Genomic DNA, 461,373 nt, shown 5'->3' on the forward strand with positions numbered 1-461,373 from the left:
TATAATCATCATGACATCCGCCATCTGATTCTTTTTTCCTTCCCTTTCGGCTGGGAGTGCAAAGGTAGAAATCTTTTCCGAACTTCCAAATAAAATAATTTTATTTTTTCATCCTTCTTTTCTTTCCAACCCTTCAATCTGCCGGCCTTTTAAACCAGCTCCCCGTTCCTTCCGAACCGGGCTGCAAAGGTAATGATCTTTTCTACTTCCGCAAATTTTATTTGAAATAATTTCTGCTCTCCTTATCCCCCTACACCCATCATCAACACGCTTTTCAACCCTAACCCTTTCCTCCGAAGCGGGATGCAAAGGTAGCAAAAAATCATACCCCGGCAAACCCACCCTAACCCTTTTTTCTCCCTAAAAACATAACCCGCTGTAAATCATCCATAAAAAATTAAAATAAATAAAACATTTTTAAATGAAGAGTGTTTGCAAGGGCGGTTTTCAGGAAAGAAGACCGGATCAAGTTATGTTAAACCATATAGGCATAGAGAACATAGAGACGGTAATGGTGATTTTATTTTAGGCGTGGGGAGGTTGAAAGGTTAATCGCGAATGTAAAGGATTATTCGAAGAACGAAAACTTATGGTTTATAGCTCGAGATGCTTTAGCGGGAAAGTGAGGAAGCCATTTACTCCATAATATATAGGTGAGAAAGAAGCCTATATTAAGCAGCATGCAAGTGCGTGGGTATTAATCCGAATGTAAACTCATAATCTATAGGCATAACAAAGAGGTTAACTGCGCTGAATAAGAAAATAATTAAGCGCTATTCCCTTCCTAACTATATTTTCTAGTTGTTTAAAACCAGAATTTTTAAGGACTTTCTGCGAGCCTATGTTTCTTACATCTGTCAGTGCTACAATTTCGTCCGAATTAGTGTTAGCGAATCCATAACATACAAGTGCTTTTGCGACTTCAGTACCAATGCCTTTACCCCAATATGATCTACCTAAACTGTATCCGATTTCCATTTGTCCGGGAATTTCGATAAAAGGCCTGAAAAGGCAATTACCCATAAAATCATGGTTTTCAGCATCAAATATCCCCCAGCGCCCAAATGGTCCGAGCTGATAATCCTTTATTGCAACATCAAATAAGTTTTTATATTCGTTTGCCAACAATTGTGGCAAATACTGTGTAACCTGCTCATCATCGAAAAATGAACAAAACAAGGAACTTTCTGACGGTAAGAATTCGCGGATCAAAATTCGATTGCTTTGATAGATAATGGCCATAGACTATTTTAACTTGAAGTGAAAACGAATGTAGAAAAATAGTTCTGAAACAAAAAAGGATACCGTAGCGGCATCCTTTAAATAATTTAAGTTATTAAATATTAAGCAATATCGAATCGATCAAGATTCATCACCTTTGTCCATGCTTTTATAAAATCTTTCACGAATTTCTCATTCCCATCGAAACTTGCATATAATTCAGCAATTGCCCTGAGTTCTGCATTGGAACCAAATACTAAATCTGCACGACTGGCCGTCCATTTTGGTTGTCCTGTGGTCCGGTCGCTGCCCAGATAAGTTTCTTTATCTTCAGAACTCGCTTTCCATGAGGTGTTCATATCCAATAAATTTATAAAAAATTCATTGGTGAGCTTTCCTGGTGTATAGGTAAACACACCACTTTTAGAACCATCAAAATTAGTATCTAAAACACGTAAACCACCTACCAGAACTGTAAGTTCAGGTGCTGTTAAAGTAAGTAAATGTGCCCGATCAATCAATAATTCTTCTGTTGAAACAGATGACTTTGATTTACGGTAGTTTCTAAAACCATCAGCTAACGGCTCCAGATAACCAAATGATTCCACATCTGTTTGTGCTTGCGAAGCATCCATCCGCCCTGCGGTAAAAGGCACTGTAACTGAATATCCTGCTTCCGTTGCAGCTTTTTCAACACCAGCATTCCCCGCTAATACAATCAAATCGGCAAGAGATATCTTTTTTCCGTCAAGCTGCGCGCTGTTAAACTCCTGCTGAATGCCCTCTAAAACATTCAAAACTTTCTGCAATTGAGCTGGGTTATTTACTTTCCAATCTTTTTGTGGCGATAAGCGTATTCTTGCACCATTGGCACCTCCACGTTTATCTGAACCACGGAAAGTGGAAGCCGAAGCCCAAGCAACAGAAACTAACTCAGATACGGTCAAGCCTGAAGATAATAATTTCGACTTTAATATTTCAATATCGCTATCACTTACCAATGCATGGTTTACTGCAGGAATGGGATCTTGCCAAAGCAACTCTTCCTGAGGTACATCAGGGCCCAGGTAACGGCTTATTGGGCCCATATCCCGATGTGTTAATTTATACCAGGCACGCGCAAAAGCATCAGCGAATTCATTAGGGTTTTCCAGAAAGCGTCTGGATATTTTTTCATATTCGGGATCAAAACGCAAAGCAATATCTGTGGTCAGCATTGATGGAAGATGTTTCTTATTGCTATCATAAGCATCAGGGATAATTGCTTCTGCGTTTTTGGCTATCCATTGATGTGCCCCAGCCGGGCTTTTGGTTAATTCCCATTCATAGGCAAAAAGATTTTCGAAGAAATTATTGCTCCATTGAGTTGGTGTGGTTGTCCAGGTTACTTCAAGTCCGCTGGTAATCGTATCTGCACCTTTACCGCTTCCATAGCTGTTATCCCATCCAAATCCCTGGCTTTCAATTCCAGCGGCTTCAGGTTCTTTACCCACATGATCTGCAGAAGCAGCACCATGCGTTTTCCCAAAACTATGTCCGCCCGCAATCAGGGCTACTGTTTCTTCATCATTCATAGCCATTCTGCCGAAAGTATCACGGATATCTTTAGCCGCCAATACCGGATCAGGATTTCCATCTGGCCCTTCAGGATTTACATAAATTAAACCCATTTGTACCGCTGCAAGTGGTTTTTCAAGGTTACGGGAATGGGTATCTCCGTCAGCATCATCATCACTTACCAATACGCCATGTGCCTTATCGGCACCATCCGAACCATGGCCATATCGAAGATCACCACCTAACCAGGTTGTTTCTGATCCCCAATAAACTGATTCATCTGCTTCCCAGGCATCTTCCCTCCCGCCAGCAAAGCCAAAGGTTTTGAAATTCATTGATTCCAGGGCAACATTCCCGGTCAGGATGATTAAATCTGCCCATGAAATTTTATTCCCATATTTTTGCTTGATCGGCCAAAGTAATCTTCTGGCTTTATCTAAACTCACATTATCAGGCCAACTATTTAATGGCGCAAAACGCTGCAAACCAGCACCGGCTCCACCACGGCCATCTCCAACGCGATAGGTACCTGCACTATGCCAGGCCATGCGGATAAATAATCCACCATAATGACCAAAATCTGCCGGCCACCAATCCTGTGAATCAGTCATTAATAATTTCAGGTCATTTTTTACCTCTTCCAGATTAAGACTATTAAAAGCCTCAGCATAATTAAAATCTTTATCCAATGGATTTGATAGGGATGAATTTTGTCGCAGAATGTTTAGTTTTAGTTGATTTGGCCACCAGTCGTGGTTTCTGGTTCCGCCGCCCCCAACATTCTGTTTCATACTTCCATTATGAAACGGGCATTTGCTGATATCATTTGAATCTTTTTCCATTTTCTTATGTTTTGCTATTTGAATTATGTTTATTCAAGGGTAATTATAATTTTAAAGTTAAAGGTTCCTTTTCAGAAATCACAATCGAATAATTCTATATTTCCATAGTCAAAATCTATCCATGTTTCAGTTACTTTCAAAAGCTGTTAATATACTGCATTGCACCAATCACAAAAACATAGTGATGAATTATCCAGAATAAGTCAGGATTTAATCTTTATATAGCATATTTGCATGACAGTATATTTTAAAAAATCGATGAAGGAACAGAAAAAGGTTTATGCCATAATTACGGGAGCAAGCAAAGGCATCGGCAGGTCAATTGCGACAGAACTGGCTAAGAAAGGTTTTAACCTGTTACTTGTTGCACGATCTGCTGAAGAACTGGCCTCACTTGGTCATGATCTTGAAATACAATATGGTATAGCAACTGATTTTTTAGCAATTGATTTAAGTATTCCAACTTCACCTAAAGTAGTATCAGATTGGATTACTGATAAAAATTATGGTATTAATGCCCTAGTTAATAATGCTGGTTATGGGCAATGGGGACAGTTTAAAGATTTAGACCTTCAGGCTCAAATGGAAATGTGCCGGTTAAATATGGATACGCTGGTCTCTTTATGTCACCTCCTTATACCTTCGCTTATCAAAGAAAAACAATCTTACATTCTGAATATATCCAGTACGGCGGCATATCAGGCTGTACCTACACTTGCCATTTATTCTGCAACGAAGGCTTTTGTGCTTTCTTTTTCACGCGCGTTGAGATTTGAATTAAAAAATACATCCATATCAGTTACCTGTTTAAGCCCCGGTCCTGTAGATACCGGGTTTGCACACCGGGCGGGATTAGATGCCTTTAGTAAGATGGCAGAAAAATTTAATATGCAACCGGATGAAGTGGCCAGGATTGCAATAAAGGGCATGCTTGCCAAGAAATCAGAAATTGTTCCGGGCTTAACTAATATGGTCAGTGTTTATGCCAATAGATTCCTGCCAAAAGCCTTTATAGAAAAAATGGCTGCTGGTATATATAAGGTATAGCTATTTTAATCATACCACACTTCTACTTGAAATTTTAACCCAGGTATATATTATCCCATATTAAGACAAGTTATTAACGAACCAAAAAAAAGACTACTAAAACTATAGATTTAATATATTTTTATATATTTGTACCTGATTCAGTTATTAAATCAATAATTGAATTAAAAATAGTCATGTGGCCGAGTGGTTGAGGTACAGGTCTGCAAAACCTTTTACGGCGGTTCGAATCCGCCCATGACGTCTATAGCACCGGTAAGAACGCTATACAGCCTCTTTTAATCTGTATTGATTGTTTAGTATAGTACTATTCAACAGAAAAGCCCTCAGCTGAAATACCAAGGGCTTTAAAAAAATTCACAAATGCTTATTTAGCACTGTTTTTTTTCTCTGTAACTTCAGCTCTGATTTCCTGAGCCAATACTTTTAAGTCTTGCATTGCTTTACGAACACGAGTTCCGGCTGCTGCATTTCCACCATCATAGAATTTAGCAATATCAGCTTCTACTGAAGCGATAACTTCTTGTACCTGTTTGAATTTTTCCATATTTATGAATAATTAAGATGAATAAATCCACCTGTAAATTGTTTTAACCCTCTTTTGGGGCTCACAAAACTAATAAATCCCATCAGATTACAAAAAAAATCTATCAAAGACTTTCATTTCAGAATTGAAAGGTTATCTGATTTGTTTATCTTTATTAAAAATGATCAGCAGATCAGTATGGTTATTTCCATATTTTTAGTCTCATTTGGCATGCTGATATTTCAATTTTTAAATATAGCATGTACCATTCTTGCCGCCATCTCTATTACCATCTTCACCTTTAAATATATACTAAAAAATAAATGTTAAGTCAAACAAACAATTAACAGCTTAATATGTATTGTTAGCATGAAAATAACATTCATGCTGCCTGTTATACTCTTGGTTGTTGCCTGCCATAATACCAACCCTGAACAGGGTTCTGGCGGGAAAAAAGTTGACCGGCAAATTTCTCTTTCCAGTTCAGGCATAGTTGATTCAGCAAAAGCCATTATTAATCAACAGGTTGCTCTAAAGAATCAATACCTTAATGGAAAAATCAATCAATATCATTTTCAGGAAAGGAACAATAGCTTAATGGCGACTTATAAGGTATTATTCAATAGCTTGTCTCCGGCAGATACGCTTGAGATTTACAAACACAGGTTATTGAAAGAAAAAGAAATGCTCCAGGATTCTATCAACAAAACAAAAATTCAACAATGAGCATAGAACAAGAAAAACCAGCTGATACACCGAAGCCTGTGAGCAAGCTTGGCAATTTTTTTATCACTTTGTACCATGTATTTGGATTTATAGGCCGGTTTTTCAAGGAAGCTTTTCTTCCACCCTATGAGTTTAAAGAACTGATGAGGCAGTGTTATGAAATTGGTTATCGCTCGGCGCTACTGATTTCTACTACCGGCTTCATTACCGGGTTGGTATTTACAAAACAATCAAGACCTTCTTTATCAGAATTTGGTGCCACCTCATGGTTGCCTTCCCTGGTGGGAATTGCTTTATTAAGAACACTCGCGCCATTGCTTACCGGACTCATCGCAGCCGGGAAAGTAGGCTCAAGCATTGGTGCAGAACTAGGCTCGATGAAAGTTAGCGAGCAAATTGATGCCATGGAGGTAAGTGCCACAAACCCGTTTAAGTTTTTGGTAGCTACACGGGTACTGGCCGCAACCATCACCATGCCTATTCTTACCTTTTATACCGCAATGGTCGGCATGTTGGGCGCACTGCTCAATGTTTCGGTAAACGAAGGTACCAGTGCCACCACATTTTTTCAGAGCGCATTAGAAAACATCACTTTCCTGGATATCATTGCGAGTACAATTAAAGCGATAATATTTGGTTTTACCATCGCCATTGTAGGTTGTTATCAGGGTTATCATTCGTCAAAAGGTACAGAAGGTGTAGGAAAGGCAGCCAACTCAGCAGTAGTAACGGCGATGTTCCTCATTTTTGTTGAAGAAGTGGTTTGTGTTCAGATTTTTAGTCTTTTTAATACATAACTGAAATATGACATCAAAAAACATGACCGATTTCAGTGCAGAAAAAGTAATTGAAATCAAGGAACTGGATAAGGCATTCGGATCTTACCAGGTTTTAGAAGGTGCAAACCTTGATCTTTATAAAGGCGAAAACCTCGTAGTACTTGGAAAAAGCGGAACGGGTAAATCAGTGCTGATTAAAATAATTGTCGGCCTGCTTCGTCCGGATAGTGGATTGGTAAATGTACTCGGCCAGAAAGTAGATGAAATTTCTTACCAGGAATTACTGGACCTCCGTTTAAGGATAGGTTTCTCATTTCAAAATAGTGCCTTATATGATAGCATGACTGTTCGGGATAACCTCGAGTTTCCTTTGGTGCGAAACCGGAAAGACCTCACAAAATCTGAAGTGAATGCCCTGATTGAAGAAATGCTGGATGCTGTAGGATTGGCTCAAACCATTAATCAGATGCCATCAGAATTATCCGGTGGACAAAGGAAACGGATTGGAATTGCAAGAACATTAATTTTAAAGCCAGAAATTATGCTTTATGATGAACCCACCGCAGGTTTAGATCCAATTACTTCGAAAGAAATTAATAAACTGATTAATGATGTGCAGGAACGATACCATACCAGTGCCATAATCATTACTCACGATTTAACCTGTGCCAAGGAAGTGGGCAATCGTGTTGCCATGCTAATGGAAAGGCGATTTGAACGGCAGGGAAGTTTTGAGCAGATATTTAATTCAGGCGATCAGCTGGCACAACCATTTTTTGATTATAATTTTATACAATAACCATGAACGATAACAAAAAGAAAATAACAGTCGGCATTTTTATTGCCATAGGCATACTGATATTTGTGGTGGCGATTTTCACCCTCGGCAGCCAGAAAAAAACCTTTGTAAAAAGCTTTACCCTTAATGTAGTATTTAATGATATACAGGGTTTAAAAAAGGGAAATAATGTATGGTTCTCAGGTGTTAAAATCGGAACAATCAAGAAAATTGATTTTTTTGGCACATCACAAGTAAAAGTTGCGCTAAGCATTGAAGAAGACATGCATAAATATATCCATAAAGATGCCGGGGCCAGCATTGGAGCGGATGGATTAATTGGCAATAAAATCGTTGTACTTACCGGTGGTAACCCAAAATTTCCATTTGTGGAAGATGGCGATATGCTAAAGGTAAACAGTTCGTTATCTACTGATGATATCATGAAAACACTTCAGGTAAACAATAAAAACCTGGTAGACGTAACTTCTGATTTTAAACTGCTTTCCCGTAACCTGGTAGATGGAAAAGGGGCTGCAGGTGCACTCCTGTCGGATGAAGAATTGGCAAATAATTTCAAATCTATGGTGGCTAACCTGAATAAAACCTCAATGGCAACCTCAAAAATGGCTTTGGAACTCAATACCTTTGGTCGGACTTTAAATAATAAGGATGGTTTGGTGAATAAGATGATGACGGATACTGCTGTTTTTGCAAAGCTGGAAAGATCAACTCAGAGCCTGCAAAAACTTACCCAATCGGCATCCGTAATGGCTGCTAACCTGGAAGCCGCCTCCGGTAAACTTAAAACTTCGGATAATGCTGCCGGATTATTATTAAATGATGCGGCCACCGCACAGCAGGTACGATCAATCATGGTCAACCTGGAGAAGAGCAGTAAAAAGCTGGATGAAGATCTGGAAGCTTTGCAAAGCAACTTCCTGTTGCGGGGTTTCTTTAAAAAGAGGGCAAAAGATTCACTTAAAAGACAGCAGCAGTAAACAAATCAATTGTTAGAAATGCATTCAATTTTACATAGGAATTGGATGCATTTTCATTTTATAGAAATTCAGTTCAAAGTCATGATCATAACAAAACTTGCACAGCAGTACCGAATGTTGTATATTATCGAAAACCTCAGATTAACGGTCCTCAAAAATTTATTATTCACTAAAACTTTAAAAATTTGGCATTAAAAAAAGCAGGATTTAACAGAGGGCCACGCTTACCCTTCAGAAAGAAAGAAGCAGAACATAAAATTAATCAGCTAATCACCGCTTCGGAGGTCAGATTAACCGGAGAAAATGTAGAAACGGCAATTTATCCCATTGCCGAAGCATTAAAACTGGCAGATGAACAAGGACTCGATCTTGTTGAAATTTCGCCTAATGCAGTACCCCCCGTTTGTCGCATCGTAGATTACAGTAAGTTTCTTTATGAACAAAAGAAGAAACAGAAAGAAATCAAATCTAAAGCCAAGCAAACCATCATTAAAGATATCAGGTTTGGTCCGAACACGGATGATCATGATTTTCAATTTAAATTAAAGCACGCGATATCATTCCTTGAAAGCGGAGAAAAAGTCCGGGCATTTGTACATTTCAAAGGAAGATCAATCGTTTATAAAGACCAGGGAGAAATCTTATTATTAAGGTTTGCTCAGGGACTGGAAGATGTTGGAAAGGTAGAACTGCTTCCAAAGCTTGAGGGAAAAAGAATGTTCCTGACACTGGCACCCAAGGCTGGAAAGAAATAATAATCAACAGGTTTTTCTTATACTATTCGATCTGATGCCTGATAGCCTGGCATCAGATCTATACGTATTCCATACCCTTTTGTTATTAATAAGAATGACAAAACTTATTTTTTTACTTCAATTATCTTTTTGATTCGGGAAGGATCATAATGAAGTCCGGGAGATAGCCAATACAATAATACCAAACGGGAGTACCTATAATTTAAGGGAGAAAAAAGTAATACACCTGCAAAAATAATGGTTACAAAATACCATAAGTTTTCGTAAACAATATCTAAGCCCAATACATAAGCAGCCACGCCTAAAAAAATAATTTCGGCAACATTCATGGCATAGCTTACAAACATGGACACGTAGAAATATCCGGGTTCCCGCTCAAACTTCAGCTCACAAACATCACAAACCTCTTTCATCTTCTGAATCTTAAATCCATACATTGCACCGGTAAATATAGCACCCCGGCGGCACCTCGGGCATTTGGCATGGATGAATGCAGACCATTCAGAAACCCGAAATTCTGTACTGTTTTGTTTTTCCAACTGAGTATGCTCCATATTAATAAAATGATTAATTATTTAAACTGAATACCATTTTAGAACAGTAAAGATCATGGTTGGTTTTTTATAATATTTACAAGTATCCAAAACGAAATCAGGAATACCCAAATCTGGCAATTATTATCCTATACTATTGATTTTAGAAAATCACCCTTTAAAAGGTAATCGGAAAATACAATATGTTATCGGAAAAGGAATAGCACTTTCGCTATCTCTGAACTAATGAAGTCATAATTATTGGAAACTGAGCAGCAAATCTACTCAACTCAGTTTCCTGAAGTTTTATGAGCGAAGATTCACTTCAAAACCGCCGTAGCTTACCATATCTGCACTGTGCGCAATATTTAAGTTTAACTTAAGCTTTTCTATAATATCTTTTGCCGTTTGGATGGCCTGGTGAATATTACTTACCCCTCTGATTTCTATGCCTGAACGCATTACTTTAAATTTTGTAGGTTCATAACGATCTATAAACTTCTGCAAATCTTTTGCTATTGGTTTTTGTGTGCTCATTTAATATATTTTGCATTAATAAGCATGCTCAGTCCATAATTGTTTAGAAAAAAGATAAATTTCTTACAACGCCCGGTATTCAAAAAATTCAGCTATATCCCCATTGTAAATAAGTCAGATATATATTATAAATCGATATTAAAATTAATATATAGAGCCCAAAAACCATTTAAAAAGATTCAAAATCATAATTATCAATTAAAAAACAATAAAACACAGATAAAAAATTATAAAAAAATCAAAAACAAGATATTATTTAATTAAATCATTCAAGTTTTTAAACAAAAACGCAGTCAAATATTAAATATTCAAAATAAAACATCAATTAAATGATAATTAATATATAAAATATAATTAAAACAACTTTAAATACTATATTTGACTATCATTTATCATATTAAAAAGCAATTATTCTATATATTAATTTAATTATCATAAAAAAAACAGAAGATTTATATTTTTTTCAAGACATATACTAACCAAATATATTAATTGTTCAATTTTTAAATTTAAACCCAAATAAAATGACAGAAACGTCAAATAATTGGTTAGCCGCTTGTCGGGTGGAGGATGCGGTAGAAAATGGTGGGGTATGTGTAAAAAATGGTGATGATCAAATCGCATTATTTTACTTTACCAGAAGAAATGAGTGGTACGCCACACAGAATGAATGTCCGCACCGTAAACAAATGGCTTTAAGTCGTGGAATGATTGGTACTGCTACCGATGAACCTAAGGTAGCTTGTCCATTTCATAAGAAAAACTTCTCCTTAAAAACCGGTGAATGCTTAAGCGGCGATGAATGCGCCCTTAAAACCTATCCTGTTAAAATTGAAAACGGAACGGTTTATATTGGCATCAATCCCAAATAATGATCTGATTGAACATCAATATCAGATGAAGAGATAGCAGCAAGGCTATAATAAAATGGATGCTTTATTCATTGAATGGAATCACGTGGAGCGCGGATCATTGGCCAGGCAAAGGCATATCATTTAATCATGCAAACCAAACAAACCTTAAAATGTTGAACTCAACTAATCAACCCCTTAGCAAACTCAATATATTCTCATTGAAAGGCGTTCAGATGAAAACCTTTCACATTACCTGGCTTACCTTTTTCTTTTGCTTTTTCGCCTGGTTCGGGATGGCCCCGCTTATGAAAATGGCCAGAGAACAATTAAACCTGACTAAAGACCAGGTAGGGAATATCCAGATTGCATCGGTATCCGCTACCATACTTGCCCGTCTGATGATCGGCAGGCTCATTGATAAATTCGGTCCTAAACGCATTTATACCTGGTTACTCGTGTTATGTGCCATCCCGGTCATCTTCATTGGCACCAGTCAGTCTTATCTGTCTTTTCTTATTTTCCGCCTGGCCATCGGCGTAATTGGCGCCTCATTTGTCATTACACAATTTCACACCTCTATTATGTTTGCGCCAAATATTAAAGGAACGGCCAATGCTACGGCAGGTGGTTTTGGAAATGCCGGCGGAGGTGCGGCCAACTTCTTTATGCCACTTATTGCATCAGGGCTTAGTGCCATCGGGCTTTGTACCTCGGCTGACAGCTGGCGATATGCCATGATTTTTCCGGGCATCATGCTGCTCTTGTGTGCATTCCTTTATCATAGATATACCGAAGACAGTCCGGCGGGGGACTTTAAAAACCTTGATATGGGCAAGAAAAATAAGGAAAACACTTTTTTGCTTGCCGCCAAAGATTACCGTACCTGGATTTTAACCATTGCCTATGCGGCCTGCTTCGGTGTAGAGATTACAGTTGATAATTTTGCGCCCATTTTCTTTACCGATTCATTCGGTGCCACCATAGCAGTCGCCGGAATGGTGGCAGGTATTTTTGGCTGGATAAATATATTCGCCAGACCTGTGGGTGGCATCCTTGCTGATAAAATTGGCAAAACCTGGGGATTTGATGGAAAGACACTGTTATTGGCTTCCTTACTTTTGATAGAAGGCATTGGCTTAATCTGGTTTGCAAAATCCGGAAATATCGGCATGGCTATTTTAATGATGTTTGTTTTCGGCCTGAGTTTAAAAATGGCTAATGGAGCCACCTATAGCCTGGTTCCTTTTATTAATCCTAAAGCCGTGGGAAGCGTAGCCGGCATTGTAGGTGCCGGAGGAAATATTGGTGCCATGCTCATTGCCTTTATGTTTAAAGCAAAAGCCAACCATTTGTCTAAAAACCTGACCGGTGATCATGCCCTGCATAAAGATTTAATTGATTACACCAGCGCTTTTACATTATTGGGTTATATCATTCTGACCATAGGCATTGCAGTATTTATTTTCAGAACCGTTATGGCACAAAAACAGCGAAATATCAATGAGCTTGTTTTTAATCCTTCAAAATAATTCATTTACCATCTCAAACATCTTTTGGAACCAGGAAAACACATATCAAATACCACTACCTGCTGCTACTGCGGCGTGGGCTGTGGTATTGTTGTACATAAGGATGCTCAGGATAACCTCACAGTTGCGGGTGATGAAACACATCCGGTTAACCGCGGTATGTTGTGTAGTAAAGGGATGAATCTGCATTATACGGTTAATGATAAAAGCGACCGCTTGCTTTATCCGCAGATGCGCTACAATAAAAACATGCCTTTACAGCGGGTAAGCTGGGACACCGCACTTGAACGAACGGCGGCTGTTTTTAAGGCTTTAATAGAAAAACATGGTCCGGACAGCGTGGCATTTTATGCCAGCGGACAATGTTTAACGGAAGAATATTATGTGGTCAATAAACTGATTAAAGGTTTTATCGGTAGCAATAATATCGATACCAACAGCCGCTTATGTATGAGCAGTGCGGTTGTTGGTTATAAAATGAGTTTGGGAGAAGACAGTGTGCCGATCAGTTATGATGATATTGAACTGGCAGATTGCATTTTCGTAGCCGGAGCTAACCCCGCCTGGTGCCATCCCATTTTATGGCGGAGGGTAGAAGCTGCTAAAGCGAAAAACCCAAAGCTTAAAATCATTGTCAGCGACCCAAGAAAGACTCAAACCTGTGCACTGGCTGATGTATATTTACAAATAAACCCAGGAACCGACATTACCTTACATCATGCACTGGCAAATTGCTTAATTACTGATGGCAAAACCAATCCTGATTTTATCCGGCAGCACACCAATGGCTTTGCCGCCTATCGTGAAAATGTATTGCGTACGTCCATCGCCGATGCAGCTATAATTTGCGGAATCACAGAAAGCGATATTCGGACGGCTGCTTCGCTTATTGGCCATGCCAAAGGCTTCCTCACCATGTGGACGATGGGCCTGAACCAAAGCGTGGTGGGTACCCATAAAAACCTTTCGCTCATTAACCTGAACCTCATTACCGGACACATCGGAAAACCAGGCAGCGGACCGTTTTCACTAACCGGGCAGCCCAATGCTATGGGTGGCAGGGAAGTTGGCGGACTCAGTAATTTGCTGCCGGCACACCGCAACCTGGCTGACGAAAAAGACCGGAATGAAGTGGAAACCTTCTGGAATATTCCGTTAGGCAGTATTAATCCAAAACCGGGGCTTACGGCTACGGAAATGTTTGATGAACTAAATACGGGCAAACTCAAAGCCATCTGGATTTTATGTACCAATCCACTGATTAGTTTGCCTGATGTGAAAATGGCTGAAGCCGGACTTAAAAATGCCCGCTTTGTAGTGGTTCAGGACATCAGTAATAAAATTGAAACGTTAAAGTATGCTGATGTGGTTCTGCCTGCAGCCGCCTGGGCGGAAAAAGAAGGCACCATGACCAATGCAGGCCGTTACATTTCTCATTTAAATCAAATGGTTGATGCACCCGGAGAAGCTTTGCCTGATGCTGAAATCATTTGCCGCTTCGCAAAAAAAATGGGTTATGCCGGCTTTGATTTCCAAAACCCTTCAGCCATTTACCTTGAACATGCGGCACTTACCGCCGGAACCAGCATTGATATCAGTGGATTGGATTATGAGATCCTTCAAAAGCAGAGGGCTGTTCAATGGCCATATCCAAAAAACAATACTTCGGGCACCTCCAGGCTATTCACCGACTATAAATTTCATACGCCTGATGAACGGGCAAACATTCTTTCCTTTTCAGATAAAAACCAGTCTGAACCTTTAAGCCCTGAACATCCGCTGATCCTCACTACGGGAAGAATTAGGGATCAATGGCACACCCGGAGCAAAACCGGTAAAGTAACGAAGTTGAACCAGCACCTTGGTGAAACTTTTTTAGAAATTCATCCGGCAGATGCCGCTAAGCGAAAAATTAAAGACCAGGATCTAGTAGTAGTGACCAGCTTACGCGGCGAGGTACGGGTGAAAGCCAAATACAATGAGGACATTAAACCAGGCGTGGTGTTCATGCCCATGCACTGGGGCATCATCAACCATTATGACCATCACCGGGTCAATAACCTCACCAATAACCTGGTTGATCCCATCAGTAAGGAACCTGATTTTAAATACAGCGCCGTTGAAGTCAAATTGTATCAGAAGCCCAGACAAAAAATCATCGTAGTGGGCGCTGGTGCGGGTGCCTGTGGTTTTGTAAAAAGCTACCGGACCTTAAATATGGATGATGATATTGAAATTTTCAGCAAGGAAGACTTTCCATTTTACAACAGGGTACTCCTCCCCGATTACATTACAGGCACTTTGCCCTGGCATAACCTCATCAAAATGAGTAATGATGAAGAAAATCATTACCACATTAAACTACACCGCGGTATAGAAATCCGCCACCTTTCAACCGCAGCAAAAACCGTTACCGATAGCCGGGGCATTATTCACCAATATGACATTTTAATACTGGCCACGGGCAGCAGACCTTTCGTACTGAAAGATATGCCCCACATGAGAGGGATATTTACCATGAGGAGCAGGACAGATGCCGATCAGTTTAAAGCACACCTGGCGAACACCAATAAGGAGGTTGTTATTGTGGGCGGAGGTTTACTGGGTATTGAACTGGCGACCTCTCTTAAGGAAACAGGTGCACAGGTAACCATTATACAAAGAATTTCGCGCTTAATGGGACGCCAGCTGGATATGATGGGCAGCCAGCTGCTTCACGAAGAAATTTTGAGCAAAGGCATTGATATCATTTATAATGATGAGGTAGACCGCTTTTTAGGAGAAAAGGAAATAGCAGGCATTCGCTTAAAAAGCGGACGTATGATTGCCTGCCAGTCGCTGGTTATTGCCATTGGTACCGTTCCGAATATAGAACTGATCAAACAAGCCGGTATTGATTGTAAACGGGGGGTGGTGGTGGATGAATATTTAAGAACGAATGCAAAAGACGTCTTCGCCATTGGCGAAATTGCAGAATTTGAAGATCAGCTTTATGGCATCACTGCCGCTGCCGAACAGCAGGCCGAAGTAGTGGCCAGGTTTCTCTGTGGCGACATCGGCAAGTACTACACCGGAAGTTTACTGATGAACATCCTGAAGATGCACAGTCTGGCGCTTTGCTCACTTGGGCTGTCAGAAATTCCGAATAATGGAAAGGGTTATGAAGAAATTATTTTTATAGACAAGGCGAAACGCTATTATAAAAAGTGCATTGTACACCAGGATAAACTGGTAGGTACCATCCTCATTGGCGATAAAAGTGAGTTCCTCGAATTCAGGAATTTAATTGAAACCAAAATGGAGCTAAGTGAAAAAAGACTTCAGTTGCTGCGAAGCGGAAAAATGGCTGAGCCGCTTATTGGTAAAACCATTTGCAGCTGCAATAATGTGGGTGAAGGTAATTTAATCAATAAAATAAAAGAAGGATGCAAAGATCATTTGCAGCTCTGCCAGCTAACCGGTGCAGGTATGGGTTGTGGCAGCTGCAGGCCAGAGATCAAAAACATCCTTGATGCTTTCATCAATATCCCAAAGGAAGCCAAACCATTAATTCCTGTTGAACAAGATTAATCAAAGTAAAATGAGCAGAAAAACCACCAGTCCTTCAGAATTCATTAACGTAAAGGGCATAGAATATTTTCGTTTTGAAGAAGATTTTATGGAAGATAACATCCGTTGCATCCCTATGGTTGTCCGTTTTAAAATGGATGCCTGCGGAATTAAGTTAAAGTTAAGCGAATGGAGTAAATTTAACGCAACTGAACGGGTAAAACTGGCTTTAATGTCTATTGATAACGCTGAAGTGACCGAACGCTACCATCAATACCTGATTGCCCTGATTACCAAATACACGGGCAATATAGCTACAAAGCTGGCCATAGACCCTGCACCCGCCTGGGCCAATTTGCAGCAGATTCCGGAAATGTTACTGGAAAAATCAGCAGAAATTGGACTGAACCTTTCACTGAAACAATGGAAAAAACTAACTGATATCCAGCGCTTTGCCTTATTAAAACTCTGCAGACCCGGCCACGAAAATAAAAACTTCCCTAAGGCAGCTGTAGAATTTGGATTATTAAACTAACAGTATGCAGCCACTCACCGTTATTATTAATTTTCCCGGCGGGATTATTTCACCCGGAAACCTGTATAACATCCTGGTGGCGGCCACAAGGGCAAAAATCCAATATGTAAGGTTTGGACTAAGGCAACAGCTCTACCTGGATACCATCAGCTATAACGCAGCAACATTTACTGGTGAACTCAGCCGCCTCGCCATTGATTATGAAATTGACCAGAGCCAATACCCCAATATCGTAAGCTCCTACCCTGCTGAAGAAATTTTTATCCGGAACTCCTGGCTTACCGAAGGGGTTTACCAGGATGTGCTGGCTGCTATAGATTTTAAACCCAGCTTAAAGGTAAACATCTGCGATCATAGCCAGAGTTTCACGCCCATGCTCACCGGCAATATCAACTGGATCGCTTCTGCAGCGGCCGAACATTACTGGCACCTCATTATCCGCTTCCCTAAAACCAATGTAGTTTATGAGTGGGATCAGCTGTGTTACACCAACAGCATTTCCAGATTAACCAGGCAAATTGAAGCCCTGATTACTTCACAGCCTGCAGATTTTATCGATAACATACAAGCCAGCGGAGCAGAACTTTTCAGCCTGATGCAAACCGATGATTACATCTTAAAAAAAGCCACACAACCGGTCTCCACTGTACCATTTAACCTGCCCTATTATGAAGGCCTTAACCGCTACAATAACAAATACTGGCTTGGCATTTACCGGCGGGATGAATTGTTTAAAGTGGCTTTCTTAAAAAAACTCTGCCTGTTATGTACAGATACGAAAGTGGGACAAATTTGCTGCACCTCATGGAAAAGCATCATTATCAAAGGTATTGCTGAACAAGATAAAATCCGCTGGAACAATTTGCTGGAAGAATTTAACATCAACATGCGCCATGCAGCCAATGAACTGAATTTTCAGGTAGAAGATAACTGTATGGAAGGCCTGCAGCTAAAAAACTACCTGGTGAAATACCTCAGCATAGATGATATCCGTACTTTCGGGATTTGCGTTGGTATTAAAACCAGGAAAAAAAGTGAAATATTCAGCAGCATTCTAATTCGCAAACGTTACCTCGTCCATTTTATGGGCATCAAACTATTTCCCGTTTATGACATTCTCAGGGCAAAAGATTTTAATCCGAATGAACGTACAGAAGAAGTTTTTAGCAGTGGCAATCTGAAAGCCATGCTACCCGAGCAGTTGAGAAGGGTTATTATGAAGTTTTATACTTTCAGAAAGGAAACCAGCCAGTATAAAAAAGCTGTTTCGCCCACTGCCAAAGTAAATACTCCTTTATTGGAAGAAGAAAACCTTTATCAATGCAGCCGGTGTTTTACCATTTACAACGAAGCCATTGGCGAAATGGAATCAAACATCCCGCCACATACGGCCTTTCAGCACCTTGCAGAAAGCTATTGTTGCCCGGTATGTGAAGGTACGAAACATGAGTTTATCAAAATCAGCCATTCCGCCCTTGCTTATACTCCATCATAAGTATTGAAATTTTTAAAAGCCCCTGTTTTACCTTCAGGGATGATGAGTTCGCAAACCTTCAGCAAACTTAAAACATGTTTCATGCTGTGCCTGGTTAGCCTGCCCCCCTTTAGTTCATGCATAACTTTGGCTAAACTTCCGGCTTTATAAATGGCACAAAGTGGCTCCGGGTTTCCGTCATGGCTAAAAACAAAAGCTTCCTTAGCGGGTAATTTATTTTCTGCGTCCAGTAATTGTGTTAACAGGCTGGTTTCCATCAGGGGTAAATCGCAGGCCAGCACCAACAAGTCAGCCAACGGGTGTTTCGCATGTACCGATAAAAGTGCCAGCACCGGGCCGGCTATATCCAGTGATGGATCATCAAAAATGAATTGTTCTTCTTTAAAGAATGGAAGGTAATTTTCACGCTGACTTTCATTAACCGATATTGCCACTGGAATACCCAGGCCTTTCAGCTTCTGGAAAGCATGTGTAGCCCAGTTGCCATTCCCAATAGAAATCAGCCCCTTATCGGTTCCCATCCTGGTGCTTTTTCCCCCGCAGCAAACGATGCCTAACATTTATTTCGAAGCAAGTTCAATTAATCCGGCTTCGTTCATAATACCCAGAGCTTTCCCGTTTACTTTAATCAGCTGTTCTGCCAGCAATTCATTCATGGTGCGGAATACCGTTTCGTAAGTGGCACCTGTAAAGGCTGCCAGATCCTGCCGGCTCAGCTCCAATGAAAGATAGCCATCCTGGTCTAAACCAAATTGTGCTTTCAGCTCCAGCAAGGCCACAGCCAAGCGTCCTTTAACTGACATTAAAGCCAGGTTTCTCATTTTTTTCTCTGAAGCATGTAACTCATCTGCATAAAACATTAGCATCTGGTAAGAAAATTCATGATTAACCTTCAGCGTGGTTTTAAAAAATTCAATATCCACAACACAAAAATGCGTGGTTTCTAAAGCCGTGGCAGAAATGGGGTAAGCATCTATTTTTGAGGTTATGCCCCGGTGCCCAAAAATAGCACCACGGTTTGCGAAACGCAAAATCAGTTCTTTATCACCCCACTTTTTATGGATTTTCACATTACCGGAGGTAACAAAATATACCCCTTTAACTGGTTCACCCTCACTAAAAATCGATTCGCCTCTTTTGGCAATAAAGTTTTTTCTGTGGTGCGCAATGGCAGGTTGCCATTCAGGTAATGCCAGCTGGCACATCATACAGGTATTAAGGTCGCAAGCACTATCCTTCTTCATAATTTCAACGTATAGGGTAAAAGTAATCAATCATCATTGATTTTAATTATAAAATATGATGTAGCAGAAGTACTGTGGGTATCTTTCCTTAAAAAGAAAAGAACGATGTGACTTCTATTTCAAAAAACTCATTCTTCAAATTCAACCTCCTTTAGCTTGTTGAATAAAACTAAATTCCATTTTACTTGATACAAGTCCTAAAGAATAGAAATAAAACAGGGAAGTACCTTCATCGCGAAATGACTGTATTTTACATAGATAATGTTTTAGCCTAACAAATCAGATCGCTTAAATTATATCTCTATCAGCTAAGGCTTACTACAGATTTGATACATACAAAATGTAATTAAACCCTTTAATCAACGTTTTTATACATACATCCACTTTATGATACCGAATGAAATTTTTGCCCCTTATTTTGACAATTTTATTTTCTCAGATCGCCTCCGCTCAAAAATCATTTGTGTTTCCTAAAGTAAAACTGCAAGGTTCTGCCGTTGAACAACTTCAACTGAAAAACTGGACGGTAATTGAAACAGCTCAGGGCGATTTAAATAACGACCAGGCAGCAGATCTGGCATTGGTTTTTGAATCAAACCAAACCATTGAGGAAACACGAACCTATGGCGATAACAATTCCGAAATTATTAAGGAAACACAGAAACCACGTATTTTAGCCATTTACTTTAAAGATAAAACAACGGGTAATTATCATTTATCAACCCAGAATAACGATTTTATCCTAAGATCTGAAGAAGGCGGAAAACTTGGAGATCCACTACAACAGGTAGAGATTAAAGATCAGCAGCTATTTTTAAGATTCAGAGGGGGTAGTGAGTGGCGATGGGAATTGGGTTACACTTTTAAATTCCAGCAAAAGGATTGGTTTCTTACCAGTGCAATTAACCTTTATTTTAACCAGAATACTGGAGATATGACAGAGCGGATTTACGATTTCAATAGCCGCCAGCTCTTTACTACCATAGGCAATCTGCATCAGCGCGACATCGCCAATCAAAAAACCAGTGAGGTACTATTTTTCAGTCAGCTGAGAACATTCAAAACTTTTAAAAAGCCATGGGCCTGGGAAATCATGCCCAATGTTTATTTATGATGATAAGCTATATAAATTAAATCTGCTGTGCAATGACAAAGCCACTGGCCCAGGCCCATTGAAAATTATATCCCCCAAGCCAGCCTGTCACATCTAAACATTCACCACCAAAAAAGAGATTTGGAATTTTTTTACACTCCAGCGTTTTAGAAGATATCTCATTCGTATCAATTCCCCCACGCATTACTTCTGCCTTATCATAACCTTTATCTCCTGCAGGCTTTACTTTAAAACGATGTATTGTTTGATCTATTAGCTCCATTTCTATTTTGGTTAAGGCAGCAACAGGTTTATTTAGTGGCAAAAACTTCCCTAAGGCATCCGTCAGCTTTTTGGTGTAAAAACGGTTCAGCAAAGTAGAAACCAAAGTTCGGCCATTGAGTTTACGCTCCTCATCTAACAATTGAAGGATATTTTCTGCGGGAAGAAGATTTAAATTCACCACCTCACCTTTGCGCCAGAAGGAAGAAATCTGCAAAACCGCCGGACCGCTCAATCCCCAGTGTGTAAAAAGAATATTTTCTTCAAAAGATATTGCTTCATTACTCACTTCGCAAAAAACCGAATTGCCGGAAAGCTGTGAAAACCATTCCTCATCTTTTCCTGTGATAGTTAAAGGAACCAAAGCCGGGGCGGTTTCTATAATGTTTAACTGATGTTTCCTTGCAAAACGCAAGGCAAAATCAGTGGCACCCATTTTCGGAATTGGTAAGCCTCCGGTGGCAATCACTAATTTTTCCGCACGCAGTGAGATTATTTTTCCGTGTTTCTCGTAGGTTACTTTAAATTCATCTGCCAAAACTTCAATTTCCTTCACATCAGCTTTGGTTCTGATTTCCTGTCCAAAATCGGCACAGACCGAGGTAAACACATCCACCACATCCTTGGCGTTTTTATCATCAGGAAACAATTGCCCCAGCCTTTTTTCTTTTCCCTGAATACCATAAGTCTCGAAAAAACCAATAGTATCATCAACTGTCCATTGATTAAAGGCAGATTTGATAAAATGAGTATTTGCAGAAATAAACTGCTCATCTGAAGCAAACAGATTGGTATAATTACAGCGCCCGCCACCGGAGATTAAAATTTTAGCACCGGGTTTTTCATTCTTTTCCAGCACGATGACCTTTTTACCGAGATAGCCTGCCTGTACTGCACACATTAATCCACAGGCACCTGCACCAATAATAATCGCATCTGCATCCATCATTAAACCTAAATTGTTACTTTTGTACAAAATTAGCATAATTTTCAACCCTTCATGGCAAAACAGATCAGCGAATTAAAATTAGGTATTTTAGGTGGTGGACAACTCGGCAGGATGCTGATTCAGCAGGCGATTAACTATAATGTAACCAGTTTGGTTTTGGATCCGGATCCGGATGCGCCCTGCAAGCACCTGGCAAACTATTTTGAAAATGGTTCCATCACAGATTTCGACACCGTTTATAATTTTGGAAAAAAGGCTGACATCATCACTATCGAAATAGAAAAAGTTAATATCGAAGCTTTAGAACAACTGGAAAAAGAAGGCAAGCAAGTGTTTCCCCAATCGAGGGTAATTCGTTTGATTCAGGATAAAGGCATACAAAAACAGTTTTTTAAGGAAAATGATATTCCAACCTCTCCTTTTCAGATTGTGAATACCAGAGAAGATCTTGAAAACAGCCAGATTCCTTTTCCATATATTTTAAAATTGCGCAAAGACGGGTATGATGGTAAAGGCGTAATGAGGATAAACAGTGCAGATGATTTGAAAAATGCTTTTGATGCCCCCTGCATTATTGAAAAACTGGTTGATTTTGAAAAGGAAGTTGCAGTTATTGTAGCCAGAAATGCAAAAGGCGACATGAAAACCTTTCCAATGGTAGAGATGGAATTTAATCCTGAAGCGAACCTGGTTGAGTTTCTGATATCCCCTTCTACTTATGCTGAAAGTCTACAGCAGAAAGCCGAAAATATTGCTAAAAACATCGCATCAGCCATGAACATTACCGGAATTTTAGCGGTAGAAATGTTCGTTTCCAGCGATGGAGAAATCCTGGTAAACGAGGTGGCCCCGCGTCCACACAATAGCGGTCACCATACCATAGAGGGCAATTATGTTTCTCAGTTTGAGCAGCACTTGAGGTCTATCTATAATTTGCCTTTGGGCGATACCACCAGCATTACCAATGCCGTAATGATTAACCTGTTGGGCGAAAAAGGTTCAGAAGGCGTTGCCAAATACGAAAACCTGGAAAAAATAATGGCTATTGACGGTGTTTTTGTTCACCTCTATGGAAAAAAATACACCAAAGCTTTTCGTAAAATGGGACACGTAACCATTGTTGACATCGACAGGGATAAGGCCATTGAAAAAGCAAGATATGTACAAAAGACTCTTAAAGTAATTGCTTAAATAAATAAAGAGCAAGGAACAAAGATTAAAGAGCAAAGACTAAGGATTAAGGACAATAAGCGATAAAATAAATATCATGAGTGCAAAAGTAGGAATAATCATGGGCAGCAAATCAGACTTACCTGTTATGCAGGATGCCGCTGATGTGTTAAAGGAATTTGGGATTGATTATGAAATCACCGTAGTATCTGCGCATAGAACACCTGAACGCATGTTTCATTATGCGAAGGATGCCCATGCCAGAGGTTTAAAAGTAATCATTGCCGGAGCTGGCGGTGCAGCTCATTTACCCGGAATGGTGGCTTCTATTACCACATTGCCTGTAATTGGCGTTCCGGTAAAATCTTCCAACTCCATTGATGGCTGGGACAGTATTTTATCTATCCTGCAAATGCCTAATGGCATTCCGGTAGCCACAGTTGCACTTAATGCCGCTAAAAATGCCGGCTTACTGTCTGTTCAGATTTTAGCTACGGCAGATGAATCTTTAACCTTAAAAATGCAGGCCTACAAAGATGAGTTGAAAAGAAAAGTGGAAGAAAGCGCTGAAAGCATGTAATCCCCTATTTCCATTTGATGAACGCTCAAACTGAACTACTCAATGCTAAAAACCATTATCAGATTCTTGATGGTTTACGTGGTGTAGCCGCTTTTTTTGTGGTGATGTTTCATATTATGGAAGCATTTGCGATGGGCAACCGTTTCGAACAGCTGTTAAATCATGGTTATCTGGCCGTTGATTTTTTCTTCCTGTTATCTGGTTTTGTAATTGCTTATGCTTATGATGACCGTTGGGAAAAATTAACAAAATGGGCGTTCATTAAACGGAGAATGATCAGGTTACAGCCCATGGTCATCATCGGGACGATTATTGGTGCCGTTTTATTTTATCAGGGCGCAGGAGCAACATTCCCACCCATTGCGCAAACGCCTGTCTGGCAGCTGATATTAATTATGTTAGTTGGTTTTACTGTAATCCCCGTATTGCCTTCTATGGATATCAGGGGCTGGCAGGAAATGCATCCTTTAAATGGTCCGGCATGGTCCTTATTTTTCGAATACATTGGTAATATTTTATATGCCCTACTGGTAAGAAAATTTTCTAAAACCGCATTATCCATTCTGGTTTTATTGGCTGCCTGTTTATTAATTTACCACACCGTATTGGGGAAGCAGGGCGATGTAATTGGCGGCTGGTCTGTGAATACCGAACAACTTACCATAGGTTTTACCCGGTTATTATTTCCTTTTTTTGCAGGTGTGCTGTTATGCAGGTTTGGGAAACTCATTCATATAAAAGGTGGATTTTGGATCTGTGCCGTTTTATTGCTTACGGTATTATCCTTTCCGAGGTTGGGTGGACCAGAAAAGCTTTGGATGAATGGATTATATGAATCAGTTGTAATTATTTTTATTTTCCCACTGATTGTTTCTATTGGTGCCGGAAGCCATATCGCTGGAAAAACCAGCCAGAAAATATGTAAATTTCTGGGCGATATCTCCTACCCGCTTTACATCACCCATTATCCACTTATTTACGTTTACACGGCCTGGGTGATTGACCATAAAATTCCAATGGAAAAAGGACTTCCAATGGGCTTATTATTATTTGCCGGAAGTATTGGTATTGCCTATTTAAGTTTGAAATATTACGATGAACCCGTTCGAAACTGGTTGCAGAAGAAATTTTTGAAAAAATTTAAAGCCTAATTTAAACTCGGATCAATCGGAAAATTGCTTACATGTGCATATTTGGGGCCGAGATTTACAATTACATCCCGCCAGAGTTTTTCATCATCATTACCAAAAATAAGATCGAGATCAGATACCTCGCTTACCATCCAGGCATTTTGTTGCAATTCTCTGTCCAGCTGCCCGTTATCCCAACCAGAATAACCCATAAAAAACTTAACCTCATGCTCATCGATGGCATTGGTATTGATTAAAACTTTAAGCGTTTCAAAATTACCGCCCCAATACAAGCCATTGCCAATGGGCTCCCCGCTTTGTAGTTTATCATAAGCCCTATGGATAAAATGCAGGGTATCAGCAGCAACAGGTCCGCCGAAATAAATATGATTTTGAGCTTCCCATAGATCCTGCATCACATCTTTCAAAATAACATTCGCCACCTGATTTAAAATATAACCCACAGAACCGTCATTGCCATGCTCAGACAATAATACCACAGACCGCTTAAAATTAGGATCAGACATAAAGGGTTCAGAGATCAATAAACGACCTGTTTTTGGTTTTATATTGTTAAGCATGATGATAATCATTTGTAGCACCATAAAAGATGCCTATTTTTGTTTTATGCAAGTTACTAATGAATATCTACAAAACCTGCGCCAAGAATATAAAAGCGCCACGTTAGATGAGTCTGACGTAGATAAAAATCCTATTACACAATTTAAAAAATGGTTTGACCATGCAGTTGAAGCGCAAATTTATGAGCCGAATGTGATGACCCTGGCTACTGCTGATAAATCAGGAAGACCAGATGCCCGTATTGTGCTATTGAAGGGAGTGGATGATGATGGATTTCGCTTTTACACCAATTACTTAAGTGCAAAAGGTAAAGAATTAAAAAGAAATCCTTATGCCGCACTGGTATTCTTCTGGCCGGAGCTGGAAAGACAAGTAAGAGTGGAAGGAACGGTAGAAAAGCTGGATAAGGAAACTTCAGAAGCCTATTTTAATACCCGTCCGGTAGCAAGCCAGATTGGTGCCATTGCATCACCCCAAAGCCAGGTGATTCCAGACAGATCTTTTTTAGAGGAAAAATTTGAGGATTTAAAAGCCAAAAGTGAAGATAAAGCCATTGTAAAACCAGCACATTGGGGTGGTTATGTCGTTAAACCCACACGCATCGAATTCTGGCAAGGCAGAAGAAGTCGCCTGCACGACCGCGTGAATTTTGAATGGATTAAAAATGAATGGGTTAGAACCCGATTGGCACCATAATAATCTATCTAAAATACAATGGAGATCTCCCATCCGGCAAGATCTCTATCTTTAATTCAAATCATAAGCTATAATTTCAAAGGAAGTGTATATATGAACAAAACAGCCAAAACGATTAAAAACATCTCAGTAATCGGGTCCGGAACGATGGGAAATGGTATTGCACATTTGTTTGCACAGTTTGATTACCAGGTTAGCCTGATCGATATCAATGCATCTGCACTTGAACAGGCCATAAAAACCATTGATAAAAATCTGGACAGACAAGTGAGTAAAGGATTATTAATTCCTGCACAGAAAACAAGTGCCCTCCAAAACATCAAAACCTTTACATCCATCAGTGAAGGCGTGGCTCATGCAGATTTAATTGTGGAAGCGGCAACTGAAAATGTGGATCTGAAATTAAAAATATTCAAGGATCTTGATCTTTATGCGCCAACCGGTGCCATTTTGGCGTCCAACACTTCATCCATTTCCATTACACAAATCGCGGCGGTTACACATCGCGGAGCACAGGTTATTGGAATGCATTTTATGAATCCGGTTCCGGTGATGAAACTGGTAGAGGTAATCAGGGGTTATCAAACCAGTGATGAAACCACCAAAACCATCATGTCGCTTTCCGAAAAGCTTGAAAAAGTTCCTGTTGAAGTAAACGATTACCCCGGTTTTGTGGCTAACCGGATCTTAATGCCCATGATTAATGAAGCCATCTATACTTTATATGAAGGAGTTGCTGGCGTTTATGAAATTGATACCGTTATGAAAATGGGTATGGCTCATCCCATGGGCCCGCTTCAACTGGCTGATTTTATCGGGCTTGATGTTTGTCTGGCCATCCTGAAAGTACTACATGAGGGATTTGGAAATCCTAAATATGCACCATGCCCGTTACTCATTAATATGGTTGCTGCTGGCAAAAAGGGTGTAAAATCAGGTGAGGGATTTTATAAATATCATGCCGGTTCAAAAGATTTAGTTGTTGCTGACAAATTTATTAAATCCTAATTTTTTTAGTATTTTATTTTATATTTGCAATATGAACGAAAATCTTGATCCGGATCCAAGCCAGCTTTCACCTACAGATCGTGACATTGAAAGGGTACTGAGGCCACAGGCATTTGAAGATTTTACGGGCCAGGAAAAGGTGATGGAAAATCTGCGCATTTTCGTTCAGGCAGCCAAATTACGTGGTGAAGCACTCGATCACGTATTGCTGCACGGCCCGCCGGGTTTGGGTAAAACCACACTTTCTTATATTATTGCCAATGAAATGGGCGCCGGAATTAAGGTTACCTCAGGCCCGGTATTGGATAAACCGGGAGATTTAGCCGGACTTTTAACCGGCCTGGATGAAGGCGATATCCTTTTTATTGATGAAATCCATCGCTTATCACCTTTGGTAGAAGAATACCTATATTCTGCGATGGAAGATTTTAAGATTGACATCATGCTGGAAACCGGCCCAAATGCCCGTTCTGTTCAGATCTCGCTTAATCCTTTTACATTAGTTGGTGCCACCACCCGATCTGGTTTGCTGACTGCACCGCTTCGGGCAAGATTTGGAATCAACTGCCGTTTGGCTTACTATGATGCCAAATTACTAACCACCATTGTTCTTCGTTCGTCAGATATTTTAAATACCCCCATCAGTGATGAAGGTGCTTTTGAAATTGCCCGCCGAAGCCGGGGTACGCCGCGTATTGCCAATGCCCTGTTGCGCCGAACACGTGATTTCGCACAAATTAAGGGTACAGGCAGCATCGATCCTGAAATTGCCAACTATGCCTTAAATGCACTAAATGTGGATGAACATGGCTTGGATGAAATGGATAATAAAATACTGACTACTATTATCGATAAATTTAAGGGCGGCCCGGTGGGTTTAAAAACCATTGCCACAGCTGTTGGTGAAGATGAAGGTACCATTGAGGAAGTTTATGAACCTTTCCTGATCCAGGAGGGATTCATCATGCGTACCTCACGTGGAAGAGAAGTAACAGAAGCTGCCTATAAACACTTGAAAAAGAATTATCCGGCACAAACCGGGAAATTATTTTAACCTCATCATATACACTATAGCTGCATGTTAATAATAATGATGCTATGCAAAATGGGTTCCCGCTGATTAATAGGGATTCTCGCCGATTGAAATTGTCAATACCCAAACATCATTTAATGTCTGCATTTATCTTCAAAATCTACGGGAGAATATAAATGGTGATGGTTCCCGCTGATCGATAAAGATTATCGATGATTGAAATTGTTAATATCCACAACATCACTTAAGATCTGCGTTTATCTTCAAAAATCTGCAGGAGAATATAAATGTTAATGGTTCCCGCTGATCGATAAAGATTATCGCTGATTGAAATTGTTAATATCCACAACATCACTTAAGATCTGCGTTTATCTTCAAAAATCTGCGGGAGAATATAAATGTTAATGGTTCCCGCTGATCGATAAAGATTATCGCTGATTGAAATTGTTAATATCCATAACATCACTTAAGATCTGCGTTTATCTTCGAAAATCTGCGGGAGAATATGAAAATACTGTCATTCAAAAGGTCTCGCAAATCAATTAACCATCAGTAAAATATCCTGAAAAGGATATGAGCTACATTTTTGAATCTGTTTTACTATTATAATTATTATTTAACCAAACATTTAGTGACGCCATCCGTTCAGTTAGGGTAAAACCAGCAAATTATGAATATTGAATTACGTAAGCTAACGCTAGAAGATTATGCCGACTTAAAAGAATCCATGTTGCAGGCCTATGATAGTATGGGCGGGTCTATATGGCCAAAAACCAGTATCGCCAAACTCCTGAATATTTTTCCTGAAGGACAAATCTGTATCGCCGTTGATAATAAGGTGGTAGCCTGTTCACTTTCCATTATTGTAGAGTATGATGAATATGGCGACCGGCATACATACAAACTTATTACAGGTGATTATTCTTTTACAACACATGATCCAAATGGTGATACGCTTTATGGTATCGAAATTTTTGTTCATCCTGATTTTCGCGGATTAAGACTTGGAAGAAGACTATACGAAGCCAGAAAGGAACTTTGCGAGAGTTTAAATTTAAAAAGTATCATTGCCGGCGGAAGAATCCCCGGATACCATACCTATGCCCAAACGTTGACACCAAGGCAATACATTGATAAAGTAAAGGCGAAAGAAATTTATGATCCAACCTTAACTTTTCAGATTTCCAATGATTTCCACGTGAGAAAGGTTTTAAAGAATTACCTGCCCGGGGATAAAGAATCAAAGGAGTTTGCCACCTTAATTGAATGGAACAACATCTATTATCAGGGGGTAGATGCCTCTGCTCGTTCGGCCATGACGATCAGGCTTGGTTTGGTTCAGTGGGAAATGCGTTTGTTCCCGGATATGGACGTATTTTATGAGCAGGTAGAGTTTTTTGTGGATGCCTTGAGCGGATATAAAGCTGATTTCATCATGTTCCCCGAATTGTTTAATACCCCGCTCCTTCAACCTTATAACCACCTTCCGGAAATTGAAGCCATGCGTAAGCTGGCCGAAAAAACACAGGAAATTGTTGACAGAATGCATGAATATGCCTTAAGTTATAATGTTAACATTATTACAGGTAGTATGCCTTTACTGGAAAATGGCAAACTATACAACGCCACCTATTTATGCCACCGTACAGGTAAAATAGATGAGTATCGGAAAATACACATCACCCCAAATGAGCAAAAATATTATGGAATGATCGGCGGAGATAAAGTACAGGTTTTTGATACGGATTGTGGTAAAATCGGAATTTTGATTTGCTATGATGTGGAGTTTCCTGAACTGAGCAGAATTTATGCGGATCAGGGGATGCAAATCCTCTTTGTACCATTTTTAACCGACACACAAAATGGTTATACCAGGGTAAGGCATTGCGCACAGGCCAGGGCCATAGAGAACGAATGTTATGTAGCCATTGCGGGTTGTGTAGGGAATTTACCGAAAGTAAATAACATGGATATACAATTTGCGCAATCAGCTGTTTTTACACCATCTGATTTTGCTTTTCCAACCAATGCAGTAAAGGCTGAAGCTACACCCAATACAGAAATGGTACTGGTAGTTGACGTGGACTTACATTTACTGGATGAGTTACACCATTATGGAACGGTTAAAGTCCTTAAAGACAGAAGAACAGACTTATACCAAACCAAATTATTAAAATAATTTTTTTTTGCAAGTTCACGTTCTGCTTCAATCTGAACCTAAAAAAACATCATAAAAAATGCCGGTTGCATCAACAACCGGCATTCAATTTAATCTAAAGCTACTTATTTTCTTAAAGCAAACCATACGATCAATCCGATAATTACAGCAATCGGTAGGATCCATTTTAAAACAGAACCTGCGCCATTCTCATCTTTTTCCGTCACAGCTGGCTTTGCTGGTCCGGGATCTTCTTTATGATTTTCATAATCTTTCTCAATCGGTTTAGGAGCTTCTCCTGATTCCGTATGTTGTGGATCTATATTTTCCATATTTAGTTTATTGAGTAAACCCCTTAAATCTTCATTTATGATTCATTAAGAAATACTATAAATTAATTTAGTTTCTAATTCAAGAACACGTGATTAATCAAAATGTTTTAAATCCTAAGCCTTATCTTTGCGTCAACGTGTACAATAATGCCGCAAAATATAGCCTGCTAATAAAAAATGAAGCCAAACGTCTTGGGTTTTTAGATGTGGGTATTTCAAAGGCCGAATTTCTGGAAGATGAGGCACCCCGGCTGGAAAAATGGCTTCATCAAAATTACCATGGTGAAATGAAGTACATGGAAAATTACTTTGATAAACGCCTTGATCCGAGATTGCTGGTGGAAGACGCTAAATCTGTTATTTCATTATCGCTCAATTATTATACGGACGAAAAGCAATTGGATCCTGATGCACCTAAAATCTCCAAATATGCCTATGGTCAGGATTACCATACCGTCATTAAAGATAAACTGAAGGCACTGACCTTTTTTATTGAAGAAAATATCGGAGCAGTATCAGGTAGGGCTTTCGTAGACTCTGCTCCAGTTCTGGATCGTGCCTGGGCAAAAAAGTCAGGTATTGGTTGGATAGGAAAAAACTCCAATCTGATCAGTAAAACAGAAGGCTCCTTTTTCTTTCTGGCTGAACTGATTGTAGATCTGGAACTGGATTACGATCATCCCTTTCAAACCGATCATTGCGGTACCTGCACGCGCTGTTTAGATGCATGCCCAACAGATGCTATTATTGCCCCACAGGTGGTAGATGGAACGAGATGCATATCTTATCTGACTATTGAGTTGAAAAATGAAATTCCTACAGAATTCAAAGATAAAATGAGCAACTGGATGTTCGGCTGTGATATTTGTCAGGATGTTTGCCCATGGAACAGGTTTTCAAAAGCCCACAACGAAGATGCTTTTAAACCAGAAAACGGACTTCTGGATTTAAGTGTTCAAGACCTGACCGAAATTACAGATGATGTATTCAAAAAGGTGTTTAAGGGTTCGGCTGTCAAACGCACTAAATTTGCAGGATTGAAAAGAAATATTGATTTTCTTAAACCAGAATAGCTTTAAAAGCAGAATAGCCTTAATAATTAAGGCCACTCTGGTAAATATAAATTTAGCTATTTAATTCACATTAAAAGTATTATCGCCTTTTGCTTTATCCGGAACATGGCTGCTACCCATTACCACTTTATTGAGCTTTTTAGTTGTTTTAACCGGAATTAAAACTTCCTTGGCCCCCTTTTCCCATACCCCGATTGTCGTATGGCTTTTCGCTGTAGTGCCATCGCTGTAAGTCAGCGTCAGGTCTACAGGCAGTGGTTTGATTCCTTTGTTTTCTACAGCAACCGTATACCCGTCATTGGTTTTATTTACAGCTTTAATACCTAAATCTAAAACGCCACCTTCAAAAAACCAGGTTTTCCAGAACCAGTTCAGGTTTTTACCGCTTCCTTCATTCATGCTGTTAAAAAAATCGTATGGCATAGGATGTTTGCCGTTCCAGTTTTTAATGTAGGTATGCAGTGCTTTGGTAAACAATTCATCACCCAGGTAATCTTTCACAAACAGATAAGCTAAACCGGGCTTAGGATAAGAATTTGTAAATGAACCCGAACCCTTCAAATCCGTTGTCAGCGTCATAATAGGTGAATCATCTTTTCCTCCTGATGATGAAGCAGTAGGCTGAACGCCGTATTCATCCACCATTGTCGAATCAATCATAGGAGAAATCAGCCACTCCCCAATCGTTGCCCAGCCCTCATCCATCCAGCCATATTTGGTTTCATTAATCCCCATATAAAATGGAAACATGGTATGGAAAATTTCGTGATCGGTAAGGGTAATGGCATCCTCGCGATTACTAACCGGATTGTCATTTACCATCATCGGATATTCCATTTGATCTAAACCATCAAAAATAGTTTCATGATTGTATGGAAAAGGCCATTTTGGAAAAACAAAACTCATCGATGATACTGTTTTACGCGCAAAATCTATCACCTCGTAATAATCTTTATGCTTTGGATTAAATACCGCATCTACACGCGTTCTTCTCCTGGTTTTCGGATCAACCACCAAGCTGGTTGATTTCCATAAATAATGATCACTCAAGGCGAAAACAAAGTCAGTTACATGCTCAGCTTCAAACTTAAAAGTATTGAATGCATTGTTTTTAGTCACTTTTTTAGTTGTCAAATCCTGATCTGTGATCACATCAATCACTTCATCCTTCTTTTCTGCAGCTGCAAGTCTGGTCACAATCTGCTCCTGAAAAACGTCTGACGCATTTTTTAGATCACCTGTTGCCCAAACACCGTATCCGCCCGGAACTGTGATTTCTGCGTTAAACTGATCAAAATCATTATAGAACTCTTCGGCACCGGTATATGGAAATTTATTCCACCCATCCACATCATCATATACTGCTATCCGTGGAAAAAAATAAGCCACAAAATAAGCACCTTCATCTACCTGACCGGTACGCAGATGTGAACCTTCATTTAAGGTATAATGATAATCGATATCAAATTTAATTGTTTTGCCAGGTAGAACTGCAGGTATTTTAACCGTCATGTTTGTACCGTTAATCTGGTAATCGCTGATGATCCTTCCTGTTGCAGTTAGTTTTTCAATGGCTACTCCTTCGCCTAAATCAGATTCTGCGATTTTAGATTTACGGGGGGTACCTTTTTGGTAAATATTAGGATATAGCTTAAACCAGATTTCGGTTAAGGTATCCGGACTGTTATTGGTATAGACTACGCTAACCTTACCTTTTAATAAGCGATTTACCGGATTGAAATCTATTTTAAGATTATATTTAGCAGCATTTTGCCAGTAATTTTTACCGGGCTTTCCATTGACATTTCGGGTTTCATTTTGATAGGTTTTCTGAAATTCAGGCGCTATGGGTAAAATGGTTTGTGCACTGGCATAAAATGCCGTGCCCAATAGCAGGCTAAATATTTTTATAAAATTCATTTTTTTTAAACTTTAGGGCAAAGTGCCTGGCACATGGCAATCAGTCAAGCAATTAAACAATTTACGTTTCGCAAGCAATTAAATAATCTAAACAGTTACCTAATTATCTATTTTCCAAACTTCATTTTTAATTGTTCCAGCATATCGGTATTGATCGGCTCGGCAGGTTTTTCAGGTTTTGGCTGCGGTTTTTTAAACTGCGGACGAGGTGCGGATGGATTTTGCGGTGGCTTCGGTGTCTTGTTCTCGTTTTTCCGGGCATTAAACTTCGCCCATTCCTCATCCAGTTTCTTTTTGGTGTAAAGCGGGAAATCACCATTTTTCATCCAGGCATAATAGCTTGGTTCTACCGCAAAAACCTGTTGCGCGGTTTTGCCTTTATGCTTTCCGAAGTTAAAACAAACTTCATCCTGATCATTATAAACTAAACGACCAGCAAAATCTACAGGCTTATTTATGTTGGTAAAAGTGTGCAAAGCATCTACATCATTTACAACCGGAATGCTTTTAACCCCCTGTTTGCTTTCAAATTCAGTTTCCTTATACATTTCCAGCTGACCCAAAAGCACTTTATAGGTTGCTATTACATCTGCTTCAGCGGCATGTGCATTAACCAAATCTTCCTGGCAATAGAATTTATAAGCTGCTTTCAATGTGCGCTGCTCCATCTGATGGAAAATATTCTGCACATCAACAAACTTTCTTTCAGTCATGTCGAAATCAACTTCTGCCCTCAAAAATTCTTCCAGGAGCATCGGGATATCAAATTTATTGGAGTTATAACCGGCAAGGTCACTATCACCGATAAAATCTGCTATTTCTGTGGCCAGCATTTTAAAGGTGGGTGCATCGGCAATGTCTTCATCATAAATTCCGTGAATTAAGGAGGTTTGCAAGGGAATAGGCATTTCAGGATTTACACGCCAGGTTTTAACCACTTCAGTTCCGTCAGACATTGCTTTTAAAACCGCAATTTCTACTATTCTGTCTGCTCCTACATTTATACCTGTTGCCTCAAGATCAAAAAATGCCAGAGGTCGCTTTAAATTTAATTTCATCAGTTTTACTATCAGATTGAGATGAAGCTGTAATCAACATCCATTAATATATATTTATTCAAAAGTGCTAAAAAGGATTGGTTTGTTTGTACAACACATTTATTTAATTCAAAATATTTCCTGGTTATCTTTCCGAATATTAAATTGCGAAAAAATTACGCTTTACATGAAAACCTTCTTGTTATCTCTTGTGCTTTGCTTTTCTGCATGGTCTGCATTTGCTCAAAATTTTACTTACGGACAGGTTACCCATGATGAGATGGACTTTGACCGGAAAAAATCGACAGCAATGCGAATGCGGTTGTATTGAAAGAATTCGGAACAGCTTGCATCCAGAAGGATGACATCAGTGGGCAGCTTGAACTGGTTTTCGAATACCATACCAAAATTAAAATATATAATAAAAACGGTTTCAGTGCAGCAAATATCATTATCCCAACCTATAAGGGTGCCAATTATGAAGAGCTTATTACTGAGTTGAAAGCCTCTACATTTAATTTTATCGATGGAAATTTCGCAGAAACCGTTATGGATAGAAAAGCTGTTTTAAAGAAAACAGATCGAAATACATCCAGTTAACGAAGTTTACTTTACCCAACCTGAGAGAAGGTGCGATCATTGAATACAGTTACAAATTAAAATCGCCTAGATTGTTCAATTTTAAAACCTGGGAGTTCCAGTCTGATCTGCCTAAAGTATCAAGTGAATACCAGGTTTTTATTCCGGGTATATACAACTATAATGTTTCATTAAAGGGCTACCAGAAGCTTAGCGACCAAAAGGCTGAACTTTCTAAAGAGTGTTTAAGATTTGACGGGGCAAATATAGATTGTTCCAAAATCACCTACCTGATGAAAGATATTCCTGCATTTTTGGAAGAAGAAAATATGACGGCTCCAAGTAATTTCAAGTCTGCTATTTACTTCGAACTATCTGATTTAACTTATCCGAACGGTGCTAAAACTTCATATACCAAAACCTGGAAAGATGTGGATTATGAACTTACAACTGATCAGTCATTTGGTTCGCAAATGAAGAAAAAAGACATTTATAAAGATCTGATTGCAGGTATAATTCAAAATGCTCCGGATGACTTGCAGAAAGCCAGGGCCATTTTTAATTATATTAAAAAACAAATCAAATGGAATAATTACTATGGCGTATTTTCAGAAAACAGTATCAAAAAATCTTTAGAAAGCAGATCCGGCAGCGTGGCTGATATTAATCTTAACCTGATAGCAGCCTTATCTGCTGCTAACCTGGATGCAGAAGCCGTTATTTTATCAACCAGAGAAAACGGCACCATCAATAAATTATATCCTGTCATCTCTGATTTTAATTATGTGGTAGCTAAAGTGAACATTGGCGATAAAAGTTATTTATTAGATGCTTCCGAACCCCTGCTTCCATTTGGTTTATTACCATTGCGATGCATCAATGATCAGGGCCGGGTGATTAACCTTAAAAAGGCCTCTTACTGGATTGATTTGAATGCAAGCCAGAAAAGCATAACCAGTTATATTTTAGCAGGCAAATTAAATGCTGATGGTAAGTTAACCGGAAATTTAATTACTTACACACAGGGTTATGCGGCATACAATAAAAGAAAGGACATTCAGAAATCCGGGTCAATAGATGAATATGTAGAGAAAATTGATGAGCGTTTACCGCGAATAAAAATCTTACACCATGAAATTGATAATTTGGACAGTATTGAGAATATACTCACTGAAAAATATGAAGTTGAATTTACGGTGAGTGACGGCAGCTCAAACAAACAATTTTATCTGAGTCCGTTTTTTATTAATGCCATTACCAAAAATCCTTTTAATCTGAATGAAAGAAACTATCCGGTAGATCTGGGTGCAGCTACCGATGAGCGGATATCCATTCAGATTACGCTGCCTGATCAATATGAATTATTGGAAAAACCGAAAGACATGGCCATAGGTCTACCTGAATCCGGGGGAAAGTACCTGCTAAATACCTCACTGGAAAACAATCAGTTATCATTGCATCAGGTTTTACAGTTGAACAAAGCAGTTTATGAGCCATCGCAGTATCTGTATCTGAAAGCATTTTACAGTAAAATCATTCAGAATCAAAAAAGTGAGTATTTACTTAAGAAGGCAAATTAATGAAATATATCATTGCACTCGTATCGCTTTTACTGCTACCGAGGCCGGGTTTTACCCAATTACATTTTGATGCCGACCTGATCTCGCCACAGCTTCGCAACCGGGCAAATGCCTGTATCAGAAATGAAGAAATTACGGTAGATATGATTGCAGACGATCATGTAACTTACCTGCAGAAAAAAACAATTACCGTATTTAATCAAAATGGAGATGATAATGCACGCATAGCTATTGGTTATGATAAAAATAATGCTATCAAAAGTATTAAGGGTGAAATATACAATGCTGGCGGAATATTGATCCGGAAATTTAACCAGAACGATTTTTCTGATATGAGTGCCGTAGATGGGTTTTCTTTATTTACAGACAGCAGATTAAAGCTTTTTACACCGTCCGTAAATCAGTATCCCTATACCATTTCTTATGATGTGGAAATCAGAAATAAACAGAACCTGATCATTCACGACTGGATGCCAACAGCTCAGCATAATGTTTCTGTTGAAAAGAGCAGTTATACTTTTATCAGTAAACCTGCGGATCAGGTTCGGATTAAAACCCAAAACTATCCCGGTAAGCCTATAGAAAGCACTGATGAAAAGCATAAAAAACTATGCTGGTCCGTTAGTAACCATTTTGCCACGAAATCAGAACCTTTTAGTCCTGACCCTGAAAATTACCTGACTAAGGTACAGATTGCCCCCCGGCAGTTTTATTATTACGGGCATAAAGGAAATTACAATAACTGGCAGGATCTCGGTCAGTGGATATATGATGACCTGTTGAAAGAGAGAACTGTATTACCTGCAGCTACTGTACAAATGGTTAAAGACCTAGTTAAAGGCGAAAACAATGATAAGGAAAAAGCCCGAAAGATATACCGGTTTTTACAGGAAAAAACACGCTACATCAGTGTTCAGATTGGCATTGGTGGTTTCCAGCCTGTTGCTGCCAGTGAGGTAGACCGGCTTGGCTATGGAGATTGTAAGGCACTGGTGAATTATATGCAAAGCTTACTTAAAGCTGCTGACATCGAATCTTATTATTGTGTTGTGCAAGCAGGATCAGTTAAAAAAAGTGTTGATCCCGATTATGCGAGCATGACGCAGGGCAACCATATCATTTTATGTATGCCACTCAAGGGAGATACCACCTGGCTGGAATGTACCAATCAGAAAATCCCTTTCGGATTTTTAAGTGATTTTACAGATGACAGAACCGTTTTTGCCTGTACGCCAACAGGCGGAAAGCTCATGCACACGCCCAAATTAACTACACAGCGTAATCTTCAGATCCGTAAAGCAATGCTGACCGTTAACCCTGATGGAGATGTTACCGGTAAAATGAATACGATATTTTCAGGAGGACAGTATGATAACCGTGAATCAATAACCGATAAGCCTTTAAGTGAACAATATAAGCTTTTAAGAGCCGTATATAATATTGATAACATCAATATTGAAGGTGTTCTTTTTACCGAAAAAAAAGAAAGCAACCCTCAGCTTACGGAGGATGTTCAGTTTAGTATCAGAAGTTATGCACCTTTAAATGGCCGTAAAATGTATCTGCAGTTGAATGCGTTTAACGTTCAGCCAACAGTTCAGGAATTGCGAAACCGCACGTTACCGGTTTACATTAACCGCGGTTTTACAGATGAAGATACGCTGGAATTTAATTTACCAGATAACTTGAAACCGGAATTGGTTTTGGTGGAAGATAAGCATTTTAATAATCCATTTGGCGAATACCTGCTTAAGGTGAGTAAAGATGGGAACAAGCTAACCTACTTCAGGAAACTGGTGCTGCATGACGGCACCTTCCCTGCTGAAAAATATGCTGATTTTTCAAAGTTTATCAACGATGTTCACATGGCAGACCGCCTAAAACTGGTGCTTAGCTTAAAATAATAATGCCCAGCCCGATTCCGATGATCATGATGAGATACATAATAATTTCAGTTGATGCAAAGCGTTTGTATTTGGTCCAGAAAGAGTAATCATGATCTTGATTTGGCATAATTGAAATTTAAAACGCTAAAATAAGTAAATTCAGCTAATGATCAGGCCGGTATTTTGTGATTTGTCTGGCCATCCCCCTGAAGAGTACCAGATGAAAAGGCCACATGGTGTACCAATACATGCGTCCCCACAATCCGCGGGGCCTAAAAGTGGCAACCTGTGATAAAAATGCCTTACCATGAAAATTCACCAATTTTAATTCCAGCCAGGCCTCTCCCGGAACCTTCATTTCCGCATAGAGCAAAAGCCTTTTATTTTTTTTATCGGCCAGTAATACCCGCCAGAAATCCAGAACATCTCCGGCCTGCAAATCCGTACTGCTGGTTCTACCACGTCTGGCGCCCACTCCGCCGAACATTTTATCTAAAAATCCCCTTAACTGCCATAGCCAATCCATATAATACCATCCCCGCTTTCCACCAATGCTCCATATATTTTCAAAAACTTCTTCTGCTTCCCTGTCAAACTGCATTTTCACCTTATATTCCAGCGTGCCATTTTGCGGAACTTTTATCTGATCCATAAAATCATTATCCAAATAGCCCCTGTTGAGGGCATCTTTCCAGCTGGAAACAATAGAATTCTGATCAATTTTTTCAAATGCAAGGTGCAAAGCTTCTGCGTAAGTTAAGCACTTTCTAGGCACCACCCTCTGAATACGGTTATCTTTACAAACGACCTCATTTTTCATGCTATCAACCAAACTTCTGGCCAGCGCATATGGCACTGGTGTAATCATATTCAGCCAGAGTGACGATAATCTTGGAGTTAATACGGGTACGGTGATAATCCAGCGTTTAAGTTTTCGCTCTTTGGCATAACCTAAAAGCATATCCCTATAGGATAAAATATCGGGTCCGCCGATATCAAATGTTTCATTATAAGCTTTTTCATTATCCAGTACTCCCGTCAAATAAGCCAGCACATCACGTATACCGATAGGCTGACAAAGTGTTTTAACCCATTTAGGGGCCACCATCACGGGGATTTTCTCTGTTAAATCACGGATAATTTCAAAAGAAGCACTACCTGAACCAATAATAATGGCAGCTCTTAAAATGGTACAGGCTATTTGTGATGATTTCAATTCATCTTCTACCGCTAATCTGGAACCAAGGTGTTTGGAAAGATGCATATCATTTGCAATTCCGGTTAAATAGATAATCTGCCTGCAATTCGTTTTTTTTATGGCTGCAGAAAAATTTGCAGAAGATTTTCTTTCCATATCAGAAAAACCCTCAGCACTTGACGACATGGAGTGTACCAGGTAATAAGCCGCATCTATATCTTCAGGTATTTCGTTCAGCGCATCGGCGTTTAAAAGATCACCTGAAATCACCTCTACTTTACTTTGCAACTCTGATGCTAAAATAAACCTTCTTTTATCCCGAACCATACAAACCACTTCATGATTCTGATCCAAAAGTAAAGGCAATAAACGGGTCCCGATATATCCATTTGCGCCTGTCAATAAAATTTTCATCTGGTATTTATTTTATGCATAACAGATTTGACGGTACTTTGTTACAAAATGCCGCATGAGTTTAAAAGTTTAATGATAGCCAAGTAAAACCTGGATTATCAGTCACAGAAAAGTAAAACACTTTGTAATGATAAATTTACAGCATTTCGCTTACAATAAATCTTTTTCTACCTCGTATAAGTACCAGTAATTTACCAAATATTCCTGAATGAGAAAAAGCATCCCTGGCCTTGCTGTGATTTTATTGGTGATCAGCATGGTTTGCACAAGTTGGACGGTAGTGGAATTTCCAAAACAACAATTATCTTTATTTACACCTGTTAAGGATAGTATTTATAATCTCTATGTTTCTAATATTTATCATCAGGCTAAACTCGACTCTGCCGGGTTAAGTGAGGTTGTATTTGAAAAAGCATTTACAGGTTTCTACAATCTGAAATACTCAGGCTTAACACAATCAAAAGACATCCTGTCTATTGTGGATTTTGATCAGGAAAGTTGTAAAAAGCGCCTTTACATTATTGATCTTAAAGACAATAAACTGCTGATGAATACCTGGGTGGCGCATGGTCAAAATAGCGGAGATGATAAACCCGACAGTTTTTCGAACAAGCCCAATTCCAATCAGAGCAGCCTGGGTTTTTACCTTACCGGTGAAATTTATAATGGTAAACATGGCCGCTCGCTTAAGCTTGACGGAATGGATGTTGGTTTTAACGATAAAGCCCGTGAAAGAGCCATTGTATTGCATGGCGCGAATTATGTTTCGCAGGGAACAATTGATCAGCTCGGGCGGTTAGGGCGAAGTCAGGGTTGCCCGGCAGTTGCTTCCAAACTTTCAGATCCGATTATTAAAATGATATCAGGCCGAACGGTATTATTTATAAATCGTTCTGATCAAGGTTATAATTCTCAGTTTTTAAATGAAACCCTTGCTGCAAGTATGGTGTCCAATCAGCAGGAAGTTTTTGCTGTAAAAATGGATTAAAATCAAAATAATTAAAATTTTTCACTTATTTAAACTTCAAATTTGTAATTTATTTTATACATTTAAAGTATAATCAAAATCACTCTATTTTTTATACATCCCGGTTAATACCTGATTATGAAAATATTGTGTTTTTTGGTGATATATGTATCTGCCAACTGCGTTTATGCGCAAAATAGTCAAGGGCCCAGGCTCACCGCTCTTGCTGATAACGGAACTGCCGTAAATGATATATGGACATTACAGGCCAATCCTGCCGGAATTACCTTTCTCAATCATCCGGCTGTTTCATTAAACTACATCAAACATCTTTTAAGTGATGAAATCAGCACCCAGGCATTCGTTGCTGTAATTCCTTTTAAAAATAATTATGCAGGTATCAGTTTTCAGCGTTATGGATTTGCGTCCTACCATGAAAGTAAAATAGGCTTCGCCTACGCTAAAAAATTCGGACAAAAACTATCATTAGCACTCAATGGCAATTATCATCAGTTAAAGATCGAAGATTATGGCGCATCAACTGCTTACACTATCGATGCGGGTGTATTATATCAATTTAATCAGCATTTCAGCATAGGTGCTTTCAGCAGTAACGCATCACGGCAGCAGTATAGTGCCAGTTTGCGCTCCGCGAAAATACCTGCTTCATTTAATATCGGGGCCAGTTATCTGGCCAGTAAAAAAGTATTAATTGCAACAACGGTATCCAAAATTACAGATCAACCAATTGATGTCAGGATAGGCATAGAATATCAACTTTTTGACTTACTAAGTCTGCGGGGCGGCTTAAGTACAAAGCCTTTTAAGCAATATGCGGGTTTTGGGATCAATTGCAAAAAATTTGTATTGGATATGGCTACTACTTATGAAGCCAGTCTGGGTTATGCACCTCAAATTGCAATCAGCTATGTATTTTAGGATCTTCACCGCCTTATTTGTAATAATGGGATTTATTGCAAATGCACAAGTTTCAGAACAACAGGTAGAAATAAGGGACATCCTGGAAAGTGTTGCAGATCATCTTCCTGATGATTATGACCTCACTGAACTGGTCGATGTTTTAATGCGTTACCGTAAAAATCCGATTAACCTCAATCAAACCAATCCGGATGAACTAAAAACGATTATTTTCCTTTCTCCCTTACAAATCAGCAATTTCTTTAGTCATATTAAAGAAAACGGAAACCTGGTTAATGTCCTGGAGCTTCAGTCCATTGATGGTTTTGATGAAAGAACAGTTCAAAATCTTCTGCCATTCGTTACCCTTCAGGATATGGGCGAATATGAAAAACTATCTTTTAAAAATATGATGCAGTCTGGCGAAAATGATTTTTTGATGCGTTTTTCACAAATTCTGGAAAAGCAGAAAGGATTTACAGATTTACCCGGCAACAGGTATTTAGGTTCGGCAGAACGTTTTCAAAGCCGGTATCGATACCACTATGGTACTATATTATCTGCGGCCATTACCTTAGATAAAGATGCGGGTGAAAAATTCATAGCCAGGCCTTTTGACTTTTATTCAGGAAATATTGCACTGTTTAAACTTGGAAAGATCCAAAAACTGGTTATGGGCGATTACACCTTGCAGTTTGGACAGGGATTGACTTTATGGTCCGGGTTTTCATTTGGTAAGGGTCCTGATGTCACCAGCGTTGCCAAAAAGGACCTTGGGTTAAGACCTTATAACTCCACCAATGAGTATTCTTTTTTCAGAGGAGTTTCAGCAACCATCAACCTGTACAAAGGCTTTGATATTACACCGTTTATTTCGTTTAGAAAACTGGATGCAAGTCAGGCTCTAGACAATAATGGAGATTTGGTACAGTCAACCGTTAACCAAACTGGTCTGCACAGAACACCTTCAGAAATCGCCAATAAAAATGCATTAAATCAACAGGTTTATGGTGCCACACTGCAGTACCATAAAAATGAATTTTCACTTGGTACCATTGCTTACCATAGCCAGTATGGAAATCGTTTTATTACCCAAAAAGCATTATATGATCAGTTTAGTTTTACCGGAAAATCGCTAACTAATCTTGGCATATATTATAATTATACTTATAAAAACATTTATCTCTATGGCGAGGTTGGCAAAAGTATGCCGGGGGGCATGGCCTATCTGAATGGTGCACTTATCAGCTTATCGCCAACGATATCAGCAGCCATTACACATCGGAATTACCAGCGGAATTACCATAACTTTTTTAATCAGGCTGTGGCCGAATCAAGTGAAGCAGTCAACGAAAAAGGAATTTATATGGGTTTGAATATCAATCCCGATAAACACTGGGCCTTCTCTGTTTATGGCGATTATTTCCGTTTTCCATGGCTGAAATACAGGGTTGATGCCCCTTCAAAAGGTTATGAATTGTTAGGTCAGGTGATTTACACGCCAGATAAAAACTATAAAATACTGCTTCGTTTTAAAACAGAGATCAAACAGCAAAATACAGATGCAAAGGTCCCTGTAAATTTTTTAGATGATGTAAAAAGAGAGGGCTACAGGCTCGAATCTATCTGGCAGGCCAGTCCGAAGTGGCGTTTCCAAAACCGAATGGAAGTATCTCAGTACCACAAAGGCCCTGGCACACCTGAATTTGGCTACCTGATTTATCAGGATGTAGATTATTCTCCCATGTTTGCGCGCATAACAGGGAATATAAGGCTTGCATACTTTCATACGCCAAGTTACAATAGCCGGATTTATGCTTATGAGGATGATGTGCTCTACAGCTTTGCTTTCGGCATGTATAGTGGCGAGGGATTCAGAACGTACCTGAACTTAAAGTGTAACCTCGGCAAAAAGTTAAATATATGGGCCAGATATGCCATGTTCTATTATCGGGATGTGGAAAGCATTGGCACCTATTTAGATGAAATTCAGGGAAACCGGAAATCAGAGATAAAGATTCAGTTGCGGTATCAATTTTAACAGATGCTTAAGGAAGAATATTTTTTCGTCAGAATATTGGCAGCCCTGATACCTGGAATTGTCTTTTTTTATTTGGTTTCAGGAGATCATATGATTAGTGTACTTGGTACGGTTTGTTTTTTGCTGTACCTAACCATCTGCTTGCTAAACATTTTTTATAAAAAACTAAATGCCTATCGGTTTAAAGGTTATACCGGACTGTTAATTTACCTCCTGTTTTTTTTCCTGGGTGGCTTATTAACTTTTATGAATAAGGAGGAGCTTAAGCCAGATTATTTCACTAAGAAAACTGTTGATTATTTAAAGATTATGGTAAACAGTGAACCGGCATTTAGTAAAGGGATACTCAGGTTGAAGGTTAAAATAATTTCAGGATACCTGGAAAACAAACCTGTCAAACTGAGCGGACAAATACTCCTGGCCATCAAAACAGATCGCTTTAAACCATTGAAAATCCGATATGGGGATGAATTATTTATTCTGGCTAAATATTCGCCAGTAGAGCCGCCCTACAATCCTGGAGAATTTAATTTTAAGCAATGGCTGGCTATACAAAACATTTATGAACAAGCCTTTATCAATCAAAACCAGTTCATTAAAACAGGTCGAAATACGGGAAATCCCATGCTTAGGTTTGCCATAAACTGGAGGGAACAACAGGTTATTAAATACAGAAAATACATTAAAAATGATGAAGCTTTTGCGGTAGCCTCTACACTCATTTTAGGCTATCGTGCCGATCTTTCTGCAGAAACACTGTCGGCCTATGCTAAAACCGGAACCATACACGCCCTTTCCGTGTCAGGAAGCCATGTGGCCATCATATTTTTTGCGCTCGATTTTTTGTTGGTATTTCTGGATAAACAAAAAGCACTTAAAATTTTTAAATTCCTGCTTATCTGTACACTAATATGGATCTATGCTTTAATTACAGGTTTATCCCCTTCGGTTGTTCGTGCTGCGATTATGATCACGATATTTATCATAGCAAAAACTTTCGCCCAAAATAAAAACAGTTACAATATACTCGCATTTGCTGCTTTTTGCCAGTTAATCTATCAGCCTTTTCTCATCTGGGATCCCGGGTTTCAGCTTTCCTATCTTTCTGTTTTTGGCCTGTTGTACCTGCAGCCTAAAATTTACAACTGGATTTATCTGGAAAACAAATGGTTGAATAAAATCTGGGAATTGACCGCACTATCCATTGCAGCACAGTTGGCTACATTTCCGCTCTGTGTATATTATTTTCACCAGTTCCCGGTTTATTTTCTGCTTGGAAACTTATTTATTTCCCTTCCGCTGATGATCATAATGGTTTTAGGTATTGTGGTACTGCTCCCCTTTTCAGGCAAACTTGCACCCTTATTTGAATGGATTATTGTAACGACGAACCAGGTTTTAAAATGGATTGCCGGTTTACCTTATGCTACTTTTTCATCCTGGTGGATCACACTACCCGGATTAATACTGCTCAGTTTATCACTTGCATTTTTTGTATATGCCATGGCAAAATACAATAAGACCTTTCTCTTTGCCGCTATGCTCACTTTCATAATTTACCAGTCAGTACTCTCCTATGATCGTTACAAAGCAGCCAGGCAACAAAAAATTATCTTTTTTACCTTGAGAAAAAATTATGCTGCAGCATTTATTCAAGGTTATCAAGCCATCTTATTAACAGATTTAAATCATGATGATCAGACATTTTACTTTTCAGTGAAACCGGCATTAGACCAATTGCAGGTGAGCCATATTAGCATAATGCATTTAAAAACAGATACCATTATATCCAATTTTATCTTCCAAAACCAACAAATTATCTTTCACGGGTATAAAATTCTCATTATCGATGAATCGTGGAATAATAAAAAAGTGCAGGCAGCAGGCAAATTTAATGCCATCTGGCTTACAGGCAATACTACTTTTAAAATTGAGAATCTTCCTGAAGAAATTCAATATGAAAATATTATTCTGGATGCCACTAATAAAGACTACAAAATTGAGTGGTTTAAAAAAAATGAATACAATTATAAAGCACGGCTTCAAATTTTAAAGAAAAATCCTGCATATTTGGTTCAATCAACAGAATAATATGGAACAACTGGTTTTATACAATGTAAGTGACCGAATAGCGACCATCACCATCAATCGTCCTGAAAAGCGTAATGCACTGAATCCGGAACTGATTGAAGCATTGACAATCGCCTTTCAGCAGGCCGAAGAAGATGAACGCGTTAAGGTTATCATATTAAACTCTAACGGATCAACCTTTAGTGCCGGCGCAGATTTAGAATATTTACAACAATTACAAAACAACAGCTTTGAAGAAAATGTGGCAGATTCAAAGCGATTAAAGAAACTTTTTACCACTATTTACTACCTTCCAAAAATTGTAATTGCCCAGGTAGAAGGTCATGCCATTGCCGGCGGTTGCGGCCTGGCTACCATTTGTGATATTATTTTTGCCACACCTGAAAGTAGTTTTGGTTATACTGAAGTAAAGATTGGGTTTGTACCGGCCATTGTTTCCTGCTTTCTGATGCAAAAAGTAAATGAAACCATCGCAAAGGAGATTTTACTTACCGGAAAAACCTTCCCTGCAGAACAGGCCTTAAAATTTAATTTAATCAATTTTGTAACAAAATCAGAAGAAATAAATCAAAAGGTTAAAGAATTTGCCTTAAGTTTGTGTGTAGGGAGTTCAGGTAATTCATTAATGATTACAAAACAGCTCATTAGCCACACCACTAAACCGCTTCTAGAAAAAACTTTAGAAACCGCTATACAAATTAATGCCCGTGTTCGGGAGAGTGCTGATTTTAAAAAAGGTATCGCATCCTTTCTGAATAAAGAAAAAATTAACTGGTAAATAACTAAAACTGAAATAAAAACATGTTCAAATCAATTAAAACAAGTGTTGTAGCCTTTATCTTGGTAGGTACAGCCGTAATCGCTCATGCGCAAAAGAAAATCACCGAGGGTACAATTACCTACGGATTGGAATATAAATTAACTGACGAGCAAAAATCTGCCATGGGCGGACAAGAGCCACCTGCTGAATTAAAAGTGAAGTTTAATAATGGCCTTACAAAAATTGAAATGGAACAAGGTCCGGCAATGATTGGAATCGTTTCCGATAACAATGATAAAACTGGTTTACTTTTAATTGATGTGCCTATTGCTCAAAAACAATTTGCCGTAAAACAATCAAAAGAAGATGTGGCCAAAGTAATGGGCGATATGCCAAAATATTCGGACTTCAAAGCGACCGGACAGAAACAAACTGTTGGTGGTTTCAATGCAGAAAAATATACTTTTAAAGACGATAAAGGAGGAGCACACGAACTTTGGGCAACTAAAGAATTAGATTTACCAAACGTTGGATCGCAGAATTATTTCCCAGGTCTTGGTGCTTTTCCGGTAAAATATACTTTGGTTCAAAGAGGTATAGAAACCACTACTACCTTAAAATCTATTGCTGAAGGTAAAGTTGGTACGATTTCTAAAGATGTTCCAACTGGATATGAAGTTGTAACCATGGAAGACCTTGCTAAAATGCAGGGTGGTGGTGAATAATTAAACACAATCAATTAATATATGGCTTTTTAACTGCCGGCTTTTTATTTAAATTAGCCGAAAAGTTAAAAAGCTTTTTTTATGATTAAAAATTTATGATTAAATACTTCCTATTCAGATTATCCATCATTTGCATTGCGCTTTTTGCTGTGTGCGATGCAAATGCTCAAGGTATTAATTGGGCAAAAGACGGAAATTCCTATTATCAAATCTCAAGTGGAGAAATTGTACTGGTTACCCTACCTAAAAATGACAAGAAAACTGTTGTTTCCAGAGGTTTACTTACACCCGCGGGTCAAAATAATCCCATCGCTGTCAGGAGTTTTCAGTTTTCAGCAGACGGAACTAAAGCATTAATTTACACCAACAGTAAAAAAGTATGGCGTTACGATACCCGTGGTGATTATTGGCTGGCCGATTTAACCAACAATAAAATCATCCAAATAGGAAAAGATAAACCAGCCTCTTCCCTGATGTTTGCAAAAATATCTCCTGATGGCACTAAGGTAGCCTATGTGAGTAAGCATAACCTCTATGTAGAAAATATCGACGGATCAGGAGCGAAAGCCTTAACCACTGATGGAACAGACCGGATGATTAACGGAACTTTTGATTGGGTTTATGAGGAAGAATTTGACTGTAGAGACGGTTTCAGATGGAGTCCGGACAGTAAAACTATTGCTTACTGGCAAATAGACGCCACCAAAATCAAAAACTTTCTGATGATTAACAACACAGATTCCATTTACCCTTATACCATTGCGGTAGAGTATCCAAAAGTTGGTGAAAATCCCTCGGCCTGCAAAGTAGGTGTGGTGAATATCGCAACAGCTAAAACCAACTGGCTAAAGGTTCCTGGCGATAAGATACAACATTACATTCCACGCATGCAGTGGGTTCCGAATAGCAATGAAATTATTTTACAGCAACTTAGCCGTGAGCAGAATGAAAGTAAGGTTTTTCTATGCGATGCAAATTCAGGTGCTGCAAAGGCAATTTATACTGAATCGGCAAAAGCCTGGATTGATGCACAAGATGAGTGGAAATGGCTGGCCGAAGATAAGGAATTCACCATTTTATCAGACAAGGATGGCTGGAACCACCTGTACAGAATAAGCCGTGATGGTAAGAAGCAAACATTGGTAACCAAAGGAAATTATGATGTCATCGATATTAAACTTATTGACGAAAAAAATAATTATGTTTATTTTATGGCATCGCCGAATAATGCCACACAAAAATATTTGTTCAAAACCAAACTGGACGGTAAGGGGAAACTGGAGCAGGTAACGCCATCCATCCTGCCGGGAACACATAACTATGATATCTCCCCGGGTGCCGCTTTTGCACGTCATACGTATAACAGCTCGGTGGTTAGACCCATTGCGGAATGGATGAATTTTACCACAGGAACCCCTTTTACGATGGACGGAAGCATTACCACACAATTATCTAAACAGGAAGCTCCAAAAAATAAAGTAGAATTTTTTAAAGTAACCACAGAAGATGGCGTTGAATTAGATGGCTGGATGAAAAAACCAGACAACTTTAACCCTGATAAAAAATATCCTGTAGTATTTTATGTTTATGGCGAACCGGCTTCACAAACAGCGGCTGACACTTATGGCGCAGGTGTGAACAAGTTATATGCGGGAGATATGGCTAAAGATGGCTATATCTATATTTCTATGGATAACCGTGGCGCACCTGTTCCGAAAGGAGCTATGTGGCGCAAAAGCATTTATAAAAATATTGGCGTCCTCAATGTACATGATCAGGCCATGGCCGCAAAAAAACTATTGGCAACAAACTCTTTTATGGATAAAGACAGGGTGGCCGTTTGGGGCTGGAGCGGTGGTGGTTCATCTACTTTAAACCTGATGTTCCAGTATCCGGAAATTTATAAAACGGGAATTGCCATTGCGGCAGTAGGCAACCAGCTGACTTATGATAATATCTATCAGGAGCGTTATATGGGTACACCTTTTCCAAGTAAGGAGGCCTATATTAAAGGGTCACCTATTACTTATGCCAAAAACCTGAAAGGTAATCTACTCTATATTCATGGCACAGGAGATGATAATGTTCATTACCAGAATGCCGAAATGCTGATCAATGAACTGATTAAAAACAAAAAGGTTTTTCAATTGATGAGCTATCCAAACCGGACCCACAGTATCTCTGAAGGCGAAGGTACCAGCGAACATTTATCACTTACCTACACCAAATTCTTAAAAGACAACTGTCCTCCGGGAGCGAGATAATTGGTATCACTTAAATCATTTAGCGGGGAATCGGTTGTCGATAGCCCCGCTTTTTTTTGGCCTGGTACCAGGTAATGATTAGTCTTTGCCTGAAATCCTTTTTATCTATTGTATACGTTTAAAAGATTAATTCTCTTTTTCAAAACAATTTACTAATTTTGTTAGTATTGAAACGATCAGGCAGCGCAGATTTACCATTACATTATGGCCACGTACCACCATGGCTGGCGCAGCGCATGGCCAGATTAGGTCTCGCCATTGTAGAGTCTATTTTAATGGAATATGGCAAGGCTGAAGTCATCCGCAGATTAAGCAGTCCGTTCTGGTTTCAAAGCCTGGGTGCAGTAATGGGTATGGATTGGCATTCATCAGGTATTACCACTTCTGTAATGGGTGCACTCAAAAAATCTGTTAATCCACTATCCAAAGAATTAGGGATTTATATTTGCGGTGGCAAAGGAAAATTTAGCAGGGAAACACCAAATGAACTTTTAAAAATTGCTGATCAAACTGGTTTAAATGGCCATGAACTGGTACGGGCAAGTAAATTGAGCGCAAAGGTAGATAATACCGCTGTGCAGGATGGTTTTCAATTGTACCTCCACAGTTTTATACTGAGTAATGAGGGCGACTGGGCAGTGGTTCAGCAGGGAATGAGTGATGCCAGCTCTACCGCCAGAAGGTATCACTGGCATTCTGAAAACTTAAAATCATTTATTGAAGCGCCACACTCGGGTATTTGTGGCATTAACCAGGGACAGATTCTTAATCTTACGGCTAATGAAGCGCATATTACGCGTCAAACGATGATGAATATTACCACAGAATCACCTGGCATAATGATGTCTGAAATTCAGAAACTGGTGCTGCCTGATCATCATGAAGTGAAAGCAAAAGATGTTGACCTGAAACGATTAGGCAGCATACTATGGTTGGCTCAGGAGAAACAACCGGGTGATTTTGAGGAACTTTTGTTACTGGATGGCATGGGTCCGCGGACCTTACAATCACTGGCTTTGGTGAGCGAAGTTATTTATGGTACTCCATCCCGTTTTTCAGATCCGGCCAGGTATTCCTTTGCACATGGCGGAAAAGACGGTCACCCCTTCCCTGTTCCCGTAAATGTTTTTGACGAAACCATCAATGTTTTACAAAAAGCCGTTGAGAAAGCTAAGATTGGAAATTCAGATAAGCAGCAGGCGATTAAATCGCTTCATCAGATTGCCAGGAATGCTGAAAAGGATTTTATTCCAAACCTGAATTTTGAAAAAGTGATTGAACAAGAAAAAGCAGAAAGCTGGAAACATGGTGGCAGAACAATTTTTCGAAAAGAGCAAGCACCAACAGATCAATTAAGTTTGTTTTAATGACTGTTTTGGTCGCTGTTGAATCAGGTTAAGTATGTTGAGCATTGCTAAGAATTGTAATTAAGCAAAATTATCATCTTTAGCAATTCAGAAAAATCATCATCCGCGTCATCATCAGGATCTGCTAAAAAAAGGTCATGGTTTGCACCATGACCTCAAAAAATATAAAAATTCAACCTACTTAAGCATAAGCAACTGCATCTTTGGAGGCGAGTTGAGTCACGCCCATTAAGTATTCATCTACTTTACGGGCGGCCTCTCTCCCTTCAGAGATGGCCCAGACTACTAATGACTGCCCTCTGCGAACATCGCCTGCGGCAAAAATTTTACCAATATTGGTTTGGTAGGTATGTTCAGAAGCTTTTACATTTCCACGGTTATCCAGCTCAACTCCTAATTTTTCAATCAAGCCTTGCTTTTGTGGATGCAGGAAACCCATGGCTAAAAATACCAGTTCACAAGGTAAATCCCTTTCGGTACCGGCAACCTCTTTAAAAGTTACCGGCCTTCCCAATGCATCAATTTCCCATTCTACATCCACTACCTTTAATGCTTTCAGGTTTCCATTTTCATCAGCAATAAAGTTTTTGGTATTAACTGACCAGGCCCTTTGTGCACCCTCTTCATGAGAAGAAGTGTTTTTTAACAACATGGGATAAGTTGGCCATGGCATATTTTCTGTACGTGCCTGTGGCGGCATAGGCATAATTTCAAATTGCGTTACTGACTTTGCCCCGTGTCGGTTCGAAGTTCCAATACAATCCGAACCAGTATCTCCACCACCGATTACAATGACATTTTTACCTGTAGCTAAAATATTTTCGGCAACAATTTCTCTATTGGCTACACGCTTGTTCTGTTGTTTCAGGAAATCCATGGCAAAGTGAACACCTTTAGCCTCACGTCCCGGAATTGGCAAATCACGTGGAATCGTTGATCCGCCAGCCAGAACAATGGCGTTGTAATCTCTGAGCAAGGTGCTGATTTCGACATTTTCACCCACATTGGCATTGCATTTAAACATGATGCCTTCTTCTTTCATCAAATCAATCCGGCGGTCGACCACATTTTTTTGCAGTTTGAAATCCGGAATTCCATATCTCAATAAACCACCCGGTGCATCGTCGCGTTCAAAAACGGTAACTTCATGACCAACCTTATTTAATTGAGCAGCGGCAGCTAAACCTGCCGGACCTGAACCAATAACCGCCACCTTTTTACCTGTTCTGATCAATGGTGCCTTTGCCTTAATGAAACCCTTATCGAAAGCGATTTCAATAATATGCTTTTCAATTTCTTCAATGGCAACCGGCGGACGGTTAATTCCCAACACGCAGGCTGATTCGCATGGTGCCGGGCATATTCTCCCTGTAAATTCAGGAAAATTGTTGGTGCTTAATAAGATATTGGCAGCGAGTTCCCATTTTGCCTGATATACAGCATCATTAAACTCCGGAATCACGTTACCTAACGGACAACCTGACTGACAGAAAGGTACACCACAATCCATACAGCGGGCGGCCTGATTATTTAATTCCTGTGCGGGTAATTCATGTAAGAATTCCCCATAATGTTTTACACGAGTTTTAGCCTCTTCTCTTGTGGGCGCAACTCTATCGTATTCCTGAAATCCTGTTACTTTTCCCATGGCTTAGTGTGTTTTTACTTGTTGATTACGTTTTGCTAAAACTGCTTTATATTCTTTAGGAAATACTTTTATAAAGTGGTTCGACTGTGTTTTCCAATCGCTTAAGATAAATTCGGCCACCTTACTGTCTGTCAAACGGATATGTGTTTTAAGTAAAGCCATTATCCTTTGTTCATCTTCAGCTTGTAACGGATCAAGATCAACCATTTCCTTATTGCATTTGCGTGCAAAAGTTCCATTGGCATCATAAATCCAGGCCACCCCACCACTCATTCCCGCGGCAAAATTGCTTCCCGTATCTCCAAGAATTAAGACTTCCCCACCAGTCATGTATTCGCATCCGTGATCACCAACACCTTCTACAACTGCTGTTGCACCAGAGTTACGTACAGCAAAGCGTTCACCAGCTTTACCCCGTGCGAATAACTCTCCTGAGGTTGCGCCATAAAGTGCTACATTACCAATAATAATATTTTGTTCCGGAACAAATGCACAATTAGCGAAAGGATAAATGGCTAAACGCGCACCGGATAAACCCTTACCCACATAATCATTTGCCTCACCCTCTAATGATAAGGTTACACCACGGGTGTTAAATGCACCAAAACTCTGCCCTGCAGAACCCACAAACTTAAAGTTGATCGTATCAGGCGGTAAGCCTGCGCCTAAATGTACTTTTGATATTTCATTGGATAACATGGTACCCAGAGAACGGTCTGTATTTTTTATGGTAAAGCTTGCAAAAACCGGTTCATTATGCGTAATGGCTGGCTGCGCAGCTGCAATTAACTGATGATCCAATACATGTGTTAGTCCATGATCCTGTTCTTCCGTATTAAATAAAGGCAGGCCATTATCTGCAGCTTTATAAAGAATGGCAGAAAGATCCAGGTGTTTCAGCTTCCAGTCTTCAGCGGGCAATTCACGCACTTTTAAAATATCGGCCTGTCCGATCATCTCATGAATCGTTCGGAAACCAAGCTCAGCCATAATCTCACGTAGTTCTTCTGCCAGGAAATGAAATAAATTCACCACATGATCTGCATCTCCGCTAAACAATTTTCGCAATTCCGGATCTTGCGTTGCCACACCCACCGGGCAAGTATTTAAATGGCACTTACGCATCATGATACAGCCTGCTGTTACTAAAGCTGCAGTGGCAACCCCCCATTCTTCGGCACCCAACAAGGCTGCAATGGCGATATCCCGGCCGGTTTTAAGCTGTCCGTCTGTTTGCAGCACAATACGGTTCCGCAATTTATTTTTCACCAAAGTCTGGTGTGCTTCAGCCAAACCAAGTTCCCATGGTAAACCGGCATGCTGAATGGATGTCAGCGGTGATGCTCCGGTACCTCCATCAAAACCAGATACTAAAATCACATCGGCATGTGCCTTGGCCACACCTGCTGCAATGGTTCCAACACCTGCTTTAGAAACCAATTTCACATTAATTCTTGCGGCACGGTTGGCGTTTTTTAAATCGTAAATCAGTTGCGCTAAATCCTCAATAGAATAGATATCGTGGTGTGGTGGCGGAGAAATTAATCCTACGCCAGGTGTAGAGTGACGCACTTTTGCAATCCAATCATCCACCTTGTGGCCGGGCAACTGTCCACCTTCTCCGGGTTTGGCACCCTGAGCCATCTTAATCTGCAACTCATCCGCATTGGTTAAATAATAACTGGTTACCCCAAAACGAGCAGATGCCACTTGCTTAATCGCCGAACGCATGCTGTCTCCGTTTTCCATTTTGGTATAGCGCATTTCATCTTCCCCTCCCTCGCCGGTATTGCTTTTCCCGCCAATGCGGTTCATGGCAATGGCTAAGGTAGAGTGTGCCTCATGAGAAATGGAACCGAATGACATGGCCCCTGTGGCAAATCTTTTTAAGATGGCTTCGGTAGATTCTACCTCATGTAAAGGAACCGCAGGACGACTATAATTAAAGTCGAACAAACCGCGAATGGTATAAGCCTGTTGCGTTTGTTCATTTACCAGTTTAGAGTATTGTTTAAAGATACTGTAATCGTTTTTACGGGTTGCGTTTTGGAGTAGATGGATGGTTTGAGGATTAAACAAATGCGCCTCCCCCTTACGTCTGAATTTATAAGTACCACCTGCCGGCAATAAATTTTCCGTTTGCGTGGCTGGCCCAAAACTACGGTGATGCTTAATCAGCGTTTCTTTTGCAATTTCATCTAGGCCTAAGCCGCCGATACGCGAAACCGCACCTGTAAAATAAGTATTAACCACCTGCTTGTTGAGTCCTAAAATTTCGAAAATCTGTGCACCCTGGTAAGATTGTAAGGTGGAAATCCCCATTTTGGAAAAGATCTTCAGCAAACCGCTGTTAACTGCATAGATATAATTCTTGGTTAGCTGTTCTGCTGATAAACCAGATTCGCTCTGAAAACCATTAATGGTTTCTAAAGCCAGGTAAGGATTAATTGCAGTAACACCAAAGCCCAATAAAGTAGCGAAGTGATGTACTTCCCAGATATCCCCTGCTTCAATCACAATGCCAACTGCACCACGGTAACCTTTACGAATTAAATGGTGGTGAACTGCAGAAACGGCCAGTAAAGATGGCATCGCCGCATGTTCAGAATCAATTGCCCTATCTGTTAATACAATTACCTGGAAACCATCTTCCACCGCATCTACCGCATAACGGCATAAACGGTCAAGTGCTTTGGCCATGGCACCCGGTTTGCCATCCGCCCTGAAATAAGTTTGAAGTGTTTTCGCCTGGAATACCCCGGTATCGATACTTCTCAGTTTTTCCAGTTCCTGATTGGTTAAAATAGGATGTTTAATAGCCACACAATGCGCCTGCAAAGGATTTTGTTCCAGCAGGTTTCCATTGCTACCCATAAAACTAGCCAGACTCATGACCACCTTTTCGCGAATCGGGTCGATAGGTGGATTGGTTACCTGCGCAAATAACTGTTTAAAATAATTTGATAAATGCTGTGGGCGTTTGGATAAAATGGCCAGTGGTGTATCTGTACCCATTGAACCGATAGGTTCTTTGGCCTCGATAGCCATTGGTTTCAGCAATAAATCGATGTCTTCTCTGCTGTAACCAAAAACCTGCTGATATTTAAAAATAGATTCTTCAGATAAACCGGTGAACATTACCCTCGGATCAGGCAATTCTTCCAGGCGAATCTGGTATTGATTGATCCAGTCTGCATATGGACTACCACCACAAACTTTGGCTTTGATTTCTTCATCACTGATGATCCTACCCTGCTCCATGTCGACCACAAACATTTTTCCCGGGGTTAAACGGCCTTTTTCGATGATGGTGCTCTGATCAATTGCCAATGCACCTGCTTCTGAACCCATAATCACCCGATCATCTGAAGTGATGGCGTAACGCGAAGGGCGCAAACCATTACGATCCAGTGTTGCACCAATCAGTTTACCATCGGTGAATGCAATGGCTGCAGGTCCGTCCCATGGTTCCATTAAAGTAGCGTGGAATTCATAGAAAGCTTTTTTCACCGGATCCATATCTTCATTGCCATCCCAGGCTTCCGGAACCAGCATCATTAATACGTGTGGTAACGTCCTTCCGGCATGGAGCAATAATTCAATCACGTTATCCAAACAGCCTGAATCAGAGTTGGTTTCATCGATTACCGGCAATAACATATCCAGCTCTTCTTTGGTAAAATAGGCGGAAGCAAAAGATTTTACACCAGCCCTGAACCAGTTTAAATTTCCCTGCAGCGTATTAATTTCTCCGTTGTGCGCAATGAAACGGAAAGGCTGTGCCAACCGCCATGAAGGAAAAGTATTGGTCGCGAAACGGGAATGCACTAAGCCCAAAGCTGAAACCATGCGTTTGTCGCTCAGATCTGTGAAATAGGTACGTACTTGTAAAGAAGTCAGCTGGCCTTTATAAATAATGGTTTGTGCGGAAAGTGATACAATATAAAAATCTTTACCGCCGTTAACCGTGTTGGCAATTAATTTAATGAGGTAGTTTTTAAAAACATAAAGTTTCCGCTCAAAATCTACACCTGGATTCACCGCATAAGGACGGGCAATAAAAACCTGTTCAATTTCAGGTTCCACTGATAAAGCCATATTGCCGATATCAGTAGTATCTACATCCACTTTTCTGAAACCTAAAATTTCCAGCCCGAGTTTTTCAGCAGCACGGTAAATCAGTTCCCTGCATTCCTCTCTTGATCTGATATCCTTTGGCATAAATAGCATACCTACACCATAATTATTGGTTTCAGGAAGGCTAAAGCCCGCTTTTAAACATTCGTCATAAAAAAATTCGTGAGGAATCTGAATCATGATGCCCGCTCCATCGCCCGTGTTTGGTTCTGCTCCACATGCCCCTCTATGATCTAGATTTTCTAAAATAGTAAGTGCATCGGAGATGATTTGATGCGATTTTCGCCCTTTCACATGTGCAACGAACCCAATACCGCAGGCATCGTGTTCAAATTGCGCGTCGTACAATCCACTGTTTGGTTCCATTCTTTGCTCGTTAGTTTGTTAGTGTATAGGAAACACTAAGATATAAAAAACGATGGTTAAATTACAGAGTTGCTACAATTTTTGGAATAATTTTAGTTTTTAAACAATTTTAATCCATAATATTAAAATATAAACAAATATATAAGCTTATAATTACCATTTTAGCAATCAGTAAAAATAGCCTTTAATAGGTTATTTAAATGGCATTTTAGTAAAATTGTAAAGTTTCGAAAGGCAGAAGTATGAAGATCTTTTGCCATTTACCATATGATTCATCTGGCTGGTAGATCAGGTTATACTATAGTACTCACATTAGAAAGCTGCAGTAGCCTGATGAATGGCTATCTGCACACTACCCTACTGAAGCTTCGCCAGTCAAGTCAACTAAAAAGCCTAATGCATGGCCAGACTTTGCTAGTTTTAGGGTGACTTCGCCAGCAGGGTTAATCCCACGGCTATAACTATCTACCCCGACAAGCTCTCACCTCATCCGTCTCCATCATTTTATTCTCGTATTAATCAGCCAGATAGCCTGTATCATTAAAAAATTCCACAAATGCGTTTTGCAAAACAACTTCTTTTTCTACCTTTGTGCCGGGCAAGTCTTTTACGACCAGCTCCCTTTGAACTCCCCCAGGATGGGAACATAGCAAGGGTAGAAGGTTGTAGCGGTGCGATAGAAGTTGCTTGCCCATTTTTTTCTTTTCCCTTAATCCCCTGAAGGGGGAATTAAATTCTTCAGGGTTCAATCGTCGAAACTCAAATATTTAAGAATTATAACCATGAAATTTTTTATTGACACAGCAAATCTTGATCAAATCAGGGAAGCGCATGATCTTGGCATTTTAGATGGTGTAACCACCAATCCTAGCCTAATGGCGAAAGAAGGCATCACTGGCGAAGAAAATGTAATCAACCACTATAAAGCCATTTGTGATATTGTAGAAGACAACGTAAGTGCAGAGGTTATTGCAACTACTTTTGATGAGATTGTTAAAGAAGGTGAAGCATTGGCTGCTTTGAATCCTAAAATCGTGGTAAAAGTACCCATGATTAAAGATGGTGTTAAAGCCATTAAACATTTCTCTTCTAAAGGAATTAAAACCAACTGTACTTTAATTTTCTCTGCCGGACAAGCATTATTAGCGGCTAAAGCCGGAGCAACTTATGTTTCTCCATTCTTAGGCCGTTTGGATGATATTTCAAGCGATGGTTTGGTTTTGATTGAAGATATCAGAACTATTTTTGATAATTACGGATACGAAACTCAAATTCTAGCAGCTTCTATTCGCGGTCCATTACATATTGTAAACTGCGCAAAATTAGGTGCAGATGTAATTACTGCGCCTTTAGCTGCAATTACAGGCTTATTAAAACACCCATTAACTGATTCAGGCTTAGCCACTTTCTTAGCAGACCACGCTAAGGCAGCAGGTAAGTAAGCTTGAAATCTTGAGTCCTAAGTCTTGAATCTGTTTTCCGGTTTAAGACTTAGGATTTTTTGTTTTACAAAAGGCGTATGCTAAAATGAATAATGGATGATGTTGAAATTTATAATTACATCTCCATTTTCTCTCTTATATTTTATTTTTTGGAGAGCAGTTACAGTGCTTATCGGTTACAATAGTCCTGCTTTACATTATATTCCGGTGATTGTTTAGTGTAAAACTGATTTTTAACAAAACCGGAATGCCATTTCAATCAGGTCTAGGTGGCAGAGGCAGTCGAAGGCCATAAATATCAAGTGGGATTTCAGGCTTAGATTTTTTTATGTATAGTACAACAGACGCTAGACTAAAGACTCCCGGCTAAGGACTTCCTTCACCTTCTCATAACTAATCTGCTCATCCGGTTCGATTAGGATGCCCTTTACTCCTGCCCCGTTGGCCGCTTCCACATCCCTCGGTTTATCACCAATCATAACAGATAATGCCGGATCAATGTCATACATATCAATTGCATCTAAAATCATTCCTAAGGCTGGCTTCCTGCATTTGCATTCGCCACCCACCGTGGGATGATGCGGACAGTAATAGAAACCGGCAATATCAGCACCTTTAGCCACAAATGCATTTCTTAACATCTGATGCATGATGGCCAGTTCCTGTTCAGAATATCTTTTCAATGCAATACCGCCCTGATTTGTAATCACAATGAGTAAATAGCCTTCATCGTATAACTTTTTTAAGACAGGGATCTGGTAGTCGAGTATTTTAAAATCTTCCACGCGACAGATGTAATCGTATATTTCGTGATTCAATACACCGTCACGATCAAGAAAAATAGCTTTATTCATTTGCGAATTATTAAATTGGAGACTGCATATCTGAGGAGACAGTCTCGGGTAAAATTAAGCATCAAAATAAGCAAAAAATAATGGTATACAAAAGCTAAACCTGCCTGGCCAACATTGGTATTTCAACTATATCCGTAAGCGCGGGTAATCAAAGCTTCTTTTTTTCCCAAAATGCTAAGAAATAAAGAATAAACAGATGGGCAGGCACATCATCAATCAGATAGGCGATTTGTGCATTGCCTTTTATCTCCGCAATATAGCCATAAACCGAAAAAAGAATGAGACCACCTACAATGGCCATAATGAGCAAGGCTGATCCCATTTTGGTGAATTCACCCAAACCCGCTATGACTATGGGAAATATAACCAGCCACATCACTGAATTTGAAAAGCGCAGGAGCGTAAAAATCCATACGGACTGATGAGTGATAATCTAAATCACTGCCAATAATGTGAAGGTGGATATTACTGGGACAGCATGAATAAAAACCACCTGACATACCAATAGCATACTGAGGATGCAGGATATCAGTAAAGCATTTCTTTGCGAAATCCATCTGCGGATTGAAATAATATCGACCACATAACCTGGTAATAAACCATCACCCGTGTAGGTTATAAAACTCTTGCATATATCCAGTTTGTAACCTAAATACTTACCTTTTCCTCAAAGGTATCATAACTAATTACCTTCATCCCGACGTAGCAAAACAAGGCGAAAACGCCCACTATTAAATGTGGAAAATGATATATATTTTTGTTTGCCGAAGCTGTACCAGCATTTTCAGTTAAGGTTTGCAGATCGAGAATATCCTGTTCTTATCCAACTTCAGGGCAACTAAACAAAGAATAGTAAAATACCTACTATTGCAAATGAGGCAGCAATAAACACATAAGGCATACTACTTTTTTTGGAGGTGTTTAGAAACATATTTCTTGCTGCTTCATCCATCGTTTTTAAACTTGCTTCAAAGGCATCTTTGAATATAATGCTGCCCAATATGTAAACAACCAAGGACCCCAGCAATTTTGTTGCAGATGCCTTGAATACTGATCCGTTTAGCGTCACTTTTGCTGGGGCCTAATACTGATACATAAGGATTGGACGCAGTTTGCAGTAAAGCCAAGCCGTTGCCGATTAAAAGTGGAGAAGCTTTAGATATATGCCGTGGGAATACATATGGCAGCACCTGCAGGTATGTCAAATGAGCCAACTGACATTCCTTTTTTAGACCCTGTAAATTTTAAAACAAAGGATCAAGGTATGGTCATCACAAAATATGTGGCAAAAAATGCAGAGGTTAAATAATACGATTCGATGCTGGAGAGTTGGCAGTTATCATTGCCGTCAAGATATTGAAACATATTCTAAAAATGAAAGAATAATAATTAATTGCCTTATAAATCAATACAGTAGCACTTTTGCGGTATTTTTATTTGCAACAGCGCTGTCTGAATCCTATATTTGCAACACTTTAAAGAAAACAGAGGACGTTTTTAACAAAGTAGATTCCGTAGCTCAGCTGGTAGAGCATTACACTTTTAATGTAGTGGTCCTGGGTTCGAATCCCAGCGGGATCACAAGAAACAATATCAAAGAGAACTAAAACCCTGCAAATCAAATGATTGCAGGGTTTTTGCTTTTACGGGTTTTACCAAAATATGCACGAAATCGCATATAAAATGTGCGTCATTCGGAGCGTCGTTCTTTATAATATCAAACTCCCCTAATTCGTATTAAAGAATTGATATTCAACTAGTTTAATAGATTAACATCTTGTATGAATGAAACTGCAAAGCTATTTTTGTTTAACCTTAATGTTATCGTTATGAAAACTAATTTTAGCGTGCTTTTCTTTTTGAAAAAGCCAAAGAACTACACAAAAGGGGCTGTTTACTTTATCTTTTTAAGAATTACGGTGGACGGGGTTCGTGCGGAAATGTCCACAAGCAGAAATTGCGAACCGGAGCGGTGGAATGCAAAAGCCGGAAAAGTCATCGGCACAAAGGAAGATGTTAAAACTTTGAATGCCTATTTGGAAAATATGAAAGCGGAGGTTTATGCAGCCCATAGCCAGCTAAACCTAGACGGAGCTGTAATAACCGCTGATAGCGTTAAATGCAAATTCTTAGGTAAAGCCGAAAAAACACACACCATTATGGAGGCCATTAAAATGCATAATACAAACATGGCCGCACTTGTAGAAAAGGAAGATTATGCGGAAGGCACTCTTAGGCGATTTAAGGTACTGGAAAAGCACGTTAAGGAATATCTTTTACTGAAATACCAAACAGATGACCTCAATATCCGAAATATAGACCATGAGTTTATTGATGGTTTTGATTTCTACCTGCACACGTCAAAGGATAATGATACCAATACCGCCAGTAAGCACCTTAAAAATCTGGGAAAAATCGTCCGTATATGTCTTAGAAACAAATGGATCATCACTGACCCTTTCTTTGGTTATAAGTTGAAATCAAAACTCGTACAAAGGGAATACCTTACTGCGGATGAACTGCAAAACATTGCGGGCAAAAAATACAGTACCGCAAGACTTTCACAGGTTCGGGATTTCTTCCTGTTTAGCTGTTATACAGGGCTGTCCTATGCCGATGTGCAAAAACTCAAACAAACTGACATACGTATAGGTATTGACGGGGAAAAGTGGCTGTTCAGCTATCGCAAAAAAACAGGTACGCCTGTAGCCGTACCGCTCATTCCCTTAGCCACTGATATTCTGGAAAGGTATAAAGGTCACCCTTTCTGTGTTAATAACAACAGGGCGCTGCCGATTTCCAGCAATCAAAAAATGAACGAATATCTGGTTGAAATTGCCGCCCTGTCTGGCATCGTCAAAATATTGGGCAACCGGATTGCCAAGCGCACTTTTGCAACTACAGTTACCCTGCTCAACGGCGTACCTATTGAAAGCGTATCTAAAATGATGGGGCATACCAATATACGCACCACCCAACTTTATGCAAAAATGCTGGATGAAAAGGTAAGCAGTGACATGGCACCTTTAAGACAGATTTTCGCCTCTATTTAACCCTTTACGGTCGGCAGTCCACATGCCGACCACTTTTAAATACATAATAGAATGGAAACAAAGATCAAAATTTCTGATGAACTGGTTATGAACCAGATTTACATGATAAGAGGCCATAAAGTGATGCTGGATTCCGATCTGGCTGAACTATACGAAGTGGAAACCAAACAGCTAAAGCGGCAGGTAAAAAGGAATGCGGAGCGTTTTCCCGAAGATTTCATGTTTGAGTTGAATACGGAGGAACAGAAAATCTTAAGGAGCCAATTTGGCACTTTAAGACATGGGGCGCACTCAAAATATAATATTATGGCCTTTACCGAACAGGGCGTAGTCATGCTTTCCAGCGTGCTAAACAGTACAAGGGCTATTGAGGTAAACATCCAGATCATCCGCATATTTACTAAAATGCGCCATATGCTTTCCGACAATACAGAGATCAGGCTGGACATTGAAAAGATTAAAGGGAAACTGGATAACCAAGACAAAAACATGGAAATCGTTTTCCGCTACTTAGACGAACTGCTGGAAAAACAGGAACGGCCAGCGCCGAAAAGGACACGAATTGGGTTCAAACCCGACGAACTGTAGTTTTCTGTTACTGTCTTCTCCGTATATGCCCAAAGCGGGAACAGCAACGGCCAAGAGCGGAGCCGTTCCGCAGGCCGCAAATGAGCGGGGGATTTTTGCGATAATACAAATATAATGAGATTTGAAAACCATTTCCCAGCACTATCGAGTAGGAAGGTAATCATTAGTTGATTACCTGTCCCCTCACACCACCGTACGTGCCGTTCGGCATACGGCGGTTCATTAAACATAAACAGCTTTTGGGGCTACTATTTCTTTAAGACATAGTAGCCCTTCTTTCTTTAAAAACGTATTGTTGAGTGTTCTGGTTAAGATGGGACTGTGTACCGTTCTCCAGTGCCCTTTTCGGGTATTACCCCATTCATAGGCTGTATCAGGGTTGACACCCAACTTTTCCAACTGACGGATACGAGTTCTAACCCTCTTCCACTGCGCCCAGTAGCATAGTCGAATTCGACTTCTGACCCATTTATCCAGTTCGATAAAGACTGTCTTTGCCTCACTTAATTTAAAGTAATTTCCCCAGCCCTGATTGAGTTGTCTGATTCGCATCATTCGCTCTTCCATTGCATAAGGTTTGCTTCGACAAGTAATTGCCCTGATTTTATCTTTGTACGTATTAATGCTCTTACGGTGTACCGTAATGCATTTACATCCTTTCTTGTGATAAAATGTGAAGCCCAGCAATTTAGTTTGCCAGGGCCGGGTGACCATGCTCTTTTCTACGTTCACTTTGAGTTTCAATTCCTTTTCAATATAGGTACTGATACTTTCCATGACACGTTCTCCAGCACGTTTACTTTTCACGTAAATACTACAATCATCAGCATAGCGCACAAAACGATGACCCCGTCTTTCCAGTTCTTTATCTAGTTTATCCAGAATAATATTGGAAAGTAAGGGGCTAAGTGGACCGCCTTGGGGAACTCCTTGTTTACAGGGAATTTGATTGTTCTGATCTTGAATGTTAGCCCGAAGGATACTATGAATAAGCTTTAATAAGCGCTTGTCCTGTATTTTCTTACTCAATTCGTTCATCAAATAATCATGGTTTACCCGGTCAAAGAATTGCTCCAGATCAAGGTCGACAACATGGCTGTATCCTGCATTGATGTACTCTTTTGCCTTTTCTAAGGCCTGATGAGCATTCTTTTCTGCACGAAAACCATAGCTGTTTGCCGAGAATTCCGGATCGTAGAGTCCTACCAGTACCTGTGAGATAGCCTGCTGGATCATTCTGTCCATATAGGTAGGGATACCTAATAGACGAATACCACCGTTAGCTTTTGGAATTTTCACCCGTTTTACTGCCATGGGATGGTATTCTCCTTTTTCCAGCTGACTTTTGATCAATGGCCACTTCGCCCTGACCTCAAGGGTAAAGTCCAGAAATCCGACACCGTCTACTCCGGCCGCACCTTTGTTTGCAACCACCCGTTCAAAGGCTTGGTGCATATTGCTTTTACTGATAATTTCCTCGAGTAACATGTCGAATACATTTTTTTTTTTTTTTCCCCTACTGTTTCCTTGTGTTCATCCTTCCTTCAAGAAATCGCTCGGCGCTCCCTGCTACCTTTCTGCTTCCAGCATATTCCTCGCAGGGCAGCCCTCTATTCAGAGTTTTCTGCTTTCTTAACGATCATCCCATTTCCAGTGTCACTCGGACGTTTAATGTTCAGCCCTTCCCTAAAGATAGGTACTATGGCCTCTGCTGACTTCTGCGGAGCCAGTAATACATCACTGTATTACCTTGCCCCTTAGGGAGGCGCATCTCCCTCCGGCAACTGCTCGGCAGATCTCCCCGGGTAAGAACGCAAACTTTCTCTCCATATACCTGTCAGATATACAACAACATGTTTCGGATAGTTTTGGGCTTCGTTTTGTATTGCAAACTCACCCACATGTAATTGCCTCATCTGCTTCCTGTTCGTCAGGCCAGAGATTTACCGCCGGCTTCCTTCAGATTCCTGCTCACGCAGGACACCCTTGCCTTAAGTTAACGCTTCCCACTATCAAGGCGCGTTCGGGACTTGCACCCTAGAGTTTGCGCCCATGCCGGGCGCACAATAAAAAGAGCCACATTCGTGGCTCTTCCTGTATAGACCACAGCTATAAGCGTTATTGACTGATAAACACATAAATCATCCTTAACCGATCAACAAATTCTTTGAAATCACCATCATAATGCTTCTTCAGCACCAATAGTTGAAAATGACTCTTTTGGAAAAAACTAAGAAGTTTACTATCGATAACCGAATTTAAAAGCGCATATCTTCTCGGATTGTAAAACAGCATAGCAAAAAAAGCAGTGTTATAATTATATTGTAGCTGGTGGATTTTTCCGCTAAGCCGTAACCGAAGTTCTAGCTTGTAGTAATCGCCCTTATCTTTCCATAGAAAACAGATTTCCGGTGTCTCACTGTCAAAGCTACAAGCAATCATGGATGACCTTCTTGGTTTGCCCTTTACATTACGCATTCCATATGTATAATTGTAGTGTGTGTACAATCTTCCTGAAAGTAAAGGAAGCGCCTTTTGCCATAGCTCAAAAAGCTCATTGAAATTATATTGGTTCTGTTCCCGTTTTTCAGCAAGCTTACTAGCATCATCTTTATATGCTGGGCTTGCTACTAACGCGATCTTCCTCATGTCGAAGCAAATCTCCACGAGTTTTTGCTGCTCGTCCGTAAGATCAGTTTCCGGTAGCTGCGTTTCATTAAGCACATATATAGTGAAGCTTCTCAGCTCGGTTTTGGCCTTGTTCAAAATCCCTGTATAGGGAACCAAAAAGGGATAATGATTAGTTCGATACCATTCATTATTAGAATCGGCAAGGCAGAAACCTAATATCACATGTGTCTCTTTAGGTGGTTGTTCCTGAATGCAGGGAACTACTTTTCTTAACGGAACAGGATTTTGTGTTATTACAGGAAGTTGTTTTTTCGGTTTATAGAATCCTGTATATCGTACTTTTGAAGATACATGTAAATTGTCCTTCGACTTGTGAATCATCAGGTACTTAGATTCCCCTGTTTTCTGATCAAAGAAATCCGGCCAATAATAGTCTTCGAAATCATATTTAGTGTCATAGTACATCAATTGGGCAAGCGAAAAATAAGCGTATCGGCTCAAATAGTTTTCATGGGTATCAACGCTGCAACTTATTAATAGCTCGGAGGCGGTAACCTTAATGTAAACCATTTCTTCAGGCTCTTTATCCAGAATTACACCGATTACAAGCAGTTCATTGCTGAAAGAGATTTTTCTGACTTTAATGGGGAAATAACCCCTTTTGGGTTTTCTGATCTCAGAATATTGGTTCAGTGTATTTTCTGTAAGTATTTTTGTATTTGGCGTAAAAGGCAAATGAAAGAAGTTCGTTGATGGAATAGTTCTATCCGGCATAATCCACCTCACTTTCTTTTTTTAATTGCATATAAGATTCTGCTACTGTTGCAAGGGATTTTATCTTGTCACCGCACATCATTTCAGTAAGCTTTAGAAAGGTGGAAACACGCGTAAATATTTGCTCAGCATCGGCTTGTTCAACCTTAAAGTCATCCTTGTAACGTGCAGCAGAATAGCTTTTCACCATGATATCAAAAAGCCGTTTGTCCTCTTCACTGCCCGATAAAAATAGCCTTGATGGTGCCGGAGAAAAGCTATCGCACAACCGAAACTGTCTATATAGGTTGTGTATATCGGAACGGTAAGCCAGATGAACCCTAATCAAAACAATACAGCATTGTTCTACGACCTGATGCGCCATAAATGCACTTAGATTGTAATGTTGTTTTGTCAGGCATTCTTTTGCACTTGCTAAAAAACCTGTTGCCAATGGAAAGCGGTGGTTGTAATGTTTTTGGGCTTTTACTGCTCCCTGTGTAGGTATCAAACTTGTAGCTTGGAAAGGTTGTACCATACCATCCCGACTATAGAGAATTTTACCCTCATTGTAAACGGTGATGAAGAACCTGTTATTTGCCTGTATTGCGGCTGCAATGGTTTCTTTCCCATGAGCCAATATGGTGATCTTGCCGAAAGGGTATTTATTATTGGCAAAGTCTTGTACTTCGTGTTCAATTCTGGTAACGCTTTCGGTGACCATCAACAAAAAATAATGATAGTTTTCTGTACTGTGGTTCTCTATAAAGCACCCGTCATTGATTTTAAAATCGATGTTTTTTCCAAAGCTATAGATTTGCTCGGGCTTGAATTTTTGAACCAGCTCTTTGATAAAGGCCGAAAAGTTTTCTTTCTGGAACTGACCAGATTGCGAGAATTGTGTTTCCATAATCGTGACATTTTTGATTTCTAAGATCAAAAATGCGGTACGGCAATTCCGTAACCTACCAATAAAGCTGGTATCTTACTACAATAGATTGGTTCATTACTATCTTAGGAATTTATTATATTTGCTTTATGGAAACGCCTACAAAATCTAACAAAGTGCATATCGGCAGAAAGATCAGCCGTATCAGGGAAATACGTGGTATAAAACAAGATTTTCTTGCTATTGAACTTGGCGTAAGCCAGCAGACCATTTCTAAGATAGAGCAGAGCGAAGAAGTAGAAGAGTCGACTTTGGAAAAAATCGCTACTGTTTTGGGTGTTACTGTTGAAGGAATAAAGAATTTTAGTGAGGAATCAATATTCAATTATTTTAACAATTTTCATGACAGCAGTACTGGTGATTTCCGACAACACTGCACCTTCAATCCTTTGGACAAAGTCGTTGAGCTTTATGAGCGCCTACTTGCAAGTGAGCGTGAAAAAAATGAACTTTTAAAATAAAAAATAAGTAATTGAACTACTAGCTGCGTAGTTAAGACATAGATTGTAATCTATTTTTGTTCGTTACCTTTTTGCAAGCTGTTATTTATCCTTTAAATTATTGAAAACTCATAACCAAAAACTGAAAAATAAATTTGATTAATGAAATGAGTTTATGGAGAGTTTAAAGATGTGGAGAATGCATGTTGATTGTTGACCACTCTATTTTAGGACTTCTGATTTGAGTTCTCCAATAATTGAGGGAATAGTTAAGAATCACATTTGGTTGCATAATTTAAGAGATGTCAATTGAATAGATTAGCTCTATCTACCCTTAATAGGTTCATGCTTGAAGATTAGGTATTCTGTCTAATCATTGCTTTTGCTCTGACCAAATTTCTAGCTTTAGTATCCCAGCAGCGATAAAAACTTGCTACCAAATTTTGGCTTACTAAGATGGGGCTTACAAAATATAGAAAGATTACAACTGAACAATGCAATAAAGCTTCCTGGAAGTTTTATATTGTAAAATAATAGAACTTATAGAAGATGAATTTGAATATCGGTTTTTAGTTTAAAAATAACGTCATTACAAAAAATGAAAATAGAAAATTTAAAACCATTTGATGGACAACATTGCGAAACAACTACTACAGGAACTTTGCTAAGACACCTTGATATTGAACTTTCTGAACCAATGCTTTTTGGACTTGGGCAAGGACTTGGTTTTATTTTTTGGAATATGAAATCAATGAATTTTCCTTTCATTGGTGGGCGAATTAAAACTGATCTATTAACACAAAACCTTGCTAAGAATTTAAGCCTTGAATTAACAATTAAAGAAACTTCTTCAATGCTCAAGGCTTGGGAAGATGTAAAGCAACTTCTTGATAATGGAATCGTTGTAGGACTTAAATTGGATTGTTATCATTTAGAATATTTCTCGAACCCATTTCATTTTGCAGGCCATTATGCAGCAATTTATGGGTATGATAAGGAAACTGCATTTTTGGTAGACACGAAACAACAGGGCGGGCAAGTAAAAACAAGTTTAAGAAGTTTAGCACTCGCACGAAACGAAAAAGGACCAATGTCTTCTAGAAACTTGCATTACACTTTAAGCAAGACAGATAAAAAATATAACCTGAAAAGTGCTATTCTCATCGCCATTCGTAACAATGCGACAGATTATGTAAATCCACCAATCACCAATATTGGTTATAAAGGAATTCTAAAAACAAGCAAAGAAATACAAAATTGGTTTGATACAAGTAAAGACATTGAAAGTGAATTTAAAGCAAGTGCAATGCTTATGGAAAGAGCAGGGACAGGTGGAGCTTTATTCAGAAATTTATACAGGGACTTTCTGAACGAAAGTTACAACATCTTAAAACTTGATACTTTAAAAGAGGCACATGAAGAATTTGTTGAAATTGCTAGCTTATGGACAGAAATTTCAAATCTCTTTTTACAAGTCAGCAAAACCAAAGACAGAAAATACATTGAACAAGTGACAGACATTTTAAAACAACTTTCAACAAAAGAAAAAAACGCAATGGAACAATTGGCAAAAATATAGACGAACGATCTATACCTTTTTTCTTCTTACCTACCGGAGAATCTATCATATTTGATTGTGGCACAACATAAACAGGCTCCATTGGAGAACAAAGGAAGCTTGCGGGTGAACTGATCCCTACCGATGTAGGCTTACTAAAATTGCTTTGAAAGATTACAGATTACCTGCTCAAATTATTTGGATAGTTATCCAGTTCTACTATCAAAAAAAAAAGCAATGGGTTTGAAATGATCGCCCCTCAGATTTGCCATTCATTATTTATTGAATGGCAAATTATTTCATATTGTCACCTAGATTGCATTTAGTCGCACCTCTTATATTTATCATTTCACATAAACAAACTCACTCTTTGTTTTTCAGCGAATGCAGCCGCTTCCTGGCTTGCTTCGCCTCTTCAGCCGTTTGTCTGGCAACTTCTTCCGCATAGGCTTTTTCCAACGCCTCGGCTTCCAGCTTAATGGTATTCTCTTCCATTGTCTTAGGATTACGGATGTAGGTCGTATCTGCCCAATGCCCCCAAGTGGGAGCCGTCTGCCTGATCGCACGATATTTGAACTCATTGGCCGTAATGCGGCTGTTTTCGTGGTTTAGATACAGAGCTGTTCCGAAAGATGAGGCTGTGATTAGGAAAAAGACCGTTACTATATATTTCCAGAAAGTGCTTTGCCAAAAACTATTGTATTACCGTCGGGGTCGTTAACAGCGCAATCGCGCATTCCATATGGGCGGTCTTCTAAAACAGTATCTATTAATGCGCCACGTGCAGTGATAAGGGCATAGTAAATATCAATTTCATCACAATCTATACAAAAATGAGCATTGCCTGGTACTTTTTTACGCCCAGGATTTGATGGCCCACTTAAGTGAACGCAAATATTGTCATAAACTAATCCTATATAATCTCCAAATTTAAAATCATAGCTGAACCCCAGAATATTTGTATAGTAATTAAGGGCTTTGTCGAGGTCAGTGACATGAATGACAACAGATGAACTTAATGCTTTCATATAAAATAATAAATATGGTGCAATTTAATAATTACCAATAGATAAAAAAATTATACAAGATTGTTAAAGTAAAACTTTTCTAATTTCTATTTTAATGATTGCCTTTTCTTCTTCGCCCGGTCGTCATTGTATTTAGCAGCCATAATAGAATTTTGTTTGGCCATTTCTTTTTCTGCTTTCTCTATAAAGCCATTGGGGTCATCCCGTAATTTTTTTTCGATTGTCTTGGAAACTACAGGATACATCGCCCTAACCAACCAATAGTTATAAGCTTCACTATTAAGCCGGTTATTACGGTGGTTCAGGTACAAAGCTGTTCCGACAGATGAGGCTGTAATTAGGAAACAGGCCGCTACACCAATGATGAGGTTTTTTGACCATGCACCGAAATGGTGGTGATGTTCATTTTTTACGGTGATGATCTTGGGTATGGTACCCACTAGGTCTTTGACCTGATCGATCTGCTGGCTAATTTTCTGATCGTCATAACGCTTGTTGGATTTTTCTATCTGGCCAGAGATGTTAGCTAAAGTCTCTTTATACTGCTGCAAAAACGACTTTAAAAATCCTGGCAGTTCGCTTTCGATGACTTCCATTCGCTTAACTAAGCCCAGAATGAGTTCTTCGGCCATTGTTACTTTTTCTTCTAATTCGTCCTGTTCCATAACATTGAATTTTGTTGGTGAATAGTTTGTTTATTTATCTGGTTACTCCCTGGGATTGCTCTGCCTGATGTTTCTTTCGTTTCCTGCGGGCTATTTCTGCGTCTCCGACCGGGTCTGATGCCGATGGCACAAACTCCGGGCTAAGCAGGATATTCAGCAGGTTTTCAACTACACCAGACGCATTCGGACTATGCTGGTGCTCGGCATGAATGCCCTGCCAGATGGCCTCTCTCAACTGCTGCGCCAGTGAGGGTTGATTTGCCTCCCTTGCGGCATGGTAAGCCTGTACCTGCTGGTTGCGGTTCAACTGTGCATCCATGCGGGAAAAGCTTAAACTCCTATCAATAGCGGAACCCTTCATTTTCAGCCCGCCCTTTTCAAAAGAGATGCCCTGCACTTCTTTGGTACCGCTTTTGAACTTATAAGCGATACCGATGCCCCGCACGGTCAGCTTCGCTTCCAACTCTTTCCAGTTCGTGGACGTTTTCATAGCGGCTTTAATGGCATCATACAGTTCGTATCTGATCTTTTCCTTGCCATTTAAGGCCTGCCTGTTGACCTGCTCTTTGCCCATGCCCCAATGGTAACCGTATTTTAGGGTGAGCTCCCTGCAGGCTTTGATATTGCGTGGGTAATTATTCTTATCGGTGATCGTCTCCCCCTTATTGTCCACCCGGTTATAGATCACGTGTAGATGGGGGTGCGATCTATCATGGTGACGTACCACCACATACTGCGTATCCCGGATACCCATCTTCTGCATATATTCTTTTGCCCGTTCCAGCATGACTTCATCGGTCAGTTTAGGCAAGTCTTCCTTGCTCCAGCTTAAGACCAGATGCCCGACCGCCTTGCCCAGTTCCGGCGTCATTTTGCGTTGCAGGTTAAAATCATTTGTTAACGTGGTGGCGTTCTGCATCCTTACACCCTCGGCAAAAAGGATCTTCGCTTCGGGCTTATCCACGACGTAGCGGACACAGCCCCCGAAGCTTCTTCCCGTGATCGGTTTACCCATCATGGCGATTGATCTTGGTTAACAGTTCTTCTATTTGCCTGACCAGTGCCTGGCATTTTAAAGCTAGCGTAGGCAAGCCTTCCACGTGGGCAAGGTGTGTCAGCTGGTTGAGGTTATTGGCCATCCCTGATAACATCCTGAACCAGCCGCTTTCCTCGGGGGTGAAACGGGGGAAAACCCTGGCGCCCTTGGCCGCCCTGCGGAACCATTCGCTTGGTTTCAGCCCCGCATTTTTCGCCCGCTGGCCAATCAGTTGTTTTTCCGTCGGGGTTAACCGGATCATCAGCAGGTCACTACGGCTAATCGTTTTTTTTGGTCTGCCGGGTACTCTTTTTTTCTTTATTTCACTACTAGTTGTCGCTGTTTTCATTCCCTGCTTTCCTTTCCAAATCTTCTATAGATCCTTTCTTAATTTCTTTTTTTAACCGACCAACGGGAGCGAGTCCGGGGCATCCCTTCAGGGTGAATCCGGGTTTTTGTATAGCAAAAACATTAACTCGCTCCCTACAAAGCGCATAAGTTTGACGTGCTAAAAGCTTCGGCAAACCTTAGCGGTTTCCATGCCCTGATGGCTCCTTTAAGGAGCGTCAGGGTGCAAACTTCGCCGGGATTTCCCGGCACCTTTTTCTGGTCGGCTGCCCGCATCAACCGGGCGGCCAGTAGACCAGGCTGCCCCGGATCGGGTGGTAAGATGGCTGGTAGCGGATGTACCCAAATGCATCCAGTTCTTTGATGCATTTGTGATATGTGGCAATCGATGCAATCCGGCTGTATGCCATGAGCTTTTTACGTGTAACGGCAAAAGGACTGGTAAAACCTCCATGCTGCCAGCAGACAAAAAGTGCGGTAAAAAGACTCACATGAGTAGCCAGCATCCGGCTGTCTGCACCCATGCGCCTGACCAGTTTGCTGTAGTCCGCTGCCTTGTTATGAATGCTCATTTCTGTCATTAGTTACCTCCCTCTAATAGCCTGTTGATGTCTTCCAATTTGTAGTACATCATCCCACCAATCTTTGTAAATCTCAGCGTACCATTGATGCGCAGGTTTTGCAGGGTTCCCGGCGAGATGTTCAGCAGCCTGCGCACTTCAGCACTTTTTAGCCATTGCTTACTCTGCCTGTCTTCCGGTTTAATAAGCTGCCTGATCTCGGCCAGCATCTCGGTCTTAAATTGTTTTAAATCCTCTTTTGTGATGATTTCCATATTCATAATAATTCCCTCCTTAAATTAATCTGTAATGTCTTGTTGCATGATTTTAAGCACTTCGCTTTTTTTGAAATACACTCGCCTGTGCAAGCGCAAAAAGGGCAGCCCCTTTTTCATCCAGTCGGACAGGGTAACCAGCGATACGCCAAGCTCATCCGCCAGTTCCTGTTTGGACAAAAGCCGTTCTTCTTGCGGCGACTGGCTGTCACCAGTTTTGAAATGTTGTTGTAGTTCTGCCCTTACTGCATCCCGGATGCACTGGCTAAGGGCTTGTTCATTGATAATTTCCATAGCCTTTGTTTTGGGACAAAAGAATGCTATGGATTTAGCTTTTTGTTACCACCGGGTTTGCGTGGTAAATTGAGAAGGTTTGAGTACAAATAGAAAAGACTGCTAAAACGCTTATTGCCAGATTGATAGAAAGCCGGTTCTTTTAGATCGGATGATGAGTCGTAGAAACGTTATTTCTTCTTTTTTGCAGGAGTAATCGTATAAAGTCTGTGCTTTTCAGGTATTTCATTCTCCCTTTTTAGAGGATCTTTTGGGTCAATGCCCCGGAGATAGTAACGTAATTTATCTATCTTGATTTCTTTGACCTGGCCAATGTTTTCCTGGTCATATTCCCTAAAATACTTGCTGATCATTTTGGCCCAGGTATTTTGTGCAGGAGTGATCAACAATTCGTTGCCATCCGGCGCTTTCAATTTCTGCATTTGCAAGAATAGATCTAGTATAGCTAAAGCTTGTTCATTCCTGATGTTGATATAGCCATCCCACTGACGGGTTTCTTTTATTTCTGCCTTTAAATCTGCAATTTCTGTTTGTTGCTTCCTAATCAGTTCGGTTTGATCGGCAATAATTTCAGGGAGGGTTTTTTGGATATGCCACTGGTCAATTGAGCGAAGATACTTTTGGAAAGTTATAAGCTTCTCGAGTATTTCCATGTCCGTGGCATGGCTTGAATTAAATGGGTTTTTATGCTCAATAAAGTTAATACGCCTCAAAACGATCTGCCAGACAAAAGTGAAAAATTCCTCTTCGCCATCTGGTTCCTTTCCTAGAAAATAAGCAAGGTGATATTGATAAAAGGCCTGATATTCCAGTTCGGGCAAGGTAAATAGTTTTTTGATAAAAAGATTATCCTCGAATCCATTCTTCAGCCCGGTGAAAACACCTATATCATAGGAATGCGAATTTAGGTTAAATGCTTCGTGAGGTTTGAAATATTTGTTAGCCATCGATTCGGACTTAGTGATGTCATTAAATTAAAAATAACATAAGTAATAATTTGATACGGTAAATGAAACATGTGATTTACATGTAATTAAGTGCAAGTTCTCAAATCAGAATTCATGAAGCAAATATGAAAAGTTCTTAGGCATTATAAACGTCCCCTTTAGATCAAGGACTATTAATCTTGTTACTAACCGCTCTGTTATTAGTCAAATTCGATTTTCGGACTTACAGAAACAACTTACGAACTATTTTTGAAACCTCAAAATTTTACTCCATTACTGTTTTTTTACCTTTCCTTGAATCATACACTTTCTGCCAGAAATTCCAATTAATTCGCTGTATGCATATTGAAAAATTAGGAACATTTGCGTATGCTAAATTTTTAGATCGGACAATCTTTACTTTTAATAATGCTGCTAGTAAATGGTGTATGAAATTAAACTAACTGACATTGACAAAAGGAAAATCGAGACACTAGAACGTATGGTTGTCAGCAATTATCAATTCACGTACAACTAATGTTTTAGATTGGTGACGAACAATAAGATTTTGATTACGATAATCTTTATTAAGTGTACGGTAGAAGTTAATTATCTTCGACTTTTGAAAGGTAAGCTGTAGAGCTCAATAGATAAATCAAAAGTGACAAAGAACAGTAATTGTTGTAATTTACAATTAGAAAATCACCTTGCGAAAAGTCATCGAAATTCTAAGCAAACGGTTTACCCTATTTCCGTTTATCTCGTCAGCAAGTCTTGCGGGTATTCCATGTGACCAACTATATCGCGCCGCCCCTTGAATTGCAACAGCACTTCTTGGTTCTAAGAGTGCTTCCCGTTTTTCTTTCGTTTTTAAGTTAATAAAGTTCATGATACATGGTGCGGCCAGACTAATGGATATTACTGTATCTCCGAAGCATGGTTCGCAATCTACATGATTTGCAATCCCCTGACCAGGTTTATATTCATTAATTATAACCTGGTCGGCAACTTCTTTCATGATTTCATTTGACACAAGACGTTCCGCTAAAAGTTGAATCCAATCAGGAATAAGACCCAAATACATACCATAGTCCAGCTTTCTAGCTTTGTAGTCATATTTCCATCCATAATGTTGCACGCGTCGTTTTAGATCGCCAAGCCAATTCTCGGAATTAATTCTTTCTATAAGAGTTTGTTCTTCTTCGACTGAAATAAAATTAGGAACATATTTTAAACCCTCAATTGAGTAGGCGGTTTCTGCCTCTAAGTTGGGGCTGACAGGAAATACTTCTGGAGCTGGGTTGAAGAGGTCGAAGATTGTTTCTGGCTTCATAATATTTAAATATCCTAACGATTAACTACCGAGTCGACACAAACTTACTAATATTTTTAGTATAAAAAAGTGGCGTTATACAAAATTGACATTTATTTCGGAATTATTATAGAAATGTTAGATTTGCCTTTAGGGCATTATTCAAAATCAATAAGTGTCAAATCTAATTTTAACGTTCAAAAAAGACCAATATGCCGCATTTTAGGTTCAATCTCCCACAAATTACTCTGTTAACGAAAGATCAGAAACTCGCCTACAATCCTAAACTGCCTATGCTAGTCACGGGAGGTCCTGGAAGTGGTAAGACAGTAGTTACCATTTATAGATTTCTTAGAGCGGTGAGAAACGAAAAAAAAATCATTTTATTTACTTTTAATAGGACGTTGATATATTCTATCAAAGGAACGCTTCGAGATCGTGCAGAAGAGCTTTTTGGTAATCTTGATCAGAAGCAAATTGATGACATTGTTGACAATCAATTGTCTACATTTTTTATCTGGCATAAGAATAATGTTTGCCCTTTCAATGATACGGCTGATGAAGATATCGTTGCTGGTAATTTCGCCTCTTTGGCTGCTAATGGAAATTATTTCGAAGAACTTTTTATTGATGAGGGACAAGACTTGCCACCGGCTGTATACAGTAACATTTTTACCTTAGCAGACTCTGTTTCTGTCGGAGCCGACCGCGCTCAGAATTACCGTAGATATTATGAGGATGATGAAGTTGAGGATATAATCCTTGAGAACCTAAAGAAACAGAAACATACACAGGATCAGTATCTAGGGGAAAATTTTCGAAACACTATGGAAATCTTCGAATTGGCTAGAAAGTTTGTACCCAATAATCGAAGAGTTCAAGATATGGATGTATCAGAGTTTCGACGAGGGAATAAGCCGGATATTAGAAGCGGTTTAGACCAATTAGCTCAATTGGATATCATCATGCAAGTGATAAGCCAGAATAGAAATGCAAATATTGGAATACTCCTTCATTTCAGAAATGAATTTCCGGTATTACGTGCCCATCTGGAGAAAAATGGATATTCTTGCGCGCAAGATGCTCCGGAGGCATCATCTTATTCTTATTATTATAACGACATGAATGGCGATGACGAACTTGTAGTGAAGAAAAAGCTTTGTAGCCCATTTATTACTACCTTTGAATCGTGTAAAGGGCTTGAGTTCGATATTGTGATTATGCCATTCTTCGAGAATTCTGAGCCAGCGATGAGGAAATTGAATAGAGAGGGACGAGCATATGCAACCCAAAATCATTATTATGTTGCAGTAACGAGGGCAAAAAATGAAATATTTATACTTTGTAATGAACCACCGCCATCACTTCCTAATGTGACAGAAGAAGAAGAAGAAGAAGAATTGCCCTTTTAATTATAAAAAAATGCCAAAAAGAAATAAAACATTATACGTGGGTAAGAAAAAGAAAAAAGAGCCTATACAGCTGGAAATTACAAACAACACAGGAATAGAATCAAATGAGCTGCCTTCAGTTAAAGAAACAGATGTGCAGGAACAAAATCTAAATTCAACTGATGGTAATCCAGTTCTAGATCATATTTTCGATTCAAAAAGGCAGATTTATCTAGAGATTCACAAAGGAAATATTTATCATTATTTTTCCAGCGGAATCATTATTGCATCAATACACCTGAAAAATAGGGCATTTACTGATGTACAGTCACTTGTTCCTAATAAGTTGATACTATCTAATTTTCCGTCGGGATCTGACATTGATGATAACATCTTGCTAGAGCTTGATCTTAGCGACGAAATCAAACAATTTTTAACCATATCAGGTGAAGTTGCATTTTTAGATCATCCTGTACCTATTACCTGGATAAAAACAATAATAGTAAAGGAGAAAAAGCAACAAGATGAGATTATCAGTGATGCGTTATTATTTAGCGGTGGTTTTATTCCCGCAAAACTATTTGTTGTCAATTTTCCAGAAGAGCGTAGAAGCTATAAAATTGAATCGGACAATAATTTAGACGGACAATCAAAGTATGAAAAGGAGATCAATAAATTCGATAAGATTCTAGGATTATTCGCGTATCTAAGGAACTATTCTTTATTAGTAGCGGATAATACGAATAATTTTAAATCCCTTCCTGACCATTTCTTTTATGCGATGCAGGCAATAAATCCTTCCTTTGGATCAAAAATAGTACAACCCGGCTCCATTTCTGAATTTTATTCCTTTTTATTTTCAGGAGAGATCCCTGATGACAAACAATTGCTGAAATGGATATTTAACCGATTACATTTACCTGAAAATTTTAACGATCAGGATGTGGTTTCTTTCGGAACGTTAGCGAGTGAGCAAAAAGGAGAATCAATCACAATAGAGCAGTTACGGAATATATTTTTAAGTCTAAACAGAAATTTGGAACGTAAAAAGGTGCTGAAGATTATTGAATCCAGCAAGACTAAATCTGGACTGGCTATCTATTTATTTGCATTCCTAAGAAATTACGGAAATCTTAATAGTATTGAAATTTCCAGGAAAGACATTTCAGAGGTTTATTCGGCATCATATGGTGAGTATGCGTTTGCTTTATTGGGTTATTTCTTCGGTTATTCAATGCTTAGGAATACGGACGAACGGTTGTCTTTTGACAACCCCTTGATCGCCATGTCGAAAGTGGCTTCCACTAAACCCGCAATAAGGTTTAAGCTAGAAACAGCATTTGATAGCGCTGTAATAAACTTGGTTTTCGGATATGTCTTCCATAAAGACGAAGGCTTTATAGGTGATATTAAGGGTTTACAATTAAAAGATGAGTTAAAAAAGATCGGTGAACATAATCTACAAGTACGGTTTCTTTATTCCGAGGTTATCGGGATGCTCTACGAGAAGATTGAGACCGTTGCCGCTAAACTTGAAATGCAACCTGTTGATATTGAAAAAATACTAAAAGATATACCATCAAATATACCTTACCATTCCGAAATAGGCCAACTTTGTCGTCGGCTTAAATTGTTGCCAATGCCGTTGCAGAATTTTGGTCCTGAAATATTCCAAACAGGGATAAATGAAATGTTATCAAGATCAGTATATTCTAAATCGGAGTTAATCAATCAAATGAAGATTTCAAGACAGATGGTGAGTGCAGAAGAACTAACCCTAAGGATCACACTCTCAAAACTACTGAAGGAGCATTAATGGATATTTTAAATTTCAGTAATACAGTCCTTCAGAGTAATTCAGAGGAACTAATTGAATTTGTTGCTAAGAATAGGCAGGAAATAAAATTTATGTTTGTAAACGCAGGAACAGAAGGTGAAGTTCGGAAGGAGCTTCACAGCATTCTTGTATACCTTACAGAATTACAGGAAATTGCGATACCTCCAGAATTATATTATCCTGAAATCCAGTTTCTTTATTTCGAACTTGGCCTTTACTTTAAGCGCTGTAACGTTCATGGACCAGTCTCAACCTGTAAAAACAAAATTGAAAATCCAATTTTAAAAGCTAGGCTTAACGCTTGGCTTCATTACCATTTATACATCGACCCCGCTTCTGAGATCAAATTTTTATTCCGATATCTCTCCAAACTTTCAGAAGCAATTTCCGATGGAGAGGAAAATTATGAGAATGATGTTATTCGTGATCTCGATATCTATTATAAGGAGGCTATAGACCATATCAGTAGGCTCGGCACACCTGGGCAAATGAATGAATTTATCTCTGTGTTCGATTCGCAGGAGTTGGAGGAAATGTTTCCTATTTTATGCTTTTACAAAGAAAATAAGGAGCAATTTAATCTAGGATTCGAAATTATTCCACCAGCCCCAAGAATTTATCAACCGACCAATTTTTCTGACCAATTATTTCGTGAAAAATTTGCAGACTACATCCGTCATGATTTAAGAACTACTTGGTACAGTATTCTTTTAGGTATTCGACAAGATAGGATCAGACCCCTTATAGGATTTGGGCAGACAGATTTCGATCGCGAAGTCCCAGGACTTCAGGGCTTAGATATTGTGAAACTCTATGCTCACGCTAATATGAGAATGCATTTCTTTTCCGCAATCTATCTTTTTGAAAAATTGGACGTTTTCGTAACACTTCACAATTCTCCTGGAATTATAAAATTTATCGATATAGGTTGCGGTCCTGCCACTGCAGGACTGGCATTGATTGAACATATCCATGAAGCCACGGGCAATAAAGTTTCATTTGACTACTTCGGCGTGGACTGGTTTCAAAAAATGCGAGAGGGAGCGGAATATTTCTTGCAGACAGATATTTATGAGCCAGTAAACCTACCAACATTCGTTCAGACGCTTGCTGGAATAAATCTAGAATTAATGGAAGCGGCTAATAGCATCATTTTTAACGCAAGTTTTCTTTTCGCAAGCGAGTATTTAAACGTCGATGACCTAATAAAGGAAGTCCTTACAATTAGAAGAAGCAAACCAGATGTACCTTGTTATTTTGTATTCCAAAATTCTATTGAGTCATCCAACAACATAAAATGGGATGAGTTTAAGAAGAATATAGGTCCACATAAGCTTATTGATACGGCAAAACCAAGAATATTATACAACACTCAACGTGGCAATTTTAATCCAACACAACAAATTGTATATCAAGAGCTCCTATTGATTTATTAGTTAGGATTAAAGTAGCGACTACATCTCGTGCTCCAAAGAGTGCGATGCTGATTTCAAGCCTATCCCCTAGATAGAAAATAGTTGAGCCGTCCTCCATTCGACATGATATGTTATTAGCCTATAAGTTTTCTGATTAAGTGCATTGAGGGCGTTTGAGAAGCAAAAGGGCTCTAATGCGTAACCATACACATTATGTCGGGTCTTAAGTAAGCGATTTTACCTAAATTTAGAAGGCCCAAAATATGTGGATCATAAAAAGCATTGTAAATTTACAATAAATTTTCAACATCTAACTGAACTTAGTCAAGAAGTCGTATATTTGATTGTAAATTTACAATTAGATATTTATGTCAGACGGCAATCAAAATTTTAACGTTGATGAACTTTTAGGCAACCTGTTTCCTAAAGCTACATTAAATGTTTTATTTGAGCAAAGGATTCAAGAACTAAACATTACCCCTACAAAAGCATTGGAAATCCTTGAAATGGAATACCGCGCACTTCAATCGATAATTAATGGTAGTAGCACTAGAGTAGACATTCGCAACTTCATCAGTTTAGCCAGTTTTTTGAAGATCTCTAGAGAGGAAGTCATTAAACTTTATTATAATGCCTTAGAAGGCAATTTTCCAGAATTCACAGAATATTCCCAAAAAAAGAAAGATTTTATAAACAATAATTTTGATTTGGCTACTTTAAAACGTATTGGATTTATAGATAGCATATCTGATTACCAAAAGATCGAAAACAAGATTTTAAAACATTTTAATCTAAAATCAATTTTCGAATATAAACTCCCAAATCAAGAGATTGCTTTCAGTTCGGGGGTAAGAAAACCTAAAAATATTTATTCAAAAGGATTTTGGCTAAATTCTGCTATCGATGCTTTCGATCAATTTTCGAATCCTTATAGATATGATAGAGCTCGACTAATGGAATACTTCCCCGAAATTCGATGGCAGACTACAAATGTTGAAAGCGGTTTAATAAATGTGATTTCTGATCTATACAGACTTGGTGTAACAGTTATTTATCAGAGCCCAATCCCGTCATTACACCTGAAAGGTGCAACAATGGTAATCAATGATAAACCTTGTATTGTTTTTACAGATTATATGGGTTTTTATTCTACTTTATGGCATACACTATGCCATGAATTGAGTCATGTTTTATTTGATTTTGATGAAATCAAAAGATTTAAATACCACGTTTCTGACGATAATGATGAGTTACCTGTGAAAGAAAAGGAAAAATCAGCTGATTACTTTGCAAGTGAATTCCTATTATCTATAGAAAAAGTTGAGCAAGTTAAACCTCATATTAACAACAGAAGATTTGTAAAAGAATTCGCGAAACGTCATCAAGTACACGATAGCTTTGTATATACTTATTACGCATATCGTTATAAAGATATCGATCCGAAAGCATGGGCAAGAGCAAAAACTCATAACCCATCTTTCAATGAATTCATAAAAAATGTAGAAAATCCTTGGTCAGAGGCTCAGTCGATAGACGAGCACGTTAAAAGTTTAAAAAATAATAATATATATAGTTAACATGAAATCAGAAGATAATCTTGATCCATTAGATGGTGACCAGTTTCCTGTCGATAGACAGACTGAAATGTCAATGTTGCTTGATCTTTTCAATAAGAAAGCGGATGACAAAGCGGAAGTAGTCTTCCGCAGAAAATTGAAAATTGAAAGTGAAGTTTTTGAATTGCAGAATGGACTAAAAACCACGATTGCAATTGAAAGGGAAAAAATCCGCAAGGTAACGGAGGATTTTCCACAACCACATGATCCAAAGTTCAGGGACTTTTTTCCAGCTTTAGGTAAAATTGCAGGATGGACAGAAGAAGAAATGAAAGCCTATCATAAGCCAAGGATTGCACCAACAATTATTAAATCTTCAATCTATAACAGATTCCCCAAGGATGTAATGGCGCACATTCAATCAAAGAATCCGTATGTAAAATGGTTAACAAGGCTTCATAAACATTATCTTTTTCTCAACGAAGAAGGTATCTTGCTTCTAGAAAAATTCATAGATGATGCAATAACCTTAATGCAAGAGAGCAACACGGTTTATGAATTTAGAAAAAAACATGCCGAGAAATTTGGCACTGGCTTTCAACCTGTACTTTATGAAAAATACCTAGGCCTTATCTAGATGAAAACACACATCAGACACGCAAGGGCCGACTGACATTTTACATCAGTAAGCCCTTGCAATTTTGGCCTTTAATTTTATAGCTAAACACATTACTCCAAATTTATTGCTCTTCTCGTTTTCCTTCCAACTGTGCATTGTCGACAGAGAAATTAAGGCATTGGCAGCGAGCCACCAGCTCGCACTCATAGCACAATAAAGCCTATGAAGCTCTTATAGAATGTTAGTCAGTCCTTCGCGCGATAAGCGGCTTGGACAATGCAATAAAACAGATTGCAAACTTAGGAGTTAAGCTCATTGAGCTTGTCGCTGTCTAGAAAAAACGTATGCAAACACATAATAATCACCAATTATTCCGAATGCTCTTATCAAAAGCAACATAATTACTGTTGGCATTACTGTTAACTTAGGCGGTAATATTAAAAATAGATTTAAGTAGCATTGCTACTTTTCTAATTAATAGCTTTCTTAGTAAAATATATTATAACACAATTCCATTAATCAATTCTTAATTTGTAGGTTGTTTTAACCAATGGCGGAATCTAACCTGAACGATAATCTTATTTAATTAAATTTGGATTTTTTGATAGGAATTCTTATATTTAAATGGTAGCATTTGCAACAAAAAGTTTTAATAAGAAGGTGCGTTATTCGGGGAGTTCGAATTCCATAACCATTCTAGATATTGCGAAACGCTGATTTTAGCACTAGGTGCAAATCCCAGCGGGATCACACCAAAGACTATCAAAATGTATAAAACCCTGTAATCGCAAGATTAGCAGGTTTTTTGCTTTCAGGGAATTGCCAAAAATCGCATGAATTTTTAGAATTTGACATAAAAAACAAACCCCCTAAATTTATTATTTAGAGGGTTCTTCTGTTTTGTCGGGGTGGCAGGATTCGAACCTACGACCTCCTGCTCCCAAAGCAGGCGCGATACCGGGCTACGCTACACCCCGAACTCAGGTATCACCTTTTTTGTAATCCTTTTGAAAAGTGGATTGAACTTTTGTCGGGATGGCAGGATTCGAACCTACGACCTCCTGCTCCCAAAGCAGGCGCGATACCGGGCTACGCTACATCCCGAACTTGGTATCTCCTTTTTATTTCCCTATTTCTAAGGGCTGCAAAGTAACGGTTTTAAAATGACATTTTCATTTTTTTTTATTACTTTTTTTCTTCGTGCGGTGAGGGCGGGATTCGAACCCGCGGTACCGTTACCAGTACGACAGTTTAGCAAACTGTTCCTTTCGGCCTCTCAGGCACCTCACCTTTTCAACCTTCAAATTTGTCCTACCGACCTTGTTTTGAGGTCTGCAAATATAGTAAAACAAGTTATTCTACAAAAAAAAATTACAAAACTTGTTGATAATCTATCCGCACATGATAGATACTCATCAGCATCGTCTTGAATATCAATTTGATAGTTTCAATATCTTTTAATGTCAAATCGCAGTTATCCAATTGATTTTGCTCCAATTTGTAATTAATTATCCTTTCAACGATGTCATTTATGCTCTGTGCATCCGGATTTTTGAGGCTTCTTGAGGCAGCTTCTACTGAATCTGCCAGCATCAATACACCTGTTTCCTTACTAAAAGGGATTGGTCCGGGGTAGCGGAAAATGTTTTCATCCACAAATTTTTCAGGAGAATTCTTTAAAAACGACTGATAAAAATAATCTACCCGAGTATTCCCATGGTGGGTCCGGATAAAATCGATAATTGCTTCCGGAATTAAGTTTTTCCTTAAAATCTCAATGCCTTTGTGTACATGCTGGATAATAATCTGTGCACTCTGCTCATATGGAAGTTTATCATGCGGACTAACTGCTGTATTCTGATTTTCGATGAAGTATTGAGGGTTATCAACTTTTCCGATATCATGATATAGCGCCCCCGCCCTGACCAGCACCGAATTACCACCGATTTTAAATATAGCTGCCTCTGCCAGGTTGGCCACCTGCAAGGAGTGCTGAAAGGTACCAGGAGCTTTAAAGGCCAGCTCACGAAGTAATTTATTGTTTGTATTGGTGAGCTCAATTAGCGCCACATCAGAAGTAATTCCAAAAATACGCTCAAATAAATAGATGAGCGGATAAGCAAGAAGAGATAGCAATACGCTAAAGATAAAAGGAATAAAATTTGCCCACTCAATTTCGCGGAAAGAACCTTCCCTCAATAAGGCAATGCCTACAAATGAAACAAAATAAGCCAATAAAATAAATAGCGCAGACACCAGGAACCGTTCCCGCTTAACGAAATTTTTAATACTAAAAATGGCAACCATGCCTGCCGTAACCTGATAAAAAACAAACTCGAAACTATTGGCCACAAAGAAACCGGCAATTAAAATCACCAGCAAATGAAGATAGAGTGCCAGCCTGGTATCAAAAAGAATCCGGATAATAATAGGCACCACGCAAAATGGAATATAATACAAACTGGGGATTTCCATTTTAATGGCCCAGGTAAGTGCCAGCAGCATGCCGGTAGTTACAATCAGGATTAAGGACAGCTGGCGGTTATCGGAGAAGATATCCCTGCGAAACAGAAAAAGAAACGACATCAGGATGGCGAGCATGAAACTCACCAGCACGACCTGCCCCAGATATACCAATGCACGGCTGCCAATGGTTTTAGTTTGCGCATCGTAGGTAGCCTTATAAGATTCAAGCTTTTGATAAATTTCTTCATCAATCACATCGTTTTTAGAAACGATCAGTTCCCCTTTCTGCACCATCCCTTTGGTAGTCGAAATATTATCAACGGTATTTTGCTGAATAATCTGGGTTAAACGCTCATCAAAAATGATATTTGGTGTAATATGGTCTTCTGCCAGATTAGCCACCAGATCACTCATCACCTGGTTTGGAGACTGAAAGTTATGCTTGAAATAAAGTAAGGCCGTTTCAACCGTAAACACATCCTGCGTATTTTTTTGTTTAGCTACATTATTTTCCATCAGTGAAAAATCATAGTTTTTGCCATTCGTTTGCTGCTTGGCATTTAAACTGATGATTCCACGTGTATAAATATTATTTAGCAGGCGGTAAGATTCTGTTTTAAACCTGATCTTATCTTTTTCATCCAGTTGGGTAGATTTCCATTTAATATCAAATTCGTTTGTAAAGGCCTCCAGGGCATTCCTACCAATGGTCTGATCATACTGGTAAACAGGCAAAACATCTTTAAGCGCGTTCTTCTTATCCGTATTTACCTGAGGATTAGTCTTGAGAATAGCGAAGCTGAACGGAGAAATTAAGTCTTTATTCATCCACACTTTGCCCTTTTCAAACTCATACCTAAACCTGGGTTGCTTAGGGAGAAACAGTGTGATAACGAACACTGTAAAAAGCATCATCACATACTTCAGGTTGGATGAATACTTACGATAAAGGATTTTATGTGAATTTTTCTTGATTTTGGCCAAAACGATCTGATTATTGTATTGTCAAAAATAGCATTTTTATCTAATATACTTTTTAATGATTTTGTTTGGTATTACCAGATTTTATAATTTACTTTATGATATCAAATTAATATCAATTATGTATCAGGAAAAAATCATTAGCCCGCCATCCGGGTATTTAACATTTGTATTATCTTTAGTATTATTGGCGGGTGCCATATTCTGCTTTTTTTCTCAGCTCTTCGTCTGGGGCAGCATCATATTAGCCGTTGATCTTTTTCTGGTTTTTCCGGGCTTTCTGATTATAAATCCTAATCAGTCGATGGTGTTAACCTTATTCGGAAAGTATATCGGCACGGTAAAAGCAGATGGTTTTTTCTGGGTGAATCCACTTACCTCCAAAAGAAAATTATCATTAAAAGCCAATAACCTTAACGGTCAGCAATTAAAAGTGAATGATAAGTTGGGTAATCCCATTGAGATTGCTGCCGTGGTAGTGTGGAAGGTAAATGAAACGGCAAAGGCCGTTTTTGCTGTAGAAAACTACATGCAATATGTAAATATCCAAAGTGAAGCCGCCGTTAGACATTTGGCCAATATATTTCCTTATGATCATGCTGAAGGCGAAGAAACAAGCATTACCTTAAAAGATGGCGCGGAGCAGGTAAGTGAAATTTTAGAGAAAGAATTAACCGAGCGACTTTCCAGAGCAGGAATTGATGTCTTAGAAGCACGCATTTCTCACCTGGCTTATGCTCCCGAAATTGCCAGCGCTATGCTACAAAGGCAACAGGCTACAGCGGTAATTGCAGCCCGTAAATTAATTGTGGAAGGTGCTGTGGGAATGGTTGAAATGGCATTGGAAAAGTTATCAGAAAAAGGAATTGTAGAACTTGATGAAGAACGTAAAGCCGCAATGGTGAGTAATTTATTGGTGGTGCTTTGCGGCGACAGACATGTACAACCTGTAGTTAATACAGGAACACTTTATAATTAATATGGAATTAGAGGAAAAGCAATCAGCATGGCGTCGCCTACCAGTATTTGCCTCTACAGTTTAAATATAAAATGCAAAGCTGGATTAACATAGAAAAAGCATACCTCCCAAACTATGATGCTGTTTCTGAATATGGAGGCGTTACTCATCAATATAAAAACAAGATATAAGGTAAAAGCAATACAATAGATATGGCGGAGAAAGATAAAAAAGCTTTTGTGTTGAGGATTAGTCCAGCTTTATTGAAAGAGGTAGAAATATGGGCTGCAGATGAATTCAGAAGCACTAACGGACAGATTGAATTTCTGCTGAATCAGGCAATAAAATCAAGAAAAAAAGGAAAAGCAAAAGAGGAATAAAATAAGCTTATTGATTCTTTATAAAACTATTTTCACGTCCATTGTTTTAGTCTTAGATTTAAGTTAAAAATGACGCCTGATTCATTTTCTGCAATCAAAAATGTATAACTTAGCGGTCTAACCAAAAAGTTCATAAAAATTTTAATTCATGAAAGAAGTTGTAATCGTATCAGCGGTAAGAACACCAATTGGCAGTTTTGGAGGCGCATTATCTTCATTTTCGGCCACTCAGCTGGGTGGTTTCGCCATCAAAGGTGCAATAGAAAAAGCAGGTTTGACACCAGAACACATTCAGGAAGTTTATATGGGCAATGTGTTGTCGGCAAATTTAGGACAGGCACCCGCTACACAAGCCGCAAAACTTGCAGGCTTACCAGATATACCTGCTACCACCATCAATAAAGTTTGTGCTTCAGGCACCAAAGCCATTATGCTGGCGGCACAAAGCATTGCCAACGGTGATCAGGATATTATTATTGCCGGCGGTATGGAAAGCATGAGCAATGTACCTTATTACCTGGATAAAGCCAGAAATGGTTACCGGCTGGGGCATGGTCAAATTACCGATGGATTGGTGAAAGACGGGCTATGGGATGTTTATAATGATTACCATATGGGTTCAGCAGCTGAGCTTTGTGCCACCGATTGTCATATCAGCCGCGAAGATCAGGACAATTTCGCCATTGCGTCTTATAAAAGAGCACAGCAGGCACAAACCACCGGAAAGTTTGCTGCTGAAATTATAGCCATAGAAGTAAAAGATAGAAAAGGTGAAATCACAATCGTGGATACAGATGAGGAACCAACTGCGGTTAAATTTGATAAAATTCCTTCACTGAAGCCCGTATTTAAAAAAGATGGAACCGTAACTGCGGCCAATGCTTCTACTTTGAATGATGGTGCAGCAGCAATAGTTTTAATGAGCGCAGATAAGGCAAAAGAACTGGGCATTAAGCCATTGGCTAAAATATTAGGATATGCAGATGCGCAACAAGCCCCTGAATGGTTTACAACTGCTCCTTCAAAGGCCATTCCTTTGGCCTTGCAAAAAGCCAATATCGATATAAAAGACGTTGACTATTTTGAAATTAACGAAGCATTTTCCGTGGTTTCCATTGCCAATAACCAGAAACTGAGTTTAAATGAAAACCGGGTGAATGTAAATGGTGGCGCTGTTTCCCTGGGCCATCCGCTTGGTGCATCTGGTGCCAGAATAGTAGTGACCCTACTATCTGTTCTCGAACAAAATAATGGGAAAATTGGTGTAGCCGGAATCTGTAACGGTGGCGGCGGTGCCAGCGCGTTGGTGATCGAGAAAATTTAATACATGAAGCTTAAATACTGTGGCATATTGATTATTGCTTTGCTCGCTTTGCGTACCCAGGCGCAGCAAAGCAATAAAAAAATGGATGTTTTTCAGGATTCCCTGATCCGGATCGCAACGGCTACTATTGCCGCTGAAACCGATGTTAAAAAAACAACCAGCAATAGCATTTTTATCAAAACACTGGTGGAAGCCCTGAAAATGCAAAATTCTTTTACTTACCCTTTTGATTCTTTAAAAAACGTTTCAGTAATTCCATCGCCCGACAGGTCTTTCCGGATCTTGAGCTGGTATGTTCAGCAGGAAAATGGCACCTACCGTTATTTCGGAACCGTCCAGATGAATACTGGCGTCGGTCCCTTAAAGCTCTATCCGTTAATTGATCAAACGGACAACATTACAGATGCAAATGCTGTAACCAATCATCAAAAATGGTTTGGAGCGCGTTATTATGAGATTGTTCCGGTAACCAGCGGAAACCGCAAGCCTTATTACGTGTTGCTCGGATGGAAAGGAAATACTTCAAGTTCCACTAAAAAGGTGATTGAAATCCTTTCCTTTGATCAGGAGCAGGTCATTTTCGGCGCACCGGTTTTCGACGGAAAAGACCTTCAGCATAAAAACCGGGTAATCTTTGAATATACCAAATCAAATGCAATGACGCTTAAAGTGGATCAAAAAGCCGGTATGATCGTTTTTGACCACCTTGCTCCGGTAGACGCTGAAATGGAAGGCAGATATGAATTTTATGCATCAGATGGCACCTTCGATGGCTTCAAAATTATTGGCGGAAAACTTAAATTACAGGAAGGACTGGAACTCAATAACGATCCTCACGCCATGGATAAGCAATATGCTGATCCAAAGAAAAATGTTAAACCCATCAGAAAGTTTTAATTTCCATTATCTTAACCTGTTCATTACCATTCCGATAACTTAAAAATTTGTGAGTTTGCCCTCCGCTGACTATATTGCGCCTTGCAAATAAGCTAAAACAACACACAAATTCTGAATTCTTCAACTAAAACCAATAAATGTTTTATGCAAACATCCATTGAAACCAAAGACGATTTCTTTAGCAGTAAGGTACTGGGTCATCCGTCAGGTTTATTCGTACTTTTCTTTACCGAAATGTGGGAAAGATTTTCGTATTATGGGATGCGGGCTTTGCTCGTTTTATTTCTAACCTCATCTATATTAGGTCAAAATCCGGGTTGGGGCTGGCCCCGTGAACACGCCCTGGCTATTTATGGTTCTTATACTTCACTTGCATACCTTACCCCTATTTTAGGAGGTTATATTGCCGACAGATTTTTAGGTTATCGCTGGGCAGTTATCATCGGAGCTTTTTTAATGACATTGGGCCATCTATCGATGGCTTTTGAGTTTAATCCAATTTTTATGTACCTGGGCCTATGCCTTTTGGTGTTAGGTAACGGATTTTTTAAACCCAATATGACATCCATCCTATCTCATATGTACAAAAAACATCCTGAGAAAAAAGATGGCGCTTATACTATTTTCTATATGGGCGTAAATTGTGGTTCGTTTTTAGGAATGCTGTTGTGTGGTTATATCGGTGAGAAAATAGGCTGGAGTTATGGCTTTGGTCTTGCGGGAATCTTCATGTTTGTGGGTATGTTACAGTTTTATTTCACTAAAAATATTTTTGGCTCTATTGGTTTAAAGCCACTTAAAGACGAAGATAAAGTGGATGAAGAAGAGCATCCGGCTGAAGCCAAACGGAATCCATTCTCCATTTTTGATATTGTACTAATTGTATTTATTGCTGTTATCGGCCTGGTCTGGATCATTAATGATCCTTATGCTAAAGTTTCAGGCCATACTGTTTTTAATTTTTCTGTAGGTAACCTGACAGGAGATAACTTCGCGATTATTGTAGCGCTAAGCTTATTTATTTTTGTTTTGATTAAAAGAATCGTACAATATACGCCACAGCTTAGAGATAAAATGATTGTGGTTATTGTACTTGCCTTCGTAGCCATTTTCTTCTGGGCTTCATTTGAACAGGCCGGTGGCTCTATGACCATCTTTGCTAAAGATTACACTGCCAGAATACTGGAAGGCAATTCAAAAATCATTTTTAACGTTGCCAATACTTTAATTACCATTATTCCGCTCACTATCATTTCATATGTACTGTTTGAGTTATTCAGGCAAACATTTTCCAGGTTTGCATTGGGTAATATCATTCTGGCAATTGGTTTTGCAATAATCTGGTGCATGGTTATTTATATGCTCAAAAACCAGTTCAGTGCAGAAAAAACGGAGGTTCCGGCAACCTGGTTTGGTATTTTGAATTCTCTGTTTATCATTTCATGCGCACCAATTGTATCTAAACTTTGGGAAAGCAAATATAGTCCAACGGCAACCGTTAAAAACGGCATCGGGATGATCTTACTAGGGATTGGTTTTGCAGCACTGGCATACGGCTCAAGCTCCATACCGGCAGGTGCTAAAGTGGCATCAGTAAGTATGATCTGGCTTATTTTAGCTTATTTTTTCCATACCATGGCAGAATTATTCATCTCTCCTATTGGCTTGTCCTATCTGAGTAAACTGGTTCCTGGCCGTATGATTGGAATCATGTTCGGCATCTGGTATTTAGCACTCGCCATCGGAAATAAAATTGCAGGTACCATGGGTGGTATGATTGATAAAATTACCGCGCAATATTCCATGTCTACCTTCTTCCTGATCTTTACCCTTATTCCTGTAGGTTTGGGTATTTTCATCATGTTACTCACACCAATAATTAAGAAACTAATGCACGGGGTTAAATAAAATGCAGATCATTACTGAAAAAACACCTTCTATTGAAACTTTAGAAGCGATTCAAAATTTTGAAGGTAAATACCCGAAACAACTCTGGTATTTATCATTGGTAGAGATGTGGGAACGTTTCTGTTTCTACGGCATGCGTGGGGTACTCGCCTTTTTTATGGTGGATCAACTGGGTTTAAGTGATCAGAAATCCAACCTGCAGTACGGTGCCATCCAAGCATTTGTTTATGCCTTTACCTTTATTGGTGGAATTTTTGCCGATAAAGTTCTGGGCTTTAGAAAATCTCTTTTCTGGGGTGGCTCACTGATGATCATCGGAAACCTGATTCTCGCTTTTTCGCCCCACGATTTGTTTTATGTAGGTATTACATTATCCATCATTGGCACAGGTTTTTTTAAACCTAATATCTCTTCTATGGTGGGTGAACTTTACCATGAAAAAGATAACCGGAGAGATGCGGGCTACGGACTTTTTTATGCAGGTATAAATGTTGGAGGCTTATTGGGTGGAGCCATGTGTATTTACCTGGGTAAATATGTTTCCTGGCATTTATGTTTCCTTTCTGCAGCCCTGGTTATGGCATTTGGCTTAGGTACTTTCATCTTCACCAAAAAATACTTAGGTCCGATTGGTAATTCGCCACTGCTGCATTTACAAAAAGCGAAAAGAACCATTTATGAAATAGTTGTCTATGCAGGCTCACTTTTATGTATTCCGCTGATCTTTATCATGGTCAGAAATACTGCCTATACTGATTATTTTATGTACACGCTTGGTATAGTTGCGCTGATCTACTTTTTCTACGAAATGTTCAGTATCAGAGAAGTTAAAGCACGTTATAAATTACTGGCGGCTTTTATATTTATTCTTTGCTATTTTATCTTTATGGCCATTTCAGAACAGAGTGGCGGATCACTTTCTTTATTTGCCAAGGACAATTTAGATCATAGCCTTTTATTCTTTTCTATTGATCCGAATGTAGTAAATAATAGTGTCAACTCATTTTTTGTGATTGTATTTAGTCCCCTGGTAGGTTTACTATGGATTGGCATGTATAAACGCAAAATAGAACCCAATACTGTAGTGAAATTTGGATTAGGCTTTGTGTTATTGGCAGTGAGTTTCTACGTTTTTTATGCCACCAGGTTTTTCGCCAATGAACAAGGCATCAGTTCTTTAAATATTTTCACTCTGGGTTACCTACTGCTTACGCTGGGCGAATTATGTATCGGTCCAATCGGGATGTCTATTATCACAAAACTATCTCCTAAAAGAATGTTTGGCATGATGATGGGCATGTGGTTCCTGTTCAGTGCTTTCGGACAGCTTGCTGCCGGAAAGTTAGGCGCGGAAATGTCGAGCATTGAAAATGCATCCTTAATGACAAAACTTATTTCATATACGGAAGGTTATAAATCACTTGCCCTCTATTCATTAATAGCCGGTATATTTTTAATTGTATTCTCGCAGCTGATTAAAAAACTGATGCAAGAGGTCAGATAAAAGATTTTCAACAGATTTTAAACCGTATCAGCACTGTTGATACGGTTTTTTTAATTTATAATATTTACTTTCGCCCTCAGAAGTTAAAATCAGTTTTTTTAGCTTAACATGCAATTCACATCAATCAGAACAAACGTGTCAGACAGTTTAGTAATCATTCCGACCTATAATGAAAAGGAGAATATTGAAAGGATCATCCGGAAAGTATTTTCATTGAGTCAACCTTTTCATGTTTTGATTATTGATGATGGATCTCCTGATGGCACTGCAGACATTGTAAAAGCACTGCAGGTAGAATATGAAGGCCATTTATTTATCGCAGAGCGTGCCGGCAAGCAAGGTTTAGGTACGGCATACATTTATGGTTTCAACTGGGCATTGCAAAAAGATTATCAGTTTATTTTTGAAATGGATGCTGATTTTTCTCATAACCCTGATGATTTGGCCCGACTGCGGAATGTCTGCGTAAACGGTGCAGATGTAGCCATCGGATCGAGATATGTTAAAGGGGTAAACGTGGTAAACTGGCCGATGGGCCGGGTATTGATGTCGTATTTTGCTTCCATGTATGTGCGCTTTATTACCAGGATTAACATCCAGGATGCCACTGCAGGTTTTAAATGTTACCGTAGATTGGTGCTGGAAACGATTCCTTTGGATAAAATCCGATTTGTAGGTTATGCCTTTCAAATTGAAATGAAATTTACAGCCATTAAATTTGGATTTAACGTAGTTGAAGTACCCATTATTTTTACAGATAGAACGGAAGGCACATCAAAAATGAGCACCCGTATTTTCCGTGAAGCTTTTCTTGGTGTAATACAAATGAAAGTAAACAGCTGGTTTAGGGATTATAAAAGAAAAGGTTAGGTTAGAGAAGAAATTAGTAGTGGTAGAGGCTTAGTTAACCATCCGACTTAGGACTATAGACTGACGACTCATGACTATCAACCTACAACTCCAAACTCTTTTTACTTTCCCTGATCATTGTACCATAATCCTGTCGCTTTTCCATCGCATTAATAGTCATGACCAATCTTTTTGTACGCGTGGTTTCATTTTTGGCCTCATTAATCCATCTAATAAAATAGTTCTGATGGGATTTAGGTTGTTGCAGGAAACAAGTAAGCAGCCTTTCATCTTCAGACAGGCATATTTCCAGGTCTGCAGGCATTTCAATTCTAAAATCTTTATCCTCTTCCAGCCATAACTCTACTTTAGCACCAGCTTCCTTTCTTATTTTTTTACGAAGTGTAGCGTTAATGGCAATAATAAAATCGCCCTCACCCATTGGCACGGTAGCTATTCCGGAAATATCAAAATCATCGATTTTCCCTTTTACCCTGAAAGAAACCTTACAATCAGGCTTAATTTCATTCGCTAAGACAGCAGGAATGAAGACATAACTCCAACCCGTTTTTTCGCCCATTTGTCCAAAACGCTCTATTTCTGCATTGATCTGAATCATATATTCATTTAATGTATAAAATCATTTGCGCTTATGTTAAGGGTTTTAATTACAAAACATGAGCTCCTGGCTATTCTCCAAAAAGAGAAGAATCTCAATACTATCGAGTTTGACCTCATAAAACAGTGAAGAAATCTTTTTAATTAATTCCTGTCTTACTTGAGGATCAAAGCCTGTTTACTTGTAAATAAATGGCGAATTGCTAATTAACGCCAAGATTTTATATGACTTCTAAAGCCTTAAGAAATGCATTTAAAACTTTCTCGTGCATTTTATCCGGATGTACAAGGTAGTTCCCATTTTTACTTGATTTTTAGTTCAATATACAAATCTAAAAATTATTAGTAATAACTACTAAATCTGTTTCTACATCTATTACCCTATACTTTGCTAATTGGCTTAAAAACAGCTGATTCATGAGCCGATTAGCCATCCCATTCGGCTACGATTAATGAACAGCTACCGGATTCATTACAATATCCAGTTTGGCAAACTTCAACACTTCCACACTGGGGAAGCCGAAATCTTCCACTATTCTACCCAAAATCAAATAGCAACCCTTTCCTGTAAAGGGATATATGGGTGTTGTATTTGGAAAATGGGTAGTATCAAAAAAATCACCTTTCACATCCAGAAAAGTACCAAACCACATTTTAGTATTTTTAACCGTATGCACAGTTTTTTCGCAGACATAATTCCCCACCATGCGCACTGTTTCACCTACATATTTGCCCAAATCTGCTGCCATCACCTCTCCGCGGTAACTGGTTTTCAGGAAATCAAACATATTAAAGTTTAATGAGTAGCCTAACAGTTCCCATTCTACATAAGCATCTTCCAGTGCAGAGTTTTCTAATGCAGGCAGTACATATTCCTTACTTTCCAGATTAAATAATTCGGCTGAATGCGTTCGCTTTTGCCTATGCCCTAGATAATTATAAATCTCCCAAAGCAAGGTTTTCTTATCTTTCCCGGTACACCTTAAAGCTCCGAGCCGGATTAATAAAATGACTTGTTCCAGCGTAATCTGAGTACGTTTTACAAATTGCTCCAAATCTTTATAAGGACCATTTTTTCGGCGTTCTGCTGGTATTTGTTCGATCATTTTATTTTCTAATCCCATTATCCCCATAAACCCCAGGTAAACATCGTTGCCATTAATATTCACCACTTCATCGCTATGATTTACGCAGGGGAGATAAACCTTTGCGCCTGTTTTCTTTAGCTCATGAACATAAACCCAACGACTATAAAAGCCACCATAGTTATTTAAAACGGCCACCATAAATTCTTTTGGATAATAGGTTTTAAGGTATAAACTCTGGTAACTTTCTACGGCAAAAGATGCGGAGTGTGCTTTTGAAAAACTATAACCTGCGAAGGAAGAAATCTGCCGCCAAACCTCTACAATCAGTTCTTCTGCATGCCCCTGAAGCCTGGCGGATTGAAAAAATTTATTAACCAGCTCCTCAAAAGCAAGTTTTGACCGGTATTTGCCGCTCATGGCCTTTCGCAATACATCTGCATCGGCTAAATCCAGGCCTGCAAAATAATGACAGACTTTAATTACATCTTCCTGGTAAACCATTACGCCATAGGTTTCCTTCAGCTGCTCTTCCATTTCCTTACAAAGGTAAACCACTTGATCAGGTGCATGGTAACGCTCAATAAATGATTTCATCATGCCTGAACTGGCCACGCCGGGGCGAATAATCGAACTGGCTGCCACCAGTGTTAAATAATCTTCACACTTTAATTTTTTCAACAATTGCCGCATAGCAGGTGATTCGATATAAAAACAACCCACGGGTTGCCCTTCACGCAGAATCGCATTTAATTGAGGATCGTGTTTAAACGTTTTGAAATCATGGATATCAATCGCTTTACCTTGGTTTTTCTCGATCAGCTGAACAGCTTCGCGGATGTGTCCGATTCCCCGTTGACTTAATACGTCAAATTTCTCATAACCAATTGCTTCTGCTTCATACATATCCCATTGAACGGTTACATAGCCTTTCGGAGGCATATCAAGCGCAGTATAATAAGTAATTGGCTCATCAGAAATTAAAATTCCGCCCGCATGAATGGAACGCTGATTGGGCATACTTCTCATATACTGATGCACGGCAATTAATTTTTGGTAAGTTGCATTTTTCTGGTTTTCACGTTCTTTCGCCGGATCAGTAAAACCATCAATCTCTTCTTTTGGTAAGCCCAATACCTTTCCAATCTGCCGGATGATTGCCCGGTCTTTAAAGGTGCTCATCGTTCCTAAAAAAGCAACATGCCACCGGGGGTATTTTTCAAAAATATACTTTTGAATAACCTCCCGCTCATCCCATGCAAAATCGATATCAAAATCAGGTGGGCTGGTGCGTTTCTCATGTAAAAAACGCTCAAAATATAAATCAAGATCAATGGGGTCGACATCCGTAATCCGCATGCAATAGGCTACGATACTGTTGGCTCCCGAGCCCCGGCCTACGTGATAAAACTTATGCCGACCCATCGCATAGCGAACGATATCAAATGTAATTAAAAAATAGGCACAATAGTTTTTAAACTCTATGATACTCAACTCTTTTTCCATCCTTGCCCTGGCAACCGGGTGATCATTTCCGTAGCGGTAGGCCAAACCCTTGTAAGCAATTCGCCGGAGCAGGATGCGATCAAATATTTCACCTTCTTTGGTATATGAAAACCTGTTTTTAGATTTCACCTGTGGTTCAAAATAAACGCTCAGGTCACAGGTATCTATAAGCCGTTGCGTATTATCAGCCATAAAAGGAAAGGCTTCAAACTTTGCTTTCAATGCCTTTTCTGTAATCAGGACTTCATCATCACCACATTTAGATGCTTCGGGCACCATACTTAACAGCGTATTCAGTTCAATTGCGCGTAAATACTGGTGCAAGCGGTGCTCTATCTTACATCCCACCGTAACAGGATGCCAGATTAGCAGTTTTTCCTTTTGCTGCAATAAACTATGTTTATAAAGGTAATTTAGCTGGCTGCTTTTAATCCCAACAAACTCATTCGTTTTTAAAACCCGGTTAAAGCTTTTGATAAACGGATAGATAACAAAAACATGCTCAAAAACAGGCGCATCATCTGGTAAAGCTCTTCCTTCAATATTATGGATGCTTAAAAATTCATTAAGCTCTCGCATCCCTTCTTTATTTTTTGCGATACCAAAATACAACAGCTGATCATCTTTCCGGAACTCAATCCCGGCAACTGGTTTTAAATGATAAGGTATATTTCCTGACTGTGTTTCATCAGGTGCCCTGGCAATCCCCTGCTTATAACAGGTTCTGATAAATTCTATTGCCCCGGTAGAATTATTGATATCTGTCAACACCATCTGATGAATACCCAAAGCACGGGCCTTCGAAACAATAGTTGGGATATCCATTGTTCCATATTTTAAACTATATGCAGAATGTACGTTTAAGAACATTTTTGTTGTTTTCGTTATTCGTTTGTCATTCAGCGTTGTTCGTTTGCCGTTTAATGTTTTCCACCTGTTGTCCTCTGTTTATAGCTGTTCAATGCGCTATTTCCTAGTGACATTTCCTTAATCCTATTCGTCTATTTCCCATTTATACCTCTATTTCCGCAAATACCACTATCCATCCAACTTTGTAGCTGTACCTAAATCGGAATTGATAAAAGTTCTGATTCTTGATTTTTTACGCGCTTCAACGGATTCACTTTCTTCCTCTGATTGTTTTTCCAGGTGCTTTTTTCGGGGATTATATTTAATCACCTTTCCATATTCGTCCCGTTCGGGTCGCTTGACAATACAGGCCTTAACTACTGATTCAATGCCATAATGATTTCTGACCTTATCCATTGCCTGGTACAGGTCGTACTCTTCTTCTGAGGTATGGTACAGGCCAATTTGTTCAAATCCACTTACCAGATGGGAAAGTTTAACCCCGATTAAGCGCAATAACATCCTTTTGGAATACAGTTTCTTAAACAAATCATGCGCCTTGCTAATTAAAAAAGAATCAAGTGCGGTGTATGGAATTCTGGCCTGCTGGGTTACAGTTTCAAAATTGGCGTAACGGATGGTAACGGTAATGCAGGCAGTTAATTTTTGCTGACTGCGGAGTTCATAAGTTAAATTGCTAACCATCCCACTCAGTATGGCCTTCATTTTTGAGATATCCATGCTATCGTTTTCGAAAGTAGTTTGGGTACCGATGGATTTCCTTTCGCGATAAGGAACAACAGGAGAAAAGTCAATTCCATTGGCTTTTTGCCAGATGCCCAGGCCATGCTGACCTAAAATTTTAAACATCAGTTCCTGAGGAATTTCAGCTAAAGTTTGCACTTTACGCACCCCCATTTCACTTAGTTTTTTATGCGTGGCATCACCTATTCCAGGTATTTTATAAATGGCCAGCGGGTTTAGGAATGGGCGAACCCCGGGAAAGGGGATTTCCATTTCGCCATCCGGTTTACACTCATTAGTCACAATCTTAGAAACCGTTTTATTCACCGATAAACCAAAAGAAATGGGTAAACCGGTTTCCCTGATAATGGTTTGCCGGAGTTCGGAAGCAAATTTCATACAGCCAAAAAACTTATCCATCCCTGTCATATCGATATAATGCTCATCAATACTCGCTTTTTCAAACAATGGAACACGTTCGGAAATGATTTCCGTAATCTCATGTGAGGCTTTTGAATAATCATCCATATTTCCTCTTAAAAAAACAGCCTGTGGACAAAGCTGCTTTGCCATCCGGCCAGGCATAGCTGCATGCACACCAAATTTCCGGGCTTCATAACTGCAGGAAGTAACCACCCCCCGATCAGAATTTCCGCCTACGATAACAGGTTTACCAATGAGTTTAGGATTCTTCTTCAATTCTACTGACACAAAAAAAGCATCCTGGTCCATGTGAATAATTTGCTTGTTCTTGTCCGTCATTCTCCTAGCCGTTTAAATTATTTTCGTATTTACCTCTAAACAAAAATACTAATATATTTAGCTTAAATACTTTCTTTCCAAGTTTAATTACCAACAAAATACTAACATTTTTAGTTTAAATTATTTGAGAATATTAGCCGCAGTGAAATCACACATCCAACAGGTTACCTGATAGATAAGCAGCGTTAGCGCATTTTAAATTTTAATTTAAAACACAAAAAAAATGCGCTGACATTTCTGCCAGCGCATTTAAAAAAATTAATTTACTATTATGGTAACCTGAGTGTACCTCTTATTGTTTAACAATTTTGAATTCTGTACGCCTGTTCAACTGATGCTCTTCCTCGCTGCAAGCCATCCCATTAGCACATGAATTGATTAACCTTGTTTCTCCGTAGCCTTTTGCTTCAATCCGGTTTTTATCTATGCCCCTTGAAATGATATACTCCACCACAGATTCAGCACGCTTTTGCGATAACCTCAAGTTAAAGGCATCATGACCGCGGCTATCAGTATGCGATTCGATCTCGATCCAGATGGTTGGATTATCTTTCATAATTTTGACAAGTGCATCCAGTTCAATTGCCGCATCAGGACGGACATTCCATTTTTCAAAGTCATAGTAAATGTTTTCTAACCTGATTTCCTTTTCTAATTCTATCGGCTCCAGGTGCAAATCCTGAACGATCGCCGATACCTTATCGACAGAGACTATGTCAAGGTTTACGGCATCAGTACGAAAATGACTAGCCTCTGCCGACACTGTGTAAGCTGATCCGGCTGATAAACTAAATTTATATTTCCCCTGATTATCTGTTTCTACTTTTGAACTTCCTCCGTTAATTCTTGTCAAGGTAACCAATGCACCGGCAACAGGCTGTTTGCTTTTACGATCATAAATTTTTCCAGTCAGTTCAACAGCACGGACAGACTTCAGATCAAGCAGATAAATATCGTCACTACCCATCCCATTCGAACGGTTTGACGACAGATGTGCCACGCCGCTTTTCTGATTTAAACTAAAGGCAAAATCATCCTGAGGCGAGTTGAAAGGATAACCCAGATTTTCAACCTGCCAGGCGCCTGCAGTATTCTTTAATGCGTGAAAAACATCAAGACTGCCCATTCCAACATGGCCATCACTTGCGAAATACAAATTGTTCCCGGCTACAGCAAAGGGGCTACGTTCATTGCCTGCTGTATTGATTTGCTCCAGGTTGACCGGACTGCCCCACTTACCTGTATCATTTTTCAAACAAACATAAATGTCTGTTCCACCTTTCCCACCGGGTTTGTTTGAAGAAAAATACAGACTCCTGCCATCACCAGAAATAAAAGGATCACCAACAGAATATTCGTTGATCGCATTATGCACAAAAGCCACCGGTGCTCCCCAATTCCCACTGGCATCCTTCACGCTGCTATAAATAGACACATTTACAGTACTGGGTTTATTTTTTATCTTCTTTAAGGATTCGGGAATCTTTGTCATCGTGAAGTACATCGTATTTCCATCAGCAGTAAAAGTGGCTGAGCCCACATGATAACGGGCACCGGTTTGCAGAGGAAACATTTTTAAACTGTCTGTAGAAGAAGTTTTGATATACAATTTCAGGTAACCATTACCTGTCCAGCCGTAGATCTTTTGATCAGGCATTTTTGCTCCATCAAATCTTAAAAAGGGCGATTCTGACACCAAACCGGGAGTAACTGTAGTTCGGTCTGACGTAAGCACAATGGCACCATTGTATCCAACAGATCCCCAGTCAGACTGCGGACTGTTCAGTTCTTTCTGATTAATTATTTCAACTTGCCGGGGATTCTTCATCCATTTTGAAGCTGAATCGCAGGAAGCCAGCCAAACGTTTGCATCTTTTTCGGAAATGTTCTGACCGAGCTTAATATATGATGTGTACTGAACTTTAGCTGCGTTATATTTTGAATTGCTTTGAAGTGCCTTGGCATAACCCAGTAGATTTTCAGGCTTGCTCCCCGGCATTTTTGCAGCTATGGCATACCAGCTTTCGGCCTGTTTATAATTATTGATAAAGGCATATGCCATGGCCAAACGCTCTGCCGTATGTAAATTTTCCTTTTTTCTAAAAGCTTGTTCATATAAATCAATAGCCTTCGCATAATTAAACAACTCAAACTGGTGATCTGCAGATTTTAATATATACTGGGCATTTACTGAACCTGATAAAGCCAACACGCAACAAACGGTAAAATATATTTTTTGTAGTTTTTTATTCATTATAATAGCTAAAAATTCCTTTAATAGTCGATTTAATTAAAATACCCTCGGTGTAGCCAACCTGATGTTTGGCTTAATAAAGGAATAAGCAATTGATATTTCATGCGTGCCTCCGCTGTAGCCTTGTAATGCACCAATGGAAAAATCATAGCCATAGCCAATCCGCAGCTTTTCTGAAGGAAAAATCTGAATGGATGCAACTGCTGAATTTCGCTGACTAAGGTCTTTTTGAAGGTAACTTTTGTCGTAAATTTTTAATCCGGTACGGTAAGAACCACCTACCCACAAAACCTCTTTAATCATTAAAAATGCATTTAGATCTAAACTGGTGGGCCCTCCCCGGTCGTCTTTAAGCAAAAACGATGGCTTGATCTGAAAATCTTCAGACAGTGGAAATAATGCGCCCGCGGTTAAATAGTAATGGGGTTTTGGTTGGGAAATAAAAGCATAGCGATCAACATTGATGTAAGTAGCAATCAGGTTATCAACCGATAAACCAGCATAATAACGATCATTAGCAAAATAAACGCCTGCACGTGCATCAGGGACGATTGTACGCTGCACTCCAACGGGTTGAAAAACCTCTGTATGATTTGGGTTGAGCATCGATCCGTCAATACCCAATTGTATCATACCTACACCTAATCCTAAAGCAAGTCTTGAACTCCCGTCATCATTCATCCGTATCCGGTAAGCATAATTCCCATAAATACTCAGATTCGTTTGTGCGCCTAATTTGTCGCTTGAAACCTGGAGCGCAAGGCCCACATTCTGGCTGTTTGCCGTGGCATCTACGGCTAATGACATGGTGCGCGGTGCCCCGGAAATACCTGTCCACTGACTTCTGTAAAAGCTATGTACATTCAGTACTTCTTTATAACCAGCATAAGCCGGATTGATATAAATCCCGTTAAACATGTACTGGCTAAACTGCGCATCCTGCTGCGCCACCGAATGCTGCGAGAGAAATAAAACGCAACAACCGATTAACAATAATATTTTTTTCATCATTTTAATATCCTTAACAGAAGTCCACCTTTTAACGGGATAACTTCTTAAAAGTCATTTTCTAATTTTTAAATGCCCTGATTAATGTAGTGTACCCCTTAAATACTTCCACTTCATTACTTCCGGTTTTTTTAACTCGCAACAAGTAATAGTAAGTACCTTCATTTAAGCCCTCACCAGTCCAGTTGTTTTGATATCCTTTCGTATGGAAGACTTCATTTCCCCAACGGTTAATGATTTGCAGTTCATTTGACTGATATTGATTTAAGCCAATAATTTCAAATGCATCATTAACACCATCACCATTTGGCGTGAACAGGTTTGGAATTTTAATTTCTGTAAAACTGGCCGTAATTACTACTGATGCGATATTGGTATAGTATCCATTGGCATCTTTTAGCCTATAGGTAAAGGTATCGCTACCGATAAAGCCTGTATTTGGCGTAAAGGTTACTGTACCATCTGCATTTATCACTATGCGGCCATTTCTAGGCTGACTTACAATTTCTATGCTTGATTTTACAAAAGTCGAACTTCCGGCATCGTCATTTAACATAATATTGATGGTTACCGGTGCATTTGCCGTCACCACCGCGGCATCATCAACTGCTTTTGGAGATTTAGGAAAACTGGTAACCGTAGGGGCATCATTGTTTTCCTGTGTACCTGAAATATCACTCACATTAACATTATCAGCTGTTTTTGCATTTGCGGTTGCGGTATTGGTTACTGCACCCAGATCTTTATCTGTTTGTGTAATGGTATAAATAGCTGCATCAGTTACCGTTGCTCCCGGAAGCAAACCGCCTGCAACAGCAATTGCCTTATTATTAATCCCAAGCCTGGAATCTGTTAAGGTTACACTGTTTAAAGTTACTGTTCCTGTGTTTTTGATCAGAAATGTATAAGTGATTTGATTACCGTTCAATGCAGCTGTTTTAATTAATGCAATAGAACTAACGGCAGGTATATTTATTGGGGTTACTGTTACCGGAATGGTTACGGTAGCTACTCCACCTTTACCATCACTTACTGTAACGGTGAATGAATCTGTGCCGGTATATCCTGTTGCCGGTGTATACACATAGGAGTTTCCGTTAAGGGTCACCGTTCCGTGAGCTGGTGTTACTGAAGTGTTGAATGTCATTACGTCGCCATCTGGATCAGATGCCGTAATAACTCCATTAAACGGAGTATTTTGAGTCGTGGTAATTCCAGGAGCACTCGCAACAGGAGCCCGGTTGTCTCTGATATAGACTACCGCAGGTGTTGTTATTGCGGTAATGTGTGGATTATCAGTAACGCCAACCATCGTTAAAACGACGGTCTCATTTCCTTCATTGAGGTTATCGTCCAGCACAGGCACGTTTAAGGTCACTGATGTTGCACCTGCCGGGATGACAATTGAAGAACCTAGCGAAGTATAATCTAATCCTGCAGTTGCTGTTCCTGATACAACAAAATCTATTTTGGTATCAGTTGTAGAAACCTGACTAAGCGTAAAGGTAAATTGCCCCGGAGTTGATGGTTCTGCACCATCTTTCGTTCCGGCTACAGTAACCGTTCCGGTTGTTCCGTCGATGATCATGATGGTTGCAGGTACGCGAAGGATCACCAGCGATGGATTGGTTGAGGTAGTCAACGTAGCCATTACAGTTTCGTTTCCTTCGATTAGACCATCGCCAAGCACCGGAATTTGAATCACTGCTGAAGTTGCACCTGCCGGGATTGTCACTGTTTTTACCACTGGAGTATAGTCTTCTCCTTCTCTCGCAGTGCCGCTTAAAGTATAACTGATTACAGTATTGGTAGCAGATGGCTTGCTCAATGTAATGATAAACGTTCCATTGATAGTACCATTTTCATTACCATCATTTCCTGCCTTTATAGTGGCTATAAGTGGGCGGTTATCAAGAATAGTAGTCTGTACAGCCGCATTTCCAAGAGATGCCGGACCATTTAGGTTCTGAATGGTGATGGTATAATTTTCATCATCTTCATTGATACCATCATCATTAATGATCACCGGAAAAGTAATGGTACTGCCTGGCTGCCCTAATACCGTACCTGCAGGAAATGTAAGTGTTTGCGGGCTGAAATTATAATCATTGGAATTTGTTGTACCATTAATAATTGCGGTAACAACCGAAACCGGCGATGCCAGAACGGTACCCGCTGTTCCGGAAAGGGTGACCGTATAATTAACAGTTCCTGCGTTCTCATTTACCGAGGCAGGGCCTGATAATACCACTGTGGGATAAATAACCACCTTAACTAAAATAGGGTCACTCATCACACCATCAGCTGTAGTGAGCGTATAAGTATAAGTATCGGTTCCGGTATAGCCACTGTTCGGGGTATAGGTTACTTTTCCTAAAACATCAACAGTTGTTGAACCGTGGGTACCGTTGGTAGCGGAAACTGTACTATTGGTCGCTGTTGCACCGTCATTCCCTTTTACGGTAGTAATAACTGGTGTATTTGTCAGGGTGGTGATCTCATCAGCAGTACCAACAGGTTTAACTTCAATGACAAAGGTTTGTATCCGACTCTGATCAACGCCACCGTTTTCAGTACCGCCATTATCATGAATGGCTACTGATACAGTCGCTCTGCCGGCAAAGTTACCCGAAGGCGTAAAGGTTAGATTTCCGTTAGAAGATACAGCTGGTTGAACACTAAATAAATCATTGTTATCATTACTGGTAATAAAATCAACAACTTGAGCCGATTCGTTCACCGGACCGGTACTGATTCCTGACGCCCATCCGGTTACAGTTTGCAAACCTGAATTTGCATTAACCAGCTGATTGCTGCCTTTGATAAATGCAGGTGCATCGTTTACAGGAACAACTGTGATATTAACAGTTACCAATGAAGTTCCGCATACATTATCGTTCACCAAAACGGTAAAGGAATCAGGGCCATTATAATTCAATCCGGGCGCATAACTATATGCACCTGTCTCAAAAACCGTTACGGTTCCGTGTGCCGGATCTGAAGCTTTCGTATAAGTTAAATGATCGCCATCCGGGTCTGTTGTGGTTGCATTCCCAGTTAACATGACATCTTCATTGGTAGTTACCGCATAGGTATTGGCCGATGGCTTATTGGTAATATTAATTGTCGCACTGCCATTCATGGCCTGTATACAAACTGGCGTAGTAGAACTGGTGGCTGTTATGGTATAAGTACCGGCCCCGGTTTGATTACCGAACGAAATAGCAGAACCATTTCCCAAAACTGGATTTCCCGTATTGATGCCGGCCATTTGCAGTTGATAACTTACACCCGTTTGTGAGTTGGATAAACCGACCTCTACACCTGCCGTACCTGCACAATAAATACCTCCGCCTGTTACATTGTAAATAGTTGGTAAAGGATTAACTGTGATCTGAACAACTCCGCTTACTGTTGGAATGGCGCAACTTCCAGAAGTGACCTGCCTCCTGAAATAGGTAGTTGAAGTGAGCACGCCAGGGTCGTAAGATAGCTGAGTCGCTCCGCTGATGTCGGTGAAATTTAAATTATCCAAACTAGACTGCCATTGATAATTGTAGCTGCCTGAACCATCAACAGGCACAGTACCGGTAATATTTCCCGGATCGCCACTTTCACAGAAAGCCGTGATGGCAGGTGCTGTGATGATATTATTGCTTAATGTAGATTGTATGGTAACGGTTAAGACATTTGTTGGTGCCGGATCGCACCCTCCCCCTGTAGCGCTGTCCATCCTTCTGAAATATGTAGTTTGACCTATAACTGGTGCATCATAAACAGCCGAATTAGCGCCTGATATATCTGTAAAGTTCGCTGTTGAACTTGTGGTAGAGGACTGCCATTGGTAACTATAGCTGCCTGATCCTCCTGATGGAGCAGACTGTGTGAAAGCCACAGGATCACCTGTTGTACAAAATGTCTGATCTCCTGAAATCGTTCCAGCTGTTAATGCAGGAGTTATCGTAACTACGATCGGAACTTTATCGCTTTCACAGCTTCCATTGGTTTGGCTCACGTAATAGGTTGTATTGCCTACTGCTGACGTTCCGGGAATTGGAGCATTGACACTCGAAGTTCCGTTTATACTTGTATACCACAATAAAGTATCACCCGAAGGCGGGGTAGAAACAGAAGAAACTAATGACGGCGCAGTTGTACCCTGGCAATACGTTACTGAACTTTTAACTATTACAGGATTTACCGGTGTGGAAAGCCTTGTGATACTCGTATTATTTGAGGTATTTTCAGGCGGTTCGATATCACTTGAAGCACTTGTCGTACTATAGTTACTATAGGCAATTTTGGCTTCATCATTATAATTTCCTGAGCCTGTGAGACTGTAAGTGATAGGGAAATTATAATACCTGCCCCCTTGAACGTCTATCGGCTGATTACTGATATAGGTTACTGTAGATCCTGATTGTGAAATATCCCAGCCGGTACTTGAACCTGCAGTAAAGGTATATCCTGAAGGTATAGTTTTCGTAATGACCAAATGGTTACCAATTGCAGTATTGGAAAGATTTTCCATCGGCCTGTTACCAACGTTACCAGCCCGCATGGTAAAAGTCGTCGTCGTATTACCAGAAGTATTCAGACAATAGCGATCAGCTGTTTTATCGATGAAAGCATCTGTTCCTGTTGCCTGAACAGGAATACTGGCCACTGATGTATTATTATTTATATCCTGATCCTGAATATCCGTAGTAGTAATATTAACGGTGTTGTTAAGCACATTACCGGTTGGTATTGTATTCAGCGATCCCGAGACGACAATTTTAGCAGACGCGTTTGCGGCAATATCAAAACTACCGGCAATCCGGCCAGTTGTATTTGGGCTGGCAGGTGTAAAATTAGCACTTGTAAATCCGGTAGGAATAATGCTGTTAATGGTGAATGCCCCGTTGGAAAGCGCATTACCCTTGGCATCAGTCAGCTGATCATTGAATTGCACATTAGTCAATGCGGCATTGGTATCATTGATGACATCTAGCGTGTAGGTTACCTCATTATTTGTGCCCGCCTGAAGAATGTCACGGTTTGCACGTTTCACAACCCTGATGTTACCAGGTGTAGTCACCAGTAAATTGCGGATCTCATGATAGTTGAAAGCGCCACCGCTTGATGCTGCAAAACCCATTTTCAGCGTTGCCGGCGGCACGTCAGGAGATAAATAATTGATCAATTCTGCAAATGGACCTTCAGCAGATTTTTCCATTCTCACAATTACCCGGTATTGCCCTGATTCCGGCTTGATTTCAATTTGTACTCTTCTAAAAAATTGTTCGTCGGTGGGCCTGGTATCTGAAAATGAATTTCCTGGTCCTGTACCTATATTATAATCAATTTCATTTCTTAGTCTGATATCACCAATATTACCATTTCTATTTCCTAAACGTACCCCGGTTAAAAATCTATTGGTTGGTAATATGCCGTCAACAGTCTGCTCAGTTCTGTTTGACGTGGTAATACCCCTTACAACAACGGTATTAGCTGTTTCGCTCGTACCAAAACCACCATTTCTACCCTCGATGGCATTTCCATAATTACCAAACGCATCCAAACCTACACTAATATAGCCGCCGGCTAAGCCATCAAGAACCGGGGGGGTTGATTGAATATTGGGAGCATAACCTAAAGACCCTCCAAAGCCACCTAACCTGAAAGGCTGACTGGCATCAAATAAGAATACAGCAATACCATCACCTCCATTATAATTATTTTCACTGTTTGCCGCATTGCGCCACATCTTGTATTCAAAGTCGATCAATACACCTAATGTTGAGGGAAAAGATTTGTCTACATAGGCATAGCCACGCTGATTAACAGTTGAATTGGTTAAACGCAACCATCCGGCACCAAGCGGATCAGCTACTCCTGAAGTTAAAATTGCCGTACCATCTGCTCCGCCAGGACCACCTATAATGATTTGCGGAGAACCAGATCCCCTAAAATTCTCTGTAATGGTAAACTGCGAAAATGCATCAACAGCGTATGCAGAGAACAGAAAAAAAATAAAAATAAATTTTATAAAACAATTTATAAACCTATTTGTTTCATACACAATAGGTGCAAAATCATTACGTAGGTAAATACGTAAATGAAATAAAACTTTAATCATACAGGAATAGAATATTAAATTGCAGCAATAAGATGTTGCAGTAGTTTTTTGGTTTTAAGGCACAGTTAATACCTATCTATCTTATAAAGAAGATGCTTTAAGTTCATTTTGAAACTTACATCTCCTTATTTAAAATAAGGCTGCAAATATCCGGAAAGAATCTCAATTAAAAAATTAATGCCTGTATTTTTGCATTATTAATTATACATAAAATCAAAGACTTTGATAATTATCAAACGTTTTTTTTTGAGATAAAGGAAGTACAACTTAAAAACAGCGTGAATTAACAATATATCTGGTTGGAGCAAACAGGTTAAATATCTGATTCAGTTAGTATCAGAATTAAAGTCTTATAGGAGACGACATTTACTTAATAGGAAACGGCTTAAAAAAGATATACGACTTGCTATAAGATTATATAGTATAACCTTAAACAAATCATTTATAAGATTAAAAGATCGGGCGAACACAAATTAATGTCATTTCAGATGATAAGATCATATTTTCAGGCACTGTTCATAACATGTAATTCTAAACCAATTACTGAATAAAACATATTCAGTTAACGTGAAAAAACATAAAATTTCTTAAAACATCTGTAGCACTTAAAATGCCTTACCTGAACAAATGGCATTAGTACCTTAAAAATAAATCCTCTTGGCACCCTGGATGTTTCCGGATTTTTACAAGAAGGGCACACTGGGCATACCCTTGATGGCGGATTATCAATTTGAGTTGACATAAAATAACTAAAAGTTTGATTGGTATAAACAAAAATATTTATTCTCAACGAGAAAACATATAGTTATGGCAACATATGCAATTAAAGTTGACAAAAGTATGCATAAAAATCTTCGGATAATAAATATTGATATTAATATTCCAACATTAATATAAAACTATTACTTCTTTTAATATGTTATCCTAATAATTATATAAATATTAATAATATGAGCACAAAAGATAATACCAGCGATAAAACACAAGGCACATCAAAAGAGAAAGCCACATTTGATCAGAATGGTAAAGGCGCATCTGAAAAATACGGACAATCAGGCGATACCCCAAATGAATCAGCAGATGAAAATGGAACAGGTACGGCTAAAAAACAAACCCATAAAAAATAGAAAGAGTTAAACTCTTTCTATTTTTCGTAAATACTCATTTTTTCAGCGAGTTCAATAATACTTTTGATTTTCAGCTTCTGGAACAATCTTAATTTATAAGTACTAACAGTTCCCATTTGTAAATTCAGCTGATTAGAAATATCTAAAACGCCTATTCCTTTGGTCAGAAGTTCTGCTACTTCTAATTCTCTACCAGACAGTTTAGTAAATGGATTATCGGCATCATTTCCTAAAATGCTGTTGAACATGTTTTCTTTAACATTTCTGCTCGAATAACGGCTTCCTGCTAAAATCGTGGTAATAGCCGTTACAATTTCAGATTCTTCTGCATTCTTAGTCAAATAACCTGAAGCACCAGACTTTAAATATGGAACAGCATAAATATTTTCATTCAGTGAAGAGAAAACCAAGATTTTAGCTGTAGCCTGAACAGATTTAATCTGGTCAATTACCTTTAAGTTATTCCCACCTGGAAGGTTAACATCAATAATAATTAAATTAGGCGCTTTCTGAGCTTCAACTAATGCCTCTTCCATTGTACTGGCATGGATAATTTCAACCCCTGACCAGAAATCAGATATTAAATTTTTTAACCCTCTGCGAACAATCTCATGATCATCAGCAATAAGTACAGTGAAAGTACTTCCCGTATTTTTTGGTTTCATTGTGTGTTTATAAAGTTGTAATTATTCTCAAAATTATCAATTTTACCATATTCCGTAGTCCGTTCCTTTCAAAAAAAGACTATTTTATTGATGGCTCAAATGTAAACATTATTATACAATTTTGCTTGTTTTTACATTTTTTTACGAAAAAAAATTTATTTGCATCTTCAATCCGTTTAATAACGTGCAAGCTATGAAAATCTTACTTATTTTTAGTAAAACGTTATACCAAGAATTTTCTCTGCACTAAATCGATTAATTTCGCTAAATACGTTCAAAAATTTGAATTTTAGCTGATTTTAATTAAGTATTACGAAAACATTTACCATTTTTACAATTATAGCAATGAAAACCTCAAAAAATCAGTAGCCGGTACGATAAATAAAGATGGGAAGAGAGGAACTTAATTATGAAAACTATTGTTAATGAAACATCACATCATCACAAATTAAATAGTAATCCACAATAATTGTAACTATATGAATTTAACGATGAATAATAATCTGACTCAAGTTTAATCGTAATAGTCAGAACATATTTTCAACAAATGGCATTAACCTTATTCATTTAGATTTTTGCCCTGATCCGGCTTAAAGTTTCTAAACGAATGGCCAGAAAAGATGCAATGTGCTTAAGTGAAACGCGATGAATTAAATCGGGAAAAGACATCAGAAAGCGCTTATATCTTTTTTCTGCAGATGAGATTCTGCAAAGATAGGCCCGCTCTTCAGCAGAACGATAATACAACTCCATTATTTTCCTGCCTACAATATTTGCCTCAGGGAAGTGTTCAAAAAGATATTCTGTAAGTTCATGCGGAAGGGCAATCAAATCAACATCTTCCAGGGCCTGTAAATATTCTTCTGAATCAGCATTTACCCATAGATTACTGATTGTACCTACAATTTCATTTTCTTTTGAAATCCAGGTTGTAATTTCCAGATTGGCATCTTTAACAAAACCTCTGACTATTCCCTTTACGATTAGAAATAAATATTCATTTCGGTCTAAAGGCGACATGATGAATTTATTTTTTTTATAGCTTACCGGAAAAGTATACTGATTGATGCGCTGTTCAATTTCTTTATTCAAAGGATGGAATTTTTTGAAAATCGATATCAATGGAGAAGAATTATTAAATCTTTTCCATTTATCTTCATCAGATAAATTAACAGCAATCATTTATAAACAACTAAGTAAAGGGCTAAAAAATGCCTCACTACGTGTACACACGAACAGTAAAACATTAATCCAAAGAAAAGAATTTTTTCTTGACATTTCTCAAATTTGACTTATTTTATAAAATTTTCTCTACTCCTAATCCGAATAACGCATAATCATATTTAACCGGATCATTAGGATCAAATTGTTTCAGATGCGCTGTCAATTCTACAGCAGTTTGCCAATCAGTTTGCTTTCTGTGAATTAGGCCTAGTAAGCGCCCTACCCGATCTACATGCACATCACAGGGACAAATCAAATCTGAAGAATGAAGTGTGTTCCAGATTCCAAAATCGACACCATGATCGTCTTTTCTGACCATCCAGCGTAAAAACATATTTAACCGCTTGCAGGTAGACTTTTGTTTTGGTGAAGATATATGCTTCTTGGTTCGGTGCGGAAAATCTTCCTGCGAGAAGAAATAGGCCCTAAAATAGTTCAAAGAATCTTCAATAGTTGACTGCCTGATGGGCTCGCCGCCGGGTACAGAAGTAGCCAATATTCCAACAGCATGATTTTGTGGAATTAAAAATGCCTGCTCCAGGCTATCATAATTTTGATAATGTAACTTAAAAAAAGAAATAAAATAAAGCAGATCCGTATCATTAAACGTACGATGCTTGAAACCCAGCAGTTGTCTTAAATCCCCATCTTCATGATTCACCATAAAATCATAAGGTGCATTATCCATTCTAAGCAGCAGTTCTTTACACTTATTTATAATGGTCTTGCGTTGACCCCAGGCCAAAATTGAAGCAAAAAAACCCGCTATTTCTATGTCTTGCTTTTTCTTAAAGCTATGTGGGATGCAAATCGGATCATTCGCAATAAAATCAATCTGATTATATTGTTCAACCTTTTGATCAAGAAAGTTTTTGAGTTCTAAAAATTGCATTTGTACGGGATAAAGAAAAGCATCCAGACTTTCTTCATTAATTAATCAAATGATATAATTTGCAGGTTGCAGATGAAAAAGGATAAGCCAGCTTAGGATAGATTCGTGTGAATCAGAAATCGGATATATAAAAGATCGGGCAAATGATCACATCTGCCCGAAAAATAAGCTATGCGAGGGCGTTCTCAAGATCTTCTAAAAGATCCTCAATATCTTCCACCCCAACGCTTAAACGAAGTAAATTATCAGTAACCCCTACTTTTTCACGTTCTTCCTTAGGGATTGAACCGTGCGTCATGGTTGCGGGGTGATTAATTAAAGACTCTACGCCTCCCAAAGATTCAGCAAGTGTAAATACCTTAAAATTAGAGGAGATCCTGAATGTTTCCTGTAGGTCTGCTCCTTTAAGCGTAATAGAAATCATTCCACCAAAACCACGCATTTGTTTTTTTGCCACATCATGATTAGGATGATCTTCAAAGCCCGGCCAGTAAATTTTATCTACTTTTGGATGGTTTTTCAGGAAATGAGCAATACGTTCACCATTTTCACAATGTGCTTTCATCCGCAAATGCAAAGTTTTGATGCCACGCAAAACCAGAAAGGAATCCTGAGGTCCTGGTGTTGCGCCGCAGGCATTGTAGATAAACCAAAGGTCTTTGTAAAGCTGCTCATCACTGGTTACCAAAGCACCCATAACCACATCAGAGTGGCCTCCAATATATTTGGTAACGGAGTGCATCACAATATCGGCACCTAAATCAATCGGGTTTTGTAAATATGGCGAAGCAAAGGTATTATCAACAGTCAGGATCAGATTTTTCTCTTTTGTAATTTTTGCCACCCCTTCAATATCAATAATCTGCATGGTTGGATTTGTAGGTGTTTCAATCCATACCAATTTTGTTTTATCGTTGATATAAGGTAGCATATGCTCTGGTTTGGAAAGATCCAGAAAATGAAACTTAATCCCATATTTGGTAAAAATTTTGGTGAAGATCCGGTATGAACCACCATATAAATCATTTCCGGTAATTACTTCATCACCTGGTTGAAGCAATTTCAAAACGGCATCTGTAGCACCCATTCCACTCGAAAAAGCAAGGCCATACTTCGCATTTTCTAAAGCTGCAAGGCAATCTTCCAAGGCCTTTCGTGTTGGATTGGTACCTCTTGAATATTCATATCCTTTATTGTCTCCAGGCGATTTCTGCCAGTAGGTTGAAGTTTGATATATAGGCGTCATCACAGCGCCGGTTGTTGGATCAGGTTCCTGACCTGCATGTATTGCTTTTGTTCCGAATTTCATTTTTTCTAAGATTTGAGACAGGGAATCCAGAATTGAGTTTTATAATTCATCCCCTGTCATTACCAATTAATATGCCCTTGCAAACAACACTCTTTGGGTAGACGGTTTGCCTGAATAAATACAAATGCCATCTTCCAATTTGTTATCCAATGGAATACAACGGATCGTTGCTTTGGTTTCTTCTTTAATTTTTTGCTCTGTTTCAGGTGTGCCATCCCAGTGGGCAGAAATAAAACCTGCTTTTGTATCCAATAAATCTTTTAATTCCTGGTAAGAATTGGCTTCCGTAATATGTGCATCTCTATATTCCAATGCTTTATTGAACATACAAGTTTGGATGTCTTCCAGTAATTTGATGATATAAATATCAAGACCTTCCTGTGGCACCGTTTGTTTCAGCTTGGTATCCCTTCTGGCAATTTCAACTGTTTTATTTTCCAGATCTCTGCCACCAATAGCAATGCGAATCGGCACCCCTTTTAATTCATAATCAGCAAATTTAAAGCCCGGACGCTGGGTATCTCGATCATCATACTTTACTGAAACACCCATGCCTTTCAATCGCATGGTCAGTTCGTTCACATAGGCTGTAATTTTAGCAAGATCTTCTTCACCCTTGTAAATCGGAATGATCACAACCTGAACCGGGGCCAGTTTTGGCGGGATAATTAATCCTGAATCATCACTATGTGCCATAATCAGTGCGCCCATCAAACGAGTGGAAACACCCCATGAAGTTGCCCACACATGATCCAGCTTACCATCTTTACCTGTAAATTTCACATCAAATGCCTTTGCAAAATTCTGACCCAAAAAGTGAGAAGTTCCGGCCTGTAGTGCTTTACCATCCTGCATTAAGGCTTCTATACAGTAAGTATCCAAAGCACCCGCAAATCTTTCATTGGGCGATTTCCGACCTCTAATAACAGGTACAGCCAGCCAGTTTTCAGCAAAATCTGCATAAATATGCAACATGCGTTCTGTTTCCTCAATGGCCTCCTCCGCTGTAGCATGAGCAGTATGCCCTTCCTGCCATAAAAACTCAGCAGTACGCAAAAATAAACGGGTTCTCATCTCCCACCGCACCACATTGGCCCACTGGTTAATCAGAATAGGGAGATCACGATAAGACTGTATCCATCCTTTATAGGTATTCCAGATAATGGTTTCAGAAGTTGGGCGAACAATCAGTTCTTCTTCTAATTTTGCGGTCTCATCGACTACAATATTACCATTTCCATCATTCTTTAAACGGTAGTGTGTCACAACTGCACATTCAGTGGCAAATCCCTCTACATGAGAGGCTTCCTTTGAAAAAAATGACTTAGGTATGAATAAAGGAAAATAAGCATTACTGTGACCGGTATCTTTAAACATTTTATCTAATACGGCCTGCATTTTTTCCCATATGGCATAACCATTAGGCTTTATAACCATGCAACCCCTAACTGCTGAGTGCTCAGCGAGGTCGGCCTTTAATACGATATCATTGTACCACTGTGAATAATCTGCTGAACGGCTTGTAATTTCTTTGCTCATGTTATGTATTTGGAACGTAATTTGTGTGTTAAATAATGTGAAATTAGATCACAAATTTATAAATTTATGCCTACAAAACGATTATGTAGCGCTGGCATTTATAATAAGACATTAATCTGATTTAATAAATGGCGCAATTAAATGGCCGTAGCGTCAATTTTATTTAAATTTGTACACACACAACTAAATATAAGCACAATGAAACCAATCAATTTTTTACCCATTGTTATGATTGCCGCCGCAGGGCTGGTGGCGTCGTGCACTACATCCAAACTGGCTACAACCAGCCAGAATGATGATGTTTATAATTCTGTGGCAAAGGCAAGAGAGGTGGAAATTATTCCGCAGCAGCAGTACGCCCAGAACCAAAATGATAATCAGAACCAGGATGGTTATGACGAATATTATGGTACCAGTAACCCGTATTATGATATGGATTACTCTTCCAGAATCAATCGCTTTTCTAATGGTACGAGCTGGAGAGGATATTATGACCCGTATTATGATAATTTTTCATATGGTAATTCTTATGGCGCCACCAATTATTTAGGTTATGGTGGTTTAGGCTGGAGTAGTGGTTATGGATTAGGTGGCTGGGGCGGTGGCTTTGGTATAGGACTTGGTTATGGCAGCATCTGGAATAATCCTTTTTACTATGGTAACATGGGTTTTGGCTGGAACAATTTTGGCTGGAATAACTGGGGGCCATATTCTTATTATGATCGCTTCGGTTGGGGCGGTGGCTGGTACGGCGGAGGCTGGGGCTATGGCGGTGGTTTCTACGGTGGCGGTATTTACACCGGCAACAACAGTTACAGGGCCAGACCAGGAAATACCATGAACAGCAGAGGTTATGGAAATAGCAATGGTGGCAGCAATATGGGCAGACCCAACAGATCGGGCGTAGCTCCTCAAAATGGTGCTTACAGACAAGGTTATGCACCTAATAACAATGCCGGAAGGCCAACCAGGAGTCAGGCTAACGGACAACAAGGTGGTTATTCAAGACCGGATGCCAATTACAGCAGGCCAGGCAGAAATGAAAATTATGCTCCTCAACCTCAAAGAACAGAGAGCAGGCCAACTTATTCTCCCCCTCCAACAAGCCGTGGCAGTAGCGGCGGCGGTTCTTATGGCGGCGGTGGCGGTGGCTCAAGACCATCAAGAGGAGGCAGAGGTTAATATTAGCAACACACAAATCAATGAAAAGATACATCCTAGTAACGATATTGGCTACAGTAGCCACTATAGGAACATCGTATGCCCAAAGTTATGCACCAGATGCATTTCGTTTTTCGCAAACAAATTATGGTAGCAGTGCCCGCTTTAAAGGTATGGGTGGTGCTCAAATTGGCGTAGGTGGCGACATTGGCTCCATCAGTGCTAATCCTGCCGGATTAGGCCTTTTTACAAAATCAGAATTTAGCATTACGCCGGAATTTAATTCCGTAGATAATAGCAGTTCGTTTTTAGGGAATAACATTAAATCAAACAAAAGTCAGATTAACCTGAATAATTTAGGCGTTGTATTTTATAGTCCGGCGGCAAAGGCAAAAGGTTCAGATGTAAATAAAGGCTTAGTGAGCACTGTTTTTGGGGTAAGTTATTCACGTAATAATGATTTCTTAAATAATATTGATTACAACGGCATCAACAATAATAACTCTATCAGAAATGCTTATGTTGATCAGGCGAATGATTTTGGTACTGACGGAACGATTGCCGGTGATGCCTACAGAAGTAGCTTAATTAACTTTGGTGCACCAGGCTTTACAAATAGCTATTCTGCAGCTCCTTTCGGCAACAATAACTTCAGTCAAAACTGGATCGAAAACAGATCCGGTTCCACATCTGAATTTAATGTAGCCGGTGCTTTAAATTTTTCTAATAAATTATACTTAGGTGCCACAGCTAGTTTTGTAAATGTCAGATACATCAGCGATGCTGTTTTTACAGAATCCGGTATATCGAACTGGTATAATGAAACCCAAAAAAGCTTTTCTGGAAATGAAAATTATAATCTGACTCAAATCAGAAACCAGGAAACAAAAGGCGGTGGATTTAACCTTAAATTAGGAATGATTTACAGGCCGATTAATGAATTGAGAATTGGTTTAAATTTCCAGACCCCTACCTGGATGAACATTCAGGATAATACGGCTGAAACGCTACAGGCCAATTTAAGTGGTAACAGTAATAACGGACCTGATAGCTTTAACAACGCTCCTCAATATTATACTTTTACCTACAACCTTCGTACGCCCTTGAAAGCTTCAGCTGGTTTAAGTTATGTTATCGGTGGCATGGCCCTGATTTCTGCAGACGTGGATTATGTTGACTACTCATCGATTCGCTTTTCAGCAGATAACGGTTCAGATTTAAGAACCATAAATGTGAATAATCAGGATGTTAAAAACTTTTACAAAGAAGCTGTGAATTACAGAGTGGGTGCAGAGGTTAAAGTAAGTCCGGAAATTAGTTTAAGAGCGGGTTATGGTTTAAATGGTAATGGTATTAAAGGTGGTGATAAATCATTTTATCAGGCTCAATACTATACCGGTGGTATTGGTTACCGCATTGATAATTATTATTTTGATGTTGCTTATCAAAACTATAAAACAAATTTTAACTCATCTCCATATGAGCTTTATAACTTCACAGAGCCAGTTGCAGATGTAAAAAGCAACCGAAACAATGTTTTTTTAACATTTGGTGTGAGATTCTAGTCTAAATAATTTTCAACAAAACGGGCCTTTGACATAAACACCAAAGGCCCGTTTTATTTTTCAGCGACATTAATCTCTTTTTCCCCATAGGCGACTCCTTCCGAAGTGATGCCTTGCACAATGATTTTAAATTTCCCCGTAAGATCTCCTGTATTAAAAACAAGCCTAGTATTTCCCGACTCGTGAAGCACTACCTGATAATTCCAATAAATGGTTGCGAAACTAATTGGTTCGCTCTTATTGGAAACATCAGAAGTGTAAAATTCTTTAGCCAAATGAATACCTTTCAGCATTCGTAAATTTGGTTTATCTTCATGATCGGTGCAACCAGCATAAACGATTGTGCCTCCGCCAGATCGTACGTAACTTTTCCCCTTAAGTGGCTTTCTATTGTCTTGGTATCCGGCATGATTTGCGCAGTTTAAAATATTATACCTACACACATAATCACCACATCGATTCGGTCCATGCTCAGCGAAATTTAGAAAATTGTCTTTTTTAGATTTAATCACTACATCTTTTAACGTAATGCCATTGGTGATATTTATAGATTGATTTAAATCATTCAATTTTGTTGTTTGATTTACCAAAAGACTGATTTTCTGATTTATTACTTCATTCCTAATCTCCTTTAAAGGATCATTTAAAAGAACTTCGTAATTGGCATATCTCTTATCGCCAATGTTTAGCCAAACTCTACCACGATCTTCTGAAAGTAAATTAGCAGCAGTCAGATTAAATTTCCCTAAACTATCCGTATTAATCACATTGATATTTGAGCCAGCAAAAGTGTTTAATATCAGCGGTGTCTTCAGCTGCTTCCTGTTTTTTAATACTTCACCACTATATTCCAATGAAACGAGCTTCGGCCTAACATTCGGCAGGCTTTCTGTCGGCCATTGGTATCTCCTCCACCCTCTCACCATTAACACCTCATTCAAATAATTGATATCATTATATTTAAGATTAAATTGATGAGTTGGCAAATCAGCAAGGAGTTGCTGAAAGAAATAAAAATCAGTGATGTTTTGATTGTTATGAATTGACAGTCTATTTGTCTGGACACAGCTCACAGAAACCATAGCTGGCAGGAGTTTATTCTGCCTTCCAATAGCATTCAGATCCAGCTCAACCGAATCTCTAGTGGTATAGTTTTCCTTATCTGTTATTACTGAAATTCGATTGATCTTATTATAATGCGCAAAAAAGATCCGTTCTGCAATGGGTTTATATTCATTATTTAATACCGTAAGTGCATACAAACCAATAGGAATAGAATCTAATTTGAACCGCATGTTTTGAGGACGATTTGCCTGCAGATCAAAACTTGATTGCAATAAAATATTTGAAAAATCATGAACCACAACATGAGCCTGCTGCTGATCATTACTTTCTATCTGTGCTTTCAATTCGTGATTTGAAATTGCAGAGCTTAGCCTAAGCGCTACACCATGATTTAAAATAGTGGGCAGGTCATATTGATTAAAGCCAGCTCCTATTATCTGAGCATAATAACGTTTAAGGCGATTTGGCTGAAAAACGAAACTTCCAATACCTTGTAAATTAGTATAAATGGTATCCAGAACTTTTTCATTTTCATATAAAACCGCCGTACCCTGAACTACATTTCCATTCTCAGTTTTGAGCTCAAAGCCAACCTTGTTTGTCAGGCCATCTATTAAATATCCACCTTCAGGATAAAAACTGAACTGATACATTTTTTCATCTTGCACTGGCAAGTTAAAATTCACATACTTTAGGTGATTATTCTTTTTAATCGAGATTTTAAGCAAATTATTTTTCTTTGTAATTTTTTCAGCGGGATAATTTATCATCAGCTCACCAATCACACTGCTCTTTGCTTTGCCAGTTTTGATGGTTTCGTCAGCATTGCCGATCTGATAATTGATCTCGGCGTTTTCTACAAAGCGATTATTCCCGGATAAAACTTGCAATAACACTGTTCCGTTTTTCGTTTGCTCATCAAAATTTTTAAAAATTGAAACGTTGGCAGTTAAGGGATTAATTGTGGTCGATTTTACAGTAATCGGTTGTGTAAATTCTCCATCGAAATGATCATTAATCTTCATATTTGTATGGGCAACAAACCGATATCTGCCACTTGGAAGTGAATCAGGCAGCGCTAAACTTCCGAAAGCAATCCCCTCTTTAATCAGGAACTTTTCCTGTAAAACGATGGAAGTGTCTGCGTTATTAACCAATGATAGATAAAGGGTGTGATATCGCTCAGATTCCGCTACCGTATTAAGCAAATAGCCTGTAAACCAAACCTGATCATTATTGGAATAGATATTTTTATCAAAATGAAGAAAAAGACTGGAATGATCTGAGTTTAAACCATATTGTTTCAAATTGATAGCTACACTGTCCAGCCTAAAATTTTGTGCCTGCACAAAACCATTTAAAAAAAGTAAGCAACAGATATAAATGATTTTTAAAGGCATAATGAGCGATATGCCTAAAATTCGAGATTTTATTTCAATTATTCAACTAAATCAGACCATAAAGTGCCTGGCCTTCTTTTCCCAATTCATCTATTTTTTGCTCAACACTAATGTCTTTGATCAGTTCTGGTGCGTGATGTGGTTTTTTCCTCGCATCAATAATTAGTGATCCCTTACATCCCCAGTGCTTGTTAATGGTAAAATCATTTACGCCATAAATATCTGCCGCAGGATTACTTCTGGTGAAAGCTACCCAAACTAAATTATCAATATTCATAGCCGTAAATTCGGCATCATCCGCGATAATGATCAGCGGCAAACCTGTTAAATTTTGATCGGTTAAAGAGATATTTAAGGCAGCGATTTCTGCGGCTGTTTTTTCTGCACTGATATATTTATCGCATTCCAGCACCATTACCCCGGGTATAGCCACTTCTGCTTTATAGCAGCCATCGCCTAACTTTAACTGCTCAGGGATTTTACGCCAAAGCTCACGTTTTTTTTCACCGGCGGCGGCAATAACGACTTTAGAACCACTGTTTAATCCATCGCCACTATAATCCAAAGTATCAATAGTGGTATTGGTATAAAAATGTACATCACGTGTAAAATCAATTCTTTCTAAAATATGGATTAAAAAATCTTCGATGTGATGGGTACTTAATTTTTCATCATCTTCTCTTGCAGCAATAAAAACATATTTTGCCAAACTCAACTGATTTTTACCCAGAATATGATTGGCAATGGTTAAAATCTCCTGAGGTCTTCTCTCTTTTAAATATGGCGTATATCGCTCACTGCCAATGGCGAAAAGCAAAGGATGGACCCCAGCAGCGTCAACAGCATGTACTTCTTTTAGACCATGAATTTCCTGCGGAATAGCTGAGCCGGTGATTTCATGGATCAGGGCACCAAAACTGGTATCTTCCTGTGGTGGACGCCCCACAACGGTAAACGACCAGATCGCATCTTTTTTATGATACACATTATGCACCTTCATTAAAGGGAAAGGATGGGTTAAACTGTAATAGCCTAAATGATCTCCAAAAGGGCCTTCGGGTTTATTTTCATTGGGATATACCATTCCGGTAATGATAAAATCAGCATCTGCAGAAATACAGAAACCTTCGTCATCATAAAAGTAACGGAATCTGCGATCGCCCAAAGCTCCGGCAAAAGTCATTTCTGATAACCCTTCTGGCAATGGCATTACGGCTGCCAAAGGATGGGAAGGCGGACCGCCAACAAAGATACTTACCTTTAAAGGCTGGCCAAGTTTATTGGCCTTTGATTGATGAACACCAATCCCCCTGTGGATCTGATAATGTAACCCAATTTCTTTGTCCTGAAGGTATTCATTTCCTGACAACTGGATCCTGTACATACCTAAATTGGCATTCAGGATGCCCGGCTTCTCTACATCTTCGGTATAAACCTGTGGCATCGTTACAAACGGGCCACCATCCATTGGCCAGTTTACAATTTGTGGCAAGGCACCAATTGTGGTTTTTAAAAATTTGTGCTTAGCAGAAGGCGTTTTCATCGGCAATGCTGATAAAGCTGACATTGCGGGGCCTGCATATTTGAAAGGATTTTTCAAAGCTTTCATTGGATCATTCCGCAAGGAAACCAATTGCTGTACTTTTGGTAAAGTATCCCTGAAAATAAATTTCGACCGTTCTAAGGTTCCGAATAAATTGGATACGGCCGGAAAGGAACTCCCCTTAACTTTTTCAAACAAGATCGCCGGCCCTTGATTTTCATAAATTCTTAAATGGATGGCGGCCATTTCTAAATATGGATCTACTTCTTCTTTTATCCTGATCAGATGACCGTTTTTTTCAAGGTCAGATACACATTCTGCTAAACTTCTGTATGCCATATTCAAAGATAGATATTTAGTGTTTTGATAAACGAAAAAGCCTCAGATAAACAGATATAATTAAATCTATTTAACTGAGGCAATGATCTGGTTACATCCGTTATTTTTTACCGGCGAATGAACGCAACATCCAGGTATTTTTTTCTTTAAACTGCATAAAACGGTTAACCATGTCGTTTGTTCCGTCATCTCCAGCCTCATCTGTAGCTTCTAAAAGTTCTCTTTCCAGTTCAATTAGTTTAGCCATATCATCTAAAATCGCATCAACCATATCAAGATCTTTCATGCCTATGGTATCAATTTCTTTAATATCAGATTCCTGAATGTAATCGGCAAAACGACTATGTGGTGGTTTTCCAAGCGTTAAAACCCTTTCGGCAATTTCATCAATGGTTAATTGTGCATTGGTATATAATTCTTCAAACTTTACGTGAAGCGTAAAAAAGTTCTGTCCTTTAATATTCCAGTGGCATCCTCTTAACTTCTGATAATGTATATGATAATTAGCCAGATAATCATTTAAAAGATCAACGACCGGTTTAACCTCTTTTTCGTTTAAACTTATTTCTTTAGCGTCCATATGAATTGTTTTTAATGTATTTAATGAGTTCGTAACAATTAAAAGAAACAAAAGTTTTAACCTTAATATCTCCCGGATACAATACCTTATTTATATGTTCGTTTATAATTCGATAAGACAGTAATTAACCTTCTTTACAAGTAATTGTGAATGAATTATATACTTCCAAAATCAGGTACAGGTTAAGTTATTTTTACAAAATACTGGTCTTGCTATCTGAATATGGTTTATAATATTATTCGTATAATTGCTTTCATTGACTTAGAAATTTATATAAAATAAATGCACAAAATATATTTATCTGCTGTTGTTTTGTTTGCCTTGAATGTGGCAAATGCGAAAGCCAACATAGCAAGAGACTCTATCGGCGTCGAAAATAACAATGGCAAAAAACTGATCGTTCATCAAATTGTAGCCAAAGACACGTATTATTCTGTTGGGCGGAGATACAATGTATCACCAAAAGATATTATAGCATTCAATCAGAATAAATACTTACAGGTTGGCGTAATCATTAAAGTGCCAACCAATATTCCATGGGGATCTGACAACAGTGCTCCTGCTGTTACGGCTTCAACTGAAGGCGGTGTTATTGAGTATATAGTTAAGGCAAAAGACAATTTAAACGCGATTGCCGAAAAGTACGGTACTACGGTTAATGAAATCAAGAAATTAAATAACCTTAAGGGAAATAATTTAAGCATCGGTCAGCTGCTTAAAATTCCGGCTAAAAATAGTACAGTTTTAAATACTCAGGACATTCCGGCGCAAACGGCAAAGGCCCAGCCAATACCTGCCGTACAACCAACACCTCCTGCTTCAACTGAACAAACCATGATTGAACATGTTGTGGCACCTAAGGAATTTCTGGGCAAAATTGCTGAGAAATATGGTACAACGGTTGAAGAAGTCAAAAAGGCCAATAATCTTTCAGGAAACAATCTGCGGATTGGACAGAAGTTAAAAATCCCTGCTACCAAAAATGTTGATGAGAATAAGATAGTCAGTGTTTCTGAACAACCTACTCCTGTAACAGATGCAACAAAACCTGTTGATGCGACCGGTACACATACTGTATTAAGAAACGAAACCATTTTCACTGTTGCCAAACAATATGGCATTACGGCTTATCAGTTGAGAAAATTAAATAACCTGCCTGATAATGCCATTACCATTGGCCAGGTGTTAAAAGTACCAGCTGGTATTGTTACCGATGTTCAGGTACCTAAAGATAAGCAGGCAGAACAAACTGTTGCAAAGCCAGCAACTGACACTTCAAAAGAGGAGAGTATCATTCATACTGTAGCAGATGGCGAAACTATTTTCACCATTGCCAAAAAATATAATGTTACGGCTTATCAGATCAGAACAGCCAACAAAATGGATGCAAACACCATTAAAAAGGATCAGAAATTGATTATTCCAAGACCTCCGCAGGCAAGATCTGTTAATGATCTATCAAGAGAAGAGCAGCAAAATGAGCCAGACAGCACGATGGTGAAAGACCCGAAACTTCGCCGCGATCCAAGTGTTTATGGCCTAAGCCAGATTGAAGAAAAAGGTACAGCCATATGGATTGCTGATGCAGATTTAGATAGTTCCAAAATGTTAGTGCTGCACCGCACTGCGCCTGTTGGCCGCGTGATTAAACTCACCAACCCAATGACAAACCGCACCACCTTTGCAAAAGTTGTTGGTAAATTTACAGAGAACGAATCCACAAAAGATGTTATTATTGTCATGACTAAAGCTGTAGCTGATTCATTGGGTGCTTTAGACAAGCGTTTTTTATGCAATTTAACCTATAGTGCGCAATGAGTTTAAACAAAAAGCCATTTGTAATTGGTATTGCCGGCGGTAGCGGATCTGGCAAAACTTTTTTTCTGAACTGTTTTCTGCATCATTTTAAACAAGATGAAGTCACACTGGTATCCCAGGATGATTATTACATTCCTGCCGGAGACATGACCCAGGAAGAAAATAAGCTCTATAATTTTGATCTTCCTTCTACAATAGATAGTCAGCAATTTCTAAAAGATATTAAGCAATTGCTGAATGGTGAGGTAGTTTATAAAAAAGAGTATAACTTTAATAATCCGCTGGCTGTAGTTAAGATCCTGGAGATCAAATCGGCACCGATTATTATAGTTGAAGGTCTTTTTATCCTTCATTTTAAAGAAATTTCAGGGCTTCTGGATCACACCATTTTTGTAGATGCTGATGAGCAGGTGGCTCTAGACAGGCGTGTTAAACGCGATGGCCTGGAACGCGGTTATCCAGAAGATGATGTGATTTATAAGTGGCACAACCATGTGGTACCTGCCTATAAGGAATACCTGTTGCCCTATAGGGAAGGCTGTAATAAAGTGGTGATGAACAATACCAATGAACCAGATGAATTGATCACCATTACGGAAGAGATTTCAAATGAACTCCGAAACAATATTCTGGTGAATATATACTAAATAAGAAAAGGATGTTTTTACCATCCTTTTCTTATTTACAATGTAAGTCTTAATATTAGATACTACATGGCGATATCACTACTATCTTTTTTGCTTTAGTTTACACTTCCAGATTCATTTCCGGAATTTCTCCTTCTACGATTAATTTACCCGAAGTAGATTGGCGTATAAATTCGACACTTACCCCAGGTGCCCGTTCAACAAGTTGAAAACCGCCTTCAGGTAAAACATTTAAAACGGCCAGTTCGGTTACAATCTTTTTAATGCATTTTACACCGGTTAAGGGCAAGGTACATGCTGATAATAATTTGCTTTCTCCAGCCTTATTAACATGCTGCATCGCTACAATGATATTTTTTGCGGAGGCTACTAAATCCATTGCACCACCCATTCCCTTCACCATTTTGCCTGGAATTTTCCAGTTGGCGATATCGCCGTTTTCTGAAACTTCCATCGCACCCAGAATGGTAAGGTCTACCTTCTGAGCCCTGATCATGCCAAAACTCATGGCCGAATCAAAAATAGATGAGCCAGGTAAAGTGGTGATGGTTTGCTTTCCGGCGTTGATTAAATCAGCATCCTCTTCCCCCTCAAAAGGAAATGGTCCCATGCCGAGCAAGCCATTTTCAGATTGTAAAACAACGTTAATGTTCTCAGGAATATAATTAGCAACCAAAGTAGGGATCCCTATTCCAAGGTTTACATAATAACCGTCTTTTATTTCTTTTGCGATGCGTTTCGCGATATCTTCTTTTGATAGTGACATATATAGTTTTGAATGAGCGGAATAATTAAATAATTATTGACTAAAGACTTTCGACTAAGGCATCAGGACTTAACCCTAACCGTTCGCTGTTCTATTCTTTTTTCATAATCTTTTCCCTGAAAGATACGGTGCACATAGATACCTGGGGTATGGATATGATCGGGATCTAATTCTCCAACTGGCACCAGTTCTTCTACCTCTGCTATGGTTACTTTACCAGCCATGGCCATTACCGGATTAAAATTTCTACTCGTCGATCTAAAAATTAAATTTCCTGCTGAATCTCCTTTCCAGGCTTTTACAATAGCAAAATCAGCATCAAATGCATATTCCAGCAGGTAATCTTTTCCATCAAAATTCCTGATTTCTTTCCCTTCAGCCACTTCAGTACCTACACCTGCAGGAGTAAAAATGGCAGGCATTCCATATCCGGCGGCTAAACAACGTGTAGCCAGTGTACCTTGCGGTATCAGGTCTACCTCTAATTCACCACTTAACAATTGTCGTTCAAATTCAGCATTTTCACCCACATATGAAGAGATCATTTTCTTTACCTGACGCTGTTTCAGCATTAAACCGATGCCAAAATCGTCAACACCGGCATTGTTGGAAATACAAGTCAGGTTGATTACAGCTTTCTTCACCAGGGCATTAATGCAATTTTCTGGAATACCACAAAGGCCGAAACCACCAAGCATTAGGGTAGCACCATCTGAAATATCTTTGATCGCTTCTTCAGCGCCTGATACCACTTTGTTTATCATATTATGAATTTTTGGTTAGTGTGCTAAATTAGTAAATGCCCTGATCAATTTCATACATCTACCTGTTTAAATCTTTTTCGACTATCATTTAATTGGAATTGATCTAAACAACACTTACCTTTGTTCTGCAATGATTTACGAGAGAGACGAAGACAAAACATTTATTATCCCAACAGATCCTGAATTTCAAAAAGGCATGGGTTTTATTTTTAGCTGTACAGCTGAACATAAAAAATGTTGTGAAAAATATAAAAAAGGAAAACGCTGCAAAAAATGTCCGGGCGATAAAAAGAAGTAGTTTTTTTAATTAATCGTTTTTTCGACTAACTTTTTTTGTTCAACTTCCTATCTCTATATTCCCATTCACCCGAATGTTTTCGTTTAAATTCCCGATTTCCTCTTCACAACTCACCTACTCCCTGCTCTTAATTCAAATAAACATAAGTAATTCCATCACCACCACGATCGGCATGCTCATCTTCCATCCGGTTTACCTGGCTATACTTCCGTAGATATTCGCGAATCATTTTTCTTAGAATACCATCGCCTTTTCCATGAATTAATTTGATAGACGGGAAGCCCAGCATAATGGCTTTATCCAGGTATTTCTCTACTTCAAACAATGCATCTTCAGTTCGTTTACCACGAAGATCCAGTTCAGCACGGAAACCGGAAACAGCCTCATTCATCCTGCCGGCAAAAGAACTGCCACTGCTTTGCACCACTTTTTTGGCTTCCTTATTGCTAATCCGCTGCACACGGCTTTTTTTTACTGTAGAACGTAAATCACCGATAGCCAAAACCAGTTCATTCCGATTAATTTCCAGTACAATCCCTGTAGTTTCACTGTCGGTAAACTTTACCCAGTCTCCAATGCTTATTTCACCACCCACTACAACAGGTGCAGGTTTCGGCCGCTCTTTCGGTAAGGTATTTTTAATCAGCTCCTGTTGCAAATTCTGACGAAGCACTTTGGTAACGGCTTTGTCGGCCTGATTTTCTTTAATCTCAGCGATAGTATTTTCTACCAGTTTATTGGCATTTTTAATAATATTCTGCGCCTCCTGCTTTGCTTCTTTAATTAAAACTCTTCTGTTTTCATCCAGAAATGCCCTTAATTTTTCATTTTCTGCGATTAAGTTTTTAGCCTTATTTTGTTGATTGGCCAGACTTACTTTTGCATCGTAAACATTCTTTTTATCTCGCTCTAAATCCACAAGCATGGTATCTACACGATTTTGGTTAGATCCCGTTTTCTCTCTGGCCAACTGAATAACTTCTTTCGGCAAACCTATATTCTGCGCAATTTCGAAAGCATATGAACTTCCTGGTTTACCCATTTCCAGGATGTAAAGCGGTTTCATTTTGGCATTATCGAAAAGCATGGACGCATTTTCCAAACCAGGTGTGTTCCCGGCAAACAACTTCAAATTAGAATAGTGAGTGGTAATCACACCGCGAACCTTTTTATTATTTAATACTTCCAGAACAGCTTCTGCCATTGGTCCGCCAAACTGCGGATCGGTACCTGTACCAAATTCATCAATTAAAACCATTGTTTTCGGCGAAGCATGCTCCACAAAATAGCGCATCTTTTTCAGGTGAGCACTGTAAGTACTTAAGTCACTTTCTATCGACTGATCATCTCCGATGTCAGCAAAGATATTTTCAAAAATCCCCACCTCACTATTGGCATCTACCGGGATTAAAAGACCGGTTTGCAACATAATCTGCAACAAACCAACTGTTTTCATACAAACCGATTTACCACCAGCATTTGGTCCGGATACCAATACCACCCTGGTTTCAGCGTCAATATGAATATTCAGCGGTGTTACTGATTTTTTCTCTGCCGCGAAAGAGATGGCCAGAAGCGGATGCCGGGCATTGATTAGTTTTGTTTTCGGCTCCTTCATTAAACCAGGCATTTCAGCCTCAATATCCAAAGCGAACAAAGCCTTCGCCCGTACAAAATCTAATTTAGTCAGAAAGCCATGATAGGAAAGCAATAAGGGGGAATAAGGGCGAAGGTCATCCGTAAGTGCCACTAAAATCTTAATGATCTCACGCCTTTTATCAAATTCTAAATCACGCAGCTTATTGTTAAGTGTAAACACTTCTTCGGGCTCAATATAAACCGTTTGACCTGTTGCTGATTCATCGTGTACAAATCCTTTCAGTTTTCGCTTATTTTCTGCTAAAACCGGGATACACATTCTGCCGTCGCGAATGGTTAAACTTCCATCAGCTACCCAGTTATTGGCTATGGCTTGCTTGTAAATGGAATCCATCCGCTTACGCACATCCTGCTCTGCACGTGAAATGGCGGAAGTAATTTCCTGTAATTCTTTCGAAGCATTTGGCTTGATTTTACCTTTGGCATCAATAACGGTTTCGATTTTACGGAGAATATTTTTTTCAATCGGCAAATGCTCAAAAAGTGCCTCCAGCGTTGGATAAACCTCTGCTCTTTCTTCAAAAAACCGCAAAACTGAAAAAACAGTTTGCAATGATGTGTAAACCTGAAACCACTCCTCTTCCAGGAGATAGGTGCCTTCCACCCTGATCTTATCAACCAGAGATTTGATATCAAAAAAGGTATTGATTTGTAATGGTTCCTGATTTTGCAGGATACTTTTAAATTCGTGGGTTTGACGTAAAAATTTATCGATCTGATCAAAACGGTTCATCACCTGCATCTTTAACACCATCGATTGGCCCATCGGACTTAAACAATGCTTGCTAATGAGTTGCCTTATCTCTACAAAACCTAAACGTTCTAAACAATTTTCGGGATATAACATATTATTGTACAGCTACTGATAATGGTTTATAATCACTGTTTTTTTTAGTGTTTATAAGCGAATCAGCTTGTGCCTTCTTTTTTTTAATTTGTGCTTCAGCTTTAACTTTGGATAAAGAATCCGTTTTCATCTTTTTTCTGATGGATAAAGAATCAGCTTTGAATGTTTTAACAATCTTAAGTGAGTCTGCTTTAAATCTCTTTTTTTGCATCAATGAGTCGGCCTGCTTGAGTTTAAGCTTTTGATGGTCTAAACGAGCCGAGATGACCTTATAGATGTCCTGCAATTTTTCAGGGTTCTGGTAATAATAGTTTAAGCTTCTGGTATATTGTGCAGAATCAGTATTAAATTTTTTATAAATCCCCTTATAATAGGTAGCCGCCACTTTGCGTGCAGAATCCTGCACGTAAATGGTAGAGATATAACCGTCTACCACGTGGATGTCATATAAAATCCCCTCCATTCTTTCCGTATCAATGATGCCTTCAGGTGTTTTGGATTTGCAGCCCAAACCCACCACAGCAACAATTAAACCCCACATTAATCTTTTCATGCTCAATTAAAATATTATTTTTTGCCCAAATTGCGGCAAGGTTGTTAATTTTACCCAAAAATAGTTATAAATGAGCATAGCTGATAATCTTAAACAATATAAAAGCGAAGTAGAGGCCGACGGTGTCAAGCTGATTGCTGTTTCAAAAACACAGTCGGCAGAGACCATATTAGAAGCTTACGAGGCAGGACAACGTATTTTTGGCGAAAATATGGTTCAGGAGATGGTAGATAAACAGGCACAGCTTCCCGAAGATATTGAATGGCATTTAATTGGTCATCTGCAAAGCAATAAGGTAAAATATATTGCCCCTTTCGTTCGCCTGATTCATGGTGTGGACAGCTTGAAATTACTACAGGAAATTAATAAGCAGGCACTTAAACATAAACGGGTTATTGACTGTCTGCTGCAAATCTATATCGCAGATGAAGAAACTAAATTCGGACTCGCCCATGATGAGGCTATTGAATTACTTCGCTCAGCTGAATACGCTGAAATGAAAAACATTCGCATTACCGGTTTAATGGGGATTGCAACAAACACCAAAAACGAAAAGCAAATTATAATCGAATTTAATGAATTGAAAGTGTTTTTTGACGGATTAAAAGCGAGCTTTTTCAAAAATGAAGATTCTTTTAAAGAGATTTCAACCGGGATGAGTGCCGACTATAAAATCGCGATAGAAGAAGGAAGCACGATGGTACGCATCGGAAGCAGTATTTTCGGGAAGCGCATCATCAAGCATTTTAAAAACACCTCAGAAAATCCTTCATGAATTTAAAAATAAGAGTAGCAGAAGCTAAAGATTGCGGCCGGATGATGGAACTTATTCATGAGCTGGCGGTTTATGAACGTGCACCGGAAGAAGTTACTGTAAGCCCTGAGCATTTTATGGAAGCAGGCTTCGGGCAAAACCCGGTTTGGAAAGCATTTGTTGCAGAGGTAAATGATCAGGTTATTGGCTTTGCCTTATATTATACCCGCTATTCGACCTGGAAAGGCTGTAGGTTATACCTCGAAGATTTTATTGTGACAGAAGAGTTCAGGGGCCGGGGCATTGGAAAGATACTTTTTGAAAAAGTAATTGAAACCGCTAAAAGCGGAAACTATAGCGGAATGGTTTGGCAGGTGTTAGACTGGAATGAACCCGCTATTAATTTCTATCATAAGTATCAGGCACATCTAGAAAGCGGATGGTTAAACGCCGCACTTTCTACAGATCAGGTTAAGGCATTTTAATATGGATATTTACAAATTCGGAGGTGCCTCAGTAAAAGATGCTGCTGGCGTAAAAAACCTTTCAGCCATTGTACGCGATTATCAGAACGGTAAATTACTGATCGTGGTTTCTGCAATGGGGAAAATCACAAATAAGCTGGAAGAATTAACAGCGGCTTATCTGAATGGAAGTGAGGATACATCTGTACGCTTTGAGGAAATTAAACACTTCCATTTTCAGATTATTGAAGAACTTTTTGAAGGCAAATCACATTCCATTTATGATGATGTGGCCAACACCTTTGTAGAAATTGATTGGTTAATTGAAGAGGAGCCGGACAACGATGCAGATTATATTTACGATCAGATTGTATCTATCGGCGAGGTGGTTTCCACAAAAATCGTAGCAGCCTGGCTGAATGAATGTGGCAATAAAGCCTTGTGGACAGATGCCCGGAATTTTATCCAAACCGATAATACCTATCGGGAAGGAAAAGTTGACTGGACAAAGACCAGCCAGATCATTCAGAAAGACCTTGTACCTTTACTTGAGCAGAATATTATAGTTACCCAGGGTTTTATTGGTGGTACAAGTGAAAACTATACCACTACTTTGGGCAGAGAAGGTTCTGATTATTCTGCTGCCATATTTGCTTCCTGCCTGGATGCAGTAGCCTTAACCATCTGGAAAGATGTACCTGGTGTTTTAAATGCTGACCCTAAATGGTTTGACGAAACGGAACTGATTGCCCAGCTTTCCTATCATGATGCCATTGAACTCACCTATTATGGTGCTACAGTAATTCATCCAAAAACGATAAAACCTTTACAAAACAAGGGAATTCCGTTATTCGTGAGATCTTTTATTCAGCCTGAAGGTAAGGGCACAGCCATTACCAAAAATAATAATCCTTTGCCTGTACCCTCTTTTATATTTAAGATTAACCAGGCACTGATTTCCATTTTTCCAAAAGACTATTCTTTCATTATCGAAGAAAATCTCAGTAATATCTTTGAACTTTTCCATAAGCATAAGATTAAGATCAATACCATGCTGAACTCGGCCATTAGCTTTTCGGTTAGTATTGACGATCATCCTGAAAGAATCGAATGCCTGATTAAAGATCTTTCCACCGAATTTACGATTAAGTATAATAAAGGACTTGAGTTAGTTACCATCCGTTATTACAACCAGAACACGATAGACAGGGTTACGGTGGATAAAGAAATATTACTGGAAGTAAAAAGCCGCCATACCTGCCAGATGGTGATGAAAAATAAGGCCTAATAAGATAAGCCTTTCAGGAATTAAGCATCCATCCGCTGTCAAACGAAACGGACCATGCTTCTGATGATTTAATTAAAAAAAATGAATGATCAACTTTTAACTAAAGCCGTACAGGAATACATCAATGCCAACCTCCATGCAGATGTTAACAAAATTGCTTTAGCTAAAAGTAAGTTTCCGGGTGTCACTTCTGCCGAACTGGCGGGCCAGATTCTGAGTAAAAAAAAATCAGAAAAGAAATTACCAAGCTGGTTTCATACCTCAGGCATTTACTATCCGCCAGCTTTATCTATTGAGCAGACATCATCAGAAATTACGGCCAGATACAAATCAAAATTAGCTGCAGGACGTTCATTAATCGACCTCACGGGTGGCTTTGGTGTAGATGCGCATTACTTTGCCAAACAGTTGGATACCGTTACCCATTGTGAAATTAATACGGAGTTATCAGGTATAGCGGCCTATAATTCCAGGGTGCTAAAATCAGACAACATTCATTTCAAACCTGTGAATGGCATAGCATATTTGACTGAAACGACAAAACAATATGATACCATTTATGTAGACCCTGCCCGCAGGGCTGGATCAGGCAAAGTATTTATGTTGAAAGACTGTACGCCTGATGTAAACACTCATCTTGACTTATTATTACAAAAATCGCAGCGGCTGATGATTAAAACAGCTCCTCTGCTGGATATTACGGCAGGTTTAAATGAACTTAAACAAGTTAGTGAAATTCATATTGTAAGTATAAAAAATGAATGCAAGGAGTTGTTATGGATTATTGATCATGAATTTAAAGGTGAGCCAACCATTTTTTCTGTTTCACTCAACGAAAAAGAAAAGGTATTTTCTTTTAAAAAATCAGAAAGCCATGTCAATCCACAATATGCGGATGAAATCTCTGACTTTAAATATTTATATGAACCTGATGCAGCCTTACTTAAATCTGGAGCATTTAATCTGATTGGGCAAACTTATAATTTAACGAAACTACATCCACAAACGCAGCTTTATGTTGGCCATTCCGTTAATCATCTTTTTCCCGGAAGGATCTTCGAAATCCAGTCGATCCTGGCAGCGGCAGAGTTAAAAAAAGCAACTGATTTAACCGGAAATATTATCGTAAGGAACTATCCTGCTGAACCTGAAAACCTGGCTAAAAAATATAAAATCAAGCCGGATCATGATCAGTTTCTAATCTTTACCAAGACCGCAAAAGAAGCATATCTCATTATCAAATCCAAAATTATACAGCACTATTAATAAAAAAGCCCTTCATCATGCACTGAAAGGCTTTTTTATTAATAGGTTTAAGGTGTTGGCCCTAAATTTTCTTTACATTTATCGCCTGCAAACCTTTTCGGCCATCAGCCACTTCAAATTCAACTTTATCGTTTTCTTTCAGGCTATCAATCCCACCTAAAACATCTTTAAAATGAACGAAAAGATCTTTGTTATCTTCCTGAATAATAAATCCAAAACCTTTTTGTGTATTAAACCATTTAACTTTTCCGGTTGCCATAAAAAAATAAAAATAATGATAAATAAATAACCTTTTACGCTTTGTTTTTCATTTCCTTAAAAAATTTGGTATTCAATTAGCTAGATTAAGCGTTAATTTTTCAAAACAAAACAATCAAATATAATAAATACACCTTAAGAGCAACATAAATACAGGTATGTTAACGATAATGTTGCGTATGGGCGGGGTTTTTATATGTTTATTTATTTGGCTGTGGTGTGGTCCGTAAATAAGGTTTGATTACCTGATGTCCTTTTGGAAATTTTTCAGGAATATCCTCTGTTTTAATACTGTTTACCACAATAACATCCTCACCATCTTTCCAATCTGCAGGTGTAGCAACGGCATACTGAGCGGTAAGCTGTAATGAATCAATTACCCTTAAAACTTCATTGAAATTTCTCCCTGTTGACGCAGGATAAGTAATGATTAATTTAACTTTTTTATCAGGACTAATCACAAACAGTGATCTTACGGTTAAAGTTTCGGATGCATTTGGATGAATCATATCATAGAGATTCGCAACCGTTTTATCCGGATCGGCAATAATCGGAAATTCTACAGAGGTATGCTGGGTTTCATTAATATCGTTTATCCATCCCTTATGCGATTCAGCAGTATCAACACTTAATGCCAATACTTTTACGTTACGCTTTTCAAACTCACCCTTTAATGCAGCGGTTCTTCCTAATTCTGTAGTACAAACAGGTGTATAATCAGCCGGGTGAGAAAATAAAACACCCCAGCTATCTCCTAAATATTCATAAAAGTCAATTTTTCCGATAGAAGTTTCTGCCTGAAAATTCGGTGCGGTATCGCCTAATCTTATACTCATAATTTTATTTTTTAAATTGAATGAAACAAATCTAATCAATACTATAGTAAATACATAGACAATATATTATTTAATACATCCAAATTATAAACACAAAAAAACCCTAAAGTAGTTAGCTTCAGGGTCTCAACAATATTAATTTGTTTGGGTTATTAATTGTACACTTTAATCATAAAAACATAATCCTGCAATTTCTCAATTTGCTTTGTACGTTTTAAACCGGAAAGCATGCTTTTCTTGTTGGATGAAAGCCGGTTGTTTCCTAATGAATCCTGAGGAATTGCCCTCATGGCTTCCAAGATATATTTAGATTTGATGGCGAATGCAGCCCCCTCAGTTTGATCTGGCTTGCCACTGATAATCCCCACTAAATTACCATTCGAATCTAAAAGCGGACCACCACTATTTCCTGGATTCACTGGTATAGAAACCTGATATTGAGTGGTATCACCTACGAAACCATTTTTCGAACTGACATAACCTTCTCCTAAAACTGCATCATCTTTAGGATAGCCTAAAGTATAAACTGTTTCTCCAATACTACTGGTATTCTTTTTAATGGTATAAGGTATGGATGATAAATGGCTGAAATTTTTATCGCTTATTTTAAGGATAGCGATATCATTCTGGGGATCGGTGTAAATTGATTTTACCTTAAATGATTCTCCCTTATTATTCTGAACATATAAAGAATCAGCTCCGTTAATAACATGCAGGTTAGTCAGAATGTAACCATTGGTAGAAATGGCAAAGCCCGTACCTCCAAAACTATTCTGGATGGCTGGCTTTCCAGGAATGGTGGCATTGTTGTTTATTTTCCTGATTAAACTGTTTTGCGTTTTAATCGCTTTATTAACCTGGTTGCTCAACAACACAAGTTGTTCTTTTTGTTTGGTATTGTGCTGGATGGAATAAACCGAAACTAAAGATAAAACCAGAAAAGAAGCGGCAACAGCAATGGCAGATTTATGTTTTCTCCAGAGCTGCACTACCCGCGAAGGATGCGGTCTGAGTGAAGAAGCGATACTTTCCACATCAATCTCTCCATGAATATGATTTAATTGCGCTTTCAGTCGAATCTGTTCAGCAAACATGTCCATAGATTCCAGAAAGAACTTATGAGAAACCACCTTATGATCCACCGCCGGGTCACTTATACGCAGTTGTTCGAAAGCCAAAGTTTCCTGTGGATTCAGTTTACCTAAAAGATAATCTTCAATAATCGCATCTAACTCTAAATCGTTTCTCATTTCAATATTTATGGTTGAAAAAATATTTTCTTTAACCGCTGCAGGCACTTATACTTCTGTGTTTTTGCATTATCCGTATTGGTATAACCAAACTTTTCGCAAATATCCTGCATGGATAAACTGTGGATATAAAAATCCTGAATAATGGTTTTGCAAGGTTCTCCGAGGTGATCCAAAGCCGATTGCATTTTCACAAAAGCAGCATCTTTTTCCTCATGTTGCTCCACATCTTCCTCAACAGCAAATACATCTTCATAGTCGGTAATATTGCCCGTTTTTTTGCTTCGCTGATGAAGCTTTTTTAACCAAATCCTCCGGCAAACCGAATATATGTATGTTTTAAGTTTACTGCTGAGTTCAAAATTTCCTTCCTTAATTTTGTTATATAAAATAATGATAGCCTCCTGATACACATCTTTTGCATCATCTTCATCGCCACTATTATTCAGGATAAATTGCAAAACCATTGCATAATATGCCTTATATAACTTGTTAAGTGTATCTGCAGAGTTATTTAAAATACCTAAAATAACTTCCCTATCCGTTGGAACTGAACTCTTTAAACTGTTATTCACTGGTTAATACTTTTTTCGGTAAATGGTAACCCAATATTAGACAAAAAAAATTAGAGGCTATAATAAGTTTAATCAACGTTATGCCTTGGATTGGCATGGAAAAAATATTTTTACTTTTTTAAAAAAAACCGGGTTACCTTTCTACCTTTGCGGTATTAACAAGAAAATTAATTACTTAAAAAAATTCAAAATGAAAAATGCATTCAAATTAGGCTTTTTAGCTTTAGCTTTATCTTTATCAGTTGTTGCTTGTAACTCAGAAAAAAAAGCTGAAGGTGCTGATACAACTTTAACTGATTCTTCTACTATCGTTACTGATACTACTGCAAAAGACACTACAGTTAAAGATTCTACAGTTAAAGATACTACTGTAAAAGCGACTACAACTAAAACTGAAGTTAAACACTAGTCTGACTTTACTTATAAAAAATGGCCTTGAATGTATCTTTCAAGGCCATTTTTATTTTTATTTACTTTTTTTAACCTTTTTGGGTTACCTTTTTGATTTAACTGTATTAAGGGTAAATTAATTAATTACTAAAAAAATATTTAACATGAAAAATGCATTCAAATTAGGCTTCTTAGCTTTAGCTTTATCTTTATCAGTTGTTGCTTGTAACTCAGAAAAAAAAGCTGAAGGTGCTGATACAACTTTAACTGACTCTTCTACTATCGTTACTGACACTACTGGTGTTGATACTGTTGTTAAAGATTCTACAGTAAAAGATACTACTGTAAAAGCAACTACTAAAACTACTGAAGAAGTTAAACACTAGTCTGACTTTAATTATAAAAAAATGGCCTTAAATTAATTTTTAAGGCCATTTTTATTTTTTTTCTATTTTACAGGGTTACCTTTTTACATAATGGGTATATAAAGGTATATATTCACCTAAAACATAATTAAAATGAAAAATACATTCAAATTAGGCTTTTTAGCCCTAGCCTTATCTTTATCAGTTGCAGCATGTAATTCAGAAAAAAAAGCTGATGGTGCTGATACAACTTTAACTGATTCTTCTACAATCGTTACAGATACAACAGGTGTTGATACTGTTGTTAAAGATTCTACTGTAAAAGATACTACTGTAAAAGCAACTACTAAAACTACTGAAGAAGTTAAACACTAGTTTAATCTTCCTATTAAATAAAAAGGTATTGATTTTCGAATCAATACCTTTTTTCATGAAAAAGCAAACCAAAAACCATTTTGCTCTTGGTTGCAACTCCACACCCTAAGCCAATATAAGTTACACATTACAGTATTCAGTATGTTTTCTTTTCATAAAGGGATTTCTTTCAAGCTGAAAGTCCGGAAATTCCATCAATTGTAGTAAATTTGCGGCAAAAATAATCCGCATAATGAATTTAACATCACTACAAGCCATTTCGCCAATAGATGGCCGATATAGAAAAACTACCGAAAGTTTATCCGCTTACTTTTCTGAAGAAGCTTTAATTAAATATCGTGTCTTTGTAGAAATTGAATATTTTATTTCATTATGCGAGGCTAACCTTCCTGGACTGGAAAAATTTGATAAAAACCAGTATACAGATTTACGTCAAATTCATGAAAATTTTTCTGAAACTGATGCTTTAGAAATTAAGGAAACAGAAAAAGTTACCAACCATGACGTGAAAGCGGTGGAATATTTTATTAAAAATAAATTTGATAGCCTGGCCCTTCAGGAATATAAAGAATTTATCCATTTCGGACTTACCTCTCAAGACATCAATAATACGGCAATCCCCTACTCTATTAAACTGGCTTTAGAAGAAAGTTATTATCCGGCAATTTCCACATTGATTGCAAAGATAGAAGCATTGGCTGCCGAATGGAAAGACATTCCCATGCTGGCACATACACATGGACAGCCGGCCTCTCCAACAAAACTAGGAAAGGAATTTCTTGTTTTTGCAGACCGTTTGAACATTCAGCTGGAAAATTTAAAGTCGATTCCCAACAGTGCAAAGTTTGGTGGTGCAACAGGAAATTTCAATGCACATCACATCGCTTATCCACAAGTAAACTGGGTTGATTTTTCCAATCAGTTTGTTCAGGAAACTTTGGGCTTAACCCGGGCACAACATACCACGCAAATTGAACATTACGATCAGTTTGCTGCACAATGTGATGCCCTGAAGCGCATAAATAACATTATCATTGATTTAGACCGTGACATCTGGACGTACATTTCCAAAAACTACTTCAAACAAAAAATCAAAGCCGGAGAAATTGGCTCATCGGCTATGCCGCATAAAGTAAATCCAATTGATTTTGAAAACGCTGAAGGAAACGCCGGGATTGCTAATGCATTATTCGAATTTTTTGCAGCCAAGCTTCCGATTTCACGTTTGCAAAGGGATTTAACAGATTCTACCGTACTAAGAAATATTGGTGTTCCTTTCGGACATACCATTATTGCCATTCAATCCACCTTAAGGGGATTAAACAAAATTTTACTAAATGAATCTGCTTTACATGCTGATCTTGATGCCAACTGGGCAGTTGTGGCTGAAGCGATTCAAACCGTTTTACGCAGGGAGAATTATCCAAACCCATATGAAGCCCTGAAGGAACTAACCAGAACCCACTCCAAAATTAATGCAGACAGTATCGCTGTATTTATTGAAGGATTGGAAGTGGCAGAAGCCGTAAAAGTGCAGTTGCGGACCATCACACCATTTAACTATACAGGCATTTTCTAAGTAATTAAATTGACGCTAAACAGACAGCCTGTAAAAGCTTTATTAATGAGTAATTGTTAATTTTGTTTATTCAAATTGATTAAGACATGACGATTAACGTATATACAGAACAGACTCCTAACCCGGCTACCATGAAATTCATGGTAAATAAGCTGCTGATTAACGGTAGTGAGGATTTCGCCACAAAAGAAAGTGCAGAGCATTCTCCTTTCGCCAAAGAGTTATTTAAATTCAACTTTGTGTCGGGCGTGTTTTTTGCCAGCAACTTTGTAACTATTACTAAAACAGATGATGCGGAATGGGTTGATATTGAAGCCATTTTAAAGGAATTTGTAAAAGGTGCGGTAGAATCTGAATTAAAAATTAAAGAAGCCACTTCGGAAGAAGCGCCATCTTTTGAAGGTACGGAAACTGAAATAAAAATTCAGCAAATCTTACATGATTACGTCCGTCCGGCTGTGGAGCAGGATGGTGGTGCCATTACCTATAAATCGTTTGATGAGGGTGTGGTAACCGTAGAACTCAGGGGATCATGCAGTGGCTGCCCATCTTCAACCATTACGCTGAAATCAGGCATTCAGAACCTGTTACAGAGAATGGTTCCTGAAGTGACTGAAGTGGTATCTGAAGCCTTATAATTGCCTATTTTTCATAGTAGATTACCATAATGAGAATGGCTCGCCGAAAAGCGAGCCATTCTTTATTTAAATGAACTTAAAAAAACTCTTATTAGATAATATTGATGCTAATTATATTACGATCTTGTTTCAGATGATGATGGAACTGCTCCCCGGGTTTAAAAGCAACTTATAGTACAAAGTGCCTCTTAATCGCTTCCAGCATTTCAGCAGTCAGTTTGCCATTGGTGGCCAGTATTTCGCGTTTGGTAAAATATTCATCTCCACCTGAAAAATCAAAAACCTGTCCACCAGCCTGCTGAACAATAAAACATCCGGCTGCAAAATCCCATTGTTGTAAATTGTATTCGAAAAAAGCATCGAAACGACCGCAGGCGGTATAAACCAGATCAATTGCTGCAGCACCAATGCGGCGAACGCCATGGCATTTCTGCATCATTTCTTCCAGCAACTTTAAATATTGAGCTTGTTTATCAAACTGATAATACGGAAAGCCAGTAGCCAGCAAACTGGAAGGTAGATCTGGATTATTAGAAACGTGAATTTGTTTCTTATTCATAAAAGCTTCGCCACCTTTATAAGAATAGAACATTTCACTTCTGTTCAATTCATAAACCACACCGATAACAGGTAAACCATCTTCATATAAAGCAACACTGATCCCGTAGGCAGGAATGCCATGTATAAAATTGGTAGTCCCATCTAAAGGATCGATAATCCAGGTATAGGTCTTTCCAACCCTGGTCATCGTTTTTTCTTCTGTAATGAAACCCGCATCGGGAATTAATTTTTCAAGGTTTTGAACCAGTTTCTTTTCTGCTGTCTGATCAACATAAGAAACCATATCATTTAAACCCTTGTATTCTATTTTACTCGCATCAAATTGTAAGGATTCTTTGCGGATGAAATTTCCGGTTAGCCTGACAATGGAGATGACCTTATTACATATTAATTCGTAATTCATAAATTTATATTAAAAATAGCTGGATGTTGATTGATTAAGCTTTTGCCTAAATTAACTGACCACATTTTTATTCCGGAGTGCATAAACACTTAAAGCAATCCCTCCAATAACCAGGAACGTCGAAATCATCTCTGCCTGTGTAAACGATAATCCGAATACATGGTACTTCGAGTTTACCCGAATCAGTTCGATACAAAAGCGTTCAATACCATTCAGGATCATGTAGATACCGAACATCAGGCCTGGTGCTTTAATTTTATCGCGAATACTCCACAGGAAGGCAAAAAGGATTAAACATACAATTACTTCATATAATGGCGTAGGATAAACGCCCTGTGCCAGCTCATTGCAAAATTTACCTGTACAGCCCGGGATGGGAATACCCTCACCCACTACATTATTTGGATAGGTATATGACCACAACCAATCAGGCAACCAAGAGAAAGGTTTTGGATGTGGGTTCACAATTCCCCAATCGCCATCGCCCGATAAATGACAGCCAATACGTCCTACCGCATAGGCCAGCATCATGCCCGGCCCACCAACATCCAGCATATGCAATGGCTTGATTCCATTTTTTCTGGCAATAATCAGCACTGCTGCACCACCACAAATCAACCCACCATAGAAGGTTAAACCGCTGAACGACAGCAAACGCTCAATAGGATGCTGAACAAAATCATCCCAATATTCTAAATTGTCAAAAAATTTAGCCCCTAGAAAACCCCATATTGCGGCCCATACAATCAGGTTGCTCATGATCTGGTAAGGATGTATGGTTACTTTAGTTTCTTTTGGCTGATCTAATTTTGTTTTATCTTTTTCCTTATAATCCCAATAGGCAAATAAAGCGGCGAATAATAAACCACCAATAATATTGCCCCTGGCCGACATCAGAATGGATTGGGCATCACTCACGAACAAAGAATAATTTAAGAGGGCATATACCAGTTTGTAGCCAATTAAAAATCCAAATAAGGCATTCATGATCAGCTCAGAGGTGGTGGCTTGCTTGCCAATTATAATTGTTTTAGTAATGGGATGAAGAATTCCTAACGACTCCTTCCGCTGTAATTCTTTGGTAAAAGCCCAATACCCGGCCACAAAGGCCAGCGCTACAAAAACGCCAAAAGTATTAAACGGCAATGGCAGGTTAATACCAAATAAATATTCTAAAAAATGGGAGACGGTAGGAAACATACAAATAATTTGTTGCGAAGATAGGAAAGAAAGCTGAAAGGCTAAAGCGGAAAGACTAAAGCACTAAAGATGAAAAGAAAAAGCAGATTAATTGTTAATAAGTGTCGGTAAAGTCGGCTGCTATCAATTTAGCATTGGAACTGGTACAAGCTTCCATAAAAAATTCGTCGTTGCGAATCAGATTTTTCATTTGCTGAAATCTTCGTCATAGATGCCACAAAAGTAGATTGCTTCCCAAAAAGTCGGGTTTACCTCCTCGCAATTAACGATTTACGAGAAAAACGTTTTCTTAAACTTGTTTGAGGATATTGACTCAAAGGGTACTAAACTAAATTCAGCATGTTAATTAAATGCTAATGATGTGCGTAAGCTGTTTCCAATTCAGCCACCTCAACCTCGCCATCCGGGGTCATTTCGAGAAGCTTAACAGCCTTTAGCTCATTTACCATTACCGGATCATATTTAGCGCGTACTTTTACATAGTTTTTGGTAAATCCATGCATATAACCCATTTTTTGATCAGCTTCAAACAGCACTTCTGCATTACTGCCAATCTGCGACTGATAAAAAGCCCTGCGTTTTTTATCCGACAGGATATGCAACATCTTACTTCTTTCGTTACGCTCGCTACCGGATACAACACCTTTCATTTCGGCTGCAACGGTCAGTTCACGTTCGGAATAGGTAAATACATGCAAATAAGAGATATCCAGCTGGTTTAAAAACTGATAGGTATCCAGAAAATCATCCTTGGTTTCGCCGGGGAAGCCAACAATTACATCCACACCAATACAGCAATGCGGCATTACTTCTTTAATTTTTGCTACCCGCTCCACGTATAAATCTCTACGGTAACGGCGACGCATCAAGCCCAGAATTTTATCAGATCCGGATTGTAAGGGAATATGAAAATGAGGCACAAAACGTTTAGACAGGGCTACAAATTCAATAATCTCATTACTAAGCAGATTTGGTTCTATAGATGAAATGCGAATTCTTTCAATGCCTTCAACCTCATCTAATGCTTTTACCAGATCAAAAAACTTATCTTCCCTTTCGCCATTTCGAATGCCAAAATCACCAAGGTTAACACCGGTAAGCACAATTTCTTTTACCCCACTTTCTGCAATCATTTTAGCCCTGTTCACCACGTTCTCAATGGTATCACTCCGGCTGGCACCACGCGCCAATGGAATAGTGCAATAGGTACAAGGATAATCACATCCATCCTGCACTTTTAAAAAAGTACGCGTTCTATCGCCGATAGAATAAGATGCAATGAAATTATGGTTTACTTTTTCTATGTTTTGCTGATGAACCACCGCTTTAGGTTGCTTGGTTAAATCAGTAATATATTCTACAATTCTAAATTTCTCCGCTGCACCCAGAACCATATCCACCCCTTCAATCTCAGCAATTTCCTGTGGCTTGAGCTGAGCATAACACCCAACAATGGTGATAAAAGCATTTGGAGAATATTTTAAAGCTTCTTTAACTACTTTACGGCATTTTTTATCCGCATGCTCCGTAACAGAGCAAGTGTTGATCACATACACATCAGCCTGATCCTGAAATTCAACCACAGCATAACCTGCATCGGTAAATAAACGACCGATTGTGGAGGTTTCAGAAAAATTTAATTTACAACCTAATGTATAAAACGCGACCTTTTTCATTGAGCCTGCAAAGATAAGAAATAAGTTCGGAGTTGACAGAATGGATCCTGCTGAACTGATAAATTACAGTAAGATAACATTAGGTGATCAATTGGCAATTCTCAGCTATCACCATGCAATTGAAACGGAGCTATTTTTCCTGCCAGCGATAACTTTCCTGCTCAAAACCAGCCAAATCCAGCACCCTGCTGATCACTGTTCCGGCTACTTTTTCAATTGTTTTTGGTAAGCTATAGAAAGAAGGATTCGCCGGACAAATAATTCCTCCTGCCTCTGTAACTGTTTTCATGTTATTAATATGAATCAAACTGAATGGCGTGTCTCTTACTACGGCAATTAGTTTTCTGCGTTCTTTTAAAACCACATCAGCCGCTCTTGAAATCAAATCGTTTGATATGCCATGTGCAATGCGACCTAATGTTCCCATAGAACAGGGCACAATAATCATGGTATCATACTTAGCTGAACCTGAGGCAAAGGGTGCATTAAAATCGTTTTTGCTGAAGAAAGTAAAATTGGTATAATCGGCATAGTTCTGGTTTCCTAATTCAAATTGCCAAACTTCTTTTGCGTTATCGCTCATTACCACACCAACAGCCTCAATTTGATCTTGAAGTTCTATCAATTTATCGAACAAAACTTTAGCATAAATTGATCCACTGGCACCAGTAACTGCAACAACAACTTTCTTCTTTATCATACCACAAACATACATTTTTAAATACTCCAAAAAACAAAAAAGGGCCGAATACAAGTATTCGACCCTACATCTACCTATGAAAAACATACCCTCGAAAGGGTAAGAACAAATATATATATTTTTTCAAGAAAAGATAAAGTGGAAACGTTAAATTATGTAAAATTAAAGGATAGGGCTGAAAAAATAATTAACACACTGACTAACAGCTAAATAATTTTAAAAATTTCATTTTAAGATCACTATTTTTTAATTTATTCAAACGAAATACTTTAAAAAAGTAATATAAATTCTACAATAATTAAATTATAAATGATGCTTATTGTATACCAGATCCAAGAATTATCAGACAATCACCTGATTTGATATTATTTAGTTATTAATTTAATGTTTACTAAATATTGTTTTTTATACCAAAAAAATACAAATAGTGCTGCAAATTTTCAGAAATAAGATCATTCAAATGATGCAATAAATCATTAACGAAATGCTAACCTATGTAAGACCGTTTTACCGGGTTCAAAGATTTACAACAAGCAAATATTGGTCGCCTCTAAGCCTTTAAGTAACAATTGAATTTCGAAGGATACCTTGGCATAGATATATGCTTCCAGGGGTAGATTAATCAGAGAAAAATAGATATCCTGAAAATTTTCATCCAGGATGGTTCCATAATTTTCTTCTGTATTCATGTAAACAATTATGCCTGATCTTCCAATATTCATAATTAAATCCAAAATTTTCGCAATAATAGCAATAAAGTAGATTTAAAAATACACATAATTAATAGTAAGCACAACTTTATGCTCTATAATTTGGTTTTAAACTTATTTTAAAATTTAAATCACGAACTTAAGTCCCTCATTATTAAAGCCGTTAACTGAAAAGTTTGGAAAACGATGTATTGATCATCACTAACGTTTTCTGTTACATCGTTCCATTTCCATCTTTAACCAGTCAATCAGGCTATTATCTAACTTTTCTTTGGTTAAGCGCCATTTCCAGTTCCCGGAATTTCTGCCAGGAGTATTCATTCTTGCAGATTCATCCAGATTCAGGATATCCTGAACAGGTACAATTGCTATTGCCGCAACAGCGGAATATACTGCCCTCAAAATGGTTTGACAGATATTTTCTTCATTCTGGCTGAAGCCGAAATACATATCGAGTCTTTTTTTGGTGTTGTCATCAGCATCCTCTTTAAACCAACCTAAAAGGGTATTATTATCATGTGTACCAGTATAAACCAAACAATTTGAAGAACTAAAATTATGCGGAATATGTGTTGTGTTTATTAAATCACTTCCAAAGGCAAATTGCAGCACTTTCATCCCCGGTAATTTAAATCTTTCACGCAATTGTTCCACGTCACTGGTAATTTCACCCAGATCTTCAGCAATAAATGGCAACTGCCCTAATTCGCTTTCTATGACTTCAAAAAAGTCATTTCCAGGTCCATCTATCCACTTTCCGTTAATCGCCGTTTTTGCATTTGCATCAACTTCCCAGAAAGAAGAAAAAGCCCTGAAATGATCCAGTCGCAGTAAGTCAAATAATTCCATATTTTTTTTAAGTCGGTTTACCCACCAGGTATACCGGTCTGCTTTCATGGCCTCCCAATTGAAAATCGGCATTCCCCAGAGCTGACCATTTTCATTAAAATAATCGGGAGGAACCCCGGCGATTTTAAGAGGTTTCAGATCTTTGCCCAGCTTAAAAAATGATGGATGAGACCATACCTCTACCGAATCCAGGTCGAGGTAAAATGGAAGATCACCTACGATCTGAATACCATGCTGATTGGCGTAATCTTTCAGTTCATGCCATTGCTTAAAAAAAATAAACTGCTGCCATTTAATTTCCTCTACTTCATCGGCAAACTGTTCAATAAACTCTGCCAACGCATTGGGATCACTTGTTTTTAACTGTTCAGGCCAATGGTACCATTCCTGTTGCCTGTTATTGGCTTTAATGGTTACATATAAGGAAAAATCATGAAGCCAACTTTTTTCTGCGGCACAAAACGTTTCAAAAGACTTGCGCAATTCAGAATGATGTGACTCCCTGAAATTATGATAAGCCAATTTCAGTAAATGATGTTTATGTTGTTCCACGCGGTCATAATCAACCTGATCAGTTGATTCGAGTAGAGCATTTTTCAGATCAGCTTCTTTCAATAAACCATCTGACCGCAGTAAATCAGGACTGATCAGTAAAATATTACCGGCCATGGCAGAATTACTGGAATATGGGGAGTGGCCGTTTTCGGATTTTGTAGGGTTCACAGGCAAAATCTGCCAGTATTTTTGCCCGGATTCAGTCAGAAAATCAATAAAACTTCTGCTTTCTGGCCCTATATCGCCAATTCCATAATCAGACGGCAGGGAACTAATATGCATTAAAATACCTGCGGAACGGTCATTTTCTTTGGATTTAAGTTTGACTAATCCCACCGGCACTTCACTTAAAACCTGATTGATCAAGATGCCTTTATTCAATATATCTTTCACGCCGGATGCGCCTGTAATCAAATCATCCCATTCCACCGGTGCCCCTGCGGGAAGTATAATTTCTGTATCTGCCCAATCAAACTTATTAGCGGCTTTAGTATCCTTATTCGCCACTGCAGCTAAGCCTAATGGAACGGTGACCACTATCCATTCCTGCCGGTGATACCTGGCAAAGGAAACAACATTGTGCTTAAATTTTCCTGAAACCTGAAGCGGAATGTATTGGCCATCTTCAAAAATTTGAGCATGATTTTTTCTGACGGTTGCCAGACGCTGGGTTAACCACAGTTTTATTTTCCCAGAATAACGTTCTTCCCATAACTCCTTCAAGGTTTGATCCTGTTGTTCAGACTGAAAACGGATTCTCTTATCATAATCTACGGGTCTGCGGTTATCAGGGTCTACCAGGCTTAAGTCCCACAATTCGGTGCCCTGATAAATATCCGGAATACCCGGACAGGTAAATTTTAAAACCTGTTGCGATAAACTGTTGATGATACCAAAATCTGCAATTTTTTCAATAAATTGAGGAATGGCCTGATTGCCACTGTGCCCGGGTTTTATTAAAGCTGTTGCAAAATCTTTAACAGACTGCTCGTAATCTTCATCCGGCGATGCCCAACCTGATCGTTTTTTGGCTTCACGCAAGGCTTTTTCTATGTATTGGGCCAAACGGTTGTGAATATCATCCGTATCTTCACCTGGCATGGATAGCACACCTAAAATGGTTTGAATCACCAGGTACATATCATTATTATGCAACGCTTTAAAAGATTCATTTTCCTCCTTGAGCTGGCTGGTCGTTTTTAAAAGCGTTTCCACAACCTTGATCCAATCTTCCGGAAGATCTGTCAGTACATTTAACCTTGCCCTTACATCTTCGCCCTTTTTAGTATCGTGAGTAGCACTCCCATTTAATGAAAGCGGCCATTGCTCCTGCCTCTCTATCATTTTTGAATGAAAATCTTCGATAGAAATTCCAAATGCATGCGGTGCATCACCCACTTCAGTATGGCCAACGAAAAGATTATAAGTAAACATTACTGTATCTTCTACTCCTTTAGCCATTAGCGGACCGGTAAACTGCATACAACGTTGGTAGAACTGACTTATATTTTTAAGGTAAACTGCATCTCCCTGCAAAGGCTTTTCAATAAAAATTTTCGTCAAAAAAGCTCCTGCCGGTTTTAATTCATCCTGAATAATCACTCCAGAAATTAATTTCGTCAATTGATTTAAAGCGTCATTTTTTAAAGGAAACTGGTAATCATAATAGCGGTAAACCGGCATTTGAATCATCATTTCACCGATTCCTTTTTTAAGAATATCGGCACCAATCTCATTTTCATCCGTATCAGCAATCAATTCCAGGTTTTTAGCCAACTGATATAAATTATCAAGTTCGCCACTCATGTGCTCATATAAAATAGTTTCTTTCTTTTCATGAATAAGCACTTCCAGATCCTGTGATTTACCCGTTACTCGCTGATAGAGTTTATTAAAAGATTGCTGTGCAGCTTGATTAGTGAAAAGATTATTGGTAATGGCCAGAAAATCATAACCTGTATTTCCCTGCGTATTCCAGTCTGCCGGAAGTTTTTCTTCATATTCAAGAATTTTTTCAATCACAACGTATACCTCATCGCCAATCGCTTTCCTTAACCTGTCCAGATACATTTTCGGATCGTATAACCCATCAACGTGGTCTATACGTAATCCCTGAAAAATACCCTCTTGTACAAATTTGAAAATATATTCATGATAGGTATTAAATACCGCTTTATCCTGAATATTCAAGCAGATTAAACTATTTACAGTAAAAAACCGCCTGTAATTGATTTTATGAAAAGTTTCCTGCCAGTTACACAGCCTGTAATGCTGTTGGTTGACGATTTCGAGTAATTCAGATTTACGGCTATTGATTAATGAGCTATTTTTTCCCTGAAGATTTTGCTTCGTTGCTTCACTAACCGGCCAGTTGGTTCCTCCGTAACAAAGGTAATATTCCCCATTTTCAGCCGTTAGCTGCAGCGCACCATTGGCAATGGCATCATTTAAATCTTCCCCTAAAAACGGAACCATCAGTTTGGTTTCATGCGAAAAATCAATGTCAAAGAAAGAGGAATATGCAGATTTCTTTCCATTTTTCAATACGTCCATCAGCCAGGCATTACCGGTATGAAAAGCCATATGGTTAGGTACAATATCCTGCAGCCAGCCTATTCCCGCAGCTTTTAAATCAGCAGAAAGCTGGTATAATTCTGCTTCGGTTCCTATTTCGGGATTTATTTTATGAGGATTAATGGTATCATAACCGTGCATGCTTCCGGGGGAAGATTCAAAAATTGGTGAAGCATATATTGTATCTATCCCTAATTTTTTAAGATATGGAATGATGTTACGGAGCGATTGAAAAGTAAAATCCTGATTAAACTGGATTCGGTAGGTGCTGGAAGGTTTATACATTTTTACAATGAAAAATTAGGATCGATTCAGGTAATACGGTTATTTTTTCGGTAAATGAAACAGGTTCATCATCACTTGTGCCACCCCACATGACAGATGCGGAGTTAAAGATGTTCTGGTATTTCCGGGCGTGTTCTTTCAGAAGCAACACTTGTGCCTGGCTAGAAAAATTCATGAGGCATAAGATCCGCTCATCTTCGTGCCAGCGCTCCAGTATTAAACAGTTTTGTGCTGCAATGGCTTTTACCTTTAAATTTTTCCGATTTAAAACAGAAAGTGCCGGGTGATCTTTACGCAGACTAATTAATGCTTTATAATATTGCAACATATGATGGTGAGAAGAGCGATTGATTTTTCCCCAGTCTAACTTTGACTGAAGAAAAGTTTCGATATTTTGGGGATCAGGTGTTTCCTCATCATGGTGAAATGCGGCGAATTCAGATTTTCTTCCCTTTCTTACGGCTTTAATCAAATCATGATCGCTGTGGCTGGTAAAAAACTGGAAACGGTTGGTTTCGCCATATTCTTCACCCATAAAGATAAGAGGTAAAAAAGGACTACAACATACTGCTGCCGCCAGTATTTTTGACATTTCGAAACCCAGCAATTCACTGGTTCTTTCTCCAAGCATCCTGTTGCCGACCTGATCATGATTTTGCGAAAAAACAACAAATTGTCTTCCTTCATTATAGGTTGCCGTGGCACCAAATTTCTTTTGCCGGTGTGGCGAATATTGCCCGTCATAAACATAGGCATCTTTATAAGCTTTTGCCAGGTGCTCAATACCGTTAAATTCCTTATAATATCCCTTAGGCTCCTGCCCCGCTGTAACGCGCAGAGCATGGTGAAATTCATCAGCCCATTGGGCATCCATCCCATAGCCACCACGGTCAATCGTATTAATATATTTAGGATCATTTAAATCCAGTTCAACAATTAACTGATAAGATTTTCCGGTATAAGCAGAAAGTTGGTCCACATGTTGCCGTATTTCCTGCAGGATATGGGTTGTACTAAAATCCTTAATGGCATGCACGGCATCCAGGCGAAGGGCATCTACATGAAAATCCCGGAACCACATCAACACATTTTCGATGAAGTAATCCCTAACCGGATCACAATTGGCATCATCAAAGTTAATGGCCTGCCCCCATGGGGTTTGATATTTATCCGTAAAATAAGGTCCAAAATCATTAAAATAGTTCCCTTCAGGGCCCATATGATTATAAACTACATCTACAATTACCGCCAACCCATTTTCATGGCAGGCATTAATAAGTTGACAAAGGGCTTCAGGCCCACCGTAAGAATTTTGGATGGCAAATGGAAAAACACCATCATAACCCCAGTTTCTATCACCGGAGAACTGAGCAACGGGCATCAGTTCAATAGCCGTAATCCCCAATTCTTTTAAATACCTGATTTTATTTTCAATAGCTTTAAAATCTCCCTTTTCTGTAAAGGTTCCGGTATGTAGTTCATAAATGATGAATTCTTCCAATGGTATTCCCTGCCACTGCTGATCCGTCCATTTAAATGCATTAAGCTTATAGGCCGTTGAATTTCCCTGTACTCCCTCTTTCTGCCACAATGAAGCCGGGTCTGCCCGTTGCAGGTATTTTATCTCATTAGAGGATGAAAAGGCATCTTCCGACTGCAAAACTTCAAAGCCATATGCATCATTTTCAATGATCTGGCTGGTTTTCAAAAACCAGTAGCCATAATCTTCTTTAATCAGGCTGATTTTTCTGCCATTTGTGAGCAATGAAACGCCGGTTGCATAAGGGGCCCAGAGGTAAATTTCGGCTGCACCGTTTTCATTAAAGTTTAAACCTATTTTTCTTTTGCGGATATCTATTTCCATATTTGTTTATACAGGATTCAACTGACAATCGCTTTCGTTATTTGTTTACCATACCAAATTTGAACCGGGCCATATCCATTTATAAGATTTGCAGGTTGAAAAGCTTCTTTCATTATGCCATAGAACAAGAATCTGATACAATGGTTTTCCATTTGGACAACCAAACAAATATCTCGTCCTGAATGATTATTGATTCAGTGAGAAATGATCCACCGGCATCACACGATGGTCAACCAAACTTATCATGGCAATGGTATCTTCACTAATCAGGGCGACGATATGTTGCTTTAAATCTTCAGCTAATTTTTGGGCATCAACTCCCTCCTTAACTTTAATTTCAATTGCTGCAGGTCCTTTTTTAAAAATGTTTTGTGCCTTGCTACCCAGGAAGCTTTTTACCTGGTTCATTAATTCTTCCATGTCTGAGGATTTATTAAAATAAAGTATTTATTGGTGTAAAAAGTTTTAATTAAATGCTGTATGGAATATTATGCAGCTTAGAAAAGTACTGTAAGGAAACTAAAATTCTATTGAGTATAAACCCCCGTATTTATACGCTATCTGCAAATGAACAGCGAAGCTCTAAAATACCTAAAACGCTTTAATCATATCATAGACCTATTTTTTGATCCGATTTTAAAATCAGACCAATAGTTGCAACCGCATCTTTTGGTATAACTATTGTTCGTTTGATTGCACATCCTTAACCTAAAACATCATGACACAATTCGAATTTAACAACATGGTTAACAGCCACTCTCTTTCGCTTAAAATGCATGCTTTAAATTTCACAAAAGACATCGAAGATGCTAACGATTTGGTTCAAGACACGATGTTGAAAGCCATCAGATTTTATCAGAATTTTCAGGAAGGCACCAATTTTAAAGGCTGGCTGTTTGTCATCATGAAAAACACATTTATTAACAATTACCGTAAATCTGCAAAAGCAAAAACCCTGATTACACAAGACGATGAAATATCATCAGCTAACCTGATGTATAGTTCTGAACGTAATGCAAGTGTGGGTAAGATGATTGTAGATGATATTCAGAAAGCATTGAATCATTTGCCGGAGGTTTACAGTGTTCCGTTTATTAAATATTTTGAAGGTTTTAAATACCACGAGATTGCAGATGAATTGCAGATTCCGCTTGGAACCGTAAAAACCAGAATCCATGTGGCGAGAGAAATGCTCAAAAAATATTTAAAAACCTACGCCAAGGAAGCTTATAAAGCATAAAAACCTGCGAAAAGCCTCAGTTTATCAGCTGGGGCTTTTTTGTGTCCCTGATTTTCTGATGTTAATGCCAATTCAAAATCGACCGGTAAGCCTTTGCCTTGCACCCATTCTGAGGCTTATTTAACATCCTGGTAAGTGCAGAAGTATTTTGAATACACCCCAGCGGGCATTTCTTGAGCACTGTTTAAGATTTATTTGCTTCCATAAGGTTGGTTAAACTTATCTTAAACAATTATTTCTTGCATAAAAAAGGGCAGCCCTTAAGAGACTGCCCTGAATATCTATAAATTTTATTTCTGTGATTGTTCCGGAGCTTTACCAATCAAATCCATAAACTGATCAAGCTTAGGGGTGATGATAATTTGTGTTCTCCTGTTTTGTGCCTTTCCTGCTGGTGTATTATTATCGGCAACAGGGTTAAACTCTCCGCGACCTCCGGCCGTTAATCGTTTTGGATCTACCTGATATTTATTTTGTAATACCTGTACAACTGATGACGCCCTTAAAGCACTTAAGTCCCAGTTGTTACGAATATTCGGCTGTGTGATCGGCACATTATCGGTATTACCTTCAATCAGCACATCATAAGTACTGTAATCTTTAATGATTTTGGCAATTTTGCTTAGAGTTTCGCCAGCTTTATCAGAAACCTCATAGCTACCGGATTTATAAAGCATGTTATCAGCCAATGAAATATATACGACACCTTTTAAGACCTGAACATCCACATCACTAAGCTCTTCCCGGCTTAAAGAACGGGTCAGGTTATTGGTCAGCACCATATTAAGCGAGTCGCTTTTATTTTTAGCATTTACCAGTTGCTTAATATATTTATTGGAACTGTTAATTTCATCCACCAGTTTGGAAATGTTCACGTTCCCCTGGTTACTGGAGTTTAAACATTTGTTTAAAGCATCCTGTAAGGCAGCAACATTTGATTTTTCTGAAGCAATTTGTTCTTCAAGGCTTTTCACCCTGCTGCTTGTACCTGAAAGCTCTCGCTGACTATCCTGGTATTTATTACTTAGCTCTTGATTTCTTTCTCTTAATTTAGAATAAGTATCCTGAAGTTCAGTATATTTCTTATTACTTACGCAACCGGAAATCATCACTCCAGCCAAGAGCATTATCGGGATTGATTTGTAAAATTTCATATTTTTATTTTTTTATTATTGATCAGCTTATCAATTAACAAATTCCTTGCCGTAATATTCAAAACCCTTCCTAAGCACTGTTAAAGGATGTTAATCAATCTTAAATTGGTCTGTTGAACAGAAAATCTATTGACAATTAATATAATCCCGATTGGTTATAGGAAATCATTTGCGCTTTCAAAAAGCGATCAATTGTTTTAAAACTGATAATAATTTATGGTAAACTTTAAACTTAATTGATTTATCCATGCTGCATTAACCTCAAGCAAATTAATGATGAGGAGAGAATGGGAAGCTTATAAGTTAAATCTGTTTTGTTTTCACCATTATAAATTTTTATTTTGCAAAAAATTAACACAAAACATAACGCTCGCGAAAACGTTATCAAAAGCGATATAAAACAGTAAACATAATATTCTGAAAATGAACAAGCTTTTCGTCGGTGGCCTGGCAGACAACATACAGGAGATGGATCTGGCAATTTTTATTAGTTTGCATGGCAAAATTGACACCATAAAGGTTGTTCGGGATCGGGCTACCGGAAAGTGCAAGGGTTATGCCTTTATAGAAGTAGCAAGTTTAGATGATGCTAAAAACATTATTTCCATGCTAAATGGAGAAACATTTAAAGGTAATGTGATTACTGTTAAGTTATCTGAAGAAACTGCTCCCAAAAAGCCTGCTCCAAAACCAAGGTCAAACGATGCATTCAAATCTAAAAGACCACGCGTTCAGCGCTAAAAATTTTCTCTTTTCAACAATCACTTGTTCTGATAATGTCCTGTTATCAGAAATAAAATGACATACCTTATTTTTTATATTGAACGATTATGTTATCGATTGATATGCAAACAAAAAGGATAGCATCAGCAGATACTATCCTTTTTGTTACGGTATTTCTAATGACTTAGCATTTTACCAGTAAACACTGTACAGTGCAACCAGCAAGCCAATAATAAGCAATGTTCCAACGGCAAAACTGGTACTGGTTTTAAACATTTTGGCATCAATATCCAGTCCTTTAGGATTCACACCTTTTCTGTTTTCAAATAAACTAATAATGATCATACCAATGATACAGAATATAAATACAAAGCCCATCCTGTCAAGGAAAGGGATTTCATAGATTCCTGATGCATTTTTAACTGAAAAGCCTAAACCAGATAACCAGGAAAGGTCAGTTAAATTTGGCAAAGCCTTAAGCAATAATGACATACCGAAACCACCTATGGTTGCGAATAAAGCAGCATTTGAAGTGGTTCTTTTCCAGAAGAAGCCCAGAATAAACATGGCAAAAATACCTGGTGACACGAAGCCGGTATATTCCTGAATATATTGGAAACCACCTTTTTTATCAATTCCCAGATGAGGAGCAATTAATACACCCAATATCATGGCTACAATAATGGAAATCTTCCCTGTCAATACCAGATTCTTTTCTGTTGCTTCGGGATTAATTACTTTTTTGTAAATATCCAGGGTAAAAATAGTGGCAATACTGTTCGCTTTACCCGCTAAGGAAGCTACAACGGCTGCTGTTAATGCTGCGAAAGACAACCCTTTCAAACCGGCAGGCAGTAAGTTCAGCAATACCGGATAAGCACGATCGGGATTGACAGACCCATTTTGCAACATCTCTGTCTGGAAGGCCCCGTCCTTATATAGTACATATGCCGCAATACCCGGAAGCACCACAATAATCGGCATCAACAATTTCAGGAAGGCAGCAAATAATAAACCACCTCTTGCGGTATTTAAATCGGCACCCAAAGCACGTTGAGTGATGTACTGATTGCAACCCCAATAATTTAAGTTTACAATCCACATCCCCCCTATCAGCACGCTTAAACCTGGTAAATCGATATAATTTTCGTTATCAGGCTTAAGAATCATATGAAAGTGTTCTGATGCTTTGGTACTCATAAGGTGGTAACCTTCAAAAATACCCGTTGTTCCGTAATGGGTAGATACCAGATTAAGCGCCAGGTAAGTGGTTGCCAAACCACCTAAAATCAGGAAGAATACTTGGATCACATCGGTATATCCAATTACCTTCATACCACCTAACGTAATGATGATGGCAAAGGCTGCAATGGCATACATACACAATTCGAGGTTGAACCCTGAAATACTGCTCACCGCCAGTGCACCTAAATAGAGGATAGAAGTTAAGTTAACCACTACATATAAGAGCAACCAAAAAACAGCCATAATCATCGCAACAGTGCCGTTATAGCGCTGGTGCAGGAACTGTGGCATGGTGGCAATTTTGTTTTTCAGGTAAACCGGAATAAAGAAAACGGCAACTACAATCAGGGTTAAACTCCCCATCCATTCGTAAGTGGCAATGGCCAATCCCATTTTAAATCCTGATCCACTCATCCCGATAAACTGCTCGGCTGAGATATTCGAAGCAATTAGAGAAGCACCAATTGCCCACCAGGTAAGTGAGCCTTCTGCTAGAAAGTAATCTTTTGAGCCCGTTGATTCGGATTTCTTTTTATTGTAAATGTAAAGGCCATAGGCTGCCACAATTACAAAATACACCGCGAATACGATGTAATCTTTTGCATCCAGAATATTATTTTTCATTCATTTATTTGTTTAGGTTTATTCAACTGGCCCAGATGGCATATCAAATTCTGATTATTTTTTATTTCCATATTTTTAAAAAGCTCAGCTTAGGCGCTGATTAGCGTTGATCCATCTGCCGTTTCCACCACGTATGCATCCAGTGACAAACCAAACTCTTTTTCATAAAGTGCACTTACTTCTGAAATCAATGCATCTATTTCTTCATTTTTTACAATATTGATGGTACAGCCGCCAAAGCCACCACCCATCATCCTGGCACCAAGAACATGATCTAAATCTTTCACATAATTAACCAGAAAATCAAGTTCCTTACAACTCACTTCATATTCCTGACTTAGGCCTTCATGCGTTTCGAGCATGAGTTTGCCCAATGCAACTAAATTACCCTGTTTGAGTGCTTCGGCTGCTTTTTGAATCCGGCCGATTTCTTCTACTACATATTTACATTTCTGGTAAACCTCCGCATCATTTGGCTTTACAAATGTTTCCAGCATTTTTAAATCGGCATCCCTTAAACTGCTTACCTCCGGATGGTGTGCACTAATCCAGGCTACACCTTGTTCACACTGTGCTCTTCTTTGGTTATAGGCAGAATCAGAAAGCGAATGTTTAACATTAGTATTGAGTAAAACAAGCTTGTGGCCTTCCAACGCCAAAGGAATATATTCATATTCCATGCTTCTGCAATCCAGTAAAACAGCATGATCCTGCTTACCAAAAACTGAAGCAAACTGATCCATAATCCCGCAGTTTACACCCGCAAATACGTGTTCCGCTTTTTGTGAAATTAAAGCCAGATCCATTTGTGAAATGCCCAGTTCATTCATATGGTCGAGTGCAAAAGCCGTTGCACATTCCAATGCGGCAGAAGAGGAAAGCCCTGCACCTAGCGGAACGTTTCCATCCAAATAAAGGTTGAAGCCACCAATTTTATAACCCCGGTTAACCAATTGATCGGCTACGCCCAATACATAATTCGCCCAGCTGAGATCAGATTTCTTTATGGCTGAAACGGAAGAAGTATGAGATGCCTGATAACTTTCAGAATATAAGTGAATTTCCTCATCATCTCTTTTTGATACCGCAACATATATGGCCTTATTAATGGCCGCCGGCATAACAAAGCCACCATTATAATCGGTATGCTCTCCTATAATATTTATTCTTCCAGGAGATTTTACCAGGATGGGTTCGGTTTGGTAAATCTCTTTGAATGCATTTTTTAAACGTTCAATATCCATTCGCTCTTAATGATGTGATTTGGTTAGTTTTAATTTATAATGTTCTGTAGACAATTCTTTTAATCGATTTGCAGCAAATTCTGGTGTGATGTCGCGCTGTGGATTGGCCAGCATTTCATAACCCACCATAAATTTCTTCACGGTAGCCGATCGCAATAATGGGGGATAAAAATGCATATGCCAGTGCCATTCAGGATGATCGCCGCTATTTACAGGCGCCTGGTGCATTCCTGCTGAATAAGGAAACGAAGTTTCAAAAAGGTTATCATATTTACTGGTAAGCACTTTTATCGCATCTGCCAATGCTGCTTTTTCTGTAGGGTTAAAATATTTGATACTACTCACCTGCCGCTTACTGATGATCATCGTTTCATAAGGCCATACTGCCCAGAATGGAACCAGCACTACGAAATGAATATTTTCGTAAACAATTCTTTCATCCTTTTTTAATTCAATTTTAAGGTAGGCTGACAATAAACTTTCCCGATGAACAGCATAGTAATTTTTCTGCCGTTCAGTTTCTTTCACGATTTCCATCGGCACTTCGCTTTGCGACCAAATTTGTCCATGTGGATGTGGATTGCTGCAACCCATAATTTCGCCCTTATTTTCGAAAATCTGAATATACTTGATCCATTCATTTTCAGAAAGGCTGTTAAATTCCTGCTGCCATAAGTCCACAACTGCAGTGATTTCATTCACGCTTAGTTCTGGCAGGGTTAAATGATGTTTCGGACTAAAACTAATCACTTTACAGATGCCACGTTCATTTTGTGCTACCAATAAGCCATCATCATTTAAGCCAGCAACAGGTGTATCTTCCAGCAAGGCTGAAAAATCATTTTTAAAAACAAAGCTTTCCTTATAATCCGGATTAACATCGCCATCTGCACGATCGTTTCCCGGGCAGAGGTAACATTTCGGATCATATTCCGGACGGTTATTACCCGCTATATCTTCAACCTTACCCTGCCATGGCCGCTTGGTGCGATGTGGTGATACCAAAACCCATTCTCCGGTGAGAATATTAAGCCTTCTGTGTGGATTTGAATCAAGATCAAATGTTGTACTCATGTATTTATTGATTAGAATGTTGGGCTACAAATGGAATTTGAATTCGGCTAAAGTATAAATAAATTATTATTTGTCAAAATGACATTTAATAATTTGCTGATATTTTCTATTTTCGTAAAATTTTGAAGATATTCAGGCACATTTAAATTAATTTCAGCATGATAGAATATTCAGGCCAACCGCATTATCTGGTGGCTGTAGATTGCATTGTTTTTGGTTTTGACGGAGAACACCTTAAATTATTGCTGGTGAAGCGTGGCCTGGAACCTGAAATTAACAAATGGAGTTTAATTGGTGGATTTGTGGGTGCCAATGAAAGTCCGGATGATGCAGCCAATAGGGTATTGAAAAAAAATACCGGACTGGAAGGAATTTACCTGGAACAGTTGCAAATTTATGGGGAACCTCATCGCGATCCAATTGAACGCACATTATCTGTAGGCTATTTTGCTTTAATTGATATTCATAAATATAAAGCGCAATTAAGCGATGAATATCACGCGGAATGGTTTCTCGTTAATGAAAGTCCCAAGTTAATTTTCGACCATGCTCAAATGGTGGCTGATGCACGGAAAAAACTACGTTACAAGGCTGCCCTCCACCCGATTTTATTCGAAATGTTGCCCAAAAAGTTTACCATTCCTCAGTTGCAGATGCTTTTTGAAGAGGTGAACGATACTAAAATAGATACCCGGAATTTTAGCAGAAAAATCAGTTCTACAGGTTTACTGATCAAACTTGAAGAAAAAGACAAATCAGGTTCAAAGAAAGGTGCTTTTTATTTTAAACTGGATAAGAAAAAATACAAGGCCAACTTTCAGGCTTTTTTAAACCTGATCCCTAATCTAAAATTATAGTGTCAGAAATGGAATAACTTTTAGTACTATTGATAAAATGTAAAGCACATCGTGAATATAATCAAACTCAAAAACTTAGTTTAATTGATATATTAGCACCATGCAAAAGGAACTGACTGATGAGAACTTGATACTGGCAAAAATTGCCATTGGAGATCAGCAGGCTTTTGGCATTCTTTTTAATTTTTACCGCAACAAAGTGTACGGCTACGCACTAGCCATTCTTCAGGAAGATGCCGCAGCGGAGGAAATTGTTCAGGATGTTTTTATTAAGCTTTGGGTGAAGAGAACTCATTTAGTCCAGATTGAAAATTTTGGGGGATTTCTACGTACAACCGCAAGAAATGAAACGTTAAATGCATTAAAAAAAGCTACAGTAGAACAAAGGAATATCCTGAAGGCCCATCAGGAAACATCTGATGTAGATTTGGCTACAGAAAATGAGATCCAATTTAAGGAAACAAAGAAGTTATTGGAAACTGCCATTGAAAAACTTCCGCCACAGCAAAAATTAGTTTATCAACTTTGCCATATTGAAGGTTTAAAACAGGCTGATGTGGCTAATAAGCTTAACCTATCTCCATTAACGGTAAAAACTCACCTGAGAGATGCTGTCAAATCAATTAAAAACTTCCTGACGACACAAGATCAAATAAAAGTTATTCCACTTTTATTATTTTTTGTAAAATAATCTCTCATCTAACTACCTCCTTTCCATTTTTGTATTGTCATTGTTTAAAAAGGGACAGATACATCTTCATTTCTACCTTAAGCCATCAAACTAAACAAAATGCAAGCGGATAGAGCCACCTATTTATTTGATCAGTATGTAAACAGAACATGCTCTCCTGCAGAATTGCAAGAGTTTATGACCCTTATAAAAAATGCGGATGATACAGCAGTGCTCGATCTGGTAATGGATAATTTTTGGAATAAAAGTCCTGAAGCAGTGTTGAATGCAGGCAAAGCAGAACAGATTCTAAAACAAGTGATCTCCACTGATTCAAAATTTATAAAGAAAAAGCCGGACCTATCCAGGCAATGGCTGGGATGGGCAGCTGCTTTTTTTATCATTTGTTTTGCCGCGATATTATTTAAAGATCAAAACAAAATGCCACAGTGGATGGCGCAAACAGCAAACCTTCCAAAACAGGTTACGCAATCCATTACCTCATTAACGGTTAAAACAGAAAATGAGCACCAAAAGGTAAATTTACCTGATGGAAGCACAGTGATTCTGAATAATAACAGTTCAATCACCTATCCAAAAGTTTTTGGTGCTGAAAGGATGGTGATTTTGGTAGGTGAAGGTTATTTTGATATCAGGCATGACGCTAAAAAAAGTTTCACGGTACGTGCAGGCAAACTGAGCACCAAAGTTTTAGGAACGGCATTTAACATTAAAGCATATGCCGGCAACCATAATATCGAAGTTACTGTTACCAGAGGAAAAGTAAGCGTATTGGATAGCCAGTCAGTTTTAGGTATTCTTGTTCCGAACCAGCAGATTATTTTTAATCAGAAAAATAAACGCATCAATTTTGTTAATGTACTGGCTAAAAACGCAATACAATGGCAGGAAAGCGATATTTTCTTCGATGATATTTCACTAGAGGAGGCAGCAAAAATTTTATCAAAAAGATTTAATACACCCATTACATTTGCAAATGAACTTCCAAAAAAATGCAGGTTTACGGCAACCTTTTTAAAGGGAGAATCATTAGAGGAGATTCTTAAAATCATCTGTTCCTACAATAATGCACAATACCAAACCAGCGCCGGCGGCATAACCATCAATGGCGTAGGATGTGAACCATAAATAAACCCAAAATCAACTAAACCAAACCACATGAAAAAAATTTACCAGCTGCGCATTTGAATGAATAAAAAAAACTCCTTGTCGCTAAACAAGGAGCCGGTGTAGATATAGCGCTAACTATATCTATGCGTTTAAACAATTTTCTAGGATTCATTTAAAACACTTAAAATTATGTATTTTTCTGCACAATCGGCAGAGGGTAGGAAGAAATATGTTTTCTTCTCTTCATCATCCCAAACACGATATCTAATTCGTCAGCTTATGCGCACCAGCCTCCTCATTGCTATCGTATTAACGGCTTCTCTCCAATGCCTGTTCGCTACTGATCTTATTGCTCAATCGGCACAGCAAGTAAAGATTTCTATACACATCGATCAGGAAAACCTGGTTTCGGCGATCAAAAAAATTGAAGCAAACAGTCAGTTTCGATTTTTATACCGCATCAATGAATTGAAAAATCTCCAGCCAGTGAGTATTCCGGAAGGAGAAAAATCAGTAACGGAGATCCTGGATTTACTTTTAAAGGGAACCGGACTCACCTATCAGCAGGTTGACAATAAAATTCTGATTACCAAAACAGCTAAATTAGCCCCAAATGAAGTGGTTAATGACACCCACTTAACGGGAATGATTACTGATGAGAACGGAAACCCGCTTCCGGGCGTATCTATTAGAATTAAAGGAGATAAAATGTTCAGCACGGCTACTGATCAAAACGGACATTTTAGTGTTACCGTACCTGATGGAAAAAGCATCACATTGATACTAAGCTATGTGGGTTATGTAACCCGGGAAGTTTTAGTCAATGAAAATACACTTTTAAAAGTTTCCTTAACGCCAGAATCGGGAAGCCTGAATGAAGTACAGGTTATTGGCTATGGCACCACCACCAGAAAATTAAATACGGGCGCTGTTGCATCTATATCTGCTGATGAAATTCAGAAACAACCTGTCGGAAATCCATTGGCTGCACTGTCAGGTAGAATGTCAGGAGTGCTCATCGCACAAAATAATGGGGTACCAGGTAGTACCGTTCAGGTGCAGATTCGCGGACAAAGTTCTCTTACTTCTGGCGGAATTCCACTTTATGTAATTGATGGTGTACCTTTTACTAATTTCAATGGCGGACAACCGGCAACAGATAACCTCAATTCATTCGGAACGTCAGGCGCTAGTGGTGGCATCAGTCCTTTTGGTATGATCAACCCATCTGATATTGAAAGGATAGACATTTTAAAAGATGCTGATGCAACTGCCATTTATGGATCAAGGGGGGCTAACGGGGTGGTTTTAATTACCACGAAGCAGGGAAAATCAGGAAAAGTTAAAGTTGGCGTGAACTTAATGTCAGGTTTTACAGAAGTGAGCCGCTTTATTCCAATCTTGGATCTTCAGGAATATTTAACTTTAAGAAGAGAGGCTTTTCAAAATGATAATGTTACACCCAATACCACCAATGCACCTGATCTAACCGTTTGGGATCAAAACAATGGTACTGATTTTCAGAAATTATTAATTGGAAATCGCGGTCATTTGAATCAGGTTGATGCCTCATTATCTGGTGGCAATGATCAAACGAGATTCTTTTTCAACTCGGCTTACCGTAAAGAAACTGGTGTATTTTTAGGTGATAATGGCAATAAAAGATTTTCTTCGAGATTAAATCTTGACCATGTTTCGCAAAACAAAAAATTTGGTGCATCATTCTCGGTAAGCTACACTAATGATAATACAAACCTGCCAGCATCTGATGTGTCTTCGGCCTACAACTTACCACCAAACCTGCCACTTTATGATGCCAATGGTAAATTATTTTGGGCAAACGGTTTTACCAATCCATTGGCTACGCTACAAAAAAAATATACAGGCGTTACCAATAACTTAATTGCGAATTCAACGATCAGATATACCATTTTACCTGGCTTAACGGCAAAATCAAACTTTGGTTATACTACGACCAGAATTGAACAGGTTAATACTGATCCGGCATCTTCACAAAACCCTTCCAGGAACATTGTCAGCTCGGCAACTTTTGCAAATACTACAGCTCAGAACTGGAGTATTGAACCTACTCTCGATTACTCCAAAAATATTGGTCAAGGTAAATTTACTGCTTTGGTGGGTACCAGCTTTCAGCAGAACACTTCTAACGGCACACAAATTTTAGGAAACAATTACAGTGTGGAAGAACTGTTAGGTACACTCAGTGCTGCCGGAACAGTTACCGTTCTCTACAACAACATTGTGAAGTACAAGTATAATGCTGTGTTTGCAAAATTAAATTATAACTGGAAAGAAAAATACCTGATCAATGCCACATTCAGACGTGATGGATCTTCAAGGTTTGGACCAGAAAACCGGTTCGGTAATTTTGGTGCAGTTGGCGCAGCCTGGGTATTCTCTAATGAGGATTTTATAAAAGAAAATTTATCTTTTTTAAGTTTTGGTAAATTAAGAACCAGTTTTGGTACCACTGGTAATGACCAAATTCCAAATTATCTTTATTTGTCATTATATAACCCCGCCACACCTTATTTAGGTAGTGCCGCACTAATACCTAGTGGCCTTCCCAATCAAACTATTAGATGGGAAACAACCAAAAAGATAGATCTGGCAATTGACTTAGGTTTTTTAAAAGACCGCATTTCATTTTCAGCAAATTATTATAGAAACCGATCATCAGATCAAATTACATCAAGTGCTGTGGCTTCACAGAGCGGCTATAACTCTTACACGCAAAATCTTCCGGCTGTTATTCAAAATCAAGGTTTAGAATTAGAATTGAATACGACCAATCTGGTTTCTAAAGATTTTTCATGGAAGTCTTCACTGAACGTAACCTTTAATAATAATAAACTACTTGAATTTCCTAATCTTGAAAAGTCATTTTCAGCTTCTAGTTACGTTGTTGGAGAACCTCTTAACCTGTTTCGCCCCTACCATTTTTTAGGGGTAAATCCAGCTACAGGTGCAGCAACTTATGAAGACAGAGATGGAAATGGTGTAATCAATCAAAATGACAGATATATAGCTGATCTTGGAACACCATTCTTTGGCGGATTTAATAATACTTTTACGTATAAAGGTTTTGAATTAGGTATCTTTTTCCAGTTTAATCATAGATTCGGAGTAACCCAAATTTTAGACACCCGGCCGGGTGCATTGGTCAATCAAAATGACTATTGGTTAGGCAGATGGACACCGACCAATACATCATCCAATATCCCTGGAGCCTCTGCTACTGCTGGCACCACTATAGCAAATTCCTATAACCTTTATACCCAATCAGATGCGGTTTATGGCGATGCTTCTTATCTAAAATTAAGATCTGTAAACTTATCCTATACCCTACCGCAAGAATGGCTTAAGCAAGTGAAGATTTCAAACGCAAGCATTTTTGTTCAAGGTCAGAATTTATATACCTGGGCCAAAAACAAATACACCCTGGATACAGAAACTACCGTTCAAGGTGGACCTTCAGGTTTGGGTACAGGAACTATTGGCCAGGTATTGCCACCCTTAAGAACAATTGTATTTGGTATTAATTGCTCATTTTAATTTCGATCATTATGAAAAAGACATATAAAAATTTAATTTATAACACACTCATGCTTGGCGCTGTTTTGACCATCTCGTCCTGCAAAAAATTTGTAGAATTGGGTGCCCCGCCAACACAAATATCATTTGAAAATGCCTTTAAAACCGATGCCGCGGCACAGAGTGTGGTGATGGGTATTTATACGGCTGCTTCGGCGAATACCAATGCTTTTCTAACTTATATCACATTATACCCTGGAATATCAGCGGATGATGTACAGTATAATGGTTCGGATGCGAGTATACAGGAATTTTCGAAAAATGCTATCTTGACTAATAATAATTTTGTAAATAATACCTGGGGCAACTTATATCCAGGCATAAAAAACACCAATAATGCTATTAGCGGGATAACAGCTTCTACCACGCTAACTGCTTCTACCAAAGTGCAACTTTTAGGAGAGGCTAAATTTTTACGGGCGTATTTTTATTTCTATTTGGTTAATTTATTCGGCGATGTTCCTCTTCCCTTAAAAGATGATTACGCTGCCTTTGATAATGCCGTTTTACCACGTTCATCTTCGGCTCAGGTTTATGCACAAATCATTAAAGATTTAACTGAAGCACAAGCTTCGCTGCCAACTGCATATGTTGGCACTTTTAGAGGCAGAGTCAATAAACATGCTGCCACTGCCCTACTGGCTCGTGTTTATCTGTATCAAAAAGATTATGCGAACGCAGAAGCACAGGCTACCCAAGTTATCAGCTCCGGAACCTATAGCTTACCGGCACCAGGATTGGCATTCATCAATAACAGTAATGAGATTATCTGGCAAATCGCAAATGTAAATGGATTTTCGGTACCTGGAAATAATTACGGGTCTGCAGCTACAGCCATTCCAAACTATTCTTTAGCCGACGGAACGTATCAGAGTTTTGAAAGCACAACGGATTTACGCCGCGCTAACTGGACCGCTCCCAAAACTTTAGGCGGTAAAACCTACTATTCCATCACCAAATATAAAGTGGCATCAGGCACTGGTAATGAATATAATGTGATGTTAAGATTAGCTGAACAATATTTGATCAGGGCAGAAGCCAGGGCACAACTGAATAACCTCAGCGGAGCTAAAACCGATTTAGATGCCGTAAGATCCAGAGCAGGTTTACCAGACATTAATGCAACCTTAACTCAAGCACAAATGCTTTCTGCTGTTGAACAGGAAAGAAAAATGGAACTTTTTGGAGAATGGGGCCATCGCTGGTTTGATTTAAAAAGAACCAATCGTGCCGATGCCGTTTTAGGTACACTCAGACCCACTACATGGAAAACCACTTCGGTGTTATATCCCATTCCCCAAGCGCAGATTTTGATCAATAATGCCCTAACCCAAAACCCCGGATACAATTAAAAACTACCTAAATTTTAAAAGATGAAAACTTTAAATATTATGCTTACATCGCTGCTGCTGTCTGCAACATTAACGCAGGTAAGCGCACAGACCAAGTCATTAGACAGTACAAAGACCGACCTTGAAAAATGGTTAACTTCTACAAAGCCAGAAGATAAAACCCTGCTGACCAATAAGCTAAAAGACCTTGCCGCATCAAACAGCGAAAAGGAAATGGATCTGGCCATTAATTACTATTATCGATTGAAAAATCAGAAAGTTAGTGACTCTTTACTGGAAGCTGAAGTAAAGAAGTTCCCTGCCGGCTCACGTGCCAGAAACAAAGCCGCTAATGATGAAATATATGACCTGAAAACACCGGCTGAAAAGGAGAAGGCTTATAAAGCCTGGATTCAGAAATTTCCGCCATCACATTTTAGTGGTGAAGATTTAATTGTTTATGACTATGTCACCAGTAGCATTGCCACGGGTTATGCCGAACAAAAAAACACCGCAAAAGCAATTGAATACGGCGAAAAATTAATGCTAGATTTCTGGAAAGGAAGCGGTTATGGCGGCTTGGCTGAAGCTTTTTATAAAGCAGGCGACTTAAAAAATGCGTCTATCTATTATAAAAAAGCCATGGAAATCGCAAAGGTATACTATGATGGTAAACTACCTGACCTAAATTCTTCCAAATTTGCAGCATCGGGCTATCCGGGTTTAACCATGACCTACGCCAACATTCTCTTCGAACAAAAAAACTATAAGGAAGCGCTTAAATATGCAGCATTAGCATCAACGAATCCGAAAACAGCATCACCAAAGTCAAACTTCCAGTATGCAAAAATTCTGATGGCTTTAAACAGAAATGAGGAGGCCTATGCCAAACTGGAAGAGGCGGTAAAATCAGGAAAAGCCAATGATGAAATGAGTGCAGCATTTAAAACACTTTATATCAAAGTAAAAGGTAGTGATGCCGGTTTTGACCAGTATGCCGCTGAAATCAGAAAGGGAATTATCGCCAATCTTCAACAAAAATTAAACAAAGAGATGATAAAAAAACCGGCGCTAGATTTTACACTTACAGATCTGGATGGCAAGCAGGTTACTTTAAGCAGTTTGAAGGGTAAAACGGTGATTTTAGATTTCTGGGCAACCTGGTGCGGACCATGCAAGGCTTCTTTTCCAGCAATGCAAATGGCTGTTAATAAATACAAGGACGATCCAAACGTAAAGTTTTTGTTTATCCATACCTGGGAAAAAACAGCTACGCCTACCAAAGATGCCGGCGACTACATCAAATCGCAGAACTATAATTTTGAAGTATTGATGGACAATAAAGATCCTGAGACCAAAATCAATAAAGTGGTGAGTGATTACAAAGTGAATGGCATCCCCTCTAAGTTTGTCATCGATCCGCAGGGAAATATCAGGTTTAATTTAATGGGCTTTGAAGGCAGCAATGAAGCCGCCGTTGATGAAATTTCAATGATGATTGATATGGCCCGAAAAGGATAACTTGATTTATCCTTTAGCTAATCGCATTCAAACTTCCATATATGGTTATTTGAATGCGATTTTTTTTGCGTAAATACTATTGGTCGTGTGTACCACCGACCGAAATGATGATTGCTTAATGCCTAAACGTTTTTAAAATGAATCGTTTCGATTGGTAAAGACACCATACTAACATTAATAAACATATTAGGCCACCGGGAATGAACGATTGCTATAGCCACCTCGTCATACTGAACCTGATTCAGTACCTTTCTTCAAGTAACTGAATTAGGCAAAATAATTCTAAATTAACATTTTAATAAATCCTGAGTCAAGTTCAGGAGGACGAACCTCTATAAAAGACGACCGTTCATAGTTGGTCTATTAATCTGACCTACTGCCCTATTTTAATCTCCTTTTAAGATGAGTTCATTACTTTTGTACTATGCTTAAAATAGGAATAGCAGAAGATGATCATAAAATTGCCGGACTGCTGAAATCAGCACTGGAAGAAAATGGTTACCAGGTTTGGAACGCCTATAATGGAACAGATGCCTTAGAAAACTTTATCAAAAATGATTTTAATCTTCTAATTATAGATATTATGATGCCAGGTTTAAATGGCATCCAGCTGTGCAAACACTTGCGTGAAAGCCAGATCAATATCCCTATTCTACTGCTTACTGCAATGGGAACCGTAGATGATAAAGTGATGGGTTTAGATGCCGGGGCGGATGATTACCTGGTTAAACCCTTCCATCTGAAAGAACTTCTGGCCAGAGTAACAGCCCTATTAAGACGTCAGTTAACGAACGAAGTTCCTGAAAGCCATCATCTTTGTTTTCAAGACCTTTGCCTTAACACCTCAAGTAAAGAAGTAAGTAGAGCAGACAAAAAAATTGAGCTGAGTGCCAAAGAATTTGACTTGCTTGAATTGTTTTTAAGGCATCCAAACCGATTGCTTTCCCGCCAGTATATTTCCGAACAGGTGTGGAACATCAACTTTGATACCGGCACCAATGTGATAGATGTGTATATCAATTTCTTAAGGAAGAAAATTGAAAAGGGTTTTGAGCGCAAACTGATTCACACCAAAATTAACATGGGTTACATCCTTAAATAATGAAAATAAAAGACCGCATTGCACTGTATTTTACCCTCATCAGCACCTCCATGCTGTTTGCGGTACTATGCATGGTCTATTTTACGTTCATGAAGTTTCTTCAGGCCGATTTTTTTGAACGCCTGACAGACCGCACCATGGTTACGGCGAAGCTCTACCTGGAAGCAGACGAGATGAGCAGAGATGCCTTGAGCAGTGTTCGACACCAATATTTACAGAAACTAAAGGGCGAAGTCATCCGGATTTATAATTCGCGGGATCGGGCAACCTTTATCGGAGATTCTGCCCAATACTGGACAAAGGCCACCATCGACCGGGTTAGAAACCAAAAACACCTGCAATACAAAGATGGAGAGCGGCAGGTAGTTGGCATTTACTATAAAGACAATCAGGGCGATTTCGTGATTCTGGCTTCTGCTACCGACCAGGGTACACATAACCGATTAGAAAAATTGCTCAAAATTATGGTGGTTACTTTTGTTTCCATTTCAATCATCGTTTTATTGTTGAGCAGGTGGGTGGCCGTAAAGATGCTGAAGCCGCTTAAAAAATTCATGGGAGAAGTAAAACAGGTTGGTTCAGAAAATCTGGCTTTCAGGGTGGAAGAAAACCAGACCAAAGACGAAATTAACCTGATTGCGCAAAGTTTTAACCATTTAATGGAAGAGCTGGAACAAGCTTTTATCTTACAGAAAACCTTCGTAGCCAATGCATCACATGAATTAAGAACGCCTGTAACCAGAATGATGATGACTGCCGAGCTGGCGCTCTTGAAAGAAAGAGATGTTCAGGCTTATCAAAAAGTTATTCAATCCATTTTAGACGATGCTGAAAATATGGAGCACATCATCAATGGCTTACTGGCTTTGGCTAAAATGGATCTTGAACTAATTAATTCGCAGTTATCAGCTGTTCGACTGGATGAACTTTTAATCAAAATTCAGTCTGACTGGCAATTGCATCACCATCAACAGTTAGACATTCAAAATTTACTGGAAAACGGCAGCATACCCCTTGTCTCCGTGAATGCTGTTTTACTGCAAATTGCCATCGACAATATGATTTCCAATGCCTTTAAATTTTCAGGAAATCAACAGGTATTGGTGGAACTGGAATATTCACACCATCAATTCCTGGTTAAAATTATTGATCAAGGTCCGGGAATCCCACCGTCAGCTCATGAGGAAGTTTTTAAGCCTTTTTACACAAAATCTGCTGAAATCGGTCAGAAAGGTGAAGGCATGGGCTTGTATATGGCAAATAAGATCATTACATTGTTCAAAGGAAAAATAGAAATATCGGTTACAGCAAACCAACAGAATTGCCTCACCATCTACCTGCCTCAACTTTAATCTGCTTTTAATTCCGATTTAATTCGCGTTTAATTCGGCTGGGATAGATTTGCGGCATGATAAGGACAGGTACCCTGATTTTTTTATTGCTGGGCATTTTCACCCCAATTACCCATGCTCAAACCGATACTTTAAAATTAAACCTGCCCCAGGCAGAAGCACTTTTTCTAAAACAAAACTTCGATTTACTGGTGGCCAATTATCAGATTGATCAGGCTAAAGCAGAAATCATCACCTCCAGGCTTTTTGATAATCCGGAACTGGAATACGAAAATTTATTGTACAACCATGAAACGGGTAAATTTTTGCAAACTTCCTATGCCTATGGTCAGTTTGCAGGTTCCGTTTCACAGCTGATTAAACTGGCGGGTAAAAGAAATAAAAACATTAAACTGGCACAATCCGGCGTAAGGATGGCAGAAATGGAATATTTCGATGTACAACGAACGCTAAAATTTGAGCTGCAGAATACTTTCTACAAAGCATATTTCACTGCGCAATCAGTCAACGTTTTTGATGAACAGATCAAATCCACACAAATGCTTATTAAGGCATATGAAGCGCAATTAAAAGCTGGGAATGTAGCATTGAAGGATGTGATTAGAATTAAATCTTTACTGATCGGACTCCAGGCAGAACAAACCAATCTCCTGAATGAGCTGGAAGATCAATACCGCGACCTTCGTATGCTCTGTGGTTTAGCGCCAAATGCAAATTTATCTTTAGCCCTAGCGTCAGCTGAACCCGACCTTCCCCTAAACCAGATCCCCTATCTCACGTTATTAGATTCGGCCAGAAATAACAGAAGCGATTTAAAACGATCTAAAGCAGCCTTGGATTATAATGAGCTCAACTTAAAACTTCAGAAAGCAATGGCTATACCTGATGTTGAAATTTCATTAAGCTACGATTTGAAAGGAAATTATCCGGAGAAATATACTGGTATAGGTTTAAAAATTCCCATTCCGCTATTTAACAGAAATCAGGGAGAAATTAAAAAAGCCAAAATTGGCATTGATGCAGCAACGACCGAGGTTAACAAATATGAACTTTTGCTGAGTAACGAGCTTTTTAACAGCTACCAGACTGCACTTCGAAATGAAAAACTTTTTGAGGCAATCGATCCTGACTTTAACACCGGTTTTTCCAAACTGATCTCTGGTCTGATTAAAAATTTCAGAGAAAGAAACGTCAGTTTGATGGAATTCCTGGATCTCTACCAATCCTACAAAGAAAATGTATTGCAGATCAACCAGGTTCAGCTACAAAGATTGAGCTCAAGAGCAGAATTAAATTATGTAACCGGTACCAACCTATTTAAATAACATGATGCATTACATTTACAAAAATACAATGAAGGTATTTTTACTTTCTTCAATTGGTTTAGGCTTTGGGTGTGGCAGCCATCAAACAGAAGCTCCCCCCGAAAAATTTGCCATTACAGATTCCTTACTGAACAGGTTATTAATTGATACGGTGCAACAGGCCAACAGTAAAGCAGATCTTATTTTTTCTGCCAGGATAACGGCTAATGAAGACCGCAAATCGGAACTTTTTCCTATGGTAAGCGGATTGGTAAACCGGGTAAACGTGCGCTTGGGCGATCAGGTGAATACCGGGCAAACCTTAGCTACGGTAACCAGTTCAGAAATGGCGGGATTTGATAAAGAAGTAATAGCCGCCAGGGCCGAAGTTCAAAATGCCAATCGTGCCTTAAAACAAGCTGAACAATTATATGAAAGTGGCCTATCATCTGCTAAGGAACTGGAAGAAGCTAAAAATGATTTCCTCATTAAGCAGGCAGAACTGAAAAGAGCTAATGCCGTTTTAAAGCTTAATGGCGGCAGCAACACCGGTTCATATGCCATTAAATCTCCCATTAGTGGTTTTGTGATTGAAAAAAATGTGACCAATAACATGCAGCTGCGTAGCGATAACGACAAAAGCCTGTTCACCATTGCCGATCTTTCTAATGTGTGGGCCATGATTAATATTTATGAGTCTGATATTTCACGCATCAAAGCAGGAGACGAAGTTAGTCTCTCTACCCTATCCTACCCCGAACAGGTATTTAAAGGTAAAATTGATAAAATATACAACCTGATTGACCAGGAAAGTAAAGTGATGAACGCCCGTGTAGTGATTGCCAATACCCAGGCTTTATTAAAACCAGGTATGCTGGGTACGGTTAAAGTATCTGCACATGCTGGTATTGATCTTCCGGCAGTAAATGCGAGGGCGATTGTTTTCGACAATAATAAAAATTATGTGCTGGTATTAAATAACGAGAATAAGGTATGCATTCAGGAAATTGAAATCGGAAGAAAAACGGCCGATCGGGTATACATTAGTAAAGGCTTAACCGCTGGCGACCGCGTAATTGCTTCTAAACAGGTTTTTCTTTTTGAAAACCTTAAAACCCAGTAACCTCCTTTTCACCCAACAGATTTTTCCCCTATGAATAGATTCATCAAAAGCATCATCGGCTTTGCGCTGAAGAACAAATATTTTATTTTCTTTGCCACCTTTATCCTCATCCTTGCAGGTTATTTAAGTTTTAAAAACACCACTATTGATGCCTTTCCTGATGTAACCAATACCAACATTACCATTATTACGCAGTGGCCAGGACGAAGTGCTGAAGAAGTAGAGAAATTTGTGAGTCGCCCGCTGGAAATAGCGATGAATCCTACCGAAAAGCGGACAAGCATCCGTTCATCATCCCTGTTTGGGCTTTCTATTGTTAAAGTAAGTTTTGAAGATGATGTGGACTATGCCGAAGCCCGGGTTCAGGTAAATAACCATTTGGATGAAGCCGATCTTCCGGAAGGCATTCAGCCCGAAGTACAACCGCCCTACGGACCAACAGGTGAGATTTTTCGTTATACCTTAAGCAGTGATACCAAATCTGTCCGCGAACTTAAAACCCTGCAGGATTGGGTAATTCAGCGGGAGTTATTGGCTGTTTCGGGCATTGCGGATGTGGTGAGTTTTGGCGGAGAAGTGAAAACCTATCAGATTACGGTTGATCCGCAAAAATCCATTCAGTATGGGGTAACGGCAACCGAACTTTTTGAAGCCGTTTCTAAAAGCAACATTAATGTAGGTGGTGATGTGATTGTACAAAGCGGCCAGGCTTATGTGGTTCGTGGAATAGGTGTGCTCAATAACATTGATGAAATCAGGAATGTGGTGGTGGATAATATCAACGGAACACCAATTTATGTTAAAACCATTGCTGAAGTAGCAGAATCGGCCTTACCCAGATTAGGACAGGTGGGACGAGACAGCGATCCGGATGTGGTAGAGGGCATTGTCGTGATGCGAAAAGGTGGAAACCCAAGCGAAGTAATTGCCCGCCTGAAAGAGAAGATTGAGGTAATTAACAACAGTGTTTTACCTGATGATGTGAAGGTTAAAGCTTTTTATGATCGGGAAGATTTGGTTAATTATTCCGTGCATACAGTAATGGGCAACATGCTGGAGGGAATTTTATTTGTTACCCTGATTGTATTTTTATTCATGGCCGATTGGCGCACCACCCTCATTGTTTCCATCATTATTCCACTGGCATTACTGTTTGCCTTTATCTGCCTGAAGCTGAAAGGAATGCCTGCAAATTTGCTATCTATGGGGGCGATTGACTTCGGGATTATTATTGACGGCGCAGTGGTGATGGTAGAAGGGATTTTTGTAACGCTGGATATGAAAGCCAAAAAACTGGGGATGGAGCGCTTTAATAAAATGAGCAAACTGGGCTTCATTAAAAAAGCCAGCCTTGAAAATGGAAAAGGGATCTTATTTGCCAAACTCATCATCATCACCGGGCTATTACCTATTTTTACTTTTGAAAAAGTAGAAGGCAAAATGTTTTCTCCACTCGCCTGGACACTAAGTTTTGCCCTTCTTGGCGCCCTCATTTTAACCTTTACACTGGTGCCTGCAATGGCGAGTGTATTGCTTAAAAAGAACGTTAAAGAAAAACACAATGTGTTTTTAGAATGGATTACTAAAGTAACGCTTAAATTTTACGACAAATGTTTCAGTAAGAAAAAACTGGTGTTTTCCATTTCCATTTTGGTACTGGTTCTGGGGATTTTCAGTTTTAAATTTCTGGGAACAGAGTTTTTACCCAGCCTGGATGAAGGTTCTATCTATGTAAGGGCAACTGGGCCATTGAGTATTTCTTTAGATGAAACCAAAAAGCTTTCCAATGAGATGAGAAAGATCTTTTTAAGTTTTGAAGAAGTGAAACAGGTGATGTCGCAAACTGGTCGCCCGAATGATGGTACAGATGCCACAGGTTTTTATAACATGGAATTTCACGTGGATATTTATCCGAAGAAAGAATGGAAGCGAAAACAAAGTAAGGAACAGCTGATTGAACGGATGCAGGAAAAACTAAAAGGCTTCCCGGGCATTAGCCTGAACTTTTCTCAACCGATATCAGATAATGTAGAAGAGGCCGTTTCCGGTGTAAAGGGCTCCATCGTGGTGAAGCTCTTTGGCGAAAATTTCGATTTTATGGAAAGGGAGGAAGAGAAAATTGAAAAAATTCTGAAAACTGTAGATGGAATCGAAGACCTTGGCATATTGCGAAACTTAGGTCAGCCGGAGTTACAGATTAACCTTGATCAGAAAAAAATGGCGCTTTATGGTGTTAGTACCGCTGATGCCAATGCCGTAATTGAAATGGCTATTGGTGGGAAGGCTGCCACGCAAATTTACGAGGGAGAGCGAAAATTTGATCTCATTATCCGCTATCCTGAAGATTTTAGAAATGATGAAAGTTCCATAGGCAAACTGCGCATTCCTACCCTTTCCGGATCAAATGTTCAGCTTGCCGAGATCTCAAGCATTAGGAAGATTACCGGCCCCAGTATGATTTACCGCGATAAACATAAACGTTATGGCGCCATCAAATTCTCGATTCGTGGACGGGATATGGGAAGTGTAATTGCTGAGGCACAGCAAAAAGTAAATGCTGAGATTAAGCTGCCAAAAGAATATAAACTGGAATGGGCGGGCGACTTCGAAAATCAGCAACGGGCTATTTCCCGCCTGTCACAAGCAGTTCCGGTAAGTTTATTGCTGATATTTTTTATCTTGTTTGTACTTTTCGGCAACATTCGCGATGCCCTATTGGTATTAAACAATGTACCCTTTGCCATGATTGGCGGTATACTGGCCTTATTGGTCGCCGGGGTTAACTTCAATATTTCTGCCGGGATTGGTTTTATTGCCCTGTTTGGTATCTGTGTTCAGAATGGAGTGATCCTGATTACCAAATTCAAATCAAACCTGGCGGACTTAAAACACCATCAAAGCTGGACTTTTACCGATGCCATGCGTCATGGAATTGCCAGCCGATTCAGGCCTGTATTAATGACAGCACTAATGGCTGCTATTGGGTTAATGCCCGCAGCACTCTCTACCGGAATTGGATCTGAAGCTTCAAAGCCCTTAGCTATTGTGGTAATTGGTGGATTAATCACCAATACGCTTTTCAACCTTTTTGTTTATCCGATTGTTTTTTACTGGTCTTACCAGAAAAACGTGCAAAAGGTTAATCTGGTTCAGGCTTGATAACGCGCCTAAATGATTAACCAAAAAAGATTCAACATTTTAAAAAAGGCCATTAACGCTTAATAAAGGGTTAATGGCTTTTTTAAGTTAAAATAATTTTTCTTGTGGAGGGGTGGTTTTAGCCAAACGCAAATAAACAGTGGTTTGTCCGCGGTGATGGGTTTGGTGTTCAAATCCTTTACCTAAGGCCTGCTCGCGACTCATATCAAAACGGCCAAAAAGTTTTACCTTTTCATTTAGTTGAGCCGGAGTCATCTTTTTAATGGTGGCGATCATATAATCGTAACTTGCTAACACATCCTTAGTCACTGCAGCCTTTGTTTTCTCAGTGGTTTTCTCCAGCTGATCTTTACCTTCCGGACTTTTCTCACCCGCAGCAGCGGCTGCAAAAACATAGTTATCTGCTGCCAGGTGTAACATCTGCTCAGCAAATGACCTCATTTCTGGTGTAGGTTTTAACGCATAACCTGTTTCTGGCATGGCATTTAAATATTCCGAAGTATAAGTTTTAGCACGTTCCCATTCCTTCAATAAATCGGCAGTGGTAGTTTGTGCTTTGGCAACATTCATTAATACAAGAAACATGAATGTGCTGGTGAAGAGTTTTATAATTTTCATCATCTGTTTTTTTACAAAGTTAGCTTTCAGCTTTACATATTATGATCAGGCTGCATAGAAAGTTGTCAACACTGAAATATCAATATGGATTAAAGAAGGTCTTTAAGCAACTAAGAAAATATTAATCTATATAATTCAATAGACTTTAATGCCTTATATGCTAAAAAAATAATTATAACTTGAGACTTAAGAGCATGTTACAAACTTTAACTATCCAAAGATTTTACAAGCAACTGAATCTCTGATGCTGCATTAAGCTTAGCTTTGCAAGTGCTTCCCTACCTATGGCTAAAAACAGAAACACCATTTCATTAGAAAACATATCCTTCAAAGACAGGCTTACTTCACTCAAAAATTTACCAGATTTTTTCAAACTGGTTTGGAAAAGCAGTCCTGGAAAAACAAGTATTAGTTTTATTCTTCGCATACTGCGATCGGCTATGCCCGTTGCTTTATTATACGTGGGCAAACTCATCATTGATGAGGTGGTGGCATTAAACAGTCATGCCGGTAACGGAGATTTGCATAAATTATGGGAGCTGGTGGCTTTAGAATTTGCACTCGCTATTGTTACTGATGGATTAAACAGAATGATTAACCTGACGGATAGTTTACTGGGTGATTTATTCTCGAATTATACGTCAATGCGCATTATGCAACATGCGGCTACACTGGATCTGGATCAGTTTGAAGATTCTGTATTTTACGATAAACTGGAACGTGCCAGGCAACAAACCGTAGGCAGAACGGTATTGCTCTCACAAGTGATGAGCCAGATTCAGGATTTTATTTCCATAGCCTTTCTCCTCACCGGACTCATTGCCTTTAATCCATGGTTGATTGTATTGCTACTGCTCTCTATTATTCCTTCTTTTTTAGGTGAATCTTATTTTAATAGTAAAAACTATGCCCTTTCCAGAAGTCAGACACCTGAGCGCAGGGAACTGGATTACCTGCGTTATCTGGGAGCGAGTGATGAAACAGCGAAAGAAGTGAAGATCTTTGGCCTTTCAGATTTTGTAATCGGACGTTTTAAAATGCTGTCTGATCAGTTTTATGCAGATAACAGCAAACTGGCCGTCAGGCGTTCGGCTTGGGGTACTTTCTTTTCCGTGCTGGGTACTTTAGGTTATTATGCGGCTTATGGTTTTATCATTTACAATACTGTGGTCGGGAAATCCACAGTAGGTAGTCTTACCTTTTTAGCAGGTTCTTTCAGACAATTAAGCAGTTTAATGGAAACCATGTTATCCAGGTTTACCATCGTATCACAGGGTGCTATTTATTTAAATGATTTTATAGATTTTTTTGAGATTAAGCCCAAGATTACCAAGCCTGAAAATGCAATTCCCTTTCCGCATCCCATTCAAACCGGCTTTGTATTTGAAAATGTTGGTTTTCAATACCATAATTCCACACGTTGGGCAAACAGAAACCTGAGCTTTGAACTTCGCCCGGGTGAAAAACTGGCATTGGTTGGTGAAAACGGAGCAGGCAAAACGACATTGGTTAAGCTTCTGGCCCGGCTGTACGATCCAACTGAAGGCCGCATTTTATTGGATGGAAAGGATTTAAAATCTTATGATCTGGATGACCTGAGACATCATCTCGGCATTATTTTTCAGGATTACATCCGTTACCAAATGACATTTTATCAAAACATTGCCGTCGGAAACATTAAAGAAATCGACAACCAGCAATTGGTTAAAAAATCAGCTGAAGAGAGTCTTGCAGATCAACTGGCCGCCAAACTCCCGGGGGCTTACCAACAATGGCTGGGAAGAAAATTTAATGATGGTATAGAATTATCAGGTGGCGAATGGCAAAAGGTAGCTTTAGCAAGGGCTTATATGAAAGACGCACAGGTATTAATTCTTGATGAGCCTACTGCTGCTTTGGATGCCCGTGCAGAATATGAAGTTTTTCAACGCTTTTCCGAATTAACGAAGGGAAAATCTGCTGTGCTGATTTCGCATCGCTTTTCTACCGCACGGCTGGCTGACCAGATTTTGGTTTTAGACCAGGGCACACTTCTCGAATCTGGTACACATGCAGAATTGCTGGAAAAGAATGGCAGGTATGCCGAGCTTTTTAACCTGCAAGCCAAAGGTTATCAATAGAAATTTAATTGCTGTATAAAATGGTAGATCATTTAATTGATTTTGGAGTGTGACCCCTATCCAAAGGTCGTCCTCTCGATTGTAGCGCAGCGTAACGGAGAGATCTTTGAACTTAAGTCTATTAATTACATAATTTAACTGGTTCAAAGATTCCTCCACTGCGTTAAGAATGATGAATCTTTATAAATTCTTATCAACTTAGCTTAATTTCCACTCAGGCCTTTCAAAATGACAGGTATAACCATAAGGGTATTTTTGAAGATAATCCTGGTGTTCTTCCTCTGCATTCCAGAAATCTTCAGCAGGAACTACTTCCGTAATAATTTTACCTGGCCAGATTCCTGATGCTTCCATCTCCGCAATCAATTCATTTGCAGTTTCCCGCTGAGTATCATTTTCAAAGAAGATAGCAGAACGATAAGATGTTCCGACATCATTTCCTTGTCTGTTTTTAGTTGTTGGATCATGAATTTGAAAGAAATATTCCAATAAACGCCTGTATGATAATGTCTCCGGATCAAAAACAATCTCTATGGCTTCAGCATGTGTGCCATGGTTGCGGTATGTTGCATTTGGTACATCTCCACCAGTATAACCTACTACAGTGGAAATTACACCAGGCTGATGACGAATCAGTTCTTCTACCCCCCAAAAGCAACCGCCAGCCAGAATGGCTTTTTCAGTATTCATATTATATTATTTATGGATTAAAGTTAAAGGATGCTTATCTAAAACAGAAATATCTATCATCGATATGACGTCCTTATTGCGAATAATGTATGTATCCGCAATTAAAAATGACAACACGATAAAAGATATAAAGTTTTTGCACTTGGCTTACATCATCATTTCTACAGGTTCCGGTGAATTAAAGTTCAGCTTTTCCAATTACCTCAGATTTCCGAAGTTTTGATGGGTTGCATTCAGGAGAAACTTCGTAAGTTACTTTAAAAACAAACAAGGGATAAGCATTTGGCCATCCCTTGTTTGTACTAATTAACTGTTGTTGTCAGATGAATTGGTTTTAATAATAACCTATTGAAAGATCTGTTCAATCTTATAAGGTTGCCATATCAATTACGAAGCGGTATCTCACGTCACCTTTTTCCATCCGCTCATAAGCTTGATGAATGTTTTTCATATCAATGATCTCGATATCTGAAACAATGTTGTGTTCAGCACAAAAATCCAGCATTTCCTGGGTCTCAGCTATTCCTCCGATTCCTGAACCGGCAAGGCTTTTACGTCCGCCCAATAAACTGAATGCTGCAATTTCAGCTGGTTTTGGTGGTACGCCCACGCAAATATGTGTACCATTCGTTCTTAAAAGCGATAAATACATATTAAAATCGTGCTCGGCTGAAACTGTATCCAGAATAAAATCAAAGCTACCTTTTGCCGCAGCCACCTGATCCGGGTCTGTAGTCACCACAAAGTGATGTGCACCTAACTTTTTAGCATCCTCTTCTTTTTTTGGCGAAGTACTTAAAACGGTTACTTCCGCTCCAAAAGCCACACCAAATTTAACCGCCATGTGGCCTAAACCGCCTAAACCTAAAACAGCAAGTTTATGGCCTTTGCCAACTTTCCAGTGTCTTAATGGTGAGTAAGTGGTGATACCTGCACAAAGTAATGGTGCAACAGCTGCCAGATTCAGCTTATCAGAAATATGTAATACAAATTCTTCCCTTACTACAATGTTATTTGAATATCCGCCATAAGTTGGCATTGAACCATCACGCTCCATGCCGTTATAGGTCTGCGTATTACCTTCAAGGCAGTATTGCTCTAAGTCTTGTTTACAGTTTTCGCAAACCTGGCAAGAATCCACCATGCAGCCCGTACCGGCAAGATCTCCTACTTTAAAATTTTTAACATGATCACCTACATTAATTACGCGACCAACAATTTCATGACCCGGAACCATTGGAAAAATACCTGGGAACCAGTCGTTTTTAATTTGATGTAGATCAGAGTGGCATACGCCGCAGAATAGTATTTCAAACTGTACATCGTGTGGTCCAACCTCACGGCGTTCAAAATCCCAGGGCGCCAGGTCTGTTTCGGCACTTTGTGCCGCATATCCTTTTGTTGCTATCATAAATATCTTAGTTGTTATTCTATAAACAAATATAAATCGATTCAGTGTTCGGAATCAAAAATAAATGTCTGCAGTAATTCATTATTTAAAAAATAAGTGGTAAAAACACGATTATCAATGTGTTAAATCAGTCATACTAAATACTAATTATCCAGATCATCTGATTGAAGGATAGGTTGCGGGACAGCAGGAAGGCTAAAATTAAAAACAGAACCTTTTAAAATTTCACTTTCCACCCATATCTTGCCATTGTGTCTTTTCACAATCTCTGCACAAAGATAAAGACCTATTCCGAAGCCAGCTATGGATTTGGTATTGTGTTTTTCTACCCGGTAATAACGCTCAAATAAATGAGGAATATCCGAGGCTTCTATGCCCATCCCTTCATCACGAACACTAATCACCGAACCTTGCTTGTCGGAAATGCAGGAAATCCTTACTTCTGTACCCATTGGCGAATATTTAATGGCATTGCTGATAAAATTATTAATTACCTGCCCGATTTTATCTTTATCCGCATTCACCCAGGCAGTTTCCACCGGATCAAAAATGACGGTATGTCCGTCAGCATTTAAAATGGTATCGTCTTCAATTTCACGGATAAGCACACTAATATCAAAAAGTTCTTTTTCTATGTAAATTTTTCCTGATTCCAGTCTGGATACATTCAGAAAACCATTGATCATTCTGGTCATCTTGGTGATTTGTTTGTCTGCCTTATCCAGAATATTTTTAGTGAGGATATCATCGATCCGCTGTGTTTTCAGTTGCAGGAGCTGCACAAACCCTTTTAATGAGGTAAGCGGCGTTTTAAGCTCATGACTTACCATTCCTATAAAATCATCCTTCCGTATATTGTCCTCTTTTTCTTCCGTGATATCCAGAATGGTACCTGAGAAATGGCCATCAGGTTCTTCTTCGGTTTTATAATGTTTTCCGGTTGATTTAACCCAACGGATCAGTCCGTCATTGCGTTTAATAATGGTATATTCCATATCAAAAACGAGATCCTCTTTAATCACCGCTTCTGCTGAACGGATGACCTGCTGCCGGAATTCGATACCTACCTGATCAATTACAGACTGAAAAGTCATTTCCTCATCATTGCCATAACCAAAAATTTCCTTCAGCCTGGCGGATGCCCACATTTTACCAGAAGTGCCATCAATGGTATAGGTTCCAAGCTTGGCTTGTTCAATTGCGCTACTCTGTTTCTGCTCACTCTGTGCTAAGCGGATGTAGGATGCACGAAGATCGTGACTCACTTCTTCCACCTTTTTTCTGGCCATTACCTGTTCGGTGATATCAATGGCCATATTAATGACACCGGTAATTCTGCCGCTTTCAATCAAAGGGCAATAAGTGAAATTATAATAGCAGGTGATTTCCTTGTTTTTGCGAATCAGTTGTATCGCATGTTCATTCACGTAAATGGTTTCACCAGTGCGGTACACTTTCTGTAATAACCCGTAAGCGGGCTGTTTGTCAAACTCAGGGATTGCGGAAAGGATCGGTTGGTGCAGGATGTTGGCTTCCTGACGTAAAAGTTCAAGCATAGGCGGATTAATTGCCTCAACCTGAAAATTATTGCCTTTAAATAAGGCCATGGCAATGGGTGCCTGCTGAATGAGCATATGACTTCGCTGTTCGGCCAGAACAGAGCGCTCAAGCAATGCAGCATTTAGCTTTTCTGATTTTTCAAGCAAAGCCATTTTCCGGCGTAACTCCATCTTATCCATCACCTGCTTGGCCAGAATTTTTAAAGCCATACGCTGTGATTCGCTGAGTTTTCTTGATACAGAATCAATTACACAAAGTGAACCAATTGGGAAACCCTCTTCATTAATCAGCGGTACGCCAGCATAAAAAGCAATGTAAGGCTGCCCCGTTACAAGCGGGTTATGCATAAACCGTACATCTTTTTTGGCATCTTCAATTTCCATTAGTTCATAAGGATCCTGAATGGCATGTGCGCAGAAAGAATAATCCCTGTGGGTTTCTGTCACGTCCAGTCCTTTCCTGGATTTAAACCATTGCCTTTTCTCATCAACCAGACTAACCAGGGCAATGGGAGAATTACAAATAATGGAAGAAAGTTCTGTCAGATCATCAAACTCGCGTTCAGATAATGTATCCAGAATATGATAGGATTGCAACGCTTTTAAGCGCTCAATTTCATTAGCAGGCTGTGGCACAAACGACATTTAATTTATGAATCATAGTTGATCAAATATTATTGATTGAACCAGTAAAATTTAATGGATATTTAATTCTCTGTCATTAACCCGATAAACTCAAAAAGATTTATGGATTAATGGCTGACCGAAATAACATAAAAGGGGCTAAAATGTTTGACCTGAAAGGCTAATCATTACGTTTATTGAGCAGACTTTTAAGTGATCTGGCCAGAATATCAACCGCATTTTCCATCTCGTTCAGATTCATGCTGCCAAACCCCAGGCGGGTGGCGATCATATTTTTGGTTTGGTACAAAATGGTTTTAGGTAAAAACAGACCATTTTCAGCACATTTTTGCTGCATTTTAATGAGGTTAAAATGATCTAGCCATTCTATCCAGACGGCCAGGCCGCGTGTGGGAATATTAAACCGGATTCTTCCCTTCAGTTTATCGTTCAGCAACCGAACAAAAGCATCACGCCGTGCTTTATAAATAAGTTTATTTTTTTTCGAAAGCCGGTGCACTTCCCCATCCTGAATCCAGTTTGTTAAAACCTGTTCTTTCATTACATCTATCCCTGGTTCCAGAATCCGCTGGTGCTTTTCCAGTTCTTTGATAAATGCGGCAGGCGCAGTAATAAAACCATAGCCAAAACCAGCAGGCAGTGATCTGGCAAACGACCCCAGGTAAACCACATGCTCATTTGCATCTATGGCTGCCAAAGGCAAAACAGGATTACTATCCAGGTGAAAATCAAAGTCGTAATCATCTTCCACAATTACAAAACCGTATTGATGGGCCAATTCCAGCATTTCCATCCGTCTTTTGGCACTCAGCAAAATCGTACTGGGGTAATGATAAATGGAGGTGAGGTAAACCATTCTGATTTTTTGTGTTTCACATACTTTCTTTAACGCGGCTAAATGCAGTCCCTCTTCATCCACAGCAACAGGAATGATCTTTGCGCCACTGTCAGTTAAGGTCATATTGGATAAATAATAGCCTGGTGAACCCACTACTACATAATCACCTTCCGAAAGGAGTAATTTCGCCACCAGATACAGGCTTACTTCATGGCTGCTGGTGGTCAGAAGATTGGATTCAGAAATCCGCAGACCACGTGTAAGGTTTAAGAAGTTGAAAAACTGTTTTTTAAAATGCTGGTGAGCCTGTGTTTGTATTTGCGCCCAGGGTTCGCGGACTTTCTGCCGTTTCAGTTTTGACACATATAGCCTTGCCACGATATCAGTATGAATCAGCCTTATATCAGGCAATCCATCATTAAACTGTAAAGGCAAATCACTCCATTCCACCGGGTTTTCTAGTACGGACGAGCATTTAAAACTAAAACCACCTGCTGCTTTATTGCTTTTTTCAGCTTTTGAAATCTCCCTTTTACCCTGATACTGCTTTTGATCTGATAAAATAAAAGTACCCTGATTGGGCCTGATCTCAATAAAACCCTGTGCTTCCAGATCCTGGAAAGCTTTAATCAGCGTATTTCTATTCACCAAAAGGATTTTACATAATATCCGTGTACCCGGAAGTTTTGTACCTTCAGGAAGCAAACCCAGTTGAATTGCCTTAATAAACTCAAAAATAATTTGCAGGTAAACTGGCGTAGCATCCTCGGCCTTGAGTTGAATAAAACTTTTAAAGGGAATTTGAACCGGACTATCCATTATATTAAAACTGGTATACTTTAGTGGTACGGCAAGGTAGTACTTTTGCCGAAAATTATAACAAATGAAAAAAATTTACCTGACTTTATCACTCTTCTGGTGTACCAACTTATATGCCCAGCAAAAGCAAGATACCGTAATCACTTTTAAAGACGTGGTCATTAATGAAAATGGCTTTCATACACCCATATCCAAGCAAAACAGAAACGTGTATATCATTGATCAGGCCATGATTGCTAAACTGCCCGGACGTACCATTCAGGAACTTTTGCAATATGCCAATGGTGTAGACTTAAGGCAAAGAGGTCCCTTTGGCAGTCAGGCAGACATTAGCATTGATGGCGGAAGTTTTGAGCAAACGGTTGTGCTGTTAAATGGAGTCAAAATTATAGATACGCAAACGGCCCATAATATGCTCAACCTCCCTATTCCGGTAGAAGCTATTGAGCGCATTGAAATTGTTCGCGGACCAGCTGCCCGGATTTACGGCATCAACAGCCTAACCGGGGCCATTAACATCATTACTAAAAAATTTACCAAATCAGGCTTTCTGATTGACTCCTATGCGGGTTCAAATTTCAAAAAAAATGCTGAAGGTAACGGGAAAAAATTTTATGGTGCTGGTGTTCAGGCCGGAGCAGTGTTAAGTCAAAAAAATAATCAGCATGCTATATTTGGTTCACGCGATCAAAGCAATGGTTACCGTTTTAATACCCAGTTTGAAAACCTCAAATTACTTTATCAGGGCAATATTCAGATTGATAGTGCAAATGAAATTATGACTTCATTTGGTTATACCAAAAATGAATTCGGTGCCAATGGATTTTATGCCGCACCAGGTGACCGGAATTCTACCGAAGCAGTACAAACCACATTGGCAAGTGTACAATCGAAACATAAACTTTCAGAAAAATGGCTGCTGATGCCCAGATTGAGTTATCGCTATAATTTTGATGATTACCGCTATTTTGGCAATACCAATCCTAATGCAGGCGTAAGCAGGCATGCTACCCATTCACTTGCAGCAGAAGTAAACAGTACCTATAAAACCAAAAGTGGTGAATGGGGATTGGGTGCAGAAGTAAGAAGTGATGCCATTAATTCCTCCAACATCGGCAAACACCAAAGAGAAAATATGGGTATGTATGCACAGTACAGAACTTTCCTCACCGAAAAACTGAATGTTAATCTGGGATCTTACGTGAATTATAACACATCTTACAAATGGCAGGTCTATCCGGGGCTTGATGCCAGTTACGCTTTTACTGAAGTTTTCAAAGTTATAGGAAGTATTGGTACCAGCCAAAGACTGCCATCATTTACTGACCTCTATCTGAACCAACGACCTGGAAACATTGGCAATCCAAATGTCGTCCCTGAAAATGCATTCCAGGGCGAAGCGGGTTTTAAGATTTTAAAAGGAGATTTCACCTTCAATTCTAGCTTTTTCTACAGGCGAATTACAAATTTTATCGATTACACCAGATTGGTCAGTACAGAACCATTTGAAGCCAACAATGTAGGCAACCTGATGACCAAAGGGCTCAATCTGCGATCCAACTATAGCCTTGAAATGACAGAAAATGCGAAGATGAATATCAATCTGGCCTATTCTTATCTTCAATCCAGATTTGGAGGCATGCAGCCAGGAATTGCTTCTAAATACCAGCTGGCTTCCTTAAAACACCAGGTAACCAATACCGTTGATTTTAAATATCATAATTTCACTTTATTGGTGGCCACACGTTTTAATCAGCGACTGTCAGGATCAAGCTATTGGATCAATGATCTGCGGGTTAGTCAGTCTATTCAGAAATTTACCATATACCTGGATGCGCAAAACATTTTCGACACCCAATATTTCGAAATCGGTACTATTCCGCTCCCATCCCGTTGGGTAAGCCTGGGGGTAAAATTCGTAAGCTTTTAAAGTTGCGCGAATGATGTGATTTCCTGGTTTTGATTTATGGTTTATAGTTCATCAGATTTCTGAAACTTAAAAAATTTGAGCGGGTTATAAAGATAAACCTAAACATCATCATGGAAAACGAAAAAATGAGCAGACGAAAGGCACTGGGTGGCCTGAGTTTAGCAATGGCTGCCGTTGCAGCTTCTCCTATTTTAAGCAATGCCGCAGTGCCGGAAGATACAAAATTCGGCCCTGCGGATTTACAAGATCCCACTACAAAATATCCGCGCCCGCCCTTTACACATCAAAACCAACCCTGGCCGGCGCTGGCAAGCAAAATGGATCCCAAACCAGATCATGGTGAAACCAGCTACAAAGGATCAGGTCGTTTAGCAGGTAGAAAAGCACTGATTACCGGTGGTGATTCGGGCATGGGCAGAGCTGCGGCAATTGCCTATGCACGTGAAGGTGCCGACGTAGCCATTAACTATCTGCCACAGGAAGAACCTGATGCACGGGAAGTAGTAGAACTGATTAAAAAAGCCGGCCGGAAAGCCTTTGCTATTCCGGGAGATATCAGGGATGAAAACTTTTGCAAAAAACTGGTAGATGAAGCGGCCAGACAATTGGGTGGCTTGGATATCGTAATCAGTAATGCCGCCCGTCAACAATCTAATCCCTCTATTACAGACATTACCACTGAACAATTTGACTGGACCATTAAGACGAATATTTATGCGCCGTTCTGGATCATCAAGGCTGCATTGACCTATTTAAAACCAGGCTCATCCATTATCGGCACCACATCGGTACAGGCCACAGATCCTTCGGCAGATTTATATGATTATGCACAAACCAAGGCCGCTACCACCAATTTTGTGAAATCGCTGGCTAAACAACTTGGTCCGAAAGGAATACGCGTAAATGGTGTAGCACCTGGTCCCATCTGGACACCTTTGCAAATGGGTGGAGGATCTACACCAGAGAAATTAAAGGCATTTGGAAAGGATACACCGCTTGGCCGACCCGGGCAACCTGCTGAATTGGCCTCCATTTATGTGCAATTAGCTGCAAATGATGCCAGTTTTTCTACCGGGCAGATTTATGGCGCAGCTGGCGGATCTGGTCAGCCATAAACTAAAATGCACTGATCTTAAGAATAAGATTAGTGCATTTTATCACAAGGATTAAAGCCGTTGTATTTTCCCTGACAAGATATTTTAAAGTGAAGCATTTACGCCTGTAAAAAATTGATCTCAACCTCAGTTTTCAAAGCCCTGATCTTGATTTTAAAAAATAATCAGAAAAAAACACTACATTGTTCTTTAGAATATTAAAAAAACATTAAGTTTGTGTTATACACTACTAAATCTATAGATTATGTATAATAAAACAAAGCTGTTTTATTTTCCGGCACAAAACTCATCGCGAATGCGAATGTATTGTTGCGGCGCATAATTTTCTCTTCTACCAATGCTTTATTTTCAACTATTAACTTTATTACAATGGCATCATCGTATCCAACCTTCACCCTATCAGAAAAACTCACCGATCAACAGGTAGATTTTTTTAATATTCATGGATTTATACACTTTAAAAATTTTATTACCCAACCAACCGTTGAATCCATTATACAGGCTTCAAAGGAAGTTCAGCAAAAATGGATTGATACTGACATCCAAAAGGTGAATGGTGTTCCTATAAAATATGGAAGAGATATAGATGGTGAAAAAATCGTACAACGTTTCGCTTTTATCAATCAGCACCATAAAACCTTAAGTGGATTATTAATGGATCCGCGATTATCGGCTCTGCTGCCATTGGCTGGAGAAGATGCAAGATTAGGAGTGGAAGAAAAGGACGGGATGGTATTTAATCATTACGTGAACGGCCCGCAAAGTGGTTTCACTAAAATGGGTTGGCATACCGATGGTTTGAGGGATATTTTTTATGGCGGCAAACTAAACCCAATGCTAAATGTTGGTGTTCATTTAAGTACGCAAACCGAAGAAAACGGTGGTTTAAAAATTATTCCCGGTACCCACAAGCAAAGTATCTACCAAATGCTTTTCCGTAAAAAATACTTTCTGGATAACCGCCCGGATAAAGATGAAATTTCCATTTTGCCTGAGGCCGGAGATTTAACCGTACACGACGGGAGACTTTGGCACCGTGTGGCACAATCTTCACTTCGGGGTGAACCAAGCCGCAGAAGGGTGATCTACGTCCCGATCATTGCCGGAAAATACGTACCTAAAAATGAGAATAGTCCAACGGTGTTTTATCAGCGTTTCGCTGGAATAGTCAAATAACGTATGCTAATAATCCTATTTTTAAGTTATCTTGCACGAACGGGCAAACTCAAACGTCAGCTTAGCCTGATCAAGTCTTTGCCTGGAAAAATCAATGGAAAGCTGATCAGATCCAAAATGGCCATACTGGCTTGCCTCTTAGCTTTTGGTCAATAATGAAATGGAAAATAAGATAACAGAACGGGCACAGATTTTTGCAGACAGAAAACGAACAAATATCTTAAAGGCAGGGGAACAACAATTTATTCATTTTTTACTCAGGTATATACCGGCTTTTATTTCTCCAAATATCATGACCGGAGTAGGCATGTTTGGATCAGTTATCGTATGCACAGCCTTTCTTTTAGCTGCAAATTTTGGACATGCATTTTTACCGATCGGAATTATCGGACTTTTTATCAACTGGATTGGTGATTCGCTGGATGGAAGATTGGCTTATTATCGGGGTATCGCCCGAAAATGGTACGGATTTGCTCTAGACATCATCATGGATTGGCTCAGCATTATCCTGATTGGGATAGGATATTACTTTTATGCTACAGATTCCACCCGGATCTTAGGTTTCATCTTTGTGGTTTGCTACGGCTGGTCTATGATTATCTCATTGCTTCGATATAAAATTATAGGGGTTTACCGAATTGATGCAGGTCTTTTAGGCCCTACTGAACTCCGCGTCATTATTGCGATGATCTTGATACTGGAAACCGCTATTCCAGGCTCAATCACCTATTCTGCCCTGATCACCACAGTGATATTATTGGTAATTAACTTCAAAGATACCAATGCTTTACTGGATCTTGGAAATGAACGGGATCGCGAAGAAAGAGAAATAAAACCTTAAAAATTAATACGCAATCTATAAAGCTGTTGCTGATCAATCAGAAAATATCATGAGTAAAAAGAAATCGATTTTGGTTTTTCTGAAAGCACAGGTAGCTGCATTTGCAGGTGGAGTAACAGATTATGGCCTCATGATTCTTTTTACTGAAATGCTGGGTATTCACTTTACCATTTCTATTCTGCTTTCCGGCACATTGGGTGGCATTGTTAATTTTTGTATCAACAGGTTCTGGGCATTTAATGATGGTGCTGAATATGTTGCATCTCCAAAGAAACAACTCATCAAATTTGCAGTAGTCGTACTGGGAAGTATTTCCCTAAAATCAGCAGGAACTTATCTATTACAAAAGTTTTTTAATCTCGATTACCGCATCGGCCGACTATTGATAGACAGTCTTGTTTCTTACGGCTTTAATTACCCGATGATGAAATTTTGGGTATTTAAAACACAAGTGATGGAAACGGTACCCTGTGAATACGGTAATACCAATAAGCTGATAAATCAACGATAATAACTATCGGGCACACGACTACTAATAGACTTTATCATGATTCATCTGGGCCCATAGCCAACTGTTGTACCCATTCATATACATTACCTTTTTTGCGTACATGCCCTAAGCCCGGCCATGGCAAATGATAAGAAAAAATCAGCGATCGTGATGCGGCTAAATCACTCATCACTTTTCTTCTGGTTTGTACCGCCTGGTTAAAATTGCTGTCTCCTTCGAAACCCCATTCTGGGTGGGCGACCACTAAAATTGCTGAATGAACCAAATCTGCAATATGATATAGCGATACTTCATTCGAGAAAATTTTAGCCACACAATGACCTGGTGTATGGCCAGATGCCAATTGCATGGTTATACAATCAACGATAGTATCTCCATCTTCAAAAAGATGTAATTGATCACCCAAAGCATTTATATTTTTTTTAGCCACATCTTTTACAAATTTGATTAGCTGCTGATCGGTAAGCTTACTTTTTGAAAAATCAGGATTTTCTGATAACCAGAAATCATGATCAATGCGTGATAAATAAACCTTTGCTTTTGGAAATAACAATTGATTTTCTGCACCTGTTAATCCGCCAATATGATCAGGGTGTGCATGTGTAATCACCACATCAGTTACGTCTTCCGGATTGATGCCAGCCTTTTGAAGGTTTTTAATCAATCCGCCAGACTGTTCGCCAAAATTTGCGCCACATCCGCTATCCAATAAAATCGTTCTGCCTTTCGATTTGATCACCAGAATATTAATGCCCAGTTCAATATGGTCTGTTGGAGCAAAGTTTCGCTCCAGTTCCTGTTCAACCCGACGGGAATTGATACTTGGCGCAAAATTCGGTTGAATAGGTTTCATTACAATTCGGCCATCGCTGACTACCATCAGGTCTAATTCACCAAGTTTAAACTGATGAAAGCTATTCCTTTTCTTCCATATAGCGTTTAGCGGCTTAGCCACTAAACTTCTGATATCTGTAAACCCGATGAGTGCGAGTCCGGCAAATCTTAATAATGCTGTTCTTCTGTCCATTTTTTTTCTTCAAAGCTATCATATTGATATCTTTGCGTCAAGTATGTACTTTTAAGTATCCTACATACTTTTTGTATTCTATTGCTAAAAATCAGCTACTTAAAATGATAAAAAAAATGAGAAAGGAAAAAGACGAACCTTATTGCGCCGTTGATTTTGCATTCCAAAGAATCGGCGGAAAATACCGTGGCAGAATTTTGTGGTACCTTCATTTACATCAGGTATTAAGATATGGAGAATTGAAAAGACTACTCAATGGAATTACAACTAAAATGCTCACCCAAACATTAAGGGAACTCGAACAGGACGAAATGGTTAACCGTAAAGTATACCTGGAGGTTCCGCCAAAGGTTGAATATTCCCTAACAGCAAATGCTAAAGAGCTTATTCCATTGATCAATGAACTAAGAGAATGGGCCGATCGCCGAATAATGGAAAATCCAAGAACTGGTACTAAAATGCCATGCTAGTGATATTATATTGTTGTTGAAACATCCATAAATTAAAAACTTAGTCTGGTCTCTATTGTTGCATAAATGAAATTGAAAGTCACTCCATAAAGTAATGGCAATAGATAAGCAGAGTAGCATGATCAGGGTTCGTGGAGCCAGAGAAAATAATTTAAAAGACATTAACCTGGACATTCCACGGGATAAGCTGGTGGTATTTACAGGTGTATCCGGTTCGGGAAAATCTTCACTCGCATTTGGAACCTTATATGCGGAAGCACAGCGAAGGTACCTGGAGTCTGTTTCTCCCTATGCCAGAAGATTATTTAACCAAATGAGTGTGCCGGATGTAGACACGATAGATGGTCTTCCACCGGCGGTAGCCCTCCAGCAACAACGGGGCGGAACAAGTACCAGGTCATCAGTAGGAAGCGTAACTACCTTGTCGAATTTAATGAGAATGCTTTTTTCCAGAGCAGGAGATTACCCTGAACACCAGGAAATTATATATGCAGAAGGCTTCTCTCCCAATACCCCTCAGGGTGCATGCCCTGAATGCCATGGACTGGGCAGTGTGTTTGAGATCACGGAAAGCACGATGGTGCCTAATGATCAGCTGACGATCCGGGAGCGGGCGATTGCATCATGGCCGCTGGCCTGGCAAGGCCAGAATCAGCGGGATATCCTGGTATCTATGGGTTATAATGTTGATATTCCGTGGAAAGACCTTCCAAAAAAAGATCGCGAATGGATTCTCTTTACAGAGGAAACGCCAACCGTTCCGGTATACCCGGGATACTCTCCAAAAGAAACTGCCGAAGCGATCAAAAACAAAAGAACACCCGATTACATGGGTACTTTCATCGGCGCAAAACCCTATATCCTTAAAACCTTTTCATCCAGCCAATCTGAGCTGATGAAGAAAAGGGTAAGTCAATATATGCGAAGTGCTGTTTGTCCGCTTTGCGAAGGCAAGCGGCTTAAAAAAGAATCGTTATCAGTTAAATTTGATGGAAAGGATATTGCTACAATCTCCAGGCTATCTTTAGCTGAACTAGCCAAAATTTTCGAAAAGCATGCCCAGCTAGGAAAAAATAAACGATCGGCAGAAAAGCAAATTGTTACCGGTCGTATTTCTTCAGATATCCTATCGCGGATTAAAGTCATGCTTGAGCTTGGCCTTGGCTACCTGAGTATGGAGCGCACCACACCTACCCTTTCTCCTGGTGAGCTTCAACGCCTGCGACTGGCTACCCAGGTACATTCTAATTTATTCGGGGTTATTTATGTGCTTGATGAACCTTCTGCCGGACTCCACCCTGCAGATACCAGGGCTTTATTGGGTATTCTTGACAAATTAAAGGCTGCCGGGAACACCATTTTTGTGGTGGAGCACGAGCTTGAGGTCATTAAACATGCCGACTGGATTATTGATGTGGGTCCTATGGCTGGTGAGGAGGGCGGTTACATTTTATACAGCGGGCTGCCTGAGGGGCTAAAAAAAGTTAAAAGATCACAAACTTCAGCTTTCCTGTTTAATCAGGAAGTGAGGAAAATGACTAATCCACGAATACCTACAGGCTGGCTGAGTATCAAAGATGGGTCTCGGCACAACCTGAAAAATTTAAATATCGATTTCCCCCTTGGTGTGATGACTTGTGTAACCGGAATTTCTGGTTCTGGCAAAAGCAGTTTGGTAAGTCAGTTGCTGGTAGAACTGGTTGCTAAAGGCCTCCATCAAAAAACTGAAGATCAAACAGATGAAATTACAGATGGACCGCAAATTACTGATACGGGCTCCATTAAAGGAAGCATAACCGCAGGCATGGAGCAACTGTCCAGGCTAATTGTAGTAGACCAGCGTCCGATTGGACGCACGCCCAGATCAAATCTGGCCACCTATACCGGTCTTTTTGATCATGTGAGAAAGCGTTTTGCCGAAGTTCCACTCGCCAAAAAGCGAAAATATGATGCGGGCCGGTTTTCATTTAACGTTGCAAAAGGACGCTGTCCACATTGCCTTGGTGAAGGTTTTGTAATGGTTGAATTGCTTTTTTTGCCAAGCGTGTATACGCCCTGTCCTACCTGTAAAGGCACCAGGTATAATGCAGATACACTTGAAGTAATTTATAAGGAAAAAAACATTGCACAGGTATTGGAAATGACCGTAGCGGAAGCCTGCAACTTTTTTGATGAAGATCCGCTTATTTACCGGGCATTGGATATTGTCAGGGAAGTTGGGTTGGGATACCTCAAGCTGGGGCAGGCCGCAACAGAACTTTCAGGAGGCGAAGCGCAGCGTATTAAACTGGCAACCGAACTCCAAAAGAATCAGAAAGGATCTGCCATTTACATTCTGGATGAGCCAACTACAGGCTTGCATCCCGCAGATGTTGAACGGTTATTGATTCAGCTCCACAAACTGGCTGATGCCGGAAATACGATTGTACTGGTAGAACATGATATGCAGGTAATCGCACAAAGCGACTGGCTGATTGATGTTGGACCAGGTGCAGGTGATGCAGGTGGAAAAATAGTTTATACCGGAACTTTAAATGGACTTGCAAAATGTAAAAACAGCAAAACAGCACCATTTTTAGCGAACTATTTAAATGGGCAGTAATTTTGAACAAATCAATATTTTAGAATTTATAATTATCCATCATTTAAAAAAAATCAAACACAATTCTTTATTACGCAAAAGAGCCTGAACCATCTTGCTGATGATCCAGGCTCTTTTAAAATGATGCTATAAATTATTTAGCGAGCAATGCTGTTTGAGGTGCATTAAAAAGAGCCTCTGATGCATAAGACTCTGATTTCATACAGGCAAAATTGTTCATTCTTACATTTTTCATATTGCTGGCAATAAGCGTGCTGTGTACTGCTGTACCATTTAATTTTACCACTGCCTCTTCTTTCACAACCATATAAAGACTTTTCGCAGTTGTTTTAATGTTAGCATTCGCACCCTGACTGATAAAGAGCTGAAGATTATTGACATCAAAGTTATTGCTCGTCACTACTACAGATCCTCCGTAAGCCTCTATCCTTTCCAGATCTTTCAGTGTAAGTTTAATCACCACTTCATTGGTTTCTTCTGAATTGATAAACAAGGTTTTTCCGTTGGTTGATATAGAAGTTTTGGTTGCATCATAATTCTCTGTTTCAGTAACACCTTGGGTTTTACCTTGTGTAAGCACAAGCTTAACATTTCCACTTACCCAGATGCGATTAACGGTTGATAATTTAACATTCATTGTGGTTGATGAAACCGGTTCGGATGCGAAGGCGGTTAATCCTGTTGAAGAGAGTACTGCTGCTGTAATTGCTACTGCGAATAATGTTTTGGCTAAAGTTTTCATATCTGTATGTTTTAGATTTTTTATTTTGTTTTTTGTTAATGAGACGCTGTCGCACCCAAAACGTTGCACAAAAAAACCTTGTATTATACCAGCGCAAGTAACTTCCAGACTAACGGCTCTTATTTCTCGACGAACCGGAGGTAACCGCTCCGGCTTTAAGTATGATAACCTGTAAATAGGTATCTGAACCATCACCAGTAATAGTTCAATAATTAGTGTAAAATTAAAGATGTACTTCACTGAGAATCAAATAAGAATCCTATCTTACACTTTCCAAATATGTTATTATGATTAAACGTCTCTCATCCTTACTCCTTTTACTGGTTTTATTTATCGGTTGCAAAAAAAAGGATTTACCACCTGAGATTAAACTTTTTGATGATCAGTACAAAAATCTACAATTAAACAGCGGTTTTAAAAATAACAATTTTACCATCAACGGATCAGATTGGTCAGTTGAATATGTGAAAGATGCGCTTTCAGGAGAGGTGTTTCTGGATCAGGCCGGCAAACCCGCAATATTGAAATCGTTAGGTAGTGTATCATTACAAAATGGATGGCTGAAATTAGAAAGAAAGCAAGCAGGTGATCAGCTTATTTTGTCATTGGAGGAGAATTTAAGTACTCATCCAAGAAAATTTCTGATCGGAATTCTTTCTGATGGAAATCGGGGTCAACTCTCTTTTACCCAAAGCCGTGGTCAGGGTTACGCAATTGTGAATAAACAAATTACAGAGATTCCGGGAAGCAGAAAAGAATACACCACTAACGAGGGTTTATATCCGGTAACCGTTACCAACAATGATTGGGTAGCAAAATATATAGATATTTCAGATATCTACAGAGATGTGAAGCATATGTCTGAATTCACTAGTGATGATGATAACGCATTCAATTGGGTAAATACACAGGATACAACAGTTTTTATGCAGGACATTCTGATAGATAACAAAGTTTACTGGTCACAAAGTGTACCTTATAAAAAGGGGCAGTCATTAACGCCTTATGTAAAAACCGGAGGTGGCAAAATTGAAATGCTGGTTAAAGCAAATAGCAGTGTTAATGTCAAAGGAAAGATAACCTACCTGTCACGAGAAAGCGATTATTCCTTTACGATTAAAAATCTGACTTCAGGTAATACCTTTGATGTGTCAGGCAAATGGAAACAGAAAGTACCAATATCAACAAGCGTTGAAATATATTAACGATTGATTCGTGATGGATTTACTCATCTTTCTGAAGTGATCATACCGGAATTCGTTTACATTTCCTTCTTTATCATACCGCTTTAAATTAACTGCTTTGCTTTTTTTTAAATTCGCTTGGACTTATTCCATATTTACTTTTAAATAAAGTTGAAAAATAGGTTGGTGAAGAAATGCCTACTTTAAATGCAATTTCTGAAATCGAATAATCTTCATTTATTAAGAGGTAGCTTGCTTTTTTTAGCCTGCGGTTAAGAATATAATCGGTAATGCTACAGTTAAGTAAAGCCTTTACTTTTCTATAAAGCTGAATACGGGAAATGCCAATTGTCTTGGCCAGATCCTCCACGCTCAAGGCTTCATTACTGAGATGATGCTCCACAATTCCGGCAAAATCATTGAGAAATTTCCTATCCAGTACACTCAGCGTTGATTTCTTTTCGGTGTTGCTGCTGATATCACTGATATAATGTTCTTTCAATATCATACGGTTCATAAGCAGGTTCTGAATATTTGCCAGCAGATAATCAAAATGAAAAGGTTTGGTCATGTAAATATCGGCCATGCTATTTATGCCTTCAATCTGTTGTTCGGGGCTACCTTGAGCAGTAAGTAAAATGATGGGAATGTGCGATGTACGAAGGTCAGTCTTTAGTGTTTTTGCGATCTCCTTACCCGACATTCCGGGGATGACTACATCAGAAACAATTACATCAGGAATTTTCTCAAAAGCCTCATGCAGCCCCTGATTCCCCGTAGATGCAGTAAAAACCTCATAATTGGCTGCAAATTTTTCACGAAGATAATTCAACAAATCGATGTTATCCTCAATGATCAGGACAGCGTACTCTTTTATATATTCCTGAATCAAATTTTGTGGCTTTTCCTCAACCGGTAGATCCTCTGTAATGAAAACTTTAACCTGTTCAGCTAAGGTGCTGCTACGGTCAGCTGCATATAGGGCTAAATGTTCTCCGATCACCGTTTTTCCATAAGGCAGCACAACCGTGAAAGTGCTTCCCTTCCATTTACTGCTTTGTACTTCAATAGTCCCCCCGTGTAAGTAAACGAGTTCACGTGTTAGAGAAAGTCCGAGGCCAGACCCTCTTGATTCGTTGGTATTGGATTGATAAAACTGATCCCACACATGATGTACCTCCTCCTGAGTCATGCCACTACCATTATCCGTAACCTCTATGGAAAAATCATTTTCTCCACCTGATAATTTCACCTGTATCTTACCGTGACTTGGTGTAAATTTCAATGCATTACTTAACAGATTCAAAATCACCTTTTCCAGGATGTTAGTATCAAAATTGGCCACAATATCTTCTTGAGGTCCGGAAAGCTTTAAAGCAATATCCTTTTTTGATGCCCAGTAGCGAAAGCTTTCTACAATTTCATTTAAAAATGACTGCACCTTATTTCTGGTTGGATGTACCTGGAATTTTTGATGTCCGATTTTTCTGTAATCAATAAGTTCGTTCACAAGCTTAAGGAGGCGATATGCATTCTTCTGGATCATAATAAGTTCCCTTTTTTCTCCGGCATTGATATTGCTATTTTTAAGCAGATCTTCTAATGGAGATAGTATCAGGGTAAGAGGAGTTCTAAACTCATGTGATATATTGGTAAAAAAATTCAGCTTATCTTCGGTTGCAGCTTCAATCTTTGCTGAAGCATCCAGCAGCTGATTGCGTTGATCCAGTATCTCGGCATTTTTTTGTTCCAGGCTTTTGTTGATTTTCCTGTTCTCCAATAAGGAAAAGAATGCCAGTCCGCCAAATATCACGGCTAAAACAAGTGTAATGACAATAATGTTGAGCACCAACTTTTGACTATCATAAATCTGGAGCTGATCGGCCAACATCGTTTGCTGGCGTTCGATATCTTTTTGCTGACTTGATACCTTGGCCCATTGAAGTTTCATTAATTGCACCGATGTACTGTCTATCACTAAACTCTGCAGAATGTTTTCTTTTGAAAAGGGCTCTTTATTGAGAATTTTAAAAGCGATATTAATGGCTTCCTTTCCTCCTGTAGGATATAAAACACTGGCTGTAATTTTTTTATCACTTACCATCTGTAGTCCGCCGCCTGCACCGGGAAGGGCATCCACACCAATTACCTTGATGGGTTTACTTGATTTATGGTGGCGAAGAAATGCTCTTGCACTTGCGGCCATAACATCATTGTGGGCAAAGATGGCATCTGAGGCTAATATTTTTTCCTTGTTTTTACCCAGTTCCTGGTATGTACTGCCGGCGATCCAGTTGCCATAAAGCTGCGATTCCAGCTTTATTCCCGGGAAATTACGAAGTTCATCAGAGAATCCCTTGTCGCGTTCTATGGCTGGTGAAGATCCCGGCAGTCCAAGTATTTCAACCACCTTTCCCTTTCCATGTAACAGTTTATTGATGTATTGCCCGGCCATTTTCCCTACCTGATAGTTCTCTGCACCTACATAAGCGGTATATTGTGTGGAGGATGTTTTGCGATCCAGCACAATTACAGGTATTCCTTTATCATAAACCTGTTCAACAATAGCGGTTAAGGGAGAAGCCTCATTTGGAGATATAATTAAAAGATCAATACCATCACTGATCATTTTTTCCACTTGTTGAATTTGCTTCTTGCTGCTGTTGTTCGCATCCATATAAATGAAGTTGGTTCCCGAACGCAGGGAAAGTTCCATTTTCATTTCTTCGAGCATGGTCTTCCGCCATAAATCAGATCCCACACATTGGGAAAAACCGATAGTGAACTTTTTCGCTTCCTGTTTTTTGAAGCAGGAAGTGAGAAAAAACAGGCAAAAGATCAGGCTCGAAATGCGAATATTAAAACGTTGTATTGGATAAGTTTTAAAGAATATCTGGTTATTCATCTACTAAAGCTAGAGATTACTTTTCAATTTCGGAAACGCCGGATAAATCCCATCAGGCAGACATGTAACCATATTTAAAGAATTGTGTTCAAATATTGAAAGTATGGGGCATCCCCAAGCAATAAATTAAATTAATATACTGATTTACAAATAGTTGAATTATTTAATTTTTTAGAGGTTTTTGAAAGATTTTTAATAGCAGGCTTTTCTCATTTGGTATAATTTGCAACCCTTAACCAATAATAAACTTTTATGAAAAAACACTCTGTCCTGGCATGGTCCATGGTTGTGGCCTTAGGCGGCTTTTTGTTTGGCTTTGACACAGCGGTGATTTCCGGTGCTGAAAAATCTATTCAGGAATTCTGGAACCTCTCTGCATTCGCCCACGGACTTACCATATCCATCGCACTTATAGGAACAGTAATCGGCTCATTGGTGGGATCACGTCCCTCTGATTATTTCGGCAGAAAAAACACACTTTATTTTGTAGCACTGGCTTATCTGCTATCATCTGTAGGTACTGCACTTGCAGATAATTGGTATATATTTTTGATCTTTCGCCTGCTTGGCGGACTTGGTGTGGGCATCTCCTCTGTAACCGCACCCATTTACATATCAGAAGTGTCACCCGCCCACAGACGGGGCACACTGGTTGGTCTTTTTCAGTTTAATGTGGTATTAGGAATACTGATTTCCTATCTTTCAAACTATTTATTAAGTCAGGGTGGTGATGCTTCCTGGCGATGGATGCTTGGCGTTCAGGCATTTCCATCAATCATTTTTTTAGTACTGATTATCTTTATCCCCGAAAGCCCGAGATGGCTTATACTTAAACGAGGTGCATACGATAAAGCACTGGAAATTCTGCGCATCATCAATCCACTAAACTGCAATGAAGAACTTGCCGCTATACAGAAGTCAGGTCAGGATATGCAACAAAATAAATCATCTGACGGACTTTTTTCAGGCAAGTACAAAACACCTGTTATCCTGGCCGTGCTTTTTGCATTCTTCAACCAGGTATCGGGAATAAATGCTATCATTTATTATGCGCCAAGAATTTTTGAAATGGCAGGACTTGGTGCACATTCTTCGCTTTTATCTACTGTGGGTATCGGAATGGTCAATTTCATCTTCACGCTACTGGCCATTAACATTATCGATAAAGTTGGTCGAAAAACCTTGATGCTGATTGGTTCTGTAGGTCTTATTGTATCTCTTGGACTTGTTGCATTTGCTTTTCTGGGCGGTTCATCCAGCGGTTTCGAAATCCCGATTTATGTCATGCTCTTCATTGCCTTCTTTGCTTTTTCTCAGGGCGCGGTGATTTGGGTATTCATTTCTGAAATCTTTCCCAATCAGGTCAGGGCAAAAGGACAAACCCTCGGCAGTTCTACCCATTGGGTAATGGCAGCACTAATTGCATTTTGCTTTCCCTACCTGGCAGAATCATTCGGAGGTGCAAATATATTTTTCTTTTTCTCTGCAATGATGGTCCTACAGTTGGTGTTCGTTTGGAAAATGATGCCTGAAACAAAAGGCAAGTCACTCGAGCAGATCGGAGAAAATGTTGTTTTGATGCATTAATTGATATATGAATAATATGATAAATAATCCAAACTATAGTTCTACTCCAGCTACATGTTATGGAGAAATTCTGTGGGATGTACTGCCAGACGGTCCACAGCCTGGAGGGGCGCCGTTGAATGTTGCTTATCACCTTAATAAGCTTGGCATGGACTCAAGTCTGATCACCCGGATTGGGAACGATGAAAATGGACAGAAACTTGTTGAATTGATGGAAAACTGGGGAATAAACACAGGGCTTTTACAAGTTGATAAGCAATATGAAACCAGCCAGGTTCTGGCCAGAATGAACAATGGCAATGAAGTAAGTTATGAGATCGTGTTTCCGGTGGCCTGGGATTTTATTGATCAAAGTCAGCAACTGCTCCAGCACATCAAACCATCAACTTACTTTATTTTCGGAAGTTTAGCGTCCAGAAATGAAACCTCAAGGAATACCCTTTATCATCTTTTGGATAATGATGCCATTAAAGTATTTGATATTAATCTCCGTCCACCTTTTATCAATCAGGCGCAATTAGGTCATTTATTATCGAAAGCAGACATTGTCAAGTTTAATGAGGCGGAACTGGGTATTGTACAAATCATGTTCGGAGGTTCTTTGAAAGGGGAAGCGGATAAAGTACGGTTTATACAAGACCGGTTTAACATCCCAGAAGTTATTGTAACCAAAGGTGAGTTTGGTGCCTCATACTATAATTTTGACAAAACCTATAATGTTTGGGGAAATGAGGTAAAAGTAAAGGATACCATTGGCAGCGGTGATTCCTTTCTAGCGGCCTTTATTGCGGCCCACAACCGCCGGGATCAACCCTTGCAAATCCTGAAGAAAGCAATTGCGATGGGTGCATTTATCGCAACCAAGAAAGGCGGATGCCCTGAATACAATTTTGACGAATACCAGGCCTTTTATAACGAATTATTTACGACAAAACCTGACAGTAACAGTGCGCATACTGCTGCTTAGAGGTTAAAAAAGAAATAAACTATAACCGGCAAATGCTGATTATATAGAAAAAACTAACCATTATAAACCATATTTTATGAGAAAAGTAATACTTTGCTGTGTTCTCGTGTTTTGCTTTATGGCAAGTACATATGCACAAATCCGAAACATTACCGGGACGGTCACCGATAAATCCTCAAAACCTGTTCCGGGGGCTTCCGTCTATAATGTAGAAACGGGTAAGTCCACCCAAACAGACGAAAAAGGGAAGTTTTTAATCCAGGCTGCAGCGGGGCAAACCCTCCGGTTTATTTACATGGGTGCCCAGACGGTCAGTTCAAAGGTTGGCCCTACCGCTGTAGTAGACGCGCAACTCGAAGTCTCTGCCACCAACCTGAATGATGTGGTGGTAACGGGCTACCAGACGGAAAGGAAAAAAGATCTGACAGGTGATGTGGCCATTGTAGATGTAGATGAACTTAAAAAGCAATCTGTAGCCAATCCAATGAAAGCATTGCAAGGACAGGTAGCGGGCGTATACATCACAGGAAACGGAGCGCCCAGCGCTCCGGCAACCATTCGAATCAGGGGTATCGGAACTTTAAATAACAACGACCCCCTATACATTATTGATGGCGTACCCACAAAATCAGGCATGCATGAACTTAATCAGGCAGATATTGAATCCATGCAGATTCTTAAAGATGCTTCGTCTGCCAGTATCTATGGTGCCAGGGCAGGAAACGGTGTAATCGTTATCACAACTAAAAAAGGAAAAACAGGTAAGACACAGTTGAGTGGGAATGCGTATTCATCGCTTTCAACTTATGTCAATAAATTAGAGATGCTGGATGCAGAAGGTTATGGTAAAATTTTGTGGCAGGCCTATGTCAACAAAAACCTCGACCCCAATTCGAACGGATTGCGTTATCAATTCGACTGGAAGGTTGATCCAAACACCAATCAGCCCGTATTGAATAAGGTACTTTTACCCGAATTTCTAAACTCGACACAAACCCTTCGCACTTCAAATACAGATTGGTTTAAAGAAGTATCTCAGCTTGGTATTATTCAGAACTATGATGCCCAGGTTTCAAGCGGAACTGAAAACGGACACTACTTACTTTCACTCGGCTACTTTGACAACAAAGGTATTGTAAGAACGACCGGATTTAACCGTATTTCAGCGAGAATAAATTCAGACTATAAGTTATTCAATGGTGGATTAACGATAGGTCAGAACCTGAGCGTAACCAAAACAAAAGAAGTTGCTGCAGACATTATTAATTCTGCACTACAGGCATTGCCTATTATACCGGTTCATACCGTAGATGGCATAGGCTGGGGTGGTCCTGTTGATGGGATGAACGATCGCCAGAATCCTGTTCGGGTACTGGAAGATAATCAACAAAATGGCTATGACTTCATGAGGTTGTTTGGTAATTTCTTTGCAGATGTTAAAATCGCTAAGGGTTTGACATTCAAATCCAATTTCGGGATTGATTACGGTGACTATACCAGCAGGAACTGGCAAAAAAAATACCAGAGCGGTTACCTGGTTAATGATGTAAACAAAGTAATCAATACCCAGACACACAACGTGAAAACCACCTGGACAAATACCCTGAACTACAGCCTGGAGTCGGGCAATCACCGCCTGAATGCTTTTGCGGGAACAGAACACTTTGTGGAAAATAACAATACTTTTATGGCATCACGGGAAGGATTTGTTTTAGAAGATCCTGATTACCTTTATTTAGATGCGGGTACGGGCATAAAAGACAACAGTGGCAGTGGTGCAAAAAACGTGCTCATGTCTTACATAGGTAGAGCAAACTATTCTTATATGGATCGCTACCTCCTATCTGCAACCATCAGAAGAGACGGCTCTTCCAGGTTTGGAGCGAACAATAAATATGGCTGGTTCCCTGCATTCTCAGGTGCCTGGAGAATTAGCGAAGAATCTTTTATAAAGAACAATACCTCCATTGTTGACGATTTGAAACTTCATGCAGGATGGGGAAAAACCGGTAACCAGGAAATTAACAATAACGCAATTTATAATATTTACCTGTCTAACTACAATATCACTTCTTATGATATTAATGGTAACAAAAGCGGTGTGCTTCCTTCAGGGTTTTATCTGTCTCAGAATGCCAATCCAAACCTGCGTTGGGAAGCAACAGAAATGAGCAATGCCGCCCTCGACTTTTCGCTCTGGAAACAAAAATTGTATGGTAGCATTGGCTATTACCTTAAAAACACCACCGGCATCTTATTGCTTCCTCCATATATTGGTGTGTTGGGAGAAGGCGGTAATACCTATGTAAACGGGGCATCCATGCAAAACCGTGGATTTGAATTATCCCTGGGGCACAAAAGCCGCTTAACGGATGATTTAAGCATCGATGTGAACGGTAATTTCGATATGGTTAGAAATAAGGTTACCTATTTGCCTCCGGCAGTTGTAAACGCCTACGGAGGTGATGGCCAGGGACAGAATATCCTGGGAAGAACTTTTGGATCATTCTTTGGTTATGTTGCCGATGGTCTTTTCAGAACGCAGGCTGAAGTAGATAATCATGCTGCACAGCCCAACAAGGGACTTGGGCGAATCCGCTATGTGGATTTAAACAATGATGGCGTTGTCAATGCAAATGACCGTACCTGGATCGGAAATCCTTTGCCAAAATATACTTATGGCTTTAATGCAAACATCAACTACAAAAATTTTGATTTCTCTTTTCTTCTGCAGGGCATAGGTGATGTTGCTATATTAAATGAGGCCAAATCATATACGGATTTCTGGAGCGCCATTGAGTCCTCCTCAAATAAAGGGGCAAGACTATTAAATGCCTGGTCACCTTCCAATCCGAACTCCGATATTCCGGCAGTGGCACTGACAGATGATAATTTCGAATCCCGTCTTTCAACCTATTTTATAGAAAATGGATCTTATCTGAAACTGAGAAATGCGCAAATTGGCTACACATTTAATAAGCAGCTAATCAGTAAGTTAAAAATGCAAAATCTTCGTGTGTACGTAGGAGGAGACAATTTAGCCATTTTAATGAAGTCAAAATCCTTCACCGGTCTGGATCCGGAAACTCCTGGGTTTGGCTACCCTAATCCATTGGTTGTTACCGCCGGAATTAATGTAAGATTTTAAATAATTGAAGATTTTATTATGAAACCATCATGATTTTGCCAACCACAATACCAATCAATAAACCGAGCTTGCGAGTTCTTGAACACTAAAGCACGATAGAAACATGTGAAAAAAATCATGATAGCTTCATTACCATTTAAAATAACTTTAGACAAATGAAAAAATATATAATCACCCTTGCTGTCTCGCTGATATTAGCCACAGGCTGCAAAAAAGCACTTGAAGTTGGACCCAAAGGTTCGCTTAACGAAAACCAGGTTGCCACTCCGGCGCAGGCCGAGGGTTTTGTAACCGCAGCCTATTCACAACTAGGAAACGATGAAATTAACAGGGCATTTAGTATGTACCAGTATGGAAATATCCGCGCTGATGATGCCTATAAAGGCGGTGGCGGCATCAATGATGGAGATGTTTTCCATAATATGGAGACTTTTATTGCCTCCAGACCGGATCAATGGAACTATGATGTCATCTGGTTTAATATCTATGTAGGCATCAGGCGGGCAAATGAAGGCATCAGGGTGCTGAGCAAATTTAGCGAAGCGGAATATCCATTGGTTAAAACCCGTTTAGCCGAACTTCGTTTCTTACGCGGATACTGGTACCTGATGGTAGAGAACCTGTTTAAAAATATCCCGTATATTGATGATACAGTACCTTCAGATGAATACAAAAATATAAAAAACAACGCACTAACCAGGGATCAGATTCTGGAGAAGATTGCCGGTGACTTCCAGGCGGCGGCTGATGCACTACCTGCAACCCAACCACAGATCGGAAGAGCCAACAAATTTGCAGCTTATGCTTTTTTAGCAAAAACACGTTTGTTCCAGGCGTACACGCAGAATACAACACATGCCGTAACCGGAATCGACCAGAACAGGTTGCAGCAGGTTATTGATGCATCAGATCAGGTGTTGGCTTCATCCTATAAGCTACAGGCAGATTTTGCAAATAATTTCACGTCAGGAGCATTCGAGAATGGCATTGAAGCAATTATGTCTGTTCAGTTTTCCAGTAATGATGGCGCAGGACGAGGCCGGGTGAACTTCGGTGATATGCTTACGGTACCACAAGGTATCGGATGCTGCGATTTCCAAAAACCGTCACAAACGCTGATGAATGCTTTCAGAACAACAACTACCGGAATACCATTATTTGATACTTTCAACCAACAGAATGTCGATTTCGCTACAAACACAGTTGATCCACGAGTAGACCATACCATATCCAGACCCGGAGCGCCATGGAAATATGATCCGACAAGAGTGGTTACGGCAAGTTGGAGCAGGAATATTCCGCTGTACGGAACTTATAACTCGATGAAAGAAAACGTATCCCCTGATTGTGACTGTTTTATAAATGTTGCTCCGTTTTTCGGCAATACAAAAGCCAGAATTATGATCAGGTTAGCTGATGTGATGTTATTTAAAGCAGAAGCGCTGATTGAACTGGGCAGGCAAAGTGAAGCTTTACCAATTATAAATGCGATAAGAGACCGGGCATCTAAAAGCACGGCAAAACTGGTGATGGCCAATGGACAGCCCACCTCCAGATACAACGTACAGCAATATGTTCCGGGAACAAATATAGTATGGGATCAGGCAAACGCCAGAAAAGCCCTGCGATTTGAACGCCGTTTAGAAATGGCGCTGGAAGGAGAAAGGTTTTTTGATCTCATCCGATGGGGCGTAGCCGATCAGGTGATCAACTCCTTTTTTGATTCGGAAAAAAGCTTCAGAAGCATCTTTACGAGCGCGAGATTCACAAAAGGAAGGGACGAATACCTGCCAATTCCTCAGAACCAGATATTCTTTAGTGAAAACAACTATATTCAAAATCCAGGTTACTAAACCGCTAAAATATTAGAAAATGAAATTAAAGCAAATATTGAAAGCATTTTTTGCTTTTGTTATGGCCTTAACCATCCTGGGCTGCAAAAAGGATAAGAACAATGATTTTAAACTTGACAGTCAGGTACAACTCATGTCTTATTCGATTAATGGTATTGCTGCAACTATCGACCAAAAAACGGGTGCGATAAGCGTTAATGTTCCTTTTGGCACAGATATTTCAAATTTGATGCCTAAGCTGGAAATGCCGGATGGCGCAACAAGTTCTATGAATTTTACTAAACCCATCAATTTTACCGGTATTGTTGATTTCAGGGTAGTGAATGGAAATCTCTTCAAAGATTACTCCACAACGGTGAAAATTACGCCCCCACTCAAAAGCGTTTCCGTAGGCAGCTTAAAGGCATCAATTAATCACGATAACCGTACCGCAACGTTAATCCTTCCCGATGGAACAGATTTGGCTGGAATTAAACCAGTCATAGAATCAGAAGCAGATGTTGTGGTTAGCCCACTAAGTGGCACAGCACAGAACTTCAATCAACCCGTAACCTATACGTTCACTAAAGGCAATTTTACAACAAGTTACCAGGTCACCTTTATCAGCAATTCGGTAAGTGAATATGCATTTTTAGGTACGGCAAGTTCAAGATCGGCAATAACGAACCCTGACGAAAAAACAGCAAGTGACTGGTTTTTCTCCACCTACCCTACTGCAGACTATATTTCATTTGGTGCTTTAGAAACCGGAAAACGCTTTTCTAACTATAAGGTAATCTGGTGGCACTTCGATTCTGCACAGGACCTCCCAACGCAGGCTATCAGTACTTCCAGTTTAACGGCCCTGAAAGCTTACCGGAATGGAGGTGGAAGTTTGCTGTTAACCTCTTTTGCCGGCAAGTATGTTGAAGCATTAGGCGTAGTGCCAGCCGGTAAAGGGCCAAATAATGTTTTTGGCGACTTTCTCCCGAATGGATTTATCGAAAATGGCAGCGATTGGGGTATCTCTTTCAAGGGCAAGGAATCTCATCCTCTGTTTCAGGGTTTAGAAACCTATGAAACCGGTAAGGCCAACCTTCTGCAAAAGGGAACTTTCAGGCTTAACCACACAGCCTGGTGGTTTCTTCCGGAATGGGGAGGCTACATGAACGGTGCAGGATGGCGTCAGCAGACCGGTGGCATAAACCTGGCATCTGAAGCATGGGATGATAACCTTGACGGCCGCGTTGGCATTGCTGAATGGCCTCAGACCAATGGACCTGGAAATGTAGTGGTTATCACTTTTGGTGCCTACGACTGGTATTCCGAACCTCAAAATGGTGCACCTACAAGTAACAGATTTATCACCAATATTCGCAGGCTGACTAAAAATGCGATCGACTATCTAAAAAAATAATTCACAATTAAATAGTGAAATAACATGGCATTGAAAAGAATATTATTGGCAGGAATGGCGGTTTCGCTTTTCCTGTCTTGCACCAAAGAAAAAACCTACGCCCCGGCGGAACCTTTTATCGAAGAGAAATTTAACATTTTTCCGAAACCACAAATAAGCCCGAACTCTACTACAGGACAGGCCACGGGTTGGGTTGGAGATGTGATGCCCAGCTATGTGAACGGGCAGTTCGAACTGTTTTTTCTGCATGATGATCCGGATCAGGTGAAGCAAAGCAGCACTGGTCAGCATGCGATCCATAAGCTGAGCTCTAAAAACCTGCTCGATTTCAGCTATGATGGCGAGATGATTCCATATGGCAATAAATCTACACAAGATCACCTCATTGGCACAGGGTCTATGCTAAAGGCTGGAAATACCAATTACTTTTACTATACAGGTTATAATGCAAATAACAGCTGGTTGCAGAATAACAACAGCGCATTGGTTTCAGCCAATACCCGCGAAGCGATTATGTATGCCACCAGCAGCACAACCACCGGTTGGACAAAGAAGGCTGGTTTTGCGCTAAAAGCACCAGACGGTTATGCAACAACAGACTTTAGAGATCCTTATGTATTCTACAATACTGAATTTTCTAACTACTGGATGATGGTGAGTGCTCAAAAAGACAACAAAGGCGTAATTCTCGTTTACACCAGTGCCGATCCGGCAAGTGATAACTGGCAGTTAAGGGGTCCTCTTTCGGTTGAAGGCGATTACCTGATGCTCGAATGTGCGGATGTTTTTAAAATTGATGACAAGTATTTTATGCTTTTTGCAGAAGATTGGAGTTCAAGTCCGGGAACCCATTATAGGGTAGCATCGTCTTCAGCGGGGCCATGGTTGAAGCCAACAGATGGCATGGATATGTTCGACGGGCATCAGTTTTATGCCGGAAAAACTGTAAGCAATGGTACTGAACGTTATGCCTTCGGCTGGGCACACCGCCGCAGTCCGGAAAATGACAATGGCGTTCGCACCTGGGGAGGAAACCTTATCAGTCAGCAAATTACTAAGCTGGGCAATGATAAACTTGCGGTGAAAGCCCCAAATAGCGTAAAAAGTTATTTCAGTAAAGATGCAGATGCTACCGTGAGCGCTCAGATCGGCACCGTTAGCGGATCGGCCGGCAACTACACCCTAACCGGAACCTCTTCAGCTTCAGGATACAGGTTTGCAGCGCTTAACGGAACAACTATGGTTAAAGGAAAACTATCTTTAAGCAATCTTAACGGAACAGCCTCCTTAAACTTTAATGCAAAAACTGACCTTAGCGGATCCTACCAGATCAGGTTCGAACCGGCATCAAAACGTATTGCCGCCTATAATAATGGCCAGGAAGTTACCCGAGTTCCATTTGTTTTCGAACAGGGAAAAACATACGACTTTAGTATTATCGTGGATGGATCGATCATCGTACTCTATCTTAATGACCAGGTTGCTCTAACCAACAGAAGTTATAGTGCCAAAGGTACACCATGGTCGCTAACTGCTACTGGATTAGAGTTAAAAGTGACTAGTTTGAAAGTATCAACCCATTAATCCTCAAGGTGATGAGCAATAAATCTGGCTATGGTTTTGATTTTCGGTATGTACTCGGACTGTTTTTATTGTTGAGCGGCTATGTAAATGGCCAGGAAATCGATAGAAAAGCACAGGAATATCGACCTATGTATCATTTCAGCCCGGCAAAGGGATGGATGGGCGACCCGGATGGACTTGTTCATTACAATAATACCTACCATCTTTTTTGGTGGGGCCATGCGGTTTCGAAGGATCTGGTTCACTGGCAGGAAATGCCCAGACCTATGAAAGAAGGAATGGGATTTTCTTACTTCAGCGGATCGGTGGTTGTAGACAAAATGAACACCGGAGGATTTGGAAAGAATAGCATGATCGCTTTTTACACCAAACACCTTCCCGGTGATTCGCTTCCTGAAACACAAGCCATTTCCATCAGTAATAATGAGGGGAAAAGTTTTGACTATTACCAAAAGAATCCGGTTCTGGATATCAATAAAGTCTTTTTCAGGGATCCCCAGGTGTTCTGGTATGAACAGGACAAAAGCTGGAAAATGGTTGTTTCCAGGCCTGACGTTCAGCAGGTTCATATTTATCAGTCATCAGACCTCAAAAACTGGGCATTTTGCAACAGCTTTGAAGGCCTGGGGGCAAAAAATTCATTTTGGGAATGTCCTGATCTTTTCGAACTTCCGATTGAAGGATCTAATGAGAAGAAATGGGTGCTCATTATTGGAAGAGGTCCGAACCGGGTACAGTATTTTGTGGGCGATTTTAATGGGAAGACTTTTGTAACGGATAAAAAAATTGCAGAATACCTTAGTGTTGGACAAGGTATTAAAGGGTCTGTTTTTGAGGATTTTGAAGGTAAAAATTCAAAATGGCCGAAGTTTCCGGAAGAGCATGAAAACAAAGTATCTGGTGTGACTGATTATCTAGGTAAGCATTACCTGAGTACCGCAAATGCTTCTGCAACAGTTTTTCGGTCAAAATCTCAGCCTTTCACCATAAGCGCTAAAGCCATTAATTTTTTGCTGATGGGCGGAAATCACCAGGATAGTACCTGTGTAAATCTTTTGGTGGATGGTCAGGCGGTAAGGACTACCAGCGGCGATAACACCAAGGTGTTTAAGTGGAATGGCTGGGACGTACGTCCTTGGATAGGCAAGAAAGCACAACTGGAGCTTGTAGATTTGAGTAGAGATGCGACTAACGGCTTCATTGCTATTGATCATGTTACGTTTTCTGATCAGTTAAGCAATCAACACCTTGAACACGCCTTGTGGCTGGATTATGGACCTGATTATTATGCGACCAGAACCTGGAGGGATTATGATAAAAGTAGCGCCCCAGCCGACACCGTTCATGCCATCGGCTGGATGGGAAACTGGGACTATGCACGCAAGGCGCCATCCAAATGGGGAAAGGGATTTCAATCTATTCCCAGGATGATGACTTTGAGAGAGATGCCATCCGGATGGAGGGTTTTTCAGCAGCCGATACCGCAGCTCGCCCAACTTCGTGACAGTGGTATTCGTCAACAGTTACAGCTAAAAGGTGTTCAATCTATAAAAAACTTTAAGCCCGACGTAAATTCTTATGAACTCGATGCCACATTTACCCCCGGAACCGCTAAGGCTTTTGGATTGAACCTATTCGTTGGTGAAGGCAGAAAATTAGCACTCAGGTACGATCCGCAGCTTGGTGAACTTACCTTAGACCGGCGCAACTGTACCAACTTCAATACAGATACCGCTTTTACAAAATCGTTTGCAAAAAAGTATGCTGTACCCTTAGCTTTGGATAAAGGCAGCCTTCGTTTACATATCTTTGTCGATCGTTCTTCGATTGAAATATTTGCGAATGACGGAGAAAAAGTGGTAAGTGCCACAACTTTTGCTGCTGACGCTCAAACCGGTCTGGAGACTTTTTCCGAGGGTGGAAATACAACATTAAATATCCAGGCATGGAAACTCAAAAGCATATGGTAAGCAATAATCATTTTAATTATATTTTAAACTTATAAAAATGGCAATAAAAAGAAATTTATACTTTGGTTTACTCGTTGCATCTTTTTTTTATGGATGTACGTCAACGAGAATGGTGCATCAAAAAAGCGCAGATATGGAACCCTATCGCCCGAAATACCACTTTACACCTAAAGCCCATTGGATGAATGATCCAAATGGAATGGTCTATTTGAATGGAAAATACCATTTATTTTTTCAGTATAATCCCGATTCTACCATTTGGGGCCCTATGCACTGGGCCCATGCAATAAGCAAGAATATGATTCATTGGGAAGAGCAGCCCATCGCCTTGTATCCGGATAGCCTTGGAACCATATTCTCTGGAAGTGCGGTCATCGATAAAGATAATACGGCGGGTTTTGGAAAAAACGCCATGGTAGCGATATTTACGCACCACAACAAGAAAATTGAAGATCAGAAGACAGGACTTCACCAATATCAAAGTCTTGCTTATAGTCTTGATGAAGGTAAAACCTGGACGAAGTACGCTGGAAATCCTGTTCTTCCTAATCCGGGTATCTGGGATTTTAGGGATCCAAAGGTAATGTGGCATGCGGCTACCGGAAAATGGATCATGACCTTGGCCACCAAAGACCGGATCACATTTTATTCTTCTCCTGATTTAAAGAAGTGGAGCAAGGAAAGCGAGTTTGGCGAAAAGCTTGGTGCCCATGGTGGTGTGTGGGAATGTCCTGACTTATTCCCACTCGAACTTGATGGTAAAACACATTGGGTACTCCTGGTGAGCATCAACCCGGGCGGGCCAAATGGTGGTTCAGCCACGCAGTATTTTACGGGTGATTTTGACGGAAAAACTTTTAAACCTGATGCTGAAAAGCAAAAATGGATGGACTATGGTACGGACAATTATGCGGGTGTCACGTTCTCCAATACAGGGGCAAGAAAAGTGCTGATGGGATGGATGAACAATTGGAATTACGCCAATGTGGTACCGACTACGGCCTGGCGTGGCGCTACCACCCTACCCCGCGATTTGACCCTTAAAAAAGTTAATGAAGAGGTATATCTTGCTTCAAATCCTGTTACTGAATTGTCGAAACTGGAAAAGGTGGTATTTGAACGCAGAGGATTGACTGGAATTCATTCATTAGATCTTTCTGCGGGATTAATTGAAGGAAAAGGCACCAGGATTGAGCTGCAGGTTAATAGTCCGGGCGACTTCAGCATTGAACTTGGAGACGGAAAAAACCAAAGGCTTATTATTGGTTTCGAACAGAAAAAAGGTTATTTTATCGACCGCAGTAATGCAGGTAATGGTGCATTTGAAAAAAGTTTTGCTGGAAAACATTTTTCACCGCGGATTTCAGCTGCAGATCATAAAAAAATAATCGTCTTTATTGACGCCGCATCTGTAGAACTATTTGCAGATGATGGACTTACGGCGATGACTGAAGTATTTTTTCCAATCCAGAAAAACAGCTCAATGGAAATAAAAAGTCCACAGAAAATTGATGTTCCAGTGGTAAAAGTATCTACAATTGAACACGCTAATTAAGCCCTGTGCTACGAAAAAAGCTTTAATATGATTATTAATTTTTATTAAGACTCGTCACATTGAGCCTGTCGAAGAACCTTTTCACAAACCCTTCGACAGGTTAGCATTGATAGGCTCCAAAAAAGTCGTCATTGCGAGGAGAAACGACGAAGCAATCTATCATGCTGGCAATCCTTACTGTAAAGATTGCTAGCATAAAATGAACGCTTAAAAGCCAAAACTTAAACAAATCCAGGCCATTGTCGGCTTATTTTAAATTCTCACCGTCTTTAAAATGCAGTCTTCGAAAGATAAAACCAGATAAAATTGTCAAAATGCCTACTACCAGGAAAGTATACCTGAACGCATAATGGATGTCATCATGTATCAGTTTTACATCCCCCCTGAATGCCTTCAGCACGATCAGTCCAAAGGCAACACCAAATCCAATAGCCAGCTGCTGATTCACTGAAATCAAAGAATTGCCACTGCTGGTATGATATTCACGCAAATCTGCAATCGAAATGGTGTTCATCGCGGTGAACTGTATGGAGTTGAAAAATCCCAATACGGCAATAATGGGTACATAATAATAGATGGACGCTCCAGTTGCAGGTATAGCCATAAAGCAGATCAAAACACCAATGATAAAGGTATTCGCCATCAATGTGGTTCTGTAACCAAATTTATTCAGAATTTTTATTACTGTTGATTTTGCAATAATTGCCGTTAATGCCATTGGAGCCACAATCCAGCCAGAGATTACAGCAGACTGGCCATAGGCAATCTGGATCATCATGGGCAATAGAAGCGGTATAGAACTGATGCCCAGCCTGGTCGCCAGATTGCCCAGTATCCCTACCCTGAATGTTCTAACCTTAAACAGGTTGATAGGGAAAATAGGATTGTTATCTGTTGTAGCATGCCGATAGTAGAAATACAACATCACCATACCAAATAACAGAATGGCAAGGGCGGGTGTAATATAATGTGCGTTTCCAAATAATTCAAGAGAGATGGAAAGCAATAACGAAGCTGCGGCAAAAATCAGAAAGCCCCTTAAATCAAAATCAATTACAGGGGAGCGATAGTCTGGCATATACCGTAAGCTCAGAAAAATGCCCGCCAGGCCCATGGGAATGTTGATCAGAAAAATCCAGTGCCAGGAGAGATAATCTACCATGTAACCCCCAACCAGGGGGCCCAATACCGGCCCGATGAGGGCAGGGATGATAGCGAAATTGATAGCTTTCAATAAATCTTTTTTTGGAAAGGTCTTTACCAAAGCCAGTTTTCCAACCGGCGTCATCAGACTTCCACCTACCCCCTGTATCATTCTGGAAATGACCAATTGTGTCAGACTGCCGGAGAGCGAGCAAAAAAGCGATCCCACACTAAAGAGTGTGAGGGCAAAAATAAATATCTTTTTGGTACCGAATTTATCTGAAAGAAAACCACTAACCGGCATAAAAACAGCCAGCGTAAGTACATAACCAATGATTGCGTTTTGCATATTGAGCGGAGATTCATTCAGATCTTTCGCAATGGACGGAAGAGAGGTATTCAGGATTGTTGAATCAAGCATCTGCATAAAAATTGCAGTGGCCAATATCATGGGCAAGACCTTTTTGGTAGTTTCTATTTCTTTAATAGATAAATTTTGAATCATAGTTAACTTTTTATCCGGCTAAGCCACTTCTCTCCTTAATTGAGTACGCTTTTGATCAAGCTTCCCGCTAATCGCTTTATGGCAAAATAAACACAAAAATATCTGTCATGAAAGTAACAGCAATAAAATGACAGTTAAGGGAAATTCATGGCAAAACATAAGTATGCTAACTTTAGGAATTGGCCGAAATATGGTTATCTAAGATAATTTATCCAAAAATGGCAAAAAAATCTCTTAAGGATGTTGTTTTGCATTAAAGTAAATCATCCACCTGGATAAAGATAAATACATACTTACATTTAATTCATAAAGAAAAACCCTCATATACCATTTGGCATATGAGGGTTTAATAAAGTATGGTTCAGCCATATTGGGCTGCCTAACTTTACCTCGACATCTCTATCATGGTTGAAAGTTGTCTGACGGCAACCTCATTTGGCCAAAGCAATCCCAGTTCCTTAAAGCGTATTTTACCATTGCCATCAATAATAAACTTTGCGGGGATTCCTGATACGTCAAATGACGATACTGCAGGATTCTTTTTTGTAACGGGATCTTTAGTATCCATATACAAAGGCAAATCCAGGTTATGGGTCAATAAATAGTTTACCGCATCATATTTTGGGTCTGGAACCGTTTCCCAGGTGTGTATAAACAAAAACTTTACTGTTGGGTCGTTTTTATATTTATTAACCATCATTTGCATCGCCGGAAGTGATTTTTTACAAGGTCCGCACCAGGTTGCCCAAAAATCAAGCACAATGGTCTTTCCCTTAAAGTCTGATAAGGATACTTCTTTACCATTTATATCTTTGACTTTAAATTCAGGTGCCTGCTCTCCTATCATTTTGGCTGCTATTTCTGCCTTATATTTGTCGTCAAACTGCTTGGTTAAAGCAGCCAGGTAAACATTTGAATCTTTTCCCGGATGAATGTTCTCATAAGCATTTTTCAGTTCATTTTTATAATCATCATTAGCCAAGCCTGACAAAACCGCTTTTTCCAGCTCCGGAAGTGCTTCCTGGTACCGGCCTGTTTTGCTCATCAAATAATAATATTGTGTGGTCAAGCCTGCACTTTTCCTGGTCGCCTGCTCATAGCACTCCTTAATGGCGGCAAAAGCTTTGGCGTGATTGCCCATTTTATCCATTACCTGACTATACAGCTGTAATAGGTACAACCGCTCCTCTTTCGCATTTTTTGGGTTATTCAATTCTTGTCCAAGCAATGTTTCAGCAGCTTTCAGATCGTAGGCCATTATCCCTGTTGCAACGTTTTCCACATACATGATCCGTGCGGTTTGTTGAATCTGGTTGAAATAATGTAAAGCCTTCGCTGAGTTTTTTGCAATTACAAAGTTATCAACCAATATAGCCCTGGATGGGTCAAAATTATCTTTCGGATGGGCTTTGACCAGGCGATTAAGAATGGCCTCTTTTTTTGAAAGATCGATGAAGATCTTCAAAGAATCAAGACTTGCCTTATAAGCCGGTTGCGCCTGCTGGGTAAATGCAGACTTTCCTATAGCCAGGATTGCAAGGAGCAGGACTATTTTTTTCATGATGTATATGTTAAATAATTATTTAAAATTTAATTGTGTCTACAGGTTCTGTCTGGCAGGTGCTATTTGTATAATTTCACCAAAGCCTGTAAATTTCTTAGCAAAAGTAGCATTGGTAAATTCGCCCTGGCCATTGATGCTGAAGTAATACACTTCACCAGCCGTACCATTGTTCACGCCAATCACCAATTGTTTACTGGTACTACGCAACATTTCAATGTCTTTAATTGCATAGCCTGCCGGGAAAGTGTAAATCAGACGTGCGGCGTTTGCAAGCATGTCGTACAAATAAACCCTATTGCCAACCGTGTAATAGAGTTGTTTTAAAATAGATGAGGTTGCAAAGTTCGTTGCACTACCTATTTCCGGACTGTTCATCATTTTTTGATTAACTCCAGGGAAACTATTATCAGAGTCACCAGTCAGGGACATCAGGTAACGGCCGTTATTATCTTCCATGATGTAATACCACTCAATTCCTTCCTGAGATAAGGTTGTTACCCCACGATCATAGGCTATCATTTTCTTACCCACATTTGCCATATCGAAAGGCCTAGATGGTGTTGCACGAGACGGTTGTAGAACTCTTGACAATATGCCCATCTCCATAAAACTCATTGTTGTATTATCATAAAAATAGGTGGTGTTAAAATTGCCGGGGAAAACGCCCGGGAATAAATCATAATTACCGGGAATGCGTTGTGATAAAGGCTTCAGATTCTCCGCGTTTGTTCCTGAAACGCCAACATATAAATTACCATCTGCGACAACATACTGCTCAAATTTTGAGGTATTCATTATAAATGCCGGTGCTGCCTTAAATGGAAGTGGTGTTGCCAATCCCGGAAGTATCGAACTTCTATCACCAAGTTCCAACCAGTCATTCATGTTAAAGCGATACACATTTTGGTCAGTGAAATAATAAAAGAAGCTACCTTTTGCAAAATTATATAAGGCTAATGGTTTCCCCGCATAGGTTTTATTATTGGCTACTTCCATTGGGTTATCAAAAATCACATCATCCGTACGAATCAAAGAAGCTTTGCCTTTTCCATCCTTACTGTTAAGAACATACCAGCCGTCCGGATAGGCGCCGTTGACAGTGATGGTATATTGCTTTAGGGTATAAATACCATTTCTATTGCTCCTCACTTTGTATATTACCGGATAAAGGCCAGGGCTTAATGTTACTTTGATGCGGAGATTTTTTGTTGTAGCAATTGTTGTTGTATCTGTTGCTGTATTAAGTTTCCAGCTATAGGTAAATGAATCACCTTCGGGCATTGTTTGCGACAAAGTTGGCGTGATGATTAATGAATCCAGTTGAGAAACCGTAAAAGCTATCGTTGCATCAGTTATTTTAATGTCGTTGATTTGATCATATTTAAACGATTGATTGTCTTTTTTACAGGCAGCAAATGCCAGCATAATGACAATAAAAACTGGACTGAGCTTTAAAAAGTATTTTAAATGCATAATATTTTAAATTAAGGGAACGATATTTTCTGACCGTTCTCATCTAACAATGGACCATTTGCAGCCTCATAAGCGGCCAGTGCATTCCTTAGTGTAACCGGAAAATTCAATAAACCATCAGAACCAATTTTATCGTAATTAAAATCAGTAATACCTAATGTTTTCACCATGAACTTGTATTTTACGGCACTGAATTCCCCGAAATCCTGAAGGAGGTAGATCCAATAAGCTGGTTCGATGTACTGGCTGGTTACATCTACCTTCAGGTATCTGAAGTTTTCCTCCGGCTGGGTAGTGTTGGTCCTTGGAGTCTGGCCCAAAGTACCCAAAATAAAGTCTTTAGTTTCTGCTGGCTCCAATACAATTCTGTACACATTTTTGGCCATTCCAGCAGAATTGAGTAATATCAGGGGATAATTAAATTTCGATGCGCCTGCCGGAACGGTGAATTCTTTCAGCTCAAAGTCTACTCCCGCGGTAGCGGTTGTTCCCTGAGCCGTTTTCAACATTACCGTACGTGGCTGATCGGTTAGCTTCCCGGTAATGCGCATGGGTATAAAGAGGGTATCCCTCTGTTTTTGAGTTGCCTGTAAGGCAAAAGAGTAATTTCTAACAGCTGTGGTATGTAAAAGTTCGAAAGTGTAGGCAAAGAAACTCACGCCATCCTTTCCCTGATAGGTCTCAACGGTTTCTTTCTTGCATGAAAAAAGACAGACCACTATCATTATATATAATAAATATTTCATAATACGCGTTTGATTAGTTTCCATAATTCGGATTAAATTGAAGTTCTCTATCTGGAATAGGTAGTTTGTAGTCCGCCGGTGTCATATTGATGTTGCGAAACTGCATTCTCGTTGCCTTAATACGTTTATAGTAGAAAAACAACTGTCCTTCTGCATAAAATTCTTTCTGGTATTCCTTAGTGATTGCAGCGGTAAGATCTGTAGCTGTAATGGTTGTTGCCAGGTTAGAGATGCCCCTGTTTTGACGCACTGTATTTAAATAGCTCACACCTGCAGCCGGTGTTTCCGCTGTTTCAGCGAGGATATAATACATTTCTGCAAGGCGTATGCCTGGAACATACTGATCCAATAAGTTGTCACTAATTGTAGTGGTAGCGTCGGAAGCTTGCCAGAATTTAGAAGGGAATAAATTTCCGCCATCCTGTTCGATACGGTAAACGTACCTGATGTCTGAACCGCCGCCGGATGAAGTTTCATACAGCGTAGCAAAGTTAGCAGGGCTACGCGTAAGACTTTGATCTAAACTACCTCTAAACCGGAAATAGCGTTGTACAGTAGGCAATATATCCCTAACCCGAATCATAAATACCTGTTCATTGAAATATAGTCGGTCTCGTACGGTTAAACCTGAACTAATGGCACCGGCCGCAGCCTGGGTTACGAATGCATATTTACCTGAACTGATTACTACATTTGCTGCTGCAGCAGCACCTGATTTATCACCACTGTATAGTCTTATTCTGGCTTCCAGTGCTTTTACGCCGTAATAATTCAGCTTATTTCGTCTGCTTCTTAAATCGCTGGTCACGATCGGGTCGACCGGTTGTAATAAATCTGCTGCTTCTTTCAAGTCGGCTAATGCAAATTTAACCACATCAGCAGTTGTAGAAGGAATAATTGCATTTTCGTTTACATCTTTTTTATAAGGGATGGCCTTCAGGTTTGCACCTGCCGTGTACTCCGGACCGAACATACGCAATAAATCAAAATGTAAAAACGCCCTTAAGGCCAAGGCTTCGCCGCGCAGTTGTGCATATGAATTATTGCTGAGTACAGAACGATTTACTGCTGTATTTGCAATGATTTTATTTGCTGCCGCAATTGCACTGTAACTGGACGACCAGATGGAATCGGTATAGTTTATTACTTCCGTTGAAGCGTAGTTAAGGAGTTGTGTTTGTTGCAGCGAAATGGCTGCACTGGTATTGAGTGTTGAATAATTTTGTGCCAGGGCAGAAACGAAGCCCATAGACAGGTTATCTCCGTAAAGATTAGTTCCGGCCAGTTTTCCGTAAACACCCGACAAAGCCTGTTGAAAGCCAACTTCTGAAGTATACAGCTGTTCTTCAGCCAGACTTGTTTTGGGGGTTACATCCAAAAATTTCTTACAACCGGAAAACACCGCAACTATTGCCAGGATTCCTATAATTAATGTTGTTCTTTTCATTGGGATATGAATATGTTTTGAATTAAAATCTTGCACTTAAACCAAATGTATATTCTCTGGCAAAAGGGTTATCTGTACCACGTTCGATTTCAATAGAGCTAAAGGTGCCCAGATTATTCGTTGTGGCACTAACGCTAAGGTTCTGCAAGCCTAATTTTTTTACAAACTGGGTTTTGAACTGATAACTCAAATTAATTGAGCTTAGCTGAATGTTATTATCGCGTTGAACAAAGCGTGAGGTAAGCTTTGTTGGTGTCGGGAAGGTTGTAATTCTGCGGTAAGGGCTCAAACTTCCGGGTCCGGTCCAGCCCAGGTCGTAGGCTCTGCGGTCTACGTTGTTACGTGCATCTACAGCCTCCACCCTATTTAATAACGTACTGTTATACAGGTCAGCACCATAATTATAATTGAAGCTAAAATTTAAGGCAAAACCTGCATACAGGAAGTTTGAATTGATGGCACCTGTCCATTTAGGACGTGTATCGCCAACATAGGTTTTATCATTAACGTCCCATACAAAGGTTGGGGTACCATCTGCTTTCAGGTAAACTTCCTGACCGGTAACCGGATCAATACCCAGTGACCTCACCGCATAAATGGCTGTGGTTGATTGTCCTTCAATAAATTGTACATTTTCGGTTGTTTGATCAGCGTTATTCTTATTTAATGCGGCGTTAAGGGCTTTAAGCTTACCTGAAAGTTCTTTTAATACCGATTTGTTAGTGGCTGCGTTCACTGAAACATTCCATTTTAAACCTTTACGAGGGTTAGATAATATGGTATAACCGAGGTCGACTTGCATTCCCCTGTTCTGAATCTTACCTAAATTTTCGGTGTACGAAGGGAAACCGGTACTGGGTGCCAGCGAAACTGTGGTCAGCGCATTCTGCGTGACTTCATTATAAAATTCTGCATTGAAAGTTAAACGGTTATCCAGAAATGCGGAAGCAATACCAATATTCGATTTCAGTACCTGCTGCCAGCTCAGGTTCGGGTTGCCCAATGCGCCGGGAAAAGCCCCTACTTCACCGAAATAACCTGTGGACGTACCCAGGTTATATCTGAATTGTGCAGCATAAGGATCCTGTACAGATGTACCTGTAGAACCGTAACTACCGCGAATCCTCAAAAGGTTAATTGTTTTGCTATCCTTCAGGAATTTTTCATTGTTAATGTTCCATCCTAAACCTGCAGACCAGAAATTACCGAATTTATTATTTACTCCATAAGCAGAAGAACCATCTCTTGTATAGGTAAAATCGGTAAAATACCGGTTATCATAAGAGTAGTTCGCACTTCCTGTATAGGAAAGGTTGTTAATTGTACTTTCAGTTCCGGTAGGCCTGCTGTCCATATACTGTGCGGCAAAAAGGATGTTATCCAGACGATCGAAAGGGAAACCCTGCGTTGTTACGTTATATGAATTGAATTTGGTGCTGGCAAGCCTGAATCCTGCATACACGGTAACACCGTGCTTTCCAAAATTCTTGTTGTAGTTCACAGCACCTGTGCCATCCATGGTAAAAGCATCACTATTGTCTTTCGAATAGGTACCTCTTGCACTTATATCTGAAATGCCATTAAAACGGCTGTCTAAAGCGGAGTAGAAATTATCTATCGTACCGTTCACTTTGGTGATGCCCAATGCACCGGTGAACCATAGCGACTTACTATAGTCGTAACGAATGGTGGTGTTGTTCCTTAAATTAAAGTTCTTATTTCTGTTGTTAATGGTATTATAATTAATATCCATTAAGGGATTTAAGACAACAGAACTGCCTACACCGAAGCCAAGATTGATGTTCTCCAGGTACTTATTTATATTACCGTTTTCATCGTATGGTTTCCAGTATGGATTTAAAGCCAGGTACTGGCTAAATTCCCCATAAGGCGAGTCATTCGAAATAACCTGGGTAGCAATCGTATTATTCTGGAACGTTAATTTATTGGTCTTATAACTCAGCGTAAAACTTCCCGCATAATTTTTCCTGTCCTGCTCCTTCATTACGCCCTGTAAGAAATTGCCGCTGAACGTAAGGTTGAAAGTCAGCGACTGGTCGCCACCACGTAACGAAAGGTTTGTTCTGTTGTTAATGCCTGTTTGAACGGGAATAGATTTCCAGTCTGTATTTACACCGCTCACCACAGCTTTATACCGTTCGGCATTGATGGCCTGCCCAAAATAAGTGTTTAGAAAACCTACACGACGCTCAAAATCCAGTTTCTCTTCTGCATTCAGCATATGGTAAACAGAAAGATCAGGTGATGCTAAAGTGAAGTTATTGGTGATGGAAACTTCTACTTTTCCTCTCGGCGGAAGGATTGTTGTAACAACCATTACACCATTACCCCCACGTGAACCATACATGGCGGTAGCGGAGGCATCTTTTAATAAAGTTACAGATGCAATTTGATTCATATCCAGATCTGCGATGGCTTGCAACGAAACCTGAAATCCGTCAAGAATAAATAATGGCGTATTGGGGTTTCCAACCAGTTCTGAACCCAGCGTTGGGTATGAAGTCTGTCCACGCATGGTGATTTCAGGTAGCGCATTGATGTTGCCTCCAATTTTATTGTTGGGGATAATTCTGAAAGAAGGGTCAAGGGCGGAAATGCCGGCAAATATGTTTACCGGACTTACAGCCTTAAGCTCGGCTCCGGTCATGGTTTTAGCCGCTCCGGTATAGGTACTTACCTTCCTGTCTACCATACCGGTAATAACAGTCTCATTCAGTGTGAGCTGATCCTCCTCCATGTAAATGGAATAATTTGAATTAGGCGTGATGGGTACATTAACAGTCTTGTAGCCTATAAATCTGAATTCCAAAGATTCTGCGCCTGCAGAAATGCTGATGGTAAATTTTCCATTTTTATCCGTCTGGACTGCAGACTTTGTTCCCTTAATTGAGACCGTAGCACCTACAATGGGCTTGCGGTCTTTGGCATCACCTACGAAACCGGAAATCACTTCCTGTCTGGCCGGTGTACCTGCTTTGATCACCACCGTTTTGTTATGTATCGTAAAATCCAGGTTTTGTCTGGCAAAAATCTGGTTAAGTACAGCGGGTAAATCAGCATCTTTAACGTTGATGGTTACCGGAGACGAATTTTCCAACAAATTGTCTGTATAAAAAAAGTTATAACCTGTCTGCTGGTTCAATTCTTTAAAAACAGACCGGAGTGAAGCACTTGACTTGGTTAGCGTCACTTTTTGAGCAAAACTTGATGCACTTACCTGCATAAAGCATGCTATTAATATTACGATGGTTAAGCGCATGATTAACAATAATTTGAGGCACAGCCATTTAGGCATACCTAGTTTGCTTGATTTTTGATACATTAGTAGTCGGTTTGGTTAAGCAGCCTCTTTTGCGTTGGACCGTATAGAGGGCTGCGGTTATTAGTTTGATTTTCAATCGGATGCTCCAAACTTTTACCAGGTTCTGATGGCTAATCGGGGCCTGGTTTTGTTTAAAACATTTTAGTTAGTATAGTTTTCTTTCATGCAGTTTAGTTAGAGATTAGTATTCTGTTAATTATAAGTTTAGGTATTATTTTGATACATATACGGTTCTTCCAATGACTTTGAAACGGGCTTCTCCGGTTGATTCTACGATTTCAAGAACTTTTGACATTTTATCGAACCTGGACACTTTACCACTGAACCGCTGGTTGGTTTTTTCGCCGATATAAACGACCTCTACATTATACCAACGCTCAATCATTTTCATAATGGTTTCAATGTGTTCACTCTCCACTACAAATTCATTGTTTTTCCAGGCCACTGCAAGGTCAGGATCTGTTTCATTAACTTGTATTTTACCACTAGACAGCTTAGCTTGCTGCCCGGGTTTTAACATCCTCGAATTACCTGAAGCCGTTAACTTCACGCTTCCTTCCAGCAAGGTTGTTTTCTCCACTTCATCATCAGCATAGCTACTGATGTTAAAATGCGTTCCCAATACTTCTACTTCCTGTCTGTTCGTTTTCACAATAAATGGGTGCAGCTTATCTTTCGCTACTTCAAAATATCCCTCTCCAATGAGTTTAACTACGCGTTTTCCGTTTTCAATGAGCGCAGCACTATAGGTTAGGCTTGAAGCTGCGTTTAAATAAACAAGTGAACCATCAGGTAAACGTACCTGATAAGTCTCACCCCGGGCAGTCGATAATGTATTCAAGGCATTTGAATCAGAAACCTTTTCATCAATTTTGTACACCAGTCTACCCTCATCGGTTTTAGTAATGATAATTCCCAATTCTCGCCCTATTTCCCCCTTCGATACATTGGCTAAACTGATCTTCCGGCCATTTGCCATTGTAAGTGTAGCACCAAAGTCACCCGGACTCACATCCGGTACAGCTGATTTAACAGCAACCGGAAGCTTTGCTGGTTTGTAATTAAAAAAATAAATTCCTGAGCAAATTATCGTCAGAACAGCAGCTACGGCAGCAATTTGTAGCCAGAGCTTAAGTTTTTTGTTTTTACCTTCAGGCGCAGTTGGTGTTGCTGATTGAATCTGAACGAACAAATCACGGTCAACTTTAGCCAATACCTCAGCAATGGCAGAATCGGTTTCTTTATGTTCATCCTGAGTTTCTAAAACGTCGATGAGGATCTCTTTTAACTGTTCCCTATTTTCATCCTGATGAAAGTAATTCATCAGATGCTGTGTTTCTTCAGCACTACAGGCATTGTTCAGGTACTTTTTGAAGAGAATATGGAGTTGATCAGATGGTTTCAAGGTTAAATTTTACAGCTAATACGGAGCTCAGCAAAAAAATCCTTAGTTAGTTAATGAAAAATTAACAATTAATTTACGAAAGGAATGATTTGGTTTAAAAACCTTTCAGTAAAACACTTAAAACCAATGAAATGGTAAGTGCGGAAGAATCTTTATAATACGCCCTGAGAAATCTGTTTGCCTGCAGCATATGGCTACTGATGGTTTTAGCATTGATACCCATAATCTCCTCAACTTCTTTATAGGATTTACCTTCCAGTTTGCAAAGTGTAAATACCATTTTACGTTGAATGGGCATCATATTGATGGCCTGCTGCAGCTTTTGGGCTTCCTCTTTATTCAGCATGTCTTCTTCAATGTGAAGATATAATTCTGAACTTGAAGCGACCATTTTAGCCAGTAAACGTTTATCTTTTGCAACTTTCCGGAAATAATCATAGACCAGATTTTCTGCTATTCGAAAGAGATAGGATTTAAAAGACTTTTCAGGATCAATCTGTGCCCGCACTTCCCATATTTTAAAAAAAAGCTCCTGCAGGATCTCTTTAACCAGGTCGTCAGATTTAAGAAGTTTGAATAAATTTCCGGCGATGCGGAATTTATAACGATTGTAAAGTATTTCGAATGCACGCTGATCACCGTTCTTCAGTTGAAGCAATAAAGCCTGCTCATCAATTCGATCAACGTTAACCATCGTAAACAAATATACAGTTACTACAAGAACAAGTTAGAAATATTTTTTGAACATCTCAAAGCCCAATGGTATAAATTAGCATGGCTAATTAACATTTTTGAAATGACATCCAGACTTAAGCTTCATTTTATTAAATTTTCATTAAAAATACATATAAAAAGGATAAAAAACAGACAAATACGATCAAAGCTCTGCTCATTGTCACTTTAAAACTGAAAAGGCAATTCATCGCTACCTTCCAAACTAACTGAAATCATAATATTTGCATGTAGGGATCAAATTTAAAGAAACATAACTATAAATTTAACAGAGATATCTGAAATGAAACATTTTTTCACCGAGAAAAAGCTGAATATCGATAATAACCTTCGGTGATTATAATAATGTATTTATGGTGAGTAAAAGATTTTGCATATGATAAGGTTTCCCCAGTATGGCATCTGCCATACAGTCAATTTTGCTTATTTCATTGAAAGAAAGGCCTGTAACAAGAATTATCGGTATATGTTCAGTGAATGAATTTTGCTTCATTTCATTGCAAAGAAGCCTTCCATCTTCATTTCCTAATCGGATATCCATCAAAATCAGGTTGGGCGTAAAGTCCATCAGAGAATCTGCGATCAGAGTTGGTGAGTTGATTGATTTGACATGATAACCTTCTGACTCCAACAATAGTTCGAGTGAGTCCAGCACAGACTGATCATCATCAATAACCAAAATTTTATAAATCATTACTATCGTATATTAAGAGGTACCAAGGTATAAATTATGGATAAAGCACATCATAACAGTTCAAAATAAGCTGTATTAATCAAGCACGAAGGCTTTAAATTATTGATTTTAAATGATACAAACAGCTATTTAAATATATCTATAAATCAGGAATTTCTTTTAACATTATGGCTTATTTCCGTTCTATGAGTGCCCTGTGGCTAAATGGATCATAATAAAAGTTAAATTCGGCGCAATCACCAATATATAAGTCTGTTGAGTGACTTTCTGATACTGAATGAGGTGCTGAAGCTTGTCCTGAAACCAAACAACTTGCTACGTTTGAATCAACTCCTGTAAGCATCATAAAACCAGTAATAACACAGCTTATTCCAAAGAAGTGAAAACATAGATATCCTATTTCAAACCGACTGGTATGAAACACAACGATCCACAGCAATACACAAAGCAGCATAGTGATGAATGCTATTGGCAATATGATTACAGGACGAATTGCACTAATGTTGAAAGCTAAGATTAAAAAGGGTAAAATACCACTAAGAAATGACACAAACTGAAAAAAACTTTTTGACCTGGTTTCTTTAATCCAGTTAGCCATTATAAAGATGATACACACCAGAAGCGGAATGACTACTGCAATTATGGCTTGCTGCCAAAAAGTAAAATATCTTTGTGAAAACAACAACTCTTTTATTTCAGCAAGGCTGAATATTGCTATTCCGAACCTTTCAAAGTAATAGATTTCGCCATACATATTTAATAGCAGCAGGAAAATGATGGATAGTACAAAGTATATGGTATAACACTTAATCATCATGGTATAAAAAAAACCATTGGTGCCATGCAGATCCCATGACAATCCGGCTTATGGCAGGGAAATAAAAAGTATAGTTTATTCATTCTTAAAATACACACCATTTTTTCTCTGAGAAGAAATGAGTGAATAAAATTTAATATGTTACGAGAAGTATGTAGAAAAAACATCAGCAGGAATAAAAATTAAATTAGAGCAACTGTCCGCTGGCATATGTATTATATATTCTTTTTGGAACACGTTCAAATAAGCCCGGGTATGCTTTCATAAAGTAGTTGAGTTTTTCACCTGTTGAATCTAACTTATTTAGTAAGGTATGATGATCAAGTCCCATAATGGCATTAGGAAAAATCAGGTGAGTAAAAAGCCGGTGCAGGAGTGGAAAATCCTGAGTAGCAGATTCCAGTTGCGCCTGAGAAATAAGCAACAGTATGGTAGGTTCTATAGCTTCTAAATTTATTAATGTTGGGTTTCCATTGGCACTTTTGTAAATAAATACACCTTTATGCTCCGCCAGCCAAATATCACACCTGTGCCCCATCGGAGAAAGAATATAACCGCTTACCAATCCTTTCATGATAATAATAATATTATCTCCATTTCCCATAAGACTTGCTGCAGGTTGCTCATCCCTTTCCGAAAGTTGAATAAATTTCGAATGGCTGTAGAGATACCTTAAGCTCGCTTTATAATCGCCTTTTAAAATCGGAGCAAAGAGTTTAATAAATGCTTTTCGCTCAGAAATGGTTCTATGACCAAGGCAATTTTGATCAATATGATTTAATTTCATAAATATCTGTTTTAATTGAGCGATTATAAACCATGTCCAGGATTCCTACCTGAAAATATCTGTAAGAAAGAACGAGGTTAAATCGCTTTAAAATTCCCAATCCTCAAGCACAATAAATATAATTTCGGACAACATGTTTATTGATTTTTTTCAAAGCATACGCTTTAATCAAATTTCAAAACGACTATATCAATTAACTAAGTTTCAGATGTAACAGTTTTCGTATGCTCAAGCTTTTTCAAAACAATGGCATTCCCGTCCTTTTCAATCAGATCTTCCTTAGCAAAATCACCCAAAATCCTACTTAATGTTTCGGCTGCAATGCCAATTAAACCGGCCAGGTCGTTTCTGGTGAGGTTAACACGCTTTTTTTCGGCAGGACTCTTCCCCTCTCCCGCCAGCCTGATTATAGTTTTAGATACTCTTTGTTTAACGGTACTGTATGCCAGCTCCAGTGCCTTGATATCCTTTTTATTCGCAGTATCAGCTAATTTTTTCACGAAAAAACCCAGGGTTTCGGGATGTTCAACTACTATTTTATTAACCTCATTTAAAGGAATGGCAATTATTTCGGAATCATCAATTGCTTTCACCGTATTAAATGCAGCGGTGCCAAGGGCGAAATCCTGTATTCCAAAATAATCTCCTGCGGTGTAGAGGTCGGTAATCAGTTCATGTCCGGATGTATTGGAAATGAATGATTTTACTTTGCCGGAGAGCACATAATAGAGTCCCCCCCGTGATTCTCCTTTGTAATAAACCACCTGGTTTTTTTTAAAAAACCTGGCTGTGAGCTTCGCACGGTGAACATCTAACCAAAATAATTCTCCGGAATGAGACGGAATTTTTTGCTGAAAATGTTGTTTTAAAAAAAATTCAACCTGGAGTCGTTTTTTCCTCAGGCGTACCTCTACCTGATTCAAAAGCTCTGCATCATCAAAATCCCCCATAAGATACCCTTCTGCCCCAATTTCCATGGTTCGCCGCACGCCATTGTGATCTCCTTTTTTTAGCAACATCACAATAGGAATATTTGCGGTATCAATAAATTTATTCACCATACGAAGCACACCATAACCATCAACGCCGTACAAATCAATTCCACAAATGATCAGATCTGGTGGATGGCCTCTAACAATTTCTATGGCTGTTTTGCCATTATCTGTAGACTCAACAACATATTTGCTGATGCGGAGTATATCGGAAATCTTTGACCTTGTCTCCGAATCCTTAAGTATAATCAAGATCTTGGATCCTTCCATTCAAATCGTATTTTGCCTCACCTTAAACGCCTCCTGCTTTAACCGGAAATTAATAAGTGCTTGAATAAAACAATTTCAGCAATCCATTATTATCTGATAAACAATTCTTTTAAGGAAGACGATATCATTCCGGTACTTATGAGATATGCAATTAATATAACGCCTAAAATAAGTAGGTGGTTGCCGGCTACTGCAGCCCAGATCCACCTATAAGTTTTATACAAATTCAGAAAAGTATCTTCCAGAAGAATTTTGATAACGCTCAGGATATGCTTCATTTTATTTTCTCCATTGCAGGATACTTAAATCTCCGGAGAATTATCATATAAGGTAACTCTATATCTTTTGGATATTTCATCCTATGTATACTTAATGGTTTGGAACAGACGTTTTTATTAAAGAATTCTAGATTCTCGAATCCGGCTTTAGATCACCTTTCCCAAAGGTTGTAAAAATAAGCAAAAAAGTGATTGACTTTTGTCAATCTAATATTTGACCATGATCAATAGGTGTTTGACGAGTTTAAAATCTACCATTTATTAAAACCATAAATCATTTCTATATTTATAAGACATAGAAATGCTATCCTTGAGAATAGAAATAAATAACTTACAACAAAAACCCCAAAATTGTATTATTGAACATACAAATATATGATTTTTTGTTAACATTTAATAAGATTTATTACATCTCCCTACCCTGTAACGATCCATAAATTTTAAAATCAGTTAAGCAAACTCTTCCTTTAAAAATCAGCTGACAATAGTTTAACTAAGGTTTACAATAACCAATACAAGCCGTTAGGCCCGTCATCTAATAACCATATTACTTTCATCACGGCCATAAACTCAATTCGGAGCGTCCCGGTATTTTTTGGAACATACAGGCTGTCCTGAAAGCATCAGTACTAAAAAGAGTCGGGAAGTTTATCATGCAATTATCAGGACGTTAAGACCAGCTCCAAATATATTTTGAAAACCAAATGTAACAGGCCGGTGTTAAATTTATAGGGTAAATCTAGAAGTTAGGCGGTATAAATGCGTGATCAAATGTATTGCTTAATATTTTGTTGAACGGATACATAGCTATAGAACACATATGAATACTAGAAGAGATTTTCTACAAAAAATGGGCGCATCAGCATTGATGTTGCAATTGAGTTCAGTAATTACATTTGCAAACACTTCCGACCAAATCGAACAACCCTATGATGGTAAGATACTCCGGGTTGCCATCATGGGTTTAGGTGGATATGCCACTCGTGTAGCAGAAGCAATGAAAGCCTGTACTAAAGCAAAGCTGGTAGGCGTAATCAGTGGTACGCCCTCAAAGGTTAAAGACTGGCAAATGAAGTACAAAATCCCTGAAAAGAACTGCTATAACTATGATACCTTCGATCAGGTAAAAAACAATCCTGATATTGATGCAATTTATGTGATTACGCCGAACGCACTTCACCACAGTCATGTTATCCGTGTAGCGAAAGCCGGGAAACATGCCATCTGCGAGAAACCAATGGCATTGAATACCAAAGAGGGACAAGAGATGATCGATGCCTGTAAAAAAGCAAAAGTCAGGCTACTGGTCGGCTATAGGATGCACTTCGAACCCCAAACGCTGGAGGTAATTCGAATGCGGAATGCAGGTGACTTTGGTAAGATCATGTTTTTTCAGGGACAATGTGGTTTTAAAATAGGCGATCCCAAGCAATGGCGATTAAATAAAGCACTTGCAGGCGGAGGATCAATGATGGATATTGGAATCTATGCCATCAACGGGGCAAGGTATATGGTTGGTGAAGAGCCGGTTTGGGTGACGGCTCAGGAAACCAAGACTAACCCGACGATATTTAAAGAAGGTGTAGATGAGACCATCCAATTTCAACTGGGTTTTCCAAGCGGTGCGGTCGCCTCCTGCTTGTCTAGTTATAATATCAATCACCTGGATAGGTTTTTTGTGAGTGGCGACAAAGGATTTGCAGAAATGCAACCTTCTACCGGTTATGGTCCAATTAAGGGCAGAACGCACAAAGGTGAACTCACACAGCCCATAACCACTCACCAGACTACACAAATGGATAAAATGGCCACTATTATCTTTGAAGATGACAAACCAGTGGTGCCTGTAGATGGTGAGGAAGGCTTGAAAGATCTTAAAATTATTGAGGCCATCTACCAGGCTGTAAAAACTGGAGAAAAGGTTAAGTTAACGGCTTAGCTAAACAAGGTTTAAAGCAGGATAAACCCGCTTTAAACCTTAAATTTTGAGCACACTTCATCAATTGAGTAACAATTCATCAAGTTTATTCATTTCTTCAACGAGTTTACGCCTGCCTATCTGCTGGCGCCACATGGCGTAATAAAGCCCTTTTTGCTCAATTAATTCTTCATGATTACCACTCTCGACAATTTCGCCATTTTCCAAAACATAAATTCGGTTAGCATGCATGATTGTTGATAAGCGGTGGGCGATGATCAGGGTAATATGATCTTTAAGTTCAGATAACTTATTTACCGTTTTGGTAATTTCTTCTTCTGTCAGGGAATCTAACGCCGAGGTGGCTTCGTCAAACAACAAAATATTGGGCTTTCTTAATAATGCCCTCGCTATGGATAACCTTTGCTTTTCGCCACCAGAAACTTTTACACCGCTCTCTCCAATCAGCGTATCAAGGCCATCTTCCGCTCTCGACAACAATGACTGGCAAGCAGCTTTTTTAAGTGCTTCCATACACTCCTCATCCGTCGCATCAGGCCTAACAAACCTAAGGTTGTCTCTGATATTGCCGGAAAACAGCTGTGTATCCTGAGTCACAAAACCGATCTTTCTTCTCAGCTCATCAAGATGGATTTCATCTGTATGCGTCTTATTATAAAACACATCTCCTTTGAATGGCTTATATAAGCCAACTAATAATTTAATCAATGTGGTTTTCCCTGATCCGGAAGGCCCTACAAATGCAACTGTTTCCCCTTCTTCAGCATGGAACGAGATGCCATTCAAGGCATTGCGATTGCTGTTTTTATATTTAAAGAACACGTTCTTAAATTCGATATGATCAATTTTATGCAATGAGGTTGGGTCCTCGGGTATGGCTTCCACAGGCATATCCATAATACGCTTGAAATTACCGAAAGATATCTGAGCTTCCCGCCAGGTTAAAGCCATGTGTCCGAATTCCTGTAATGGCCCGAACAGGAAATAAGAGTATAATAAAAAACTAAAGTATTGGCCTGCTGAAAGTTCCTTGTCAAAAATCAGCATGAGCATCACTACAATCATTACACTCCTCACAATATTAACGGTACTACCCTGAATAAAACTCAGCATCCGCAAAATTTTGGTTTTTACAATTTCCAGGTTTAGAATCTTATAAGTTGCCGTATTTAAACGATTAATTTCCTGTTCGCCTAAGCCGTGACTTTTTACCAGTTCGATATTTCGAAGTGACTCTGTGGAACGTCCTGCCAAAACTGACGTCTTGGATATAATTGCCCGGTGAATAACCTTTACCTTCTCAGAGAGCTTCCAGCTTAAATAAGTGATAATCGGGACGGAGGCGACGAAAACCAGTGTAACTTTATAACTGATTAAAGCAGAATATACGCTTACAAATATGATCCCAAACAAAGCCATAAAGGTGACATTGATGGAAGATTTTATAAAGTTCTCCGAGTCGCTTCTCACCCTGCCCAGCATGTCTAGCTTTGCTCCGCTTCTTTGCTCCTCAAAAACATAGTATGGCATATCCAAAGAATGTTTCATTCCGTCGGCATACATTTCAGCCCCGGTTTTCTGAGCAATGGTGATGGTAAAAAAATCCTGAAAATTATTGGCAATTCGAGATATTAGCGCTGCGCCTATCCCCAAACCAATTAAAGTCATAATTCCGGTAAAATATTCATGTCTGGTGAGTAAATCTCTTTTATTGATGTAATCATCAACAAGTTTTCCAGTGATTAATGGCTCAACGAGCGAAAAGCCCTGATTAATTGCTGTCATCAACAATGCCAATAAGACAATATACTTGTGTTTTTTAAGGTAACTTAACAAAATCTTCATAGGTTCGGCAAATTTAACGAGATATTTATAACGAAATAAAACTTATTTTATGATTTCATTTTAAAATTATCAAAAACTATTCTTTTTTTTAATCATCAACAGCTATATACACAGTCTTATATCTTTTCTCGCCTTTCTACCACAATCAATTGGTATTTTTTTTTTAATAACGTTCCTGGCTTCTAGGGATAAAGTATAGCCAATGCTGCGCAGATCAATGTGAACGGCATCTTCAAGCTGATAAAAGCGGACTGGCTAATCTGATTTTCTTTTTCAGTTTGGAAATTCAGATTAACTGAGCCCAACAATCAAAAATAGAACAGTACTGAACATTTGCCAATGCAGGTACAGCAATTAAGAATTTAACGAATCTTAATTTATTTTATGAAAACTCCAGTATAGAAGGCAAAAGATACCTGGTAAGCTGCCTTTTTCCTTAAAAAAAGTGGCATATGATATCAAACACCTTTGGTTAATGAAATCGCAGAATTCGTACCATATAATCGATTGCTATGCCTGGCACACAACAAAAAAAGCAGCTCTTTTCAGAACTGCTCTTAAAACCTGGGTGGCTGATGGGGCTCGAACCCACGACCCTCGGCACCACAAACCAATACTCTAACCAACTGAGCTACAGCCACCGTATTTTTTAGTGTCACAAAAGTACGACTTTTAATATTCCTTGCAAATATTTTTTTCAAAGTTTTCACAACTAATTTTTAATTCCTTAACATTCAATAATTTGAAATTGAAAAAAAAATTCACCAACAGATAAAACAAGCTATTTTAAACCTAAAAACATAACTTTACCCCGTTTATGATCGAGATTTACACAGACGGAGCAGCTAGTGGAAACCCCGGACCAGGGGGTTATGGTACAATTTTAAGGGCAGGCCAGCATTATAAAGAACTCAGCGGCGGCTTCAGGATGACCACCAACAATAGAATGGAATTACTGGCTGTTATTAAAGGGCTGGAAGCCCTGAAAAGTTTAAATCAGCAGGTAACCGTTTATTCTGATTCAAAATATGTGGTAGATGCCGTTGAAAAAAAATGGGTTTTCGGCTGGGTAAGCAAAGGTTTTAAGGACAAAAAAAATAAAGACCTCTGGATGCGTTTCCTCGAATTGTATAAGCTTCACCAGGTAAAATTCATCTGGATTAAAGGCCACAACGACCATCCGGAGAATGAGCGTTGCGACCGTTTAGCTGTTTTCGCTTCTCAAGACAAGCAAAATCTGGCGATAGATACTTTTTTTGAAGCAGAAAGAAATAAAGCAAACCTGTTTTAATCAATCCCGCCAATTACATTTAGATCTTCCAGTTTTGCTGCTACATGAGCATCAATTGAAATCGATTTTGCCGTGTGGAGCAGCATCATTTCTTCTGCCTTTTCTACCATTTTTCTGGAACCAATAAAAATCGGCACCCTCTGGTGTAATTCGGCAGGGACAATATCCAGGATGCGCTCAAAACCGGTACTTGCCTTTCCACCGGCCTGCTCGATTATAAAAGCCATCGGGTTGCACTCATATAACAATCTCAATTTCCCGTTAGGAGAGCGCGAAGTGGTCGGATAAATATAAATCCCGCCTTTAATTAAATTACGGTGAATATCTCCTACCATCGAGCCGATATAGCGTGAGGTATAAGGCCTGTGGGTAGCTTCATCCTCTACCTGGCAATATTTGATGTATTTTTTTACGCCTTCAGGAAAGTGCACATAATTCCCTTCATTAACTGAGTACAGATAACCCTCTTCAGGGATTTTCATCTGCGGATGCGAAAGGCAAAACTCGCCTATGGATGGATCCAACGTAAATCCATTTACACCCTTTCCGGTGGTGTAAACCATCATGGTAGAAGAACCATAAATCACATAACCTGCGGCAACCTGTTCCGTCCCTTTCTGTAAAACATCTGTCAGACTTGCTTTTCCATCAGTCGACTTTCTTCTATAAATGGAAAATATAGTCCCAACCGCCACATTTACATCGGTGTTTGAAGAACCATCCAAAGGATCGATGCAAACAATATATTTAGCGTTATTGGAAACCGGAGATTCGATATGAATGATCTCGTCTTCCTCTTCAGTTGCCACCATACAGCATTCGCCACCACTGGTTAGTGCGGCAATAAACTGTTTATCGGCATAAACATCTAATTTTTTTTGTTCTTCTCCCTGGATATTGGTAGTACCCATATCACCAAGAATATCAACCAAACCAGCTTTATTGATTTCGCGATTTACGATTTTTGCGGCAATGCCAATGTCTCTCAGCAGCCTGGAGAGTTCACCTTTGGCATAAGGGAAATCTGCCTGTTTTTCTATAATAAATTGTCCTAGTGTTTTAACGCCACAAACCATACTTAGTGTACATTTTACATTATCTACCCGATAACTCTATAACCTCTAAGGTATGAATATTTTCGTCAGTAATGCAAAACCTGATCAGTGTACGCACCTTGTGCCATCCGTGTTTTCCTGCCGCACCGGGGTTTATATGCAAACATTTTATTTTTTCATCAAACATTACTTTTAAAATATGCGAATGCCCGGTGATAAATAATTTAGGCGGGTTAGTGTAAATTTCAGACTTAACAGAAGCAGTGTATTTCCCCGGATATCCTCCAATATGGGTCATCCATACATCTACCTTTTCACAGCTAAATCGATTTTTTTCCGGAAACTCAGCACGGATGGCAGCATCATCTATATTTCCATACACGCCACGCAATGGCTTGAACGCGGCTAAAGGAGCGGCAACATCCTGACCAAAATCACCCGCATGCCAGATTTCATCTACCTGATCAAAGTGTTTAAAAACAGCATCATCCAGGTAGCCATGCGTATCAGAAATCAAACCTATTTTTTTCATATTGTAATTGATGTGAGTGATAATTATACAGCTTTCTCAGGGTTTTATTTTTTTTTCAGGATTATTTACACGCATATCGATATCAATAAAGGGCACAATACGCCTAGTAAGCCAGAAAAAAGTCGCTTAATAAGGCTTCGTATGATTCGGTATGTTTACCCCTTGATTGGTAGATATAAAAATGTGATTCGGTTAACGGGTGTGCTATTCTCCCTAAACCAATAACCTGCCTGAAAGCAGCTTTGCTTTCATCAGAATGTATATAGATGCGTTTGACAAGTGAGAGCTGACACTTTAAAGCTTCTAGAACGACTTCGTTTGCCTGCTTTACCGGCAGTATGAGCCACAGCATTCCCGAATCACTGAGCAATTCATTGGATTTCTGAACGAGCATGTTAAAAAAATGATGATCTGCATGCCTGGCGATTCCTTTTCTGGCTTCTTCGTTTTTTAAGTCATTCACAAAAAAAGGCGGATTGGAAACGATCATGTCAAATTTCTCTTGATGGTGATATTGTTCAATTGCGACATGATCAATGGTTAACCGATCATTAAAAACGGAAGCATTAAAGTTCTTTCCGGCGGTTTCAGCAGCCTGCTGATCAATTTCTACTGCGTGAACATGAGCTTCAGGAAAACGCTGGGCCAGCATCAGGGCAATAACTCCGGTACCTGATCCAATATCCAGAATGTTTTCAGCCCCCTCATGATTGGCCATTGCAGCAAGCAACACCCCATCAGTATTGATCTTCATGGCGCAACCTGCCTGATCTACTTCAAACTGTTTAAACTTAAAAATGCTCATAACAATGCAATAACCAACTAACCATTTTTACAACTCCACATCTAACTACCTGACCGGCTTTATATCTCATACAATTCCAGCGGCAAACCATCCGGATCAGCAAAAAACGTAAATTTCTTTCCTGTAAATTCATCTACCCGAACAGGTTCTGTTGTAATGCCCTGATGTTGTAGCCTGGCTATTTCGGCTTCTATATCATCTACTTCAAACGCCAGATGCCTTAGGCCCTGCGCCTCTGGCTTAGATGGCCTGGCTGGCGGATTTTCAAAGGAAAAAAGTTCAATCTGATATAAGCCGTTCACCGCCAGATCCAATTTATATGATTTCCGCTCTTCCCGATAAACCTCAGCAAGAATGGTAAAACCCAGCTTGTTTACATAGAAATCTTTTGATTTTTCGTAGTCAGCGCAAATAATGGCAATATGATGAATTCGGTTGAACATCTTGAAATGAGTGAATTTGAATGATAGAATGTAGCAAAGTTGCAGAAAATGATTCAAATTTTTACCATAGCAACCTCAGGCGACAACACACAGTTTTCTAATTTATTGCACCACACCTGATGATTTTACATTAGCCATTTCTAACTCTCTCATTCCAATCATTTGATCATTCAATCATTTGATCATTCAATCCCTCATTCATTTCTGAGCGCTATTTCTCATTTCCTATTTAATATTTCCGCTACTCTCTCCACAATCACGTCATTATTTCCACATTCTCCCATTCTATGAAGTAATCATTCACGCATTAAATCTAAAAAACCTAAATTTGCAACTTCAAAAAAAAAGCATGATTCATTTCTTCCTTAATCAATCGCAGGCGGTTTTTGCACTACAAACAGACAAATCGCTTAGTATCAATGATATTACTAAACTCGAATGGTTGTTCGGCGGCGCCAAAATCTCACCAGAAACTGCACTCAGCGGCTTTTTCGTCGGACCAAGGGCAGCCATGGTTACCCCCTGGAGCACCAATGCGGTAGAGATTACGCAGAACATGGACATACAGGGCATCATCAGGATCGAGGAGTTTAAAGCTGTTGCAGAAGATTTTGCAGATTATGACCCGATGCTTTCGCAAAAATACGGCAAACTTGACCAGGATGTATATACCATTGATATTAAGCCTGAACCTGTTTTAGAAATTACAGACATTGCAGCCTATAATAAACAGGAAGGTTTATCCTTAAGTGATGAAGAAGTTGAATATTTAAATTCATTAGCTACCCGATTAGAAAGACCTTTAACGGATTCAGAAGTCTTTGGTTTCTCACAAGTAAATTCAGAACATTGCCGGCATAAAATATTCAACGGAAAGTTTGTGATCGATGGCGTGGAGCAACCTACTTCATTATTTAAACTGATCCGTAAAACTTCAGAAGAAAATCCTAACGATATCGTTTCTGCCTATAAGGATAATGTGGCTTTTATAAAAGGTCCGACAGTGCAGCAATTTGCGCCAAAAAGAGCTGATATTCCAGATTATTACGCTACCAGTAATTTTGATTCGGTGATTTCATTAAAAGCAGAAACACATAACTTCCCAACCACTGTTGAACCTTTTAATGGTGCGGCAACAGGTTCTGGTGGCGAAATCAGAGATCGTTTAGCTGGCGGACAAGGCTCTTTACCTTTAGCCGGAACCGCAGTTTACATGACGGCACTTTCCAGATTGGAAGAAAACCGTCCCTGGGAAAAAAGTGTGGAAGAAAGAGCATGGCTGTATCAAACCCCAATGGATATTCTGATTAAAGCATCAAACGGCGCTACAGATTTTGGAAATAAATTTGGCCAGCCACTCATTACAGGTTCGGTTTTAACCTTTGAACACGAAGAGGACGCCCGCAAATTAGGTTTCGATAAAGTGATCATGCTTGCCGGAGGTATTGGTTACGGCAAAGCCAGTCAGGCGCAAAAACTGAAACCACAGGAAGGTGATAACATTGTGATCCTGGGTGGTGAAAATTATAGAATCGGCATGGGTGGTGCAGCAGTTTCATCGGCTGATACTGGTCAACACGGATCGGGTATTGAACTCAATGCGATTCAAAGATCAAATCCGGAAATGCAAAAACGTGCGGCCAACGCCGTTCGGGGCATGGTCGAGAGCGAACACAACTCAATCATCTCTATTCATGACCATGGTGCAGGAGGCCACCTAAACTGTTTATCAGAACTGGTAGAAGAAACAGGTGGATTAATCAATCTGGATAAATTACCTGTTGGCGATCCTACCCTTTCGGCAAAGGAAATTATCGGTAACGAATCTCAGGAAAGAATGGGATTGGTAATTGGCAACGAACACATCGAAACTTTACAAAAAATAGCTGATCGCGAACGCTCACCGATGTACACCGTTGGTAAGGTCACCGGCGATCATCGCTTTACTTTCAAATCTGAAACTTCGGGCATTAAGCCGATGGATTTAGAATTGAAAGACATGTTTGGTAGCTCGCCGAAAATTGTAATGGATGATCAAACCATTGATCGCAAATACGATGAAGTTGTTTATAACAAAGCTGATTTAAATACTTATTTAGAGCAGGTTTTACAACTTGAGGCTGTGGCATCAAAAGACTGGTTAACCAATAAGGTTGACCGTTGTGTGGGTGGCCGCGTAGCCAAACAGCAAAGCGCTGGTCCATTGCAGTTGCCATTGAATAACTGTGGCGTAATGGCACTTGATTTTCAGGGAAAAGAAGGCATTGCCACTTCAGTAGGCCATGCACCACTTTCTGCTCTGATTGATCCGGCAGCCGGCAGCCGCAATGCCATTGCCGAATCTTTATCCAATATTGTTTGGGCACCATTAAAAGACGGACTGAAAAGCGTTTCACTTTCCGCAAACTGGATGTGGGCCTGTAAAAATGAAGGTGAAGATGCCCGTTTATATGCTGCTGTTAAAGCCTGTTCTGATTTTGCAATCGGTTTAGGCATCAACATCCCAACCGGAAAAGACTCGCTTTCCATGAAACAGAAATATAAAGATGGCGATGTGATTGCCCCCGGAACAGTGATTATTTCTGCAGGTGCCAATTGTAATGATATTACGAAAGTAATAGAGCCTGTATTGCAAAAAAACCGTGGTTCGATCTATTACATCAATCTTTCAAACGATACCTATAAATTAGGTGGTTCATCTTTTGCACAGATTCTAAATAAAATCGGAACGGAAACACCTGATGTTAAAGATGCAGATCTGTTCTCAAAAGCATTCAACACGATACAACAGTTAATAAAAGAAGATAAAATTCAGGCCGGACATGATATCGGTAGCGGTGGTTTAATTACAACCTTACTGGAAATGTGTTTTGCTGATCGTGATTTAGGTGCATCAATTGATCTTTCTGCTTTAGGTGAAAAAGATATCGTTAAATTGTTGTTTGCTGAAAATATTGCCCTGGTTTTCCAGGCCGATGCATCAGTGGAAGATACGTTAGCCCATGCCGGTGTTAATTTTCACAAAATTGGAAAGGTCACATCTTCAGCTGCTCTTGAGGTGAAGAATGGAACAGATCATTTCAATTTTGAAATCAATCATTTACGTGATGTCTGGTTTAAAACATCATACTTATTAGACAGCAAGCAAACCGGTAACGGATTAGCAAAAGAACGTTACGACAATTATAAGAATCAGGTATTAAAATATAATTTCCCGCCACAGTTTGACGGGAAAAAACCGGCTATTGATGCTTCAAAACCTCGTCCTAAAGCCGCGATTATCCGTGAAAAAGGAAGTAACTCTGAGCGTGAACTGGCGAACGCCATGTATCTGGCAGGCTTTGACGTGAAAGATGTACACATGACCGACTTAATCACAGGTCGCGAAACCCTGGAAGATATTCAATTTATCGGTGCCGTTGGTGGTTTCTCCAACTCTGATGTTTTAGGATCAGCCAAAGGCTGGGCTGGTGCCTTTTTATACAATGAAAAAGCAAGAGTGGCTTTAGAGAAATTCTTTGCCCGCCCCGATACTTTATCTGTAGGTATCTGTAATGGCTGTCAGTTATTTATAGAACTGGGTCTGATTAACAAGCAGCATGAAGACAAACCAAAAATGCTGCATAATAAGAGTGGCAAGCACGAAAGTATTTTCACTTCACTAACCTTACAGGAAAATAATTCGGTAATGCTTTCTACCCTGGCCGGTAGTACGTTAGGTGTTTGGGTATCACATGGCGAAGGAAGATTCTCGTTACCATATGCCGAAGATCAGTATAAAATCGTGGCCAAATATGCTTACGAAGGTTATCCTGCAAGTCCGAATGGTTCTGATTATAATACGGCGATGATGTGTGACGAAACTGGCCGCCATTTGGTCATGATGCCACACATTGAGCGTTCCTTATTCCAGTGGCACTGGGCCAACTACCCTGCCGGCAGAAAAGATGAAGTATCGCCTTGGATTGAAGCATTTGTAAATGCCAGAAAATGGGTAGAAGAAAATTAGAGGGTTAATTGCTACATCACTTTAAATAGATTGAAATAACATGATAAAGGCTTGAGCAAAACTCAAGCCTTTTGTTATCATCACACCATTTTTAAATGTGCAATTAGCGATATTTTCGTATTGCATTATCCTGAATCAAGTTAAGAAAGACAAAACATTCCATTAATCCAACATCTCCCCAACTAACCGTCTACACCATTAACCAACGCCCCACCTAACCCTTTCCAGCTACATCAAATTAAAATTAATCGGCATATTATACCTTACCCTTACCGGAATTCCTTTATTTTTTCCGGGTTTCCAGAGTGGAGATTTTTTAATCACTTTCATGGCTTCCTCATCGCAGCCATAACCTATGCCTCTTAATACTTTAACATCAGTGATCGAACCATCCCTTTCCACAACAAAACTGACAAATACCTTACCTTGAATGCCATCTTCCTGTGCCTGGGAAGGATAGCGTAAATTGCGCTCCATATATTTTGCAAAGGCCTTCATTCCGCCTGTAAATTCTGGATATTCATCCACACCCATGCCCTCTATAATTGCATTCGAATCGCCATTATCTCCTTTAGCCAATCCATCGCCGTTACCAGTGGCTACAGCAGTATTGACAACCAGGCTTGGCTTAACTTCTCCTGCCTGGGTTTTATCACTGATTATAGCATCCTGCATGTCTTTAATACTGGGCGGTTCAGGAAGTTCTTTTTTGTCTACAACCACAATTTTAGAGGATACCGCTACGGTTTTCACTTTCACCGGGTCTGATTTTACAGGCTCAGCCTTTTTTTCAGGTTCGGTCTTTTTCATCTGGTGGATCACATTATCCAGTTCCACTACCTTTGGAGTATCAGCAACTTCAACGACAGAAGGAAACATTTTGCTGTAAACTAAAGGCGCAAAGCCGGCAAAAAGAAATAAACCTGCAGACACCAGCAGGGCTTTAGTCATGATCCTAGCAGATTTAGACCTTAATTCATAGGCGCCATAAGTTTTGTTGCGGTTAGCAAATACAAGATCGAGCCACTCGGTTTTGTACACATTGATTGATGAATTGAACATAGCTTTTTAGTTTTAAGCATGATGTAGCAAAATCAACAATTCCATAAAACAGTTAAAAAATCTCCTTTCTTTACCAAAAATGAAATTTTTGATCGCTGAAACATTTTTTTATTTCATATTCAATAAAATTCACATATTTCTTGCGATTGTTTTATAAAAATTAATAAAATATCCTATTTTTGACAAAAAACATAACAAATTAATGAAAAGCTTAAGAACCATCGCATTAAAAGAGGCTCAAAACAGAATTTCACCAGAAGTTAAATCACCATCTTCAAAAATTTCTGATTTTTTTGGCGCTAATGTATTTGATAAGAAAAAAATGAGAGATTTCTTATCTAAGGACGTGTATGAAAAATTAATCTCATCCATTAACCAGGGCGAGTTAATTAATTCTGACGATGCTAACCAGATTGCTACGGCCATGAAAGCTTGGGCAATGAGTGCTGGTGCAACGCATTACACGCACTGGTTTCAACCACTAACCGGTACAACAGCAGAAAAGCATGATTCATTTTTTGAGCCAAGTGGCGATGGTGCTATCGAAAAATTTGCCGGTAGTGCATTGGTTCAGCAAGAGCCTGATGCATCCAGTTTCCCTAACGGCGGTATCCGTAATACTTTCGAAGCACGTGGTTATACCGCATGGGATCCTTCTTCTCCAGCCTTCATTATGGAAAGCAAAGCAGGTAAAACACTTTGTATCCCAACTGTTTTTGTATCCTATACCGGTGAAGCATTAGATTATAAAGCACCATTATTAAAAGCATTAGCAGCACTTGATAAAGCAGCTGTAGATGTTTGCCAATATTTCGATAAAAGCATTACTAAAGTGAATGCATCTTTAGGTATCGAACAAGAATATTTCCTGGTTGATGAGTCTTTATTCAACGCCCGTCCGGATTTATTGTTAACCGGCCGTGCTTTATTCGGACACATGTCTGCCAAAGGTCAGCAATTAGAAGATCACTATTTCGGATCAATTCCTGAGCGTGTGTTCACGTATATGGTTGACTTCGAAAATGAAGCTTTAAAATTAGGTATTCCGTTAAAAACCCGTCACAATGAAGTGGCACCATCTCAATTTGAATGTGCGCCTATTTATGAGGAAATCAATTTAGCGATTGACCACAATCAGTTGTTAATGGATTTGATGGAAAAAGTGGCCCGCCGTCACCATTTCCGTGTTTTATTACATGAAAAACCATATGCAGGAATCAACGGTTCAGGTAAACATAATAACTGGTCGTTAATTACAGATACCGGTAAAAACTTATTGGCACCAGGTAAAACACCTAAAAATAATTTAATGTTCCTGGCTTTCTTTGTGAATACCATCAAAGCCGTTAGCGAGCATGCTGATTTATTACGTGCCAGTATTGCATCAGTAAGTAATGATCACCGTTTAGGTGCTAACGAAGCACCACCGGCAATCATTTCCATCTTCCTGGGTTCGCAACTGAACGATGTGTTAGATGAAATTGAGCACTCACGCATCAGCAAAAAAATCAAAGAAGATAATGCCCTTTGGTTAGGTATCCCTAAAATTCCACAAATTTTATTGGATAATACTGACCGTAACCGTACCTCTCCTTTCGCCTTTACAGGAAATAAATTTGAGTTAAGGGCAGTAGGTTCTTCGGCTAACTCTTCAGCACCAATGACGATTTTAAATGCAATCATGGCTGAGCAGTTAACCAAATTCAAAGTGGAAGTAGATAAACTGATCAAAAAAGGGGATAAAAAAGATATCGCTTTATTAACAGTAATTAAAAAATATATCAAAGAATCTAAAGCTATCCGTTTTGAAGGAAATGGTTATAGCCAGGAGTGGGAAGATGAAGCGGCAACACGCGGTTTATCAAATATCAAAACGACGCCTAAAGCCCTTGATGCTTATTTAACAGAAAAATCTGCAGATTTATTTGCTACAACAGGCATTTACAGTGCACGTGAGATTCATGCCCGTCATGAAATCATGTTAGAGAATTTCTACAAAAAATTACAGATTGAAGCCCGTGTGATGGGTGAAGTAGCCAATACGGCTATTATTCCGGCTGCAATTGCTTACCAGAACTCACTAATCGAGAATGTAAAAGGATTGAAAGACTTGGGTATTGAAAGCAAATCTTCTCTTGATATTGTAAAAAAACTATCTGAGCATTTAGATATCGTCAAAACCAATATCGATGCCATGTTGGAAGAGCGTAAAGTAACCAACAAAATCGAAGATACACGTGAGAAAGCAATTGCTTACGATGAAAAAGTGAAGTCTTACTTTGATACGATCCGTTACCATGCAGATAAATTGGAGCAGATTGTTGATGATAGTGTTTGGCCTTTACCAAAATTCAGAGAATTATTATTCATGAAATAAGAAAGGTATAAGCTAAAAGGTATAGGGCGTAAGGTGAAAACTTTACGCCCTTTTTTATTAGATCATTAATCATTGGTTCGTTGGTGATTGGTTGCCTTTGCAAGTAAACTGTCAAATGAAAACTGTAAACTGGTTAATCGATTAATTATTAAAACTGGTTACTGTTATCCCACATTATAACGTGCTCCTGAACTTGGTTCAGGAGCTGATTGAAAAGTGGTTTACGTTTATAAAGGTTTTTTTGGAAAGCAATACCTGTGCTCATCCGTTAAAACAGTCCTGCTTTCCTTTCTGCTGTAAATTTTTCACCATCTTTTTTAATATTCGTCGTTTACAGCATCCATGCAATCAGGTTTATTTAACATAGGCCAGGGCAGGGAAAAAACCGCCACAATGAACGAACCCCGGTAAACTAAGCCCGATTGTACGGATGCCGTTTTAAACGACAGTTTTTAATACACGACATTTAAAACGGCAGGAGGAAAAGTGGGGCTGCAGGCTCCTATGAAAAACTACCTTTCACTTCCAAAACCTTTTTCAATTATATTGTTAAGAAAAGCCGTGCAGGTAAAAGCCTCTACTCCACACCGATATTTGATCTATTATCTCCAGACTTCTGACGCCCAACTTCAGACTTTCTATCTTCTACCCTTTTACCTTCCACCTTAAAAAACTATCTTTGCCGCAACATGAGTGATAACAGGTACAATCAGCGCGGCGTTTCTGCCTCAAAAGAAGATGTGCATAATGCCATCAAAAATATCGACAAAGGAATTTTCCCAAAAGCATTCTGCAAAATCATTCCTGATATTTTAGGTGGTGATGAGGCTTTCTGCAATATCATGCATGCAGATGGTGCAGGTACGAAATCATCACTGGCTTATGTTTACTGGAAAGAAACCGGTGATATGTCAGTCTGGAAAGGTATTGCTCAGGATGCCATTATCATGAATCTTGACGACCTGATTTGTGTGGGTGCTACAGATAATATCCTTTTGTCTTCAACCATCGGAAGGAATAAAAATCTAATTCCAGGAGACTTGATTGCTGCGGTGATTAACGGGACTGAAGAAATTCTGGCTGATCTCCGCGGGCAGGGAATTTCCATCTACTCAACAGGTGGCGAAACAGCTGATGTTGGCGATCTGGTCAGAACCATTATTGTAGATTCTACCGTTACCTGCAGGATGAAACGTGACGAGGTGATCAGCGATGATAACATTAAAGCTGGAGATGTTATCGTGGCTTTGGCTTCATCCGGACAAGCCACCTACGAAACGGAATACAACGGTGGAATGGGATCAAACGGATTAACCTCTGCCCGTCACGATGTTTTTGATAAATCAGTAGCAGACAACTATCCGGAAAGCTTTGACCCAGCGGTACCTTTTGATTTGATCTTCTCTGGTCAAAAGAAATTAACGGATGAAATCGAAATTGAAGGTTTTGGTAAAATTACCGTAGGAAAGCTGGTTTTATCCCCTACCCGTACGTATGCGCCGGTGATTAAAAAAATATTAGCCAAACATCGCCAGCAAATTAATGGCATCGTCCATTGCAGTGGTGGTGCACAGACCAAAGTATTACACTTCATCAATGAGGATATCCATGTCATCAAGAATAACCTGTTCCCTGTTCCACCGCTATTTAAACTGATACAGGAACAATCAGGTACAGATTGGAAGGAAATGTATAAGGTATTTAATATGGGCCACCGCATGGAGCTTTATGTACCACAAGAGATTGCTGAAAGTATTATCGAGATCTCAAAAAGCTTTAACATTGATGCACAGGTGATCGGCCGTGTAGAAAAAGGTGACCGGAAACAGGTAACCATCGAAAGCGACAAGGGGACTTTTATTTATCATTAAGATTTTACATTTAAATATCGGATAGGCTTTGGATAAAACCCAAAGCCTATTTTTTATTGGAGGAGAATTGTAATATTTCTAAGTCAGGAAAAACCCGTCGGCACAGATTAATATCTTCGTAGCATGAAAAGAATAATTGTTGGATGCGTACTAATATGTACAGCCATCTTTTTGAGCTCCTGGGGATTTTTCGGACACAAAACTGTAGCTTCCATTGCAGAAAAACACCTGAATGATGGGGCTAAGCAAGCCATTAAAGAACTGCTTGGCCAAGAAACATTAGCAGATGTTGCCTCCTGGGCTGACGAGGTTCGCAATCAACCAGAATACAAGAATACAGCCGGATGGCATTTTGTGAATCTTCCCTTGGGTTTAAGCCGTCGAAAATTCAAAGACGCTATTGAAAGCTTAAAAAATGAAAACTTGTTGACAGCGCTGACATTGAATGAATCTGTCATCAAAAATCCAAACGCCACTAAAGATCAAAAAATAATTGCTTTAAAATTCATTGTGCATTTAGTTGGAGATGCCCATCAGCCCATGCATGTAAGTCGGGCCGAAGATAAAGGTGGTAATACCATCCAGGTACAGTTTGATGGAAAAGGAACGAATCTTCACAGCCTTTGGGATAGCCGGTTATTAGATCACCAGGGGCTTAGCATGACACAGCTTGTGGCAAAAGATGATGTGGGTAAATCCAGAATAAGAAAATGGCAAAGGGCCACACCTGTTGACTGGTTATTTGAAAGTTACAAAATCAGTTCAAAGCTTTATCAGGAAGTGGAGAAAAATAATAAATTAGACGATGCTTATTATCAATCGCATATCGCTATTGCAAATAAAAGAATAGAGATGGGCGGGATCCGTTTGGCTGGGGTATTGAATGAGCTGTTTAAAAATGGAGTTAGCTATAAATAGAATACTATATTAACCTAAAAGCTTCTTTCTGAAAGCTTTTTTGATTTGGATATCATTAAGGTATCACTGAAATACTTTAAGATACAAAAAAGGAGCAGAAATGATTAATTCCTACTCCTTTTTCTCCCATATTTTAATAGAGACTTTTTCAGTGCTCTAGGCAGTTAGGGCTTTAAATATTTAAACTTACAAAGCAGCTCTTAATCCAAATTCAGAAAGAGCGAAAGTATACTCTGCAAGGGTTGTATTTGATGCATCCTGAGCTACAATAATAATACTTGTACCTCTTGATTGAGACGCAACGTTATTACTTACTGTAAATAAACCTTTCCCTATATCACCTAATTTAAATGTGTAGGTAAGCCCCCAAGTAATGTTATTAGCATTACCATAAGCACCAATTGCCGTTACAACTGGAGCACCTGTAACCGGAGTTGCTGTTGCTGCAAGCGAAACATTAGTTGCCGTGTAAAGCTGAGTTCTTACAGAACTACTTACCGCAGATGCACTTGTTTGCGTATTCGTTAAATAATACACCGTTAATTTTGGAATTACTTTAGCAGGGAAAAGTTTTTCACCAACAATGTAATTTAAAGTTACAACACTTGTTCCAACTGTACCCGTCGCAGATATAGCATTGCCTTTAGCTAACTCAATCGTTGTTGCTCCAGTACCTGAAACTTCTTTTTCAGCGTTAGGGTCTTTTTTACAAGCGCTCATTGAGAAAACAATGACACTTGCAGCGACCATAACTTTTGATAATATATTTTTCATTTTGATCAATTTAAAATTTTACAGCCTAGTTGAAGTTATAACGTACACCAAACTGCATGTAATAGGTTGAAGAGGTGGTTTGTGAAGTACCAAATGATTCTCTTACAATATCACCTTGAGTATTCGCTAATCTAAATGTTGGTTTAGTTGTCGCATTGATTGATGATACGTTTTGAGGAACTAAGATTGCAGCATTATTTGCAAAGTTCACATTACCCCACTTACGGTTTAATAAGTTACCTACATTAAAGATATCAACTGTAAATTGGAACGAGTTTTTAGTATTGCCAAAGTTTTTGAAAACTTCCTGCGTTAATCTTAAATCAAACTGATTTCTCCAAGGTAATAATGCACCATTACGCTCTGCATACTGACCTTTATGTTTACTTAAATAAGGATCATTTTCAATGTAGTTCGCAAAAATATCACTTTGCTCTTGTGCAGAATAAGCTCTGGCATAACCCGTTGTTCCACTAGGAATATTGGTGAATGTAATCTCAGAAGCATCACGTGGAATATAGATCAAATCGTTGGTTTGTCCATCGCGGTTGAAATCAGCACTATAGTAGTAAGAATATCTTCCTTGTTGTGAACCTTGATAGAACAATGAGAATGAAGTCGCTAAATTCTTAATGTATTCTTTTCTGTATGAAATACTTGCAATGACACGATCAGGCGTTAAATTCTGAGAATAACTTAATGTTGGGTTATTCGAATTTGTTGAAGTGTATGGAATAGACCATAAGTTTAACAATTGATCACCACTACCATCGCCAAAGTTACGTTGATCAGAACGGGTATATGCAATCATGGCAGATAAACCACTATTAAACTGTTTTGTTAATTGTGCTGTTGCTTGCCAATTGTAACCACCTTTAGCATTTGTCATTTGAACAACGTTCAGTGCAGATGTACCAGTTGTACTTGGAAGACCAGCACCAGTAATATTTACCACCTGTCTTGAATTAACAGAACTTCCGTAGAATGGTCTGTTATCTGGATAACCAGCGATAGTTAAATTTGTTGGATCCTGTAAGTTTACGTTCTTAGCAACCGCAACATTTAGGTCCTTACCGTAAATCCCTTCTAAAGTGGCCACTATTCCGCCTGGCAATTTGAAATCTATAGCTAAGCTTGATTTCCAGGTTTGAGGAAATTTAAGATCTGTAGCCATTGAACTGATTGTTCCGGGAATACTTGTTCCGGCTGCCGGAGCAGCGGTAGTTAAGTTAGGTGCAATGCTAGGATTAAAGAATGGCGTTGAGGCACCTGAATAAACCTGAGTATATTGAAGTAAGCCAGCATCACCTGATTGAGAAACAATCCATACAAAAGGCACACGACCAGTAAAGATACCTGAACCACCACGAACTTGTAAAGAGCGATCACCCAATACATCCCAATTGAAACCAAAACGAGGAGAATAAGTTAATTTAGCATCTGGTAAAACTCCAGTATCTACTTTTTGGCCATTGGCGAATGTTTGAGCAGCTACTAACGGATGAGTTCTGATTTCGGAAACATCTGGATAAGTTGCTTGCTCAAAGCGAATACCTGCTGTAACTTTTAAACGATCAGAGATTGTAAACTCATCTTGTAAATAAGCAGAATATTGCGCGAATTTAAAACTAGGGAAAGCCTGAGATCCATCTGATGTTAAAGGATAAGTAACTGAATATTGTAATGGTCTGGCATTGTTATAAAAATCAGCATAAGAAGCAAAAGTATAAAAACCGGTACCAAAACGTTGGAAACCATTTTTAGTTGTACTGAATTCTGCCTGAGCACCCAAGGTAATGTTGTGTTTACCTAAAGCTAATGTTAAATCATCGCTATAAGTAAAACCTTTAACATCTCTTAGGTTACCATAAGTAAATGGTTCATAACCAAAAGTTGTTAATACGTTACCTGCAGATGTACCTGTTTGCGTATTATTTAAAATATCAACCAAAGGGAAAGGAGAACTATCTGAAGTTCTAGGGTCATTTTGGTGAGAATAAGTTGCACGGGCTACGTTTGTTATTTTGCTACCAAAATTGGAGTTTAATTCCGCTACAGCAGAATATAAGTTAGCTGCCTGGTAGTAATTAGAATTTGAAAAATTTAAACCGGCATTTGTATTAGAACCAGATCTAACGTTACCGTAACCTAAGTTACCTGTTACACCGGAACCGGTAACTGAAGTACTTGCTGAACTTGGTGATTTACTTTCTACCTGATTATAACGAACACTGAAACGATGATTTTTTGAAATATTCCAATCTAAACGCGCAAACATCTTTTCATTATCACTGATGTTCGAATATCCCTGGTAAACACCTGGATCATAACCATATCTAGAAATAAGAAAAGATTTTAACCGATCTAAATCAGTTGAAGTTGCCGGAGCAACAGTTGATACGCCGCTATTGTATGGTAAACTGGAAGTTGCAGCGATTCTGTTATTTCCCGGCTCAATAGTATGTTTCTTTTCGTAGTTAACGAAAAAGAATAATTTATCTTTAACAATTGGACCACCTAAGCTAAAACCATAATTTTTCTCATCTAATTTTTGTAAATTAGGGATTCGATAAGATTCACCAATTCTTTTTCCTTGATTGTCCTCATTTCTCATGGTATAAAATGCATTACCAGAAAAAGTATTTGTTCCTGAACGTGTAACTGCAGTTACTGAACCACCTGTAAATCCAGATTGACGAACATCATACGGAGTTACATTAATCGAAATTTGTTCTAACGCATCAATTGAAATAGGAGAACCACCGGCAGGGATGTTCTGACCGATACCAAACTGGTTATTAAAGTTTGCCCCATCTACGGTAAAGTTATTTGAACGATAATTACCACCACCAATTGATGTACCATTTGCTTGAGGCGTTAAACGTGTTAAATCATTAACACTACGGGTAATAGTTGGCAGTGATTGAATTTGTTGTCTGGTTACAACAGTGTTAGCGCCACTTTTATTTGAATTCATAATGGCGTTATTACTTTGACCAACAACTTTAACTTCTGCAAGAGTAGAACTGTTGTCAACTAAAGTTACATTTTCCAAATAAGGCTCACCTAATTTTAAATAAACCTCAGTTTGTTTTTCTGGTCTGTACCCTACGAAGCTTATTTCAATAGTGTAAGGCCCGCCTACACGCATACCACCTATAGTAAAACGACCATCATTATTGGTCGATACAGTATAAACTGTACCTGTTGGGGTATGTGTAGCTTTTACGCTTGCTCCAGGTAAGGTGCCTTTTGCATCCCTGATAGTACCCGTCATTGATGATGTAGTTACCTGTGCATTGGAGACAGATACAAAACCTACAAAAGCAAGAACAATTACTACAATTTTTAATAGTAAAGTTTTTTTCATCCTTTGTTTTTTAATGTTTTTGTTGTTGAATAATAAATTGGGGTGATTTTATTGCTGCAAATGTATGTATTAAAATTTAACACATTTTAACATCCAATGTTAAATTTACGTTAACAAACACAAAACTTTTCAACAATTCAGCTCTTCATTTAACACCATAACTTTCACTTTATCAAAGGATTGCTTAAACAACTAAATAATTAACATAAAACTGAATTAAAACTTAAAAATAATGCAGCAAAACCTAAATAAATCTGACAGTTCCCTAATAATTGTTCTTAACGATCGTGATGCTTAAGAATTTTACCAGATAATACATGCATCAGGCGTAATTTCTGAAAATAAGAAGTCATACTCAGGTATTCTAACCTAATTGGTATTAATTTAATAACATAAGCAAATTTCCTGGAAGACTTTTGAATAAGCAGCCAAATAATATAACTTCATACCCGTAAACTGTTAATAAAACTTCATTGTAAATTTTTTAGTTTTTACATGACTATCGAAAGAATCACCCTATCAATTAACATTTTTTTTTTAGTTTTGGGCTGTTGTTGCGTAAATGAAAAAGCGCAGGCATGTAATATCCGAACATTTAAAGATGTCAGAAGAAAATCAATCTGTTCGATTAGCGACTTTTTAATCAGGATATTACGGCAATAAAAGAAATAAATTAAAAAGAAATCTCTATATAGATAGATATGAACCGTCCATAATTAACTGCAACCATTCTTTAATGGAAATGATAATTTTAATGATGGTACGCTCCATCTGACAGATATAAAAAAACAAAAAAAAACAGATGAATTACGATGTTATTGTTTTAGGCAGCGGCCCGGGTGGTTATGTAGCTGCGATCAGAGCTTCTCAGCTAGGAATGAAAGTTGCTATTGTAGAGCGCGAATCACTTGGCGGTATTTGTTTAAACTGGGGCTGTATCCCAACTAAGGCACTGTTGAAAAGTGCACAGGTTTTTGAATATATTAATCATGCAGCAGATTATGGCATCACCACTGCAGAAGCCACTGCTGATTTTGCCGCTGTGGTAAAACGCAGTCGTGGTGTAGCCGATGGCATGAGTAAAGGCGTTCAGTTTTTGATGAAGAAAAACAAGATCGACGTGATCATGGGCACGGGTAAAGTAAAGCCAGGTAATAAGCTGGAAGTTAAAGGCACTGATGGTTCTCAAAAAGAATTGACGGCCAAAAACATCATTATTGCTACAGGTGCCCGTTCAAGGGAATTGCCGAACCTGAAACAGGATGGTAAAAAAATTATCGGCTATCGCCAGGCCATGGTACTGCCTGAATTGCCTAAAAGCATGGTTGTAGTGGGTTCTGGCGCAATAGGTGTTGAATTTGCCTATTTCTATGCCACCATGGGTACGAAAGTGACCATTGTGGAGTTTATGGAAAACGTTGTTCCGGTAGAGGATGAAGATGTTTCCAAACAATTATTAAGAAGCCTGAAAAAAGTAGGTATCGATGTGATGACTTCTGCATCGGTAGAAGCAGTAGATACCAGTGGTGCCGGCTGCAAAGTTTCGGTGAAAACGGCTTCAGGTATGCAAACGATAGAAGCCGATATCGTGCTTTCGGCGGCAGGTATTGTGGCGAATATCGAAAATATTGGCTTAGAAGAAACAGGCATTAAAACGGAAAAAGGCAAAATCGTTACAGATGAATTCTACAACACTTCAGTAAAAGGTTATTATGCCATTGGTGATGTGGTGAGCGGACAAGCGCTTGCCCACGTAGCTTCTGCGGAAGGTATTATCTGTGTGGAGAAAATCGCTGGTCAGCATGCTGAACCTTTAGATTATAACAACATCCCGGGATGTACCTATTGCACACCAGAGATTGCCTCTGTTGGGTATACCGAAAAAGCAGCGAAAGCCGCAGGTTATGAATTGAAAATCGGTAAGTTCCCCTTCTCAGCTTCGGGTAAAGCAAGTGCGGCCGGTGCAAAAGATGGTTTCGTTAAACTTATTTTTGATGCTAAATATGGTGAATTATTAGGCGCACACATGATTGGTACCAACGTAACTGAAATGATCGCTGAAATTGTAGTTGCCCGTAAACTGGAAACTACCGGACATGAAATGATCAAATCTGTTCACCCGCACCCAACCATGAGCGAAGCCATTATGGAAGCAGCAGCTGATGCATACGGCGAGGTGATCCATTTGTAGTCATTAGTCATTAGTCATTAGTCATTAGTCATTAGTCATTAGTCATTAGTCATTAGTCATTAGTAAAAATTACAAACCCTTTAGATTGTTCTAAAGGGTTTTGTAATTTTACCTGTTTATTTCCTAACCACCTCATTCCATGAAACTCCACACCATCAACACAGGCTTATTTAAATTAGACGGCGGTGCCATGTTTGGCGTTGTGCCTAAAGCCATCTGGCAAAAGACCAATCCGGCAGATGCCAACAACTTATGTACCTGGGCCATGCGGTGTTTGCTGATCGAGCAAGGCAATCAACTGATTTTGGTGGATACAGGGATCGGAAATAAACAGGATGAAAAGTTTTTCAGCCATTATTACCTGCACGGTGATGATACCATGAAAAAATCACTGGCACAATTGGGTTTCGGCATGGCGGATATTACCGATGTCTTTCTTACTCACCTGCACTTTGATCACGTGGGTGGGGCAATTGTAAGCGAAAATCAAAAACTGATCCCTGCTTTTAAAAATGCAACTTACTGGAGTAATGAAAAACACTGGCAATGGGCAATTGAACCCAACGCAAGGGAAAAGGCTTCCTTTCTGAAAGAAAACATTTTACCTATACAGGAAAGCGGACAACTCAACTTTATAGCTGAAAAAGAGAACATCGAATGGCAACCAAACATCAACATCAGCTTTGCTTACGGCCATACTGATGCCATGATGCTACCAAAGATCTATTATAAAGGAAGAACAATCGTTTATGTGGCCGATCTTTTACCTTCTGTCGGACATTTGCCACTACCTTATGTGATGGCTTATGATATGTTTCCATTGAAAACACTAACTGAAAAAAACGCTTTCCTCGAAGAAGCAGTAGATCAGAACTACATCTTATTCTTGGAACATGATCCTATTCACGAATGCTGTACCCTTCAGAGAACCGAAAAAGGCGTAAGAGTAGCAGAAACCTTTAATCTGAGCGACATTTAAATGATCCGGCCAGCAGCACCTTCCGATTCGAAATTTGTTGTTCCACTAATCATTCAGGCCATGGGTGAATTGGCTGGTAAATTTGCAAACTCCAGTGATCCCAAAATCATTGAGCAATTATTTGAACATTTCTTTAAACAGAAACACAACCAATATAGTTACGAGAACACTTTAGTATTTATAGAAAATGATCAGGTATTGGGCTCGGTTAATGCTTATGATGGAGGCAAACTCCTTGAATTAAGAAAAACGTTCCTGAATCACCTGGCCAAAAATGATAATCTTCTGAATTTCCATCCGGAGCCTGAAACCGAGGCAGGTGAATTTTACCTGGATACCATTAGTGTTCATCCCAAAGCACAGAGAAAAGGAATTGGAAAGGCTTTAATTAAAGCCGGCATTGAATGGGGAAAAAGCATGGGCCATAACCGCATCGGCTTATTAGTGGAAGTAGAGAACCAAAGAGCTTTAAAACTCTATCAGAATAAAGGATTCAGCATACAAAATCAAAAATTATTTATAGGCGGCTTATATTATCACATGGTCTATACCATTCAGTAACCTGTTCTTATTTTCATCACATTTTAAAAGCAACGGGATTTTAAACATTAATAGCCTCTGACTGAGTTAATCGTGAACTCAATCAGAAACCATATGCTCAAAATAAATGCTAAACGACGTTTACAGTAGCGAATACATCAGAAAAATGAATAAAGGTAGCATTAGCAGTTTTAATAGCTAAATCTTCGTCAGCAGTTGTTTTTGCAGCATTGTTTAACACGGCTATAAATTTACCCCACATTTGCCCCGTTTCAGAACCATAACCAGAAAAGAATGAAATACCATTAGTAATGCCACCTTTAGCAAGCATCTGAACGATAATACTCCCGCCCATAATAGATCCCTCCATCACATACAGTGCAGCCAGGGCTTCCAGTACATTCGAAATTTCAGGAACAGTAGTTGAAGGCAAATCTTCAAGAGTAAACCCTAGTGCTTCAATATCACTTTTTAAATACCCCGAATTTCTCCGATCACGGTAATCTGGTAATATCTCAACATTCAGGTAAGGCAGAATTTGACGCTCCAAATGACTAAAGTAGGCATAAAAGTGTTTCAGGAAATCTGCATATTCTGCCTCACTCCGAATAGCCTTGAGTTTTTTAATTACTTTAACTTCTAATTGTTGATGGGCAGTTTTAGTTGCCTCTTTAATGTTTGTGCTTAGCATAATGTTATGTATTTATGGTTGTTAAGTTGAAGTTTTAATCCTTGAATAACCTATAGGTGATTCCGGCTAAAATTACCCTTCCAGGTTGCCCTGGCATTAGTCTATCAGTATAACCTAAAATATTATCGGCCGTTAACCTAATACTTAGATGTTGTTTTAAAATTTTCTTTTCCAGGCCAGCATTTAATATCCAGAAACCGTTTACGAAAGTATCATAACGATCAATAAACTGATTTCCATTTCGATCTCCAAAGGGATATTTGCCCCTATAATTTAACCTAACATTCATGCTGGTATCCCAGGGGCGATAATTATAAAATGACTTTATGTTTAGCATGTGCCGGGAGCGGTTTTCTATCCCCCAATAATCAGCAGCACTTGCCGGATAGGACTGGCCTGTTTCCGGATTATGAATATTCTGGTTGTATGGCCAATTCCCCTTTTTAATACTATCCATTACACTTAAATCCTTAGCAATCAAATACTGATAACCAGCACTAATTTCCAGATCTTTAAAAATATTAATAGCTAAAGAAGCGTCTATTCCCTTATTTACTGCTTTAGGCAAATTTTGGTAAGTATAAATATTTCTATTGCCGCTGCCTGTGGCCACTTGTATACTGTTAATCTGGTTCCGCAGCTGATGATGAAAAACCCCTGCCTCCACTTTTATATTTGGTTTAGGTTTCCATTCCAAACTTAAATTAACAGAAGTACTCCGCTCAGCCTGTAAATTGCGATCCAGTTGATTGAGCAAATATTGTCTGATTTCACTAATTTCACCTTGTTGCTGCAACTGATTTAAGGTTTGCCTTAATACCTCATTTCCAATCACCAGATAATTAGCCGTTGGATTATAAAAAACCAGGTATCTCGATTTAAAATCTGGCGCTTTAAAGCCTGTACCAGCGCCCGCCTTAAAAGTTAAAGCAGGCAGAATATGGTATTGTAAACCCAAACTAGGGTTAACCTTACTTGCGTATGCATTGGTATAATCATATCGAAGTCCGCCGACCAAATCAATTTTTTCACTCAGCTGCCAATCACCTTGCAAGAAGGCAAAGGCCGTGCTCAACGTACCCGGATTAATCAGCGCCCCATTTTTCATGTTTTCCAAACTACCACCTAAACCAGTAGTAAATTTTAAATCATCAGATAAGCTGTAAGCAAACTGCTGTTCAAAGCGGTGCAGGTTCTGTACGAAAACATCTCGTGTTATAGGCCTATTATTTTGTTGCCAGTTTACACTTTGGTCTGATCGGAAATTGGTAAAGTAATAGCGACTCATACTTCTTAAACCCGAATTAAAGTTATAATCGAAAGTGCTGGACAGGTTGAGGTCTTGTTCATCCTGGCTATCACCAGATATTGCGCCCAGGCCAAAATCCTTGCTCATGAAAGATTTTCGCAGACCATAACGCCCACTAACCCCAAGAGTGCCTTTCGAGGTTAAGCGATAACGGACACGTCCCTGCAAGGCATAATTATCATATGGTGGTGCGGTTGTACCCAGCTGGATATATCTCGGGTTAGTATTAAAGCCATCAGTGCGGTAATAGTTTGCAGAAATATTAGCCGATCCTCTTTGTGAGGCGAATGGTGTTTCGCCTTCCAATGTTAAATCTGCAATATTTAAACTTCCATATTGTAGCGATGCTGATGCCTGTGGTTGCAGCGCGCCATAACGGGTAATAATATTAATTGCGCCACCCAGGGCCTCACTACCATATAAACAAGATGAAGCACCTTTTATGATCTCAATCCTTTCAATATTGGAAACACTGATCCTGGAAAGATCAAAATTTCCGCTGTTTCGACCTACCATAGGCTGGCCATCTATTAAAATCATAATATACTCACTGCTAAATCCTTGCATCTGCACCCCTACTGATCTGGCACCACCACCAATATTATTGACAATGGCCACTCCGGTTTGTTCTTTAAGTACTTCATCTAACCGGCGGCTACCCATTTGCTCAATCGTTTTTCTGGTAATTACGGTTATGGGCATGGCACTTCGTTCTACCTGGATTAAATTATCAGGTGCATTTAATTTAGCGGTAACAGCTACATCATTCAGACTTTCTGTTTTGGTGATTAATTTAACTTCAATATTGCTGGTTTCTTTATCTTTAATTTCGATGGTGGTCTGGTAATTCCCGTACCCCATCATACTCACCGCAATGGTATATTCTCCAATATAAATCTGCTGAAACTTAAATTTACCTTTACCATCTGTTTCAGTGATGTGGCCATCCGGTTCCAGGCGGATGGTAGCTCCTGGTAAGATTTTACCTGTAACATCCTTTACTTCTCCCTTTACACTTCCACGATATTGCGCCGGCAGTGCAGTATGCACAAGCATTAATAAGAAAAGTATAAACGAGGGTCTTAACATGAATGAGTTAAATATTATTTTATTTTTCGAAGCTACCTTAGTTATCATTTTAATCTCAATCTTGTTTCCTGCATACCAGCATCTGTTGAAATTTTATTACTGATTAAAGTTGACGATATAGGAACAGACATCACTTTTGCTGCTGTTTTAATTGCTGCCTCCCTTTTAGTTCCACCATTAATTGCCATAATAGCAGCTTTAAAATATGATTCTTCGGGATTTCCCAATTCTTGATCGGCTACACCCTGAACGGTAATATCAGGTGTCATGCCTGAGAAATAATCAGACCAGCCCGCCGCATTTCGAATCAGAAAACTACTGAGGTAAACACTGTACTGATCGATGTTGATACCAAAGAAGCCTACAGGTTTACCATATGTTTTTTCGCCGATTAGTTTTACATATAGATAAGGTTTTAAACAACTGATGAGCAATTCGCTCGCAGATGCTGTTTTACCCGACACAATAAAATAAACCTCCTCAATTGAAGTTAAGTTGCCTTTTTTATTAAATCTATAGGTATTTCCGCCTTCGCTATAATCAACATCGGCCATGGTAGCTTTACGCCCATGGTAGCTAACCATTTTGCCATCTGCATCTAAATAAGGTTGGTTTTTTAATATACTCGCCTGGCCAGCTTGCATTTTAGCATTGAATTGCTCGCTGTACATCACTTTTCCGGTAAGGGAGCCTGGTACAACAAGGTTGGCTATGTATTCTGCTGTTTCTATATAACCTCCCGCATTGCTGCGCAGATCAATAATGATATACTTTGGATTTCCACTAGCCAAATCAGAAAAGGCCTGATCGAGATTTGACTGTACCTCATTTAATTTGGGAAAAGAACCTAAAGCAATGTAGGCGATGTGAAGAGCACCTGATGAAATAAGTTTACTACTAAGCAGCACATTTGCAGAGCAAACAATGCCTGCCGTTGCTCCTGTAGTCGTTCGTCCTGCTTCGAGGTACGAATATTTGGCACTTCCTGAATTAACAGGTAGCTCATAGGGGGTATTGGTAACACTATTCAGCTTAAATTGTGAAATATCAAAAAGTTCTTGTCTAAAAGCAACCAAATCTGGTCTGATTCCTTCATATTTGAACCTTGGGTTAAAATTCGCATAGGATGGCAAAGCATCACGCCACAAATAAACCTGACTAGCATACAAAAAAATAGAATCTAGTGTAAACTGGGCACGTGTCCCCGTAACAGGTGAAATAATTTCTCCCGCTTCAGCAGGTAAGGTTTTATCCTTTTTACAAGCGTATGCACTAAAAAGAATGAATATTACCAGACCACTTACACTAAATATATTTCTATTTTTCATTTACTATGGTATAAGGGTTGTGGTTGCTGCCGTCGTAGTATTCCAGGTATACATAGAATATCCAAGTGATGCCAGTTTATCGGGTGCAGAATACAATTCAATGCTTCGGATGGCACCTGTACTAATGGTAGCAGGCAATGTGAACTTTAATAAAGTATTTGATTGCGAAGCGATGGGTGCAATATGGGTTTTACCACCTGGATCTCCGGTAACTGTAATGATTGCATGTGTGTAATTTCCATAATAATACTTGGAAGCAGGGGCTTGTAAGGAATAGGTAAAAGAAATCTGATCACCTTTTTTAATACTTTTTCCAGCCTGATCGAATTGGTAAGTACCCTTCGCAGATACAGGAGATGGCTTGCCAATGGCAAATGAACCTTTAACCAGGGTATTGGTACCACTAATCAGTTTGATCTGGAAATTACCTGTATCTAGTTTTCCGTCTAAAGGTACTGTCGATTGAATTTTATTCGACCATAAAGCATCTGTTGCAGAAAAGTGAATCTGATATTCTTTGTTTTGTTTATCAATCAGAAATACTTTGGTTTGATTGGAATCAGGAATGAAATATTCTCCGATAATCAGCAAACTCTGACCTAACCTGGTTAGTGCAATTCTATTGATTATAGGTATGGGTTGGTTGAGGGCTAATTTTAGAACGTATTTCTTAATGCTGCCATCTTGTGCAGTCACCACATAAGAAGTTCCTGTTTTCAGATTAATCTCTTGTCCGGAAGATGGGTTAACTGAAGCACCTGAAGATACCTTAATCTCCGGTGTTACCTTATCCTTTACATCTTGAAATGGCGGCCAGTATACAATAATACTATCTCCCTTCAGCGAGGCTTTTAATTCCTTATTCAAGGCATCTTTTATGATAAAGCTTTCAATATCTTTATATGGTGTATTAAGATATTCCTTTTGACAAGATGAAAACAACAATAGCGTGAACAGGCCAGATAGGAAGAATAATTTAGATAAGTAACGACGACACATATTTTTATATTTTATGGGTAAAAGGAGATTGTAATCGATTTTTAATGTTGAATTGGTAATGAGCGGTTATGTATAAAGTGAACGATATAATCTCCTTAAATAACTGACAATCTGATGCCATATCAGATTGTCAGTTAATGATTAATTACAATACCGTTCCGCGATCAAAGTAATAAACACCTCTGTTATGAGTAGAAGTACCTTCACCAACCGCACTGCTGAATTTAAGCGCATAAGTCGTAGATCCATCACTCACAAATACAACCAGGTTTTGAACAGCAGCAACAGTACCTCCGGTTGAATAGGTTAACCAACCATTAGCTGTTAAGCTCGTATTTGCAGCATTGGAAGTTGTTGCAATCCCCAGAGATGAAACTGTTGTCGCTGATGCAACATCAGACGCATCAATGGCAGATAATGCTTTAGTGGTATTTAAATAACTTAAAGTGTAGCCGCTTGCCGGGCTAATGGTGGAGTTATTGTGACTGGAAAATAATAACTGATGCGCAATGCTCCCCACCGTATCTTGTGCGCCGGTAATTACATTGGCGTAAACCGTACCAAATGCCGCACCACCAGATCTTGGGTTACCCCAACGGCCAACAATGGTATCGGCAACAGATGATACAGAGGCTTTAGCGCCTTTAAGGCTCAAAGGACCTGTAGTATCATTTTCTTTTTTACAAGAAGTAAATGCTAAAGTAAATAAGGCAAGGGCAAAAACTGCTTTGGAGATATTTTTTATTGAATTTTTCATGTTATGATTTAATAAAATGGTTAATGATTATTTTTAATAAACTAGAGGTAATTAACTAATTGTGACTATCGTTGCCGGTGTAGAGACTGATGTTATTACCCGGGATTTGCATTTCGTCTTTCACATTTATCGATAGCATGAAGCGTTAATATTAATTCTACGCCTGTGCGCAGGCATTTTTTGATGCGTTTTTTTTCATAGATTATAATTAAGGTTGAAGAAAGGGTTTGTTATACTGAATGCTTCTGTACACAAAGCAGACAATTTCTTTATTTAGGATTTACCGTAATGCTCATAGAGCGAAGAACAGGTGTCCATTTACCAAAATTGAATTCAAATCTTCCATATGCATCATTGATGACAGGAAAATTATCTGGTATTTTTAAAGTTGCGCTTAATCTGTTATAGCTTACCACTGGTAATTCTATACTTTTACCGTTTACCTCCACAAAAACCGATTTTAAATCTACAAATACAGTATTTTGCGCAGGCTGAACGGTGATGGTTTCACCCTGTTTTACCACATGCGATTTTGCCAGCACAACAGGCTTTATATAAACCAGATGTAATGGCTTATCCATTCTCACCTTATTGCCAAGAAAACTAATGTCAACCTGGTAGTAACCACTATCCAAATCTGCAGGTAAAAGTCCAATATTTAGGATGTAAGTATCCAAAGATACAGGCAGAGTAGACGCCGCTCCAATCAGATCGGGCTTAAAAGTCTTATTTGTAGCCTGTTGGGTAAGGGTTACATCAAGTGTAGCTACACTGGTACTTCTTAAGTTTCCATAAAAAACCTGTGTGGCATTAGGTGATCCTTCATTATTGCCCAGCGGCCAGGATAAACTCAAACCAGGAGGATTCTGCTGAATAACTTTAAGGCTATAGGTACGTACTTCACCGGTTGATGACTTGACCGAATAAGTTTGTTTATCATCAGTTACATTTACAGGCTGAATTGGGGAGGTAAGTGTGGCACCTTCATCTACAGCAATTTTAGGTTCAACAACAGTTAATGAATAGTAATAAGGTACATATACGGTAATGTTATTCTTGATATTATCAATGGCACCATAAATAACGGTATCCTTTATATTAACCACGGTAAACGAAGTAATTCTATTTTGAACAATATGTTCATAATCAACTGTTTTTTTACAGGCAAAAAAATGGATGGACGTGAAAGCCATTAATACATATGGGTATAGTCGTTTCATAAAAATTAATTATTTAATCTCAAATTTGGTGCTGCCTGCCGGAACGATTACGTATTCGAATGTGAAAAACATGTGGGGTGTATTACGCATCATCTTATCCGTAGTGAAAACATCTTTATAGCAACTAATCATTTTGATTTTAGCAAAATCACCTTTGGCCGTACGCACAATAATTGTCCTTGGTTGTGTCTTTTGGCCGTTAGCCAATGTAAAGGCATTGCCCAGCGCATAAGCCACATGTTTCTTATCATAGCTGCCATCACCAACTATACTCCCGTTAAAATCATATAGGTACCATCCAATTCCTACACCGAATTCACCCATGTCATCAGTTCCTATTAATGCTCTTGCTGTTTTAAATGCTGAAGCAACGGGTATATCCGTTAAATCTTCAAATGATTTGGCCAAAATGGTTATCCCACCAGCACCTGGACCGGTATAACCTGCATTATCGCTGTTAGATCCGTTGTTCCCACCCATAAAACTGTTGTATAGCCCACTAAAAGAGATATCCCAAAAAGAAGTTTTCCCATATGTTGCAGGCTGCATTTTTTTATAATCCAGGCTAAACAACACTTCAGGTTTGGGCGCTGTGGGGTTGCTATCGTCTGTTTCAACCTGAAGATTTTCTACCCGCTGTACCTTATAGTAAGGCACCATATCCAGGGAACGGGTTGATGTAACAGGTTCTTTTTCTGTTGCCACAAGCTTATCCTTTTTGCATGATGCAAAAAAAGTTATAAGCATAAGCCCTACAGAAAGTTGTTTAAAAACCCTTGTTGCTGTTTTCGATATATTCATCATTAATTATTTTGTTTTTAAATTCTTACTGCCGTTTTGCTGTACATAATATTTAAAAGTGAAATAGGGTGCCGGCCAATTCAGGTCAGTAACACTTGGTGGATTTCCTTTATAAGCATTAATGAGTTGTAATTTGGCGTATTTACCATCTGGTAATCTGATGGCATAGGTTCTGTTTGGAATTGCCTGCATAATGTGCGTACTCAGGCTATAGAAAAACCAGCCATTGGCACTTGCCGATGATGCCCAGCCGATTTTAGTAATCGTACTCGCATCAAAAACCTGATCTGAAGGTGCCTGATCAACCAAATCGTATTGCTGCTCCAGCATCACTACTGCACTTTCTGCATTTCCTTCAAAACCTGGATTATAGCGGTATTTTTTATCGTTCACATAAACCTCACTGTTATAAGGGCCGGTAAAAGCCAGATCCCAGTCTTTACCTTTAAGCCATTGTGCCGAATCTGTCGCATTACGAATCCAGATTTGTTTCTGATCCTTGAGTCGGAATAAAAAAATATAAAAGGGACGAGCTTCTTTCCCCGGTGTAGCACTTCCCATTGCTGCCTGGGTATCTCCAGCCAAATCGGTAATCACGGTACTATTTCCATCCTGTAATTGCTCATTTGGGTCAGATTCCTCCTTTTTGCATGATGAAATCAGTATAAGAAAGGTGAAGCATAACATACTTAATGGCTTCAACTTAAAAATTGATAAGTGTTTTTTCATTTTATTTATTTTGATTTCCGGATGCGAGCTGCTTAACACGATATTATTATTTTTAATCATTCTAAATAAGAGCTATGCAAACATCTGCATTCGTTGTCATAAACGATTTGTTCAATCCGTATTTTCTTTTGTGCTATCCGTATTTTATTTTGTGCAATCCGTATTGTTTTCACCTATGTTTTTAAATAAGCATCACTTACAACCTCTTCAAAAAACAGACAAAAACCTTTAAATCAGAAACTTGAAACAAAATAACAGATAAATTGATACTCAAAATCGCACATGAAGGCTTCTAGTGTCTACTTGCATTTGGAAAAATTAAAGACTTGTTTTGTGCATACAGAAAAAAGAAGAAATGTATAATAAGCACAGTAAGAATATTTTTTTGATGTCCGCAATATTTGTATTTGTGGTTGCCGCCAATGCTATTGCACAGCCCAAAAGAATAGTAAGCCTGGGTGGTGCAATCAGTGAAACCGTAAATGCCCTGGGGCTTGGTAAACATATAGTAGCAGTTGATGTAACCAGTGTTTACCCTGAATTGATTAATCAGTTACCTAAGGTGAGCAGAAACAGGGCATTGTCTGCAGAATCAATTCTGTCCTTTCATCCCGACCTGATTCTTGTTCCGGAGGGCGATCTTCTAAAAGCGCATTTATCACAATTTAAATCAATGGGTATTCGCGTGGTACAGGTGCGGCAGGAATATTCAGTTTCTGGCGCATTAAAATTCATCAGGCAGATTGCCGCAGCAGTTTCCATGCCTGAGCAGGGAGAAATAATGGCTCGAAATACTGAATTGCAAATTAAAAAAGCCCAATCCGAATTAAAGAAAGGTCCTCAACTGCAGAAAGTGCTCTTTATTTATGCCAGAGGTGTAGGAACAATGAACGTAGCTGGTAAAGGCAGTAGCATTGATGCCATCATTCAACTTGCCGGAGGAAAAAATGCAATACAGGAATTTAATGAATTTAAACCCTATACTACAGAAGCATTGATTAAAAGTAATCCGGATGCAATCCTCATGTTTGATTTTGGTGTGAGCAGCCTGGGCGGTAAAGAGGCCATTTTAAAAATGCCTGGTGTTAAATATACCAATGCAGGAAAAAATAAAAAAATCATTGAAATGGACGGATCATTATTGATCAACTTCAGCACCAGACTGGCAGATGCCATCAGGGCATTAAATGCCAGAATCTATTAACATGAAAAGATTATTGATTTACCTTACACTCGGTTTTGCACTTCTTGCTTCTGTTGGGTGTTCGCTTTCTTTTGGTGCCATGAATATCCCCTTTCAGGAAATTTTTATGGTGCTACTTAAATCTATAGGACTTTATGGAAAGCCTTTAGCAGATCCTTTAAATGAAGGTATTATCATGATGATCAGAATGCCAAGGGTAATTTTAGGTATATTAGTTGGTGCAGCCTTAGGTATTTCTGGAGCCGCTATTCAAGGCATTTTCAGAAATCCCCTTGCTGAGCCTGGTTTGATTGGCATTTCTTCAGGAGCATCTTTAATGGCTGTATTAATTATAGCGTTTGAAACACTTTTATTTTCCGGACTTTCCGAAATTTTAGGGAATTACGTACTGGCATTTGGGGCATTTGCAGGTGCTGGTATTGCAGCTTTACTTGTTTATCATCTTTCTAAAACGGATGGACAAGCCAATGTTGTTACCATGTTATTAGTTGGTATTGCCATTAATGCCATGGCAGGTGCGCTTACCGGCCTGATCAGTTACCTTGCAAATGAACAGCAACTTAGAAGCATTACTTTTTGGATGTTAGGCAGCCTTGGAGGTGCTACCTGGCAAAATGTTCGCTGCCTGTCACCATTTGTCATCATTCCGGTGTTGGCACTTCCATTTTTTTCAAAAGGATTAAATGCTTTTGCTATCGGAGAAAAACAAGCAGAGATGATAGGTTTAAATCCTGGTTTGATAAAATCAATGGTGGTCTTGTTATCAACCATGGCCGTTGGTGCATCCGTATCTTTTTCTGGAATTATTGGTTTTGTAGGTTTGTTGATACCACACCTCGTTAGGTTAATTGGTGGAGTAGATCATAAGTTTGTATTACCCGCCTCTGCCCTGCTTGGCGCATTGGTACTTACCTTTTCAGATCTTGTAGCCAGGTTAATTATTCAACCAATAGAACTTCCTATAGGTGTAGTAACCGCTTTAACTGGCACACCGGTATTTCTTTATATACTTATCCGTGATAAAAAAAATTAGCCCGTTAAAATCATGATGTTAAGAATTCAATCCATTGGCTATAAATTAAATCAGCGTGATCTGATCAAAGACGTTTCCTTAAGTGCCAAATCTGGCGAAGTCATTACCATTCTGGGCGCAAATGGTGCTGGTAAATCTACTTTATTAAGCATGATTTCAGGAGAAAGAAAACCATCTTCAGGCAGAATAATGATTGATGGAAAAGAGATTTCTAGCTTTAGCCGAAAGGAACTTGCTGTTAAAAGAGCGGTGCTCCAACAGCATAACCCTATAAGCATTGGCTTTTCTGCCTGGGAAGTGGTAATGATGGGCAGATATGGAAGATTTCGCAATCAATCTGCTAAGGTAGACAGAATAGCAGTTGAAGAAAGTATTGCCATTTGCGGACTTGACGATTTTGCTGATCGATCGATGTTAACTTTATCTGGTGGCGAACAACAGCGGGTACATCTGGCCAGAACATTAGCACAAATATGGGACTGTGATGATGCATTATTATTACTTGATGAACCCATCAATAACATGGATATGCAATACCAGCATCAAACCATGGCGATTGCAAAAGCATTCGCAAAAAAAGGATTTATCGTCATCATGGTGCTGCATGATGTTAATTTAGCCGCTCAATACTCCAGTCGAATCATCATGATGAAAGATGGGCGTAAATGGTGGGATGGATCGCCAGCAGAAGTACTTACACCACAACATATGTTCACTGCTTTTTCGGTTCATGCCTTAACGCATACTGATTTGAGCAGCTTAAAGACCATTGTAGTTCCCAAAGAAATTATTTTGGAGGCCAGTACCTTTAATTCGAACTTTCTAAAAACAGGAGAAAGGGAATCAGGTTCAGAAAAACTAATAGAGATGCATGTAAATAAAAACCTCCTCTTTAATGAGCAACTCAAGAAATTAACTTACAAATCTTAAAAGGCTGATAAGTCAAATCTTCAACTTGCGAAATTCCAAAGGACTGAGCGCAGCAGAATTCGTCAGTTTAATAAGCAAACCAACGAGACCGGCGAAGTTTCCTCATTACACTATCCTGCTAAACTGCGCAGGTCAATGTTAAATTGGCCGACATCAAACCCTGATATCGCTGGGAAGTATGCCATAGTATTTTTTAAAAGCATTGGTAAAGCTAGCCTGATGTTTAAATCCAACATGTATCCCAACCTCATACATATTTTTCCTTTCTTCTATAATCATTCGTTTTGCATTTTCCATTCTTAGCCGGGTAATGTAATCATATATAGTGCTGCCAAAATACTTTTTAAAGCCATTTCGAAGTTTAAACTCATTCAATAATACCATTTTAGAAAGCTGCTTATGAGTTGGAGGGGCCATATATTGTTGCTCTAAAATTTCCCTGGCCTCTTCTAATCTCGGAATATCACGTTCAATCAAGTCATCCTTGCCTGTTTCCATGAACAGACTAAACTGCTCAAGCTGGTACAAAATCAATTCTGTTATCCTCGCATCAGTAAAAAGTCTTTTTAGCTCTCCTTCCTGCTTTGATGATCGGATGGCTTCAATGGTATGGCGCATTTCAGGTGTGGCATATAAATCTTGCTTACCAAAAGATGTGGTTTTTCCCTTCTGCATCTCCTGAACAAAATGCTCATGAAGAGGAGAATAGAGATCAACCAGGTTTAAGTAATAATCTTTAGAGAGTACAATCATAAAATAAATAAAATCGATATCCTTTTTTATTTCATATGCCTGTTTTGATGAAGGTATATATCTAATGTTGTGCCTGCTATGTCCGTATCTGCTTGCTTGTTTCCTATTTAAGCCATTTGTTTCCTTACTTAATATAAACTGACTGGTAACCGCTTCTCCATTAATCTCGGTTAATATCCTGGTGGGTTTTTCAAATCGCATTTCAGAATAAATAAGAAAAAGGCCATTGGTAGATAGCTGGTAATTTTGAATGTCTGCCGGAGTTTCCTTAATTGATAAAACTTTTTCTGATAATCGGTGATCCGGTATATACTTATCGGGTATTTCTTCTTTAAAAAGAAAATCTTGATGGTGTTCTATTCTGGCACTAACAATCATGATGATTTGGATTAGCTGATTAATTTAATCGTCAAATATAGGCATAATTTATAATCATTCTAAATAATACTCATAGTAGTATGGATATCAGTTTATAAATGCTTGTCAGCTTTTATAAACTGATATATAAAAACCTACCTGATTTTTTTGATCATCATGATCAATCTCAAATTTGATTTTTTTTATATTTTATTTGTATTTAATCTAAATAATAGGCAGTTTTGCAATAGATGGAAAAAGCGTGTATCGATATTAATCAACTAATTAACGTATTCTCAAACTACGAAGGAGCTGTTTATCAATCTGATAAGTTAAACTGCTTTTACGTGGATTTTGGCGGTAAATTTGCCCGTTACAATTGCCTGTCACTTCAAAAATTAAAGAAAGTTGTAGAAGAAATCGATATTGAGGCACTCCTACTGAATACTCATAAAGCCGATTTCGAATTGGTTACCTTTAATGGATGTGAGCATATCTACCTATTAAATGCACTGGAAATTATTGCCTTAAAAGATTTATTACACGGTACTTTTACCATGTTTAACTTAAATTACATGGTAAACGACTGCCTTTACAGGTTGGTTTATTAACCCATTATTTCATTGGTAAAAGATTGAGTTTTCATTTGAAAGATACTGTTCAATGAAAATTGCAGTTTGATAAGGCTGGCTATCCCCCTGTCTTCCAATTAGTATCCGTTTGGCGTTATCGTCTTCTGTCTTCAATTTATTTTATATCTCGCTATCACTATTTAAACTCATTATAAATACTTACTTATCAGCAATTTAGACTAATTTCATATAGTAAATAATTTACAATTATGAACAATTCTGTGTTACATTTGTATTGTTATTAAAGCACAGAAATTATGAAAGATTTAATGCGTATTAAATGTTTAATATCTGAGGATATTGAAACACTTTTAAATCAGCAGATTAAAAAAGAGGCACACTCTTCATCACTATATTTATCAATGGCATCATGGTGTAACCAAAATGGCTACGACTTCTCTTCAGATTATTTCACTAAACAATCAGAAGAAGAAAGAATGCACCAATTGAAATTATTCAAGTATGTTTTAGATATGGGAGGAAATGCGATCTCTCCGGAAGTTACCGGAATTAAAACTGACTTTGCTGGATTCAGAGAAGTTTTTGAAGATGCCCTGGAAGCTGAAATTGCCATTACCCAGAGTTTCAAAAACCTAGCTTCAAGATGTTTGAAGGAACAGGATTTTGTAACCATGGAATTTTTAAACTGGTTCCTGAAAGAGCAACGTGAAGAAGAATATAAAGCACGCCGTGCACTCGAATTATTTGAAGTTATTGGCGAAGAAGGAACAGGAAGATGGGAAATTGACAAACATGTTAATGACATCACCTACTCGGAAGATTAATTCACGACTAACAAAACATATAGCCGAAGCCATCTTAATTAAAATTAAGATGGCTTTTTTTATATATATAACAGTTTCAAATGCTGTTCTTTCCTATTCTTATCTAAGGATTTATAATTGAAGAAAAGCTTAAAAAAAAGAAAGCTTTCAGCGGTTATCCTGAAAGCTTCTCTTGGTTTAGGTTGTTTAGTTTATGTTGATTATGAATAAGTCTATTGAAATCTGTAAAAAAAGCGCCGTTGCCAGCGCTTTTTTTAAACCAAATATATAATAATAATTAACGAGCATTACAAAAGTAGCAATTTTCTTAAAAAAAACAATAATTTTCAATTAAAATAATATAAAATCTATACAAAAATCACAAAAACAATACATTAAAAGAAAACAAAATCAATTAATTCAATAAAAAATGATTTTAATCATAAAATAAATTCAAAATAACACTAAAAAAATACCTAAAAATTAAATTTTCGATTAAAAAGATCAAAAATAAGACTCAAATACCTCCTCCTAACCTCTTTTTCAACACAACCATTCAAAAATATCCAGACATAAGTACAATATTAAAGGGATATCTTAAATTTCATTCATAATAAAACAAATAAATATACAGCCAATGTTAAACAGGAAACTACACCTATTTTCTTAAATAAAGATCCGGCATCCAGAGGCAAGGGGAAATAATTCATTAAGCGATTTATTTTTTAATGAATGATTTAGTTACTGCTTTTAAAAGAAACTGAAAATTGGAAACCGCCAACTGGCAATAGATATACTTTTTTTTCTAAATTTGCGCCTTTAGAAATAACAAGATGATTAAGAGACAGCAAATTAAAGATTTATTAAAATCAACTGCATTTGGCACTGAAGTAACGGTTATGGGATGGGTAAGAACTTTCCGCAATAATCAGTTTATCGCTTTAAATGACGGAAGTTGCATGGGCAATATCCAGGTCGTGATTGATTTTAATAATTTACCTGATGAGCTGTTGAAAAGAATCACCACCGGTGCGGCCATTTCCGCTACCGGAAATTTAGTAGAATCACTGGGTAAAGGTCAGTCAGTAGAAATTAAAGCCACTACCGTATCGATTTTAGGCGACAGTGATCCTGAAAAATTTCCTTTACAACCTAAGAAGCACAGTTTAGAGTTTTTACGTGAAATAGCCCACCTGCGTTTCCGTACCAATACCTTCAACGCGGTTTTCAAGGTTCGTCATGCGCTGGCTTTTGCCATTCACCAGTTTTATAATGAGCGGGGTTTCGTATACATGCATACACCTGTAATTACGGCCAGTGATGCGGAAGGCGCCGGTGAAATGTTTAAAGTGACCACTTTAGATTTCGACAATACCCCACGTACGGAAGACGGCAAAGTAGATTTCTCCCAGGATTTTTTCGCCCGGGCAACCAACCTGACCGTCTCCGGACAACTGGAAGGTGAACTGGCGGCCATGGCTTTTGGAAAGATTTATACTTTCGGACCCACATTCCGGGCAGAAAACTCCAATACCACCCGTCACTTAGCGGAGTTTTGGATGGTTGAACCGGAATTTGCTTTTGCAGATCTGGAAGACAACATGCAGCTGGCAGAAGACATGATGAAGTATGTGATTAAATATGCTTTAGATCACTGCAAGGAAGAACTGGATTTTTTAAATACCCGCCTGGCAGAGGAAGATAAACAGAAACCGCAAAACGAGCGTAGCGAGTTTACTTTATTAGAAAAATTAGATTTCTGTCTGGCAAATGATTTTGAGCGTTTAACCTATACAGAAGCGATCAAGATTTTAAAATCATCTAAACCAAATCAGAAAAAACAATTCAAATACCTGATTGACGAATGGGGGGCAGATTTACAGAGCGAGCACGAGCGTTTCCTGGTTGAAAAGCACTTTAAAAAACCAGTAATATTAACAGATTACCCAGCTGATATTAAATCATTCTATATGCGCCAGAATGAACCGGATGCCGAAGGCAGACAAACCGTAGCCGCAATGGACATCCTGTTCCCTGGAATTGGCGAAATGATTGGTGGTTCGCAACGTGAAGAACGCTTGGATCGTTTGACCAAAAGGATGGAAGATCTGAATATCCCTCAGGACGAGCTATGGTGGTATCTGGATACCCGCCGTTTCGGCACCGCACCACACTCGGGTTTTGGACTGGGTTTCGAACGTTTAGTCTTGTTCGTTACCGGCATGACCAATATCCGTGATGTCATTGCCTTCCCTAGGTTCCCGAAAAACGCAGAGTTTTAGGGTTTAGGGTTTAGGAAAAAAAATTGTTAAATTAAAAGTGTCAGTTTTAAAAACTGGCACTTTTTTGTGATGAGTAGCCTAAGATGAGTAATTCCAGGGTGATTATTAACATAGAGAAAAAAGGCTATTTCAGACGACGAAGCCATCTATTTAGCGAATTAGATTGCTTCACCCTAACACTGAGCCCTGCCCTTCAGTTCGCAATGACATCAACACTTTACCTATCGGTTGGTGTCTCACCAACCAAAACAATTATAGCTGTTCCAGGAGAGATTGCTTCACCCTAACGGCCAAACCCTTCCCTTCAGTTCGCAATGACGTCAACACTTTACCTATCGGTTGGTGTCTTACCAACCGAAACAATTATAGCTGTTCCAGGAGAGATTGCTTCACCCTAACGCTGAGCCCGCCCTTCAGTTCGCAATGACGTCAACACTTTTACCTATCGGTTGGTGTCTCACCAACCGAAACAATTATAGCTGTTCCAGGAGAGATTGTTTCATCCTAAAGCTGAACCCTGCCCTTTAGTTCGCAATGACGTTAACACTTTATCGGTTGGTGTCTCACCAACCGAAACAACTATCTTCCATCATCATGCATGGTATCGCTGTAAGGATTGGCATGCGCATAATCTACTGCTGAAACCTTATAATCTGTGGGGGCAAAACTCTGAGCGGTACTGAGTGCCATCCCCAGCTCAAAACGGGTTGGATAAGGCGTTTGCAATAAACTTCCTGCCGGGATATAAGGAAAACTCTCCAGATAACTCTGCATCACACTGGAACTTACGCGGCGATTAATATAAGCACGGCTTAACTGATGCGGCTCACGTAAACCCGCAGCACCCAATAATTCAACCGCACTGGCAACAGTAAGGTTGTGGAAATTTTTCACCCGAACTGTTTTATCCTCTACCACCAGGCCTTTCATCAGGCTCTGATCCTGCGTGGCTACGCCTGTAGGACAGGTATTGCTGTTGCACTCCAATGCCTGTATACAACCTAAAGCGAACATCATTCCCCGGGCTGCATTACATAAATCTGCACCTAAAGCAATATTCTTAACCAAATCAAATCCTGTTGCCACCTTACCCGAAGCAATAATTTTAATGTGTTTTTTTAGATCAAAACCGTTCAGTACGTCATAAACAAAGGCAACGCCTTCACGCAAAGGCATCCCAACAGAGTTGGAAAACTCCTGAGGTGCAGCACCGGTGCCGCCCTCGCCCCCATCTACGGTAATAAAATCAGGATAAATGCCGGTTTCAATCATGGCTTTGCAAATCGCATAAAATTCGCTTTTACGGCCGATGCAAAGTTTAAACCCGACCGGCTTTCCGCCCGATAAATCCCGAAGTTTCTGCACAAACTCCAGCAGGCCTATTGGTGTATTAAAAGCCGAATGCGCTGGCGGCGACAATACATCCTTGCCCTCCGGTACCAAACGGATCCGTGCTACCTCAGCCGTTACCTTTTTCGCCGGCAACATCCCGCCGTGACCTGGCTTGGCGCCCTGGGAAAGTTTAATTTCGATCATTTTTACCTGGTCTGCATGGGCACGCTCTGCATAGGCATCATAATTAAAGCTGCCGTCAGCATTCCGGCACCCAAAATAACCGGTCCCGATCTGCCAGATTAAATCGCCTCCCGGCTTACGATGATAGTCACTGATGCCACCCTCACCGGTATTGTGGGCAAAGTTTCCCATTTTGGCACCACCATTTAAGGCCAGAATGGCATTCTGACTTAAAGAGCCAAAACTCATGGCTGAAATATTATATATACTGGCAGAATATGGCTTTTTACAATCCGGTCCGCCGATAAGCACCCTGGGATCTAAATTTAATTCATGATGAGAAATGGCTGCGATGCTGTGGCTTAACCATTCATAACCATTTTCATACACGTTCAATTGTGTACCAAAGGGAATGGTATCATTATCTGTTTTGGCCCTTTGATAAATTAACGAACGGTTCAGCCGGTTATATGGCGTTCCATTGGTATCGCTTTCCACAAAATACTGGTAAACTTTTGGCCTTAACTCTTCCATAAAATACCGCAAGCGACCGAAAACCGGATAATTTCTGACGATACTGTGCTTAGGCTGATACAAATCGTAAACGCCCAAGAGAACGAACGGGCCTGTAAACAGGAATGTCCACCACAAAAACGGATGGTACAAGCCCAGCATGATGGTGAGGGCGACTAAAAATGCGGCAATCGCGACGAATGCTTTTCTCATAATGATAGATTAGCGTATGTTTTGTTCATACAAAGATTAAGATTATTAAACAACCAACACCATTAAATTGTTATTTTTACGCTATGCTTATTAAAATCTATCCTGAAAACCCAAATGAAAAAGCCATCCAGCAGGTGGTTGAAGTGTTAAAGAAAGGCGGCTTGATTATTTATCCTACGGATACCATTTATGGTTTGGGCTGCGACATCACCAATCCAAAAGCCATTGAAAAGATTGCCCGCCTGCGGGGAATTAAACCCGAAAAGGCAAACTTCTCGTTTATCTGTCATGATTTAAAGCATATTTCTGACTATATCAAGCCCATAGACAATACTGAGTTCAGGGTGTTAAAAAAGGCCTTGCCAGGCCCCTTCACCTTCATCTTCAATGCCAATAACAATGTGCCCAAACTACTTAGTTCTAACAAAAAAACTGTAGGTATCCGTGTTCCGGATAATAATATTGCCAGGGCGATAGTAAAGGAACTGGGGAACCCCATCCTGTCTACCTCCATCAAAGATGATGATGACGTTATTGAATATTCTACCGACCCGGAATTGATTCATGAAAAATATGAGCACCTGGTTGATCTTGTGATTGATGGTGGTTATGGAGACAATGAAGCTTCTACCGTAGTAGACTGCACAAACGGGGAGTTTGAAGTGATTCGTGAAGGTAAAGGCGATATTGAGGAGTTTTTATAGTTTTTGAAGACTCAAGTGAGCAGATATGAATTGAACGCAACGTTGATGATACAGAAAAATTACCTTCCTTAAAATTTATTTTTCCACAATCGTACTATTTAACATTAAGTTAATCTGATTATAAGGCTTTTGCATATACATTTGTTTTAAACCAACAAACTATATGAAAAGACTTTTACTCGTCTCTTTTTTTCTCGTTTGCCAATTTGCAAAAGCGCAAACACCAGTGCCAATGGCAAGTCAGCCGGGCAATACCTACACTGAAAATTTCTCATCCATTGCAAGCTGGACAAATGGTTTTGGTAGCGGAACGGGTGCTTCGGCCTTTAAGGCTGTTCCGGTTAACCCCTCAGGTACTATTCCCGATGGTGTAAGAACCACTGCTTCTTCTGCTACCTTTACCACCGGATCAAGCGGGGGCGTGCAAAAGGGAACGCAAAATATTCAACTCCTTAGCACAGGGGCTACAGATAATACTTCTGCTACTGCCATTGATTTCCTGGTTAATTTTTCAGGAGTTAATGCGGGGAATTTAAGTTTTAAATGGGAGCAGGTCAGTAACTCAACAGGAAACCGCAATGGTTCTTTAAGGATATATACCTCAACAGACGGAACAAACTTTACCGAATTAACAGCTGCACAGGTTTTAAATTTCACCAACAATGTGGCCAGCTCCGGAAATGTAAATGTAATCCTTCCGGCAACATTGAATAATGCCTCCGGCGTCACGTTCAGATTTTATTATCACAATGGTTCAGGCGGAACTACCGGCTCAAGACCGAAAATTTCGATTGACGACCTCACTGTTACAGCGACCACAGCATTGGTACCATCCCTGTCCGCCAGTAAATCAACCCTCGATTTTGGAACGCAGCTAATCAACAGTACACCTGCCGAGCAAAATTATAGCTTAAGTTCAGCTAACCTTAACGGAAGCAATGTTACTTTAACTACTGCTGCACCTTATGCTCTATCCAAAACATCAGGAACGGGATTCAGCTCTTCATTAACGTATAACAACAGTGAACTATCTGCCGGCAGCAACACGGTATATGTGCGCTTTACACCTGTAACTGCAGGTACTTCAGCAGGCAGCATCACAACCGCGGGTGGCGGGGTGGCCAATCCGCCAGTGGTATCATTAACCGGCGTGGGGCAATCTGCAACCTTAACCGTTGATCAAACCGCACTGGATTTTGGAACCGTGACTACAGGCACCAATTCAACAGCTCAAACCTATACTTTAAGTGCCAGCGGATTAACCGATGCCGTTAACCTGACTTCAGTTGCCCCTTTTTATATTTCTAAAGATAATGTAACATACAGCACTTCAATTACCTACACCGCTACGGAACTGGCATCAGCGAAAACCGTTTATGCCCGCTTCTCGCCAACGGCTGCAACCAGTTCTACGGAGCGCATCAGCATAGCCAGCACAGGCGCCACCACACAAAATATTACAGTAAGCGGAATTGATGCTACACCACCGGTAGCGGCTACGCATGTGGTGATTTCAGAAGTTTATGGCGGAGGCGGAAATTCAGGTGCCACTTATAAAAATGATTTTATTGAATTATACAATCCGGGTAATGCGGCTGTAGATTTAACCGGATGGAGCGTACAATATGGCGCGGCAACCGGCACATCCTGGCAGGTTACGCCCTTAACGGGCAGTATTCCTGCAAAAGGATTCTTTTTAATTCAGGAAGCTGCCGGCAGCGGCGGAACACAAAACCTCCCGGCACCGGATGTAACCGGAACCATTAATATGGCTGGCACCGCGTTTAAAATCGTGCTCAGCAATAGCATCACAGCTTTAAGTGGTGCCAATCCTGCTGGTGCAGCCATCGTTGACAAAATAGGCGTGGGTCCTACCGCGAATGGCTTTGAAGGAAGCGGTGCCGTAGCCGTACTAACCAGTTCTACATCAGCCGAACGGAAGGCTACAGCAAGCTCAACCGTGGCAAGCCTTTCTGCCGGCGGGTCTGAAGAATTTGAAGGAAACGGTTATGATACAGACAACAATAACACCGATTTTGTAACTAATGCTCCAAATCCTCAAAACAGCAGCATTAAAGAACCAACCGGTGCCAGTCATGTGGTGATCTCTGAAATTTACGGCGGTGGCGGCAATTCGGGCTCGACATACAAGAATGATTTTATAGAATTGTATAACCCGACATCTTCCGCCGTAAGCCTCAATGGCTGGTCAGTACAATATGCCAGTGCAACAGGGACATCATGGCAGGTTACAACCCTTTCCGGAAGTATAGCACCCAAAGGTTTTTACCTCATCCAGCAGGCAGCAGGTACAGGCGGTACCACGAATTTGCCTACGCCCGACCGGATCGGTACAATTAATATGGCTGGTGCGGCAGGAAAAGTTTTGCTAAGCAATGCAGCCACCGCACAAACCGGCGCCACCCCTACCGGTGCATCAATAATAGATTTTGTAGGTTTTGGTACTGCAAATGGCTTTGAAGGTACCGGTCCTGCCGCTGCTCCTTCCAGTACTCTTTCCATTGAACGCAAAGCATCTGCCACTTCTGATGTCACTACACTGGGCACGGGCGGAACAGAAGAGTTTTCTGGAAACGGCTTCGACAGTGACGACAATGCATTTGACTTTTTGGCCAAAGCAGTAAATCCTCAAAACACCACGATCAGCGAACCTGTTTCTACCACAGGCCCTTACCTTTCTGTTAGCCCCAAAAGCCTGACCTTTACCAATCAGGCCATCAATACCACATCTGCGGCGCAACGTTATGTATTATCGGCAGGAAATTTAACCGGAGCCACTACCTTAACCACAACGGCACCTTATTCCCTTTCAAAAGATAACATAAACTTCTCTGCTACGATCAGTTACAGTGCGATAGATTTAACCAGCAATCAAACGGTATATGTAAGGTTCAGTCCAACGACTGTTGGAAACGCAACAGGTGCTGTTTTACATGCCAGTGCCGGTGCACCTTCCATTTCCCTTTCTTTAAGCGGAGCCGCTATTGATCCCAATCAAACGGTATTCAATTTTGAAAACTGCACCACGGCAGGCAGCCCGGCCTTAGCTGACGGCTTTTACCAGTATAGTGTAGCCGGACCGCAAACATGGGGTTGTACCACCAGTTTTGGTCATGATGCCAATGATGCTGCCGGTACGGCAAGCGTAGGAAATGCCCTGCAAATCAACGGTTATTCTGGTGGAAATATTTTAAACGAAGATTGGCTGATCTCTCCTGCGCTAAATTTATCCTCCATGAACTATGCCGTACTTTCCTTCTGGACCAGATCTGCATTTGCAGGTGATAAGCTCCAGTTGAAAGTTTCAACCGATTATACCGGCAGTGGTAATCCGGCATTGGCTACCTGGGTGAACCTGGATGGTAAATTCCCGGAAAGTGGTTCAGATGTATGGACAAAATCCGGTAATATTGATTTAACAGCATATAAAGCCACCCCGGTTTATGTGGCCATTGTTTACAACTCGAGTACAACAGCGGCCAGTCGGTGGACGGTAGATGATTTCGCCGTTTTAAACTCTGCAACACCGCCTCCGGTAGACATTAGCACGTCTACCACCGGTGTCAATTTTGGTTATCAGGCAAACGGTACCACTTCGGCAGAAAAGTCTTTTTCTTTCTCTGCAGGTAACCTTACGGGAGATGTGACGGTAACTGCGCCAGCAAATTTCACCATTTCCAGCACCAGTGGCGGAACATTTGGAACAAGCCTGAATTACACCAGGGCCGCCATTAACAATACTTCGCCAACTATTTATGCCAAGTTTTCACCAACAGCAGTAAATACCACCTATGCTGCAGATGTCAGTATTGCCACCGCCGGTTCGACCAATAAAACGGTGAATTTATCCGGAAATACCTTTGATGCAGCCAATACTTTAGAAGTGGTCAACTGGAACATAGAATGGTTTGGCAGTCCTGCGCAGGACCCGTCAAACGATGTACAACAGGCTGCAAATGTTAAAACCATCGTAAATAATATCAATGCTGATGTATACGGTTTTGCGGAAGTGGTAGACACAACCTTATTCAGAAACACCGTTCTGCCTGTCGGATATAATGTCATCTTCAGCTCATTCGGATCTTATGCCGATAATAAAGCAGATGCAGATTATCCGCTGGCACAAAAACTGGCTTTCATGTACCGGACGGATTTGCTGAAACCCATCAGAACCTTTGGTATACTGGAAGATACTTATAATCCGGCTGTCGCCGCAACAAGTGCAGATGGAACACCATATAAAAACTGGTCGTCCGGCCGGTTTCCTTTTGCGATGGAGGCGGAAGTAAGCATCAACGGGAGGAAAGAAAGCCTGTATTTTATTGAAATTCATGCAAAGGCCAACACCGGAACAACAGCCGATCAGATTGATGCCTATAACAGAAGAAAGGGTGGCAATAAGCAACTTAAAGATTGGATTGATGCTAATCTTGCAGGTAAAAAGGTGATCATCCTTGGCGATTTTAATGATGTGCTTAATCCGGATAAAACCATTGCACCTATGCCCGCCGGAACGGGAACATCCTATGTTGATTTCACCCAGGATGCCGCCAATTATTTCCCGATTACACTTCCTTTAAGTCTGGCCGGTAAACAATCTACCGCCGGCTTTAACACCGTAATTGACAATGTCATTTTAACCAAAAGTTTAAATCTGAATTATATTCAGGGTACTGCAGAAGTGTTAGATGCCGTAAAAACGCTGGTCACCAATTACAGTTCAACCACAACCGATCATTATCCCATCAAATCAAGATATTTATTTGGAAATGGGGCACCAACGGTTAATGCTGTGGCCAATCAGGCCGTTTGTTATGCTCCGGCAAACCAAACCATTGCCGTAACCGGCATTTCTGCAGGTCCTGAAGCGGCACAAACCACTACCCTCTCTGTCACATCTGATCAGGCGAATGTATTTGAAGTTTTATCCATCACGGCAAACGGCGCAGATCAAGGAACCATCACTTACCGGTTAAAAAATAATACAGCAGCTGAGGCCAATATTACCGTAACTGTTACGGATAACGGAGGAACTGATTTCGGAGGTGTAAATCAAATCAGCAAAACTTTCAAATTAACCGCTACCCCCGCTGCTACAGGAACCATTACCGGCACTACGGCGGTTTGTTTAAATGGTGATGCACCTGCCATCACTTTTACAGGGGCAAACGGAACAGCACCATATACTTTTACGTACAACATAAATGGCGGAACAAGCCAAATGGTTACCACGGCAGGAACAAGCAATACCGTTACTGTAAATGCTCCTGCTAACCTTGCCGGAACGTTTACCTATAACCTGTTAAATGTGAAGGATGCAAATTGCGGCCAGGCGCAAACAGGTACGGCAACAGTAACTGTCAGAACGCTGGCAACGGCAGGCATATCCGGTTCAACGGCAATTCCGCAAAACAGCACCGCACCAGTCATTACTTTTACCGGCGCAAACGGAACGGCTCCTTACACATTTACCTATACAATCAATGGAGGCACGAACAGAACAGTAACGTCAACAGGAAATACGGCTACCATTGCAGTGCCTACGACTGCAGCAGGTACCTTTGTGTACAATCTGGTCAGCGTAGCTGATGTAAACTGCGGGCAGCCACAATCCGGTGCGGCAACGGTATTGGTTCGTCCACTTCCGGTAGCAAACCTCAGCGGAACAACTGCCGTTTGTCATTTCAGCAAGTCCCCGGTGGTGACCTTTACGGGTTCAGGCGGAACAGCACCATATACCTTTACTTATACGGTAAATGGTAGCAGCAACAGAACCGTTACCGCAAATGAGGCTACGGCCACTGTAAGTGTACCAACCAGCAGTACAGGCACGTTTACATATGCCCTGGTGAGTGTGGCAGATACTTATGCTACCCAACTGCAAACCGGAAATGTAAGTGTTGTTGTCAATCCGCTCCCGGTCATTACGATCAGCAGCAACAAAGGCTTTTCGATTTCAAAAGGCGATGATATTATTTTAACGGCCAGCGGTGGTTCGCAATACAGCTGGACTGGTGCCGAAATCAGCAGTGGCCGGAATGCAGCATCCGTAACCATCAGACCAAAACAAAGTGGAACTTACCAGGTTACCGGAACCAATGCAAATGGCTGCACAGCTGAGCAAAGCATTTCAATTACAGTGATAGATGATTACAAACTGGAAGCCAGCACAGTCGTTACGCCAAATGGAGATGGTTATAACGACCGGTTTATCGTTAAAAACATCGATTACTATCCTAAAAATACCCTGAAGATTTTTGATAAGGCCGGCCGGGTGTTATACACCAGGCAAGCTTATGCCAATGATTGGGATGGAACCGTAAACGGAAGTCCCCTTGCTGAAGGAACCTATTACTACATCATCGATTTAGGAACAGGCATCCGCACATTTAAAGGTTATATCAATATCATCAGAGACTAATTACAGACATGAAAGCAATTACACAACACCTCAGGCAGATCAGTCGGTTAACGTTTCTATCTGCCGCGGGCATTTTATTTTACCATACCGCCAGTGCACAAATTCTTCCCTTAAATGCCCAGTATTTCCAGAACAAATACCTGGTGAATCCATCAATGGCGGGGATTAACGAAGGCTTTAACATCAATGGCAGCTTCCGTAAACAATGGTCAAACATTCCCGGTGCCCCCATTACCCAAAGTGTAACTTTAGATCAGCAGGTTAATAAGGTTGGCTGGGGCGTGAATATTTATAATGAAAAATCAGGTGGTATCCAACGTACCAAAGCCGTTGGAACCTTTGCCTACCATTTACCCTTAAGTAATAACGACCAGCAATTAAATTTCGGGGTATCATTTGGTGCCAGTCAGGATAAACTGGATTTAAGCAGCGTGCGGAACAGCGACATCAATGATCCTGCCATTGCCCGTTTCAATGATCGCGGTTATGAATTAGATGGCGATTTTGGTGTTTCCTACACCTCAAAAAGCCTGACCATAGAAGGTGCCCTTCCAAATATGCGTTCAGTATTTAGAAATGATGATTTAAATTATGCCAACAAGCCTACCTTTTATTCAGCCGTAGGCTATAAATTTAACTTTGGCAGTGGCATCAACGCCATCAGCCTGGAGCCGAAAGGCGTTTTCAGGGGCATTAAAAATTACAAAAATTTATGGGATGCCGGTGTCAATGCCAATTTTGCCAATGATAAATTGTATGTCATGGCGATGTACCACAACACTAAAAATGCCACAGTTGGTTTCGGTATGAACTATAAATCAACGCTATATTTCATGGCCTATTACAACACCGCAACTTCAGCCATCAGCGGTTATACCAATGGTGATTTTGAAGTGAATATCCGGGTAAATATTGGCAAGAAGCCATAATGCGCCAGGCTGCATAAACCCTGAAACAAGTTCAGAATGACGACCAAATAAAGCCGCAGATTTAAGTATCTGTGGCTTTTTGTTTTATATCAATACGACAATATAATCCCTATCCGCACCTTTCCCCCCGAACCAATTATCCGCATCCCGCTATAGCCACCATGCTATCTGCACCCCGCTACCGGCCTGGGAGATGATGGAAGGAGAAGCCGTTGAAATTTTTGCACCTCCGTTCAAATGACCCCACTGCCCAAGGTAGCGCACACGGCTCCCTCGAAATTAATCTTCATTATAAAACAAAATCGAGTCCTTGTGCTACCGCTTTTAAAATTTCGACGCGCTAATCCAACATCAGGTCCAAGCCTTGATTGTTTGCTTCTTTGTTATCAAGAACAAAGAAGAAGAGCCCCTCGGCGGCGGTAAGCCGAGGCAAGGCAGAGCATGGGGAAAAATAAAAAAGTACAGCATTAAGGTTTCCCGCCTGCACGGGAATGACGACCGCATTATAAATATTTTTATAAAGTAAAGTACAAAGATCTCTCCACTGCGGTCGAGATGACGATTGATCCCGAGTGAAATTACGCGTAACATTCCTCTGCACCCCGCTACCGGCCTGGGAGATGATGGAAGGAGAAGCCGTTGAAATTTCTGCACCTCCGTTCAAATAACCCCACTGCCCAAGGTAGCGCACACGGCTCCCTCGAAATTAATCTTTATGACAAAACAATATCGAGTCCTTGTGCTACCGCCATTAAAATTTCGACGCGCTAATCCAACATCAGGTCCAAGCCTTGATTGTTTGCTTCTTTGTTATCAAGAACAAAGAAGAAGAGGCCACGGCGGCCAGCCGAGGCAAGCCGGAGCAAAGGGCAAACTTCTTAGGTAACGAGTAAACACTAACAAATGCGAAGCACTAACAAATCCTTCGTACTTCAGTATGAAAGATTGCTTCGCCGGCTGAAAAAGCCGCCTCGCAATGACGATTTAACGAATCATCCGCATCACGCTATAGCCATCACGCTATCTGCACCCTGCTACCGGCCTGGGAGATTTTCGTAGGAAAAAGCACGAAAATCTATGCACTTCCCCTCATTACCCCACATCCCAAGGCAGAATCAAGCTTGTGCGCTGGGATAAGAAAGGGGGTAAGAAGCCTAGAGACTGCCGCAATCAAGATTTTCGTAGCTTTTTACAAGAAATTGCGCAGCAATCTTTTATACAGATAAAAACAATATAATCACATAAAAAACGATCCAAGCCTTGATTTATGCCCCCTTTGTTGTTATTTCATCGGCGGGCATGCTTTCGCTGTGCTCAGGTTTGGTTACCTTTTTATCAAGAAAAAGGTAAGAGCCCCTCGGCGGCGGTGAGCCGAGGCAAGCCAGAGCATGGGGCAAACTTCTTAGATGATGAGTAAACACGAACAAATGCGAAGCACTCACAAATCCTTCGTACTTCAGTATGAAAGATTGCTTCGCCGGCTGAAAAAGCGGCCTCGCAATGACGATTTAACGAATCATCTGCATCCCGCTATAGCCATTACGCTATTTGCACCCTGCTACCGGCCTGGGAGATTTTCGTAGGAAAAAGCACGAAAATCTATGCACTTCCCCTCATTACCCCACATCCCAAGGCAGAATCAAGCTTGTGCGCTGGGATAAGAAAGGGTAAAAGCCTAGAGGCTGCCGCAATCAAGATTTTCGTAGCTTTTTACAAGAAAGGATCCAAGCCTTGGGTTTTTGTTTCTTTTGGGCTAAGCCAAAAGAAAGAGCCCCTCGGCGGCGGTAAGCCGAGGCAAGGCAGAGCATGGGGAAAAATAAAAAAGTACAGAAGAATAGTGAAAGCATTAAGGTTCCCGCCTGCGTGGGAATGACGGCCGTGTTAGAAATATTTTTAAAGGTTAAGTACAAAGATCTCTCCGCTACGGTCGAGATGACGATTGATCCCGAGTGAAATTACGCGTAACATTCCTCTGCACCCCGCTACCGGCCTGGGAGATGATGGAAGGAGAAGCCGTTGAAATTTTTGCACCTCCGTTCAAATGACCCCACTGCCCAAGGTAGCGCACACGGCTCCCTCGAAATTAATCTTTATGACAAAACAATATCGAGTCCTTGTGCTACCGCCATTAAAATTTCGACGCGCTAATCCAACATCAGCTCCAAGCCTTGATTGTTTGCTTCTTTGTTATCAAGAACAAAGAAGAAGAGGCCCTCGGTGGCTAACCGAGGCAAGCCGGAGCAAAGGGCAAACTTCTTAGGTAACGAGTAAACACTAACAAATGCGAAGCACTAACAAATCCTTCGTACTTCAGTATGAAAGATTGCTTCGCCGGCTGAAAAAGCCGCCTCGCAATGACGATTTAACGAATCATCTGCATCCCGCTATAGTCACCACGCTATCTGCACCCTGCTACCGGCCTGGGAGATGATGGAAGGAGAAGCCGTTGAAATTTTTGAACCTCCGTTCAAATGACCCCACTGCCCAAGGTAGCGCACACGGCTCCCTCGAAATTAATCTTTATGACAAAACAATATCGAGTCCTTGTGCTACCGCCATTAAAATTTCGACGCGCTAATCCGACATCAGGTCCAAGCCTTTTAGTTATGCCTTGGTGTTTGTTGTTTTTATAGGTAGTCATGCTTTCGCTGCGCTCAGGTTTGGTTCTTTTTCATCAAGGAAAAAGTAAAAGCCCTTCGGTGGCTAACCGAGGCAAGCCGGAGCTTAGGGCAAACTAGAAAAGGACAGCAGCTTAGCAAACGCTTTACTATTATTATTTCACTATTTTTACCCCTATGGCAAAACTCATCAACCTCCAGGCATTTCAGCGTTTCTTCCGCTCCGGACAAGTAGGTGGTTATTTATTGCTGATCTGCGTCGCCATCTCCTTACTCCTGGCCAATACCGGCTTAAAAGAAAGTTTAGAAAGCTTTTTAGCCACCACAATCGGTTTTGGTGCTGTCAACTACAGCATCCTCGCCTGGATTAACGATGCCTTAATGGCCATCTTCTTTTTACTGGTTGGTTTAGAAATCAAACGCGAACTGCTGGAAGGCGAACTTTCTTCCTTGAAAAGTGCAGCATTACCCGTCATTGCCGCCTTAGGCGGTATGTTGGTTCCCGCACTGATTTATACCATCTTTAACAAAGGTACCGAAACTGCCGGTGGCTGGGGCATCCCCATGGCAACCGATATTGCCTTTGCCCTCGCCATTATCGCGATGCTTGGTAAAAGCGTACCCGCCAGTTTAAAAATATTCCTGGCGGCCTTAGCCATTGTGGATGATCTCGGTGCCATCCTGGTCATCGCCATCTTTTACACCAATCAAATCCATTTTGAGTACCTCGCCATGGCGGGTGGCGTTTTAATTCTACTCAGTTTAATAAATTATTTCGGCGTGAAGAATCTTTTCTTTTATTTAATCCCAGGGATATTTCTCTGGTATTTCATCCACCACTCCGGCATTCACGCCACCATTGCAGGGGTATTACTGGCTTTCACCATCCCCACTAACGAAACGGATGAACAATCGCCTTTGGAGAAACTGGAACATGCTTTAACCGTCCCTGTAAACTACCTCATCATGCCCATTTTCGCCCTGGCGAATACCAATATCACGTTCCAGAAAGAAATGCTGACCGGACTGGTTTCGCCCCTTGCTCTGGGCATCATCGTCGGTTTATTTGTTGGCAAAACCATTGGTGTCACCTTTTTCAGCTGGCTGGCCGTGAAACTGAAATGGGCCGGTTTACCCACCGGCGCCGGCTGGAAACATATCTTAGGTTTAGGTATGCTCGCCGGAATCGGTTTTACCATGTCGATCTTTATTGCCCTGCTGTCTTTTAGCAATGCGCTGCAGGTTTCGGAGGCGAAGTTTGCGATATTAACGGCTTCAGTTTTATCGGGTGTGGTAGGTTTTGTGTTTTTGAAATCGGTTAAAGCTCAAGAATTAACCACAGCAGGCAGTTTAACCACAGAGAACACCAAGTAAAACACAGAGAGGCACAGAGCCCTATCCGCCTATCGGCACCTTTACCCTAAGAGAATAGAAATCAGAGAAGAATTTCGTCATAACTACCCCCACCCCCCTAAATTAGGAGGGGAGTTCCCCTCATAGTTTCAAAGGAATCAATCTATGGATGCTTTTCTCTACTCCATGCTATCCGGCCTAGGAAATGATGGAAAGAGATCCTTCGACTACGCTCAGGATGACAAAAAACCGGAGGAAAATACAAGGAGGATGAATTAATCGAGATTAAAATAACGCGATAAATCCGCTGCTCCATGCTATCTGCACCTTGCTATCCGGCCTCGCAGATTTTCGCCGGAAAAAGCACGGAAAGCTTTGCAGTGCCCCTCATACCCCACAGCCCAAGGCAGGATCAAAGCGGGAGCGGTGGAATAAAGCAAGGGCTAAGAGCCTCGATGCTGCCGCAAATAAGATTTCCGTAGGTTTTTACAAAAAAGGATGCAAGCCTTGGGTTTTTGTTTCTTTTGGGCCAAGCCAAAAGAAAGAGCCCCTCGGCGGCGGTGGACCTGTACCGATTTTTCATCGGTAGCCGAGGCAAGCCCGAGCGAAAGGCAAAACCTCCCCCAGCCCCTCCTGCAGGAGGGGAGCTCCCACCCATAGTTATAAAACAAAAATTACCCCCTCTTCACCTCATACCACCGCTCCACACCCTCTACAAACCCCTCAAAAAATGCCCTATAATACCCTTTAATCACCTGCACCCTAAAGTTTACCCTGCTAAAAAACCAAACCAGTTTATAATCCATTTCGGCCTCAAGCAAATACCATAAATACGGTTTACCCCTATCGCAAACCAAAAACAGCCCAGGCTGATCCGTATTCAGATGCAGCAACTTTCCTTTCACCTTAATCTTCAGTTCCAGTTCATAATAATCGCCCTCATCTTTAAGCACGAAACTCAAAACAGGCACCTCCATCGCAAATTCAACCAGTTTCATATCACGCATTACAGGTTTGCCCGTAACATTGCGCATGCCATAGGTGTAGCAATAATGTGTAAAGCGTTGCAACATCAATAGCGGCAAAGCCTTGTTCCATAACTTTAAAAGTGCCAATTGGTTAGCCTCATTAAGTGTATGGGTTTCGGCTACCTTTTCGGGCAGGTGGCCGTTTGCGTTAAAGCGGATGGCAGCAACTTCTTTCATGGCGAAGCAAATGCTGTTCAGCTCCTCCTGTTGTGGCGAGAGGCTGATGCCATCCACATCATGCGGATTCAGCACGAAACGTTTAAAAGATTTAACCGTTTTCAGGTAAGCCGTGGCCGAAAAAACATAAGGAATTAAAAAGGGGTAATGGTTGCTGTGGAAATTCAGCAGATCGGTATTGGCGAAACAATAACCAATGTTCACCGGTGCCAAACGTGCCATAGCCTGTTTATTCAATAACCTTTCCCGCGGTACTACCACCCGTTCCATAACATCCGGGAAATCATCACCAGGCCTGAACAAACCGCTAAACTTTTTCTTCAATGTAATAGTGAAACCGCCAGGTTTCTTAACCACATCTACATATCCCGACCGCTTATTGCCCAAAGCAAAACATGCCGGCCAGTAATATTCCTGAAAATCGCAGTAACCACTTCGCATCATGGCCCGCAAAGTAAGGTAAACGTAACGCCCAAGGTAGGTTTCATCCGTATCAACACTACAGCTCACCAGCAGGCAATCGTATGCTACCGCGATGTAAACCCTTGCTTCTTCCCCTTCCAATTTAACATGAACCGTTAACAAACCCTGATCAAAGGAAAGCGATTGTATGGCCAACGGCTCAGGTTTTTTACCTACGCTAAATGTGCTATGCAATCCGATAGCTGTCGGATCGATAGCGATCTGATCCAGCACCGCTAAACTTAACACCCTGCTCCCTTTTTCAAAAGGCAGTTTGTAAAACTGCGAAAGTGGTTTCCCTGCAATTGTAATGGATTTAGTCGTCATACTCGTATGGTTTTACGAGTCTTGTTGGGGTAAAATATAAAAGTGGGCTTCTACCTACCATAGCTCCTTAAAGTTTCTCAGGCCTTACGTTGATATGGAATTACAGCAGAAACCCACTCTCATTTAGAAATGCTAAAATAGCATAAACTACACAAGAATGGGTTATAAATCTACTATTTTGCATCAACGGCCTGAGATGTGGAGCTGCAAAACTCTTATTTATAACTCTTTATTAATTAATCAAATATAATGAATCTAAAATAAAAGGACAAATAAGTCCTAATATATTTTTAATAATATTAGGATTTTGCATGGTGGGAAAACAATATCGCAATCAAGAATATTTAGTTAAAATTGGAAAACGCATTGTGGAAATTCGTGATCTTAGAAAAATTACACAGGAGAAGCTGGCAGAGTTAACCGAAATTGATACGAGACAAATAGGTCGCATTGAGCGAGCAGAAACAAATGTTTCAATTAGCAGTATTAAATTAATCGCAGATAATTTGAAAATATCAGTTCCTGAGTTATTAGATGTTTCTAAACTAGCAGATAAATAGCAAGCCAATACAAAATACTGTTCAAGAAAGTGAGAGCTACAGGTTCGAATTCTGTGGGGATAGTAGAATTTGCTTACAAAGGAAGCTTATGGCTTTAAATAAAGAAGGGAATTTCAGATTGAAATTCCCTTTAAATATCTAAGGAAGTAGCGAAGAAATGCGGAATTGCCTCCAGATCCAAATCAACCTATCTTCCTTTTTTATCTTATATATCTTTGTTTCAAATGATTTCCATTTCAAAATTAGAACATAATTACAAATTATGCAAATAATTATACATAAAAACACACAACTAACAACGTGCCAAAAATTCTTCATAGAAAAATCTCTGGAGCTTTTATATCTAGGCAGTATAGATTCTTACAGAGTTAGACTGAATAATCCGAGGACTATTCTAGAGGAGTTGAAATATTGTTTAGAGGAATTTGAACTGGGAAGAATTAAGCATTTCCAAACTATTAAGTCAAAAGATAAAGGCAAAAAGGCGTTAGTAGATGATGCAATAAAACTTTTACAGTACGAAGAAACTTATCTACGATTTGATTCAATATCATTAAATTATATTAACCAGCTACTTAAACTAATTGATGAGTATAATTACAAAAAGGTTATATCAGTTCTAGAGATTGTACTTCGAGAAAATGATGAGTATCTATTATCTGTAACGAACGGATTAGAAAACCTTGTTGCAACCGATGATCACACTTTAGCAAACCTGGAAAAAATTGATAATGCACTTAATTTCCTATTTAGTGAGCTTATCAGTAATGGTTATTCAAAAGGATTTTTATACAAACTCATTTATGGCATTTTTGTACACAGCTTAAAAGATGGAAACGATTTCAATACACATTTTTCAGATTTCAAAACTAGAATTCTTGATGCAGAAAGTAATTATGATGTAATTTTCAGAATTGATACCACTCAAAAAGTTTATGATGCCATCACCGCTATACCTCACTCTATTTTAATACTTAGTGACGACATCAATGAATTTGCTTTAACAGGCCGATATCAGGCCGAGTTTGAATCTTTTAACATTACTGCCGCCAACAGGAAATTTATCACTTGTAGTCTTGATGCTAGAGATCCCTTGGCAGCTTTAAAAAAAGCGAGAAATATCCTTTCAGAATATCTTGACGTTATAAATTTAGGCTTATCGGGCGAATATTTGTTAATTAACCAGCGAGTATTGGTTGTTGGTTCTAGACCAACGGAAAAGGGAGCTTTCCAAAATAATGCTAATATTTTAGACGGAAAATATAAGGTAGAAAAAGATCATTATGTTGAATTTACAACAAAGCTTCCAATAATCATCCAAAATAATAACATTGTTAAGGAAACCAAAGAGAAAATTAAATCTGCCATACGTTACCTCAGATTGGGAAATCAATCTACAGAAGTTGAGCATAAATTCATTAATTACTGGATCGGCTTAGAGTATATTTTTTCTAATTATGAAAGCCAAAATACCATTAATCGAATTAAAGATCATTTTATAAATGCACATGCACTCGCCTACGTAAAAAGAAATACGTATGGCATGAATAAATTTATAAGTAGCCTTAGCACCTATGATAAGACTAAAATCGTTAGCTATAATGATAATAACACAGAACATCTTAAAACACAAGTATTCTATCAACAAGTAACTGATAATCTAATTGATGATTTTTCCCTTTTAGCTTATCGATGTATGAAACTTGCGAAGTGGTTTTTCAAAGCAGGCAAACCTGCTAATGCTGCCGACTACATAAATGCGCACAAAGAAAATTTGGAAATTCATTTTACTAGAATTTATCGCCTCCGTAACGAAATTATTCACGATGCGGCTACTGATACTAATAATGAACAAATTGCCTCTAACTTACGTTATTACTTAACTTTTATATTAAATGAGCTTATAGACTTTTTAGTAGGGGCTTCTGATCCAGACACTTCAATAGAAGACTATTTCATTATGAATGAAATAAAAATTGGAAATATTGAATTCGGTGGTTTTCTTTTAACAGATTTGTTAGAAGTCAATTGCTCAATAGATTTTATTTCTTAAGCACCTAACTAGCAATCAACTAGTTCGTAAAACCAAGCGATACTTTATTTGCAACTGCATTATATAGTAACTAATTTTAGCTTGTATTAGAAAGACTTATATGTTATAATTATTAGAAAAACAATTGGATGAAGTGCTCATGATGATATAACTTCTTAACATTTAATTAGAAGACAAAATAGGTACAAGCCTTCTTTATTTGAAGAAGATATCATAGATGTGCCCAGCGATCCAGGATCCTTTTAAATAGTGGTCAGCTATAAACATTGCAGAATTCGAATTTATTTAGAGAACGAAGTAAATGGCAAACTAATTTCTTGTAAATACAGCTCTCTATACATAGTAGACTTTCTGACTTTGCCTTTTAGCAGTTGATCAGACGCCTCAGCTGGTTATTCAAAAACATCTTCACTTTCTGAACCATCTTTTTCAGCAATCGCTGGTAAATTTGAAGGATAAATAAAATAAGCAGGGATCAACGAATTATCATTAATGCTTAGCTCTTTGTATACTTCATTTAACATGGTATACCCAGAAACTGCCTAGCATCTTCAACACTTGAGTTGCCGTAAGCATATCTAGGCTTATATTTTGCATCCACTACAGCTTTAAAGCCGCTGGCATTAATAATAAAACCTGGTTCTTGTTGATGATACTTTTTTATTCTTTAATGTTTTTCTTTCATCTAGAATTAAATTCTATTGTATAGCTTTCCTCAAATCGATTAAAGTTTCTTTAATAAATTCTTGATAGTTAGAACTAACTATCTCTTTATAGTTTAATTTATGCCCAACGGTAATATCAAAAGCTATACAATAATCATCGCTTACTTCGTATTTATTCCCCCACATATTTTTTAAATATTGATGTAAACTGTAAACAAAAATTGCTAGCTCTTCTTTACTATAAGTATCCTTTTTAGCTACAAACCAAATAGCCCCAACTTTTTTTTGACCATTTTCTTCAAAAGTAAATACATGGTTAGGTATAATTTGTATGGGTACTCCACGCAATTCTAAAATTGATTTAGTATTCTTAATATAAGAAACGGAAAAATAAGGCTTTAAATCCTGAAAATCAAATTCTTTAGCATTATGAAGAATATCAATATTACATTGATACATATCCTTTGAAATCTTTGCGGTAGCACTTTTTTTCTTTTCAATAACACTGTCAACTTTGTCATCTAACACAATTAATTCTTCAGATCGAAAAACTTGACTTATTGCGCTCGAAGAAATTATCCAATAATTCCCCCCCTCATCATTAGTCTGGACTTTTGGCTTTTTTAGATTTGCAATAAAAGTAACTCTGCCAGCAGGAGTTTTCCTCACAAATCGCACAATGTCTGCAACGGATATTTTATTCATGCCTTTAAAATTTATTCGAGATTATTTTTACCATAAAGGAGTACATTCGATATTAGATACCTTAGATGAAATTTGGTATCATATTCCATCTCGAGTATTTCTGCTTTAGAACATAACTTCAGTAATTGCTTAATGTTAGATATCTCATTGTCAACATCTTTTCTAAAAAGATCACTTAATTCTTTAACATCTTTGAAAATTCCTCGCGTTGATCCAACTCTCTCAAAAATCTTGGCCCGAAGTTGATCGGGAGTATGTTTATCTTTTAAAAAATGAATATCATCATATACTCTATCCATTTCATTTATTAATTCATTAATTATAGTATGATTGTCTATAAATTTTTTTGCCGAAATTGTATGTTGGAAAGTCTTCTTAAAGTTTATATCATCAATATTCCTGTTAGGATATAAGAAAATATTTTCGCCAATCTCCTTTTCCAAATTGAAGTTGATTGTTGCATAAAATCCTAATGATGTATTGCCTTGATCTTTATTTCTAACAGTAATAGATGCTTTTAATCTGCCAAGGCCGTTAATGTAGTGTTCTTTATTAGTCGAAATAATGATCTCAATTTTAGCTTCACTAATAGCTAAACTTAAAATTTCCAATTTAGAACCAGTACTTTCTTTTAACTTATTCAGTTCTAAAATAGTTAAAACAAATGTTTCTGCTATGCCATATTCTTTGTATTTAATCGTATTAAAACTTTTGGCAAAATAATCTCCTCTTTCATTATCTCTCAATACTCGAAATAACCGATCCTTTGATATCTTACTGTTTCGTTTATAATATTCTATCCAAGAGTTATTTATGGAATCTAACAATTTCTGATCGCGATGCTTCGACTTTATGTAATTTATATGTTGACTGAGTTTCCTATCATCATAAAATAAATGAATTGAGTCATATTTAGATAAAGCTTCAACTCGGCCTAAATATTCACCATCTTCTGTTGCACAATTATTTAATATAAAAAAGACATCTTTTTCATTGTTCTGTACAAACTCAACCTTAGTATCCTTTTCTTCACATAATATCCTATGGGTTTCAAATTTTGTCGAATACTTCCTAACGATAGAATAGATAATATCAATTTTATCGATGCTGATTATATTATCTTCGATAATTTCGTACGTATCTCCAACCAAACTCTTTACTTCTTCATTTTTCAAGAGATCAATTAAGTCTTTAAAAGTTAGTTCATTATTAACAAACTCTATATCCTTTAGGTTATACGTCTTCTGCATAAAATATGCCGAAATATCCATATTATTTCTTCTCCCTTCTAACCCCCTTAAAAGGTGTTCCATCTTTTTTCGCATCCATAAACCTACCATTTTCAGTATCTCGTTTAACCCATTGTTCTGTTGTTGGATTAAAAATTTGGGAGCGATCTTTTACTGCTCCATGTCGGCGGTTGTCGCCTGGTTTGCCATTTGTTGCCATGTTAAAAAAATAAACAATAGGAATGATTGCCCAATTATTTGAGCAGTTTAATTATTTCCAGAAGCTTTGTATGGCCGGTATCCCTAGGCAATAAGAGAAAAAGAAGATGAACTTTATAGTGTACAAAAGCATAATATTTCTACTTTTGCACCATTCTAAATAAACGATGCTACCTCATGTTCGTTTCTAATTTCCTTAGTTGCGAATAATAATTTTTATTGGGCTCAGGATATGTCGTAGTTTCCTGAGCCTTTTTATTTCTATTAAACCCACCAGTATTTCGTCTGACTTCTAATACAAACTTAATTAAAATCGCAATTCAATTTCGATGCAAGTTCTTAACAATCAAACCATTTAGTCGATAATTTAGTCAGCCAACAGTCAGAACTGGAACACAAAAAATTTAACTTACTGAAAATGAACCATTAACAAATAAAACCGAGTGTTAATAAGTCCTAACATTTATCTTATAAATAACTTAAATCTAAGCACTTAAAATACTATTCAACTCTTATAGCTTCAGTAGTTTTAGTTAGAAATGATGGCAAACCTTTACTATTATAATCATATTGAAAATTCTTGCTCATTTTATCATTAGAAATGCTCCAGCCATAATTTGATACAAGGTCTAAAGCATCTTCAGTAGTGATATCCTTTTTTTGAAATTCATGCGATACCTTTTCGAATTCCCAACTACCATAACTTCTAGGAATAGTACAGATGTCTAACGTTTTACCTCTATATCTTAAAACAGAAACATAAAAAATGATACCACCTACTTCGGAGTTGTCTTTTAAATTTGCGCCATCATCTCCACTGTTTATAAAATTTAAAGTGGTTAAAGCTATCTTTTGTCCTTTCTCTCTAATATAGGCTGGTTTAGCACCAGCGCCATCATTTACATCTACTGCTGCAAACTTTAAAGTAGTAAGGGCAATTTCATCACTTTTTGATGCAGAACTATTACTGGAACTATATGAAGAGGTACTTCCAGAACCTGCGGTATAACCTCTTACATGTGGGCGCACATAGGTGCCATCTTTTCTGGTATAACCCCTAACACTTGTAGATCTTCGTTGTGCCAAAACTGGCATAACCAACAGGCAAATTTGTAATAATAATAAAATTGCTTTTTTCATATAATGGAGTTTTTTCATTCTACGAAAGTAACAGCTTTTGAAAAGTAAAATTTACGGTTTCCCGTACTAAACGAAAAATAAAAAAACAACCTTTTAAGCCAGTACACGATCAAATACGCCTACAACTTTAAAATCTGTTAATTCATCAGAAACTAACTCTATAGTGTGGTAAGATAGATCATCAGATAAGGGTTCTAAATTGATAGTACTGTGCTGCCAGCCTTCATCTGTAATTATTTTCTTGCTATGGTATTCTTTAATCGTATAGCCAGAGCCAAAGTCTGCATCTTGAATAGCGGTACTTTGCACCAATACAATTTTACCTTCTCTACTCCCTCCACCATCTTGCCTGAATAAACAGTAAGCGCCATTTGGAATCCGCTTATTCATCGACTCACCTACTACCTTACAAACAAAGTAACCATTTTGAGGGGCTAAATTAAACGGCAATTCTACCCATTCAAAATCGCTATGAATCTGTAAATCGCTAAAATTACCCGCAGCAGCAGTAATATCTAACAAGGGCACAGCATTAACATATGGCTTTACCTGATTAAATGGTATGATTCTTAAAGCAGGCTCCTTTTCGAATAATGGAATATGTTTTTTAAGATAAGCTGCCAGATTAGGGTTGCATGCATAAATAAAACTTCCTCTTATACCACGATAAAATACAGTTTTGTAAATATTGACAAGAAATTCTTTTAAATCTTCGTCATCATCCACACCAAGTTTACCATAACCATCAAAATACTCATCGCGGTTTATTTCAATTTTGTCTGTTTCAATATTATAATCAATCTCTTTCCCGAAAATTATCCCTGTATAATTTAAATCGTAACCCTGTATAGTATGTATACAACCAATCTCTTTAAAAGCATTTGGAGAATTAACCCAATCTGTGGTTACCTGGTTCCATTGAAAAGATAAACCATCAAGCTCTATATCTATTGCTTTTTTATCATCTTCTGATTGATATAGCCAACTATAACCAGCAACCATTCTACACAGGCCATGTTCCTGCTCTTTTTTACCTAATTCGCGGTAAAGTTCTGCTAACGAATCAAAGTAGATCAATTGATAAGCTGATGACTGATAAACTGTTTTCTTATGAAGTTTTACATTCATCAAGTCATCAACAAATTGTATGTAATCATTGCCACCCATTACACGCATTTGCGAATGCAGCTCTAGCTTTATCGTTTGTTGATCATCTAATAGCCTCGAAAAAAAAGTTTCAGGAATATCAGATGGTTTTATCGATTGGGCCTTATCATAAAAGAAAATCTGGTTTTTGCTATTGGCCATTATCCAATCCAGTTCATTTCCTGAATTGTCTAAACCAAGCTTTTGATTATTTTTTTTGAATGTTCCTCTCCAGCCTATGTTTTTATATTGACGCAAACGATGCGCCTCATCCACTATAAGCAGATCGTACTTCACATTACTTTTAAAGGTGTCGGATGGGCCGATGACCATTGATGATTTTAAGCCTGGTACTTGCCTAAATACACGTTGTAAAGTTTTTCTTAGGGATGACATGGCTATAACCAACCCTATCTTTGCATTTGGATATTTTAATTGAAAACCTTTAATATAGCTTACTTCTCTGATTTCGTCCTCATTAAAATCATCAATGCTGGCATCAGTGATATCGGTAGCCAAAAGCTTAATTAAATAGGTTGCCAAAACCGTCTTTCCTGTACCTGCACTCCCCCTGATGAAAATACGGGTGCTATCATCTCTATTAAGATGGGTGAGGATATCAAGCACCGAAGCATACTGATCTTTATTTAACGAGGTATAGGGCGAATATTTAAATAAATCCGAATTCTCTACTTCCTTTAAGGATTTAGTAATGATCTTTTTATCGATCAGTTTTTTCCAAACTTCCTTAAATAAATCTTTATAAAGTTCCCGTTGGTAGTAATTACGAACAATTAAGCCATCATTTCCATTTTTTAATTTGTAGGTACCCTCGGAAGAAATATATCTGATCAGATTCGATTCAATATCAAGCGTTACCGATTTATTAAACTTATCGCATCCGATTATCGAAATCTGATTAAATATGGAGGCTTTTACCGGATTAGTCAAATGATTAGCAATGCGACTGGCGGCATTGGTTGACTCACCTACGTAAGCTTCTGCTTTAGCCTCATTCCTGATAAAATAAACCACTGGCCACTGGTTTCTTACCCAGGGGTTTTGCTGAATCTTAATTAAGCCTTGTTTATTAAAATCATGAAATTCAGAAACATCTATAGAAAGCTCAAACGACATGCTCATAGCTCATCATATTTTTTAGCAGTCCCCTTTGCTTTATCTACAGGATATTTGCTATCATTAAGTTTAATTTTATCCAGAATAATTTGCTTCACATCCAGGTTATATTTTTCAGCCAACAAGAGTGCATAAGAAAAAACATCAGCCAGTTCTTCTTTTATCTTCTCAACGTTCGCATCCTCGGCATTTTTCCATAGAAAAAGCTCCAACAATTCAGCTGCTTCAATATTTAAAGCAAGTGCTAAATCTTTAGGATTGTGAAACTGGGCCCAATCGCGCTCGTCTCTAAACTTTAGTAATGCTGCTGTTATCTCTTCGGTCATAAGGCTAATGATGCCCAATTTAAGAATATAGTGTTGATTTGGGAAATATCGCAGGAAAATTCAAGAGTTTATTTCCTAAAATTTATTTCCGTAACCTATCTTTTATCAAAAAAATCTCCCCACTCCTTTTAGTTGTAAAGAAAATAATCTTAACTTAATGCCAATTAATCTAATTTATTTACTTTTTAAAACTACAAATTATGTCTAAAGCCAATGAAACCGGCCACGCCAAAAACGTAGCCAACTTCGAAACCCTTTTAAGTTATGTAACCGGTTATGGCGCGGTGTACAATCCCAGCAATGCCAACATCCAGTTGAATAGTTTAACTGAAAAAGCTGCCGCAGCCAAAACCATTAATGAGCAGGTGCACGATGCTGCTGCCAAAAACAGCAACGCCATAGCCCTGCGCGATCTGGCTTTTGCCCCCTTAAAAAAGCTGAGTACCCGTGTGCTGAGTGCCGTTAAGGCCAACAGTGTAGCCCAACAGGTATTGGATAATGCCGTAAGCCACCACCGCAAAATACAGGGGCAAAGGGCAACGGCCAAACTCACCGCCGAAGAAAAGAATAACCTGGCCGCCAGCGGTACGGTGGTTAACCAGGTTTCGGCCTCGCAACAGAGTTACGATAACCTGCTCGATACGCTGGATAAGCAGATTAAACTCTTAGCCACCATACCGCAGTACGCCCCTAACGAGGTCGATCTGCAGCTGGCCAGCCTTACCAGTTTGTATAACGATTTATTGCAGAAAAACCGCGATGTGGTAGCCAACACCTCACAGTTGAGCACCCTACGCATTAACCGCAATAATGCGCTGTACGATGCTGAAACGGGTATTGTTGCCCTGGCCCAGGATGTGAAAAACTATGTGAGATCTGTTTTTGGCTCAACCAGCCCCCAATACAAACAGATTTCGGGTATTCTGTTCCGAACGCTAAACTAACAACCCAATAATACCCTAAAAAATCATCCCTAATTTATTTCCTCATTCCACTTAACAGATACCAAACCGGGTGGCTGTTTCTCTTTCAGGCCATGCTTAGCAGTAAAATGGCGCATTGCCTCTCCTCCACTCTCTCCTATAACCGCTAAACTACCTGCTGCAACGTCTGAACTATCGACTGCAACGTCTGAACTAACGACCGCAACATCTGAACTATCGACTGCAACGCCTGAACTATCGACTGCAATGTCTGAACTGTCGACTGCAACGTCTGAACTACCAACCGCAACGTCTGAACTACCGACTGCAACGTCTGAACTACCGATCGCAACGTCTGAACTATCGACTGCAACGGCTGAACTATCGACTGCAACGTTTGAACTATCGACCGCAACGTCTGAACTACCGACCGCAACGTCTGAACTACCAACCGCAACGGCTGAACTACCGACCGCAACGGCTGAACTATCGACTGCAACGTCTGAACTATCGACCGCAACGTCTGAACTATCGACTGCAACGTCTGAACTACCAACCGCAACGTCTGAACTATCGAACGCAATGTCTGAACTACCGACTGCAACGTCTGAACTACCGACTGCAATGTTTGAACTACCGACCGCAACGTCTGAACTACCGACTGCAAAGTTTGAATTGACGACAGATGTTAACAAAAAAGGGTCGTCATTGCGAGGAGGAACGACGAAGCAATCTTTCACGCTAATAATCCTCGCTATAAAGATTGCTTTCCCGAAAGGTCGGGACAGGCTGCCGGCTGAAAAAGCCTTCTCGTAATGACGGAATTGGTACCCGCGATGATTTAACAGGAAATTCCTCTACTCCATGCGATCTGCACCCTGCTATCCGGCCTGGGAGATGATGGCAGGAGAAGCCGTTGAAATTTTTGCACCTCCGTTCAAATAACTTCACTGCCCAAGGTAGCGCACAAGGCTCCCTCGAAATTAATCTTTATGACAAAACAAAATCGAGTCCTTGTGCTACCGCTTTTAAAATTTCGACGCGCTAATCCAACATCAGGTCCAAGCCTTGATTGTTTGCTTCTTTGTTATCAAGAACAAAGAAGAAGCCACGGCGGCCAGCCGAAAACAACTCCTGTTAGTAATTACGGCAAAGATTGCTTTCCTGAAAGGTCGGGACAGGCTGCCGGCTGAAAAAGCCGCCTCGCAATGACGATTTAACTAATGATCCGCATCCCGCTATAGCCATCATGCTATCTGCACCCTGCTACCCGGCCTGGGAGATGATGGTAGGAGAAGCCGTTGAAATTTTTGCACCTCCGTTCAAATGACCCCACTGCCCAAGGTAACGCACACGGCTCCCTCGAAATTAATCCTGATTACCAAACAATATCGAGTCCTTGTGCTACCGCTTTTAAAATTTCGACGCGCTAATCCAACATCAGGTCCTAGCCTTGATTGTTTGCTTCTTTGTTATCAAGAACAAAGAAGAAGAGGCCACGGCGGCCAGCCGAAAACAACTCCTGTTAGTAATTACGGTAAAGATTGCTTTCCCGAAAGGTCGGGACAGGCTGCCGGCTGAAAAAGCCGCCTCGCAATGACGATCTAACTAATCATCCGCATCCCGCTATAGCCACCACGCTATCTGCACCCTGCTACCGGCCTGGCAGATTTTCGCAGGAAAAAGCACGAAAATCTATGCACTTCCGCTCATTACCCCACAGCCTAAGGCAGGATCAAAGCGGGAGCGGTGGAATAAAGCGAGGGCTGAGAGCCTCGATGCTGCCGCAATTGAGATTTCCGTCGCTTTTTACAAGAAAAGATGCGAGCCTTGATTTTTTGTTACTTTTTCATCAAGGAAAAAGTAAAAGCCCTTCGGTGGCCAACCGAGGCAAGCCTAAGCCTTGGACAAAGATCTCTCCGCTACGGTCGAGATGACGATTGATCCCGAGTGAAATTACGCGTAACACTCCTCTTCACCCTGCTACCGGCCTGGGAGATGATGGAAGGAGAAGCCGTTGAAATTTTTGCACCTCCGTTCAAATGACCCCACTGTCCAAGGTAGCGCACACGGCTCCCTCGAAATTAATCTTCATGACAAAACAAAATCGAGTCCTTGTGCTACCGCTTTTAAAATTTCGACGCGCTAATCCAACATCAGGTCCAAGCCTTGATTGTTTGCTTCTTTGTTATCAAGAACAAAGAAGAAGAGGCCACGGCGGCCAGCCGAAAATAACTCCTGTTAGTAATTACGGTAAAGATTGCTTTCCCGAAAGGTCGGGACAGGCTGCCGGCTGAAAAAGCCGCCTCGCAATGACGATCTAACTAGTGATCCGCATCCCGCTATAGCCACCACGCTATCTGCACCCTGCTACCGGCCTGGCAGATTTTCGCAGAAAAAAGCACGAAAATCTATGCACTTCCCCTCATTACCCCACAACCCAAGGCAGAATCAAGCTTGTGCGCTGGGATAAGAAAGGGTAAGAAGCCTAGAGGCTGCCGCAATAAAGATTTCCGTAGCTTTTTACAAGGAATTGTGCATCAATCTTTTATACCGATAAAAACAACATGATCAGGTAAAAAACGGTGCAAGCCTTTTAGTTATGCCCGGTGTATATTAATTAGAAGTGGGCATGCTTTCGCTTCGCTCAGGTTTGTTACTTTTTCATCAAGGAAAAAGTAAAAGCCCAGGCGGCCAGCCGAGGCAAGCCAGAGCAAAGGGCAAAATAAAAAAGTACAGCAGAATATTGAAAGCATTAAGGTTCCCGCCAGCATGGGAATGACGGACATGTTAGAAATATTCTAAAGGTTAAGTACAAAGATCTCTCCACTTCGGTCGAGATGACGACCCAGCGCCCCCCTCATAGTCTCAAAGTAATCAATCTACGCATGCCTGTCTCTGCAATATGCTATCTGCTACCGGCCTGGCAGATTTTCGCAGGAAAAAGCACGAAAATCTATGCACTTCCCCTCATTACCCCACAACCCAAGGCAGCATCAAAGCGGGAGCGGTAGGAATAAGCAAGGGTAAGAGCCTCGATGCTGCCGCAATAAAGATTTCCGTAGCTTTTTACAAGAAAGGATGCAAGCCTTGATCTTTTGTTACTTTGGATCAAGCCAAAAGTAAGAGCCCCTCGGCGGCGGTGAGCCGAGGCAAGACCGAGCGAAGGATAAAAAAATATCAAGGCCTTAAGATTCTTGCCTGCGCGGGATCCGATAGCTATCGGATGACGAGCGGTGTTTGTAATCTGGATAATAGAATAATTTTGTACAAATCGCAGATAACCCATAGTAGTAAGATTGCTTCGTCGTTCCTCCTCGCAATGGCGGAATAGGTGCTACGATAACAGCATCAAACAAAAAAGCACCAAGAACCTCTCGCTCTTAGTGCCTAAATTTATACACAAACCTATAAAGTCTTTAAAACCTTATAGGTTTAGATATATTTGCAAATTAATTCCAACCCCCACCTAACGACCTGTACAAACCAACCACTGCATTTAACTGCTCATTTTTGATGGTGGTCAGTTCCAGTTCGCTTTGCAATAAATTACCTTGCGCGGTAATCACCTCTAAGTAATTGGCCATGCCACTTTTGAATAACAAACTTGCATTTCTCGATGCCTGTTGTAAAGTCTGTGCCCTTCTCTCTGCAATACTATACTGTGTTTTCAGTTTTTCAAACTTCGTTAATTCATCGGAAACTTCGCCTACCGCATTAATAACCGACTGGCGAAACTGGATCACCGTTTTCTCCCTGTCGATTTTTGCCAGTTCTAAATTGCTTTTCAGCTGTCCCCTTTGGAAAATCGGTTGTGTAATCCCGCCTGAAACCAAACCAAATAAGGATGCCGGCACATTAAACCAGTTGCTGGCCTTAAATGAATTGACACCGCCACTTGCGGTAATGACCAATGAAGGATATAAGCTGGCCTTCGCCACGCCCACTCTTGCATTGGCTACATTTAAAGCCAGTTCAGCAGATTTAATATCCGGCCTGCGGCTTAACATCGCCGAAGGAAAACCTGTATTCAAATCCTGCGGAATAAGCATTTTATCCAGGCGGCTGCTCCGGTGAATCGATTGAGGTAAAGTACCGATCAATACACTTAAAGCATTTTCCTGTAAGGTTACATTCTGTTCCAAACGGGGAACCAGTTGCGCTGCATTTAACTGTTGTGCCTGGGCCTGCTGTATGGCCAGTGAGGTCACCTGACCGGCATCAAACTGCAAATTAATGATCCTCAGGGTGCTGTCATTTAGCTTTAAATTCTTTTTGGCAATTTCCAATTGCGCATCCAGCATTAACAAATTGTAATAGCCCTGTGCCACATTGGCCACCAAACGTGTTTGGACTGCTTTACGTGCTTCTTCGGTTTGCAAAAAACTGGCGAGTGCACCGGCTTTCTGGTTGCGGATTTTACCCCAGATGTCGGCTTCCCAAAATACTCCCAGATTAGCCGTATAATCTTCAATGTGTGTGGAACCGGTAAACTGGTTCAGGCTTAATCCGTTTAAACTGTTATCAGAGGGGCGGCTTGAACTCGCCGCCACCTGTAATTTTAATTCAGGTAAATAACCCAATTTAGACTGTTTGAACAAGACTTCAGCGGCATCGATATTTTTCAGTGCAATTTGCATGTCGTAATTTCGAACCAATGCCGTGTCGATTAAGTTCTGAACTGTTAAGTCACTGATAAAGCTTTTCAAAGGCAAGGTGCCAATACTCGAAGAGTCTTTAGGCGCTGAGTTTCTGAATAATCCTGGCGCAACATTAGGCAAGGATAGATCTTTCGAAACCGAACATCCGCTCCAGATGAATGCAAGGAGCAGGATGGTAATGATATTAAACCGTTTCATAAACTACATGATTATTATTGATAGGTGCTCCATGCTGGTGAACAACCTCATTTTTTGATTTTTTGGATATTTTTTCCTGTAAGGCCTGGAAGATGACAAAAAGTACCGGGATGATGAATAAACCTAATATTACACCCGATACCATCCCGCCTGCAGCACCGATACTAATGGAGTGGTTGCCTTGTGCTGACGGACCCGTTGCAATACTCATCGGGAATAAACCGAATACAAAGGCCAGTGAGGTCATGATAATTGGTCTGATCCTTAACCTTGCGGCTTCTATCGCCGCATCCACCAGACTCAATCCGGCCTTTCGTCGCTGCACCGCAAACTCCACAATCAGGATGGCATTTTTAGCCAGCAAACCAATTAGCATAATCAGCGCCACCTGTACATAAATGTTATTTTCAATTCCCGTTAAACCCAATACGGCAAACACACCGAATACACCTGTAGGGATGGAAAGGATGACCGCCAATGGCAGGATATAACTTTCGTATTGTGCAGATAATAAGAAGTAAACAAACACCAGGCAAAGCAGGAATATCACTGTCGACTGTCCGCCTGAAGAAATCTCCTCACGGGTTTGTCCGGAGAATTCGTAAGCATACCCCGTTGGCAATTGTTCTTTAGCCGTTTCTTCTATCGCTTTAATTGCATCACCAGAACTGAAGCCTGGTTTAGGGATCGCATTCACCTCAATCGAGTTGAACAGGTTGTAACGCGAAGCCGTTTCCGAACCATACACCCGGGTTAATTTAACTAGCGTACTGATGGGCACACTTTCGCCTGCCTTGTTTTTCACAAATACCCGGTCGATACTGGCAGGGTCGGTTCTGTCGGCCACATCGGCCTGAACCACTACGCGGTAATATTTACCAAAGCGGTTAAAATCGGATGCCTGTGCCGTACCGAAATACGTCTGCATCGTTTGTAAGATGTCTTTCTTACTAACGCCCAGCTGATCGGCCTTTTCGTCATTCACATCCAGTTGTAACTGCGGATAATCGGCTTTATAAGAAGTAAAAGCATAAGCAATCGCCGGTTTCGCCATTAACTTCGCGATAAAGTTATTCGCCACCCCACTAAATTTATCCAGTCTGCCATTCGTTTTATCCTGTAACATCACGTTCATCGCTTCCACATTACTAAAGCCCGGAACGGTTGGGAAACTGAATACAAAGAAGGTACCGGCAGATATGGCGGCCATTTTAGCCCTTACAATATTCTGGATCTCATCGATATTTTTGATCGCCCCTCTTTCCTCGTTTGGTTTTAACAATAAGAAAATTTGTCCGGCTGATGGACTGTTCGAGGCGGTTAAGAAGTTATAACCCGCCAGCGACATTACGAATCTTGCGGATGGCATCGCCCTCAACTCGGCTTCGGCCTGTTTTAACATTTTATTGGTATTGGCTAAGGAGGTTCCCGATGGACTGGCCACAGCAATCGCCACAAAACCCTGATCCTCTGTTGGGATAAAGCCGGTTTTGGTTCTGCTCACCAGGAAAACGGTAACCAGAACGATTAAGGCCAGCCCGGCCATGCTGATCCATTTATGGCGGACAAGCACTTTTAAGCCACCAACATAGCGGTTGGTCATGTAATTAAAACCACCATTAAAGCCGGCATAAAACTTTTCTACAAAGCCTTTTTTGGGTGCCTTGTGTCCACCTTCAGCATGTTTATTCTTTAAAAATAAGGCCGCCAGCGCAGGACTTAAAGTCAAGGCGTTAACCGCTGAAATAATAATGGCTATCGCCATGGTTAAGGCAAATTGTTTGTAAAAGATACCTGTTGAGCCGGTCATGAAGCCAACCGGTAAAAATACGGCCGCCATCACCAGGGTGATCGATATAATGGCCCCGGTGATTTCATTCATCGCCTCGGTAGTGGCCGCCCTCGGACTAAGCGAAGGGTTTTCTTCCATTTTAGCATGCACGGCCTCTACCACCACAATCGCATCATCTACCACGATACCAATTGCCAGTACCAGCGCGAACAACGTTAAAAGGTTAATCGAGAAACCGAATAGCTGCATGAAAAAGAACGTACCGATAATGGCCACCGGAACCGCAATAGCCGGAATTAAGGTAGACCTGAAATCCTGAAGGAAAATAAACACCACGATAAATACCAGTATAAAAGCTTCTATCAAAGTGTGCTGCACCTGGTTGATGGATTCGTCGAGGTCGGTTTTGGTCCGGTAAAACTGGTTGAATTTGATGCCCGCCGGGAAATCTTTTGACAGTTTCGCCAATAGTTTATCGATGGCAATCTGTATTTCGTTGGCATTAGAGCCTGATAACTGGATCACCCCGATGGTAATTCCATCTTTTCCGTTTAAACGGTTCACACTGCCATAGCTGTAGGCTCCCAGTTCCACACGGGCCACATCTTTTAAACGTAGTATGGAACCATCTGAATTGGAACGGATGGCAATGTTTTGATATTCTTCTGGTTTGGTCAGTTTACCTTTATACTTGATGATGTATTCAAAGGCCTCATTACTACGCTCCCCTAACCGGCCTGGCGCTGCTTCCAGGTTTTTGTCCTGAACAGCTGCAATCACTTCATTAGGTGTAATTTTATACGTAGCCAGCTGACTTGGGTTTAACCAGATGCGCATGGAGTAATCTTTAATCCCGCCAAATACGCTGGCCGAACCTACACCCGGAATACGTTTCAATTCGGGAATGATGTTGATTTGTGCATAGTTATTGACAAAAACAGCATCGTATTTTTTTGGATCCTCAGAGTAAATACCGATGGCGCCAATAAAACTGTTTTGCTGTTTGGTGGTGGTGATACCATATTGTACCACCTCCGCAGGCAACTGACTGGTGGCCTGTGAAACCCGGTTTTGGACATTAACAGCGGCCTGATCGGGATTAGTACCTTGCTGGAAGAAAACCGTGATGGCCAAAGTACCGTCGTTACTGGCGCTGGAGGTCATGTAGGTCATGTTCTCCACACCATTAATGGCTTCCTCCAGTGATGGCGTTACCGAACGTAAAATGGTTTCGGCATTGGCCCCGGGGTACACCGCAGTAACCAATACCGACGGAGGGGCGATATTTGGAAAGCGCTCTAAGGGCAACTTTGTTAGGCCAAGTACACCCAATATCACCAATAGGATGGAGATAACGGTTGAAAGTACCGGCCTGTCTATAAATTTCTGAAACATGATGGCTTAAACTTTAATAATGATTAATTTTTTGTTTTTGCAAGGGCTACTTTATCTGCTGCTTTTTGAGGATGGATCACCATGCCCTCCTGCAATTTATCAACCCCGCTCAACACGATCTGGTCGCCAGCTTTTACCCCGTCTTTCACCAGGTAATTTTCACCGGCTTTACCCACAATGGTGATGGCTTGTTTTTTCACCTTACTGCTATCGCCTACGGTAAATACAAATACTTTATCCTGCATTTCTACCGTCGACGCCTGAGGAACCAGGATGGCATCATCATGTTGTAAGCCCAAACGGATTTTACCGGTATTACCCGAGCGAAGGATGCCACTGGCATTAGGAAAACTTGCCCTGAGCGTAATGGCTCCGGTGTTTTTATCAAACTGACCGTCGATCATATCAATTTTACCTTTAATCGGGTAAGCTGAATTATCAGACAATAAAAGTTCTACTGCCGGTAAATGTTTAATCCTGTCGGCAGGGGTTTTACCCGGGTAGTTTGCATTAAAGTTGTTGAAGTCGTTTTCAGCCAGGGAGAAATAAACATGTACTTCGTGAATATCTGATAACTGGGTTAAAGCAACCTGATCGGTCGGCGAAACCAGACTTCCCTGTTTCTTTGGAATGCGACCGATATAACCACTTACCGTTGCCTTAACATTGGTATAACCCAAATTAATCTGTGCGGAAGCTACGCTTGCCCTGGCCTGCTCTGCATTGGCCTGCGCGATTTTATAAGCGGTTTTAGCCGTTTTCAATTGAAAATCAGAAACCACTTTATTCTGAACCAGCGGGGTTAACTTATCTACTTCCAGTTGGGCATTTAAAATAGCCGCCTCTGCAGCATGTAAGCTTGCTTTGGCATTGTTTAAAGCTTCGCGGTATGGGTTTTCATTGATTTTGAAGAGTGTTTGTCCGGCAGAAACATAAGCGCCTTCGTTCACCAGAACACTTTGCAAGTAACCGCTCACCTGCGGACGGACATCAATATCAACAGCACCCTGAATAGATGCCGGATATTCAATATACGTCGTTTCTGTGCTGGCATTGATGGCGCTTACCGGCAATGCTGGCGGCGGCGGTGCTGCTGCTGATTGCTCTGGTGATGATTTACAGCTTATCAGAAGGACAGACAGCGAGAGGATAATTAACATTGACTTAACCTGATTAAACCGTTTAACAGTGTTAAGTGAAATAAACAAGTAATGGATAGCATTCATATGATATAATTTATTGTGGATTTAAAGCGTATAAATAATCTAACAGTGTTAAATTAGGATGTAAAAAAAATTAGCTGTTAATGGATAGTGTAATCCCTTTAATAGCATCTTTTAAAATTTGCTGGTTAAGTTCGTCTGTTGTTCTGCCATTCGGGCGCACCAGGTTGATGGAGATCAATCCGTGAATGATCGACCAATAGGTATAGTATTTCATGCAAATATCATTCTCTGAAACAGGTTTCTTTTTGAATAAAGATTCAATCACATCGCCTAACATATTTGAAACCGTTTCGGCTTCAGCCAATGAATTTTTAACGGTGCAACAAACCATATCCACCCCGTACATCAATTGATAAAATTCCTTGTTGGCAAAAGCAAAATTCCAATAAGCCACCCACATGGCTTCCATTTTATCTTCAGCAGATTCATGTTTGTCGCGGGCCGCCCGAACATCCTTCGCCAGGATCTGGTAACCTCTTCTGGTCAGTTCCAGCAAAATTCCCTCTTTGTTCGAAAAATATTCGTAAATGATCGGTGCAGTATATTCAATCTGGTCGGCAATTTTACGCATACTCAAAGCCTGCCAGCCTTCCGTTTGAACAATGTTCAAGGCTGCATCCAGAATACTGGTTCTGGTTTCATCTTTTAAACGTAGAATTCTTTCTTTACTTCCCATGACCGGAATATTAGGTGTAAATAATCTAACACCGTTAAGCAAATGTAGAACCAATTCCACAATTGACAATCATTCATTTGTCATAAACATTTTATTGATTAGTTTTACGCTGATAATCAACGATTAGTGCATTTTAGACAGCATTTTCAAACAACTTCAATTTTTTAAAAGAATAAAAAATGATTTTCCGGGAGGCAAAAACAACTGACATACATGCGATCCAAATTGTCAGACATACCGTAAAAGAGAATATTTTGTCTGATCCTGCCATGGTTACGGATAAAGATTGCGAAGAATTTATAACACAACGCGGCAAAGGATGGGTTTGTGAAGTAAATGAGGAAGTGGTTGGATTCTCTATTGTAGATTTGAAAGCACATAATATCTGGGCTTTGTTTCTCCGTCCAGAATTTGAAGGTAAAGGCATTGGCAAAGCACTGCACCGCTTAATGATGGATTGGTATTTCGATCAAACCCATGAACCGGTTTGGCTGGGTACATCACCAAATACCCGCGCAGAAGAATTTTATGCCCGGCAAGGCTGGAAAAAGGTGGGCGTGGTAAACAATGGTGAAGTGAAATTTGAAATGACTTTGGAGGACTGGGTAAATAAGTAGGCTTACTCGAGGTAATCGTCATTGCGGGAAGGCTTTTTCAGCCGAGCGCCTGTCACGACCTTTCGGGAAAGCAATCTCTCCGGTAGAATCGCTTGCATGAAAGATTAATTCCCCAAAAGTCGGGGCAGGCGCTCCTTCCTCTTCGTAATGACGATGCAGCCTAAAAAAACTAACCACTAAGTCACAAAGTTTAATGTCGTGATATGAAAAAAAACTGAAACCATATAAGGCATATAAGTTCCATTTAAGCGTAATGCCCTATATGTTCTGATATGTTTTATATGGTAAAAAACGATAATAAAAGTTTTTACTTCTAAGACCCTGAAATACGTTCAGGGTGACGGACTGCAAGAGTAATCTCTCCAGCAAGATCGCTTGCATGAAAGATTTACTTTCCCAAAAAAAGTCGGGGCAGGCGCTCCTTCCTCCTCCTAATGACGATGCAGTCTAAAAAACTAACCACTATGTCACAAAGTTTAATGCCGTGATATGGTAAAAAAACTGAAACCATACAAGGCATATAAGTTCCATTTAAGCGTAATGCCCTATATGTTCTGACATGTCTTATATGGTAAAAAACGATCATAAAAGTTTTAACTTCTAAGACCCTGAAACAAGTTCAGGATGACCGACTGGCAAGAGTAATCTCTCCAGCAGGATCGCTTGCATGAAAGATTTACTTTCCCAAAAAAAGTCGGGGCAGGCACTCCTTCCTGCTCCTAATGACGATGCAGTCTAAAAAACTAACCACTAAGTCACAAAGTTTAATGCCGTGATATGACACCATTAAGGGATACAAGAACATTTAAGCGCAATGCCCTATATGTTCTGATATGTCTTATATGGTAAAAAAAACTAGTAAAGTTTTAACCGCTAAGCCCCTGAAACAAATCGGATAGCTATCGGATCAGGGTGAAGGGCTGAAAGAGCTTAATACGCTCGCTAATCGCGATAGTTGTAAGATTGCTTCGTTGCTAACAATGACAATTCAGAAAAGAAAAAGATTCACCACTAAGACACAAAGAACACAAAGCAAATTTCTTAGTGACTTCGTGCCTTAGTGGTAAAAAAACTAACTATTCCATATAAAAGGTGCCTGTTTTACAAAGGCCTTCTCTCCGAACTGCTCAATAATAAACCGAGCCAAATTAGTTGCATTAATCTGTTCGCCATCACAATTAACCAAACTTGTGCCTATAGCACTTTGTTCGTCGGTTTGAATGATTAAGGGTAAACGGATTAAAGTCCAATCGAGATCACTGTCAATTAACAGATCATATTCTTTCTGCCTGTCTGCGGTAGAAACCGGATAGTTATCGTACATCCATTGGGTTCCAAATTGGGTTTTGGCATCCTTTTCATCAGCAGGACTATCTACGTTGATACCCGTAATGACGATGTAACGTTTCAGATCAAGGGCTTTCATCGCCGTTAGGATATTACTTGTTGATTGCGTAAAGATTGTTTTTTCGCTTGCAGGTTGTCCCGTACCGAGGGCACTGACAACGATATCGCAACCTTTTATAAAGGTATGTACCTTTTCCACATCTTTAACATCGCCGGTTACAATTTCCAGCGAAGCATGATGAATCTGAAGTTTTTCTGGATTTCTGACTAGGGCTTTGACCCCGAATTTTTGCGCCAATAGCGCTTTTAAAATATAAGTACCAGCTTTACCTGTAGCACCGATTAAAGCAATTTTTAAATCTTGCATGATGTTCTTTATAAAATTTTAGAAAATAATAGTTTATCCCTTGATCAGAACGATAAGGGAATATCAGAATTGAATTCTGTTTGAGTTATATTTTATAAAGAGATTTTAATGGCACTAATTTAGGAAAAAAATACCATTTCTACCTAAGTGCAAACGGAATGGATATCCTTCGACTCCGCTCAGGATGAGAATTAATTAATAAACATCGTCATCTCGACCGGAACGTAGTGAAGCGGAGAGATCTACAGTAACCTCCAATTAAAGTGCAAAGATTTCTCCATTCCGCTGCGCTTCAGTCGAAATGACGACGCATCTATCCCAGGATTTGCTACACAAATCTTAACTATATAAGTAAACATAAACTCCATACCTAATATGTTCTTACATGTCTAATATGGTGAAAAGAAACTAGTAAAGTTTTAACCACCAAGACACAAAGTGAATGATATCCTGGTGTCTTCGTACATTTGTGGTAAAAACACTAACTCTTAAACTTCTTCATAAACTCACTTACACTTTCCTCAATATTCCCGTTCTCAATTGCTTTAACGAATGCCGTTCCGATGATGGCACCATTGGCATACGAGCAGGCTTTATCGAAAGTCTGTTTATCGCTGATTCCGAAACCGATCATCGTTGGATTTTTCAAGTTCAGGTTTTTAATCCTGCTGAAATAAGCTTCGGTGGTATTGCCAACCTCGAGGTTTTTACCTGTAGTAGCTGATGATGATAACAAATAGATAAAGCCATTAGTTAAGCCATCAATTTTATGGATGCGTTCTTCAGCAGTTTGTGGCGTAATCAAAAACACATTACTTAAGTTGTGTTCCTCAAAGCATTCTTTATAAAACTCCTCGTATTCCACCATTGGCAGATCGGGAACGATACAACCATCAACCCCCACTTCGGCACAGGCTTTACAGAAATTCTCCACACCGAACTGCAAAACCGGATTCACATAGCCCATCAATAAAACAGGAATGGTCACACTTTTACGCAGGTCTTTCAACTGTTCAAAAAGCAGCTTTAAATTCATGCCCTGATCTAAAGATTTCTTACTACTCGCCTGGATTACAGGTCCGTCAGCCACCGGGTCTGAATAGGGAAAACCAATTTCCAGCATATCAGCTCCTGATTTTTCTAAGGCTTCCGCAATTTGTATCGTATCGCCGGTATTTGGGTAACCGGCCGTGTAATAAATCGATAATATATTTTTCTTCGATGCGAAGAGTTGTTTGATTCTGTTCATTTTCCGAGATGTGAGATGTGAGATATGAGATATGAGAACCAGACAGGAAGTCTGATATCTCAAGTCTATTATCTCACATCTATAATTTGAAATATTTAATATAAGTATCTAAGTCCTTATCGCCTCTGCCCGATAAGCAAACCACTACATTTTCGCCGCCTTTGAATTCCATTTTCTCTAAGTAGGCCAAGGCATGTGCACTTTCGATTGCCGGAATAATGCCCTCTAACTGGGTGAGTAATAAACCTGCATCTAAACTCTCTTCATCCGTTATCGAAACATATTTCCCCCTACCGGTTTTAAACAAATGCGCATGTTGCGGACCAATACCCGGATAATCCAAACCTGCAGAAACCGAATGTGGTTCTACCACCTGTCCGTCTGGCGTTTGCATTAAAATACTTCGGCTGCCGTGCAATACTCCTTCTTTACCTAAATAAGTGGTCGCCGCAGAAAATCCGCTCGACACGCCTTTTCCGGCTGCTTCAACAGCGATCAGTTTTACATTTTCATCATCCATAAAATGGTAGAACATGCCCATGGCATTACTTCCACCGCCTACACAAGCCAGCACGTAATCCGGCTGATCACTACCGGTTTGTGCCATCAGTTGTTTTTTCGCCTCTTCCGAAATAATAGATTGGAAAATGGCCACCATATCGGGATAAGGATGCGGGCCAACGACCGAACCGATGATGTAATGCGTATCAACCGGGTTGTTAATCCAGTCGCGCATCGCCTCGTTAGTGGCATCCTTTAAGGTTTTACTTCCTGAACTTGCAGGCACCACCTTTGCGCCTAACATCTTCATGCGGGCCACGTTTGGTGCCTGGCGCTCGATATCCACTTCGCCCATGTAAATGACGCACTCCAGGTTACGCAAAGCGCAAACCGTAGCGGTGGCCACACCGTGCTGACCAGCACCTGTCTCGGCAATAATTCTTTTCTTACCTAGCTTTTCAGCCAGGAGAATCTGTCCGATGGTATTATTAATTTTATGTGCCCCGGTATGGTTTAAGTCTTCTCTCTTCAGGAAAATGTTGGCCCCGTATCTTTCAGATAACCTATTCGCTAAATACAACGGCGAAGGGCGACCCACATAATCTTTCATTAACTGATGAAACTCCTTTTGAAAACCGGCATCATCAATAATCCTTAAATAATTCTGACGCAATTCTTCTACGTTCGGATAAAGCATTTCAGGAATGTAGGCCCCACCAAAATCTCCGTAATATCCTTTTTCGTTTACTTTGTATTTCATAATATTTTATCAACTCGTTTGTCACATTGATAGCTGCCAGAGATAAGTCGTCATCTTGATCCGATAGCTATCGGATGGAGTGCAACAGAATGGAGAGATCTATATTTACATGCAGATTTCCCGGCTGCGCTCGAAATGACGATCTGTTGCTAGCCAGACCACAGCATGATATTCTATTTTTCCATTTCTTTAATAAATTCTTTAATCTTCTCTGCATCTTTAACACCAGGTTCAACTTCAAACCTGCTGTTGATATCCAGCGCATACAATCTCGAATCTTCCATTGCATTTATTGCTGCTGCATGTTCCAAATCAATTCCGCCACTTAAAAAGTAAGGCTTATCTAATGGATAACCATCCAAAATCTTCCAATCGAATGTTTTTCCTGAGCCACCATGCGCTTTTGTTTTGGTATCGAACAAAAAGTAATCGACCACAGCTGCGTAAGCATTCAATATCGAAAAGTCAAAATCTTCATCCACACCAAAAGCCTTAATCACTTCCAGACTGTTCAAGTTATTTTTTAGTGCGGCACAGTATTGTGGCGACTCGCCTCCATGTAACTGAACAGCTTTTAACTGGTATAGATTTACTTTTTTCTGCACCACTTCCAAATCTTCATCAACAAACACGCCAACTGTTCTAATTTCTGATGGAATATATTTAATCAGCTCTGCCGAAACATCACTGATCAACCTTGGTGATTTATCGTAAAAAATAAAGCCTAAATAATCAGGCTGCAAGCTGGCAACCGCAGCAACATTTGCCGCGAACTTCATTCCGCAAACCTTTAATTTTAATCCTTTCATCAGGCAACTAATTTTTTAAAGCTTTCCAGCGCCTTTTTACTGACTAAAGATTCCTCCGCTTCATAGAAACAATCTGCGAAACTTACAGCAGGCTTGATGGTTTTAATGGCCAATGCAGCATTGCAAAGCACCACATTGTTTTGAACATCAGTAGCCTCACCATTTAAAACATCCATGAAAATTTTTGCAGAAGATTCTACGGTATCTCCACCTTTAATATCATTCACGGAAACCTTTTCAAATCCCATGTCATTCAGGGTTAAAATACCCTCTCCCTTATTGTTAAAGGTTTTCACATCGCAGGTTAATGAAATTTCGTCATAACCTTCCAGCGCATGAACAATGGTATAGCTTTTAGTGGTGTCCTGGTAAAGATAATTATATAAACGAGCCAGTTCCAGACTGAAAACACCCACCATCTGGTATTTAGGCTGCGAGGGGTTTACCATCGGCCCCAGCATATTGAAAAAGGTTTTAACACCTAAATCTTTACGGATGGGGGCCACAATCTTCATGGCCGGATTAAATAAAGGTGCATGTAAAAAACAAATGCCGGCGGTATCCAGGCTACGCTTTAGAGCATCCTGGTTATTGGTGAATGAATAACCCAGATATTCCATCACATTTGAAGAGCCACAACCAGATGACACGCCATAATTACCGTGTTTGGCTACCTGATGCCCTGCACCGGCCACGACAAATGATGACAAGGTAGAAATATTAAAGGTATCCTTTCCATCGCCACCTGTTCCGCAAAGATCAATCAGTTCATAGTCTGAAAAATTGGCTTTAATGCCCAGATCCAACATGGCATCACGGAAACCCTGTAACTCATCAACCGTAATGTTGCGCATGGCGTAGGCTGTAATAAAAGCGGCAATCTGCGAAGAATTAAATTCTCCCTGTGAAATAGAAATGAGGATATGCTTAGCCTCTTCCCTGCTGAAGCTTTTATTTTCAAACAAATGGTTTAATATTCTTTTCATGTTGATTTGCTTCTTTTGACGATAGCCCATAAAAAAAGGATTGCTTTTTGGGCAATCCTTTTTATCGTTTATAAAATAATTTAAAATATATAACAATAGAATTTGCCTAACGAATTTCGTTATGCCACCACCAATTGTTATTTAAGTTTTTAATGATCATGTTTGTATAGAACAAATATTGATATACTTTTTTGTAATTCCAAAATCTTTCTAAAAATATATGTCTTTTTTTAAGAGAAGAGTACAGTTTAATGATGATCTGGGTTTCGGCTCTGCGCCCGTGATCAAAAACCAGCGGGTATTAAATACGGATGGAACACCAAATATTGAGCGGACCGGTCTGCCCTGGTTCAAGTTCGATGATACGTATACCCGACTGGTTACCATGAGCTGGCCCCGGTTTTTTCTTGTGATCCTGATCGCCTACCTGATTGTAAACACACTTTTCGCAGTTGCCTATAATGTAATTGGAATTGAAAATTTAGACGGTGCAAAAGGCATTACTTTAAGAGATCAGTTTTTTGATGCTTTCTTTTTCTCCGCACAAACCATTTCAACAGTAGGTTACGGACATATTTCACCACAGGGATTTATTACCAGTGTGCTCGCGGCCTTTGAGAGTATGCTTGGTTTACTGGCCTTTGCCTTAGCTACCGGATTATTATATGGTCGTTTCAGTCGCCCTACGTCAAAAGTGTCTTTCAGTAAAAAAATGGTTATTGGCCCCTATCAGAATCAAAAAGGCTTGATGTGCAGGCTCGTTAATTTAAGAAGAAACGCACTTATTGATATTGAAGTGCAGATGATTATCACCTTCAACGAAAAGGTAGATGGAAAATTAAAAAGAAGTTTTTATCCTTTGGATTTGGAACGCAATACAATCAGCGTACTATCCTTAAACTGGACCCTGGTTCATCCCATTAATGAAGAAAGTCCTATTTTCGGAAAAACACTAGATGAATTAAAGGCAGCGGAAGTAGAGATTTTTGTGATTTTGAGAGCCTTTGATGATACTTTTGCGCAAACCATTCATACCAGAACCAGCTATCAGGATGATGACATCGAGTTTGATGCAAAGTTTAAGATCATGCATTATCACAATGAACAGGGCAAAACCGTGATGGATTATAGCTTGTTTGATAAAATTGAAAAGGTATAATCAGCGTTACTAACTTTCTGTCTGATATGAAATAAAGTTAGTAATGCTAAATGAACAATAGTTTAATCAAACTGATGAATAAATGTTAAAATTTCTTCATACAGATCATTCCCCCCTAATATCATCTGGCTAATCATAGGCACATGACTTTTCCCTTCGATCTCCTTAATTTCTACAGGAATATGGTGTGCCTTTAATTCTTGATATAACCTGGGAGTTTGTAATTTGATCGCTTCGTAAGTTTTGCCACCATACAACAGCAGATGCGGATTTTTAATATGATCAACATAATTTAATGGTGATGCTGCTTTCCATACCGCTGGCTGACTGGTGAAGGTTCTGATAAAATCGAAGTAAAAACTGTCCTTTTTGGCTGTAGTCAGGTATTCATACAGATCCAGTCCGAAGGGATCATTTAAGATTACGCCTTTGATTGGATTTTTGATTCCGGCATGGTTAAAATATCTCGGATCAGCGTTGATAAGTTCTGCCAAATGCCCACCTGCTGAATGCCCCATTATAAAGATCTTATCTGAACTGCCTTTATAAACAGCGCTATTTTCCTTAACCCATTTTACGGCCAATGCGCAATCATCAGCCATTTTTTCATATTGTGCATCAGGCGCGAGCGGATAATTGATAATGACAGCAACTACACCTTTCCGTGCAAAATTTCTCCCTAACCACCAATACGTTTCTTTCTTGCCACTGCTCCAGGATCCTCCATGTATGAAAATCAGAACAGGTTTGTTTTCAATCTGATCGGCATTGTAAAAAATATTAAGTGTATTTTCTGCTTTAGCGTTATGGGCATAATTGATATCCTTCGCCGTCTTTACCTGAGCCAATGCTGTTATGGTTTGAAACAAGAGAATTGTTAGAAATAGTTTTTTAAGCATATGAAGGAATTAGGTTATGAGATCTGATTAGTAACTATCGGGTATTAGGCAGCAAGTATCACTTTGAAGATTGAAAAACTGGCATTAAACTTTTGCTTTGACCTTTAAGCAATCGGCCTTTAGCGCTAAGCCTTAATCAGCGGATTTTTCTCTTTAGCAAATAAATCGAAAACCTTTTTATCTACAAAAGCAGGAAATAACTTATTCATCCAAACAGCCAGTTTTCCCTGGCCTGTCATCACTAAAGTCCGTTTGCGTTTCTCGATTCCATCGGCAATAATACCAGCAACTTCTTCAGATGTCATCATTTTTCCCTCATCCATACTGGTTTCACCATGAGCCGCACCATCTTTTGATAGTGCTTTAACGCGAATATTGGAAGCGGTGAACCCCGGACAAGCCACTAAAACATTGACACCGGTTTTTAAAAGTTCGGTCCGCAGCGACTCCATAAAACCATTCATTGCAAATTTTGAAGCGGAATAGCCAGTTCTTCCCGGCAAACCCCGGTAACCGGCAATAGATGAAATTCCCACTACCGTACCTTTGGTTTTCAGGATTTCGGGTAGGGCATATTTGGTGCAGTAAACAGTTCCCCAGAAGTTTACATCCATCAGGTTTTTAAGTACAGATAAATCGAGATCATTAAACAATGCACGCATGGATAAACCGGCATTGTTCACCAGGATATCAATCCTTTGAAAAGAAACCAATGTTTGTTTGATGATCAGCTCACAATCGGCCTCCTTACTTACGTCTGCCTGAACAGCCACTGCCCTGATGTTATATTTCTTTTCTAAATCGGCCGTAATTTCGCAAAGGGTTACATACTGGCGGGCAGCTAAAACTAAATTAGCACCACGTTTGGCAAATTCTTCGGCACAGGCTTTTCCGATTCCGCTGGATGCCCCGGTAATGATGATGACTTTATTTTTGAGGTTCATTTTTTTTTAAGTAGTATTGAGTAGCAAGTATTAAGTAGCGAGTATCAAGACTTGGCAAATATTCATTTCTATTTTATTATTTATTCCTGACTGACGACTCCAGACTCTCGACTCCCAATTTCCAACTCCAAACTCCAGACTCCAAACTCCCAACTATTTCATCATCGCTGTTTCATAAGGTACCCGGGTAATGATCGAGCGGCCGAGGGTAATTTCATCTGTATATTCCAGTTCGCCACCAAAGGCAATTCCGCGGGCAATGGTGCTTACCGGAACATTAAAGTCTTTTAAGCGCTTGTACAGGTAAAACAATGTGGTATCACCCTCCATATTTGGGCTCAGGGCCAGAATAATTTCTTTGATCCCCCCGGCAGATACCCTGGAAACCAATCCATCAATAAATAAGTCTGTCGGACCAATTCCATCCATTGGTGAAATTAGGCCACCCAAAACATGATAAACCCCAAAATACTGACCTGTATTTTCGATCGCCATGACATCCCGAGTATCTTCGACCACGCAAATCGTTTCCTTATCACGTTTGGCCGAAGTACAGATTTCGCACACCGTATAATCTGAAATATTGCGGCAAATTGTACAATGTTTGATGTGTTGCTTTAGCTTTATAAAAGTATTGCCAAACTGATTCACTTCCCCCTGTTCTTTATTTAAAAGATGTAACACTAAACGCAATGCCGTTTTTTGTCCTACACCAGGTAATTTAGAGAATTCGTTTACTGCATCTTCCAGCAGTTTGGATGAAAAATTCATGTACAAAAATATGCTAAAAGTTTGATACGGAAAATTGTTTGATTGTTATATTGATAAATTGCTGTATGGCTTCATTGTTGTCCTTCTATAGCAAGACCATTGTTGAAGTTAAGTTTTAACAATGGAGCAATTTAACAATTCTTTAAGCCATTGACTTTAAATCGTAATTTCTTACATTTATCAGCTTAAAACAAAACCATGTCGCCAACCATACTTTTATGTTTCCTAATCGGTTATTTTTTATTGCTGATTATTATTTCATTCGTAACCGCTAAAGATTCGTCTGATAACAACTCTTTTTTTGTAGCCAACAGAAATTCAAAGTGGTATTTAGTGGCATTTGGCATGATTGGCACTGCACTTTCGGGGGTAACGTTTATTTCGGTTCCGGGTGAAGTGGGTGCACCGGCCGGGAATCAGTTTCAGTATTTTCAATTCGTTTTAGGTAATGCCGTTGGTTTCCTCATTATTTGCACCGTATTGCTCCCGCTGTATTACCGGATGAAACTGACCTCCATTTACAGCTATATTGAACAGCGATTGGGGCATTACAGTTATAAAACTGCAGCCTCCATATTTTTGCTGAGCAGAACACTGGGTTCGGCCACCAGGTTATATTTAGTGGTGATTGTACTGCAACGCTTTATTTTTGATAATTACGGCATCCCTTTCTGGTTAACAGTGCTGATTTCCTTAGCCCTGATCTGGTCGTACACCTTTAAAGGCGGTTTAAAAACCATTATCATTACTGATACGCTTCAAACGTTTTTCCTGGTGCTATCCGTTTTCCTCACCATCTATTTTATTTGCAGCAGCTTAAATTTTAATATTCCACAGGCTTTTGAAACCATCAAAAGCAGCAGCTATTCAAAGATTTTCTTTCTGGATGATTTCCTGACGAATAAGTTCTATTTCAGCAAACAGTTTATCGGCGGTATTTTCGTGACCATTGCGATGACGGGTTTAGACCAGGATCTGATGCAGAAAAACCTAAGTATGGGTACGATTAAAGAGGCGCAAAAAAACATGTTCACTTTTACAGGAGTATTTGTCATCTTAAATGTCTTCTTCCTGAGCGTTGGGGCATTGCTGTATATTTTCGCCGCAAAAAATGGCATTGAAATTCCTTTGGATCACCTCACCGGAAAGGCTAGAACCGATTTGTTATTTCCAGAAATTGCCTTAAATCATTTAGGTGCAATACCTGCCATTATCTTTATGCTGGGCCTAACGGCAGCAACATTTGCCACCACAGATTCTGCCTTAACCGCACTAACCACTTCTTTTTGTGTAGATTTCCTGGGCATGGCCAAAGCTGAAAATGTAAATGCGAAAGATGCGGTAAAAAAGCGCCATACCGTCCACATCGCATTTTCTATTTTAATGTTTTTAGTGATCATCGTCATCAATGCACTCAACAGCTCATCCGTAGTCAGCTTAATATTTACCATTGCCTCTTATACCTACGGACCACTTTTAGGCTTGTACAGTTTTGGACTATTTGTAAAAAAACGTGGTTTGTACGACAAATTAGTGCCAATAGTTTGCATATTATCGCCTTTTTTATGTTACTTGCTTTCCACGTATTCAACCCGTTTAATGGGTGGTTACGTTTTCAGTGTTGAACTGATTTTAATTAATGGTTTAATCACCTTTATAGGTTTGCTTTTCATCAGCAAAAAGACTGATGCGCAAACAGAATTTTAATATTAGAATAGCGTAAATATGACGAGTGAAGAAAAAATAAGAAGTGCCTTTGAAAATAAGGACTGGCAGGAAATTAAAGTAACGGATTCCTGGCAAATTTTTAAAATAATGGCGGAGTTTGTAGATGGCTTCGAAAAACTGGCTAAAATCGGTCCCTGCGTAACCATCTATGGGTCAGCCCGGACGGCAGAAACCAACAGGTATTATCAACTGGCAGAACAATGCGGTAAACTTTTAACTGATCGTGGTTATGGCGTGATTACAGGCGGTGGCCCGGGTATCATGGAAGCCGGAAATAAAGGTGCACATACCAATGGCGGTAAATCGGTAGGGCTTAATATCGAACTGCCTTTTGAACAGTTTCACAATAAATATATTGACCATAACAAATTACTGGAATTTGATTATTTCTTTGTCCGCAAGGTAATGTTTATGAAATACAGCCAGGGTTTTGTGGTTTTACCGGGTGGTTTTGGTACCATGGATGAGCTTTTTGAAGCTTTAACATTGATCCAAACAGGTAAAATTGCACGTTTCCCGATTGTATTATTGGGCAAGGATTACTGGAGCGGTTTAATCGACTGGATTAAAGGTACCATGCTACAAAAAGAACATAATATCCATGAGGAAGATCTGAACCTGTTCAGGTTGGTAGATACGGCCGAAGAAGCCGCAGAGCACATTTTCAGGTTCTATGATAAATATGTACTGAAACCTAATTTCTAGAACAGATAAAGAACAGGATTAAAAGAATTTGAGGTTTTTCAGGTTTGGATGTTGAAGTATATTCTCTTCAATCCTTGAAAATTCAAATCATTATCAAAAAGGTGCTTGTTTTACAGGCACTTTTTTATTTACAAACTTTTTCTGTAACGATTCGTTTATTCGGCAGTCTTAAAGCAAAACCTTGTTGTGATGGAGAAAATACTGAATTGGAGAAAAGGCTTACTTGATAGTAATTACCAGGTATTTGAAGATATGTTATTAAAATTTTCTTTAAATTTCTTTTCTTTAAAAAACTCTGCCATTGCCACCACACAATCAGGAATTTACCTTTTAAAAAGTGAAGGGTACTCCACTCCGGAGTCGAAAATCCTCAATAACAAAAATGAAGTTCTGGCGGTCATCCGCTATGACTGGCTGGGGTTTAAGGCCAGAATATTTTGTACCAGCGGTGATGAATTTGACTGGAGTTTTCAGAACAGCTGGTTCAGCAGATGGTCAGTGAATGATCATAAAAATAAGCAGATTATTTACAATTCAGCTTCGGGCAGTGGCTTAATCCACAGCAATACGGAAGATGATTTAGTAATGGTGGCGGGATTATTCATCCGGGAATATTATATCAGGATACTTTATGCTTTTATATTGCTGATGGTTTTCCTATCCTTCGCACGGAACATTTTTTAAATGCTTTTTTAATTTAAATGATTAAGACCAAATGGTTCAGTTTTTAATGGGTTATGACATTCAACATGGCAATTAATTGAGCGTTTAATTTCTTCATTCAACCACCTGTAGGTCCCGCTTTTAAATACTCAGAGTCCGCTCACACCACCACTTACCACTAGTTTCATCGCATCGGCAGCACTCATATCCAGATCTTTCACTTTTTCTCTTTTCACAATACAAAGCTGACCTGCAAAAGAGTACGACAAAGGAAAATAAACCGCAACATCGTCAGGTAAATTCAGTTTATGCAGATCGTTCTGTGTAAGGAAACCAATCTTTTTCAATCCACCTTCTACCTCCACCAATACCGGGTGATTAAATTTCTTTTCATCACCCACAAACGCTTCAGTTAAATCTTTAATAGAAGAGTAGATGAAATTAAGTAAAGGCAAGCGCTGCATCATCCTCTGGAACCAATTGTACATCGGCTCGGTAACGAGATTAGTTACAAAAATACCTGCCAGTAGAATAATGGTTAAAACAGTTAACAAGCCTAAACCGGGGATGTTCCTGCTTTCACCCGTCTGCGGATTAACCCCAAGTATATTATTGACATTCAGCCAGCTATCTACAGTGGTAACCGCCCAGACTACAATAAAGATACTCACAGCGATGGGTACCACAATTAATAAACCTTTGATCAAATAGTTTAAAATAGCTTTCCCGATTTTGTTCATGCTGCAAATTTATTTAAAAATGTTCAATAGTCGGTAGTGAATGGTTTATTAGTTCAATAGTCATTGGTTCATTGGTTAGCATGGCTTATAATCTGCATCCAAACTAATGACAAATGAACCAGGTTACCTGCATCCAAACTAATGACTATTGAACCAATGACAAATGAACCATGTTATCTGCATCCAGACTAATGACTATTGAACCAATGACAAATGAACCGATTTATTCATAAAAATAAACCCGTTTAACCCGCTGAGAAATATTGGTTAAAATCTCGTATGGAATGGTACCTGTATCATTTGCCAGTTGCATAATGGTATGTTCCTGATTAAAAACAATGGCCTCATCTCCGGCTTTTACTTCTAAACCTGTGATATCCAGCATGGTCATGTCCATACAAACGGAGCCAATAGTGGGCACCAATTGTCCATTGACTAACATCTTCCCTACGCCATTTCCAAATGCACGGCTATAGCCATCTGCATAACCAATTTTTACCGTTGCTATTTTACCGCCATTGGGCATCCAGCCTTTCCTGCTGTAGCCCACACTTTCGCCGGGTGCAATGTTTTTGACCTGGGTGATGGTCGTTTTTAAAACCATTACCGTTTGCAGGCCCTGATTCTGCTGCAAACCGGCATCAAATCCATAAAGGCCGATTCCTAAGCGAACCATGTCCAGCTGGCTGTCGGGCCACCTGCTGATGCCTGAAGTATTAGCGATGTGCAATAGCGGCTGATAACCTAAAACACGGATCAGTTTTTTTGCGGCCAGATCAAAGATATTTATTTGCTGACGGGTAAAATCATCATGCGCTGCTTCCCCGCTGGCCACCAGGTGAGAAAAAATACTTTGCACCCTAATCAGCAGGTTATCTTTAAGCAACTTCACCAGATCATCAATTTCTGTTTCGTCAAAGCCTAAACGGTGCATCCCGCTATCAATTTTTAAGTGAACCGGATAATGCAGAATATCTTCAGGAAGCGCATTTAAAAAACTATTCAGCACGCCAAGGCTATAAATTTCGGGTTCTAAATGGTGTTTGATAATGGCTTCAAAAGCAGATTCTTCCGGGCTCATCACCATGATGGGCAGGGTGATGCCCGCTTTCCTTAAGGCAATTCCTTCATCGGCATAAGCCACCGCCAGATAATCTACTTTGTGAAACTGCAAGAGATTGGCAATTTCAAAACTTCCGCTTCCGTATGAAAAAGCTTTCACCATAGCCATTATTTTTACGCCAGGCGTAAGTTTAGCACGATAGAACTGGAGGTTCGCCACCATGGCATTCAGATCTATCTCCAATACTGTATCATGTATTTTCTGCGTCAGGATCTTACTGATCCTGCCAAATTCGAAACGCCGGGCACCCTTTACCAAAATCGTTTCGTGGTTAAACTGTAAGCCGGGAAATGCCTGTAAAAAAGCATTGGTATCATCAAAAAAGTGGGTTTCGCACTGAAAAAGTTCCGCATATCCGGCCATCTGTTTTCCAATTCCAATGAAGCGGTTAATCCTTTTCTGTTGCAGTAAACCGGCTATTTCAGTGTATAAAACCAAATCTTCTTTACCGGTTTCAAATATCTCGGAAAGGATCACTGTTTTTTTAGTGTGCTGATTTTGCTGGTTCAGGAAATCAAGTGCGATAACCAGTGATGAAATATCAGCACTGTAAGAATCATCGATTATGGAACACTGGTTAATGCCATTTTTCAGTTCCAGTCGCATGCTTACCGGCGTCAGTTTTTCCAATCGTGAACCGGCTTGTTCAGGTAAATAGCCCATGGCCAGTAAAGTGGCCCAGCAAATAATGCCATCTTCTATTGATGCCTGATCTTTAAATGGCAAGCTGCAGCTGATTTCCTGATTCTGGTAGATTGCCCGTAAGTGGCTGCCTGATATACCATGTTCTACCTCGATAATACGAAGATCAGCACCTTGTATGCCACTCCAGCTAAACCTCTTCTGCCCCGGCAATACCGGCAAATCAATTTCAGCGACGTCATCCGGTGAGTAAATCAGTAGTTCGCATGCTGTAAAAAGCTTGAGTTTTTCGGTCAGCTTTTCTTTTCTTGAAGCAAAGCCTTCCGCATGTGCTTCACCAATATTGGTTAAAATCCCGATTTGTGGCTGAATAATTTTGGCCAGGGTTTCCATTTCACCCACAGCAGAGATGCCTGCTTCGAAAATACCCAACTGGTGGCCGGCATTGATTTGCCAGATAGATAGTGGCACCCCAATTTGCGAATTATAACTCTTCGGACTCCGGATGATATTAAAATCAACAGCCAAAAGCTGATACAACCATTCTTTTACGATTGTTTTTCCATTGCTTCCGGTGATGCCTATGGTTTTTAAATGGAAATGCTGACGGTGTGCTACAGCCAGTAACTGCAGTGCAGCCAAAGCATTTTCTACCAAGATGAAGTTACAATCAGGATATGATGCAATATACCCCTGTTCGGTTACCACAAAATTCCTGACCTGTTTCTGGTAAGCATCTTTAATAAACTCATGCCCGTTCCGGTGTGCGGATAAAGCAAAAAACAAGGAATTTTCCGGAACCATCACCGAACGGCTATCCACCACCAGGTACTGAATGCTAAGTTCTTCATTACCTAAACGGGCTTCAGCACCAAGAATTTCTGCAATTCTGGAAATGGTATATATCGGGTTATGCATCATATTATTCAAAAAATACGTTAATCGCCATTATTTTTTGCGAATTTCATCAATTAATTATGAAAAGCGGCAAACAAGAGACAGCAATATTAGATAAAAAACAGGCATTGGCCAAAGCAGAAAGTTTTTGTGTTTACCAGGAACGTTCTCAAAAGGAAGTCCGTTATAAACTTGTTGAATGGGGTATGCGTGGGGATGAGCTGGAAGAGATTTTATCAGAACTGATTGTCAACAATTTTTTGAATGAAGAAAGATTTGCAAAATCGTATGCTTCGGGGAAATTTAACATTAAAAAATGGGGGCGCCTTAAAATTAAACAGGGTTTAAAACTGAAAGGCGTTCCGGATAAGATCATGCAAAAGGCACTGTATAGTTTGGATGAGGAGGATTACCTGCAGACTTTAGAAAATCTGGCGATCAGAAAAGCAGATACCTTAACCGAATCGCACCCTTTAAAAAGAAAAATGAAGCTGATGACCTACCTTCAGGGGCGCGGATTTGAAAATGATTTAATTTTACTTGTACTGAAAGACAGCAATTTAAATTAAATATTAAATTTTTAATAAAAAATCCCTTGACAGAAATATAAATCTGTCTATATTTGCATCACCAAAACGAAACGGCATATCAGTTTTGTTTCATGCGAAAGTAGCTCAGTTGGTAGAGCACGACCTTGCCAAGGTCGGGGTCGCGAGTTCGAATCTCGTCTTTCGCTCTAGATGCCTTCTTACCAGGAGGCATTTATTTTAAAACATTAATCTTACCGGGGATCCGGATAGACTAATGCTCGGGTGGTGGAACTGGTAGACACGCAGGACTTAAAATCCTGTGCTTTCAAAGGCGTGCGGGTTCGATTCCCGCCCCGAGTACTTCAAAAAAATCGAAACAGGAAACCTTTCAGCAATGGAAGGTTTTTTTGTTTACTTGAGTTTTCGGATCAATCAAAAAAAGCCAGAAACACGGGCTGGATCAGGATGAATATTCATGCAGATCTCCGATTTTTACGGACTGATCATCATGATAATCTCATCACTTTCTCATATATCATCTTTTCATTTTGACAAATGTCAAATACTGACCATCAACATGTATTTTGTAAATTTACTAAGACTATATTTGAGCAGTTAAATTATAGTTGTCAAATTATTCCAGTAAAGTAAGTCTCATATAACAATCGTTTGCATAAGGTAAATATAAAACCATTATTTTCCTGTTTAGGGTATATTTAATTTTATAAATTACCATTTAGTCAAATGTTGTAACAGATCAAAAGCTGTAATATTACTCGCTAATCCCATGGAGTTTATCTCAGATATACCAGATCTTAATTTGCCCATTTCGTTTTTAGAGGCGGGCGGGATTAGAAAGCATGAGCCTTCAGGAAATATGTGGTCTCCAGCAACAACTAAAGGAATAGATTCGAAGTTAAACAACGTCAATTACATCTTCCATAATTTAATTAACCAGATTTCAAATAAGGAATTTATCTTTTTAAAAACTTCTTTCCTGGAAATGAGTATGCGAGTACATCACTTAAATAAAGAGATGGAAAAAATACGGCACATGGTAGAACAAAAAGTAAAAGAACTAAAAAAAAGACTGAAATCACATCAGGAATTTTTCTCAAAAATTGCGATGATCAATGACACGCATATTAGCACAGCAGCTGTGAAAACCGCCGATGAAATTTCCGCCATTCAATATGAAATAAACAATTTACAACACCATAGAAGATATAACGTACTTTCTGATCGTTTACATAAGGCGCGAATAATTCCTGTAAGTACACTGGAGCGGCATGAAATCGTCAACCTGATTGGTCTCGGCCTGCTGGAGGAAATCCGGTTTCCGTTTAGCCTGAAAAAAGAAGATAAAATATTTATCCAGACCAATTCTTCAGGTGCTGATGTAGAATTAAAAGAATGCCGCTATTGTTATACCACGTTCGGACAAGCGTTTATGGAGGTATGTGAAGCTGAAAAACATGTATTCAGATCAATAATTTAAAAATAAAAGTCGCGTTCCCGAAAGCAAAATAGCCTTCTATACTTTGCCAGCAAATTCAAAAAACTTAATCTTTTGGGCTCGTTCTGCAAATGCCTGCCTGATCAATAACTGGTTTTTAATAAATTAGTTTATTAATGGAAGGATGTCATAGCGTTTTCCCGGTTTTGTACTAAATGTAAGTTCATAGCCATTTCCAGATTTTTCGGACGGAAGCTTCAGGTGTTTTAACCTGAAGGGATGTGCAGCTTTCACCACACAAACCCCGCCTTTTTCAGCAGTAATCTTGCCGTAAAGCAACCGGCCATCCTGCCATTTCATATCCACCTCAAAACCTCCTCTTGCCTTTAGGCCAGATACCATACCATCTTTCCAGGCCGATGGCAAAGCCGGCAACAGTTCAATAGCGCCATTATAACTCTGCAAAAGCATCTCTGCAATACCTGCTGTTCCGGCAAAATTCCCGTCAATCTGAAATGGCGGATGTGCATCAAAGAAATTGGCGTAGGTACCTCCTTTTGATTTTTCATTGGCATCCACATAATTTAATAATTTCCGCAACAGCAGGTAGGCATGATCACCATCTTTTAACCTCGCCCACCAGTTAATTTTCCAGCCCCTGCTCCACCCTGTTCCGTCATCCCCCCTGATGGATAGCGATTTTGCCGCTGCTTTAAAAAATTCAGGCTGATCCGGCGTAATTTCTTTCCCCGGATAAAGACCAAAAAGGTGTGATACATGGCGGTGATGAATATCGGTTTCTTCAAGATCCTGATACCACTCCAGCAATTGTCCGTTTTTTCCAATCTGCAATGGATAAAGCCTTTTGATTTTGGCCTGCAATGTATCCCGGAAATTCAGGTCTTTGTTTAGGATTTGTGCCGATTTGATCACGGTACTGAAAAGATCGCGAATGATGGACATATCCATTGTAGTGGCAATGGATACGGACTGTGCCTTCCTGTTTTGATCATAAAAAGCATTTTCAGGTGAGGTGGACGGCGCCGTAACCAGGTAGCCGTCTTTATTCGGAACCAGCCAGTCGAGGCTGAATGCTGCAGCAGACTTCATGATGGGATAAGCTTTTTTCAGGAAATCCTTGTCCTGCGTATATTGATAATGTTCAAACAGGTGCTGGCAAAGCCAGTTTCCACCCATCGGCCAGTTGGCCCATAAAGGATCTCCGGCACCAAAATCGCCTACCGGATTGCTCAATGCCCAGATATCTGAATTGTGATTAGCTGCCCATCCCCTGGCGCCATAAAACTGCCTTGCAGTAGACTTACCTGTTTGTGCTAAATTGCCGATAAAATCGAGCAGCGGAAGATGCATTTCGGATAAATTGGTAACCTCTGCAGGCCAGTAGTTCATTTGTGCATTGATGTTAATGGTGTAATTGGAGCTCCATGGCGGCCGCACCATATTATTCCAGATACCCTGAAGATTTGCCGGCGGACCTCCGGGACGTGATGCGGAAATCAAAAGATACCTTCCGAATTGGAAATAGGTAGTTTCCAGTTCCGGATCTGGTGTTCCGGAAGAATAGGCTTTTAACCTTAAGTCAGAAGGCAGCTGGCTTTGCACCTTGTTCTTATCTTTACCCAATTGCAGTGATACCCGATTGAAATAGTGCGTATAGTCTTGGTGGTGGCGCTTCATTAAATCGGTATATGTCCTTTTCACCGCAGCCTGAAGTCTTTCCCCGGCAATTTTATTTTCATCAAGGCCTTCACTGTCCGGACATTTATCAAAGCCGTTAAAACTGGTTGCTGCCGTAATATAGATGGTAGCATCCGAAGCATTTTTAAGTTCAATTAAATTTTTCCCTGAAAAAATTTTTCCATCAGCAGAAACCACTTTTATCCTAAACTGAAACCGCATGCCCTTGCAGCCTGAAGTATCATTATAGGTTATGGGCTCCACCTTTTCAGGGTTATAATAAACTGGCAATACATTTGCCGGAGCTTTTCCCTGTACAATCATTTCACCGCCATCACCAATATTTTGATGGTATTTCAACAGGCTATTTGCGGCTATAGAGAAATTTAATGCACCCTTTTTACTGGCCTGAAGCCTGATTACCATAACCTGGTCGGGAGCAGAAATGAATGCCCTGCGAGAATACTGTACACCATTAATGGTAAATAAGGTGGTGGTTAAAGCACTATCCAGACTCAATGCCCTCCGGTATGCCGTTGGTTTCTGTCCCTTCAAATCCTGTTTAATGATGACATCTCCCATTGGCAGATAAGACTGGGAGTAATAGCCCTGCATTTTCCTGGTCAACTGATCTGCCAGGCCATAATCCTGGTGTTGTAACAAAGCCTCCCTGATTTGCGGCAGATATTTCAAAGCATCGGGATTAACGGATTGCGGGACTGGTCCACCGCTCCATAAGGTGCTTTCGTTTAACTGCAGTAGTTCTTCATCTACCTTGCCATATACCATTGCCCCGAGTTTACCGTTCCCTAAAGGAAGTGCCTCCACCCATTTTTCAGCCGGCTGCTGGTACCAAAGTTTAAGGTTTTGCTGTGCAAAGGATTTTTTTGTGCTGACAATCAGCACTAAAACAACTGACAAGGTAACGGCTATAAACTTATTGAAGTTAAATTTTTGCATTTGGATTAACCTATTTCTCATATCAAAACATCAGGTTCTATTTTTTTCCCATTGCGTAAATCAGAATAAACAATTTAACAACGGGCTGAAATGTAGCTTGCAGCATGCATATGCCTGATCTGCGTAATTTCATTTAAAGGTGCTCAATATATAAATCTTTATACATTAATGCTTATTAATTGCAGGCATTTTGTTTAACAATTTCATGGTTTTCAACATAGCTGAAATTCAGCATTGTTGATTTACAAAATCCTCACTGCAGTTTATGAAAGCATCTGAAAATTCAATTTGAAACTCAATTAACCTTGAAATTAAAATTTTATAAATTATTTTTGCATGTGCTATTTATATTCCTATATTTGCAACCCCAAAGGGAATACAGCGATTGTATTATCATGCGAAAGTAGCTCAGTTGGTAGAGCACGACCTTGCCAAGGTCGGGGTCGCGAGTTCGAATCTCGTCTTTCGCTCTAAATGCCTTCCTACCAGGAGGCATTTATTTTAAAAGGTTAATCGCCTGCTCGGGTGGTGGAACTGGTAGACACGCAGGACTTAAAATCCTGTGCTTTCAAAGGCGTGCGGGTTCGATTCCCGCCCCGAGTACTTCATGGGAAGCACATGCTAAAACATGTGACTTCCCATTTTTATTTCCTTTAACTTTTTAGCAGTCAGCTAAGCTCAATCCCCCTAAAAAGGGATATCCTAAATGGTCAATCCAGCCCGAACGATTAAGTGACTATAAAATTTGCATTTGTATTTTTTTGTTAATACTTTCAATTATAAATTAACAAATCTCAAACAACATGTTACCTATCAATTATTTTGCCGGGCCGGAGGCCTACAATTCCGATTTTTTCAACAGTACAGCCGAGGCATCTTTCGCGGTGTCAACCCCCTACCTTGTTGCCCAGGGCAATATCAGTATTCCGGATGTAACCGTGAGTGGCGAAACCGTAAGTTTCAACAACACAGCCTTTACTGTATTGACCAATTACATTAATCCCGGTCCCAATTCGTCAGGCGAAAATTATTACACCGAAACCCCTGCGGCTTTTGAACCGGTATGGCCGAAACCCTTATATCCTGATGCGGTATTTACTCCGGTTACAGGTGCTGGCGGCGGTACATTTACCGGCACACTGGATTGTGTGGGGTTTGGTTGCCGTGTTATCACTGCAGTGGGCAGTAATGATCCGCAAAACAATGCCTATAGCCTGTTACATCAACAGGTTGATTTTGATGCGATCCATTTTGCTATACTTGGGATTGTACCCACGGCTTTGGAAATCGCGATCGCCTTCCCGGTACTTTTACCAGGCAGGTGGAGTTATGTTGCGGGTTGTATATCCGCAAGCACCATTCAGGAAGCTGAAAACGAGGAATCTCAAAAACTGAATCAGCCACTCAAAACCTATACCGGTGAATCTCAGAGCGGACTATCTTCTGCACAAGCCGGAGATATTGTATCCTTTGGTTATACTGCCGGACATTCTAACGGCCATTTCATGGTGCTTACTGCCGTACCAGAATGTGTACCACTTGATGAAGTGCTTAACCCGGAAAGCTTTGTCAGACAGGTTTACCGCATTTTCGTTTATGACAGTACGGATGCGGGAGGCTCTTTACATTTCAACGATTCCAGGAGAAACAGCAATCCGCAGAGCTGTGGCATCGGCTATGGTGAATTACTGCTACTGGCCAACGAACAGGATCAGCCTGTGGGATTTGTGTTTGGCCCCGAAGAACGCCCTCATTATGTCACCGGCTTAAGCCAGCTGGCAGACGAACTGGTGGTAGCTGCCATTACCGTTGCCCGTTTTCAATAACCATTCACCGTTTAAAACCTCAACCATGTCTACTGAAAATTTAGCTGTAGCAGATCCGCACTGGAATCTGAAACACCTCTATGAACATATCCAATACGCCGCAGACCTGGAGCTGTGGACGATTCCTTTTTACATGTCGGCCATGTATTCTGTTGTGAACCGCAGCGCAGAACCGTTTCAGCTGATCCAATCTGTTCTTCACCAGGAGATGCTGCATTTACAATGCGTCGCGAATATCGGCAATGCCTATGGTTATCGTCCTAAAATCAGCATGCCTGTTTATGAAGGACAGACTATTCCACATCTTGATTTTAACCTGGATGTACCAAATCCTACGCAAAACTATCAGCCCTACACGGCCGAAATAGGTCCGCTGGATATGTCCCGGATCAATGCCATGTGCCTGATTGAATATCCGGAATGGGATTCTGCGACCCAGCCATCGCTCAAACAAAATATAAAGGAATATGCCAATATTGGCGATTTCTACCGTGCACTGCGTTATGGCGCCAGCCTTTTTAAAGACCGCATTAAGGGCGGTGTAAACCAGGTAAACTATTTTTCGGCTTATTACAGGCTCATGCCAGGTATGACAATCACCGAAAACGGAAATGCCGGTTTCAACCAGGTGGGTATGCTGATTGATCTGATCACTGATCAGGGAGAAGGTTCAAATGCCAGCCAGGGCAATGATCCGCTGATCGCGAATTTCCAGAACACGGCAGATGACCCGGAACAAAGCGCTGATCATTTTGAAAAATTTGAACAGATCAAAAACAATACACCGCTACAGGATACCTATGCATTTAAACCGCTAAGCGATTATACCGATTACGACCGGCAACTGATCGAAATATTAAAAGAGAACTTTAATAAACTGCGTAACCGGCTTGATGCCCTTTTTGTTGGCGAAAACCCGGATGATTTTATACCCGCCATGGTCAGCGTAGGCGCAGCCATTCAGAACTGCTGGAAAAACGGCGTGACCCCACAATTCAGTTAACCTTAAAAGATTCAAACCATGTCAGTAAATAAAGTATTCCGCATACACCCTACCATTAATTTTGCGCGCATAGGCTCCAGTAAAGCGTATTATCTTTCGCCAGAAACCAGTGCCGGCTTGCCGCTGGCAGGTTCGGCAACGACGGGAGGACTGCCTATTAAACCAGGAACGGAAAATGAAGCCATAGCGGCGACCGACCTTCGCGATGAGGATGGTTACCTTAAAAGACAGGCGGCCCGCTTCCGCTTATATTATTATGAATTAGACGGACCCGATGCTTATCCCTGCCCCGCCAAACCTGCGGAAGTAGTTAAGGGGACCACGCTTGCTGACGGACGGGTGGTTAAAGATATCATCTGGACGGTGCACCTGGCCAATAAAAAGGCTGCTTCCTACAATGTGGTACCGCTGGTGGGTATCAATGCATTCCAGGACGGTTTTCCGCAATTGCGCAACCCGCAAGTATACGGTACAACAGGTACTGTAGCAGACCCGATCCGCTTAAGAAACCTGGTGATTGATCCTGGTCCGAGGGCTGTTTCCGCCATTGCGAATAATAAAGCCAAATTCAATGCAAAAACCCCGGCCAGTTATTGTTCAAATGGAAAGATTGAGGAAATCACCGCCTATCCGGTCACCTTCCCTGCCGGCGAACTGCATTACCCCGCTGGCAAACTCGATTCATTGGGTGAGGTACTAACAGACGAGCAAGGCAGATTACTGGTATTGGCTGCTCATGGCCATACCGCTGCAGGAATAGATGAATATGGCGATCCGGTACCTTGCACAGGCGATCTTAATAATGCCAGCTGGTATGATGACGCTGCCGATGGGCCTGTATCTGCCACCATTGTCTTTGAAGATGGCAGCTTTCAGGAGGCTTTTAATGCCTGGGTGGTTTGCTGCGATCCGGCTTATGCGCCGCAGATCCGCAATGTTGTTTCTACCTGGGATGATGTTTATGATACCTGGGTAAGGGAAATGAACCTGCAGCCGGAACTGTTTAATGCCGAAAGTTTCAATCCGGCCTTTCTCCCGGCATTTGAAAGCATGGTGAGGCCGGTATTCAGGGCTGCGTTACTGCAACGCTGGACCGTAAACCTACCCCGAATGGCCGTTAAAGCACATGAAGCCGTGGATGCCATCACCGGCGCGGACAACCCTGACAAAACCATCATGGCCGGACTGAATTTTATCAGAAATCCGAACCTTACAGGCACCCCACAGTCTGAAGTGAACACCGGCGTACCGCTTATGCCTTTATCAGTGGGTGATGCCGGAACATCCTTCCTGACGGTGACCAAAACCCAGTATTTCTTTTTGGAACAATGGAGCAGGCACCAATTTATTGATGGTGAGGGCCAGCAGCTCGGCAAGGGTGAATACCTGGATATGGCATCCCTGAGCAACTGCCTCGGCGGCCGGTATGTACCCGGCATTGAAATGAGTTATATCGTGAGATCAACAGATATCTACCAGCAAGACTGGCAAACAACCGGCGCAGGACCGTTCAGATTGAAAGCCAGCCCCTTAAATTATGCTTCAGCGAATAAAGCGCCATTTTTAACTGCCGGATGGTTTCCGCTGCAGGGAGACCTGAGTGGTCTGGAACCCGGTGACATGACCAAGTTCATGGCCATACCATGGCAAACGGACTATAATTCCTGTTCCATACACCAGCCAAGTATCAATACCAACGGCGTAAATAAAACGAATGGCAATGGTACAACCCTGTATTGGTCATGGCCCGCACAAAGGCCTGATGCGGTTTACGTATCCAGCCAGGTGGTTAATAATGTTTTACCTAAACAGCAATGGGCCATCAGGGGAAAAGGCACTTATTCGCTGGATCCTAAAAGTGCCAGTACTTTCCAGAAAGCCAATCAATCTGTAAAAGACTGGGATAAGCTGGGCATTGTTGTGCAGGGTACGGTGATTGGACCTGACTACGATCCGGATTATTACCTTGAGGTACAAAACCAGTTTGATGAAACCATCATACCGGATAACCCGGCACTGGAGTGGCCCTTTAACACCAGTCCTTCTGCCAACAACCCCATTTGATGCGGAGCGCAGCATATGATGCAGTAATCATTGGAGCCGGGCCGGCCGGGCTTGCAGCAGCCATAACCCTGAAAAAACATGCTGATGTACAGGTGCTGGTTATCGATTCGGGAAAGGCTGACAAGATCAGGGCGGGGGAAAGCATCCCACCCGCCGCCCTGTCTTGCATCAGTTTTTTAGGTTTAAGGGACGTTTTTGACCATGCAAACCATTTTGCCTATCCTGGTCATGTATCGGTTTGGGGGCGTCACCTGGCCGGATTTAATGATTCGGTACTTGACCCGATGGGTCCGCCGTGGCGGCTAAACCGGCCGGTATTTGACTGCATGCTGGTGGAAGCGGTAAGCCGGCATCAAACCACTATCGCCTGGGAAACACAATACCTGAGCCGGCAACCCGCTCTCGATGGTTTTGAGCTTACCCTGTATGACCGCGTTAAACGGCAAAATTACAGCTTACGTACGAAAATGGTGATCGATGCATCCGGACCCGGTGCGCACTTTGCCCGTTCGTTAGGCATCAAAACACATCTTCAGGATCAACTGATCGGTTTACTCAGGTTCAGTTCCATCACCGCCGGAAAACTGACTGCCCAAACCCTGTTAGAAGCAGATCAAAACGGATGGTGGTATGCAGCCAAACTACCGGAAGATAAACTGGTCAGTATGTATATCACCGAAGCCCCGGTGCTCCGGCAAATCAATGTGGCTATGGCTGAAAATTTTTCCAAAGGCATTAGCCAAACACAACTCCTTGCTGCCCATTTAGCGCCGGTTGCGCTAATCGATCATTGCTTTTATAAATTTCCGGTCTACTCCTCCCGTTTGGAACAAGTGTATGGAAAACATTGGCTGGCTGCCGGCGATGCTGCCCTCTGCTTTGATCCAATTGCGGCGCAGGGCATTTACAAAAGCCTTTCAACTGGTATTAAAGCCGGAAAAACAGCATTGGCCATGTTAAAAAGCAATGACCATGACATGAGCGCGGCGGTGCTGTATCAAAACCACATTGACGATTCCTGGCAGCAATATATTGATCAGCGCAATCAACACTACCAGCAAGAACAACGCTGGCCGGAATCCGTATTCTGGCAGAAACGGGCAGAGACTAAAGTATACCCGTATAAAATGAAGCAGGAATTCAATACTTAATTTGCAGCTGCTGAAATTGATTTCACATCCCTGGAAGATTCAAGCAGAACTCATATCTTCCAGGAAAAACGGCCGCATAAGCGGCCGGAGTGGAAATTCTGTTTGTGGTTTTAAGCTAAATAATGGTTTTGCGGGTGCTTAACCTGTTTAACGGATCATTTGCATAATTTTTCTTGATGTCTTTCAGCTTGGCATAACTCTCCTGAAAATACACAGCAGTAGGGATGCTGGCATCTTTGAAGCTGATAAATGCACCGTATGTTTGCGGAAAATCAAGATCCCGGCACCATTCCAACCAGTCCAATGCTTTATTTACATACTGGTCTGCCTGTTTATTAACCCCGTTCTGGTTCCACCATACCTGATACTGTATGGTGTAGGGACTGCTTTTGTATGGAAATGCACTGCCATCATATTCACCTCTTTTCTTTTTATTGATCTCACTGTTATATTCTGTATAAAAGGAGCCTGAAATAGCGCCGAGGGTGATATAACAGGCTAACCCGGCATCAAATCCTTTCTGTTCGAGCAAGTCAGACTGCAGACTTTGAATTAAAATTTCCCGACCGGCTTTACCCAGTCCGCCGCCTTCATGACCTGCCTTCACCAGCTTTGATGTAATTTTCCGCGGTGCGGGATCATCAACCTCTGGCGGAATAAATTCATAGCTTTTCAATCCTGAATACTGAAGCGGTGAATTGCTGTTATCTTTCCAGTCAATCACCCGGTCCCAGGCAGAAAGACCGCCCCAGAAACTGTTGCTATTTAATCCATTCTCACCGGGATCTGCTGATAATCCATCCTGGAACGTCACATCATCAGGCGTAAAATCAGAATGGAACCATTGGCCAATTACTTTCCGGATCGCATTTTGGTCAACATCACTGCTCTGGTAATACCCATAAAAATAACATCCCTGACCAGTTGATTGATCATCGCCTGATTTAGCCATTATTTTTAAGTTTGTACCCAGCAGATCAGGGTTGTCGCCACTGATAATTTCTTCCCACTTTTCCAGTATTTCCAATGCCTTTCCATTTTTCCAGGACACGGTAAATTTGGTGGTGTAAGGGGGAAGCTGAAATGTTTTATAGACTAAACTGGTCACAATGCCATAGCTCATGCCACCGCCGCCACGGAGTGCCCACAGCAATTTCCGGTCATCATCGGTCATGCTGGCTACCGGCTCGCCATTTGCTTTTTTGGGCAACAGTTTTTCATCCCATAATTCCTTTACCATTCCATCACCTAAAACAATGGTTACGCCGGCCAGGCTTTCGCAGCCCATGCCTTTGGCGCGTGTCCATGGCCCCCAGCCACCACCAAATGAAAATCCGGCTACCCTTACCGAGTGGCAGGTACCATGAGGGATCCCTACCCCATTCTGATTTAACTGCGTAATCAGATCAATAAACCGGATGCCTGGGTCAATGATGGCGTAATTGTTATCCTGTTCCTTTTCCAGATTAAAAACCTGCACACTGTTCATACCAGAAAGGTCTATCACCAGGGCATCTGTACCCATGCACTCCCCTTCATGATCATGTCTGCCGGAACAAACCCTGATCGGCCCATCGAAAAAAGGGATCATCTTCACAATGCTCTGTACATGCTGCGTTGTAAAACACATCGCAATATATTTTGGCATAAACCGGTAATAGCGGTTATGGATTTTTCTCTGTTGATCATAATAGTAGGTTTTACCCTGATAGGTGATCTCTTTTTTTTCAATCTGAAGCAACGGCGGAAATCCTTCGCTTATGGTGTCTATAATATCCGGCCGATCGGCCAATTCTTCAAACTGACTGCGCATATTTTCTATATGCAGACGAATCTGCTCGCGCTCCGTAACGCCGTTTTCATAGCTTACATCCAGCTTAGAGAGGAAGTCTAAAATTTTTGACATCGTTAAATTGTAATTTAAATACCTGTTGTGATCCGGAAGATAACAGGCTAAAGAGCCCTTTTAAACAATTCTTCGGCTTAAAAGCAGCCTGTTTTGCCTGTTAACCTGTATTGATCAGCATGAATAAATGAATGGAATGTTTGATTTGAAAAAGTGTCAGCCCCTCATGACGAACATGTGGAGGCTGACGTATTGAATTGAAAAGCCATTAAGGCGCAGATACATCTATATCCGGCCTTTAACAGCCTCATCAGATGTTATCCGCATAATGACCAGTCTTTGTTCAGTACCTCATCTTCACCTGGCCGGTCATTTTTATAGGCAATGGCTTCCGGAATGTCCACCTCGGGCAAATGCACATGCACAATAAAATTGGTGTCTTTTACATCAAGTTTTTTAAGCACATCTTCCAGCTCATTCATAGTAGACACTTCGAAACCTTTGCCACCAAAAACATCTGCTAATTTGGCGTATTTCCACTGGTGCATTTTATTATAAGGATAAACCTCGTTCATATGCTCTACCGGATAATTTATTTTTTTATCGGTCGGCCTGAAAGGGTTTGGATTCGTGAGCATTTGTTCAATCCCATAAATGGTGTTGTCGAGAACAAATACAATGGTATTGTGCCCCAGTCTGGCCTGGTTGCTGATGGCCTGACAGGTTTCCTGGAAAGCTCCATCACCCACAAAAACAATCACCTGCTTTTCAGGCAAGGCACACTTGACGCCTACGGCAGCTGGTACTGAATAACCGATAGAAAGCCACGAGGCCTGCGCCACAAAACCATTGGCTTCTTTAATACGCAAACCTTGCGCACCCAGTAAGGAAAAGCCGGAATCAGAAACCACCACATGATCTGTCGTGATGAATTGATTCATCCGGCCAAAAAAGCTGTCGTAGGTGATCGGCAAATCAGCATCTTTCTTCCGTGGTTCAACCACAAAAGTTGCGTCTGCCACTTTCTGACTACTATCGTACATATGATGGGGTTTATACGCCACATCTTTGAGTTGCCTGCGCAGTTCGCTCATAAAATCGCCCAGTGATACGTTGGGTTCAAACTGTGCACCGATCCGCACCGATGAATGGTTGGCCAGGACGGTATGCTCCCCCCAAATATTAAAGCCACCCAGGTTTTTACCTGTGGTCCAGGCACCGAGCCCGATTTTGACACCGGCTTTCTTAAACCGTTCCTGCACATCTTTTGGAGAAGCATTGCCATTAAAAACACCCCGGAAATACCGGTTGCTTTCTGAAACGACTGATTTGCCCATGATGGAAGTGGTAAATTCAATCTTCGTCTCTTCTACTAACTTTAGAAATTCTTCCTGTAAGCCTTTCCGCTGAATTTCTTCACCGGCCCAAAAAATGGGCGCACCAAATTCCTTAATCAGTTCTACCGTTTTCTTTGCAGCCTCCACAGCATTTTGCGTGCAACGCTTATAACCATTAATCGCCAGTTTATGCTTCGGTGCTTCACACGGCATGCGCCATACATCTTCAAAAACCTCGAGATAAACCGGCCGGCCATAAATCAGGCAGGCCATCAATACAGCGTCTATTTTATAGGGTGCATCTACACTGCTCATCACCAGCTCTGCAGCAACGGTAACATGGCGATATACGTTGATGTTGCTGTACATGTCGCCGGTCATGTGTGAGGCCAGCAGGCCTTCGCCAATACTTTTCATCTGATCGGCGTTGGTGGGTGAACCATTGATCACCAGTACCGGGCAATGCTCTACATACGAACCTGCCGTAGCATTCAGCAAGGTAAAAGCACCCACGCCATAGGTCACTGCTACGGCAGCAAAACCCTTCAGCCTGGCATAGGCATCGGCGCAATGGCCGGCATTAATTTCATTCGTGTCGCCTATAATGTTTATTTTATCTGCGCTTTCATCTTCATCAATGGTATTTAAAAAAGGAGCCGAATAATTACCCGCTATCCCAAATAAATGGGTCAGGCCAAGCTCCTTCAGCCGCAATACCAAATATTTTGCAACGGTCATGTCTGTTAAATTTTCCATGGTGCTCAGGATTTAAGATCAACAGCCAACGGATTAATTACAGGTGAATCGCCATGAACAGCAGCTTCCTTCAGCTCATTCAGGTAAACAGGTGTTTCATTGACCTCAAGTGCCGTGCGTATTCCTGATTCAATGGCTCCTTCTATCCATGCATGTTTCAAAGAGGCATGTTCACCGGCGAAATGGGCCTTTCCCTCCCATTCTGTTTTTACAATATGCTTTTGCAGTAAATGCAACTGGCCGGGGTTAAATATGGCTGCTTCGCCGAAAGCATAAGGGTCCTGCATCCAGCTTTGGGTTGCACCGCCTATAATATTACCGGGATCGGCATTATTGCTCTGGTCTTTCTTTTCTTCACCACGGGTGACATGCAGTACTGCCAGACTTTTGATCCGCTTTTGTTCGGCCAGGTCCTGAGGTGCGTGGATAACGGCCACATTGTCCAATGCAATATTGTACCTGTCGATATCACTCATAGAATCCCAGCGGCTCGCCTCATCAGACCAGCAATAGGAGGCCAGCATCAAACCGTGCCCGTCTTTACCAATATCTTGGCTTGGATAATAAACAAACCTGTTGGACAGGTCAGTAATGGTACCACCGCCAACTATACCATAAGGTTCTTTTTCCCACCAACGCTCCTTAAATTCGAGCAATACCTTGGTTGCAGAATCGTAATGGAGTTCACGTATCGCTCTTCGTTTTTCCTGACTGAATTTCGGCCACACATGCACCATCCGGAATGCTGAAAAGGGAATGGTAACGATTACTTCATCAAATTCCATGCTGTCAAGCCTGTGGCTGTGCATGGTGTATTCATCTTTTTCCGGATGTTTCGTTTGATGGTCTTTTTCGCGATCGGTGGTGATTTTAACCTTTCCCGTTTTTTCATTGATCCAGAGTTTGGTGACATGGCAATTAAAATAAATGTTCTGGTGCAATTCATGCTTTTCGAAAAATCCGGTGGTCAGCAAGTCTGTACCGCCAATAATCTGCCAAAACTGGGTATCATCCTTAATCACGTTGGATTCGATAAAACTCTGGATAAAATCATAGGCCAGACGCGATTCCAGGTTTTGCAACACGGCGATCATTTCTATGGCATTCTGCGAATACAGCGACTCCATTAAAAAGCGCATCATCGAATAATTGCCATAGCGCTCGATCAATATCGGCCAGTTTTTTTCAGGGTTTTGCGCCAGAAACGCTTTTAATGGATTAAGCAATGTACCCAGCAGCTGATCAGCACGCTGGTTTTCAAAGTTATTGGGACTGGTTTCCAGGTGATAATCCAGTAACTGGTTCACATCAACACCTTTTTTATAATATTCACTTTGGATCACCCTAAGGTAATTCACAAACAAGAGTGATTTCCGTTCCTGTTCGGGCAAATCTTTGCGGGTGCCATTTTTGTAGGCGATGGCCTGTTCTTTATTTACCGAAACATAGTAAAAGGGTTCCGTTTTCAGTTCAAGCTGTTTAATATATTCCATGACCATCAGGTGGATGCTGGGAATGCGCATGGCACCCGCTTCACAATACAGGGAGTCATCTTCGAAATACTTTTTTCCGGCGGTATTGCGGAAGGTTTTGATCCGTCCGCCAACACGGGTATTGGCTTCTGCGATAGTAACCTCATGCCCAACCTGTTTTAACATGGCCCCGGCAACCATACCTGCCATGCCGGCGCCAATGATCAATACCTTTTTTTTCTTTTTGGGTTCAGGAATTTGTGTGCGGATGTAATGAAGATACTGTTGGATAACAGGGTCTGCGCTTTCATCAAGCAGACCATGGAGATAATTTTCCATTTAATGAGAGTGTTAAGAGTGATTAATCAGTTTGTTTTTGTATGATAAATATAAATACAAAATTATGATTTCAACAAATAACTGCTATTAAATATGAGACAACAGCAAAATAATCCATATAATATGAATCAAGCACTCACTTCAGATATGTATTAAATTTTATGCTCGAAAATATGATTGCCCAACATTACAAGAATAACAACAATTCCTTTTATATAACAGATTGCTTGGGCATATTTGCTTTCAGAAAATCGATGTATTCTCCATCACTGTCTTCTAAAAATTCATCACCCGCCATTTAAAACATTCCAGCTAAACACCCACCTTAAATAAGCAAGGCAGTTAAAATTCGGGTTTTACCTCTTTATTCCAAATATCCTGATATTCATCAGGATGGCGCTTAAACTGTGTCGCCACGTAAGTGCATAAGGGAATTACCTTCAATTGATTGGAACGGGCATAATTACTCATGGCATCTAACAGCAGTTTAGCATATCCCTTCCCTTCCTGATCTTCATCTACTTCTGTGTGATATACTTTTAGATCACCATCCAGAATCTCCACGATCATTTCGCCAATTTTCTTATCCTCATCAAACAGGTTGAATGCGGCAGGCTCCTCCCCATCATGTTGAAATTTAACTTCTGCCATAATATCATTTATAAAACAATTTATTTTTCTTCATTATCTGCATTTGTTTTCCCTTCTTCATAGCGGTCTTCCCCACTTTCATCTTCATGTACAATTAAGGAGTTTGGTGCTGCACCTGCGGGGTTACCCCCTGTTCCGGTTGTTTTGGGTGTACGCAGTAGGTCATCGTTTGCCTGTACATCTGCTGTTTCGGCCACATCTGTGTTGCCCAGTGCCTGCTGGCTTAACTGTTCCTGATCTTTTTCTTTTCTTTCATTTACTTCATCCAGAGGGGATGAGTGTACTGTTTTATTGCTCATATCATTTCGCTTTGATTAAGGAAACAACAATGCGAAAATCTGAATGTTTCAATAAATACTTTCTTTATCTCAGCTGACGGTAAACAAAAAAACAGTATCGGGGTTCGATACTGTTTTTTTAAGATCACTAGCTGTAAATGATCTGGTAGTTCACATTCACCCGTTTAGGATAATTGCTTTCCTTTTCATTTAAAGATACAAAGGCCGCATTGGTGTGAACCTTTGCCTTCAATGCGTGTTCGTAATGAAATTGAATGGTTTTTTCGTAATCTTTTTCTGTGTACATGGTGTTTTCTGCTAACAGATTCCGATCATTCAGATCTTCTGGCAATAAAGTGATGTCGCAATTTCCATCACTTATTTCTTTTACTAGATATTTCATTTTTGTTTAAATGTTGGTTTCCGCGCTCTAAACTATCTTCTGCGAAAGCACCAAAAATATGGTAAGTCTGCGTGGTGCATGTAATCTGAAAGTTAATTTTAAATTATTTATACCTGTGAACGTCATTCACTTTGCTTTAATTTATGATTTCAATCTTTTAAATACGTTGAAATTATTTATCTTTAGGTAAAGATCTCACCATGAATCATCTCCAACCCATAAAAGTAGAAACACTGATTGATGCACCTGTTGAAAAAGTATGGACATTCTGGACGCAGCCGCAACACCTTACCAAATGGACCTTTGCTTCCAGCGACTGGCATGTTCCATATGCTGAAAATGACCTGAAAGTGGATGGAAAATTTAAAACCACCATGGCTGCAAAAGATGGCAGTATGCAGTTTGATGTTGAAGGCATTTATGGCGTAGTTGATGCACATAAACGCATCGCCTATCAATTAGCCGACGGGCGGCAGGTGGATATTACATTTGAAGAAATTAACGGACAGACAAAAGTGACAGAAGTTTTCGATCCGGAAAATCAAAATCCAATTGAAATGCAGAAAGAAGGCTGGCAGTCTATCTTAAACAATTTTAAAAAATATGCAGAAGAACACGCATGTTAAGTATCATGCGCAACGTTAACCAGTATTTTTTTGATCACCCATTTCACTTGACCCACGTAACATTTCGATGATTATTTGATTCGCATAATTTTTGATTTGAACTAAATAATTGGATATTGTAGCCATAATTTACATTTGCGGTGTAAATTATACCATATGTTTCGCAAGTCTTTATCCTATTTTGCCGTTTCATTCCTTATCTTTCTTTCATTAACTGCAAAAGCACAAAAAATAAGCTTAAAAGAAGCTGTAAACACTGCTTTAACCAACTACGGTACCATTAAGGCAAAGGATAATTATGCAAACGCATCAAAATCTTCCATTCAGCAAGCCAAGCGGGAATATCTTCCAAATTTTAGCTTAAGTGCGCAGCAGGATTATGGCACCATTAATGGTCAGAACGGACCTCAATATGGTTTGGGTGGCCTGGGAGCCGCATCGTCTGGTCCTGCACTTGATCACCAGAACTGGAATGCTGCTTTTGGCGCATTATATTTAGCCAATATCAACTGGGATTTTTTCACTTTTGGCCGGGTAAGTGCGCGCATTAACATTGCCGGCGCCACCTATCAGAGAGACCAGAATGACCTGGAGCAGGAAAAATTTCAGCAGGAAATCCGGGTTTCAGCGGCTTATTTAAATCTGCTTGCTGCAAAGCGTTTAACCCGGTCGCAAGAAAAGAATTTAGCGCGGGCCATTATTTTTAAAAACACGGCAGTAATCAGGGCTAAAAACGGTTTAATCGCCGGTGTGGACTCCTCCTTTGCTAAAGCTGAGGTATCAAGCGCAAGGATAGCGCTTACAAAAGCCAGGGATGTAGAACAGGAACAAGCCAATAAACTCGGGGTTTTAATGGGGTTAAGTGCTGTATCCTACGAGGTAGATACCGCTTCCATTACGCGAATCCCCGGCAACCTGCTGAGCGACACCAGCATTAAAAGCTCACATCCTTTATTAAGATTTTATCAAAGCCGGATAGCCGTAAGCGATCAGCAGGTAAATTATTACCGGAAACTGTATTATCCCACCTTTTCTTTTTTCGGGGTGACCCAAACACGTGGCTCCGGTTTTAGCTCCGCCTACCTGCTCAACCAAAATGCTTATACCAGCAGCTATCTTGATGGTATTAAACCTACCCGTGAAAACTATTTGATTGGCATAGGTATGACCTGGAACTTGAGTGCCTTGCTCAAAAACCATCCGCAGGTCCGGGCACAATCCTTTATCAGTGCCGGTTTGAAGGAAGAATATGAAATGGCCGATCAGCAATTAAGGGCGCAGCTTTTACTGGCCGAGGCCAAATTGAAAAATGCCCTCGAAAATTACAGAGAGGCCCCCATTCAGGTAAAGGCGGCATCTGATGCCTATCTGCAAAAAAGCACGCTGTATAAAAACGGGCTGACGACACTGGTTGATTTAACACAATCGCTCTTCACTTTAAACCGGGCTGAAACTGATCGCGACATCGCTTATACCAATGTTTGGCAAGCCTTATTGTTAAAATCTGCAGCATTGGGCAATTACGACATATTTATTAACGAATTTTAATCAGCACCATACATGAACCTTATCCGTTTTGCCTTACGTAAACCCATATCCATATTGGTTTTAGTTGCGGGCTTATTCTTTTTCGGCATCGGGGCCATCAACCAGATTAAGGTTGATATTCTGCCGCAGATGAATTTGCCGGTGATCTACATAGCCCATCCCTTTGGCGGCTATACGCCCACGCAGATGGAATCTTATTTTGGCAAGCAATACATCAATATTCTGCTGTTTGCGAATGGTGTGAAAAGTATTGAAACCAAAAACACCCAGGGTTTGATGCTAATGAAACTCACCTATTATGAAGGTACCAATATGGCGCAGGCGGCTTCCGAACTAAGTGCCTTATCCAATCGTGCGCAGGCCATTTTCCCGCCAGGTTCGCAGCCGCCTTTTATTATCCGTTTCGATGCATCCTCACTTCCTGTAGGTCAGCTGGTGCTGAGCAGTCCCATTCGTTCCAATAATGAACTGCAGGATTTAGCCAATACTTACGTCCGTTCTTCATTCTCTGCCATACCAGGACTTTTATCTCCGGCACCCTTTGGCGGTAGCCCCAGGACCATTGAAATCAATGTAGACCCAACCCTCTTGCGCTCGCACAATTTAACGGTTGATCAGATTGTAGAAGCCATCAGGTTAAATAACCAGACTGCACCATCCGGAAATGTCCGCATCGGGGATAAAAATTATATTACGCCTACCAATTATACGATCAAAAAAATAAAAGATTTTGAACATATTCCACTGTTTAAAGGCGGGGTACAAAACCTGCAGCTCCGTGATGTGGCCACGGTAAAAGATGGTGCCGACTTAACCGCAGGTTATGCCCTCATTAACGGAAAGCGATCGGTTTATTTAAGTATTGCCAAATCAGGCGATGCCTCTACCTGGGATGTGGTTAAAAACTTAAAAAAGAACCTTCCGGCTATACAAAATACCCTGCCCGAAGACGTTAAATTATCCTATGAATTTGACCAGTCGGTTTATGTGATTAATGCTGTAAAAAGTCTGGTTAGTGAGGGAGCTATCGGTGCCATTTTAACTGGTTTGATGGTATTGCTTTTCCTGGGCGATAAAAGAGCAGCCCTAATTGTGATCCTCACCATTCCCACCTCCATTATTGCAGGCGTTTTATTCCTGAAATTATTCGGGCAAACCATCAACATCATGTCATTAAGCGGCCTGGCGTTGGCGATCGGTATCCTGGTGGATGAGTCTACAGTAACCATTGAAAACATACACCAGCATTTCGACATGGGAAAACCCAAAGCACTTGCCATCTGGGATGCCTGTAAAGAGATTGCCTTCCCAAAATTATTGATCTTATTGTGTATTCTGGCCGTATTTGCACCAGCCTTCACCATGACCGGGATTCCGGGTGCATTATTTTTACCCCTTGCCCTGGCCATAGGCTTCTCTATGGTGGTTTCTTTCCTGTTATCGCAAACCTTTGTGCCCATTATGGCCAACTGGCTCATGGTGGCGCATCCTAAAAAAGGAACTGTACATCACCCGGGTATTACACAGGATGAGGCTGATTTTGAGGCTACCGGAATCCCGATGGAAAGCGAGGGAGATACCTTAAATCAGAAGAAAATGCTCGTTGAAAGAGCAGATTCTGGCGGGGATGGCAAAATAGGTTTCTTCGAAAAATTCCGGAACCGTTTTATGCGCTTTCTGGACAGGATTCTTCCCCACCGGAAGATAGTGGTGATGCTTTACCTGCTGGTAATTATCGGCTCTGCGGCACTACTCCTAATGAATATTGGTCGGGATGTATTGCCAAAAGTAAATTCCAGTCAGTTTCAGCTGAGGTTAAGGGCACCTGACGGGACCCGGTTAGAAAGGACAGAAGAAAAAGCAAATACCGTTTTGGCAGAACTAAAAAAAATGGTTGGGGCAGAACACGTTTCCATTTCTTCGGTGTATGTTGGTCAGCACCCCGCCCTGTTTTCTGTAAACCCGATCTATTTATTTATGGCGGGTCCGCATGAAGCTGTTTTCCAGGTCAGCTTAAAAGATTACGAAGCCGATATGGATGATTTTAAAGATCAGTTGAGGGCCAGAATTAAAGAGAAACTGCCTGATGTAAAACTTTCCTTTGAGCCGATTGAACTCACAGATAAAGTACTAAGCCAGGGCTCTCCAACCCCGGTTGAAGTGCGTATTGCAGGTAAAAACAAAAAACAGAACGAACTTTATGCCAACAAAATCCTGGCTGAATTAAAAGAAATTTCCTACATGAGGGATGTGCAGCTGGCTCAACCCATTAAATATCCGTCGCTGAATATCGATATTGACCGCACCAGGGCAGCACAGGTTGGTGTAGATATGGCCGATATTTCGAGATCATTGATTGCCTCAACATCATCCTCCCGTTACACAGATAAAAATGTCTGGCTGGATGAAAAAATCGGATTGCCTTACAGCGTCCAGGTGCAGGTACCCATGAACCAGATGACCAGTAAGGATGATATTGGTGAAATTCCGCTGCTCAAAAATACTGCACGCCCGGTACTGAGCGATGTAGCTACCATCACTGCAGATACAACTTATGGCGAAAACGACAATGTGGGCGCCATGCCATTCTTATCGGTTACAGCAAACCTTTACCATACCGATCTGGGAACTGCTACTAAAGATGTTAACAAAGCCATTGCGGATATTGGCGAACTACCAAGAGGACTGACCATTTCGGCTATTGGCTTGGGTAAGGTATTAACAGAAACGCTGGACAGTTTACAATCTGGCTTACTGGTGGCCATTGTGGTGATATTTTTAATGCTGGCGGCAAATTTCCAGTCGTTTAAAGTTCCCCTGGTAATTTTAGCAACCGTTCCGGCGGTAATTCTGGGTGCTTTGCTCCTGCTTACCTTAACTGGTTCCACGCTTAACCTGCAATCCTACATGGGCATTATCATGTCGGTTGGGGTATCCATTGCCAACGCCGTTTTACTGATCACCAATGCTGAACATTTGCGCAAACATAATGGCAATGCGCTGGAATCAGCCAGGGAAGCCGCTGCATTACGACTTCGTCCGATTATTATGACGAGTGTGGCCATGATTGTGGGCATGATGCCCATGGCCATTGGCCATGGTGAAGGTGGCGGGCAGGTTTCGCCCCTGGGAAGAGCCGTAATTGGCGGATTACTGGCCTCTACATTTGCGGTTCTGATTATTTTACCGCTAGTGTTTGCCTGGGTGCAGGGCAAGGAAACTACCGATTCCATGTCATTGGATCCGGAGGATGAAGAAAGTGTACATTACATTAAAGGTTTAGCAGAAAACGAATAAATTACGACCATCATGAATATAAAAATATTGTCTACTTTTTTAGGATTAACCCTGATCACCGCCATGTATGGTTGCGGAAATACGGAAAACAAAACCGAAAAGAAAAAACAAAAGCCTTTAACCATTGCCACTTTCGAATTAAAAAAAGAACGGCTGTCTACCCGGCTGAGTTTACCAGGAGAATTGATTGCGCTGCAGCAGGTTGACCTGTATGCCAAGGTGAGCAGCTTTGTTAAATCGCTAAAAGTGGATATCGGATCAGAAGTGAGCAAAGGTCAGTTGCTGATGACTTTGGAAGCACCTGAAATGAGTTCTCAGCTGGCGGCAACACAATCAAGGATTAAAGCACAGGAGGCCATTTATACGGCCAGCAAAGCAAACTATAACCGTTTGTATGAAACTAGTAAAACACCTGGAACCATTTCAACAAATGATCTGGATCAGGCCTTGGCTAGAAAGAACGCAGATCTGGCGCAATTGGAAGCTGCCAGAGCGGCATACAAAGAGGTGGGCTCCGTGCAGGATTATTTAACCATCAGGGCTCCGTTCAGCGGAATTATCTCGGCCAGAAATGTAAACCTGGGTGCTTATGTAGGTCCATCCGGCAAGGGCTCAGATCTACCGTTATTTACGCTTCAGGACCAGAAAAACCTGAGGTTAGCCGTTTCCATACCCGAAGTTTACACCGGTTATTTAAAGGCTGGTGACGAAATCACTTTTACGGTTAAATCATTGCCCAACCAAAATTTTACAGCTAAAGTAAAACGCCTTTCGGGTGCTTTGGATTTACGCCTCCGTTCTGAACGCATTGAAATGGATGTGCCAAATGCGGGTAAAACATTATTGCCCGGTATGGTAGCAGAAGTCAATATTCCCTTACCTGCCCAAACAGGCACTTTTGTAGTGGCTAAAAAAGCACTGCTGGATACCAGCGAAGGTTTATTTGTATTGAAAGTTGTACATGGAAAGATGGTGAAAATAGCGGTTAAAAAAGGCAGGGAAGCAGATGATCGGGTGGAGTTATTCGGCAACCTCTCAGAAGGTGACAAATTAGTTGCAGAACCGACGGAAGAAATGCATGAAGGAATGCCGATTAAATCTTAAATTTGATTTCATAATTGTTTTAATATGCTGGCGAGAAATCAGGAAATTAATGCCTTAAATAAAAAAGAAACCCTGGAGGATTTTTACAATAAACTAAAAATTACCCGTCCTGAAATTCCTACGCCCAGCCTGAGAATGATTGATGACATCGGTCATTTCAATGTGTTTAACCGTGCGGTGGTTTGCACCAATATGCCTTCAGCATTTAGCAGGCGCGATTTTTATAAAATATCGCTCATCATTGGTAATGGCATCCTGCACTATCCGGATGCGCAAATAGAAATTAAAGGAAGGGCCTTATTGTTTACCAATCCCAATATCCCATATTCATGGGAAAGTACCTCAGTGAAACCTGCCGGTTATTTTTGTCTATTTACCGAAAATTTCATCCATAGCCGGAATGAAAGCTTACGTGATTCTTTAATCTGGCGAATTAATGACTGCCCGGTTATTCATATTGATGAAGCACAGGAACAAACGCTGGTGGGTATTTTCTCCAGTATGATGAAAGAAATGGACGGTGATTATGTACATAAATACGACCTGCTGCGAAATTATGTACAACTGATCATTCATGAAGCCTTAAAGGTTAAGCCGAAAGACAGTCTCTTTAAGCAAAATAATGCATCGGTCAGGTTAACGGCTTTGTTTATTGAATTGCTGGAGCGGCAGTTCCCGATTGGTTCTACAGAACATGTATTGGAATTAAAAACGGCACATGATTTCGCCTTACGTTTAGCTGTTCATGTGAACCACCTTAACCACACGGTAAAGGATGTAACAGGAAAAACCACTTCAGAGCATATTGCCAAAAGAATTACCACAGAAGCCACTGCTCTTTTAAAGCATACCGAATGGAATATTTCTGAAATTGCCTATTGCCTTGGTTTTGAATATCCTGCCAATTTCAATATCTTTTTTAAACGCCAGGTTCAGTGTACGCCAAAAGCCTTCAGGGCAGGCTAACCTTCAGCCAGCCGGTAATGCTCATCCTCGGTTTATGGGTAATCAAAACTTCATGGGGTAAATCTGCACTTCTGAAGAATACAGTTTTGCCACTCTCCGGTGAGATACTTTGCACAAAGTCATCATGATAGATGCAGAGTTCTCCCCCATCGCCATCTTCCCAGCCGGTATTCAGGTAAAGGATCATGGAATATTGACGGCTACCATTGTTTTGAAACTGATCAACATGTTTTTGATAAAAGGTGCCCGCTTCGTAAAGGGCGTAGTGAAATTCATAGTCTGTAATGCCAGTATAACAGGTGTGATTGAGATAAAGCACAAATTTGTCCATTAAATCAAAAAATTCATTTTCATACTTGTTATGATGAGAACGATCCAGCCAATAAATGACATCACTCCTGATGCGCTTATCCTGGTTGATGATCACCTCATTCCCTGTTCCCCCGTTTAAAAATTCCTGATCGTGATATAAACCGAGGAGATTTTCCTTTAAATTTGCAGATAGTGTAAGACTCAGAAAGTGTTCTGCTGTACCCACTTTACTCTTGATATAACGATCAATGAGGCAATCAAATATTTTTTCCAATGAAAAAGATAATCTTAAAGCTGAATGCCTAGAGGCTTTAAAGGTAGCCTTTAATCAGGACTATATTTTTAAAACTTTACCTTAGTATAAACATTCTCCTTATGCAACACCGTTTGTTCCCAGCTCAATATTCTACCCTTTCATCAGCTGCCTTACAAGCACATCTTATAGATGCCTACCAATTACCTGCTGACACGACTTGCAGGCTGCTGATCAGAAATGTAAGCGACACCTATCTTTTAGAAAACAGCGAAAGCCAATACATTTTCAAAATTTATCGTGATGCGCACCGTAAGCTGGATGAAATCAGCGGGGAAGTTTCTTTGTTGAATGCGCTTAAGGCTGACGGACATTCGGTATCTTATCCCATAACAGATCAGCATAACAGGCAAATCCAGCAATTTAATGCCATAGAGGGGCTAAGGAATGGCATTCTTTTTACTTTTGCACCGGGCAAAGTCATTTATGACCTGAATGAAATGCAACTGCATACGCTGGGTACGGACATTGCAAAATTGCATGTCAGCACATCTGCCATCACCTTAAGCCATCCAAGGCCTGTTTTTAATTTACAAACTACCCTACTTGACCCATTGAATAGCCTGGAGCCATATTTGAAAGAAATGCCTGAAGATTTTGAATACTTAAAAGATATTGCTCAGCGGGTCATTCAAAAATTCAAGTCTTTTAATAGCGCATCATTTTCAACCGGCTATTGCCATTACGACCTGTTTCCGAAAAACTTCCACTTTGATGAAAAAGGAAAAATTACTTTTTTTGATTTCGACTTTGCAGGACATGGTTATCTGGTGAATGATTTAATGTCGTTTCTGAATCATTACTTTTTTCACCAGCTGAACAATGCCATCACCAAAGAACAGGCGGCTAAAGATTTTAACATCTTTCTGGATGCCTATCAGCAGGTTAGAAAACTTAGCCCGGATGAAATTGATGCGATACCTTATCTCGGCATTTGCTTCCATATATTTTTTCTGAAATTCTTTTACGACCATTTTGATGATTGGTCGAATCCTTTTTTGACACCAAAATTCACCAGAAGCAGGATAGAACTGATTCGGAAATGGGAATTGATGTATTGTAATTTTTAAGCAAATGTTAAAAAGTTCAACCATCCTGATTATCTTGTACCAACACTAAAAATCATTTAAAATGGATCAGAAAATTATCACGCTTTACGATGAATATACCCATAGCGGACTGAACAGAAAGGATTTCTTAAAGAAACTGGCTTTACTGGCCGGTGGCACAGCCATGGCCATGACCATTTTACCCTTACTGGAAAACAATTATGCGGCAGCCGCAGCCTTTAACAGTGATGAAATTGAGGTAGAAAACATCACCTATGCCGGCACGGATGGAAACATGAAGGCCGTTTTAGCAAAGCCCAAAACGAGCAGAAAATTGGGTTGCGTTTTGGTGATCCACGAAAACCGCGGATTAAATCCACATATCATCGATGTAACAAAAAGAGTAGCAGCTGAAGGTTTTATCGCCTTAGGTGTAGATGCACTTTCACCCTTAGGCGGCACACCTACCGATGAAGATAAAGGCCGCGAGCTGATCGGAAAACTTGATCCGGAAAAGAACCTGCAGAATTATTTAAAAGGGCTGGAATATCTTCGCAACAGAAAAGATGCCAATGGCAAAGTGGCTTGCCTTGGCTTTTGCTGGGGTGGCGGCATGGCCAATAAGTTAGCAGTAGCTGATCCAAAATTACAGGCTGCCGTGGCCTACTATGGAGCACAGGCAAATGTGGCAGATGTTCCTCGCATTAAAGCCAGCTTAATGTTACATTATGCTGGCCTGGATGAACGGATTAATGCCGGTATTCCAGCCTATGAAAAAGCCTTGAAAGACAACAACAAGGATTATAAAATCTATATTTACGATGGTGTGAACCATGCATTTAATAACAATACTTCACCAACCAGGTACAATGAGGCAGCGGCGAAACTGGCCTGGGGCAGAACAATTGATTTGTTTAAACATAAGTTGGCTATATTAACGAGATGATAACCCAATCCGTCATGCTGAATTTAGTTCAGCACCTTATTTTAAATTAACATCTTAAAGATAACGGCTATTCAAATAATTTTCCCGCAGATCTAGAAGATTTCCGCAGAATTAAGTGCTAAAGTCTGCGCTCATCATTTGAATCTGCGGGACCAGCTTTTGCATCATGCTGACCCATTCATAATAACGAAACTAATTCACGAAGACGAATCTTCAAGGGGCATCGTCATTGCTGGAGTCACGACAGCCTGCCCCGACATTTCGGGGAAGCAATCTGTTTCACCAAAATCTGCGCTGATTATTTGAATCCGCGGGAATAACCCTTCTCATCGTGATGACTCCGCTCCTGTTAACTTTTAGGGGAAGCAATCTGTTTCAACAAAATCTGCGCTGATTATTTGAATCCGCGGGAACAACCCTTCTCATCGTACTGACTCCGCTCCTGTTAACATTTCAGGGAAGCAATCTGCTTCATAAAAATCTGCGCTGATTATTTGAATCCACGGGAACAACCCTTCTTATCGTGACGACTTCGCTCTTGTTAACATTTCGGGGAAGCAATCTGTTTCACCAAAATCTGCGCTGATCATTTGAATCCGCGGGACCAACCCTTCTCATCGTGCTGACTCCATTCCTCTTAACGATGATACGGTATCCCCCTTCGGAAGGACGAGTATCGAGTAAAATCCTCATTACAATAACGGTTTTATAAGGAGATTCTACACCCCCACCTAAAACAGTTCTGTTTTTAACATGGCCTTTAATATATTCGATTGTACGTCGAAATTATTGAGGTGGTTTAAGAAATTGATATCTGAAATTTTCATATAGCTATCTTCCAGCAGTGCAGTAATCTCTGCCGGAATCGCTACCTTCAGTACGGCGGCATTGCTTTTAAGTTTGTCATTTTTATATTCCAGTTCCTGTACAATGCGCGCTTTCTCAGAAAGGTTATTTTCTTTCTCTATTCCGTTGAGCAGGGATACATCGCAAAACAGGAATAGGTTTCTGCTGGGAAAGAACATAAAATACCGGTCTGTATCCAGGAAACGATACACCTCCATCACCAAATCGCCACACTTTAAACCCAGGGCAAAGGTGGTACGAAAATCATGCTTGCACAACAGGCCCATCAGTTTCTTTTCTATAACGGCATTGATATTGGTGTAAACCTGCTTCGTACTGAAATCAATCAGCCGGGCAAGCTGATCAGGATTGATATCGAAATAAAAATCATTGGCATACTTTGAGCTGAATACAAGCATGTTTTTTGAGAAAGGAAAGTCGGTACTGAGATCGGATAACACAGCGAATAACCGTCTTAACGACTGGTTAATTTTTAAAGATTGCTTTTGCTGATCTAAACGGTAATTTTGCTGGTTAACGACCGAACCGGAAATCCTGCTGATGAGTTCTTCATTAAGACTGATCTCATCATAAAGCAGACTCACATTTTTTTCGTTGCTCTTTTTTATTTTCCGCAACAGTGCAATTACACTTTCTGTAAACTGAACATGGAAAAGATCCAGTTTATCAATTTCCAGTTCTTCATTATTGGCAAATAGCTGATGAATAACCTGGCTCCGTAGATAAATTTTATATATAATCTCTTCATCAAAAAACACCGAAAGCAACTGTAAACGGTTGATTTCGGTGCTCGATTTTTCTAAAATATTTAAACGGTAATCATCCATGCTTTAATTTAACTCACCCTCGTTACGTTCTTTTTCAGCTCTGCTTCTAAAGTTTTCAACTCACCATCCAGCACTTTTCTGCTTTGTGCCCCTGCTTCATGAATTTGTTTGACCTCATTCAGGGTACTGATTAGCGATGCTGTCGTTATTTTAAGGGTCTCCAAAGATACCACAGTTTTCTCATTCTCCTTAGCTACATCAATGCTGTTTTGTTTCAGCATCTCCGCATTCTTTTGCAAAATGGTATTGGTAGTATCCGAAATTTTCTTCTGCATCTCTACATTGGCCTTTTGTCTTTGCAAGGCAACGGCAATGGTAAGCTGATTTTTCCATACGGGGATGGTGGTAGAAACAATAGACTGTGCTTTTTCTGCAATAGAGGTATTGTTATTCTGTACCACACGGATCTGGGCCAGGGATTGCAGCATGATGAACCGCACGATCTTCATATCGGCCAGTCTTTTATCCAACCGGCTGATAAAGTCTCTTAAATCAGCAATTTCATAATCCTGGTAGTCTGCCGGCCGGCCTTCCATTTCAGCCAGTTTTAACGACAGTTCATTATATTTCAGCTGTCCGGCAATAATCAACTCTTCCATTTGATGAATGTAGCCCACATTGCTATCAAACATGGTTTGGAGAGAACTGTTATCCTTAATAGAATTTAATCGGCCAGCCTTAATTTTATTGGTGATCTTATCGATGTTATTCACCACCACATCATACTTCTGGAAGAGCTTTTTAACATCCACCACCAGCGATTTCAGAAAAGGAATCCTGGAAATAAAACTTTTAAAGCCGCTCTGCTCCAGCTCAGAAATATCAATATAATTCAGTTCGGAAAGCAATTCATTAATTAAGCCTCCCACTTCGCCACTGTTGTAGGTTCTTACCGATGATAAAAAATCATTACTGTATTTCTCCATCGAATTCTGGGCATCGCTTCCGTAATTTAAAATTGAATTCACATCGGAGGGTTCCAGCGACTTGCCCAGTGCTGCATATTTTTCGGTTTCCTGAGGGGATATTTTTTCAAGATTTACATTTCCGTCTTTATCCAGTTTTACCGGGGTGAGCTCCGGAATAGTGTTTGGGTTGGTTTCCATAGTTTAATTTTTTTAAGCTTTAGGCTTATAAATAATTTTGAGTCACCGTTTTCACCGTATCTTCCAGTTTCTTATCTTTTGTAGGCTCTCCAATGGCATTAAATTTCCATTCGTTGTTCTTCTTATAGAAAACACCCATCACCATAGATACATGGCCGGCAAAGTTGGATCCGTTGGCAATGTCATACTTGGCGAAAACTTCTGTTACCTGTTTGGTTGTACCTTCGTAAATCCGGATAGAGGCAAAAGGGATGGTTCCGAAATCATGCCCCCTGAAGCTGTTTAAAACAAAAGCTACATAGGCCACATTGGCATCCAGCTTCGAGAAGTCGAGTGTGATAATTTCATTGTCCAGCCCGTCATCACCGCCCATATCTCCGGTTAAATCATCGCCACTGTGCTTAACAGATCCGTTTTTTGATTTCAGGTTACCAAAATAAACCACTTCCAGCAGTTGCTTGTTTTCATTATACAAAGCACAGCTGGCATCTAAATCCACTGCTTCTTTTGATGAGCCAAAACCAAATAATCCCTTTTTCTCTATCGCACCCCAGTTAATGCCTACACACACGTTTTGCAATTTGCTCCCGTTGCTTTTTTCCAGGCTGATGCGTTGTCCTTTTTGCAGATTGATTGCCATAATATTATTGATATTTGTTTAAATAATCCTGTAAACCACCTTTCATACCCACTCCTACGGCTTCAAATTTCCATTTGCCTTCACGCTTATAAATCCGACCGAATTCTACAGCGGTTTCAATAGAAAAATCTTCTTCCAGTTCATATTTCAAAATCACTTCATTGGTAACGGCATCAAAAATGCGCACAAATGAATTCCGCACCTGACCAAAGTTCTGTCTTCTGTTCTCCGCATCATGAATGGTCACCACCACACAAATTTCGCTCACTTTCGGGTCTATCCGGGTTAAATCCACCTTAATTTGTTCGTCATCACCATCACCATCGCCGGTTAAATTATCGCCGGTGTGTTCTACTGCGCCGTCTGGTGAAACCAGGTTATTGTAGAAAACAAAATTCTCGTCAGAGATTAATTTCTTCTGGTCGTTTAAAATAAAAATTGAAGCATCCAAATCAAAGGCAGACCCTGTTGATGAATTGTTGGTATCCCAACCTAAACCTATTGTAAATTTCGGCGCATCGATATTTTCTCTCTGCCCCTTTTGCAAGTTGATAGCCATATTATATTAATTTATAAGTATTGTCTTTAATGTAACTTTTAATGAGTTGTAAATTATCAGCATAAGCTTCCATTAAATGGTAGCTGTTGCCTAAAGCCAGATCGTACAGCTGGTGAATAAAATCGTGATCCATACGCTCTAAAAATATCGAAAAGCTTTGGTGTTCGGCATTTAAGATATATTTCACAATCCGGGTATTGAAACAAAAATAACCGTTGCTGATGATTTTTTCCAGGTCGAAAATTGATTTTACCTGATGGTAATTCAGAAAATTCTCTACGTTGGGATGAATCTGAGGGTTCACCAATTCGGCAAAATAAAGCATATGGATTTCATTTTTTAAACCGTATGCTTTGGCCATTTTTAAAATCATGCGTTCATGGCTTCCGGTGATTTTAATATCATCGAGGAACAATAAGGTTTTTCCTTCCAGAAAATCCCTGTCGATGTGAAAAGTATCATTACCGATCAAATTCATGCGTTCTTCGGCACTCAGCTCACCGTAATCCTCCTTATAGGTAATGGTACGGTGCACTTTTGCTTCCTGCACGGTAAGTCCGCCGTTTTCCACCAGCCAGCGGTTCAATTGCGATACAAAATAATTTTTCATCGCAAAAGTTGCCGTAGGAATAAAACTGTAAGGACTGGAAATCACCACAATCTGGTCGGCTATCCGGTTATCGGCCAGGTAATACCTGATAAAGCCATCGGCCAGGTCTTTACCAAAAGAACGGGCCACCAGGTCATCGCCGAATTTAAAGCGGCTGTAATCATTCGGATCGAAGCCAAAATCGGCAGTATTATCTATTTTATGAAGGGAGTAGGTATATGGAATCATGAGAGAAGATTGGAGATAGATAGGTTGTTAGAATGGATCAGCATGCTGTTTATGCCCATTTGCTGCGCGCCACGGATATCGGCCAAAGGATTGTCACCCACATGGATGATGTCATGTAAAGCCAAATCCGGATGTTTTTCCCGGTCGATCGTGTCAATCATCAGCTGAAAAAAACCACTGTTGGGTTTAGACATCCTCACTTCATCAGAATAAAGCTGAAAATCGATAAATTCATCAATTCCCAAATGATTGATCACCTTTCGGAGGGTATGGCCTTTTATGAATCCCGTATTGCTTAAAATATTGGTGGAAGTCTCACCATGACCTTTAATTGCCGATAAGACGTCCAGGCAACGGTTACAATAAATTAAAGGCATGTGATGAAGCAGCAGTACTTCCATTTGCTGGTATAGTGCTTCCAGATCAAGATCATGAAAGTTAAAATCGTAGTCATTGATGATGCTGATCACCATCAGGTACATTTCATCGGCATCAACATTTTTACCGGTTTTTTCATTGATGGCATTCACCATTAAATCTACCTGTCTGAATACCAGTCCCACTTCATCCAAACTTTTACGCCTGGAATTAAGATGTTGATGGAAATAGCGTGTCCGCTCCAGTTTAAAAGCAGGGTTAGACTTAATTAAGGTTAACCAGAGATCAAAAGAGTAATGTTTATAAATGCGCATTCCCAATATGTTTTCCTGTAGCTATAATTGTAAATTCATGACCATACCTGTAACGTAGCTTTAAGAGTTATAATATGTAACACCTTAACAGACACGCGGCTGAGAATGTTTTATGACTGTTCTAAAACGTCTTCAGCTTTATCCGCTACCTCGAGGTCATTTTTGGTTTTTTTAGGAAAATTAAACAAAAGCGATGACAGTACCGGTAAAATAAAGATGGCTACGGTAAATATGGAAACAAATAAATCTGTTTTTTCGCCTTCTATAGCATGAGAAACAGGAGATTGCGGATTGAAATGCGTGAATAGAGAGGAGGTTAACTTAATTCCCAGGACACCGATTACAATGAAAGCAACCGTTTCTAAAAAAGTAAATTTCTCCATGAGTTTAACAAATGCCTGGGCAACGAAACGCATGGCTAAAATCCCCACAAACACGCCAATGTAAATCAGGTAAATATTATCGGTAAAGGCCACTGCAGCAAAAACGTTATCGATGGAGAAAGCCAGGTCCATTACTTCTACCAAGGCTACCGTAGCCCAAAAGGTACCAACCAAACCAACGGTTGATTTGTAAATCCAGCTTTTGCTTTTATCCACTTCTTCTTCCGCTTCATTCTTTTTGGCATTCTTTTTCCAGAAATAATCAAAAGCTAGGTAAATGAGGTAAAGGCCACCAAGTGGTTTTAGCCACCAGATTTTCACCAGCCAGGCCGCCAGGAATAAACAGATTCCACGGAAAACATAAGCCCCTATAATACCATATTTCAGTGCCTTATCCCGTTGATCTTTTGGAAGATCCATCACCATTGTAGCTAAAACCGCCGCATTATCAACTGACAGAAGGCTTTCAATTACAATTAAATTTAAAATAATAAGCAGGGCAGCCTGAATGTCATCACCTAAAACAGTGTGCAAAAAATCCATAGAACGTTATATATAATTAAGTATTGAGTTAGCAAAGAAAATAAAATATTCTGATTTGTATGAATAAACAACAATTTTAAAAATGCAGGTGATTAAGGCTTAGACCCGGTTGGCAAACAACTGTTACAATTGGTATCAAATCAATTACCTGCTGAGGATCAGTTCATAAATATTGCCTTTTTCACCAGCGAGGATGATCCGGTTTCCCTTTGCTGATTTTTGCACGGCATTAAAACTGTGGTCTGACAGATGTTTCCAGTTTTGTCCACTATCGGTAGAGATATCTGTTCCGGATGTTCCGGTAGCCACCAGCACCTGTTTATTCAGGTAAGTGACACCAGACCGAAAACCTGAAACAGGTGTGATGGGTTTGTTCCAGGTTTTTCCCCCGTCAGCAGTGATTAAAACATTATTGTCATTGGCTTTATCCTTCACATAGTTTCCACCCACCACAACGCCATTTTGAGCATCAAAAAAATCAATCGAAAACGGGCCTGTGGTGTTTTCTCCCTGCCAGATCGGGCATTGATAAATATTCCAGTTTTTGCCGTAATCTGCCGAATAATAAATATGGGAAACAGATCCACCTGTGGCAATCCATACCTTTCCGCCCGGGCGCGTTTTAATGGTGGTTCCGCTTGCGGCAAAACCGGCCTCCCCTTCCGCCAGGTGCTGCTTCATGCCGGACGAGATATCTTTCCATGTTTTTCCTGCATCCGTTGTTTTTAACAAAGGCATTTTACCGTGAATAGGATCGCCAAAAATCATCCCGCTGTTGCGGTTCCAGAAACCCAATCCATCTAAAAAAATGGCTGAATCAATATTTTTATAATGCACACTCCAGGTGGCTCCACCATCATCGGTTTTAAGCACATAGGCAGGTGATCCGGCATTTACAAGGATGGCATGCTGACGGTCAAAAGCTTCTATATCCCTGAAATCCAGTTTTTCATACCCCTTTGGTTTGACCCACTGCCAGGTTAAGCCACCGTCTTCGGTTTTCCCTACAGCACCATTGCTACCGCTGGCCCATATCACCTGATCAGATACCACACTTAAACCACGTAAGCTGGTGTTGGTATTTTCATTTAAAGGCTTTAAGCTAAACGACTGCGCAGTGCAAAAAAAAGGTGCCATTAAAAGGCACCATATCAGTTTTTTCATTGTTATTATTTCACCCGCTTAAAAGTTTCAGATCTGCCCAATAGCGATATGCCAACATAGCCCCTCACATTTAACACATCATTTCCTTTCATGCTCATGTTACAGCTATAGGTTTTGCCACTTTTAGGATCATAAATGGTACCATCTGTCCATTTCCCGTCATCGTAAACAAAATCTTTTAACAGCTCAACATTTAATAACGGCCTTTTTTGTAAAGCTGCATTTGGATTTTTAACATCCAGTTTTGGCTTTCCATTAATATTAGGTTCTTTAATCCAGGCTAATTTGCCGAAGTATTTATCACCTTTTTTATAGATCTCGATTTGTCCTTCGCCGGATGGATTAAGCCATTTACCAACAATTGCATCTTTATTCTGCGCAAATACTGAAAATGACGTGGCTACAAACAGCAGCATTAACAAGGGAAGCTTTCTCATATTTTTATTTATAGTTAGTTTTTAAAGATAGTGAATTGACTTTTGTATCCAAATAATTAAGCAAAATAATGCATGTTTCCGAACATTTATCCGGTAACAATAGGCAGGTATTTTTGTCTGTAGGCATAGAAAAGGAACACATTCAAAATCAGCATCGCCGCCACCATAGGCAATTGTTGAGGGCCCAGGAAGGCATGATAAAGAAAAATATTTAAGGTAACCGGAAAGATGAGCAGTGTGCCTAGTGGTGCAGTACGTCCGATCAGCAATAAAATACCTGAAACCAGTTCTGTTCCCTTAATCAGGGGCATGAGGTAAACGGATGCCGTGACGCCGGTCATGAAAGTCGTTTGGTCGGCGGTCATGGCCGGCATTTCTCCGGGCATTATTTTCAGGAAATAAGGAACCGATGCAAAAAGATACATGGCCGCCAATAATAAACGGACAACAATGGCTGCAATTTTCATAATAATTTGATTTTTATAGGTTTAAAAAATATTAAATTATAAAAATTCCGGCAGATTTTCACTGCCTGTGCTTTTATTTCTGCGGCACATCGTAATTAACCATCCATTGTATCCCGTATGGATCAGTTAGCATCCCAAAAAGTGCACCCCAGAACATTTTTTCCAAAGGCATGGTAATTTCGCCGCCGGCAGATAAGTTTTCGAAAACCCGACGGGCTTCTGCTTCACTTTCAGCATCTACAGAAATCGAAATCCCGCTGCCATACGTGGCCGGTGGCATGGGTGGCAGAACATCAGTGCCCATGATGATGCTCCCTCCGATGGGTAGTGCGATATGCATGATTTTTTCCAGATGATCCTGCGGCATGCCTTCGCAGCCAGGCGCATCTTTGAATCGCTGAACAACCAGGAACTCCCCGCCGAAAACGGATTTATAAAAATTAAATGCGGCTTCTGTATCGCCATTGAAATTTAAATAGGGATTTATTTTAGCCATCTTTTCTTGGTTTTTTAGCCTTTCGGCATGGATTAATTAATCTTGTTTGATGCTCATCAATGAAACCATAAAAATAAAATAAAATATTTTTCAACACTATTGACTTATTTCTTTTTTATTTCTATGTTTAATAAACAATTCACAAAAACTTAATGTAAAAATAACCTAACCAACAAACATCTAGTATTATGAGCACATTCCTATTAATCACAGCAGCCTTCTACGTCGGATCATTCGCCCTCATGTTATATTGCTATTTTTCTGCTGAACAGATTCCAAGCGACGACGAAAAATTCTAGGTACAATCTCAAAAAAATAAATCAGCGCTCTCAACAAGTTTTTTTCACCTGACCTTCCTGATTATTTCCAGACCTATAGCGCTTTAACCCGTTTTTATTTCTTTTCAATCCATTCCATGATTACGGCAGCCTTGCCTGTATACCATAAAATCATCAAAGTTAACAAGAGGATCAATAATATCCACAAGATCGGCCATCCTTCAAATTTACGTTTTGAAGCCGGCATATAGGATTCTTTAAGATGCTTATGGTCAGATCCTATCCTATCGGAGTTTTTAACCGGTTTCGGATGAGATAAATTACTCATAAAATATATTTGGTTAGCCATACAAAACTAAAGGATAAACCTCAATTTCAAAATAATTATTCAAAAAAAGTTTCGTTTTTTTTCGATTTCACCACAATACCCCTCAAACCGAAAGAAAACCAAACCCAACAGGCTAAATCGTTTAAGAAAATCCGGTGATTGATGTGTTCACTGTGCAGGATAGCCGTTATTCGGGTAACATGGTGATCATGTTGCGCAAAGCAGTGATCACCGTCTACATTGAAGCATCCATCCGGTTTAAAACCCAGTGCACTCAAAACACAAACGGCCTCCGGAAATATCCGGAAGCCGCCTGATTTTGCTAAAAATTAAAAAAACGGGTTAATTCCATCCGCCACCTAGCGCATGGTAAATATTTACCACGGCATTAAGCTGTTGTTTTTTGGTTTCGATTAATTCCAGTTTGGATTGCAGGGCATCGCGCTGCGTCATTAATACTTCGAAATAATCTGCACGGGCCGATCTGAATAAAGCATTGGAAATATCAATCGATTCGGTAAGTGCCTTTACCTGCTGATTTTTTAAATCATAACTTTTTTGCAGATTATTGATATTCGACATCTGATTCGCCACTTCAATATAGCCATTCAATATGGTTTTCTCATAATCGAACACGGCCTGCAACTGTTTCGCATTTGCGGTAAGATATTCTGCTTTTATCGCATTTTTATTAATCAGCGGACCCGCTAAATCTCCGGCAAGGGAGTAAATTAAAGATTCTGGTGTTCTTAATAAATAGCTTGGGTTAAAGGCCTGATAACCTAATGTTGCAGAGATGCTTAGCGAAGGATAGAATTGTGCCTTCGCCACTTTCACATCTAATTTTGCCGCAGCCAGTTCCAGTTCGGCCTGTTTAATATCAGGGCGGTTCGCCAATAATTGCGATGGAATACCAGATTGTACTGTTGTTGGAACCAAGTCTGTAAAACTTTTGCTATCCCTGATGATGGGTTGCGGGTACCGGCCCAGCAGAAAATTAATTTTGTTCTCTGTCTCTGTTATATCTTGCTGAATATCAAATTGCATGCTCTTGGAGCTTAAAACCTCAGCCTGGAATTTCCTTACCGCAAGTTCAGTAACCCTGGTAGCCTCTTTCTGAATCTTCATGAGTTCCAGGGCATCACTTTGAATTTTAATATTTTGTTTTACAATATCCAGCTGGTTATCCAGTGCCAGTAATTCATAATAGGAATTGGCTACCTCAGCCACCAGGTTTGTGACCACAAAATTCTTTCCTGCAATGGTTGACAGGTAATGATTCACCGCAGATTGCTTTGCATTCCGCAATTTATGCCAGATATCTGCCTCCCAGTTGGCCTGTAGTCCAAATTTGTAATCAGGCAGTACTTCAGGGACACGTTTTCCCGGCGTAATATCTGTTGAGGCATCGCCGGCACCGGGGCTGGTGTACCGGCCCACTTTTTCCAGTCCGGCACCAACACCATAACCTACTGTTGGTAAAAGGTCACCTTTTTTGGCTTTGATATCATTTCTGGCGATTTCAATATCCTGTAAAGTGATATTTAATTCCTGGTTATTTTTCAAAGCAGTATCAATGAGGGTAACCAGATTAGGATCTGTAAAAAATGTTTTCCATTGGATGCTTGCACTGTTTACGGTATCCTTTGAGTCGCTAAAACCCTCGGGTACGTTTTTATTTTCAGCACGTTGCGCCACCTCCGGTAATTTACAGGCGGTATAAGCTGCACATATTACAGCTAAACCGAGGCTTTTATAAATGCTATTTTTAAACATTGTCTTCAATTTCTTCAGTTAACGGATGTCCTTCTTCAATATTGATCAGCTTACGTTTGGTTGCTATTGTACCAAAAATGTAAAACAAACCCGGGATGATCAATACGCCTAAAACGGTACCGAATATCATCCCGCCGGCAGCGGCTGTACCAATTGTCCGGTTCCCGATTCTTCCTGGTCCGGTAGCTATGGTAAGCGGAATTAAACCGGCTACGAAAGCAAAGGATGTCATTAAGATAGGTCTGAACCTGATGGCAGCACCTTCCATTGCAGCCTTGATAATGGTCACCCCCTGACTATGCCGGTGCATGGCAAACTCCACAATCAACACGGCATTTTTCCCCAGCAATCCAATCAGCATCACCATCGCCACCTGTGCATAGATGTTATTTTCTAAGCCAAACAATTTGACGAATAAAAATGCACCAAAAATACCGGTAGGAAGCGATAGGATAACCGCCAATGGCAGAATAAAGCTTTCATACTGTGCGGCCAATACCAGATACACGAAACCCAGACAGATTAAGAAAATATAAATGGCTTCATTTCCACGGGATACCTCATCTTTTGAAATACCTGCCCAGTCAATGGCATAACCTCGTGGTAAAGTTTTCTGTGCCACTTCTTTAATCGCCTCAATCGCTTGTCCGGAGCTGTATCCCGGTGCTGCCTGACCACTGATCTCTGCGGCATTGTGCATATTATGGCGTGTAATTTCAGATGGACCATATACTTTTTTCATCGTCATAAAGGCAGAAAAAGGCACCATTTCATCTTTATTGTTTTTCACATAAAGTTTCAAAACATCTTCAGGTAAGGCCCTGTATTGTGGCGAAGCCTGAACCACCACTTTATACGGACGGTCATATTTAATGAAACTGGTTTCATAATCACTACCCACATAAGTAGATAAGGTATTCATGGCATTATCAATACTCACCCCTTTTTGCTGTGCCAGATCATTATCAATGTTCAGCATGTACTGAGGGAAACTTGCACTGAAGAAAGTAAATACCGAAGCCAGTTCTTTCCGTTTATTCAGTTCCCTTACAAAATCGTTACCTACTGTTTCCAGTTTTTTGTAATCGCCACTTCCGGCCATATCCAGCAAACGACACTCAAAACCACCCGCTGCGCCATATCCCGGTACTGCCGGCGGTTGGAAAAACTCAACTGTGGCCCCAGGAATATCTTTGGCTTTTTCTTCAAGCACTTTAATAACATCGGTTGCTGAATTTTTACGTTCGCTCCAATCTTTAAGGTTGATTAAACAGGTACCTGTATTTGATCCCGTACCTTCTGATAAAACCTCATAACCTGCCAATGAAGAAACTGATTTTACGCCTTCCACACTTTCAGACATTTTTTGCAGTTTTTCTGCAGCCTGATTGGTACGCTCTAAGGTTGAACCCGGAGGCATCTGAAGAATGGCATAAACCATCCCCTGATCTTCATTCGGAATAAAGCCTGATGGCACACTGTTACTGATAAAATAAATGCCCACACAAAATACGGCCAATACGCCAAAGGTAAATAACCGCCTGCCTACGACCTTACTTAAGACATTTTCATATCGGCCAGTTAGTTTGTAAAAGCCATTGTTAAAGCCATCCAGTAATTTATCAACAATCGTTTTCTTTTTAGCAACACCATGATTATTTTTCAACATCATCGCACATAGGGCCGGCGTTAAAGTTAATGCCACCACACCTGATAAGATAATCGCTGTAGCCATGGTGATGGAGAACTGCCGGTAAAAAATACCCACCGGACCAGACATAAAGGTTACCGGAATAAACACTGCCGCCATCAAAAACGTAATGGCAATAATGGCGCCGCTGATTTCTTTCATGGCCATTTGTGTGGCCTTCAAAACAGATAACTTCGGATCATGCTCCAGCTTGGCGTGTACCGCTTCAATTACCACAATCGCATCATCCACAACCACACCAATCGCCATGACCAAAGCAAAAAGTGTAATCAGGTTTAAAGTGATGCCAAAGAACTGCATGAATACAAACGTACCAATCAAAGATACCGGAACAGCAATCGCCGGAATTAGTGTAGACCTCCAGTCACCAAGGAACAAGAAGACCACTAAACCCACCAGGATAAACGCTTCTACCAGTGTGTGCACTACCTTCTCAATAGAGGCATCCAAAAATTTAGAAACGTCATAACTGATTTCATAATCCAGACCTTTTGGAAAGGATGTAGCTTTAATTTCAGCCATCTTGGCTTTTACATCTTTAATTACCTGCGTGGCGTTACTTCCGTACGATTGTTTTAATACAATAGCTGCAGAAGATTTTCCATTTAAAGTTGAGTAAAGGTTGTAGAATGAAGAACTGAAACTGATATCAGCCACATCTTTTAAGCGCAACATTTCACCATTGGGATTGGCCCTTAAAATGATATTGCCATATTGCTCAGGTGTGGTAAAACGGCCTGAATATTTTAACACGTATTCAAAAGCTTCAGAACGCTGACCAGAACTTTCACCTGTTTTACCCGGCGATGCTTCCAAACTTTGTTTACCCAAAGCATCCATGACTTCATCCGGAGAGATTTTATAGGTCTGCATCCTGTCTGGCTTTAACCAGATCCGCATGGCATAATCCCTGTCTCCCAGGATATCTGCAAAACCTACCCCGTCTACCCTTTTCAATTCCGAAAGTAAATTGATATCGGCAAAGTTATACAGGAAGTTCTGATTCATTTTTGGGTCGTTACTATACAAGTTGATATACATCAACATGTTAGGCTCTTCCCTACTGATTTTTACCCCTTCGCGAATGACCAAAGGCGGGAGCTTGTTGTTCACCGCAGCCACACGGTTTTGTACGTTTAATGAAGCCTGATTAGGATCTGTTCCCAGATTGAAAACCACCTGTACACTGGCTTCACCATCGTTACCGGCATTTGAAGCAATATATTTCATTCCTGGTACACCATTTAAGGCACGCTCTAAGGGAATGATAACTGATTTAACTAATAACTCGTTGTTTGCACCCGGATACTCAGCCGTGATGTTAACTTTAGGAGGTGATATCGTTGGAAATTGGGTTACGGGCAGACCTGTGATGGCCAAAACACCCAGAAACACAATAATTAGCGATATTACGATAGAGAGGACGGGCCTCTGTATAAATTTACCGAACATAATATGAAGATTAAAGGGTGATTACTCTGCAGCAAGTCTTAACTGGTTAATGACATCCTTAGGATTAGATAGCTTGTATTTGATTTTGTCGCCGTCTTTTACCTTCTGAATGCCTTCAAGCAAAATTTTATCGCCTTCTTTTAAATCAGTACCTACAATGTATAAATCTGGTATTTCGGTTACGATTGTAATTTCTCTTGAATGTACCCTGTTATCGTTTCCAACAACGAATACATAGGTTTTATCCTGGATCTCATAAGTAGCTTTTTGCGGAATAACCAATGCCTTTTTTAATGGAACCACCATCTGGATTTTACCGGTTTCTCCGTTTCTTAACAAGTTATCTGGATTATTGAAGCGCGCCCTGAAAGCAATGTTTCCGGTCTCATTATTAAATTCACTTTCAATCACCTCTACTTTTCCTTTTGATTTAAGTACTTCGTTATTGGCCAGCAATAAACCAACTTCCTGTCCACCCTTTGCTTTAACCGTACTCTGGTAGGTTAAATATTCAGGTTCTGAAACGTTGAAGTAGGCAAAAACCTGACTATTGTCTGATAAGCTGGTTAATAACGCACCCTCATCAACCAGACTTCCCAGTTTAAAAGGAATACGATCGATTGTCCCAGCGAAAGGTGCCCTGATTTCCGTAAAAGCAAGGTGCATTTTAGCCATCGCGGTTTCGGCATTAGCCGATTGTAGTTTAGCCTTCGCCATTGCCAGCTCATTTTTCGACACTACATTTTTGTCTGAAAGCAATTTTGTATTTTCCAGTTCAATTTCTGCCGCTTTAGTTTCAGCTTGTGCTTTTAGCAATTCAGCCTGTGCCATTCTGGGCATAATTTTAAATAAAACCTGTCCGGCATTTACATGCTGACCTTCATCTACATAAATGTTTTGCAAATAGCCCTTTTCTTGTCCGTGGATTTCGATGTTTCTTACCGATTTAATTTGAGAAACATACTCTTTGGTGTATGAAGTATCGATCGTTAACGGCGTCGTAACCGCATAAGTAACCTCTTCTTCTTTCTCTTCTTTTTTTGATGTACATCCTGTTACATAAAGCAAAACGCTTAAAGCGAGGAACATGACATTTCTTTTCATTTTGTTTTTTGTGAATAGTTATCTGATTTTTTTCTATCTGATTAATCTGGGATTGATTCATTCAAGATGACTGCTGTGCAGTTTGCAGTTCCATGCTGTAAATTAGTATACCCCATTCAATTAATACTGATACGAAATAACTACAGATTTATGAAGTTATAATGAAGTTGAAATTCATATTACAGTAATCAGTATAATAGATACTACAGCAGATGGATCATGTTGAGATTCGGAAGAGCGCTATTCCATACATGCTGATGCTTTAGAGCGTAAAGCCAGCGCGCCAAACAAGCCCGGTTAATTTTTGTTAGCTTTTTATATCAGTTAATACAAGATGAAAAATGAACGACCATATATAATTTGCCTCATGATGACCTCCGTTGATGGCAAGATTTTAGGCGAAAAATGGGGTAATGGTAAAAAAATGGAAACCCTGAGAGGGAAATTCGAACACATCCATGAAGAAATCGGAATTAAAGCCTGGATAGTGGGCAGAACAACCATGGAAAAGGATTTTACAGATTTCGAAAAACCGATTATAAAGCGTACGCATTCAGCTGTAGACCGAATTGATTTTACCGGTAAGCATGATGCTTCAGGCAGGTTTGCCATTGCCCTTGACGGGCATGCCAGGTTAGGCTGGAAGGAAGCGACACTACAGGGCGATCATGTCATTACCATTTTAACCGAAAAGGTAAAAGACGGTTACCTTGCCCACCTTCAGGAAATTGGCGTGTCTTATATTTTCGCCGGAAAAGATGAAATAGATTTAACATTAGCCTTAAAGAAACTGCGTAAATTGTTCGGGATTGAAAAACTGATGCTGGAAGGCGGTGCGCGCATTAACGGAAGCTTTCTTCAGGCCGGCCTGATTGATGAATTTCACCAGTTGTTGCTGCCCATTGCTGATGGTGGCCTGGAAACATCATCCGTTTTTGAGATTGATCCAAAAATAAAAGAAAATGCGGCTAGCCTGATGAAGCTTAAAAATGTAAAACAAATTGAAGATGATGTGCTTTGGCTGACTTATACATTTTAAAACAATTTAAAAATGACCTATCCCGATCAGCATTTTATAAGAGAAATGATGACCAGTTAACCTGCTATAACCTTACATGTTTACGAAAAAAACCATTCCCCTCCTGCTTACACTACATTTATTTCTTATTTTCAGTGACACTTTTGCTAGAAATGAAAAAATATCATCAGCAAATAAAGCCGTTACCGTAACTGGCGGACGGGTTCAGGGTTCGTTATCAGACAATGGCGTATTATCTTTCAGGGGAATCCCTTATGCCGCGCCACCAGTCGGCGAATGGCGTTGGAAAGCACCGCAACCGCCAATACCCTGGAAAGGCACCAGGAATGCGGAACATTTCGGTCCACGCCCTATTCAAGATTCCAACCTGTTATATGAATTCAGGTCGACAGATATGAGTGAAGACTGCCTTTACCTCAACGTTTGGACTGCCGCACGTTCTAATCAGGAAAAACGGCCGGTATATGTGTTCATTCATGGCGGTTCATTTATTCACGGAGATGGCTCGCAGCCGGCTTACGATGGCGAAAGTATGGCAGAACAGGGTATTGTTTATGTTTCCATTAACTACCGTTTGGGGGTATTTGGATTTATGTCGCATCCGGAATTGAGTCAGGAATCCGGATATGGCGGTTCGGGGAACTATGGACTGCTTGATCAGGTGGCCGCGCTGGAATGGATCAAGAAGAATATCAGCCAGTTTGGCGGCGATCCCAACCGCGTAACCATTGGCGGAGAATCTGTAGGTGCACAATCAGTCAGTGCGCATATGGTATCACCACTTTCCAAAGGCCTATTTACAGGTGTCATTGCCGAAAGCGGTTCTTTAATAGATGTACGTACCATGGTGCTGCCATTGAAAAAATCTGAAGCACTGGGTACGGAGTTATCAGGTTTATCGAAATCAAAAACAATCGCCCAAATGCGGTCAATGCCAGCGGAAAAACTGCTAAAACTGGTGGAAAAAGGAAATCCACGACGTTTCAGGCCCGTGGTAGATGGCTATTTCCTGAAAGAAAATCCTGAAAAAACCTTCATGGAAGGCAGGCAGACCAATGTTCCTTTACTGGTTGGATGGAATGCACAGGAAGTACCCGCAGCTGCCTTATTTCGACTTCGCCGCATCAATGCTAAAAATTATAAGGCCGCCGTAGAAAAGATTTATGGGGAAAGGGCTGACGAAGTACTGGCACGCTATCCGGGTGAAACCAATGCCGAGGTAAAGCAGGCCGCGAGTGAGCTCATGAGCGACAGGCTGATTAATTACAGCAGCTGGAAACTGGCCGAGCTGCATGCAAAAGATCAATCAGCACCTGTTTACCGATACCTTTTCGCCCACCCGCACCCCGGACTCAATCTGCGTACCATCAGGGAAGGCAATGTTTTCCAGGTTTTGATCAAGAAACTGCTGAATAAAGTGATTACCGGTACCTCGTTTCATGCTTCGGAAATTGAATATGCGCTCGGCAACCTTGAGGTGCAGGATAATTATGCCTGGAAAGCTGAAGATTACCTGGTATCCAGACAGATGCAAAGCTATTTCGTCAATTTTATCCGGAGCGGAAACCCGAATGGTGCGGGTATAGACGGCATTTCACTCACCAACTGGCCAGCTTACCATAAAGGAAATAAGGGAGAATTTTTACGGATAGCCATCAACAGCAAAGCTGAGACTGACGCCACGAAAGAAAGATATTTATTTTTTCAGCACCTGAATGAAACAGAATAATCAAGGAATGATCAGCTGTTAAAATTTCATGATCGGGTTTTCAAGGTCGTGGTAAAGCAATACCGTCCAATTTTGCTTTTTGCCTTCCTCCTCCCACTCCTGGCGTGATTCGAGTGCCTTTTTACCATTAAAATCATTTTTAAAAGCCAGGGGATATTTTAAATAATTTTGCTGTGGTAGATTATCCGCGCCATAAAAAATGATTTCCTCTTTTTCCTTCACCCAAAACACCTGATGAAAAGGCGTATGTCCGCCGGAAACCTGGTAAGAAATTTCATCAGTGATGTTCCCCTGGTCATCATCCAGCAGCACTACATTGGGCAGTTTGGCTAGCTGTTGCAGCATTTCCACCCGGTAAGATGGGTTTTCTGTCTGCGTGAGGGCAAAATCCAATTCCCGCCGCTGAAGATAGATCGTAGCATTTGGAAAACTATCCATTAACTTTCCGTTTGAAAAGTAACCCATCCCATCAATATGGTCTTTGTGAAGATGTGAAATCAGCACTTTTGTAATTTGCTCCGGCTTGATATTTTCATTTTCTAAACATGCTACAACCGGAGGCATTTCCTCCTGACTGGAATTCAAACCGGTATCCATCAGCACATAATCATTTTCAGTCATCACTACAAAAGGCTGGATGGCCACTTTTGTTCCTGCAGCAGTGGAGTCTGATGCTATTAATGTAAATTTCTTATTTTGATTAACGGTGTAGTTTCCTTGTTTCAGGGGGATTACTTTCATGCTATTTGTGGTGGTTCAATTTAGATCCGATGATTTAATATGGAATAAGTATTAACAGATGGAATCCATTCCTGTTTGCCTGACCGGGAAAATTGCGCCTTAAAGTTTTGTCCTTAAACAATGATCATCTGGTTGATCTAAAGATTTACGCCTGATTGATCCGGTTCATAAAAACTCCGTTGTTGCTAAAAACTGGAGATTATGAACAGCCACAGCCTGCTTTCCAGGCAGGAATGCTTTATTATGGTCTATAAGCTTTAAACGTTCAAAAAGCATGGCGATATAATTATTCATAAACACCAGCCCTGCATTTTGTACAGGAATACTCCCTTTAAATATTTCTTCCGGTGGATTGATCATAAGTTCAGGATGACTTCTTTTTTTGGATTGAAGTTTAACCGGTTTGTACTTTCCAGAAAGGCGGCAGCTTCTCCTTTGACAGAAAGTTCAAAACAGAAGCCTGCCGTGTATTTTTTATTTACCATTGGTGATGGTTAACTGTTCATGTGCGATTTCGATGGTATCAACCGCTACCGCATCGCCGTCCGATTTTAAATCGGTACTGGTCATTTTAATGGGCCATGCATTGCTGAGCGACCACTGCATCGTTACGTTATCCCCTTCATCCAATAACTTAATCAGCATGGTTCTCCTTTTAATGGTATTCATCTTAATTTCTTCATACCAGTTCCAGAAGGTATTGTCATTAACGAAAACGCCCCTCTTCATTGTCACCATATTTGGCAATGCCGGGCATTTTTACTGTTGAGAAGAGTTCGCTGCTACCTGTACGGTATGCTATCACCTGCGTTTCGACATCTAGTCCGGAAACTTCCTGAAAAGCCACAGCTTTTAACTCCGGCCCAAAGTCTACCTCAAACCTAAACTTAGGCATGGGCCATGTGGAGCCTTGTTTATTGCCGTCATCTACCATAATCTATATCTATTTTAATTGAAAATAATTTGCCCGACTAATTGCTATGCTGAAACCGGCATTTTCTGCTGGAAAGTCAATACAATAAACTCTGCCGGACGAATCAGGGCTACTCTTACCACCACGGTCATGATGCCATTCAGCACATCATCTGCGGTCATGGTAGTGCCCAAACCACAGGCTACAGAAAATGCATCGGCAGGTGTTGCGCCCATTAATCCGCCTTCTTTCCAAACCGAGGTTAAGAAACTGCTGATCATTGATTTCACGGCTTCCCAGGTATTTCGATCATTGGGTTGAAAGACGTATGGATGACAGGCCATTTTACAGGATTGCTCCAGGAATGTCACCGTCCGACGCACCGGGATATATTTCCAATCCTCGCTATTGCCCTCCAATGTACGTGCACCCCAAACCAAAATGCCGATGCCCTTAAAAAAGCGGATGGCATTAATAGATTTACCGGAAACAGCATCCACATTTAAACTTGCTTGCTGACTTTCGGATAGATTGATCGGCAGTGAAGATGCACCTACAATACCTGTATTGGCAGGTGCCTGCCAAGGGCCCACCTGGTTATCAATAGTGTTAATTACCCCAGCCATGGCACCACTTGGCGGTAATATATTCGCTCCGGCCAACACCTGACTGATGATCGTACCATAAGTTTTACTGGCAATCTGCAAAGCATTGTGGTATTGCGCTACGGTTAAAGGTGCACCTTGAGGATTGGCAATATTGGCTAAAATCTGTGCTGCTGCCGGATTGGGATTATTAGCAGGATTTAAAAGTGGTACCAGTTGCTTGGTATCTCCACCAAACAGATTGGTATAATCTATATCCGAAGTTTGCATGGTGGTGGTACCAATAAAAGGATAATATGCCGCTCCATAATCCAGCCCCACCACCCCGGTATTGTTTCTAAAAGTCTGAATATCCTGTGTGTATAAAACCGGATCAGGATTTCTGCCGCCGATAACATCAAATATAGACATGGCGGTTTGCATTTGCGTGCATTGCAGCAACATGGCTTGCATTAAGGTGCCATTATCCGCTACCGACAATAATGTTGCTTCCGGGCAGATATACAGGGTGGGTTCCGGCTCATTCAGCAACAACTGCAGCCCAGCGGTTAAATCGGTCAGTTTCACATGAGGATTGACCAAAGGCGCACCTGCCGCCAGAGGGCTTTTAGATGGTGCACCATAGGTACCCACAGAAACAATATAGGCATCACCACCACCATTTTGGTAAAACATGCTGATGCTGTTGTAGAGGTAGTATATGGTGTTCGGATCCGGAAGTATCGAATAGTAGTTACCCTCTATGATCAGGCAGTTCTGATCAGCAGGTTTCGATTGCTGCTTTACCAGGTAATATTCCGGACTGTACTGTTTCGCCGGACTTGCCGGTGCCGGCGGATCAGGGTAACAGTAAAAAGCCTGAAAATCTGAAAATGAAGTGATCTTTTGCGGAACATTGATATAAGATTTCCCCTCGTACATGGCTTGTGGCGTATAACCGATAAATGCGGGTACGGCAGTGGCTACGGGCACCACTGCATTGGGAAAAGCATTGAGTTCATTGATGTAAACCCCTGGCGACTGGATATTAGACGAGTTCATAAGCGTTAATTTTTAATCATGGTGTTAAGTTTTACATAAAGATATAAAATTTGAGAAAAGCCTGTTTGACTATGGTATTTATTCGTCCAATTTCTCAGGCATGAGGTTCCGTATTTTTAAATAAGAATTGGGATAACCATTTTTTTGCTGCGCCCAACAATTGGGAAATGAATGATACAAAACGCTATCTAATCTAATGTCGCTTTTAAATTAAAATTCCTAAATTTTAGTCCGGTCAAAATGATTTTAAAAAAATCATCTTCCAGATATATAGTAAAAAAGATTGAAGTGGAATGTAGCGTTTGAAGCAATCGAATCGTATAAATAGTAAATAGCAAACAGAAAACGAAACCGTGTTCTTGATGCTTACCGAATATGAATTAAAAACCAGACCATGGCGGAACAAAGCAGTATAGAGGAAATCTTTTTCAGATATCTCTTGCCATATCAATTTGAGAAAAATGGCTTATTCTATTCCATGGTAATTTAAAGCCCTTTCCGTTGTCTGTAATTCAATTACCTGTTTTTTAGATGTTTACAAAATACAAAACCTTTTTTATTCTTCGAATTTCGGTAAGCTGCCAGGATATTTACTTTCCTGACTATGAGAAAAGCGGACAGCATTTTTGTGAAAGCAAAATTCACGAAAAAGACAGGCGGAATTTGAGCGTCAACCCTATCAAATACTTTTAGCCTTCTAAGCTCATATATTATGCAAGCAAAAACAGTATTATCCGTTTTATTCATAATCCTTGGAATATCGTTCCAGTCATGTAAACGAAATAATCCAATTCCTCCAGGAAGTGATCTGGACGTCCCCAAAATGGAGGAAATATTAAATGGTAAGGACCAAAATCTGATCAACCTGCTCAACAGGGTAAGGGGAAGCGTTGGAAGACGAGGTTCTGGCTCAAAAACAATATGGAGCAGAAAAAACGATTATGGCCTGGGATTGTATATAAGCGCCAATCATGTCTATAACATCACTGGGTGGAATTCCCGAAATGCCCATTTTTTTAATTTATCATCTGAAAACCCTGGCATTTTCGAAACGTCACAAATTCCCCCGGTTAACGGAAGCATAGCCTTAGGCCATACGCTGATAGCAGATTTTCCCTTCATTCATTTTAATATTTCTACCGGTGCTACCAATACGACGCTATTACCGGCAGAAGATTTTTATATAGGCATCATCGATAATCAACGAGCTGAGCAAAGTCCACTGGCCAATTACCCTGAGCTTGTTAAAACCTCGGTACCTTTGCAGATGTACGATCCCGATAACCGTACCAAAGCAAATCCAACCTGGAATATCGCTGTTGCAGGTGAAAAGGTAATTGCAGTGGGTTATCCTCAGGATAATGCCAATTACCCCAATGGAGCAGTTGCTTATGGAAAAATATTATCCGATACAGAAGCGACGCAAACCATCCAAAAACTCAAGATTGCCGGAGACACCGAAGGAGATATACCGTATAATTCGAGTGCCGAATTTTTAATAGAAGCGCAGGCAATAGCAGGGATGAGTGGCGGAGGCGTATTTAATGCCGATGGGCAATTATTGGGGATCATGGTTAGAGCAAGCGACAAGGAAAATGCCCCTAAAATCATCAGGGCAGTTAAAATCGCTCATATTAAATCTACTATGATCGAATTTTACAATAGTCTGCCTGAAACGGACAAGAGCAGAATAAGACCATTTATAAGTGGTGAATTATGATCAGTCTTGAGATTGAGTATGATAAATTTTGACGCATGCTTCTTTAGAATGCGCTATTATTGAAATCGAAATATACTTTGTGATTTCCTGTCTAATTACCTTACTTACTGCATAAGAGAATAATGATAGCGTCTTCTTGGATATTTTCTCTTCAGTAAGCGGCTGTGCTCGTAAAAGAAAGTGGACTGAACCCCAAAAGTTGGACGAAGTTAAAAATTAATTAGGATTAAGAGCCCGGTAGGCAAGCGCAGAATAGATACGCTCCAATTATTAACTTTAAATTTAATTTATAAAATTAAGCTATTAAAAATCAAATAATTTATAAAAAACTTATATTAGAATAATATTCTATTAAAGAAAATTATTCATTTAATTAACCTCAAAATATGCACCCCTTCAGATATTGCTCGCCCAATGATTTCCGTAAAATGGTTGAACCTCAACGCTATTCGGAAAGATCAGACCTATTACGTGTTCAGGTCAGTAAATCTGTTAATCATTTCTGGGATCCCTTTGATGAGCGTTACATAAATTTTGCTATTCCATTTGATGTGACACAGGCACTTATCATTGATCCCATCCAGATTGATGAATTACAAACCTCGGTTGCGGCAAAGTTATCTAAAGCGGACCAAATAAAACTTGGAAATGATATTATGCATTTTTATCTTTCTCAATTGTTGCATGGAGAGCAGGCGGCATTAATTGTTTCATCAAATCTGAGCCAAACCTTACTCGATCCCGGGATACAGGAATTTGCAGCAAACCAAGCGACTGAAGAAGCAAGACATGTCTCTGCTTTTTCGAAATATATCAGCATACGTTTTGGTAGCCCAATGCCGATGGTAAAGCCCATGCAGGATTTTGTGTGTGAACTACTATCATTGGACGCTATTGATAAAAAAATTGCCGGGATGCAATTGTTAATTGAAGGTCTTGCCGTTGGAGTTTTTAAAATATTTGGAAAATATGCTGTCGATCCTGTATTGAAAAGGCTTTTTCAACTGGTATTAATCGATGAATCACACCACCACCAATTTGGTAAAACCTGGGCAGAATATGAAGTGGGCGACCTAGATCCATCTGTACGGAATGAACTGGAAGATTGGACGGTAAAAAGTTTCCTTGGCGCTATTGTACACCTGATAAGTCCTACAGAAAAAGCCGACATCTATCAAAAATATAACTTTACGGCACAAGAAATGCAAGTTGCTATGCATGAATTATTTACACCCGAAAAAAGCAAGCAAATGTTTGTGGATAAAGAAACGTTTTTATACTACCTCATGAAATCTTTAAGTGATAGTGGCATTTTAACCAGGCGTTCTGCTAAGACACTTGGTTTTATGGTCGATTTTGATGAACTCGCAGCGACGCCTGATGATGCCTTAGAAACCTGGGTGCCGGAAGATGTGATAAGCGAGTTAAAGAAGATCAACGAAAAAAAACAAATTTTAAAATCGCTTTAGTTATACCGATTGCAAAAGCTTATTAATCAATACCGAATATTGATCGGTGATAGACCAGGCTTCGTTAAACTTCAGTTCGACTATTTTAATGCCCGGTATTTTGAAAATATGATGAAGTGATCGCTTTCCTTCGCAAACATAGTAAGGCAGTTCAAAAGCCTTACACAGCCGCTCAATAGACACGGTTGGTACATCTTGCTTTGGCATTGGCAAAGCAGAATCCTCACTTAGCTTTATAAAATCGAAAATCCTCCCTCCCCCATTATTGATTACATATATTGTAATTGACTGCAGACTAGTTCTATAATATTTTGCCAATACCTCTAATCCGGCAACGTCATGATAAAAAGTTAAATCGCCTATTACGCAAACCGAAGTTTTTGCAAATTGATGGATCAACCCTGCAAATGCCGACAAATGCCCGTCGATACCTGACACCCCCCGATTACAATAAAAAGCAGTAAATTTCGAGCTTGCATGCGTAAGTAGATTGGCATGCCTAATCGGGAGAGAATTCCCGATAAAACAGACTTCGGCTTCAGCACAATTAAAAATTTGATACGATGTATATAACTCTGAAAAAGGCATATTTTTTACGATGGCGCACATTTCAACAGAAATTAGCCGATCTCTTCTTTTCCACATTTTCAACCATTCACGATCGTGATTTGACAAAACCTTCTCCAAATGTAGCCAGTCCTCATCTCCTGGCTGCGAAAGGTAAATTGCATCTTCGTTACCTGGATAATAGGTAACCTTATTATACTCCAGAATCAGTATAGGACATTTCTGTACTTTTAGAAACTGGTTTACAGATAAAGCTACAGGCGATGAACCTATCAGAATAATGATATCATAAACCTGGCTATTCATCCATGCACTGTAAGCCAATATATCTCCGTGAGCCATGTTGTTTTCAGTATTTTGCCTGTACTTAGCGGATATATCCGAAAGAATTGGAAAACCAATAGCCTCAGCCAATTTGATTACCCCATTCATCCCTTCAGTTGGGATTGGCCCTGAAACAATAATGCCTTTACCACTAAATGTTGCTTTTATTTTATCTTGTAATTTCTCTATGTTCATCCGATTCCCCTCACTTCTAAAATTAAAAAAAGGATGCGAGGTACTTTTGGGGATAAATGGATAGTCCGTATAATCAACTATTTCTAAGGCCCCAAGGTGTCCCATTTGCGGTAGATTAATATGAATGGGTCCACGTAAGAGATCATTCTTTAAAACATCATTGAGTTCTTTCAATTGCCGAGCATACTTCAATACTGCATTGGCCTCACCTGCGGGTTCAATAAGGGCAAATTGGCGTGTTGTAATACATTTTGTAAACGATAAGTGATCAAGAGTTTGTGGAGCGTTTGCTGCCAGCATATATGCTGGTCTATCGGCTGTGAGCAAAATAAGTGGCAAATTTTGCTTGTAGGCTTCTGCAATTGCCGGAAGGCAGTGCAGCATTGCCGATCCACTGGTTGTGACGAGCAATAAAGGTTTCCTGGTTTTATGGCAATGGCCTAAACCAAAGAATGCCATCTGAGCTTCTTGATTAAACTGTAAAACTTCCAGCTGAACATTCTCTAGTGACTGATGCAGCAGATTCATATTTCTGGATCCATTGGCAACGAGCACTTTACGGAGACCATTTGATATCAACACCTCAAGCAAAGTATTGTTCCAAATTCCGTTAAGATCAATTTTATCGGGATGAATCTGCCATTCCAATTCCAAAAATCTCAACACATTTTCATTCATTACATCTAACCGATAACGGTTGTTTTTTACAAAATCAGCATTCTTGTTTTTCTCTTTTTCACCTGTTTCCAACTGTTGTTTTATCTCTGCTCCCAGTTTTAATTCCAGTTCGGGATCCAGATAGTTTACCACAACAGATCTGGCATCTAGTTCAGCAAACAAATTGGGAATCCGCTCGTCTATTGCGATGCCGATAACGTTTATAAACTGAGCCATACATAAAACTGCTGCATGGTAACGTTGTGTAATGCAAAGATCGGCTTCGGCCAAAACATTCAATCGTGCGGTACTATTGGATGCTGTTGCAATATGTAAAATTGAGCTTTCAGTAAATAATTCCTGATAGACCTCACAAGCATTATTATCCATCTCATCCATGGCCACAATATCTACCTGATATTTTTTTCCCTGCATGGCGGTGATAATAGCCTGGCCAATTTCATTCATCAGCTCTTTTAACTGATTGGCTTTTCCCGGATTGGCGTCAAAATATAGTTGATCCCGAAACTTTTCTCCTGTATTGCCAATTTTGTCGCCGGTGATTAGTTTAAGTGGAAATTGAAAGGGATCAACTGGACATACAACGATCTTCAAAACATCCTCATCTTTTTTATCTAAAAATTTTTCTCCAGTATACCGCCAAGCAGAATCCACTCCTTCGAAAACGGTTAATCCTAAAGACGTTCCGCGTTGATAAGATGCTTCGCTTCTAGAAAATATCGGAATCGTGGTTAACAGAGGCACAAGAGATTTTTCTATCCAATCGTGCATTTTTCCAATTTCAGCGCCGTAGGCCAGGGTTGGAATTCCGTAGGCCCGTGCGATTAGAAGTGCAGCAGACTGCATCAATGTAAGTGAGTTCGAGAAAAAAGATTTAAACATCGAGCCTTCACAGGTAATAACAGCATCATAGTTCGGAATCTCTTTTAGAAAAAAAAGAGGAAAATATTCATCGAGAATGATTGTCCTTTCATGCGTATTCCAATAATCGTCCCATCCCATCAATAAAATGGTACATTCAATATGGTATGCCAAAAAAAAATCACTCAAACATTTCACACGTATGTTTGCGCCCAAATTCCCGGCACCACAGTAGCCTACAAGTAAAACTTTTTTAACCTCGCTGCCATTATCCGCTGGTTTTCGATGTTGGGAAGCCAACACGGTTGCTTCTTGAATATGATTCAGCGTGGTTCGTTCACTATCAACAGATTCTGCAAGATTTTGATAAAATCTATCTCGTAATTCTACTGAAATCCAATCCGGAAAACCGGACGGTATATGGTTTTTCATCATTGTTAAAATTACTAAAGGTTAAAAACTCCAAATCGAAAAACAAAGAACCTTTCATACGAAATCTTTGTCTAGTTTCAGGTATCAGTTCTGCACGTTGATTACCCTGAATACAGTAAACAGCATTATTTTTAGCCTGGATCCAAATTTTCCCAAAAAAACTATTCTCGTACACGCCAGTGAGATGGTGGTATAAATCATCATAATTATCGCTTTGTGTCGTTGCATCCGGCAGGTATTGCGTACCATTAAAATGAATCGATTGAATTTTATTCTGACTGATGTCCAAAAACAACATCATTAATAAATCTTCATGGATAGCGAGATCATGATCTATAAATTCCAATTTGATGCTTTTGCCTTCATGGTAAAGGTAAACACCTGCTGAATTGCCGGTCCAGATCAGCAATTGCATTTTTTTATCCTGAGCATAATAAAACTGGTACGCTTCAGGCATTTGATAAACCCGTTTAATAATTTGCCTGATCTGCCACATGTTCCTGGTTAAGTATGAATAAATCAACCCCATCCCCAATACTGTTAACTGACTTTGTGCATAAGACTGGTTTGTCATCGCAATCAAGGTAATATCAAGTTCGGGAATCATGCATACTAAAGAGCTGTAACCAATGGAAAACCCTGAAACAAAGGCAACATAATGACCAGCGGATTTGGTTTGAAAAAAACCTGGACCATAAAGCACCCGCATATATTTTCGACATTCATTTTTCCTAAACAGCACCTCCTGAATGGGAAGCCCCTGAATTTCTTGCATTACAGATGTGCTTTCAACTCCCTGCAGAAAGCGCATAAGCTTTAGCAGATCCTTACTTGTTGTATATAATCCGCTACTCGGATCGGCCATTCTAAACTCATCACACTTCCGAAAATCTTTCAGGTTTTTAACATCCCTAAAAACGTCTTTTGCCTGATATGCAATCGGACAGTTTTTTTTGATGTGATAGGATTCAGAACTAAATCCGGAATCGATCATCTCCAGTGGCTGTAAAAAATGTTCTCTGATGTAAGATGCATATCTTTGGCCCGTAAGCTGCTCAATCGCAAAACCCAAAAGCAGAAAGCCCAAATTACTATATTTAAAGCCAGTTCCGGGATCTTGTAACAAAGGGTTTTCTAGGATAAGATCCAACATTATAGCCCCATCCTCATAAACAGGTAAACCAAAGCCCAATCCGCTTTCATGAAAAATTAGCTGCTCATATGTAACTTCTTTCAGTCTATCATCCACAACTGACGGAAGTAAATACGAAATATGATCGAATATTTTTTGATCTAAACCTAATATATTTTCATTTTCAAGCTTATATATAGCAAGAATTGTAAGGATTTTGGTAATACTGGCTACATTGAATATCGAATTGTTTTGCAACAAGCGTTTTTCATGTATATCGAAATAACCATTTGAACAGTGGACTATTTCATTGCCTCCTGCATGAATAAGCAGTTCAAGAGAAGGAAGTTTTTGTGCAAGTCTGAATTCTTCTAACTCACCCACCCAATCATTTAACTGCATAATGAATTATCTAACATGACCGATATATTGAAATAAATGGATCAGATCAACTGGTTTTATAAACACAACCAAACCAGTAATCATGGTCATCTGGAAAAGTTTTACCTTCATAAAGATGGCCATTCCAAGGTGTAGCAATATTGTACCAATAAGTACAGGATACCGAAACTCATCTATCCATATTAAAGAAAACATTGCTCCTTCCAGCAAAAGCGTTGTATAGGTTAATATTTTGTGAAACGGCCTGTTATCTAAAAACTTAGGCAAAGCAATATCTATCCAATTTCGAACGTTTAGCACTTTTTGTGTAGCAGAACCGTCTCTCCACAATTTACCCTGAAATTTATAATAGATATTTTTGAAATAAATAGTAACCATAAAAAGTTGTACCATAATTAGCGAAAACTGCCATGAGGTAAGGTTTATATCAATAAATGACGAAGAAGCTAAAGAAATTTGTTGGCCTGATGGAACCAGACTCAGAAAAACACAAAAAAACCGGAGGATGATATCGCCTGAATTACAGCTATATGGATTTCGACTATGAATAGATAACATGGTAATATAGCATAAAAATGCAGCCAGTTGAGAAAAAAGTCCCAGGATTAAAAATATCGACAGCACAAGCTGACCATATAGCAACAGATTAACCGAACGATTATTTGGAGGAAGGTAGTTTAATAAACTTAAACGATGCTTACTGAATCCCACCTTAAAATCATCATATGCAAACCAACCATCAACATATAATAACCATCTTCTATCCTTGATCCACATTAAGGTGTCTATAAAAAGGACAATGCCGGTTAAACATCTAAATAAACAAATATTAATGGCCGGCACCTCAGAAAATAATAAAGTATCCCAAAATTTGAGCAAATCTTCCAGATTAAATGACAATAACATAGCTGAACGAATTAGGAGTGAGGTACTATATAGGTATAAATCCGACCACCACGCCAACTCCATTTGTCGGGCGAGGATTTAGGTGCTTTTTGGCAATAGCGCATAATGTGGATGTACTTTGGAACTTCAGCCGATGGTCTCTTCAGGTATTCCTGCAAAACATAACAACATATAGATTTTTTTGAAAAAGTTTCCGTGGCCGATAAATAGTGATGGTGCAGTTTAGCGTAACGTACATTTTTACTATGTTGATAACTGCCTTTCATCGAATAACCATTGAGATCGAACAACACAACAGAACCGTTTACATTTTCGATTTCAAAGCTGAATAAAAAATTCTGGGATACAGGAATAGGAGAAAACAAGGAAAACTCGTATGCCAGGCCAAAACGGTAAATAAATTTATTCTGTGAGGTAATAATTTTTTTGAAAAATGAAGTTTTGGGTAAATCCCAAAAGAGCATGAGGTACAGGAAATAAATAAATATCAAAGTATACAATACTTTAACAATTGCAATGACATTCTCCATACAATGTAAGAAAAGCAGCAAACATGATAAGATTATCTGCTTGCTGCCTGTAAGTGATTAAGATATCTAAGATGTTGCGGTTGTTTTACCTAAATTGTACTTAACGGTCAAAGCCATCACCACTAAATTACAACCAAGTGCAAAAGGGGCCGCTTGCCCAGTAGGTTGTGTTACCGTTGTATTCAATACCGTCCACATTGAAGCATCATCGGCCTGCTCTGAAAGTTGTGTATAGATAGCCAATTTTGAGGAAATATTGATTTTGAAAGTACTGCCATCGGTAGTCCAAAAGGTATTGTAAAGCCAGTTACATAAATACACTTTTTGCTGCGGTGTCCACGAAATGTTTGTGAATAATGCGTGCATCCTGTTATAACGGTCGGCAAGACTTAATCCACTCCATACAGATACCTGTTCATTCCACTCTAAATATTGTTCCGGGGTCCATCCTGCTTTAGTTGCGTTTGATTGGGCATTAGGGTCTTTTTTGAAGATAGAATACAACAGATAGCCGAATCCAGCTAAGCCACCAATAGTATTGACAACATTAATACCTGTTTTGGTTATTCCCCATGCTTTAGAAAAGAAGTCTTTCCAGGTGCTTGTTTTTTGCGCTTCTGGAATTTGGGCTTCAGCATCTTTAACAGCATTATCTGCATTTTCCATATTCGCATCATCCTTGATTTCTGCTACCGGATCATCTTCAATAATATTTGGCTGAGGCCCATCTCCTGGTCCTACCGGCTCAGGGTTACCACCTGCTGCTGCCTCGCCTGCTGCTGCTTCACCTGCTGCCGCTTCACCTGCTGCTGCTGCTTCACCTGCTGCTGCTGCTTCACCTGCTGCTGCTGCTTCACCTGCTGCTGCTGCTTCACCTGCTGCTGCTGCTTCACCTGCTGCTGCCGCTTCACCTGCTGCTGCCGCTTCTCCGGCTGCTGCCGCTTCTCCGGCTGCTACTGCCGCTTCTCCGGCTGCTACTGCTGCTTCTCCGGCTGCTACTGCCGCTTCTCCGGCTGCTACTGCCGCTTCTCCAGCGGCTGCTACTACTCCTCCCATAATAATTTAATTTTAAGGTTGATAATTGGATTTGTGATTTATATTAAATGAGTTTTATACGGCATTTATAAACGACATAGTTGGCTTTGAAAAAATAAATTTGTTAACCTGACTGGTAAAACGAAATGATCTGGTTAAAAAAGAATTTAGCCCCGCCCCCGAAAAATTACAGTTCGGTACATATCTAATGAATTGATTTCGCGTACCAATTACCAAATTGGTGACAAGAGTATACTGTAAATGGTTTACGATATTGATTTCGAGCATTAAATGTTAGATTAAGATTTACTACATGTAAATTACAAATAAATAGAATAACTAAAAAATATTAATCATACAAAATTAAAATTACTTATAATTAAGTATTATAAAATAAATACTACATTAATTAATCTGCTAAATAGATGGATTAAATATTCAACAATAGCCAAAATTTTTAAAGAATACCATCACCAGTGATTAGGGATATAGGGTTTAATCGATAGATGGTACCTTTAAGGATAAAATTTGAATTAATATTTAGCATTCTTTATCAACTAAGCAAAATACTTCATCATAGTTAACTGAACCAGTTGCATCCAACATCCTAAAGAATTCTTAATCTTTAAGAACAGTGTGAATAAAGCAAAGACTTACTGTATTACGAGCAAGCCTTGAAAATTAAATGACAACATCTACGTAAATCAGCTAAAGTTTAAATCGCTTTTACCGGTTATTAAGCCAATAACTGAGCCGATCAGCAAGAATACTTTTGACCATTTGAATCGCTTATTGAGCTTATCATTAAGGATTAGCGGGGTGCAAAATTTTATTTAAGAAAAATTGGTCGTCATTGCAAAGAGAAACGACGAAGCCTGCCGGCAACGGGCTGGCAATCTTTCAAATTGGCAACAAGGTTATACACCAATTAATTTTGGAATAATTTAACTTGCGGTTTGCTGCAACCAGAATAATCAAAATTTTCCTTTGTGTTTTGAGATATTATTTCTATATTAGTGATGCAAACTGTTAAATAATATATTTTTTCACTTAACATCAGAGATCCAAAACAACAATTAATTTTTAACAATATTCCTGGTCGAGTGGTAGCCCCACATTTCCTATATCTCTGAAAAGAGTTATTTGGCAGTTTGCAGCGACCAGGATACTTTTTAATTTTTAGGTTATGCAAACTGCCAAAAGTAAAAAACAACACACACAGCTCCCTACTCAGGTCGCAGCTGAATCAGCCAACATGAATGTATTACCTGCCATTTGTGCGGTAAAGGCTACCTTACATCACATTGATGGGCATGTTTCTGAAATCATGATGACTTTGCCACGATACACGGGATGGGCAGAATTTTTAGAAGACGGGCAAAATTCCATTCGGGAATATGTGTATCAGCTCACCCGGCATTGGATTCAAATCACCCATTTCTTTATAGAAACCGGAACCATTAATGCCAATGGAACAATAGCCTCTTGTTTTTTACCACGCCGGTTCGATATCCCTTTAGGCAAATTTTATAAACCAATGGTACCAGGTGCCTGGGTATTAGCCAATCAACACCCGCACCATCCAAAGTATCACCAAAAAGGATCGAGCAAAAGTTTATCTGCATTGATGGCTATTGCAAACCATAGAAAAGATGTTGTTTATCATCAAACAGAAACTAATATAATGCTTTGTGGTATTCCTAAAGAAAACAAATCTGCCTACTTCGAAAAAGGCGATATTCCTTTAGGGTATTTTGAAAAGAACGGAATGGAGTATGCGGTTATTTATAGTTATGTGGTTGGAAAAGGGAGTTTTGAGTGAGGAATGGGTAAACTAAATTTAAGCCCTTGCGGATGGTGAGGGCATTTTACAATTGCCAAACACAAATATGACCTAAGCACTAGCTCGAATTTATGATTGTAATTAACTTTCATATATCGTTCTATTCACACACTAAATGTAATACTAAAAACAGGTCCTCGCAAAATTTGGAGAGTTATTTTTAATTATAATGTGCTAATTTTAGTTATGAGTTAAATTATAATAATCGATTTCCTAGAAAATAAATTTAACTTAGACATTATAATTTTAATTTAATGAACTCTCATTCTCATCAAAAACCATATCCAGAAGAAAGTAATAAAAGCATTTGATAAATTAAGCACTATTAAAATTGCTTAAAATATGGTTTTACTTACAATTCATTTAAAGTTAACTACTATAGTTTATGGAACACAAAATTATGTCTTTCAAAGAGGCTATAAAAAACTCTTATATATAGAAATAATGGCATTTACTATACCGCTTAATGTTTTATAGCTTATTGAACTAAGAAGAATACTAAATTAACGACTTTAAATATGTACATATCTAAAATTAAAATAACCAATTATCGTGGAGTAAAAGATATTCGAGAATTAAATTTAACAAGGTTTTCATCTATTGTAGGTAAAAATGACGCTGGTAAAACTATAGTATTGAATGCACTTGCAACTTTTCTGAATATTAAAAACTTTTCTATTACCCAAACTGATTTTAATGATCTAAATAAATCTATTGATTTTGAATTTAGTTTTAACTCCGATAATATACTTGAGTTATTAGAATCTAAAACAAAATCAAAAGTAAAAAAACAGATGGGCTTGAAGAATTTATTCAAGATTTAACATTTGAAAATTCGATAATTTATAAAAGAGTTATAAATGGCCCTAACAAATCGTGGAATAAAGAATTTATACTAATGACTGATTATGTCAAAGAAGAAATTCAAGGTTTATATTTCAAAACTGATGAAGATATTACAGCTATAGTAGATAAATACAAGATTGAAATCCCAGTTCAGGGAAAAGGGAGGAATTCAAATATTAACTAAAAAAGTTTAACTCGCACTGATAACCAAGAAAAAACTACCCTAATTTCAATCGTTGTTGTTAGCTAACTAACAACAGTAGAGAGATGAAATAATTAAACTAAAATAGAACCTAATTTTTAAATATTTGATGGATTATAACGGCTTTAAATTCCTTGCACTTCGCCCACTAGACGGTACGTCTCCTGATCTACTCAAAAGTCTTGAAGTAAATTGCATTTATCGATTGTACAATGAGTACTCGTATACTTTAGCAGATGACAAAAGCATAAAGAGCATAATCTATAATCCAACTGTTCCATCAAATCTATATGGAAAGGATATTAACGTATCTGCTATAGTTGGTCAAAATGGAAGTGGTAAAAGTGCTTTGATGGAGTTATTTTATTATGCCACATTAATTTGTAATCAAAAGCATTTAAATAAAGGTGATGAAAACATCTTAAAGGATAAAGTCAATCTAGAAATTATTCTTCAAAACCATAATGAAATAATACAGATACTAAAAATTAGTAATGAAAATATAAACGCAAAAAATTATTTGAGAATAATAGATGGTTTGAATATAGTTTATAATGTTGACAAAGATCAAAACATTGGTTATGATGGCTTTGATTTCTATACAAACGTTTTAAATTATTCAATTTACGGGTTAAATGCTAATTCAATTCCTTGGGTTGATTTAATTTTCCATAAGAATGATTCGTATCAGCTACCTATTGTAATTAATCCGTTTAAGGAATATGGTAATTTTGATATCAACAGGGAATACATCTTGATGCAGTCAAGGGCAGTATTCTATACCTATGTATTAGGTCTAAAAGAAATTATTAAAAACATATACATTCACAATATCTATTTTGAGATTGATGTACTAAAAATCCTTAAAATAGAAAATCCAAACAAAACTACTTTTAAAGTATTAGAGATTTTCTTCGACATTAGTATAACCGAAGAAGAATACAACCAATTACTGTTCAGAGATAATTATGATAAGCTAATTAGCATACAAAAAATAGGTTCTTACTTTAATATTAAAACTAATGATAAAAATAATGAGTCGATATTTAAAAATAATGTTCAAAACACCGACTTTTATAAAGCATTAACGTATTTATATATCTTCAAGAAATTATACAAGATTTCTAAAAGTTATAAAAAATATAAAAAATATCACTTTTTGTTTTATCGTACACTGTCTTTTGATTTGCATTTTAAAAATTCAAGTGAAGCGATATTAAATAATATAAATGTTAATTCGGAAATAGCAAACGATGTTAGAAATCGCATCAATAAAGAGATTGTTTATGAAAATATAGTATTAAATCTAGAACTATCTCTTGGAGCTAATGAACATAGCTTAAGCGAAGATGATTTAATTTTTATCAAACAAGAATTTATGTCTTTTTATGCTTTGGATAATTCTGAGCATAATGAGATTAGAAAGCATCTAAGTAATTTGGTATTCGCTACAGATGATATTCTTGATAACGTAGAGCCTACAAAAGAATTAATAACGCAATTGTTTAATGGTAAACAATTTAGACAACATTTGTTTCATAAATATATTTATGATCTAAAGGATGATAATAGCCACATCACCTTTAAATTAAAACAAGCTATAAATTACTTCGAATTTAATATTTTCAATAGTATTGATATTGAAAATAGTTCTTTGCATGCAAAGGAAAAAGATTTAAATCTTAATGTAAGTATTAAGAAAGAGTATTTTAAGAATAGAGAAAAAATAGAGGACATACCATTAGCTGTTTTTAATCATGTCTTGCAAGTCGTTAAAATAGATGAAAAAAATGAAAGTAAAAGAAATGAATTGGTAGAGAATAAGAAGCTAATTCCGTTTTCATATATATCATTGAGTTCTGGTGAGCAACATATGATGAATTCTGTTTTAACTGTTGCGTATCACATCTATAATTTGCTTTCAGTCAATGAAGGATATGAACTGAAAAAATACAAGAACATCAATTTAATTTTTGATGAATTAGAATTATATCTACATCCAGAGTATCAACGTCGATATATTAACGATCTGATAAATATTTTGAATGAAATTAGCAAGGTTACTAAACAAACTGATATCAATTATAATATATTAATGGTTACCCACTCTCCTTTCATATTGTCAGATATTCCATCACAAAATATCTTAAAATTGGAGGATGGAAAACCTAGAGAGCAAGACAATATTAATTCTTTCGCAGCCAATATTTATGATTTACTGAAAGATGAATTCTTTTTAAAGGAAGGAGCAATTGGATCGTATGCACAAACGTATATAACCGATTTAATAAAAAATTTAGAAAAGTTAAAGCCGGATGACTCTAAAGAGTTAATTGATAATTTAAAGAAAAAAATTGGAATTATAGGAGAAGAGTTGATTCGTTATAAGTTGGAAGATTTACTGTTAGAAAATACGCAAAATTTTAGTGAAGAGATTATAATCTTAGAGCAAAGGATTAAGAAATTGAAATCAAAAGCTAGGTAAAATGAAAAGGATTGAAATAGATAACAGTTTAATTAAAACTGTCAAAAACTTTAATGATATTCTTTTCTGTGATCGACGTCAATCAGGAAATAAGCCTTTTATTCTTCCTAGAACGGGTTTGAAAAAATTATACAAGACATTAAACGATACTAATCAGAAAAGATATATAATTAAGCTTTTTCGCGAATATGAAAATTTATTAAACTTAAAGCCTTCAGAATTTTATCAGAAAAAACAAGAGTTTGACAATATCTATATAATAAACGGTATTAAAGGCTCTATATCTACTAATTTCGGAAAAATGGTAGTAGAAGCACTTAGATATGACAGTTATAGAAATTCTCAATATCCAAATATTATCAATAAGTTAAGATGGAATTTAAAAGCTTGTTTTTATTGCAATTATGTTGGCACTTTGACTCTTACAAGGGCTAAAAAATATAAGACATTCTATGACTTAGACCATATTTATCCGAAATCTATTTATCCATTTTTAGCCACTTCGTTTTTCAATTTTATTCCGTCGTGTGCTACCTGCAATAGAAGTAAAAGCACTAAAATTATCAATGAACTTAATCCGTTTTATGAAATTGGAGAGAAAAATATCTTATTAAATACAGTATTCGAAATAACGAATGTTTCAAAGGTTAATTTTTATACTAAAAACGAGATAGACAAAATTTCAATTGTGGTAGCAGATAAAATTAATAATGTTGATAAAAAAGAATTTGATAAAATTGTAGATTTGGAGTTGCTATATAACAGTCAAAAGCACATTGCAGCAGAAATATTATGGAAAAAAAGAATATATACTAAATCTTACATAAACACTATTAAAACTACTTTTTCAAAATTAAATTTGAAAAAACATGACATTAATAGAATATTGTGGGGAATTGATTTAAATGACGAAACCGTTAATAGAGAACCTTTAGCGAAATTTAAATTTGATTTGATCAACGACATATAAAATTATTATTAAAATATATCACGGTAAAATTCCTACTAGTATTTATCCATTCCTTTTTTAGCGCAAGTCTTAGCAGTTGCCGCTGTTGTGGCTGGCTTGTGCTTTCAAAAACTTAATAAATCATTTATTCGTAATAATCATTTCTACTAAAGCACAAATCAATAGTAAATAAAAAAACCGGAGCCAAGATTAAAAAACCTTGAACTCCGATGAAGTAGCGATCAGCAGGAATAATTGAACAATTAAATCGTTTTTATTAATTATTGAGACAATAATCGAGGATTTGGAACGAAAAAAATTCATTTAATCTGGCGTCAAAAAAATCCAAGGTGATTTTCGATTAGATCACCTTGACCAGATTAAAATTGAACAAAACTCTCGCAAATATTAAAGGGAGCTGTTCCTGGCGTAAAGAACTTAACCAACTTCCTTCGACATTACGGCGGCATTTTATTAACTTTGGAACATACGTATAAACGCAATGGCTAAAATCAGAGTGAAAAATTTCGGACCAATCAAAAAGGGATACCTAGAGAACGATGGATGGATTGACATTAAAAAGGTCACCCTGTTCATCGGTACACAAGGAACCGGAAAAAGTACGCTTGCCAAGCTTATTTCCACATTCACCTGGATCGAAAAATCCCTCGTTCGGGGCGACTATGAACTGGAATACTTTAAAAATATTGGCCAGTTTTATGAACGACTGTATTTTCACAATATCCAATCCTATCTGCAGGGCTTTAAGCCCGAACAACTGGATATTTTTGGCGAAAAGCTGCTCAAAAAAGCAAGCCAGATTGACTACCGCGGCGATTCGATCAATATCTCCATTGACGGTGAGCATGTGAAAATTGAGAAAAGCAAAAAGCAACAGTATCACCTGCCGCAGATAGTATATATGCCCGCTGAACGGAACTTGTTGAACTTCACCTATGAGTACAGGCGCTCCAGAATGGTGCCAGAAACTCTGATTGACCTGCAGTATACTTACAGGGAGGTACTCAGAAGCATGAATGGTGGCATTATCCGGTTGCCGATCAATGAACTTGACTTAATGTATCACAGCGCCAGCGAATCCTTGGTGGTGAGGGGTGATGACTACACTGTCAACTTGCATGAAGCTTCTAGTGGCATCCAATCGGTTGTTCCCTTGTATTTGATCTCATTGTATTTTTCAAACATCGTTGAAGCATCATCGCAATCACCCGAACCCATGAACAGCGAAGAGCTGGAACGCTTTAAGACAGACATCGCATCGATCCATAATAACCTAGACCTGACCGAAGAGCAGAGACAGGCCGCATTATCAGTAGTCGCGAACAAATACAAGAAAACAGCTTTCATCAATATCGTCGAAGAACCTGAACAGAACCTGTTCCCAACCTCGCAGTGGGAAATACTGAAGAGTCTGCTTATCTTCAACAATGGCAGCAGCGGAAATAAACTGATCATGACTACGCACAGCCCCTACGTCATCAGTTTTCTCACACTGGCTGTGAAAGCAGCTTCCGTTTTGGCAAAGATTAACAAATGCGAAAAACAGACACAACTCTTGCAGGAAATCGAAAAAATAGTACCTACAAAAGCTGCTTTGGATAGCGACGAACTAGTCATTTATGAGATCAACCGCAAAGGAGAAGTGATCAAGCTGGACAGCTACGAGGGCCTCCCTTCTGACGACAATTACCTGAACCAGATCTTGGAACAGTCCAACATCCTATTTTCTCAACTGCTAGACATCGAAGATCAATGCCAGTAGACTTTTTTAGCGCTCACCATACCCAGTCCAATAAAGAAGAGTTTGGACTATACGACGACCCCACACCGGCCAAAAACCCATCCTACATCATGGAAGCGGACAAAAACAAATGGATCGGTATAGTTGATAATCCTCATCAGCTCACAGCACATTTTTATGGGCTAGACCACTCTTTAGTCATATCCCTTCCGGCACCAAACGATGCTTATATCGAAAGCCTGTGCGACGGCATGCTCCAGGTCAATAATGAGCTTATTTTTGTCGAGCTTAAAGAAAGAGTTTCTTCAGGCTGGGTAGGAAAAGCGACCGATCAGCTGATCAATGCCATCCGCCTGTTTGCCGAAAATCATAACGTAGACAATTACGATTCGATTAGGGGACAGATTTGCAACAGTTTAAAGCCAAGAGTGAATACCAACATCGTCCAGTCCCTTCAAAAATTCAGGACGGAAACCAAGAAAGTCAATTTCAAGAACGGAATCAGCATGGAATTGACAGCGGCACAAATAATAGAAATCTAAGTGACTTTTGAATTAAGTAAATTAATGTTGCTTTATAACAACTAATCAAAATAACAAAAACACAACATGTAGAAATAAGAAAAGCATTAAAAAAACCAACACAGAAAGAAACGGAAATCAAATGCTATAAAGATAAAAAGTTCATCACGTCGATAACTCAAGTCATTGCCGAAATTATAAAAAGTGAAGATAAAACTGGCTTATGTGAATGTCAAACGAAAGCAAATCCGCATCTGCTTCTTCCAAAATACCCATTACATATTGTTCATCCGTTTCAATAAGCACATATTCGTCGATACTCCATGGAACTGCCATGGGCGAATATCAATTACAAATTGATTTTACAATCTTGCGATAAATTACAGTCCTCAGGTCAAGGATTCCCTTTCCTGGCGCAAGTCTTAGCGGTTGGGAAACCACTATGGCTGACTTGTGCTTTCCAAAACAGTAAATATAAATTTGCCGGACCAGTTTATAACAGTTAATTAATTTGGGTTGGTTAACAGAGACTTCCCCTATCAATTCAGCCAAATAAATCAGCCAAAGAAATCAAAACCAATCATCGAACGTGGTGAAACAGGTAGTTACCGTGGCGAAACGAGCATTAAACACCAGCATTCTACCCAATTGCAATTACCCTGCTCTTTGTTAATATTAACTTAACACAACAGACATCTTTTCTCCATACCTTCGTGCCGCATTGAAAAATGATCTATGTTAACGCGAACAACTAGACATTAAAATCAAAGCGTGAAATTAAAAAACATCCTTACCTATTCAGGATTTATCGGCATCCTGATCCTATCCTCCTGTTCAAAAAAAACAAGCATCGGAGATGAAACACCAACCACGCCACCAAAATCGCCAACTGCTTATGTCATAACGGAGACTTTCGAATCTGGCAGCAAAGGTGCTTATGCGTTAGACAGCGTTCAGCTACTAACTGGCAAATGGACATTGAGCGATGCGCTGCTGGGCAATCTTGCAGCTGATGCCAGGGATGGCGCGAAGTCTGTCCGGTTAAGAACAGGTTACCTGTCCATGAACTTTGATATTGCAGGGACTCAAATGATTTACGTTTCCCATGCCAAATATGGAACAGACGTCAGTTCAACCTGGCAGCTTCTGGCTTCTACCGATGGTGGTAAAACCTTCACGCAGTTAGGTACGGATATTACAGAAACCAGCACCACACTGGTTACCGATTCCTTTAAGGTGAATACAACAGGCAAAATACGCTTTCAGATCAAAAAAGCCGGTACAACCAGGATCAACATCGACGATATCATCTTTAAAGGTACAGGTGATCCGGGCATTACCGTAGGTGGAGCGGATACGGATCCTGTGGATAACGGCGGCTCCACAGCAACCCCTGGAAGAGGCACGCCGGATGCAGGTGCGGATGCACCACCGGCCGGAGGTGATAATTCAAACTTACTTTTTGGTAACCCATCAGGCGCTACGGCCAACCTGGTTTCGGCAGAAAATTACCTGATCGATCAAAAATATTACACCGAGAGTTACAGCATGACCCGCGGAACACCAAACTGGGTAAGCTGGCACCTGGATCCGAACAACTTTACTGGTGCAGCAAGCAGAAAAGACGATTTCGCTTCATTTACTGGCCTGCCGGCAAATTGGTACCAGGTACAGAGCAACAGCTATTCAGGTTCCGGTTTTGACAGGGGTCATAACTGTCCAAGCGGTGACCGTACAAGCTCAAATACTGCCAATTCAGCAACTTTCCTGATGACCAACATGATCCCTCAGGCACCGAACAACAACCAGAAAACATGGGAATCTTTTGAAAGCTATCTCCGCGCCCAGGCATTGAACGGATACGAGGTTTATGTGATCATGGGAAGTTATGGCACAGGCGGCATTGGTTCGGCAAGTGCGTCGGTAGTGAACACCATCAACAATGGCAAAGTTACTGTGCCGGCAAACGTATGGAAAGTGGCAGTACTGCTAAAAACGGGAGACAATGATATCAGCCGCGTGAGTAGTTCTACACGGGTTATTGCCATCAACACACCCAACATCAACAGCACAAATCCAAGCTGGAAGAACTATATTGTGTCTGTCCGCGATATAGAAAGTGCAACGGGTTATAATTTACTTTCAAATTTACCGCAGAACATACAAGACGTGGTGGAGAAAGTGAAAGATCCTGGTAACTAAAATCAGTTATTAACTTGAGGATATAGCTATTACCCCTACAGAGGCGAAATTTGCATCCCATAAACAAATTAAAAAATATACTTTCAGAACTAAAAAGAAGTAATAATCTTTCATATAAAAAGGAATCCCATTGTACTCATCGGCAATGGGATTCCTTTTTATACTTTTTTTTGCTCAGTAGGATGTTCGACTTATGTTCAAATACTTACATTATCGCATATCAATTATTTGACAATAACAGTTGGGGTAATTCTGTCTATCAGCGCGTTATTTAACCAGACCTTTCCTAATCCGATTGAACCCCCGTTTCTCACGATTTCTGCCTTGACTGTATCCGGCTTATTCTCCCCAAATTGGATGAGGGTATAACTTATCCCGCTTTTATCTGTTTCGGTGTTTACGAATAATTCAAGTTGATATTCCGCTGCATTCTGCTTCTTGAATATTTTAATATTTTTTGGAAAATCCATTGATGATTTGTTTATCAGCTGATACGTACCATCTATTAGGTTAAAAATCTGTATGTTTTGCTGATTGAATCCGTTTGCAGTCCCAGGAGCCAGAAGATCTGTCTGTACATTATTTTTTACAGCAAACATCACACTTGTTTCCACTGAAACATTTGCAACCTTCTTTTTGCAGGAAAAAAACGGGTAGATCATAAAGATTAAAGCTATTACTCTTGTCATTTTTCTCATAACGGTTTTATATTATAGTACATGATATTTTTGTAATTGTAAGTACCCTCAAAATCATCTCTGTAAACATCCCGGAAGTTAGTAATCGTAGGCCCAAAATCCCCAACCATATACCACCCGTTATAAGAACCGTTCCAACCCCAGTTCATATGAAAATAAGTTGGATAAGTTACTTCGACGCGTTCGTCAAAATAGTCATCTACAGGTATTTGCACAATACGGGTATATTCATAGCGGTAAAATCCATCGCATACCCATTCATGACCGCCTTTATAAGTATTAAAGAAAATAAAGGAACCCTTTCTGCCTCCAGAAATGATAAAAGGCCTGTTAGCGCGCAGTTCGTTTAAAAAATCATTGGTCGGATCGGTGGCAGAGAATGCCTTGAATTCCCTTTTGGACATGGAGTAACCTAATAAATTAAAACCATCAACAGTTTTTGTACCGCCATTTGTTCCCGACCCGTCACATTTATAGTCCATATCTACCGCTACGCCGATGTTATGCATTAATCTGGCCGTTTCGGGTGTTCCGTAATAATTAGACATGGAACTCCAGTTGTAGGAAGACGGGAACTGATGATAGGCCGCAATCTGGGCGATGGCTGTTGCTACACATCCGGTAACCGCCCTGCCGTTGGTTGCGTAGGTGTTTCCGCAACTCATATAGTCACATTGGTCATTGTATCCGTCACCTTGTCCCCAGTAAGTTTGTACCAGAGGATCTTTATGTTCGATCAGGACATTATCATCGCTGGTTGCAGGCAATTGACCATTCACCCAAGCGGTTGTTTTTTTACCACTCGAAATGGCTACATCGCTGGTTGCAGGCAATTGCTCCTTCACCCAGGAGGTTGTTTTTTTACTATTTGAAATGGCTACATCAGATGTAGCAGTGGGTTTAATTGCAAATTGATTTGCACGAATGTTCTCTATGCTATGCTTAACATCATTCATCCAACTCAGTATACCTTCCGTTCCATTGTCTTTGTTGAATGAGGCAGTCTCAGAATATGCGAGTAACGATGGTGCCCTTTCATCAGCAGATACGATACAAAATCCTTTCGGTTTAAAATTGATAATATAGAAGGCGTTAATGCCAGCCCGATCTTTTACCGTAAAAACGGTATCTACGCTATTCGTCTCACTGGAAGTTCCCTTCCGGCTTGCCAAATTAGAAACCGAGGCAAAGGAGCCCGACATTAATTTACCACTGGGCTTACGATTTAAAGTTAGCGCATAGCTTTTAGCCTGATCAATCCCAATGAAGGCACTTTTATTTAAAGAATCTAAGCGGGAATGATCGGTTTGTACCTCATTAAGGCTCTTCTTACAGGAGAAATTTAGGATAAGACTGCATGCAATCAGTAGAATAGAGAAATTTTTGTTCATAAATGTTATTTTAGATTGAGCAAATATATCGATTTATAATTATTCTAAATAATAAATATGTAATTTAATATAGACATAAATATTCACAATTAAATGAATGAGTATATTTTAAAAAATACATAAATGTTAATTCCAGGACACAGTCTTCTTTTGATTACCAGCATTACTCACACTGGCGCAAGTCTTAGCGATTGAGGAAATGTTTTGGGTAACTTCTGTTTTCCAAAAACACAATAAATTAATTATTCAATAATCATTTTAGTAAGGCACGAATCATGCCCACTGCTTAGGACTTTGCGCACAAAGACTTTCGCAAGGAAGTTGGTATCGATCCGAAAAAAGGATATAAACTGAAGCTATAAACAAAAAAGCTTCGGTGCTACCGAAGCTTTTAAAGTACCCAAGAGGAGATCCGATAGCTATCGGATCGAAGTCCCAAATCCATACTTGCGCCACCCCCTCAAGATGGTGCGTCTACCACCCCGATAGCAATCGAGGTTGCCTTTAACGATATCGCTCAATAAGTTTAGCCACCAGCTCAGGATATTGCTTTAAGTTTTTAATATAAATTAAAATTTCATTTTTTTGATATGCAATTACATCAATTGAAACTGTTTGTAATCAATGCCATTTATAGTGAAAAAACAGTTCCCAGTCGTCTGTTTTAGATGTGAAACTATCCGTAAAAATTTATCCTTATGCAATTGTAATCGCTGTAGCAAATCCAGACAACAACCGGTATAAAAACGATTTAATTTTTTTGAAAAAAGGATATAAACTGATGCCATAAAAAAAGCTTCGATGCTACCAAAGCTTTTAAAATACCCTCACGTAGATTTATTCCGGGTGCGGCGAGGTCAGTCAGCTTTGGTTTATTCAGTAGGAAGAATATTTTTCGTTCGAACACAAAAAATCTAATATTGACAGATAACAAAACCTTAAAGAAGACCAACCTGCATATTTCCGATATAATAAGTAAAAAAAAATCAAATCATGTAACTTTTCTCTTCTCTTTGCGACCTACTGTCCAAATATTAAAAAATTGAAGAACATCGACCTACATCAAACCTTCGGGCAACTAGTCAAGACGCACGAGAGGATGATCTATAAAATCTGTCGGCTGTATGGCAATACCGAAGAAGACAGGCAGGATCTTTTTCAGGAGATCATCATCCAGCTGTGGAAGGCCTATCCAAAATTCCGGGGAGAATCGAAGTTTGGAACCTGGCTCTACCGTATAGGCCTCAACGTGGCCATAACCCAGTACAGGAAACACAAAATAAACTTTATGCATCGGACATCGATTCGCTAAAGATAGAGCTACCTGAAGATTCATTTATCCCGGTCGAAGAAGAAAATCTACAGGCCATGTATCACGCTATATCCCGCCTGAACGACATTGAAAAGGCAATGGTGATGCTCTACCTGGAGGATAAGTCTTACGATGAAATGGAAGAAATCCTAGGCATAAGCAGCGGAACACTCCGGGTTAAGATGAACCGCACCAAAAAAAAACTACGCCAGATCACCAAAACAAACTAACAATGGAACTCGACGACTTAAAACAGGATTGGAATAAATCCACGCCCGCACATAAAACACCCCTTTATAACTTAGATGAGCTAACGGTAACGAAGAGTACCGGAGCCATCGAAACGCTGAAGCGCAAATATAAAAAGCAAATGATCCTATTGCCACTGGCGGCTACTTTTCTTGGGTCTTTCGCCGTGCAAAACCCCGTACTCCAGCGCAATGCATTTATCTGGTTTATCATTCCGCTAATGTTACTATTGGCGCTTATCTACTATCGCAGTTATATGCTTGTAGCAAAAATGGAGCAAACCAGTATGGAATCCATCAAAAAAAGCATTCAGGAAAATATTGAGCTGCTCGATCGGAATGCAAAACAGCAACTGTATTTCACCAGGTTCATATTGATCATGTTGATACTGATACTGGAGGCAACAATGTACTATCAGCATCCGGCAGCATTTGTCGCCTGGTCATCCCTTGGGCTGCCAATAAGGCTTGCTGCATACACTCTGGCCCTTTTTTTACAGCCCTTCATTACCAAATACTTTTTCGAACTGAATTTCGGCCGGTATATACAGAATCTAAAATCCCTGCTCAACCAGGCGACATAACCAGCGACTTCAAACTTTCAAAAACAGTATAAATCTGATACAAGATACATTAATGGCATTGCTGTGCCTTTTTATAAATAGACCATGAAAAAAACAATCATAATCCTTTTGCTGCTTATAGGTTTTGGCGCTACTGCCCAGGAATTTAAAACCACAGACAGCCTGGTTATCCAACTCAAGAGTGGAAATGAGCTAACAGCTATCGTTACACAGAACAGGGCCCTAAAAATGCCATTACCTGCCATACTTCGATACTCCATTTACGCAAGCATAGCATCTGATAAATTCTTCAACTCGGTTTCATGTGCACGGGGATATGTTGGAGTAACAGTTTACGTTAGGGGTAAATATTTGAGCAGACAGCAGGCAGATCCCTTTGCTCACGATGCGCAGGATGCATGGGAGGTTATCGACTGGGTAAGCAAGCAGCCCTGGTGCAACGGAAAGGTTGGTATGTACGGCGCGAGCTACCTCGGCTTCAGCCAGTGGGCATCGGTCAAAAGCCTGCATCCGGCATTGAAAACAATAGTTCGCCAGTCGGCTGTTGGGATCGGGGTCGACTTTCCTGCCCACAACAACATCAATCTTGGCTACAGCCTGAACTGGATACACTATACCACCGATAGCAGGTTATTGGACAACAAAACCATCTCGGAGTTTTCCGATCAAAAAAAATGGAACGCCGTCTTCAACACACTTTTCACAATCGGAAAATCCTTTGCCTCCCTCGATACTCTGGAGGGCAGGCCAAACGGGAAATTCCAGGAATGGCTGCAGCATCCGGCATATGACGGCTATTGGGAAAAACTAACCCCTACCCCTAGCGAATATGCTAAGCTCAATATTCCGATACTGACAATTGCCGGCTATTTCGATGTGGATCAGTCGGGTGCACTAGACTACCTGAAAAAGCATTACCACAACAACAAAAATACGGAACACTATCTGGTACTGGGGCCATATGATCATTTAGGCCTTCAAAATATGGCTATGTCGCCGACTGTGGGAGGCTATAAACTCGACTCGGTAGCCATTTTCAAAATTTACAAGCTAACATTTGACTGGTTTGACTACGTGCTTAAAGGTGGCCAAAAACCCGCGCTGCTCAAGAACAGGATCAATTACGAGGTGATGGGCGCGAATCGCTGGCAACATGCCCCCAGTCTGGAAAAGATGGACACAAAAAAACAAACTTCTTTTTAAATGCTGATCAAGGTGAAGCACCGTATCAATTAAACACGACCATAAATTCCAATAGTAATCCTATAGTGCAAACAATTGATTTTAAAGATAGAGCTAATACGGTTTCTGGCAATATAAACCCGCTGATCCTGGACAGTACAATAAATGTGGGCAAGAACAGCCTTGTCTTTGAAAGCGACACATTCAAAAAAAAGGTTACTATCGCTGGAGCACTTGAGGGTGAGCTTAAGGCAATCATCAATAAAAAAGACGTAGACATTTCATTTCAGCTTTATGAAAAAATGTCTGACGGAACTTACTTACAGTTGTATAATGACATGTTAAGGGCGAGTTATTCGAAGGATCATAGTAAAAGACAATTGATAATTCCTGGAAAGGCTACAAGCATCCGGTTGACCAACAATACGTTCTTCGTAAGCCGTAAGATTTCAAAAGGTTCAAAATTAATATTGGTACTGGGGGTACCCCTGGAACCTGGTATAGAGATCAACTATGGAAGTGACAAAGCTGTAAGTCAGGAAACAATTGCAGATGCCAGACAGGCAATGATTATCAGTTGGCTCCCACAAAGTTTTTTTACGCTTTCCGTTTTGTAACCCATCAAATATCCGGGACCAGGCAAATTGGCTGCTCTAACAACACCTGTAGCTTCACCTGATCCCCATTTTTACCGTTTGTAAAACGTGAGGAAGAATTAAACTTTGCTAATTCGAAGCTCAGATAGTAGAGCTCAATTTGATCAAAGCGAAAAGGAGGATATTAAGGAGACTATATATTGCTCTTGAAAACCTAAAAAAACCGGAGTAAAAACTTATAAAAGTGATTACTCCGGTCAAGTACCCAAGAGGAAATCCGATAGCTATCGGATCGAACTCCCACACCCATACAGGCGCCAGCCCCTCAAGATGGTGCGTCTACCGCCCCGATAGCAATAGGCATCGCCACCGTTATCGATACAGCATAATAAGCCTGGTTTGAATATCTTCGTCTTTTTTTAAGTTTTCTAATCAGCCATTCTATCCATTGATCGACGGGAACATAAGGGAAGATAAAGAAAAAAATAAAGGCTTATTCAAAATAGAATATGAAATTAAAAACCAAGATAATTCTACTAAAACCGCATATAAATAAAAATGGGCCATAAATTTATGGGCCATTCAAATAATATTAAGACTATTACTCGAATAAACGAGAATAGCTAGACTTGCTATGTTTGATCTTTGTCTCATTATGACCAATCATTCTGAAGGCATCCTTAGTCAAAACAGCCTGTCTCTCAGCGCCTTCACTACTAAATGATCTTGGCACGAAATCTTCGAGGATATTGTTCAATGCCTTATAGAAGTTAAGAAAATTAAAAAACCAGTAGAAGCGTTCATTAGGGTTTGAAACCTTTGTAAAGGTAAACACCTCATCATCTTCAAGACTTATAGAATGTTTCGAGATCACTATAATTTCATTCTCAAAATCATCAATAAACTTTCTCGCCACTCTCTCATAATCCTCACTCTCTGAATTTTTATTCAATCTTGAGCCTTGATAGTAGTTTATTAATGTGCTATAACTAGCGCCATCTTTTCTACGGAGATATTGAGATTTTAAAGCAACTTTCATTATGGATGAAAAAACTAATATTTATTTATAAATATTAACAATGCAAACATGTATTGGTTTGCATGCGCAAATATAAATAAATTTATAAATTAAAAAATAAAAACATTTATCTGAATATCAGGGCTATGCCATAATATTTGTGGATCTAAAAATGTTAAGTCTTCATGATATCATGTTTAAGGATCAAGAGCGCCAAAAATTTTCAGCAACCCAAAACGGCAAAATACAGTTGGCAAAATTTATATTTCTAAAATAATCAAATTCTTTATATTCTGTTCGTTCATTTGAAAATTTTTCTTCGAACCTCACAAAAAATTTATGACGAAAGACATCAAAAAGATTATCAGCGATATGGACAATCTCATGTAATCTTTCTTCGCGACTCATATTTGGATCATGAAGACCTACTTTCTCATCTTTGTCCACAAAAAAATCTAGGATCAAAAATCTGACAACTTTAATGCTTCCCTTTTGAATGGCAATCAGCCTTTCAAGTTCCCCCATGAAATCAGGTTGCGAAACACTGGTATAGATTTTTTCATCTTTTGCAACTATACATAATTCGTCTCCCAATGGTCTTTTAAGCAAATAACAAAAGGCAAAATGATTATCATAAACTAATTCGATACCAGTCACATGATTATCGTTCTCACATTGACTATTTAGAAACCGGGTTATTTTATTTCCTTCTCGCTTTGAAAACAGACCGCATATCCTACCTTTTCGCCCAGAATGTAAATTGTAATTGTTATTCCCCCTTAAAATTGGAAAATGATTATTATTCGGCAGTGGCACAAATTTCCAATTTTTATCGCTAGCCTCATTATTCCAGTAGCATCTATCCTGGTGTACGATTGCTTTATCAGCATTGATCCTCAAAAACGAAAACCAACCATTGTCCAAATTTGATTCCGTAGCTTGGTTATCAAATAAAAAACAGCCACTTTTTAACCCTATTGAGGAATCAGAAATGCGTTCAACGCCAATGGTCTTAGGGATATGTTCATGGCCCGAGAGTATTAAATTAGACAATTTCAATAGGCCATTCAAGTTATCAGAATTTATCCCCTCATCGTTACCATAGCTATAGTTTTCATTCCATTGGAGCCAATTAAGCGGATGATGCATACAGGTAATCTGAAAATAATCATTGAATTCCTCCTTTATTTTTAAGAACTCATCTATCTCGAACAGATTAATTCCAGATATCTGATTACTATATTCAGAAATGTTCTCTTTAATCTTTAAAAGCAACTTGATCATGTCTCCCCTATTCCTATCAATTTCCCACTCTGCATCACCAGCTTTTAATTCCGCCAACAGATTATTAAAACCGCCACCAAGCGAAAACCAGGCCGTGTTGAGCAATACAATGATCAATCGTTTTTGATGGTCTATGATATAGCCAAATAATCTATTTTTTTGATAGGCATTGGAAACCAATAACTCATCACCCGGCACAAGCTCAAAAAATGGTTTATACTTACCCTCTTGCTCATTCATTACCTTCTCCAAAAGAAAATCACTGTAATCAGAAAACAACAAGTTAAACTTATCCTCATTTTCCTGAAGAAACTCATAGCGTTCCTTGTAAAGACCTGCACGAGGCTCAATGCCCTTTAGATAATCGTTTAGAAATTCCTTATTCTTCCAATTTACATCATGGTTACCTGGAATAGTAATCACTTTTGGATAAATTCCAGCAGCTATAAATTCATCAAGTAACGGAGCTAGAAAAAATTGAAAAAATGCATCGTAATCTTCCTTGGTACCAGATTGAGCTAAGTCCCCAGTTAAAAATATGTAGTCTAAAGTTTTTCCGCTAACTAGATTTTTTTCAATTTCCGATTTAACCTGGGCACGAAACTTATTAAAATAGTTCCGTAGTTCAATAAATTTGCTTGAGCTAACCTTATAGTTAACCGAAAAGTGGATGTCGCTCAACCAAAGGGCATTTATATGATTTGCGTACATGTTACGAAAGATTTGAATAAGTCATAAATTTCTTTTTTCTTTTCAAGGAGAAATCCCAGATATGGCTTAAGGTATAAGCAGTTAATTTGAAATATTTGTTCATCGACTCGGTTGAGTCAAAAAACAAACCACCTGTTTGATCTACAGCGTAAATGTGTGACATATCCCCTCCCATAGCAAAAGAACGCATTGGCTTTCCAGTAAACCAATCTCTTCTTAACAAGATTGTCTTGCTATTATTTAAGGCAGCAATCTCTCTCAGTTTACTGAGCATAAACCACTGAATATGTAGCAATGAATCTGTAGGAATTAGGTTTGAAGAATCTCCAGCATCTAGTAACTCATAAGCAGCAATGCGCTTTCCAACATTATCCAATAGATTAGCTGGACTTTTAGAGCCCTTTGTCGAAACAAATTTTTTCAGAAATTCAGCAGCCCTACTAATGTTTCTATTTGTGAATTTGGTATCCTCGAATAATACAGACAGTGAAGTGTCGAATTTCGTTAAGAGATAATCTAAAATACCGTTCTTAAGTATCGCCTCATTTTGAAAAAAATCATTAAATTCTTTTACAGCCTGCTTTGTTTTTATAAAATGACGATCCCAAAACGTATATAATTCTGGAAGTGGGCAGGTGATCAATTTACTATCAAAACCAAAGAATTGATTCAGAAACAAGACACGAAATAGTTCTTTTTTGAAATGATCTTCATTCAAAGTACCAATTTTATCATATAGCCCAGCATTTTGCAAATTATAAGTCCAGAACCAATAATGAAATAACTCAAAATCCATATCATAGGTTACAATAAACCTAATGGCATCATTTATGAAATATTCGATGCTGAATAGATCATTTTCTATAAAATCCTGAAGAACCTTACTTTCGATATCGAAAACCTTGATTTTGTTATGATAATCATCATACACATCTCGAAGTCCAGTATCATCGATGTACAGCAGATTCAGAATTTCCTTGGTAAGTGTAGAAAACACAAATTCAGGAGAAGTTAAATGATGGATATAATAATTAATTGAAGAATAATTAGAAACCGTATCCTTTAGGTTTAATTGAACAATTGGGCCATATGTGTATGGCTTTTTATAGAAAAGATTACCGAATTCAATTGCAATTGTACTGTAGACCGACAATAGCTGTTGAATGGAACTGTTGAAATCTAGATCAAAGTCATTGATATCTTCAAATTGATAACCGTTCAACATTCGAATATTATATCCTTCCTGAAAGATCATAATCAAATGCATCAAATTGGTTTCCAATGCCTCAACATCCAGTTCTGGACTAAAAACGGAATTCTCCTCAAATCGACGGCTCAATTGTTTCGATGAGGCATTGATCATTTCGGTTAAATGGTCAATAAATATTTTAAAGTCCAGAAAAAATGGAAAAAGAATAATATCTTGAATCCCGTTATTATAGTTTGAAAATATCTTTAAAATCTTGGACCTGATCTGTCTGGATATTTTGAGAGATTTGAGTTTTTTATCCAGTTCACTAAAAGCCGAAATTTTCACACCGTTTGTAACTAGCTTTGATTGGAAATCCAATATCTTTCTATCAGTGTCCGTTTTTTCTGCAATATCTACCTCAGAAAATTTAATCTTTGTCCTAATTTTCCTAACGTGCTTGTAAAGCTCATTTCGATGCGCAAATATTAAGCGGAAGAGCTTGATATTGTCATTAAAGGATGGATTGGCTTTGTGAATATAATAGTCACTTTTACCAGCTAGTATAAAATGCTCAGTGTAGTCAAAAATGCCCTCAGAATATTCTTTTAAACAGTTGACAAGCATACTCATATGCCCAGGCTTTACCTGCCACTCAATCTCTGTTTTAAGTTGTATATTTTTTTCATAGAAATCTTTGACGAACTCTAATTCCTCTGCCTCTTCAACCAGATCAGCATGAACACCAAAATAAGTATGAGTGTCGGCGAATACATTAGCTTTTATTATTTCTTCATACACATACTCATCGGTAAATACAGTTTTGAAATAAGAGTTTTGAACAATCGGTCTTCGGTCAGAAAGATCTTGAACTGCAAGTCTGCGAAGATTTTTAAGTATTAAAGCAATGTCTGCAGGGTCATCCGCAAAAATAGATAAGGAAAGTTCAAACCATGAAAAAGATTGCATCAGCAATATTTCCGCAGGCTTTCGTTTATCTCCAATCTCTTTATTTACTTTATCTACAATCTTGTGAATCTGCTCAACGACATTGTTTAAGAAGAGATTACCATTTCCAATAAGAAAACCATTATTTAACTTCAGATTGGTAATACTTAAAAAATATCTTTTGTTATCAGTGAGCTTTTCGTTAAAAAAGTTTCTTAAATCAGCTCCTGAATGGAGTGTTAATCCTGTAAAGCTTTGAAATGTATGAGGAGAAAAAAGCGGTGGTGCACTACTCTCATTGGAGGATAACTGGGGTTCAAAAACCCGCTGAGCAAATTTAAAATTATCTATCATTGAGATGTAAGCGATATCATAATTACCAAGGATGTAATAACGCAATGGATTATAAAGTACATCTACTTCAGATTCTGCATTTGCTTTCCAATAATCGCCTTTGTTCACATCCGCCAAATACTTTGAAGAGCTTTTGCGATAATTGCCATAAAATTCTTTAACAATGCTATCATTGAATTCTTGCTCCTGCTCTTGAGGCATAGTAGCTAAAACAATGTGCATAGTTAGTTCTCCGAAATTAAGTCCGGAGTCTTTGAGAGTGCTATCCATCTATACTATAAAGGAACTATTTAGATTTTAAATGTATAATTAATTTATTTAAGCGCTCTAATGCAATTGAAAAGATTTATTAACAACAATCACTTTTTCAACAGGAAATATTTAAATCTGATTTTTTCTCAGCATATTAACGCTATATATACCAGTATTAAACTACACCTGCACAAACCAATACATTTGACCCCTTTACGCCAATTCACTAAATGCAGATAAGAAAACTTTACAACAATTTCATTTCTGGTGAGACGAGGTCAAAGTATTCTGTTTTATTCATTCAGGCATATAGGAAGGGACATTAGCCAAAAGAAGCTTACTTACCGGAATAAGGTGATTTTGAATATTTGAAGAAATCGGATTGTTAGCGGGGCCAAAAAAAGCCTCTTCTTTAGTTTTTTTTAAAAGCGGTTCATTCAGATTTTGTAAGATTAGTAATAGTGCCAATTTCTTAAAAAAGAATAAGCGTTAAATTTAATATTAGCCTTCAATAATGTCGCTCGTGAAATATTTGCGGCCGAACGTTATTAATGTAGATAGCCTTAATTTTCGATAAGCTCAAGGATTTTTTCAATGATAAATTCAACTGCCAAGTCCCTAATCTCATTGCGTTCATCGATTTGAGAAGACGGCTTCAATACTGTTTGGAATTGATAAAACGCTCCAAACCAAATGGCAACATAAACTTGACCCGTTTCCTTATCAATTTCGTAACCACTACCAGGCAAAGGCTGCGAGGCAACACCGGTGACGCTAACATAAATGCTCGCATCAGCATACTTTTCTTTAAGGCCAACACACATCGCTAATGTGACTTCAGCAGATTCCGCTGTATGCTTATCAATCAGATCAAAGAAACACCAAGTAAAGCAGTTTTTAAATCCCGGTTATAAGTTACAATACTCCCCTTCAAAACCGAAGAAGCACCGGAAATCGACGCAATGTTACTGGCCAAAAGGCCAGCAGTGATACTCTCAGCACATATAAGCGTTAAACCCCGCTCAATTAAAGTGCTATTAAAAATTTCAATTTTATTTCGTTCAATCATAATATATTTTTGCTGGTAATCTAGTTTATTTGCGATTCGGTTAGGAATGACAATCAATCCGAAGGTGGAAAAAACTGAAATAATCACCCAATTGCAAATATAATTAAGGCAAACGGCTTTTGATAACTTTTAAAAAATACACGAGCACAGATTCAACGGTACTACAAAAAATCCTGGCTTGCCTGCCATTGGTTAATACTTATAAAATAGAAACCCTTGATGTCCTTAGGGATTATTTGGTTCAGCACCAATTTTTCCCAAAGCCGCTCTAATTTCTTGCATTGATTTTGAAGCTTTATCAGCGTTTTCCACTTCATTGATTTATTGATAGCCAAGCTCGAGGTGCCAATAATACAAATGCAAATTAAACAAGACATCCATACTCACCGCTGTACCAGGAGATAAATAGGTCTGCCTTGCAAAATCAAGCAACTCATGAACCTAAGTATGTTTATGTTGCTTCAAATAAATTTCGCCAAGAAAAACTTCGCCCTCAGCGAGTTTCTAAGAAACAGCTCCTATCTCCAAATATAGTTCTTTTGCTAGCTAGTAGTGAGTCAGCGACTCTGATTTTTGATTCAAACGACTATAAGCGAAACCTAAAATCAAAATTGCAGTTAGCAGCATATTGCAGATAATGTCGTCTATCAGCTGCCATTAAGGAATTTGCTGCCGTCAATGTGGACAACCACCACCCGCTGACCCCATACCGCCGGAGATAAAACTTGAATTCAATAATTAATAATCTTGCGATTATAGATTTGGCGGAATGGGGACAACTGTACTGGTTTATCCACTATGAGTATTGAAATCATGATAATCTCAAAAAATCAGACGAGCGGCAATAATTCTGGAAATAAATCTTTAAAAACTATGCTAAATGTTACGTATCGACTGGGAATAACAAGTTTGAATTGAATCACAATAGCTGTACATTAGCGAAAAGCTAAATTGCACTCATTATGTCATCAAAAATTTTTCTTCAGGCATTACAAAATAAGCTCAAGGGTGGAAACTCGAGATCCATCCATCTCAATGCATTGCCTGGACGGTTTGCTACGCGATTGGATCTCAGGCAACTTGACCTTGTAGATGACAGTCTTTCAGAAAAATTTCTCTCCCTTTTATTGAACCGGTCAAGCTTTGAGTTTGGAATATCCTTTGACGCCCTGGATTTAAATGAGCATGATCAGGCCTCGCAGAAAAAGCTAGGCCTCATTTCCAAACGTCTGAATGCCATTATTATCGAAAATGAAGATTATTTTAAGGAGCATGGCACCAAAACCCTAGGTTTTGGTTACCCAATACTCATCAGGCGTTCCACAAAAGATCCCTCAAAGATTATAAAGGCACCATTGTTCATCTGGCCCCTGGATGCGATTAAATCAGAAAGCAAAGTCAATGAGTGGACAATTTTCCGAAATAAGGTTTTAATGCCAAACGGGCAGTTGGCCGAGACAGATATTCATGGGGTAAGCATTAATGAGGTACTCTTGTCCTTCATTAAGGGGGAGGACGATATTCTCCTGCCGGGGCTGAATCCAGAAGTGCTGGATGATATGCTTGTTGACCCGGAAGAGCTGCTTAGTGCCTGTTCCTCGGTGCTCAGTTCCTTAAATGCCGGTTCGGAATCACAGCATCTGGATGTTCTGAAACATAATTTCAAGAGCCCGATTAATGTATTACCTGAAGCAGGCGCGATAGATGATATTGCTAATAATAAGGCCTACATCCATTTTGGCGGGGTTTTCGGCTTATTCCGTACACAAAAAGAAAGTATCATCAGTGACATATCCAGATTAATCGAAAGATTTAGTGAATTTCAGTTTGATAGTTTAAAGGTTGACAACCTTTCAGACACACCTTTCAGTGCAGTTAGCACCGATCCGGCGCAGCAGGCGATTATAGGCACGCTCGGGATGGAAAGTAATCAAATCATCCAGGGTCCTCCCGGAACAGGGAAAAGTCAGTCCCTTACCGCACTAGTGACCAATGCTTTGGGGAACGGACTAAAATGTCTTGTTGTCTGTGAGAAAAAAACAGCTCTGGATGTGATTAAGCGAAATATTGAACGGACGCACGAGCCTATGGCGCAGCTGGTAGCGGTGATTGATGATGTTAATGAAGACCGAGAAGCAATTGTAGATTCTGTAAGAGAGCGACAAAACGCACTTCCTGCATACCAGCACACAATTCAGACGGCAAATCTATATGGCTCAACCAAGGATAAGCTTCGTACAGTTACTCAGGCCATCAACACGCAGCACCTCGCTTTAGCTAAACCTGTTTATGACCATCAAAACTGGAATCAGCTGGTTGGAAGGTTTTTGAAATTGAGGAATAAATTCACCGAACTTCCCCTGCGACATGACCTGAAAAAAGATAATTTTAGGTTTTTGGATGATCCCAGCCAATTTAAAGCTATACTAACTTGTCTGGGTAAAGCAAACAACCTTTACTCATCGGCGGCGCCTTATGCTGAAATATTCAAACCGTTATCGGATCAAATGTTTCAAGGCAAAAGTGTCGGTGAGGCAAGAATTATCCTCGAGGACTTCGTTTCCAATGTTAAGAACAAAGCTAAAGAGATTCAGCATACCATTGACCGGCTCCAGCAGGTCGGAAAGGAAGCTGTGGGGCTTTCCGCAATACAACTTCCTAAAGCAGTATTTGATGAAATTTTAACACACCTCCCCTATCTTGAAGGTACCGACTTATCAAATGGCGAATTTCCGGAGGTTTTTGCTTTAGAGCAAGATATTCAGAAAGCCATAACGGCTTTGCAAGTCGTCCAGCAAAACGGGCAGCAGGTGAGGAAAGTTTATACAGATGGGTTGGTAATTCATTATAATGACTACCGTGAAACCCTCAGTAAAGCGCTAAAATCTTATTTAAAATTTATCGACGATCAGCATTCTGCATATGGACAAGAGTTTTTTGCAAATACCAAATTTGCGCGTTTTAAAACTAATTTACTATCCATTTTCTCGGACAAGCATAAACAGATAAAGTTAGGCAGGCTTGAAGTTATTAACCGTATTGCAGGCATTCGGTCTATTCAGCATAAAAAAAACTATCTCAACCACAGCTATAACGATGAATTGATTAGCACGGATTTGAGCATTTATCCTGCAAATATCCGGTTATTGCAGGAAGAGTCCGAGAAGTGGTTTCAGGGTGTAACTGAGAAAATCACAAGTTACATTTCCCATATAACTTCAGAGCATAACCACCCGGACTTTAGTTCCGTTGGTGTCGAATTCGGAAAAATCATCGGGGAATATGATATAGCTATTTCTTCACTTACAGCAAAGGGACTTTTGGAACAAAGCTCATCACCCCTAGAATTGAACAGCTTGATAGCTACTATTCCTGAAACTACTGCGCAATTGAAGAGACATCTGAATGGATTTGAATCACATCGGACCTATCACCGCAAAATAAGAAATCAATACGCTGCCTTAACAGAGTCAATTCAGGAATTGACAACACAGGATGAACTAAGATTAGCGGAAAATCCCTACCTGGACGATCGAAACCTTGATTTCGCATCGACTTGCGTAAGGTCTATAGAAGCATTTGCCAAAACAATTGAAACCAGCCTTCATCATTTCAGAACTTATTTCGAGTGGCGAAATTTTTATTTATCCTGTACTAAGACTGAACAGAGCCTGATAGATACGCTAATAAGCAAATCAAACAGAGATTGGGTTGAAAGTTTTGAATGCTGGCATTTGTTCTGGGTATTGACACAAAATGAACCTCAACATTTACCGAAGGATGATTACGACATTCACCTTTACCAGAAGCTGAAAGGCGAATTTGATGGAAGTCAATTGAATAATATTATGGCCAAATGGCTGGAGAGACAGGTTGGTGCAGTTAGAATGTTCAAAGCGAAGGGAATGGGCATCAACAGCCTATTCAATAAAAAAGGTGCTAAAGGCATGAGAAGAAATTCACTCCGTACGATTGTGAAAAGTGAATTTGAACTATTTACAGACTTTTATCCGGTAGTATTGCTGAATCCATCTGTATGCAGTTCGATTATTCCTTTGGAGGAAGGCATATTTGATCTTATCATTTTTGACGAGGCCAGTCAGTTGAGACTTGAGGACACCTATGCCGCGCTCGTAAGAGGCAAGGCTAAGATTGTCTCAGGGGATAAGCATCAAATGGCGCCATCTTCTTACTTTGAAGGTAGCGCTGCATTGTTAGATCCGATTGAAGATGAGGTGGAAGGTGATGAAGAACCGGATAGCACCGTTTTATCGAACAAGACCAATTTATCCCTTGCGGATAGTGAATCTCTTTTGGCTTACGCTGTAGATCGAAATTTCAAAGAATCCTATTTAACGGTTCACTATAGATCCCAGCATCCCTATCTGATTGACTTCAGTAATCATGCATTTTACGGAAAGCGACTGATACCAGTACCAGCGAAAAAAGATTATGTGCCGATTGTATTCCAGCAGGTTAATGGTATTTATGAAAATTCTACCAACCGAAAAGAGGCATTGAGTGTAATCGCAATTTTGAAAGATAAAGTCGTCCAGAACCCTGAGGGCACTTATCCATCAGTGGGTGTGGCTACCTTCAATCTCTATCAACGAAATCTTATCTTGGAGGAAATCGGTGCAGAAAGAAGAATTTCTCCTGATTTTGATAATGTGATGGCGAAGCTTGGTGATAGCTTTTTCGTCAAGAACCTTGAAAATATTCAAGGTGATGAGCGTGATATCATTATTATATCCACAACCTTTGGTGATAGACCAAATGGAACCTTTTCGCAAAGCTTCGGCCCAATCATACAGGGCAAAGGGCACAGGATGCTTAATGTTATCATAACAAGGGCTAAAGTGAAAGTTTACATATGCTGTTCAATACCGGAAGAGTCAATTGGGCAATATCCTCAGCTCATCCAACGGAAAGGTAACAAGGGTCGTGGAATTCTATACGCTTATTTAGCTTATGCGAAGGCGGTAAGTGCCTCTAACGAAGATCAGCGCCTTGGGATTTTAAACTTACTAAGCCAATACTGTACCGACCAATATTACGACCGGGCAGAGTCTGGATTGGGCTCGGAATCCCCATTCGAGGACGAAGTCTATAACCGGTTAATTGCGCATATCGATCCGGCAAGAGTGGAGCAGCAATTTAAAGTTGGTGGATTCAGGATTGATATTGTAGTCCACCCAACCACCCCATATGGAAAAAGAATTGCGATTGAATGCGACGGAGCGAAATACCATACCAGTCCGGAAGCTTATGCATGGGACATTTTCAGGCAACAGCAGCTGGAAAAATTTGGCTTTGAATTTCACAGGATATGGTCCACGAAATGGTGGGATTCAGCGGACCGGGAACTGGAGTCATTACTAACCTTCATCAAAAATGATGGTACGGCAGATGACAAGGGACAGGCGTCACTTTTTGCTGACAACACTTCTGATAATCATATCTGAGAAAATGCTATGGCGAAAGTATTAGTGGAAAACTAAATTATCTGCAACAGACCTTATTGTAAGTTACAATAATTAGAAAATCGAAATGGAAAAGGGACTTAATGAGCTCATTAGAAATACAAGCAGGATCAGCGAGACGATTAACAGGCAGTAAAGCAGATATGGTGCTTTCCCCGAAATGATCAGCAGCCACGGGGAGATGATTGTGTGTGTGAGAAAATCAACCCTGCCGGTTCCATTTTGAAAGCAGCAAATCTTGGCATTGTGCGCTCCCCAAAATTTAGACCAGTTAAATTATAATTTTTGACCGATTTGAGCCCCTGAGCCTCATTCTTATCTCAATTGAATAATGTAGCAAGTTCATACAAAGTGTCAAATTAACGAACTGAAGGTGTTTTCGGCAGAACTACATACAACATTTTTTTTGCTATATTTCAAATATCTTGGAAGGACTGAAACCTGCATGTTCCCTTCTTCCTACATAGCCTAATTGATTGGTAAGCATCGTTGTCTGGTTTATTTTAAAAGTAGGGATATTTTCATGATGATGTCCGTATATCCAATAAGCTGGTTTATGTTTCCCAATCAATTCACTTAATTCTACTGCAAACGCTTCGTTTAGTATACTTCCAACAAATTTTGTAGGATAATTGCTTAGTGTAGGAACATGATGAGTGATGACAATTTTGTTTTGTCCTGTTTGATAGGATATTTTTTTGATGACAGAACCGAAGAGAATCTATATAAATTTGACTATCTCTCCAAATTACGAGCAAACCTAACGCTCATTGAACGAAAGATTGACCTCAAAAAGTTTGCAAAAATCGACATCCTTTATCTCATCATATTTTTTGGTGTCGGCAAAGAAGGTCAAACAACAATTAAAAGTCTGATTGACAAAAAGTACGATACCAATTGTGTTGATAAACTGCTTAAAACCGCTGCTATAAAGCCTGAAAGAGGGTCTATATATTATAGCAAGTGGAGGGACAATCAAAAATCAAACGACCTCTCAGAATTAAACTGCGAACTAATTAAAGCGCATAATGGAGAAGAATCCAACATCAATAAAAAAAATGGGTGGCTCGTTCAAAGATCAACCTACACCCCATTTATACCCTATTACCCAAATGACTTTGAGAAATATTATGGTGGTCATCAATTCAGATTAGGTCATTATTTTAGGCATTTTTTCCGTACGATATCCTTCATTAATGATAATCTTGAATTATCCTCGGAAGAACAATATGGCTATATCAAACACTTGAGGGGTCAATTCTCAACAAATGAACAGATTTTGATTTTTCTAAATAGTCTTTCGCAACTAGGTAGGGTTTGGGAATTGGAGGATAAGAAATCGAGTGGACCAATAATAAGATGGAAGCAATTAATTTTTGACTATATGCTCATCCAAACAAAGCGTTGTAGTCGCCCGCATTTTCGTGAATACATATTAGGCGTTCCCCCCTTATATTATCTATAAGAGCGCAAAGGAAATGGGATTTAAGCATACCGGAAGCAACGCCATCTTCGACATTCTGAAAAACCCCTTACACGCCGGCCTCATCAGGGTTCCTGCTTACAAAAAACTACCCGAAAAATTGGTAAAAGGTATTCATGAAGCCATCGTTTCGGAAACCGACTTTCACCTCGTACAAAAAATGCTCAGTCAAAAAAGACGCATGCAGATCAGAACAGACGAAGACTTCCCAATGAGAGGAGTACTGAAATGCTGATGTGGCACCAAAATGATCGCAGGCTGGACAAAAGGCTGCATGCAGTACTATCTCTATTACAGATGCATTGACCATACCAACGTCAATATACCAGGACCACGATTGCACGAAGAATTTGCAAAGCTTCTAGTCGGACTCTCTTTTCAGGAACAACAAATCAGTTTCTTAATTGATGCATCCAAAAAACTTGCTGAAAAACCTATGAAAGAAAGACGAAAACTACTGGAAGAAAAAGTCCAGCAGATTATTGCCATCGATCAGAAGATCTTCTTACTTGAACAAAGGTACATGAACAGCGACATTGAAACCTTCAAATATAAGACCTGGTTTCAGAAATATAAAGTAGATAAAGCGGTCCTAGAATCCGAACTCAACTTAAATAAAGAGAAAAAAGGAACAGTGGAATCAATACTCGAGAAAGTTCTACCATCTCTTCGGAATGTATATGATATCTATGATAAAGGAAAAATCTTTCAAAAGCACTCCATTGTACGCGCCTTGTTCAAAGAGAATCTTGCTTACGGTAGGGGTTCATTTAGAACTAATTACATCCATCCAGCCTTTAACGCTAACGCACTGGAAATGAAAGCGAAAGGTCTGCTTTTTTTTTTACGAGCAAGCCTTTGAAAATTCCAACAATAGTCTTGTTAGTACCCAAGAGGAGATCCGATAGCTATCGGATCGAACTCCCAAATCCATACTGGCGCCAGCCTCTCAAGGTGGTGCGTCTACCACCACGATAGATATAGGGGGTCGCCTTTAACGATATCGCTCAATAAGTTTAGCTACCACTTCAGGATATTGCTTTAATTTTTAATATAAATTACACTTTTCATTTTTTTAATATGCAGTTCAATCTGTCTGGCTTGCTGGTATGCCAAATCATTGATATGAAGAAAAAGTTCCCAGTCAGTAGCTTTGCTCGTAAAACTATCAGGATAAACACCTTGTAAATGCTCATCTAGTCGTTGGGATAAATCCAGGCAACTACCAGTATAATAACGGTTCAATTTTTTGGAGAAAAGAATATAAACTGACGCCATATAACAAGAAAGAGTTTGGTAAAAACCAAACTCTTTGTACCCAAGAGGAGATTCGAACTCCCACACCCATACAGGCGCCAGCCCCTCAAGCTGGTGCGTCTACCAATTTCGCCACCTGGGTATTTACTACTTAATCATTCCCAAAGGCGTCTACCATCCCGATAGCTATCGGGACCGCCCACCTGGGTTTGAAGTTTGCAAATATATAAATTAACCATAGCGCTTTGCAACATTCATCAAATATTTTTTGAACTGAAATTCAGGATAGCTAATCTTAACATGGTCAACCAGATACAGTAACACGACTCCCTATGGTAAACTTATTTCAGTATGGGACACCGAATAAGGTAGATATAACAGCGTAACTGTTTTGACGGACTTTCGACGCATTTAAGTCGGGGTTTCGTCGGACTTCTGACAATTGTACCCGAATAAAGGCCGGCGTAAATCAGGAGTAAATACAACTTATTGGTTTATTAATCAGCAATTTGCTATATTGTATTACATAAACTAATGCCATCATGGGAAAAATAGAAAACGGAATTAACGGCGGCTTCACCGGGCCGGTGGGCGCCGTGACGGGTTATTACCTGAACGGGAAATGGGTGATCAGGAGTAAACGCAGAAAATCCATCAAAAACAAAACCGGTACTGCTGATCAAAAAGTCTGCAGATCCCGTTTTACAACAATGCAGACCTTCTTGAGCCCTATAGTTGGTTTTATCCGGATTGGTTTTAACCTGGAGTCGAAAAGACGCGGTATGACCGCCCATAATGTGGCGAAATCCTATAACATGCTGAATGCCCAAAATGCCACCGGCGAAATCGACTATGCCGCTGTGCGTTTAAGTTTTGGAAACCTCAGCGGTGTGGAGGGGGTTAAACTGGAACACGACGATGCGGGTGTACATTTCAGCTGGACGGATAATGCTAACGGCGATTATACCAGGCAACATGACCAGGTGATGTTAATGGTTTATGATGTGGACAACAAAACGGCCATCTATGAAACAAGCGGCGCCAGACGGTCAAAAGAAAGGGAAAGCCTGGAAATTCCGTCCTTTTATAAAGGAAATACATTTCACACCTGGATGGCTTTCATTGCAGACGATAGAATGGAGATATCTGCGAGTACGTATTGCGGCAGTTTCATTTTTTGATCACAAATGACTGAAGCTTTTACGTTAGATAACGCTAACATTCGAAATTCAGCCCGTCATAAGCCAGCCTGATATGCGCTGGTAAATCTTTTTCTACCTCCGCATGTAAGCCTAAATTATGGCTGATATGGGTCAGGTACGTCGTTTCTGCCCCAACCTTTTCTGCAAAGGCAATGGCCTCATCCAAAGTAAAATGTGAAATATGGGGTTCTTTCTGCAAAGCATTAATGACCAATATTTTTGTTCCTTTTATTTTTTCAAAACTCTGTTCTGATATGGTTTTAGCATCGGTGATGTATGTAAAGTCGCCAATCCGGTAGCCTGTAATCGGCAATAAATGGTGCATTACTTCAAGTGGAATGATGGTCGTTTCGCCAATTTTAAAATCTTCTCCATTGGTAACGGTATGCAGGTTAATTTGCGGCAAACCATGGTATTTGGTTTCCGCAAAAATATAATAGAACTCCCTTTTTAAAGCCGTTTGAACCCTTTCGGTGGCATAAACATCTATTACCTTTTGCAACAGGTAATTAAACGGCCTGATATCGTCTAAACCTGCAATGTGATCCTTATGTTCATGTGTAAACAATACCGCATCCAGATCCTTTACCTGCGCACGAAGAAGCTGATACCGGAAATCAGGCCCGCTATCCACTACAATGGTTTTATCTCCGGTTTCTATTAAAACAGAAGTCCTTAAACGGTTATTTTTCCGATCATCAGAGCGGCAAACTTCGCAATCACAGGCAATTACCGGAACGCCCTGTGAAGTGCCGGTACCTAAGAAAGTAACCTTCATTGTATATGACCTTCCTTTCTTAACATGTCATCTGCTGTCTTTATCTGTATCAAAATAACTCCGTTTGCTGTAGTGTATGAAAAAATTGCCGTTGTTTTTCATCCAACAGATGTACATCAGGACTGGTTTGCTTAATCAGGGCAACCAGGGCTGCGATTTTCCCTTCCAGGTTTGAAAACTTATTGACCACGATAATCCTGTTATGCTCCAACAGGCAAGAACCGGTTTTAAAGTTTCCTTTTTCATAACGAACCTTAAAACCCATCGCTAAAAGCAATTGCTCTAATTTTTCTAATGAATGATTGGTTAAAGGCAACGACATTAGAACAAACTTAGAGAAATCTGTGGAGCATTCATAAATACATGATGAAAATTTTATCAATCACCATGTTCATTTATAAAATAAAAATATCCAGAAAATTGGGGTTCTATTAACAATCGATCATGAAAGCCCTATCATTTTATCAATGGCATATGCTAAAATTGACGTCATCCCGACCGGAGCAATGCGCAGTGGAGCGATCCTTGGACTGGATTAAAAGATCTCTCCGCTACGGTCGGGATGATGATTGATTGTAAACCTGTCATCCAGATCCTCGACACTTATTGTCTCTTAAAAGCACCAGGCCACCTAAACCCGACAGCAGCTGCAGCGCCCGATTCTTCATCGGGCCTATAGCGAATGGCGGGACTGCTGCAACCTAAGCATTACGGCTATTGCTTTTCAAAAAAGCAGTACATAATCTATGATACATATAAAAAAACCTGACTGTAATAAAACAAAAAAGGTTCAGCTGTTTCCAACTGAACCTTTTATCGGTATAAGTGATCTTAATTAATTCGGTTAAAAAGCCCTTTTACATTACCAGAGCCACCGCTGCCTGTGGTTGTAATGTGGCCAGCATTTCCATTTCCATCATAACCGCTTCCTTTGTTATTGCTGGCAGTGCAATTGGTCACCGTATGCGCAACATTTTGCCCGGCACTGCCCAGCTTGAAGCCATTTCCGTCACCATTGGTACCATAACCATTATTGGTGGCCGTACAATTGTTCATGACAACCGTATAAGGTTGTCCATATAAATCCCAGCCATCATCAGAATTGTGGTAGGCATTACAGGCGTTAAACTGATTACCCGCTCCGGCAGATAACTTACAGGCATAACCATCTGCATTTTCACCACCATTCGCCACGTCATAATTATCGTATGAAGTGGAATTATTAATGCTGTTATGGTGACCGCCGTTATAAATCTGAAGTCCGGAATCTTTGTTTCCATAGGTTGTTACCTTATTGACATAATTGTAGCCCCCGGTTTGGAAAACAATCCCGCAGTCAGGTGCGTTTCTGATCGTCATATTGGTAATATTCCAGTAACTTCCATTTACTTTTACACCCCAGTTGGCACCGGAAATACGGGAACAATCCAATATGCCACCGGTAAAATTAATTTTAGAACCGGATGTACCACTTTTAAGTAACTGCAGGGTGCTGGTGAGATAGATGGTACCACTTACCGTGATCACATCGCCCGGTTGGGCATTTGATATGGCAGTTTTTAAAGCTGCTTCAGTAGTTACTGTAGCACTTACAGCCGCAGCTGCCAATCCCAATTTGTTTGGCTGAACGATGGATTGACCATCTGCAACTTCAGCCGTTGTAGTGTTGTCTTTCTTGCATCCGAACAATGCAATAGCCATCCCGAGTACGAGAATACCTGAGTTTTTTTTCATGATATAGAATTATATTTGGTTATTAATTGTGATGAAATTAATAATTAAACTACAATAATGTATCATAAATCATATATATCTATGCAATCGTTCCCGTAACTAAAAAAGAACTTAAATTACAAAACTGGATATCCAATGGATACGCATGACTTGTAATTAAATAGGAAGTAAAAGGTATATCAAAGAAAAAGCGATCTAACCAGGGAATATCCTGATTAAATCGCTTATCATATATTTAGCGCTGAAACAAGCGCCGTCTGCTAAAGTTGTTACCGCAAATCAACCACTTCCACACCAGGATATTTCTTGGCATCAAAGGCAAAAGTCGTTTCCGGTACATTCACATTGGGCGAGAAAGTTTTCACGTTATACGTGTATTTATTTCCATTCTTATCAAACAACACCACATTTGCAATCTGTTTGGCAGCCTTATCAATACTTAAGCGAACCTTAAAGATTGATTTTTTGGTATCAACCGGTGTTAAATCAATCATCTGATAGGTTTTCGTACCAGCCTTTTCTTCCCCGGTATAAACATATTTAAAACCTTTCTCATAAACGGTAAAGATTTTAGCCGGATTAATGGCATCACCACTGTTATCTACGTTACTCACCTGAACTTCTTTGTCTTTTTTAAGATAAGTCCACTGGCTTTTACCATCACTGAATAATTCCTGATTGGTCATGGCCACCTTATACTTATTGGAGTTGGCCTTAACATACAAGGTACCTTGCTGTGTTTCCTTCACCTTTGCTTTGGGGTTATCCAATGTGAAAGAAAAATCTGTTTTAACTACATTGTACGACTTATATTTTTTACTTACTTCTGCTAAAATTGCTTTAGCCCTGGCATCAGTCTGGGCATAAGTTGATGTGGTAAAGGCAACAACCACCATGACTGCTGAAATTAATTTCTTCATTTTTGTGCTTTTAAATTTTCTTGTGAAAGGTCAGAGTAGATTTTTTACGATTGGTTTAATCTAATCTTTGCTATTCATCTCATTCAAGAATTGTTCCAAAGAATATTCATCCGGATATAAAACTTCACGTGCCTTACTGCCTTCAAAAGGACCGACAATACCGGCAGCTTCCAGTTGATCAATGATCCGGCCGGCACGGTTATAGCCCAGTTTCAGTTTACGCTGAATAAGGGAGGTAGAACCTTGCTGGTGCATCACAATCAGCCTTGCAGCATCCTCAAAAAACTTATCCCGCTCATTCGGATCAAAATCTGCCTTACTGCCTTCACCAGCTTCATCGATATATTCAGGCAGTTGATACGCATCAGCATAACCACGCTGATTGCCGATAAATTCAGAAATCCGATCCACCTCTGGTGTATCCACAAATGCACATTGTAGGCGGATTAAGTCGCTTCCGGTAGATAAGAGCATATCTCCCCTGCCGATCAGCTGGTCGGCACCACCACTATCCAAAATGGTACGCGAATCAATTTTAGATAAAACCCTGAAGGCTAACCTGGCCGGGAAGTTGGCTTTGATGGTTCCGGTAATGATATTTACAGACGGACGCTGTGTCGCCAATACCAAGTGAATCCCGATGGCCCGTGCCAGCTGTGCCAAACGGGCAATGGGCGCCTCCACTTCTTTACCAGCGGTCATCATTAAATCGGCGAACTCATCCACCACCAATACAATAAAAGGTAAAAAGCGGTGCCCGTTGTTTGGATTTAACTTCCGTTTGATGAATTTATCATTGTATTCCTTCAGGTTTCTGACCTGTGCATCTTTCAATAGATCATAGCGCTGATCCATCTCGATACAAAGTGAATTCAGGGTGTTTACCACCTTTTTGGTGTCGGTAATAATCGCATCTGCTTCTCCCGGTAGCTTGGCCAGGAAATGGCGTTCAATTCTGTTAAATAAGGTTAACTCTACTTTTTTCGGATCAACCAGTACAAATTTTAACTGTGCAGGATGTTTTTTAAACAACAGCGAAACCAATATGGAGTTAATCCCTACTGACTTACCCTGCCCTGTTGCCCCGGCAACCAATAAGTGGGGCATTTTGGCTAAATCAGCAATAAAAACTTCATTACTGATCGTTTTACCGAGTGCAATCGGTAGATCCATCGTATTGGATGTCCATTTTTCGGTGTTCAGAATACTGCGCATCGGCACCATTTCCGGATGTTGATTCGGTACTTCAATACCAATGGTTCCTTTTCCGGGCATGGGTGCAATAATCCGGATCCCTAATGCCGCTAAAGAGAGTGCAATATCATCTTCCAGGTTTTTGATCTTTGAAATCCGGACACCAGGTGCCGGGATAATTTCATAGAGCGTAACCGTTGGACCAATGGTTGCCTTAATCTTATCAATTTCAATGTTATAATGATTAAGGGTTTCTACAATCTTGTTTTTATTGGCTTCCAGTTCTTCGGCATTAACTGAAATCTTATTGGTACCATAATTTTCCAGTAAATCTACCGTAGGGTATTTATAGCCAGACAAATCCAGCTTTTCATCGTAATTACCAAACTGTTCAACCAGGTCATCAGATTTTTTATCTTCTTCTGTTTTTTCTATGGTAAAAACAGGTTCTTTTTCTTCTTCAATTACAGGCTCAACTGTTAGGGGCATGGATTCAGCCACCGAAGTGGCAATGGGTAAATTGGTGGCCATTGGCGATAACACCACTGGTGCAATTACCGCATCTTCTACTTCTTTTTGTTCAAACCGGCTGGGCTGTAAAACCACGTTCTGCTGCTTTCTTTCATTTCCTGTTCCCGATTTATCCCGAACAGGAAATTCGATTGGTGCAGAGCGTTCATCTTCTTCTCTTTTGTTGGCAAATTTCTCGCGCACCTCATTTACAAAATCAGGCGTTTCATTGTCGAGATAAACTTCCTTTTCTTTACGTTCGGGAAATTTAAAATCAATGTTATAGGCAATGATCAGAATGGATAAGCCTGCAAAGGCAATTAAACCGGCAACCCCGGCGGCACCAATCTGCGCAGCCAGTAGTTTGTTGCTCCAGTAGCCAAACTCACCTTCTACATAATGTGGCGATTCTGCCCAGAAGCCATGTGCAAAACCTAAGGTTAGGGAAATGAACAACAGAAAGAAAAAACTATACCCCAGTGTTTTAGAAATGGAAAGGATTTTGACTTTAAATAATAAGCGGTAGCCGATAATAAAAAACGCCAGTACAAATAAAAAGGAGGCAATGCCGAACCACTCATAAATAAACTGATGCGATAACAGCGCACCGAACTTACCCAGCCAGTTCTGAACAACAGGCGTAGTCACACCGGCATCTTTCAACTCCTCTGCTGTCTTGAATAAATTCCCCCAGCCGCCGTTGGCGTCGATTACATAACTCTGATCGTCCTGCCAGGTAAATAAATAGGACGTAAAAGCGATTAAGAAATATAAGGAAAGGATGACAAAAAACAGGCCTGCAATTTTCACAGCACGGCCATCCTGCAAGTCGAAGCTTGGCAGATACTCTCTTTTTCCTTTAGGCTGGCGATTAAAAGATGACCTGCCTGATGCATTTTCAGCACCTTTATCTCTGAATGTATTGGTTTTAAACTGGTTTCCCCTTACCGCCATTTTCTATCCTAATAATGATTAACGAACAAATATAAATATATAGTTGTATCTATCATGATTTAAAATATCCACTACATAAAAGAATGATCAGCAGTTAAACCTTTAGCTCAAAATCATGTCTATGATTTAACAGCACACAGTTGTACGTTTTGTCAAATGAAACGGATTTGTTTTAGGTTTTACCCCCGTTTGGCCAGGAGTGGCGAAACGGGGTTTTTATTTAAAAGCCATACCAGATAGTCTTTTTGTCAGAAAAAAATACGGCAAAAAGTTTCAAAAATTAAATAATTATTAATTTTTCACTACTTTAAGTCAGTTTTTACAAAAGATTAATTCTACATGAGCATAGCGAAACTTGAAGAACAGATAACGCTGGGAAACTTTCAGGCAGTTAAAGATATTTTGATCGAAAACCCGGCATTGGCCAATACCAACACATCACATCAGATTTCTCCCTTATTATTGGCCTGCTATTACAAAAAGCAGCAAATTGTCGATTTGATTGTGGAATTTACAGCTGATTTAAACTTATTTGAGGCTTGTGCGGCAGGTAAATTTGATACGGCAACATTACTCGTTTTCCAAAATCCGGAGCATATCAATACCTGGTCTGATGATGGATTTACACCACTGGGTTTGGCCTGTTATTTCGGCCATGAAGATTTGGCGCGGTTTCTTATACTCAAGGGTGCAGATGTAAACATTCCCTCTAAAAATGGCTTTAATGTCTTTCCGATCCACTCTGCTGTGGCCTCAAATCATGTAAACCTGACTAAAATGCTTCTGGATGCAGGTGCCTATCCTAATGTTTGCCAAAAAGCTGGTTTAGCCCCATTACATACGGCAGCACAGCTGGGCAATATCGCGTTGATCATTCTCCTGCTGGAACATGGTGCTGAAGTAGGTTTAAGAATGGAAGGCGGAAAACTACCCGCAGATTTAGCTGCTGAAAAGGGTTTTCATGAAATTGCCGAGATATTAAGAGAAGATTAGTTTTCTGTATGGTAAATCGTCAGCTGTACATGTCCAACCGATCTACTCCCAGATTCTCAACCGCATTTTTTTCATGTAAGTCCTGATGTCCAGCACCACTGCGGCCAGAAAGTAAAACAATATGGGGAAGCCAACCGCCAGAAATGACGAATAGATAAAAAATAAACGAACCTTAGCCGTACTCATGTTTAACTTATTGGCAAGATAAGTTGACACGCCGAAACTTTGCTGTTCAAAATAGGTGATGATTCTCTGAAACATTTTAAGCTTATTTTAAATCCAACGCAATAGAAAAATAAATCAAGCAAAATAATAATGCCAATTGAATACTAATTTAGGTATAATATTTAGATAAAAATGCATGAATTAAATATGATACCGATAAAGAAGTTAATCCAGCACCAGTTTATCAAAATCCTGCCTGTTCTCGTGTTTTATAAAAAGGATCTGCTGCTCATCTAAATGTGCAAATTTCTTTTTCAATTCATTCTTAAACTTTTCAATATCCACCGCTGCATGCAATATAACAGTTAAAGCATCGGCATTACCTCTTACCTCGATAATTTTATCCGGATAATGCTCTCTAAGTTCGTGTGGGAATTCCATAATCATAAAACCTTTCTAACGCCATAAAGTTTGATCTCGGTGTTTTAATTTTTTTTTATGGTATATGCCATGGGTAATCATTTTAAAAAAGTTAAAGCCCTACTTTGGTAAGGCTTTAACTGTTAACCCGCATCCATCCAAATGCCTGGTTTTAGTTTTAAAATCATACAGCATACCCTGACTGCTTGGTTTTTGTTAATCTAAATCGTCCCATTGATTTAATTATAACTACCACTAAGATAACAGATTAATAAATGCGCAAACGATCTTATTTGATAAAAGGGTAATTATACCCTTCAGTAATAAGGTTTATGCTGACTAAAAAAAAGTATTTTTACGGTACACTCATATTTAACCGATGCCGGGATGTTGTTCATCATCAGGTATGATGAATGTTATTCAGATCAGGCTTTAATATGCTGATGCCTATGCCACACCGTAAGCATTTCTTCTGATCACAATATTGCTTTTTTAGCTGTAAAACGGCCTGAGAGGCAAAGGCTTTTTCAATGCTCACCCCCGCCCCGGTAAACTTTTCTGTAATGGCATTCTTTTCTGCCGGCAAACTTTCCAGCAGGCAAATTGCCCTGTCGATATAGTCCTGCATTCCAATATGCTTTCCATAAGCAAATAAGAATAGCGCAACAGTGTTTAATAAAATATTTTCGATAGATTTTTTACCGATCTGCGTATTTACACCTGCCGCTTTTTTATGAAAATGATAATGTTCCTCCCAATAAGGATTAACCGGCAGTTTTTCGAAAAGCCGGCCTAATTCACCAATATCTTTTATGGCTATAATTTTTGAAAAGAGATGGTTAGACTTTGAAATTAATGCAGCAAACTGTGCTAAACGAAGTGTAGGAAAATTCTGAGGCCTCATCCTCATAAATTTCCAATTAGACATTTCTATGGGTTTAATCTTATATTTTTTCTGAAGAAAAAGAAATTCCGCTTTAAGTTTGCGCGGGTATTCTTCTTCAGCATGATGGTTTAAAAAACCTGCAGCACCATAAACCAAAGCTTCAACCTGAAAGGGATTATCTTTGTGTTTCCTGTAAATTGATGAAGGAATGGCTTTTGCCAGAAACTCAAAAGGTAAAGCATTCACCTTAAAACCGAAATTCCTGGCCATGAACTGATAAAAAATTTCATCCCAGTTGCCCTTGGCCTCCTCCAGACTTTTAAACAGTAGCTCCGTTTTTTCCTCAAACCTTTCCGTTAAAGTCCTGGAAAGGAAAGAATCGATAATCACACGATTCACTGATGCAATCTGCGCGGCACATGGAAAATCATTTAGGTTAAGAAAAAGATTTTCATATTTCTCCAGCAGCTCCCTTGCTATTCTATTTTTTAAGATGAGTACAGGTATCACCGATCCATCCATCCGGTTGATTTCTACATCGTGTTCATATACCACGTGCAGAATTACATTCTCATAAGCCTTGTCGTTTTGATGGCGGTGCTTTAGCCAATCAGACGATTTAAGGTGGATTTCTACATTTCCGGCCCATAGCGTTTCAGCAATCTGAATTTTTGCCTGGCTAAAATCAGGACCTGCATCTTTATTCAGAAATCCATGATGGATAATTTGAAGTGTTTGCGCGTCAGCAGTTCTTAAATCAACATGATCAAATGATTTGAATTGCCAGACATAATGCAGGAAATCTTCAGAAAAGTTCATTGACTGAAGATAAAAAATATTCCTTTAAGTTTTATATCATTTCATTCGTCATCCTGAATTTATTTCAGGGTGTTCTGGTAAAAGATGCTGAAAATACATTCAGCATGACGAAAGTAATTCATCTACAGCGGCTTGAATTGTGCTTTCTTCTTATAATTGGTAATAAAAACCCCTGCAATAATCAGTATTGTAGCCACAATCAAATCTACACCAACTTCCTCATTCAGCATCAGCCATCCTAAAAATATCGCGATCACGGTATTGAAATACGTAAGGATGGAGACCTCTGATGCGGTCACTTTTTTCAGCGCATAATGGTAACAGAAAAAGGCCAGTACAGAACCAAATATGGCCAGGTAAACCGCTGCAAAAATACTTTCTGTTTTCCAGGTACTTACTTCAGCCTGGCCTGAAAAAATGAACGCCAGACACCACTGAACGAGTGCTGAAAAAACGAATTGGTAAAATAAATTTAAAAAGATATACTGTGGCTTGCCACTGTGTTTTTTAGAGTAAATGGTGCCTATTGTCCAGCCGGTAACGGCTAAAACCAGGGCAATGATGCCGCTCCGGTAACCTGGTTCCATCAAATCGGTAATTCCATCCCTAAAAATAAACACAACACCTAAAAAGCCAATAAAAACACCGGTAAAGCCTTTCAGGCTTGGTTTTTGAATTCCCAGAAAAACACAACCCAGAAATACCATCAATGGTGAAGTGGCATTAATTAAAGATGTTAAACCACTTGGAATGGTTTTTTCAGCTACTGTGGTTAACCCGTTTGCAATAACCACCATTAAAATGGAAAGTATAATCTGCCTTTTAAAAGCCGACCAGCCAATCCACTTGAGTTCTTTTTGTCTAATCAGTATCAACAGAATAATCAGTGAAGCAATGCTTTGGCGGATGGCGGTGACGTACCAGGCTGGAATTGAAGATACGGCAATGCGGATCCCCAGATAGGTAGTTCCCCAAATCAGGGCTACACCTGTTAAGGCCAGTATAAGTTTTAAATCTAATGGGGGTTTCATCATGTGGAAATCAGCCGTAAAGGATGTGCTGCTTTACGTAAAAAAAAATGTTATTACTGGAAACACGGCATATACAAAAAGCAAATCACTTTTCGTGTATGGGTAGCTCATCAAAACTAACCTGTGAAAAATCTGAAAATATTTGGCTAAATTAAACCGGCCCCGATTAAAATCTGCTCCATTTCTTTCTGCAGCTTCAATGCCTCTGCCCTTGCCTTTTCAGCAAAATCTTCGCCATTTCCGGCGTAGATAATGCCCCGGGATGAGTTCACTAACAAGCCACATTGTGCATTTAATCCATATTGGCAAACTTCCTTTAAATCACCGCCCTGTGCACCTATACCGGGAACCAATAAAAAATGATCAGGTGCCAGTTTCCGGATATCAGCAAAGGCAGCACCACGTGTGGCCCCTACTACGTACATCATCTGTTCATCGGTAGCCCATTGCTGAGCGGTTTTTAATACTTTTTCAAAAAGCCTGTCGGTTCCGGTTTCCTGTAACTGAAAATCAGCATGCCCGATATTGGATGTTAAAGCCAGTAAGATCACCCATTTATTTTGAAATGTTAAAAAAGGTGTAACCGAATCACTTCCCATATAGGGTGCCACTGTAACAGAATCGAAACTCATTTCTGAAGATTTTTCATTAAAAAAAGTTTCTGCATACATGGCCGAAGTGTTGCCGATATCGCCACGCTTGGCATCTGCAATACTGAAAATATCTTTAGGCATGTATTTCCAGGTTTCAATTAAATTCTCCCAGCCTTTCTTCCCGTAACACTCATAAAAAGCTGTGTTTGGTTTATATGCTACACACAAATCTTTTGTGGCATCAATAATCTGCTTATTGAATTCCAAAATCGGATTTTCATATTTTAATAAGTGCTGGGGAATTTTATCCAGAGAAGAATCCAGCCCAACACATAAAAAAGAACGTTTTTTCTGTATCTGCCCGAAAAGTTGTTGCTTGGTCATATATGTGCTTATTTGCTGCAAATATGATGTTTTTTAAGATTTTTAGACGATTAAAATATTTTCACATTCATTATTTTATAAACATTTTAAACTTTTTCTTGCGGATTACGTTTCAAATACATACAATTGCATCATAATTTCTCAACCGTTTATCTGAATATCCCAGAAAAAATTATCAAAACTTGTTTTTTGTTACCATTTTTTGAAAACGATTCATCGTTTTTTATTCAGCATGTAAACAATTATGAAACCATTTTGAGGCTTCAAGTTAATCACTCATTTTTGGTTTTATAGCCTAAGAATTTATACGCATGAAATGTCTGGCTTTTTAAAACTAACATATTTTAGCCCTGACAGATTTATAACCGGAAACATCCGTTATAAAAAAATGAAAAATTTCTTGAAACATATATATTCAGAATGTTTAGCAAAACAGAATTAAATGATAAGCTCACACCAGAATTACGTGAGCTTGCAAAATCTTATGGCATTGAAGGTGCCGATTCCTTAAGAAAGATAGACCTTGTTGAAGTACTTCTGCATCAGCAGGAAATTATAAATGCCGCCAAAACAGGTACCGATCCTTATAGTGAACCAGCAGTTGCAGAAGCCAGTGTAGCAGCACCTGCTGTAACCAAAACCAAAGCAGTTAAAGCTGAAAAGACTCCAAAGATTGCTACAGCAGCAGCCAGTGCGACGGATAAGCCTGTGAAGAAAAGAGCAAGATTAAGTAAAGATGAATCCGTTACACCTGTTGAAAGAAAAAGGGAATCGGTTACCTTATTTGATGAGCCGCAGCACCAGCAAAGAGCAGAAAAACAACCCGACAGAATTGCAGAGCAGGAAGAAAGTGTTAAACCCATTTCTGCCCTGATTGAAGAAAGTGCGGAAGTATTACCTGTTCAGAAACAAAAGCAAGAGCCACGGGAAAAACAAGAAAAACCACAGCGCGAAGATAACCGCCAGCAGAAACAACCCGGAGGCGGCAACCACCATAAAAACGAAAACAGTTATTCTAATTTAGATTTTGATAACGTGATCACAAATGAAGGTGTTTTAGAAATTATGCCTGATGGTTACGGTTTCTTACGTTCTGCGGATTATAACTACTTAACCTCTCCTGATGATATTTATGTATCACAGTCGCAAATCAAACTTTTCGGCCTAAAAACCGGCGATACCGTTAAGGGCAGTATCCGTCCGCCAAAAGAAGGCGAAAAATATTTCCCTTTGGTTCGTGTGGAGACCATCAATGGCAGAATTCCTGCCGAAGTAAGGGATCGTGTACCTTTCGATTATTTAACCCCCTTATTTCCAACAGAAAAATTAAATTTATTTACGGACAACAGTAATTATTCTACCCGTATTATGGATTTATTTACACCAATTGGAAAAGGACAGCGTGGTTTGATTGTAGCGCAACCTAAAACCGGTAAAACCAATTTACTGAAAGAAGTGGCAAATGCCATCGCTAAAAACCACCCTGAAGTTTATTTAATTATTTTATTAATTGACGAACGTCCGGAAGAGGTAACAGATATGGCCCGCAGTGTGCGTGCCGAAGTAATTGCTTCTACTTTTGATGAGCCAGCTGAGCGCCATGTAAAAATTGCCAATATCGTTTTAGAGAAATCCAAGCGCTTGGTAGAAAGCGGACATGATGTGGTCATTTTACTGGATTCGATTACCCGTTTGGCCAGGGCTTACAATACCACTGCTCCGGCTTCGGGTAAAATTTTATCCGGTGGTGTGGATGCCAATGCCCTGCACAAACCAAAACGTTTCTTTGGAGCGGCCCGTAATATCGAAAATGGTGGTTCATTAACCATTTTGGCAACTGCATTAACGGATACAGGTTCTAAAATGGATGAAGTGATTTTCGAAGAATTTAAAGGAACGGGTAACATGGAGTTACAGTTAGACCGTAAATTATCGAACAAACGCATCTTCCCGGCAATTGATATTACCGCATCAAGCACCCGCCGTGATGATTTATTATTGGATAGAGATATTCTGCAACGTGTATGGATTTTACGTAACCACCTGGCAGACATGAACAGCCAGGAGGCGATGGAATTTGTACAGGCACAGATAAAAGGCACTAAAAGCAACGAAGAATTCCTAATTTCGATGAATAGCTAAATAAGTTTGGCGTTTGGGGTTTGGCGTAATGCGTTTCAAACCCCATGCGCTTAGCGCATAACCCCATGCTAAAAAAAAATATCCCCAATGCAATCACCTGTGCAAACCTTTTTTCAGGTTGCATCGGAATTGTTTTTGCATTTAAAGGCGACTTAAAAATTGCCGCGTATTTTGTTATTCTTTCCGGAATTTTTGATTTTTTTGATGGAATGGTGGCTCGTTTATTAAATGTAAAGTCGGCCATTGGCAAAGACCTGGATTCCCTGGCAGATATGGTCAGCTTTGGATTTTTACCAGGGGTAATCATGTTTAACTTATTGCAATTAAGCGATTACACTTCTGCATACCTTCCATACCTGGGCTTTTTGATTACCATTTTTTCTGCTTTAAGATTGGCAAAATTTAATAACGATGAAAGGCAAACGGAAGATTTCATCGGACTAAATACACCAATGAATACTTTATTTATCTGCTCGCTACCATATATTTACGATGATTACCCCAGTGTAATCGGATCAACCATCCTGCTTATATCCATTACAGCAATCACCAGTTTCTTACTGATCAGCGAGATTAAGATATTCTCTTTAAAATTCAGTGATCTAAGCTGGGCAAAAAACAAAATTAAATTCATTTTTCTGATCCTCTCGGCTGCTTTAATAGCCGTATTACAATTCGCCGCCATTCCTTTTGTACTGGTATTGTATATTGCCTTATCTGTTTTGCATTTTAAACATGTTGCGGAAAAGATCAGTTAACAGCTGAATAATAAATGCTTAAAGACACCCAGGGTCAGTTGAGGGGTTGAATATCTTTCTTAACCGAATCCAGCTGTGAATAGATGATCTGTACGATTATTTTCAGCCGTTCTATAGCAGCAGGAATTTGGTTCACATCATGATTCCGGGCCTTCAGTTCAATTTCCTCTACAAAATCCTTTATATCATTGCGGCCGATATAACTAAATGTCGGTTTCAGTTTATGAGCACATCTGCTTACTTCATCCCAGTTTTTCAGGGCCAGAGCATCATCCATTTCTGCCAGATAGATCGGGGTTTGTTGAATAAATGTATCGAAAATCTCGATCATAAATTCAGGATGATGTCCCACCATTCCAACGAGGTATGATAAATCTAAAGGATGATGATCATCGATATTTTGCATAAAGCAAAACTAATCATTACAATTTCCTAATTTCCAAAACATCCGTAATATTTTCATAGATATTCTGAACCGTTTGCCCTAAAACGGGATGAACAACTTCGGGTGCAATTTCGGCCAGCGGTGTCATGACGAACTTCCGTTCCTGCATGTGGGGATGTGGTACATGAAGTAGATTTTGAATATCAATCACTGCATCACCAAACAGGATCAGGTCGATATCAATCAACCGTTCACCCCATTTTTCTTTACGCACCCTTCCAAGAGATTGTTCAATATGAAGTGCTTTTTGCAATACCTCCAAGGCTGTAAAACCAGTTTTTACCGCAACCGCCTGATTTAAAAAAGCAGGCTGATTTTCCTTACCCCATGCCGCCGTCTCGTAAATGGAGGAAACCGATACGACATCGCCAATTTCCAGCCCAATTAAAGAAATGGCCCGACTTAAATTATCCTCCCTGTTCCCTAAATTTCCACCGAGTAACAAATAAGCAATCGTATACTCTAAAGCCGTATTAACCGTCATGTATTTTTATATCTTTACGCCACAAAACTAACATTTAAATGAAAGATTTTTTCAAGTATCTCTTTGCCTCCATGCTGGGTTTTTTCCTTTCTGTGGTGATTATATTTATTATCGTAATTGTGATTATTTTCGGTGCCATTTCATCATTGGATGATGATAAATCGGTTACAGTATCGAATAATTCCATTCTGTTTTTAAACCTTGACCAGCCCATCACCGAGCGGACGCCTAAAAATCCTTTTGGCAACCTCCCGATAGTGGGCAGTGCAGAAAAGGATGGAATTGGATTAAACGACTTGTTGAAATCAATAAAAAAGGCCAAAACAGATGATAATATTAAATGCATCTACCTAAACGTGAGCAGCCCGAATGCGGGTTTTGCAACCATGCGCGAGGTGAGGAATGCATTAATTGATTTTAAAAAATCGCATAAAAAAATCATCTCATACAGTGAAGTGTATACGCAAGGTGCTTATTACCTGGCATCAGTAGCAGATAAAATTTATTTAAATCCGGAAGGTGCGCTGGAATTTAAAGGATTCAGTTCTGAACTTACTTTTTTTAAGGGCACGTTGGAAAAGGCTGGCGTAGAGATGCAGGTAATTAGAGTGGGTAACTATAAAAGTGCTGTTGAACCCTTTATTTTAGATAAAATGAGTGATTATAACCGCCAGCAGGTTACGGCTTATGTGGGTGGCTTATACAATACTTTTTTAACTGATATTGCCAAAAGCAGAAATATGGAACGTGATAGCTTGTTTTCCATTGCTGATCAATACAAAATTCAACAACCTCAGGATGCTTTAAACTATAAAATGATTGATGGCCTGAAATACAAAGATCAGATCCTGGAGGAACTTAAGGGCATTTCAGGCAGAACCAAAGGTGAAAATATCCGATCGGTTGCAATCAATGATTATGCAAAGAACAACAGCGATGCGGGCAGCAGCAAAAACAAAGTCGCTGTTATTTATGCCAACGGAGAAATTAGCGGTGGTGAAGGCAATGATAATCAAATTGGTTCTGAACGCATATCCAGAGCCATCAGAAAGGCACGTTTGGATGATGACATCAAAGCGGTGGTGATTCGTGTAAACTCTCCTGGCGGAAGTGCACTGGCTTCGGATGTGATCTGGCGGGAAATTGTACTGACTAAAAAAGAGAAACCTGTTATTGCCTCCTTTGGTGATGTAGCTGCTTCTGGCGGATATTATATCGGCTGTGCAGCTGACAGTATATTTGTTCAGCCCAATACCATTACGGGTTCAATCGGTGTCTTTGGAATCATTCCGAATTTTCAAAACCTGATGACCAATAAACTGGGAATTACTTTTGACGGGGTTAAAACCGGTCAGTATGCTGATATCATGGCAACCAACAGGCCAATGACTGCTGGCGAGAGATTTATTATTCAGAATGAACTAAACCGGGTTTACAGCGGCTTTGTAAGCCGTGTAGCCGATGGCAGAAAGAAAAGCAAAGCTTATATCGACAGCATTGGCGGTGGACATGTGTGGATTGGTACGGATGCCGTTCAGATTGGCCTGGCAGATCGTATCGGCAGCTATAATGATGCCATTAACGCTGCTGCGAAGAAAGCTAAAATAAAAGATTTTAAAGTGGTGGAATACCCTGATGTGATTGATCCCCTTAAATCTTTAATGGATGAAAGTACAGATAAAATCAAAACATACTACACCAAACAAGAGCTGGGCGATCATTACATGCTTTACCAGCAAATGAAAAAGGTAATGGCCAGTTCCGGCATTCAGGCCAGGATGCCTTTTGAAGCAGTTATCAGATAATTCCTTTTGATACACTGGCTGGTAAATTGCCAACCAGTGTATCAGTTTCCAGATATGGGGTGAAACCAAACTTGTATGCTAACTCACCCGCTTCCCTTTTGTCAGCATGTTTAATGCATCATTCAAAGTTCCGGCTTGTTGCACCTCTCCTTCATTCACGAAATAAATTTCATCAGCATTTTCAATGGTGTTTAACCGGTGGGCAATGATGACTAAGGTGGTTTCCTTTGATAGTTTATTTAAGATACTACTCAGTAATTGTTCTGTAATGGTATCAATATTTGCAGTTGCTTCATCTAAAATCAGTAATTCAGGGTTTCGGAGCACAGCCCGCATAAATGCAATGAGTTGCTTCTGACCTAAACTAATGCTGTCTGACCCTGAAGCAATTTTAGTACTGATACCTTCATCAAAAATTGCCAGCAATGCATTTAAATTCGCTTGTTCGATAATCCTGGTGAGTTCATCATCGCTCACATCTTTATACTGGCTGTTCCCATAAAGGATATTATCTTTAACCGTCCCGGTAAACAAAAAGGGTTCTTGTAAAATAAAGCCAATTTTCTGCGTGCGCTCTTCTGCACTGAAAGACCGGATATCCTTTCCGTTTAATAAAACAGTTCCTTTTGTAGCGTCGTATAAACGTGAAATCAATGACGCCGTAGTGGTTTTACCGCCGCCTGTTGGCCCGATGAGGGCGTAGGTTTTCCCTTTTTCAAACTTCAGGTTGATGTGATGCAGAATTTCTTTTGAATCATCGTAAGAGAAGTGAACATCCTTAAATTCGATCAGGGCATCCGAAGTAACGGTCTCCTCATTTTTGATTACCTGCAGGTTGTTCTCCAGTAATAAAATTTTAGAAATACGATCCCAACTGGCCATAGCTACCTGAAAACTGGTCCATAATGCAGCCAATTGCCTCAGCGGATTATAAAAATTGGTACAATAAGATAAATAACTCACCAGAAAACCTAAAGAAAACTGGCCTGTAGAAATGAGGTGTATACCGAAAAGCAAAACGATTAATTGTGCGATACTGGAAAGCAGCCCGTAAACCGGAACAAAAATATTATTGGCCAGGCCTGCACCAATGGCGGTTTTGTAGTTTTCTTGGTTGGCCTCATCAAAACGTCGCCTAAAATAATCTCGTCGGTTGAAAGCTATAATCACCTTAAAATTATTCAGGCTTTCCTGAACCTCAGCACTTAGTCCGCCTACGCTTTTCAGGTTTTTAGCATTTTTACGCTTTATCCAGGGCGATAACACCATGGTAAAAACGACAATGGCAATGGCTGGTGAAAGGGCGGCGGCACCAAGTTCCAAATTAATAGATAACAAGAACACACCTGCACCAATCATGGTTACAATACTCCCGATAAACTGCATCAGCGATTGAGAAAAAAACTGATTCAGCTTGTCTGTATCACTGTTCACCCTTGAAATTAAATCACCGGCCTTATTCTGGTTGAAAAATGAAACCGGCAATTCCTGCAACTTATTAAAAATGGCATTTCTAAGGGTATATAACATTCTTTGGCCGATACCTCCCATCAGTTTGGTTTGGATATATCCGGTAACCATGGCAATTAAGTACATGCCCAAAAGAATGCCGCCAAAAACCAGCACACCATGAAACTGCTTGGTTCTGATATAAGCATCAATGGTATGCCCCACCAAAAGTGGCCCCAGTAAAAGTAATCCCGAATTAATAAGGATAGCGATTAAGGCCAGTATAAGATTCTTTCGTTCCGCAGAGATGAATTTCAGCAATCTTTTAAGCGCCTGGTAGGTAGATTGCTTTTCCTGCTCTTCGTTGAGCTGGTTAAGATTGTAATTCATAATTGCTTGTGCTCTGTTGTGAATTGTAAATTTGAACATATTCAGGGCTGTGCTGAATCAATTCCTGATGTGTTCCGGTAGCAATAACCTCCCCCTGCATCAATAAAATCACCTGATCGTAATTTTCAACTGCGGCAATTTTCTGTGTCACGGAGATCAGGGTTATACCTGGATAATGCTGCTGGATATTTTCAAGAATCCGCTTTTCGGTATTGGCATCTACCCTGGCGGTAAAATCATCCAGCAACAAAATTTTAGGGTTTACGGCCAATGCCCTGGCCAGCATGATGCGTTGCTTCTGTCCACCCGAAAGGCTGTTTCCACGTTCAGAAACAATGGTATCCAGTTTTTCAGGTAAGGCATCAATAAAATCCTTTAGTTCTGCGGTTTGAATGGCCATCGCCAGAGATTCGTCAGTAACCGTATTGCTAAAGGCGATATTCTCACGAATGCTCATGTTAAAAATAATACTGTCCTGAAAAACAAAGCCAACCTGCTGGTGAAAATTCTCCTGTTTATAGCTTTTGATTTCCTGATGATCATAAAGAATTTCACCGGTCTGGGGTTCGATCAATCCGGTCAAAATATAAAGCAGTTGCGTTTTTCCGGCAGCCGTAGGACCAATAATGGCTGTTCTGGAGCCTGCCTTTGCAGCAAAAGAAACCTGTTTTAAAATGGGTTTCTGACCAAAGTTTAATTCAATATTCCGGGCTTCAACATAACCGGTTAGTACATTGGTTAGGGTACCGGGATGCTTTACTTCAGGTGCATGTAGTACACTTTCAATGCGTTGATAGGAAGCAGTAGCCTGGGCAATGACATTACTCATAAAACCGATCACCAAAATCGGAAATATAATCAGTGCCAGGTAACTGTTAAACGCCGCAAATTCACCAAGCGTCATGGTACCTGTGATCACAAAATGGCCTCCAAGTACAAGAATTGTAAGGCCGGAAAGGTTCGAAATAAAAACAATGATGGGAATCAGCCCTGCAAATAAACGGAGAATGGATAGGCCAAGATCACGTGCTTTGGCATTGGCATCTAAAAACTTCTGGTATTCAAGCTGTTGGGAATTGATCACACGAATCAGCGCTGACCCCAGAATACTCTCGCTGATTACTTTATTCAGCCAGTCGATCACTTCGCGACTTTTGATAAAGAGCACCCTCACTTTTTTCAATACCAGGTAAAATGCAATCCCTATGATTGGTACAATAGCAATTACACAAAGGGCAAGTTTCCAATTGATCATGAGGAGCAAAATGCTCGCCCCAACAATTAAAAATATTGACGATGCGATTGACACAATCGCCTGCGACACAAACATTTTAATGGAATCTGCATCTGAAGTTAAGTTGGTGAGTAATTTAGACGGATTGGCTTCGATAACGTAAGCGTGGCTCTGACGAGAAATCTGATCAGAAAGTTTTGACCTTAAATCTCTGGCTACCCGTTCTGATGCATAGGTTTGAACAATACTCTGCAAATAGGTAAAGATAAAAACCAATACGATGGCAATGGCAAACTGAAACAAAACCGAATCCAGATTAAATGTTTTGCTGGTATATGAATCGATGCCATGGGCAATAATTTTTGGCAGCAATAAGTTAATGCCGTTACTTAGCAGGGCAAATAAAATAAGTAAAAAGATTAAGCCTTTATAGGATGCCAGTAAACTAAAAACGCTTGGTTTTTTAGCTTCTTTGGGTTTTGTCATGTAGTTCATTAAATAGTGGACAGATCAAATTTAACCCAATTATTTGATACTGCCGGCAATAAAATATTAAAATATAAAAGGCGAACGATTAATGAAGTGGCTGAGGAATATCCGGATGCTACAAATTAACCATTCACCTTTTAAAATTGATTAGCTTTCTTTTAAAACCATATCAATGGTAATGGCTGTACATACGATGGCCACTTTCTGGTCGCTTTCTGCATAACCAGGATCTATCGATACATTATATTTATCGGCTGTGGTGAACACCTCTTTTAATGCACCCGCCCATTTCTTACTAATCTTACCAACCTCGGCGCCAGTATTATTGGTGATGTTAAAATTCCAGGCCTTCCAATCGCCGGTTATTTTGGCAATTTCCGTTCCTGATACAGGGTTTGATATGGTGAATGTTGGTTTAAACAGTTTGAACTTCTGCTTGATAATGCCCACTTCAACACCCATCGGATCAGTTACGATAATTTTCGACATCCAGAAAGTCCAGCCCCGGCTGATGGTGGCCTGCAACTGACCGTTTACATCCGTAATCTCCAGTTTAAAAGGCATCATCCGTTTATCAACCAGTAAGGTTAAAGCCTTCTGCCAGCCACTTATACGCTGTTTAATGACCCCGATCTGCGTACCCTGATCATTGTAAACCTTATACTCAGTTGCAAACTTCAGGAAGTTCACTTTTTCATCAATAAAATACTCGTCGCTCAAAAAAAAATCTGGAATCTGCTTATTCATATGGTAAAAATAGATTAAATGAGCAGCTAAATTATATAAAAAATTTAAATCAGATCTTGCCTTTAAAGATTAGTATCTTTGTACAAAAACCATTGAAGAAAATGGTTAACCATTACGATGATTGAAATAGGAAAATATAATGAATTAAGGGTTTTAAGTAAAACCGAAGCTGGCTTAAACTTAACGGATGGTGATAAACTGGTGATATTACCTTATCAGTATGTTCCAAAGGGCCTGGAAATAGGTGATAACGCAAAGGTTTTTGTTTACATTCAAAAAGACGGTCGCTTAACCGGAACCACACAAAAAGCTTATGCTGAAGTAGGCGATTTTGCTTTCTTAAAAGTGGTTTCTGACGGAGATGACGGCATTTTCATGGATCTGGGCATTGATAAAGATGTTTACGTTCCTACAAAAGAACAGAAAAGGCCGATGCAAAAAGGTTATAAATATGTGGTTTACCTTTACCTGGATGAAAACAGCGACCGTTTGCTGGCCTCTTCAAAACTTTATGATTTTGTTGAAGAAGAAAATTTCGATTTCGAAGAAGGTGATGAGGTGAGTTTACTGATTACGGAAGAAACTGACCTGGGCTTCAATGCCATTATCAACAATACCTATATTGGCTTACTTTACCATAACGAGGTTTTTGATAACATTCAGATTGGAGATTATCGTAAAGGCTGGATCAAAAAAATCCGTGTAGAAGGTAAAATTGACCTGACTTTACAACCCAGTGGTTACGGGCATATTTTAGATTCAAAAGAAGTCATTTTAAATGCATTAAAAAAGAATGGCGGCCTGATCGAGCTGGGTGATAAAAGCTCACCTGAAGAAATTTATCACCGTTTCCAGATCAGCAAAAGTGCCTTTAAGAAAACGATTGGTTCGCTTTATAAAGAACGATTGATAGTACTTTCTGATGATTCAATCCGCCTGGTAACGGATGAAGATGCAGAATAACTGAGTCATTTAGCCGCAGATTACGAATCTTGGATAGATGCTGAAATAAATTCAGCATGCTAAATGAGTAATCTGCGGAATCTTAATTTAAATTAAACTTCTCGTTCTGAATTTTAACTATATTGGACGCGGAAATAATGGAAACAACCATCACCCCGATAAGGACGGCTAAAATTCCCTGCAGGGAAGAATATATTTTGGTTCCGGAAACAAAGATTTTGGAATCCTTTATTAATTCATGACCCACATTTGATTGAATTTTAATCAGCGCAGAAAGTTTGACAAGTGTTTGGTTAGCTATTTTTTTTCCTTCAGACTGATAAATTCTAAGTGCATCTTCTTCCGCCATTTTCAGCACCTTTAACTCCAGTTGCTTTTGCTGACCTAAGGCACTTTTTAGATCATTCAGAAATACCTCTTCCTGCTTAACCAGTAACGTGAGTTGGTATTTCTGAATCACTGAGTCAATCTTGAAGTTATACTGATCAATTTTTGCCTGACCACTTAATGGCAAAGAATTATTGATTAGCGCATCATTAAAAATCATATTTTTCTGGTAAAGATTTTCGGCAATGAAGTACAAATCAGTTGCCGGAACCAGCCGATCATTATACATAGAGATAAATGATTCATTAATTGTTGCTACACTTTTATCTTCCAAAAACCGGATTAACAACATGCAGCACATCATACAAAAGAGCAGGAAAGCAATTTTCAGCTTATTTTTAAGGCTAAATGCAAATTTCATGAGGTATTGAGGTTAGCCATTCAAGGTAAGAATTTAGAATGGTTTAGCTGCAGATATTATTGTAATTTTTGAAGTGCCTGTATCACATTAAAACATTTTTTATCGGGCAGAATTAAGCTGCAATCTGCAACTAAACTTGCTTCAGGTTTTCGCTCAGATAAAAATCCGTATTTCCACAGGAAGTTTAGCCGCTTAAAAATAATCTGCCTGAGCTGTTTTGGCAAAGAGCTGAGGCGCAAAATTAACTAAATATAACTCTTTCCTGGCCCGGGTTACGGCCGTGTATAACCAACGCAGAAAGTCTAAATCGATCATTTCTTCGGTTAAATAACCCTGGTCTGCAAAAACGGCGTCCCATTGTCCGCCCTGTGCTTTATGACAGGTTACCGCATAGGCAAATTTAATTTGCAAGGCATTATAAAATGGATCAGCCTTGATGGCGAGCATCCTTTGGCGCTTATTGGCAATGTGTTCATAATCTTCATTCAGTCCATCAAAAAGCTTTTTATTTTGCTCGTATGGCAGGTTTGCAGATTCGAGGTTTAAGGTATCCAACATCACCTTGCAACTGATTTGCCCGGCTGCCGGAAAATCCATAAACTCTAAAGTAGCATCCGCAAAGCGGAAACCATAACGTTCTTCTTCTCCCCTGACGCGGATCACTTTAGCCATATCTCCATTGGCGATAAAAGCCGTTTCCTCATTTTCCGGAAGCCAGAAATAATTATTGCGCACCACCATAATCTGATCGCCACCAGTTAACTCTTCTTCGCGGTACAACAACCTGGCGCGGATTTGCTGGTTGTAAATATTAGCCGATTTATTAGAACGGCAAACCACCAGTGTATTCTCCATTCCAAACTTACGGTAGGCATATTCTAATCCTTCTACCAGCCTGGCACCCGCCATATTGTAAATGTCAGTATAATTTTTGGTTAGGAATTTGGGCAGGGGTTTATCGGGATTTTTAGAAATTTGATTCCGAAGCATGGTTGCATTAGCCAGGATACCTGATTTTTTTCCCTGGCGAACCACCTCTTTCAATTCTACTGAAGTAATGGTTAGTGCAAATTTATCCTTTAAGTATTGTTCGTTTAAAGCCGGACTATCTAAACTCCCCACCGGGGGCAATTGTGCCGTATCGCCAACAAATAGCAAAAAACATTTTTTAGTATTATAGACAAATTCTAATAAATCCCTTAAAATAGAGGAACCCGTCTCGTTAAATTCATCGGCAATCATAGAAGCCTCATCGATGATAAACAGGGTATTTTCAGAAAGATTTGGGGCCATCTGAAACTGCATTTCCGGCGATGCCGCAGAGCGTTTCCGGTAAATTCTTTTATGAATGGTTAAGGCCTTCCGCGATGCATACTGGCTCATTACCTTTGCCGCCCGACCTGTTGGTGCCAGTAGCTCACTCTTTAAGTTAAATTTCGACAACACTTTCACCAAAGCTGCAACAGATGTCGTTTTACCCGTTCCGGCATAACCTTTTAATACAAAACAGCGATATTCATCTTCCTCCTGCAAAAACCTGGACATCCGTTCGCAAAAGAGTAACTGCTCCCGTGTGGGCATATGTTCATAAGCTTGGGCAATCAGGCTACTTTTATCTGGGTACATTTATTGTATAATCGTTAAATTGTTTTAAAAAGCATTTGATTTAATGATTTGGAAAGCAATTGTACTGCTAATCAGGTGTATAGTCAAGTCCTTCCAGCAATAAAATAATCCAACAATTGAGCAATATATATTACAACAACAAGGTTTCAATCCGGTGTGCCATCACCATTTTTTGCTGTTTGCTCCAGCTGAAGATCGTAAAATGTCCATCCTGTGAAGCCACTAATCCAATGGCTTCAGGCTGATCATTTACAAATTGTGCCACTGAAAAATGCCTTGTTCCACCTAGCTGCCCCGGGTATAACAGTTTATCTTCTCCGCCAAGAATCGGTTCAGAAAAGGCAATCTGCTCAACAGTAGGCTTACCTTTAGCCCGGCCAATCTTTGCCCCAAAAGCAATCAGATCAAATTGATCATTTATAATGGTGGCCCCGTCAACGGCGGTTAATCCCGCCAGGTGTTCCACTTCGCGCCTTAATGCACCTTGTGAGAAAATTTCTGTCTGGTTACCGCTTTGTTTAGCCAGGTTTGATAAACCGGAGAAAGGAGGTTCAATTAAATATTGGATGGGCTGAATGATAGACTCTTTCCATTTGGTATTTTCTTTAGGTACAATTAATAGCGCACCACCACGCCCGTGCCCACGCATAGAAACCGAAAACTGAATCAGGATATTAATTGGATCATTCCAACTGGCCAATACCGTTAAATCCAGTAAAGCTTTTAAAATCGGCGGGCAATCACGATTCGTACAGGAAGTATCATCCACAATTCTGATTTGTTCACCCTTTAAAACTGCTACATTGGTGTATTTTCCAATGCCGTAAATCCGGCGGTGTTTGATCACAATCAATCCAGGTTCAGAAACATCTACTACAAAACAAAAATTAGGGATATTTAAGGTGGTGCCCCAGATGTATAATTCACCGTCCTCTTCCCATACACCCAAATGGATCCCGGAACGCTCTATACCAGGTGCAATTTTAGTCAGGGTATTGGCATTTAAAGGTAAGGGTTTAGCAAACCTTAAAGGGTTTGAAGTTTGCGAAGGCGGTAAAAAAGCAACAGATATACGCGGTGAGTGCCCCTCTTCTTTCCGCAGGCTGCTCCAGAAAGCCACGTCTATCAACGCCTCTATTGTTTTCCTGTCTGGTTGTGAAGCCAGATCAACCTCTCCCTGTGCTGCGGCATTTTGATGCAAGCGAATAAAATGTTGCTCAATTTTGGCAGCAACCGTGTTCGCGGCTTTGTAAGTAGGCGTGTAACTCATGTTTCGAATTTAAGTCGAATATTTCAAATTTTTAATAAATGAAAGGTTTGATTTTGGTCAAAAGATTTGGCTGGATTTAACTCCTGCATATACAGATTTTTTATTCAGGCAGATAAAAAAATACCCAAACAATTTACTGCAGAATTACAGAAATATAAATGAGATTTTCATATTAATCTATCTTTAGATAACTCATACATGTAAAGGCTATTCCTTGAAAAGGACCAGATCTCCTTCCAACTAAGCGCGCTTTGCGAAAAAACTTTGTGCCCTTTGCGGTTAATCTCCAAAAAACGCTATTTTTGCGATGATGAGTAATAACAGCCTATTATTGGTAGACCCGGATTTTAAAGCTGATGCATCAGTAAACTATCAGTTATTATTGAAAATAACAAACGATAGTTTTTCATATGCAGTGGTTGATCAGGACTCAGAACAAGTTAAGGTCATTTTTGATCAGCAAGGCTGTGAAGATTTACCACTTGTTTTACAGGATGCTTTTGAATCAGATCATCATCTTTCCCATTCTTATGGTTCCATAAAAGCTGCCATACACACCTCAAATTTTGTTTTTATTCCGAATGAGTGGTTTAATGCCGATGATCTATCCGTTTATGCTAATTTTTTAGGTTCTGAAGGAAAGATATTTAGCAAAAGCCACCAGCATCTTGGCTTTAATACTGTTTTTTCTTTAGCAGAAAAAATAGAAGAGAAACTTCCGGAAAGCACAGTTGTGTATCCGCATTCTTCGCCTTTACTTGCTTTGTTTACCCAGTTAACCGACAATGCCTTGTTGATTGATTTTACAGCATCTTCCTTTAATGTACTTTTTATAAAGGATAAAAAAATTAACTTCCAGAATCATTACTCAGCAGAAACAGCCGAAGAATTTAATTATTTTCTGTTACTGATCATAGATCAATTAGCCCTCACGGAATCTTGTCCCGTATACCTTCAGGGAATTATAAATGAAGATGATGATAATTACAATACACTACTAAAATATTTTAATAACCTCTACTTCTTCCTTCCTGCTGAAAAACAACATTGTGAATTGCTGGCGGATATGCCTAAACACTATTTCAGCGGTTTGCTGGCCTTAAGCTTATGCGAATAATTGGAGGAAAACTAAAAGGGATCCGTTTGCAGCCACCGGCAAACCTGCCTGTCCGCCCCACTACGGATATGGCCAAAGAAGCACTTTTTAATATTTTAAACAACAGATTTGATTTTGAAACCTGCACCGTGCTTGATTTATTCTGCGGAACAGGAAACCTGACTTTTGAATTTGCTTCCCGCAATGCAGAAAAGATTTTAGCGGTAGATATGGATTATGGCTGTATAAACTGGGTAAAAAGTGCCGCACAAAAATATGAATTTAAGCAGGTGGAAGTGCGTAAGGCGGATGTTTTCAAGCTCCTGAAGCAGATGACAGGTGCTTACGATTTGATTTTTGCCGATCCGCCGTATCATATGCCCAATATCCCACAGCTTCCGGTTCTGGTTCAGGAAAGACAATTGCTTAAGCCACACGGATTATTAATTGTGGAGCACCAAAGCAATATGAGACTGAGCAATCAGCCAGGCTATACTGAAACCCGCAAATACGGAAACTCATCGTTTAGTTTTTTTGAATATGTTTAAGCTTGGCTAAACCTTTCACCTTTCCGCTTAAAAATCTATATTTGAATCATGAAAATAGCGCTGTTTCCGGGCTCGTTTGATCCGATTACCATTGCACACGTCAACATTCTGCAACGTGCCACTCCCCTTTTTGATAAAATAGTGATCGGAATCGGATTGAATAGTTCCAAGCAAAATTTTCTGACGGCAGAACAAAGGCTCCATATCCTGGAAACGGTTTTCGCTGATTATCAAAACATAGAAATACAAACCTATCAGGGCCTAACGGTAGATTTCTGCAGAAAAATAAACGCCACCTATATGGTTCGTGGGATTCGTTCCGCATCAGATTTTGAATACGAAAGAGCCATTGCACAAATTAACCAAACCATGATGCCTGAAGTGGAAACCATTTTGCTGCTCAGCAAACCCGAATACTCTGCCATCAGCTCAACCATTGTCCGAGATATTTTAAGAAACCATGGCGATGTGAGTCCTTTTGTGCCTAAAGAAGCTTTGGGGTTTTTATAGGCGTTTTTTATTAGAATCCTGTTTCAGGATCTTATCTAAAAAGGTGCTGAACTCCATTCAGCAGGACGATTAGACCAGTGCATTCCGACGAAAAATCGTCATTGCGAAGCAAATTTTTCATTTGCTGAAGCAATCTCCATTGAAAAATCTCGGCAAAAAAGATTGCTTCGTCTTACCTCCTCGCAATAACGATTCTACTTGAAAATCGTTTTCCTTAGTTCATTTCAGCATCTTATCTAAAAAGGTGCTGAACTCCATTCTGCAGGACGATTAGACCAGTGCATTTCCACGAAAAATCGTTATTGCGAAGCAAATTTTTCATTTGCTGAAGCAATCTTCATTGAAAAATCTCAGCAAAAAAGATTGCTTCGTCGTACCTCCTCGCAATGACGATTCTACTTAAAAATCGTTTTCTTCATTCATTTTAGGATCTTATCTAGAAGATGCTGAACTCAATCCATCAGAACGATTAGACCAGTGCATTTCCACGAAATATCGTCATTGCGAAGCAAATTTTTCATTTGCTGAAGCAATCTCCATTGAAAAATCTCAGCAAAAAAGATTGCTTCGTCTTACCTCCTCGCAATTGTAAAGTTACAATATTCCTCCGGCCCTCATTACATCCATAATCGATGGAAAAGTATTTTTAACTATAGGAGTAAGGTGATTTTTATCCAGCCAGACTGCTTCATCAATCCCCTCCTCCTTTTGAGGAATTAATTTTGGCTCACCCTTAACCTTCATCCTGTACCAGTTTGTCTTCTTGATCACCATTTTTGATCCGTTTGGATAAACATGGTACGTTTTACAAAGTTTCTCTTCGCGTTTGAATATCTTAATCCCACATTCCTCCTCCACTTCCCTGACAGCAGCTTCCTTCATACTTTCGCCCAGTTCAAGCTTACCTTTTGGTAAATCCCATTTTTTGTTTCTGAAAATAAATAAGAAATTTCCGTTTGCACTTTCTACCAAGCCACCGGCAGCTTTTATGATCTCACAATTCTTTTTAAGCTTTTTAAAGGTTTCTTCCGGATTTTTAGTTAAAAACAAGTAGCTTTTTTTAGATCCGTTCTTTAATTTTTTATAAAATGTTTGTAAATCAAAATCTTGAAATTCAAGTTGTTGAATCTTTTCCTTCTGCTCTGGTAAAACATCTGATATAAACAAAGTGTTATCGTTGATATAAATTCTGTAATTTTGGGCCATGTATAATAAAAGTGATATTGAATTAAAGGTAGCGGAATTTTTATTACAAATAAAGGCAATTAAATTACAACCTAATAATCCTTTTACCTGGGCATCTGGTTGGAAGTCGCCTATTTATTGCGATAACCGTGTTACCCTTTCCCATCCTCAGGTGAGAACATACATCCGCCAAAAGCTTGCACAAGCCATTCAGGAAGAATTCGGTTCAGTTGATGTAATTGCAGGCGTTGCTACAGCCGGAATCCCACAGGGTGTTTTGGTTGCACAGGAACTTGGCCTTCCTTTTATTTATGTGCGGGCAAAAGCGAAAGAACATGGCACAGGAAGCTTAATTGAAGGTGAAGTGGTAGAAGGACAGCGTGTAGTGGTTATTGAAGATTTGATCTCAACCGGGAAAAGCAGCTTACAGGCTGTTGAAGCGTTGAGGTCAGCAGGTTTATCAGTTGCCGGCCTGGCTGCAATTTTTACCTATGGATTCGAAAAAGCAGATGAGAATTTCGCCGCTGCAAAATGTCGTTATCTTACCCTATCCAATTATGCTGCACTTATTGATTATGCTGCAGAACACAGTATCATCGCAAAAAGTGATATGGAATTATTAAGCAAATGGCGTTTAAACCCTTCAGAATGGGGACAAATATTGAGTTAAAATATTGATGCCTCTAACCAAATATATAATCAAATTAAGAAAACACAATGACAATTATTGAAAGCGCTGTAGATGTAAACAGATCCGTTGCTGAGGTTTATGCTTTTCTCTCCAATATGAATAACCATCAGAGGTTAATGCCCGAAAATATATACAACTGGGAATCGACAGAAGATGAGGCACGTTTTACCATTCAGAATATGGCCAAACTGGCCATTAAAATCTCTAACCGGGTTGAAAATCAGGAACTCACCGCTATCCCAACGGAAAAAGCACCTTTTGAAGTGGAATTAAAATGGACGGTAACGGATAATGGCAATGGAACAACAACGGCCAAACACATCATTACCGCAGATTTAAATATGATGATGAAAATGCTGGCTTCCGGTCCGCTACAAAAACTGGTTGATCATCAGACGGAAAGGTTAAAAGATATCTTAGGGTAACTCAAATCACCTCATTCTATTTTAACGTAGCGAAGATATTCTTCGCTTTTTTTATGCTTAAAAACTCCTTTGATGTTGGTTAACCAGGTGTCATTTAATAACAGATGAGTCTGTATCGTAAATGGAAAAGTGCATCGAAAATAGCAGCAGAGATTAGCTGCTGATAATCTTATTAAAAAATAACCTGATTTAATATTGGTTTTCACCTACCGCATCTCAGACAAAAATTCAGCATAAAACACTAAATATCAGAAATTTAGTCACCTTAAAAATAAAACAAGCGACAAAATTTCCGATTAAAAAATCAAAACTGACGTGGCATTTGTTTTGATCCAAAGGAAAATATGAACTTCAACAATTTCACTATAAAAGCCCAGGAAGCGATCCAACAGGCTTCTGAAATAGCCCAGGGCAATCAGCAACAGGCTATTGAAACCGCACACCTGCTTAAAGGTCTGCTCACTGTTGATGAAAACGTAGTTTCTTACGTGTTAAAAAAATTAAATGTAAACCTGAATGCGCTGAATCAGAATTTAGATGCAGATATTGCAAAATTCCCTAAAGTAAGCGGAAGCAATGTATACCTTTCATCCAATACCAACAGCGTTTTACAAAAGGCACAAACATTTTTAAAGGAATTTAAAGATGAATTTGTTTCGGTAGAACACCTTTTATTGGGCATTTTGGCTGTAAATGATAGCACCGCAAAACTTTTAAAGGAACAAGGTGTAAACGAAAAGGACCTGAAAAAAGCGATTGTGTCGTTGCGTGGCGATAACAGGGTAACCGATCAAAACGCAGAAGCCACTTACCAGGCCCTCAGCAAATACGCCAGAAACTTAAATGAATACGCCGAAAGCGGAAAACTTGACCCGGTTATTGGCCGTGATGAAGAAATACGCCGGGTGATTCAGATTTTATCCCGCAGAACGAAAAACAACCCTATTTTAATTGGAGAGCCCGGCGTGGGTAAAACAGCTATTGCCGAAGGCATTGCTTTCAGGATCATTAAAGGCGATGTGCCTGAAAACCTGAAAAGCAAAACCGTCTTCTCCCTCGATATGGGTGCCCTAATTGCGGGAGCCAAGTACAAAGGTGAATTTGAAGAGCGTTTAAAGGCCGTTGTAAAAGAGGTGACGCAAAGTGATGGAGACATTATACTCTTTATCGATGAGATCCACACTTTAGTGGGTGCCGGCGGTGGTGAAGGTGCCATGGATGCAGCTAACATTTTAAAACCGGCTTTAGCCAGAGGCGAATTAAGGGCCATTGGTGCAACTACTTTAGACGAGTATCAAAAATATTTGGAAAAAGATAAAGCACTTGAACGCCGTTTCCAAAAGGTGATGGTAGAAGAACCTGATACACAGGATGCGATTTCTATCCTCCGCGGATTAAAAGAGCGTTACGAGACACATCATAAAGTTCGGATTAAAGATGAAGCCATTATTGCGGCGGTGGAAATGAGCCAGCGCTATATTGCAGATCGTTTCCTGCCGGATAAAGCGATCGATTTAATGGATGAAGCAGCCTCTAAACTCCGCATGGAAATGGATAGTGTTCCTGAAAATGTAGATGCATTAGATCGGGAAATTATGCGACTGGAAATTGAGCGTGAAGCCATTAAAAGGGAAAAAGACGATCGTAAAGTACAGGAATTATCAGAAGAAATTGCCAACCTTTCAGCAGAACGCGATGCCTTTAAAGCCAAATGGCAAGGTGAAAAAGACCTGGTAGATGCGGTTAATAATCAGCTGGAACAAATTGAGCATTATAAACTGGAAGCTGAGCAGGCCGAACGCGCCGGAGATTATGGAAAGGTTGCCGAAATCCGTTACGGAAAAATTAAAGAAGCCCAGGATCAGGTCGAAAAATTAAAGGCAGATCTGGAAAGCCAGCAAACCGATAGCAGAATGCTTAAAGAAGAAGTAACTGCTGATGATATTGCAGGTGTGGTTGGCCGCTGGACAGGTATTCCGGTGACCAAACTGATTGCGAGTGAAAGAGAAAAACTGCTTAATCTGGAAGCTGAATTACACCATCGTGTAGCCGGACAGGATGAGGCTATTGAAGCAATTTCTGATGCCATTCGCCGGTCTAGAGCAGGCTTACAAGATAAACGTAAACCAATCGGTTCATTTATTTTCTTAGGAACAACTGGTGTGGGTAAAACTGAATTGGCTAAAGCACTGGCAGAGTTTTTATTCAATGATGAAAATGCACTGACCAGGATTGATATGAGTGAGTATCAGGAACGCCACGCCGTTTCCCGACTGATTGGAGCGCCTCCGGGCTATGTAGGTTATGATGAAGGTGGCCAGCTCACTGAGGCCGTAAGACGTAAACCTTACTCGGTGGTTTTATTAGATGAGATTGAAAAAGCACATCCTGATGTATTCAACATTTTGCTGCAGGTACTGGATGATGGACGTCTGACTGATAACAAAGGCCGGACAGTTAATTTTAAAAATACCATCATCATCATGACATCGAACATCGGTGCGCATCTGATTCAGGATAACTTTAAAGACCTGAGTGATGAAAACCGGGATGAAGTAATTGCCAAAACTAAAAATGAATTATTTGAAGTCCTGAAACAAACCATCCGTCCGGAGTTTCTGAACAGAATTGACGAATTGATTATGTTCACGCCATTAAACCGGAACGAAATCAGGGATATTGTTGCACTGCAATTCAGACAGGTACAACAAACATTGGCTGAGATGGGCATTGAAATGGATGCCAGTGATGAAGCCCTGGATTGGCTGGCTCAATTGGGTTACGATCCTCAGTTTGGTGCAAGACCCCTAAAAAGGGTGATTCAAAAAAGAATACTGAATGAATTGTCGAAAGAAATTCTGGCAGGCAAGGTAGATAAAGACAGCAAAATCAAGCTGGACATGTTCGATCATAACTTTGTCTTCCTGAACCAAAAGCAAGATGAAGCAATGAATTAAACATTTTTAATCCATAAAAAAGGCTCCTGATGATGGTCAGGAGTTTTTTTATGGTATGCTTTTCGTTACAAACTAACTTTTGCGAAATTCAAGCAGATCACCTGGCTGGCAATCTAATACTTGACAAATTGTCTCCAGCGTTTCCAGGCGGATTGCTTTTGCCTTTCCGGTTTTCAGAATAGACAAATTTGACATGGTAATCCCAACCAGTTCACTCAATTGAGTAAGCGACATCTTGCGGCGGGCGAGCATTACATCTAAATTTATAACGATTGGCATGAATTATATGGTTAAGTCACTTTCCTGCTTGAGTTCAATTCCCTTTTGAAATACAAAAGCTATTGTAAGCAATGTTAAGCCAAAAATAAGCAGCCATATCTCAAAATCAACGTGTTTAATTATTTCAGTCAGCTGCATATGTTGAATACCGGAATGCCTGACATAATCGATCGCATTTAGCGCAAAAAGTAAAAATGGTAAAGACGTACAATAAAATCCCATCCTCGTTAAACGTATTGTATTTTCTTCATTGAATACACTTCCATGCTGCACAGAATCGATGAAACGATAAAGGTATACCAGCACCCTCAGCATAAAAAAAGCAATAAATAATAACAATATTCCATACATCCATCCCGGCGTATTTTCATTTCCAGCGGCATTATAGCCATCAATAAATCCCCTTTTTGCTTCATCAAGTGAAGATAAGAATACAGCAATCAGGGTAGTTATATATCCTATCTTAATGAAGCGGATCTGGTTTTTAATTTTCATGTGAGATAATTTAAGAGTATATTCTGATGGTGAATGTAATTTATTAATGCTGATCATTATACTTAAATAGTGCACTGGATAATATTAATGAACTGCAATAGGAAAACTCAAATTATTGAGACCTATACTTTATTAAAGTTGACAACAACAAATCTAAGAAACGTCATCTTTTATGCTGGATCTGCTACAAACATAAAATATTTATTATTACAAAGCAAAATATATTTATTGTAAATCAATAAATATTAAGTAAAAGGCAATAATTAGCTAATTATTGTAGAAAGAGTGACAAAAACTTTATTGGAATGATTTTTGTTACAAGTAATAGTATAAAAAACATGTGCAAACAGCAACACTTTCAGTATTTTATCCTTTCGGATTGCCGTACAATTTCGTAACTTTGCACACTTCAATAATTAAAGAGCACACAAAACGTATAAATGAGACAACTCAAGATAACGCAGTCCATTACCAACCGTGAAAGTCAATCACTTGATAAATACTTACATGAAATTGGTAAAGTAGATTTAATAACAGCAGAAGAAGAGGTAATTTTAGCAAGAAAGATTCGTGAAGGCGATCAGGCTGCATTAGAGCGATTAACTAAAACCAATTTACGTTTCGTGGTATCTGTTGCAAAACAGTATCAAAATCAGGGTTTAACTTTAGGCGATTTAATTAATGAAGGAAATTTAGGTTTAATTAAAGCGGCAAAACGTTTTGATGAAACGAAAGGTTTTAAATTCATCTCTTATGCCGTTTGGTGGATTCGTCAATCCATTTTGCAAGCCATTGCTGAGCAAAGCCGTATTGTGCGTTTACCTTTAAATCAGGTAGGTTCATTAAGCAAAATCAGTAAAGCTTTTTCTAAATTAGAGCAGGAATATGAGCGTGAACCTTCTCCGGAAGAGTTGGCTGATATTTTAGAAACTACGGTTGATAAGATTTCTGATACTTTAAGTAATTCAGGCCGCCATGTTTCTATGGATGCACCTTTCGTTCAGGGTGAAGAGAATACCTTATTGGATGTATTGGAAAACCATGAACCCAACACTGATAGCTCATTAATCAATGAGTCGCTTTCGGAAGAAATTAAACGTTCGCTGTCTACTTTAACAGAAAGAGAAAGAGAAATCATTGTATTATTCTTCGGACTGGGCTCAAACCACCCGTTATCTTTAGAGGAAATCGGAGAGAAATTTAACCTGACACGTGAGCGTGTTCGTCAGATTAAAGATAAAGCGCTTCAGCGCCTTCGTCATACTTCTAGAAGTAAAATATTAAAATCATATTTAGGCTAACACTAATTATCCTAATTGAATTAAAAACGGATCGGCAATTGTCGGTCCTTTTTTGTTTACCAGCATGTTAAGTTCTTTTTATATTATTTAAATATATTAATTAAGCTCTTAAAAACCCTAATGAATGGTATTTCATCAACCAGTATATCCTTCAACGTGAATAATCTTTAATATCAGCAATTAAAATTCAAAACGTTTCCGGTTGGTGAGACACCAAACCGATAGATGGAATAAGATGGCTTAGTCGTTTATCCTCGCAAGAATAACCTTTCACTTATTGTGTTTAAGCAGGAAACATTTTTTAGTAAATTGCTCCTGCCCCCCTACTGGTTTGGTGCCTCACCAACCAGCATATCCTTCAACGTGAATAATCTTCAATATCAGCAATTTAAAGTCAAAACGTTTCCGGTTGGTGAGACACCAAACCGATAGATGGAATAAGATGGCTTAGTCGTTTATCCTCGCAAGAATAACCTTTCACATATTGTGTTTAAGCAGGAAACATTTTTTAGTAAATTGCTCCTGTCCCCTAATGGATGGTATTTCATCAACCAGCATATCCTTCAACGTGAATAATCTTCAATATCAGCAATTTAAAGTCAAAACGTTTCCGGTTGGTGAGACACCAAACCGATAGATGGAATAAGATGGCTTAGCCGTTTATCCTCGCAAGAATAACCTTTCACATATTGTGTTTAAGCAGGAAACATTTTTTAGTAAATTGCTCCTGCCCCCTACTGGTTTGGTGTCTCACCAACCAGCATATCCTTCAACGTGAATAATCTTCAATATCAGCAATTAAAATTCAAAACGTTTCCGGTTGGTGAGATACCAAACCGATAGATGGAATAAGATGGCTTAGTCGTTTATCCTCGCAAAAATAACCTTTCAATTATTGTGTTTAAGCAGGAAACATTTTTTAGTAAATTGCTCCTGCCCCCCCTACTACTGGTTTGGTGTCTCACCAACCAGCATATCCTTCAACGTGAATAATCTTCAATATCAGTAATTTATAAAGTCAAAACGTTTTCGGTTGGTGAGACACCAAACCGATAGATGGAATAAGATGGCTTAGTCGTTTATCCTCGCAAAAATAACCTTTCACTTATTGTGTTTAAGCAGGAAACATTTTTTAGTAAATTGCTCCTGCCCCCTACTGGTTTGGTGTCTCACCAACCAGCATATCCTTCAAAGTGAATAATCTTCAATACCAGCAATTAAAATTCAAAACGTTTCCGGTTGGTGAGACACCAAACCGATAGATGGAATAAGATGGCTTAGCCATTTATCCTCGCAAGAATAACCTTTCACTTATTGTGTTTTAAGCAGGAAACATTTTTTAGTAAATTGCTCCTGCCCCCCTACTGGTTTGGTGCCTCACCAACCAGCATATCCTTCAACGTGAATAATCTTCAATATCAGCAATTTAAAATCAAAACGTTTCCGGTTGGTGAGACACTAAACCGATAGATGGAATAAGATTGCTTAGCCGTTTATCCTCGCAAGAATAACCTTTCACTTATTGTGTTTAAGCAGGAAACATTTTTTAGTAAATTGCACCTTGTTGGATGACGCATAGACTGAGCATAAATACACCTGCTCTGGATTCAGTATCTGTTATGCGCATAAAAAAAGACCAGCATTTGCTGATCTGTGAATAGGAATAACTTACTATAATTTGAAGATTGTTTCGTTCCTTGCAATAACGATGAGGATTAAAACAACAAATGTTTAACCGTTAAGCCATTATTGATTAATTGTTTAAGCGAATCGATTCCAATTCTTAGGTGCGTCTCCACATATTTCTCCGTAACACTGCTATCGCTTTCAGCTGTTTTTACACCTTCAGGAATCATGGGTTGATCTGAAACCAGTAATAATGCACCTGCAGGTATTTTATTGGCAAAAGCGGTGGTAAATACAGTAGCAGTTTCCATGTCTACGGCCATGGCCCGTAATGTTTTCAGGTATTTTTTAAATTCCTTATCATGCTCCCAAACCCTGCGGTTAGTGGTATAACAAGTTCCGGTCCAGTAATCTCTTCCATGATCACGAATGGTAGTAGAAATGGCTTTCTGTAAGGCGAAGGCTGGCAATGCCGGCACCTCAGCAGGAAGATAATCATTTGATGTTCCTTCTCCCCTGATGGCCGCAATTGGCAGAATTAAATCACCCAGTTGATTTTTCTTTTTCAAGCCACCACATTTACCCAAAAACAAAACAGCCTTAGGCATAATCGCAGTCAACAGATCCATCATGGTTGCCGCCAGCGGACTACCCATTCCGAAATTGATAATGGTAATTCCATTTGCGGTTACGCTCTGCATTGGTTTATCTAAACCCATAATCGGCGCATTGTCATTCCATTCGGAAAACATACTCACATACTTGCTAAAATTGGTAAGCAGGATATAATCACCAAACTGATCTAACGGGCGACCGGTATAACGGGGGAGCCAGTTTTTAACAATTTCATCCTTGGATTTTAGGCCAGATTTAACCGGACTTTCTACTTCCTTTACTTTTTTTGATTTCCCTACAATGGCTTCGTCTTTTTTTACGTCTTTTTCTTCATTCATAACCTTAAGTTTAGCGCCGAGCGCCGGGCGCTAAGCGTATTTACAAAAAATCCCCCCGATTTCGCGAGAGGATTTGATTTTTTTATGCGGCCTGCAACTTTTTAAAGTCTGCCTTTTCAAATTTTTCTATCGCATAATCGAGATTAATATGCAACTCCTTAACATCCGTTTGTGTTGGTGTATCAAACATGGCATCCAGCATAATCGCTTCGCAAATTGACCTTAACCCACGTGCACCCAGTTTATATTCCATTGCCTTATCCACAATAAAATCAAGTACATCATCTTCGAACACTAAATCTACTTCTTCATATGCAAAAAGCTTCACATATTGCTTAATTAAAGAATTTTTAGGCGCGGTTAAAATATTACGCAAAGATTCTTTATCCAAAGGATTTAAGTGAGACAGCACCGGAATACGTCCAATCAGCTCCGGGATTAAACCAAAAGATTTCAAATCCTGTGGTGTAATATACTTATAAAGATTTTTAAGATCCAGAACGGTTTCATCTTTCTTTACTTTGTACCCTACTGCCTGCGTGCGTAAACGATTGGCGATTTTGCGCTCAATACCATCAAATGCTCCGCCACAAATAAATAAGATGTTATTGGTATTTACAGGAATCATCTTTTGATCCGGATGTTTACGTCCGCCCTGAGGTGGCACATTCACCACCGTTCCTTCTAAAATTTTCAGTAATGCCTGTTGCACACCTTCACCAGATACATCACGGGTGATGGAGGGGTTATCGCTCTTACGGGCAACCTTGTCCACTTCATCAATATAAACAATTCCACGCTCTGCAGCAGCAACATCATAATCAGCAGCTTGCAGTAACCGGGTTAAGATACTTTCAACATCCTCACCAACGTAACCTGCTTCTGTTAAAACAGTGGCATCACAGATACAAAAAGGCACATGTAAAATTTTAGCAATGGTTTTAGCTAAAAGTGTTTTACCTGTTCCGGTTTCGCCCACCAACATGATATTTGATTTTTCAATCTCAATCTCGTCTTCTTTATCAACCTTCTGATTTAAACGCTTGTAGTGATTGTACACCGCAACCGACAATACCTTTTTAGCATCATCCTGACCAATGACATACTGATCAAGGTGTTGCTTAATTTCAAGAGGCTTTAATAAATTAATAGCCTCCTGAATATTTTTTGTCCCTTTGGTTCCTAATTCCTGAGCAAGCAACTGATTGGCCTGGGTAACGCATTTATCACAGATAAACGCATCCATGCCTTCAATTAACATTAACGTTTCATGCTTGCCAGAATGGCAGAATGAGCAACGGGATTCTTTATTTTGTTTCGCCATCTTTTTTCGCGTTTCTCGATAACACTTCATCAACCATACCAAATCCTTTTGCCTCGTCAGCTGTCATCCAGTAATCACGATCTGAAGCTTTCTCTACCCAATCGTAAGTTTGACCAGAGTGCTCTGAAATAATATCGTATAATTCTTTTTTCAATTTTAACATTTCTCTCAAATTGATCTCCATATCAGATGCCACACCCTGTGCGCCGCCTGATGGTTGGTGAATCATTACTCTTGAGTGTGGTAAAGCAGCGCGCTTTCCTTTAGCACCAGCAACCAGTAATACTGCTCCCATTGATGCGGCCATACCTGTACAAATGGTAGCCACATCCGGCTGAATGTACTGCATGGTATCATAAATACCCAAACCGGCATATACTGAACCACCCGGAGAATTAATATAAATCTGAATATCACGCTCTGCATCTGTAGATTGTAAAAACAACAGTTGCGCCTGGATGATATTCGCATTATGATCATGAATGGCATCACCTAAAAAGATAATACGATCCATCATTAACCTCGAGAATACATCCATCTGAGCCACATTTAACTGACGCTCTTCAATAATGTATGGCGTCATATTCTGTGGGTTCAGATTGGCCTGTGCAATAAATTTATCTACGTGTAAACCGCCAATTCCCTGATGTTTAACGGCAAATTTTCTGAATTCTTGTGAATCTATGTTCATAATCTTGTCTTGCGTTTGGAGTTTGGCGTTAAGCGTCTGAATAACGAGAGCCAAACCGGATTATTATTTTAATAAATATTTCCTGAAGTTTGTTAATTTCCGTGCCAATTTATCTAATTCTTCCAGATAATAAAGCAGTTCTGTGTCAGAAATATATTTTCTTCTTTCCAATACTACCAAAATATTTGCATTTTCGAAAGCAGATCGATGCGCAATATTCAGATAATGAGCAAATTCCTTGTTTGAAACAGATCCGGAACCCTCTGCAATATTATTAGATATGCTAAGAGCAGCCCCATTGAGCTGCTCTGCAAATCTATATTTTTTATCTACTGACAATCGGTCAGCAATATCAAGAAGTTTATCGGTTAATGCCATTGACAACTGCCAAACTTCGAGCGATTGAAATTTAAATTGAGCCATTACTAAATATAAGAATAGTTCAGGCAATTTAAAAGCTCCTTACGGTCACCACCAAACACCCTACTGTTTATCTAACTCCACAAACTTATCGTAATCAATATCCTTTTGCTCAAGCGTAACGATAGATTTAATTTGTTCGAAAGTTTTTAATGCTTTTACTTCTTCGAAAACACGGTTAGCATTTTCTTTTTCCTGTAAGAATTGAACAGCGTATTGCGCCAGCTGATCTTCCGGAAGCGGAGCCGGGCTGTACATTCTGAATTGTGCATCCAGTTTTGCTTTAGCAGCCTGAACCACATCTTCATATTTAATTTCGATGCTGTTATCTTTAATGATTTTATTTTCAATCAACGTCCATTTCAGGTTTTTAGCAAAATCATCATAACCTTCCGCTAATTCTTCATCCGTTAATTTTTCGTTTGTGGCTTTTAACCAGCGACGTAAAAATTCATCAGGTAATTCAAAAGTATGTTTTTTCAACAGGTCTTCATAAATATCGTTAGATAACTTACGTTCTGCATCCTGTTTAAACATGCCTTCTACTTCTTCTGCAATTTTTGCCCTGAAAGCAGCTTCATCAGTTACAGCACCATCCGGAAAAATTTTATTGTAAAACTCCTGGTTTAAATCAGACTCTTCTAAACGGTTCACATTCTTAACCGTTAATTGGAAATCAGATTTTAAATCAGCAGCATCTTCTTCAGAGATATTTAATGCTTTTGCAACCGCAGCTTGATCATCAAGTGCTTTTGTTAAGTTAATGACTACCACATCGTCCTTTTTCAAACCAACTAAGGTTTTCAAAATCGCCTCATCTTTAATTAAATCTAAACGAAGCGTTGCACTATTTGCAATGCCACCTTCGAAAACAGCACCATCTGCACCTAATTGCACCAGTTCAGCGTATAATACATCACCTTCGGCTGAAACCTCCGGATTGGTCATTTTGCCATAACTGCGACGGATATTTTTAACACGCTCTTCTAAAGTTTTTTCGTCAGCCTTAATCACATATTCTGTGTATTTATCTTTTGAAGATACATTTACATCAAAGGCAGGTGCTAAACCCAGCTCATAATCGAACTCAAATTCGTCTGTATTATCCCATTTAAATTCACGCTCATTTTCCAACTGCGGCAACGGCTGACCCAAAATTTCTAATTTTTGTTCAGCGATGTAATTAGACAAAGTGTCATTTAAAAGGTTATTCACTTCTTCAACCAGAATACTTTTGCCATACATTTTTTTAATGTGGGCAGGCGGAACCATTCCTTTACGGAAACCTGGTAATTGTGCTTTTTTAGCCTGGTCTTTAATGGCTTTTTCTACTTTGGTACTATAATCAGCAGGTGCGATCTTGATTTTTACAACAGCATTTAAGTTGCCGGTTTTTTCCTGTGTAATATTCATTTTTTGAGATATGAGTATTGAGAAGTGAGATGTGAGACAAGCTTAATGTTCGCAAATCACCCCCGTTGTTATTAATCAATG

The 461,373-nt window shown here is 39.6% G+C and carries 361 protein-coding genes, 11 tRNA genes, 1 other RNA gene and 1 pseudogene; 173 read left to right on the forward strand and 201 right to left on the reverse strand.

What is annotated here, in order from left to right; genetic code table 11:
* Window positions 1-741: 741 nt before the first annotated feature.
* Entirely contained in the window at window positions 742-1,242 is a 501-nt protein-coding gene (locus tag OQX64_RS07530) for a GNAT family N-acetyltransferase (protein WP_265818301.1), read from the reverse strand.
* Between the two features lie 101 nt (window positions 1,243-1,343).
* Window positions 1,344-3,620 carry a catalase/peroxidase HPI gene (gene katG, locus OQX64_RS07535; RefSeq protein WP_265818302.1) on the reverse strand — a complete coding sequence of 759 codons (2,277 nt, stop codon included), beginning with the start codon at window positions 3,618-3,620 and terminating at the stop codon, window positions 1,344-1,346.
* 234 nt (window positions 3,621-3,854) lie between these two features.
* Between katG and OQX64_RS07540 the strand changes: the two genes are divergently transcribed.
* Together OQX64_RS07540 and OQX64_RS07545 are read left to right on the forward strand one after the other, a co-directional pair.
* Window positions 3,855-4,667 carry an SDR family NAD(P)-dependent oxidoreductase gene (locus tag OQX64_RS07540; RefSeq protein WP_265818303.1) on the forward strand — a complete coding sequence of 271 codons (813 nt, stop codon included), beginning with the start codon at window positions 3,855-3,857 and terminating at the stop codon, window positions 4,665-4,667.
* Between the two features lie 172 nt (window positions 4,668-4,839).
* A tRNA-Cys gene (locus tag OQX64_RS07545) sits at window positions 4,840-4,911 on the forward strand.
* 123 nt (window positions 4,912-5,034) lie between these two features.
* Here OQX64_RS07545 and OQX64_RS07550 read toward each other — a convergent pair.
* The gene (locus tag OQX64_RS07550) at window positions 5,035-5,214 is read right to left on the reverse strand and encodes a hypothetical protein (protein ID WP_029288744.1); all 180 of its coding nucleotides are present in this window, start codon (window positions 5,212-5,214) and stop codon (window positions 5,035-5,037) included.
* A gap of 348 nt (window positions 5,215-5,562) precedes the next feature.
* Here OQX64_RS07550 and OQX64_RS07555 point away from each other — a divergent pair, with 348 nt between their 5' ends.
* The 5 genes from OQX64_RS07555 (at window position 5,563) to infC (ending at window position 9,232) form a co-directional block, all read left to right on the forward strand.
* Window positions 5,563-5,919, forward strand: a complete 357-nt coding sequence (locus tag OQX64_RS07555) for a hypothetical protein (RefSeq protein ID WP_088302148.1) — start codon at window positions 5,563-5,565, stop codon at window positions 5,917-5,919.
* A complete protein-coding gene (locus OQX64_RS07560) occupies window positions 5,916-6,716 on the forward strand; it encodes an MlaE family ABC transporter permease (protein WP_088302149.1) in 801 nt (266 codons plus the stop codon). The genes OQX64_RS07555 and OQX64_RS07560 overlap by 4 nt, the downstream gene beginning before the upstream one ends.
* 7 nt (window positions 6,717-6,723) lie before the next feature.
* Complete coding sequence (locus tag OQX64_RS07565) at window positions 6,724-7,497, forward strand: ABC transporter ATP-binding protein (protein ID WP_088302150.1); 774 nt, start codon at window positions 6,724-6,726, stop codon at window positions 7,495-7,497.
* Window positions 7,498-7,499: 2 nt separating this feature from the next.
* Window positions 7,500-8,477 carry an MlaD family protein gene (locus OQX64_RS07570; RefSeq protein ID WP_088302151.1) on the forward strand — a complete coding sequence of 326 codons (978 nt, stop codon included), beginning with the start codon at window positions 7,500-7,502 and terminating at the stop codon, window positions 8,475-8,477.
* Window positions 8,478-8,662: 185 nt separating this feature from the next.
* Window positions 8,663-9,232: a translation initiation factor IF-3 gene (gene infC / locus OQX64_RS07575; RefSeq protein WP_088302152.1), complete on the forward strand. Its 570-nt coding sequence runs from the start codon at window positions 8,663-8,665 to the stop codon at window positions 9,230-9,232.
* A gap of 104 nt (window positions 9,233-9,336) precedes the next feature.
* Here the strand turns inward: infC and OQX64_RS07580 are convergent, their stop codons facing one another.
* Window positions 9,337-9,786: a DUF983 domain-containing protein gene (locus tag OQX64_RS07580; RefSeq protein ID WP_265818304.1), complete on the reverse strand. Its 450-nt coding sequence runs from the start codon at window positions 9,784-9,786 to the stop codon at window positions 9,337-9,339.
* 285 nt (window positions 9,787-10,071) lie between these two features.
* Window positions 10,072-10,302: a hypothetical protein gene (locus OQX64_RS07585; RefSeq protein ID WP_265818305.1), complete on the reverse strand. Its 231-nt coding sequence runs from the start codon at window positions 10,300-10,302 to the stop codon at window positions 10,072-10,074.
* Window positions 10,303-10,826: 524 nt separating this feature from the next.
* Between OQX64_RS07585 and nirD the strand changes: the two genes are divergently transcribed.
* The 5 genes from nirD to OQX64_RS07610 all read left to right on the forward strand — a co-directional run bounded on the left by nirD (window position 10,827) and on the right by OQX64_RS07610 (window position 18,264).
* Entirely contained in the window at window positions 10,827-11,174 is a 348-nt protein-coding gene (gene nirD, locus OQX64_RS07590) for a nitrite reductase small subunit NirD (RefSeq protein ID WP_088302155.1), read from the forward strand.
* Between the two features lie 215 nt (window positions 11,175-11,389).
* Entirely contained in the window at window positions 11,390-12,685 is a 1,296-nt protein-coding gene (locus OQX64_RS07595; protein WP_265818306.1) for an MFS transporter, read from the forward strand.
* 24 nt (window positions 12,686-12,709) lie between these two features.
* A complete protein-coding gene (locus OQX64_RS07600; RefSeq protein ID WP_265818307.1) occupies window positions 12,710-16,255 on the forward strand; it encodes a nitrate reductase in 3,546 nt (1,181 codons plus the stop codon).
* 10 nt (window positions 16,256-16,265) lie between these two features.
* On the forward strand, window positions 16,266-16,769 hold the full coding sequence (locus OQX64_RS07605) for a nitrate reductase associated protein (RefSeq protein WP_265818308.1): 504 nt from the start codon (window positions 16,266-16,268) through the stop codon (window positions 16,767-16,769).
* 4 nt (window positions 16,770-16,773) lie between these two features.
* On the forward strand, window positions 16,774-18,264 hold the full coding sequence (locus OQX64_RS07610) for a rubredoxin (RefSeq protein WP_265818309.1): 1,491 nt from the start codon (window positions 16,774-16,776) through the stop codon (window positions 18,262-18,264).
* Here OQX64_RS07610 and mobA read toward each other — a convergent pair.
* Window positions 18,249-18,824, reverse strand: a complete 576-nt coding sequence (gene mobA, locus OQX64_RS07615; protein ID WP_265818310.1) for a molybdenum cofactor guanylyltransferase — start codon at window positions 18,822-18,824, stop codon at window positions 18,249-18,251. The genes OQX64_RS07610 and mobA overlap by 16 nt on opposite strands.
* Window positions 18,825-19,508, reverse strand: a complete 684-nt coding sequence (locus OQX64_RS07620) for a Crp/Fnr family transcriptional regulator (protein WP_088302160.1) — start codon at window positions 19,506-19,508, stop codon at window positions 18,825-18,827.
* A gap of 397 nt (window positions 19,509-19,905) precedes the next feature.
* Between OQX64_RS07620 and OQX64_RS07625 the strand changes: the two genes are divergently transcribed.
* Complete coding sequence (locus tag OQX64_RS07625; protein WP_088302161.1) at window positions 19,906-20,622, forward strand: hypothetical protein; 717 nt, start codon at window positions 19,906-19,908, stop codon at window positions 20,620-20,622.
* Window positions 20,623-20,638: 16 nt separating this feature from the next.
* Here OQX64_RS07625 and OQX64_RS07630 read toward each other — a convergent pair whose 3' ends face one another.
* Entirely contained in the window at window positions 20,639-21,868 is a 1,230-nt protein-coding gene (locus OQX64_RS07630) for an NAD(P)/FAD-dependent oxidoreductase (RefSeq protein WP_265818311.1), read from the reverse strand.
* Window positions 21,869-21,883: 15 nt separating this feature from the next.
* Between OQX64_RS07630 and OQX64_RS07635 the strand changes: the two genes are divergently transcribed.
* From OQX64_RS07635 to OQX64_RS07645, 3 genes are all read left to right on the forward strand, one after another.
* Entirely contained in the window at window positions 21,884-23,023 is a 1,140-nt protein-coding gene (locus tag OQX64_RS07635; RefSeq protein ID WP_265818312.1) for a 5-(carboxyamino)imidazole ribonucleotide synthase, read from the forward strand.
* 76 nt (window positions 23,024-23,099) lie between these two features.
* Complete coding sequence (purE, locus tag OQX64_RS07640; protein ID WP_265818313.1) at window positions 23,100-23,582, forward strand: 5-(carboxyamino)imidazole ribonucleotide mutase; 483 nt, start codon at window positions 23,100-23,102, stop codon at window positions 23,580-23,582.
* 17 nt (window positions 23,583-23,599) lie between these two features.
* Window positions 23,600-24,733 carry an acyltransferase family protein gene (locus OQX64_RS07645; protein WP_265818314.1) on the forward strand — a complete coding sequence of 378 codons (1,134 nt, stop codon included), beginning with the start codon at window positions 23,600-23,602 and terminating at the stop codon, window positions 24,731-24,733.
* On the opposite strand, the gene OQX64_RS07650 is transcribed toward OQX64_RS07645, so the two are convergent.
* Window positions 24,730-25,293, reverse strand: a complete 564-nt coding sequence (locus OQX64_RS07650) for a YqgE/AlgH family protein (protein WP_265818315.1) — start codon at window positions 25,291-25,293, stop codon at window positions 24,730-24,732. The genes OQX64_RS07645 and OQX64_RS07650 overlap by 4 nt on opposite strands.
* A 46-nt stretch (window positions 25,294-25,339) precedes the next feature.
* On the opposite strand from OQX64_RS07650, the gene pdxH reads away from it, so the two are divergent.
* The 4 genes from pdxH (at window position 25,340) to OQX64_RS07670 (ending at window position 30,210) form a co-directional block, all read left to right on the forward strand.
* Window positions 25,340-25,990: a pyridoxamine 5'-phosphate oxidase gene (gene pdxH, locus OQX64_RS07655; RefSeq protein WP_265818316.1), complete on the forward strand. Its 651-nt coding sequence runs from the start codon at window positions 25,340-25,342 to the stop codon at window positions 25,988-25,990.
* A gap of 93 nt (window positions 25,991-26,083) precedes the next feature.
* Complete coding sequence (locus OQX64_RS07660) at window positions 26,084-26,998, forward strand: 3-hydroxyacyl-CoA dehydrogenase family protein (RefSeq protein WP_265818317.1); 915 nt, start codon at window positions 26,084-26,086, stop codon at window positions 26,996-26,998.
* 31 nt (window positions 26,999-27,029) lie between these two features.
* Entirely contained in the window at window positions 27,030-28,052 is a 1,023-nt protein-coding gene (gene ruvB, locus OQX64_RS07665) for a Holliday junction branch migration DNA helicase RuvB (protein WP_265818318.1), read from the forward strand.
* A 649-nt stretch (window positions 28,053-28,701) separates the two neighbouring features.
* Window positions 28,702-30,210: a carbon-nitrogen hydrolase family protein gene (locus OQX64_RS07670; RefSeq protein WP_088302166.1), complete on the forward strand. Its 1,509-nt coding sequence runs from the start codon at window positions 28,702-28,704 to the stop codon at window positions 30,208-30,210.
* A gap of 104 nt (window positions 30,211-30,314) precedes the next feature.
* Here the strand turns inward: OQX64_RS07670 and OQX64_RS07675 are convergent, their stop codons facing one another.
* Window positions 30,315-30,521: a hypothetical protein gene (locus tag OQX64_RS07675; RefSeq protein ID WP_088302167.1), complete on the reverse strand. Its 207-nt coding sequence runs from the start codon at window positions 30,519-30,521 to the stop codon at window positions 30,315-30,317.
* A gap of 137 nt (window positions 30,522-30,658) precedes the next feature.
* Here OQX64_RS07675 and queG point away from each other — a divergent pair, with 137 nt between their 5' ends.
* On the forward strand, window positions 30,659-31,594 hold the full coding sequence (queG, locus tag OQX64_RS07680; RefSeq protein ID WP_265819036.1) for a tRNA epoxyqueuosine(34) reductase QueG: 936 nt from the start codon (window positions 30,659-30,661) through the stop codon (window positions 31,592-31,594).
* A 60-nt stretch (window positions 31,595-31,654) separates the two neighbouring features.
* On the opposite strand, the gene OQX64_RS07685 is transcribed toward queG, so the two are convergent.
* On the reverse strand, window positions 31,655-33,514 hold the full coding sequence (locus tag OQX64_RS07685) for a M1 family metallopeptidase (protein WP_265818319.1): 1,860 nt from the start codon (window positions 33,512-33,514) through the stop codon (window positions 31,655-31,657).
* 107 nt (window positions 33,515-33,621) lie between these two features.
* Window positions 33,622-34,572, reverse strand: coding sequence for a 3'-5' exonuclease (locus OQX64_RS07690; protein ID WP_265818320.1), 951 nt, complete (start codon window positions 34,570-34,572; stop codon window positions 33,622-33,624).
* A gap of 306 nt (window positions 34,573-34,878) precedes the next feature.
* Here OQX64_RS07690 and OQX64_RS07695 point away from each other — a divergent pair, with 306 nt between their 5' ends.
* The 3 genes from OQX64_RS07695 to OQX64_RS07705 all read left to right on the forward strand — a co-directional run bounded on the left by OQX64_RS07695 (window position 34,879) and on the right by OQX64_RS07705 (window position 38,614).
* On the forward strand, window positions 34,879-35,151 hold the full coding sequence (locus OQX64_RS07695) for a hypothetical protein (RefSeq protein ID WP_265818321.1): 273 nt from the start codon (window positions 34,879-34,881) through the stop codon (window positions 35,149-35,151).
* Window positions 35,152-35,222: 71 nt separating this feature from the next.
* Window positions 35,223-36,710: a transglutaminase-like domain-containing protein gene (locus tag OQX64_RS07700; RefSeq protein ID WP_265818322.1), complete on the forward strand. Its 1,488-nt coding sequence runs from the start codon at window positions 35,223-35,225 to the stop codon at window positions 36,708-36,710.
* Complete coding sequence (locus OQX64_RS07705) at window positions 36,710-38,614, forward strand: DUF3857 domain-containing protein (RefSeq protein WP_265818323.1); 1,905 nt, start codon at window positions 36,710-36,712, stop codon at window positions 38,612-38,614. The genes OQX64_RS07700 and OQX64_RS07705 overlap by 1 nt, the downstream gene beginning before the upstream one ends.
* On the opposite strand, the gene OQX64_RS07710 is transcribed toward OQX64_RS07705, so the two are convergent.
* Window positions 38,601-38,723, reverse strand: coding sequence for a hypothetical protein (locus OQX64_RS07710; protein WP_255353654.1), 123 nt, complete (start codon window positions 38,721-38,723; stop codon window positions 38,601-38,603). The genes OQX64_RS07705 and OQX64_RS07710 overlap by 14 nt on opposite strands.
* A 36-nt stretch (window positions 38,724-38,759) precedes the next feature.
* Window positions 38,760-40,208, reverse strand: coding sequence for an SDR family oxidoreductase (locus OQX64_RS07715; RefSeq protein WP_265818324.1), 1,449 nt, complete (start codon window positions 40,206-40,208; stop codon window positions 38,760-38,762).
* A gap of 208 nt (window positions 40,209-40,416) precedes the next feature.
* Here OQX64_RS07715 and OQX64_RS07720 point away from each other — a divergent pair, with 208 nt between their 5' ends.
* The 8 genes from OQX64_RS07720 to OQX64_RS07755 all read left to right on the forward strand — a co-directional run bounded on the left by OQX64_RS07720 (window position 40,417) and on the right by OQX64_RS07755 (window position 51,341).
* Window positions 40,417-41,196, forward strand: a complete 780-nt coding sequence (locus OQX64_RS07720; RefSeq protein WP_265818325.1) for a murein L,D-transpeptidase catalytic domain family protein — start codon at window positions 40,417-40,419, stop codon at window positions 41,194-41,196.
* Between the two features lie 117 nt (window positions 41,197-41,313).
* A complete protein-coding gene (locus tag OQX64_RS07725; RefSeq protein ID WP_265818326.1) occupies window positions 41,314-42,114 on the forward strand; it encodes a hypothetical protein in 801 nt (266 codons plus the stop codon).
* Between the two features lie 25 nt (window positions 42,115-42,139).
* Window positions 42,140-44,134, forward strand: a complete 1,995-nt coding sequence (locus OQX64_RS07730) for a helix-hairpin-helix domain-containing protein (RefSeq protein WP_265818327.1) — start codon at window positions 42,140-42,142, stop codon at window positions 44,132-44,134.
* Window positions 44,135-44,137: 3 nt separating this feature from the next.
* Window positions 44,138-46,225 carry a ComEC/Rec2 family competence protein gene (locus OQX64_RS07735; protein ID WP_265818328.1) on the forward strand — a complete coding sequence of 696 codons (2,088 nt, stop codon included), beginning with the start codon at window positions 44,138-44,140 and terminating at the stop codon, window positions 46,223-46,225.
* A 1-nt stretch (window position 46,226) separates the two neighbouring features.
* Window positions 46,227-47,003 (forward strand): enoyl-CoA hydratase/isomerase family protein, encoded by a 777-nt coding sequence (locus OQX64_RS07740; protein WP_265818329.1) that lies wholly within the window; start codon window positions 46,227-46,229, stop codon window positions 47,001-47,003.
* A gap of 23 nt (window positions 47,004-47,026) precedes the next feature.
* The gene (locus OQX64_RS07745; protein WP_265818330.1) at window positions 47,027-47,710 is read left to right on the forward strand and encodes a hypothetical protein; all 684 of its coding nucleotides are present in this window, start codon (window positions 47,027-47,029) and stop codon (window positions 47,708-47,710) included.
* 95 nt (window positions 47,711-47,805) lie between these two features.
* Entirely contained in the window at window positions 47,806-49,974 is a 2,169-nt protein-coding gene (locus OQX64_RS07750; RefSeq protein ID WP_265818331.1) for a S9 family peptidase, read from the forward strand.
* Window positions 49,975-50,141: 167 nt separating this feature from the next.
* Window positions 50,142-51,341 (forward strand): DUF763 domain-containing protein, encoded by a 1,200-nt coding sequence (locus OQX64_RS07755; protein WP_265818332.1) that lies wholly within the window; start codon window positions 50,142-50,144, stop codon window positions 51,339-51,341.
* A gap of 181 nt (window positions 51,342-51,522) precedes the next feature.
* Here the strand turns inward: OQX64_RS07755 and OQX64_RS07760 are convergent, their stop codons facing one another.
* Window positions 51,523-52,989, reverse strand: a complete 1,467-nt coding sequence (locus OQX64_RS07760) for a glutamate synthase subunit beta (RefSeq protein WP_265818333.1) — start codon at window positions 52,987-52,989, stop codon at window positions 51,523-51,525.
* A 3-nt stretch (window positions 52,990-52,992) separates the two neighbouring features.
* Window positions 52,993-57,492 (reverse strand): glutamate synthase large subunit, encoded by a 4,500-nt coding sequence (gene gltB, locus OQX64_RS07765; protein WP_265818334.1) that lies wholly within the window; start codon window positions 57,490-57,492, stop codon window positions 52,993-52,995.
* A 596-nt stretch (window positions 57,493-58,088) separates the two neighbouring features.
* Between gltB and ffs the strand changes: the two genes are divergently transcribed.
* Window positions 58,089-58,188: signal recognition particle sRNA small type (gene ffs / locus OQX64_RS07770), an RNA gene on the forward strand.
* 86 nt (window positions 58,189-58,274) lie between these two features.
* Window positions 58,275-58,934: a fructose-6-phosphate aldolase gene (gene fsa, locus OQX64_RS07775; protein WP_088302965.1), complete on the forward strand. Its 660-nt coding sequence runs from the start codon at window positions 58,275-58,277 to the stop codon at window positions 58,932-58,934.
* Between the two features lie 347 nt (window positions 58,935-59,281).
* Here fsa and OQX64_RS07780 read toward each other — a convergent pair whose 3' ends face one another.
* Together OQX64_RS07780 and OQX64_RS07785 are read right to left on the reverse strand one after the other, a co-directional pair.
* A complete protein-coding gene (locus OQX64_RS07780) occupies window positions 59,282-59,788 on the reverse strand; it encodes a D-glycero-alpha-D-manno-heptose-1,7-bisphosphate 7-phosphatase (RefSeq protein WP_265818335.1) in 507 nt (168 codons plus the stop codon).
* Window positions 59,789-59,936: 148 nt separating this feature from the next.
* Window positions 59,937-60,164: a hypothetical protein gene (locus tag OQX64_RS07785; protein WP_265818336.1), complete on the reverse strand. Its 228-nt coding sequence runs from the start codon at window positions 60,162-60,164 to the stop codon at window positions 59,937-59,939.
* An 804-nt stretch (window positions 60,165-60,968) separates the two neighbouring features.
* On the opposite strand from OQX64_RS07785, the gene OQX64_RS07790 reads away from it, so the two are divergent.
* From OQX64_RS07790 to OQX64_RS07805, 4 genes are all read left to right on the forward strand, one after another.
* On the forward strand, window positions 60,969-61,097 hold the full coding sequence (locus OQX64_RS07790; RefSeq protein WP_265818337.1) for a hypothetical protein: 129 nt from the start codon (window positions 60,969-60,971) through the stop codon (window positions 61,095-61,097).
* A 199-nt stretch (window positions 61,098-61,296) separates the two neighbouring features.
* Window positions 61,297-61,369 (forward strand) — tRNA-Lys (locus tag OQX64_RS07795).
* 248 nt (window positions 61,370-61,617) lie between these two features.
* Complete coding sequence (locus OQX64_RS07800) at window positions 61,618-62,841, forward strand: site-specific integrase (protein ID WP_265818338.1); 1,224 nt, start codon at window positions 61,618-61,620, stop codon at window positions 62,839-62,841.
* A gap of 51 nt (window positions 62,842-62,892) precedes the next feature.
* On the forward strand, window positions 62,893-63,429 hold the full coding sequence (locus tag OQX64_RS07805; RefSeq protein ID WP_265818339.1) for an ORF6N domain-containing protein: 537 nt from the start codon (window positions 62,893-62,895) through the stop codon (window positions 63,427-63,429).
* A gap of 222 nt (window positions 63,430-63,651) precedes the next feature.
* On the opposite strand, the gene ltrA is transcribed toward OQX64_RS07805, so the two are convergent.
* The 4 genes from ltrA to OQX64_RS07825 all read right to left on the reverse strand — a co-directional run bounded on the left by ltrA (window position 63,652) and on the right by OQX64_RS07825 (window position 67,723).
* Window positions 63,652-64,917, reverse strand: a complete 1,266-nt coding sequence (ltrA, locus tag OQX64_RS07810; protein ID WP_265818340.1) for a group II intron reverse transcriptase/maturase — start codon at window positions 64,915-64,917, stop codon at window positions 63,652-63,654.
* A gap of 269 nt (window positions 64,918-65,186) precedes the next feature.
* Window positions 65,187-65,345: a hypothetical protein gene (locus OQX64_RS07815; protein ID WP_265818341.1), complete on the reverse strand. Its 159-nt coding sequence runs from the start codon at window positions 65,343-65,345 to the stop codon at window positions 65,187-65,189.
* A gap of 202 nt (window positions 65,346-65,547) precedes the next feature.
* Entirely contained in the window at window positions 65,548-66,834 is a 1,287-nt protein-coding gene (locus OQX64_RS07820) for a hypothetical protein (protein ID WP_265818342.1), read from the reverse strand.
* Window positions 66,824-67,723, reverse strand: coding sequence for a HEPN domain-containing protein (locus OQX64_RS07825; RefSeq protein ID WP_265818343.1), 900 nt, complete (start codon window positions 67,721-67,723; stop codon window positions 66,824-66,826). The genes OQX64_RS07820 and OQX64_RS07825 overlap by 11 nt, the downstream gene beginning before the upstream one ends.
* Before the next feature lie 128 nt (window positions 67,724-67,851).
* On the opposite strand from OQX64_RS07825, the gene OQX64_RS07830 reads away from it, so the two are divergent.
* Entirely contained in the window at window positions 67,852-68,223 is a 372-nt protein-coding gene (locus OQX64_RS07830) for a helix-turn-helix domain-containing protein (RefSeq protein ID WP_265818344.1), read from the forward strand.
* A 577-nt stretch (window positions 68,224-68,800) separates the two neighbouring features.
* Window positions 68,801-69,781 (forward strand): BtrH N-terminal domain-containing protein, encoded by a 981-nt coding sequence (locus OQX64_RS07835; protein ID WP_265818345.1) that lies wholly within the window; start codon window positions 68,801-68,803, stop codon window positions 69,779-69,781.
* Window positions 69,782-70,123: 342 nt separating this feature from the next.
* Here the strand turns inward: OQX64_RS07835 and OQX64_RS07840 are convergent, their stop codons facing one another.
* The 10 genes from OQX64_RS07840 to OQX64_RS07885 form a co-directional block, all read right to left on the reverse strand.
* Window positions 70,124-70,255, reverse strand: a complete 132-nt coding sequence (locus OQX64_RS07840; RefSeq protein ID WP_265818346.1) for a hypothetical protein — start codon at window positions 70,253-70,255, stop codon at window positions 70,124-70,126.
* A 167-nt stretch (window positions 70,256-70,422) separates the two neighbouring features.
* The gene (locus tag OQX64_RS07845) at window positions 70,423-70,788 is read right to left on the reverse strand and encodes a glyoxalase superfamily protein (protein ID WP_265818347.1); all 366 of its coding nucleotides are present in this window, start codon (window positions 70,786-70,788) and stop codon (window positions 70,423-70,425) included.
* An 86-nt stretch (window positions 70,789-70,874) separates the two neighbouring features.
* Complete coding sequence (locus tag OQX64_RS07850; protein WP_265818348.1) at window positions 70,875-71,453, reverse strand: hypothetical protein; 579 nt, start codon at window positions 71,451-71,453, stop codon at window positions 70,875-70,877.
* A 34-nt stretch (window positions 71,454-71,487) separates the two neighbouring features.
* Window positions 71,488-72,471, reverse strand: a complete 984-nt coding sequence (locus OQX64_RS07855; protein WP_322974941.1) for a relaxase/mobilization nuclease domain-containing protein — start codon at window positions 72,469-72,471, stop codon at window positions 71,488-71,490.
* Window positions 72,461-72,838, reverse strand: coding sequence for a plasmid mobilization protein (locus OQX64_RS07860; protein ID WP_265818349.1), 378 nt, complete (start codon window positions 72,836-72,838; stop codon window positions 72,461-72,463). Before OQX64_RS07860 ends, OQX64_RS07855 begins: the two co-directional genes overlap by 11 nt.
* Window positions 72,839-73,112: 274 nt before the next feature.
* Window positions 73,113-73,409 carry a hypothetical protein gene (locus OQX64_RS07865; protein ID WP_265818350.1) on the reverse strand — a complete coding sequence of 99 codons (297 nt, stop codon included), beginning with the start codon at window positions 73,407-73,409 and terminating at the stop codon, window positions 73,113-73,115.
* Between the two features lie 8 nt (window positions 73,410-73,417).
* Window positions 73,418-73,678, reverse strand: coding sequence for a helix-turn-helix domain-containing protein (locus OQX64_RS07870; RefSeq protein ID WP_265818351.1), 261 nt, complete (start codon window positions 73,676-73,678; stop codon window positions 73,418-73,420).
* An 18-nt stretch (window positions 73,679-73,696) separates the two neighbouring features.
* On the reverse strand, window positions 73,697-73,966 hold the full coding sequence (locus tag OQX64_RS07875; RefSeq protein WP_265818352.1) for a helix-turn-helix domain-containing protein: 270 nt from the start codon (window positions 73,964-73,966) through the stop codon (window positions 73,697-73,699).
* Between the two features lie 170 nt (window positions 73,967-74,136).
* The gene (locus OQX64_RS07880) at window positions 74,137-74,913 is read right to left on the reverse strand and encodes a hypothetical protein (RefSeq protein ID WP_265818353.1); all 777 of its coding nucleotides are present in this window, start codon (window positions 74,911-74,913) and stop codon (window positions 74,137-74,139) included.
* Between the two features lie 673 nt (window positions 74,914-75,586).
* Window positions 75,587-76,225: an alpha-ketoglutarate-dependent dioxygenase AlkB gene (locus OQX64_RS07885; RefSeq protein ID WP_265818354.1), complete on the reverse strand. Its 639-nt coding sequence runs from the start codon at window positions 76,223-76,225 to the stop codon at window positions 75,587-75,589.
* A gap of 191 nt (window positions 76,226-76,416) precedes the next feature.
* On the opposite strand from OQX64_RS07885, the gene OQX64_RS07890 reads away from it, so the two are divergent.
* From OQX64_RS07890 to OQX64_RS07910, 5 genes are all read left to right on the forward strand, one after another.
* Window positions 76,417-77,616 (forward strand): 3'-5' exonuclease, encoded by a 1,200-nt coding sequence (locus OQX64_RS07890; protein WP_265818355.1) that lies wholly within the window; start codon window positions 76,417-76,419, stop codon window positions 77,614-77,616.
* A gap of 10 nt (window positions 77,617-77,626) precedes the next feature.
* Entirely contained in the window at window positions 77,627-79,411 is a 1,785-nt protein-coding gene (locus OQX64_RS07895) for a hypothetical protein (protein ID WP_265818356.1), read from the forward strand.
* A complete protein-coding gene (locus tag OQX64_RS07900) occupies window positions 79,411-80,868 on the forward strand; it encodes a hypothetical protein (protein ID WP_265818357.1) in 1,458 nt (485 codons plus the stop codon). The genes OQX64_RS07895 and OQX64_RS07900 overlap by 1 nt, the downstream gene beginning before the upstream one ends.
* 347 nt (window positions 80,869-81,215) lie before the next feature.
* Window positions 81,216-82,424 (forward strand): ImmA/IrrE family metallo-endopeptidase, encoded by a 1,209-nt coding sequence (locus OQX64_RS07905; RefSeq protein ID WP_265818358.1) that lies wholly within the window; start codon window positions 81,216-81,218, stop codon window positions 82,422-82,424.
* 1 nt (window position 82,425) lies between these two features.
* On the forward strand, window positions 82,426-83,040 hold the full coding sequence (locus OQX64_RS07910; RefSeq protein ID WP_265818359.1) for a P63C domain-containing protein: 615 nt from the start codon (window positions 82,426-82,428) through the stop codon (window positions 83,038-83,040).
* Window positions 83,041-83,925: 885 nt separating this feature from the next.
* Here the strand turns inward: OQX64_RS07910 and OQX64_RS07915 are convergent.
* From OQX64_RS07915 to OQX64_RS07930, 4 genes are all read right to left on the reverse strand, one after another.
* Window positions 83,926-83,999: transfer RNA gene (locus OQX64_RS07915), tRNA-Pro, on the reverse strand.
* Between the two features lie 53 nt (window positions 84,000-84,052).
* Window positions 84,053-84,126: transfer RNA gene (locus OQX64_RS07920), tRNA-Pro, on the reverse strand.
* Window positions 84,127-84,225: 99 nt separating this feature from the next.
* A tRNA-Ser gene (locus OQX64_RS07925) sits at window positions 84,226-84,312 on the reverse strand.
* An 81-nt stretch (window positions 84,313-84,393) separates the two neighbouring features.
* Complete coding sequence (locus tag OQX64_RS07930) at window positions 84,394-86,472, reverse strand: HDIG domain-containing metalloprotein (protein WP_322974895.1); 2,079 nt, start codon at window positions 86,470-86,472, stop codon at window positions 84,394-84,396.
* Window positions 86,473-86,590: 118 nt separating this feature from the next.
* Here OQX64_RS07930 and OQX64_RS07935 point away from each other — a divergent pair, with 118 nt between their 5' ends.
* From OQX64_RS07935 to OQX64_RS07965, 7 genes are all read left to right on the forward strand, one after another.
* Window positions 86,591-87,448, forward strand: coding sequence for an SPFH domain-containing protein (locus OQX64_RS07935; protein WP_088303028.1), 858 nt, complete (start codon window positions 86,591-86,593; stop codon window positions 87,446-87,448).
* A 191-nt stretch (window positions 87,449-87,639) separates the two neighbouring features.
* On the forward strand, window positions 87,640-87,807 hold the full coding sequence (locus OQX64_RS07940; protein ID WP_088302983.1) for a ribbon-helix-helix domain-containing protein: 168 nt from the start codon (window positions 87,640-87,642) through the stop codon (window positions 87,805-87,807).
* 148 nt (window positions 87,808-87,955) lie between these two features.
* Window positions 87,956-89,131, forward strand: a complete 1,176-nt coding sequence (locus OQX64_RS07945; RefSeq protein ID WP_265818360.1) for an acetyl-CoA C-acyltransferase — start codon at window positions 87,956-87,958, stop codon at window positions 89,129-89,131.
* A gap of 3 nt (window positions 89,132-89,134) precedes the next feature.
* Complete coding sequence (locus OQX64_RS07950) at window positions 89,135-90,028, forward strand: hypothetical protein (protein WP_265818361.1); 894 nt, start codon at window positions 89,135-89,137, stop codon at window positions 90,026-90,028.
* A 144-nt stretch (window positions 90,029-90,172) separates the two neighbouring features.
* A complete protein-coding gene (locus OQX64_RS07955; RefSeq protein ID WP_265818362.1) occupies window positions 90,173-91,936 on the forward strand; it encodes a peptide MFS transporter in 1,764 nt (587 codons plus the stop codon).
* Window position 91,937: 1 nt separating this feature from the next.
* Window positions 91,938-93,440 carry a peptide MFS transporter gene (locus OQX64_RS07960; protein WP_088302987.1) on the forward strand — a complete coding sequence of 501 codons (1,503 nt, stop codon included), beginning with the start codon at window positions 91,938-91,940 and terminating at the stop codon, window positions 93,438-93,440.
* Window positions 93,441-93,575: 135 nt separating this feature from the next.
* Window positions 93,576-94,310 (forward strand): polyprenol monophosphomannose synthase, encoded by a 735-nt coding sequence (locus OQX64_RS07965; RefSeq protein ID WP_265819039.1) that lies wholly within the window; start codon window positions 93,576-93,578, stop codon window positions 94,308-94,310.
* 82 nt (window positions 94,311-94,392) lie between these two features.
* On the opposite strand, the gene OQX64_RS07970 is transcribed toward OQX64_RS07965, so the two are convergent.
* The 6 genes from OQX64_RS07970 to OQX64_RS07995 form a co-directional block, all read right to left on the reverse strand.
* Window positions 94,393-94,908 (reverse strand): YdeI/OmpD-associated family protein, encoded by a 516-nt coding sequence (locus OQX64_RS07970; RefSeq protein ID WP_265818363.1) that lies wholly within the window; start codon window positions 94,906-94,908, stop codon window positions 94,393-94,395.
* Window positions 94,909-95,356: 448 nt separating this feature from the next.
* Window positions 95,357-98,368, reverse strand: coding sequence for a DNA polymerase III subunit alpha (dnaE, locus tag OQX64_RS07975; protein ID WP_265818364.1), 3,012 nt, complete (start codon window positions 98,366-98,368; stop codon window positions 95,357-95,359).
* Between the two features lie 168 nt (window positions 98,369-98,536).
* On the reverse strand, window positions 98,537-99,853 hold the full coding sequence (gene dinB, locus OQX64_RS07980) for a DNA polymerase IV (RefSeq protein WP_265818365.1): 1,317 nt from the start codon (window positions 99,851-99,853) through the stop codon (window positions 98,537-98,539).
* Window positions 99,854-100,145: 292 nt separating this feature from the next.
* A complete protein-coding gene (locus tag OQX64_RS07985; RefSeq protein ID WP_265818366.1) occupies window positions 100,146-102,107 on the reverse strand; it encodes an OmpA family protein in 1,962 nt (653 codons plus the stop codon).
* 36 nt (window positions 102,108-102,143) lie between these two features.
* Window positions 102,144-103,118: a type IX secretion system membrane protein PorP/SprF gene (locus OQX64_RS07990; RefSeq protein ID WP_253249088.1), complete on the reverse strand. Its 975-nt coding sequence runs from the start codon at window positions 103,116-103,118 to the stop codon at window positions 102,144-102,146.
* A gap of 58 nt (window positions 103,119-103,176) precedes the next feature.
* Window positions 103,177-109,236, reverse strand: a complete 6,060-nt coding sequence (locus tag OQX64_RS07995) for an Ig-like domain-containing protein (RefSeq protein WP_265818367.1) — start codon at window positions 109,234-109,236, stop codon at window positions 103,177-103,179.
* A gap of 950 nt (window positions 109,237-110,186) precedes the next feature.
* Between OQX64_RS07995 and OQX64_RS08000 the strand changes: the two genes are divergently transcribed.
* On the forward strand, window positions 110,187-110,363 hold the full coding sequence (locus OQX64_RS08000) for a hypothetical protein (RefSeq protein ID WP_172406585.1): 177 nt from the start codon (window positions 110,187-110,189) through the stop codon (window positions 110,361-110,363).
* 17 nt (window positions 110,364-110,380) lie between these two features.
* Here OQX64_RS08000 and OQX64_RS08005 read toward each other — a convergent pair whose 3' ends face one another.
* The 5 genes from OQX64_RS08005 to proS all read right to left on the reverse strand — a co-directional run bounded on the left by OQX64_RS08005 (window position 110,381) and on the right by proS (window position 115,992).
* Window positions 110,381-111,028 carry a response regulator transcription factor gene (locus OQX64_RS08005; RefSeq protein ID WP_088302994.1) on the reverse strand — a complete coding sequence of 216 codons (648 nt, stop codon included), beginning with the start codon at window positions 111,026-111,028 and terminating at the stop codon, window positions 110,381-110,383.
* Between the two features lie 567 nt (window positions 111,029-111,595).
* The gene (locus OQX64_RS08010) at window positions 111,596-112,120 is read right to left on the reverse strand and encodes a Crp/Fnr family transcriptional regulator (RefSeq protein WP_253249089.1); all 525 of its coding nucleotides are present in this window, start codon (window positions 112,118-112,120) and stop codon (window positions 111,596-111,598) included.
* Between the two features lie 205 nt (window positions 112,121-112,325).
* Complete coding sequence (locus tag OQX64_RS08015; protein WP_265818368.1) at window positions 112,326-113,144, reverse strand: TIGR02757 family protein; 819 nt, start codon at window positions 113,142-113,144, stop codon at window positions 112,326-112,328.
* Window positions 113,145-113,313: 169 nt separating this feature from the next.
* Window positions 113,314-114,453, reverse strand: a complete 1,140-nt coding sequence (locus tag OQX64_RS08020) for a cystathionine gamma-synthase (RefSeq protein WP_088302996.1) — start codon at window positions 114,451-114,453, stop codon at window positions 113,314-113,316.
* Between the two features lie 66 nt (window positions 114,454-114,519).
* Window positions 114,520-115,992 carry a proline--tRNA ligase gene (proS, locus tag OQX64_RS08025; protein WP_088302997.1) on the reverse strand — a complete coding sequence of 491 codons (1,473 nt, stop codon included), beginning with the start codon at window positions 115,990-115,992 and terminating at the stop codon, window positions 114,520-114,522.
* A 198-nt stretch (window positions 115,993-116,190) separates the two neighbouring features.
* Between proS and OQX64_RS08030 the strand changes: the two genes are divergently transcribed.
* Window positions 116,191-117,174 (forward strand): hypothetical protein, encoded by a 984-nt coding sequence (locus OQX64_RS08030; protein ID WP_088302998.1) that lies wholly within the window; start codon window positions 116,191-116,193, stop codon window positions 117,172-117,174.
* Between the two features lie 20 nt (window positions 117,175-117,194).
* Window positions 117,195-118,718, forward strand: a complete 1,524-nt coding sequence (locus OQX64_RS08035) for an OmpP1/FadL family transporter (RefSeq protein WP_088302999.1) — start codon at window positions 117,195-117,197, stop codon at window positions 118,716-118,718.
* Between the two features lie 53 nt (window positions 118,719-118,771).
* Here the strand turns inward: OQX64_RS08035 and OQX64_RS08040 are convergent, their stop codons facing one another.
* The 3 genes from OQX64_RS08040 to OQX64_RS08050 all read right to left on the reverse strand — a co-directional run bounded on the left by OQX64_RS08040 (window position 118,772) and on the right by OQX64_RS08050 (window position 123,645).
* Window positions 118,772-121,183: a hypothetical protein gene (locus OQX64_RS08040; protein ID WP_265818369.1), complete on the reverse strand. Its 2,412-nt coding sequence runs from the start codon at window positions 121,181-121,183 to the stop codon at window positions 118,772-118,774.
* A gap of 46 nt (window positions 121,184-121,229) precedes the next feature.
* Entirely contained in the window at window positions 121,230-123,065 is a 1,836-nt protein-coding gene (locus OQX64_RS08045) for a UbiD family decarboxylase (RefSeq protein WP_265818370.1), read from the reverse strand.
* A 100-nt stretch (window positions 123,066-123,165) separates the two neighbouring features.
* Complete coding sequence (locus OQX64_RS08050) at window positions 123,166-123,645, reverse strand: Dps family protein (RefSeq protein WP_088303002.1); 480 nt, start codon at window positions 123,643-123,645, stop codon at window positions 123,166-123,168.
* 282 nt (window positions 123,646-123,927) lie between these two features.
* Between OQX64_RS08050 and OQX64_RS08055 the strand changes: the two genes are divergently transcribed.
* Together OQX64_RS08055 and OQX64_RS08060 are read left to right on the forward strand one after the other, a co-directional pair.
* Entirely contained in the window at window positions 123,928-125,463 is a 1,536-nt protein-coding gene (locus tag OQX64_RS08055) for a LysM peptidoglycan-binding domain-containing protein (protein WP_265818371.1), read from the forward strand.
* Complete coding sequence (locus OQX64_RS08060) at window positions 125,460-126,110, forward strand: uridine kinase family protein (RefSeq protein ID WP_088303004.1); 651 nt, start codon at window positions 125,460-125,462, stop codon at window positions 126,108-126,110. Before OQX64_RS08055 ends, OQX64_RS08060 begins: the two co-directional genes overlap by 4 nt.
* A 100-nt stretch (window positions 126,111-126,210) precedes the next feature.
* Here OQX64_RS08060 and OQX64_RS08065 read toward each other — a convergent pair whose 3' ends face one another.
* From OQX64_RS08065 to OQX64_RS08080, 4 genes are all read right to left on the reverse strand, one after another.
* Entirely contained in the window at window positions 126,211-126,876 is a 666-nt protein-coding gene (locus tag OQX64_RS08065) for a CoA transferase subunit B (protein WP_265818372.1), read from the reverse strand.
* Window positions 126,877-126,938: 62 nt separating this feature from the next.
* Complete coding sequence (locus OQX64_RS08070; protein WP_265818373.1) at window positions 126,939-127,640, reverse strand: CoA transferase subunit A; 702 nt, start codon at window positions 127,638-127,640, stop codon at window positions 126,939-126,941.
* 425 nt (window positions 127,641-128,065) lie between these two features.
* Window positions 128,066-130,444, reverse strand: a complete 2,379-nt coding sequence (locus tag OQX64_RS08075; RefSeq protein WP_265818374.1) for an endonuclease MutS2 — start codon at window positions 130,442-130,444, stop codon at window positions 128,066-128,068.
* A gap of 1 nt (window position 130,445) precedes the next feature.
* Window positions 130,446-130,997: a DUF4296 domain-containing protein gene (locus tag OQX64_RS08080; protein ID WP_265818375.1), complete on the reverse strand. Its 552-nt coding sequence runs from the start codon at window positions 130,995-130,997 to the stop codon at window positions 130,446-130,448.
* Between the two features lie 70 nt (window positions 130,998-131,067).
* On the opposite strand from OQX64_RS08080, the gene OQX64_RS08085 reads away from it, so the two are divergent.
* The 4 genes from OQX64_RS08085 to OQX64_RS08100 all read left to right on the forward strand — a co-directional run bounded on the left by OQX64_RS08085 (window position 131,068) and on the right by OQX64_RS08100 (window position 134,769).
* Window positions 131,068-131,772 carry a YggS family pyridoxal phosphate-dependent enzyme gene (locus tag OQX64_RS08085; RefSeq protein ID WP_265818376.1) on the forward strand — a complete coding sequence of 235 codons (705 nt, stop codon included), beginning with the start codon at window positions 131,068-131,070 and terminating at the stop codon, window positions 131,770-131,772.
* A complete protein-coding gene (locus OQX64_RS08090; RefSeq protein WP_265818377.1) occupies window positions 131,769-132,236 on the forward strand; it encodes a GNAT family N-acetyltransferase in 468 nt (155 codons plus the stop codon). The genes OQX64_RS08085 and OQX64_RS08090 overlap by 4 nt, the downstream gene beginning before the upstream one ends.
* Before the next feature lies 1 nt (window position 132,237).
* Complete coding sequence (locus OQX64_RS08095; protein WP_265818378.1) at window positions 132,238-133,503, forward strand: aspartate kinase; 1,266 nt, start codon at window positions 132,238-132,240, stop codon at window positions 133,501-133,503.
* 81 nt (window positions 133,504-133,584) lie between these two features.
* Window positions 133,585-134,769 carry a class I SAM-dependent methyltransferase gene (locus OQX64_RS08100; RefSeq protein ID WP_088303012.1) on the forward strand — a complete coding sequence of 395 codons (1,185 nt, stop codon included), beginning with the start codon at window positions 133,585-133,587 and terminating at the stop codon, window positions 134,767-134,769.
* A gap of 61 nt (window positions 134,770-134,830) precedes the next feature.
* On the opposite strand, the gene OQX64_RS08105 is transcribed toward OQX64_RS08100, so the two are convergent.
* From OQX64_RS08105 to OQX64_RS08120, 4 genes are all read right to left on the reverse strand, one after another.
* A complete protein-coding gene (locus OQX64_RS08105; protein ID WP_265818379.1) occupies window positions 134,831-135,028 on the reverse strand; it encodes a cold-shock protein in 198 nt (65 codons plus the stop codon).
* A 199-nt stretch (window positions 135,029-135,227) separates the two neighbouring features.
* A complete protein-coding gene (locus OQX64_RS08110; RefSeq protein WP_265818380.1) occupies window positions 135,228-135,863 on the reverse strand; it encodes a peroxiredoxin in 636 nt (211 codons plus the stop codon).
* A 152-nt stretch (window positions 135,864-136,015) separates the two neighbouring features.
* Window positions 136,016-137,113: a S1 family peptidase gene (locus tag OQX64_RS08115; RefSeq protein WP_088303015.1), complete on the reverse strand. Its 1,098-nt coding sequence runs from the start codon at window positions 137,111-137,113 to the stop codon at window positions 136,016-136,018.
* 8 nt (window positions 137,114-137,121) lie between these two features.
* Window positions 137,122-137,688 (reverse strand): RNA polymerase sigma factor, encoded by a 567-nt coding sequence (locus OQX64_RS08120; RefSeq protein ID WP_088303016.1) that lies wholly within the window; start codon window positions 137,686-137,688, stop codon window positions 137,122-137,124.
* 190 nt (window positions 137,689-137,878) lie between these two features.
* Between OQX64_RS08120 and OQX64_RS08125 the strand changes: the two genes are divergently transcribed.
* The 5 genes from OQX64_RS08125 to OQX64_RS08145 all read left to right on the forward strand — a co-directional run bounded on the left by OQX64_RS08125 (window position 137,879) and on the right by OQX64_RS08145 (window position 141,035).
* Window positions 137,879-138,097, forward strand: a complete 219-nt coding sequence (locus tag OQX64_RS08125) for a hypothetical protein (protein ID WP_088303017.1) — start codon at window positions 137,879-137,881, stop codon at window positions 138,095-138,097.
* Window positions 138,098-138,242: 145 nt separating this feature from the next.
* On the forward strand, window positions 138,243-138,464 hold the full coding sequence (locus OQX64_RS08130) for a hypothetical protein (RefSeq protein WP_029284797.1): 222 nt from the start codon (window positions 138,243-138,245) through the stop codon (window positions 138,462-138,464).
* Between the two features lie 132 nt (window positions 138,465-138,596).
* Window positions 138,597-138,818: a hypothetical protein gene (locus tag OQX64_RS08135; protein ID WP_088303018.1), complete on the forward strand. Its 222-nt coding sequence runs from the start codon at window positions 138,597-138,599 to the stop codon at window positions 138,816-138,818.
* 232 nt (window positions 138,819-139,050) lie between these two features.
* A complete protein-coding gene (gene purB / locus OQX64_RS08140; protein ID WP_265818381.1) occupies window positions 139,051-140,397 on the forward strand; it encodes an adenylosuccinate lyase in 1,347 nt (448 codons plus the stop codon).
* Between the two features lie 86 nt (window positions 140,398-140,483).
* A complete protein-coding gene (locus OQX64_RS08145; RefSeq protein ID WP_265818382.1) occupies window positions 140,484-141,035 on the forward strand; it encodes a NifU family protein in 552 nt (183 codons plus the stop codon).
* A gap of 169 nt (window positions 141,036-141,204) precedes the next feature.
* Here OQX64_RS08145 and OQX64_RS08150 read toward each other — a convergent pair whose 3' ends face one another.
* The 8 genes from OQX64_RS08150 to OQX64_RS08185 form a co-directional block, all read right to left on the reverse strand.
* Window positions 141,205-141,999: an inositol monophosphatase family protein gene (locus OQX64_RS08150; protein WP_265818383.1), complete on the reverse strand. Its 795-nt coding sequence runs from the start codon at window positions 141,997-141,999 to the stop codon at window positions 141,205-141,207.
* Between the two features lie 51 nt (window positions 142,000-142,050).
* The gene (locus OQX64_RS08155; protein ID WP_265818384.1) at window positions 142,051-143,199 is read right to left on the reverse strand and encodes a prolipoprotein diacylglyceryl transferase; all 1,149 of its coding nucleotides are present in this window, start codon (window positions 143,197-143,199) and stop codon (window positions 142,051-142,053) included.
* A gap of 353 nt (window positions 143,200-143,552) precedes the next feature.
* On the reverse strand, window positions 143,553-144,875 hold the full coding sequence (gene mtaB, locus OQX64_RS08160) for a tRNA (N(6)-L-threonylcarbamoyladenosine(37)-C(2))-methylthiotransferase MtaB (protein ID WP_265818385.1): 1,323 nt from the start codon (window positions 144,873-144,875) through the stop codon (window positions 143,553-143,555).
* 130 nt (window positions 144,876-145,005) lie between these two features.
* A complete protein-coding gene (locus tag OQX64_RS08165; protein WP_265818386.1) occupies window positions 145,006-145,575 on the reverse strand; it encodes a UbiX family flavin prenyltransferase in 570 nt (189 codons plus the stop codon).
* A 524-nt stretch (window positions 145,576-146,099) separates the two neighbouring features.
* Window positions 146,100-146,264, reverse strand: coding sequence for a hypothetical protein (locus tag OQX64_RS08170; protein WP_265818387.1), 165 nt, complete (start codon window positions 146,262-146,264; stop codon window positions 146,100-146,102).
* Window positions 146,265-146,486: 222 nt separating this feature from the next.
* On the reverse strand, window positions 146,487-150,548 hold the full coding sequence (treY, locus tag OQX64_RS08175; RefSeq protein WP_265818388.1) for a malto-oligosyltrehalose synthase: 4,062 nt from the start codon (window positions 150,546-150,548) through the stop codon (window positions 146,487-146,489).
* Window positions 150,541-152,412, reverse strand: a complete 1,872-nt coding sequence (treZ, locus tag OQX64_RS08180; RefSeq protein ID WP_265818389.1) for a malto-oligosyltrehalose trehalohydrolase — start codon at window positions 152,410-152,412, stop codon at window positions 150,541-150,543. The genes treY and treZ overlap by 8 nt, the downstream gene beginning before the upstream one ends.
* A 186-nt stretch (window positions 152,413-152,598) precedes the next feature.
* Window positions 152,599-152,832 carry a hypothetical protein gene (locus tag OQX64_RS08185; protein ID WP_265818390.1) on the reverse strand — a complete coding sequence of 78 codons (234 nt, stop codon included), beginning with the start codon at window positions 152,830-152,832 and terminating at the stop codon, window positions 152,599-152,601.
* Between the two features lie 298 nt (window positions 152,833-153,130).
* On the opposite strand from OQX64_RS08185, the gene OQX64_RS08190 reads away from it, so the two are divergent.
* On the forward strand, window positions 153,131-153,652 hold the full coding sequence (locus OQX64_RS08190; protein WP_088302368.1) for an RNA polymerase sigma factor: 522 nt from the start codon (window positions 153,131-153,133) through the stop codon (window positions 153,650-153,652).
* Window positions 153,653-153,942: 290 nt separating this feature from the next.
* On the opposite strand, the gene OQX64_RS08195 is transcribed toward OQX64_RS08190, so the two are convergent.
* The gene (locus OQX64_RS08195; RefSeq protein WP_088302367.1) at window positions 153,943-154,806 is read right to left on the reverse strand and encodes an OmpA/MotB family protein; all 864 of its coding nucleotides are present in this window, start codon (window positions 154,804-154,806) and stop codon (window positions 153,943-153,945) included.
* Between the two features lie 423 nt (window positions 154,807-155,229).
* On the opposite strand from OQX64_RS08195, the gene OQX64_RS08200 reads away from it, so the two are divergent.
* Entirely contained in the window at window positions 155,230-155,547 is a 318-nt protein-coding gene (locus OQX64_RS08200; protein WP_088302366.1) for an RNA recognition motif domain-containing protein, read from the forward strand.
* Window positions 155,548-155,721: 174 nt separating this feature from the next.
* Here OQX64_RS08200 and OQX64_RS08205 read toward each other — a convergent pair whose 3' ends face one another.
* The 3 genes from OQX64_RS08205 to OQX64_RS08215 all read right to left on the reverse strand — a co-directional run bounded on the left by OQX64_RS08205 (window position 155,722) and on the right by OQX64_RS08215 (window position 159,716).
* Window positions 155,722-157,398, reverse strand: a complete 1,677-nt coding sequence (locus OQX64_RS08205) for a sodium:solute symporter family transporter (RefSeq protein WP_265818391.1) — start codon at window positions 157,396-157,398, stop codon at window positions 155,722-155,724.
* A gap of 89 nt (window positions 157,399-157,487) precedes the next feature.
* The gene (locus tag OQX64_RS08210) at window positions 157,488-158,642 is read right to left on the reverse strand and encodes a galactokinase (protein WP_265818392.1); all 1,155 of its coding nucleotides are present in this window, start codon (window positions 158,640-158,642) and stop codon (window positions 157,488-157,490) included.
* A 6-nt stretch (window positions 158,643-158,648) separates the two neighbouring features.
* Window positions 158,649-159,716, reverse strand: a complete 1,068-nt coding sequence (locus OQX64_RS08215) for a UDP-glucose--hexose-1-phosphate uridylyltransferase (RefSeq protein WP_265818393.1) — start codon at window positions 159,714-159,716, stop codon at window positions 158,649-158,651.
* Between the two features lie 158 nt (window positions 159,717-159,874).
* On the opposite strand from OQX64_RS08215, the gene OQX64_RS08220 reads away from it, so the two are divergent.
* The 11 genes from OQX64_RS08220 to OQX64_RS08270 all read left to right on the forward strand — a co-directional run bounded on the left by OQX64_RS08220 (window position 159,875) and on the right by OQX64_RS08270 (window position 176,881).
* Window positions 159,875-160,573: an NUDIX hydrolase gene (locus tag OQX64_RS08220; protein ID WP_265818394.1), complete on the forward strand. Its 699-nt coding sequence runs from the start codon at window positions 159,875-159,877 to the stop codon at window positions 160,571-160,573.
* 100 nt (window positions 160,574-160,673) lie between these two features.
* Window positions 160,674-161,264, forward strand: coding sequence for an RNA polymerase sigma factor (locus tag OQX64_RS08225; protein ID WP_088302361.1), 591 nt, complete (start codon window positions 160,674-160,676; stop codon window positions 161,262-161,264).
* A gap of 99 nt (window positions 161,265-161,363) precedes the next feature.
* Window positions 161,364-162,392, forward strand: coding sequence for a FecR family protein (locus OQX64_RS08230; RefSeq protein ID WP_265818395.1), 1,029 nt, complete (start codon window positions 161,364-161,366; stop codon window positions 162,390-162,392).
* A gap of 171 nt (window positions 162,393-162,563) precedes the next feature.
* The gene (locus OQX64_RS08235; protein WP_265818396.1) at window positions 162,564-165,950 is read left to right on the forward strand and encodes a TonB-dependent receptor; all 3,387 of its coding nucleotides are present in this window, start codon (window positions 162,564-162,566) and stop codon (window positions 165,948-165,950) included.
* Between the two features lie 11 nt (window positions 165,951-165,961).
* Window positions 165,962-167,341 (forward strand): RagB/SusD family nutrient uptake outer membrane protein, encoded by a 1,380-nt coding sequence (locus OQX64_RS08240; protein ID WP_265818397.1) that lies wholly within the window; start codon window positions 165,962-165,964, stop codon window positions 167,339-167,341.
* A gap of 21 nt (window positions 167,342-167,362) precedes the next feature.
* Complete coding sequence (locus OQX64_RS08245) at window positions 167,363-168,841, forward strand: redoxin domain-containing protein (RefSeq protein ID WP_265818398.1); 1,479 nt, start codon at window positions 167,363-167,365, stop codon at window positions 168,839-168,841.
* 424 nt (window positions 168,842-169,265) lie between these two features.
* Window positions 169,266-169,943, forward strand: a complete 678-nt coding sequence (locus OQX64_RS08250) for a response regulator transcription factor (RefSeq protein ID WP_265818399.1) — start codon at window positions 169,266-169,268, stop codon at window positions 169,941-169,943.
* A complete protein-coding gene (locus OQX64_RS08255; protein ID WP_265818400.1) occupies window positions 169,943-171,295 on the forward strand; it encodes a sensor histidine kinase in 1,353 nt (450 codons plus the stop codon). The genes OQX64_RS08250 and OQX64_RS08255 overlap by 1 nt, the downstream gene beginning before the upstream one ends.
* A gap of 56 nt (window positions 171,296-171,351) precedes the next feature.
* A complete protein-coding gene (locus tag OQX64_RS08260; RefSeq protein WP_265818401.1) occupies window positions 171,352-172,620 on the forward strand; it encodes a TolC family protein in 1,269 nt (422 codons plus the stop codon).
* A gap of 28 nt (window positions 172,621-172,648) precedes the next feature.
* Entirely contained in the window at window positions 172,649-173,722 is a 1,074-nt protein-coding gene (locus OQX64_RS08265) for an efflux RND transporter periplasmic adaptor subunit (protein WP_265818402.1), read from the forward strand.
* Window positions 173,723-173,752: 30 nt separating this feature from the next.
* Window positions 173,753-176,881 carry an efflux RND transporter permease subunit gene (locus OQX64_RS08270; protein WP_265818403.1) on the forward strand — a complete coding sequence of 1,043 codons (3,129 nt, stop codon included), beginning with the start codon at window positions 173,753-173,755 and terminating at the stop codon, window positions 176,879-176,881.
* A gap of 87 nt (window positions 176,882-176,968) precedes the next feature.
* On the opposite strand, the gene OQX64_RS08275 is transcribed toward OQX64_RS08270, so the two are convergent.
* Complete coding sequence (locus tag OQX64_RS08275; protein WP_265818404.1) at window positions 176,969-177,502, reverse strand: DinB family protein; 534 nt, start codon at window positions 177,500-177,502, stop codon at window positions 176,969-176,971.
* Between the two features lie 281 nt (window positions 177,503-177,783).
* Here OQX64_RS08275 and OQX64_RS08280 point away from each other — a divergent pair, with 281 nt between their 5' ends.
* The gene (locus OQX64_RS08280; RefSeq protein ID WP_265818405.1) at window positions 177,784-179,619 is read left to right on the forward strand and encodes an ABC transporter ATP-binding protein; all 1,836 of its coding nucleotides are present in this window, start codon (window positions 177,784-177,786) and stop codon (window positions 179,617-179,619) included.
* 198 nt (window positions 179,620-179,817) lie between these two features.
* Here the strand turns inward: OQX64_RS08280 and msrA are convergent, their stop codons facing one another.
* The 4 genes from msrA to OQX64_RS08300 form a co-directional block, all read right to left on the reverse strand.
* Window positions 179,818-180,309 carry a peptide-methionine (S)-S-oxide reductase MsrA gene (msrA, locus tag OQX64_RS08285; RefSeq protein ID WP_265818406.1) on the reverse strand — a complete coding sequence of 164 codons (492 nt, stop codon included), beginning with the start codon at window positions 180,307-180,309 and terminating at the stop codon, window positions 179,818-179,820.
* 367 nt (window positions 180,310-180,676) lie between these two features.
* Complete coding sequence (locus OQX64_RS08290) at window positions 180,677-181,720, reverse strand: NAD(P)-dependent alcohol dehydrogenase (protein WP_265818407.1); 1,044 nt, start codon at window positions 181,718-181,720, stop codon at window positions 180,677-180,679.
* A 143-nt stretch (window positions 181,721-181,863) separates the two neighbouring features.
* A complete protein-coding gene (locus OQX64_RS08295) occupies window positions 181,864-183,924 on the reverse strand; it encodes an ATP-binding protein (RefSeq protein ID WP_265818408.1) in 2,061 nt (686 codons plus the stop codon).
* A 160-nt stretch (window positions 183,925-184,084) separates the two neighbouring features.
* A complete protein-coding gene (locus OQX64_RS08300) occupies window positions 184,085-185,581 on the reverse strand; it encodes a PLP-dependent aminotransferase family protein (RefSeq protein WP_265818409.1) in 1,497 nt (498 codons plus the stop codon).
* Between the two features lie 64 nt (window positions 185,582-185,645).
* Between OQX64_RS08300 and OQX64_RS08305 the strand changes: the two genes are divergently transcribed.
* The 5 genes from OQX64_RS08305 to OQX64_RS08325 all read left to right on the forward strand — a co-directional run bounded on the left by OQX64_RS08305 (window position 185,646) and on the right by OQX64_RS08325 (window position 191,154).
* Window positions 185,646-187,511 carry a TonB-dependent receptor plug domain-containing protein gene (locus tag OQX64_RS08305; protein ID WP_265818410.1) on the forward strand — a complete coding sequence of 622 codons (1,866 nt, stop codon included), beginning with the start codon at window positions 185,646-185,648 and terminating at the stop codon, window positions 187,509-187,511.
* Window positions 187,512-187,621: 110 nt separating this feature from the next.
* Window positions 187,622-188,626 (forward strand): SDR family oxidoreductase, encoded by a 1,005-nt coding sequence (locus OQX64_RS08310; RefSeq protein ID WP_265818411.1) that lies wholly within the window; start codon window positions 187,622-187,624, stop codon window positions 188,624-188,626.
* A 369-nt stretch (window positions 188,627-188,995) separates the two neighbouring features.
* A complete protein-coding gene (locus OQX64_RS08315) occupies window positions 188,996-189,802 on the forward strand; it encodes a phytanoyl-CoA dioxygenase family protein (RefSeq protein WP_265818412.1) in 807 nt (268 codons plus the stop codon).
* Between the two features lie 160 nt (window positions 189,803-189,962).
* Complete coding sequence (locus tag OQX64_RS08320) at window positions 189,963-190,643, forward strand: CDP-alcohol phosphatidyltransferase family protein (protein ID WP_265818413.1); 681 nt, start codon at window positions 189,963-189,965, stop codon at window positions 190,641-190,643.
* A 49-nt stretch (window positions 190,644-190,692) separates the two neighbouring features.
* Window positions 190,693-191,154, forward strand: a complete 462-nt coding sequence (locus tag OQX64_RS08325) for a GtrA family protein (RefSeq protein WP_088302342.1) — start codon at window positions 190,693-190,695, stop codon at window positions 191,152-191,154.
* A gap of 34 nt (window positions 191,155-191,188) precedes the next feature.
* Here the strand turns inward: OQX64_RS08325 and OQX64_RS08330 are convergent, their stop codons facing one another.
* A complete protein-coding gene (locus OQX64_RS08330) occupies window positions 191,189-192,181 on the reverse strand; it encodes an MBL fold metallo-hydrolase (protein ID WP_265818414.1) in 993 nt (330 codons plus the stop codon).
* Window positions 192,182-192,297: 116 nt separating this feature from the next.
* Between OQX64_RS08330 and OQX64_RS08335 the strand changes: the two genes are divergently transcribed.
* Both OQX64_RS08335 and uvrA read left to right on the forward strand, forming a co-directional pair.
* Window positions 192,298-192,651, forward strand: a complete 354-nt coding sequence (locus OQX64_RS08335; protein ID WP_088302340.1) for a winged helix-turn-helix transcriptional regulator — start codon at window positions 192,298-192,300, stop codon at window positions 192,649-192,651.
* 94 nt (window positions 192,652-192,745) lie between these two features.
* Window positions 192,746-195,253 carry an excinuclease ABC subunit UvrA gene (uvrA, locus tag OQX64_RS08340; RefSeq protein WP_265818415.1) on the forward strand — a complete coding sequence of 836 codons (2,508 nt, stop codon included), beginning with the start codon at window positions 192,746-192,748 and terminating at the stop codon, window positions 195,251-195,253.
* Between the two features lie 133 nt (window positions 195,254-195,386).
* Here uvrA and OQX64_RS08345 read toward each other — a convergent pair whose 3' ends face one another.
* Window positions 195,387-195,995 (reverse strand): GIN domain-containing protein, encoded by a 609-nt coding sequence (locus OQX64_RS08345; RefSeq protein ID WP_265818416.1) that lies wholly within the window; start codon window positions 195,993-195,995, stop codon window positions 195,387-195,389.
* 287 nt (window positions 195,996-196,282) lie between these two features.
* Between OQX64_RS08345 and OQX64_RS08350 the strand changes: the two genes are divergently transcribed.
* Window positions 196,283-197,200, forward strand: coding sequence for a hypothetical protein (locus OQX64_RS08350; RefSeq protein WP_265818417.1), 918 nt, complete (start codon window positions 196,283-196,285; stop codon window positions 197,198-197,200).
* Window positions 197,201-197,288: 88 nt separating this feature from the next.
* On the opposite strand, the gene OQX64_RS08355 is transcribed toward OQX64_RS08350, so the two are convergent.
* On the reverse strand, window positions 197,289-200,084 hold the full coding sequence (locus OQX64_RS08355; RefSeq protein ID WP_265818418.1) for a substrate-binding domain-containing protein: 2,796 nt from the start codon (window positions 200,082-200,084) through the stop codon (window positions 197,289-197,291).
* 252 nt (window positions 200,085-200,336) lie between these two features.
* On the opposite strand from OQX64_RS08355, the gene OQX64_RS08360 reads away from it, so the two are divergent.
* From OQX64_RS08360 to OQX64_RS08395, 8 genes are all read left to right on the forward strand, one after another.
* Window positions 200,337-201,671: a sugar porter family MFS transporter gene (locus OQX64_RS08360; protein ID WP_088302335.1), complete on the forward strand. Its 1,335-nt coding sequence runs from the start codon at window positions 200,337-200,339 to the stop codon at window positions 201,669-201,671.
* A 7-nt stretch (window positions 201,672-201,678) separates the two neighbouring features.
* Complete coding sequence (locus OQX64_RS08365; RefSeq protein WP_265818419.1) at window positions 201,679-202,638, forward strand: carbohydrate kinase family protein; 960 nt, start codon at window positions 201,679-201,681, stop codon at window positions 202,636-202,638.
* 76 nt (window positions 202,639-202,714) lie between these two features.
* A complete protein-coding gene (locus tag OQX64_RS08370) occupies window positions 202,715-205,786 on the forward strand; it encodes a SusC/RagA family TonB-linked outer membrane protein (protein WP_265818420.1) in 3,072 nt (1,023 codons plus the stop codon).
* A gap of 155 nt (window positions 205,787-205,941) precedes the next feature.
* Window positions 205,942-207,639, forward strand: coding sequence for a RagB/SusD family nutrient uptake outer membrane protein (locus tag OQX64_RS08375; RefSeq protein ID WP_265818421.1), 1,698 nt, complete (start codon window positions 205,942-205,944; stop codon window positions 207,637-207,639).
* Between the two features lie 19 nt (window positions 207,640-207,658).
* Window positions 207,659-209,035, forward strand: a complete 1,377-nt coding sequence (locus OQX64_RS08380) for a DUF4960 domain-containing protein (protein WP_265818422.1) — start codon at window positions 207,659-207,661, stop codon at window positions 209,033-209,035.
* A 24-nt stretch (window positions 209,036-209,059) separates the two neighbouring features.
* Window positions 209,060-210,619, forward strand: coding sequence for a glycoside hydrolase family 32 protein (locus OQX64_RS08385; RefSeq protein ID WP_265818423.1), 1,560 nt, complete (start codon window positions 209,060-209,062; stop codon window positions 210,617-210,619).
* Window positions 210,620-210,630: 11 nt separating this feature from the next.
* Window positions 210,631-212,589, forward strand: a complete 1,959-nt coding sequence (locus OQX64_RS08390) for a glycoside hydrolase family 32 protein (RefSeq protein ID WP_265818424.1) — start codon at window positions 210,631-210,633, stop codon at window positions 212,587-212,589.
* A gap of 37 nt (window positions 212,590-212,626) precedes the next feature.
* The gene (locus tag OQX64_RS08395; protein ID WP_265818425.1) at window positions 212,627-214,144 is read left to right on the forward strand and encodes a glycoside hydrolase family 32 protein; all 1,518 of its coding nucleotides are present in this window, start codon (window positions 212,627-212,629) and stop codon (window positions 214,142-214,144) included.
* Between the two features lie 247 nt (window positions 214,145-214,391).
* Here the strand turns inward: OQX64_RS08395 and OQX64_RS08400 are convergent, their stop codons facing one another.
* The 12 genes from OQX64_RS08400 to OQX64_RS08455 form a co-directional block, all read right to left on the reverse strand.
* Window positions 214,392-215,792 carry an MFS transporter gene (locus OQX64_RS08400; protein ID WP_088302328.1) on the reverse strand — a complete coding sequence of 467 codons (1,401 nt, stop codon included), beginning with the start codon at window positions 215,790-215,792 and terminating at the stop codon, window positions 214,392-214,394.
* A 385-nt stretch (window positions 215,793-216,177) separates the two neighbouring features.
* Window positions 216,178-217,353 carry a TlpA family protein disulfide reductase gene (locus OQX64_RS08405; RefSeq protein WP_265818426.1) on the reverse strand — a complete coding sequence of 392 codons (1,176 nt, stop codon included), beginning with the start codon at window positions 217,351-217,353 and terminating at the stop codon, window positions 216,178-216,180.
* 39 nt (window positions 217,354-217,392) lie between these two features.
* Complete coding sequence (locus tag OQX64_RS08410) at window positions 217,393-218,829, reverse strand: PKD-like family lipoprotein (protein WP_265818427.1); 1,437 nt, start codon at window positions 218,827-218,829, stop codon at window positions 217,393-217,395.
* An 11-nt stretch (window positions 218,830-218,840) separates the two neighbouring features.
* Window positions 218,841-219,575, reverse strand: coding sequence for a DUF4843 domain-containing protein (locus OQX64_RS08415; protein ID WP_265818428.1), 735 nt, complete (start codon window positions 219,573-219,575; stop codon window positions 218,841-218,843).
* Between the two features lie 13 nt (window positions 219,576-219,588).
* Window positions 219,589-221,022 carry a RagB/SusD family nutrient uptake outer membrane protein gene (locus tag OQX64_RS08420; RefSeq protein WP_265818429.1) on the reverse strand — a complete coding sequence of 478 codons (1,434 nt, stop codon included), beginning with the start codon at window positions 221,020-221,022 and terminating at the stop codon, window positions 219,589-219,591.
* Window positions 221,023-221,044: 22 nt separating this feature from the next.
* On the reverse strand, window positions 221,045-224,365 hold the full coding sequence (locus OQX64_RS08425) for a SusC/RagA family TonB-linked outer membrane protein (RefSeq protein ID WP_265818430.1): 3,321 nt from the start codon (window positions 224,363-224,365) through the stop codon (window positions 221,045-221,047).
* A 211-nt stretch (window positions 224,366-224,576) separates the two neighbouring features.
* Complete coding sequence (locus OQX64_RS08430; protein ID WP_265818431.1) at window positions 224,577-225,770, reverse strand: FecR family protein; 1,194 nt, start codon at window positions 225,768-225,770, stop codon at window positions 224,577-224,579.
* A gap of 94 nt (window positions 225,771-225,864) precedes the next feature.
* Complete coding sequence (locus tag OQX64_RS08435; protein WP_088302321.1) at window positions 225,865-226,464, reverse strand: RNA polymerase sigma factor; 600 nt, start codon at window positions 226,462-226,464, stop codon at window positions 225,865-225,867.
* Window positions 226,465-226,839: 375 nt separating this feature from the next.
* A complete protein-coding gene (locus OQX64_RS08440) occupies window positions 226,840-227,196 on the reverse strand; it encodes a response regulator (RefSeq protein WP_088302320.1) in 357 nt (118 codons plus the stop codon).
* A 172-nt stretch (window positions 227,197-227,368) separates the two neighbouring features.
* The gene (locus OQX64_RS08445) at window positions 227,369-227,950 is read right to left on the reverse strand and encodes a hypothetical protein (protein WP_265818432.1); all 582 of its coding nucleotides are present in this window, start codon (window positions 227,948-227,950) and stop codon (window positions 227,369-227,371) included.
* Between the two features lie 250 nt (window positions 227,951-228,200).
* Window positions 228,201-228,800: a hypothetical protein gene (locus OQX64_RS08450; protein WP_265818433.1), complete on the reverse strand. Its 600-nt coding sequence runs from the start codon at window positions 228,798-228,800 to the stop codon at window positions 228,201-228,203.
* 197 nt (window positions 228,801-228,997) lie between these two features.
* Window positions 228,998-230,062, reverse strand: coding sequence for a response regulator (locus tag OQX64_RS08455; RefSeq protein WP_088302317.1), 1,065 nt, complete (start codon window positions 230,060-230,062; stop codon window positions 228,998-229,000).
* A 1,098-nt stretch (window positions 230,063-231,160) separates the two neighbouring features.
* On the opposite strand from OQX64_RS08455, the gene OQX64_RS08460 reads away from it, so the two are divergent.
* Window positions 231,161-232,279 (forward strand): Gfo/Idh/MocA family protein, encoded by a 1,119-nt coding sequence (locus tag OQX64_RS08460; RefSeq protein WP_265818434.1) that lies wholly within the window; start codon window positions 231,161-231,163, stop codon window positions 232,277-232,279.
* A 60-nt stretch (window positions 232,280-232,339) separates the two neighbouring features.
* Here OQX64_RS08460 and OQX64_RS08465 read toward each other — a convergent pair whose 3' ends face one another.
* Together OQX64_RS08465 and OQX64_RS08470 are read right to left on the reverse strand one after the other, a co-directional pair.
* Window positions 232,340-234,124 (reverse strand): ABC transporter ATP-binding protein, encoded by a 1,785-nt coding sequence (locus OQX64_RS08465; protein WP_088302314.1) that lies wholly within the window; start codon window positions 234,122-234,124, stop codon window positions 232,340-232,342.
* 567 nt (window positions 234,125-234,691) lie between these two features.
* Window positions 234,692-234,765: transfer RNA gene (locus OQX64_RS08470), tRNA-His, on the reverse strand.
* Window positions 234,766-234,941: 176 nt separating this feature from the next.
* On the opposite strand from OQX64_RS08470, the gene rnhA reads away from it, so the two are divergent.
* Window positions 234,942-235,415, forward strand: a complete 474-nt coding sequence (gene rnhA / locus OQX64_RS08475; protein WP_088302313.1) for a ribonuclease HI — start codon at window positions 234,942-234,944, stop codon at window positions 235,413-235,415.
* On the opposite strand, the gene fbp is transcribed toward rnhA, so the two are convergent.
* The 4 genes from fbp to OQX64_RS08495 form a co-directional block, all read right to left on the reverse strand.
* Complete coding sequence (gene fbp, locus OQX64_RS08480) at window positions 235,412-236,491, reverse strand: class 1 fructose-bisphosphatase (protein ID WP_265818435.1); 1,080 nt, start codon at window positions 236,489-236,491, stop codon at window positions 235,412-235,414. The genes rnhA and fbp overlap by 4 nt on opposite strands.
* A gap of 19 nt (window positions 236,492-236,510) precedes the next feature.
* Entirely contained in the window at window positions 236,511-237,002 is a 492-nt protein-coding gene (locus OQX64_RS08485) for a metallophosphoesterase family protein (RefSeq protein ID WP_265818436.1), read from the reverse strand.
* Between the two features lie 103 nt (window positions 237,003-237,105).
* Complete coding sequence (locus OQX64_RS08490; RefSeq protein WP_265818437.1) at window positions 237,106-237,807, reverse strand: tRNA1(Val) (adenine(37)-N6)-methyltransferase; 702 nt, start codon at window positions 237,805-237,807, stop codon at window positions 237,106-237,108.
* Between the two features lie 59 nt (window positions 237,808-237,866).
* Window positions 237,867-238,250, reverse strand: coding sequence for a VOC family protein (locus tag OQX64_RS08495; RefSeq protein WP_265818438.1), 384 nt, complete (start codon window positions 238,248-238,250; stop codon window positions 237,867-237,869).
* A gap of 298 nt (window positions 238,251-238,548) precedes the next feature.
* Between OQX64_RS08495 and purL the strand changes: the two genes are divergently transcribed.
* Complete coding sequence (purL, locus tag OQX64_RS08500; RefSeq protein WP_265819040.1) at window positions 238,549-242,259, forward strand: phosphoribosylformylglycinamidine synthase; 3,711 nt, start codon at window positions 238,549-238,551, stop codon at window positions 242,257-242,259.
* A 228-nt stretch (window positions 242,260-242,487) separates the two neighbouring features.
* On the opposite strand, the gene OQX64_RS08505 is transcribed toward purL, so the two are convergent.
* A complete protein-coding gene (locus OQX64_RS08505) occupies window positions 242,488-243,321 on the reverse strand; it encodes an energy transducer TonB (RefSeq protein ID WP_265818439.1) in 834 nt (277 codons plus the stop codon).
* A gap of 202 nt (window positions 243,322-243,523) precedes the next feature.
* Between OQX64_RS08505 and OQX64_RS08510 the strand changes: the two genes are divergently transcribed.
* From OQX64_RS08510 to OQX64_RS08520, 3 genes are all read left to right on the forward strand, one after another.
* Entirely contained in the window at window positions 243,524-245,698 is a 2,175-nt protein-coding gene (locus tag OQX64_RS08510; RefSeq protein ID WP_265818440.1) for a glutamine synthetase III, read from the forward strand.
* Window positions 245,699-246,387: 689 nt separating this feature from the next.
* Window positions 246,388-247,569, forward strand: a complete 1,182-nt coding sequence (locus OQX64_RS08515; RefSeq protein ID WP_265818441.1) for an AIR synthase-related protein — start codon at window positions 246,388-246,390, stop codon at window positions 247,567-247,569.
* Between the two features lie 123 nt (window positions 247,570-247,692).
* Complete coding sequence (locus OQX64_RS08520) at window positions 247,693-248,487, forward strand: S1/P1 nuclease (protein ID WP_265818442.1); 795 nt, start codon at window positions 247,693-247,695, stop codon at window positions 248,485-248,487.
* Between the two features lie 186 nt (window positions 248,488-248,673).
* Here the strand turns inward: OQX64_RS08520 and OQX64_RS08525 are convergent, their stop codons facing one another.
* Entirely contained in the window at window positions 248,674-249,261 is a 588-nt protein-coding gene (locus OQX64_RS08525; protein WP_265818443.1) for a hypothetical protein, read from the reverse strand.
* A 25-nt stretch (window positions 249,262-249,286) separates the two neighbouring features.
* On the reverse strand, window positions 249,287-252,631 hold the full coding sequence (locus OQX64_RS08530; RefSeq protein ID WP_265818444.1) for a TonB-dependent receptor: 3,345 nt from the start codon (window positions 252,629-252,631) through the stop codon (window positions 249,287-249,289).
* A gap of 802 nt (window positions 252,632-253,433) precedes the next feature.
* Here OQX64_RS08530 and lpdA point away from each other — a divergent pair.
* From lpdA to OQX64_RS08545, 3 genes are all read left to right on the forward strand, one after another.
* Entirely contained in the window at window positions 253,434-254,822 is a 1,389-nt protein-coding gene (lpdA, locus tag OQX64_RS08535; RefSeq protein WP_088302301.1) for a dihydrolipoyl dehydrogenase, read from the forward strand.
* 139 nt (window positions 254,823-254,961) lie between these two features.
* Window positions 254,962-255,801 (forward strand): MBL fold metallo-hydrolase, encoded by an 840-nt coding sequence (locus OQX64_RS08540; RefSeq protein WP_265818445.1) that lies wholly within the window; start codon window positions 254,962-254,964, stop codon window positions 255,799-255,801.
* Window positions 255,802-256,362: a GNAT family N-acetyltransferase gene (locus tag OQX64_RS08545; RefSeq protein WP_265818446.1), complete on the forward strand. Its 561-nt coding sequence runs from the start codon at window positions 255,802-255,804 to the stop codon at window positions 256,360-256,362.
* Between the two features lie 109 nt (window positions 256,363-256,471).
* Here the strand turns inward: OQX64_RS08545 and OQX64_RS08550 are convergent, their stop codons facing one another.
* The 8 genes from OQX64_RS08550 to OQX64_RS08585 form a co-directional block, all read right to left on the reverse strand.
* Window positions 256,472-257,032 carry a biliverdin-producing heme oxygenase gene (locus OQX64_RS08550; RefSeq protein WP_265818447.1) on the reverse strand — a complete coding sequence of 187 codons (561 nt, stop codon included), beginning with the start codon at window positions 257,030-257,032 and terminating at the stop codon, window positions 256,472-256,474.
* A gap of 34 nt (window positions 257,033-257,066) precedes the next feature.
* Entirely contained in the window at window positions 257,067-259,397 is a 2,331-nt protein-coding gene (locus OQX64_RS08555) for a TonB-dependent receptor (protein WP_265818448.1), read from the reverse strand.
* A 77-nt stretch (window positions 259,398-259,474) separates the two neighbouring features.
* On the reverse strand, window positions 259,475-260,758 hold the full coding sequence (locus OQX64_RS08560; RefSeq protein WP_265818449.1) for a S41 family peptidase: 1,284 nt from the start codon (window positions 260,756-260,758) through the stop codon (window positions 259,475-259,477).
* 3 nt (window positions 260,759-260,761) lie between these two features.
* Complete coding sequence (locus tag OQX64_RS08565; protein ID WP_265818450.1) at window positions 260,762-261,625, reverse strand: hypothetical protein; 864 nt, start codon at window positions 261,623-261,625, stop codon at window positions 260,762-260,764.
* A gap of 277 nt (window positions 261,626-261,902) precedes the next feature.
* The gene (locus OQX64_RS08570; protein ID WP_265818451.1) at window positions 261,903-262,514 is read right to left on the reverse strand and encodes a hypothetical protein; all 612 of its coding nucleotides are present in this window, start codon (window positions 262,512-262,514) and stop codon (window positions 261,903-261,905) included.
* 269 nt (window positions 262,515-262,783) lie between these two features.
* Complete coding sequence (locus OQX64_RS08575) at window positions 262,784-263,734, reverse strand: hypothetical protein (RefSeq protein WP_265818452.1); 951 nt, start codon at window positions 263,732-263,734, stop codon at window positions 262,784-262,786.
* 9 nt (window positions 263,735-263,743) lie between these two features.
* Window positions 263,744-264,538, reverse strand: a complete 795-nt coding sequence (locus OQX64_RS08580) for a hypothetical protein (protein WP_265818453.1) — start codon at window positions 264,536-264,538, stop codon at window positions 263,744-263,746.
* 3 nt (window positions 264,539-264,541) lie between these two features.
* A complete protein-coding gene (locus tag OQX64_RS08585) occupies window positions 264,542-265,264 on the reverse strand; it encodes an HmuY family protein (RefSeq protein WP_088302375.1) in 723 nt (240 codons plus the stop codon).
* Window positions 265,265-265,652: 388 nt separating this feature from the next.
* Here OQX64_RS08585 and OQX64_RS08590 point away from each other — a divergent pair, with 388 nt between their 5' ends.
* From OQX64_RS08590 to OQX64_RS08600, 3 genes are read left to right on the forward strand one after another with little or no spacing between them, the layout of a single operon-like run.
* Window positions 265,653-266,468 carry a heme/hemin ABC transporter substrate-binding protein gene (locus OQX64_RS08590; RefSeq protein WP_265818454.1) on the forward strand — a complete coding sequence of 272 codons (816 nt, stop codon included), beginning with the start codon at window positions 265,653-265,655 and terminating at the stop codon, window positions 266,466-266,468.
* 1 nt (window position 266,469) lies between these two features.
* Window positions 266,470-267,501, forward strand: coding sequence for a FecCD family ABC transporter permease (locus OQX64_RS08595; RefSeq protein WP_265818455.1), 1,032 nt, complete (start codon window positions 266,470-266,472; stop codon window positions 267,499-267,501).
* A gap of 12 nt (window positions 267,502-267,513) precedes the next feature.
* Window positions 267,514-268,431 carry a heme ABC transporter ATP-binding protein gene (locus tag OQX64_RS08600; RefSeq protein ID WP_265818456.1) on the forward strand — a complete coding sequence of 306 codons (918 nt, stop codon included), beginning with the start codon at window positions 267,514-267,516 and terminating at the stop codon, window positions 268,429-268,431.
* A gap of 153 nt (window positions 268,432-268,584) precedes the next feature.
* Here the strand turns inward: OQX64_RS08600 and OQX64_RS08605 are convergent, their stop codons facing one another.
* Window positions 268,585-269,562: a helix-turn-helix transcriptional regulator gene (locus OQX64_RS08605; RefSeq protein WP_265818457.1), complete on the reverse strand. Its 978-nt coding sequence runs from the start codon at window positions 269,560-269,562 to the stop codon at window positions 268,585-268,587.
* 230 nt (window positions 269,563-269,792) lie between these two features.
* On the opposite strand from OQX64_RS08605, the gene OQX64_RS08610 reads away from it, so the two are divergent.
* The 3 genes from OQX64_RS08610 to asnS all read left to right on the forward strand — a co-directional run bounded on the left by OQX64_RS08610 (window position 269,793) and on the right by asnS (window position 273,219).
* Window positions 269,793-270,152 (forward strand): hypothetical protein, encoded by a 360-nt coding sequence (locus OQX64_RS08610; RefSeq protein ID WP_265818458.1) that lies wholly within the window; start codon window positions 269,793-269,795, stop codon window positions 270,150-270,152.
* Window positions 270,153-270,430: 278 nt separating this feature from the next.
* On the forward strand, window positions 270,431-270,958 hold the full coding sequence (locus tag OQX64_RS08615) for a ferritin (RefSeq protein ID WP_029284960.1): 528 nt from the start codon (window positions 270,431-270,433) through the stop codon (window positions 270,956-270,958).
* Between the two features lie 812 nt (window positions 270,959-271,770).
* A complete protein-coding gene (asnS, locus tag OQX64_RS08620; protein WP_265818459.1) occupies window positions 271,771-273,219 on the forward strand; it encodes an asparagine--tRNA ligase in 1,449 nt (482 codons plus the stop codon).
* A gap of 579 nt (window positions 273,220-273,798) precedes the next feature.
* Here asnS and OQX64_RS08625 read toward each other — a convergent pair.
* The gene (locus tag OQX64_RS08625; protein WP_088302287.1) at window positions 273,799-275,460 is read right to left on the reverse strand and encodes an FMN-binding glutamate synthase family protein; all 1,662 of its coding nucleotides are present in this window, start codon (window positions 275,458-275,460) and stop codon (window positions 273,799-273,801) included.
* An 83-nt stretch (window positions 275,461-275,543) separates the two neighbouring features.
* On the opposite strand from OQX64_RS08625, the gene OQX64_RS08630 reads away from it, so the two are divergent.
* The 4 genes from OQX64_RS08630 (at window position 275,544) to nhaA (ending at window position 287,527) form a co-directional block, all read left to right on the forward strand.
* Window positions 275,544-276,164, forward strand: coding sequence for an L-threonylcarbamoyladenylate synthase (locus tag OQX64_RS08630; RefSeq protein WP_088302286.1), 621 nt, complete (start codon window positions 275,544-275,546; stop codon window positions 276,162-276,164).
* 163 nt (window positions 276,165-276,327) lie between these two features.
* Window positions 276,328-282,606 (forward strand): lamin tail domain-containing protein, encoded by a 6,279-nt coding sequence (locus tag OQX64_RS08635; protein WP_265818460.1) that lies wholly within the window; start codon window positions 276,328-276,330, stop codon window positions 282,604-282,606.
* Between the two features lie 8 nt (window positions 282,607-282,614).
* Window positions 282,615-283,535 (forward strand): type IX secretion system membrane protein PorP/SprF, encoded by a 921-nt coding sequence (locus OQX64_RS08640; RefSeq protein ID WP_265818461.1) that lies wholly within the window; start codon window positions 282,615-282,617, stop codon window positions 283,533-283,535.
* 2,795 nt (window positions 283,536-286,330) lie between these two features.
* Window positions 286,331-287,527 (forward strand): Na+/H+ antiporter NhaA, encoded by a 1,197-nt coding sequence (gene nhaA, locus OQX64_RS08645; protein ID WP_265818462.1) that lies wholly within the window; start codon window positions 286,331-286,333, stop codon window positions 287,525-287,527.
* A 653-nt stretch (window positions 287,528-288,180) separates the two neighbouring features.
* On the opposite strand, the gene OQX64_RS08650 is transcribed toward nhaA, so the two are convergent.
* On the reverse strand, window positions 288,181-289,500 hold the full coding sequence (locus OQX64_RS08650) for a hypothetical protein (protein WP_265818463.1): 1,320 nt from the start codon (window positions 289,498-289,500) through the stop codon (window positions 288,181-288,183).
* A 311-nt stretch (window positions 289,501-289,811) separates the two neighbouring features.
* Here OQX64_RS08650 and OQX64_RS08655 point away from each other — a divergent pair, with 311 nt between their 5' ends.
* Both OQX64_RS08655 and OQX64_RS08660 read left to right on the forward strand, forming a co-directional pair.
* A complete protein-coding gene (locus tag OQX64_RS08655; protein WP_265818464.1) occupies window positions 289,812-290,060 on the forward strand; it encodes a helix-turn-helix domain-containing protein in 249 nt (82 codons plus the stop codon).
* 262 nt (window positions 290,061-290,322) lie between these two features.
* Complete coding sequence (locus OQX64_RS08660; RefSeq protein ID WP_265818465.1) at window positions 290,323-292,113, forward strand: hypothetical protein; 1,791 nt, start codon at window positions 290,323-290,325, stop codon at window positions 292,111-292,113.
* A gap of 392 nt (window positions 292,114-292,505) precedes the next feature.
* Here OQX64_RS08660 and OQX64_RS08665 read toward each other — a convergent pair whose 3' ends face one another.
* From OQX64_RS08665 to OQX64_RS08695, 7 genes are all read right to left on the reverse strand, one after another.
* Window positions 292,506-292,637 (reverse strand): hypothetical protein, encoded by a 132-nt coding sequence (locus tag OQX64_RS08665; protein ID WP_265818466.1) that lies wholly within the window; start codon window positions 292,635-292,637, stop codon window positions 292,506-292,508.
* A 174-nt stretch (window positions 292,638-292,811) separates the two neighbouring features.
* Window positions 292,812-293,483: a hypothetical protein gene (locus OQX64_RS08670; protein WP_265818467.1), complete on the reverse strand. Its 672-nt coding sequence runs from the start codon at window positions 293,481-293,483 to the stop codon at window positions 292,812-292,814.
* Between the two features lie 11 nt (window positions 293,484-293,494).
* Window positions 293,495-294,796 (reverse strand): hypothetical protein, encoded by a 1,302-nt coding sequence (locus tag OQX64_RS08675; protein WP_265818468.1) that lies wholly within the window; start codon window positions 294,794-294,796, stop codon window positions 293,495-293,497.
* Entirely contained in the window at window positions 294,756-294,932 is a 177-nt protein-coding gene (locus OQX64_RS08680; RefSeq protein ID WP_265818469.1) for a hypothetical protein, read from the reverse strand. Before OQX64_RS08680 ends, OQX64_RS08675 begins: the two co-directional genes overlap by 41 nt.
* Window positions 294,933-295,432: 500 nt before the next feature.
* The gene (locus OQX64_RS08685; RefSeq protein ID WP_265818470.1) at window positions 295,433-296,071 is read right to left on the reverse strand and encodes a hypothetical protein; all 639 of its coding nucleotides are present in this window, start codon (window positions 296,069-296,071) and stop codon (window positions 295,433-295,435) included.
* 93 nt (window positions 296,072-296,164) lie between these two features.
* Window positions 296,165-298,360, reverse strand: a complete 2,196-nt coding sequence (locus OQX64_RS08690; protein ID WP_265818471.1) for a DNA/RNA helicase domain-containing protein — start codon at window positions 298,358-298,360, stop codon at window positions 296,165-296,167.
* Entirely contained in the window at window positions 298,357-298,680 is a 324-nt protein-coding gene (locus tag OQX64_RS08695) for a nucleotide pyrophosphohydrolase (protein WP_265818472.1), read from the reverse strand. The genes OQX64_RS08690 and OQX64_RS08695 overlap by 4 nt, the downstream gene beginning before the upstream one ends.
* A 200-nt stretch (window positions 298,681-298,880) precedes the next feature.
* Between OQX64_RS08695 and OQX64_RS08700 the strand changes: the two genes are divergently transcribed.
* The gene (locus OQX64_RS08700) at window positions 298,881-299,624 is read left to right on the forward strand and encodes a hypothetical protein (RefSeq protein WP_265818473.1); all 744 of its coding nucleotides are present in this window, start codon (window positions 298,881-298,883) and stop codon (window positions 299,622-299,624) included.
* Window positions 299,625-299,653: 29 nt separating this feature from the next.
* Here the strand turns inward: OQX64_RS08700 and OQX64_RS08705 are convergent, their stop codons facing one another.
* The 5 genes from OQX64_RS08705 to OQX64_RS08725 all read right to left on the reverse strand — a co-directional run bounded on the left by OQX64_RS08705 (window position 299,654) and on the right by OQX64_RS08725 (window position 309,551).
* Window positions 299,654-300,343: a hypothetical protein gene (locus tag OQX64_RS08705; RefSeq protein ID WP_265818474.1), complete on the reverse strand. Its 690-nt coding sequence runs from the start codon at window positions 300,341-300,343 to the stop codon at window positions 299,654-299,656.
* 2,712 nt (window positions 300,344-303,055) lie between these two features.
* Complete coding sequence (locus OQX64_RS08710; RefSeq protein WP_265818475.1) at window positions 303,056-304,462, reverse strand: TolC family protein; 1,407 nt, start codon at window positions 304,460-304,462, stop codon at window positions 303,056-303,058.
* Window positions 304,449-307,649 carry an efflux RND transporter permease subunit gene (locus OQX64_RS08715; RefSeq protein WP_265818476.1) on the reverse strand — a complete coding sequence of 1,067 codons (3,201 nt, stop codon included), beginning with the start codon at window positions 307,647-307,649 and terminating at the stop codon, window positions 304,449-304,451. The genes OQX64_RS08710 and OQX64_RS08715 overlap by 14 nt, the downstream gene beginning before the upstream one ends.
* A gap of 23 nt (window positions 307,650-307,672) precedes the next feature.
* A complete protein-coding gene (locus OQX64_RS08720) occupies window positions 307,673-308,809 on the reverse strand; it encodes an efflux RND transporter periplasmic adaptor subunit (RefSeq protein WP_253249109.1) in 1,137 nt (378 codons plus the stop codon).
* 136 nt (window positions 308,810-308,945) lie between these two features.
* Window positions 308,946-309,551, reverse strand: coding sequence for a TetR/AcrR family transcriptional regulator (locus tag OQX64_RS08725; RefSeq protein WP_088303346.1), 606 nt, complete (start codon window positions 309,549-309,551; stop codon window positions 308,946-308,948).
* 179 nt (window positions 309,552-309,730) lie between these two features.
* Here OQX64_RS08725 and OQX64_RS08730 point away from each other — a divergent pair, with 179 nt between their 5' ends.
* A complete protein-coding gene (locus OQX64_RS08730; RefSeq protein WP_265818477.1) occupies window positions 309,731-310,168 on the forward strand; it encodes a GNAT family N-acetyltransferase in 438 nt (145 codons plus the stop codon).
* A gap of 1,072 nt (window positions 310,169-311,240) precedes the next feature.
* Here OQX64_RS08730 and OQX64_RS08735 read toward each other — a convergent pair.
* From OQX64_RS08735 to trpD, 5 genes are all read right to left on the reverse strand, one after another.
* Window positions 311,241-311,882 carry an NAD(P)-dependent oxidoreductase gene (locus OQX64_RS08735; protein WP_265818478.1) on the reverse strand — a complete coding sequence of 214 codons (642 nt, stop codon included), beginning with the start codon at window positions 311,880-311,882 and terminating at the stop codon, window positions 311,241-311,243.
* Window positions 311,883-312,363: 481 nt separating this feature from the next.
* A complete protein-coding gene (gene trpA, locus OQX64_RS08740; RefSeq protein ID WP_265818479.1) occupies window positions 312,364-313,131 on the reverse strand; it encodes a tryptophan synthase subunit alpha in 768 nt (255 codons plus the stop codon).
* Window positions 313,132-313,210: 79 nt separating this feature from the next.
* Window positions 313,211-314,392 carry a tryptophan synthase subunit beta gene (trpB, locus tag OQX64_RS08745; protein WP_265818480.1) on the reverse strand — a complete coding sequence of 394 codons (1,182 nt, stop codon included), beginning with the start codon at window positions 314,390-314,392 and terminating at the stop codon, window positions 313,211-313,213.
* A 173-nt stretch (window positions 314,393-314,565) separates the two neighbouring features.
* The gene (locus tag OQX64_RS08750) at window positions 314,566-315,201 is read right to left on the reverse strand and encodes a phosphoribosylanthranilate isomerase (protein ID WP_265818481.1); all 636 of its coding nucleotides are present in this window, start codon (window positions 315,199-315,201) and stop codon (window positions 314,566-314,568) included.
* Window positions 315,201-316,187 (reverse strand): anthranilate phosphoribosyltransferase, encoded by a 987-nt coding sequence (gene trpD / locus OQX64_RS08755; RefSeq protein ID WP_088302868.1) that lies wholly within the window; start codon window positions 316,185-316,187, stop codon window positions 315,201-315,203. Before trpD ends, OQX64_RS08750 begins: the two co-directional genes overlap by 1 nt.
* A 220-nt stretch (window positions 316,188-316,407) precedes the next feature.
* Here trpD and OQX64_RS08760 point away from each other — a divergent pair, with 220 nt between their 5' ends.
* Window positions 316,408-317,346: an ion channel gene (locus OQX64_RS08760; protein WP_265818482.1), complete on the forward strand. Its 939-nt coding sequence runs from the start codon at window positions 316,408-316,410 to the stop codon at window positions 317,344-317,346.
* 62 nt (window positions 317,347-317,408) lie between these two features.
* On the opposite strand, the gene OQX64_RS08765 is transcribed toward OQX64_RS08760, so the two are convergent.
* From OQX64_RS08765 to recR, 3 genes are all read right to left on the reverse strand, one after another.
* Window positions 317,409-318,245 carry an alpha/beta hydrolase gene (locus OQX64_RS08765; RefSeq protein ID WP_265818483.1) on the reverse strand — a complete coding sequence of 279 codons (837 nt, stop codon included), beginning with the start codon at window positions 318,243-318,245 and terminating at the stop codon, window positions 317,409-317,411.
* A 125-nt stretch (window positions 318,246-318,370) separates the two neighbouring features.
* Entirely contained in the window at window positions 318,371-319,189 is an 819-nt protein-coding gene (locus OQX64_RS08770) for an SDR family oxidoreductase (RefSeq protein WP_265818484.1), read from the reverse strand.
* 153 nt (window positions 319,190-319,342) lie between these two features.
* The gene (gene recR / locus OQX64_RS08775; protein ID WP_265818485.1) at window positions 319,343-319,960 is read right to left on the reverse strand and encodes a recombination mediator RecR; all 618 of its coding nucleotides are present in this window, start codon (window positions 319,958-319,960) and stop codon (window positions 319,343-319,345) included.
* Between the two features lie 198 nt (window positions 319,961-320,158).
* On the opposite strand from recR, the gene OQX64_RS08780 reads away from it, so the two are divergent.
* The 3 genes from OQX64_RS08780 to OQX64_RS08790 all read left to right on the forward strand — a co-directional run bounded on the left by OQX64_RS08780 (window position 320,159) and on the right by OQX64_RS08790 (window position 323,077).
* Window positions 320,159-321,667: a sodium:solute symporter gene (locus tag OQX64_RS08780; protein ID WP_265818486.1), complete on the forward strand. Its 1,509-nt coding sequence runs from the start codon at window positions 320,159-320,161 to the stop codon at window positions 321,665-321,667.
* Between the two features lie 18 nt (window positions 321,668-321,685).
* The gene (locus OQX64_RS08785; protein WP_029289075.1) at window positions 321,686-322,393 is read left to right on the forward strand and encodes a TIGR00730 family Rossman fold protein; all 708 of its coding nucleotides are present in this window, start codon (window positions 321,686-321,688) and stop codon (window positions 322,391-322,393) included.
* Window positions 322,394-322,582: 189 nt separating this feature from the next.
* Entirely contained in the window at window positions 322,583-323,077 is a 495-nt protein-coding gene (locus OQX64_RS08790) for a hypothetical protein (RefSeq protein WP_088302850.1), read from the forward strand.
* A 128-nt stretch (window positions 323,078-323,205) separates the two neighbouring features.
* Here the strand turns inward: OQX64_RS08790 and OQX64_RS08795 are convergent, their stop codons facing one another.
* A complete protein-coding gene (locus OQX64_RS08795; RefSeq protein ID WP_088302849.1) occupies window positions 323,206-323,796 on the reverse strand; it encodes a DUF502 domain-containing protein in 591 nt (196 codons plus the stop codon).
* A gap of 223 nt (window positions 323,797-324,019) precedes the next feature.
* Window positions 324,020-326,482, reverse strand: coding sequence for a bifunctional UDP-N-acetylmuramoyl-tripeptide:D-alanyl-D-alanine ligase/alanine racemase (locus tag OQX64_RS08800; protein ID WP_322974944.1), 2,463 nt, complete (start codon window positions 326,480-326,482; stop codon window positions 324,020-324,022).
* A gap of 56 nt (window positions 326,483-326,538) precedes the next feature.
* Between OQX64_RS08800 and OQX64_RS08805 the strand changes: the two genes are divergently transcribed.
* The 4 genes from OQX64_RS08805 to OQX64_RS08820 all read left to right on the forward strand — a co-directional run bounded on the left by OQX64_RS08805 (window position 326,539) and on the right by OQX64_RS08820 (window position 328,486).
* Entirely contained in the window at window positions 326,539-327,027 is a 489-nt protein-coding gene (locus OQX64_RS08805; protein WP_088302848.1) for a regulatory protein RecX, read from the forward strand.
* 94 nt (window positions 327,028-327,121) lie between these two features.
* Window positions 327,122-327,194 (forward strand) — tRNA-Gly (locus tag OQX64_RS08810).
* A gap of 70 nt (window positions 327,195-327,264) precedes the next feature.
* Window positions 327,265-327,348, forward strand: a tRNA-Leu gene (locus OQX64_RS08815).
* A gap of 427 nt (window positions 327,349-327,775) precedes the next feature.
* Window positions 327,776-328,486 carry a hypothetical protein gene (locus tag OQX64_RS08820; RefSeq protein WP_088302847.1) on the forward strand — a complete coding sequence of 237 codons (711 nt, stop codon included), beginning with the start codon at window positions 327,776-327,778 and terminating at the stop codon, window positions 328,484-328,486.
* A gap of 123 nt (window positions 328,487-328,609) precedes the next feature.
* Here OQX64_RS08820 and OQX64_RS08825 read toward each other — a convergent pair whose 3' ends face one another.
* Window positions 328,610-331,102, reverse strand: coding sequence for a glycoside hydrolase family 95 protein (locus tag OQX64_RS08825; protein WP_265818487.1), 2,493 nt, complete (start codon window positions 331,100-331,102; stop codon window positions 328,610-328,612).
* A 397-nt stretch (window positions 331,103-331,499) separates the two neighbouring features.
* Between OQX64_RS08825 and OQX64_RS08830 the strand changes: the two genes are divergently transcribed.
* From OQX64_RS08830 to OQX64_RS08855, 6 genes are all read left to right on the forward strand, one after another.
* Window positions 331,500-331,572: transfer RNA gene (locus tag OQX64_RS08830), tRNA-Gly, on the forward strand.
* A gap of 49 nt (window positions 331,573-331,621) precedes the next feature.
* Window positions 331,622-331,705: transfer RNA gene (locus OQX64_RS08835), tRNA-Leu, on the forward strand.
* 200 nt (window positions 331,706-331,905) lie between these two features.
* Window positions 331,906-332,928, forward strand: coding sequence for a hypothetical protein (locus OQX64_RS08840; protein WP_265818488.1), 1,023 nt, complete (start codon window positions 331,906-331,908; stop codon window positions 332,926-332,928).
* A 25-nt stretch (window positions 332,929-332,953) separates the two neighbouring features.
* A complete protein-coding gene (locus tag OQX64_RS08845) occupies window positions 332,954-333,931 on the forward strand; it encodes a ferritin-like domain-containing protein (RefSeq protein ID WP_265818489.1) in 978 nt (325 codons plus the stop codon).
* An 18-nt stretch (window positions 333,932-333,949) separates the two neighbouring features.
* A complete protein-coding gene (locus tag OQX64_RS08850) occupies window positions 333,950-335,995 on the forward strand; it encodes a LodA/GoxA family CTQ-dependent oxidase (protein ID WP_265818490.1) in 2,046 nt (681 codons plus the stop codon).
* Window positions 335,995-337,146 carry an FAD-dependent monooxygenase gene (locus OQX64_RS08855; protein WP_265818491.1) on the forward strand — a complete coding sequence of 384 codons (1,152 nt, stop codon included), beginning with the start codon at window positions 335,995-335,997 and terminating at the stop codon, window positions 337,144-337,146. The genes OQX64_RS08850 and OQX64_RS08855 overlap by 1 nt, the downstream gene beginning before the upstream one ends.
* Window positions 337,147-337,261: 115 nt before the next feature.
* Here the strand turns inward: OQX64_RS08855 and OQX64_RS08860 are convergent, their stop codons facing one another.
* The 6 genes from OQX64_RS08860 to OQX64_RS08885 form a co-directional block, all read right to left on the reverse strand.
* Window positions 337,262-339,052 (reverse strand): FAD-binding oxidoreductase, encoded by a 1,791-nt coding sequence (locus OQX64_RS08860; protein WP_265818492.1) that lies wholly within the window; start codon window positions 339,050-339,052, stop codon window positions 337,262-337,264.
* Window positions 339,053-339,309: 257 nt separating this feature from the next.
* Window positions 339,310-341,085, reverse strand: coding sequence for an alpha-keto acid decarboxylase family protein (locus OQX64_RS08865; RefSeq protein WP_265818493.1), 1,776 nt, complete (start codon window positions 341,083-341,085; stop codon window positions 339,310-339,312).
* Between the two features lie 5 nt (window positions 341,086-341,090).
* Window positions 341,091-342,896 carry a flavin monoamine oxidase family protein gene (locus OQX64_RS08870; RefSeq protein WP_265818494.1) on the reverse strand — a complete coding sequence of 602 codons (1,806 nt, stop codon included), beginning with the start codon at window positions 342,894-342,896 and terminating at the stop codon, window positions 341,091-341,093.
* Window positions 342,897-343,238: 342 nt separating this feature from the next.
* A complete protein-coding gene (locus OQX64_RS08875; RefSeq protein ID WP_265818495.1) occupies window positions 343,239-343,547 on the reverse strand; it encodes a GNAT family N-acetyltransferase in 309 nt (102 codons plus the stop codon).
* A gap of 20 nt (window positions 343,548-343,567) precedes the next feature.
* Window positions 343,568-343,846 carry a hypothetical protein gene (locus OQX64_RS08880; RefSeq protein WP_088302838.1) on the reverse strand — a complete coding sequence of 93 codons (279 nt, stop codon included), beginning with the start codon at window positions 343,844-343,846 and terminating at the stop codon, window positions 343,568-343,570.
* A 127-nt stretch (window positions 343,847-343,973) separates the two neighbouring features.
* Complete coding sequence (locus OQX64_RS08885; RefSeq protein WP_088302837.1) at window positions 343,974-344,228, reverse strand: hypothetical protein; 255 nt, start codon at window positions 344,226-344,228, stop codon at window positions 343,974-343,976.
* A gap of 200 nt (window positions 344,229-344,428) precedes the next feature.
* Here OQX64_RS08885 and OQX64_RS08890 point away from each other — a divergent pair, with 200 nt between their 5' ends.
* The 5 genes from OQX64_RS08890 (at window position 344,429) to OQX64_RS08910 (ending at window position 351,769) form a co-directional block, all read left to right on the forward strand.
* Window positions 344,429-344,854 (forward strand): SRPBCC family protein, encoded by a 426-nt coding sequence (locus OQX64_RS08890; RefSeq protein ID WP_265818496.1) that lies wholly within the window; start codon window positions 344,429-344,431, stop codon window positions 344,852-344,854.
* A gap of 156 nt (window positions 344,855-345,010) precedes the next feature.
* Window positions 345,011-346,402, forward strand: a complete 1,392-nt coding sequence (locus tag OQX64_RS08895; RefSeq protein ID WP_265818497.1) for a TolC family protein — start codon at window positions 345,011-345,013, stop codon at window positions 346,400-346,402.
* Window positions 346,403-346,414: 12 nt separating this feature from the next.
* The gene (locus OQX64_RS08900; protein ID WP_265818498.1) at window positions 346,415-349,699 is read left to right on the forward strand and encodes an efflux RND transporter permease subunit; all 3,285 of its coding nucleotides are present in this window, start codon (window positions 346,415-346,417) and stop codon (window positions 349,697-349,699) included.
* Between the two features lie 12 nt (window positions 349,700-349,711).
* Window positions 349,712-350,803, forward strand: a complete 1,092-nt coding sequence (locus OQX64_RS08905) for an efflux RND transporter periplasmic adaptor subunit (RefSeq protein WP_265818499.1) — start codon at window positions 349,712-349,714, stop codon at window positions 350,801-350,803.
* Window positions 350,804-350,827: 24 nt separating this feature from the next.
* Complete coding sequence (locus tag OQX64_RS08910; protein ID WP_088302832.1) at window positions 350,828-351,769, forward strand: helix-turn-helix domain-containing protein; 942 nt, start codon at window positions 350,828-350,830, stop codon at window positions 351,767-351,769.
* On the opposite strand, the gene OQX64_RS08915 is transcribed toward OQX64_RS08910, so the two are convergent.
* Window positions 351,756-352,355 carry a 2OG-Fe(II) oxygenase gene (locus OQX64_RS08915; RefSeq protein ID WP_265818500.1) on the reverse strand — a complete coding sequence of 200 codons (600 nt, stop codon included), beginning with the start codon at window positions 352,353-352,355 and terminating at the stop codon, window positions 351,756-351,758. The genes OQX64_RS08910 and OQX64_RS08915 overlap by 14 nt on opposite strands.
* 101 nt (window positions 352,356-352,456) lie before the next feature.
* Between OQX64_RS08915 and OQX64_RS08920 the strand changes: the two genes are divergently transcribed.
* Together OQX64_RS08920 and OQX64_RS08925 are read left to right on the forward strand one after the other, a co-directional pair.
* Window positions 352,457-353,464, forward strand: a complete 1,008-nt coding sequence (locus OQX64_RS08920) for a phosphotransferase enzyme family protein (protein ID WP_265818501.1) — start codon at window positions 352,457-352,459, stop codon at window positions 353,462-353,464.
* Between the two features lie 61 nt (window positions 353,465-353,525).
* Window positions 353,526-354,389 carry a dienelactone hydrolase family protein gene (locus OQX64_RS08925; RefSeq protein WP_265818502.1) on the forward strand — a complete coding sequence of 288 codons (864 nt, stop codon included), beginning with the start codon at window positions 353,526-353,528 and terminating at the stop codon, window positions 354,387-354,389.
* Window positions 354,390-355,120: 731 nt separating this feature from the next.
* Here OQX64_RS08925 and OQX64_RS08930 read toward each other — a convergent pair.
* From OQX64_RS08930 to OQX64_RS09000, 15 genes are all read right to left on the reverse strand, one after another.
* Window positions 355,121-356,083, reverse strand: a complete 963-nt coding sequence (locus tag OQX64_RS08930; RefSeq protein WP_088302828.1) for a hypothetical protein — start codon at window positions 356,081-356,083, stop codon at window positions 355,121-355,123.
* 8 nt (window positions 356,084-356,091) lie between these two features.
* On the reverse strand, window positions 356,092-357,189 hold the full coding sequence (locus OQX64_RS08935; protein ID WP_088302827.1) for a toxic anion resistance protein: 1,098 nt from the start codon (window positions 357,187-357,189) through the stop codon (window positions 356,092-356,094).
* 25 nt (window positions 357,190-357,214) lie between these two features.
* Window positions 357,215-357,829: a TerD family protein gene (locus tag OQX64_RS08940; RefSeq protein WP_265818503.1), complete on the reverse strand. Its 615-nt coding sequence runs from the start codon at window positions 357,827-357,829 to the stop codon at window positions 357,215-357,217.
* A 4-nt stretch (window positions 357,830-357,833) separates the two neighbouring features.
* The gene (locus tag OQX64_RS08945; protein WP_088302825.1) at window positions 357,834-358,388 is read right to left on the reverse strand and encodes a TerD family protein; all 555 of its coding nucleotides are present in this window, start codon (window positions 358,386-358,388) and stop codon (window positions 357,834-357,836) included.
* 1 nt (window position 358,389) lies between these two features.
* Entirely contained in the window at window positions 358,390-359,226 is an 837-nt protein-coding gene (locus OQX64_RS08950) for a phosphoribosyltransferase family protein (protein WP_088302824.1), read from the reverse strand.
* Window positions 359,223-359,918: an HAD family hydrolase gene (locus OQX64_RS08955; RefSeq protein WP_265818504.1), complete on the reverse strand. Its 696-nt coding sequence runs from the start codon at window positions 359,916-359,918 to the stop codon at window positions 359,223-359,225. The genes OQX64_RS08950 and OQX64_RS08955 overlap by 4 nt, the downstream gene beginning before the upstream one ends.
* A 110-nt stretch (window positions 359,919-360,028) precedes the next feature.
* Window positions 360,029-360,844, reverse strand: coding sequence for a TerC family protein (locus OQX64_RS08960; protein ID WP_265818505.1), 816 nt, complete (start codon window positions 360,842-360,844; stop codon window positions 360,029-360,031).
* Window positions 360,845-360,988: 144 nt separating this feature from the next.
* On the reverse strand, window positions 360,989-362,008 hold the full coding sequence (locus OQX64_RS08965) for a WD40/YVTN/BNR-like repeat-containing protein (RefSeq protein ID WP_265818506.1): 1,020 nt from the start codon (window positions 362,006-362,008) through the stop codon (window positions 360,989-360,991).
* Between the two features lie 5 nt (window positions 362,009-362,013).
* Window positions 362,014-362,445: a DUF2147 domain-containing protein gene (locus OQX64_RS08970; protein ID WP_088302820.1), complete on the reverse strand. Its 432-nt coding sequence runs from the start codon at window positions 362,443-362,445 to the stop codon at window positions 362,014-362,016.
* A gap of 86 nt (window positions 362,446-362,531) precedes the next feature.
* Window positions 362,532-362,912, reverse strand: a complete 381-nt coding sequence (locus tag OQX64_RS08975) for a DoxX family protein (RefSeq protein WP_265818507.1) — start codon at window positions 362,910-362,912, stop codon at window positions 362,532-362,534.
* A gap of 73 nt (window positions 362,913-362,985) precedes the next feature.
* Window positions 362,986-363,408, reverse strand: a complete 423-nt coding sequence (locus tag OQX64_RS08980) for a VOC family protein (RefSeq protein ID WP_265818508.1) — start codon at window positions 363,406-363,408, stop codon at window positions 362,986-362,988.
* Window positions 363,409-363,801: 393 nt separating this feature from the next.
* Window positions 363,802-364,014: a hypothetical protein gene (locus OQX64_RS08985; RefSeq protein ID WP_265818509.1), complete on the reverse strand. Its 213-nt coding sequence runs from the start codon at window positions 364,012-364,014 to the stop codon at window positions 363,802-363,804.
* A 342-nt stretch (window positions 364,015-364,356) separates the two neighbouring features.
* On the reverse strand, window positions 364,357-365,790 hold the full coding sequence (locus OQX64_RS08990) for a TolC family protein (RefSeq protein WP_265818510.1): 1,434 nt from the start codon (window positions 365,788-365,790) through the stop codon (window positions 364,357-364,359).
* Entirely contained in the window at window positions 365,783-368,953 is a 3,171-nt protein-coding gene (locus tag OQX64_RS08995; protein WP_088302814.1) for an efflux RND transporter permease subunit, read from the reverse strand. Before OQX64_RS08995 ends, OQX64_RS08990 begins: the two co-directional genes overlap by 8 nt.
* 21 nt (window positions 368,954-368,974) lie before the next feature.
* Window positions 368,975-370,057, reverse strand: coding sequence for an efflux RND transporter periplasmic adaptor subunit (locus tag OQX64_RS09000; protein WP_265818511.1), 1,083 nt, complete (start codon window positions 370,055-370,057; stop codon window positions 368,975-368,977).
* 334 nt (window positions 370,058-370,391) lie between these two features.
* Here OQX64_RS09000 and OQX64_RS09005 point away from each other — a divergent pair, with 334 nt between their 5' ends.
* Both OQX64_RS09005 and OQX64_RS09010 read left to right on the forward strand, forming a co-directional pair.
* Window positions 370,392-371,096 (forward strand): RibD family protein, encoded by a 705-nt coding sequence (locus OQX64_RS09005; protein ID WP_265818512.1) that lies wholly within the window; start codon window positions 370,392-370,394, stop codon window positions 371,094-371,096.
* Between the two features lie 76 nt (window positions 371,097-371,172).
* Complete coding sequence (locus OQX64_RS09010) at window positions 371,173-372,825, forward strand: carboxylesterase/lipase family protein (RefSeq protein WP_265818513.1); 1,653 nt, start codon at window positions 371,173-371,175, stop codon at window positions 372,823-372,825.
* A gap of 18 nt (window positions 372,826-372,843) precedes the next feature.
* Here OQX64_RS09010 and OQX64_RS09015 read toward each other — a convergent pair whose 3' ends face one another.
* The 5 genes and pseudogenes from OQX64_RS09015 to OQX64_RS09035 all read right to left on the reverse strand — a co-directional run bounded on the left by OQX64_RS09015 (window position 372,844) and on the right by OQX64_RS09035 (window position 376,125).
* Window positions 372,844-373,566, reverse strand: coding sequence for an MBL fold metallo-hydrolase (locus OQX64_RS09015; protein WP_265818514.1), 723 nt, complete (start codon window positions 373,564-373,566; stop codon window positions 372,844-372,846).
* Window positions 373,567-373,731: 165 nt separating this feature from the next.
* The gene (locus OQX64_RS09020) at window positions 373,732-373,926 is read right to left on the reverse strand and encodes a contractile injection system tape measure protein (protein WP_265818515.1); all 195 of its coding nucleotides are present in this window, start codon (window positions 373,924-373,926) and stop codon (window positions 373,732-373,734) included.
* The gene (locus OQX64_RS09025; protein WP_265818516.1) at window positions 373,923-374,051 is read right to left on the reverse strand and encodes a hypothetical protein; all 129 of its coding nucleotides are present in this window, start codon (window positions 374,049-374,051) and stop codon (window positions 373,923-373,925) included. Before OQX64_RS09025 ends, OQX64_RS09020 begins: the two co-directional genes overlap by 4 nt.
* A pseudogene (locus tag OQX64_RS09030) lies at window positions 374,041-374,500 on the reverse strand (phage tail protein). The gene OQX64_RS09025 and the pseudogene OQX64_RS09030 overlap by 11 nt, the downstream one beginning before the upstream one ends.
* Window positions 374,501-374,544: 44 nt before the next feature.
* A complete protein-coding gene (locus OQX64_RS09035; protein ID WP_265818517.1) occupies window positions 374,545-376,125 on the reverse strand; it encodes a phage tail sheath family protein in 1,581 nt (526 codons plus the stop codon).
* 823 nt (window positions 376,126-376,948) lie between these two features.
* On the opposite strand from OQX64_RS09035, the gene OQX64_RS09040 reads away from it, so the two are divergent.
* Both OQX64_RS09040 and OQX64_RS09045 read left to right on the forward strand, forming a co-directional pair.
* On the forward strand, window positions 376,949-377,845 hold the full coding sequence (locus tag OQX64_RS09040) for a S1 family peptidase (protein ID WP_265818519.1): 897 nt from the start codon (window positions 376,949-376,951) through the stop codon (window positions 377,843-377,845).
* A gap of 386 nt (window positions 377,846-378,231) precedes the next feature.
* A complete protein-coding gene (locus OQX64_RS09045; RefSeq protein ID WP_265818520.1) occupies window positions 378,232-379,314 on the forward strand; it encodes a ferritin-like domain-containing protein in 1,083 nt (360 codons plus the stop codon).
* On the opposite strand, the gene menD is transcribed toward OQX64_RS09045, so the two are convergent.
* The 5 genes from menD to OQX64_RS09070 all read right to left on the reverse strand — a co-directional run bounded on the left by menD (window position 379,315) and on the right by OQX64_RS09070 (window position 386,397).
* A complete protein-coding gene (menD, locus tag OQX64_RS09050; RefSeq protein WP_265818521.1) occupies window positions 379,315-382,374 on the reverse strand; it encodes a 2-succinyl-5-enolpyruvyl-6-hydroxy-3-cyclohexene-1-carboxylic-acid synthase in 3,060 nt (1,019 codons plus the stop codon).
* A complete protein-coding gene (locus OQX64_RS09055) occupies window positions 382,313-383,905 on the reverse strand; it encodes a serine hydrolase domain-containing protein (protein WP_265818522.1) in 1,593 nt (530 codons plus the stop codon). The genes menD and OQX64_RS09055 overlap by 62 nt, the downstream gene beginning before the upstream one ends.
* A 6-nt stretch (window positions 383,906-383,911) precedes the next feature.
* Window positions 383,912-384,811, reverse strand: coding sequence for a hypothetical protein (locus OQX64_RS09060; RefSeq protein WP_265818523.1), 900 nt, complete (start codon window positions 384,809-384,811; stop codon window positions 383,912-383,914).
* Between the two features lie 11 nt (window positions 384,812-384,822).
* Entirely contained in the window at window positions 384,823-385,341 is a 519-nt protein-coding gene (locus tag OQX64_RS09065; protein ID WP_265818524.1) for a hypothetical protein, read from the reverse strand.
* 66 nt (window positions 385,342-385,407) lie between these two features.
* Window positions 385,408-386,397, reverse strand: coding sequence for a hypothetical protein (locus OQX64_RS09070; protein WP_265818525.1), 990 nt, complete (start codon window positions 386,395-386,397; stop codon window positions 385,408-385,410).
* 1,165 nt (window positions 386,398-387,562) lie between these two features.
* Here OQX64_RS09070 and OQX64_RS09075 point away from each other — a divergent pair.
* The 6 genes from OQX64_RS09075 to OQX64_RS09100 all read left to right on the forward strand — a co-directional run bounded on the left by OQX64_RS09075 (window position 387,563) and on the right by OQX64_RS09100 (window position 395,005).
* Window positions 387,563-388,198 (forward strand): hypothetical protein, encoded by a 636-nt coding sequence (locus tag OQX64_RS09075; RefSeq protein ID WP_265818526.1) that lies wholly within the window; start codon window positions 387,563-387,565, stop codon window positions 388,196-388,198.
* A gap of 539 nt (window positions 388,199-388,737) precedes the next feature.
* On the forward strand, window positions 388,738-389,043 hold the full coding sequence (locus OQX64_RS09080) for an AAA family ATPase (RefSeq protein ID WP_265818527.1): 306 nt from the start codon (window positions 388,738-388,740) through the stop codon (window positions 389,041-389,043).
* 333 nt (window positions 389,044-389,376) lie between these two features.
* On the forward strand, window positions 389,377-391,752 hold the full coding sequence (locus OQX64_RS09085) for an AAA family ATPase (protein ID WP_265818528.1): 2,376 nt from the start codon (window positions 389,377-389,379) through the stop codon (window positions 391,750-391,752).
* Between the two features lies 1 nt (window position 391,753).
* On the forward strand, window positions 391,754-392,722 hold the full coding sequence (locus tag OQX64_RS09090; protein WP_265818529.1) for an HNH endonuclease: 969 nt from the start codon (window positions 391,754-391,756) through the stop codon (window positions 392,720-392,722).
* Window positions 392,723-393,203: 481 nt separating this feature from the next.
* Entirely contained in the window at window positions 393,204-394,484 is a 1,281-nt protein-coding gene (locus OQX64_RS09095) for an AAA family ATPase (RefSeq protein ID WP_265818530.1), read from the forward strand.
* On the forward strand, window positions 394,475-395,005 hold the full coding sequence (locus OQX64_RS09100; protein WP_265818531.1) for a hypothetical protein: 531 nt from the start codon (window positions 394,475-394,477) through the stop codon (window positions 395,003-395,005). Before OQX64_RS09095 ends, OQX64_RS09100 begins: the two co-directional genes overlap by 10 nt.
* Window positions 395,006-395,179: 174 nt before the next feature.
* On the opposite strand, the gene OQX64_RS09105 is transcribed toward OQX64_RS09100, so the two are convergent.
* Complete coding sequence (locus OQX64_RS09105) at window positions 395,180-395,320, reverse strand: hypothetical protein (RefSeq protein WP_265818532.1); 141 nt, start codon at window positions 395,318-395,320, stop codon at window positions 395,180-395,182.
* A gap of 435 nt (window positions 395,321-395,755) precedes the next feature.
* On the opposite strand from OQX64_RS09105, the gene OQX64_RS09110 reads away from it, so the two are divergent.
* Window positions 395,756-397,186 carry a DNA/RNA non-specific endonuclease gene (locus OQX64_RS09110; RefSeq protein ID WP_265818533.1) on the forward strand — a complete coding sequence of 477 codons (1,431 nt, stop codon included), beginning with the start codon at window positions 395,756-395,758 and terminating at the stop codon, window positions 397,184-397,186.
* Between the two features lie 224 nt (window positions 397,187-397,410).
* On the opposite strand, the gene OQX64_RS09115 is transcribed toward OQX64_RS09110, so the two are convergent.
* Together OQX64_RS09115 and OQX64_RS09120 are read right to left on the reverse strand one after the other, a co-directional pair.
* Window positions 397,411-397,884, reverse strand: a complete 474-nt coding sequence (locus OQX64_RS09115; RefSeq protein ID WP_265818534.1) for a hypothetical protein — start codon at window positions 397,882-397,884, stop codon at window positions 397,411-397,413.
* Window positions 397,881-399,275: a C10 family peptidase gene (locus OQX64_RS09120; RefSeq protein WP_265818535.1), complete on the reverse strand. Its 1,395-nt coding sequence runs from the start codon at window positions 399,273-399,275 to the stop codon at window positions 397,881-397,883. The genes OQX64_RS09115 and OQX64_RS09120 overlap by 4 nt, the downstream gene beginning before the upstream one ends.
* A 1,099-nt stretch (window positions 399,276-400,374) precedes the next feature.
* On the opposite strand from OQX64_RS09120, the gene OQX64_RS22550 reads away from it, so the two are divergent.
* From OQX64_RS22550 to OQX64_RS09140, 5 genes are all read left to right on the forward strand, one after another.
* Complete coding sequence (locus tag OQX64_RS22550) at window positions 400,375-400,587, forward strand: sigma-70 family RNA polymerase sigma factor (RefSeq protein WP_416240473.1); 213 nt, start codon at window positions 400,375-400,377, stop codon at window positions 400,585-400,587.
* A gap of 56 nt (window positions 400,588-400,643) precedes the next feature.
* Window positions 400,644-400,817, forward strand: a complete 174-nt coding sequence (locus OQX64_RS22555; protein WP_416240470.1) for an RNA polymerase sigma factor — start codon at window positions 400,644-400,646, stop codon at window positions 400,815-400,817.
* A gap of 2 nt (window positions 400,818-400,819) precedes the next feature.
* The gene (locus tag OQX64_RS09130) at window positions 400,820-401,419 is read left to right on the forward strand and encodes a hypothetical protein (protein ID WP_265818537.1); all 600 of its coding nucleotides are present in this window, start codon (window positions 400,820-400,822) and stop codon (window positions 401,417-401,419) included.
* Between the two features lie 84 nt (window positions 401,420-401,503).
* A complete protein-coding gene (locus tag OQX64_RS09135) occupies window positions 401,504-402,622 on the forward strand; it encodes a CocE/NonD family hydrolase (RefSeq protein WP_265818538.1) in 1,119 nt (372 codons plus the stop codon).
* A complete protein-coding gene (locus OQX64_RS09140; protein WP_265819042.1) occupies window positions 402,565-403,218 on the forward strand; it encodes a CocE/NonD family hydrolase C-terminal non-catalytic domain-containing protein in 654 nt (217 codons plus the stop codon). Before OQX64_RS09135 ends, OQX64_RS09140 begins: the two co-directional genes overlap by 58 nt.
* Window positions 403,219-403,798: 580 nt before the next feature.
* Here OQX64_RS09140 and OQX64_RS09145 read toward each other — a convergent pair.
* The 5 genes from OQX64_RS09145 to OQX64_RS09165 all read right to left on the reverse strand — a co-directional run bounded on the left by OQX64_RS09145 (window position 403,799) and on the right by OQX64_RS09165 (window position 410,022).
* Window positions 403,799-404,236: a hypothetical protein gene (locus tag OQX64_RS09145; RefSeq protein ID WP_265818539.1), complete on the reverse strand. Its 438-nt coding sequence runs from the start codon at window positions 404,234-404,236 to the stop codon at window positions 403,799-403,801.
* Between the two features lie 183 nt (window positions 404,237-404,419).
* Window positions 404,420-406,210, reverse strand: a complete 1,791-nt coding sequence (locus OQX64_RS09150) for a metallophosphoesterase family protein (RefSeq protein ID WP_265818540.1) — start codon at window positions 406,208-406,210, stop codon at window positions 404,420-404,422.
* A gap of 1 nt (window position 406,211) precedes the next feature.
* A complete protein-coding gene (locus OQX64_RS09155) occupies window positions 406,212-408,971 on the reverse strand; it encodes a hypothetical protein (RefSeq protein ID WP_265818541.1) in 2,760 nt (919 codons plus the stop codon).
* Between the two features lie 545 nt (window positions 408,972-409,516).
* Window positions 409,517-409,777 (reverse strand): hypothetical protein, encoded by a 261-nt coding sequence (locus tag OQX64_RS09160; RefSeq protein ID WP_265818542.1) that lies wholly within the window; start codon window positions 409,775-409,777, stop codon window positions 409,517-409,519.
* Window positions 409,778-409,818: 41 nt separating this feature from the next.
* Window positions 409,819-410,022, reverse strand: coding sequence for a CinA family protein (locus OQX64_RS09165; RefSeq protein ID WP_265818543.1), 204 nt, complete (start codon window positions 410,020-410,022; stop codon window positions 409,819-409,821).
* A 962-nt stretch (window positions 410,023-410,984) separates the two neighbouring features.
* Between OQX64_RS09165 and OQX64_RS09170 the strand changes: the two genes are divergently transcribed.
* The 4 genes from OQX64_RS09170 (at window position 410,985) to OQX64_RS09185 (ending at window position 417,850) form a co-directional block, all read left to right on the forward strand.
* On the forward strand, window positions 410,985-415,487 hold the full coding sequence (locus OQX64_RS09170) for an AAA domain-containing protein (RefSeq protein ID WP_265818544.1): 4,503 nt from the start codon (window positions 410,985-410,987) through the stop codon (window positions 415,485-415,487).
* Window positions 415,488-416,154: 667 nt separating this feature from the next.
* Window positions 416,155-416,970 carry a putative phage abortive infection protein gene (locus OQX64_RS09175; protein WP_265818545.1) on the forward strand — a complete coding sequence of 272 codons (816 nt, stop codon included), beginning with the start codon at window positions 416,155-416,157 and terminating at the stop codon, window positions 416,968-416,970.
* 13 nt (window positions 416,971-416,983) lie between these two features.
* Window positions 416,984-417,223 (forward strand): recombinase family protein, encoded by a 240-nt coding sequence (locus OQX64_RS09180; protein ID WP_265818546.1) that lies wholly within the window; start codon window positions 416,984-416,986, stop codon window positions 417,221-417,223.
* Between the two features lie 12 nt (window positions 417,224-417,235).
* On the forward strand, window positions 417,236-417,850 hold the full coding sequence (locus OQX64_RS09185; protein ID WP_265818547.1) for a hypothetical protein: 615 nt from the start codon (window positions 417,236-417,238) through the stop codon (window positions 417,848-417,850).
* Window positions 417,851-418,029: 179 nt separating this feature from the next.
* Here OQX64_RS09185 and OQX64_RS09190 read toward each other — a convergent pair whose 3' ends face one another.
* Both OQX64_RS09190 and OQX64_RS09195 read right to left on the reverse strand, forming a co-directional pair.
* Window positions 418,030-418,266: a GIY-YIG nuclease family protein gene (locus tag OQX64_RS09190; RefSeq protein ID WP_265818548.1), complete on the reverse strand. Its 237-nt coding sequence runs from the start codon at window positions 418,264-418,266 to the stop codon at window positions 418,030-418,032.
* A 37-nt stretch (window positions 418,267-418,303) separates the two neighbouring features.
* Window positions 418,304-418,387: transfer RNA gene (locus OQX64_RS09195), tRNA-Leu, on the reverse strand.
* A gap of 400 nt (window positions 418,388-418,787) precedes the next feature.
* Here OQX64_RS09195 and OQX64_RS09200 point away from each other — a divergent pair.
* A complete protein-coding gene (locus tag OQX64_RS09200; protein ID WP_265818549.1) occupies window positions 418,788-419,426 on the forward strand; it encodes a DUF6266 family protein in 639 nt (212 codons plus the stop codon).
* A gap of 34 nt (window positions 419,427-419,460) precedes the next feature.
* On the opposite strand, the gene OQX64_RS09205 is transcribed toward OQX64_RS09200, so the two are convergent.
* From OQX64_RS09205 to OQX64_RS09225, 5 genes are all read right to left on the reverse strand, one after another.
* A complete protein-coding gene (locus OQX64_RS09205) occupies window positions 419,461-420,225 on the reverse strand; it encodes an MBL fold metallo-hydrolase (RefSeq protein ID WP_088302798.1) in 765 nt (254 codons plus the stop codon).
* Window positions 420,226-420,274: 49 nt separating this feature from the next.
* Window positions 420,275-420,547, reverse strand: a complete 273-nt coding sequence (locus OQX64_RS09210; RefSeq protein ID WP_088302797.1) for a hypothetical protein — start codon at window positions 420,545-420,547, stop codon at window positions 420,275-420,277.
* Window positions 420,548-421,056: 509 nt separating this feature from the next.
* Window positions 421,057-421,959, reverse strand: coding sequence for a right-handed parallel beta-helix repeat-containing protein (locus OQX64_RS09215; protein WP_088302796.1), 903 nt, complete (start codon window positions 421,957-421,959; stop codon window positions 421,057-421,059).
* Window positions 421,960-422,228: 269 nt separating this feature from the next.
* Window positions 422,229-422,879, reverse strand: a complete 651-nt coding sequence (locus OQX64_RS09220; RefSeq protein WP_265818550.1) for a LolA family protein — start codon at window positions 422,877-422,879, stop codon at window positions 422,229-422,231.
* 60 nt (window positions 422,880-422,939) lie between these two features.
* Window positions 422,940-425,537 (reverse strand): FtsK/SpoIIIE family DNA translocase, encoded by a 2,598-nt coding sequence (locus tag OQX64_RS09225; RefSeq protein WP_265818551.1) that lies wholly within the window; start codon window positions 425,535-425,537, stop codon window positions 422,940-422,942.
* A 339-nt stretch (window positions 425,538-425,876) separates the two neighbouring features.
* On the opposite strand from OQX64_RS09225, the gene OQX64_RS09230 reads away from it, so the two are divergent.
* Window positions 425,877-426,530, forward strand: a complete 654-nt coding sequence (locus OQX64_RS09230; protein ID WP_088302793.1) for an ankyrin repeat domain-containing protein — start codon at window positions 425,877-425,879, stop codon at window positions 426,528-426,530.
* Between the two features lie 42 nt (window positions 426,531-426,572).
* On the opposite strand, the gene OQX64_RS09235 is transcribed toward OQX64_RS09230, so the two are convergent.
* From OQX64_RS09235 to pyrF, 5 genes are all read right to left on the reverse strand, one after another.
* Window positions 426,573-426,791 (reverse strand): PspC domain-containing protein, encoded by a 219-nt coding sequence (locus tag OQX64_RS09235; RefSeq protein ID WP_010601800.1) that lies wholly within the window; start codon window positions 426,789-426,791, stop codon window positions 426,573-426,575.
* Between the two features lie 129 nt (window positions 426,792-426,920).
* Complete coding sequence (locus tag OQX64_RS09240) at window positions 426,921-427,136, reverse strand: hypothetical protein (RefSeq protein WP_265818552.1); 216 nt, start codon at window positions 427,134-427,136, stop codon at window positions 426,921-426,923.
* Window positions 427,137-427,515: 379 nt separating this feature from the next.
* Window positions 427,516-428,820, reverse strand: a complete 1,305-nt coding sequence (locus OQX64_RS09245; RefSeq protein ID WP_265818553.1) for a DUF2851 family protein — start codon at window positions 428,818-428,820, stop codon at window positions 427,516-427,518.
* A gap of 122 nt (window positions 428,821-428,942) precedes the next feature.
* Entirely contained in the window at window positions 428,943-429,854 is a 912-nt protein-coding gene (locus tag OQX64_RS09250) for a DMT family transporter (RefSeq protein WP_265818554.1), read from the reverse strand.
* A 143-nt stretch (window positions 429,855-429,997) separates the two neighbouring features.
* Entirely contained in the window at window positions 429,998-430,828 is an 831-nt protein-coding gene (pyrF, locus tag OQX64_RS09255) for an orotidine-5'-phosphate decarboxylase (RefSeq protein ID WP_265818555.1), read from the reverse strand.
* A gap of 420 nt (window positions 430,829-431,248) precedes the next feature.
* On the opposite strand from pyrF, the gene rho reads away from it, so the two are divergent.
* The gene (gene rho, locus OQX64_RS09260) at window positions 431,249-432,970 is read left to right on the forward strand and encodes a transcription termination factor Rho (protein ID WP_088302789.1); all 1,722 of its coding nucleotides are present in this window, start codon (window positions 431,249-431,251) and stop codon (window positions 432,968-432,970) included.
* A 65-nt stretch (window positions 432,971-433,035) separates the two neighbouring features.
* Window positions 433,036-433,728, forward strand: coding sequence for a CDP-diacylglycerol--serine O-phosphatidyltransferase (gene pssA / locus OQX64_RS09265; RefSeq protein ID WP_265818556.1), 693 nt, complete (start codon window positions 433,036-433,038; stop codon window positions 433,726-433,728).
* 34 nt (window positions 433,729-433,762) lie between these two features.
* Here the strand turns inward: pssA and OQX64_RS09270 are convergent, their stop codons facing one another.
* Both OQX64_RS09270 and folK read right to left on the reverse strand, forming a co-directional pair.
* Window positions 433,763-434,134, reverse strand: a complete 372-nt coding sequence (locus OQX64_RS09270; RefSeq protein ID WP_088302788.1) for an Hpt domain-containing protein — start codon at window positions 434,132-434,134, stop codon at window positions 433,763-433,765.
* A gap of 16 nt (window positions 434,135-434,150) precedes the next feature.
* Complete coding sequence (gene folK / locus OQX64_RS09275) at window positions 434,151-434,657, reverse strand: 2-amino-4-hydroxy-6-hydroxymethyldihydropteridine diphosphokinase (protein ID WP_265818557.1); 507 nt, start codon at window positions 434,655-434,657, stop codon at window positions 434,151-434,153.
* Between the two features lie 38 nt (window positions 434,658-434,695).
* Between folK and sppA the strand changes: the two genes are divergently transcribed.
* Complete coding sequence (gene sppA / locus OQX64_RS09280; RefSeq protein ID WP_265818558.1) at window positions 434,696-436,462, forward strand: signal peptide peptidase SppA; 1,767 nt, start codon at window positions 434,696-434,698, stop codon at window positions 436,460-436,462.
* A gap of 78 nt (window positions 436,463-436,540) precedes the next feature.
* Here sppA and OQX64_RS09285 read toward each other — a convergent pair whose 3' ends face one another.
* The 3 genes from OQX64_RS09285 to OQX64_RS09295 form a co-directional block, all read right to left on the reverse strand.
* The gene (locus OQX64_RS09285) at window positions 436,541-438,301 is read right to left on the reverse strand and encodes an ABC transporter ATP-binding protein (RefSeq protein ID WP_265818559.1); all 1,761 of its coding nucleotides are present in this window, start codon (window positions 438,299-438,301) and stop codon (window positions 436,541-436,543) included.
* Window positions 438,285-440,021, reverse strand: a complete 1,737-nt coding sequence (locus OQX64_RS09290) for an ABC transporter ATP-binding protein (RefSeq protein ID WP_265818560.1) — start codon at window positions 440,019-440,021, stop codon at window positions 438,285-438,287. The genes OQX64_RS09285 and OQX64_RS09290 overlap by 17 nt, the downstream gene beginning before the upstream one ends.
* A 150-nt stretch (window positions 440,022-440,171) precedes the next feature.
* Window positions 440,172-440,771 (reverse strand): LURP-one-related/scramblase family protein, encoded by a 600-nt coding sequence (locus tag OQX64_RS09295; protein ID WP_265818561.1) that lies wholly within the window; start codon window positions 440,769-440,771, stop codon window positions 440,172-440,174.
* A gap of 117 nt (window positions 440,772-440,888) precedes the next feature.
* Here OQX64_RS09295 and OQX64_RS09300 point away from each other — a divergent pair, with 117 nt between their 5' ends.
* Window positions 440,889-441,734 (forward strand): S1 RNA-binding domain-containing protein, encoded by an 846-nt coding sequence (locus OQX64_RS09300; protein ID WP_088302782.1) that lies wholly within the window; start codon window positions 440,889-440,891, stop codon window positions 441,732-441,734.
* Between the two features lie 82 nt (window positions 441,735-441,816).
* Here OQX64_RS09300 and OQX64_RS09305 read toward each other — a convergent pair whose 3' ends face one another.
* The 3 genes from OQX64_RS09305 to OQX64_RS09315 all read right to left on the reverse strand — a co-directional run bounded on the left by OQX64_RS09305 (window position 441,817) and on the right by OQX64_RS09315 (window position 445,378).
* Entirely contained in the window at window positions 441,817-442,482 is a 666-nt protein-coding gene (locus OQX64_RS09305; RefSeq protein ID WP_088302781.1) for an MCP four helix bundle domain-containing protein, read from the reverse strand.
* A gap of 192 nt (window positions 442,483-442,674) precedes the next feature.
* The gene (locus tag OQX64_RS09310; protein WP_265818562.1) at window positions 442,675-444,108 is read right to left on the reverse strand and encodes an ATP-dependent DNA helicase; all 1,434 of its coding nucleotides are present in this window, start codon (window positions 444,106-444,108) and stop codon (window positions 442,675-442,677) included.
* Window positions 444,109-444,238: 130 nt separating this feature from the next.
* The gene (locus tag OQX64_RS09315; protein WP_088302778.1) at window positions 444,239-445,378 is read right to left on the reverse strand and encodes a putative sensor domain DACNV-containing protein; all 1,140 of its coding nucleotides are present in this window, start codon (window positions 445,376-445,378) and stop codon (window positions 444,239-444,241) included.
* 307 nt (window positions 445,379-445,685) lie between these two features.
* Here OQX64_RS09315 and OQX64_RS09320 point away from each other — a divergent pair, with 307 nt between their 5' ends.
* Genes OQX64_RS09320 through coaD form a run of 3 tightly spaced genes read left to right on the forward strand, consistent with a single transcriptional unit; the run spans window position 445,686 to window position 447,532 of the window.
* Window positions 445,686-446,495 (forward strand): DUF3822 family protein, encoded by an 810-nt coding sequence (locus tag OQX64_RS09320; RefSeq protein ID WP_265818563.1) that lies wholly within the window; start codon window positions 445,686-445,688, stop codon window positions 446,493-446,495.
* Entirely contained in the window at window positions 446,486-447,022 is a 537-nt protein-coding gene (gene rsmD / locus OQX64_RS09325) for a 16S rRNA (guanine(966)-N(2))-methyltransferase RsmD (RefSeq protein WP_265818564.1), read from the forward strand. Before OQX64_RS09320 ends, rsmD begins: the two co-directional genes overlap by 10 nt.
* 48 nt (window positions 447,023-447,070) lie before the next feature.
* Window positions 447,071-447,532, forward strand: a complete 462-nt coding sequence (gene coaD / locus OQX64_RS09330) for a pantetheine-phosphate adenylyltransferase (protein ID WP_088302775.1) — start codon at window positions 447,071-447,073, stop codon at window positions 447,530-447,532.
* 594 nt (window positions 447,533-448,126) lie between these two features.
* Here the strand turns inward: coaD and OQX64_RS09335 are convergent.
* A complete protein-coding gene (locus OQX64_RS09335) occupies window positions 448,127-448,738 on the reverse strand; it encodes an NUDIX domain-containing protein (RefSeq protein ID WP_265818566.1) in 612 nt (203 codons plus the stop codon).
* Here OQX64_RS09335 and pyrE point away from each other — a divergent pair.
* From pyrE to clpB, 3 genes are all read left to right on the forward strand, one after another.
* On the forward strand, window positions 448,737-449,387 hold the full coding sequence (gene pyrE / locus OQX64_RS09340; protein WP_088302772.1) for an orotate phosphoribosyltransferase: 651 nt from the start codon (window positions 448,737-448,739) through the stop codon (window positions 449,385-449,387). The genes OQX64_RS09335 and pyrE overlap by 2 nt on opposite strands.
* Before the next feature lie 47 nt (window positions 449,388-449,434).
* Entirely contained in the window at window positions 449,435-449,833 is a 399-nt protein-coding gene (locus OQX64_RS09345; protein ID WP_088302771.1) for an SRPBCC family protein, read from the forward strand.
* A 344-nt stretch (window positions 449,834-450,177) separates the two neighbouring features.
* Entirely contained in the window at window positions 450,178-452,790 is a 2,613-nt protein-coding gene (clpB, locus tag OQX64_RS09350; protein ID WP_088302770.1) for an ATP-dependent chaperone ClpB, read from the forward strand.
* Between the two features lie 72 nt (window positions 452,791-452,862).
* Here clpB and OQX64_RS09355 read toward each other — a convergent pair whose 3' ends face one another.
* Window positions 452,863-453,069: a helix-turn-helix domain-containing protein gene (locus OQX64_RS09355; RefSeq protein ID WP_265818567.1), complete on the reverse strand. Its 207-nt coding sequence runs from the start codon at window positions 453,067-453,069 to the stop codon at window positions 452,863-452,865.
* Window positions 453,070-453,072: 3 nt separating this feature from the next.
* Window positions 453,073-453,564, reverse strand: coding sequence for a DUF2975 domain-containing protein (locus OQX64_RS09360; RefSeq protein WP_265818568.1), 492 nt, complete (start codon window positions 453,562-453,564; stop codon window positions 453,073-453,075).
* Between the two features lie 440 nt (window positions 453,565-454,004).
* Here OQX64_RS09360 and OQX64_RS09365 point away from each other — a divergent pair, with 440 nt between their 5' ends.
* On the forward strand, window positions 454,005-454,865 hold the full coding sequence (locus OQX64_RS09365) for a sigma-70 family RNA polymerase sigma factor (protein WP_010601359.1): 861 nt from the start codon (window positions 454,005-454,007) through the stop codon (window positions 454,863-454,865).
* Between the two features lie 1,715 nt (window positions 454,866-456,580).
* Here the strand turns inward: OQX64_RS09365 and OQX64_RS09370 are convergent.
* The 5 genes from OQX64_RS09370 to tig all read right to left on the reverse strand — a co-directional run bounded on the left by OQX64_RS09370 (window position 456,581) and on the right by tig (window position 461,292).
* Window positions 456,581-457,444, reverse strand: coding sequence for an AMP nucleosidase (locus tag OQX64_RS09370; protein ID WP_172406571.1), 864 nt, complete (start codon window positions 457,442-457,444; stop codon window positions 456,581-456,583).
* Between the two features lie 82 nt (window positions 457,445-457,526).
* The gene (gene clpX, locus OQX64_RS09375; protein ID WP_371566952.1) at window positions 457,527-458,798 is read right to left on the reverse strand and encodes an ATP-dependent Clp protease ATP-binding subunit ClpX; all 1,272 of its coding nucleotides are present in this window, start codon (window positions 458,796-458,798) and stop codon (window positions 457,527-457,529) included.
* Entirely contained in the window at window positions 458,752-459,459 is a 708-nt protein-coding gene (clpP, locus tag OQX64_RS09380; protein ID WP_088302766.1) for an ATP-dependent Clp endopeptidase proteolytic subunit ClpP, read from the reverse strand. Before clpP ends, clpX begins: the two co-directional genes overlap by 47 nt.
* 63 nt (window positions 459,460-459,522) lie before the next feature.
* Window positions 459,523-459,882, reverse strand: coding sequence for a four helix bundle protein (locus OQX64_RS09385; RefSeq protein ID WP_265818569.1), 360 nt, complete (start codon window positions 459,880-459,882; stop codon window positions 459,523-459,525).
* A gap of 60 nt (window positions 459,883-459,942) precedes the next feature.
* A complete protein-coding gene (tig, locus tag OQX64_RS09390) occupies window positions 459,943-461,292 on the reverse strand; it encodes a trigger factor (RefSeq protein WP_265818570.1) in 1,350 nt (449 codons plus the stop codon).
* Window positions 461,293-461,373: the final 81 nt, after the last annotated feature.

This window comes from Pedobacter sp. GR22-10 (genome assembly GCF_026239715.1).
GTDB lineage: Bacteria > Bacteroidota > Bacteroidia > Sphingobacteriales > Sphingobacteriaceae > Pedobacter.

Bases quoted from the DNA above. Each gene is read 5' to 3' on its own strand.
- OQX64_RS07530 (WP_265818301.1), bottom strand. From the start codon at position 1,242: ATGGCCATTATCTATCAAAGCAATCGAATTTTGATCCGCGAATTCTTA.
- katG (WP_265818302.1), bottom strand. From the start codon at position 3,620: ATGGAAAAAGATTCAAATGATATCAGCAAATGCCCGTTTCATAATGGA.
- OQX64_RS07540 (WP_265818303.1), top strand. From the start codon at position 3,855: ATGACAGTATATTTTAAAAAATCGATGAAGGAACAGAAAAAGGTTTAT.
- OQX64_RS07550 (WP_029288744.1), bottom strand. From the start codon at position 5,214: ATGGAAAAATTCAAACAGGTACAAGAAGTTATCGCTTCAGTAGAAGCT.
- OQX64_RS07555 (WP_088302148.1), top strand. From the start codon at position 5,563: ATGAAAATAACATTCATGCTGCCTGTTATACTCTTGGTTGTTGCCTGC.
- OQX64_RS07560 (WP_088302149.1), top strand. From the start codon at position 5,916: ATGAGCATAGAACAAGAAAAACCAGCTGATACACCGAAGCCTGTGAGC.
- OQX64_RS07565 (WP_088302150.1), top strand. From the start codon at position 6,724: ATGACATCAAAAAACATGACCGATTTCAGTGCAGAAAAAGTAATTGAA.
- OQX64_RS07570 (WP_088302151.1), top strand. From the start codon at position 7,500: ATGAACGATAACAAAAAGAAAATAACAGTCGGCATTTTTATTGCCATA.
- OQX64_RS07580 (WP_265818304.1), bottom strand. From the start codon at position 9,786: ATGGAGCATACTCAGTTGGAAAAACAAAACAGTACAGAATTTCGGGTT.
- OQX64_RS07585 (WP_265818305.1), bottom strand. From the start codon at position 10,302: ATGAGCACACAAAAACCAATAGCAAAAGATTTGCAGAAGTTTATAGAT.
- nirD (WP_088302155.1), top strand. From the start codon at position 10,827: ATGACAGAAACGTCAAATAATTGGTTAGCCGCTTGTCGGGTGGAGGAT.
- OQX64_RS07595 (WP_265818306.1), top strand. From the start codon at position 11,390: ATGAAAACCTTTCACATTACCTGGCTTACCTTTTTCTTTTGCTTTTTC.
- OQX64_RS07605 (WP_265818308.1), top strand. From the start codon at position 16,266: ATGAGCAGAAAAACCACCAGTCCTTCAGAATTCATTAACGTAAAGGGC.
- OQX64_RS07610 (WP_265818309.1), top strand. From the start codon at position 16,774: ATGCAGCCACTCACCGTTATTATTAATTTTCCCGGCGGGATTATTTCA.
- mobA (WP_265818310.1), bottom strand. From the start codon at position 18,824: ATGTTAGGCATCGTTTGCTGCGGGGGAAAAAGCACCAGGATGGGAACC.
- OQX64_RS07620 (WP_088302160.1), bottom strand. From the start codon at position 19,508: ATGAAGAAGGATAGTGCTTGCGACCTTAATACCTGTATGATGTGCCAG.
- OQX64_RS07625 (WP_088302161.1), top strand. From the start codon at position 19,906: ATGAAATTTTTGCCCCTTATTTTGACAATTTTATTTTCTCAGATCGCC.
- OQX64_RS07630 (WP_265818311.1), bottom strand. From the start codon at position 21,868: ATGCTAATTTTGTACAAAAGTAACAATTTAGGTTTAATGATGGATGCA.
- OQX64_RS07635 (WP_265818312.1), top strand. From the start codon at position 21,884: ATGGCAAAACAGATCAGCGAATTAAAATTAGGTATTTTAGGTGGTGGA.
- purE (WP_265818313.1), top strand. From the start codon at position 23,100: ATGAGTGCAAAAGTAGGAATAATCATGGGCAGCAAATCAGACTTACCT.
- OQX64_RS07645 (WP_265818314.1), top strand. From the start codon at position 23,600: ATGAACGCTCAAACTGAACTACTCAATGCTAAAAACCATTATCAGATT.
- OQX64_RS07650 (WP_265818315.1), bottom strand. From the start codon at position 25,293: ATGCTTAACAATATAAAACCAAAAACAGGTCGTTTATTGATCTCTGAA.
- pdxH (WP_265818316.1), top strand. From the start codon at position 25,340: ATGCAAGTTACTAATGAATATCTACAAAACCTGCGCCAAGAATATAAA.
- OQX64_RS07660 (WP_265818317.1), top strand. From the start codon at position 26,084: ATGAACAAAACAGCCAAAACGATTAAAAACATCTCAGTAATCGGGTCC.
- ruvB (WP_265818318.1), top strand. From the start codon at position 27,030: ATGAACGAAAATCTTGATCCGGATCCAAGCCAGCTTTCACCTACAGAT.
- OQX64_RS07670 (WP_088302166.1), top strand. From the start codon at position 28,702: ATGAATATTGAATTACGTAAGCTAACGCTAGAAGATTATGCCGACTTA.
- OQX64_RS07675 (WP_088302167.1), bottom strand. From the start codon at position 30,521: ATGGAAAATATAGATCCACAACATACGGAATCAGGAGAAGCTCCTAAA.
- OQX64_RS07685 (WP_265818319.1), bottom strand. From the start codon at position 33,514: ATGAATTTTATAAAAATATTTAGCCTGCTATTGGGCACGGCATTTTAT.
- OQX64_RS07690 (WP_265818320.1), bottom strand. From the start codon at position 34,572: ATGAAATTAAATTTAAAGCGACCTCTGGCATTTTTTGATCTTGAGGCA.
- OQX64_RS07705 (WP_265818323.1), top strand. From the start codon at position 36,710: ATGAAATATATCATTGCACTCGTATCGCTTTTACTGCTACCGAGGCCG.
- OQX64_RS07710 (WP_255353654.1), bottom strand. From the start codon at position 38,723: ATGCCAAATCAAGATCATGATTACTCTTTCTGGACCAAATACAAACGC.
- OQX64_RS07715 (WP_265818324.1), bottom strand. From the start codon at position 40,208: ATGAAAATTTTATTGACAGGCGCAAATGGATATATCGGGACCCGTTTA.
- OQX64_RS07720 (WP_265818325.1), top strand. From the start codon at position 40,417: ATGAGAAAAAGCATCCCTGGCCTTGCTGTGATTTTATTGGTGATCAGC.
- OQX64_RS07725 (WP_265818326.1), top strand. From the start codon at position 41,314: ATGAAAATATTGTGTTTTTTGGTGATATATGTATCTGCCAACTGCGTT.
- OQX64_RS07730 (WP_265818327.1), top strand. From the start codon at position 42,140: ATGGGATTTATTGCAAATGCACAAGTTTCAGAACAACAGGTAGAAATA.
- OQX64_RS07735 (WP_265818328.1), top strand. From the start codon at position 44,138: ATGCTTAAGGAAGAATATTTTTTCGTCAGAATATTGGCAGCCCTGATA.
- OQX64_RS07740 (WP_265818329.1), top strand. From the start codon at position 46,227: ATGGAACAACTGGTTTTATACAATGTAAGTGACCGAATAGCGACCATC.
- OQX64_RS07745 (WP_265818330.1), top strand. From the start codon at position 47,027: ATGTTCAAATCAATTAAAACAAGTGTTGTAGCCTTTATCTTGGTAGGT.
- OQX64_RS07750 (WP_265818331.1), top strand. From the start codon at position 47,806: ATGATTAAATACTTCCTATTCAGATTATCCATCATTTGCATTGCGCTT.
- OQX64_RS07760 (WP_265818333.1), bottom strand. From the start codon at position 52,989: ATGGGAAAAGTAACAGGATTTCAGGAATACGATAGAGTTGCGCCCACA.
- gltB (WP_265818334.1), bottom strand. From the start codon at position 57,492: ATGGAACCAAACAGTGGATTGTACGACGCGCAATTTGAACACGATGCC.
- fsa (WP_088302965.1), top strand. From the start codon at position 58,275: ATGAAATTTTTTATTGACACAGCAAATCTTGATCAAATCAGGGAAGCG.
- OQX64_RS07780 (WP_265818335.1), bottom strand. From the start codon at position 59,788: ATGAATAAAGCTATTTTTCTTGATCGTGACGGTGTATTGAATCACGAA.
- OQX64_RS07785 (WP_265818336.1), bottom strand. From the start codon at position 60,164: ATGTGGCTGGTTATATTTCCCATAGTCATAGCGGGTTTGGGTGAATTC.
- OQX64_RS07790 (WP_265818337.1), top strand. From the start codon at position 60,969: ATGGCAGCACCTGCAGGTATGTCAAATGAGCCAACTGACATTCCTTTT.
- OQX64_RS07800 (WP_265818338.1), top strand. From the start codon at position 61,618: ATGAAAACTAATTTTAGCGTGCTTTTCTTTTTGAAAAAGCCAAAGAAC.
- OQX64_RS07805 (WP_265818339.1), top strand. From the start codon at position 62,893: ATGGAAACAAAGATCAAAATTTCTGATGAACTGGTTATGAACCAGATT.
- ltrA (WP_265818340.1), bottom strand. From the start codon at position 64,917: ATGTTACTCGAGGAAATTATCAGTAAAAGCAATATGCACCAAGCCTTT.
- OQX64_RS07815 (WP_265818341.1), bottom strand. From the start codon at position 65,345: ATGAGGCAATTACATGTGGGTGAGTTTGCAATACAAAACGAAGCCCAA.
- OQX64_RS07820 (WP_265818342.1), bottom strand. From the start codon at position 66,834: ATGCCGGATAGAACTATTCCATCAACGAACTTCTTTCATTTGCCTTTT.
- OQX64_RS07825 (WP_265818343.1), bottom strand. From the start codon at position 67,723: ATGGAAACACAATTCTCGCAATCTGGTCAGTTCCAGAAAGAAAACTTT.
- OQX64_RS07830 (WP_265818344.1), top strand. From the start codon at position 67,852: ATGGAAACGCCTACAAAATCTAACAAAGTGCATATCGGCAGAAAGATC.
- OQX64_RS07835 (WP_265818345.1), top strand. From the start codon at position 68,801: ATGAAAATAGAAAATTTAAAACCATTTGATGGACAACATTGCGAAACA.
- OQX64_RS07840 (WP_265818346.1), bottom strand. From the start codon at position 70,255: ATGGAAGAGAATACCATTAAGCTGGAAGCCGAGGCGTTGGAAAAAGCC.
- OQX64_RS07845 (WP_265818347.1), bottom strand. From the start codon at position 70,788: ATGAAAGCATTAAGTTCATCTGTTGTCATTCATGTCACTGACCTCGAC.
- OQX64_RS07850 (WP_265818348.1), bottom strand. From the start codon at position 71,453: ATGGAACAGGACGAATTAGAAGAAAAAGTAACAATGGCCGAAGAACTC.
- OQX64_RS07855 (WP_322974941.1), bottom strand. From the start codon at position 72,471: ATGATGGGTAAACCGATCACGGGAAGAAGCTTCGGGGGCTGTGTCCGC.
- OQX64_RS07860 (WP_265818349.1), bottom strand. From the start codon at position 72,838: ATGAAAACAGCGACAACTAGTAGTGAAATAAAGAAAAAAAGAGTACCC.
- OQX64_RS07865 (WP_265818350.1), bottom strand. From the start codon at position 73,409: ATGAGCATTCATAACAAGGCAGCGGACTACAGCAAACTGGTCAGGCGC.
- OQX64_RS07870 (WP_265818351.1), bottom strand. From the start codon at position 73,678: ATGAATATGGAAATCATCACAAAAGAGGATTTAAAACAATTTAAGACC.
- OQX64_RS07875 (WP_265818352.1), bottom strand. From the start codon at position 73,966: ATGGAAATTATCAATGAACAAGCCCTTAGCCAGTGCATCCGGGATGCA.
- OQX64_RS07880 (WP_265818353.1), bottom strand. From the start codon at position 74,913: ATGGCTAACAAATATTTCAAACCTCACGAAGCATTTAACCTAAATTCG.
- OQX64_RS07885 (WP_265818354.1), bottom strand. From the start codon at position 76,225: ATGAAGCCAGAAACAATCTTCGACCTCTTCAACCCAGCTCCAGAAGTA.
- OQX64_RS07890 (WP_265818355.1), top strand. From the start codon at position 76,417: ATGCCGCATTTTAGGTTCAATCTCCCACAAATTACTCTGTTAACGAAA.
- OQX64_RS07895 (WP_265818356.1), top strand. From the start codon at position 77,627: ATGCCAAAAAGAAATAAAACATTATACGTGGGTAAGAAAAAGAAAAAA.
- OQX64_RS07900 (WP_265818357.1), top strand. From the start codon at position 79,411: ATGGATATTTTAAATTTCAGTAATACAGTCCTTCAGAGTAATTCAGAG.
- OQX64_RS07905 (WP_265818358.1), top strand. From the start codon at position 81,216: ATGTCAGACGGCAATCAAAATTTTAACGTTGATGAACTTTTAGGCAAC.
- OQX64_RS07910 (WP_265818359.1), top strand. From the start codon at position 82,426: ATGAAATCAGAAGATAATCTTGATCCATTAGATGGTGACCAGTTTCCT.
- OQX64_RS07935 (WP_088303028.1), top strand. From the start codon at position 86,591: ATGTATCAGGAAAAAATCATTAGCCCGCCATCCGGGTATTTAACATTT.
- OQX64_RS07940 (WP_088302983.1), top strand. From the start codon at position 87,640: ATGGCGGAGAAAGATAAAAAAGCTTTTGTGTTGAGGATTAGTCCAGCT.
- OQX64_RS07945 (WP_265818360.1), top strand. From the start codon at position 87,956: ATGAAAGAAGTTGTAATCGTATCAGCGGTAAGAACACCAATTGGCAGT.
- OQX64_RS07950 (WP_265818361.1), top strand. From the start codon at position 89,135: ATGAAGCTTAAATACTGTGGCATATTGATTATTGCTTTGCTCGCTTTG.
- OQX64_RS07955 (WP_265818362.1), top strand. From the start codon at position 90,173: ATGCAAACATCCATTGAAACCAAAGACGATTTCTTTAGCAGTAAGGTA.
- OQX64_RS07960 (WP_088302987.1), top strand. From the start codon at position 91,938: ATGCAGATCATTACTGAAAAAACACCTTCTATTGAAACTTTAGAAGCG.
- OQX64_RS07970 (WP_265818363.1), bottom strand. From the start codon at position 94,908: ATGATTCAGATCAATGCAGAAATAGAGCGTTTTGGACAAATGGGCGAA.
- dnaE (WP_265818364.1), bottom strand. From the start codon at position 98,368: ATGTTCTTAAACGTACATTCTGCATATAGTTTAAAATATGGAACAATG.
- dinB (WP_265818365.1), bottom strand. From the start codon at position 99,853: ATGACGGACAAGAACAAGCAAATTATTCACATGGACCAGGATGCTTTT.
- OQX64_RS07985 (WP_265818366.1), bottom strand. From the start codon at position 102,107: ATGAATAAAAAACTACAAAAAATATATTTTACCGTTTGTTGCGTGTTG.
- OQX64_RS07990 (WP_253249088.1), bottom strand. From the start codon at position 103,118: ATGATGAAAAAAATATTATTGTTAATCGGTTGTTGCGTTTTATTTCTC.
- OQX64_RS07995 (WP_265818367.1), bottom strand. From the start codon at position 109,236: ATGATTAAAGTTTTATTTCATTTACGTATTTACCTACGTAATGATTTT.
- OQX64_RS08000 (WP_172406585.1), top strand. From the start codon at position 110,187: ATGAGCACAAAAGATAATACCAGCGATAAAACACAAGGCACATCAAAA.
- OQX64_RS08005 (WP_088302994.1), bottom strand. From the start codon at position 111,028: ATGAAACCAAAAAATACGGGAAGTACTTTCACTGTACTTATTGCTGAT.
- OQX64_RS08015 (WP_265818368.1), bottom strand. From the start codon at position 113,144: ATGCAATTTTTAGAACTCAAAAACTTTCTTGATCAAAAGGTTGAACAA.
- OQX64_RS08020 (WP_088302996.1), bottom strand. From the start codon at position 114,453: ATGAAATTCGGAACAAAAGCAATACATGCAGGTCAGGAACCTGATCCA.
- proS (WP_088302997.1), bottom strand. From the start codon at position 115,992: ATGAGCAAAGAAATTACAAGCCGTTCAGCAGATTATTCACAGTGGTAC.
- OQX64_RS08030 (WP_088302998.1), top strand. From the start codon at position 116,191: ATGAAACCAATCAATTTTTTACCCATTGTTATGATTGCCGCCGCAGGG.
- OQX64_RS08035 (WP_088302999.1), top strand. From the start codon at position 117,195: ATGAAAAGATACATCCTAGTAACGATATTGGCTACAGTAGCCACTATA.
- OQX64_RS08040 (WP_265818369.1), bottom strand. From the start codon at position 121,183: ATGCCTTTAAAAATCATTTATATCTGTTGCTTACTTTTTTTAAATGGT.
- OQX64_RS08045 (WP_265818370.1), bottom strand. From the start codon at position 123,065: ATGGCATACAGAAGTTTAGCAGAATGTGTATCTGACCTTGAAAAAAAC.
- OQX64_RS08050 (WP_088303002.1), bottom strand. From the start codon at position 123,645: ATGGACGCTAAAGAAATAAGTTTAAACGAAAAAGAGGTTAAACCGGTC.
- OQX64_RS08055 (WP_265818371.1), top strand. From the start codon at position 123,928: ATGCACAAAATATATTTATCTGCTGTTGTTTTGTTTGCCTTGAATGTG.
- OQX64_RS08060 (WP_088303004.1), top strand. From the start codon at position 125,460: ATGAGTTTAAACAAAAAGCCATTTGTAATTGGTATTGCCGGCGGTAGC.
- OQX64_RS08065 (WP_265818372.1), bottom strand. From the start codon at position 126,876: ATGTCACTATCAAAAGAAGATATCGCGAAACGCATCGCAAAAGAAATA.
- OQX64_RS08070 (WP_265818373.1), bottom strand. From the start codon at position 127,640: ATGATAAACAAAGTGGTATCAGGCGCTGAAGAAGCGATCAAAGATATT.
- OQX64_RS08075 (WP_265818374.1), bottom strand. From the start codon at position 130,444: ATGTTATATCCCGAAAATTGTTTAGAACGTTTAGGTTTTGTAGAGATA.
- OQX64_RS08080 (WP_265818375.1), bottom strand. From the start codon at position 130,997: ATGAAAAGATTAATGTGGGGTTTAATTGTTGCTGTGGTGGGTTTGGGC.
- OQX64_RS08085 (WP_265818376.1), top strand. From the start codon at position 131,068: ATGAGCATAGCTGATAATCTTAAACAATATAAAAGCGAAGTAGAGGCC.
- OQX64_RS08090 (WP_265818377.1), top strand. From the start codon at position 131,769: ATGAATTTAAAAATAAGAGTAGCAGAAGCTAAAGATTGCGGCCGGATG.
- OQX64_RS08095 (WP_265818378.1), top strand. From the start codon at position 132,238: ATGGATATTTACAAATTCGGAGGTGCCTCAGTAAAAGATGCTGCTGGC.
- OQX64_RS08100 (WP_088303012.1), top strand. From the start codon at position 133,585: ATGAATGATCAACTTTTAACTAAAGCCGTACAGGAATACATCAATGCC.
- OQX64_RS08105 (WP_265818379.1), bottom strand. From the start codon at position 135,028: ATGGCAACCGGAAAAGTTAAATGGTTTAATACACAAAAAGGTTTTGGA.
- OQX64_RS08110 (WP_265818380.1), bottom strand. From the start codon at position 135,863: ATGAGTATAAGATTAGGCGATACCGCACCGAATTTTCAGGCAGAAACT.
- OQX64_RS08115 (WP_088303015.1), bottom strand. From the start codon at position 137,113: ATGAGAAACGATTTAGAGTTAGATGCGATTATTGAAGATTATCTTTTA.
- OQX64_RS08125 (WP_088303017.1), top strand. From the start codon at position 137,879: ATGAAAAATGCATTCAAATTAGGCTTTTTAGCTTTAGCTTTATCTTTA.
- OQX64_RS08130 (WP_029284797.1), top strand. From the start codon at position 138,243: ATGAAAAATGCATTCAAATTAGGCTTCTTAGCTTTAGCTTTATCTTTA.
- OQX64_RS08135 (WP_088303018.1), top strand. From the start codon at position 138,597: ATGAAAAATACATTCAAATTAGGCTTTTTAGCCCTAGCCTTATCTTTA.
- purB (WP_265818381.1), top strand. From the start codon at position 139,051: ATGAATTTAACATCACTACAAGCCATTTCGCCAATAGATGGCCGATAT.
- OQX64_RS08145 (WP_265818382.1), top strand. From the start codon at position 140,484: ATGACGATTAACGTATATACAGAACAGACTCCTAACCCGGCTACCATG.
- OQX64_RS08150 (WP_265818383.1), bottom strand. From the start codon at position 141,999: ATGAATTACGAATTAATATGTAATAAGGTCATCTCCATTGTCAGGCTA.
- OQX64_RS08155 (WP_265818384.1), bottom strand. From the start codon at position 143,199: ATGTTTCCTACCGTCTCCCATTTTTTAGAATATTTATTTGGTATTAAC.
- mtaB (WP_265818385.1), bottom strand. From the start codon at position 144,875: ATGAAAAAGGTCGCGTTTTATACATTAGGTTGTAAATTAAATTTTTCT.
- OQX64_RS08165 (WP_265818386.1), bottom strand. From the start codon at position 145,575: ATGATAAAGAAGAAAGTTGTTGTTGCAGTTACTGGTGCCAGTGGATCA.
- OQX64_RS08170 (WP_265818387.1), bottom strand. From the start codon at position 146,264: ATGAATACAGAAGAAAATTATGGAACCATCCTGGATGAAAATTTTCAG.
- treY (WP_265818388.1), bottom strand. From the start codon at position 150,548: ATGTATAAACCTTCCAGCACCTACCGAATCCAGTTTAATCAGGATTTT.
- treZ (WP_265818389.1), bottom strand. From the start codon at position 152,412: ATGGAAATAGATATCCGCAAAAGAAAAATAGGTTTAAACTTTAATGAA.
- OQX64_RS08185 (WP_265818390.1), bottom strand. From the start codon at position 152,832: ATGGAAGAATTAATGAACCAGGTAAAAAGCTTCCTGGGTAGCAAGGCA.
- OQX64_RS08190 (WP_088302368.1), top strand. From the start codon at position 153,131: ATGACACAATTCGAATTTAACAACATGGTTAACAGCCACTCTCTTTCG.
- OQX64_RS08195 (WP_088302367.1), bottom strand. From the start codon at position 154,806: ATGAAATTTTACAAATCAATCCCGATAATGCTCTTGGCTGGAGTGATG.
- OQX64_RS08200 (WP_088302366.1), top strand. From the start codon at position 155,230: ATGAACAAGCTTTTCGTCGGTGGCCTGGCAGACAACATACAGGAGATG.
- OQX64_RS08205 (WP_265818391.1), bottom strand. From the start codon at position 157,398: ATGAAAAATAATATTCTGGATGCAAAAGATTACATCGTATTCGCGGTG.
- OQX64_RS08210 (WP_265818392.1), bottom strand. From the start codon at position 158,642: ATGGATATTGAACGTTTAAAAAATGCATTCAAAGAGATTTACCAAACC.
- OQX64_RS08215 (WP_265818393.1), bottom strand. From the start codon at position 159,716: ATGAGTACAACATTTGATCTTGATTCAAATCCACACAGAAGGCTTAAT.
- OQX64_RS08220 (WP_265818394.1), top strand. From the start codon at position 159,875: ATGATAGAATATTCAGGCCAACCGCATTATCTGGTGGCTGTAGATTGC.
- OQX64_RS08225 (WP_088302361.1), top strand. From the start codon at position 160,674: ATGCAAAAGGAACTGACTGATGAGAACTTGATACTGGCAAAAATTGCC.
- OQX64_RS08230 (WP_265818395.1), top strand. From the start codon at position 161,364: ATGCAAGCGGATAGAGCCACCTATTTATTTGATCAGTATGTAAACAGA.
- OQX64_RS08235 (WP_265818396.1), top strand. From the start codon at position 162,564: ATGTATTTTTCTGCACAATCGGCAGAGGGTAGGAAGAAATATGTTTTC.
- OQX64_RS08240 (WP_265818397.1), top strand. From the start codon at position 165,962: ATGAAAAAGACATATAAAAATTTAATTTATAACACACTCATGCTTGGC.
- OQX64_RS08245 (WP_265818398.1), top strand. From the start codon at position 167,363: ATGAAAACTTTAAATATTATGCTTACATCGCTGCTGCTGTCTGCAACA.
- OQX64_RS08250 (WP_265818399.1), top strand. From the start codon at position 169,266: ATGCTTAAAATAGGAATAGCAGAAGATGATCATAAAATTGCCGGACTG.
- OQX64_RS08255 (WP_265818400.1), top strand. From the start codon at position 169,943: ATGAAAATAAAAGACCGCATTGCACTGTATTTTACCCTCATCAGCACC.
- OQX64_RS08260 (WP_265818401.1), top strand. From the start codon at position 171,352: ATGATAAGGACAGGTACCCTGATTTTTTTATTGCTGGGCATTTTCACC.
- OQX64_RS08265 (WP_265818402.1), top strand. From the start codon at position 172,649: ATGAAGGTATTTTTACTTTCTTCAATTGGTTTAGGCTTTGGGTGTGGC.
- OQX64_RS08270 (WP_265818403.1), top strand. From the start codon at position 173,753: ATGAATAGATTCATCAAAAGCATCATCGGCTTTGCGCTGAAGAACAAA.
- OQX64_RS08275 (WP_265818404.1), bottom strand. From the start codon at position 177,502: ATGATGAAAATTATAAAACTCTTCACCAGCACATTCATGTTTCTTGTA.
- OQX64_RS08280 (WP_265818405.1), top strand. From the start codon at position 177,784: ATGGCTAAAAACAGAAACACCATTTCATTAGAAAACATATCCTTCAAA.
- msrA (WP_265818406.1), bottom strand. From the start codon at position 180,309: ATGAATACTGAAAAAGCCATTCTGGCTGGCGGTTGCTTTTGGGGGGTA.
- OQX64_RS08290 (WP_265818407.1), bottom strand. From the start codon at position 181,720: ATGATAGCAACAAAAGGATATGCGGCACAAAGTGCCGAAACAGACCTG.
- OQX64_RS08295 (WP_265818408.1), bottom strand. From the start codon at position 183,924: ATGTCGTTTGTGCCACAGCCTGCTAATGAAATTGAGCGCTTAAAAGCG.
- OQX64_RS08300 (WP_265818409.1), bottom strand. From the start codon at position 185,581: ATGGATAGTCCGGTTCAAATTCCCTTTAAAAGTTTTATTCAACTCAAG.
- OQX64_RS08305 (WP_265818410.1), top strand. From the start codon at position 185,646: ATGAAAAAAATTTACCTGACTTTATCACTCTTCTGGTGTACCAACTTA.
- OQX64_RS08310 (WP_265818411.1), top strand. From the start codon at position 187,622: ATGGAAAACGAAAAAATGAGCAGACGAAAGGCACTGGGTGGCCTGAGT.
- OQX64_RS08315 (WP_265818412.1), top strand. From the start codon at position 188,996: ATGGCATCATCGTATCCAACCTTCACCCTATCAGAAAAACTCACCGAT.
- OQX64_RS08320 (WP_265818413.1), top strand. From the start codon at position 189,963: ATGGAAAATAAGATAACAGAACGGGCACAGATTTTTGCAGACAGAAAA.
- OQX64_RS08325 (WP_088302342.1), top strand. From the start codon at position 190,693: ATGAGTAAAAAGAAATCGATTTTGGTTTTTCTGAAAGCACAGGTAGCT.
- OQX64_RS08330 (WP_265818414.1), bottom strand. From the start codon at position 192,181: ATGGACAGAAGAACAGCATTATTAAGATTTGCCGGACTCGCACTCATC.
- OQX64_RS08335 (WP_088302340.1), top strand. From the start codon at position 192,298: ATGAGAAAGGAAAAAGACGAACCTTATTGCGCCGTTGATTTTGCATTC.
- uvrA (WP_265818415.1), top strand. From the start codon at position 192,746: ATGGCAATAGATAAGCAGAGTAGCATGATCAGGGTTCGTGGAGCCAGA.
- OQX64_RS08345 (WP_265818416.1), bottom strand. From the start codon at position 195,995: ATGAAAACTTTAGCCAAAACATTATTCGCAGTAGCAATTACAGCAGCA.
- OQX64_RS08350 (WP_265818417.1), top strand. From the start codon at position 196,283: ATGATTAAACGTCTCTCATCCTTACTCCTTTTACTGGTTTTATTTATC.
- OQX64_RS08355 (WP_265818418.1), bottom strand. From the start codon at position 200,084: ATGAATAACCAGATATTCTTTAAAACTTATCCAATACAACGTTTTAAT.
- OQX64_RS08360 (WP_088302335.1), top strand. From the start codon at position 200,337: ATGAAAAAACACTCTGTCCTGGCATGGTCCATGGTTGTGGCCTTAGGC.
- OQX64_RS08365 (WP_265818419.1), top strand. From the start codon at position 201,679: ATGAATAATATGATAAATAATCCAAACTATAGTTCTACTCCAGCTACA.
- OQX64_RS08370 (WP_265818420.1), top strand. From the start codon at position 202,715: ATGAGAAAAGTAATACTTTGCTGTGTTCTCGTGTTTTGCTTTATGGCA.
- OQX64_RS08375 (WP_265818421.1), top strand. From the start codon at position 205,942: ATGAAAAAATATATAATCACCCTTGCTGTCTCGCTGATATTAGCCACA.
- OQX64_RS08380 (WP_265818422.1), top strand. From the start codon at position 207,659: ATGAAATTAAAGCAAATATTGAAAGCATTTTTTGCTTTTGTTATGGCC.
- OQX64_RS08385 (WP_265818423.1), top strand. From the start codon at position 209,060: ATGGCATTGAAAAGAATATTATTGGCAGGAATGGCGGTTTCGCTTTTC.
- OQX64_RS08390 (WP_265818424.1), top strand. From the start codon at position 210,631: ATGAGCAATAAATCTGGCTATGGTTTTGATTTTCGGTATGTACTCGGA.
- OQX64_RS08395 (WP_265818425.1), top strand. From the start codon at position 212,627: ATGGCAATAAAAAGAAATTTATACTTTGGTTTACTCGTTGCATCTTTT.
- OQX64_RS08400 (WP_088302328.1), bottom strand. From the start codon at position 215,792: ATGATTCAAAATTTATCTATTAAAGAAATAGAAACTACCAAAAAGGTC.
- OQX64_RS08405 (WP_265818426.1), bottom strand. From the start codon at position 217,353: ATGAAAAAAATAGTCCTGCTCCTTGCAATCCTGGCTATAGGAAAGTCT.
- OQX64_RS08410 (WP_265818427.1), bottom strand. From the start codon at position 218,829: ATGCATTTAAAATACTTTTTAAAGCTCAGTCCAGTTTTTATTGTCATT.
- OQX64_RS08415 (WP_265818428.1), bottom strand. From the start codon at position 219,575: ATGAAATATTTATTATATATAATGATAGTGGTCTGTCTTTTTTCATGC.
- OQX64_RS08420 (WP_265818429.1), bottom strand. From the start codon at position 221,022: ATGAAAAGAACAACATTAATTATAGGAATCCTGGCAATAGTTGCGGTG.
- OQX64_RS08425 (WP_265818430.1), bottom strand. From the start codon at position 224,365: ATGTATCAAAAATCAAGCAAACTAGGTATGCCTAAATGGCTGTGCCTC.
- OQX64_RS08435 (WP_088302321.1), bottom strand. From the start codon at position 226,464: ATGGTTAACGTTGATCGAATTGATGAGCAGGCTTTATTGCTTCAACTG.
- OQX64_RS08440 (WP_088302320.1), bottom strand. From the start codon at position 227,196: ATGATTTATAAAATTTTGGTTATTGATGATGATCAGTCTGTGCTGGAC.
- OQX64_RS08445 (WP_265818432.1), bottom strand. From the start codon at position 227,950: ATGTATGGCGAAATCTATTACTTTGAAAGGTTCGGAATAGCAATATTC.
- OQX64_RS08450 (WP_265818433.1), bottom strand. From the start codon at position 228,800: ATGAAATTAAATCATATTGATCAAAATTGCCTTGGTCATAGAACCATT.
- OQX64_RS08455 (WP_088302317.1), bottom strand. From the start codon at position 230,062: ATGGAAGGATCCAAGATCTTGATTATACTTAAGGATTCGGAGACAAGG.
- OQX64_RS08460 (WP_265818434.1), top strand. From the start codon at position 231,161: ATGAATACTAGAAGAGATTTTCTACAAAAAATGGGCGCATCAGCATTG.
- OQX64_RS08465 (WP_088302314.1), bottom strand. From the start codon at position 234,124: ATGAAGATTTTGTTAAGTTACCTTAAAAAACACAAGTATATTGTCTTA.
- rnhA (WP_088302313.1), top strand. From the start codon at position 234,942: ATGATCGAGATTTACACAGACGGAGCAGCTAGTGGAAACCCCGGACCA.
- fbp (WP_265818435.1), bottom strand. From the start codon at position 236,491: ATGGTTTGTGGCGTTAAAACACTAGGACAATTTATTATAGAAAAACAG.
- OQX64_RS08485 (WP_265818436.1), bottom strand. From the start codon at position 237,002: ATGAAAAAAATAGGTTTGATTTCTGATACGCATGGCTACCTGGATGAT.
- OQX64_RS08490 (WP_265818437.1), bottom strand. From the start codon at position 237,807: ATGAGCATTTTTAAGTTTAAACAGTTTGAAGTAGATCAGGCAGGTTGC.
- OQX64_RS08495 (WP_265818438.1), bottom strand. From the start codon at position 238,250: ATGTTCAACCGAATTCATCATATTGCCATTATTTGCGCTGACTACGAA.
- OQX64_RS08505 (WP_265818439.1), bottom strand. From the start codon at position 243,321: ATGTTCAATTCATCAATCAATGTGTACAAAACCGAGTGGCTCGATCTT.
- OQX64_RS08510 (WP_265818440.1), top strand. From the start codon at position 243,524: ATGAAAAGCTTAAGAACCATCGCATTAAAAGAGGCTCAAAACAGAATT.
- OQX64_RS08515 (WP_265818441.1), top strand. From the start codon at position 246,388: ATGAGTGATAACAGGTACAATCAGCGCGGCGTTTCTGCCTCAAAAGAA.
- OQX64_RS08520 (WP_265818442.1), top strand. From the start codon at position 247,693: ATGAAAAGAATAATTGTTGGATGCGTACTAATATGTACAGCCATCTTT.
- OQX64_RS08525 (WP_265818443.1), bottom strand. From the start codon at position 249,261: ATGAAAAATATATTATCAAAAGTTATGGTCGCTGCAAGTGTCATTGTT.
- OQX64_RS08530 (WP_265818444.1), bottom strand. From the start codon at position 252,631: ATGAAAAAAACTTTACTATTAAAAATTGTAGTAATTGTTCTTGCTTTT.
- lpdA (WP_088302301.1), top strand. From the start codon at position 253,434: ATGAATTACGATGTTATTGTTTTAGGCAGCGGCCCGGGTGGTTATGTA.
- OQX64_RS08540 (WP_265818445.1), top strand. From the start codon at position 254,962: ATGAAACTCCACACCATCAACACAGGCTTATTTAAATTAGACGGCGGT.
- OQX64_RS08545 (WP_265818446.1), top strand. From the start codon at position 255,802: ATGATCCGGCCAGCAGCACCTTCCGATTCGAAATTTGTTGTTCCACTA.
- OQX64_RS08550 (WP_265818447.1), bottom strand. From the start codon at position 257,032: ATGCTAAGCACAAACATTAAAGAGGCAACTAAAACTGCCCATCAACAA.
- OQX64_RS08555 (WP_265818448.1), bottom strand. From the start codon at position 259,397: ATGCTTGTGCATACTGCACTGCCGGCGCAATATCGTGGAAGTGTAAAG.
- OQX64_RS08560 (WP_265818449.1), bottom strand. From the start codon at position 260,758: ATGAAAAATAGAAATATATTTAGTGTAAGTGGTCTGGTAATATTCATT.
- OQX64_RS08570 (WP_265818451.1), bottom strand. From the start codon at position 262,514: ATGAAAAATTCAATAAAAAATATCTCCAAAGCAGTTTTTGCCCTTGCC.
- OQX64_RS08575 (WP_265818452.1), bottom strand. From the start codon at position 263,734: ATGAAACGACTATACCCATATGTATTAATGGCTTTCACGTCCATCCAT.
- OQX64_RS08580 (WP_265818453.1), bottom strand. From the start codon at position 264,538: ATGATGAATATATCGAAAACAGCAACAAGGGTTTTTAAACAACTTTCT.
- OQX64_RS08585 (WP_088302375.1), bottom strand. From the start codon at position 265,264: ATGAAAAAACACTTATCAATTTTTAAGTTGAAGCCATTAAGTATGTTA.
- OQX64_RS08590 (WP_265818454.1), top strand. From the start codon at position 265,653: ATGTCCGCAATATTTGTATTTGTGGTTGCCGCCAATGCTATTGCACAG.
- OQX64_RS08595 (WP_265818455.1), top strand. From the start codon at position 266,470: ATGAAAAGATTATTGATTTACCTTACACTCGGTTTTGCACTTCTTGCT.
- OQX64_RS08600 (WP_265818456.1), top strand. From the start codon at position 267,514: ATGATGTTAAGAATTCAATCCATTGGCTATAAATTAAATCAGCGTGAT.
- OQX64_RS08605 (WP_265818457.1), bottom strand. From the start codon at position 269,562: ATGATTGTTAGTGCCAGAATAGAACACCATCAAGATTTTCTTTTTAAA.
- OQX64_RS08610 (WP_265818458.1), top strand. From the start codon at position 269,793: ATGGAAAAAGCGTGTATCGATATTAATCAACTAATTAACGTATTCTCA.
- OQX64_RS08615 (WP_029284960.1), top strand. From the start codon at position 270,431: ATGAAAGATTTAATGCGTATTAAATGTTTAATATCTGAGGATATTGAA.
- asnS (WP_265818459.1), top strand. From the start codon at position 271,771: ATGATTAAGAGACAGCAAATTAAAGATTTATTAAAATCAACTGCATTT.
- OQX64_RS08625 (WP_088302287.1), bottom strand. From the start codon at position 275,460: ATGAGAAAAGCATTCGTCGCGATTGCCGCATTTTTAGTCGCCCTCACC.
- OQX64_RS08630 (WP_088302286.1), top strand. From the start codon at position 275,544: ATGCTTATTAAAATCTATCCTGAAAACCCAAATGAAAAAGCCATCCAG.
- OQX64_RS08635 (WP_265818460.1), top strand. From the start codon at position 276,328: ATGAAAAGACTTTTACTCGTCTCTTTTTTTCTCGTTTGCCAATTTGCA.
- OQX64_RS08640 (WP_265818461.1), top strand. From the start codon at position 282,615: ATGAAAGCAATTACACAACACCTCAGGCAGATCAGTCGGTTAACGTTT.
- nhaA (WP_265818462.1), top strand. From the start codon at position 286,331: ATGGCAAAACTCATCAACCTCCAGGCATTTCAGCGTTTCTTCCGCTCC.
- OQX64_RS08650 (WP_265818463.1), bottom strand. From the start codon at position 289,500: ATGACGACTAAATCCATTACAATTGCAGGGAAACCACTTTCGCAGTTT.
- OQX64_RS08655 (WP_265818464.1), top strand. From the start codon at position 289,812: ATGGTGGGAAAACAATATCGCAATCAAGAATATTTAGTTAAAATTGGA.
- OQX64_RS08660 (WP_265818465.1), top strand. From the start codon at position 290,323: ATGCAAATAATTATACATAAAAACACACAACTAACAACGTGCCAAAAA.
- OQX64_RS08665 (WP_265818466.1), bottom strand. From the start codon at position 292,637: ATGTTAAATGAAGTATACAAAGAGCTAAGCATTAATGATAATTCGTTG.
- OQX64_RS08670 (WP_265818467.1), bottom strand. From the start codon at position 293,483: ATGAATAAAATATCCGTTGCAGACATTGTGCGATTTGTGAGGAAAACT.
- OQX64_RS08675 (WP_265818468.1), bottom strand. From the start codon at position 294,796: ATGGAACACCTTTTAAGGGGGTTAGAAGGGAGAAGAAATAATATGGAT.
- OQX64_RS08680 (WP_265818469.1), bottom strand. From the start codon at position 294,932: ATGGCAACAAATGGCAAACCAGGCGACAACCGCCGACATGGAGCAGTA.
- OQX64_RS08685 (WP_265818470.1), bottom strand. From the start codon at position 296,071: ATGAAAAAAGCAATTTTATTATTATTACAAATTTGCCTGTTGGTTATG.
- OQX64_RS08690 (WP_265818471.1), bottom strand. From the start codon at position 298,360: ATGAGCATGTCGTTTGAGCTTTCTATAGATGTTTCTGAATTTCATGAT.
- OQX64_RS08695 (WP_265818472.1), bottom strand. From the start codon at position 298,680: ATGACCGAAGAGATAACAGCAGCATTACTAAAGTTTAGAGACGAGCGC.
- OQX64_RS08700 (WP_265818473.1), top strand. From the start codon at position 298,881: ATGTCTAAAGCCAATGAAACCGGCCACGCCAAAAACGTAGCCAACTTC.
- OQX64_RS08710 (WP_265818475.1), bottom strand. From the start codon at position 304,462: ATGAAACGGTTTAATATCATTACCATCCTGCTCCTTGCATTCATCTGG.
- OQX64_RS08715 (WP_265818476.1), bottom strand. From the start codon at position 307,649: ATGTTTCAGAAATTTATAGACAGGCCGGTACTTTCAACCGTTATCTCC.
- OQX64_RS08720 (WP_253249109.1), bottom strand. From the start codon at position 308,809: ATGTTAATTATCCTCTCGCTGTCTGTCCTTCTGATAAGCTGTAAATCA.
- OQX64_RS08725 (WP_088303346.1), bottom strand. From the start codon at position 309,551: ATGGGAAGTAAAGAAAGAATTCTACGTTTAAAAGATGAAACCAGAACC.
- OQX64_RS08730 (WP_265818477.1), top strand. From the start codon at position 309,731: ATGATTTTCCGGGAGGCAAAAACAACTGACATACATGCGATCCAAATT.
- OQX64_RS08735 (WP_265818478.1), bottom strand. From the start codon at position 311,882: ATGCAAGATTTAAAAATTGCTTTAATCGGTGCTACAGGTAAAGCTGGT.
- trpA (WP_265818479.1), bottom strand. From the start codon at position 313,131: ATGAACAGAATCAAACAACTCTTCGCATCGAAGAAAAATATATTATCG.
- trpB (WP_265818480.1), bottom strand. From the start codon at position 314,392: ATGAAATACAAAGTAAACGAAAAAGGATATTACGGAGATTTTGGTGGG.
- OQX64_RS08750 (WP_265818481.1), bottom strand. From the start codon at position 315,201: ATGAAAGGATTAAAATTAAAGGTTTGCGGAATGAAGTTCGCGGCAAAT.
- trpD (WP_088302868.1), bottom strand. From the start codon at position 316,187: ATGAAAAGAATATTAAACCATTTGTTTGAAAATAAAAGCTTCAGCAGG.
- OQX64_RS08760 (WP_265818482.1), top strand. From the start codon at position 316,408: ATGTCTTTTTTTAAGAGAAGAGTACAGTTTAATGATGATCTGGGTTTC.
- OQX64_RS08765 (WP_265818483.1), bottom strand. From the start codon at position 318,245: ATGCTTAAAAAACTATTTCTAACAATTCTCTTGTTTCAAACCATAACA.
- OQX64_RS08770 (WP_265818484.1), bottom strand. From the start codon at position 319,189: ATGAACCTCAAAAATAAAGTCATCATCATTACCGGGGCATCCAGCGGA.
- recR (WP_265818485.1), bottom strand. From the start codon at position 319,960: ATGAATTTTTCATCCAAACTGCTGGAAGATGCAGTAAACGAATTCTCT.
- OQX64_RS08780 (WP_265818486.1), top strand. From the start codon at position 320,159: ATGTCGCCAACCATACTTTTATGTTTCCTAATCGGTTATTTTTTATTG.
- OQX64_RS08785 (WP_029289075.1), top strand. From the start codon at position 321,686: ATGACGAGTGAAGAAAAAATAAGAAGTGCCTTTGAAAATAAGGACTGG.
- OQX64_RS08790 (WP_088302850.1), top strand. From the start codon at position 322,583: ATGGAGAAAATACTGAATTGGAGAAAAGGCTTACTTGATAGTAATTAC.
- OQX64_RS08795 (WP_088302849.1), bottom strand. From the start codon at position 323,796: ATGAACAAAATCGGGAAAGCTATTTTAAACTATTTGATCAAAGGTTTA.
- OQX64_RS08800 (WP_322974944.1), bottom strand. From the start codon at position 326,482: ATGATGCATAACCCGATATATACCATTTCCAGAATTGCAGAAATTCTT.
- OQX64_RS08805 (WP_088302848.1), top strand. From the start codon at position 326,539: ATGAAAAGCGGCAAACAAGAGACAGCAATATTAGATAAAAAACAGGCA.
- OQX64_RS08820 (WP_088302847.1), top strand. From the start codon at position 327,776: ATGGAGTTTATCTCAGATATACCAGATCTTAATTTGCCCATTTCGTTT.
- OQX64_RS08825 (WP_265818487.1), bottom strand. From the start codon at position 331,102: ATGCAAAAATTTAACTTCAATAAGTTTATAGCCGTTACCTTGTCAGTT.
- OQX64_RS08840 (WP_265818488.1), top strand. From the start codon at position 331,906: ATGTTACCTATCAATTATTTTGCCGGGCCGGAGGCCTACAATTCCGAT.
- OQX64_RS08845 (WP_265818489.1), top strand. From the start codon at position 332,954: ATGTCTACTGAAAATTTAGCTGTAGCAGATCCGCACTGGAATCTGAAA.
- OQX64_RS08850 (WP_265818490.1), top strand. From the start codon at position 333,950: ATGTCAGTAAATAAAGTATTCCGCATACACCCTACCATTAATTTTGCG.
- OQX64_RS08855 (WP_265818491.1), top strand. From the start codon at position 335,995: ATGCGGAGCGCAGCATATGATGCAGTAATCATTGGAGCCGGGCCGGCC.
- OQX64_RS08860 (WP_265818492.1), bottom strand. From the start codon at position 339,052: ATGTCAAAAATTTTAGACTTCCTCTCTAAGCTGGATGTAAGCTATGAA.
- OQX64_RS08865 (WP_265818493.1), bottom strand. From the start codon at position 341,085: ATGGAAAATTTAACAGACATGACCGTTGCAAAATATTTGGTATTGCGG.
- OQX64_RS08870 (WP_265818494.1), bottom strand. From the start codon at position 342,896: ATGGAAAATTATCTCCATGGTCTGCTTGATGAAAGCGCAGACCCTGTT.
- OQX64_RS08875 (WP_265818495.1), bottom strand. From the start codon at position 343,547: ATGGCAGAAGTTAAATTTCAACATGATGGGGAGGAGCCTGCCGCATTC.
- OQX64_RS08880 (WP_088302838.1), bottom strand. From the start codon at position 343,846: ATGAGCAATAAAACAGTACACTCATCCCCTCTGGATGAAGTAAATGAA.
- OQX64_RS08885 (WP_088302837.1), bottom strand. From the start codon at position 344,228: ATGAAATATCTAGTAAAAGAAATAAGTGATGGAAATTGCGACATCACT.
- OQX64_RS08890 (WP_265818496.1), top strand. From the start codon at position 344,429: ATGAATCATCTCCAACCCATAAAAGTAGAAACACTGATTGATGCACCT.
- OQX64_RS08895 (WP_265818497.1), top strand. From the start codon at position 345,011: ATGTTTCGCAAGTCTTTATCCTATTTTGCCGTTTCATTCCTTATCTTT.
- OQX64_RS08900 (WP_265818498.1), top strand. From the start codon at position 346,415: ATGAACCTTATCCGTTTTGCCTTACGTAAACCCATATCCATATTGGTT.
- OQX64_RS08905 (WP_265818499.1), top strand. From the start codon at position 349,712: ATGAATATAAAAATATTGTCTACTTTTTTAGGATTAACCCTGATCACC.
- OQX64_RS08910 (WP_088302832.1), top strand. From the start codon at position 350,828: ATGCTGGCGAGAAATCAGGAAATTAATGCCTTAAATAAAAAAGAAACC.
- OQX64_RS08920 (WP_265818501.1), top strand. From the start codon at position 352,457: ATGCAACACCGTTTGTTCCCAGCTCAATATTCTACCCTTTCATCAGCT.
- OQX64_RS08925 (WP_265818502.1), top strand. From the start codon at position 353,526: ATGGATCAGAAAATTATCACGCTTTACGATGAATATACCCATAGCGGA.
- OQX64_RS08930 (WP_088302828.1), bottom strand. From the start codon at position 356,083: ATGGATGATTACCGTTTAAATATTTTAGAAAAATCGAGCACCGAAATC.
- OQX64_RS08935 (WP_088302827.1), bottom strand. From the start codon at position 357,189: ATGGAAACCAACCCAAACACTATTCCGGAGCTCACCCCGGTAAAACTG.
- OQX64_RS08940 (WP_265818503.1), bottom strand. From the start codon at position 357,829: ATGGCAATCAATCTGCAAAAAGGACAACGCATCAGCCTGGAAAAAAGC.
- OQX64_RS08945 (WP_088302825.1), bottom strand. From the start codon at position 358,388: ATGGCTATCAACTTGCAAAAGGGGCAGAGAGAAAATATCGATGCGCCG.
- OQX64_RS08950 (WP_088302824.1), bottom strand. From the start codon at position 359,226: ATGATTCCATATACCTACTCCCTTCATAAAATAGATAATACTGCCGAT.
- OQX64_RS08955 (WP_265818504.1), bottom strand. From the start codon at position 359,918: ATGCGCATTTATAAACATTACTCTTTTGATCTCTGGTTAACCTTAATT.
- OQX64_RS08960 (WP_265818505.1), bottom strand. From the start codon at position 360,844: ATGGATTTTTTGCACACTGTTTTAGGTGATGACATTCAGGCTGCCCTG.
- OQX64_RS08965 (WP_265818506.1), bottom strand. From the start codon at position 362,008: ATGAAAAAACTGATATGGTGCCTTTTAATGGCACCTTTTTTTTGCACT.
- OQX64_RS08970 (WP_088302820.1), bottom strand. From the start codon at position 362,445: ATGAGAAAGCTTCCCTTGTTAATGCTGCTGTTTGTAGCCACGTCATTT.
- OQX64_RS08975 (WP_265818507.1), bottom strand. From the start codon at position 362,912: ATGAAAATTGCAGCCATTGTTGTCCGTTTATTATTGGCGGCCATGTAT.
- OQX64_RS08980 (WP_265818508.1), bottom strand. From the start codon at position 363,408: ATGGCTAAAATAAATCCCTATTTAAATTTCAATGGCGATACAGAAGCC.
- OQX64_RS08985 (WP_265818509.1), bottom strand. From the start codon at position 364,014: ATGAGTAATTTATCTCATCCGAAACCGGTTAAAAACTCCGATAGGATA.
- OQX64_RS08990 (WP_265818510.1), bottom strand. From the start codon at position 365,790: ATGTTTAAAAATAGCATTTATAAAAGCCTCGGTTTAGCTGTAATATGT.
- OQX64_RS08995 (WP_088302814.1), bottom strand. From the start codon at position 368,953: ATGTTCGGTAAATTTATACAGAGGCCCGTCCTCTCTATCGTAATATCG.
- OQX64_RS09000 (WP_265818511.1), bottom strand. From the start codon at position 370,057: ATGAAAAGAAATGTCATGTTCCTCGCTTTAAGCGTTTTGCTTTATGTA.
- OQX64_RS09005 (WP_265818512.1), top strand. From the start codon at position 370,392: ATGAAAAATGAACGACCATATATAATTTGCCTCATGATGACCTCCGTT.
- OQX64_RS09010 (WP_265818513.1), top strand. From the start codon at position 371,173: ATGTTTACGAAAAAAACCATTCCCCTCCTGCTTACACTACATTTATTT.
- OQX64_RS09015 (WP_265818514.1), bottom strand. From the start codon at position 373,566: ATGAAAGTAATCCCCCTGAAACAAGGAAACTACACCGTTAATCAAAAT.
- OQX64_RS09020 (WP_265818515.1), bottom strand. From the start codon at position 373,926: ATGATCAATCCACCGGAAGAAATATTTAAAGGGAGTATTCCTGTACAA.
- OQX64_RS09025 (WP_265818516.1), bottom strand. From the start codon at position 374,051: ATGGTAAATAAAAAATACACGGCAGGCTTCTGTTTTGAACTTTCTGTC.
- OQX64_RS09035 (WP_265818517.1), bottom strand. From the start codon at position 376,125: ATGAACTCGTCTAATATCCAGTCGCCAGGGGTTTACATCAATGAACTC.
- OQX64_RS09040 (WP_265818519.1), top strand. From the start codon at position 376,949: ATGGAGGAAATATTAAATGGTAAGGACCAAAATCTGATCAACCTGCTC.
- OQX64_RS09045 (WP_265818520.1), top strand. From the start codon at position 378,232: ATGCACCCCTTCAGATATTGCTCGCCCAATGATTTCCGTAAAATGGTT.
- menD (WP_265818521.1), bottom strand. From the start codon at position 382,374: ATGATGAAAAACCATATACCGTCCGGTTTTCCGGATTGGATTTCAGTA.
- OQX64_RS09055 (WP_265818522.1), bottom strand. From the start codon at position 383,905: ATGCAGTTAAATGATTGGGTGGGTGAGTTAGAAGAATTCAGACTTGCA.
- OQX64_RS09060 (WP_265818523.1), bottom strand. From the start codon at position 384,811: ATGTTATTGTCATTTAATCTGGAAGATTTGCTCAAATTTTGGGATACT.
- OQX64_RS09065 (WP_265818524.1), bottom strand. From the start codon at position 385,341: ATGGAGAATGTCATTGCAATTGTTAAAGTATTGTATACTTTGATATTT.
- OQX64_RS09070 (WP_265818525.1), bottom strand. From the start codon at position 386,397: ATGGGAGGAGTAGTAGCAGCCGCTGGAGAAGCGGCAGTAGCAGCCGGA.
- OQX64_RS09075 (WP_265818526.1), top strand. From the start codon at position 387,563: ATGCAAACTGCCAAAAGTAAAAAACAACACACACAGCTCCCTACTCAG.
- OQX64_RS09080 (WP_265818527.1), top strand. From the start codon at position 388,738: ATGTACATATCTAAAATTAAAATAACCAATTATCGTGGAGTAAAAGAT.
- OQX64_RS09085 (WP_265818528.1), top strand. From the start codon at position 389,377: ATGGATTATAACGGCTTTAAATTCCTTGCACTTCGCCCACTAGACGGT.
- OQX64_RS09090 (WP_265818529.1), top strand. From the start codon at position 391,754: ATGAAAAGGATTGAAATAGATAACAGTTTAATTAAAACTGTCAAAAAC.
- OQX64_RS09095 (WP_265818530.1), top strand. From the start codon at position 393,204: ATGGCTAAAATCAGAGTGAAAAATTTCGGACCAATCAAAAAGGGATAC.
- OQX64_RS09100 (WP_265818531.1), top strand. From the start codon at position 394,475: ATGCCAGTAGACTTTTTTAGCGCTCACCATACCCAGTCCAATAAAGAA.
- OQX64_RS09105 (WP_265818532.1), bottom strand. From the start codon at position 395,320: ATGGCAGTTCCATGGAGTATCGACGAATATGTGCTTATTGAAACGGAT.
- OQX64_RS09115 (WP_265818534.1), bottom strand. From the start codon at position 397,884: ATGAGAAAAATGACAAGAGTAATAGCTTTAATCTTTATGATCTACCCG.
- OQX64_RS09120 (WP_265818535.1), bottom strand. From the start codon at position 399,275: ATGAACAAAAATTTCTCTATTCTACTGATTGCATGCAGTCTTATCCTA.
- OQX64_RS22550 (WP_416240473.1), top strand. From the start codon at position 400,375: ATGATCTATAAAATCTGTCGGCTGTATGGCAATACCGAAGAAGACAGG.
- OQX64_RS22555 (WP_416240470.1), top strand. From the start codon at position 400,644: ATGTATCACGCTATATCCCGCCTGAACGACATTGAAAAGGCAATGGTG.
- OQX64_RS09130 (WP_265818537.1), top strand. From the start codon at position 400,820: ATGGAACTCGACGACTTAAAACAGGATTGGAATAAATCCACGCCCGCA.
- OQX64_RS09135 (WP_265818538.1), top strand. From the start codon at position 401,504: ATGAAAAAAACAATCATAATCCTTTTGCTGCTTATAGGTTTTGGCGCT.
- OQX64_RS09145 (WP_265818539.1), bottom strand. From the start codon at position 404,236: ATGAAAGTTGCTTTAAAATCTCAATATCTCCGTAGAAAAGATGGCGCT.
- OQX64_RS09150 (WP_265818540.1), bottom strand. From the start codon at position 406,210: ATGTACGCAAATCATATAAATGCCCTTTGGTTGAGCGACATCCACTTT.
- OQX64_RS09155 (WP_265818541.1), bottom strand. From the start codon at position 408,971: ATGGATAGCACTCTCAAAGACTCCGGACTTAATTTCGGAGAACTAACT.
- OQX64_RS09160 (WP_265818542.1), bottom strand. From the start codon at position 409,777: ATGTGTGTTGGCCTTAAAGAAAAGTATGCTGATGCGAGCATTTATGTT.
- OQX64_RS09165 (WP_265818543.1), bottom strand. From the start codon at position 410,022: ATGATTGAACGAAATAAAATTGAAATTTTTAATAGCACTTTAATTGAG.
- OQX64_RS09170 (WP_265818544.1), top strand. From the start codon at position 410,985: ATGTCATCAAAAATTTTTCTTCAGGCATTACAAAATAAGCTCAAGGGT.
- OQX64_RS09175 (WP_265818545.1), top strand. From the start codon at position 416,155: ATGATGAGTGATGACAATTTTGTTTTGTCCTGTTTGATAGGATATTTT.
- OQX64_RS09180 (WP_265818546.1), top strand. From the start codon at position 416,984: ATGGGATTTAAGCATACCGGAAGCAACGCCATCTTCGACATTCTGAAA.
- OQX64_RS09185 (WP_265818547.1), top strand. From the start codon at position 417,236: ATGATCGCAGGCTGGACAAAAGGCTGCATGCAGTACTATCTCTATTAC.
- OQX64_RS09190 (WP_265818548.1), bottom strand. From the start codon at position 418,266: ATGGCGTCAGTTTATATTCTTTTCTCCAAAAAATTGAACCGTTATTAT.
- OQX64_RS09200 (WP_265818549.1), top strand. From the start codon at position 418,788: ATGGGAAAAATAGAAAACGGAATTAACGGCGGCTTCACCGGGCCGGTG.
- OQX64_RS09205 (WP_088302798.1), bottom strand. From the start codon at position 420,225: ATGAAGGTTACTTTCTTAGGTACCGGCACTTCACAGGGCGTTCCGGTA.
- OQX64_RS09210 (WP_088302797.1), bottom strand. From the start codon at position 420,547: ATGTCGTTGCCTTTAACCAATCATTCATTAGAAAAATTAGAGCAATTG.
- OQX64_RS09215 (WP_088302796.1), bottom strand. From the start codon at position 421,959: ATGAAAAAAAACTCAGGTATTCTCGTACTCGGGATGGCTATTGCATTG.
- OQX64_RS09220 (WP_265818550.1), bottom strand. From the start codon at position 422,879: ATGAAGAAATTAATTTCAGCAGTCATGGTGGTTGTTGCCTTTACCACA.
- OQX64_RS09225 (WP_265818551.1), bottom strand. From the start codon at position 425,537: ATGGCGGTAAGGGGAAACCAGTTTAAAACCAATACATTCAGAGATAAA.
- OQX64_RS09230 (WP_088302793.1), top strand. From the start codon at position 425,877: ATGAGCATAGCGAAACTTGAAGAACAGATAACGCTGGGAAACTTTCAG.
- OQX64_RS09235 (WP_010601800.1), bottom strand. From the start codon at position 426,791: ATGTTTCAGAGAATCATCACCTATTTTGAACAGCAAAGTTTCGGCGTG.
- OQX64_RS09240 (WP_265818552.1), bottom strand. From the start codon at position 427,136: ATGGAATTCCCACACGAACTTAGAGAGCATTATCCGGATAAAATTATC.
- OQX64_RS09245 (WP_265818553.1), bottom strand. From the start codon at position 428,820: ATGAACTTTTCTGAAGATTTCCTGCATTATGTCTGGCAATTCAAATCA.
- OQX64_RS09250 (WP_265818554.1), bottom strand. From the start codon at position 429,854: ATGATGAAACCCCCATTAGATTTAAAACTTATACTGGCCTTAACAGGT.
- pyrF (WP_265818555.1), bottom strand. From the start codon at position 430,828: ATGACCAAGCAACAACTTTTCGGGCAGATACAGAAAAAACGTTCTTTT.
- rho (WP_088302789.1), top strand. From the start codon at position 431,249: ATGTTTAGCAAAACAGAATTAAATGATAAGCTCACACCAGAATTACGT.
- pssA (WP_265818556.1), top strand. From the start codon at position 433,036: ATGCTAAAAAAAAATATCCCCAATGCAATCACCTGTGCAAACCTTTTT.
- OQX64_RS09270 (WP_088302788.1), bottom strand. From the start codon at position 434,134: ATGCAAAATATCGATGATCATCATCCTTTAGATTTATCATACCTCGTT.
- folK (WP_265818557.1), bottom strand. From the start codon at position 434,657: ATGACGGTTAATACGGCTTTAGAGTATACGATTGCTTATTTGTTACTC.
- sppA (WP_265818558.1), top strand. From the start codon at position 434,696: ATGAAAGATTTTTTCAAGTATCTCTTTGCCTCCATGCTGGGTTTTTTC.
- OQX64_RS09285 (WP_265818559.1), bottom strand. From the start codon at position 438,301: ATGAATTACAATCTTAACCAGCTCAACGAAGAGCAGGAAAAGCAATCT.
- OQX64_RS09290 (WP_265818560.1), bottom strand. From the start codon at position 440,021: ATGACAAAACCCAAAGAAGCTAAAAAACCAAGCGTTTTTAGTTTACTG.
- OQX64_RS09295 (WP_265818561.1), bottom strand. From the start codon at position 440,771: ATGAATAAGCAGATTCCAGATTTTTTTTTGAGCGACGAGTATTTTATT.
- OQX64_RS09300 (WP_088302782.1), top strand. From the start codon at position 440,889: ATGATTGAAATAGGAAAATATAATGAATTAAGGGTTTTAAGTAAAACC.
- OQX64_RS09305 (WP_088302781.1), bottom strand. From the start codon at position 442,482: ATGAAATTTGCATTTAGCCTTAAAAATAAGCTGAAAATTGCTTTCCTG.
- OQX64_RS09310 (WP_265818562.1), bottom strand. From the start codon at position 444,108: ATGTACCCAGATAAAAGTAGCCTGATTGCCCAAGCTTATGAACATATG.
- OQX64_RS09315 (WP_088302778.1), bottom strand. From the start codon at position 445,378: ATGAGTTACACGCCTACTTACAAAGCCGCGAACACGGTTGCTGCCAAA.
- OQX64_RS09320 (WP_265818563.1), top strand. From the start codon at position 445,686: ATGATGAGTAATAACAGCCTATTATTGGTAGACCCGGATTTTAAAGCT.
- rsmD (WP_265818564.1), top strand. From the start codon at position 446,486: ATGCGAATAATTGGAGGAAAACTAAAAGGGATCCGTTTGCAGCCACCG.
- coaD (WP_088302775.1), top strand. From the start codon at position 447,071: ATGAAAATAGCGCTGTTTCCGGGCTCGTTTGATCCGATTACCATTGCA.
- pyrE (WP_088302772.1), top strand. From the start codon at position 448,737: ATGTATAATAAAAGTGATATTGAATTAAAGGTAGCGGAATTTTTATTA.
- OQX64_RS09335 (WP_265818566.1), bottom strand. From the start codon at position 448,738: ATGGCCCAAAATTACAGAATTTATATCAACGATAACACTTTGTTTATA.
- OQX64_RS09345 (WP_088302771.1), top strand. From the start codon at position 449,435: ATGACAATTATTGAAAGCGCTGTAGATGTAAACAGATCCGTTGCTGAG.
- clpB (WP_088302770.1), top strand. From the start codon at position 450,178: ATGAACTTCAACAATTTCACTATAAAAGCCCAGGAAGCGATCCAACAG.
- OQX64_RS09355 (WP_265818567.1), bottom strand. From the start codon at position 453,069: ATGCCAATCGTTATAAATTTAGATGTAATGCTCGCCCGCCGCAAGATG.
- OQX64_RS09360 (WP_265818568.1), bottom strand. From the start codon at position 453,564: ATGAAAATTAAAAACCAGATCCGCTTCATTAAGATAGGATATATAACT.
- OQX64_RS09365 (WP_010601359.1), top strand. From the start codon at position 454,005: ATGAGACAACTCAAGATAACGCAGTCCATTACCAACCGTGAAAGTCAA.
- OQX64_RS09370 (WP_172406571.1), bottom strand. From the start codon at position 457,444: ATGAATGAAGAAAAAGACGTAAAAAAAGACGAAGCCATTGTAGGGAAA.
- clpX (WP_371566952.1), bottom strand. From the start codon at position 458,798: ATGAAGTGTTATCGAGAAACGCGAAAAAAGATGGCGAAACAAAATAAA.
- clpP (WP_088302766.1), bottom strand. From the start codon at position 459,459: ATGAACATAGATTCACAAGAATTCAGAAAATTTGCCGTTAAACATCAG.
- OQX64_RS09385 (WP_265818569.1), bottom strand. From the start codon at position 459,882: ATGGCTCAATTTAAATTTCAATCGCTCGAAGTTTGGCAGTTGTCAATG.
- tig (WP_265818570.1), bottom strand. From the start codon at position 461,292: ATGAATATTACACAGGAAAAAACCGGCAACTTAAATGCTGTTGTAAAA.